General features: G+C 69.0%; 406 protein-coding genes, 7 tRNA genes, 4 pseudogenes and 1 riboswitch (1 of these 418 cut by a window edge). Of the genes and pseudogenes, 239 read left to right on the forward strand and 178 right to left on the reverse strand.

Annotation, left to right across the window (positions count from 1 at the left end):
- Nucleotides 1-13 precede the first annotated feature (13 nt).
- Nucleotides 14-1666, reverse strand: coding sequence for a phosphomethylpyrimidine synthase ThiC (thiC, locus tag IEY60_RS06705; protein ID WP_189025166.1), 1653 nt, complete (start codon nucleotides 1664-1666; stop codon nucleotides 14-16).
- A 196-nt stretch (nucleotides 1667-1862) separates the two neighbouring features.
- Nucleotides 1863-4127, reverse strand: a complete 2265-nt coding sequence (locus IEY60_RS06710) for an MMPL family transporter (RefSeq protein ID WP_189025168.1) — start codon at nucleotides 4125-4127, stop codon at nucleotides 1863-1865.
- Between the two features lie 83 nt (nucleotides 4128-4210).
- Between IEY60_RS06710 and IEY60_RS06715 the strand changes: the two genes are divergently transcribed.
- Entirely contained in the window at nucleotides 4211-4393 is a 183-nt protein-coding gene (locus IEY60_RS06715; protein ID WP_189025170.1) for a hypothetical protein, read from the forward strand.
- A gap of 145 nt (nucleotides 4394-4538) precedes the next feature.
- Here the strand turns inward: IEY60_RS06715 and fahA are convergent, their stop codons facing one another.
- The 5 genes from fahA to IEY60_RS06740 all read right to left on the reverse strand — a co-directional run bounded on the left by fahA (nucleotide 4539) and on the right by IEY60_RS06740 (nucleotide 9365).
- The gene (fahA, locus tag IEY60_RS06720; RefSeq protein WP_229739619.1) at nucleotides 4539-5726 is read right to left on the reverse strand and encodes a fumarylacetoacetase; all 1188 of its coding nucleotides are present in this window, start codon (nucleotides 5724-5726) and stop codon (nucleotides 4539-4541) included.
- Entirely contained in the window at nucleotides 5723-6925 is a 1203-nt protein-coding gene (locus tag IEY60_RS06725) for a homogentisate 1,2-dioxygenase (protein WP_189025172.1), read from the reverse strand. Before IEY60_RS06725 ends, fahA begins: the two co-directional genes overlap by 4 nt.
- A 66-nt stretch (nucleotides 6926-6991) precedes the next feature.
- Complete coding sequence (locus IEY60_RS06730; protein WP_189025174.1) at nucleotides 6992-7807, reverse strand: exodeoxyribonuclease III; 816 nt, start codon at nucleotides 7805-7807, stop codon at nucleotides 6992-6994.
- A gap of 15 nt (nucleotides 7808-7822) precedes the next feature.
- Complete coding sequence (locus IEY60_RS06735) at nucleotides 7823-8785, reverse strand: N-acetylglutamate synthase, CG3035 family (protein ID WP_189025176.1); 963 nt, start codon at nucleotides 8783-8785, stop codon at nucleotides 7823-7825.
- Nucleotides 8775-9365, reverse strand: a complete 591-nt coding sequence (locus IEY60_RS06740) for a peptide deformylase (protein ID WP_189025178.1) — start codon at nucleotides 9363-9365, stop codon at nucleotides 8775-8777. Before IEY60_RS06740 ends, IEY60_RS06735 begins: the two co-directional genes overlap by 11 nt.
- A gap of 180 nt (nucleotides 9366-9545) precedes the next feature.
- Between IEY60_RS06740 and napA the strand changes: the two genes are divergently transcribed.
- The 5 genes from napA (at nucleotide 9546) to IEY60_RS06765 (ending at nucleotide 13933) form a co-directional block, all read left to right on the forward strand.
- Complete coding sequence (gene napA / locus IEY60_RS06745; protein WP_189025180.1) at nucleotides 9546-9863, forward strand: nucleoid-associated protein NapA; 318 nt, start codon at nucleotides 9546-9548, stop codon at nucleotides 9861-9863.
- Nucleotides 9864-9978: 115 nt separating this feature from the next.
- Nucleotides 9979-10563, forward strand: coding sequence for a LytR C-terminal domain-containing protein (locus IEY60_RS06750; protein WP_229739620.1), 585 nt, complete (start codon nucleotides 9979-9981; stop codon nucleotides 10561-10563).
- A 118-nt stretch (nucleotides 10564-10681) separates the two neighbouring features.
- The gene (gene sodC, locus IEY60_RS06755) at nucleotides 10682-11383 is read left to right on the forward strand and encodes a superoxide dismutase[Cu-Zn] (RefSeq protein WP_189025182.1); all 702 of its coding nucleotides are present in this window, start codon (nucleotides 10682-10684) and stop codon (nucleotides 11381-11383) included.
- 10 nt (nucleotides 11384-11393) lie between these two features.
- Nucleotides 11394-12536, forward strand: coding sequence for a glutamate--cysteine ligase (locus tag IEY60_RS06760; protein WP_189025184.1), 1143 nt, complete (start codon nucleotides 11394-11396; stop codon nucleotides 12534-12536).
- A gap of 50 nt (nucleotides 12537-12586) precedes the next feature.
- Nucleotides 12587-13933, forward strand: coding sequence for a phosphatase PAP2 family protein (locus tag IEY60_RS06765; protein WP_189025186.1), 1347 nt, complete (start codon nucleotides 12587-12589; stop codon nucleotides 13931-13933).
- Here IEY60_RS06765 and mnhG read toward each other — a convergent pair.
- The 9 genes from mnhG to IEY60_RS06810 form a co-directional block, all read right to left on the reverse strand.
- Nucleotides 13930-14265 carry a monovalent cation/H(+) antiporter subunit G gene (mnhG, locus tag IEY60_RS06770; RefSeq protein WP_189025188.1) on the reverse strand — a complete coding sequence of 112 codons (336 nt, stop codon included), beginning with the start codon at nucleotides 14263-14265 and terminating at the stop codon, nucleotides 13930-13932. The two genes, IEY60_RS06765 and mnhG, sit on opposite strands and share 4 nt — an antisense overlap.
- Entirely contained in the window at nucleotides 14262-14522 is a 261-nt protein-coding gene (locus IEY60_RS06775; protein ID WP_189025197.1) for a monovalent cation/H+ antiporter complex subunit F, read from the reverse strand. The genes mnhG and IEY60_RS06775 overlap by 4 nt, the downstream gene beginning before the upstream one ends.
- Entirely contained in the window at nucleotides 14519-15076 is a 558-nt protein-coding gene (locus IEY60_RS06780) for a Na+/H+ antiporter subunit E (protein ID WP_189025200.1), read from the reverse strand. Before IEY60_RS06780 ends, IEY60_RS06775 begins: the two co-directional genes overlap by 4 nt.
- Entirely contained in the window at nucleotides 15073-16668 is a 1596-nt protein-coding gene (locus IEY60_RS06785; RefSeq protein ID WP_189025202.1) for a Na+/H+ antiporter subunit D, read from the reverse strand. Before IEY60_RS06785 ends, IEY60_RS06780 begins: the two co-directional genes overlap by 4 nt.
- The gene (locus IEY60_RS06790) at nucleotides 16665-17048 is read right to left on the reverse strand and encodes a Na(+)/H(+) antiporter subunit C (RefSeq protein ID WP_189025205.1); all 384 of its coding nucleotides are present in this window, start codon (nucleotides 17046-17048) and stop codon (nucleotides 16665-16667) included. Before IEY60_RS06790 ends, IEY60_RS06785 begins: the two co-directional genes overlap by 4 nt.
- Nucleotides 17049-17124: 76 nt before the next feature.
- Entirely contained in the window at nucleotides 17125-19911 is a 2787-nt protein-coding gene (locus IEY60_RS06795) for a Na+/H+ antiporter subunit A (protein ID WP_189025207.1), read from the reverse strand.
- Nucleotides 19912-20024: 113 nt separating this feature from the next.
- The gene (locus tag IEY60_RS06800) at nucleotides 20025-21302 is read right to left on the reverse strand and encodes a hypothetical protein (protein WP_189025209.1); all 1278 of its coding nucleotides are present in this window, start codon (nucleotides 21300-21302) and stop codon (nucleotides 20025-20027) included.
- Nucleotides 21303-21390: 88 nt separating this feature from the next.
- A complete protein-coding gene (locus IEY60_RS06805; RefSeq protein WP_189025210.1) occupies nucleotides 21391-22656 on the reverse strand; it encodes a hypothetical protein in 1266 nt (421 codons plus the stop codon).
- 65 nt (nucleotides 22657-22721) lie between these two features.
- Nucleotides 22722-24926 carry an AAA family ATPase gene (locus IEY60_RS06810; RefSeq protein WP_189025211.1) on the reverse strand — a complete coding sequence of 735 codons (2205 nt, stop codon included), beginning with the start codon at nucleotides 24924-24926 and terminating at the stop codon, nucleotides 22722-22724.
- Between the two features lie 173 nt (nucleotides 24927-25099).
- Between IEY60_RS06810 and IEY60_RS06815 the strand changes: the two genes are divergently transcribed.
- Entirely contained in the window at nucleotides 25100-25471 is a 372-nt protein-coding gene (locus IEY60_RS06815) for a hypothetical protein (protein ID WP_229739621.1), read from the forward strand.
- A gap of 71 nt (nucleotides 25472-25542) precedes the next feature.
- On the opposite strand, the gene IEY60_RS06820 is transcribed toward IEY60_RS06815, so the two are convergent.
- From IEY60_RS06820 to IEY60_RS06840, 5 genes are all read right to left on the reverse strand, one after another.
- On the reverse strand, nucleotides 25543-25896 hold the full coding sequence (locus IEY60_RS06820) for a UBP-type zinc finger domain-containing protein (RefSeq protein ID WP_189025212.1): 354 nt from the start codon (nucleotides 25894-25896) through the stop codon (nucleotides 25543-25545).
- Nucleotides 25896-27356 carry an ATP-binding protein gene (locus IEY60_RS06825; RefSeq protein WP_189025213.1) on the reverse strand — a complete coding sequence of 487 codons (1461 nt, stop codon included), beginning with the start codon at nucleotides 27354-27356 and terminating at the stop codon, nucleotides 25896-25898. Before IEY60_RS06825 ends, IEY60_RS06820 begins: the two co-directional genes overlap by 1 nt.
- A gap of 8 nt (nucleotides 27357-27364) precedes the next feature.
- Complete coding sequence (locus IEY60_RS06830; protein WP_189025214.1) at nucleotides 27365-29032, reverse strand: NAD(P)/FAD-dependent oxidoreductase; 1668 nt, start codon at nucleotides 29030-29032, stop codon at nucleotides 27365-27367.
- Nucleotides 29033-29070: 38 nt separating this feature from the next.
- On the reverse strand, nucleotides 29071-29250 hold the full coding sequence (locus IEY60_RS06835) for a hypothetical protein (RefSeq protein ID WP_189025216.1): 180 nt from the start codon (nucleotides 29248-29250) through the stop codon (nucleotides 29071-29073).
- A gap of 187 nt (nucleotides 29251-29437) precedes the next feature.
- Nucleotides 29438-30466: a beta-ketoacyl-ACP synthase III gene (locus IEY60_RS06840; RefSeq protein WP_189025218.1), complete on the reverse strand. Its 1029-nt coding sequence runs from the start codon at nucleotides 30464-30466 to the stop codon at nucleotides 29438-29440.
- A gap of 236 nt (nucleotides 30467-30702) precedes the next feature.
- Between IEY60_RS06840 and IEY60_RS06845 the strand changes: the two genes are divergently transcribed.
- From IEY60_RS06845 to IEY60_RS06855, 3 genes are all read left to right on the forward strand, one after another.
- Complete coding sequence (locus IEY60_RS06845; protein WP_189025220.1) at nucleotides 30703-30975, forward strand: GlsB/YeaQ/YmgE family stress response membrane protein; 273 nt, start codon at nucleotides 30703-30705, stop codon at nucleotides 30973-30975.
- Nucleotides 30976-31050: 75 nt separating this feature from the next.
- On the forward strand, nucleotides 31051-31764 hold the full coding sequence (locus tag IEY60_RS06850) for a phosphatidylserine decarboxylase (RefSeq protein WP_189025222.1): 714 nt from the start codon (nucleotides 31051-31053) through the stop codon (nucleotides 31762-31764).
- Nucleotides 31761-32630: a CDP-alcohol phosphatidyltransferase family protein gene (locus tag IEY60_RS06855; protein WP_189025224.1), complete on the forward strand. Its 870-nt coding sequence runs from the start codon at nucleotides 31761-31763 to the stop codon at nucleotides 32628-32630. Before IEY60_RS06850 ends, IEY60_RS06855 begins: the two co-directional genes overlap by 4 nt.
- 24 nt (nucleotides 32631-32654) lie before the next feature.
- On the opposite strand, the gene IEY60_RS06860 is transcribed toward IEY60_RS06855, so the two are convergent.
- On the reverse strand, nucleotides 32655-33899 hold the full coding sequence (locus tag IEY60_RS06860; protein ID WP_229739622.1) for a hypothetical protein: 1245 nt from the start codon (nucleotides 33897-33899) through the stop codon (nucleotides 32655-32657).
- Nucleotides 33900-33971: 72 nt separating this feature from the next.
- Between IEY60_RS06860 and IEY60_RS06865 the strand changes: the two genes are divergently transcribed.
- Nucleotides 33972-34703 (forward strand): Clp protease N-terminal domain-containing protein, encoded by a 732-nt coding sequence (locus IEY60_RS06865; protein ID WP_189025226.1) that lies wholly within the window; start codon nucleotides 33972-33974, stop codon nucleotides 34701-34703.
- Between the two features lie 243 nt (nucleotides 34704-34946).
- Nucleotides 34947-36572, forward strand: coding sequence for a chaperonin GroEL (groL, locus tag IEY60_RS06870; protein WP_189025228.1), 1626 nt, complete (start codon nucleotides 34947-34949; stop codon nucleotides 36570-36572).
- 121 nt (nucleotides 36573-36693) lie between these two features.
- On the opposite strand, the gene IEY60_RS06875 is transcribed toward groL, so the two are convergent.
- Nucleotides 36694-37446 carry a DUF6585 family protein gene (locus IEY60_RS06875; protein WP_268241458.1) on the reverse strand — a complete coding sequence of 251 codons (753 nt, stop codon included), beginning with the start codon at nucleotides 37444-37446 and terminating at the stop codon, nucleotides 36694-36696.
- A gap of 157 nt (nucleotides 37447-37603) precedes the next feature.
- Nucleotides 37604-38185, reverse strand: a complete 582-nt coding sequence (locus tag IEY60_RS06880) for a TetR/AcrR family transcriptional regulator (protein ID WP_229739624.1) — start codon at nucleotides 38183-38185, stop codon at nucleotides 37604-37606.
- Nucleotides 38186-38239: 54 nt separating this feature from the next.
- Between IEY60_RS06880 and IEY60_RS06885 the strand changes: the two genes are divergently transcribed.
- Genes IEY60_RS06885 through IEY60_RS06895 form a run of 3 tightly spaced genes read left to right on the forward strand, consistent with a single transcriptional unit; the run spans nucleotide 38240 to nucleotide 40091 of the window.
- Nucleotides 38240-38608, forward strand: a complete 369-nt coding sequence (locus tag IEY60_RS06885) for a DUF2867 domain-containing protein (RefSeq protein WP_189025234.1) — start codon at nucleotides 38240-38242, stop codon at nucleotides 38606-38608.
- Nucleotides 38598-39263, forward strand: a complete 666-nt coding sequence (locus IEY60_RS06890) for a molybdopterin-dependent oxidoreductase (protein ID WP_189025236.1) — start codon at nucleotides 38598-38600, stop codon at nucleotides 39261-39263. The genes IEY60_RS06885 and IEY60_RS06890 overlap by 11 nt, the downstream gene beginning before the upstream one ends.
- A 48-nt stretch (nucleotides 39264-39311) precedes the next feature.
- Nucleotides 39312-40091: an alpha/beta fold hydrolase gene (locus IEY60_RS06895; protein ID WP_189025238.1), complete on the forward strand. Its 780-nt coding sequence runs from the start codon at nucleotides 39312-39314 to the stop codon at nucleotides 40089-40091.
- 1 nt (nucleotide 40092) lies between these two features.
- Here the strand turns inward: IEY60_RS06895 and IEY60_RS06900 are convergent, their stop codons facing one another.
- Nucleotides 40093-41046, reverse strand: a complete 954-nt coding sequence (locus IEY60_RS06900) for an SMP-30/gluconolactonase/LRE family protein (protein WP_189025241.1) — start codon at nucleotides 41044-41046, stop codon at nucleotides 40093-40095.
- Between the two features lie 114 nt (nucleotides 41047-41160).
- Between IEY60_RS06900 and IEY60_RS06905 the strand changes: the two genes are divergently transcribed.
- Nucleotides 41161-41610, forward strand: coding sequence for a MarR family winged helix-turn-helix transcriptional regulator (locus tag IEY60_RS06905; protein ID WP_229739625.1), 450 nt, complete (start codon nucleotides 41161-41163; stop codon nucleotides 41608-41610).
- A gap of 60 nt (nucleotides 41611-41670) precedes the next feature.
- Here IEY60_RS06905 and IEY60_RS06910 read toward each other — a convergent pair whose 3' ends face one another.
- Nucleotides 41671-42126 carry an SRPBCC family protein gene (locus IEY60_RS06910; protein ID WP_189025243.1) on the reverse strand — a complete coding sequence of 152 codons (456 nt, stop codon included), beginning with the start codon at nucleotides 42124-42126 and terminating at the stop codon, nucleotides 41671-41673.
- A gap of 144 nt (nucleotides 42127-42270) precedes the next feature.
- Nucleotides 42271-42383, forward strand: a riboswitch (SAM riboswitch).
- On the opposite strand from IEY60_RS06910, the gene IEY60_RS06915 reads away from it, so the two are divergent.
- Together IEY60_RS06915 and IEY60_RS06920 are read left to right on the forward strand one after the other, a co-directional pair.
- Nucleotides 42378-43028 carry an AfsA-related hotdog domain-containing protein gene (locus IEY60_RS06915; RefSeq protein WP_189025245.1) on the forward strand — a complete coding sequence of 217 codons (651 nt, stop codon included), beginning with the start codon at nucleotides 42378-42380 and terminating at the stop codon, nucleotides 43026-43028. Its footprint overlaps the riboswitch before it by 6 nt.
- Nucleotides 43025-44245: an HAD family hydrolase gene (locus IEY60_RS06920; protein WP_189025247.1), complete on the forward strand. Its 1221-nt coding sequence runs from the start codon at nucleotides 43025-43027 to the stop codon at nucleotides 44243-44245. The genes IEY60_RS06915 and IEY60_RS06920 overlap by 4 nt, the downstream gene beginning before the upstream one ends.
- Nucleotides 44246-44257: 12 nt before the next feature.
- Here IEY60_RS06920 and IEY60_RS06925 read toward each other — a convergent pair whose 3' ends face one another.
- Nucleotides 44258-45160 carry an ADP-ribosylglycohydrolase family protein gene (locus IEY60_RS06925; protein WP_189025249.1) on the reverse strand — a complete coding sequence of 301 codons (903 nt, stop codon included), beginning with the start codon at nucleotides 45158-45160 and terminating at the stop codon, nucleotides 44258-44260.
- Nucleotides 45161-45231: 71 nt separating this feature from the next.
- Between IEY60_RS06925 and IEY60_RS06930 the strand changes: the two genes are divergently transcribed.
- The 3 genes from IEY60_RS06930 (at nucleotide 45232) to IEY60_RS06940 (ending at nucleotide 46811) form a co-directional block, all read left to right on the forward strand.
- Nucleotides 45232-46638 carry a hypothetical protein gene (locus IEY60_RS06930; RefSeq protein WP_189025251.1) on the forward strand — a complete coding sequence of 469 codons (1407 nt, stop codon included), beginning with the start codon at nucleotides 45232-45234 and terminating at the stop codon, nucleotides 46636-46638.
- Between the two features lie 17 nt (nucleotides 46639-46655).
- Nucleotides 46656-46727: transfer RNA gene (locus IEY60_RS06935), tRNA-Lys, on the forward strand.
- Nucleotides 46728-46737: 10 nt separating this feature from the next.
- Nucleotides 46738-46811 (forward strand) — tRNA-Gln (locus tag IEY60_RS06940).
- A 9-nt stretch (nucleotides 46812-46820) separates the two neighbouring features.
- On the opposite strand, the gene IEY60_RS06945 is transcribed toward IEY60_RS06940, so the two are convergent.
- Both IEY60_RS06945 and IEY60_RS06950 read right to left on the reverse strand, forming a co-directional pair.
- The gene (locus tag IEY60_RS06945; protein WP_189025253.1) at nucleotides 46821-47660 is read right to left on the reverse strand and encodes a DUF4265 domain-containing protein; all 840 of its coding nucleotides are present in this window, start codon (nucleotides 47658-47660) and stop codon (nucleotides 46821-46823) included.
- 279 nt (nucleotides 47661-47939) lie between these two features.
- The gene (locus IEY60_RS06950) at nucleotides 47940-48332 is read right to left on the reverse strand and encodes a hypothetical protein (protein WP_189025255.1); all 393 of its coding nucleotides are present in this window, start codon (nucleotides 48330-48332) and stop codon (nucleotides 47940-47942) included.
- Between the two features lie 43 nt (nucleotides 48333-48375).
- Here IEY60_RS06950 and IEY60_RS06955 point away from each other — a divergent pair, with 43 nt between their 5' ends.
- From IEY60_RS06955 to IEY60_RS06965, 3 genes are all read left to right on the forward strand, one after another.
- Complete coding sequence (locus IEY60_RS06955) at nucleotides 48376-48981, forward strand: alkylhydroperoxidase domain protein (RefSeq protein ID WP_189025257.1); 606 nt, start codon at nucleotides 48376-48378, stop codon at nucleotides 48979-48981.
- A gap of 333 nt (nucleotides 48982-49314) precedes the next feature.
- Nucleotides 49315-49947 carry a TetR/AcrR family transcriptional regulator gene (locus tag IEY60_RS06960; protein WP_229739626.1) on the forward strand — a complete coding sequence of 211 codons (633 nt, stop codon included), beginning with the start codon at nucleotides 49315-49317 and terminating at the stop codon, nucleotides 49945-49947.
- Nucleotides 49947-50816: an alpha/beta hydrolase family protein gene (locus tag IEY60_RS06965; RefSeq protein WP_189025260.1), complete on the forward strand. Its 870-nt coding sequence runs from the start codon at nucleotides 49947-49949 to the stop codon at nucleotides 50814-50816. The genes IEY60_RS06960 and IEY60_RS06965 overlap by 1 nt, the downstream gene beginning before the upstream one ends.
- Nucleotides 50817-50819: 3 nt before the next feature.
- On the opposite strand, the gene IEY60_RS06970 is transcribed toward IEY60_RS06965, so the two are convergent.
- Nucleotides 50820-52880 (reverse strand): prolyl oligopeptidase family serine peptidase, encoded by a 2061-nt coding sequence (locus IEY60_RS06970; RefSeq protein WP_189025262.1) that lies wholly within the window; start codon nucleotides 52878-52880, stop codon nucleotides 50820-50822.
- Nucleotides 52881-52919: 39 nt separating this feature from the next.
- A complete protein-coding gene (locus IEY60_RS06975; protein ID WP_189025264.1) occupies nucleotides 52920-53450 on the reverse strand; it encodes an AMIN-like domain-containing (lipo)protein in 531 nt (176 codons plus the stop codon).
- A gap of 133 nt (nucleotides 53451-53583) precedes the next feature.
- On the opposite strand from IEY60_RS06975, the gene IEY60_RS06980 reads away from it, so the two are divergent.
- The 4 genes from IEY60_RS06980 to IEY60_RS06995 all read left to right on the forward strand — a co-directional run bounded on the left by IEY60_RS06980 (nucleotide 53584) and on the right by IEY60_RS06995 (nucleotide 57755).
- The gene (locus tag IEY60_RS06980) at nucleotides 53584-54555 is read left to right on the forward strand and encodes a dipeptidase (protein ID WP_189025266.1); all 972 of its coding nucleotides are present in this window, start codon (nucleotides 53584-53586) and stop codon (nucleotides 54553-54555) included.
- A gap of 229 nt (nucleotides 54556-54784) precedes the next feature.
- Nucleotides 54785-56188 carry a dihydrolipoyl dehydrogenase gene (lpdA, locus tag IEY60_RS06985; RefSeq protein WP_189025268.1) on the forward strand — a complete coding sequence of 468 codons (1404 nt, stop codon included), beginning with the start codon at nucleotides 54785-54787 and terminating at the stop codon, nucleotides 56186-56188.
- Nucleotides 56189-56512: 324 nt separating this feature from the next.
- Entirely contained in the window at nucleotides 56513-56926 is a 414-nt protein-coding gene (locus tag IEY60_RS06990; RefSeq protein WP_229739627.1) for a L,D-transpeptidase, read from the forward strand.
- A gap of 157 nt (nucleotides 56927-57083) precedes the next feature.
- On the forward strand, nucleotides 57084-57755 hold the full coding sequence (locus IEY60_RS06995) for a polysaccharide deacetylase family protein (RefSeq protein ID WP_229739742.1): 672 nt from the start codon (nucleotides 57084-57086) through the stop codon (nucleotides 57753-57755).
- A gap of 78 nt (nucleotides 57756-57833) precedes the next feature.
- On the opposite strand, the gene IEY60_RS07000 is transcribed toward IEY60_RS06995, so the two are convergent.
- The gene (locus IEY60_RS07000) at nucleotides 57834-58241 is read right to left on the reverse strand and encodes a winged helix-turn-helix transcriptional regulator (protein WP_189025278.1); all 408 of its coding nucleotides are present in this window, start codon (nucleotides 58239-58241) and stop codon (nucleotides 57834-57836) included.
- 97 nt (nucleotides 58242-58338) lie between these two features.
- On the opposite strand from IEY60_RS07000, the gene IEY60_RS07005 reads away from it, so the two are divergent.
- Nucleotides 58339-59187 (forward strand): SDR family oxidoreductase, encoded by an 849-nt coding sequence (locus IEY60_RS07005; protein ID WP_189025281.1) that lies wholly within the window; start codon nucleotides 58339-58341, stop codon nucleotides 59185-59187.
- Nucleotides 59188-59231: 44 nt separating this feature from the next.
- The gene (locus IEY60_RS07010) at nucleotides 59232-59615 is read left to right on the forward strand and encodes a DoxX family protein (protein ID WP_189025283.1); all 384 of its coding nucleotides are present in this window, start codon (nucleotides 59232-59234) and stop codon (nucleotides 59613-59615) included.
- Here the strand turns inward: IEY60_RS07010 and IEY60_RS07015 are convergent, their stop codons facing one another.
- Both IEY60_RS07015 and IEY60_RS07020 read right to left on the reverse strand, forming a co-directional pair.
- Complete coding sequence (locus IEY60_RS07015) at nucleotides 59616-59993, reverse strand: VOC family protein (RefSeq protein ID WP_189025285.1); 378 nt, start codon at nucleotides 59991-59993, stop codon at nucleotides 59616-59618. It abuts the gene before it with no gap.
- A 93-nt stretch (nucleotides 59994-60086) separates the two neighbouring features.
- Nucleotides 60087-60632 carry a carboxymuconolactone decarboxylase family protein gene (locus IEY60_RS07020; protein WP_189025287.1) on the reverse strand — a complete coding sequence of 182 codons (546 nt, stop codon included), beginning with the start codon at nucleotides 60630-60632 and terminating at the stop codon, nucleotides 60087-60089.
- Nucleotides 60633-60832: 200 nt separating this feature from the next.
- Between IEY60_RS07020 and IEY60_RS07025 the strand changes: the two genes are divergently transcribed.
- A complete protein-coding gene (locus IEY60_RS07025) occupies nucleotides 60833-61723 on the forward strand; it encodes an NERD domain-containing protein (protein WP_189025289.1) in 891 nt (296 codons plus the stop codon).
- A 4-nt stretch (nucleotides 61724-61727) separates the two neighbouring features.
- Here the strand turns inward: IEY60_RS07025 and IEY60_RS07030 are convergent, their stop codons facing one another.
- From IEY60_RS07030 to urtA, 6 genes are all read right to left on the reverse strand, one after another.
- A complete protein-coding gene (locus tag IEY60_RS07030) occupies nucleotides 61728-62456 on the reverse strand; it encodes a GntR family transcriptional regulator (RefSeq protein WP_189025291.1) in 729 nt (242 codons plus the stop codon).
- A 14-nt stretch (nucleotides 62457-62470) separates the two neighbouring features.
- Complete coding sequence (urtE, locus tag IEY60_RS07035) at nucleotides 62471-63163, reverse strand: urea ABC transporter ATP-binding subunit UrtE (RefSeq protein WP_189025293.1); 693 nt, start codon at nucleotides 63161-63163, stop codon at nucleotides 62471-62473.
- Nucleotides 63156-63968 (reverse strand): urea ABC transporter ATP-binding protein UrtD, encoded by an 813-nt coding sequence (gene urtD, locus IEY60_RS07040; RefSeq protein ID WP_189025294.1) that lies wholly within the window; start codon nucleotides 63966-63968, stop codon nucleotides 63156-63158. Before urtD ends, urtE begins: the two co-directional genes overlap by 8 nt.
- Entirely contained in the window at nucleotides 63965-65098 is a 1134-nt protein-coding gene (urtC, locus tag IEY60_RS07045) for an urea ABC transporter permease subunit UrtC (protein WP_189025296.1), read from the reverse strand. The genes urtD and urtC overlap by 4 nt, the downstream gene beginning before the upstream one ends.
- Nucleotides 65095-65979 (reverse strand): urea ABC transporter permease subunit UrtB, encoded by an 885-nt coding sequence (gene urtB, locus IEY60_RS07050; protein ID WP_189025298.1) that lies wholly within the window; start codon nucleotides 65977-65979, stop codon nucleotides 65095-65097. The genes urtC and urtB overlap by 4 nt, the downstream gene beginning before the upstream one ends.
- 63 nt (nucleotides 65980-66042) lie before the next feature.
- Nucleotides 66043-67293 carry an urea ABC transporter substrate-binding protein gene (gene urtA / locus IEY60_RS07055; RefSeq protein WP_189025299.1) on the reverse strand — a complete coding sequence of 417 codons (1251 nt, stop codon included), beginning with the start codon at nucleotides 67291-67293 and terminating at the stop codon, nucleotides 66043-66045.
- Nucleotides 67294-67584: 291 nt separating this feature from the next.
- Between urtA and IEY60_RS07060 the strand changes: the two genes are divergently transcribed.
- Nucleotides 67585-69414, forward strand: a complete 1830-nt coding sequence (locus IEY60_RS07060; RefSeq protein ID WP_189025301.1) for an acyl-CoA dehydrogenase — start codon at nucleotides 67585-67587, stop codon at nucleotides 69412-69414.
- Between the two features lie 9 nt (nucleotides 69415-69423).
- Here the strand turns inward: IEY60_RS07060 and IEY60_RS07065 are convergent, their stop codons facing one another.
- A complete protein-coding gene (locus IEY60_RS07065) occupies nucleotides 69424-69795 on the reverse strand; it encodes a cupredoxin domain-containing protein (RefSeq protein ID WP_189025303.1) in 372 nt (123 codons plus the stop codon).
- 125 nt (nucleotides 69796-69920) lie between these two features.
- A complete protein-coding gene (gene ramB / locus IEY60_RS07070) occupies nucleotides 69921-71327 on the reverse strand; it encodes an acetate metabolism transcriptional regulator RamB (protein WP_189025313.1) in 1407 nt (468 codons plus the stop codon).
- 94 nt (nucleotides 71328-71421) lie between these two features.
- Here ramB and IEY60_RS07075 point away from each other — a divergent pair, with 94 nt between their 5' ends.
- The 5 genes from IEY60_RS07075 to IEY60_RS07095 all read left to right on the forward strand — a co-directional run bounded on the left by IEY60_RS07075 (nucleotide 71422) and on the right by IEY60_RS07095 (nucleotide 75583).
- Nucleotides 71422-72939 (forward strand): ATP-dependent DNA ligase, encoded by a 1518-nt coding sequence (locus IEY60_RS07075; protein WP_189025315.1) that lies wholly within the window; start codon nucleotides 71422-71424, stop codon nucleotides 72937-72939.
- A 64-nt stretch (nucleotides 72940-73003) separates the two neighbouring features.
- A complete protein-coding gene (locus IEY60_RS07080; protein ID WP_189025318.1) occupies nucleotides 73004-74179 on the forward strand; it encodes an inorganic phosphate transporter in 1176 nt (391 codons plus the stop codon).
- A 12-nt stretch (nucleotides 74180-74191) separates the two neighbouring features.
- Nucleotides 74192-74473, forward strand: a complete 282-nt coding sequence (locus IEY60_RS07085) for a hypothetical protein (RefSeq protein ID WP_189025320.1) — start codon at nucleotides 74192-74194, stop codon at nucleotides 74471-74473.
- Nucleotides 74474-74484: 11 nt separating this feature from the next.
- Nucleotides 74485-74826 carry a DUF3349 domain-containing protein gene (locus IEY60_RS07090; protein WP_229739628.1) on the forward strand — a complete coding sequence of 114 codons (342 nt, stop codon included), beginning with the start codon at nucleotides 74485-74487 and terminating at the stop codon, nucleotides 74824-74826.
- A gap of 157 nt (nucleotides 74827-74983) precedes the next feature.
- On the forward strand, nucleotides 74984-75583 hold the full coding sequence (locus tag IEY60_RS07095) for a TetR/AcrR family transcriptional regulator (protein WP_189025324.1): 600 nt from the start codon (nucleotides 74984-74986) through the stop codon (nucleotides 75581-75583).
- Between the two features lie 60 nt (nucleotides 75584-75643).
- On the opposite strand, the gene IEY60_RS07100 is transcribed toward IEY60_RS07095, so the two are convergent.
- On the reverse strand, nucleotides 75644-76663 hold the full coding sequence (locus IEY60_RS07100) for an alpha/beta hydrolase (RefSeq protein WP_189025326.1): 1020 nt from the start codon (nucleotides 76661-76663) through the stop codon (nucleotides 75644-75646).
- A 245-nt stretch (nucleotides 76664-76908) separates the two neighbouring features.
- Between IEY60_RS07100 and IEY60_RS07105 the strand changes: the two genes are divergently transcribed.
- The 4 genes from IEY60_RS07105 to IEY60_RS07120 all read left to right on the forward strand — a co-directional run bounded on the left by IEY60_RS07105 (nucleotide 76909) and on the right by IEY60_RS07120 (nucleotide 80394).
- A complete protein-coding gene (locus IEY60_RS07105; protein ID WP_229739629.1) occupies nucleotides 76909-77703 on the forward strand; it encodes an ABC transporter ATP-binding protein in 795 nt (264 codons plus the stop codon).
- On the forward strand, nucleotides 77700-78461 hold the full coding sequence (locus IEY60_RS07110) for an ABC transporter permease (RefSeq protein ID WP_189025331.1): 762 nt from the start codon (nucleotides 77700-77702) through the stop codon (nucleotides 78459-78461). Before IEY60_RS07105 ends, IEY60_RS07110 begins: the two co-directional genes overlap by 4 nt.
- Nucleotides 78458-79261, forward strand: a complete 804-nt coding sequence (locus tag IEY60_RS07115) for an ABC transporter permease (protein ID WP_189025333.1) — start codon at nucleotides 78458-78460, stop codon at nucleotides 79259-79261. The genes IEY60_RS07110 and IEY60_RS07115 overlap by 4 nt, the downstream gene beginning before the upstream one ends.
- Nucleotides 79262-79329: 68 nt before the next feature.
- Complete coding sequence (locus IEY60_RS07120; protein ID WP_189025335.1) at nucleotides 79330-80394, forward strand: ABC transporter substrate-binding protein; 1065 nt, start codon at nucleotides 79330-79332, stop codon at nucleotides 80392-80394.
- 3 nt (nucleotides 80395-80397) lie between these two features.
- Here IEY60_RS07120 and IEY60_RS07125 read toward each other — a convergent pair whose 3' ends face one another.
- Nucleotides 80398-81414: an XdhC family protein gene (locus IEY60_RS07125; RefSeq protein WP_189025337.1), complete on the reverse strand. Its 1017-nt coding sequence runs from the start codon at nucleotides 81412-81414 to the stop codon at nucleotides 80398-80400.
- 14 nt (nucleotides 81415-81428) lie between these two features.
- Nucleotides 81429-82025 carry a nucleotidyltransferase family protein gene (locus tag IEY60_RS07130; protein ID WP_189025339.1) on the reverse strand — a complete coding sequence of 199 codons (597 nt, stop codon included), beginning with the start codon at nucleotides 82023-82025 and terminating at the stop codon, nucleotides 81429-81431.
- A gap of 126 nt (nucleotides 82026-82151) precedes the next feature.
- On the opposite strand from IEY60_RS07130, the gene uraD reads away from it, so the two are divergent.
- From uraD to IEY60_RS07155, 5 genes are all read left to right on the forward strand, one after another.
- On the forward strand, nucleotides 82152-82646 hold the full coding sequence (uraD, locus tag IEY60_RS07135) for a 2-oxo-4-hydroxy-4-carboxy-5-ureidoimidazoline decarboxylase (protein WP_189025341.1): 495 nt from the start codon (nucleotides 82152-82154) through the stop codon (nucleotides 82644-82646).
- Nucleotides 82643-82960, forward strand: a complete 318-nt coding sequence (gene uraH, locus IEY60_RS07140) for a hydroxyisourate hydrolase (protein WP_189025351.1) — start codon at nucleotides 82643-82645, stop codon at nucleotides 82958-82960. Before uraD ends, uraH begins: the two co-directional genes overlap by 4 nt.
- Nucleotides 82961-82968: 8 nt before the next feature.
- Complete coding sequence (gene pucL / locus IEY60_RS07145; protein ID WP_189025353.1) at nucleotides 82969-83874, forward strand: factor-independent urate hydroxylase; 906 nt, start codon at nucleotides 82969-82971, stop codon at nucleotides 83872-83874.
- Entirely contained in the window at nucleotides 83862-85226 is a 1365-nt protein-coding gene (locus tag IEY60_RS07150; RefSeq protein ID WP_189025356.1) for an 8-oxoguanine deaminase, read from the forward strand. Before pucL ends, IEY60_RS07150 begins: the two co-directional genes overlap by 13 nt.
- A 187-nt stretch (nucleotides 85227-85413) precedes the next feature.
- Nucleotides 85414-86259, forward strand: a complete 846-nt coding sequence (locus IEY60_RS07155; protein ID WP_189025358.1) for an FAD binding domain-containing protein — start codon at nucleotides 85414-85416, stop codon at nucleotides 86257-86259.
- 2 nt (nucleotides 86260-86261) lie between these two features.
- Here IEY60_RS07155 and IEY60_RS07160 read toward each other — a convergent pair whose 3' ends face one another.
- Nucleotides 86262-86660 (reverse strand): winged helix-turn-helix transcriptional regulator, encoded by a 399-nt coding sequence (locus IEY60_RS07160; protein WP_189025360.1) that lies wholly within the window; start codon nucleotides 86658-86660, stop codon nucleotides 86262-86264.
- A 102-nt stretch (nucleotides 86661-86762) separates the two neighbouring features.
- Between IEY60_RS07160 and IEY60_RS07165 the strand changes: the two genes are divergently transcribed.
- From IEY60_RS07165 to IEY60_RS07200, 8 genes are all read left to right on the forward strand, one after another.
- Nucleotides 86763-87710, forward strand: a complete 948-nt coding sequence (locus IEY60_RS07165; protein WP_189025362.1) for an NADP-dependent oxidoreductase — start codon at nucleotides 86763-86765, stop codon at nucleotides 87708-87710.
- Nucleotides 87707-90724, forward strand: coding sequence for a molybdopterin-dependent oxidoreductase (locus tag IEY60_RS07170; protein ID WP_189025364.1), 3018 nt, complete (start codon nucleotides 87707-87709; stop codon nucleotides 90722-90724). Before IEY60_RS07165 ends, IEY60_RS07170 begins: the two co-directional genes overlap by 4 nt.
- A complete protein-coding gene (locus tag IEY60_RS07175; protein ID WP_189025366.1) occupies nucleotides 90721-91947 on the forward strand; it encodes a DUF6986 family protein in 1227 nt (408 codons plus the stop codon). Before IEY60_RS07170 ends, IEY60_RS07175 begins: the two co-directional genes overlap by 4 nt.
- A gap of 38 nt (nucleotides 91948-91985) precedes the next feature.
- Entirely contained in the window at nucleotides 91986-92963 is a 978-nt protein-coding gene (gene alc / locus IEY60_RS07180) for an allantoicase (protein ID WP_229739630.1), read from the forward strand.
- Nucleotides 92960-93865, forward strand: a complete 906-nt coding sequence (gene puuE / locus IEY60_RS07185; protein WP_189025368.1) for an allantoinase PuuE — start codon at nucleotides 92960-92962, stop codon at nucleotides 93863-93865. The genes alc and puuE overlap by 4 nt, the downstream gene beginning before the upstream one ends.
- 100 nt (nucleotides 93866-93965) lie before the next feature.
- Nucleotides 93966-94232, forward strand: a complete 267-nt coding sequence (locus tag IEY60_RS07190; RefSeq protein ID WP_189025370.1) for a type II toxin-antitoxin system Phd/YefM family antitoxin — start codon at nucleotides 93966-93968, stop codon at nucleotides 94230-94232.
- On the forward strand, nucleotides 94222-94677 hold the full coding sequence (locus IEY60_RS07195; RefSeq protein WP_189025372.1) for a type II toxin-antitoxin system VapC family toxin: 456 nt from the start codon (nucleotides 94222-94224) through the stop codon (nucleotides 94675-94677). Before IEY60_RS07190 ends, IEY60_RS07195 begins: the two co-directional genes overlap by 11 nt.
- Before the next feature lie 141 nt (nucleotides 94678-94818).
- Nucleotides 94819-95625, forward strand: a complete 807-nt coding sequence (locus IEY60_RS07200) for an MBL fold metallo-hydrolase (RefSeq protein WP_189025375.1) — start codon at nucleotides 94819-94821, stop codon at nucleotides 95623-95625.
- 60 nt (nucleotides 95626-95685) lie between these two features.
- Here IEY60_RS07200 and IEY60_RS07205 read toward each other — a convergent pair whose 3' ends face one another.
- Nucleotides 95686-96834, reverse strand: a complete 1149-nt coding sequence (locus IEY60_RS07205) for an alpha/beta hydrolase family protein (RefSeq protein WP_189025377.1) — start codon at nucleotides 96832-96834, stop codon at nucleotides 95686-95688.
- A 475-nt stretch (nucleotides 96835-97309) separates the two neighbouring features.
- On the opposite strand from IEY60_RS07205, the gene aceA reads away from it, so the two are divergent.
- From aceA to metE, 3 genes are all read left to right on the forward strand, one after another.
- The gene (gene aceA, locus IEY60_RS07210) at nucleotides 97310-98599 is read left to right on the forward strand and encodes an isocitrate lyase (RefSeq protein ID WP_189025379.1); all 1290 of its coding nucleotides are present in this window, start codon (nucleotides 97310-97312) and stop codon (nucleotides 98597-98599) included.
- Between the two features lie 181 nt (nucleotides 98600-98780).
- On the forward strand, nucleotides 98781-99653 hold the full coding sequence (locus IEY60_RS07215) for a 3-hydroxybutyryl-CoA dehydrogenase (protein ID WP_268241459.1): 873 nt from the start codon (nucleotides 98781-98783) through the stop codon (nucleotides 99651-99653).
- A 227-nt stretch (nucleotides 99654-99880) separates the two neighbouring features.
- Nucleotides 99881-102211 (forward strand): 5-methyltetrahydropteroyltriglutamate--homocysteine S-methyltransferase, encoded by a 2331-nt coding sequence (metE, locus tag IEY60_RS07220; RefSeq protein WP_189025383.1) that lies wholly within the window; start codon nucleotides 99881-99883, stop codon nucleotides 102209-102211.
- On the opposite strand, the gene IEY60_RS07225 is transcribed toward metE, so the two are convergent.
- On the reverse strand, nucleotides 102103-102579 hold the full coding sequence (locus IEY60_RS07225; RefSeq protein WP_189025385.1) for a hypothetical protein: 477 nt from the start codon (nucleotides 102577-102579) through the stop codon (nucleotides 102103-102105). The genes metE and IEY60_RS07225 overlap by 109 nt on opposite strands.
- A gap of 566 nt (nucleotides 102580-103145) precedes the next feature.
- Here IEY60_RS07225 and IEY60_RS07230 point away from each other — a divergent pair.
- Both IEY60_RS07230 and IEY60_RS07235 read left to right on the forward strand, forming a co-directional pair.
- Nucleotides 103146-103559: a VOC family protein gene (locus IEY60_RS07230; RefSeq protein ID WP_229739744.1), complete on the forward strand. Its 414-nt coding sequence runs from the start codon at nucleotides 103146-103148 to the stop codon at nucleotides 103557-103559.
- Nucleotides 103559-104134 (forward strand): TetR/AcrR family transcriptional regulator, encoded by a 576-nt coding sequence (locus IEY60_RS07235; RefSeq protein WP_189025387.1) that lies wholly within the window; start codon nucleotides 103559-103561, stop codon nucleotides 104132-104134. The genes IEY60_RS07230 and IEY60_RS07235 overlap by 1 nt, the downstream gene beginning before the upstream one ends.
- Here the strand turns inward: IEY60_RS07235 and IEY60_RS07240 are convergent.
- From IEY60_RS07240 to IEY60_RS07250, 3 genes are read right to left on the reverse strand one after another with little or no spacing between them, the layout of a single operon-like run.
- Nucleotides 104124-104855: a ZIP family metal transporter gene (locus IEY60_RS07240; RefSeq protein ID WP_189025398.1), complete on the reverse strand. Its 732-nt coding sequence runs from the start codon at nucleotides 104853-104855 to the stop codon at nucleotides 104124-104126. The genes IEY60_RS07235 and IEY60_RS07240 overlap by 11 nt on opposite strands.
- Before the next feature lie 8 nt (nucleotides 104856-104863).
- Nucleotides 104864-106039 (reverse strand): AI-2E family transporter, encoded by a 1176-nt coding sequence (locus IEY60_RS07245; RefSeq protein ID WP_189025400.1) that lies wholly within the window; start codon nucleotides 106037-106039, stop codon nucleotides 104864-104866.
- A gap of 49 nt (nucleotides 106040-106088) precedes the next feature.
- Nucleotides 106089-107141, reverse strand: coding sequence for an NAD(P)-dependent alcohol dehydrogenase (locus IEY60_RS07250; protein ID WP_189025403.1), 1053 nt, complete (start codon nucleotides 107139-107141; stop codon nucleotides 106089-106091).
- A 110-nt stretch (nucleotides 107142-107251) separates the two neighbouring features.
- On the opposite strand from IEY60_RS07250, the gene IEY60_RS07255 reads away from it, so the two are divergent.
- On the forward strand, nucleotides 107252-108343 hold the full coding sequence (locus tag IEY60_RS07255; protein WP_189025405.1) for a S1C family serine protease: 1092 nt from the start codon (nucleotides 107252-107254) through the stop codon (nucleotides 108341-108343).
- Here IEY60_RS07255 and IEY60_RS07260 read toward each other — a convergent pair whose 3' ends face one another.
- From IEY60_RS07260 to IEY60_RS07295, 8 genes are all read right to left on the reverse strand, one after another.
- Entirely contained in the window at nucleotides 108344-108907 is a 564-nt protein-coding gene (locus IEY60_RS07260) for a vitamin K epoxide reductase family protein (protein ID WP_373291701.1), read from the reverse strand.
- Nucleotides 108907-109659 carry a DsbA family protein gene (locus IEY60_RS07265; protein ID WP_189025409.1) on the reverse strand — a complete coding sequence of 251 codons (753 nt, stop codon included), beginning with the start codon at nucleotides 109657-109659 and terminating at the stop codon, nucleotides 108907-108909. The genes IEY60_RS07260 and IEY60_RS07265 overlap by 1 nt, the downstream gene beginning before the upstream one ends.
- 74 nt (nucleotides 109660-109733) lie before the next feature.
- Entirely contained in the window at nucleotides 109734-110579 is an 846-nt protein-coding gene (locus IEY60_RS07270; protein ID WP_189025412.1) for a polyphosphate kinase 2 family protein, read from the reverse strand.
- 15 nt (nucleotides 110580-110594) lie between these two features.
- Nucleotides 110595-112052, reverse strand: a complete 1458-nt coding sequence (locus IEY60_RS07275; RefSeq protein ID WP_189025414.1) for an alanine/glycine:cation symporter family protein — start codon at nucleotides 112050-112052, stop codon at nucleotides 110595-110597.
- Between the two features lie 112 nt (nucleotides 112053-112164).
- Nucleotides 112165-112797 carry a class I SAM-dependent methyltransferase gene (locus IEY60_RS07280; protein ID WP_189025416.1) on the reverse strand — a complete coding sequence of 211 codons (633 nt, stop codon included), beginning with the start codon at nucleotides 112795-112797 and terminating at the stop codon, nucleotides 112165-112167.
- Nucleotides 112794-114038 carry a saccharopine dehydrogenase family protein gene (locus IEY60_RS07285; RefSeq protein WP_189025418.1) on the reverse strand — a complete coding sequence of 415 codons (1245 nt, stop codon included), beginning with the start codon at nucleotides 114036-114038 and terminating at the stop codon, nucleotides 112794-112796. The genes IEY60_RS07280 and IEY60_RS07285 overlap by 4 nt, the downstream gene beginning before the upstream one ends.
- A gap of 10 nt (nucleotides 114039-114048) precedes the next feature.
- Entirely contained in the window at nucleotides 114049-115467 is a 1419-nt protein-coding gene (locus tag IEY60_RS07290) for an ABC1 kinase family protein (protein ID WP_189025420.1), read from the reverse strand.
- Between the two features lie 160 nt (nucleotides 115468-115627).
- Nucleotides 115628-116341 (reverse strand): TetR/AcrR family transcriptional regulator, encoded by a 714-nt coding sequence (locus IEY60_RS07295; RefSeq protein WP_189027340.1) that lies wholly within the window; start codon nucleotides 116339-116341, stop codon nucleotides 115628-115630.
- A 257-nt stretch (nucleotides 116342-116598) separates the two neighbouring features.
- Between IEY60_RS07295 and IEY60_RS07300 the strand changes: the two genes are divergently transcribed.
- The 7 genes from IEY60_RS07300 (at nucleotide 116599) to IEY60_RS07330 (ending at nucleotide 121831) form a co-directional block, all read left to right on the forward strand.
- The gene (locus tag IEY60_RS07300; protein WP_229739745.1) at nucleotides 116599-117852 is read left to right on the forward strand and encodes a DUF445 domain-containing protein; all 1254 of its coding nucleotides are present in this window, start codon (nucleotides 116599-116601) and stop codon (nucleotides 117850-117852) included.
- Between the two features lie 94 nt (nucleotides 117853-117946).
- Complete coding sequence (locus tag IEY60_RS07305) at nucleotides 117947-118393, forward strand: helix-turn-helix domain-containing protein (protein WP_189025424.1); 447 nt, start codon at nucleotides 117947-117949, stop codon at nucleotides 118391-118393.
- On the forward strand, nucleotides 118393-119037 hold the full coding sequence (locus tag IEY60_RS07310; RefSeq protein ID WP_308426085.1) for a heparin-binding hemagglutinin: 645 nt from the start codon (nucleotides 118393-118395) through the stop codon (nucleotides 119035-119037). The genes IEY60_RS07305 and IEY60_RS07310 overlap by 1 nt, the downstream gene beginning before the upstream one ends.
- Before the next feature lie 86 nt (nucleotides 119038-119123).
- Nucleotides 119124-119417, forward strand: coding sequence for a DUF2516 family protein (locus tag IEY60_RS07315; protein WP_373291702.1), 294 nt, complete (start codon nucleotides 119124-119126; stop codon nucleotides 119415-119417).
- Nucleotides 119418-119509: 92 nt separating this feature from the next.
- Nucleotides 119510-120562 (forward strand): alpha/beta fold hydrolase, encoded by a 1053-nt coding sequence (locus tag IEY60_RS07320; RefSeq protein WP_229739632.1) that lies wholly within the window; start codon nucleotides 119510-119512, stop codon nucleotides 120560-120562.
- Nucleotides 120563-120582: 20 nt separating this feature from the next.
- On the forward strand, nucleotides 120583-121473 hold the full coding sequence (purU, locus tag IEY60_RS07325) for a formyltetrahydrofolate deformylase (protein WP_189025428.1): 891 nt from the start codon (nucleotides 120583-120585) through the stop codon (nucleotides 121471-121473).
- A gap of 130 nt (nucleotides 121474-121603) precedes the next feature.
- On the forward strand, nucleotides 121604-121831 hold the full coding sequence (locus IEY60_RS07330; RefSeq protein ID WP_189025430.1) for a hypothetical protein: 228 nt from the start codon (nucleotides 121604-121606) through the stop codon (nucleotides 121829-121831).
- A gap of 169 nt (nucleotides 121832-122000) precedes the next feature.
- On the opposite strand, the gene IEY60_RS07335 is transcribed toward IEY60_RS07330, so the two are convergent.
- Nucleotides 122001-122528: a GNAT family N-acetyltransferase gene (locus IEY60_RS07335; RefSeq protein ID WP_189025432.1), complete on the reverse strand. Its 528-nt coding sequence runs from the start codon at nucleotides 122526-122528 to the stop codon at nucleotides 122001-122003.
- A gap of 122 nt (nucleotides 122529-122650) precedes the next feature.
- On the opposite strand from IEY60_RS07335, the gene deoC reads away from it, so the two are divergent.
- Nucleotides 122651-123322: a deoxyribose-phosphate aldolase gene (deoC, locus tag IEY60_RS07340; protein WP_229739633.1), complete on the forward strand. Its 672-nt coding sequence runs from the start codon at nucleotides 122651-122653 to the stop codon at nucleotides 123320-123322.
- A gap of 1 nt (nucleotide 123323) precedes the next feature.
- Here the strand turns inward: deoC and IEY60_RS07345 are convergent, their stop codons facing one another.
- Nucleotides 123324-124058 (reverse strand): LmeA family phospholipid-binding protein, encoded by a 735-nt coding sequence (locus tag IEY60_RS07345; protein WP_189025436.1) that lies wholly within the window; start codon nucleotides 124056-124058, stop codon nucleotides 123324-123326.
- Nucleotides 124059-124164: 106 nt separating this feature from the next.
- Here IEY60_RS07345 and IEY60_RS07350 point away from each other — a divergent pair, with 106 nt between their 5' ends.
- A complete protein-coding gene (locus tag IEY60_RS07350; RefSeq protein WP_189025438.1) occupies nucleotides 124165-124773 on the forward strand; it encodes a type IV toxin-antitoxin system AbiEi family antitoxin in 609 nt (202 codons plus the stop codon).
- Here the strand turns inward: IEY60_RS07350 and IEY60_RS07355 are convergent.
- The 3 genes from IEY60_RS07355 to IEY60_RS07365 are packed head-to-tail and all read right to left on the reverse strand — an operon-like array spanning nucleotide 124759 to nucleotide 126618.
- On the reverse strand, nucleotides 124759-125553 hold the full coding sequence (locus IEY60_RS07355; RefSeq protein WP_189027346.1) for a class I SAM-dependent methyltransferase: 795 nt from the start codon (nucleotides 125551-125553) through the stop codon (nucleotides 124759-124761). The two genes, IEY60_RS07350 and IEY60_RS07355, sit on opposite strands and share 15 nt — an antisense overlap.
- A gap of 2 nt (nucleotides 125554-125555) precedes the next feature.
- The gene (locus tag IEY60_RS07360) at nucleotides 125556-126080 is read right to left on the reverse strand and encodes a DUF2505 domain-containing protein (protein ID WP_189025440.1); all 525 of its coding nucleotides are present in this window, start codon (nucleotides 126078-126080) and stop codon (nucleotides 125556-125558) included.
- Between the two features lie 52 nt (nucleotides 126081-126132).
- On the reverse strand, nucleotides 126133-126618 hold the full coding sequence (locus IEY60_RS07365) for a DUF2505 domain-containing protein (protein WP_189025442.1): 486 nt from the start codon (nucleotides 126616-126618) through the stop codon (nucleotides 126133-126135).
- Between the two features lie 40 nt (nucleotides 126619-126658).
- On the opposite strand from IEY60_RS07365, the gene IEY60_RS07370 reads away from it, so the two are divergent.
- Together IEY60_RS07370 and IEY60_RS07375 are read left to right on the forward strand one after the other, a co-directional pair.
- A complete protein-coding gene (locus tag IEY60_RS07370; protein ID WP_189027348.1) occupies nucleotides 126659-127750 on the forward strand; it encodes a UDP-N-acetylmuramate dehydrogenase in 1092 nt (363 codons plus the stop codon).
- 127 nt (nucleotides 127751-127877) lie between these two features.
- A complete protein-coding gene (locus tag IEY60_RS07375) occupies nucleotides 127878-129080 on the forward strand; it encodes a L,D-transpeptidase (protein ID WP_189027350.1) in 1203 nt (400 codons plus the stop codon).
- Between the two features lie 65 nt (nucleotides 129081-129145).
- Here the strand turns inward: IEY60_RS07375 and IEY60_RS07380 are convergent, their stop codons facing one another.
- Together IEY60_RS07380 and IEY60_RS07385 are read right to left on the reverse strand one after the other, a co-directional pair.
- Complete coding sequence (locus IEY60_RS07380; protein WP_189025444.1) at nucleotides 129146-130504, reverse strand: MFS transporter; 1359 nt, start codon at nucleotides 130502-130504, stop codon at nucleotides 129146-129148.
- Nucleotides 130505-130583: 79 nt separating this feature from the next.
- Entirely contained in the window at nucleotides 130584-130784 is a 201-nt protein-coding gene (locus IEY60_RS07385; protein ID WP_189025446.1) for a hypothetical protein, read from the reverse strand.
- On the opposite strand from IEY60_RS07385, the gene IEY60_RS07390 reads away from it, so the two are divergent.
- Together IEY60_RS07390 and IEY60_RS07395 are read left to right on the forward strand one after the other, a co-directional pair.
- Nucleotides 130764-131366, forward strand: coding sequence for an NADPH-dependent FMN reductase (locus IEY60_RS07390; protein ID WP_189025448.1), 603 nt, complete (start codon nucleotides 130764-130766; stop codon nucleotides 131364-131366). The genes IEY60_RS07385 and IEY60_RS07390 overlap by 21 nt on opposite strands.
- 5 nt (nucleotides 131367-131371) lie before the next feature.
- A complete protein-coding gene (locus tag IEY60_RS07395; protein WP_229739634.1) occupies nucleotides 131372-132820 on the forward strand; it encodes a DHA2 family efflux MFS transporter permease subunit in 1449 nt (482 codons plus the stop codon).
- Nucleotides 132821-132826: 6 nt separating this feature from the next.
- On the opposite strand, the gene IEY60_RS07400 is transcribed toward IEY60_RS07395, so the two are convergent.
- From IEY60_RS07400 to IEY60_RS07410, 3 genes are all read right to left on the reverse strand, one after another.
- A complete protein-coding gene (locus IEY60_RS07400; protein ID WP_189025453.1) occupies nucleotides 132827-133009 on the reverse strand; it encodes a DUF1737 domain-containing protein in 183 nt (60 codons plus the stop codon).
- Between the two features lie 15 nt (nucleotides 133010-133024).
- Entirely contained in the window at nucleotides 133025-133483 is a 459-nt protein-coding gene (mscL, locus tag IEY60_RS07405) for a large conductance mechanosensitive channel protein MscL (protein ID WP_229739635.1), read from the reverse strand.
- A 198-nt stretch (nucleotides 133484-133681) separates the two neighbouring features.
- Nucleotides 133682-134416, reverse strand: a complete 735-nt coding sequence (locus tag IEY60_RS07410) for an SDR family NAD(P)-dependent oxidoreductase (protein WP_189025455.1) — start codon at nucleotides 134414-134416, stop codon at nucleotides 133682-133684.
- Between the two features lie 81 nt (nucleotides 134417-134497).
- Between IEY60_RS07410 and IEY60_RS07415 the strand changes: the two genes are divergently transcribed.
- The 6 genes from IEY60_RS07415 (at nucleotide 134498) to IEY60_RS07440 (ending at nucleotide 140612) form a co-directional block, all read left to right on the forward strand.
- Nucleotides 134498-135322: an alpha/beta fold hydrolase gene (locus IEY60_RS07415; protein ID WP_189025457.1), complete on the forward strand. Its 825-nt coding sequence runs from the start codon at nucleotides 134498-134500 to the stop codon at nucleotides 135320-135322.
- Between the two features lie 110 nt (nucleotides 135323-135432).
- Nucleotides 135433-136449, forward strand: a complete 1017-nt coding sequence (locus IEY60_RS07420; RefSeq protein WP_189025459.1) for an alpha/beta hydrolase — start codon at nucleotides 135433-135435, stop codon at nucleotides 136447-136449.
- Between the two features lie 447 nt (nucleotides 136450-136896).
- Nucleotides 136897-137883, forward strand: coding sequence for an alpha/beta hydrolase (locus IEY60_RS07425; protein ID WP_189025461.1), 987 nt, complete (start codon nucleotides 136897-136899; stop codon nucleotides 137881-137883).
- A 145-nt stretch (nucleotides 137884-138028) separates the two neighbouring features.
- The gene (gene mshA, locus IEY60_RS07430; protein WP_189027354.1) at nucleotides 138029-139387 is read left to right on the forward strand and encodes a D-inositol-3-phosphate glycosyltransferase; all 1359 of its coding nucleotides are present in this window, start codon (nucleotides 138029-138031) and stop codon (nucleotides 139385-139387) included.
- Nucleotides 139384-139878, forward strand: coding sequence for a type III secretion system chaperone family protein (locus IEY60_RS07435; protein WP_189025463.1), 495 nt, complete (start codon nucleotides 139384-139386; stop codon nucleotides 139876-139878). Before mshA ends, IEY60_RS07435 begins: the two co-directional genes overlap by 4 nt.
- 140 nt (nucleotides 139879-140018) lie before the next feature.
- The gene (locus IEY60_RS07440) at nucleotides 140019-140612 is read left to right on the forward strand and encodes an RDD family protein (RefSeq protein ID WP_189025465.1); all 594 of its coding nucleotides are present in this window, start codon (nucleotides 140019-140021) and stop codon (nucleotides 140610-140612) included.
- A 51-nt stretch (nucleotides 140613-140663) separates the two neighbouring features.
- Here IEY60_RS07440 and IEY60_RS07445 read toward each other — a convergent pair whose 3' ends face one another.
- A complete protein-coding gene (locus IEY60_RS07445) occupies nucleotides 140664-141839 on the reverse strand; it encodes a lipase family protein (RefSeq protein ID WP_229739636.1) in 1176 nt (391 codons plus the stop codon).
- 203 nt (nucleotides 141840-142042) lie between these two features.
- Between IEY60_RS07445 and IEY60_RS07450 the strand changes: the two genes are divergently transcribed.
- The 8 genes from IEY60_RS07450 (at nucleotide 142043) to IEY60_RS07485 (ending at nucleotide 147923) form a co-directional block, all read left to right on the forward strand.
- Nucleotides 142043-142954, forward strand: a complete 912-nt coding sequence (locus tag IEY60_RS07450; RefSeq protein ID WP_189025467.1) for an ROK family protein — start codon at nucleotides 142043-142045, stop codon at nucleotides 142952-142954.
- The gene (locus tag IEY60_RS07455) at nucleotides 142951-143688 is read left to right on the forward strand and encodes a phosphoglyceromutase (protein ID WP_189025469.1); all 738 of its coding nucleotides are present in this window, start codon (nucleotides 142951-142953) and stop codon (nucleotides 143686-143688) included. Before IEY60_RS07450 ends, IEY60_RS07455 begins: the two co-directional genes overlap by 4 nt.
- Nucleotides 143689-143829: 141 nt before the next feature.
- Nucleotides 143830-144177: a DoxX family protein gene (locus tag IEY60_RS07460; RefSeq protein ID WP_189025471.1), complete on the forward strand. Its 348-nt coding sequence runs from the start codon at nucleotides 143830-143832 to the stop codon at nucleotides 144175-144177.
- A 134-nt stretch (nucleotides 144178-144311) separates the two neighbouring features.
- Nucleotides 144312-144725 carry an Rpn family recombination-promoting nuclease/putative transposase gene (locus IEY60_RS07465; RefSeq protein ID WP_189025473.1) on the forward strand — a complete coding sequence of 138 codons (414 nt, stop codon included), beginning with the start codon at nucleotides 144312-144314 and terminating at the stop codon, nucleotides 144723-144725.
- A gap of 127 nt (nucleotides 144726-144852) precedes the next feature.
- Entirely contained in the window at nucleotides 144853-145215 is a 363-nt protein-coding gene (locus IEY60_RS07470) for a hypothetical protein (protein WP_189025475.1), read from the forward strand.
- A 1-nt stretch (nucleotide 145216) separates the two neighbouring features.
- Nucleotides 145217-145852, forward strand: coding sequence for a DUF3558 domain-containing protein (locus tag IEY60_RS07475; RefSeq protein WP_189025477.1), 636 nt, complete (start codon nucleotides 145217-145219; stop codon nucleotides 145850-145852).
- Nucleotides 145853-145854: 2 nt separating this feature from the next.
- On the forward strand, nucleotides 145855-147222 hold the full coding sequence (locus IEY60_RS07480) for a hypothetical protein (protein ID WP_189025479.1): 1368 nt from the start codon (nucleotides 145855-145857) through the stop codon (nucleotides 147220-147222).
- Complete coding sequence (locus IEY60_RS07485) at nucleotides 147219-147923, forward strand: ESX secretion-associated protein EspG (RefSeq protein WP_189025481.1); 705 nt, start codon at nucleotides 147219-147221, stop codon at nucleotides 147921-147923. The genes IEY60_RS07480 and IEY60_RS07485 overlap by 4 nt, the downstream gene beginning before the upstream one ends.
- 45 nt (nucleotides 147924-147968) lie before the next feature.
- Here IEY60_RS07485 and IEY60_RS07490 read toward each other — a convergent pair whose 3' ends face one another.
- A complete protein-coding gene (locus tag IEY60_RS07490) occupies nucleotides 147969-148727 on the reverse strand; it encodes an NADPH-dependent F420 reductase (RefSeq protein ID WP_189025483.1) in 759 nt (252 codons plus the stop codon).
- 229 nt (nucleotides 148728-148956) lie between these two features.
- On the opposite strand from IEY60_RS07490, the gene IEY60_RS07495 reads away from it, so the two are divergent.
- The 3 genes from IEY60_RS07495 to IEY60_RS07505 all read left to right on the forward strand — a co-directional run bounded on the left by IEY60_RS07495 (nucleotide 148957) and on the right by IEY60_RS07505 (nucleotide 151277).
- A complete protein-coding gene (locus tag IEY60_RS07495) occupies nucleotides 148957-149223 on the forward strand; it encodes a winged helix-turn-helix transcriptional regulator (protein ID WP_229739747.1) in 267 nt (88 codons plus the stop codon).
- Between the two features lie 129 nt (nucleotides 149224-149352).
- Nucleotides 149353-150591: a sensor histidine kinase gene (locus IEY60_RS07500; RefSeq protein ID WP_189025485.1), complete on the forward strand. Its 1239-nt coding sequence runs from the start codon at nucleotides 149353-149355 to the stop codon at nucleotides 150589-150591.
- A complete protein-coding gene (locus IEY60_RS07505) occupies nucleotides 150588-151277 on the forward strand; it encodes a response regulator (RefSeq protein WP_019049472.1) in 690 nt (229 codons plus the stop codon). The genes IEY60_RS07500 and IEY60_RS07505 overlap by 4 nt, the downstream gene beginning before the upstream one ends.
- 190 nt (nucleotides 151278-151467) lie before the next feature.
- Here the strand turns inward: IEY60_RS07505 and IEY60_RS07510 are convergent, their stop codons facing one another.
- Together IEY60_RS07510 and IEY60_RS07515 are read right to left on the reverse strand one after the other, a co-directional pair.
- The gene (locus tag IEY60_RS07510) at nucleotides 151468-151797 is read right to left on the reverse strand and encodes a hypothetical protein (RefSeq protein ID WP_189025487.1); all 330 of its coding nucleotides are present in this window, start codon (nucleotides 151795-151797) and stop codon (nucleotides 151468-151470) included.
- Between the two features lie 70 nt (nucleotides 151798-151867).
- A complete protein-coding gene (locus IEY60_RS07515; protein WP_189027358.1) occupies nucleotides 151868-152692 on the reverse strand; it encodes a DUF3109 family protein in 825 nt (274 codons plus the stop codon).
- Between the two features lie 119 nt (nucleotides 152693-152811).
- On the opposite strand from IEY60_RS07515, the gene IEY60_RS07520 reads away from it, so the two are divergent.
- The 9 genes and pseudogenes from IEY60_RS07520 to IEY60_RS07560 all read left to right on the forward strand — a co-directional run bounded on the left by IEY60_RS07520 (nucleotide 152812) and on the right by IEY60_RS07560 (nucleotide 161446).
- Nucleotides 152812-153795, forward strand: coding sequence for a Ppx/GppA family phosphatase (locus tag IEY60_RS07520; RefSeq protein WP_189025489.1), 984 nt, complete (start codon nucleotides 152812-152814; stop codon nucleotides 153793-153795).
- A 1622-nt stretch (nucleotides 153796-155417) separates the two neighbouring features.
- A pseudogene (locus IEY60_RS36675) lies at nucleotides 155418-155666 on the forward strand (Rv0497 family membrane protein); the annotation flags it as partial.
- Nucleotides 155667-155681: 15 nt separating this feature from the next.
- Entirely contained in the window at nucleotides 155682-156548 is an 867-nt protein-coding gene (locus IEY60_RS07530; protein WP_229739638.1) for a sugar phosphate isomerase/epimerase family protein, read from the forward strand.
- A gap of 85 nt (nucleotides 156549-156633) precedes the next feature.
- Entirely contained in the window at nucleotides 156634-157506 is an 873-nt protein-coding gene (locus tag IEY60_RS07535; protein ID WP_189025493.1) for a thioesterase family protein, read from the forward strand.
- A 148-nt stretch (nucleotides 157507-157654) separates the two neighbouring features.
- Complete coding sequence (proC, locus tag IEY60_RS07540; protein WP_189025495.1) at nucleotides 157655-158473, forward strand: pyrroline-5-carboxylate reductase; 819 nt, start codon at nucleotides 157655-157657, stop codon at nucleotides 158471-158473.
- Nucleotides 158474-158635: 162 nt separating this feature from the next.
- On the forward strand, nucleotides 158636-158905 hold the full coding sequence (locus IEY60_RS07545; RefSeq protein ID WP_229739639.1) for a helix-turn-helix domain-containing protein: 270 nt from the start codon (nucleotides 158636-158638) through the stop codon (nucleotides 158903-158905).
- A 187-nt stretch (nucleotides 158906-159092) separates the two neighbouring features.
- Nucleotides 159093-159194 (forward strand): 30S ribosomal protein bS22, encoded by a 102-nt coding sequence (locus IEY60_RS07550; RefSeq protein WP_003402602.1) that lies wholly within the window; start codon nucleotides 159093-159095, stop codon nucleotides 159192-159194.
- A 204-nt stretch (nucleotides 159195-159398) separates the two neighbouring features.
- The gene (locus IEY60_RS07555; protein ID WP_189025497.1) at nucleotides 159399-160433 is read left to right on the forward strand and encodes an NAD-dependent epimerase/dehydratase family protein; all 1035 of its coding nucleotides are present in this window, start codon (nucleotides 159399-159401) and stop codon (nucleotides 160431-160433) included.
- Nucleotides 160430-161446 carry a lysophospholipid acyltransferase family protein gene (locus tag IEY60_RS07560; protein WP_189025499.1) on the forward strand — a complete coding sequence of 339 codons (1017 nt, stop codon included), beginning with the start codon at nucleotides 160430-160432 and terminating at the stop codon, nucleotides 161444-161446. The genes IEY60_RS07555 and IEY60_RS07560 overlap by 4 nt, the downstream gene beginning before the upstream one ends.
- Before the next feature lie 130 nt (nucleotides 161447-161576).
- On the opposite strand, the gene IEY60_RS07565 is transcribed toward IEY60_RS07560, so the two are convergent.
- Entirely contained in the window at nucleotides 161577-162506 is a 930-nt protein-coding gene (locus tag IEY60_RS07565) for an HAD family hydrolase (protein ID WP_229739748.1), read from the reverse strand.
- A gap of 184 nt (nucleotides 162507-162690) precedes the next feature.
- On the opposite strand from IEY60_RS07565, the gene IEY60_RS07570 reads away from it, so the two are divergent.
- From IEY60_RS07570 to IEY60_RS07590, 5 genes are all read left to right on the forward strand, one after another.
- Nucleotides 162691-162972, forward strand: a complete 282-nt coding sequence (locus tag IEY60_RS07570) for a glutaredoxin family protein (protein ID WP_189025503.1) — start codon at nucleotides 162691-162693, stop codon at nucleotides 162970-162972.
- 205 nt (nucleotides 162973-163177) lie between these two features.
- A complete protein-coding gene (locus IEY60_RS07575) occupies nucleotides 163178-164047 on the forward strand; it encodes a redox-sensing transcriptional repressor Rex (protein ID WP_189025505.1) in 870 nt (289 codons plus the stop codon).
- Nucleotides 164044-165438, forward strand: a complete 1395-nt coding sequence (locus IEY60_RS07580) for a glutamyl-tRNA reductase (protein ID WP_189025507.1) — start codon at nucleotides 164044-164046, stop codon at nucleotides 165436-165438. The genes IEY60_RS07575 and IEY60_RS07580 overlap by 4 nt, the downstream gene beginning before the upstream one ends.
- Nucleotides 165435-166505, forward strand: coding sequence for a hydroxymethylbilane synthase (gene hemC / locus IEY60_RS07585; RefSeq protein WP_189025510.1), 1071 nt, complete (start codon nucleotides 165435-165437; stop codon nucleotides 166503-166505). Before IEY60_RS07580 ends, hemC begins: the two co-directional genes overlap by 4 nt.
- Entirely contained in the window at nucleotides 166502-168073 is a 1572-nt protein-coding gene (locus IEY60_RS07590) for a bifunctional uroporphyrinogen-III C-methyltransferase/uroporphyrinogen-III synthase (protein ID WP_189025512.1), read from the forward strand. The genes hemC and IEY60_RS07590 overlap by 4 nt, the downstream gene beginning before the upstream one ends.
- Nucleotides 168074-168129: 56 nt before the next feature.
- On the opposite strand, the gene IEY60_RS07595 is transcribed toward IEY60_RS07590, so the two are convergent.
- Nucleotides 168130-168414 carry a hypothetical protein gene (locus IEY60_RS07595; protein ID WP_189025514.1) on the reverse strand — a complete coding sequence of 95 codons (285 nt, stop codon included), beginning with the start codon at nucleotides 168412-168414 and terminating at the stop codon, nucleotides 168130-168132.
- Between the two features lie 223 nt (nucleotides 168415-168637).
- Between IEY60_RS07595 and IEY60_RS07600 the strand changes: the two genes are divergently transcribed.
- From IEY60_RS07600 to IEY60_RS07625, 6 genes are all read left to right on the forward strand, one after another.
- Nucleotides 168638-169816 carry a serine hydrolase domain-containing protein gene (locus IEY60_RS07600; RefSeq protein ID WP_189025516.1) on the forward strand — a complete coding sequence of 393 codons (1179 nt, stop codon included), beginning with the start codon at nucleotides 168638-168640 and terminating at the stop codon, nucleotides 169814-169816.
- A 42-nt stretch (nucleotides 169817-169858) separates the two neighbouring features.
- Nucleotides 169859-170836, forward strand: a complete 978-nt coding sequence (gene hemB / locus IEY60_RS07605; protein WP_189025518.1) for a porphobilinogen synthase — start codon at nucleotides 169859-169861, stop codon at nucleotides 170834-170836.
- Nucleotides 170833-171345 carry a hypothetical protein gene (locus IEY60_RS07610; protein WP_229739640.1) on the forward strand — a complete coding sequence of 171 codons (513 nt, stop codon included), beginning with the start codon at nucleotides 170833-170835 and terminating at the stop codon, nucleotides 171343-171345. The genes hemB and IEY60_RS07610 overlap by 4 nt, the downstream gene beginning before the upstream one ends.
- A 265-nt stretch (nucleotides 171346-171610) precedes the next feature.
- Nucleotides 171611-172051 carry a transport-regulating membrane protein Mce1N gene (gene mce1N / locus IEY60_RS07615; RefSeq protein ID WP_189025520.1) on the forward strand — a complete coding sequence of 147 codons (441 nt, stop codon included), beginning with the start codon at nucleotides 171611-171613 and terminating at the stop codon, nucleotides 172049-172051.
- Nucleotides 172048-172317, forward strand: a complete 270-nt coding sequence (locus IEY60_RS07620) for a hypothetical protein (RefSeq protein ID WP_189025522.1) — start codon at nucleotides 172048-172050, stop codon at nucleotides 172315-172317. Before mce1N ends, IEY60_RS07620 begins: the two co-directional genes overlap by 4 nt.
- An 83-nt stretch (nucleotides 172318-172400) precedes the next feature.
- A complete protein-coding gene (locus tag IEY60_RS07625; protein ID WP_189025524.1) occupies nucleotides 172401-172622 on the forward strand; it encodes a hypothetical protein in 222 nt (73 codons plus the stop codon).
- On the opposite strand, the gene IEY60_RS07630 is transcribed toward IEY60_RS07625, so the two are convergent.
- Nucleotides 172619-173002 (reverse strand): hypothetical protein, encoded by a 384-nt coding sequence (locus IEY60_RS07630; RefSeq protein WP_189025526.1) that lies wholly within the window; start codon nucleotides 173000-173002, stop codon nucleotides 172619-172621. The two genes, IEY60_RS07625 and IEY60_RS07630, sit on opposite strands and share 4 nt — an antisense overlap.
- A gap of 207 nt (nucleotides 173003-173209) precedes the next feature.
- Between IEY60_RS07630 and hemL the strand changes: the two genes are divergently transcribed.
- The 7 genes from hemL (at nucleotide 173210) to ccsB (ending at nucleotide 179554) form a co-directional block, all read left to right on the forward strand.
- Nucleotides 173210-174547 carry a glutamate-1-semialdehyde 2,1-aminomutase gene (hemL, locus tag IEY60_RS07635; RefSeq protein ID WP_189025528.1) on the forward strand — a complete coding sequence of 446 codons (1338 nt, stop codon included), beginning with the start codon at nucleotides 173210-173212 and terminating at the stop codon, nucleotides 174545-174547.
- Between the two features lie 116 nt (nucleotides 174548-174663).
- The gene (locus tag IEY60_RS07640; RefSeq protein WP_189027364.1) at nucleotides 174664-175281 is read left to right on the forward strand and encodes a histidine phosphatase family protein; all 618 of its coding nucleotides are present in this window, start codon (nucleotides 174664-174666) and stop codon (nucleotides 175279-175281) included.
- Nucleotides 175278-175919, forward strand: coding sequence for a TlpA disulfide reductase family protein (locus tag IEY60_RS07645; protein WP_189025530.1), 642 nt, complete (start codon nucleotides 175278-175280; stop codon nucleotides 175917-175919). The genes IEY60_RS07640 and IEY60_RS07645 overlap by 4 nt, the downstream gene beginning before the upstream one ends.
- Before the next feature lie 56 nt (nucleotides 175920-175975).
- Nucleotides 175976-176143, forward strand: a complete 168-nt coding sequence (locus IEY60_RS07650; protein ID WP_019049443.1) for a hypothetical protein — start codon at nucleotides 175976-175978, stop codon at nucleotides 176141-176143.
- Nucleotides 176143-176955 carry a cytochrome c biogenesis CcdA family protein gene (locus tag IEY60_RS07655; RefSeq protein ID WP_189025531.1) on the forward strand — a complete coding sequence of 271 codons (813 nt, stop codon included), beginning with the start codon at nucleotides 176143-176145 and terminating at the stop codon, nucleotides 176953-176955. Before IEY60_RS07650 ends, IEY60_RS07655 begins: the two co-directional genes overlap by 1 nt.
- On the forward strand, nucleotides 176955-178589 hold the full coding sequence (gene resB, locus IEY60_RS07660) for a cytochrome c biogenesis protein ResB (protein WP_189025533.1): 1635 nt from the start codon (nucleotides 176955-176957) through the stop codon (nucleotides 178587-178589). The genes IEY60_RS07655 and resB overlap by 1 nt, the downstream gene beginning before the upstream one ends.
- Nucleotides 178589-179554, forward strand: coding sequence for a c-type cytochrome biogenesis protein CcsB (ccsB, locus tag IEY60_RS07665; RefSeq protein WP_189025535.1), 966 nt, complete (start codon nucleotides 178589-178591; stop codon nucleotides 179552-179554). Before resB ends, ccsB begins: the two co-directional genes overlap by 1 nt.
- A 430-nt stretch (nucleotides 179555-179984) precedes the next feature.
- Here ccsB and IEY60_RS07670 read toward each other — a convergent pair whose 3' ends face one another.
- From IEY60_RS07670 to IEY60_RS07680, 3 genes are all read right to left on the reverse strand, one after another.
- Complete coding sequence (locus tag IEY60_RS07670; protein ID WP_229739641.1) at nucleotides 179985-180638, reverse strand: hypothetical protein; 654 nt, start codon at nucleotides 180636-180638, stop codon at nucleotides 179985-179987.
- Between the two features lie 72 nt (nucleotides 180639-180710).
- Complete coding sequence (locus IEY60_RS07675) at nucleotides 180711-180893, reverse strand: hypothetical protein (protein ID WP_189025537.1); 183 nt, start codon at nucleotides 180891-180893, stop codon at nucleotides 180711-180713.
- A gap of 116 nt (nucleotides 180894-181009) precedes the next feature.
- Nucleotides 181010-181219 carry a BldC family transcriptional regulator gene (locus IEY60_RS07680; RefSeq protein WP_019049435.1) on the reverse strand — a complete coding sequence of 70 codons (210 nt, stop codon included), beginning with the start codon at nucleotides 181217-181219 and terminating at the stop codon, nucleotides 181010-181012.
- A gap of 164 nt (nucleotides 181220-181383) precedes the next feature.
- On the opposite strand from IEY60_RS07680, the gene IEY60_RS07685 reads away from it, so the two are divergent.
- The 6 genes from IEY60_RS07685 to IEY60_RS07710 all read left to right on the forward strand — a co-directional run bounded on the left by IEY60_RS07685 (nucleotide 181384) and on the right by IEY60_RS07710 (nucleotide 184697).
- Nucleotides 181384-181710: a DUF4229 domain-containing protein gene (locus IEY60_RS07685; RefSeq protein WP_189025539.1), complete on the forward strand. Its 327-nt coding sequence runs from the start codon at nucleotides 181384-181386 to the stop codon at nucleotides 181708-181710.
- Complete coding sequence (gene cds1 / locus IEY60_RS07690; protein WP_189025541.1) at nucleotides 181707-182792, forward strand: L-cysteine desulfhydrase Cds1; 1086 nt, start codon at nucleotides 181707-181709, stop codon at nucleotides 182790-182792. The genes IEY60_RS07685 and cds1 overlap by 4 nt, the downstream gene beginning before the upstream one ends.
- Before the next feature lie 51 nt (nucleotides 182793-182843).
- Nucleotides 182844-183386, forward strand: a complete 543-nt coding sequence (locus tag IEY60_RS07695; protein WP_189025543.1) for a dihydrofolate reductase family protein — start codon at nucleotides 182844-182846, stop codon at nucleotides 183384-183386.
- A gap of 55 nt (nucleotides 183387-183441) precedes the next feature.
- On the forward strand, nucleotides 183442-183663 hold the full coding sequence (locus tag IEY60_RS07700) for a helix-turn-helix domain-containing protein (RefSeq protein WP_189025545.1): 222 nt from the start codon (nucleotides 183442-183444) through the stop codon (nucleotides 183661-183663).
- Nucleotides 183663-184238 (forward strand): Clp protease N-terminal domain-containing protein, encoded by a 576-nt coding sequence (locus tag IEY60_RS07705; RefSeq protein WP_189025547.1) that lies wholly within the window; start codon nucleotides 183663-183665, stop codon nucleotides 184236-184238. The genes IEY60_RS07700 and IEY60_RS07705 overlap by 1 nt, the downstream gene beginning before the upstream one ends.
- A 63-nt stretch (nucleotides 184239-184301) precedes the next feature.
- On the forward strand, nucleotides 184302-184697 hold the full coding sequence (locus IEY60_RS07710; protein WP_189025549.1) for a phage holin family protein: 396 nt from the start codon (nucleotides 184302-184304) through the stop codon (nucleotides 184695-184697).
- A 41-nt stretch (nucleotides 184698-184738) separates the two neighbouring features.
- On the opposite strand, the gene IEY60_RS07715 is transcribed toward IEY60_RS07710, so the two are convergent.
- The gene (locus tag IEY60_RS07715; RefSeq protein WP_189025551.1) at nucleotides 184739-185608 is read right to left on the reverse strand and encodes a 1,4-dihydroxy-2-naphthoate polyprenyltransferase; all 870 of its coding nucleotides are present in this window, start codon (nucleotides 185606-185608) and stop codon (nucleotides 184739-184741) included.
- Between the two features lie 80 nt (nucleotides 185609-185688).
- Nucleotides 185689-186147: an SRPBCC family protein gene (locus tag IEY60_RS07720; RefSeq protein WP_189025553.1), complete on the reverse strand. Its 459-nt coding sequence runs from the start codon at nucleotides 186145-186147 to the stop codon at nucleotides 185689-185691.
- A gap of 110 nt (nucleotides 186148-186257) precedes the next feature.
- On the opposite strand from IEY60_RS07720, the gene IEY60_RS36190 reads away from it, so the two are divergent.
- Nucleotides 186258-190055 (forward strand): AfsR/SARP family transcriptional regulator, encoded by a 3798-nt coding sequence (locus IEY60_RS36190; protein WP_189025555.1) that lies wholly within the window; start codon nucleotides 186258-186260, stop codon nucleotides 190053-190055.
- A 7-nt stretch (nucleotides 190056-190062) separates the two neighbouring features.
- On the opposite strand, the gene IEY60_RS07730 is transcribed toward IEY60_RS36190, so the two are convergent.
- The 5 genes from IEY60_RS07730 to IEY60_RS07750 all read right to left on the reverse strand — a co-directional run bounded on the left by IEY60_RS07730 (nucleotide 190063) and on the right by IEY60_RS07750 (nucleotide 194652).
- Nucleotides 190063-190887 carry an ABC transporter permease gene (locus IEY60_RS07730; RefSeq protein ID WP_189025557.1) on the reverse strand — a complete coding sequence of 275 codons (825 nt, stop codon included), beginning with the start codon at nucleotides 190885-190887 and terminating at the stop codon, nucleotides 190063-190065.
- A complete protein-coding gene (locus IEY60_RS07735) occupies nucleotides 190884-191870 on the reverse strand; it encodes an ATP-binding cassette domain-containing protein (protein WP_189025566.1) in 987 nt (328 codons plus the stop codon). The genes IEY60_RS07730 and IEY60_RS07735 overlap by 4 nt, the downstream gene beginning before the upstream one ends.
- A 66-nt stretch (nucleotides 191871-191936) precedes the next feature.
- The gene (gene menE / locus IEY60_RS07740) at nucleotides 191937-193070 is read right to left on the reverse strand and encodes an o-succinylbenzoate--CoA ligase (RefSeq protein ID WP_189027369.1); all 1134 of its coding nucleotides are present in this window, start codon (nucleotides 193068-193070) and stop codon (nucleotides 191937-191939) included.
- 279 nt (nucleotides 193071-193349) lie between these two features.
- The gene (locus IEY60_RS07745; protein WP_189025568.1) at nucleotides 193350-193742 is read right to left on the reverse strand and encodes a VOC family protein; all 393 of its coding nucleotides are present in this window, start codon (nucleotides 193740-193742) and stop codon (nucleotides 193350-193352) included.
- 16 nt (nucleotides 193743-193758) lie between these two features.
- Nucleotides 193759-194652 (reverse strand): 1,4-dihydroxy-2-naphthoyl-CoA synthase, encoded by an 894-nt coding sequence (locus IEY60_RS07750; protein WP_189025570.1) that lies wholly within the window; start codon nucleotides 194650-194652, stop codon nucleotides 193759-193761.
- A gap of 141 nt (nucleotides 194653-194793) precedes the next feature.
- On the opposite strand from IEY60_RS07750, the gene IEY60_RS07755 reads away from it, so the two are divergent.
- From IEY60_RS07755 to menD, 3 genes are all read left to right on the forward strand, one after another.
- Nucleotides 194794-195240, forward strand: a complete 447-nt coding sequence (locus IEY60_RS07755; protein ID WP_189025572.1) for a DUF6918 family protein — start codon at nucleotides 194794-194796, stop codon at nucleotides 195238-195240.
- 384 nt (nucleotides 195241-195624) lie between these two features.
- Entirely contained in the window at nucleotides 195625-195903 is a 279-nt protein-coding gene (locus IEY60_RS07760; RefSeq protein WP_189025574.1) for a hypothetical protein, read from the forward strand.
- A gap of 258 nt (nucleotides 195904-196161) precedes the next feature.
- Nucleotides 196162-197793 (forward strand): 2-succinyl-5-enolpyruvyl-6-hydroxy-3-cyclohexene-1-carboxylic-acid synthase, encoded by a 1632-nt coding sequence (menD, locus tag IEY60_RS07765; protein WP_189025576.1) that lies wholly within the window; start codon nucleotides 196162-196164, stop codon nucleotides 197791-197793.
- 4 nt (nucleotides 197794-197797) lie between these two features.
- Here menD and IEY60_RS07770 read toward each other — a convergent pair whose 3' ends face one another.
- Nucleotides 197798-198043, reverse strand: coding sequence for an Rv3202a family protein (locus IEY60_RS07770; protein WP_189025578.1), 246 nt, complete (start codon nucleotides 198041-198043; stop codon nucleotides 197798-197800).
- Nucleotides 198044-198201: 158 nt separating this feature from the next.
- Between IEY60_RS07770 and IEY60_RS07775 the strand changes: the two genes are divergently transcribed.
- Complete coding sequence (locus tag IEY60_RS07775) at nucleotides 198202-198801, forward strand: TIGR03086 family metal-binding protein (protein ID WP_189025580.1); 600 nt, start codon at nucleotides 198202-198204, stop codon at nucleotides 198799-198801.
- 120 nt (nucleotides 198802-198921) lie between these two features.
- Here IEY60_RS07775 and IEY60_RS07780 read toward each other — a convergent pair whose 3' ends face one another.
- Nucleotides 198922-199533, reverse strand: a complete 612-nt coding sequence (locus IEY60_RS07780; protein ID WP_189025582.1) for a TetR/AcrR family transcriptional regulator — start codon at nucleotides 199531-199533, stop codon at nucleotides 198922-198924.
- 82 nt (nucleotides 199534-199615) lie between these two features.
- Here IEY60_RS07780 and IEY60_RS07785 point away from each other — a divergent pair, with 82 nt between their 5' ends.
- The gene (locus IEY60_RS07785; RefSeq protein WP_189025584.1) at nucleotides 199616-200659 is read left to right on the forward strand and encodes an aldo/keto reductase; all 1044 of its coding nucleotides are present in this window, start codon (nucleotides 199616-199618) and stop codon (nucleotides 200657-200659) included.
- Nucleotide 200660: 1 nt separating this feature from the next.
- Here IEY60_RS07785 and IEY60_RS07790 read toward each other — a convergent pair whose 3' ends face one another.
- The 4 genes from IEY60_RS07790 to IEY60_RS07805 form a co-directional block, all read right to left on the reverse strand.
- Nucleotides 200661-204902: a bifunctional nitrate reductase/sulfite reductase flavoprotein subunit alpha gene (locus IEY60_RS07790; protein WP_189025586.1), complete on the reverse strand. Its 4242-nt coding sequence runs from the start codon at nucleotides 204900-204902 to the stop codon at nucleotides 200661-200663.
- A gap of 186 nt (nucleotides 204903-205088) precedes the next feature.
- Nucleotides 205089-205802, reverse strand: a complete 714-nt coding sequence (locus tag IEY60_RS07795) for a demethylmenaquinone methyltransferase (protein ID WP_189025588.1) — start codon at nucleotides 205800-205802, stop codon at nucleotides 205089-205091.
- Nucleotides 205803-205835: 33 nt separating this feature from the next.
- Nucleotides 205836-206978: a glycosyltransferase family 4 protein gene (locus tag IEY60_RS07800; RefSeq protein ID WP_229739642.1), complete on the reverse strand. Its 1143-nt coding sequence runs from the start codon at nucleotides 206976-206978 to the stop codon at nucleotides 205836-205838.
- Between the two features lie 72 nt (nucleotides 206979-207050).
- A complete protein-coding gene (locus tag IEY60_RS07805; RefSeq protein ID WP_189025590.1) occupies nucleotides 207051-207491 on the reverse strand; it encodes a DUF3592 domain-containing protein in 441 nt (146 codons plus the stop codon).
- Nucleotides 207492-207531: 40 nt separating this feature from the next.
- On the opposite strand from IEY60_RS07805, the gene IEY60_RS07810 reads away from it, so the two are divergent.
- Nucleotides 207532-208029 carry a DUF2505 domain-containing protein gene (locus IEY60_RS07810; RefSeq protein WP_189025592.1) on the forward strand — a complete coding sequence of 166 codons (498 nt, stop codon included), beginning with the start codon at nucleotides 207532-207534 and terminating at the stop codon, nucleotides 208027-208029.
- Nucleotides 208030-208079: 50 nt separating this feature from the next.
- Here the strand turns inward: IEY60_RS07810 and IEY60_RS07815 are convergent, their stop codons facing one another.
- Nucleotides 208080-209345 (reverse strand): geranylgeranyl reductase family protein, encoded by a 1266-nt coding sequence (locus IEY60_RS07815; protein WP_189025594.1) that lies wholly within the window; start codon nucleotides 209343-209345, stop codon nucleotides 208080-208082.
- A gap of 145 nt (nucleotides 209346-209490) precedes the next feature.
- Here IEY60_RS07815 and IEY60_RS07820 point away from each other — a divergent pair, with 145 nt between their 5' ends.
- Nucleotides 209491-210513: a polyprenyl synthetase family protein gene (locus IEY60_RS07820; RefSeq protein WP_308426086.1), complete on the forward strand. Its 1023-nt coding sequence runs from the start codon at nucleotides 209491-209493 to the stop codon at nucleotides 210511-210513.
- A gap of 37 nt (nucleotides 210514-210550) precedes the next feature.
- Nucleotides 210551-211414, forward strand: a complete 864-nt coding sequence (gene htpX, locus IEY60_RS07825) for a zinc metalloprotease HtpX (RefSeq protein WP_189025596.1) — start codon at nucleotides 210551-210553, stop codon at nucleotides 211412-211414.
- Nucleotides 211415-211529: 115 nt separating this feature from the next.
- Here the strand turns inward: htpX and IEY60_RS07830 are convergent, their stop codons facing one another.
- Complete coding sequence (locus IEY60_RS07830) at nucleotides 211530-212021, reverse strand: YajQ family cyclic di-GMP-binding protein (protein ID WP_189025598.1); 492 nt, start codon at nucleotides 212019-212021, stop codon at nucleotides 211530-211532.
- Nucleotides 212022-212198: 177 nt separating this feature from the next.
- Between IEY60_RS07830 and IEY60_RS07835 the strand changes: the two genes are divergently transcribed.
- The 10 genes from IEY60_RS07835 (at nucleotide 212199) to rplA (ending at nucleotide 217260) form a co-directional block, all read left to right on the forward strand.
- Nucleotides 212199-212281, forward strand: a tRNA-Tyr gene (locus IEY60_RS07835).
- Nucleotides 212282-212502: 221 nt separating this feature from the next.
- Nucleotides 212503-212575 (forward strand) — tRNA-Thr (locus IEY60_RS07840).
- 58 nt (nucleotides 212576-212633) lie between these two features.
- A tRNA-Met gene (locus IEY60_RS07845) sits at nucleotides 212634-212709 on the forward strand.
- Between the two features lie 36 nt (nucleotides 212710-212745).
- Nucleotides 212746-212916 carry a 50S ribosomal protein L33 gene (rpmG, locus tag IEY60_RS07850; RefSeq protein WP_019049401.1) on the forward strand — a complete coding sequence of 57 codons (171 nt, stop codon included), beginning with the start codon at nucleotides 212746-212748 and terminating at the stop codon, nucleotides 212914-212916.
- A 144-nt stretch (nucleotides 212917-213060) separates the two neighbouring features.
- Nucleotides 213061-214128 carry a fused (3R)-hydroxyacyl-ACP dehydratase subunits HadA/HadB gene (locus IEY60_RS07855; protein ID WP_308426099.1) on the forward strand — a complete coding sequence of 356 codons (1068 nt, stop codon included), beginning with the start codon at nucleotides 213061-213063 and terminating at the stop codon, nucleotides 214126-214128.
- A 199-nt stretch (nucleotides 214129-214327) separates the two neighbouring features.
- Nucleotides 214328-214400: transfer RNA gene (locus IEY60_RS07860), tRNA-Trp, on the forward strand.
- A gap of 31 nt (nucleotides 214401-214431) precedes the next feature.
- Nucleotides 214432-214809 carry a preprotein translocase subunit SecE gene (secE, locus tag IEY60_RS07865; RefSeq protein WP_189025600.1) on the forward strand — a complete coding sequence of 126 codons (378 nt, stop codon included), beginning with the start codon at nucleotides 214432-214434 and terminating at the stop codon, nucleotides 214807-214809.
- A 112-nt stretch (nucleotides 214810-214921) separates the two neighbouring features.
- Entirely contained in the window at nucleotides 214922-215716 is a 795-nt protein-coding gene (nusG, locus tag IEY60_RS07870; protein WP_189027378.1) for a transcription termination/antitermination protein NusG, read from the forward strand.
- Nucleotides 215717-215957: 241 nt separating this feature from the next.
- Nucleotides 215958-216392, forward strand: coding sequence for a 50S ribosomal protein L11 (gene rplK / locus IEY60_RS07875; protein WP_019049397.1), 435 nt, complete (start codon nucleotides 215958-215960; stop codon nucleotides 216390-216392).
- Nucleotides 216393-216546: 154 nt separating this feature from the next.
- Nucleotides 216547-217260 (forward strand): 50S ribosomal protein L1, encoded by a 714-nt coding sequence (gene rplA / locus IEY60_RS07880; RefSeq protein ID WP_067641870.1) that lies wholly within the window; start codon nucleotides 216547-216549, stop codon nucleotides 217258-217260.
- A 79-nt stretch (nucleotides 217261-217339) separates the two neighbouring features.
- On the opposite strand, the gene IEY60_RS07885 is transcribed toward rplA, so the two are convergent.
- Nucleotides 217340-218938 carry an MFS transporter gene (locus IEY60_RS07885; protein WP_189025602.1) on the reverse strand — a complete coding sequence of 533 codons (1599 nt, stop codon included), beginning with the start codon at nucleotides 218936-218938 and terminating at the stop codon, nucleotides 217340-217342.
- A gap of 403 nt (nucleotides 218939-219341) precedes the next feature.
- On the opposite strand from IEY60_RS07885, the gene rplJ reads away from it, so the two are divergent.
- The 5 genes from rplJ to IEY60_RS07910 all read left to right on the forward strand — a co-directional run bounded on the left by rplJ (nucleotide 219342) and on the right by IEY60_RS07910 (nucleotide 229748).
- Nucleotides 219342-219872 (forward strand): 50S ribosomal protein L10, encoded by a 531-nt coding sequence (rplJ, locus tag IEY60_RS07890; RefSeq protein ID WP_189025604.1) that lies wholly within the window; start codon nucleotides 219342-219344, stop codon nucleotides 219870-219872.
- Nucleotides 219873-219932: 60 nt separating this feature from the next.
- A complete protein-coding gene (gene rplL / locus IEY60_RS07895; protein ID WP_189025606.1) occupies nucleotides 219933-220319 on the forward strand; it encodes a 50S ribosomal protein L7/L12 in 387 nt (128 codons plus the stop codon).
- Between the two features lie 230 nt (nucleotides 220320-220549).
- Nucleotides 220550-221635, forward strand: coding sequence for an ABC transporter ATP-binding protein (locus IEY60_RS07900; RefSeq protein WP_308426087.1), 1086 nt, complete (start codon nucleotides 220550-220552; stop codon nucleotides 221633-221635).
- 555 nt (nucleotides 221636-222190) lie between these two features.
- On the forward strand, nucleotides 222191-225691 hold the full coding sequence (gene rpoB / locus IEY60_RS07905) for a DNA-directed RNA polymerase subunit beta (protein WP_189025608.1): 3501 nt from the start codon (nucleotides 222191-222193) through the stop codon (nucleotides 225689-225691).
- 103 nt (nucleotides 225692-225794) lie between these two features.
- Nucleotides 225795-229748, forward strand: a complete 3954-nt coding sequence (locus tag IEY60_RS07910; protein WP_189025610.1) for a DNA-directed RNA polymerase subunit beta' — start codon at nucleotides 225795-225797, stop codon at nucleotides 229746-229748.
- Nucleotides 229749-229803: 55 nt separating this feature from the next.
- On the opposite strand, the gene IEY60_RS07915 is transcribed toward IEY60_RS07910, so the two are convergent.
- The gene (locus IEY60_RS07915; protein ID WP_189025612.1) at nucleotides 229804-230589 is read right to left on the reverse strand and encodes a hypothetical protein; all 786 of its coding nucleotides are present in this window, start codon (nucleotides 230587-230589) and stop codon (nucleotides 229804-229806) included.
- Between the two features lie 333 nt (nucleotides 230590-230922).
- A complete protein-coding gene (locus tag IEY60_RS07920) occupies nucleotides 230923-231750 on the reverse strand; it encodes a formate/nitrite transporter family protein (protein WP_189025614.1) in 828 nt (275 codons plus the stop codon).
- A gap of 156 nt (nucleotides 231751-231906) precedes the next feature.
- On the opposite strand from IEY60_RS07920, the gene cynS reads away from it, so the two are divergent.
- Nucleotides 231907-232356, forward strand: coding sequence for a cyanase (gene cynS / locus IEY60_RS07925; protein ID WP_189025616.1), 450 nt, complete (start codon nucleotides 231907-231909; stop codon nucleotides 232354-232356).
- A gap of 1 nt (nucleotide 232357) precedes the next feature.
- Here cynS and IEY60_RS07930 read toward each other — a convergent pair whose 3' ends face one another.
- A complete protein-coding gene (locus IEY60_RS07930) occupies nucleotides 232358-233350 on the reverse strand; it encodes an EamA family transporter (RefSeq protein ID WP_189025618.1) in 993 nt (330 codons plus the stop codon).
- A 38-nt stretch (nucleotides 233351-233388) separates the two neighbouring features.
- Between IEY60_RS07930 and IEY60_RS07935 the strand changes: the two genes are divergently transcribed.
- Nucleotides 233389-233919, forward strand: coding sequence for a CGNR zinc finger domain-containing protein (locus IEY60_RS07935; protein WP_189025620.1), 531 nt, complete (start codon nucleotides 233389-233391; stop codon nucleotides 233917-233919).
- On the opposite strand, the gene IEY60_RS07940 is transcribed toward IEY60_RS07935, so the two are convergent.
- From IEY60_RS07940 to IEY60_RS35570, 3 genes and pseudogenes are all read right to left on the reverse strand, one after another.
- Nucleotides 233916-234602 (reverse strand): hypothetical protein, encoded by a 687-nt coding sequence (locus IEY60_RS07940; protein WP_189025622.1) that lies wholly within the window; start codon nucleotides 234600-234602, stop codon nucleotides 233916-233918. The two genes, IEY60_RS07935 and IEY60_RS07940, sit on opposite strands and share 4 nt — an antisense overlap.
- A gap of 59 nt (nucleotides 234603-234661) precedes the next feature.
- On the reverse strand, nucleotides 234662-235306 hold the full coding sequence (locus tag IEY60_RS07945) for a DUF8020 domain-containing protein (protein ID WP_189025624.1): 645 nt from the start codon (nucleotides 235304-235306) through the stop codon (nucleotides 234662-234664).
- A gap of 239 nt (nucleotides 235307-235545) precedes the next feature.
- Nucleotides 235546-235683, reverse strand: a pseudogene (locus IEY60_RS35570) (FAD-dependent monooxygenase); the annotation flags it as partial.
- An 84-nt stretch (nucleotides 235684-235767) separates the two neighbouring features.
- Here IEY60_RS35570 and IEY60_RS07955 point away from each other — a divergent pair.
- Entirely contained in the window at nucleotides 235768-236100 is a 333-nt protein-coding gene (locus IEY60_RS07955; protein WP_189025626.1) for an ArsR/SmtB family transcription factor, read from the forward strand.
- On the forward strand, nucleotides 236097-236576 hold the full coding sequence (locus IEY60_RS07960; RefSeq protein WP_189025628.1) for an SRPBCC family protein: 480 nt from the start codon (nucleotides 236097-236099) through the stop codon (nucleotides 236574-236576). Before IEY60_RS07955 ends, IEY60_RS07960 begins: the two co-directional genes overlap by 4 nt.
- A gap of 40 nt (nucleotides 236577-236616) precedes the next feature.
- Here IEY60_RS07960 and IEY60_RS07965 read toward each other — a convergent pair whose 3' ends face one another.
- The 6 genes and pseudogenes from IEY60_RS07965 to IEY60_RS07985 form a co-directional block, all read right to left on the reverse strand.
- Nucleotides 236617-237606, reverse strand: a complete 990-nt coding sequence (locus IEY60_RS07965) for a pirin family protein (protein ID WP_189025630.1) — start codon at nucleotides 237604-237606, stop codon at nucleotides 236617-236619.
- On the reverse strand, nucleotides 237603-237938 hold the full coding sequence (locus IEY60_RS35575; RefSeq protein ID WP_229739750.1) for a GNAT family N-acetyltransferase: 336 nt from the start codon (nucleotides 237936-237938) through the stop codon (nucleotides 237603-237605). The genes IEY60_RS07965 and IEY60_RS35575 overlap by 4 nt, the downstream gene beginning before the upstream one ends.
- 15 nt (nucleotides 237939-237953) lie before the next feature.
- Nucleotides 237954-238415, reverse strand: a pseudogene (locus IEY60_RS35580) (carboxymuconolactone decarboxylase family protein); the annotation flags it as partial.
- A gap of 55 nt (nucleotides 238416-238470) precedes the next feature.
- A complete protein-coding gene (locus IEY60_RS07975; RefSeq protein WP_189025634.1) occupies nucleotides 238471-239487 on the reverse strand; it encodes an aldo/keto reductase in 1017 nt (338 codons plus the stop codon).
- Entirely contained in the window at nucleotides 239484-239948 is a 465-nt protein-coding gene (locus IEY60_RS07980; RefSeq protein WP_189025636.1) for a MerR family transcriptional regulator, read from the reverse strand. Before IEY60_RS07980 ends, IEY60_RS07975 begins: the two co-directional genes overlap by 4 nt.
- A gap of 88 nt (nucleotides 239949-240036) precedes the next feature.
- A complete protein-coding gene (locus tag IEY60_RS07985; RefSeq protein WP_189025638.1) occupies nucleotides 240037-240405 on the reverse strand; it encodes a VOC family protein in 369 nt (122 codons plus the stop codon).
- A 48-nt stretch (nucleotides 240406-240453) separates the two neighbouring features.
- Between IEY60_RS07985 and IEY60_RS07990 the strand changes: the two genes are divergently transcribed.
- Complete coding sequence (locus IEY60_RS07990) at nucleotides 240454-240657, forward strand: hypothetical protein (RefSeq protein WP_189025640.1); 204 nt, start codon at nucleotides 240454-240456, stop codon at nucleotides 240655-240657.
- Between the two features lie 7 nt (nucleotides 240658-240664).
- Here the strand turns inward: IEY60_RS07990 and IEY60_RS07995 are convergent, their stop codons facing one another.
- Nucleotides 240665-241156, reverse strand: coding sequence for a SixA phosphatase family protein (locus IEY60_RS07995; RefSeq protein WP_189025642.1), 492 nt, complete (start codon nucleotides 241154-241156; stop codon nucleotides 240665-240667).
- 156 nt (nucleotides 241157-241312) lie between these two features.
- On the opposite strand from IEY60_RS07995, the gene IEY60_RS08000 reads away from it, so the two are divergent.
- Nucleotides 241313-242980 (forward strand): FAD-dependent oxidoreductase, encoded by a 1668-nt coding sequence (locus IEY60_RS08000; protein WP_189025644.1) that lies wholly within the window; start codon nucleotides 241313-241315, stop codon nucleotides 242978-242980.
- Nucleotides 242981-243011: 31 nt separating this feature from the next.
- Here the strand turns inward: IEY60_RS08000 and IEY60_RS08005 are convergent, their stop codons facing one another.
- Nucleotides 243012-243785 carry an acyl-[acyl-carrier-protein] thioesterase gene (locus IEY60_RS08005; protein ID WP_189025646.1) on the reverse strand — a complete coding sequence of 258 codons (774 nt, stop codon included), beginning with the start codon at nucleotides 243783-243785 and terminating at the stop codon, nucleotides 243012-243014.
- 189 nt (nucleotides 243786-243974) lie between these two features.
- On the opposite strand from IEY60_RS08005, the gene IEY60_RS08010 reads away from it, so the two are divergent.
- The 3 genes from IEY60_RS08010 to IEY60_RS08020 all read left to right on the forward strand — a co-directional run bounded on the left by IEY60_RS08010 (nucleotide 243975) and on the right by IEY60_RS08020 (nucleotide 247858).
- Entirely contained in the window at nucleotides 243975-245636 is a 1662-nt protein-coding gene (locus tag IEY60_RS08010; RefSeq protein ID WP_189025648.1) for a serine/threonine-protein kinase, read from the forward strand.
- 26 nt (nucleotides 245637-245662) lie between these two features.
- Nucleotides 245663-246637, forward strand: a complete 975-nt coding sequence (locus tag IEY60_RS08015) for an NADPH:quinone oxidoreductase family protein (protein ID WP_189025650.1) — start codon at nucleotides 245663-245665, stop codon at nucleotides 246635-246637.
- Nucleotides 246638-246745: 108 nt separating this feature from the next.
- Nucleotides 246746-247858: a winged helix DNA-binding domain-containing protein gene (locus IEY60_RS08020; RefSeq protein WP_189025652.1), complete on the forward strand. Its 1113-nt coding sequence runs from the start codon at nucleotides 246746-246748 to the stop codon at nucleotides 247856-247858.
- Nucleotides 247859-247983: 125 nt separating this feature from the next.
- Here the strand turns inward: IEY60_RS08020 and IEY60_RS08025 are convergent, their stop codons facing one another.
- Entirely contained in the window at nucleotides 247984-248499 is a 516-nt protein-coding gene (locus IEY60_RS08025; protein WP_189025654.1) for an Lrp/AsnC family transcriptional regulator, read from the reverse strand.
- A gap of 140 nt (nucleotides 248500-248639) precedes the next feature.
- Here IEY60_RS08025 and hppD point away from each other — a divergent pair, with 140 nt between their 5' ends.
- The 10 genes from hppD to IEY60_RS08075 all read left to right on the forward strand — a co-directional run bounded on the left by hppD (nucleotide 248640) and on the right by IEY60_RS08075 (nucleotide 257383).
- A complete protein-coding gene (gene hppD / locus IEY60_RS08030) occupies nucleotides 248640-249785 on the forward strand; it encodes a 4-hydroxyphenylpyruvate dioxygenase (RefSeq protein WP_189025657.1) in 1146 nt (381 codons plus the stop codon).
- Between the two features lie 31 nt (nucleotides 249786-249816).
- Complete coding sequence (locus IEY60_RS08035) at nucleotides 249817-250344, forward strand: DUF3558 domain-containing protein (protein WP_189025659.1); 528 nt, start codon at nucleotides 249817-249819, stop codon at nucleotides 250342-250344.
- Entirely contained in the window at nucleotides 250341-250895 is a 555-nt protein-coding gene (locus IEY60_RS08040; protein WP_189025661.1) for a DUF3558 domain-containing protein, read from the forward strand. Before IEY60_RS08035 ends, IEY60_RS08040 begins: the two co-directional genes overlap by 4 nt.
- A gap of 273 nt (nucleotides 250896-251168) precedes the next feature.
- Nucleotides 251169-251543 (forward strand): 30S ribosomal protein S12, encoded by a 375-nt coding sequence (gene rpsL / locus IEY60_RS08045; RefSeq protein ID WP_019049359.1) that lies wholly within the window; start codon nucleotides 251169-251171, stop codon nucleotides 251541-251543.
- Between the two features lies 1 nt (nucleotide 251544).
- Nucleotides 251545-252015: a 30S ribosomal protein S7 gene (gene rpsG, locus IEY60_RS08050; RefSeq protein ID WP_019049358.1), complete on the forward strand. Its 471-nt coding sequence runs from the start codon at nucleotides 251545-251547 to the stop codon at nucleotides 252013-252015.
- A 150-nt stretch (nucleotides 252016-252165) separates the two neighbouring features.
- Nucleotides 252166-254268 (forward strand): elongation factor G, encoded by a 2103-nt coding sequence (fusA, locus tag IEY60_RS08055; protein WP_189025663.1) that lies wholly within the window; start codon nucleotides 252166-252168, stop codon nucleotides 254266-254268.
- A 114-nt stretch (nucleotides 254269-254382) separates the two neighbouring features.
- The gene (tuf, locus tag IEY60_RS08060; RefSeq protein WP_189025665.1) at nucleotides 254383-255573 is read left to right on the forward strand and encodes an elongation factor Tu; all 1191 of its coding nucleotides are present in this window, start codon (nucleotides 254383-254385) and stop codon (nucleotides 255571-255573) included.
- A gap of 103 nt (nucleotides 255574-255676) precedes the next feature.
- Nucleotides 255677-256033 (forward strand): hypothetical protein, encoded by a 357-nt coding sequence (locus tag IEY60_RS08065; protein ID WP_189025668.1) that lies wholly within the window; start codon nucleotides 255677-255679, stop codon nucleotides 256031-256033.
- Nucleotides 256034-256087: 54 nt separating this feature from the next.
- Nucleotides 256088-256486 carry a hypothetical protein gene (locus IEY60_RS08070; protein ID WP_189025670.1) on the forward strand — a complete coding sequence of 133 codons (399 nt, stop codon included), beginning with the start codon at nucleotides 256088-256090 and terminating at the stop codon, nucleotides 256484-256486.
- A gap of 78 nt (nucleotides 256487-256564) precedes the next feature.
- Nucleotides 256565-257383 carry an alpha/beta fold hydrolase gene (locus IEY60_RS08075; protein WP_229739644.1) on the forward strand — a complete coding sequence of 273 codons (819 nt, stop codon included), beginning with the start codon at nucleotides 256565-256567 and terminating at the stop codon, nucleotides 257381-257383.
- On the opposite strand, the gene IEY60_RS08080 is transcribed toward IEY60_RS08075, so the two are convergent.
- A complete protein-coding gene (locus tag IEY60_RS08080; protein ID WP_189025678.1) occupies nucleotides 257384-257731 on the reverse strand; it encodes a nitroreductase/quinone reductase family protein in 348 nt (115 codons plus the stop codon).
- A gap of 104 nt (nucleotides 257732-257835) precedes the next feature.
- A complete protein-coding gene (locus IEY60_RS08085; protein ID WP_189025680.1) occupies nucleotides 257836-258264 on the reverse strand; it encodes a PPOX class F420-dependent oxidoreductase in 429 nt (142 codons plus the stop codon).
- 301 nt (nucleotides 258265-258565) lie between these two features.
- Here IEY60_RS08085 and fusA (IEY60_RS08090) point away from each other — a divergent pair, with 301 nt between their 5' ends.
- On the forward strand, nucleotides 258566-260647 hold the full coding sequence (gene fusA, locus IEY60_RS08090; protein WP_189025682.1) for an elongation factor G: 2082 nt from the start codon (nucleotides 258566-258568) through the stop codon (nucleotides 260645-260647).
- Here fusA (IEY60_RS08090) and IEY60_RS08095 read toward each other — a convergent pair.
- Entirely contained in the window at nucleotides 260634-261548 is a 915-nt protein-coding gene (locus tag IEY60_RS08095; protein WP_229739645.1) for a helix-turn-helix transcriptional regulator, read from the reverse strand. The two genes, fusA (IEY60_RS08090) and IEY60_RS08095, sit on opposite strands and share 14 nt — an antisense overlap.
- A 103-nt stretch (nucleotides 261549-261651) precedes the next feature.
- Here IEY60_RS08095 and IEY60_RS08100 point away from each other — a divergent pair, with 103 nt between their 5' ends.
- Nucleotides 261652-263193, forward strand: coding sequence for an MFS transporter (locus tag IEY60_RS08100; RefSeq protein ID WP_189025698.1), 1542 nt, complete (start codon nucleotides 261652-261654; stop codon nucleotides 263191-263193).
- On the opposite strand, the gene IEY60_RS08105 is transcribed toward IEY60_RS08100, so the two are convergent.
- The gene (locus IEY60_RS08105) at nucleotides 263101-263718 is read right to left on the reverse strand and encodes a TetR/AcrR family transcriptional regulator (protein ID WP_189025700.1); all 618 of its coding nucleotides are present in this window, start codon (nucleotides 263716-263718) and stop codon (nucleotides 263101-263103) included. The two genes, IEY60_RS08100 and IEY60_RS08105, sit on opposite strands and share 93 nt — an antisense overlap.
- The gene (locus tag IEY60_RS08110) at nucleotides 263718-264074 is read right to left on the reverse strand and encodes an SPW repeat domain-containing protein (RefSeq protein WP_189025702.1); all 357 of its coding nucleotides are present in this window, start codon (nucleotides 264072-264074) and stop codon (nucleotides 263718-263720) included. The genes IEY60_RS08105 and IEY60_RS08110 overlap by 1 nt, the downstream gene beginning before the upstream one ends.
- Before the next feature lie 250 nt (nucleotides 264075-264324).
- Here IEY60_RS08110 and IEY60_RS08115 point away from each other — a divergent pair, with 250 nt between their 5' ends.
- The 4 genes from IEY60_RS08115 to IEY60_RS08130 all read left to right on the forward strand — a co-directional run bounded on the left by IEY60_RS08115 (nucleotide 264325) and on the right by IEY60_RS08130 (nucleotide 267496).
- Nucleotides 264325-265524: an NAD(P)/FAD-dependent oxidoreductase gene (locus IEY60_RS08115; protein WP_189025704.1), complete on the forward strand. Its 1200-nt coding sequence runs from the start codon at nucleotides 264325-264327 to the stop codon at nucleotides 265522-265524.
- Nucleotides 265525-265575: 51 nt separating this feature from the next.
- On the forward strand, nucleotides 265576-265785 hold the full coding sequence (locus IEY60_RS08120) for a hypothetical protein (protein ID WP_189025706.1): 210 nt from the start codon (nucleotides 265576-265578) through the stop codon (nucleotides 265783-265785).
- A gap of 67 nt (nucleotides 265786-265852) precedes the next feature.
- The gene (locus tag IEY60_RS08125; protein ID WP_189025708.1) at nucleotides 265853-266617 is read left to right on the forward strand and encodes a glutamate racemase; all 765 of its coding nucleotides are present in this window, start codon (nucleotides 265853-265855) and stop codon (nucleotides 266615-266617) included.
- Nucleotides 266618-266755: 138 nt separating this feature from the next.
- A complete protein-coding gene (locus IEY60_RS08130; protein ID WP_189025710.1) occupies nucleotides 266756-267496 on the forward strand; it encodes a DNA alkylation repair protein in 741 nt (246 codons plus the stop codon).
- 7 nt (nucleotides 267497-267503) lie between these two features.
- Here IEY60_RS08130 and IEY60_RS08135 read toward each other — a convergent pair whose 3' ends face one another.
- Both IEY60_RS08135 and mftR2 read right to left on the reverse strand, forming a co-directional pair.
- Nucleotides 267504-268559, reverse strand: a complete 1056-nt coding sequence (locus tag IEY60_RS08135; protein ID WP_189025712.1) for a ferredoxin--NADP reductase — start codon at nucleotides 268557-268559, stop codon at nucleotides 267504-267506.
- A gap of 37 nt (nucleotides 268560-268596) precedes the next feature.
- The gene (gene mftR2, locus IEY60_RS08140; protein ID WP_189025714.1) at nucleotides 268597-269235 is read right to left on the reverse strand and encodes a mycofactocin system transcriptional regulator MftR2; all 639 of its coding nucleotides are present in this window, start codon (nucleotides 269233-269235) and stop codon (nucleotides 268597-268599) included.
- A 174-nt stretch (nucleotides 269236-269409) separates the two neighbouring features.
- On the opposite strand from mftR2, the gene mftA reads away from it, so the two are divergent.
- From mftA to IEY60_RS08180, 8 genes are all read left to right on the forward strand, one after another.
- The gene (gene mftA / locus IEY60_RS08145; protein ID WP_189025716.1) at nucleotides 269410-269514 is read left to right on the forward strand and encodes a mycofactocin precursor MftA; all 105 of its coding nucleotides are present in this window, start codon (nucleotides 269410-269412) and stop codon (nucleotides 269512-269514) included.
- A gap of 2 nt (nucleotides 269515-269516) precedes the next feature.
- Nucleotides 269517-271010, forward strand: coding sequence for a mycofactocin radical SAM maturase (gene mftC / locus IEY60_RS08150; protein WP_189027382.1), 1494 nt, complete (start codon nucleotides 269517-269519; stop codon nucleotides 271008-271010).
- Nucleotides 271011-271149: 139 nt separating this feature from the next.
- Nucleotides 271150-272547, forward strand: a complete 1398-nt coding sequence (gene mftF, locus IEY60_RS08155) for a mycofactocin biosynthesis glycosyltransferase MftF (RefSeq protein WP_189025718.1) — start codon at nucleotides 271150-271152, stop codon at nucleotides 272545-272547.
- Between the two features lie 10 nt (nucleotides 272548-272557).
- Entirely contained in the window at nucleotides 272558-274018 is a 1461-nt protein-coding gene (gene mftG, locus IEY60_RS08160; protein ID WP_189025720.1) for a mycofactocin dehydrogenase MftG, read from the forward strand.
- Nucleotides 274019-274123: 105 nt separating this feature from the next.
- Complete coding sequence (locus IEY60_RS08165) at nucleotides 274124-275500, forward strand: GAF domain-containing protein (RefSeq protein WP_189025723.1); 1377 nt, start codon at nucleotides 274124-274126, stop codon at nucleotides 275498-275500.
- Nucleotides 275501-275966: 466 nt separating this feature from the next.
- Nucleotides 275967-294200 carry a non-ribosomal peptide synthase/polyketide synthase gene (locus IEY60_RS08170; RefSeq protein ID WP_229739646.1) on the forward strand — a complete coding sequence of 6078 codons (18234 nt, stop codon included), beginning with the start codon at nucleotides 275967-275969 and terminating at the stop codon, nucleotides 294198-294200.
- On the forward strand, nucleotides 294200-297292 hold the full coding sequence (locus IEY60_RS08175; protein ID WP_189025725.1) for an AMP-binding protein: 3093 nt from the start codon (nucleotides 294200-294202) through the stop codon (nucleotides 297290-297292). The genes IEY60_RS08170 and IEY60_RS08175 overlap by 1 nt, the downstream gene beginning before the upstream one ends.
- On the forward strand, nucleotides 297292-297507 hold the full coding sequence (locus IEY60_RS08180; protein WP_308426088.1) for an MbtH family protein: 216 nt from the start codon (nucleotides 297292-297294) through the stop codon (nucleotides 297505-297507). The genes IEY60_RS08175 and IEY60_RS08180 overlap by 1 nt, the downstream gene beginning before the upstream one ends.
- Nucleotides 297508-297513: 6 nt before the next feature.
- Here the strand turns inward: IEY60_RS08180 and IEY60_RS08185 are convergent, their stop codons facing one another.
- The 8 genes from IEY60_RS08185 to IEY60_RS08220 form a co-directional block, all read right to left on the reverse strand.
- Entirely contained in the window at nucleotides 297514-298944 is a 1431-nt protein-coding gene (locus IEY60_RS08185) for a DUF1254 domain-containing protein (protein ID WP_189025727.1), read from the reverse strand.
- 85 nt (nucleotides 298945-299029) lie between these two features.
- A complete protein-coding gene (locus IEY60_RS08190; protein WP_189025729.1) occupies nucleotides 299030-300256 on the reverse strand; it encodes a TetR/AcrR family transcriptional regulator in 1227 nt (408 codons plus the stop codon).
- Nucleotides 300257-300268: 12 nt separating this feature from the next.
- A complete protein-coding gene (locus IEY60_RS08195; RefSeq protein WP_189025731.1) occupies nucleotides 300269-302212 on the reverse strand; it encodes an acetoacetate--CoA ligase in 1944 nt (647 codons plus the stop codon).
- 72 nt (nucleotides 302213-302284) lie between these two features.
- Nucleotides 302285-303115: an HpcH/HpaI aldolase/citrate lyase family protein gene (locus IEY60_RS08200; RefSeq protein WP_308426089.1), complete on the reverse strand. Its 831-nt coding sequence runs from the start codon at nucleotides 303113-303115 to the stop codon at nucleotides 302285-302287.
- Nucleotides 303116-303186: 71 nt separating this feature from the next.
- Complete coding sequence (locus IEY60_RS08205) at nucleotides 303187-303669, reverse strand: MaoC family dehydratase (RefSeq protein ID WP_189025735.1); 483 nt, start codon at nucleotides 303667-303669, stop codon at nucleotides 303187-303189.
- Nucleotides 303670-303740: 71 nt separating this feature from the next.
- Nucleotides 303741-304901 carry an acyl-CoA dehydrogenase family protein gene (locus IEY60_RS08210; RefSeq protein WP_189025738.1) on the reverse strand — a complete coding sequence of 387 codons (1161 nt, stop codon included), beginning with the start codon at nucleotides 304899-304901 and terminating at the stop codon, nucleotides 303741-303743.
- On the reverse strand, nucleotides 304898-306961 hold the full coding sequence (locus IEY60_RS08215; protein ID WP_189025740.1) for an acetyl/propionyl/methylcrotonyl-CoA carboxylase subunit alpha: 2064 nt from the start codon (nucleotides 306959-306961) through the stop codon (nucleotides 304898-304900). Before IEY60_RS08215 ends, IEY60_RS08210 begins: the two co-directional genes overlap by 4 nt.
- A gap of 5 nt (nucleotides 306962-306966) precedes the next feature.
- Nucleotides 306967-308574 (reverse strand): carboxyl transferase domain-containing protein, encoded by a 1608-nt coding sequence (locus IEY60_RS08220; RefSeq protein ID WP_189025742.1) that lies wholly within the window; start codon nucleotides 308572-308574, stop codon nucleotides 306967-306969.
- 137 nt (nucleotides 308575-308711) lie between these two features.
- Here IEY60_RS08220 and IEY60_RS08225 point away from each other — a divergent pair.
- A pseudogene (locus IEY60_RS08225) lies at nucleotides 308712-309260 on the forward strand (SACE_7040 family transcriptional regulator); the annotation flags it as partial.
- 130 nt (nucleotides 309261-309390) lie between these two features.
- On the opposite strand, the gene IEY60_RS08230 reads toward IEY60_RS08225, so the two are convergent.
- Genes IEY60_RS08230 through IEY60_RS08240 form a run of 3 tightly spaced genes read right to left on the reverse strand, consistent with a single transcriptional unit; the run spans nucleotide 309391 to nucleotide 311584 of the window.
- On the reverse strand, nucleotides 309391-309771 hold the full coding sequence (locus tag IEY60_RS08230; protein ID WP_189025745.1) for a hypothetical protein: 381 nt from the start codon (nucleotides 309769-309771) through the stop codon (nucleotides 309391-309393).
- A 38-nt stretch (nucleotides 309772-309809) separates the two neighbouring features.
- Entirely contained in the window at nucleotides 309810-310520 is a 711-nt protein-coding gene (locus IEY60_RS08235) for an ABC transporter ATP-binding protein (protein WP_189025747.1), read from the reverse strand.
- An 11-nt stretch (nucleotides 310521-310531) separates the two neighbouring features.
- On the reverse strand, nucleotides 310532-311584 hold the full coding sequence (locus IEY60_RS08240; RefSeq protein ID WP_189025750.1) for an ABC transporter permease: 1053 nt from the start codon (nucleotides 311582-311584) through the stop codon (nucleotides 310532-310534).
- A 129-nt stretch (nucleotides 311585-311713) separates the two neighbouring features.
- Here IEY60_RS08240 and IEY60_RS08245 point away from each other — a divergent pair, with 129 nt between their 5' ends.
- The 3 genes from IEY60_RS08245 to IEY60_RS08255 are packed head-to-tail and all read left to right on the forward strand — an operon-like array spanning nucleotide 311714 to nucleotide 313981.
- The gene (locus tag IEY60_RS08245; RefSeq protein WP_189025752.1) at nucleotides 311714-312898 is read left to right on the forward strand and encodes a sensor histidine kinase; all 1185 of its coding nucleotides are present in this window, start codon (nucleotides 311714-311716) and stop codon (nucleotides 312896-312898) included.
- On the forward strand, nucleotides 312895-313512 hold the full coding sequence (locus IEY60_RS08250; protein ID WP_189025754.1) for a LuxR C-terminal-related transcriptional regulator: 618 nt from the start codon (nucleotides 312895-312897) through the stop codon (nucleotides 313510-313512). Before IEY60_RS08245 ends, IEY60_RS08250 begins: the two co-directional genes overlap by 4 nt.
- Nucleotides 313513-313555: 43 nt before the next feature.
- Nucleotides 313556-313981, forward strand: a complete 426-nt coding sequence (locus IEY60_RS08255) for a PPOX class F420-dependent oxidoreductase (RefSeq protein ID WP_189025756.1) — start codon at nucleotides 313556-313558, stop codon at nucleotides 313979-313981.
- Here IEY60_RS08255 and IEY60_RS08260 read toward each other — a convergent pair.
- Entirely contained in the window at nucleotides 313953-314696 is a 744-nt protein-coding gene (locus IEY60_RS08260; protein ID WP_229739647.1) for a thioredoxin-like domain-containing protein, read from the reverse strand. The two genes, IEY60_RS08255 and IEY60_RS08260, sit on opposite strands and share 29 nt — an antisense overlap.
- A gap of 166 nt (nucleotides 314697-314862) precedes the next feature.
- On the opposite strand from IEY60_RS08260, the gene IEY60_RS36195 reads away from it, so the two are divergent.
- From IEY60_RS36195 to IEY60_RS08300, 8 genes are all read left to right on the forward strand, one after another.
- Nucleotides 314863-318330 (forward strand): Ig-like domain-containing protein, encoded by a 3468-nt coding sequence (locus IEY60_RS36195; protein ID WP_189025758.1) that lies wholly within the window; start codon nucleotides 314863-314865, stop codon nucleotides 318328-318330.
- Between the two features lie 61 nt (nucleotides 318331-318391).
- Nucleotides 318392-319141: a precorrin-4 C(11)-methyltransferase gene (gene cobM / locus IEY60_RS08270; RefSeq protein WP_189025761.1), complete on the forward strand. Its 750-nt coding sequence runs from the start codon at nucleotides 318392-318394 to the stop codon at nucleotides 319139-319141.
- Nucleotides 319142-319528: 387 nt separating this feature from the next.
- Nucleotides 319529-363361 (forward strand): non-ribosomal peptide synthase/polyketide synthase, encoded by a 43833-nt coding sequence (locus IEY60_RS08275; protein ID WP_189025763.1) that lies wholly within the window; start codon nucleotides 319529-319531, stop codon nucleotides 363359-363361.
- A 183-nt stretch (nucleotides 363362-363544) separates the two neighbouring features.
- A complete protein-coding gene (locus IEY60_RS08280; RefSeq protein WP_189025765.1) occupies nucleotides 363545-364354 on the forward strand; it encodes a hypothetical protein in 810 nt (269 codons plus the stop codon).
- A complete protein-coding gene (locus IEY60_RS08285) occupies nucleotides 364344-364655 on the forward strand; it encodes a type VII secretion target (protein WP_189025767.1) in 312 nt (103 codons plus the stop codon). Before IEY60_RS08280 ends, IEY60_RS08285 begins: the two co-directional genes overlap by 11 nt.
- 15 nt (nucleotides 364656-364670) lie before the next feature.
- Entirely contained in the window at nucleotides 364671-365450 is a 780-nt protein-coding gene (locus IEY60_RS08290) for a hypothetical protein (RefSeq protein WP_189025769.1), read from the forward strand.
- 107 nt (nucleotides 365451-365557) lie between these two features.
- Nucleotides 365558-365878 carry a hypothetical protein gene (locus tag IEY60_RS08295; RefSeq protein WP_189025771.1) on the forward strand — a complete coding sequence of 107 codons (321 nt, stop codon included), beginning with the start codon at nucleotides 365558-365560 and terminating at the stop codon, nucleotides 365876-365878.
- Nucleotides 365879-366017: 139 nt separating this feature from the next.
- On the forward strand, nucleotides 366018-367052 hold the full coding sequence (locus IEY60_RS08300) for an ATP-grasp domain-containing protein (RefSeq protein WP_229739648.1): 1035 nt from the start codon (nucleotides 366018-366020) through the stop codon (nucleotides 367050-367052).
- A 25-nt stretch (nucleotides 367053-367077) separates the two neighbouring features.
- Here the strand turns inward: IEY60_RS08300 and IEY60_RS08305 are convergent, their stop codons facing one another.
- Nucleotides 367078-367719: a TetR/AcrR family transcriptional regulator gene (locus IEY60_RS08305; RefSeq protein WP_189025773.1), complete on the reverse strand. Its 642-nt coding sequence runs from the start codon at nucleotides 367717-367719 to the stop codon at nucleotides 367078-367080.
- Nucleotides 367720-367811: 92 nt separating this feature from the next.
- Here IEY60_RS08305 and IEY60_RS08310 point away from each other — a divergent pair, with 92 nt between their 5' ends.
- The gene (locus IEY60_RS08310) at nucleotides 367812-368816 is read left to right on the forward strand and encodes an NAD(P)-dependent alcohol dehydrogenase (protein ID WP_229739649.1); all 1005 of its coding nucleotides are present in this window, start codon (nucleotides 367812-367814) and stop codon (nucleotides 368814-368816) included.
- 63 nt (nucleotides 368817-368879) lie between these two features.
- Here IEY60_RS08310 and IEY60_RS08315 read toward each other — a convergent pair whose 3' ends face one another.
- On the reverse strand, nucleotides 368880-370016 hold the full coding sequence (locus tag IEY60_RS08315; protein WP_189025775.1) for a GDSL-type esterase/lipase family protein: 1137 nt from the start codon (nucleotides 370014-370016) through the stop codon (nucleotides 368880-368882).
- A gap of 107 nt (nucleotides 370017-370123) precedes the next feature.
- Here IEY60_RS08315 and IEY60_RS08320 point away from each other — a divergent pair, with 107 nt between their 5' ends.
- Nucleotides 370124-370603 (forward strand): MarR family winged helix-turn-helix transcriptional regulator, encoded by a 480-nt coding sequence (locus tag IEY60_RS08320; protein ID WP_189025777.1) that lies wholly within the window; start codon nucleotides 370124-370126, stop codon nucleotides 370601-370603.
- Between the two features lie 2 nt (nucleotides 370604-370605).
- Here IEY60_RS08320 and IEY60_RS08325 read toward each other — a convergent pair whose 3' ends face one another.
- A complete protein-coding gene (locus IEY60_RS08325; RefSeq protein WP_189025779.1) occupies nucleotides 370606-371181 on the reverse strand; it encodes a CGNR zinc finger domain-containing protein in 576 nt (191 codons plus the stop codon).
- Nucleotides 371182-371211: 30 nt separating this feature from the next.
- On the opposite strand from IEY60_RS08325, the gene IEY60_RS08330 reads away from it, so the two are divergent.
- Nucleotides 371212-371613, forward strand: a complete 402-nt coding sequence (locus IEY60_RS08330) for a RidA family protein (RefSeq protein ID WP_189025781.1) — start codon at nucleotides 371212-371214, stop codon at nucleotides 371611-371613.
- Nucleotides 371614-371622: 9 nt separating this feature from the next.
- Here IEY60_RS08330 and IEY60_RS08335 read toward each other — a convergent pair whose 3' ends face one another.
- The 4 genes from IEY60_RS08335 to IEY60_RS08350 form a co-directional block, all read right to left on the reverse strand.
- Entirely contained in the window at nucleotides 371623-373731 is a 2109-nt protein-coding gene (locus tag IEY60_RS08335; RefSeq protein ID WP_268241460.1) for a 5-oxoprolinase/urea amidolyase family protein, read from the reverse strand.
- Complete coding sequence (locus IEY60_RS08340) at nucleotides 373728-374345, reverse strand: urea amidolyase associated protein UAAP2 (protein ID WP_189025783.1); 618 nt, start codon at nucleotides 374343-374345, stop codon at nucleotides 373728-373730. The genes IEY60_RS08335 and IEY60_RS08340 overlap by 4 nt, the downstream gene beginning before the upstream one ends.
- Nucleotides 374342-375094: a DUF1989 domain-containing protein gene (locus tag IEY60_RS08345; protein ID WP_189025785.1), complete on the reverse strand. Its 753-nt coding sequence runs from the start codon at nucleotides 375092-375094 to the stop codon at nucleotides 374342-374344. The genes IEY60_RS08340 and IEY60_RS08345 overlap by 4 nt, the downstream gene beginning before the upstream one ends.
- A 214-nt stretch (nucleotides 375095-375308) precedes the next feature.
- Nucleotides 375309-376844, reverse strand: a complete 1536-nt coding sequence (locus tag IEY60_RS08350; RefSeq protein ID WP_189025787.1) for an amino acid permease — start codon at nucleotides 376842-376844, stop codon at nucleotides 375309-375311.
- A gap of 217 nt (nucleotides 376845-377061) precedes the next feature.
- Between IEY60_RS08350 and IEY60_RS08355 the strand changes: the two genes are divergently transcribed.
- On the forward strand, nucleotides 377062-377730 hold the full coding sequence (locus tag IEY60_RS08355) for a TetR/AcrR family transcriptional regulator (RefSeq protein ID WP_189025789.1): 669 nt from the start codon (nucleotides 377062-377064) through the stop codon (nucleotides 377728-377730).
- 46 nt (nucleotides 377731-377776) lie between these two features.
- Here IEY60_RS08355 and IEY60_RS08360 read toward each other — a convergent pair whose 3' ends face one another.
- A complete protein-coding gene (locus IEY60_RS08360) occupies nucleotides 377777-378598 on the reverse strand; it encodes an alpha/beta fold hydrolase (RefSeq protein WP_189025791.1) in 822 nt (273 codons plus the stop codon).
- Nucleotides 378599-378719: 121 nt separating this feature from the next.
- Here IEY60_RS08360 and IEY60_RS08365 point away from each other — a divergent pair, with 121 nt between their 5' ends.
- Nucleotides 378720-379718 carry a GlxA family transcriptional regulator gene (locus IEY60_RS08365; protein ID WP_189025794.1) on the forward strand — a complete coding sequence of 333 codons (999 nt, stop codon included), beginning with the start codon at nucleotides 378720-378722 and terminating at the stop codon, nucleotides 379716-379718.
- Nucleotides 379719-379732: 14 nt separating this feature from the next.
- On the opposite strand, the gene IEY60_RS08370 is transcribed toward IEY60_RS08365, so the two are convergent.
- The 6 genes from IEY60_RS08370 to IEY60_RS08395 form a co-directional block, all read right to left on the reverse strand.
- Nucleotides 379733-380260, reverse strand: coding sequence for a hypothetical protein (locus tag IEY60_RS08370; protein ID WP_189025796.1), 528 nt, complete (start codon nucleotides 380258-380260; stop codon nucleotides 379733-379735).
- Between the two features lie 57 nt (nucleotides 380261-380317).
- Nucleotides 380318-381115, reverse strand: coding sequence for a family 1 encapsulin nanocompartment shell protein (locus IEY60_RS08375; protein ID WP_189025799.1), 798 nt, complete (start codon nucleotides 381113-381115; stop codon nucleotides 380318-380320).
- Nucleotides 381116-382168 (reverse strand): Dyp-type peroxidase, encoded by a 1053-nt coding sequence (locus IEY60_RS08380; RefSeq protein ID WP_189025801.1) that lies wholly within the window; start codon nucleotides 382166-382168, stop codon nucleotides 381116-381118.
- A gap of 85 nt (nucleotides 382169-382253) precedes the next feature.
- Nucleotides 382254-382580: a cupin domain-containing protein gene (locus IEY60_RS08385; protein WP_189025803.1), complete on the reverse strand. Its 327-nt coding sequence runs from the start codon at nucleotides 382578-382580 to the stop codon at nucleotides 382254-382256.
- A 101-nt stretch (nucleotides 382581-382681) separates the two neighbouring features.
- Complete coding sequence (locus IEY60_RS08390) at nucleotides 382682-383170, reverse strand: dihydrofolate reductase (protein WP_189025805.1); 489 nt, start codon at nucleotides 383168-383170, stop codon at nucleotides 382682-382684.
- Nucleotides 383167-383970, reverse strand: coding sequence for a thymidylate synthase (locus tag IEY60_RS08395; protein WP_189025807.1), 804 nt, complete (start codon nucleotides 383968-383970; stop codon nucleotides 383167-383169). The genes IEY60_RS08390 and IEY60_RS08395 overlap by 4 nt, the downstream gene beginning before the upstream one ends.
- A 45-nt stretch (nucleotides 383971-384015) precedes the next feature.
- Between IEY60_RS08395 and cobF the strand changes: the two genes are divergently transcribed.
- Both cobF and IEY60_RS08405 read left to right on the forward strand, forming a co-directional pair.
- The gene (cobF, locus tag IEY60_RS08400; RefSeq protein ID WP_189025809.1) at nucleotides 384016-384756 is read left to right on the forward strand and encodes a precorrin-6A synthase (deacetylating); all 741 of its coding nucleotides are present in this window, start codon (nucleotides 384016-384018) and stop codon (nucleotides 384754-384756) included.
- Nucleotides 384757-384795: 39 nt separating this feature from the next.
- Nucleotides 384796-385665: an Fpg/Nei family DNA glycosylase gene (locus IEY60_RS08405; protein ID WP_189025811.1), complete on the forward strand. Its 870-nt coding sequence runs from the start codon at nucleotides 384796-384798 to the stop codon at nucleotides 385663-385665.
- 1 nt (nucleotide 385666) lies between these two features.
- On the opposite strand, the gene IEY60_RS08410 is transcribed toward IEY60_RS08405, so the two are convergent.
- The 3 genes from IEY60_RS08410 to pdxR form a co-directional block, all read right to left on the reverse strand.
- Nucleotides 385667-387109 (reverse strand): dihydrolipoyl dehydrogenase family protein, encoded by a 1443-nt coding sequence (locus IEY60_RS08410; protein WP_189025813.1) that lies wholly within the window; start codon nucleotides 387107-387109, stop codon nucleotides 385667-385669.
- Nucleotides 387106-387351, reverse strand: a complete 246-nt coding sequence (locus tag IEY60_RS08415; RefSeq protein ID WP_189025815.1) for a DUF2630 family protein — start codon at nucleotides 387349-387351, stop codon at nucleotides 387106-387108. The genes IEY60_RS08410 and IEY60_RS08415 overlap by 4 nt, the downstream gene beginning before the upstream one ends.
- 67 nt (nucleotides 387352-387418) lie before the next feature.
- On the reverse strand, nucleotides 387419-388810 hold the full coding sequence (gene pdxR / locus IEY60_RS08420) for a MocR-like pyridoxine biosynthesis transcription factor PdxR (protein WP_189025817.1): 1392 nt from the start codon (nucleotides 388808-388810) through the stop codon (nucleotides 387419-387421).
- 79 nt (nucleotides 388811-388889) lie between these two features.
- On the opposite strand from pdxR, the gene IEY60_RS08425 reads away from it, so the two are divergent.
- Complete coding sequence (locus IEY60_RS08425; protein ID WP_189025819.1) at nucleotides 388890-389582, forward strand: pyridoxamine 5'-phosphate oxidase family protein; 693 nt, start codon at nucleotides 388890-388892, stop codon at nucleotides 389580-389582.
- Between the two features lie 8 nt (nucleotides 389583-389590).
- Here IEY60_RS08425 and IEY60_RS08430 read toward each other — a convergent pair whose 3' ends face one another.
- Both IEY60_RS08430 and IEY60_RS36365 read right to left on the reverse strand, forming a co-directional pair.
- Nucleotides 389591-390835 (reverse strand): bifunctional lysylphosphatidylglycerol flippase/synthetase MprF, encoded by a 1245-nt coding sequence (locus tag IEY60_RS08430; RefSeq protein WP_308426090.1) that lies wholly within the window; start codon nucleotides 390833-390835, stop codon nucleotides 389591-389593.
- A 24-nt stretch (nucleotides 390836-390859) separates the two neighbouring features.
- Nucleotides 390860-391444: a hypothetical protein gene (locus IEY60_RS36365; protein WP_308426091.1), complete on the reverse strand. Its 585-nt coding sequence runs from the start codon at nucleotides 391442-391444 to the stop codon at nucleotides 390860-390862.
- Nucleotides 391445-391644: 200 nt separating this feature from the next.
- Between IEY60_RS36365 and IEY60_RS08435 the strand changes: the two genes are divergently transcribed.
- Complete coding sequence (locus tag IEY60_RS08435) at nucleotides 391645-392943, forward strand: alpha/beta hydrolase (RefSeq protein ID WP_189025821.1); 1299 nt, start codon at nucleotides 391645-391647, stop codon at nucleotides 392941-392943.
- Here the strand turns inward: IEY60_RS08435 and IEY60_RS08440 are convergent.
- Entirely contained in the window at nucleotides 392901-393575 is a 675-nt protein-coding gene (locus tag IEY60_RS08440) for a DUF4386 family protein (RefSeq protein WP_189025823.1), read from the reverse strand. The two genes, IEY60_RS08435 and IEY60_RS08440, sit on opposite strands and share 43 nt — an antisense overlap.
- A 58-nt stretch (nucleotides 393576-393633) precedes the next feature.
- Between IEY60_RS08440 and IEY60_RS08445 the strand changes: the two genes are divergently transcribed.
- Entirely contained in the window at nucleotides 393634-394326 is a 693-nt protein-coding gene (locus IEY60_RS08445) for a TetR/AcrR family transcriptional regulator (protein ID WP_189025825.1), read from the forward strand.
- Between the two features lie 80 nt (nucleotides 394327-394406).
- Here the strand turns inward: IEY60_RS08445 and IEY60_RS08450 are convergent, their stop codons facing one another.
- Both IEY60_RS08450 and IEY60_RS08455 read right to left on the reverse strand, forming a co-directional pair.
- Complete coding sequence (locus IEY60_RS08450) at nucleotides 394407-395711, reverse strand: hypothetical protein (RefSeq protein ID WP_189025827.1); 1305 nt, start codon at nucleotides 395709-395711, stop codon at nucleotides 394407-394409.
- Nucleotides 395708-396475: a crotonase/enoyl-CoA hydratase family protein gene (locus IEY60_RS08455; RefSeq protein WP_189025829.1), complete on the reverse strand. Its 768-nt coding sequence runs from the start codon at nucleotides 396473-396475 to the stop codon at nucleotides 395708-395710. The genes IEY60_RS08450 and IEY60_RS08455 overlap by 4 nt, the downstream gene beginning before the upstream one ends.
- Nucleotides 396476-396538: 63 nt before the next feature.
- Between IEY60_RS08455 and IEY60_RS08460 the strand changes: the two genes are divergently transcribed.
- From IEY60_RS08460 to IEY60_RS08475, 4 genes are read left to right on the forward strand one after another with little or no spacing between them, the layout of a single operon-like run.
- A complete protein-coding gene (locus IEY60_RS08460) occupies nucleotides 396539-397144 on the forward strand; it encodes a TetR/AcrR family transcriptional regulator (protein WP_189025831.1) in 606 nt (201 codons plus the stop codon).
- Nucleotides 397145-397161: 17 nt separating this feature from the next.
- Nucleotides 397162-398790: an acyl-CoA dehydrogenase family protein gene (locus tag IEY60_RS08465; RefSeq protein WP_189025832.1), complete on the forward strand. Its 1629-nt coding sequence runs from the start codon at nucleotides 397162-397164 to the stop codon at nucleotides 398788-398790.
- A 56-nt stretch (nucleotides 398791-398846) separates the two neighbouring features.
- On the forward strand, nucleotides 398847-399515 hold the full coding sequence (locus IEY60_RS08470; RefSeq protein ID WP_189025834.1) for a nucleoside/nucleotide kinase family protein: 669 nt from the start codon (nucleotides 398847-398849) through the stop codon (nucleotides 399513-399515).
- Between the two features lie 50 nt (nucleotides 399516-399565).
- On the forward strand, nucleotides 399566-400141 hold the full coding sequence (locus IEY60_RS08475) for a potassium channel family protein (RefSeq protein ID WP_189025837.1): 576 nt from the start codon (nucleotides 399566-399568) through the stop codon (nucleotides 400139-400141).
- On the opposite strand, the gene pgi is transcribed toward IEY60_RS08475, so the two are convergent.
- The gene (gene pgi, locus IEY60_RS08480) at nucleotides 400110-401750 is read right to left on the reverse strand and encodes a glucose-6-phosphate isomerase (RefSeq protein WP_189025839.1); all 1641 of its coding nucleotides are present in this window, start codon (nucleotides 401748-401750) and stop codon (nucleotides 400110-400112) included. The two genes, IEY60_RS08475 and pgi, sit on opposite strands and share 32 nt — an antisense overlap.
- Nucleotides 401751-401832: 82 nt before the next feature.
- Between pgi and IEY60_RS08485 the strand changes: the two genes are divergently transcribed.
- On the forward strand, nucleotides 401833-403290 hold the full coding sequence (locus IEY60_RS08485; protein ID WP_189025841.1) for an NAD-dependent succinate-semialdehyde dehydrogenase: 1458 nt from the start codon (nucleotides 401833-401835) through the stop codon (nucleotides 403288-403290).
- Between the two features lie 90 nt (nucleotides 403291-403380).
- Here IEY60_RS08485 and IEY60_RS08490 read toward each other — a convergent pair whose 3' ends face one another.
- A complete protein-coding gene (locus IEY60_RS08490) occupies nucleotides 403381-403674 on the reverse strand; it encodes a chorismate mutase (protein ID WP_022566231.1) in 294 nt (97 codons plus the stop codon).
- A gap of 299 nt (nucleotides 403675-403973) precedes the next feature.
- On the opposite strand from IEY60_RS08490, the gene pcrA reads away from it, so the two are divergent.
- Nucleotides 403974-406559: a DNA helicase PcrA gene (gene pcrA, locus IEY60_RS08495; RefSeq protein ID WP_229739650.1), complete on the forward strand. Its 2586-nt coding sequence runs from the start codon at nucleotides 403974-403976 to the stop codon at nucleotides 406557-406559.
- Here the strand turns inward: pcrA and IEY60_RS08500 are convergent.
- Both IEY60_RS08500 and IEY60_RS08505 read right to left on the reverse strand, forming a co-directional pair.
- Complete coding sequence (locus tag IEY60_RS08500) at nucleotides 406556-407935, reverse strand: DUF1731 domain-containing protein (protein WP_189025843.1); 1380 nt, start codon at nucleotides 407933-407935, stop codon at nucleotides 406556-406558. The two genes, pcrA and IEY60_RS08500, sit on opposite strands and share 4 nt — an antisense overlap.
- Before the next feature lie 198 nt (nucleotides 407936-408133).
- Nucleotides 408134-409180 carry a M23 family metallopeptidase gene (locus IEY60_RS08505; RefSeq protein WP_189025845.1) on the reverse strand — a complete coding sequence of 349 codons (1047 nt, stop codon included), beginning with the start codon at nucleotides 409178-409180 and terminating at the stop codon, nucleotides 408134-408136.
- Nucleotides 409181-409700: 520 nt separating this feature from the next.
- Here IEY60_RS08505 and sucC point away from each other — a divergent pair.
- From sucC to purH, 6 genes are all read left to right on the forward strand, one after another.
- Nucleotides 409701-410867, forward strand: a complete 1167-nt coding sequence (gene sucC / locus IEY60_RS08510; protein WP_189025847.1) for an ADP-forming succinate--CoA ligase subunit beta — start codon at nucleotides 409701-409703, stop codon at nucleotides 410865-410867.
- An 11-nt stretch (nucleotides 410868-410878) separates the two neighbouring features.
- Nucleotides 410879-411796 (forward strand): succinate--CoA ligase subunit alpha, encoded by a 918-nt coding sequence (gene sucD, locus IEY60_RS08515; RefSeq protein WP_189025849.1) that lies wholly within the window; start codon nucleotides 410879-410881, stop codon nucleotides 411794-411796.
- Between the two features lie 272 nt (nucleotides 411797-412068).
- Nucleotides 412069-413109, forward strand: a complete 1041-nt coding sequence (locus tag IEY60_RS08520; protein WP_189025851.1) for a DUF5336 domain-containing protein — start codon at nucleotides 412069-412071, stop codon at nucleotides 413107-413109.
- 115 nt (nucleotides 413110-413224) lie between these two features.
- Nucleotides 413225-414742 carry a cell division protein PerM gene (locus IEY60_RS08525; RefSeq protein ID WP_189025853.1) on the forward strand — a complete coding sequence of 506 codons (1518 nt, stop codon included), beginning with the start codon at nucleotides 413225-413227 and terminating at the stop codon, nucleotides 414740-414742.
- A gap of 58 nt (nucleotides 414743-414800) precedes the next feature.
- Nucleotides 414801-415457: a phosphoribosylglycinamide formyltransferase gene (gene purN, locus IEY60_RS08530; protein WP_189027397.1), complete on the forward strand. Its 657-nt coding sequence runs from the start codon at nucleotides 414801-414803 to the stop codon at nucleotides 415455-415457.
- On the forward strand, nucleotides 415454-417019 hold the full coding sequence (gene purH, locus IEY60_RS08535; protein ID WP_189025855.1) for a bifunctional phosphoribosylaminoimidazolecarboxamide formyltransferase/IMP cyclohydrolase: 1566 nt from the start codon (nucleotides 415454-415456) through the stop codon (nucleotides 417017-417019). The genes purN and purH overlap by 4 nt, the downstream gene beginning before the upstream one ends.
- A gap of 57 nt (nucleotides 417020-417076) precedes the next feature.
- Here purH and IEY60_RS08540 read toward each other — a convergent pair whose 3' ends face one another.
- Nucleotides 417077-417520, reverse strand: coding sequence for a hypothetical protein (locus IEY60_RS08540; protein ID WP_189025857.1), 444 nt, complete (start codon nucleotides 417518-417520; stop codon nucleotides 417077-417079).
- A gap of 215 nt (nucleotides 417521-417735) precedes the next feature.
- On the opposite strand from IEY60_RS08540, the gene IEY60_RS08545 reads away from it, so the two are divergent.
- Complete coding sequence (locus tag IEY60_RS08545; RefSeq protein ID WP_229739651.1) at nucleotides 417736-418305, forward strand: LysM peptidoglycan-binding domain-containing protein; 570 nt, start codon at nucleotides 417736-417738, stop codon at nucleotides 418303-418305.
- Nucleotides 418306-418386: 81 nt separating this feature from the next.
- Here the strand turns inward: IEY60_RS08545 and rpsR are convergent, their stop codons facing one another.
- From rpsR to rpmB, 4 genes are read right to left on the reverse strand one after another with little or no spacing between them, the layout of a single operon-like run.
- Complete coding sequence (rpsR, locus tag IEY60_RS08550; protein WP_189025862.1) at nucleotides 418387-418644, reverse strand: 30S ribosomal protein S18; 258 nt, start codon at nucleotides 418642-418644, stop codon at nucleotides 418387-418389.
- Nucleotides 418645-418676: 32 nt separating this feature from the next.
- Nucleotides 418677-418982 (reverse strand): 30S ribosomal protein S14, encoded by a 306-nt coding sequence (rpsN, locus tag IEY60_RS08555; RefSeq protein WP_189025864.1) that lies wholly within the window; start codon nucleotides 418980-418982, stop codon nucleotides 418677-418679.
- A complete protein-coding gene (rpmG, locus tag IEY60_RS08560; protein WP_068914580.1) occupies nucleotides 418982-419152 on the reverse strand; it encodes a 50S ribosomal protein L33 in 171 nt (56 codons plus the stop codon). Before rpmG (IEY60_RS08560) ends, rpsN begins: the two co-directional genes overlap by 1 nt.
- A gap of 8 nt (nucleotides 419153-419160) precedes the next feature.
- Nucleotides 419161-419397, reverse strand: a complete 237-nt coding sequence (rpmB, locus tag IEY60_RS08565; protein WP_019049258.1) for a 50S ribosomal protein L28 — start codon at nucleotides 419395-419397, stop codon at nucleotides 419161-419163.
- A 103-nt stretch (nucleotides 419398-419500) separates the two neighbouring features.
- Here rpmB and mrf point away from each other — a divergent pair, with 103 nt between their 5' ends.
- From mrf to rpmF, 3 genes are read left to right on the forward strand one after another with little or no spacing between them, the layout of a single operon-like run.
- Nucleotides 419501-420805, forward strand: coding sequence for a ribosome hibernation factor-recruiting GTPase MRF (gene mrf, locus IEY60_RS08570; protein WP_189025866.1), 1305 nt, complete (start codon nucleotides 419501-419503; stop codon nucleotides 420803-420805).
- Complete coding sequence (locus tag IEY60_RS08575) at nucleotides 420802-421068, forward strand: type B 50S ribosomal protein L31 (RefSeq protein WP_189025868.1); 267 nt, start codon at nucleotides 420802-420804, stop codon at nucleotides 421066-421068. Before mrf ends, IEY60_RS08575 begins: the two co-directional genes overlap by 4 nt.
- A gap of 3 nt (nucleotides 421069-421071) precedes the next feature.
- Nucleotides 421072-421245: a 50S ribosomal protein L32 gene (rpmF, locus tag IEY60_RS08580; protein ID WP_189025870.1), complete on the forward strand. Its 174-nt coding sequence runs from the start codon at nucleotides 421072-421074 to the stop codon at nucleotides 421243-421245.
- 115 nt (nucleotides 421246-421360) lie between these two features.
- On the opposite strand, the gene IEY60_RS08585 is transcribed toward rpmF, so the two are convergent.
- The 6 genes from IEY60_RS08585 to IEY60_RS08610 form a co-directional block, all read right to left on the reverse strand.
- Nucleotides 421361-421585, reverse strand: a complete 225-nt coding sequence (locus IEY60_RS08585; protein WP_189025872.1) for a hypothetical protein — start codon at nucleotides 421583-421585, stop codon at nucleotides 421361-421363.
- Between the two features lie 501 nt (nucleotides 421586-422086).
- Complete coding sequence (locus tag IEY60_RS08590; protein ID WP_189025874.1) at nucleotides 422087-422872, reverse strand: MHYT domain-containing protein; 786 nt, start codon at nucleotides 422870-422872, stop codon at nucleotides 422087-422089.
- On the reverse strand, nucleotides 422865-423464 hold the full coding sequence (locus IEY60_RS08595) for a GTP-binding protein (RefSeq protein ID WP_189027398.1): 600 nt from the start codon (nucleotides 423462-423464) through the stop codon (nucleotides 422865-422867). Before IEY60_RS08595 ends, IEY60_RS08590 begins: the two co-directional genes overlap by 8 nt.
- Nucleotides 423465-423468: 4 nt before the next feature.
- Nucleotides 423469-423840: a DUF742 domain-containing protein gene (locus tag IEY60_RS08600; RefSeq protein ID WP_189025876.1), complete on the reverse strand. Its 372-nt coding sequence runs from the start codon at nucleotides 423838-423840 to the stop codon at nucleotides 423469-423471.
- Between the two features lie 6 nt (nucleotides 423841-423846).
- Complete coding sequence (locus IEY60_RS08605) at nucleotides 423847-424251, reverse strand: roadblock/LC7 domain-containing protein (RefSeq protein WP_056813970.1); 405 nt, start codon at nucleotides 424249-424251, stop codon at nucleotides 423847-423849.
- A complete protein-coding gene (locus IEY60_RS08610) occupies nucleotides 424248-427028 on the reverse strand; it encodes a sensor histidine kinase (protein ID WP_189025879.1) in 2781 nt (926 codons plus the stop codon). Before IEY60_RS08610 ends, IEY60_RS08605 begins: the two co-directional genes overlap by 4 nt.
- A gap of 302 nt (nucleotides 427029-427330) precedes the next feature.
- Between IEY60_RS08610 and IEY60_RS08615 the strand changes: the two genes are divergently transcribed.
- The 9 genes from IEY60_RS08615 (at nucleotide 427331) to IEY60_RS08655 (ending at nucleotide 435347) form a co-directional block, all read left to right on the forward strand.
- Nucleotides 427331-428017, forward strand: coding sequence for a response regulator transcription factor (locus IEY60_RS08615; RefSeq protein ID WP_189025881.1), 687 nt, complete (start codon nucleotides 427331-427333; stop codon nucleotides 428015-428017).
- A gap of 9 nt (nucleotides 428018-428026) precedes the next feature.
- The gene (locus IEY60_RS08620) at nucleotides 428027-429487 is read left to right on the forward strand and encodes a sensor histidine kinase (RefSeq protein ID WP_189025883.1); all 1461 of its coding nucleotides are present in this window, start codon (nucleotides 428027-428029) and stop codon (nucleotides 429485-429487) included.
- 96 nt (nucleotides 429488-429583) lie between these two features.
- Nucleotides 429584-430981 carry a S1C family serine protease gene (locus IEY60_RS08625; protein ID WP_229739652.1) on the forward strand — a complete coding sequence of 466 codons (1398 nt, stop codon included), beginning with the start codon at nucleotides 429584-429586 and terminating at the stop codon, nucleotides 430979-430981.
- Complete coding sequence (locus IEY60_RS08630) at nucleotides 430978-431523, forward strand: MogA/MoaB family molybdenum cofactor biosynthesis protein (protein WP_373291682.1); 546 nt, start codon at nucleotides 430978-430980, stop codon at nucleotides 431521-431523. Before IEY60_RS08625 ends, IEY60_RS08630 begins: the two co-directional genes overlap by 4 nt.
- Nucleotides 431524-431528: 5 nt before the next feature.
- Entirely contained in the window at nucleotides 431529-431720 is a 192-nt protein-coding gene (locus tag IEY60_RS08635) for a hypothetical protein (RefSeq protein WP_189025885.1), read from the forward strand.
- A gap of 522 nt (nucleotides 431721-432242) precedes the next feature.
- Nucleotides 432243-432923, forward strand: coding sequence for an MspA family porin (locus IEY60_RS08640; protein WP_189025887.1), 681 nt, complete (start codon nucleotides 432243-432245; stop codon nucleotides 432921-432923).
- 65 nt (nucleotides 432924-432988) lie between these two features.
- Nucleotides 432989-433648 (forward strand): MspA family porin, encoded by a 660-nt coding sequence (locus tag IEY60_RS08645; protein ID WP_189025889.1) that lies wholly within the window; start codon nucleotides 432989-432991, stop codon nucleotides 433646-433648.
- Between the two features lie 307 nt (nucleotides 433649-433955).
- Nucleotides 433956-434624 carry an MspA family porin gene (locus IEY60_RS08650; RefSeq protein ID WP_189025891.1) on the forward strand — a complete coding sequence of 223 codons (669 nt, stop codon included), beginning with the start codon at nucleotides 433956-433958 and terminating at the stop codon, nucleotides 434622-434624.
- 63 nt (nucleotides 434625-434687) lie between these two features.
- The gene (locus tag IEY60_RS08655; RefSeq protein ID WP_189025893.1) at nucleotides 434688-435347 is read left to right on the forward strand and encodes an MspA family porin; all 660 of its coding nucleotides are present in this window, start codon (nucleotides 434688-434690) and stop codon (nucleotides 435345-435347) included.
- Between the two features lie 78 nt (nucleotides 435348-435425).
- Here IEY60_RS08655 and mscL (IEY60_RS08660) read toward each other — a convergent pair whose 3' ends face one another.
- The 4 genes from mscL (IEY60_RS08660) to IEY60_RS08675 all read right to left on the reverse strand — a co-directional run bounded on the left by mscL (IEY60_RS08660) (nucleotide 435426) and on the right by IEY60_RS08675 (nucleotide 437739).
- Entirely contained in the window at nucleotides 435426-435869 is a 444-nt protein-coding gene (gene mscL, locus IEY60_RS08660; protein ID WP_189025895.1) for a large conductance mechanosensitive channel protein MscL, read from the reverse strand.
- Between the two features lie 155 nt (nucleotides 435870-436024).
- On the reverse strand, nucleotides 436025-436696 hold the full coding sequence (locus IEY60_RS08665) for an SAF domain-containing protein (RefSeq protein WP_189025897.1): 672 nt from the start codon (nucleotides 436694-436696) through the stop codon (nucleotides 436025-436027).
- Nucleotides 436697-436785: 89 nt separating this feature from the next.
- Nucleotides 436786-437070: an FmdB family zinc ribbon protein gene (locus tag IEY60_RS08670; protein WP_189025899.1), complete on the reverse strand. Its 285-nt coding sequence runs from the start codon at nucleotides 437068-437070 to the stop codon at nucleotides 436786-436788.
- Nucleotides 437071-437139: 69 nt separating this feature from the next.
- Complete coding sequence (locus tag IEY60_RS08675; RefSeq protein WP_189027401.1) at nucleotides 437140-437739, reverse strand: 5-formyltetrahydrofolate cyclo-ligase; 600 nt, start codon at nucleotides 437737-437739, stop codon at nucleotides 437140-437142.
- Nucleotides 437740-437826: 87 nt separating this feature from the next.
- On the opposite strand from IEY60_RS08675, the gene IEY60_RS08680 reads away from it, so the two are divergent.
- The 7 genes from IEY60_RS08680 to IEY60_RS08710 all read left to right on the forward strand — a co-directional run bounded on the left by IEY60_RS08680 (nucleotide 437827) and on the right by IEY60_RS08710 (nucleotide 445980).
- Entirely contained in the window at nucleotides 437827-438753 is a 927-nt protein-coding gene (locus IEY60_RS08680; RefSeq protein WP_189025901.1) for a UTP--glucose-1-phosphate uridylyltransferase, read from the forward strand.
- A 54-nt stretch (nucleotides 438754-438807) separates the two neighbouring features.
- Nucleotides 438808-440067 (forward strand): molybdotransferase-like divisome protein Glp, encoded by a 1260-nt coding sequence (gene glp, locus IEY60_RS08685; RefSeq protein ID WP_189025904.1) that lies wholly within the window; start codon nucleotides 438808-438810, stop codon nucleotides 440065-440067.
- Between the two features lie 12 nt (nucleotides 440068-440079).
- The gene (locus tag IEY60_RS08690; protein ID WP_189025906.1) at nucleotides 440080-440730 is read left to right on the forward strand and encodes a GNAT family N-acetyltransferase; all 651 of its coding nucleotides are present in this window, start codon (nucleotides 440080-440082) and stop codon (nucleotides 440728-440730) included.
- 136 nt (nucleotides 440731-440866) lie between these two features.
- Entirely contained in the window at nucleotides 440867-441916 is a 1050-nt protein-coding gene (sepX, locus tag IEY60_RS08695) for a divisome protein SepX/GlpR (RefSeq protein WP_189025908.1), read from the forward strand.
- Nucleotides 441917-442013: 97 nt separating this feature from the next.
- Nucleotides 442014-442086, forward strand: a tRNA-Ala gene (locus tag IEY60_RS08700).
- Between the two features lie 66 nt (nucleotides 442087-442152).
- The gene (locus tag IEY60_RS08705) at nucleotides 442153-444867 is read left to right on the forward strand and encodes an ATP-binding protein (protein WP_189025910.1); all 2715 of its coding nucleotides are present in this window, start codon (nucleotides 442153-442155) and stop codon (nucleotides 444865-444867) included.
- Between the two features lie 63 nt (nucleotides 444868-444930).
- Nucleotides 444931-445980: an alpha/beta fold hydrolase gene (locus tag IEY60_RS08710; protein WP_189025912.1), complete on the forward strand. Its 1050-nt coding sequence runs from the start codon at nucleotides 444931-444933 to the stop codon at nucleotides 445978-445980.
- Nucleotides 445981-446023: 43 nt separating this feature from the next.
- On the opposite strand, the gene IEY60_RS08715 is transcribed toward IEY60_RS08710, so the two are convergent.
- The 5 genes from IEY60_RS08715 to IEY60_RS08735 all read right to left on the reverse strand — a co-directional run bounded on the left by IEY60_RS08715 (nucleotide 446024) and on the right by IEY60_RS08735 (nucleotide 452077).
- Complete coding sequence (locus IEY60_RS08715; protein WP_373291683.1) at nucleotides 446024-447631, reverse strand: ABC-F family ATP-binding cassette domain-containing protein; 1608 nt, start codon at nucleotides 447629-447631, stop codon at nucleotides 446024-446026.
- Nucleotides 447632-447823: 192 nt separating this feature from the next.
- Nucleotides 447824-449266, reverse strand: a complete 1443-nt coding sequence (locus IEY60_RS08720; RefSeq protein WP_189025914.1) for an aldehyde dehydrogenase — start codon at nucleotides 449264-449266, stop codon at nucleotides 447824-447826.
- Entirely contained in the window at nucleotides 449263-450738 is a 1476-nt protein-coding gene (locus tag IEY60_RS08725) for a dihydrolipoyl dehydrogenase family protein (RefSeq protein ID WP_189025916.1), read from the reverse strand. The genes IEY60_RS08720 and IEY60_RS08725 overlap by 4 nt, the downstream gene beginning before the upstream one ends.
- 22 nt (nucleotides 450739-450760) lie before the next feature.
- Complete coding sequence (locus IEY60_RS08730) at nucleotides 450761-451207, reverse strand: VOC family protein (RefSeq protein ID WP_189025918.1); 447 nt, start codon at nucleotides 451205-451207, stop codon at nucleotides 450761-450763.
- A 33-nt stretch (nucleotides 451208-451240) separates the two neighbouring features.
- Nucleotides 451241-452077: an alpha/beta fold hydrolase gene (locus tag IEY60_RS08735; RefSeq protein WP_189025920.1), complete on the reverse strand. Its 837-nt coding sequence runs from the start codon at nucleotides 452075-452077 to the stop codon at nucleotides 451241-451243.
- 691 nt (nucleotides 452078-452768) lie between these two features.
- Here IEY60_RS08735 and IEY60_RS08740 point away from each other — a divergent pair.
- The 3 genes from IEY60_RS08740 (at nucleotide 452769) to IEY60_RS08750 (ending at nucleotide 455249) form a co-directional block, all read left to right on the forward strand.
- Nucleotides 452769-453713, forward strand: a complete 945-nt coding sequence (locus IEY60_RS08740; protein WP_189025922.1) for an alpha/beta fold hydrolase — start codon at nucleotides 452769-452771, stop codon at nucleotides 453711-453713.
- A gap of 133 nt (nucleotides 453714-453846) precedes the next feature.
- Nucleotides 453847-454419, forward strand: coding sequence for a DUF308 domain-containing protein (locus IEY60_RS08745; protein ID WP_189025924.1), 573 nt, complete (start codon nucleotides 453847-453849; stop codon nucleotides 454417-454419).
- A gap of 29 nt (nucleotides 454420-454448) precedes the next feature.
- Nucleotides 454449-455249: an SDR family NAD(P)-dependent oxidoreductase gene (locus tag IEY60_RS08750; RefSeq protein WP_189025926.1), complete on the forward strand. Its 801-nt coding sequence runs from the start codon at nucleotides 454449-454451 to the stop codon at nucleotides 455247-455249.
- Nucleotides 455250-455283: 34 nt separating this feature from the next.
- Here the strand turns inward: IEY60_RS08750 and IEY60_RS08755 are convergent, their stop codons facing one another.
- From IEY60_RS08755 to IEY60_RS08765, 3 genes are read right to left on the reverse strand one after another with little or no spacing between them, the layout of a single operon-like run.
- The gene (locus IEY60_RS08755; protein ID WP_189025928.1) at nucleotides 455284-456024 is read right to left on the reverse strand and encodes a MerR family transcriptional regulator; all 741 of its coding nucleotides are present in this window, start codon (nucleotides 456022-456024) and stop codon (nucleotides 455284-455286) included.
- A gap of 40 nt (nucleotides 456025-456064) precedes the next feature.
- A complete protein-coding gene (locus tag IEY60_RS08760) occupies nucleotides 456065-456967 on the reverse strand; it encodes an alpha/beta fold hydrolase (protein ID WP_189025930.1) in 903 nt (300 codons plus the stop codon).
- Nucleotides 456968-457021: 54 nt separating this feature from the next.
- Nucleotides 457022-457507, reverse strand: a complete 486-nt coding sequence (locus IEY60_RS08765; RefSeq protein WP_189025933.1) for a GtrA family protein — start codon at nucleotides 457505-457507, stop codon at nucleotides 457022-457024.
- A 142-nt stretch (nucleotides 457508-457649) separates the two neighbouring features.
- Here IEY60_RS08765 and IEY60_RS08770 point away from each other — a divergent pair, with 142 nt between their 5' ends.
- Nucleotides 457650-458594 carry an ATP-binding cassette domain-containing protein gene (locus IEY60_RS08770; protein ID WP_189025935.1) on the forward strand — a complete coding sequence of 315 codons (945 nt, stop codon included), beginning with the start codon at nucleotides 457650-457652 and terminating at the stop codon, nucleotides 458592-458594.
- Nucleotides 458591-458914 carry the 5' portion of an ABC transporter permease gene (locus tag IEY60_RS08775; protein ID WP_189025937.1) on the forward strand. Its footprint extends 444 nt past the window's final position, so 324 of the gene's 768 nt are visible here — the first part of the coding sequence; its start codon is at nucleotides 458591-458593; its stop codon lies off the right edge, out of view. The genes IEY60_RS08770 and IEY60_RS08775 overlap by 4 nt, the downstream gene beginning before the upstream one ends.

A 458914-nucleotide genomic window follows, 5' to 3' on the forward strand; every position in this document is an offset into this window, starting at 1 on the left:
CGGGCGCGGTCGGTCAGGAGACGACCGGCAGGTACACCTGGCTGCCGTGGTCGGCGAACTCGGCCGACTTCTCGGCCATGCCCGCCTCGATGGCGGCGACGTCGGTGAGGCCCTGCTTCTCGGCGTACTCGCGCACGTCGGCGGAGATGCGCATGGAGCAGAACTTCGGGCCGCACATGGAGCAGAAGTGCGCGGTCTTGGCGGGCTCGGCCGGCAGGGTCTCGTCGTGGTATTCGCGGGCGGTGTCCGGGTCGAGCGAGAGCGCGAACTGGTCGTGCCAGCGGAATTCGAAACGGGCCTTGGACAATTCGTTGTCGCGGTCCTGGGCGTGCGGGTGGCCCTTGGCGAGGTCGGCGGCGTGGGCGGCGATCTTGTAGGTGATCACGCCGACCTTGACGTCGTCGCGGTTGGGCAGGCCGAGGTGCTCCTTGGGGGTGACGTAGCAGAGCATCGCGGTACCGGCCTGGGCGATGATCGCGGCGCCGATGGCCGAGGTGATGTGGTCGTAGGCCGGCGCGATATCGGTGGCGAGCGGGCCGAGGGTGTAGAAGGGCGCCTCTTCGCAGAGCTCTTCTTCCAGCCGAACGTTCTCGACGATCTTGTGCATCGGCACGTGGCCGGGGCCCTCGATCATCACCTGCACGCCATAGGATTTCGCGATCTTGGTGAGCTCGCCGAGGGTGCGCAGTTCGGCGAACTGGGCCTCGTCGTTGGCGTCGGCGATCGAGCCGGGGCGCAGGCCGTCGCCGAGGGAGAAGGTGACGTCGTACTTGGCGAGGATCTCGCACAGTTCACGGAAGTGCGTGTACAGGAACGATTCCTGGTGGTGCGCCAAACACCATGCGGCCATGATGGATCCACCGCGCGAGACGATGCCGGTGACGCGCTTGGCGGTGAGCGGGATGTAGCGCAGCAGCACGCCCGCGTGCACGGTCATGTAGTCCACGCCCTGCTCGCACTGCTCGATCACGGTGTCGCGGTACATCTCCCAGGTGAGCTTGGTGGGATCACCGTTCACCTTCTCCAGCGCCTGGTAGATCGGCACCGTGCCGATCGGGACGGGGGAGTTGCGCAGGATCCACTCGCGGGTCTCGTGGATGTTCTTGCCGGTCGACAGGTCCATGATGGTGTCGGCGCCCCAGCGCGAGGCCCACACCATCTTCTCGACCTCTTCGGCGATCGACGACGACACCGCCGAGTTGCCGATATTGGCGTTGATCTTGACCAGGAACTTCTTGCCGATGATGGTCGGCTCCAGCTCCGGGTGCTTGTGGTTGGCCGGGATCACCGCGCGACCGGCGGCGACCTCGTCACGCACCAGCTCCGGCGAGACGCCCTCGCGGGCGGCGATGAAGCGCATCTCCGGGGTGATGATGCCCTGGCGCGCCCAGGCGAGCTGGGTGGGCGGGCCGTCGACGGTTGGCTTGTCCCACTCGTCGCGCAGCTTCGGCAGACCGGCCTCGAGGTCGATCACCGCGTTGTCGTCGGTGTACGGGCCGGAGGTGTCGAAGACGTCGAAATGGTCGCCGTTGGTGAGGTTGATCCGGCGCACCGGAATGCGCAGGCCGTCGACCTCTTTGTAGTGCTTGACGCTGCCCTGGATCGGCCCGGTGGTGACGGTGTCGACCGGAGCGGCGCTCCCGTTCGAAGGCGTGGCTGTGCCCATGCTGCTTCCTCCCTACGCCGGCATTACCCGGTCAGGTTCATACGGTCGACGGCCCTGAGCGCCCGATGCGAATGGGCTAGCCGTCCTCTCAGCCCGCTGGTGCGAGCCCCCGTTGGCGTGTGAAATTTTCGAGGCCGACGATACCTGCCGTGGTTCGCGACCCGCCCGGGAAGTCCGTCGACGGGCCGCGAACAGCTCAGACCGAGACCGGTGCGGGGACGGGCTGCTCGACCTTGCCGGTCTCCGGCTCGTCCGCCTCGTGCAGCCCGAACCTGTTGTGCAGCTTGACCAATGGCTTGGGCGACCACCAGTTCCAGGTGCCCATCATCCGCATCAGCGCGGGCGCGAGCAGCCCGCGGATGACGGTGGCGTCGCTGATCACGGCCAGCGCGCAGCCGAGGCCGAACAGCTTCATCATCGACACACCGGAGGTCGCCACGCCGAGGAACACGATGCTCATCAGCAGCGCGGCGGCGGTGAAGATGCGGCCGGTGCGGGCCACGCCCATGGCGACGGCCTCGGTATTGCCCTCGGTCGTCTTGGGTCCGGCCAGCCATTCCTCGCGGATCCGCGAGAGCAGGAACACCTCGTAGTCCATCGAGGCGCCGAAGGCCAGGCTGAACATCAGGATGGGCATGGCCAGGTTGAGCGTGCCGGTGGAGGTGAAACCGAGCAGCCCCGCCAGGTTCCCCTCCTGGAAGATCCACACCATCGCGCCGAACGTCGCCGCCAGCGACAGGATGTTGAGCGCCAGTGCCTTCACCGGCAGCACCACACTGCCGGTGAACAGGAACAGCAGCACCAGCGTGGTGAGCGCGATCAGCGCGCCCGCCAGCGGCAGCTTGCCGGTGATCGCGGAGACGGAGTCCTGGTTGAGCGCGGCCGGACCGGTGACCAGGGCATCGGACGGAGCCGGGACAGCGCGCACCGCGTCGAGCTGGGTGCGGCCCGCGTCGGCGTAGGGGTCGAGCGTGGTCGCGACCGACAGGTATGCGCCCGCCGCCGGGTCCGACATCTCCGGCACGCCCGCGGCCACCCGCAGCCCGTTGCGGTAGACGGCGGCGCTGCTCAGGACGGCAGGCACATCGGGCACCTTGGACAGCTCGCGGGCGTAGGCATCCAGGTCGGCGGGGGTACCGCGGAACTCGGGCAGCACGATCGTCGCGCTCGACGCCATGTCGGCGTCGAACTCGGTGCGCAGCACGTCACCGACCTCGCGACTGGCCACCCCGGTGGGCAGCGAGCGGTCGTCGGGGTAGCCGAACTGGACGCCGAGGAACGGCGAGCCGAGCAGCAGCAGGAACGCGGTGGTCGCCAGCGCGATCGGCAGCGGCCGTTTCATCACCGCGGTGACCAGGCGGTACCAGAACGTCTGTTGCGGCTGCTTCTCCGCGCGCGGCGCCAGCCGGAACAGCTTGCGCAGCGGAGCGCGCAGGTCGACCGCGTCGATCCGGTCGCCGACCAGGATGAGCAGCGCGGGCAGCACGATCACGGCCGCGGCGGTGGCGGCCGCGACAACCGCGATGCCCGCGTAGGCGAACGACTTGAAGAAGTACTGCGGGAACACCAGCAGCGCCGACAGCGACAGCGCAACGACCAGCGCCGAGTAGACCACCGTCCGCCCCGCGGTGCGGATCGACCGGATCACGGCGTCGGTGGGGGTGGCGCCCGCGGTCAGTTCCTCGCGGTAGCGGCTGACGATGAACAGGCTGTAGTCGATCGCCAGCGCGAGGCCGAGCGCGGTGGTCATGTTCAGCGCGAAGATCGACACATCGGTGACCGAGGTCAGCACCCGCAGGATGCCCAGCGCCGCCGCGATGGCGAACAGGCCGATCGCGATGGGCAGCGCGGCGGCGACGAGGCTGCCGAACACCAGCGCCAGCAGCAGGCCGGTCACCGGGATGGCGATGGCCTCGGCGATCACCAGATCCTTGCTGATCTGGGTGTTGATATCGGAGAACGAAGCGGCGAGACCGCCCGCCTCGATCGTCACCGGCCTGCCCGCGACCTGCACTTCCTCGCTGAGCTTGCTCGCGCGCAGCGGCAGCTCGGCGTCGTCGCCCTCGATGCTGGCCAGGATCAGCGCCCGCTTGCCGTCCTCGCTGCGCAGGGCCTGCTTCAGATCGGGGCGTGAGGTCCAGTACGACTGCACGCCGCTGACGATGTCGGGATCTTTGCGCAGCTGGGCGATCGCGGTCTCGGCGGCGGCGCGCGCCGCGGGCGAATCGGCGCCGTCCTCGGCGGTCACGAGCAGGACGTAGTTGGGCTCGGAGCCGGGGAAGTGCTCGCTCAGGTACTGGCTCGCCCGCACCGAATCGAGATCCTCGGTGACGAATCCCCCAGATTTCATGTGCGAGTGCACGGTGGCGCCGATCGCGCCACACAGGATCATCAGCAACAGGGCGACTGCGACCACCAGTCGTGGTCGGCCCACGGCGGCGCGGGCGATTCTCGTCAACATCGTCGGGGCTCTCTGTTCGGGAACGTCGAACGCCACCGTATCCCGCAACCAATTCCGCTAGATACCACCTCTAGGTGGAGGTTGTGGGGTACCCTCTCCGCCCCTGGGTGGATGCCGCGACCGATACCGCCGCCGGTTACGGCGTGGACGAACCGCTGAACAGGAGCGAGAAGAAGTTCTGGATCTGCTCCGAGGAACCAGGTGCGACGCAGGGCACGGGATATGGCCCGCACTCCGCTGCCGCCGGCGCGGCCAACGGCAGCTGAACGAGACCGATGAGGGCGAGACCTGCCACGGTGGCGATGGTGGATTTCATGGACGTACCTCCGGGATGCGATGTTCGGACGCGGTCACGGTATCGATTCCTGCGATGGCCGTGACAGACCCGAGTTCCGGGGTGGTGCGGTGGCATCAAGTGTTGCGGGCGGGCAGGATTCGTCCGCTGACCTGGCCGAGGCCGATGCGGCGGCCCGCCGTGCCGGGGGCGGTGGCGGTGATCGTCACCTCGTCGCCGTCGGCCAGGAAGGTACGGGATTCGCCGCGCACCGTGACGGGTCGCGTTCCGCCCCAGGACAGTTCGATGAACGAACCGCGCTGATCGGGTTCGGGACCGGAGATGGTGCCGGAGGCGTAGAGGTCGCCGGGGCGGAGGGCGGCGCCGTTGGCGGTGAGGTGGGCGAGCATCTGCGCGGGGGACCAGTACATGCGTGAATAGGGCGGGTGCGCAACGACTTCGCCGTTCCAGCTGACGGTCAGGTCGATGTCGAGGCCGTAGTCGTCGGTGCCGCGCAGGTAGGGGAGTGGTTCCGGCGACTGCGTCGGCAGGGGAATCCGGGCCTCGGCCAGCGCGGCGAGCGGGGTGATCCAGGCGGAGATCGAGGTGCTGAACGACTTGCCCAGGAACGGGCCGAGCGGCTGGTACTCCCATGCCTGGATGTCGCGGGCCGACCAGTCGTTGACCAGGGCGACGCCGAAGACATGCTCGGCGAACTCGTCGACACCCACCGGAACGCCGAGCGGCGATCCGGTGCCGACCACGAAACCCAGCTCGGCTTCGATATCGAGGCGCTGCGACGGACCGAATTCCGGTGCGCCGGAATCGGTGCGGCGCTGCCCCTGTGGGCGGATCACGGGCGTCTCCGACACGACGACCGTGCCCGCGCGGCCGTGATACCCCACCGGCAGATGCCGCCAATTCGGCAGCAGCGGTTCACTGTCCGGCCGGAACAGCCTGCCCAGGTTCGTGGCGTGGTCGATGCTGGCGTAGAAGTCGACGTAGTCGCCGATCCGTACCGGCAACGCCAGGTCCACCGCGTCGACGGGATGCAGCGCGTCGACCGGCAGTTCGGTCTCGGCGAGCTCGCGCAGGCGGTCGCGCACCGTGCGCCAGCGGGCGGGCCCGGCGGCGAGGAAGGCATTCAGATCCCGCCGGGCGAAGATCGGATCACCGAGCAGCACAACCAGATCCAGCACGGTGTTGCCGAGCCTGACCCCCACCCGGAACTCTCCCTCCGGCGGCGCGAAGACGCCGTAGGGCATGTTCTCCGGCCCGAACAGCGAGTCCGGGTGCACCTCGACGCGCAGCAGCCGGGCGCTCATCGCAGCCCCGGCCCTCGCCCGGACCAGGTCCAGGCATACGCGGGATCCTCGCAGGCCAGCGCGCCCTCCCCGAGTTGCAGCGGCCGGAACGTATCGACCATCACCGCCAGTTCGTCGAAGAACTCCGCGCCGATGCTGCGTTCGTAGGCGCCCGGTTGCGGGCCGTGCGCGTACCCGCCAGGATGCACCGACACCGAACCCTGGGTGATCCCGGAGCCCCTGCGCGCCTCGTAGTTTCCGCCGCAATAGAACATGATCTCGTCGGAATCCACATTGGAGTGGTAGTATGGCACGGGAATCGACAGCGGGTGGTAGTCCACCTTGCGCGGCACGAAATTGCAGACGACGAAGTTGCTGCCCTCGAACGCCTGATGCACCGGCGGCGGCTGATGCACCCGGCCGGTGATCGGTTCGAAGTCGGCGATATCGAAGGTGTACGGGTACAGGCAGCCGTCCCAGCCGACCACATCGAACGGGTGCGTGGCGTAGGTCATCCTGGTGCCGACCACTTCGGCGCCGGGCCGGTGCTTGACCAGCACCTCCACCTCGGCACCCTCGGCGAGCAGGAGTTCGGACGGGCCGTGCAGGTCCCGCTCGCAGTACGGCGAATTCTCCAGCAGCTGACCGAATTTCGAGAGATACCGCTTGGGTGGCGTGATGTGGCTCGACGCCTCGATCACATACGCGCGCAACGGTTCCTCGCCGGTGGGCAGCCAGCGATGCGTGGTCGCTCGCGGCATGATCAGCTGATCACCCTGGCGCACCGGCACCGCGCCGAACACGCTCTCCACCACGGCCGCACCGGATTCCACGTACACCAGCTCGTCGCCGATGGCATTGCGGTACAGCGGGGACGCGCCTTTGCCGACCACATAGGAGATCCGCACGTCGGCATTGCCCAGCAGCAACCTGCGGCCGGTGACCGGGTCGGTCTTGGCGGGTGTATCGCCGGGAAAGAGATCGGGAAGACGCAGGTGCCGATGGCGCAGTGGATGATTCGGCGTCAGCGTTTGATCGGGCAGCTCCCACACGCCCGCGTCGATGATCGCGGGCGGTAGACCACGGTGGTAGAGGAGCGAGGAGTCACCGGAGAACCCTTCCTCGCCCATCAGCTCCTCGTAATAGAGGTTGCCGCGCTCGTCCCGATGCTGCGTATGCCGCTTCGGTGGCACCGAACCGAGCTGCCGATAAAACGCCACAAGCACACCTCCCGCTACGTCGCAGGTCGGATGGTCCTGTCATCCACGGTACCGCTCGCGGCAGGCTCAGTCGGTGAACTCCGCGATGACCGGGGCGTGGTCGCTGGCGCCCTTGCCCTTGCGCTCGTCCCGGTCGACCGAGGCGTCCTTGACCGTGTCGGCGAGGGCGGGGGAGGCGAGGATGAAGTCGATGCGCATGCCCTCCTTGCGGGGGAAACGCAGCTGGGTGTAGTCCCAGTAGGTGTAGACGCCGGGTCCCGGCGCGAACGGGCGCAGCACATCGCGGAAGCCGGTGTCGAGCATGCTCTGGAACGCGGCGCGCTCGGGCCCCGAGGTGTGGGTCTTGCCCTCGAAGAACTCCGGCGACCACACGTCGTCGTCGGTCGGCGCGATATTCCAGTCGCCGACCAGGGCGATCTTCGCCGCCGGATCGTCGGCCAGCCAGCCGGTCGCCTGCTCACGCAGGGTCGACAGCCAGTTCAGCTTGTAGGCGTAATGCGGGTCGGCGAGGGCGCGGCCGTTGGGCACGTACAGGCTCCACACCCGCACTCCGCCGCAGGTCGCGCCGATCGCCCTGGCCTCGACCACCGGCGACTCGATCAGCGAGTCGCCCGCGTTCTTGTCGAAACCGGGCTGGTGCGGGAACGCGACCTCGACATCGGTGAGGCCGACCCGGGACACGATGGCCACACCGTTCCACTGGTTGAGCCCGACGTGGGCGACCTCGTAGCCGGCCGCGTCGAACTGCTCGTAGGGGAACTGGTCGTCGCGGCACTTGGTTTCCTGGATCGCCAGCACATCGATGTCGTTGCGGTCGAGGAAGGCGATCACCCGATCGACGCGGGAGCGGACCGAGTTGACGTTCCAGGTGGCGAGACGCACTGTCGCGTTCCTTTCCTACGTCGCGCTGGGCGGCGCGGCGTAGCGGTAGCTGTGGTGTTCGAGGAAGCCGAGCTCGCGGTAGAGCGCGAGTCCGGCGGCATTGCCTACTTCCACCTGCACGTAGGCGTGGGTGGCGCCGTGCTCGGCGCCCCAGCGGATCAGTTCGGCGCACAGCAGCGCGGCGAGTCCGTTGCGGCGGTGCGCGGTCGCGACGGCGACACAGGTCAGGCCGACCCAGCGCCTGCCGTCGGGTGCGGTGGTCACCGCGCCGCGGCCGATGGCCAGCGGCTCCGGCATGCCGAGCGAGGCGAAGCCGAGCGCGCCGTCCAGGACCGAGGTGAGCACGGTGCGGTCCGGTGCGCGCACGGTTGGATCGAGCGGTATCTCGCCGCGGTACCGGTGCACAGCCAGCCAGCCGTCGTCGGGTTCGGCGGCGATCCGCACCATCGACGGGCCTTGTGGCAGCACGAAATTCGCGATGTCGAGACCGAGGACGACGGTCTCGCTCCAGGTGTTCCAGCCCGGCGGGACCGGGGCGAGCCGATCGGGCAGCTGCAACAGCAGCGGCAGCCCGTTGGCGGTGTACCAGTCCGCTATCCGGTGCATGGTGTCGATCGACAACACCGCGGGCACGCCGGATTCACCCAGCGGCACAGCGGAATTCGCGCGCCCGGTGTAGCCGTTGCCCGCCCGCACGAGCCAGCCGTCGATCCACAGGTGACTGCTGCCCGGCCACGCCGCGGCCGCCGCGGTCTCCAGCGACCTGATCTCCTTGGTGCGAATCGGCCTCGGCCCCAGAGCTTTCAGCGCGACGACCCGATCGGCCGCGACCGAGACCAGCTCGCCCTCGGCGGTGCGCACCGACGGCGGACTCAGCGACACCAGTTCGCCGATCACATCGGTGAGCGGCTGTGGATAACCCTCCGGCAGCTGGTACCGCATCACCACGCGGCGGCCGAGGGGGATCTCAGTCGTCATGACCGAACGGATCGGGCACCGTGCCCGGGATCCAGCTCAGACCCGGTGTGCCCCAGCCGTTGCGCTTGATGGCCTTCTTCGCCGCGCGGGCATTGCGGCCGATCAGCACGTCGACGTAGAGGAATCCGTCGAGGTGGCCCACTTCGTGCTGGAGCATCCTGGCGAAGAAGCCGGTGCCCTCGATGTCGACGGGCTCGCCCTTCTCGTCGGTGCCGGTGACCCTGGCCCAGTCGGCGCGACCGGTGGGGAACTGCTCGCCCGGCACGGACAGGCAACCCTCTTCGTCGTCGTCGGGATCGGGCATGGTCTCCGGGATCGCGGAGGTCTCCAGCACCGGGTTGATCACCACGCCTTTGCGGCGGATCGGCTGGCCTGTCGCGTCGAAGTCGGGGCAGTCGTAGACGAACAGCCGCTTGCCGACGCCGACCTGGTTGGCCGCCAGGCCGACACCCTTGGATTCCTCCAGGGTGTCGTACATGTCCGCGATCAGGTCGGCCAGCTCGGCCGGCGTCTCCGTCACCGGTGCGGTGGGGTTGTGGAGGACGGGGTCACCGACGATCACGATCGGGAGAATTGCCATGGCCGCCATTATCGCGGTTCGCGCGCCTCGGCGAGCGGCGACCCCTGTGGCTTGCGCCACCCTACTGGCCTGTAGTCAACACGCCGGGACATCGCTCGGACGATCCGGCCGCTACATGGTTGAATGATCCGCGACGTGCAAGCGTCATTTTCATCTCGTGATACTCGGCGAGGGAGCAAGATGGACGGCGCAGCGGCTCGCAATATCGAGGCTCGTACGACGGAAGACGCGGCCATCGACGAAGGCAGTGGTCTGAGTCGCCGTGAGCTCGACATCCTCGATTTCGAACGCAAATGGTGGAAGTACGCGGGCGCCAAGGAAGACGCGATCCGCGAATTGTTCTCCATGTCGGCGACCAGGTACTACCAGGTCCTCAACGCGGTCGTCGACAAGGAAGAAGCGCTGGCGGCCGACCCGATGCTGGTCAAGCGCCTGCGCAGGCTGCGGGCGAGCAGGCAGAAAGCGCGTGCAGCGCGCCGACTCGGTTTCCAGGTCTGACTGTGTACACGGCGCCGCACACAGGCCCTGCGTGGTTACGCACGCTGCCGCCTCCGGGCCGTGAGTTCGCGTCGCGGACAGCCACACAGAGGTGGTTGCGACTAGGGTTGCGCGGGTGAGCAACCCTAATCCCACCCCCGGCGGCCCACCGCTGCGCGCGCTGGCGATGGTGTTGATCGCGCTGGCCATCGTCTTCGCCGGTCTGGGTGCGATGTCGTTGTCGAACTCCGGTGCCGACGCATCCGATTCGGGCGAGCAGACCGAGACGACGACCTCCAGCGTGGTCGCGCAGGCGCCCGCGACCACGGCCGCCGCGACGACCACCAGCGCGACCGCCGCCCCGACCACGACGACCGTCGCACCGACGACCACCACGGCGCCCACGACCACGGCACCCACCACGGCACCCGCCGCGCCCGCGGCCACCGTCGATCAGAGTGTGCCTGTGCGGGTGCTGAACAACAGCCTGGTCGCGGGCTTGGCCGCCCGCACCGCGAGCGAACTGACCTCGGCGGGCTGGAGCAATGTCAGCACCGGCAACTACAACGGCTCGAACCTGACCGCCACGACGGTGTTCTACGGCACCGGCGCGGGCGACAAGGCCGCGGCCACCCAGATCGCCGCGGAGATCGGCGGAACGGTCGTGCCGAAGTCCGGTGATACCTCGCCGGGCGTCGTGGTCGTGCTGACCGGCAGCTGAACGAGGCACGGCACGCGGTGCCAGGGGCTGTGCCTGCGCTGTGGCATCATCTTGAGCGGTACAGCCCTGTCCACCCAGCTTTACTCGTTAAACTCGGTACTCGTAAAGGAGTTCCCTGATGGCCACGTCGACAACTCGTCGCCCGTCCTGGCGCATTGTGACCCCGGTGCTGGCGGTTGCCGTGTTCGGTCTCGCTGCTTGCACCAACAGCCAGGAGTCGAGTGACGTCAAGGGAACCACGCCGCCGGTGTGGACCAGCTCGCCCGCGCCCGCGGGTACCGGCGATGCGCACGGCGGCGGCGGCCACGCCGCGCCGACCACCACCGACGGCCACGGCGGCGGCGAGCACGGCGCCCCGGCGGCGGCCGGTGGTCTGAAGACCGACCTCAAGAACAGCTCCGGCGCGAATGTCGGCACCGCGACCATCGTCGCCGAGGGCAGCCACCTGGTCGTCACCGTCGAGGCGCAGGGCCTGACCCCCGGCTTCCACGGCCTGCACTTCCACCAGAACGGCACCTGTGAGGGCGACTTCGCCTCCGCCGGCGGTCATCTGCAGGTCGGCGCGGCCAACGCGCACCCGGCCAGCGGCGATCTGACCTCGCTGCAGGTCAACGCCGACGGCACCGCGAAGCTGGTCACCCGGACCGACACGGTCACCCTGGACAACGTCAAGGGCAAGGCCCTGATCGTGCACTCCGGCGCCGACAACTTCGGCAACATCCCGCCCCGGTACTCCCGCGAGGGTGGCACCGGCCCCGACGAGACCACGCTGTCCACGGGTGACGCTGGAACCCGGGTCGCCTGCGGCGTGGTCGGTTAGCGAGACGCACATGGCCGGGGCAATCCAGTCGGTACCGTTCCCTGGTTCGCCCCGGCCGACCATCGGCATCGAGTGGGAGATCGCGCTTGTCGACAAGGTGACGCGTGATCTGTCGAACACCGCCTCCGCGGTGTTCGACGCCGTCGGCGATCTGCGTGCCTACGACGGGACGCCGCAGGTCACCAAGGAATTGCTGCGCAACACGGTCGAATTGGTGACCGGTGTGCACGACACGGTCGGCGGCGCGGTCGACGATCTGCGCGGCACCATGGACGCGGTGCGCCGCGCGGCCGATCCGCTCGGCGTCGACCTGTTCTGCGCCGGCACCCATCCGTTCGCGCAGTGGTCGGCCCAGCAGCTCACCCGCTCACCGCATTACGACGAGCTGATCGAGCGTACCCAGTGGTGGGGCCGCCAGATGCTGATCTGGGGCGTGCACGTGCACGTGGGAGTCTCGCACCGGGACAAGGTCTTTCCGATCCTGAACTCGCTGCTGCTGTCGTATCCGCATCTGCTCGCGCTCTCGGCGTCCTCACCGATGTGGTCCGGTGACGACACCGGTTACGCCAGCAATCGCGCGCTGATGTTCCAGCAGCTGCCGACCGCCGGTCTGCCGTTCCAGTTCGAGAACTGGCCGCAGTTCGAGGGTTTCGTGCACGACCAGCTCAAAACCGGTGTGTTCGAACAGCTCGGCGGCATGCACTGGGACATCCGGCCCGCGCCCAAGTGGGGCACGATCGAGATCCGGGTGTGCGACGGGCTGTCCAGCCGGGCGGAGCTGGCCTCGGTGGCCGCGCTGATCCACTGCCTGGTAGTCGATCTGGAGCGCAGGCTCGACGCGGGCGAGAACCTGCCGACGCTGCCGCCGTGGCATGTGCAGGAGAACAAGTGGCGGGCAGCGCGCTACGGGCTCGACGCCATCGTGATCGTCGACGACGCCAGTAATGAGCGTTTGGTCACAGACGATCTGATGGATCTGCTGAACAAACTGGAGCCGACCGCGAAGCGGCTCGGCTGCGCCGACGAATTGGCCGCCGTCGCCGACATTCCCCGCCACGGTGCCTCCTACCAGCGGCAACGTCGCGTCGCCGCGCAATCGCAGGGTGATCTTGTCGCGGTCGTCGATTCGCTGGTGCGCGAGCTGGATCAGTAGCGTTCAGCTACACAGCGGGGTGGTGTTAACCCGCCGTTTACGATGTCGGGATGCTTGTCGAACATCCGCGCGGCGCTGCGGGGGGTGCCGCTCTCCGGAACCGTCTCCGTGAGCCACGCACACTCGCCGTCGTCGGGGTGTCGTCGGTGCTGGCGCTGCTCGTCGGATTGCAGATCGCCGCGTTCGTCAACGGTTTCGACGGACCACTGGCGAGTCTGGCCCGTGACTACATCGGCACGCCGAAGTCGATGTCGGTGCCGTGGGCCGGGCTGGTGCTCGCACTGGTCGGGGTCAATGCGCGCAGGCGGGTCTTCGCGGTGTTCGCGGCGGTCGGGATCGACGCGGTGTGCGCCGCGCTGCGGCTGCTCGACGGCAAGCCGTTCACGGTCGGCAACGGCCCGACCATCGTCTTGACCGTGCTCGCGATCGTCGCGGCGGTGCGCTGGAGCGGTCGCGAACGTACGGACGCGGTGAAGGCGGCGGCGCTGGGTGCGCTGCTCGTGCTCGCCACGAAGGTCGGTGACGTGTGGCTGCACGTCACCTCGGCGGTGCGGCCCGCGGTGCTCGACGAATATCTGTTGCTCGCCGATCACGCGCTCGGTGACCCGTCGTGGGTCATGGGCCGGGTGCTGGATGTGCTCGGGCCCGAGGTGTACGCGGTGCTGCACTGGGTGTACATCGAGCTGCCGGTGGCGGCGATCGTGGTCGCGGTGTGGCAGTTGCGCAGGGTCGTCCCGACCGGGGAGTGGCCGTCGCACTACCTGGTTCGCACGTTCCTGGTGCTCGGGCTGGTCGGCCCGCTGTTCTATGTGCTGTTTCCCGTCGTGGGGCCGATGTTCGCGTTCGGCGCGGACGGGCACGGTTTCCAGGTGGGCAATTTCTGGCCGACGGCGTTGCCGCCGATCGACCGCAGTCCGGCGGCGCTGCCGTTCGACGCGTTCACGCCGCGCAACTGCATGCCGTCGATGCATACCGCGTGGGCGCTGTCGCTGTTCATCCACACCCGTCGTGATGTCGACGGGTCACGCGCGCCGGCCTGGCTGCGCTGGGGTGGCGCGTTCTGGCTGGCCGCGACCGTGGCCGCGACGCTCGGATTCGGTTACCACTACGGCGTCGACCTGGTGGCGGGCGCGGTGCTGTGCCTGACCGTCGAGTCGGCGCTGCGATCGCCCGAGCGCGGCTGGGGTGCGTTCCGGGTGCGGATGGTCGGCTTCGGTGCGGTCGTGTTCGCGGGGCTGCTGCTGGCCTACCGGTACCTGGCGGTGCCGATGGCCGAGTACCCGGTGCTCGCGGGCGCGATCGTCATCGGGCTGTTGGCCGCCGTGGCCGCCGCGTTCCATGCCACCTGGTTCGCCGCCGCGCCCCGGCCCGCGATGGTGCGGGTGGCCGCCGGTTAGTCGTCGGCGGCGTTGCCCAGTTCGTTGATCCGCAGCAGGCCGTCGCGGTGGCGCTGTTCGCGGTAGGCGGTGCGGCCGATGAGGTGGGCGATGACGGGTGCGGTGAGGATGGTGAACAGGCCGGTCAGCACCAGCATCCACACATTGACGTCGTTCCTGATGTCGATCCCGGTGCCGACGAGGACCAGGACCAAGCCGACCACCTGCGGCTTGGTCGCGGCGTGCATGCGGGTGAGGGTGTCGGGGAACCGCACGATGCCGATGGCCGCGGTGAACGCGAGCGCGCAGCCGGTCAGGATCAGCGCGGCCGAGACCCATTCCCATGCCGTCATCGGTCGTCCCTGACGCGGAAGCGCGACACCGCGGCCGAGCCGAGGAACCCGACCAGCGCCAGCGCGACGATCGCCGGGATCACCGTGGTGTCGTTGCTGTAGGCGGCCCAGACCGCGAGTCCGGCGGCGGCGATGGCCATCAGCGAGTCGATCCCGACGACCCGGTCGAGGGTGCTCGGACCCGCCAGCACGCGGTAGCTGGTGATCACCGCGGCCGCGGTGAGCAGGATGCCGGCGATGATGGCGACGACGGTCACGGGCGCTCCTCCGGATCGAGGCGCCTGCGTTCGCTCGGCCGTTCGAAGGCGTTGATCAGCAGATGCTCCAATCGCCGTGTGGTGCTGTAGAACTTCAGCACCGACTTCTCACTGCCCACGTCGAGCACGTGGACATAGACCACACAGCGCGCCCGGTCCACCTCGAGCACCATGGTGCCGGGGATCAGGTTGAGCAGGTCGGTCGCCATCACCAGGACCAGATCGGACTGGATGCCGAGGTGCACCCGTAGCACACCGGACACGGGTGGTCCGGCGGGCCGGATGGCGAACCAGGCCACCTGCAGACTCGATTCGAGCGCGTAATAGACACTCACCACGATCAGTTCGAGGAACGACAGCGGGTGGAATCGGCCGGTCACCGGCACCAGCGGCAGTGGCAGCGCGAAGACGACGATCAGCGCGACAACGAGACCGCCGATGAGATTGGCCGGGCTGAGGCCACCCCACAGCGCGACCCACACCGCGGTCAACCACGCCAGCACGCCGATCCGCAGCGCGTTGTCGCGGTTGGCCAGGAACCCGAGCGTGTTCATCGTGCCTCCGGCCCGAGCACCGAGTCGATGTAGACCGACGGGTCGTTCAAGTCGGCGGCCGCCCGTTCGGCGATGCCGAGGATCGGCCCGGCGAGCACGGTCAGCGCGAGTCCGGCGGCGACCAGGCCGGTGGTCGCGAGCACCATGAGCACCGGCATCCGGCCGGGATCGGTGCGGTCCTCGTAGTACACGTCGGTCGAATCCTCCACCAGGGTGGGTGGTTTCGCCGCGGTGAGATGACCCTCCGGCGCTTCCTCGCGCGGCCGCCAGAAGGCCTTGCTCCACACCCTGGCTACCGCGTACAACGTCAGCAGACTGGTGACGACCGAGCCCGCGACGAGCACCCAGGCCAGCACACTGCCGTCGGCGGCACCCGCCTCCAGCAGGGCGACCTTGCCGATGAACCCCGAGAACGGCGGAATACCACCGAGATTCAATGCGGGTACCAGGAACAGCACGGCCAGCAGCGGGCTCGCGGTGGCCAGCCCGCCGATCCGGCGCAGCGACACCGAGCCCGCCTGGCGTTCGATGAGGCCGACGGCGAGGAACAGCGCGGTCTGCACCAGGATGTGGTGGGCGACGTAGAAGACCGCGCCGGTCAGGCCCGCCGTGGTGGCCAGCCCGATACCGAAGACCATGTAGCCGATGTGGCTGACCAGGGTGAACGAGAGCAGTCGCCGGATGTCGGTCTGCGCGATCGCGCCGAGGATGCCGACCAGCATCGTCACCAGCCCGCAGACCAGCAGGATGTCGTCGAACGCGCCGTCGGGGAACCACAGGGTGTCGGTGCGGATGATCGCGTACACACCGACTTTGGTGAGCAGACCGGCGAAGACGGCGGTCACCGGCGCCGGGGCGGTGGGGTAGGAGTCGGGCAGCCAGCTCGACAGCGGGAACACCGCGGCCTTGATCCCGAACGCCACCAGCAGCACCGCGTAGCAGGCGGTCCGCACACCGCTCGGCGTCGCTTCCAGCCGCACGGCCAGTTGCGCGAGATTCAGTGTCCCGGTGGCGGCGTAGGTGATACCGATGCCGATCAGGAAGATCAGCGACGACACCATCGACACCATCACATAGGCGATGCCGGTGCGGATGCGTTCCTCGGTGGCGCCGACGGTGAGCAACACGAACGACGCCACGAGCAAGACCTCGAAGCCGACGAACAGGTTGAACAGGTCACCGGCCAGGAACGCCGTCGACACCCCCGCGGTCAGCACCAGATATGTGGGCCGGTAGATCGAGGTCGGCTGGTGTTCGTCGCCGTCGGAGATGTTCTGTCCCGCACCGTAGATCGACACCACCAGCAGCACGAACGCCGACACCAGCAGCATCGCCGCCGAGAGCCGGTCGACCACCAGGGTGATCCCGATCGGGGTCGGCCAGCCGCCCACCTGCACCGCGGTGGTGCCGTCGCGGTCGGCCAGATGCAGCAGCAGTGCGCTGACCACCAGCACGCACGACAGCGCGCTCAGCGAGATCATCGCCTGCAGCCGGGGGCGGCGACCGAACACCAGCGTCGCCGCGGCGCCGAGCAGCGGGATCAGCACAGGCAGTGCGGCGATGGCGGGCAGCAGCTCCGGGGACAGGGTCACTGTTCGGGATCCTCCTGCTCCCGCCGCGCGGCGATCTGGGCGTCCTCGGGGTCGTTGTGCACGTCCTCTGTGGTGGTCAGCATGTAGGAGCGGTAGGCCAGCGCGAGTACGAACGCGGCCAGCCCCATGGTGATCACGATCGCGGTGAGCACCATCGCCTGGGCCAGCGGGTCGGCCATGCCGTCGTGCGCGGTGTCGGCGCTGCCCAGGACCGGCGGTTTCCCGTCCGGGCCGCCCATGGTGAGGATCAGCAGGTTCACGGCGTTGCCGAGCAGGATCATGCCGAGCAGCATCTTCGAGACGATCCGCTCGAGCAGCAGGTAGACACCGCACGCGGTGAGCGCGCCGATGGTGATCAACAGAATCAAGTTGGCGCTCATGCCTCCACCTCGCAGGCGCTCGGCTCCGGCCTGACCGCCAAGGCGGCTGTGCTTATCCGCCGCTCGCTGCGCTCGCTCATACGAGTTCCTTGTCCAGGCGGGCGCCGAGGCTGCGCAGCACATCGAGTGCCAGCCCGACCACGACCAGGTAGACGCCGAGGTCGAAGAACAGCGCGGTGACCAGCTTGATGTGGCCGAGGACCGGCAGCGTCACCTCGACAATCGCCGAGGACAGCGGGGGCGCGCCGAGCAGCAGCGACGCGGTCGCGGTGCCCGCGGCCAGGGTGAGACCGGCGCCGAGAAGGTGCCCGGCGTCCACCGGCAGCGCCTCGCCGAGTTCGTACCGACCACCCGCCAGATAGCGCAGCGTCAGCGCGAGCCCGGCGATCAGTCCGCCCGCGAAGCCGCCGCCGGGAGCGTTGTGGCCGGAGAAGAAGAAGTACACCGACAGCACCATGATGGTGGGGAAGATCAGGCGGGTGGTGATCTGCAGGACCATCGAGCGTTCGCGCCGATCGACCAGCCGGGCCGCGGGCAGCCAGCTCACCGCGTCGGGGTCGTAGTGGGGTGAGTCGGCGGCGCGCGGCGCGCTGCCGAAGCGGCGGCTGCGGAACACCAGCGAGGCGACGCCGGTCGCGGCGACGACGAGCACCGAGATCTCGCCGAGGGTGTCCCAGGCGCGGATGTCGACCAGCAGCACATTGACCGCGTTCTTGCCGCCGCCGATCCGGTAGGCCGCGTCGGGAATGGCCTGCCAGATCGGTTCGCTGCGCCGGGCTGCGGTGGCGAAGGCAGCCAGCACCGCGACGGTGACACCGACGCCGATCGCCAGCAGCGCCCGCCTGACCTTGAACGCCGTGGCCTGGTCTTCGGCGATCTCGGCGGGGAACGCGCGCAGCACCAGCACGAAGATCACCAAAGTCAGTGTCTCGACGAGGAATTGGGTCAGAGCCAGATCGGGTGCGCCGTGCAGCGCGAAGATGACGCCGCAGCCGTAGCCGGTGACCCCGACGACGAGCACGCTGGCCAAGCGGTTGCGCAACACCGTCGCCGCCAGTGCCATCGAGATCATGATCCCCCCGATCGCCGCCTGCAACGGCGAATCCCACAGGCGCAGTTCGACTCCCGTGCGCGTGCCGAGGGCGAGCAGGATCGTCGGCAACACGATCAGGGTGCCGAGGATGGCGGCCTGGCTCGCCGGCAGCGAACCGGACTGCACAGTGCCGGTGATGCGCAGCGAGAGCCGGTCCATCGCGCGCAGGGCCGCGTCGTAGTTGCGATCGGCATTGCCCAGTCGCGGGTGCGCTGGTTCGCCGATCCGGCCGCGGATGAGGAACAGCGCGAGACCGGCCGCGACGATCAGCACCGTCAGCGCGAGCGGTCCGGTGAAGCCGTGCCACAGCGCGAGGTGGGTGTCCAGGACGCCGGGCAGTGACGTGGCGTAGGGACGCAGCCACCGGTCGACAGCGTGGGTGTCGAGACCGGCCGCGAGCCCGGCCACCGCGAGTACCGCGGGCGGCCCGAGCAGCAGCGGACCCGGCGCGTGCCAGGTCACCACGCGCTCGGGATTCGCGGTGACACCGAAAGCGCCCCACACGAATCGGATGCTGTAGGCCATCGTGAACGCCGACCCGACGGCAACACCCGCCAGCAAGGCCACCTTCGCCTGCGTACTCACCACCTCGGTCGACCACAGTGCGCTCAGTGCCGACTCCTTGCCGACGAACCCGAGCAACGGCGGCAGCCCCGCCATGCTGAACGCCGCGATCACCGCGACCGCGCACAGCCACGGCGCTCGCCTGCCGAGCCCGGACAACCGGCGCAGATCCCGCGTGCCCGCACCGTGGTCGATGATGCCGACCACCATGAACAGGCTCGCCTTGAACAGGGCGTGCGCCACCAGCAGCGTGATGGCGGCCAGCGCCGCGTCCGGCGTGCCGATCGCCATCATCGTGATCAGCAGACCCAGCTGGCTGACGGTGCCGAACGCCAGCACCAGCTTCAGATCGTGCACCTGGATCGCCCGCCAGCCCGCCAGCAACATCGTGGCGACACCGAGCGGCAGCAGCAGCACATGCCACGGTGTCGTCTGCGCGAACGCGGGCGCGAGCCGGGCCACCAGGTAGACGCCCGCCTTCACCATCGCGGCGGCATGGAGATAGGCGCTCACCGGGGTCGGCGCCGCCATCGCGCCGGGGAGCCAGAAGTGCAGCGGCACGATCGCCGATTTGCTGATCGCGCCGATCAACACGAGCACGATCCCCACCGAGACCGCGGTCCCGGCGGGCGGTGTGGTCGCGAGCAGATCGGAGAGCAGGAAGCTGCCGTAGCGCGTCCCGAGGATGACGATCCCCACCAGCATCGCCAGCCCGCCCGCACCGGTCACCAGCAGCGCCTGGATCGCCGCCCGCCGGCTGACCGCGCGTTCGGCGTAGTGCCCGACGAGCAGGAACGACAGCACCGTCGTGATTTCCCAGAACACGTAGAGCAGCAGCATGTTGTCGCTGGTGACCAGGCCGAACATGGCGCCGGCGAAACCCATGAGCTCAGCGGCGAATACGCCGAGCCTGGCCTCGTCGCGCTCGAAATAGCGGCCACAGTAGGCCAGGATCAGCGCGCCGATGCCGAGCACGAGCACACACATCACCGCGGCGAGCGAGTCGAAGCGCAGGTCGATGTCCATCGAGATCTGCGGCGCCCATTGCGTATGCGTGCGCACGGTCGTTCCCCAGTGCGCGATCACCCAGCCGAGGCTGCCGAGCGGGACCAGGGCCAGCGGGTAGAAAGCGTTGCGGCCCAGCACTCGTACGCACAGCGGTGCCACCAGGGCGGCCAGCGCGTGGACGAGCAGTACGGCGAGCAACTCTCCTCCGTCGGGTCGGTAGCGGTCGAGTAGCTCGCTCCGATCCTACGGGCGATGCCGGGATGTGCGCCGGTACCGCGGCTGTCGCGTCGGCCATGTCGCGGGGGGCTCGGCTATGACACGGTCGCGTTTTCCGATGCGGCGGGACGGATCCGGTACAGCAGGAGCAGGCCCGCCGCGGCGCCGACGATGATGGCGAGTGCGGCTCTGGCCGGCGTGCTCTCGTCGGCGACGGTCGTGCTGGTCGGCCATTGCCGATCCCCGGTGGGAATGGACCACAGGATCGAGGGCAGGTACAGCGCGCCGAGTCCGAGCACGGCGCTCGGCAGGTAGCTGACCCGGATCGAGCCGACCGCCAAGCCCGCGACGCAAGTCACCAGGATCGTCCCGGCAGTCCAGGTGTACGACCACGGGAAACGTTGTGCGACCGAGGCGAACACGCAGATCACGGCGGCGCCGAGCAGGACACCCCACGAAGTCCCCCAGCGCAGGCCCGCCAGGACGGCGGCCGCGCCGACAACAAGGACGAGCACGAGATGCCAGCCGAGACCGGAGGCGTCACCGAGCGAGTCGGCCGCCGCGGCCACGCTGACCGCGACCAGGACACCGGCGCCGTCGCGGCCGGGTAGCAGGGTGGCCGCGGCGAACGCGGCAACGACGGTGATCGCCACGGCGAGGGCGATCTGCCAGAAGTTCCCGCGACGACCGTCGAACTCGCGGCCGAGCCATTCGGTGGCGACCAGCAGCGACAGCGACACCACGGTCGCGGCCACGATCGGGCTGATCGGCAGATCGGCGGCAAGGCGCGGTACGGCGGGCAGCATGACGCCGTGCCGATGACGCAGGGTGTTCACCGCGAGCAGCACGACCGCGGCGACGATCAACCAGACAGGGGTGTGCGCCGACTTGTCCGCCGTCGCCGCGGAGTTCGAGGTGAACACGGCGACGACCTCGCCGTAGACGAACACCACCACCACGCCGAGCGCGAAACCGGTCGCCGGCCAGCGCATCCGCCACGCGCAGATGCCCAGCGCGCCGAACAGCACGCCGCCGCACAGCGAGTCGATGTAGTTCTGGGTGGTGAGCACGTCGGCCGAGACCATCGTCCGCCCGACGAAGTAGTTGACCGCCAGCGCCGCCGCCCCGGCCGTCGCGGTGAGCCAGATCAGGCCGGGCCGGTTGATCGGCCTGGCCAGCACGGCGACGACGACCGCCACGATGAGCCCGAGCGCGGCCGCGCGCGGGACGCTGTTGATCAGGCTGGTGACGTGATAGGGCGAATTGTCCTCGGCGCCCGCACCGAAGGTGAACGGCAGGAACAGCGACATTCCGGCCGCCGCGGACCCGGCGAAGGCCGTGACCGCGTCCAGACCATCCCCGATCTTGGGCACCGTTCGACGATACCGGCGCACACCCCGCTCACCTGGGATGTCGCGCTCAGCGAGCGGCGCGCGGCGAACCATGTCGCGCCGGGTACGGCTATGGCGTGACCGCAGGCGTTGGTTCGGCGGACCGGATCCGGTACAGCAGCAGCAGCGCGGCCGCGCCGCCGATCGTGATGGCCAGCGCGGCCCGGCCTGCGGTGGCTTCGGACACCGGCTCCGCGCCGGTCGGCCAATTCCGCAGACCGGTGGGAATCGACCACAGGATCGACGGAAGGTACACGGCGCCGAGTCCGAGCACGGCACTGGGCCCGTAGCTGACCCGGATCGAGCCGAACGCATACCCGGCGACCACGGCCAGCACCAGCGTGCCGACCATCCAGACGAACGTCCACGGCAGGCGTTCGGAGAACGTGACGAACACGCAGAGCGCGCCGGTGCCGCACAGGACGGCCAACGGCGAGGCCCAGCGCAGGCCGGCCAGGATGCCCGCGGCCGCCGCGCCGAGCACCAGCACGATCTTCCAGCCCAGGCTCGGGCCGTCGATGACCGAGTCGCCCGCGGCGGCCAGGCTGACGGCGACCAGGACAGCCGCCCCGTCGCGGCCGGGCAGCAGGGTGGCCGCGACGAACGCGGCGAAGACCGTGACCGCCACCGCGAGCGCTATGGGCCAGAAGCCTCGGTGTCCCCCGCTGAACTCACGCTGGAGCCATTCGGTGGCCAGTAACACCGACAGCGCGAGGATCGTCGCGGACACGATCGGGACCATCGGCAGATCGGCGGTGAGCTGCGGCACGGCGGGCGGCTTGATGGTGTGCCGGTGCCGGACGGAGTTCACGGCGAGCAGCACGACAGCGGCGATGATCAGCCCCGACGGGCTGTGCACGGCCCGGTCCGTCGTCGTCAACGTATTCTCGGTGACCAGCGCGATCACTTGGCCGTACACGAACACCGCCACCGAGCCGAGTGCGAAACCGGCTGCGGCCCACCGCATCTGCAGGGAACAGAGGCACAGGGCGCCGAAGATCACGCCGCCGAACAGCGCGTTCACATAGTTCTGAGTGGTGAGGACCTCGGCCGAGTCCATGGCGTGGCCGACAAAATAGTTGAGCCCCAGCGCCGCGGTGGCGCAGGCGGCGACGAGCCAGTCGAGTCCCGGCCGGATCAGCACGGCCACGACGACGGCGACGATCAGTCCCAGGGTCGTCGCGCGGGGAATGCTGTTTGCCCAGCTGGCCATCTGATAGGGGGTGTCGATCACCGAGCTGGAGCGGGAGGTGAACGGCACGAACAGTGCGATCCCCGCGATCGCGGCGCCTGCGAACGCCGAGACCGCATCCACACCATCCCCAAACGTGGGCACAGCTTGACGATACTCGCCGAAACGCCCTTCTAGCTGCGACGTCGTCGGTGACGCGGGGTGGTGGGTCAAGCCCTGCTCTCGGCGTACCGGCGCAGCGACTCGACCTGGTCCGCATCGAGCGACGGCCGGACGGTGCGGCGCGCGGTGGCCACGTCGTCCGCGGTGACGTCGGCGGCCGCCATATCGCGGCGCAGGGCCGACAGCGCGGCCTCACGCAGCAGGGCGGCGCAGTCGGCGGCCGAGTAGCCGTCGAGGTCGGCGGCCAGTGCGGCCAGGTCGACGTCAGCCGCCAGCGGCACCGAGCGGCCCGCGGTGCGCAGGATGTCGAGCCGGGCGGCGGCGTCCGGCGGCGGCACGAACACCAGCCGGTCCAGCCGACCGGGGCGCAGCAGCGCCGGGTCGATCAGCTCGGGCCGGTTCGTCGCGGCGACGACGACCACGTCGCGCAGCGGTTCGACGCCGTCGAGTTCGGTGAGCAGCGCGGCGACCACCCGGTCCGAGACACCGGAGTCGCTGCTCTGGCCGCGGCGCGCGGCGAGCGCGTCGACCTCGTCGAGGAAGATCAGCGACGGCGCGGAATCCCGTGCGCGCTGGAACAATTCGCGGACAGCGCGCTCGGAGGAACCGACCCACTTGTCCATCAGCTCCGCGCCCTTCACCACGTGCACACTCAGCTGACCGGTCCCCGCCAGCGCGCGCACCAGGAACGTCTTGCCGCAGCCGGGCGGGCCGTAGAGCAGCACGCCACGCGGTGGGTCGATGCCGAGCCGGGCGAACGAATCGGGGTGGCGCAGCGGCCACAGCACCGCCTCGGTGAGAGCCTGCTTGGTCTCCACCATATCGCCGACGTCGTCCAGGTTGAGCGAGCCGATCGCCAATTCCTCTGTCCCCGAACGCGACAGCGGCCGGATGACATCCAGCGCGCCGACCAGATCGTCCTGGGTGAGCTCCGGCTCGGTCTGATCGCGGCTGGCCCGGCCCGCCGCCCTGACCGCGGCTTCCCGGCACAGCGCCGCGAGGTCGGCGACCACGAAACCCGGTGTCCGCGAAGCGATCATGTCGTAGTCGAGGGTCCCGGCTGGCACCTTGCGCAACAGTTGCTCGAGCAGTGCGCGCCGGACCACCGCGGTCGGCAGCGGCAGTGCCAGTTCGCGATCACAGAGATCCGGCCCGCGCAGTCGCGAATCCACCTGTGCGGGATGGGCAGTCGTGGCCAGCAGGGCGACGCACGGCGAGCGCATCGCGGCCCGCAACTGGTCGAGGATGAGGGTGGCGACCGGTTCGGCGTCGACGGGCAGCAGCGCGTCGATATCGGTGACAAGCAGGATCCCGCCCCGCCCGGCGGCGACATCGCCAACGGCCTCGGCGACCTCGCGCAACCGGGTGCCGCTCTCCATCGCGCCGACACTGGGCCCGTCGAGTTCGACGAGGCGGCGCGGCGCGGCGACCGCCCTGGCCAGCGTCGCCTTGCCGACCCCGGCCGGACCGGTGACCAGCACGCCCAGATGAGCGGGTGCGCCGAGCGTCTTCAGCAGTTCGGGTTCGTCCAGCGCCAGGCTCAGCCACTCGGCGAGCTTGGCCGCCTGCCCCTGTACCCCCGCCAGATCCTCGACCTGGATCGGCGCGCTCCCCGAACTCACCGACACCAGAGCGGCCGGGATTCCGTTCTCGTCGGCGTCGGAGTCGCGCTCCATGGCGTGCATGATCGCGGCCGCGCCGCGACCCCAGCCGACGGCCGAATTGGGTTGCACACTCACCGGTCCCGGCATCGGCTCGATCGCGGTGACGGTGAGCAGTTCGGTGGTCCAGGCGATGCCGAACGCGCGTGAGAGCGCCTGCGTCGCCGCCGCCGAACTGATGTCGGGGCCGAGATCGCGCGGCAGCAGCGACACCGTGTCGCCGACCGTCACGACCTTGCCCAGCAGCGCCTGCCGCAAGGTGGCCGCCGGAATACTGGCCGTCGCGTGCGCCGATCCGCTCAGCGAGATCTGCCTGGCGCCGTAGACGGTGACCGGCGCGACGGTGACCGCCGCGTTCTCCCGCAGCCCCACATTCGACAGCGTCACGTCGTCGAGCAGCGCCACCCCCGGCGGGGTGCCCGCGGGCGCCTTCGCCACCACCGCCGCTGTCCGGCGTGCCCCGGTCAGCCCGATGCCGTCCCATTCGCGCAGGCCGAGCGCGGTGAGCGTCTCGGGATGCAGACGCACCACCCCGCGCCGGGCGTCGGCTGCCGAGGGGTTGAGCCGGGCGGTGAGCGATAGTTCAGCCACTGTCCCATTCTGCCGCGTCCCGGCGAATCCGCTCGGACGATCAGGGATCGTTAGGCAGACCCCAAGGTCGGGGGCCGAAAGTGGCTGACATGACGAACCACCGCAACCAGCCGGTACGCTGCACCGGACGCGCCGGAGGTGCCGGCGCAACGACCCACCGGGGAAAGCTGCAGATGAATCGAATCTCCCTCGTCGTCCTGGCTGCTGGGGCGCTGTGCCTGACGGTGGCCGGATGCGGTTCCGACGACGCCACCGACGCGAACGGCCTGCGCAAGGGCACGCCGACCGCCAGCGCGAGCGCCACCACCAAGCCCGCCGCGACGACGGCCGCGCCCGCCGCCGGCGCCGCCATCACCTGTGCGCAGTTCAACGAGCTCGACACCGACGGCGAGAAGCAGGCGATCGAGCAGATCCTGGCGGCCCATCCCGGCGGCCCCTTCGAGGGCAGCCCGAACGTGGCGCTCGGTACCGCGAAGCTGGTCTGCCTCGCACCGGGCAACGCCGACAAGACCGTCGCCGAGGCCGCCGGGATCAAGCCCAGCTAGCGCAGCGGGCGCAGCCCTCGCCAGACCTGCGCACCGCCGGAGCGAAGGCGGAGGTACGCCTTAAGCGCTGCTCAGTGGACCAGTGACTGCCAGTTCGCCGGCACTCGGTCGGCCGGTCCCGGCACGGACTGGTCGATCGGGTGACTGGTCGGCGCCGCGAGTTCGGGCCCGCCGCTGTACATCTCGCTGGTGTGGAAGTTGTAGAACCAGTCCTCGCCCGGCTCGTAGCTCTGCATGAACGGGTGCCCGGTCGAGGCGAAATGCTTCGACGCGTGCTGACTCGGCGAGCTGTCACAGCACCCGACGTGCCCGCATTCGGCGCAGCGCCGCAGATGCACCCACCAGCCGCCCGCGGCGTCGCACTCCGCGCAACCGGCCCCGCTGGGCGGCGCCGTCGGGTCGATTCCTTCGAACTCTTCAGACATCACTGATCTCCTGTGTTCGACGGTGTGCTGTCGTTGTCCGCCTGGGGGTCCAGCGGCAAGCGGACGATGAAACGGGTGTTGCCCGGTTCGGATTCGACCCGGATATCGCCATTGTGCTTGTTGACCACGATCCGGAACGAGATGTCGAGGCCGAGTCCGGTGCCGTCGCCGACCGGTTTGGTGGTGAAGAACGGCTCGAAGATCCGGCCCCTGACCTCGGGCGCGATGCCAGGTCCGGTATCACCGATCTCGACGGCGGCGCAGTCGTTCTCCTTGTAGGTGCGCACGGTCAGCGTGCCGGTGCCGCCCATCGCGTAGACCGCGTTGTCGATGAGGTTGGTCCACACCTGGTTGAGTTCGGCGGCGAAGCAGGGGATCGGCGGCAGCGCCCGGTCGTAGTCCTTGATCACCTGCACGCCGTCGCCGAGCTTGCGGTTGAGCATCACCAGCGTGGAGTCGAGCAGCTCGTGCAGGTCGACCACCTGGTAGGGCGCGCGGTCCATCTGCGAGTACTGCTTGGCGGCGCCGACCAGGGTGGAGATGCGGGCCGTCGAGTCGGCGACCTCGTTCATCAGCAGCTCGGTCTCGATGGTGTAGTTCAGCCAGCGGATCGCGCCCTCGAACACCTGCGTCTGGCAGGCCTCGAGCGTCGCGTGCACGCCTTCGAGCCAGTCGATGTCGAGACCGGCCTGCACGAAGGTCGGCGCGAGGTTCCAGCCGTCGGCGATGCCGTGCTCGTCGAACCAGTCGGCGAGCCCGTCCTCGCGGTCGGCCGCCTCCAGCGGGGACAGCTCGGGCGCCTTGGCGACCTGCTCGGCGGCCTGCTCCTGCAGTTCGACCAGCTTCACGAACGCTTCGGGCGTGAACTTGCCCTCGGCCATCATCTTGAGCTTGTGCCGCATGCCCGCGACGCGTTCACGCAGGCCCGCGGTGGCGCGGACGGCGGCGGCGGCCGGATTGTTGAGCTCGTGGGTCAGCCCGGCCGACAGCGAACCCAACGCCAGCAGCCGTTCCCGTTCCGCGATCCGCTGACCCGTCTTCTGCCCGCCGAAGAACGCGCCCTCGAGCAGGTGCACCGCCATCGGGAACCAGTCGGTGATCATGCGCGCGAAGTCGGCGGCCGCCAGCACCAGGAACCGGGACCGCCGCAGGACATACATCGAGCCCGCGTAGTCCTGGCTCACCTTGTCGCCGAGGTAGGCCGTCCACGCGCCCGCGTACACGCCGCGGTGGTCGGTGCGGTTGATCTCGATCTCGGTGCCGCCGGACAGCTTCGTCAGCCGCACCTCGCCGTCGATCAGCACGTAGAAGCAGGTGGCGGGCTCGCCCTCGCGATACACCGGGCCCGGGTCGATGTACTCGATCCGGCCCGCGTCGCACAGCTGCGCCAGCTGGTCGTCGTCGAGCTTCTCGAACAGGAACAGCGTGCGCAGTTCGTTCGGATCGCAGATCAGGGTCATTCCCGCTCCTACGCCAGGTACCTATGGACGAGCATGACGGCCATCGCGCCCTCGCCGACCGCGGAGGCCACCCGCTTGGCGGATTCGGCATGCACGTCACCGGCGACGAACACGCCGGGCACGCTGGTCTCGAGGTGGTGCGGCGGCCGTGGCAGCTCCCAGCCCGGCGGGCGGGCGCCGTCGATCATCAGGTCGGGACCGGCGAGCACATAGCCCGCCTCGTCCCTGGTGACGACGCCGTCGAGCCAGCCGGTCTGCGGCGCGGCGCCGATGAACAGGAACAACCGCTGCGCGTCGACCTTGTCCTCGGTGCCGGTCCGGTTGTCGCGCAGGATGATCCGCTCCAGGTGATCGTCACCGTCGACGCCGACCACCTCGGTCTCGGTGTGCACCACGATGTTCGGGATCTGCGCGATCTGCTGGATCAGATAGTGCGACATCGACTTCTCCAGCGCGTCGGCACGGACCACGATGTGCACGCGACGAGCGTTGCGGGACAGGAACACCGCCGCCTGCCCGGCAGAGTTGGCGCCGCCGACGATGTAGACGTCCTGCTCGGCGCAGTCGGCCGCCTCGGTCATCGCCGAGCCGTAATACACACCGCGTCCGGAGAATTCGTCGACACCCGGCGCCGGATGACGCCGGTAGTCGACGCCGGTGGCGATGAGCACCGTGTGCGCGCACAGCTTGCCGCCGTCGGCGAAACGCACCGTGCGCGCCGACCCGTTGACCTCGAGCCCGACGACATCGCGGGTGGTGATGATCTCCGCGCCGAACTTGGCCGCCTGCCTGCGCGCCCGGTCGGCCAGCTGCGCACCGGACAACCCGTCGGGAAAGCCCAGGTAGTTCTCGATCCGCGAACTCTGCCCGGCCTGCCCACCGGTGGCGGTGCGCTCCACCAGCACCGTGCGCAGACCCTCGGACGCGCCGTACACCGCGGCGCCGAGCCCGGCCGGTCCGCCGCCGACGACGATCAGATCGTAGAAGTCGCCGCTCGGTTCGACGGCGAGCCCGACGTTTTCGGCGAGCTCGCTGTCACTGGGCTGGATCAGGGCGGTGCCCGCGGCGGTGATCACCACCGGACAGGTCAGCGGATCGGCGCCCGCCGCCTCCAGCAGCCGGGCGCCCTCCGGCTCGTCCAGGGGGTACCAGCGGTACGGCAACTGATTGCGCGCCAAGAACTCTCGCACCTGCGACGACCGCGGCGACCAGCGATCGCCGACGACCTTCGTCTCGTGCACCGGTCGCTGTTCGGCACTGCGCCAGGCATCGAGCAGCCCGTCGAGGACCGGGTAGAGCTTCTCCTCCGGCGGGTCCCACGGCTTGAGCAGATAGTGGTCGAGATCGATGACATTGATCGCGTCGATCGCGGCATTGGTGTCGGCGTAGGCGGTCAGCAGGACCCGGCGGGCGTAGGGATGCAGGTCCATCGCCTGCTCCAGGAATTCGATGCCGTCCATGCCGGGCATCCGGTAGTCGGCGATCAGAACCGCGACCGGCTGGCCGCGCAGCTTCATCTCCCGCAGCGCCTCGAGCGCCTGCGGTCCCGATTCGGCCCGCAGAATCCGGTAGTCCGCGCCGTAGCGGCGGCGCAGATCGCGCACCACCGCCCGGGAGACACCGGGGTCGTCGTCAACGCTCAGAATGGCCGGTTTGGTTACCGCTGGAGTGCTCACCCGTAGAAGTATCCTCCTCGCCGGAGGGACGGCGGTGGTCAGAGCTGGTGGTGCAGCACCAGGTCGAGTTCGCTGGGGGTGAGCAGGCGTTCGAGGCGTTCGTCGCGTTTACGGCGGGTGAACGCGGCGCGCAGCGCGAAGCTGTCGTCCGGTTCGATGGTAGGCAGCAAGGGGACGTCGTTGATGTGCCTGCGTGGCAGGAATGAGCGCAGTTTCACGGCCGATCACCTCGGGGTTGACGACGGGAACGCTGGGCTGAGCATCGTCGGTCAGCAACGTCGGTAGCGAAGAGTTTGCCAGCCTGTCCGGGTTGGTGCAAGTGGGACAGGGTGGACACGGCGAGCCCGCCGCTCGATGGCCTGCTCGGGGCAGGCCACCGCAGCGGTGGGCTCGGTTGCTGGTCGGCTATTTCCAGGCAGGCAGGGTGACAACCTGTGCGGCGTAGGACAGTCCGGCGCCGAAGGCGATCAGCAGGGCCGTATCGCCCGGCTTCGACTCGCCCTTGCGTAGCAAGGCCTCCATGGCCAGCGGAATCGATGCTGCCGAGGTGTTGCCGGCTTCCTCGATGTCGTTGGCCAGTGCGCAGTCCTCGGGCAGTTTCAGCACCCTGGCCATGATCTCGATGATCCGGCCGTTGGCCTGGTGCGGGATCATCGCGTCCAGCTGGTCGGTGGTCAGGCCCGCACGGTCGATCGCGTCGCGGCAGACCTTCTCCAGCGAGTGCGCCGCCCAGCGGAACACCGCGGTGCCCTCCATCGCGAGGTAGGGGCGGACGGCGTCGGTGCCCTTCTCATCGATTTCGGCGAAGAACTCCATCCAGTCCTTGTTCTGGCGGATGGCGTGGTGCTGGGTGCCGTCCGAGCCCCACACGGTCGGGCCGATGCCCTGTTCCTCGGCCGGGCCGACGATGACAGCACCCGCGCCGTCGGCGAACAGGAACGCCGTCGCGCGGTCGGTGAAATCAACGGTGTTGGTGAGCTTCTCGACCCCGATCACCAGCACGTTCTTCGACGTGCCTGCGCGCACGAGATCCGAGGCCATCGCCAGCGCGTGACAGAACCCGGCGCAGCCCGCCGAGATGTCGAACGCGGCCGCGCCGGTCATGCCGAGATCGGTGGCGATCTGCGGCCCGATGGCGGGGGTGAGTAGTAGATGTGTCGAGGTTGCGACGATGACGCAGTCGACCTGGTCGGCGGCCACACCGGACGAAGCCAGCGCGCCTTGTGCGGCGGCGACACTCATGCTCTGGATGGTTTCGTCGGCGGAGGCGAAGCGCCTGGATTTGATTCCCGATCTGGTGCGGATCCACTCGTCACTCGAGTCGATCGGACCCGCGACCTCGTCGTTCGTGACCACCCGGGCGGGGCGATAGACGCCCAAACCGAGAATCGCGGTGTGCTCAGCTCCAGTCGTCTGGGCGATTCGAGCAGCCATTATGCGTCTCCTCTGTACCTGTCAACCTGCGGTTGCCCGCTGGGTGTACCCGAAGCATCGAAATCCGTCGCTCATCACCCATGACTCCCGCATGGACAACATGTGAACGTGCAGACATGAGGCGTCCTCATATTAACGGCATCGGTCCGCTAAGTCGTGTCATATGTCACAACTGTTACGGGGTACCTTGGAGACAAGGCGATTGCTCGCCGACCCATCGAGGGAACGAGGACACCATGCTTGGACTCGGGATAATCAGTTGGATCATCATCGGCGGCCTCGCCGGTTGGATTGCGAGCAAGTTCATGAAGACCGACGCGCAGCAGGGGATCCTGCTCAATATCGTCGTCGGAATCGTCGGTGGCCTGCTCGGCGGCTTCCTGCTCAGCCTCTTCGGCGTCGACGTCGAGGGCGCAGGCTGGATCTTCAGTTTCTTCACCTGTCTGGCGGGCGCCTGCATCCTGCTGTTCCTGGTGAAGCTGTTCACAGGACGTAAAGCGGCACACTGACCACGGGTGGAAGCGGTGGGGTTCCCGTAAGGTGTGAACGCTTGCGTTGTCGTCACATCATGAAAGAGGGAGCCCGTGGCACGCCGCCCCACCCCGCCCGGCACGCCCGACACCACCGCCGTCGGCCACATGGTCGACCTGGTGCGGGCCGCTGTACCTCCGCTGCACCCCGCCGGCCTGCCGTTTGTCGCGGTGCCGCTGGCGGTCGCGGTCGTCGGCGGCCGGAACAAATGGGTGCGCCGGGCTGGTCTGTCCGCCGCTGCCGCCTGTGCCGCCTTCTTCCGGCATCCGCACCGGGTGCCGCCGAACCGGCCCGGCATCGTCGTCGCGCCCGCCGACGGTGAGGTCGCCCTCGTCGATACCGCGGTGCCGCCCGCCGAGCTCGGACTCGGCGATCAGCCGCTGCCGCGCGTCAGCATCTTCCTGTCCGTGCTCGATGTGCACGTGCAGCGTGTTCCCGTGTCCGGGACCGTGCGCGAGGTGCTGCACCAGCCCGGCAAGTTCCTCTCGGCCGATCTGCCCGAGGCCAGCGACGCCAACGAGCGCAACAGCATGCTCATCGATACCGCCGACGGCAAGCAGGTCGTCGTCGTGCAGATCGCCGGTCTGCTGGCGCGCCGCATCGTCTGCGACGCGCGCGTCGGCGATGTGCTCACCATCGGCGACACCTACGGCCTGATCCGGTTCGGCTCCCGCGTCGACACCTATTTCCCGGTCGGCACCGAACTGCTGGTCGCGCCCGGCCAGCGCACGATCGGGGCCGAGACCGTCCTGGCTGTGCTGGGATGATCGAACAGGCCGCACGCCGTAAGCGCCCGCGCTCGGTGCGGTTGCTGCCCAGCGTCGTCACCATCCTCGCGCTGTGTGCGGGCCTGTCCGCGGTGAAATTCGGGCTCGACGGCGAGCTGGACGTGGCGCTGGCCATGGTCGGCGCCGCCGCCGTGCTCGACACCCTCGACGGCCGCCTGGCCAGGATGCTCGACGCCACGAGCAAGATGGGCGCCGAACTGGACTCGCTCTCGGACGCGATCTCCTTCGGCGTCGCCCCCGCGCTCGTTCTCTATGTCACCCTGCTCGACGGCTACAGCGCGGGCTGGATCGTGGCCCTGCTGTTCGCGGTGAGCCTGGTGCTGCGCCTGGCCCGGTTCAACACCCTGCTGGACGACGACTCCCGCCCGAACTGGGCGCGGGAGTACTTCGTCGGCGTGCCCGCGCCGGCTGGCGCGTTGATCGCGCTGGTCCCGATCGCGCTGAAGGTGCAGTTCGGCGACGGCTGGTGGGACGGTTTCGCCTTCGTCGCCGCCTGGACGATCTTCGCCGCGCTGCTGTGCGTGAGCACCATCCCGACCCTGGCGATGAAGTCGGTGTCGGTCGCTCCCCAGGCGGCCGCGGGCCTGCTGGTGCTGACGGCCCTGGCCGCCGCCCTGCTGGTGACCTACCCGATCGTCCTGCTGCTCATCCTGGTCGCCCTCTACCTGGCGCACATCCCGTTCGCCTGGCGCTCGGCGCGCTGGGTCGCGGCGCGCCCGGAGACCTGGCAGCACAAGCCGGCCGAGCGGCGGGCCCAGCGGCGGGCACAGAGCCGGATCCCGCAGATCCGCCGTCCGGCGATCCGCGGGTCGGCGCGGCTGCGGTTACGTCGTCCGCGCGACTGAGGCTTCCCCAGGGCAGCGGTCCGATCACGGCCGCTGCCTGGGGGCGTCGCCGCCCAGCGCCGCGACGAGTCTCCTTGTCCAGGGGGCAACGGCGATCAGAACGAGCACGATCAACCACGGCGCCCGCCACCACCAACGCAGGCCGACCTCGTCGACCGGCGGTTCCCCGGTCAGCAGCCGAGCCGTCGACGACCACACCACGAACGCGTCCCCGATCGGCACCAGCCCGAACGCATACCGCTTCGACCCGGGCAGACCGACCGGCAGCCCGAGCAGTTCGCCTTCGGCGCCGATCGCGGTGGCCAGCTCGCTGTCACCGTTCACCCGGGCGGCCCCCAGCCCGACCACGGTGGCGGACAAGCTGATTCCGGCGACAAGCGGCCCCGAATCCACATCACCGACGCCGTCGGCCCCCTTCGGGTATTCGCGCAAAGCGGGCCCGAAACCGCCCGGATAGGCCAGGTACTGCTCGCGATACAGGGCGTACTGACTGCGCGCGAAGGCTGGATCAATCTCCGGCAGGAACCGGTGGATCACCGACTGCGAGGTCGCCCGCGCACCATCGAGCTGGGACCCGTCCGGCGAAACCTCGTGCGGCATCAGCCCGGTCGCCGGATCCAGCCGACTCTGCACTGCCCCGAGCCATCGTGCCGTCACCGCACCGAACTTGTCGTCGAACAACTGGTCGTGCAATCGCAGCGAAGCCACGGCCACCGTGGAATCGACCGGCCACGCCTGTCCCCGATAGGCCTGCAAGAACGGCGTCTCCGAGGCGGCGAAAGCCTGTGCGATCTCCGCACTGTGCGCGGAAAAGCGCTCCACCTCAGCGGAATCAGACGCGTCGAGCGACAGAATCGCCCCACGCAACCAGTTGGTCCATCCTGCCCAGAACGCCCCATACGCGGGCTGCAACGTCGGGCTGAACACCGCCCGTCCCTCCGCGGACACCAATCGGTCCAGCGCCCAACGAGATTCGCGCAGCGCTTCGTCGTGAAGGCTGGGATCGGTGTGCGCCGCCTGCACCCACGAGATGCCGTAGAGCGCGTTCAGAAAGAAGTGCCCCTCCGGAAACTGCCCCTGCGCAGCGACATCCGCCCCATCGTCGAGCGCGTTCCGGACAAACGCCAGCTGCCGCTCGGTCGACTCGGGCTGGTCATCGATTCCCGGTTGCGGCCACAGGAACCGGCCCATGCCGACCACGCAGGCCACCGTCACGGCAATCCCCACAATGCGCAGGCCCCACCGGGCCGAGCGCTGAAGTCTCCCCATGCCGACACTCTGCCACCGATTGTTCGTCAACTAACGGTTGACGATCCCAAGACGTCAACCTAGAGTTGACGCATGAGCACTCCGAAAATCCGTCTCGACGACCTGATCGACGGAATCAAGAAGGCCCGCCCCGACAACGTCCTCGAACAGCTGACCGACGCCGTGGTCGTCGCCGACCACATGGGCGAGGTCGCCGATCACCTGATCGGCCACTTCGTCGACCAGGCCCGCCGCTCCGGCGCCTCCTGGACCGATATCGGCGCCAGCATCGGCGTCACCAAGCAGGCCGCGCAGAAGCGCTTCGTCCCCAAGCGGCCCGGCGACACCGCGGCCATGGACCCGCAGGCCGGTTTCGCCAAGTTCACCGAACGCGCCCGGCAGGTTGTCGTCGGCTCCCAGGAGGCCGCCCGCGAGGCGGGCAATGGTCAGATCGCGATCGGTCACCTGATCCTCGGCCTGATCCGCCAGTCCGAGGGCTTGGCCGCCAAGGAGATCGAGGCCCGTGGCGTCACCCTGGAGTCGGTCCAGCAGGCGGCCACCGCGTCGCTGCCGCCCGCGGGCGGGGAGATCCCCGCGCTCATCCCGTTCGACGGTGAGACGAAAAAGGTCCTCGAACTGACCTTTCGCGAGGCGCTGCGCCTCGGCCACAACTACATCGGCACCGAACACATCCTGCTGGCGTTGCTCGAGCAGGAGAACGGCACGGGCGTGCTCAGTGATCTCGGCCTGGACAAGGCTGTGGTAGAAGCCGAACTCGTCGAGCTGCTGAATCAGTTCCTGGCGGCGCCGCAGGACGAGTCCTGACCCGCGGGGCGCGCCCGGTGTACTCCTCCGCGCCGGGCGCGACCTTGCACTCTCATCACCCGAGTGCTAAAAATGGCTTGGCACTCGCGTCTGTTGAGTGCCAGGTCGGGACGGTGAGGCCGGGTTCCATCGACACCCTCGGTCGTCCGTCGCGGGCACCGCACCTGGCCAGCGTACTTTGGGGCGATCCAACCTGTGGTCGTCTCGTGTGTCAGCCATAGACATGTGGAGGATCTCAACGCAATGGCCAAGACAATTGCGTACGACGAAGAGGCCCGTCGCGGTCTCGAGCGGGGTCTGAACGCCCTCGCCGACGCTGTCAAGGTGACGCTGGGCCCGAAGGGTCGCAACGTCGTGCTCGAGAAGAAGTGGGGCGCCCCCACGATCACCAACGATGGTGTGTCCATCGCCAAGGAGATCGACCTCGAGGACCCGTACGAGAAGATCGGCGCCGAGCTGGTCAAGGAAGTCGCCAAGAAGACCGACGACGTCGCGGGCGACGGCACCACCACCGCTACCGTGCTCGCCCAGGCGCTCGTGCGTGAGGGTCTGCGCAACGTCGCGGCCGGCGCGAACCCGCTGGGCCTGAAGCGCGGCATCGAGAAGGCCGTCGAGGCCGTCACCGCCAGGCTGCTCGACACCGCCAAGGAGGTCGAGACCAAGGAGCAGATCGCTGCCACCGCCGGTATCTCGGCGGGCGACGCGTCCATCGGTGAGCTCATCGCCGAGGCCATGGACAAGGTCGGCAAGGAAGGCGTCATCACCGTCGAGGAGAGCAACACCTTCGGTCTCCAGCTGGAGCTCACCGAGGGCATGCGCTTCGACAAGGGCTACATCTCCGGTTACTTCGTGACCGACCCCGAGCGTCAGGAAGCGGTCCTCGAGGACCCGTACATCCTGCTGGTGTCGGCCAAGATCTCGACCGTCAAGGACCTGCTGCCGCTGCTGGAGAAGGTCATCCAGGCCGGCAAGCCGCTGCTGATCATCGCCGAGGACGTCGAGGGCGAGGCCCTGTCGACCCTGGTCGTGAACAAGATCCGTGGCACCTTCAAGTCCGTCGCCGTCAAGGCGCCCGGCTTCGGTGACCGCCGCAAGGCGCAGCTCGCCGACATCGCCATCCTGACCGGTGGCGAGGTCATCAGCGAAGAGGTCGGCCTCTCCCTGGAGACCGCCGGTCTGGAGCTGCTGGGCCAGGCCCGCAAGGTCGTCGTCACCAAGGACGAGACCACCATCGTCGAGGGCGCCGGCGACGCGGAGGCCATCAAGGGCCGCGTTGCGCAGATCCGCACCGAGATCGAGAACTCGGACTCGGACTACGACCGTGAGAAGCTGCAGGAGCGCCTGGCCAAGCTGGCCGGCGGTGTCGCGGTGATCAAGGCCGGTGCCGCCACCGAGGTCGAGCTCAAGGAGCGCAAGCACCGCATCGAAGATGCCGTGCGCAACGCCAAGGCTGCCGTCGAAGAGGGCATCGTCGCCGGTGGTGGCGTCGCCCTGCTGCAGGCCGCCCCCGCGCTGGACGGCTTCAGCGGCCTGTCGGCCGACGAGGCCACCGGTGTCAACATCGTGCGCGTCGCGCTGTCGGCCCCGCTGAAGCAGATCGCCTTCAACGCCGGCCTCGAGCCCGGCGTCGTCGCCGAGAAGGTCTCCAACCTCCCCGAGGGCGAAGGCCTGAACGCCGACTCCGGCGTCTACGAGAACCTGCTGGCCGCCGGCGTTGCCGACCCGGTCAAGGTCACCCGTTCGGCCCTGCAGAACGCGGCCTCCATCGCGGCCCTGTTCCTCACCACCGAGGCCGTCGTCGCCGACAAGCCGGAGAAGGCCGCCCCCGCGGGCGACCCCACCGGTGGCATGGGCGGCATGGACTTCTGATCCCCCCGGATCACTAGTTCCCGCAAGTCACGAAGGCCGGTCCACTCTCCGAGTGGACCGGCCTTCGGTCTGTCACAGGGGCAAGAAGGATTTCGCGTAACGCGGTGGCGCGGACGCTGTCTCACCCCACCGGGGTCAACCGCAGCCGCTCCGCGAGTTCGTTGAAGATGTAGAAGTTGGGGATGGCGCCTACCGGGGTGAGGGAGCGCCAGGTGCCGGTGAGTTTGATGCGGATGTGGCCGCTGCGGGCGTCGATGAGCTGGATGTTCTCCCAGGGGAAGGATTCGCCCTGGAAGTGGAGGGCGTCGAGGGAGAGGCCGACTTCGCCGAAAGTCACGGTGTCGCCGTTGTCGATGGCGGCGACGGCGGCGGGGAGTTGGGTTGCGGTGACGGCGGATTGGATGGCTCGGGCCCATTCGCGGGCGCGGGCGAAGCCTTCTTCGTCGATGGTGGCTTCGACGCTGCCTGGTCCGGTGAGCGCGAGATAGTAGGACACCGCGGTGGTGTCGTGGAAGGGGATCATCTGCTGGCGCACTTCGGTGCTGTCCCAGCGGAATCCGGCGACGCGCTGGCCGGAGCGGTAGACGGTGACGCCGTGGTCGAACAGGTCGATGCGGGCGGCGCGGTTCTGCCGGTTGAGGATTCCGCGACGGAAGGCCAGCAGGACCGGGAGCGCGGCGATCACGAGCAGCGCGACACCGCCCTGCCAGGCGCCGACGGCGGTGCAGATGACGCCGATGGTGGCGATGCTGCCCGCGACGATGCCGCAGCCGCGGACGAACGTGTCGTCGGCGGGGGTCGCGAGGTAGGTATCACGGTGCGCGCCGAGCTGCTGGTACTCCGCCATCAGGTGTATCAGCTGCGTCAACGGCACTCTATGCCGGACTTCGGCTACGTCCTCCGGCCTGTTCGGAGTGATCACTCGTCCCTCCATGAGGCGTTTTCATCCGCGGCGAAGCGTATTCGACGAGGCCGATTACCGCCACTGGTGGGCCGACAATGCGGTAAAGCCAGCTGGACATGCGACTGTTTCAACGCTGCGGATCGAGCAGCCGCGAGACCACCGCGTCCACCAGTTCGTCGGTGGCGGGCAAGGTCTGCGGCGCGATCCTGGCCAGCTGATTGAACCCGTGATAGATGCTGACGGCCACGCTCGCCCGGGTGTGGGCCTGCGGATCGGGCACCCCGAGCAGCCGCAATTGCGCGGCGACATAATCGATCCGGCGTTCGGCGACCCGCTTCATCGCGGCGGCGACGGCGGGCTGATCCACCGAGGCGAGCAGCGCGAGATCCTCCCTGCCCTGCGCGGCGTACTCGATGACGTGGGTGAACAGTTGCCGCAATCGCTCGGCGGGCCCTGGCAATTGGTCGAGCTCGTCGATGACGTCCTGCGTCCCGCGCTGCTCCCACCGCGCGAGCACAGCCTCGACCAGCGCGGCCCGATCCTTGAAATGCCAGTAGAAGCTGCCCTTGGTCGCCCCGAGCCGTTTCGCCAGCGGTTCGACCGCCACCGCGGCCAGCCCGCCTTCGCCCAGGGCGTCCAGCGCGGCCTGTGCCCAGTCGTCGGCGGTCAACCTGCGCCCGGCCGACTTCACGTTCTCCTCTTGCGGCATCCCCATACGCTACCGTATGGTCAAATCCATACGGGACAGTATGGAGGTTTGACCATGCCGATCGTTTCGGCCCCGCTCGCCACCGCGGCCATCGCCGATCCCGACTACGCCGACGCCTATTCCGTCGACGTGCCGCCCGGCGCCGGCACCGACCCCGCCGCCTGGACGCGGGCGATCTTCGGCGGCAACGCCTTTCCCGAGCAGGCGGTGTCCGACACCGAACATCTCACCGGTAGAGCCATGCCGATGCTCGACTTCGTCGCCTCGGTGCGCGTGGTCGACGGCCGGGCAACGCTGACAACGCTGGTGCGATACCGCAATCCGCTGGGGCGCCTGTATTTCACGTTCGTCCGTCCCGTCCATCGCCTGCTGGTGCCGCGAATGGTGGCCCGCGCGGGGCGGAGGATGCGCGATGCCGGGTGAACTGCCGCCGGGCCAGCGGCCCGCACCGCACGAACCGTTCGGCCTGCCTCAATTCGGCGGTGTCCGAGCACTTTCCGGACCGGGCCATCGAGTCTCGGTCGGCGGAACCGCACGCCACCCCGCCCAGTTCGGCATCGAGGAATTGCTCGGCGCCGGCGAGCGGCGCACCCAATCCAGCGACCTGCACTGCGTCACCACCTGGAGTGCCGTCGGATTGGAATGGGAGGGAGTGCGTTTCGCCGACGTGTACCGCTTGCTGGCCGAGCTGGTCGTCCCGCATCCCGGCGCCCGCTGGGTCCGGTTCACCGGCCTCGACGGCTACTCGTCGACCATGCTCCTCGACGACGCCCTCGCCGCCGATGTCCTGCTCGCGGACCGCCTCTCGGGCGCCGAACTCACCGACCGATTCGGCGCTCCGCTGCGGCTGGTCGCTCCGGCCCACTACGGGTACAAGAACGTGAAGCAGGTGTGCGCCATCGATTTCCTGCGGTCCTACGACCCGGGGCAGGCCAGGATCATTTCCCACCCGCGCGGTCGTGTCGACCTGGAGGAGCGGGGACGATTGCTGCCGGGATGGTTCTGGCGCAGGGTGTGGCCGGGTCAGGTCGAGCGCGTGCGCGCCCTGTTCCGTGCCGACCTGTCGGCACCGCGCTGACCAGGCGGGGTCACCCGGTCGTCGGCGCGTCCTCGATAGGCTGGACAGGTGCTGTTTCTGGACGAAGGCTCGCGCACCGGCCCGGTGATCGTGTTCGTGCACGGCATTCCCGGCTCGGTCGTCTGGTTCGCCGGGGTCGCCGAACGGCTGGCGGGCGACTACCGGGTGATCAGGGTGGATGTCCGCGATCTAGGCGCGGAATCCGGTGACTTCACGGCCGCGGCCCGCACCGCACCGATCCTCGCCCTGTTCGACGAGCTCGACCTGTCGCAGGTCACGGTGGTCGGGCATTCGTTCGGCGCCGAGATCGCCCTGGAACTGGCGGCGGTGTCGGCGCGGGTGGCCCGCGTGGTGGTGATCGGCCAGGCGCCGGACTACCACGCCGTCGGCATCCCGACTGTCGCCAAATGGGTGGTCCGCCCGTGGACAGTTCGGCTGGCGCAGCGCTGGGCACCCAGCCTGGTGATCCGCCTGGCCAACCGGACCGTGTTCGCGCCCCGCTTCCGCTACCAGTCCGCGCCCGGCCTGGCCGACGCGATGGTCCGCGACTTCCGCGCCGCCGTCCCCGCCGGTCTCGCCTACGCCGTCGGTGCACGGGCCGACGACTTCGCCGCACGCCCGCTCGACGAGCGGGTGGCCGCCCTCGACCTGCCGGTCCTGGCTGTGCACGGCAGGCATGACCACCTCTACGACAGCACGGCCACCCTGAACCGCTACGCCGCGGCGGGCGCGCGCACCCACCTCGTCGAACACGCGGGCCACTCGCCGCAGGTCGAGCAGCCCGACGAAGTCGTCGCCGTCCTCAGGGAATTCGTCGGCGAGGGCTGACTCAGAACCCGTCGACCGCCGACACCACGAACTGCCCCGGCGCACCCGCGTCACCCATCGGGCCGCCCTTGTCGAACTGTGACGACACGATCAGCGCCCGATCACCCGAGTGCACCATCGTCGTGGGGATATTCAGTGCGGGATCATGGAATTCGTCATCACGCGTCGCCGCGGCACCGCGGTCGGTGACGGTCCAGCGGCTGATGGTGTTCTCGGTGTTGTGGACCACCCACAGCGTGTTGTCGCGCAGTTCCATGCCGTCGCCGTGGCGCACATCGCCGCCGGTCAGCGCGACCTTGCGGATCGGTTCTGCGCCGGTCAGGTCGATCCGGTACAGCTCGCCCGCCGACATCGCGACGACGAGCAGATACGCGCCTGCCTGATCGGCGACGATGCCGTTCAGCTCGAAGGTCTTCGCGTCGCGTGGTCCGAGCACCGGCGCCAGGTCGTAGGCGACACCCAATTCCCCACGGCCCGTGGCCACTTGGTCCGGGGTGACCCGATAGACGACGTTGCGCACACTGTCGGTCAGATAGGCGCTCCCGTCGGCCCCGAAGTCGAGATCGTTGACGAAGCGCGGTGCGTCGCCCGGCACGTCGAAGCGGGCGAGCAGCGCGCGGGAACCGGTGTCGTACACCGCGACTCCCGCGCCCGAATCGATCACCCACAGCCTGCCGTCCCGGTCGACCCGCACGCCGTTGGTGGTCTTACGGCCGTCGGTGCCCGCGGGTAGGAATACCTCCGCGCGCTCGGCTCCGGCGGCCGCTCGGTAGACCGTGCCGTCGGCGAACGAACCGACATAGCTGTCACCGGAGCGGGCGTCCAACGCGATGCCCTCGGGATACACCGCAGTGCCGGGCAGCTCGTAGGCGGTGCTCAATGTCGGCGCGGCGTCGGTTCCGCACGCGGACAGACACGCGACGGCCAGGGCGATGGTTGCGCTGGTCCTGATCATGATGAAGCCTCTCAGTGATGTAATGCCAGACATCAAGTGATGGGCAGAAATGTAGATTAGAGCTCTAATGATCGTCAAGGGCATTACGTGATGACGGGCGGATACCATGCACGCATGACGTCCATGCCCGCCGCCGAGAGGCTCGGCACGTATATCAAGCGCGCCGAGCAGGCTCTGATCGCGGCGAAGACCGCCGCGCTGAAGCCGGCCGGGCTGACCGTCCCGCAGTACAGCGCCCTGCTGCACCTCGCGGAGAACCCCGGCATCTCCGCCGCGGCGCTGGCCCGGCTGGCGGGGGTGACGCCGCCGACCATGAACACCGTCCTGACCAACCTCCAGGACCGCGGCCTGGTCGAGCGCACGCCGCACGAGTGGCACAAGAACGTGCTGGAGACCAGGCTGACCGAGGCGGGTCGCGAGGTGACCGCCGCGGGTGACGTGCGCGCCGTCGCGGTGGAACGCGATCTCGCTGCCCGGTTCACCGCCGAGGAGCTGGCGACCGTGACGGCGCTGCTCACGCGGACCGCGGAGGCACTCGACGAGATCCGCGCCGAACTGCCCTGACGGTCCGGCAACGACGAGAGCCCGCCGGATCATCCGGCGGGCTCTCGGGGTTTGTGCGGGTCAGCGCTCTGCGGCGGCCTTGACCTTGCTGAGGGTTTCGTTCATGCCCGCGACCAGGTCGGCCTCGAACTTCTCCTCACCACCGAGCGCGACCTTGATGGTCCCGCGCAGCCAGGCGGGCACGCCCTTGACGGGGTCGACGGTGCGGGTCTCGACAACGCGGGTGCCGGTGGCGGTCGGCTCGAGCTCGTAGCGCCACACCGTGCGGTTCTCATTCATCCGGAACGCCAAGGACTTGTTGGGCTCGTAGCTCACGATGCGCGAGGTGGTCGGGTACACCTTCCAGCCGACCTTGTTCAGGTTGACGGTGTAGGCGCCGTCGCGGACCCCACCGACGGCGATCATCTTCAGCGTGGTCGGGCTGAGCTCGGGCATGCGGCGCAGGTCGGCCAGGATCGACCACACCTGCTCCGGCGCTGCGGCGATGTCGATGCTGGCTTCGAGATTGTTCGGCAACGGTGCCTCCGGGATGGGTGTGACGGACTGTCACGCACAGCATAGGCATCGCCGACCAGGGGTTCCTCCGCCCGTGGTCGGATTTTTCGCAGCGTGGTCGCAATGCTGTTCAAAAGGTTTGCGCCCGAATAATTGTCGTTCCACGGTCACGAGTTCCAGCTGCGAGCCCCGGCTTGCTGGGCGGCAACCCTCCATCGGCGGCGGGGATGTCTGTTGTCCGACTCGACTCCACCACCCGTGCCCCGGAAACGGTGGCGACCACCTTCGTCGTGGTCGCCGACCGGTTTCTCGGAATCTCCGCGGACGACCGGGTGCACACCGTGTCGGGACTTGTCGCCCTGTTGCGTAGCGGCCGTCTCGCCGATCGGGAGTTGACGGTGCACCTGGGGCAGGGCGTCACCCGGCACGATCTCGATTACCTCGAGCATGTCGGCCAGACCGCCGGGGCGAGGCTGCGGGTGGTCGGCGAGATCGCCGAACCGGCCCGCCGCCATCACGTACACAAGTACCAGCACTCCAATGTGCTGCTGGCCGGGCTGACCAGGGAAAACGAGAACGTCTTCCGCGCCGATCTGCGCCTCGACAGCGACAACGAACTGCTGCTCGACCATCAGACCGGCGAGCACGTGCAGGGCATCGTGGTGATCGAGGCGGTGCGCCAGCTGTTCCTGGCCGCGTTCGAACTCGAATACGGGGTGCGCAGGCCGCAGGAGCATTTCTACATCGTGTGGAACAACGTGGACCTGCGGTTCACCTCGTTCCTGTTCCCGCTGCCCGCGACCCTGCACGCCCGGCTGACACCGGTCTCGGTGGACGATCCCGGCAAGCTGCAGTTCGTCATCGAGACCGAGGTGCGCCAATTCGGCAAGGCCGTCACCGCGCACCTGGCGGAGTCGGCATGAGCGTGGCGTTCTTCGATGTCGACGAAACGTTGATCACCGTCAAGAGCATGTTCGCGTTCCTGCGGCACTGGCTCGCCGAGCGCGGTGACGACGGCGGCGAGTACGCGCGCATCACCGACGAGATCAAACAGCTGGCAGCAGCGGGTACTCCGCGCGAGGAGATCAACCGCCACTACTACCGGCTCTATCGCGGAGTCGAGTACGCCGCGCTCGAGGAATCGGGGAAGCGCTGGTTCGACGCCTTCGCCGCAGACGGCGCGCCCTTCTATCTCGACACTCTGGAAGCCCTGCGCGCACATCGTGATTCAGGTGTGCGCACGGTTCTGCTCTCCGGATCGTTCGCGCCGGCGATCGCCCCGGTGGCCGCCGCGGCGGCCGCACCTACTGGCTGCCGCGACTGCCGCCTGGCGCAAACTCCGCGACCGCGTCGGCGACGCGAACGGCATCGCACTCTCCGACGATCGAAAAGTGGTGTCCGCATGGTGAAACGGCTCTATGACCTGACCCCGACCACCCAGGGCCCGCTGTACCCACCCAGCGAAATCGTGGACGCCGACGGCAATTTCCTCGTCGTCGGTTTCCTCAACGAGGCGGAGCCCGACGGCACGGTGACGCGTCGATGGGGACGCGCCGTCGTCGCAGCCGACACCCCACTGTCCGCGCACAACTACCCGATGGTCTTCGCTCCCGACCAGCTCCCGAACGCCGGGGAGGTGGTGCGACGGAGCTACCCGTTCCACGAGGTACCCATCCCGGACCTGCGCCCCGAGGACGGCCGCAAACTCACCGAACCGGTCACCCTCGGCCGCTGGCTGGAAGCGCGCGGCACGGTAGAGGTCGCGATCGGCGACGACGAGCACCACGCCGAATTCCATTTCGAACTCAGCGGATTGATCCCCGACTCGCTCTACACGATCATGTCCCTACGTTCAGGCGACCTGAATCCCGCCGCGCCAACCCGCCCCGGTCCGCTCGGCGTTCCCAACGTCTTCATCACCGGCGCGGACGGCACCGCCACCTACCGGGCCACCCTCCCCAATCCCTTCCCCGACCCCGCCACCCCCGGCGCGAACCGCGTCATCAGCGTGATCGTCCTCTGGCAGAGCTATCAGCAGAACTACGGCGGCGCGATCGGCCACTTCGGCCTCGGCGGCGACATCCACGCTCAGCTCAAACTCCCTACCCCGACCTTCGAGGAGTTCCGCACCCGACCTTGACCGAAGGCGCCTTCACCCTTGCTCTGTCACCCAGGCCGGCAGCGCTTCCCGCGCTGCCAGCCACTCCTGCGGCACCCCGCCCGGCGTCCCGATCCCCGTGCGCGCGGCCACGATCCCGCCGACGATCGCCGCGGTGGTGTCCGCATCCCCACCGGCCTCGACACACGCGGTGATCGCGGCGGGATAGTCGTCGAGGAAACTCGCCGCCGCCCACAGCGTGAACGGCACTGTGTCCTGCGCGCTGACCTGCGCACCATTACCCAGTTGATAGGAGGCTTCGGCCACCGACCGACCGAGGAGCTTCCTGGCGCGCCGCACCCCGCTCGCCGTCCGCCCGTCGACCAGATACGGATCCACCGCGTCCAGCAGTTCCTCCGGCGCACAGCCCTTTCCGCGACTGACGGCCGCCCAGCTCGCCGCCACCGCGACGACCATCGCCCCCACGATCGCCTCCGGATGCCGATGCGTCACCTCGGCCGCCGACGCCGCCTCCGCCGCGGCCCGATCGAACTCCCCGGCGAAATACGCCCCGAGCGGCGCCACCCGCATCGCCGCACCGTTGCCCCACGAGCCACGCCCGTCGAACAGCGCCCCCGCCACCCCGGCCCAGGGTCGACCGCCCCGAATCTGGTGCAGTACAGCAACAGTGCCGCCGCTGTATCCCCGATACGGCTCGCACCGATCGGCGAAAGTCGCCGCCAGCGCATCGCGGTCGATCAGCCCGCGCTCACGCAACTCGGTGAATACCGAACACGCCATTTCTGTGTCATCGGTCCACTCCCATGGACCGGCGGGCGGCCGCCCGGCGAGAAGATCGGAAACCGATCGCCCAGGTACGAAGAACTGAGCCCCTAACGCATCACCTACCGACAGCCCATCCAGGCTGTCTCGAGCTCTATCGAAGTGGTCCATCATGTGCGGGCCATCCTGCCAACCAATAGTGGTCGGCGCAACCAGAACCAGCGCGGCGTTGCACGGAATTGGTGTTGCCGCGTGACGTGGGCTTTGTGATGATCACCCGCATGGTTATAGGGCGGGACAAGGCGTTGGTCGAGCTGCATCGGTCGCTGGGCGCGCGGTACCGGCCTGAGGTTGTGGCTCAGCTCGTCTGGCACTGCCTGAAGGGTGATCTGCGCAGGGCTGAGCGAAGCCTGCTGGCCGGAGTCGCGGAGGCGGCGGGGCGCTGGGACGGGTTGAGTTCCATGACCGAGGATTTCGCGCGGCCGGTCGGTGGCTCGCGCCAAGTCGCGGCCACCAGCCGGCTGTTCGACGTCACCGCGAAGGTCGATGCCGACGCCCCGTCCTCGCTCGTGGCGTTCGCCGAGTCGGTCGGCGCGGAGATCCGTTTCGACCCTGAGCACACGAACTTTCTCGCCGATCGGCTCAACCGGCAACAGCGCACGTCCGCGGGCATGGACATCTCGAAGCGCCAGTACAACCGCAGGTTCCGGGCATTGCGCCGGTTGACGGCCAAAGCGGAGAAGCTGGCGGGTGAGCTGAACAAGCGGCAGCTCACGGTCCAGGCACGCGCCGGTTTCGCCGCGGAACTCACCCTCGATCGCTTCCGGGCCGACCCGGACGCGGCATGTTTCGTGGCCTACTACACGGCCAAGCGCAAGCTTCGCCGCGAGTTCACCTTGTCCGGGCGCGACAATCCGTTCGACGAGATCGCCGAGCTGCTCTTCGCACGCTGCCGCGAGAATGGCGATACCGACTGGTGGATGATCGCCCAGGTCTACGCGACACCGGAGGTTCTCGACCGCCTCACCGACGAACAACGCGGCCTGCTCCTCGGCCGGTGGTTCGCCGTGCTGCGCGCGACAGCCGAGATGCTGGAAAAGGCATGGGAGTCCAGCGAATTCGATCGTGAGCGCATGGTCGTGCGCCAGGGCAACGACTCCTCGACCTGGAACCTGCTGTGCGGGGCGTACAACACGGCACGAGCGGCGTGGTTGTCCTGCCTGACGGCGAGCGGCGCGCGCGACCTGCTGGACACGGTCTGCCCCGGCAAGGCGATGATGCTGATCGCCGGTGACCTGGCGGCCTGGCACTCCGTGTCGGGCTCAGGCTTGCACCCGGATACCCGGGTCTGGGCGGCCCTGCCACTGCCGTGGGAAGTGCTCGCCGGGCGCGCGGACTGCACCGCGTCCGACGTGGCCGCGGCCTGCGAATCGGTCGGCGTCGACCCTGTCCGGGCCGGCTGGACCGCCCCGAAACCGCCGGGACAGGTCGGCACATTCCGCCCGACTCCCGAACTCGTGCACGGCGTCACGGTCGCAGACCCGGTGTGGGCCATGCTCCTTCGCAGTGCGGGCGCCTTCAGCGGCAAACCGATCAAGGCCGGCTACGTCGCCGAACTGTCGCCGCAATCCGGTGGACACCCGCCCTCGTGATGAGGCACGATCGCGGGGTTGTCGTAGCTCAGCGGTAGAGCGCCCGGCTCTTAACCGGGTGGACGCCGGTTCGAGCCCGGCCGACAGCACCGGCGGATGTCTCGTCGTAGCTCAGTGGAAGAGCGCCCGGCTCTGGCCCGGGTGGACGCCGGTTCGAGCCCGGCCGACCAGACATCCGCCGCTCACCGCGCCGGTCTGTCGGTCTCGGACTCGTCCGGGTAGGCGAAGTCTTCGATGGTCCAGGGATCGGCGGGTTGATTGCGCCAAGCCAGTTTGCCGGGTGGCATGGCTGCCAGTTCGGTGACGGCGGAGTCGGCATCCACTACGTGCTGGATGTGGACGAGAGTCGCGGTGTCCGGGTCGAGCGGGTCGTCGGAGCCGTCGCCGATGATCCAGTCGCCCTCGGGGTCGTGGACCACGACCAGCGCGGGGCGTTCGCCGGACGCGACGGTGTTGTAGACGCAGGCCGCGAGATCGTCGGGGAAGGCGAGACCGTACGACTCGGGCGGCGGGTCGCTGGGATTGCGATCGAGAAGCGCAGGGGTGGCGGTGCGCCACTGCTCGGTCACCGAACCGAGGTCGTAGAACCACAGCCCGTCGGCATGTCCTTGCGCGAGAGTGGCTTTGGTTTCCTCGATGTCGCCGCTCGCCGGGACGTTCAGCGCGACCAGGCCGGTGCGGCTGCCCTCACCGTCGACCCCGAGCGGTTCGAAGGCGTCGAGTACCGCCTGGCGAACTTCCGCACGCAGACATCCGTCGGCCGGGATGACCCGGATCGTGCAGTTCCCGGACGATTCGAGCACGCCGCCCGCCCATAGCGCGCCGTCGTCGTCGGCCTCGACCGCGAGGACATCGCCGCACGCGACATCGCGTGCATGAAAAGGGATGTTGTCCAGCCGAACCCGAGTCTCGTCGAGCCGCACCGCCCACATCCGCTCCGTCCCGAACGAATGCCACCCCGCCGGATCGTCCGGCAGCCGAAACACCACCCGGACATAGTCGACCCCGTCACCCACCGTCATACCGGAGAGCATGTCAGGGCGCGCCCCTAATTCTGGAACAGGTCGGCACGTAACGCGGCGTGCAGCGGACGTAGTGCCTCGACCGCGTGCCTGCCCCAATGCGTGATGAACGACAGCCGCCGTTCGACCAGTAGATGTCCGAGCGGCCGAGCACGGTGCCGAGCTGCTCGTAGCGCTGAAACCATCGGTCCCGGTCGACGAACTGCGGCACCGCGGTCGACGTCGCCTCCACCCGTGGCAGCCCGATCGTCGCGGGCGGGCGGCGGGCAGTCGCGGGGATCACGATCGCTGCACCCTCGTCGAGGCTAAAGCCAGTGCTGCTCCGCCGAATCCGAGCGCGGCGATGACTAGCGCCACGGCGGTGAATCCGTTCCCGGCGACCAGGTTGGCCAGTTGCGGGCCCGCGCTGGCGCCGAGGAACAGGGCGAACGTGTACAGCGCGGTGGCCGCGCCCCTGGCTTCGCCCGCCTGCGCGGCAATGGCTTGTACGGCGGCAGGCGCGAGCACCTGCGCGACCACACCAGCCCCGAGGAACGAGCTGGTCAGGCAGGTCAGGGCGAAGACGCGGCGGGCGGGAGCGATGCGCTCGGCGAGATAGGCGAAGGCGGCGGGGGCGAAGAAGGACGCGGTGAGTCCTTGCAGAATCCGGGCGGCGAGACCGGCCACGATCACGGGCCGACGCCCTGAAAGGCCTCGAACTGATCGGAGCGACACGATGACCGAGGTTCGGACCGTCGAGACAGCCCGTCGTCCAACGGGTTTCACTCAGGACCAGCTCGACTGGGTGCCCTGGGTCGAACCCATCGCGCTCGCCGACGCCGACGAACAGCAGCGCCCACTACTGGAAGGCCGACGTGGCGAGAGCCCGTACTTCCGCCTGCTGGCCCGGAACGCCGAGGTACTGGCCCATCGCAGTGCCAACGACAAGGACATCTTCTACAGCAGGGAAGGCCTGTCCCGGGCCGAACGGGAACTCGCCGCGACAGTTACTTCCCGGTACAACGGCTGCGAGTACTGCGCATCGGTACACTCTCGTTTCACATCTCAGTTGTCCAAGCGCGCAAGCGATGTGCAGCGGCTGCTGGACGACGGGGTGGCGGTACGGATCGACGAACGATGGGACGCGATCATCGATTTCACCGCCGCGCTGGCCGCTCGACCGCCACGGTCCGCGCACGCGGAACTGGCACGGCTGCACCTGCTGGGTTTCGATGACGCCGACATTCACGATCTGGTGCTGTCGACCGCCTCGTTCTCGTGGGCGAATCGGCTCATGTTGAGCCTTGGCGAGCCGGAAGTTCTTGGGGCTTGTGTTCGGTGACAAAAAAGTTCTAGAAAATTCCTCTAAAACACTCCCTGTTCAGATTTGGCTCGGTATCGTCCGAGACGGCAAATGGCCAGTGACAACGAAGTCACAAAGCATCAACTTGGAGTGACACATGCTTTACAACATCACCGATGACGGCTCTGACGGCAACATTCTGACCCTCCTGCTCGGCCTGCTCACCAGCTCGCTCAGCAGCGGTTCTGCGCAGGCCTCGGGCAACTGAGCGGACTGTAGCCAACTTTCGGCTAACGCGCGGTAAGCCGGAAGGGCGGCCGAAGGGCCCGATCCATGACGAGGGGATCGGGCCCTTCGGTATTGTCAGCGACAATGTCACAGGATGCGAATACGGGACGAATGTATGCCGGGCAACCCGTAGAGGACCGGCAACGCCAGCGGCGTGCGCGTTTTCTGGAGTCAGGCCTGACGGTCTTCGCGCGCGACGGGTACGCCAACAGTTCGGTCGGTGCCATCTGTAAGGACGCGGGGCTCTCGTCTCGTCAGTTCTACGAGGAGTTCACCGGCCGCGAGTCGCTGCTGTTGGAACTGTACGAGCAGATCGATCGGCAATCGCGCGAAGCGGTCGCCGTCGCTCTCGAAGCGAAGACCGACGCACCGGTGCTCGAGCAGATCGAGACCGCCGTTCGGGCCTATGTCGAGGCGATCGGCGCCGATCCCCGCAAGGCGCGGGTGGCGCTGGTCGAGGTGGTCGGCGCGGGCCCCAAGGTCGAGAAGTTCCGGCTGGAGCTGCGGCGGGTGTGGGGGTCGCTGCTGGCCAGTGCCGCCGAGGACGCCGCCATGCACGGCGAGATCCCGCCCGGCGACTACGAGTTGCGCGTGCTGGCGATCATCGGCGCGGTCAACTACGTCGTCGACGGCTGGAGCGGCTCGGACCCACGGCCGCCGCTGGACGACGTGATCCAGGTGCTGAGTCGGGTGATTCTCGGTGCGGTAGGGGCCTGATGCCCCGGGTCGAGGTCGTCCCGATCCAGGTTCCCGACGGAACCACATTGCCCGTGCGGCTCATTCCGGCGCGCGGCCCGCACCGGCATCCGGTCACGCCGGACGCGCCGCGGCCTGTGGTCGTCATCGTGCCCGGCCTCGCCGTGCCGGGAGAGTTCTACGAGTACTTCGGCGACCGCCTGGCCCAGCGCGGTTTCGACGTGGCCATCGGCGAGCTGCGCGGCAACGGCGACAGCACCCACCGGCCCGATGCCGACAGTGCCTACGGCTACCACGAATTGGCCTCGATCGACTTCCCGGCGATGCTGCAGGCGGTGCGCACCCGATTCCCCGACAGCACCCCGTACCTGCTCGGACACAGCATGGGCGGGCAGCTCTCGGTCATGTACGCGGCCAGGGCGCGTGGCCGGATCGCGGGGCTGATCCTCGTCGCCTCGGGCACACCGTATTTCCGCGGATATCGCGGCGTGCTCGGGCCCGGGATGCTGGTCGGCACGGCCGCGGTGGCGGTCGCGTCGAACCTGGCCGGGTTCTGGCCGGGCGACATGCTCGGCCGCCGCGCCTACGGCAGGCAATCCAAGGTGCTCATGTCGGATTGGGCGCGGCTGGCCCGCACGGGACGGTTCGTACCCGTCGGCGCCGACATCGACTACGAGGAACGGATCTCGCGGCTGAAGTTCCCCGTCCTGTCGATCACCATCGCCGGTGACGACCTGGCGCCGCAGACCTCCGCCGACCACCTGCTGGGCAAACTGCCCGCCGCGCAGGTCACCCGGTGGTTCCAGCCGGAGGCACTGGGGCACAACGGCTGGATCACCAATCCGGACTCCACGGTCGACGTCGTCGAGAAGTGGCTGCGCGACCGCTGAGGCCTACGCCGAGCGGCGGCCTTCCATCAGCATCTGCGTGAAGAACTCGTACACCAGCGCGGACAGGTAGGCCGACTGCTTGTTGTCGGCTGCGCCGCCGTGTCCGCCCTCGATGTTCTCGTAGTACCAGACGGTGCGGTCCTGGGATTCCAGCAGCGCCGCCATCTTTCGCGCGTGCCCGGGGTGCACGCGGTCGTCGCGGGTGGAGGTGGCGAGCAGGATCGGCGGGTACTGCTTGCCGGTGTCGGTGTTCTGATAGGGCGAGTACTCGCTGATGTAGGCCCACTCCTCCGGCTTGTCCGGGTCGCCGTACTCGGCCACCCAGGACGCGCCCGCCAGCAGCAGGTGATAGCGCCGCATGTCCAGCAGCGGCACCTGGCACACGATGGCGCCGAACAGTTCCGGGTAGCGGGTGAGCATGACGCCCATCAGCAGGCCGCCGTTGCTGCCGCCGATCGCGCCGAGCCGATCCGGGGTGGTGATGCCACGGGTCACCAGGTCGCGGGCGACCGCGGCGAAGTCCTCGAAGGCCCGATGCCGGTGCTCTTTCAGTGCCGCGGTGTGCCATTCGGGGCCGTACTCGCCGCCGCCGCGGATGTTGGCCATCACGTAGGTGCCGCCGCGTTCCAGCCAGGCCATGCCTGCCGAGCCGAGATACGCGGGCGTCCGGGAGACCTCGAAGCCGCCGTAGCCGTTCATGATGGTCGGGCTGGGCGTGCCGCGACGGTCACGGTGACGAATCACGAAGTAGGGCACGGCCGTTCCGTCGTCGGAGGTCGCGAAGAACTGCTCGGTCTCGATGCCGGTGGCGTCGAAATAGGCGGGCGCCTGCTTGAGCACGGTGGCCGACTCGCCGACGGCACTGCTGAGCAGCGTGGTCGGCGTGGTGAATCCGGTGGTGGTGAGCATGAATTCGTCGCCGCCGTCGAGCGGGTCGAGGTTGTTCACCGAGGTGCTGGACATGGCGGGTGAATCGGCGAGTTCGGCGCTGGTCCAGCCGTCGGGGCCGGGGGTGAGCACGCGCAGCCCGGTCTGCACATCGCGCAGGGTGGTGAGGATCAGGTGGTTCTCGGTCCAGCCCCATGCTTCCAGCGAGGTGTGCGGGTCGGGGGTGAACAACACCTCGAATTCGCGTGCACCGGCGAGGAAGTCGTTCAGGTCGGTGACCAGGAGGCTGCCGGGAAGGTAGGTGGTCTCGCCCGGGGTCCACGCGGTCTTCAGCCGCACCAGGAGCCAGTCGCGGTACCAGTCGACATCGGCGTCGGTCGGAGTTTCGATCAGGCGCCACGCGCCGTCGTCCAGCAGGGACACCTCGCTGTTGAAGAAGTCCGTCGACCGGTGCAGGTAGTGGCGCTCGTAGCCGGGATGGCGATCGTAGCCCGCGCCGATCGAGACATCGCCGGGCTTTCCCTCGTACACCGTTTCCGCGGCGGACAACTCGGTGCCGCGCCGCCAGCGCTTGGCGATGCGCGGGTATCCGGACTCGGTGAGCGAGCCGGGGCCGAAATCGGTTCCCACGTAGACGGTATCGGCGTCGATCCAGCCGATCCGGGACTTGGCCTCCGGCAGGTAGAACCCGCCGTCCTCCGGTGCGATGAATGTCCTTGTCGTCAGGTCGAATTCACGCTCGACGGTCGCATCGGCGCCACCTCGGGACAGGTGGATGATGGCGCGCTCCTGGCTGGGCCGCAGGACCGCCGCACCCGACCAGACCCAGTTCTCCCCGTCGGCCTCGGCGAGCGCGTCGACGTCGATCAGCACATCCCACTCAGGGTCGTCGGTGGCGTAGGACTCGAAGGTGGTCCGCCGCCACAGCCCGCGCTGGTGCTGGGCGTCGCGCCAGAAGTTGTAGAGCCACGGCCCGCGCCGGCCGGGGTAGGCGATCTTGGTGTCGTCGTCGAGCATGGCGAGCACGCGCCGCTCCAGCTCGGCGAACCGATCCGTCGCCGCGAACCGCTGCTGCACCACCTCGTTGCGGGCGCGCGCCCAGTCCAGCGCGGCCTCGTCGGTCACATCCTCGAGCCAGAGATAGGGATCCGTCACGTCCTGCTCAACGCCACTCATCCCCACATTGTTGCCGAGGGGTCCGCGGAGTGTGCGGGCTCACCAGTAGTGGGCGACGTCGATCACCACGCGGGCGGGGTTCTCGAGGGCGATGACCCGGAACGGGAGGCGGGCGCGGACGCCGAGGCCGAGGGTGGTCTGGCCCTCGAACGAACCGGCCCAGGACGCCTGGCGGAAGGCCTGGTAGCCGCGCACGTCGACGAGTTCCGCGCTGTTCGCGGGACGGTAGGTGCTGTTGCCCGCGGAGTCGTAGGCGGGGGCCTGCACCACCAGCTGGAGGAACGCTCCGCCGCGCAGGGGGACCGCCGCGCCGGAGCCGTCCATGGTGACGGTGTCGACGTAGCCGGCGCGGTAGCCGGTGGGCTGGCCGGACAGGTCGATCACGAGGCGGTCGAAGCACTCGTGGCGGCCCGACCTGACATCGGCGACGGTGGCCGTCGAATACTTCGGGCTCGACTTGTCGAGTGAGCCCCAGGTCAGTCCGCAGTAGGACGGGGTCGCCGCGGCCGGAATGGTCCATAGGGCTGCGCAGGACGCGAACGTGGCGAGGAATATGAGGAAGCGACGCATGTCGCACCGCCTTCGGGGCAGTGGGAGGAAGGTACTGATTAATCGGACGAATCAGACATCGCGTTAGCGTCGGTCCGGTTCCGGATGTGTTGCGAAACGTAGGATCGCAGGTCACGACTACCGGAGGTGAACTGTGCCGCCCTTCCTGTGGGAGCAGCATTGCTGTCTGCCGTTGCATCACACGGCCCGGATCGGCGAACTCGCCCGGTATCCGCTGGGGTCGTATCTGTCTGTCAACGTGGGCTATTCGGCGCAGACCACCGAGGATTCGCTGTCGCTGTTGCATCAGTTCCGGACCCAGGCGGCGGCCGATCCGCGTTTTCGGCTGGTGGCGGGCCTGGCCGACATCAGCGACGACGCGATCGCGCTCGCCTTCGACCTGGAGGACTCCGGCCCGCTCGGCGGCGACCTGGACAACGTCGAGATGTTCTACCGGCTCGGGGTGCGCTCGCTGCTGCCCACCTACAACCACGCCAACGCGGCGGGCTGCGGGTGTCTCGACACCGAGGACACCGGCCTCACCGGATACGGAAAAGACCTGGTGCGCAAGCTCAACGAGGTCGGCATGTTCGCCGACGGCTCGCACTGCTCGCGGCGCACCGGTCTCGACATCGCCACCCACACGGCCGTGCCGATGATCTACAGCCACTCCAATTTCGCCGCGCTGTGGGAACACCCGCGCAATATCACCGATGAGCAGGCCCGCGCGTGCGCCGGCACCGGTGGGGTCATCGGCATCAACGGGGTGGGAATCTTCCTGGGGCACAACGAGCCTGGTGCGCGGTCCGAACGGGTGGCGGCGATGGCCGACCAGATTCGCTACGGCGTCGACCTGCTCGGGATCGAGCACATCGGGGTCAGCTCGGACTATTCGTTCGACGGCCAGGAATTCAACGACGAGATCCGTGACAACCCCGGCGCGTTCTCGGAGTCCTACACCGCGTGGGGTCCGCTGCAATGGACGCCGCCCGAGGATCTGCTCGGCGAATCCGAGGTGCCCGGCCTGGAGGATCTCCTCGCGGACCGCGGGTTCAACGCTGCCGAACGTGCCGCCATCTTCGGCGGCAATTTCGCGCGCGTCGCAGGTCAGGTCTGGCGAGACTGACACCGGACGACCTACGCCCGCCGCCCTGGCGGACCGAACCATCAGTCGCATCAGCTGGGCGGAGACCGTGCCGTCGAGTCGGCTCCCCAGCCCCGCGGCTCCGACCATCACGACATTCTCCGGCGGGCCGCTCACCGGCCCGACACTACCGATCGGTCACATCGGTGGCACCTCACCTATGTGGGGGACGGGTGGGTGAACTCCCCGAAACAGAGTTAGGCTCGGGGTCGTGACTTCCCACTACGATGTCGTCGTTCTCGGCGCTGGTCCCGGCGGATACGTCGCCGCGATCCGTGCCGCTCAACTCGGCCTGCGAACAGCGATTGTCGAGCAGAAATACTGGGGTGGCGTGTGCCTGAACGTGGGCTGCATCCCGTCCAAGGCACTGCTGCGCAACGCCGAACTGGCCCATATCTTCCACAAGGAAGCCAAGACCTTCGGCATCTCCGGTGAGGTCAGCTTCGACTTCGGCGCCGCCTTCGACCGCAGCCGCAAGGTGGCGGACGGGCGCGTCAAGGGCGTGCACTTCCTGATGAAGAAGAACAAGATCGACGAGTTCGACGGCCTCGGCACCTTCACCGGCCCGAACTCGCTCGATGTCGCCCTCACCAAGGGCGGCTCCGAGTCGATCACGTTCGACAACGTCATCATCGCCACCGGCACCACCACCAAGCTGCTGCCGGGCACCCAGCTCTCGGCCAACGTGGTGACCTATGAGGAGCAGATCCTCACCCGCGACCTGCCCGGCTCGATCCTGATCGTCGGCGCGGGCGCGATCGGCATGGAGTTCGCCTACGTCCTCAAGAACTACGGCGTCGACGTGCGGATCGTGGAGTTCCTCGACCGCGCGCTGCCCAATGAGGACATCGACGTCTCCAAGGAGATCACCAAGCAGTACAAGAAGCTCGGCATCACCATCACCACCGGTGCCGCCGTGCAGGCGATCGACGACGACGGCTCCAAGGTCACCGTCCAGATCAAGGACAACAAGTCCGGCGCGGTCGAGACCGTCACCGTCGACAAGGTGCTGCAGGCCGTCGGCTTCGCGCCCCGCGTGGACGGCTACGGCCTGGAGACCACCGGTGTCGCGCTCACCGACCGTGGCGCCATCGCGATCGATGACAACATGCGCACCAACGTGCCGCACATCTACGCGGTCGGCGACGTCACCGCCAAGCTGCAGCTCGCGCACGTCGCCGAGGCGCAGGGTGTGGTCGCCGCCGAGACCATCGCTGGTGCCGAGACGCTGACCTTCGGCGACTACCGGATGATGCCGCGCGCCACCTTCTGCCAGCCGCAGGTCGCCAGCTTCGGTCTCACCGAACAGCAGGCCCGCGACGAGGGCTACGACGTGCAGGTCGCCACCTTCCCGTTCACCGCCAACGGCAAGGCGCACGGCCTGGCCGACCCGACCGGTTTCGTGAAGCTGATCGCCGACAAGACCCACGGCGAACTCCTCGGCGGCCATCTCATCGGCCCCGACGTCTCGGAGCTGCTGCCCGAGCTGACCCTGGCCCAGAAGTGGGACCTCACGGTCAACGAACTCGCGCGCAACGTGCACACCCACCCGACGCTCAGCGAAGCGCTGCAGGAAGCGATCCACGGCCTCGCCGGCCACATGATCAACTTCTGATCGGTCGAAGACATCGAGGGGCGGTCGCCGAGCGGCCGCCCCTCAGTCATGTCCGCGACACGAAATGCGTGTATTTCTTTTCGGCAAAAATTACGGGCGTTGATTTGGCGAATCGCTTTCTGTGCCCGATGATGCGAGAGCACCTCCAGGTAGTTCCAAGCTCGTGTTCGACATGTTTGTGTTCCATGAGATGGTCCCCTCGCCCGGCGGCTCGCGGGCGGCGGGCACGGTTGAGAGGCAGCGGATGTGAAGCGCATTCTCGGTTGGATAGCACGTTCTGCGGCGTTGGTGGCAGTGGCCGGATTGGGCAGCATGGCACCCGCGATGGCCGAACCCCTGTTCCCCGGTGGCCCCGACATTCCCGGTGTTCCGTCGATCATTCCGACCGCGTCGCCGTGCCCGGTGGTCGAGGCAAGGGCGTGCATGCGGCTGTCGACGAACGAGGCGTGGCTGGTCGACAACGGTCGCGTCATCTTCGGCCCGACACCGATTTCGCACGGCATGGCCGGTTACGAAACCCCGCCCGCGGTGACCAGGATTTCCTTCAAGCGGGAATTCCACTGGAGCACGATGCACAATGCGCCGATGCGCTGGGCCACCTTCTTCAACGGTGACATGGCATTCCATGTCGGCCCGGTCAATTCGAAGTCGCACGGTTGCGTGCGGATGACCGAAGACGGCGCTCACCGTTTCTTCGACTACCTGAACCCGGGCGACATCACCCAGGTGATCGTCTAACGCAAGTACATGGGTAACTCACCGGGTACGGGCTGACCCGACCCGGTGAACTACCTCCGCCCGCCAACGCCCACCGGCTCCGCGCCTTAGTCTGGCCTGAATACGCGGAGAGGCGGAACAGGCAGTGCGTAAGTGGTTGATTGGTGGGGCTGCGGGGATCGTGGTGGTTCTGGCGATTGTCGCCGGGCTGTATGTGCTGATGAATTCGCGGACCTATCAGCTGACGGGCACGCTGGTCGATCGGGTCGAGACCGACGAGAAGCTGGTCGCGCTGACCTTCGACGACGGGCCGACCGAACGCACGCCCGAGATCCTGCGCATGCTCGCCGACCTGCAGGTCCCCGCCACCTTCTACCTGGTCGGTGACGATCTGGCCGCCCACCCCGAATACGGTGCGGCGATCGCGGCGGCAGGCCACGAGATCGGCAACCACTCCTACTCCCACCGCCGGATGGTCCTGGTTTCCGGTGACACCGTGCGTGAGGAGATCGAACGCACCGACGCCGAGATCCGCCGCACCGGCTACCAGGGACCGATCACCTTCCGCCCGCCTTACGGCAAGAAACTCTGGTCACTCCCGAACTACCTCGCCGATCATGACCGCACCACGGTGACCTGGGACGTCGAACCGGACTCCGCGGGCGGTGCCACCCGCGAAGCCATCGTCGCCGACACCATGGCGCAGACCAGGCCCGGCTCGATCGTGCTGCTGCACGTCATGCACGGCAGCGAATCCGCCGCCGCGGTCCCCGAGATCGTCACCGGCCTGCGCGCGCAGGGCTACGAGTTCACCACCGTCTCCGACCTGGTGAAGCGAGAACATGGGTAACTCATCGGGCACGGGCTGACCCGACTCGGCGAGCAACCGCCGGCCGCCAACGCAAACTGTCCCGCACCTGAGCCTGCCCTAAGTACGCGGAGAGGCGGAACGGTGATAGTTCGCCTGGGCCTCGCGGACGGTGTCCATGTTGGTCTCCAGGATCACGATCAGTGACTCCAGCCGCTCGGCCACCTGCGCGCCGAGCTCGGTGAGCGTGTACTCGACCCGCGGCGGAATGGCTTCGAGCACCTCTCGATGGACCATGCCGTCGCGTTCGAGCGTCTGCAGGGTCTGCGACAGCATCCGTTCGCTCACGCCGTCGACCCGACGGCGCAGCGCGCTGAACCGGTACGGCCCCTCGCGTAGGGCCACCAGCGCCAGCACACCCCATCGGCTGGCGACATTCTGCAGTACCGGCCGCGACGTGCAGTTACGCGCGAAGACGTCGGCTTCCAGCGCCGGATCGTCCTCGGTCGACGTGGGCTGCTTGCTCATGGGCCGATCGTACCGCTCTTGACCAGATCGCTTGCGGAATGAATAGTGCTAACTAATAGTTAGTACATAAAAATCAGTGCGAACCCTGGAGGAAGACATGACCGTTGCGGTGACCGGAGCGAGTGGACAACTGGGCAGGCTCGTCGTCGAGGCCCTGCTGGCGGCGGGGGAGCGGCCGGTGGCGATCGTGCGCGATCCCGCCAAGGTGGCCGACCTCGCCGAACGCGGCGCGCAGGTACGCCAGGCCTCCTACGACGACCCGGCCGCCCTCGACGCCGCGCTCGCGGGTGTGGAGCGGGTGCTGCTGATCTCGGGCAACGAGTTCGGCGCCCGGGTCGCCCAGCACACCAACGTCATTCGGGCCGCCGAGCGCGCAGGCGTGCAGCTGCTCGCGTACACGAGCATCCCGGTCGCTTCGGACAACCGCATGATCCTCGCGCAGGAACATCGCGGCACCGAGGAGGTCCTCGCAACCGCGTCGGTGCCGACGGTCCTGCTGCGCAACAGCTGGTACTGGGAGAACTACGCCGCGGGCGCCGCGCACGCGGCGCGGACCGGCGTACTCGCGGGCGCCTCGGCGGACGGCAAGGTCTCCGGCGCCCCACGCGCCGACTACGCCGAGGCGGCAGCGGCCGTGCTCACCACCGACGGCCACGACGGCCGCGTCTACGAACTCGGCGGCGACGCCGCGCTGACCGGCGCTGACATCGCCGCCGTGATTACCGAGGTCACCGGCACCCCGGTCCGCTACGAGAACCTGGCCGAAGCCGACTACGCCGCGGTCCTCGGCCAGGCGGGCCTGCCCGAGCCGGTGGCGGCGGCACTGGCCGACGCGGACACCGGCGTCGCCGACGGCCTGCTCGAGGTCCGCACGGGTGATCTGGCCAAGCTCCTCGGCCGCCCGGTGACCCCGCCGGCCGAGGCGTTCCGGGCGATTCTGGGCTGAGCTCAGGGGTGGGCCGACGGGGAGCCGTGTGGCAGAGTTCGGGTGTGGCTACCGAAACTCCCCGTCGACGCACGCACTCCTATCTGAGCGGGCTGCTGTTCGTGGTGGGCGTCCTGCACTTCGTCGCGCCGAAGCTGTTCGACGGCATCGTGCCACCGAAGCTGCCCGGCAACCCGCGGACCTACACCTACGCGTCCGGGGCCGCCGAGCTCGGCGTGGCGACCGCGCTCGCGGTGCCGCGTACCCGCCGCGTCGGTGGCTGGCTGGCCGCGGCGCTGTTCGTCGGTGTCTTCCCCGCCAACATCCAGATGGCCGTCGACGTGGTCGGCAACCCGAAGGCCTCCGGCCTGTTCAAGGCCGGTGTGCTGGCGCGCCTGCCGCTCCAGATCCCGATGATCGTGGCCGCGCTGCGCGTCGCGCGCCGCTGATCACACCCACTGCACGAGCTGGATGACGATCCCGTTCGGGTCGGTCATCTGGAAGTAGCGCTCGCCCCACTCCTCGGTCTCGATGGGCGTCTCGATCGGGACGCCCTCGCCGCGCAGCCGTTCGTATTCGGTGTCGATGTCGTCGACGACGAACACCACGAGAGTGCCGTCGCCCGCGTTGCCCGCGATGCGCGCCGGCTTGAACGTGCTCAGCCCGGTCCGCAGGTAGATGACGTTCATGCCCGCGTCGGCGCGTTGCAGGGAGACGAACCCGTCGGTGGCCATCTGCTCGGTGAAACCGAGGTGGTCGATCAGGAACCGGGCCGATGCCTGCGGGTCGGCGACATTGAGCGAGATGGCTGAGCCGGTGATCTGCATGCGGTTCTCCTCGGTGCATTGAACTCCGTACTTTGTACGCCTTAACGATGGCGAGAACAGCCCGAGTTCCGCTCTATGACCTGGGTCACAGTCCTAGAAGGTATCGCGGTCGATCCGCAGCGTGGTGATGGTGGCGGCGAGGCCCTCGTACTGGTTGATCAGCAGCACGATCTCGATCAGCAGCCGTTCGTCGTAGTGCGCGGCGAGCTCCGCCCAGGCCGCGTCGTCCACATTCCGGGTGGTCACCAGCTGATCGGTGACGGTGAGCAGGGCGCGCCGGCGCGGTGTCCAGCCCTCGGCGTCGGGGCCGCTGCCGACCCGGTCGATCTCGACGGCGGTCAGGCCCGCTTTGCGGCCGAGGCGGCGATGGTGGTCGGTCTCGTAGGCGCACTCGCGTAGGTGCGCGACGCGCAGGATCACCAGCTCGGCCTCGGCGCGGGGCAGCCGTCCGCCCGGCATGAGCTTGCCGGAGAAATGCAGCCAGCCGCGGAACAATCCGCCGGTGCGCCCGAGTGTGCTGAAAAGATGCGCGTCGTCGGTGCCGGAGGCGCGGGAAAGCACTTGCCAGACAACCCAGTTGATCGGGCCGAGCTCGCCGAACCGTCCCGGCGAAACCCGAGGTCGGGGTGCTGCGTCCATCTGGTGTCCACCTGCCTTCTCGACGTCGCCCGGTCGAGTCGGAGCGTACTCGCCGGTATCGAATTTCGGTGCCGACTGCGCGAGAGTGCCGGTTTTCTTTGGTTTCCAGTGGTTTTCGCAACAGTTGCGCGTCATGATCGGTGGGTACCGCAGCGCGCAGCGGCGGTGTGAGGTCGCAGCACTGGTAGGGGAACATCGGAATGCTGGTTCGGATCAGGCCGGGTGCGGAGCTCACCGGTGCCGAGCGGGAGTTCGTCGAATGCCTGCGCGCCTACCCGAGCACGGGGCTCGCGCTGGTCGATTGCCAGGTGGGCGATCGCAGGCTGGGCGCGGTGATCGTGACGCCGCGGGGGATCACGGTCATCGAGGTGAAGGGGTTCCGGCGACGGCAGAGCGGGCTGCTCGCCGTCTCGGCGGGCAACTGGACGATCAGTGACAGTCCGTTAGATCTGGACACCGAGCAGTCGGCAGGCTTGACCGATCGGGTCGAGCACGGCGTGCACGCGGTGCGGGTCGCGCTGGAGCAGGCGTTGCAGGACAGCAGGCACGTGTCCGGCGCGGTGGTGATGGTGCCCTATCGGGGCGTGGTGGTGCGACCGGCGCGCACCGCGCTGCGGCCAGGGCTTGATGTGCTCGTCGCGAACACCGTCGATGCCCATGAGCTGCGGGTCTATCTGGAGGGCTTCTCCGCGGGACCCCGCGAATGGACCATCGACCGGGTCCTCGCCACGTGCACCGCGCTGGGCGTCGGCGACCTGACACCCTCGCGCGCCGCCCTCGACGCCGACGGTTTCGACGGCAACCGGCCGACGCAGAAGCCGATCCCGCCGCAGCCACGCAAATTCACCGAACCGATCCAGGCGCCGCCACCCGCGGACCCGAGCCGGCGGGGAAAGCTGGCGGGTCTGATCGTGTTCGCCGCCGCCCTGATCGGTGTGTTCGTCGTGTTCCTGGTGGTCGGGTCGGCCCTGCTGAACGACCCACCGAGCCCGCGGACGACCTCGGAGACCACACAGACCACGACCAGGGCGCCCAGCACGCCCGCCGGCAAGGGGCCGACGGTGTGCTGGCCTTTCCAGAGCGATTGCTGAGATCTCAATCCCGCACGGTGTGACCGAGTTTGGTGAACGCGATCGCCTGCTCGGCGCGTACCCGGACATGGGCGCGGGAGGAATCGATGTGGGTGGTGAGGGTGTGCAGGGCAAGCTCCTGCTCGCCAGCCAGCACCTGCTCGGCGATGGTGATGTGGTCGGCGGTCATCGTGGCGACTCGTTCGGCGTTGGGTACGTCCATGGTGCGGACCGGGCGCACCCGCATGTAGACCGCGGTGAGCGCGTCGGCGAGTGCCGAATTGCCTGCCGCCCGAAGCAGTTCGGTGTGGAATCGTTCGTCGGCGGCCACCAGCTCGGGCCCGGGTTCCGGTGGGGTGTCCCGGTATTCGAGCCAGCGATCGAGTTCGGCGCGGACGGCGGGTAGATCGTGCGCGGCGGGACTGTGCGGCTGGACCGAGTCGGCGGCGTCGATGCGTTGAAAACCCCGTGCTTCCAAAACGTTCCGTAGCTCGTAGAGCTCGTCCAGCTCCGCCAAGCGCAGGCGGTATGGGTAGAGCCCGTCGGTGTGTCGCTGCACCAGCCCGTCGGCCTGCAACCTGGCCAGCGCCTCGCGCACCGGTGTGCGCGAGACGCCGTACCGCTGGGCCAGCCGTTCGGCGCGGAGCCGTTCGGTGGGCTGGAGTGCCCCGGTCGCGAGGTCGTCGCGCAGCGACACATAGACGCGCTCGGCCAGCGGCACCCGGATACCCTCGCTTGAGCCCCTGCGTCCCATGGGTGGGCCTGCGTTCAGATCGCCATCGCCGCGCGGACCGCGGATTCCGCACCGGCCCCACCCTCGCCCGAGGAGCCGAGATGGCCCGAATGCAGCACGTAATAGTGCTGGGCGGCTTGCAGAGCGAAGCCGATGTGCTGTTCGACCAGCAACACGCTGAGCCCACCACGTTGGGTGAGATCGATGATGGTGCGCTCGATCTCGGCGACCACCGACGGCTGGATGCCCTCGGTCGGCTCGTCGAGGATCAGCAACTTGGGCTCGGTGATCAGGGCGCGCGCGATGGCCAGCTGCTGACGCTGACCGCCGGAGAGCAGACCGGCCTTGCGGGTCAGCAGCTCACGCAGCGCGGGGAAAAGCTCGAGCGATTCCTCGATCAGCGCCTTGCCGCGCTTGCGCCCGTCCGCGACGACCTGGAGGTTCTCGGCGGTGGTCAGCTGGGGAAAACTCTGCTGTCCCTGCGGCACGTAGGCGATGCCGCGCTTGACCCGTTGCGACGGGGAGAGCTTGGTGATCTTGTCGCCGTCGAAGGTGATCGTGCCGGACTTGGTCGGCAGCAGGCCGACGGCGGTGCGCAGCAGCGTCGTCTTGCCTGCGCCGTTGTGGCCCATGATGGCGACTACGCTGTCGTCGGGCACGGTCAGGCTGACGCCGTGGATCACCTCGGTGCGCCCGTAGCCCGAGTGGATGTCGTGTAGTTCAAGCATCGGCCGACTCCTTGTTCGTCGCGTCCTCGGCGAGTGCCGCGGTGCCGAGGTAGACCTCCTGCACCTTCGGATCGGCCTGCACCTCTTCGACGCTGCCCTCGCTGAGCACCTTGCCGCCCGCCAGGACGGTGACCGAGGTGGCGAAGGACCGCATGAAGTCCATGTCGTGCTCCACGACGACGACCACGCGGTCACCGCCGATGCGGCGCAACAGGTTGCCGGTCTCCTCGCGCTCCTCGGCGCTCATGCCCGCGACCGGCTCGTCGAGCAGCAGCACCGAGGCGTTCTGCACCAGCAGCATGCCGATCTCGAGCCACTGCTTCTGACCGTGCGCGAGCACACCCGCCGGCTTGTCCCGCAGGGCGGTGAGACCCGTTGTCTCCAAAGCCTCTTCGATGCTGGGCAGCACCGATTTGCGCGCGCGCAGCAGCGACAGTGGCGAACGACCCGCGCCCGCCGCGATGTCGAGGTTCTGCAACACGCTGAGCTGTTCGAACACGCTCGCCGTCTGGAAGGTGCGTCCGACGCCGAGGCGGGCGATCTGGTGCACCTTCTTGCCGAGCAGTTCGGTGCCCGACTTCTGCGCCGAGCCGGTGGCCGGGACCAGGCCGGTGATGGCGTCGATGAGGGTGGTCTTGCCCGCGCCGTTGGGGCCGATCAGGAACCGCAGGTCGCCCTGCAGCACCGTCAGGTCGACATCGGTGACGGCCTTGAAACCGTCGAAACTCACCGAGAGACCGCGGATTTCGAGGTAGTCGCTGTCCATGCCCGCGTTGCCGCCCGCTTTGGGCTCGTGTGTGGTCATCGCACTTGCACCTTCTCCTCGGTGACGACGGCGGCGGGTTCGGCGGGAACCGGGGCCGGCTCCGGTTTCCGGCTCTGCCACCAGCCCCTGAACAGCGGCCACAGCCCGGCCAGTCCGGCGGGGATGAACCCGACCACGACGATGAACAACACGCCCTGCAGGTAGGTCCAGCCCGACGGGAACGACTCCGACAGCGAGGTCTGCGCCCAGGCCACGCCGATCGCGCCGAGAACCGGACCGAGCAGCGTGGTGCGGCCACCGATCGCGACACCGATGAGGAACGCGATGGACGGGACGACACCGATGTCGGCGGGCGAGATGATGCCCACGATCGGGGTGAACAGCGCACCGGCGATGCCTGCCAGGAACGCAGCGACCACATAGGCGACGATCTTGATATTGGCCGGGTCGTAGCCGAGGAAGCGCACCCGCTCCTCGGCATCACGCACCGCGACAAGCAGTTCGCCGTAGCGGCTGCGGTTGAGCTGCCGGATCAGTGCGACGACCAGCAGCAAGGTGCCTGCGGCGATGAAGAACAGCATCTGCCGGTTGGCCGGGTCCGACAGTTTGAAGCCGAAGAAGGCGCGGAAATCCGACAGGCCGGTGAAGCCGCCGATGGCCTGCTGACCGGTGAGCAGGATCGCCAGCGCCGCGGCCAGCGCCTGGCTCAGGATGGCGAAGTAGGCGCCACGGACCCGGCGCTTGAACACGCCGTAGCCGAGCACGGCCGCCACCAGTGCGGGCAGCACCAGGATGGCGAGAATCGCGACCGGCGCGGCGGCGAACGGCTCCCAGAAGGCGGGCAGCTCGCTGATCCCGGAGATCTCCATGAACTCGGGCACGTCGTTGCCCAGGCGCGTGGCGTCGGCGAGCTGCATGTGCATCGCCATGATGTAGGCGCCGATGCCGAAGAACACGCCCTGGCCGAGGGTGAGCATTCCACCACGGCCCCAGGCCAATCCGATGCCCGCCGCCACGATGGCGAAGCAGAGGAACTTGGCGAGCAGGTTCAGGCGGAAGTCGCTGAGCACTGCGGGTGCCACCGCGAACAGCAGAATCGCGGCGACCGCGAAACCCGCCAGCGGGGTCAGCCGGGGATACGCGCGGAGGCGTTCGGTGAGTGCGGTCATGCCAGGCTCCTCGTCCGCACGGTGAACAGGCCCTGCGGACGGACCTGCAGGAAGATGACGATCAGCACGAACACGATCACCTTCGCGATGGACGCGGTGGTCGAGTATTCGATGAACGAGTTGAGCAGGCCGAGCGCGAACGCCGCGATCACCGTGCCCTTGATCTGGCCGAGGCCACCGATCACGACCACCAGGAACGCGTCGATCAGATAGCTCTGGCCGATGGTGGGACTCGTCGAACCGATCAGGGTCAGCGCCACACCGGCGACGCCGGCCAGGCCGGAGCCGATGAAGAACGTGCTGATATCGGTGAATCTGCTGGATATTCCACTGGTTTCGGCAAGCCCGCGGTTCTGCACGACGGCCCGGATTCGTCGACCCATCGGCGTGGCCTTGAGCACGGCGGCCAGCGCGGTCACCGCGACGATCGCCAGCACCAGGATGAAGATGCGGGTCTTGGGCACCACCGCACCTGCGATAGTGATTCCGCCGCTGAGCCATTCGGGTACGAGTACGTTCTTCGCGGGTGCGCCGAAGATGTCACGCGCGGCCTGCTGGAGTACGAGCCCGACACCGAAGGTGACCAGCAGTGTGTCCAGCGGACGGTCGTACATGTAGCGGATCAGGCCCATTTCCAGCGCGGCGCCGAGCAGGCCGCCGATCAGGAAGCCGAGCAGCAGCGACACGACCAGCGAGACGCCCGCCGACGAGAAGACCTGCTGCACAACGTAGGTGGTGTAGCAGCCGGCCATGATGAACTCGCCGTGCGCCATGTTGATGACGCCCATCTGACCGAAGGTCAGCGCCAGGCCGAGCGCGGCGAGCAGAAGAATGGATCCCAGGCTCAACCCCGTGAAGAGCTGGCCGATCAGCACGTCCATTGCAGTGGACTCCTTGGAATGGGGCGGTGTGGGACGCGGCGCGTCCCACACCGATCGGGCTGATTACTTGAGGCCCTTGGCCCAGTCGTAGGAGTTCAGGTACGGGTCAGGGGTGATCGCCTTGCCGGAATCCCACACCGTGTAGATCAGGCCGTCCGGGCGGATCTCGCCGATCCGGGCGGTCTTGGTGATGTGGTGGTTGGTGCCGTCGATGGTGACGGTGCCCTCGGGCGCCTCGAAGCTGACGCCGTCGGCCGCGGCCTGCACGTCGGCCACGGCGAACGACTTGGCCTTCTCGACGGTGTTCTTCCACAGGAAGACCGAGGCGTAGGCGGCTTCCATCGGATCCGAGGTGGGCTTGTCGGCGCCGAAGGCGGCCTTGTAGTCGGCGACGAACTTCTTGTTCACCGGGGAGTCGACGGTCTGGTAGTAGTTCCAGGCGGTCAGCTGGCCCGCGATGTTCTGCGCGCCGATACCGGCGACCTCTTCCTCGGCGATCGACACCGAAACCACCGGCATCTCAGCGGCTTTGAGGCCCGCGTTGGTGTACTCGCGGAAGAACGCGACATTGGAGTCGCCGTTGAGGGTGTTGAACACCGCGCCCGCCTTGGCGCTGCGGACCTTGTTGACGATGGTGGAGAAGTCGGTCGAGCCCAGCGGGGTGTAGTCCTCGCCCTTGATCTCGATGCCGTTGGCCGCGGCGTAGGCCTTGATCTCGCGGTTGGCGGTCTGCGGGAAGACGTAGTCCGAGCCGACCAGGTAGAGGGACTTGATGCCCTTCTGCTTCAGGTAGTCCAGCGCGGGGATGATCTGCTGGTTGGTGGTGGCGCCGGTGTAGAAGATGTTCTTGCTGTCTTCCAGGCCCTCGTACTGCACGGGGTAGTAGAGCAGCGAGTTCAGGCTCTCGAACTTGGGCTTCATGGCCTTGCGGCTCGACGAGGTCCAGCCACCGAACACCGCGGCGACACAGTCGGAGCTGATCAGCTTCTCCGCCTTCTCGGCGAAGGTCTTCGGGTCCGAGGCGCCGTCTTCGAGGACGATCTCGATCTTCTTGCCGAGCACGCCGCCCGCGGCGTTGATCTGGTCGATCGCCAGTTTGGTCGAATTGGCCACGGTGACTTCGGAAATGGCCATGGTGCCCGACAGCGAGTGCAGCGAACCGACCTTGATCGTGTCCTTGGTGGTGTCGACGCAGGACACGGCATTCGAGCCGGCGGACGCGTCGTCACGCGCACCGCAGCCGGTGAGCAACAGGCCGGCGACGGCCACCGCGGCGGGCACCGTGAGTGCCTTGACCAGACGGGAATCAGACATGGGCGGTTCTCCTCATCGACACCGCTGCCGCCCGGGTACTGGATGTACACCGGGTTGTATACAGCGGCTGTATTCGTGAGCGGAACGGTAGATGGAACATGTTGCACCGGAATATCTCTCGGTCACGTGTCCGTTTCGTCTGTTTCATCCGTGTGAACAATTGCTCAGGGCGGGTGTGTGCCTACGGTTGCGTAGGGACGCCGCGGTGCGGCACGCTTCGAATTCGTACGACGTCGAACAGCCGAATCGCACGGCGCTCGGGCCGTGTGTGGTCAGTCCAGGAGGCGACCGATGGGGCACTACAAGTCGAATGTGCGTGACATCGAGTTCAATCTCTTCGAGGTACTGAATCTCGACAAACTCCTCGACACCGGGGCCTACGGCGACCTTGACTCCGATACGGTGCGCCAGATCCTCGACGAGGTGAAACGCCTGGCCGAGGGCCCGATCGCGGCATCGTTCGCCGATGCCGACCGGCACCCGGTGGTCTATCACCCCGAGACCTTCGAGATCACGGTGCCCGAGTCGCTGCGCAAGACGGTCGACGCGGTGCACGAAGCGGGCTGGTACCGGCTCGGCATGCCGGAGGGCATGGACGGCACCCCCGCCCCGAACGTGCTGATGTGGGCCATCAACGAGCTCGTCATCTGTGCCAATCCCTCGGCCAGCTTCTTCAACATGGGTCCGCTGATGGGCTCGGTGCTCTACGGGATCGGCACCGAGCAGCAGAAACGCTGGGCGCGTGGCGGTTTCGAGCGCGGCTGGCAGGGGACCATGGTGCTCACCGAGCCCGATGCCGGGTCCGATGTGGGCGCGGGCCGCGCCAAGGCGGTGCCGCAGCCCGACGGGTCCTGGCACATCGAGGGGGTGAAGCGGTTCATCTCCGGTGGTGACGTGGGTGACGTGGCGGAGAATATGTTCCACCTCGTGCTCGCCCGGCCCGAAGGCGCCGGCCCCGGCACCAAGGGGCTGTCGCTGTTCTATGTGCCGAAGTTCCTCTTCGATCCCGAGACGCTGGAACTCGGCGAGCGCAACGGGGTGTACGTGACCGGCATCGAGCACAAGATGGGGATCAAGTCCTCGCCGACCTGCGAGCTCACCTTCGGCGGCACCTCGGTGCCCGCGAAGGGCTGGCTGGTCGGCGACGTGCACGACGGCATCGCGCAGATGTTCAAGGTGATCGAGAACGCGCGGATGACGGTCGGCGTGAAATCCTCCGGGACGTTGTCGACCGGCTACCTGAACGCGCTCGAGTACGCCAAGACCAGGGTGCAGGGCGCGGACCTGACGCAGATGTCGGACAAGGCCGCGCCGCGCGTGACCATCACCCATCACCCCGATGTGCGGCGGTCGCTGGCCATGCAGAAGGCGTACGCGGAGGGGTTACGCGCGGTATATATGTACACCGCCGCGCATCAGAACGAGGATGTGGCGCAACTGGTCTCGGGCGCCGATCCGGAGCTCGCGCATCGCGTCGACGATCTGCTGCTGCCGATCGTCAAGGGCGTCGGGTCCGAGCGGGCCTATCAGTTGCTGACCGAGTCGCTGCAAACTCTCGGCGGCTCCGGCTACCTGCAGGACTATCCGATCGAGCAGTACATCCGCGACGCCAAGATCGACTCCCTCTACGAGGGCACCACCGCCATCCAAGCCCAGGATTTCTTCTTCCGCAAGATCATTCGCGATCGCGGCACCGCGCTGGCCCACGTGAACGCCCAGATCACCGCCTACCTGGACAGCGACTCCGGCCGCTTCGGCGCCGAACGCGCCCTGCTGCGCACCGCCCAGGGCGACATCGCCGCCATGGGCGCCACCCTCACCGGCTACGCCATGGCGGGCCAGAGCGACCCCACCGAGCTCTACAAGGTAGGCCTCGGCTCGGTCCGCTTCCTGATGTCGGTCGGCGACCTGCTCATCGCCTGGCGCCTGCTCGTCCAAGCCGACATCGCCGCCGCCGCCCTCGCCGCCGACGCCACCCCCAAAGACCGCCCCTTCTACCAGGGCAAAATCGCCGCGGCCAGCTTCTTCGCCAAGAACGTCCTCCCCGAACTCACCGCTACCAAGAACATCCTCGCCACCATGGACAACGACATCATGGCCATCCCGGAGGAAGCCTTCTGAACGGCGCGGTCAGGCGACCGAGATGCTGGAGCGCATTCCGATCGAATGGTGCTTGCCGACGGAACACCAGAGTGCGTAGGTGCCCGCCTGCAGTGTGACCTTCAGTTCGGCGCTGGCGCCGCCCTCGAGCACCGGGGTGCGGGAATCGACGCCGGGCCCGGCGATGACCAGGTCGTGGCGGGTTCTGCCATCGTTCCGCACGTCGAGGGTGTAGGTACCCGCCCGGACATTGGGCCTGGACACGGTGATCGAGTACTCGGTCTCGATCACGGTGATCCGGTTCGATTCCAGTGCGTGCGCATCCACGCCGGACAGCGACACTGCCAGCGCGAAGGGGACGCCGACGGCGATTCGGGCTACTCGTCGCGATTGTTTCTGCATCGAACGCCTCCTGACTGTCGGCGTCGAGGGCCTGCCGGTCCGCGGTTTGTTCCTGCAATCGATCATTCCGCGTTTACGCGGCGCCCGGTAGCCCCCTGTCCGGTCGCTCGGTCCGGTAGCGCGGACTATTTGATCAGGTAGGGGGAGACCGAGCTGCGGTGTTCGCTGATGTCGAGGGCCTTGCCGAGGGGTGGGAAGGCTCGTTGGGGGCAGTTGGAGCGGACGCAGACCCGGCAGCCCGCGCCGATGGGGGTGGCGGTGGCTTCGCCCAGGTCGATGCCGTCGGCGTAGACGACGCGGCCCGCGTGGCGGAGTTCGCAGCCGAGGCCGATGGCGAAGGTTTTGCTTGGCTGGCCGTAGCGGGTGGCGCGGCGTTCGACCGTGCGGGCGACCCAGAGGTATTTGCGGCCGTCGGGCATCTGGGCGATCTGGGTCATGATCTTGCCGGGGTAGGCGAAGGTCTCGTAGACGTTCCACAGCGGGCAGGTGCCGCCGCTGGCGGAGAAGTGGAAACCGGTGGCGGACTGGCGTTTCGACATGTTGCCCGCGCGGTCGACGCGGACGAAGGAGAACGGGACGCCGCGCAGGCTCGGCCGCTGCAGGGTCGAAAGCCGGTGGCAGATGGTCTCGTAGCTCTGCGAGAAGAAGGCCGACAGGCGCTCGATGTCGTAGCGGAAGTCCTCGGCCACCTCGTGGAAGTGGTTGTAGGGCAACACGGTTGCGGCCGCGAAGTAGTTGGCCAGGCCGAGCATGGCCAGCTTGTGCGAGGCGTCGGAGGCGAAATTGCCCTCCTCGACCAGCTTGTCGAGCAGCGGTCCGCATTCGAGGTAGGCGAGCTCGGCGGCCAGCTTGAAGGTGCGCTGCCCGCCGGACAGGTGCGGGGAGATCTCGAGCTGCTTGGTCTCGGGGTCGTAGTGGTGCAGCACGCCCTCGCCGAGGTCGATCCGCTCGACGATCCGCACGCCGTGCGAGCGCAGCAGGCGGACGATCTCGGTGCTCACCTCCCCGCCGTGGAAGCGGATGCGCGCGGTGAGGTCCTCGGCCGCGGTGTCGAGTTCGTGGATGTAGTTCTGGCGCTGATAGAAGTAGTCGCGCACTTCCTCGTGCGGCTTGCTGATCGCGGCGCTGCCGGAACCGTCGGAGAAGCGGTCCTCGGTGGCGGCGGCCAGCTGGGCGCTGGTGTTGCGGTACCGGTTGTGCATGGCGACCAGGGCGCGCGCCATGCTCGGATGCGCCGAGACCATGTCGGCGATCTCCTGGGTGTCGGCCTCGATGCCGAGCTCGGCGTCCATCACGACTTCCTGGAGCTCGGCGATGAGCCGGGTGTCGTCGTGGGCGGAGAAGAAGGCGGGGTCGACGCCGAAGACCTCGTTGATCCGCTTGAGCACCGGCACCGTCAACGGGCGCACGTCGTGCTCGATCTGGTTGAGATAGCTGGCCGAGATCTCCAGCTTCTGGGCCAGTGAGACCTGGCTCAGTCCGCGCTCGGTGCGCAGCTGGCGCAGCCGCGCACCGACATAGGTCTTGGCCATATGTCCAGTTTATGGGGGGTTTTGCAGCCTTGCCAATGGATTCTTAACAGCGTGGGCTGAGCGATGTGTCACACCCGCGGGTTACGGTCGTCGGGTGCTGTTCAGCGATGTCGTCGCGGCCTCGGCGGCGGTGCGAGCGACCCGGTCGCGCAAGGCGAAGATCGCCGCGCTGGCCGAGCTCTTCGCTGCCGCGAGCCCGCAGGAAATCGGGACCGTGGTCGCCTGGCTGTCCGGTGAGCTGGTGCAGGGCCGGATCGGGGCGGGCTGGCGCACGGTGGCCGGATTGGACACTCCGCCCAGCGAGGCGGCGCACCTCACCGTCGGCGCGGTCGACGATGTCTTCTCGCAGCTGACCGGGCTCAGCGGCACCGGCTCCACGCTGCGCAGACGCGAATTGCTGACCTCCCTGTTCACGGCCGCGACAAAGGACGAACAGTCCTTCCTGATCCGGCTGCTCACCGGCGAACTCCGCCAGGGCGCGCTGACCGCGGTCGTCGTCGAAGCGCTGGCCGAGTCCACCGGCATCCCGGTCGAGGTGGTGCGGCGCGCGCACATGCTGTCCGGACAACTGCCCGCGACGGCCGCCGCCGCGGTCACCGGCGGCGAGGCGGCGCTGAGCGCGTTTCGGCTCGAAGTCGGCAGGCCGGTCGCGCCGATGCTCGCGTCGCCGGGCGGCTTGCTGGACGAGGCGCTGGCCGAACTCGGCCCGCAGGTGAGCGTCGAACACAAACTCGACGGCGCCCGCATCCAGGTGCACCGCAGCGGCGAGCAGGTGTGGGTGTTCACCAGGACCCTGCGCGATATCACCGCGGGCGTTCCCGAGCTGGTCGAGTTGGTCGCCGGACTGGACTGCACCAGCGTGGTGCTCGACGGGGAGACTCTGGCGCTCACCGATGCGGGCCGCCCGCGCCCGTTCCAGGAGACGATGAGCCGGTTCGCCACCGTCGGCGACACCAGGGAACTGCTGCTGCACCCCTACTTCTTCGACTGCCTGCACCTCGACGGCGTCGACCTGCTCGACGAGCCGCTGCGCGTGCGCCGCACCATGCTCGAGCGGGTGGCGGGCGGGCACAGCATCCCCGCGCTCGTCGCCCCCGATGCCGAGGCCGCCGCCGAGTACTACGACGACGCGCTGGCCGTCGGCAACGAGGGCGTGATGGTCAAGTCCCTCGACGCGCCGTACGCGGCGGGCAGACGCGGCAAGTCATGGCAGAAGATCAAACCGGCGCACACCCTCGACCTGCTGGTGATCGGCGCGGAATGGGGGTACGGCAGGCGCACCGGATTCCTGTCGAACCTGCACCTGGCCGCCCTCGACCCGGAGACCGGCGAGCCGGTGATGGTCGGCAAGACCTTCAAGGGCCTCACCGACGAGCTGCTGCGCTGGCAGACCGAACAGTTCCCGCGCTACCAGACGCACACCGACGGTCACGCGGTGTACCTTCGCCCCGAACTCGTCGTCGAGATCGCGCTCGACGGCGTCCAGACCAGCACCAGATACCCCGGCGGCGTCGCCCTGCGGTTCGCCAGAGTGCTGCGATACCGGCCGGACAAGGAGCCCGCGCAGGCCGACACGATCGACGCGGTCCGCGCACTGGGGGCAGCCGGCTGATCCGGCGAGGGATTTTCCCGCAACGGTTTGGCAATCCGATGCGGGCATACGACACACTGTTCGGGTGAGCGCCGAACTAATGATCCTGTTGATCGTCATCGCCACAGCTCTCGTATTCGACTTCACCAACGGATTCCACGACACGGCCAATGCCATGGCGACCTCGATCGCCACCGGTGCTTTGAAGCCGCGCGTGGCGGTTGCGCTCTCCGGCGTGCTGAATCTGATCGGCGCTTTTCTGTCGGTATCGGTGGCGGCGACTGTGGCCAAGGGCATCGTCCAATTGGACGAGGTGGGCGGACAAGACCTGCTGGTCATCGTGTTCGCCGGCCTGGTCGGCGGCATTCTGTGGAATCTGCTGACCTGGTTGCTCGGCTTGCCGTCGAGTTCCTCGCACGCCCTGTTCGGCGGGCTCATCGGCTCCACGATCGCCGCGCTCGGCTGGAGCGGCGTGATCTGGGTGTCGGGCTCCGAAGGCGTGCTGATCAAGATCGTGATCCCCGCGATTCTGGCCCCGGTGATCGCCGCGCTGGTCGCCGCCATCGCCACCTTCCTGGTGTACCGGATCACCCGCGGCGTCGACGAGGACAAGTCGAACGAGGGCTTCCGCTGGGGCCAGATCGGGTCGGCGTCGCTGGTCTCACTCGCCCACGGCACCAACGACGCGCAGAAGACGATGGGCATCATCTTCCTCGCGCTGGTCGCCTACGGCTCGCTCGACCAGGACGACCACATGCCGCTGTGGGTGATGTCGGCCTGTGCGGTCGCGATCGCCCTCGGCACCTACCTCGGCGGCTGGCGGATCATCCGGACACTGGGCAAGGGCCTGGTCGAGATCGAGTCGCCGCAGGGCCTCGCGGCGGAGTCCACCTCGGCGGCGATCATCCTCACCTCCGCGCACTTCGGCCTGCCGCTGTCGACCACCCAGACCGCGACCGGCGCGATCCTCGGCACCGGCATCGGCAAGGGCGCCGAGGTGCGCTGGCGGGTGATGGGCCGGATGGCCGTGGCCTGGCTGCTGACGCTGCCGATGGCGGGCATCGTCGGCGCGATCTGCTGGGCGATCGCGCACCTCATCGGTGGCCTGCCCGGTGTCCTCGTTGTGTTCGGGATCCTGATCTTCGGTGCGCTCGGCATCTATCTGCGGTCGCGGCGTGACCCGGTCGGCACCCACAATGTGAACGAGTGGCCCGACGGTGCGCCGCCGCAGTCGTCGATCGAACAGAACCACGCCGGGTAGAGGGGAGCGAACGTGCATACCGTGATCACGAATCTGAGTTCACTGTGGGAAGTGGTGCTGGCCGCGCTGGTCTTCGGCGCGGGCGTGCCCGCCGTGTTCGCCTTCGCGGTGCGCTGGTGGGCCAAGGCCGAGACGGTCGACGCGCAGGGCCGCGTGCACCGGAACTACCCGGCACTGGCAGGCGCGCTGATCTGCCTGGTCGTCATCGTCACCGTGGTGATCGCCGGGATCCTGTTCACCGCCAAGGCATTCATCGCCCACCAGTTCGGCATTCATCTGTTCGGTCAAGCATGAGCGAGGACTCGATGACAGATCCGACCCCCCACCCCGCCGTCCGGCCGAACCTGCTCTCGCGCGTCCTGGGCTGGCTGCGCGCCGGATATCCGCAGGGCATCCCGCAATCGGACTATGTCGCGTTGTTCGCGGTGCTGCACCGGCACCTCACCGACTACGAGGTGGTGGTGATCGGCGAGAAACTGGTCGAGGCCAATCCGAACCGGGAATCCATCAGTCAGGCCGAGATCGAAGCGGCCATCGCCGATTTCGCCAAACAGCAGCCCGATCCCGACGATGTCTCCCGGGTGGCCTCGCATCTGGCGGCCGGTGGCTGGCCGCTGGCCGAACCGCTCGACGACAGCGAGGCCTGACAATTCCGCTGCGCCAGTGGAATTCATGACACGGACAGTTTTCGATTCGCCCGGATGCCCGGCGGTTGCGCGCTAGCATTCACGGGTGGTTCGGCGTGTGAATGAAACCGATAGTGGTCGTAGTTACGGTGGATTGTCGCGTCAGCAGAGAGTAGCCATGCGACGCAACCGGTTGACCGACGCGGCGCTGGAACTATTCGGTACCCAGGGTTATTCGTCGACATCGATCGAGCGCTTGTGCGCGACGGCGAATGTGTCGACCCGCAGTTTCTACGAGGACATCGGCAGTCGCGAAGCGCTGCTGATCGCGCTGGTCGACCGGCTGAACACCGCCGCACTGCACCGCGTCGACGAGGCATTGGCACGGACAAGCGAGCAGCCGCTGGTGGTGCGCGTGGTGGAGAGTTTCCGTGCTTTTCTCGCGGTGACCTGCCGGGACCGGCGCGCCGCCCGGGTGTTCTATGTCGAGGTCGTCGGCGTGAGCCCGGCGGTGGAGGAATGGCGGCGCGCGCAACGGCGCTCGGTCTCCGGCCTGCTCACCAGAGAAGCCCAGCGCGCCGCCGCCCGCGGGGAAGCGGAATCGCGCAGCGTGCACCTGTTCACGCTCGCCCTGATCGGCGCGGTGAATTCCCTGGCCCAGGAGATGGTGCACGCGACCGTTCCCGGCGACGCGATTTCGGTCGACGAGATCTGCGACGAGATCGCCTATTTCATCCGGTCCGGGCTCTCGGTCCGGCCGTCGGCACTGCCGACCTGAGCAAACGCGAAACGGGAGGCATCCGGATCGGATGCCTCCCGTTTGCGGGTGTTCGCTGAATCAGATACCCATGCCCTGGGCGAGCAGCGGCCACGACTCGTGCAGCGCCTGCTCCCAGTACGGCCAGTAGTGGGTGCCCATCGGGGTGAACTGGTAGGTCGCCGGGATACCCAGCGAGTCCAGCTTGGCCTTCAGGTTCTGGCTGCAGGCGTTGGTCGCGGCTTCGATGCCGATACCGAGGCCGAGGTTGACCACGCCCATCGGGCCGGGCGAGCCGTTGAGGTAGTACGCGACGTCGGCGTTGGTCGGCATGCCGCTACCGCTGGAGATGTAGAGGTTGGTGCCGCGCAGCTTCTCCGCGTTGACGACCGGGTCGTTCTCGGTCCAGGCCGGGTCGTTGTCGGCGCCGTACATGTTCGCGGTCTTGCCGCCCGCCCAGGTCTCCACGGAGAACTTGACGGCCTGCTTGCCCATCGGGTCGGCGATCTGCGCGCAGCCGCTGTAGGCGGCGACGGACTTGAACAGCCCGGGCTTGGCCTCGGCCAGCTGCAGCACCGAGGTGCCGGAGGTGGACAGCCCGGCCAGCGCGTTGAGGCCGGTCGAGTTGAGGGTGGCGTCGAGCAGGGGCGGCAGCTCCTGGGTGAAGAAGGTGGTCCACTTGTTCAGACCCAGCCGCGGGTCTTCCTGCTTCCAGTCGGTGTAGTAGCTGCCACGGCCACCGATCGGCTGGATGACATTGACCTGCTTGTCGGCGAGGAAGTCGAGCGCGTTGGTCTGCGCGGCCCAGCTCGCGGAGCCCTCGCCGGCGTCGAGGCCGTTGAGCATGTAGAAGTTGGGCGCCGGCTTGGACTCGTCGACAGGCCGCTGCACGTCGATGGTGATGTCCTTCTTCATCGCCGCCGAGTACACCTTCAGATGCCAGGTACGCCCGTCCTTGACGACGGACGACACGGCAGAGGGCTTCTCGGGCTCGGCGGATGCGGCGCCGCCTGCGGCGATCACGGCCACCGACAAGGCGGCGGTCAGAGCCACGGCGGTGGTGCGCAGGGCGGCCACGTTACGTAGTGCAGAGAGCTTCATCGAACAGTCGGTTCCAGTCCACGGGCCCTGTCGGCCCCGTCATCGCAGTGTTTCCCCCGTCGGCCGAGCGGTATGCGCTCGACGGCCGTGGGGCTGTCAGATCCTCCGACACTCTATGTCCTCCGGCGGGACATATTCGTTACCGGTGCAGAATTGCCAGTGACCTCGAGCACGGTTAACGGTCGCGCAATACTGCCTGCGAATCGGAAATACCGCCGCAACCAGCCACTCTTATGGTGGCGATCATGGGTAAGGAAATCCCCGGCAGCGTTACAACCGGGATCGACATCACCGGGTTGAGCAAGACCTTCCGGGCAGGCCGCAATACCGTCGACGCGCTGGACTCGGTCGATCTGCACACCTCGGCCGGGGCATTCCTGTCCCTGCTCGGCCCGTCGGGGTGCGGCAAATCGACGGTGCTGCGGATTCTGGCGGGCCTGGACGCGCCGAGTGCGGGCTCCGCGCGGATCAACGGGCAGTCGCCGGAACAATTGCGCGGCGGTCATCAGCTCGGGATCGCCTTCCAGGATTCGGCGCTGCTGCCGTGGCGCAGCGTCGAGTCGAATATCCGGCTGCCGTTGCAGGTGGCCGGGCTGCCCGCTGAACCGGAGCGGATCGCCGAGCTGATCGCGCTGGTCGGTCTGGAGGGGTTCGAGAAGGCCAAACCGGCGCAGTTGTCCGGCGGTATGCGCCAACGGGTTTCGATCGCGCGGGCGCTGGTGGTGCAGCCGTCGGTGCTGTTGCTCGACGAGCCCTTCGGCGCGCTCGACGACATGACCAGGCAGCGGCTGAACCTGGAACTGCTGCGCATCTGGACCGAGAAACCCGCGACGACGCTGATGGTCACTCACGGCATCGGCGAGGCGGTGTTCCTTTCGGATGTGGTCGCAGTGATGAGCCCACGTCCGGGGCGGGTGCTCGAGGTGGTCGAGATCGATCTGCCCCGGCCGCGCACGCCCGAGATGATGCGGACCCCGGAATTCCACAAGCTCTGCGACTACCTGTCGGAGCTGCTGTTCGGGCGCGGCGGCGTGGCATGAGTGGCGCGCAGCGGGTCGCCGGTGCGCTCGGCGTCGCGGCGCTGATCGCGCTGTGGTGGATCCTGGCTGCGGCCGGGGTGGCCGGGGGCACGATTCCCACGCCGTGGCGGGTGCTGTCGACCATGTGGTCGGACGGCTGGGGGCTGTACGGCCCGAACTTCCAGGTGACCGCGGCAGGCGCGCTCCAGGGTTTTCTCTGGGGCAACGCGCTCGCGATCGGGATCGCGGCGCTGATCATGCTGATCCCGCGGATCGAGCCGCTGGCCACCCAGCTGGCCATCCTGAGCTACTGCACGCCGCTGGTGGCGCTCGGCCCGATCATCCTGGTGGTCTTCGGCGGCCGCACGCCGACGGTGTTCCTGGCCGCCATGTACTGCTTCTTCACCACCATGGTCGGCGCGGTCACCGGCTTGCGCTCGGCCGATCCGGCGAGCCTCGACCTGGTGCGCGCCTACGGTGGCGGACGCTGGCAGCAGTTGTACCGGGTGCAGGCGATCGCGGCGCTGCCGAATACGTTCGCCGCCTTGAAGATCGCCGCGCCGTCGGCGGTGCTCGGCGCGATCATCGGCGAGTATCTGGGCGGGGTCGACAGCGGGATCGGGGTCGCGCTGACGGCCGCGCAGACCGCCTACAACGTGCCGCGCACCTGGGGCATGGCGCTGGCCGCCGCCGCGCTGGCCGGGCTCGGCTATCTGGTGGTCGCGGTGGCCGCGCGACTGATCACGCCGTGGACGGCGACCGCGGAGGAGGGGCGATGACGACCACCGTGCTGCGCCGGATCGGCCGGTTCCTGTTGCCGCTGGCGACCTCGCTGATCCTGTTGCTGATCATCTGGTCGCTGTTCCTGCGGGCGTTCCCGCAGATCGGGCCGAGGGTCGGCAAGACGCCCTCGGACATCTGGCGCTACCTGGTGACCGCGCCGGGCGCCGGGACCGCCCGGCAGGCGATTCTCGACGACCTCACGATCACCCTGCGCGACGCCGCGATCGGCTTCACCGTCGGGATGCTCGGCGCGCTGGGGGTGGCCGCGCTGTTCGTGCTGTATTCGGCTGTGCAGCAGACGTTCATGCCCGTGGCGATGCTACTGCGATCGGTGCCGCTGGTGGCGTTGAGCCCGATCGTGGTGCTGGTCTTCGGTCGCGGCACGGCGGGGGTGGCGGTGCTGACGGCGATCGTGGTGTTCTTCCCGGCCCTGGTGATGATCATGACCGGTCTGCGCGAGGCGCCAAGGCAGGCCATGGAATTGGTGACGGCCTACGGTGGCTCGCGCTGGACCAGGCTGCGGATGGTCGCGGTCCCCGCCGCGCTGCCCTCGGTGTTCGCCGCGGCGCGCGTCTCGGTGCCCGGTGCGTTGATCGGCGCGCTGCTCGGTGAATGGCTCGGCAGCGGAACCGGTTTGGGCGCGAGTCTGGTGCGCGCCATTCCGATGTTCCAGTACAACCGGCTGTGGGCGTCGATCGTGGTGGTGACCGTGGTGTCGGTGCTGCTGTACGCGATCGTCGGAGTGATCGAGAATCTGGTGCTCGCGCGGTTCGGGCCGAGCGCGGGTAAGGCGTAGTCCGGGAGGGAATAGCGGCGGAACGCGGACGCAAAGAGAACGAAACGCACCGAAACTACATTCGGCGCATGAACAGTATCGACCGTCGTTCCTTTCTCCGCTATTCCGCGCTGACCGGCGCCGCGCTCGGTGGGGCAGGTCTGCTCGCCGCGTGCGGTGGCGGTTCGGGCAGTTCCCCGAACGGTTCGACCGACGACGGTTCGAAATACGGCAAGGTCGCGGTGCAGTTGTCGTGGCTGAAGAACATCGAATTCGCGGGTGAGTATTTCGCCGATTCGAAGGGATATTTCAAGGATGCGGGATTCGGCGCGGTAGACCTCATCGCGGGTGGCGCGGCGAGTACCTCGGTGGAGGCCGGGCTCGACACCGGCAAGGTGTGGATCGGCCTGTCCGCTCCGCAGACCACCGCGCCCGCGATCCTGGAGGGGCTACCCGCCAAGATCGTCGGCGCGACCTATCAGAAGAATCCGTTCGCGATCGTCAGCTCGGCAGGCAAGCCGATCAAATCCCCGGCTGATATGAAGGGCCGCAAGATCGGCGTGCAGGACACCAACCAGCTGATCTTCAGCGCGCTGCTGGCCGCGAACGGCATCGCGCCGGGCGAGGTGACGGTGGTGCCCGCCCAGTACGATCCGACGCCGCTGGCCAACGGCGAGGTCGACGGCTGGGTCAGCTATGTGACCAACGAGCCGATCACCCTGGCGGCCAAGGGCTTCGCGAACGAGAACTTCCTGTTCGCCGATTTCGGCTTGCCGCTGGTCGCGGAGACGCTGACGGTCACCCAGTCGACCATCGACAACGAGCGCGACAAACTCAAGGCGTTCCTGATCGCCGAGATCAAGGGCTGGCGCGATGCCGTCGCCGATCCGGCCGAGTCGGCCAGGCTCGCCGTCGAGGTCTACGGCAAGGACCAGAAGCTCGAGCTCGGTGAGCAGACCAAGGAGGCCATCGCGCAGAACGATCTGGTCGTGTCGGCCTCGACCAGGACCGACGGCCTGCTGTCGATGACCGACGCGCTGATCGAGCAGAACGTCGCCGCCTTGCGCACCGCGAAGATCGACATCAAGGCCGAGCAGCTGTTCGATCTGTCGGTCCTGCGCGAGGTGTACGCGGAGAACCCGGGCTTGAAGTAGGCCCTAGATCGCCAGGCCGACCGCCGCCGACCCGTAGTCGCGGCGGGCGGCGAGGCGCAGGCCTGCCCGCGAGGCGAGGAAGTCGGCGGTGACGAAGACGGCGGTCTCGGCGGGGGTGCGCGGGCCCGACTCGAGCCCGGCGGGCACGTGCAGGCGGGCCAGGGTCGGCTCGTCGAAGCCGCCCGCGCGCAGGTCGTCGAGGCGGCGGGCCTGGTCGGCGGGGGTGCCGAGGGCGGCCAGGTAGCCCAGTTCGGGCAGGCGAAGGGCGACGGTGAGCAGCGGGATCTCGAAGCGCGGCTCGTTGGCGAGCACGACAATGCCTGTGCTGCTGTCGATCTCGCCCGCGGCCGAGAGCGTGTTCAGGTAGCGGTGCGGCCAGTCCACGACGACCTCGGCGCCCGGGAACGAGGCCGGGTCGGCGAACTCGGGACGCGAATCGCAGATGCTGACCCGGTAGCCGATCATCCGCGCCTGGGCGGCCAGGGTGGCGGCATAGGCGTTGGCGCCGAAGATGATCAGGCGCGGCGGCGGGCAGTAGGACGCGACGAACAGGTCCGACTCGGGCAGGGCGACGAGCTCGGTGGCGTGCTTGCGATCGGTGACCAGGTGCTGGCCGATGACATCGGGGTCCTGATTCCACACCACGGTGAAGACGGTGACCCGGCGATGGGCCTGGATGTCGGCGGCAATGGCGGGGAATTCGGGAAAGTCGCGGCAGGAAAACGGCTCGACGAAGATGTCGACCAGCTGGCCGTCGTCGGAGACCGATTCCATTCCGGTGATCAAACTGTAGCGACGTAGTTGCCGCACCCCGGTCTGCGCGGCTTCCAGTGCCGCGGCGTAGACGGTCTCTTCCAACCGCCCGGACGCAATGGATCCGAAGACTCCGCCATTGGGTGTGACGAGCATTCCCGACCCGATCGGCAGCGCGGTGGTGCCGATGGTACGGACCACGGTGGCGAGGCCACCGGTGCGGCCCGAATGCCACACTCGCAGAAGGTCATCGACGATATCGCGCATATCTCAAACTCCGATCATCGTGCGTCGACTTCCGGGAAATCGCGATCGGCCCCTGTCGCCAAGTCGTCGCACGTGACGCACACCATATCCTGTCGACCGTACAAATAGGAACCTGCACCGGTATCGCCTGCGGACCCTGCCGAAATGGCGTCCCAGTGCTTGTTCTCGATCACAACGGGATGCCCCGGTGTGTCGGAGAACACACCACGGGCGAGTCCGCTCTCGCTCGCGCGGGCCGCGGCGAGCACCCGCGCGACGACATCGGGCCCGATATCGGGAATGTCGACGGGCAGGAACGCCACGTAGCGCGTGCCGGCGTCGGCGGCCGCGCGCAGGCCCGCACGGACCGTCGCGGAGAGCCCGACGGCCCAGTCGTCGACCCATCGCCACGCGGTGTCCGGCGGCAGTCCGAGTCCGGCCGGATCGGGTCCGGTGGCGCCGAGCAGAACGATCACCGGATCGCAGCCGCCGTCGCGCAGGGCGGTGACCGCCGAGCGCAGCCAGGCGCCGTTCTCGGCGAGTGCCTTGGGTTTGCCGTAGCGGGTGCCCGCGCCCGCCGCGAGGACGATGCCGGTGCACGCCGACGGCACAGGCGGGTCGATCTGGGGCATGGCGGTGAAATTAATAGGGCAATGTTGCCGGTCGATTACAGCAGGGGAGCACAAGGACGACGACACGCCGACGTGACCGAGTGCACAACGGTGGCGGCTGCCAGGGGATGGGGAGATGCTGGATCGATGACGAGCGAAGCGATCGGCCTCGCGGGATTCAACGCACTGCCCGCCCCGGCCGCCGAAGCGGCCTTGCTTTCCTGTTGCTCCGCGCCACGCTGGGCGCGGGCGGTCGCCGCCGCCCGTCCCTATGCCACCGCGGAGTCGCTGCTCGACGCCGCCGACGCCGCGCTGGCCGCGCTCGACGACGCCGAGATCGACGAGGCGCTGGCCGGTCACCCACGGATCGGTGAACGCCCGACCTCGGCGGCATCGGCCCGAGAACAGTCCGGGGTGTCCGGTGCCGAGGTCACCGCAGAGCTCATCGCGGGCAACCGCGCCTACGAGGCGAAGTTCGGCCATATCTACCTGGTCTGCGCGGCAGGGCGCAGCGGCGAGGAACTGCTCGCCGTCCTGCGGGCGCGGCTGGACAACGATCCGTCGACCGAAAGGCAGGTCATGCGCACCGAATTGGCGAAGATCAATCGTTTACGCCTCGCCCGAACGGTGGCGGACGCGTGACCGGCCTGAGCACGCACGTCCTCGATGCCGTGCGTGGGGTGCCGGCCGAAGGCGTCGCGGTCTGGCTGATGCGCGGCGACCAGCGCCTGACCGAGGCGCTGACCGATGCCGACGGCCGGGTGAAAGAACTTGCCGCCGGGCTGAATCCGGGGGACTACCGGTTGTTCTTCGACACCGGCAGCTATTTCGCGGCGCAGGGCACCGAGACCTTCTATCCGGAGGTCTGCGTCGCGTTCACGGTGGGTGAGCAGCCGCATCTGCATGTGCCGCTGCTGTTGTCGCCGTTCGCCTATTCCACCTACCGAGGAAGCTGAGCACGCAGATGGTGATGAGTGGTCCGATCGTGTTGACCGACAACCGTTATGGCAAGTCCGAGAACCGGGTCGTGCGGTTCTACAAGGAGAATGCGCGCCACGAGATCCGCGATGTGAATGTCTCGACCACCTTGCGCGGCGATTTCGCGGCGGCTTACATCGAGGGCGACCAGCGTCATGTCCTGCCCACCGATACCCAGAAACACACCGCCTTCGTGTACGCGAAGAAGCCGGGCCTGGACACCGTCGAGGACTATGCGATCGCGCTGGCGACGCATTTCGTCGACACCGTCGAGCCGGTATCGAGCGCGCGGATCGACGTGGATTCCTATGGATGGCAGCGGGTCTCGGTGGACGGTCGCGAGCACGACCACACCTGGGTGCGGCAGGGCCCCGAGGTGCGCACCGCCGCGGTGACCGTGGCGGGCAAGGGCGACGCGCGGCAGACGTGGGTGATCGGCGGGATCAAGGACCTGGTGCTGCTCAAGTCCACCGGCTCGGAGTTCGCCGACTTCCTCACCGACGAGTACACGACGCTGGCCCCCACCCACGATCGCGTGCTCGCCACCTCGCTGATCGTGCAGTGGCGCTTCGCCGAGATCGGCGGATTCGACTGGGACGAGGTGTACGACGGCATCAGGGCCACGCTGCTCGAGTTGTTCGCGACGACCTACTCCAAGGCATTGCAGCAGACGCTGTATGCGATGGGAAACGCTGTGCTGGAACGGTTCCCGGTACTCGCCGAGATCCGGCTGTCGGCGCCGAACAAGCACCACTTCGAGTACGACCTGGCGCAGTTCGGGATCGAGAACAAGGGGGAGGTGTGCTGGGCGGCGGATCGTCCGTACGGCTCGATCCACGCGACGTTGCAGCGCGCGGACGCTCCCGAAGCGGGGCTCGCATGGGTGCCGTGAACGATCTGGTGATCGACGGGTGCGCGGTGGTGACCGTCGACGCGGCGGGCACCGAATACCGCGACGGCTGGGTCACGGTGCGGGGCAACCGGATCGATGCTGTCGGTGCGGGTAAGCCGCCCGCGTTCGGACCCGAGGTGACGCGTATCGACGGCCGTGGGTGTGTGCTCACGCCAGGTCTGGTGAACACCCATCACCACCTGTACCAGTGGATCACCCGTGGCCTGGCCGCCGACAACACCCTGTTCGAGTGGTTGACCATGCTGTATCCGGTGTGGGCGCGCATCGACGAGAAGTCGGTGCGGGTGGCGGCGACCGGTGCGCTGGTCTCGCTGGCTCGCAGCGGCTGCACCACGTCGTCGGACCATCACTATGTCTTCCCGCGTGGTGGCGGGGACCTGCTCGCGGCCGAGATCGGTGCGGCGTCGGCGGTCGGGTTGCGGTTTCACCCGGCGCGGGGGTCGATGGATCTGGGAAGGGGCGAGGGCGGGCTACCGCCCGACGAGGTGGTCGAGTCGATCGACGACATTCTCGCCGCCAGTGCCGCGGCGATCGAGCAGTGGCACGACCCGTCGTTCGACGCGATGGTGCGGATCGCGCTCGCGCCGTGCTCGCCGTTCTCGGTGACCGGTGATCTCATGCGGGAGTCCGCGGCGCTGGCCAGGTCGGCGGGGGTGCGCCTGCATACCCATCTGGCCGAGACCGACGACGAGCTGGACTTCTGCCTGGAGAACTTCGGGTGCACGCCCGCGCAGTACATGGAACAGCTGGGCTGGCTGGGCTCCGACGTCTGGTTCGCCCACGCCGTGCACCTCGACGATCCGGCGATCGCCGCGATGGCGCGGACCGGGACCGGCGTGGCGCACTGTCCCACGTCCAACGGCAGGCTCGGGGCGGGGATCGCGCGGACCGCGGACCTGGTGGCGGCGGGGGTGCCGGTCGGCCTCGGGGTCGACGGCGCTGCCAGCAACGAGTCGAGCTCGATGATCGAGGAACCGCGCAATGCGCTGCTGTACGCGCGGGCTGTCGGCGGGCCGCGGGCGATGACCGTGCGGGCCGCGCTGGAACTGGCGACCATGGGCGGGGCGCGGGTGCTCGGGCGGGAGGCCGAGATCGGGTCGATCGAGCCGGGCAAGCTGGCCGATCTGGCGCTGTGGCGGCTGGACACGCCCGCGCACGCGGGCATCGAAGACCCGGTTGTCGCGCTGGTGCTCGGCTCGGCGCCGCCGCTGGCCGCGCTGATCGTCAACGGGCGCGAAGTCGTGCGTGACGGTGTTGTCACGACGGTGGACGAGGCCGCGGTCGGCGCCGATGTCGCCCAGGCGCAAGCCACGTTGCTCGCCGGTGCGTGAGGACGCCGCGCGGTGGTGCCGATGGGCGCCGCTGCCGGTGCCGGGGTTCTGAACTGCGGTTTCGATCTGGTCGGCGCACACTGGATGACGTACACCGGTTAACCGCCCCGCAATCCGGCGCGGGTGTCGCGCAACATCGCGGCAACTCCAGGCCCCTAGTGTGGCTGGTGAGGCAAGCGAGGTGAACGTGGATCTGGACACTGTTCGGGAGGTGGTTCTCGCCCGCGAACGCGCCGACCTGGCACAGGTCGGCCCGGGGAGCGCGGTCCTGGCGGGCGGCACCTTCCTGTTCTCCGAACCGCACGACCATCTCGACCGGCTCGTCGATATCACCACGCTCGGCTGGACACCCCTGGTGGAGCGCGGCGACGGCCTCGAGATCGCCGCGACCTGCACGCTCGCGGAACTGGCAGGCGCCGGGCCCGGCCGGGAACTCGGGTCGGCGGTGCTGCGACCGGAGTGGCCTGGCACCGCGCTGTTCGCGCAGGGCTGCCGGGCGCTGCTGGCCTCGCACAAGATCTGGCGCACGGCGACGGTCGGCGGGAACGTCTGCCTGTCGCTGCCCGCCGGGGCTGTTCTCGGTGCGCTGGTCGCGCTGGACGCCACGGTGGTCATCTGGCCGCGTGGTGGCGGTGAGCGCCGAATACTGTTGCGCGACTTCGTTACCGGGGCCGGTGAGAATGTCCTCGCCGCTGGTGCGGTGGTGCGGTCCTTCCTGGTGCCGACGTCGAGCCTGTTGGCGCGCACCAGTTTTCGCAAGATCGCGCTGGCTCCGCTCGGACGGTCCGGAGCGGTGGTGATGGGCAGGCGCACCGCCGACGACCGGTGCGCGATCACCGTGACCGCCGCGACGGTGCGACCCGTGGTCCTCGACTTCGACACCGTGCCAGGCGATGCCGACGTCGCCGCGGCGGTGGCCGAGATCGAGCCGGAGCTGTGGTTCGACGACCCGCACGGCGCGCCGGACTGGCGCGCGCACGTGACCGGGCTGCTGGCCACCGAAGTGGCCGCCGAGCTCAGGGAGGCGGCGTGAACTCAGGACTGCGCATCGTAGGCGGCGCGGGCGGTGAGCACCTGATCCATGTGCTGCTCGGCCCAGCTCTTGATGGTCCGCATGACCGGCAGCAGTTCCTCGCCGAGCGGGGTCAGGCGGTATTCGACCCGGACCGGTACCTCGGGCAGCACGGTGCGGGTGAGCAGGCCGTCGCGTTCGAGATTGCGCAGGGTTTGGGTGAGCATCTTCTGGCTCACGCCCGCCAGCCGCTGGTCGACCTCGCTATAGCGCAGCGGGCCGTCGGCGAGCGCGTTGATCGCCAGGCTCACCCACTTGTCGCCGATCCGGTCCAGCAGTTGCCGAGCCGGGCATTCCGCCACGTAGGCGTTGTAGGCCGCGCCCGCTTCGGCGCGGCGCTCGGCGGCGGTGCGTGTGCTCATCGCTCTCCCTCACGTGCGGTACGCACTTCATGGTGCGTACTTCCCGACAGAGAGTAGCTCTCCCTAGGTTTGTCAGTACCTACTGGAGAAAGAGAAATCATCATGCGCGCAGTGGTCGTCCACACTTTCGGCGGACCGGAAGCACTCGAACTCGTCGACGTCGCCGTGCCCGTCCCTGGGCCGGGTCAGGTCAGGATCCGGGTGTCGGCGGCGGCGGTGAATCCCGTCGACGCGGTGACCAGGGCGGGGGCGCTGGTGGAGGCGGGGTTGATGGCGCCACGCGCGGTGACCGGGATCGGCTGGGACGTCGCGGGAGAGATCGACGAGGTCGGCGCCGGGGTGGACGGATTCGCGGTGGGGCAGCAGGTGATCGGGTTGCGTGACCTGCTCGATCGGTCGCTGGGCAGCTATGCGGACTATCTGGTGCTCGACGCGTCGGCCGTGGCGCCCGCCCCCACCGGGGTCTCCGCGGTCGAGGCGGCAACCCTGCCGCTGAACGGGCTCACCGCTTTCCAGGCCCTCGACCTGCTCGAGCTCGCCGAGGGCGACACCCTGCTGGTGACCGGTGCGGCGGGTGCGGTCGGCGGGTTCGCGGTCGAGATCGCCGCGCGGTGGCGTGGGGTGCGGGTGGTCGCTCAGGTGGGTGAAGCCGATGCCGATGTCGTGCGTGCGCTGGGTGCCGAGTGGGTGGTGCCGCGTGATGTCCCCGACCTGGCCGAAGCTGTACGAGCGCTCGTGCCGGGCGGTGTCGATGCCGTGCTGGACACCGCAGGTCTGAGCGCCATGGCCCTGGCCACCGTGCGCAATCGCGGGTCGTTCGTCACCGTCGTCGGCGGCGCCGACCCGATCCCGTTGCGCGGCATCCGCGTTCACCACACCTGGATCAGTGCCGACGGCGCCGCCCTGGCCACCCTCGCCGCCTACGACCTCACCCTGCGCGTGGCCGGCACCCTGCCCCTCGAACAGGCCGCCCACGCCCACACCCGCCTCGCCGAAGGCGGCCTGCGCGGGCGGATCGTGCTGACCACGGCACCAGGAGGTGGTTCATGAGGCTGAACATCGACGGCCGCGCGGTCGAGGTGACCGCGCGCCCCGGCCAATGCCTGCGCACTCTGCTCCGTGAACAGGGCGAGCTCGCGGTCAAGAAGGGCTGTGACGCCGGAGACTGCGGGGCGTGCTCGGTCCTGCTCGACGGCGAACCGGTCCACTCCTGCCTGATTCCCGCCTACCGCGCCGAGGATCGCAGTGTGAGGACGGCCGCCGGACTGGGGGGCGATGACGGCCCGAATCCTGTGCAGCGCAGCTTCGTCGAGCATGCCGGGTTCCAATGTGGGTTCTGCACTGCGGGAATGGTCGTCACCGCGACCGGTCTGGCGGTCGGTCGGCCTGCCGATGGCGACTCGGCCGCCTCACCGGACTCGGCAGCCGCCGTCACCGATGCCGAGCGCGCCGAGTTGATGAAGGGAAACCTGTGCCGCTGTACGGGCTACCGCGCCATCGCCGACGCCTTGGAGGGGCGATCCACGGTCGGCGGTTCGCAAGCGCATTCTCCCGCAACGCCTTCGCGTCCTGACGCGCGAGCGTCGTCGACGTCGGCCGGTACCCCCGACGACGGCGAGGAGCTCGTCGCCGAGGGGCCTGCGGTCGGATCGTATGTGAAGGGCGCTCAGGAGGACTGGGGCGAGCGCACCACCGTGTCGGCTGGTGAAGGCCCGCCGGTCGGGGATTCGGCCGTGCGGGCTGTCGCGGCGCGGGTCGATGGGGCGATGCAGGGCAAGTACGGTGCGGGGCAGATCGGGGACAGGGTGGGGGCTCCGGCCGGGGCGCGGATTGTGCGCGGTGGGGAGGCGTTCACGTTCGACGTGGTGCCGGGGGCGGGGGAGCAGATGCCGCCGAGTGCGCCGTGGCATCTGGCTGTGCTCACCAGTCCGCATCCGCATGCGCGCATCATGTCTATCGATACCGCTGCGGCGCAGGCGGTTCCGGGGGTGCGGCTGGTGCTGACGCACACGGATGCGCCTGCGACGGCGTTCTCGACGGCGCGGCACGAGTTTCGGGAGGACGATCCGGACGACACGTTCGTGCTCGATCGGACGATGCGGTTCGCGGGGCAGCGGGTGGCCGCGGTGGTGGGGGAGACGCTGGATGCCGCGCGGGCCGGGGTGCGTGCGCTGCGGGTCGAATATGAGCTACTGCCTGCGGTTTTCGACCCGGAGATCGCCGTGGCCGACGATGCCCCGAAACTGCATGCCGACAAGCCGGAGTCGGCGCGCATCGCCGACAGCGGTCGCAATCTCGTGGCCGAGATCCACGGTGGGGTCGGTAATTTCGACGGAGGAATCGAGCAGGCGGCGAAAGTAGTTCGTGGTGTGTGGCATTCGCCGCGCGTGCAGCACGTGCATCTGGAAACCCACGGTGGCATCGGCTGGCTCGACGACGCGGGCAGGCTCGTCGTCCGGACGAGTTCGCAGGTGCCGTTCCTGGTGCGCGACGAACTGTGCCACGTGTTCGGGCTCGACCGGGACCGCGTGCGGGTGTTCACGGCCCGGGTCGGCGGCGGGTTCGGGGCGAAGCAGGAGATGCTGGTCGAGGACCTGATCGCGCTGGCGGTGCTGCGGACGGGGCATCCGGTGCAGTACGAGTTCACCCGCACCGACGAATTCACCTCGGCCCCCTGCCGTCACCCGATGCGGGTCGCGGTGACCGCGGCCGCCGACGCGGCGGGCACCCTGACCGCGCTCGCGGTCGACGTCCTCTCCGACGCAGGCGCCTACGGCAATCACAGCGCGGGCGTGCTGTTCCATTCCGTCGGCGAATCGGTGGCGGTGTACCGCTGCCCGAACAAACGGGTCGACGCACAAGCGGTGTACACCAACAACGTTCCGTCCGGCGCGTTCCGCGGCTACGGGCTGGGGCAGGTGATCTTCGCCGTCGAGTGCGCGATCGATGAGCTGGCCCGCGAACTCGGGATCGATCCGTTCGAATTCCGCCGCCGCAATGTGGTGGTCCCCGGTGACCGGTTCACCGGCGCCGAGGTCGACGAGGGCGACCTGACCTTCGGCAGCTATGGCCTCGACCAGTGCCTCGACACCGCCCAGCAGGCGCTGCGCCGCGGCAACGGCGTCACCGCGCCGGGCCCGGACTGGCTGGTCGGCGAGGGCATGGCCGTCGCGATGATCGCCACCGTGCCACCGCGCGGCCACCACGCCGACGCCACCGCGCGCCTGCTCGCCGACGGCTCCTACGAGATCGGTGTCGGCACCGCCGAATTCGGCAACGGCACCACCACCGTGCACGCCCAGCTCGCCGCGACCGCACTCGCCACCACCGCCGACTGCATCAGGATCCGCCAGTCCGACACCGACGTCGTCGGCCACGACACCGGCGCCTTCGGCTCCACCGGCACCATGGTCGCGGGCAAGGCCTCCTACGCGGCCGCGCTGGAACTGCACGCGATGCTGCTGGCCAGGGCCGCCAAGATCAGCGGGCACCCCGAACGGGACTGCCTGCTCGAAGCGGGCGGGGTGCGCTGTGGCGACGAGCTGCTCACCGCGACCCAGCTGCTCGCCGACGGTGACCTCCTCGCGCACGGCACTCACGCGGGGACGCCGCGCTCGGTGAGTTTCAATGTGCACGCCTTCCGGGTCGCGGTCCGGCCGGGCACCGGCGAGGTGCGGATTCTGCAATCGGTCCAGGTGGCGGACGCGGGCACGGTGCTCAACCCGGTGCAGCTGCGCGGTCAGGTGGAGGGCGGGGTCGCCCAGGCGCTGGGCACCGCGCTCTACGAGGACATGCGCACCGATCACGGTGTGGTGACCACCAGGACGCTGCGCCACTATCACATTCCGCAGTTCGCGGATCTGCCCCGCACAGAGGTCTATTTCGCCGAAACCAGTGACGAGCTGGGCCCGCTGGGTGCCAAATCGATGAGTGAGTCCCCCTACAACCCGGTGGCGCCCGCCCTGGCGAACGCGATCCGCGACGCCATCGGCGCCCGGCCGGACCGACTACCGATGACCGCCGACCGGGTGTGGCGGACCATCAACGAAGGAGCCGCCGGGTGAACTCCCATCTTCCCGAGCACATCCGCGCCCGCATCGAGGCGAGGCTCGACGCCGTCGACGCCGAGCTGCGGACGCGGTACCCGGGAGCGGGTGACCGGGTCCAGCCGGTGCACACCGCCTATGTGGGCGCCGACCGCGCCACCGCCGACACACCGGCCGAGTGGGGTGCCGCCGCGCTCGACCTGCTGCACCGGCACGCCGACTTCCTCGTCGGTCTCGACGTCACCAACGCACTGCCCGCCGTCCGGCGCAGACTTACCGAGCAGCCGGTGCAGGACCTGCGGATCGATTTCGAGGACGGCTACGGCTTCCGCGCCGACGACGAGGAGGACGCCGCCGCGACTGCCGCGGGCAAGACGCTGGCGAGCTGGGCCGGAAAGCCGGGCGCCCCGGAATCGTTCGGCATCCGCACCAAGGGTTTGGCCGCGAACGAGCGCAGACGCGCACTGCGCACTCTCGAACTCGTGCTCGACGGGGCTGGTGGGGTGCTCCCCGGCTTCGTCTTCACGGTGCCGAAAATCAGAGCGGCCGACCAGGTCTCGGCGATCGTCGACCTGTGCTCCGGCATCGAGCGTGGCAACGGTCTGCCCGATCGGACCCTGCGCTTCGAACTGCAGATCGAGAGCCCGCAGGCGATCATCGCCGCCGACGGGAGCGCGCCGATCGCCCGCATGATCGCACTCGCGGACGGTCGTTGCAGTGCACTGCATTTCGGCACCTACGACTACACCGCGGCCTGCGGCGTCGCCGCCACCGACCAGGCGCTCGACCATCCGGCGGCCGATTACGCCAAAGCCGTGATGCAGGCGGCGGCCGCGCAGACGGGGGTGTGGATCTGCGACGGCTCCACCCAGATCGTTCCCGACGACGATCCCGAAGGGGCGTTCCGCAATCACCATCGCCTGGTCGAGCGGGCGTTGCGCCGCGGCTACTACCAGGGCTGGGACATGCACCCCGGTCACCTCGTCACCCGCTGGCTGGCGACCTACGACTTCTTCCGCATTGCCACCGACGTCGCCGTCCCGCGCTTGCAGGCTTACCTGGATCGGCGCTCCGGTGGTGTGGTAGACGAACCGGCGACGGCGGAGGCGTTGTCGACGACGGTGCTGCGCGGGCTGCGCTGCGGCGCGATTGTCGAGGAGGAATTGCGCTCCCGTGCACCGGAACTCACTGTGCCGCTGCTCGAGGCATTGGCCGCGCGCCGCCCACCGCTGGATCGGTGATGACGCGTCGCACGGCACCGGACGAAACAGGAGGCATGGTGAGCGAACACCAGGGCAGCGAAGACTTCACGCTCCTACCCGATCTGGCGGTGCGCCCACTCGGCGGATCCGTGATCTGGGCGAACGACGAGTTCTTCGCGGAGAAGGAGAACCTGGTCAACCCGGGTCCGGCCGAATACCAGCCGTCGACGTTCGGGCACAAAGGCCAGGTCTACGACGGGTGGGAAACCCGCAGGCACCGTGGCACACCCGGTGACGACAGTGCGATCGTGCGGCTCGGTGTGCCCGGCGTGATCCGCGGCGTCGTGGTGGACACCGCCTGGTTCAAGGGCAACTATCCGCCGGAGGTGTCGCTGTCGGCGCTGGCGATCGACGGCTACCCGCCCGCCGACGAGATCGCGGCGCGGACCGACTGGGTGACCCTGCTCGACCGAGTGAAGGTGGGCGGCGACAGCCGAAACCCGTTCACCGTCGACAGCGGAAATCGCTGGACCCACGTGAAACTCACCATGCACCCCGACGGTGGTGTCGCCCGCCTGCGCGTGCACGGTGAAGGCAGGCCCGACCCGGCGCTGCTCGGTCTCGGACCGCTCGACCTGGCCGCGCTGGAGAACGGCGCGCTGGTACTCGACTGCTCGAACCGCTTCTACAGCTCGCCCAACCAGCTGCTCTATCCCGGCCTCGCCCGCGTCATGGGCGACGGCTGGGAGACCGCCCGCCGCCGCGACGACGGAAACGACTGGGTGCGGATCAAATTGGCGGGTCCCGGTGCGATCCGGCTCGCCGAGATCGACACCTCCTGCTTCCTCGGCAACAGCCCCGGCGCCGCCTCGCTCACCGGATTCACCACCGACGGAACCGAAGTCGAGTTGCTGCCCCGGACCGACCTGCTGCCCGACACCCGGCACCGGTTCGCCCTCACGCCGGCGGCCGCATCCGTCGAGGAGGTGCGGCTCGACATCTACCCCGACGGTGGGCTCGCCCGGCTCCGTCTGTACGGGGAGCTGGGCGGATGAGCGAGGTCCGCGACTTCGTCGGCTACGGGCCGAAACCGCCGGACCCGCTGTGGCCCGGCGGCGCGCGCATCGCCGTGCAGTTCGTGCTGAATTACGAAGAGGGCGGGGAGAACAACGTCCTCGACGGTTCGCCGCACTCGGAGACGTTCCTGTCCGAGATGACTCCGGCCGAGGCGTTCCCGAACCGGCACATGAGCATGGAATCGCTGTACGAATACGGATCAAGGGCCGGTCTGTGGCGGGTGCTGCGCGCGTTCGAGCGGCGGGATCTCCCGCTCACCATCTTCGCCGTGGCGCGGGCCATGCAGCGCAATCCCGAAGCGGTGGCGGCCTTTCGGGAACTCGGCCACGAGATCGCCTGCCACGGGTTGCGGTGGAAGTCGTATCAGCTCGTCGACCGCGAGACCGAACGCGCCGACATGGCCGAAGCGGTCCGCATCCTCACCGAGCTGACCGGCGCGCCCCCGCTGGGCTGGTACACCGGTCGCGACTCCCCGAATACCCGCGAGCTCGTGGTCGAGCACGGCGGTTTCGTCTACGACGCCGACTCCTACGCCGACGACCTCCCGTACTGGACCGAGGTCGACGGCCACGACCACCTGGTCGTCCCGTACACCCTCGACACCAACGACATGCGCTTCGCCTCCCCGGCGGGCTTCCCCAGCGGCGAACAGTTCTTCGCCCACCTGCGCGACGCCTTCGACGTGCTGTACCGCGAAGGCGCCGAAGGCAGTCCGAAGATGCTCTCGGTCGGCCTGCACTGCCGCCTCGCGGGCCGCCCGGCGCGCACCGCGGCGCTGGAACGCTTCCTCGATCATGTGCAGACGCATGACGGAGTGTGGATCGCCCGGCGGATCGACATCGCCGAGCACTGGCGCACAGTGCATCCACCGACGGCGTGAGCGGGAAGCGTCGATGCTGAGGAGCGGGCAGCCTCGTGCTGTTCGGGCAGGACTGTGGCACCTAGTGGCACTCAGTGCTATACGGGCCTACGCTGGGGTTATGCCACAGCCGGAGATCACCCAGCGCGATCTGCGCAATCGATCGAAAGAGATTATGGACGCCGTCGAGCACGGCCGATCCTTCACGGTCACGCGGGATGGTCATCGGATCGGTGAGCTCATCCCACTGCGGCGACGGAGGCGGTTCGTCACACGTGCGGACTTCGCCGCGATGTCGCGGAATGCGCCACTGGTCGATGCGGCGCAGTTCCGAGCCGATCTCGACGCCGTGGCCGACAGCGAGCTGAGCAGCCCGTATGACCGGTGAGATCCCCGAGGCCGGGTTGCTGGACACCAACATCCTGATCCTGCGCCGGAAGATCGACCCGGAGACGTTGCCGGTGGAGATGGCGATCAGCGCCATCACCTTGGCGGAATTGTCGGCTGGGCCGCATGCCGTCCGGAGTAATGCGGACCAGAGCGACTACGACGAACACGAGGAACGCGCCAGGCGCTTGGAGGTGCTGCAGCGCGCGGAAAGCCAATTCGACCCGATCCCGTTCGATGCGGAGGCGGCGCGAGCGTACGGTCGCATTTCGGCGGCAGTGCGCGCGATCGGCCGCACACCGCGTGCCCGCACCGCCGACCTGATGATCGCCGCGATCGCTGCGGCGGAGCAGTTGCCGCTCTTCACCACCAATCCGAAGGACTATGCCGGACTGGAGCGAATCATCGACGTGATAGCAGTCCCAGTCCCGGAGCATGCCGGATAGAGCTGCATGCAACCGTCGAGATCGCCATACCGACGACCGCGCGCCGCTGAGTCGGGTGCCATCTGGTAATCCGCCTGGTAGGAGGCGGAAATACCAGGTTTGTGGGATGCCGGGCACGCCGAGAAAGTCCTAGCGTCATGTATGCGAATCAATCGAATCGAGCGCGACATCACCGCTCTTGCCGACGAGCTGGAAGTTCCGGGTATCGGCCACCTGCCGGTGAACGCCTACGTTCTGCATGCGGCGGAGCCTGTCGTCGTCGATACCGGGCTCAGCCTGCCCGGTCGCGGATTCATCGAGGCGCTGGCCTCGGTGGTTGACCCCGCGGACGTGAAATGGATTTGGCTCACGCACCCCGATCGTGACCACACCGGATCGCTGTTCGACCTGCTCGATGCCGCGCCGAACGCGCGGCTGGTCACGACTTTCCTCGGTGTCGGCATCATGTCGTGCGCGCGCCCGGTCCCGCTGAACCGCGTATTCCTGCTGAACCCGGGGCAATCCCTCGACGTCGGCGATCGGCGTCTCATCGCGTTTCGCCCACCGCTGTTCGACAATCCGAGCACTGTCGGGTTCTACGACGAGAGCAGTAGCTCGTGCTTCTCCTCGGACTGTTTCGGCGCGCCGATGCCCAGCGCCGAACTCGCGACCGCCGACGACGTCGGCTACGCACCCAGCGCTGCGGTGCGCGCGGCGCAACACCTCTGGGCGGCGGTGGACAGCCCGTGGGTGCGCATCGTGGACGAGGACAAATTTCTCGCCACCGTCTCGGAATTGCGCGCGATGGACCCGCGGCGGATCCTCAGCACGCACCTCCCGCCCGCCGAGGGACGCACGCCGGAATATGTGGAGATGCTCTCCGCGGCGCCATCCACCGATCCGTTCGTCGGGCCTGACCAAGCCGCGCTCGAACAGATGTTGGCGAGCTTCGAGCCGCCGACGAGTTGAGCCCCGCGACGGCCCGGCGGGAATGGGATGCGCGGAACCCGGCACCGTTCGAGGGCGATGTCAGGCGAACAGCCCGCGGACGAAGGGGAGGGAGTCGGGGAGGGAGGCGTTGACGGTGGCGTCGTGGTCGGTGGGGTAGGTGCGGAGGGTGGCCGGTTGGCGGTTGGCTTCGAGGACGGCGGCGAAGCGGAGGGTTTCGGGGGTTACCACGTCGGTGTCGCGGAGGCCCTGGGCGAGGAGGAGGGGGCGGTCGTAGCCGGATTCGGGGAGGCCCATGTAGCGGGAGAGCAGGCCGTGGAGGTCGGGGATCGAGGACAGGGGGCGGGTGAACATGCTGCCGACGCTGGGTTCGGCGGCGGCGAGTTCGTCGCCGAGGGGGCCGATGCAGGCGGTTGCGGCGCGGTCGACCCAGGTGCGGCCCGAGTCGGTCAGCAGGCTTTCGATGTCGAGGTCGGGGAATGTGGTGCGCAGGCCGTTGAGGATGTAGAGCACGTAGGCCGACAGGTGGGAGCTCAGGGCGATCGGCGGCATGCCGGGGCCCAGTAGCTGGATGACGTCTTCGATGTAGGCGGGGACGCCCGTGCCGACGGCGCCGCGGTAGTCGAGGGTGGGGCCGCCGAATTCGGTGGCGTAGCGGGCGGTGAAGACCGCGGCGCCGCCGCCCTGGGACTGGCCGACCACGGCCCACTTGTTCGACAGGTCCGGGTACTGCGCGGTGGCCGCGTGGACGGCGTCGACGACGTTGTGCGCCTCGACGATGCCGTTCAGGTACGGGTGCTCGCCCGGGCCGCCGAGGCCCGCGTAATCGGCGGCAACGACCGCGTAGCCCTGGTCCAGCCAGGTGCCGAGGTAGGCCCAGTCGCGCTCGACCGCGGCGGGCCCGGCCACGCTGTACGCGCAGTCGTCACCGAGGCCGACCGTGCCGTGTGCCCACGCGATCACCGGCCAGCCGCCCTCGGGGGCCGTGCCCGAAGGGAAGTACACGGCGGCGCTGGTCGTGGTCGGCTGGTCGCCCGCGGTGGTCGACCGGTAGATCAGTCGCTCGGCGCGCGCCGAACCGGGCAGTGTCGCCGCGGCGGACAGCGCCTCGACGCCGACGACCGTGCCCGCCGCGCCGGGCCGCGCGCCCGCGGCCGCCGGAACCAGACTCACCGCGGCCGTCGCCGCGACCACTGCCAGCGACGTCGCCGCGATCTTGGAAATCCTCATGGGGTCACCTTGTCGTTTTCACGGACGAGTGTCCAGGACGGAATCCGAGGTGCCCGGCCAGTGACGACACGCACACCATTCCTGCCCGGCGTGGTGTGTGAAACAGGTCACAGGGTGGCAGGCTTGGGCGTGTCGGGTCGCACCCGGCGGGCAAGCGCTAACAGTACGGGCGTTATGCTAAAACTCCTGGTCAGCGCTACCCGTCGGTAGGCCCGGTGCTTGCAATCAACCCGCAAATTTCGCAAAGTTAGCAAACGCGGCGGCAAACCTAGCTGAGATTCACACAAGCAACAGGTAGACGGCTATTTCCTGGTGTGCCATCGTGTGGAAGTACACCCCTTGGGCCCTAGCTAGTCCTAGCAAGCCTGCAAATTGCTCCAGCAGTACGAACCGCGCAACCGAAAGCGTTCAGCCGCCGGTTGTTTCGCGATCGGACCGCAGGAGCACCGACCACACCGAGGAAGTGGAGTCAGAGATGTCGACTGTCGGCACCCCGAAGACCGCTGCGGAGATCCAGCAGGATTGGGACACCAACCCGCGCTGGAAGGGCATCACCCGCAACTACACCGCCGAGCAGGTCGTCGCCCTGCAGGGCAACGTTGTCGAGGAGCACACCCTCGCCCGCCGCGGTGCGGAGATCCTGTGGGACCTCGTGAACAACGAGGACTACATCAACTCCCTCGGCGCCCTCACCGGCAACCAGGCCGTGCAGCAGGTTCGCGCCGGCCTGAAGGCCATCTACCTGTCGGGCTGGCAGGTCGCCGGTGACGCGAACCTGTCCGGCCACACCTACCCCGACCAGTCGCTGTACCCGGCGAACTCGGTCCCGTCGGTGGTCCGTCGCATCAACAACGCGCTGCTGCGCGCCGACGAGATCTCCAAGGTCGAGGGTGACACCTCGGTCAAGAACTGGCTGGCCCCGATCGTGGCCGACGCCGAGGCCGGCTTCGGTGGCGCGCTGAACGCCTACGAGCTGCAGAAGGCGATGATCGCCGCTGGTGCCGCCGGTGTCCACTGGGAGGACCAGCTGGCTTCGGAGAAGAAGTGCGGCCACCTCGGTGGCAAGGTGCTGATCCCGACCCAGCAGCACATCCGCACCCTGACCTCCGCGCGCCTGGCTGCCGACGTCGCCGGCGTGCCGTCGGTGATCATCGCCCGCACCGATGCCGAGGCCGCCACCCTGCTCACCACCGACGTGGACGAGCGCGACCGTGAGTTCCTGGACGGCACCCGTACCGCCGAGGGCTTCTTCGGCGTGAAGAACGGCATCGAGCCCTGCATCGCGCGTGCCAAGGCCTACGCCCCGTACTCCGACCTCATCTGGATGGAGACCGGCGTGCCGGACCTCGAGGTCGCGCGCAAGTTCGCCGAGGCCGTCCGCAGCGAGTTCCCGGACCAGCTGCTGGCCTACAACTGCTCGCCTTCGTTCAACTGGAAGGCGCACCTGGACGACGCGACCATCGCGAAGTTCCAGCGTGAGCTCGGCGCGATGGGCTTCAAGTTCCAGTTCATCACCCTGGCCGGCTTCCACTCGCTCAACTACGGCATGTTCGACCTGGCGCACGGCTACGCTCGCGAGGGCATGACCGCGTTCGTCGACCTGCAGGAGCGCGAGTTCAAGGCTGCCGCCGAGCGTGGCTTCACCGCCATCAAGCACCAGCGTGAGGTCGGTGCCGGCTACTTCGACACCATCGCCACCACCGTCGACCCCAACACCTCGACCGCGGCCCTGAAGGGCTCGACCGAAGAGGGTCAGTTCCACTGATCCGCCTGGGGTTGCTCTGAGTAGCAACACCTTTCCTCTACTCCGGTAGGGGTGTACGGACGCTCCGCGTCCAGCACGCCCTCCCACGCCGAACAGCCCCGGCGTGGGAGGGCATCCCTATAGCTTGGTCGACATGACCACCCCAGCCACCCCACAGCCAGACACACAGCAGGAGCGGGACGTGAGCAGCAGCGAGAAGATTCAGCGCGTCGGGATTATCGGCGCGGGACAGATGGGCGCTGGCATCGCCGAAGTGTGCGCACGCGCGCACGTCGACGTCCTCGTCTACGAGACCAGTCGCGAACTCGCCGCCGCGGGCCGCGCTCGGATCCTGCGCTCGCTGGACCGTGGCGTGAGCAGCGGCAAGATCACCGAGCGCGAGCGGGAGCAGGCGGCCTGGCGGCTGCGCTTCACCTCCGATCTCGGCGACTTCGCCGACCGTCAGCTGGTCGTGGAAGCCGTTGTCGAGAACGAAGAGGTCAAGACGGCCATCTTCAGCGAGCTGGACAAGGTCGTCACCGACCCCGACGCCGTGCTCGCCTCCAACACCTCCTCCATCCCGATCATGAAGATCGCGGTCGCCACGGCGAACCCCGAGCGCGTTGTCGGTCTGCACTTCTTCAACCCGGTGCCGGTGCTGCCGCTGGTCGAGCTGGTCACCACGCTCAAGACCAGCGAGCCGGTCGCCAAGCGCGCCGAGCAGTTCGCCGCCGACATCCTGGGCAAGCAGGTCGTTCGCTCGGCCGACCGCTCCGGCTTCGTCGTCAACGCGCTGCTGGTGCCGTACCTGCTCTCGGCCATCCGGATGGTCGAGTCGGGCTTCGCCACCAAGGAAGACGTCGACAAGGCGATGGTGCTCGGCTGTGCCCACCCGATGGGCCCGCTGGCGCTGACCGACCTCGTCGGCCTCGACACCGTGAAGTCGATCGCGGACTCGATGTACGCCGAGTTCAAGGAGCCGCTGTACTCGGCTCCGCCGCTGCTGATGCGCATGGTCGAGGCGGGCCTGCTGGGTAAGAAGACCGGCGCCGGTTTCTACCAGTACGGCAAGTAGGGGTTTGCTCCCCGGAGGCCACCGTCATCACCGACTGAGCGATGACGGTGGCCTTCGGCCATTTCGGGGGTGTTTGCAGGGGGAACGGCGAAGGGTCGCGTTCGCGGCCTAAGCTGCTGTAGCCGGACGCGCTCGCGCGGCCCGGTGATATGTCGAGCGCAGCAATGCGCGGGAGCCGGCGTCGCCCGGGGAGTCCGCGCAGGTGATCGAAAGGGAGTATCCCGGTCATGGTCAACGTCACCGATGGATTCGGGTCGAGCGTTCTCGGATATCCGAGGATCGGTCCGCACCGCGAGCTCAAGCGTGCGCTCGAGTCGTATTGGCGCGGATCGCTGGAGCGCGATGAACTGCTCGCGGTAGGCCGCGACATCCAGGAGCGTCAGTTCAACGAGCTGGCCGCGACCGGACTCACGCAGGTGCCGGGAAACACCTTCTCCTTCTACGACCACATCCTCGACAACGCGCTGCTGTTCGGCGCGGTGCCGTCGCGCTTCGAGGAACACCAGGAGGGCATGCACCCCCTGGACTTCTACTTCCTGATGGCGCGCGGCAACCCGGACCTGCCGCCGCTCGAGCTGGTGCGCCTGTTCGGCTCCAACTACCACTACCGCCAGCCCGAACTCGGCGCCGACACCACGTTCTCGCTGCACCCCGAGGCCCTGCTCGACGAGTGGGACCGGGCGATCGAGCGCGGGATCGAATTGCGCCCGGTCGTGCTCGGCCCGGTGTCGCTGCTGCTGCTGTCGAAGGCGGGGCACGTGCCCGGCGAGGCCGAGTTCGACACGCTGAGCCTGCTCGACAAGCTGCTGCCGTTCTACGAGGAGCTGTTCGAGATCCTCGCCAAGCGCGGCTCGACCTGCGTGCAGCTCGACGAGCCCTGCTTCACCGGTGAGCGCTCGCCCGCCGAGCTGGCCGCGTTCGAGAAGACGTACCAGCGGCTGTCGAAGGCGCCGCTGCGTCCGCGCATCCTGGTCACCGGCCAGTACGGCGATTTCGGTGAGGCGCTGCGGATCCTGGCCGCGAGCAATGTCGAGGCGATCGGCCTCGACCTGGCCTCCTACCGGATGACGCCGGAGGAGCTGGCGGCGATCCCCGGGATCAAGCGCAAGCGGCTCTACGCCGGTGTCATCAGCGGCACCAACGTCTGGCGCGCCGACCGGTACGTCACCCTGAACTACCTGAACTCGCTCGCCGAGGTCTGCCCCGACCTGGTCGTGTCCACCGGCACCACGCTGCTGCACGTGCCCTACGACGTGCTCGCCGAGTACGACATCGACGGCAATGTCGCCGACCGGCTCGCCTTCGCCAAGCAGAAGGTGGGCGAGGTGGTCTCGCTGGCCAAGGCGCTCACCGAAGGCCCGTCGGACCACTGGCGCAAGCGGCCGACCGAGGTGCACTTCAAGCAGAAGCACGCGGTGCGCCAGCGGGTGTACGCGGTGACCCCGGACATGCGCGAGCGTGAACCGTATGTCGAGCGCCGTGCCGCCCAGCAGGAACGGCTGAACCTGCCGGTGGTGCCCGCGACGACGCTGGGTTCGTTCCCGCAGAGCGTGCGGCTGCGCCAGGCCCGCCATGAGGTGGCCCAGGGCAGGCTGTCCGAGCAGGACTACCGCAAGCAGGTCGAGGCGGAGATCGAGGCGACGATCCGGCTGCAGGAGGACATCGGTCTCGATGTCTTCGTGCACGGTGAGCACGAGCGCAACGACATGATCCAGTTCTTCGCCGAGCAGCTCGACGGTTTCGCCACCACCCGATTCGGCTGGGTGCAGGTCTACGGATCGCGGTGCGTGCGTCCGCCGATCATCTACGGCGACGTGTCGCGGCCCGCGCCGATGTCGGTCGACTGGACCACCTACGCGCAGTCGCTGACAGACAAGCCGGTCAAGGGCATGGTCACCGGACCGGTCACCATGCTGGCCCGCTCGTTCGTGCGCCAGGACCAGCCGCTCTACGAGACCGCCGATCAGGTGGCGCTGGCCATCCGCGACGAGGTGGTCGACCTGGAGAAGGCGGGCATCGCGATCATCCAGGTCGACGAGCCCGCCATCCGCGAGCTGCTGCCCGCGCGTCCGCTGGGTCGCGAGGAGTACCTGCGCTGGGCGGTGGGCGCGTTCAAGCTGGCCACCTCCGGCGTGCGGGCCGACACCCAGATCCACACGCACATCGGCTATTCCGGCCGCACCGAGGTGGTCGACGCGATCGAGCAGCTCGACGCCGATGTCACCGCGATCGTGGCCACCCGCTCGATCGAATGGGTGATGCAGGCCCTGACCGAGGACGTCGCCACCGGCCACGGCCTCAGCCACGGCGTCGGCCCCGGCGTGTACGAGAGCCGCTCGGCGCGGATTCCCGACATCGACGAGTTCGACGAACTACTCACCAAGGCCGCGGAAGCCGTGACGCCGCAGCGGCTCTGGGCCAATCCGGACGGTGGCCTCAAGACCCGTCACTACTGGCAGCTCGAGCCGTCACTGCGCAATATGGTCGCGGCCGCGCGCCGCGTGCGTCGCCGGACGCTGGCCGCCGAGGCCGAGGCAGCAGCCGCCGCGGCGGAGTAGATAGGCCGACCAACGGGGCGGGAAAGCAGCGCCTCGACGCCGGCGGTGAGGCCGGCGGCGGAGGGGGCGTGCATGGGATCGATCAGCCACTGCATCAGCAGGCCGCCGATCATCGTCTGGATGACGGCGCCGACAGTGCTGTCGTTGCCGAAGGCCTCCGACAGGCCGCGGCGGGCCAGCTCCTGGGCCGCGGCGAGTTCGGTGCGCAGTTCGGGGGAGTGCAGTGCCTGGTTCAGGCATTCGGCGTTCGCCTGCCAGAGCGCGGAATCGTCGCCGAACGACGTGATCAGGCGTTGCCAGAATTCCTCGAGGCGGGCGGTGGGGTCGGCCGGATCGTCGGCTGGCAGGGAATCGAGAATCTGCTCCACCGCCGCGGCGCTCGACTACGACCGTCTACGGCTCGCTGGACCTGGCGATCATGCGGCAGGTGCTCGGCGAACTCGCCGCCCATCCGCTGCTGCGCAGCCGGGTGGTGGACGGCTGCTTCGTCCGCGACGACCGGTTCCAGCCCCGGCTCGATATCGCCGAGGGCGATGAGGCCGAGTACCTGGCGCTGGTCAACGCGCCGCAGGACTGGCGTGACGGACTGTTCCGCGCGCTACTGCTGCGGTCGCGTCAGCAGCTGGTGCTGATCGTCCATCACGGGATCTCCGACGGCAGGTCGGGTTTCGCGCTGCTCGACCGCTTCTGTGCTGCCCCGAGCCCGGCGCACTGCCCCTATTCTGCGGTTACGCGGCCGACCTGCTGTCGGCCCCGCATGCCCCCGAAGCTCACCACCTTCACCCTCGGCGGCCGCGTCACCCTCCAGCTCGAGTACGACACCGCCCTCTACAGCCGCTCCCGCATGGACAAGTTCCGCCTCACCCTCACCGAACTGCTCGACACCCTCGACCAAATTTCATTACGGTACGTACTGTACTGTTATGGCATGGACATGACGACCTGGCCGGATTCCCTGCGCGTCGCACAGGTCCGGATCGCGCGCCCGACCGACCGGCTCGACGACGTCGTGCGCTTCTATGTCGACGGGCTCGGCCTGCGCGAGCTGTACCGCTTCGAGAATCACGCCGGATACGACGGGGTGATGCTCGGCTTGCCCGGCACCGACTACCACCTGGAATTCACCAGCCATGTCGACGGCAGTCCGGGTGCGGCGCCCAGCGCGGAGAACCTGCTGGTGCTGTATTTCGACGGCGAGGCGGCGATGTTCGACGTCGTGCAGCGGCTCGGTGAGTTCGGCGTCGAACCGGTGGCGGCGGAGAATCCGTACTGGGCGGCCAACGGCGGCATGGCCTTTCCCGATCCGGACGGCTGGATCGTCATGCTCGTGCCGCGGCCGGTGTTCTGATGCCGGGACGCGCCCGCGAGGACCGGATCGACGCCGCGGTGCTGGCCGCGACCAGGCAGGTGCTCAACGACAACGGCTACGCCAAACTGTCCATCGGCGAGGTGGCGACCAGGTCGGGTATTCACCGGCCCGCGATCTACCGGCGCTGGCCGTCCAAGCGGCACCTGGTCGTCGCGGTGGTCGCCGAGCTGCTGGGTGTGCGGCCGACACCCGACACCGGTGATCTGCGCGCGGATCTCACCGCGGCACTGCGCGACCTCGTTGCCGCGCTGTGCGACACCTCGCTGGATCGGGTGCTCCCCGCGCTGGTCGCCGACCTCGCCAATGACCCCGAGCTGCGCGCGCACTTCCTGGCGACGGTGTTCGAGCCGCGGCGAGAGACCACCGCGACGGCGTTGCGGGCGGCGATGACGCGCGGTGAGGCCGACCCCGGGATCGACCTCGACTTCGTGCTCGACACGGTGGCCGCGCCGATCTACTTCCGCGCGCTCTTCGGTCACCTGCCGCTGGACGATGCCCTGGTCGAGTCCTCGGTGGACGCGGTGATGCGGCTGGTGCGCCCGCTCAGTGGCTGAGGGCGGCGACGCCGAACATCGCGCCGACACCGGTGACCGTGCACAGGAGGGTGAGGCGGGAGGGGTGTTCGGCGTGGGCCTCGGGGAGGATGTCGGCGGTGGCCAGGTAGAGCAGGAAGCCGGCGAAGTAGCCGAGGTAGAGGCCGATCCACTGTTCGGGGACGTGGATGAGGGTGCCGAGGATCGCGCCGATGACGGGGGCGATGGCGTCCAGGCCGAGGAGCGTGAGGGCGCGTTTGCGGGCGTTGCCGTAGAGGGTGGGGATGGTGAAGGTGTTGAAGCCGTCGGCGAAGTCGTGGCAGATCACCGCGATCGCGACCGACAGGCCGACCGACGCGCCGGCCTGGTAGCCGAGGCCGATACCGAAACCGTCCAGGGTGCTGTGGAAGATGAGACCGGCCGCGGCGAGTAGCCCGACCGACTCGAATCCGTGGTGGTGGGCACCGAATTCGGACTCGTGGCCGGTGTGGATGGCGACGGCGCGTTCGATGATGTGGATGCTCAGGAACCCGATCACGGCGGCGATCAGCACCACCGGCACCCCGTACACCTCGCCGGTCGACTGCTCCAGCGCCTCGGGAATCAGATCGAAGGCGACCAGGCCGAGCATGACACCCGCGGCCAGGCCGAGCACCAGGTGCCTACGGTCGCCGATCCGCATGGCGACGAAGCCGCCGAACAGGGTCGACAGCATGGAGACGAGCGACAGCAGGATGGCCATCGCGCCGTCTACTCGCTCGACGATTCGGCGGGTGGCTGTTCCTTGCGCTTCTTCCCCGGCGGCGCCTCGGCCTCCTCGGTGACCTCGTAGCGCCGGACAAAGGCGCCGGCGAAGCCCTGCAGGGTGGCGGTGACCGGGATGGCCAGCAGCGCACCCGTCGGCCCGAGTAACGCCGCGCCCGCGATCACCGCGCCGAAGGCCACCGCCGGATGCATGTCCAGGGTGGTCGCGGTGATCCGCGGCTGCAGCACGTAGTTCTCGAACTGCTGGTAGGCGACGATGAACAGCAGGATCCACAACGCGCTGATCGGGTCGTGCACCAGCGCGATCAGCACCGGCAGCGCACCGGCCAGATAGGTGCCGACGGTGGGGATGAACTGCGAGACCACGCCCACCCACAGCGCCAGCGCGAACGCCGATGGCACGTCGAACAGCCGCAGCGCGACATAGTGGGCGAGCGCGGAGCACAACGCCAGCAGCGCGCGCGAATAGATGTAGCCGCCGGTCTTCTCGACCGCGATATCCCACGCCCGCAGCACGTGCTTCTGCTGTTTGGGCGGCAGCAGCGAGCACACCCAGGTGCGGAAGCGGGGTCCGTCGGCGGCGAAATAGAACGTGAACAGCAGCACGCCGAGCAGCTGGAATATCGCGCCGATCGCGACAGTGCCGATGCCCCAGACGTTTCCGGCCAGACCGACCAGATAGCCCTCGATCGTCGAGCTCCACTCCGAGGCGTATTTGGTGAGGTCGGCGCCGGAAAGGTCCTGGTCGAAGGTCGAATTGATCCAGTCGACCACGTCCTGGATGTAGTCCGGCGCGTTGTTCACCAGCATTGTCACCTGGTTGACCAGCAGCGCACCCAGCGTCCACACGAACGCGACGACCACCAGCAGCATCCCGCCGAACACCACCCCGGTGCCTGCCCCGCGCCGAACACCGCGCGCGGCAAGCCAGTTCACGGCGGGTTCGATCGCGAAGGCCAGGAACAGCGAGACCATCAGAATGGTCAGCAGGCCTTGCAGTTTGCCGAGCACCCAGAACGCCGCGATCAGGCCGGCGACGGCCAGGGTCGTGTAGAGCAGCGACCGCGGCAGCCAGCGCGGCGGGGTGCGCACCGACCAGCCGACCGGCAGTGTGTCCGCCGCGGCGGCGGGGCCAGGGGTCGGTTCGTCATCGGCAGCCACCCGGTCACGGTACCGAGGACGGCGGAGTTCGCGCGCGCTGGCGCGCGGCTCAGATCGTCGCGGTGTCGATGACGAAGCGGTACTGCACGTCGCTGGCCATGACCCGCTCGTAGGCGGAATCGATCTCGTCGGCCGAGATCAGCTCGATCTCCGCGCCGATGCCGTGCGCCGCGCAGAAGTTGAGCATCTCCTGGGTCTGCGCGACGCCGCCGATCATCGAACCGGCCAGCGAGCGGCGGAACGCGGCGAGGTTGCGGCCGGTGACGCTCATCGGCTGATCGGGCAGGCCGAGGATGACCAGGGTGCCGTCGAGGGCGAGCAGGCGCAGGTAGTTGTCGATCGGCAGGTTCGCGGAGACGGTGTTGATGATCAGGTCGAACGAGCCGCGCAGCTGCCGGAAGGTCTCCTTGTCGCTGGTGGCGTAGTAGTGGTCGGCGCCCATCCGCAGGCCGTCGTCGCGCTTGCGCAGCGACTGGCTGAGCACGGTCACCTCGGCGCCGAGGGCGGCCGCGATCTTCACCCCCACGTGCCCGAGCCCGCCCATGCCGATGATCGCGACCTTCTTGCCCGGCCCGGTGTTCCAGTGCCGCAGCGGCGAGTACAGGGTGATGCCCGCGCACAGCAGCGGCGCGGCGACATCGAGGCCGATGCCGTCGGGAATGGCGACGACGAAGCTCTCGGTCACCACGATCTGGGTGGCGTAACCGCCCATCGTGTAGCCACCCGGCTGCACGGTCTCGGGGACCGGGTTGTTGTAGGTCCAGGTGGCGCCCTTGGCGCAGTACTGCTCCTCGCCGGCCAGACACGGCACGCACTTGCCACAGGAGTTCACCAGGCAGCCGACGCCGACCCGATCGCCCACCTGGTACTTGCGCACCGCCGAGCCGGTGGCCGCGACGATGCCCGCGATCTCGTGACCGGGCACGCAGGGGTATTTGGTGCCGCCCCATTCGTCGCGGGCGGTGTGGATGTCGGAGTGGCAGATGCCCGCGTACTTGATATCGATCAGGACGTCGTCGGGGCCGAGTTCACGGCGCTCGATCGTGACCTTCTCGAAGGACCCGTCGGGGGCGGGGATGGCGTAGGCGGCTGCGGTGCTCATGGACTTATGCCTACCGTCGCATGCGGCGTTTGCCAACCGGCGCGTCCGGATCGATACCGGCCCGGCTCGGATCCGGGTCACAATGGAGTAGTCGGCTCGCGAGAGAGGACATGCGCGTGCACGCTCTTGGCCGGGTGTTTGCGACGCTGGTCGTCGCGCTGATCGGCGTGTGCGCGTTTCTCGGATATCGCGGTGAGCTGGCGTTTCCCTGGGATCCACCGGCGGGCGAGGTTGTCGCCGTCGCGGAGGAACCGCCGCCGATCCCGCTCGATCCGGTCCTGGTCGCCGCGCAGGTGGAGCCCGCGCTGGTCAATATCGCGGTGGATGCCACGCGGTTCGGGAGCAGCGCCGCCGGGTCGGGCATCGTGCTCACCGCGGACGGGCAGATCCTCACCAGCCATCACGTGATCAAAGGCGCCGACGAGCTGAAGGTCACCGATATCGGGAACGGGCTGGTCTACCCGGCCACGGTCCTCGGCTACGACTCGATCGCCGATATCGCGCTGCTGTCGCTGGCCGGGGCATCGGGGCTGCCGACGGCCCGGCTCGGTTCCTCCGCCGAGCTGCGGATTCGCCAGGACGTGCTCGCCATCGGTGACGCGGGCGGCGACGGCGGCGAAGCGACCGCGGTCGCCGGGCCGATCACCGACCTCGACGCGAGCATCGTCGCGATGAACTCCGCCGACCTGACCCGCAAGTCGTTGCGGGGCATGGTGCAGATCGCGGCGCCCGTCGTCGGCGGACAGTCCGGCGGCGCGCTGGCCGACAGCACCGGCGCCGTCGTCGGGGTGATCACGGCGGCCTCGGGAGAGCGGCCCGGCACCGAATACCAGCCGAGACAGGCCAACGGCTACGCGGTGCCGATCGATACCGCCATGCGGATCGTGGCGCAGATCCGGTCGGGGACGCCGACCGAGACCGTGCACATCGGGCCGACGGCCACGCTCGGGGTGCAGATCGTCGACGCGAATCCGTCCGGCGCCCAGGTGAACTGGGCCTTCTACGGGCAGCCCGCGCGGGCCGCCGGGATCACGACGGGTGATGTCATCACCGCCGTCGACGGGCTGCCGATCACCACTGCCCGCGCGCTGAGCGCCGCGGTCAATGTGCGCAAGCCCGCCGATCTGATCCGGCTCGACGTCACCGCGCCCGACGGCACGACCCGCACGGTCGAGGTGGTGCTGGCGAAGGGAACGCCCTAGCTAGACCAGGCTCAGCCAGTAGTCCTGGAACTTCAGGAAGACCAGCAGCAGCACCACCGCGTAGAACACCACGACCAGCGTCCACCGCCATTCGGCGAGGATCCCCATCGGACCGCGCGAGCCGCCCCAGGTCTCCTGCGTGGCCACCGCGAACAGCACCGGCACCGCGACCCACACCACCATGCAGTACGGGCACAACGCGTTGATCCGGTACAGGCTCTGGAAGATCAGCCAGCAGATCGCGGCGACACCGAGGACGGTGCCCAGCCACAGCCCGCCCCAGATCCAGCGCGGGAAGCCGACGCCGACCACCGAGAGCACGGCGAGGGTGACGACCACGGAGAACCCGACGATGCCGAACAGCGGGTTCGGGAAACCGAACACCGCCGCCTGATCGGTCTGCATGATCGACCCGCACGACAGCACCGAGTTGATGCTGCAGGAGGTGACGTAGTTCGGGTCGACGAACAGCTTGAACCGTTCGACGGTGAGCGTGAACGACGCCAGCCAGCCAGCCAGCCCGGCGATCAGCAGCAGCCACGCCGAGCGGGCGGGCGTGGTGATCACTTGGCCGCGTCAGCGATCACGGACGCCAGGCCGTTCTCGGTGAAGATCGCGTCGGACTGGTTCAGCTCACCGTTGATGAACACCGACGGGGTCGACTTCACGCCGCTGCTCAGCGTCTGCTGGGTGACCTGGGTGATGTAGTCGTTGTACGGCTTGTCGTCGATGCAGGTCGCCACGGCGGGATCGGTGTAGCCGACGTCGGTCGCGATCTGGATGAGCTGCTCGTTGCTCAGACCCGCGGTGCCCTCGGCGGGCTGCTTGGCGAACATGGTCTGCAGCCAGGTCTGGTACAGGCTCGGATCGGACTTGGCGACGCAGAACGACGCGTTGGCCGCGCGCGAGGAGTACTGGGTGGAGGACGCGCGGTCGAGGAAGGAGATGATCTGGTACTCGACGACCGCGGTGCCGTCTGCAGCGGCCTTGGCCAGCGCCTCCCCGTTGGCCGCCTCGAACTGCTGGCAGGCCGGGCACTGCAGGTCGGCGACGACGCGGACCTTCACCTTGGCGTCCGGGTTGCCGATGCGGACGGTGCCGGTCTCGGTGACCGAACCGCCGGTCGCGGGGAGCTGCGCCACGGAACTCGTCGTCCCTTCGGTGTCGGAGCGGTTCATGGCGATGCCGATGCCGATCGCCGCGATCAGTGCGACCAGGACGGCGGCGACACCGATCTGGATCGCCAGCTTGCGCCTCTTGTCGGCCGCCTCTGCCGCCGCCAGCGGATTCTGCTTGCCCGTGCTCACCGTCGTCACACGCCTTTCGTTGGTTGTCTCCCCACGAGGGACATCATTGCGGCCGAACCTGAGAGTTTGTTCAAAGATCGATGTCAGGACGCGTCGAGCCGGCGCAGCTGCTCTTCGACGTCGAAATCGGCGGGTGGCCAATCCAGCCCGAGCCCGGTCAGCGCGTCGATCAGCAGCTCGGTGACGGCCAGGCGCGCGTACCACTTGTGGTCGGCGGGCAGGATGTACCAGGGCGCGTAGTCGGTGTTGGTGCGTTCGAGAACAGCCTGGTAGGCCTTCTGATATTCGGGCCAGTAGCCGCGTTCGGTGATATCGCCGGGATGGAACTTCCAGTACTTGTCGGCACGCTCGAGGCGCTCGTGCAGCCTGCGCTTCTGCTCGTCGAGCGAGATGAACATGGCCACCTTCACGATCGTGGTGCCCGCGTCGGCGACCTCACGTTCGAAGGCGTTGATCTTGTCGTAGCGCTGCTCCCACTCCGCGCGCGGCACGAGTTCGTGCACCCTGGCCACCAGCACGTCCTCGTAGTGGGATCGATCGAAGACGCCGAGCTGGCCGGGCACCGGCAGCCGCTTGCGGATGCGCCACAGGAAGTCGTGCCGCTTCTCCTCCTCGGTCGGCACGCCGAAGGAGGTATGGTCGACGCCCTGTGGGTCGACCGAACCGATGACGTGGCGCACGATCCCGCCCTTGCCCGCGGTGTCCATGCCCTGCAACACCAGCAGCACGCTGCGCTTGTCGCCGGTGCGGCCGTTGGCGAACAGCCGCTCCTGCAGGTCCGACAGGACGACGCCGCGCTCGCTCAGCAGCGTCTGGCCCTGCTGCTTGTCCCCGGCGAAACCGGGTGTACTCGAGGTGTCGAGGTCGGCGATGCGCTGACTATCGGCGCGCAGCGCTGTCGTGACGGGTTGTGCCCAGTTCTTCGCCATTTCCCATGCCTACCACTAGTGCGCGCGATCGACCGGCAAGCTCGATGCAATCGTCTCCTGCCAGCACGCGACGCCCGCCGGGTCGGCGATCTCCGGGCGGTGCACGTACACCGGATCGACGCCCGCCGCGCGCTGGGCCCGGTAGTCGGCGAGCAGTCGGAACGCGACGACACCGAGCGGGATGATCGCGGCCAGGTTCACCAGCGCCATCACGCCCATGAACACATCGGCCAGGTTCCAGATCAGGCTCACCGAACCGAGCGCGCCACCGAAGACGGCCACCAGCACCAGCACCCGGAACGCGGTGAGCACCTGCGGGCGGTCGGTGATGAACTCGATATTGGCGCGGCCGTAGTAGAAGTTGCCGATCATCGAACTGAACGCCAGCAGGAACACGACCGCGGTGAGCATGTGGCCCGCCCAGGAGCCGAGGCTGTCCTGTAGCGCGCTCTGGGTGAGGTCGGCGGTGCGCCGCTCCGACAGGTCGGGATCGCTGGTCAGGATGATGAACGCGGTGATCGAGCAGATCAGCAGGGTGTCGAAGTAGACGCCGAGCGACTGCACGAGGCCCTGCTTCACCGGATGCGAGACATCGGCGGCGGCCGCGGCGTTCGGCGAGGAACCCAGGCCTGCCTCGTTGGAGAACATGCCGCGCCGGATGCCCTGCGCGATGGCCACACCGATCCCGCCGCCGACCACCTCGCGCAGTCCGAACGCGCCGCCGACGATATCGGCGACCACCCGCGGTAGATCGTCGATGTTGAGCGCGACCACCGCGATGCCGAGCAGCAGGTACACGAGCGCCATGATCGGCACGAGCACCTCGGTGATGTGGCTGATCCGGCGCACCCCACCGAAGATCACCACCCCGAGCAGCACGATCAGGCCGAGCCCGACGAGCGGGGCGAACCAGTCGCCGTCCAGGTCCGGCAGCGAGGCCCGCGTCGTCGCCACGATGGTGTTGGACTGCACGGCGTTGAACACGAAACCGAAGGTCACCGTGATGATCACCGCGAAGATCAGGCCCTGCCAGCGGCGGCGCAGCCCGTACTCCATGTAGTAGGCGGGGCCGCCGCGGAAGGTGCCCGGCTCGTGCTCGGGCCGCTTGTAGAGCTGGGCGAGCGTGGATTCGACGAAGGCCGACGCGGCGCCCAAGGTCGCCATCGCCCACATCCAGAACACCGCGCCCGGCCCGCCGACACTGATCGCGGTGGCGACGCCGGCGATATTGCCGGTGCCGACCCGCGCCGCCGCCGAGATGCTGAACGCGCCGAACGCCGAGACCGACTTCTTGCCGTCCTCGGCGGTCGTCCCCTTCTCGGTGACCGCGCGGAACATCTCCGGCAGCATCCGCAGCTGTACGACACCGCTGCGCACGGTGAAATACAGTCCGGCGACGATCACCAGCGGGATCAGCAGCCAATTCCAGAACACATCATTGATATCGACGACCACCGAGTTCAGCGTGTCCATGCGGCGAAGGCTACCGCCGAGCTACCGCACGACCGGTCAGGCTGTACTTGATGTCGCCTGCTCGGGGACGCTGCGTGGTGACGCTGCGCTACCGCCTCCGCGCCCTGACCGATCAGGCCGGGCGGGTGGCGTCGACGTACTGCATGAAACGGCGCACCCGCTGGTCGATTTCGATCAACCCCGCCTCGGCGAACAGCGTCGGGAAGGTGTCGCGGTCGAACAGCCGCAGCCCGCCCAGGCCGGCGGCCATGGTGCTGGCCCGGCCGAACAGGTTGTCCTCGCGGTAGCTGGTGGTGATCGCGATCCGCCCGCCCGGCGCGAGTACCCGGATCATCTCGCGGGTGGCCGCGATCGGATCGGGGATCAGGTACAGCGCGCCGAAACAGCAGACGGCGTCGAAAGTTCCGTCGGCGAAGGGCAGCGTGCGGGCGTCGCCGCGGACATAGCCGACCCGCGGGCCCGCGTTGTCGGCGGCGGCCCTGGCCAGCATCGGCTCGGAGTAGTCCAGGCCGGTGACGAAGCCGCCACCGGAGAGGAATTCGCTCAGGTACCTGGTGAAATTGCCGGGGCCGCAGGCGAGATCGAGTACCTTCTTGCTGCCGCTGAGCCGCAAGGTGTCGACCGCTTCGCGGCGGTCGCTGCCGGTGGTTCGGCCGCTGGCCAGATAGAACAGCGTCGGCCGCCACGCGTGCTCGTACACCGCGGCCAAGGCCGGCGCGTTCATGGTCTTGCGGGCTAGGTTCACTGCCGTGCGACCTCGATCGTCATGCCCGCCTCGCGCAGCCGGTCGGTGAGCGCTTCGCCCATGGCGGAAGCCGGGGTGAGAACGCCTGCGCGCGGCGGGAGTTCGTCGAAGGCCAGGCACAGGCCGCTCTGGCCGAGCAGCACGGCGGTGGCCTGGTAGCCGGGGTCGCCGGTGCCGGAGAAGGTGGCCTGGTACTTGGCGCCGGAGCTGGTGCGCGCGAAGGTCTTCATGGTGAACCAGCCACTGAGGCGGGCCTTTTCGCTGGGGCCGGTGCCCGGCTTGGGCAGGATCCGGTCGAGCAGCTTGCGGCCCAGCGAGACGCGCGAGAGCACGGCGCCCGAGGCCATTCCGGCCACGATGCCGCCCGCGATACCGGCGGCGACCAGCGGCGCGGCGGCCGAGTTGCCCGCGTTCATCACCTCGCGGTAGCGGAACTGTTTGCCGTAGGCCCAGCCGAGCAGGCCGTTGGTACGGCGAACGACCTTGGTGTTGTGCGAGGCCATGATGAAGGTGGTGACCCAGCCGTCCAGGCTCGGGTCGATGCTGTCGGCGCGGGCCAGCGCCTGATCGGACTGGCGGCCCACGTCGGGCTCCATCGTGCGGTCGGGGCTCAGCGAGTACGGGTGCGCCAGGATGCGGCCGCGCGCGGAGTCGGCGGCGATGTCTTCCATCATCGCGCGGCCGGAATCGATGGTGCCACCGCTCATTCCACCCTTGAGGTAGGCCACCAGGGTGGTGTCCTCGAGCTCGCCGGTGTTGTCGGCGACGGTGGCGCGGTAGAGCTCGTAGACGCTCAGGTCCGACGGAATCGAGTCGTAGCCACAGGAATTGACGATCTTCGCGCCGGAGTCGACCGCGATCTGCTCGAACTGCTCGATGGCGTCGTGGATGAACAGCGGCTCACCGGTGAGATCGGCGTAATGGGTGCCCGCGGCGGCGCACGCGCCGAGCAGCGGCATGCCGTAACGCAGGTACGGGCCGACCGTGGTGACCACGACCTTGGTCCGCTCGGCCATCGCGGCCAGCGACGCGGGGTCGGTCGAATCGGCCACCACCAGTTCCCACTTCGCGGCGGCGGGGCCGAGCTCGGCGCGCACGGCGGCCAGCTTGTCGGCCGACCGGCCCGCCAGGGCGATCTTGGCGCCCTCGGGCGCGGCCGTGAGCAGGTATTCGGCGGTGAGTTTGCCGACGAAACCTGTCGCGCCGAACAGGATCAGATCGAATTCACGGTGCTGCGGCATGACGAGCCTTTCATCGAGTGCCGGCCTTGCGGGCACGCGGCTTCTTCGCCGGTTTCGGCGGATGGGTGGTGAGCCACTCACGGTGGGCCAGACCGAGTTCGGTGACCGGCGACTCGTCGTAGAGCCATTCCCGGGCGATCAGATGCCAGTTGTTGGTGCTGTCGAGCTGGCCGAGCATACCGAAGGTGAGGAAGTCGGCGCGGCGGGAGAACAGGTGTTCCGGCGGTAGGTTCTGCTGCTTCATCCCGGTGAACTCGCTGGCCCGCGGGTCGACGGCCAGCAGGAACGCGCCGCTGGCCAGTTCGGGAGTGATGGTCAGTTCCTCGTCGACCAGGCACCACTCCGAGGCGGAGAGCACGTATTCGAGACACTCCTCGGCACCGATCTCCTCCGGCGAATCGATCACGCCGCGCTCGATCATCAACTGCCGCAGGTCTTCCGCGCGGTCCTCCGCGGCGGCGCGCAGACACAGGATCTCGAAGTGCACCAGCTTGGGGTCCATGCGGTTGAACAGACCGAAGTCGAGGAAGGCCACCCGGCCGTCGCGGGCCAGCAGCACATTGCCCGGATGCGGGTCGCCGCAGAACTCGTTGAAGGTGAACAGCGAGCCGACGTAGAAGCGGTAGATGATCTCGCCGACCCGGTCGCGCTGGGCGGCGGGCAGCTTGCGGATCTCGTCGAATCCGGTGCCCTCGACGAACTCGCTGACCAGGACCCGGGTGGTCGACAGCTCCCGCACCGCGGCGGGCACGACGATGAACGGGTGATCGCGGTAGAGGTTGGCGATCTCGGTCTGGGTCACGGCCTCGGCCACGTAATCCAGTTCGCTTTCCATGTTCAGCTTCAGCTCGTCGAGCACGGCCGGGGTGATCCACGGCATCGCCGAGGCCAGCACCCGGCGGAACATGGTGAGGTTCTTCAGGTCGGCGCGCACGGCGACGTCGACGCCGGGGTACTGGACCTTCACCGCGACGGCCCTGCCGTCGTGCAGCGTGGCCCGGTAGACCTGGCCGATCGAGGCGGCCGCGATCGGCTCGGGGTCGAATTCGGCGAACGCCTCGGCCAGCGGCCTGCCGAAATCCTCCTCGATCACCGCGCGCATGGCCTCGAAGGACACCGTCGGCGCGGCATTGCGCAGCACGGCCAGCCGCTGCTGGAACCGGTCGCGATGGTCTGGCGGCACCAGGTCCAGATCGAGCACCGACATCATCTGGCCCAGCTTCATCGCCACGCCCTTCATGGTGCCCAGCACCATGACTACCTGCTCGGTGGTGCGGATCATCGATTCCTCGGCCATCTTGGCGCGCACCGCCTCGGACCGTCCGCGCATGGAGAGCCTGGTCTTCTTCGAACGGATGACCGAGCTCGCCGCTACCGCCCCCAGTTTCGTCCCGCGGGCAAGCCGGGATGTCGGCACGTTCTTCGCCATCGAGGTACCTCCATTGGTGCCGACGCGCAGGGCGGCCGTAGACGCGTAGCGTCACACGACCGCCGGCGGTGACGCAAGCCACAGCGCCCCGCTCGGTTCAGCGTAACCAACCGCGCCGCGATGTCGAGCCCGGCTCCGGAGGTCCCGGGGAAACCCCCGGTCAGGAGGGCTGTACGGGGATCTCGGGCAGTTCGTGGGGCTGTGCGTTGAACAGCTCGGGCGAACCGCCCGCCCTGGCGACGCCCTCGATCGCCGACCACGCCATCATCGTCAGGTAGTCGATGACGTCCTGGCGCGGCATGGCCTTGTCGGTGGTCGTCCACCAGTGCGTGGCCAGCTGGATGCCGCCGACCAGCACGTACGACCACAGCATCGCGCCGTCGGTGCGCGCGCCCTTGCTTCCCGCCCGGTCGATCAGCACGGTCGTGACCACCTCGGCGAAGAGCCGTTCGAACTCGGCGAGCGAGGACTTGTCACCCGCGGAGTTGCTCATGATGAACCGGTAGACCTCGGGGTCGTCGTCGACGGTGCCGACGTACTCGGTCATCGCGGCGCGCACCAGCTGGTACTCGTCGGCGTCGAGATTGATCGCGCCGTACACGCGGGGCAGCAGCGTGGTCTCGATGAACCGCTGCATGGTGGCGTGCACCAGGTCGTTCTTGTCGGCGAAGTAGCGGTACAGCACGGTCTTGGACACGCCGATCTCGGTGGCGATCTCGTCCATGCCCGCCTGGCTGCCGCGCGCGCGGATGGCGTTGAGCGTGCCGTCGACCAGCTCTTCGCGCCGGTCGATCTTGTGCTGTCGCCACCGCCGTTTGCGGCCGTCGACAGGACCGCCGCCGCGGACGGTGGCGCGGCCGGTCTGCTCGCCGATCTCGACAAGGTCTTCGGTGGACAGAACAGCCCCCTTGTGGTCGATGTGGCGTGTCTCGTTCTACAGCTTAGGCGCGCTGGTGTGGGGTGGCGCTCGTTTGGTCGACGTTGCGGCATTTACCACACTGTGAAGCGGGCTGGCGGCGGCACTGTCGCGGCGCGCACAGCAGAATGGGGGCTATGGAGAAAGCTCCCGGCAATACGGCGGTACTCGCGCCGCGCACCGAACCCGCTGCGCAACCCGCGGGTTTCGCGGTCATGACCGACGAGGCTGGTAAACGACGTGACCTCTTCAAGATGAAAGCGCTGGCCACCGGATTCCTGCTGGTGGCCAGCGTGGTGTACCTGCTGTGCCGTTGGCTCGAATCGCGCGGTGGGGGCGGCGAGTGGGTCGGTTATGTGCGCGCCGCCTCCGAGGCGGGCATGGTCGGCGCGCTCGCCGACTGGTTCGCGGTCACCGCGCTGTTCAAGCATCCGCTCGGCCTGCCCATCCCGCACACCGCGATCATCCGCAAGAAGAAGGACCAGCTCGGCGAGAGCCTCGGCGCCTTCGTCGGCACGAACTTTCTCGCGCCCGACGTGGTGTCGGCGCGGCTGGACTCCGCGCAGATCTCGCTGCGGGTCGGCCGGTGGATGGCCGATCCCGGGCACGCGGCGCGCGTCGCGCAGGAGAGCTCGACGATCCTGACCGCGGTGGTCGGCGTGCTGCGCGACGAGGACGTCGAGCAGATCATCGACAACACCATCGTCAAGCGGATCGCCGAACCGCTGTGGGGTCCGCCGATCGGGCGGGTGCTCTCGGAATTGATCGCCGACAATCGGCAGCTGCCGCTGATCGATCTGCTCGCCGAACGCGCGCATCAATGGGCGCTCGGTTCGCAGGAGACGATTGATCGCATCGTCATGCGGGACGCGCCGCAATGGGCGCCGAAATTCGTCAACACGTTGCTTTCCGAGCGGATCTATCGGGAATTGGTCGAGTTCACCTGGAAGGTGCGCTCGAATCCCGACCACGAATTGCGTCAGGCCGCCGATCGTTTTCTGCAGGATTTCGCCGACGATCTGCAGCACGACGAGGCGATGATCGCCAAGGCCGAGAAGGTCAAGGCCGAGATCATGGGCCGCGAGCAGATCACCGGAATGGCCGAGGCGACGTGGCGCGCGGCCAAGCGGTTGATTCTCGAGTCGGCCGAGGACCCCGATTCCACCCTGCGCCGCAAGGTGGCCGAGAATGTGCAGCAGCTCGGTGAGCGCTTGCGCGACGACCCGGCCATGCGCGGCAAGGTGGACGGCTGGATCGACCGCGGCGCGCGCTATCTGGTCGGTAACTACTCGGCCGAGATCACTACCCTGGTAACCGACACCGTCGCCCGCTGGGATGCCGACGAGGCGAGCCGGAAGATCGAACTGCAGGTCGGCCGGGATCTGCAGTTCATCAGGATCAACGGCACGGTCGTCGGTTCGCTCGCCGGCCTGGCCATCTACACGATCTCGCAGCTGCTGTTCCACTAGGCCCGGCCGTTAGCCGAACCTGTGCTAACAGAAGTGCTTGCAATAGCTAGCACCCTCATTTAGTATTGACCGTACAACCGCCAGAAGGTGAGTGATGGCAGACCAGCCCGAGGGACGTGTAGCGCACGCGGCACAAGACATCGGAGGGTTCATCAGGTCCCAGCGCGAAGCTGCGCAGGTGTCCTTACGTCAACTCGCCGCTCTGGCGGGGGTGAGCAATCCGTACCTGAGCCAGATCGAACGCGGATTGCGTAACCCCTCCGCCGAAGTACTCGCGCAGATCGCCAAGGCACTGCGCGTTTCCTCGGAGGTGTTGTATGTGCGGGCCGGATATCTTGAACAGCGTCCGCACAGCCCGGTCCGGGACGCCCTGCTCGCCGACACTTCGGTGACCGAGCGGCAGAAACAGGTGTTGCTGGAAATCTATGAGTCGTTTCGCCGGGAAAACGGGGAAGAAGCCGGCTCAGGGGGGATCGAACGGGACAGCGACGTTTCGTTCACGACAATTGACACTCCGCCACGCCAGGAGAGCGAAGACTGATGACCGAAAAGACCGCTACCGTGACCAAGCCCCTGTTCGCCACCGTGGGCGCCGGTGACGCCATCTACACCGCCGTGAACGAGGTCGTCGCCGACGTCCGCGAGCGCGTCGTCGCCACCGATGCCAAGGCCCGCGTCGACGAGGCCCGTGAGCGCATCGCCAACGTCCCCGCCGACGTGCAGGCCCAGTTCGACACCCTGCGCGAGCGCATCGCCGGCCTGCCGTCGGAGCTGCCGGAGGACCTCGCCGAGCTGCGCGAGAAGTTCACCCCGGAGGAGCTGCGCAAGCTGGCCGAGCAGTACTACCGCCAGGCGCTCGACATCTACGCCGACCTCGCCGTCCGCGGTGAGGAGACCGTCGACCGGCTGCGCGCCAACCAGGCCGTCGACGAGCAGATCGGCCGCGTCGAGAACCTGTACAAGGATGCCTCCGCGCGTGCCGAGGACGCCCTCGCCAAGGTCACCGACCTGCTGGGTCGTGGCAAGGCCGAGGCCGAGAAGGTCGCCGACGAGGTTGTCGATGCCGAGGTCGTCGCCGTGAGCACCGAGCCCGCCCCGGCTCCGGCTGCCAAGGCGCCCGCCGCCAAGAAGGCTCCGGCCAAGAAGGCGCCCGCCAAGAAGGCCGCGCCGAAGAAGGCCGAGTAAGGCCGAGTAAGTAGGTCTACCGCCGACAGCGGCCCCGCGCATCCGATGATGCGCGGGGCCGCTGTTCGTATGATGGGGGTGTGAACCTGGTAACCGGTGTGACGTCGCTGATCCTGCTGGTCCTGTGGGTGGTGGCATTCGGCGCGACGGTCTTCGCGCTCATCCACGCCGTGCGCCAGCGCGCCGAGGCCTTCACGGCCGTCGACAAGATGACCAAGCCCATCTGGCTGGCGATCCTGGCCGGCGCGATGGTCTTCCTGCTGCTCGGCATCGCCGGCTTCGGCATGCTGACCTCGTTCATCGCCATCATCGCGACCGGTGTCTATCTCGCCGACGTGCGCCCGAAGATCGACGAGGTGCAGCGCGGGCCGCGCTGGTAACCGCCGCCGCGGCGAATTGAGGTCGCCGACCTCTCGCGGTTCAGTGGTACACGGTGTTACTGTATCTAGCAGTAACACAAAGGAGTGTGCCGATGCGTGCAAAGCTGCCGACGGCTCTGCTGAACCTGGTCAATTCCGCGTCCTTCGTGGTCAAGACCACCCTGGCGGCCCACCGGGCCGATCTCAGGACGCGGACCCACGGGCTCGCGGCCTTCGATCCGCCGACCGTTCCGCACGAGGTGATCCCGGTGGTCACCGCGGACGGCGCCCGGCTGCGGGTCCACGCCTACGGCCCGGTCGACGCGCCCGTCATCGTGTTCGCGCACGGCTGGACCTGTTCCATCGAATACTGGAACGCCCAGATCAACGCCTTCGCCGGCGAGTATCGCGTGATCGCCTACGACCAGCGCGGCCACGGCGAGTCGACCAACGGATACGCGCGTCCCAGCACCGACCTGCTCGCCGACGACCTGTGCGATGTGCTCGACGCGGCCCTGCTGCCCGGTCAGCGCGCGGTCCTGGTGGGCCACAGCATGGGCGGGATGACGCTCATCGCCTGGGCGGGCCGCTACCCTGAGCGGGTCGCCGAACAGGCCGAGGCCGTGGTGCTCACCAACACCGGCGCGCACTCGCTGGTCGAGGTCTCGACCATGGTTCCCGGCCTGAACAAGCCGCTGCGCCTGCTGCGCGGGCGGGCGATGCCGACCCCGGACTGGCTCGGCAAGCTCATCCTCGGCACGCCGGTGGTCTTCCCGCCGATCGCTCCCGTGCGCTGGATCTTCGCCCGCCAGGTGATGACGCTGGACACCACGCCGGAGAAGCTGAGCTACGCGCTGTCGGTGGTGCGCGGCTGTCCGATGATGACCCGCTCGCGCTACGGCCTGCTGCTGGCCGAGCTGCACCTGGGCGACGCGGCGAGCAACTTCTGCGTGCCGACCACCGTGCTGGCGGGTGACCGCGACGACATGACCCCGGTCGTGCACGCCGAGCGCCTCGCCGAGCTGCTGCGCAGGGCGGGCACCCTGGCGAAGTTCAAGGTCCAGCCGACCGGACATCTCGGCAATGTCGAGCGCTACGACCTGTTCAACGCCGAACTGCGCGAGGTGCTCGCCGCCGTCCATGAGCCTGTGCGCGCGCTGGCCTGAGCGCCTGCGAGGATGGGCGGATGAGTTCTGCCCCTGTGACCTCGGATGACCGCCGGTTCGTGCTGACCCTGGGCTGCCCGGACCGGCCGGGCATCATCGCCCGGATCTCCTCGTTCATCGCCGAATTCGGCGGCTCGATCGTGGAGGCCGGCTACCACTCCGACGGTGACATCGGCTGGTTCTTCACCCGGCAGGCGGTCAAGGCCTCGACGGTGCCGTTCGGCATCGACGAACTGCGCGCCCGCTTCGCCGAGGTCGCCGCCGAGTTCGGTCCCGAGACCGACTGGCAGCTGCACGACTCCGGTGCGCCGCGCCGGGCGGTGCTACTGGTCAGCAAGGACGGGCACTGCCTGCACGACCTGCTCGGCCGGGCGCAGGCCGGCGAGCTGCCCGCGACCATCGAGGCCGTCATCGGCAATCACCCCGACCTGGCCGGGATGACCGAGGCGCACGGCGTGAAGTTCCACCACGTGCCGTTCCCGAAGGACCCCGCCGAGCGCGGGCCCGCCTTTCAGCAGGTGCGCGACCTCGTCGACGCCCACGATCCGCACGCGGTGGTGCTGGCCCGCTTCATGCAGGTGCTGCCCGCCGAGCTGTGCGAGCACTGGGCGGGCCGGGCGATCAATATCCACCACAGCTTCCTGCCGTCGTTCGTCGGTGCGCGGCCGTATCACCAGGCCTATGACCGCGGGGTGAAGCTGATCGGCGCGACCTGCCACTACGTCACCGCAGAGCTGGACGCGGGACCGATCATCGAACAGGACGTCATCCGCGTCGACCACGCCGACGACGTCCGCGACATGGTGCGTCAGGGCCGCGACATCGAGCGGGTCGTGCTGGCGCGCGGGCTGCGCTGGCACCTGGAAGGCCGGGTGCTCGTGCACGGCCGACGCACAGTCGTCTTCGAGTAGGCGGACCCGGTTCCGTGCTGGCACGGATGTGGCGGACCTGTGAGCAGCCGCACACTGGGACCCGGTCGATCGCATTCGGTCGACGTGGGTACATCGGCACCGAACGCCGATCCAGTGAAAGGTGAAAGAAATGAACAAGTTTGCGATGCGCGCGGCGATCGCCGCGGCTGCGATCACGCCGATGGTCGCCTTCACGAGCGGGGTCGCGGGGGCAGAGGCTACGCTGAGCCCTGGCGTCGGCGTTACTGTCGCGTCAGCCAACGTCACGCCGGTGCACGCTTGCGGCCCCGGCCTGCTGAGTCTGGGCTGGGAGCTGTTCCACATGCACGTTCCCTTCCCCTTCTGCATCAAACTCTGATGCAACATCCTGTGGCCCGTCTCGATCCCCGCGGCCCCGGCCACGTCGTCGACGACACGGTGACCGTGACGGCGAGACGGGCTCAGGTTGAACGGTAGGCGTTCCGGGGGGTAGCGCCGACCGCGTCCAGGGCTGACGGAGGGTGATGCCTGCTGCGCCCTGGTCGCCCTCAGAGGTCGTAGAACGGGGCCGGGTAGCGGAATTCGCCGGTGACCGCCGGATCGTAGGCCGTCAGCGGCCGCACCTGGAAGTACTCGGCCCAGTCCGCCTGGTCCGGCACGACGCCGAGCCGGGCGCCGGGGACGAAGCCGAAGCGGCTGTAGTAGTCGGGGTTGCCGACCAGGCCGACGACCGACTCGTCCAGTGCGTCCGCCGCGCCGAGCGCCGCGTGCATCAGCGCCGAGCCGACGCCGGTCTTCTGATGATCGGGGTCGACCCCGAGCGGGCCGAGCGCCAGCACCGGGAACGGGCCGATGCCCGCCCTGGTGAGACAGATGTGCCCGACGACGGTGTCGTATTCGAGTGCGACCAGCGACAAGGTCGGCATCCACGACTCGTCGGTGCGCAGCGCGTCGACCAGCGCGACCTCGGGGGGTTCGGTGATCGCCGGGTCCTCGGCGTAGTGCGGGGCGAAGGCGGCTCGATGGATGGCGGCGATCGCCACGGCATCCGCAGGGGTCTCGCGACGGATCAGCACAATCGTCTCCGTGTCTGTGGCGGCTGGGTTAAGTCTCCCGGATATGGGTACGACCGCGCAACGCTGTTTCCCGGACTGCCTGTGCAAGGGCGGTGGACTGGTCGTATGTCATGCTTCCGAGCATGACCGTCTCGACGCCGCTGACCCGGGCCGACGTGGCCGCCATGATCGATCACACCCTGCTCGCCCCCGAAGCCACTCCCGCCGAGGTCGAGGCTCTGATCGCCGAGGCGCGCAAGCTCGGGGTGTACGCGATCTGCGTGTCGCCGTCGATGCTGCCGTTGCGGGCGCCGGGGCTGGTCGTCGCAACCGTGGCCGGATTCCCGTCCGGGAAGCATCACTCGCTGGTCAAGGGCGCCGAGGCGCGGCTGGCGGTGGACCAGGGCGCCGCCGAGATCGACATGGTGATCGACGTGGGCGCCGCGCTGGCCGGTGACTTCAACGCGGTGCTGTCCGACGTCATCACGGTGCGTGAGGCGACGACGGATCGCGGCGTCGTGCTCAAGGTGATCATCGAGTCGGCCGCGCTGACCGACGAGGCGATCGTCGGCGCGTGCCGAGCCGCCGAACAGGGCGGCGCCGACTTCGTGAAGACCTCCACCGGATTCCATCCGGCGGGCGGGGCGAGCGTGCACGCGGTGCGGCTGATGGCCGAGACCGTCGGCGGGCGACTCGGGGTCAAGGCCAGCGGCGGCATCCGCACCGCCGAGGACGCGGCGGCGATGATCGCGGCCGGTGCGACGCGGCTCGGGCTGTCGAAGTCGGCCGCCGTGCTGGCCGGGTTCGCCGAGTAGCTCAGCAGGCGAACTCGGCCTGCCGGTCGCTGGACACCGTCTCGAGCTGGGTCTTGCCGCCCGAAAGCTGAACGACCACACCGTCATCGGTGACCTTCACTTCCTGCGCGCGCAGACCGAGCGGGTAGCTCTGCAAGCTCTGGGTGAACACCTCGACGATGCCCTGCACCAGATCGGTGGGCAGGCCGAGGCCGAGCAGCTGCGCGGACTTCGTCTCCACCTCGACATTGCCGTTGCGCACCATCGGCTGCACCTCGAGCTGGGCCAGGCCGCCGAGCACGTCGAGGGTGAGCAGGCCGGTCTTCGACGAGGACTGCACCCCGCTGACCATGCCGCCCAGCGTCTGCGCGATCCCCTCGTTGTTCCAGGTCACCTCGGCCGACGAGCTGCCGATGGTGCCGCCGCCGCGGCCACGGTCGACCAGCTCGATGTCCTCGAACTCCGCGTGCACGACCATCCCGACCGCGGGACCGAACTTGTTGTCCTCGCTGTCGATGGTCACCGAGCCGACCTTGCCGTCGATGTAGGTGATCAGCATCGGCTTGGGGCCGAAGCTCACGTCGATGCTCGAGCCCATCTCCTGCTCGAACGAGCTGCTGATGCAGCGCGAGATCTGGTGGCGGGCATAGGCTTCGGTACTCACGATCGCCGCCACGAGTAGCACGGCGACCACGACCAAGGCGATCACCAGCGTGCGCCGACCGACCTTCGGGCGTTGGGGTGTCTGCGTGCTCATGGGATCGAATTCTTCCCGAACTTTCTGTGTCTGCTCTGAGGACGCAGTGAAAGCCTTCGTAGCAAAGTGTGAGCTGGCGCACTTTCGGCGGCGTAGCCTGAAACCCATGACTGGCGAGGGTGTGCGCCGGGTGCAGGGGACGGCGGACCATCGGTGGCGGGTGCTGCGGCGGCTCGCCGGCCGCCACGCGGGCTTCTTCACGACCCGGCAGGTGCTGCGGACCGGCTGTGAGCTGCAGGTCAGGGCCGCGCTCGGCGACGGAACGGTGACCAGGGCGGGGGTCGGGATGATGCGGCTGGCGCAGTGGCGGGCCGGTCCGCTCGACGAGTACGCGATGTGGGCGGCCTGGTTCGACGGGGCAGCGGCGGTGTCGTATCAGAGCGCGGCGGAGCTGCACGGGCTCGGCAGATTACAGCCGCGGTTCCTGCATCTGTCGGTGTCGGCGGGCAGGCCGCCGGTGACGCCGCGGCTGGTGCTGACCCGGCGCAAACTCGGCGGCCCCGATATCGAGTCGGCCGGGCCGTTCCTGGTGACCACGCCCGTGCGCACCGTGCTCGACCTGGCCGAGACCGAGATCTCGCAGTCGGCGCTGGACGAGGTGGTGGCCGACGCGGTCGCCATCCATCGCTGCGACACCGACGAGATCTCCTGGGGCGGACAGCAACTCGCGCCACGAGCGGCCGCGCGGGTACGCCGGGCGTTAACCGGCGTCTGACCAGCCGTTCGGCGCGACCGTCTGCCACGGCACCGACAGCACGCAGTCACGCATCCGGCGCCGATACGCGCGCACGGGAAAGCCTTCGGCGCGCAGCATTTCCGCCGCGCCACGCCACCGGATACGCGGACCGAACGGCGCCAGCGCCGCCGACCGGTCCCACGCGCGATCGGCCGCCGTCAGCAAGGCGTGCACGCGTTCGCCCGGAATGTTGCGGTGGATCAGCACTTTCGGCAGTCGCTCGGCGATATCGGACGGGCGCTCCACGGTGAACGGATCCCAGGCCAGGGTCAGCGAGAGCGGGCGGTGCCGGTCCAGCAGCACCCAGGCGCTGCGGCGGCCGAGCTCGTCGCAGGTGCCGTCGACCAGCAGACCGCCGGGCACGAGGTTCGACTGGATGCGGGCCCACGCGTCGGGTACGGCATCCTCTGGGTACTGGCGCAGCACGTTGAACGCGCGGACCAGCACCGGGTTCAGTCCGGCCAGTTCGAAACCGCCGCGGGCGAAGCGCACGCCGTCGCGGCCGTCGACGACCCGGGCCGGATCGATCTCGAGTCCGACCACCTGGAGGTCAGGGCGGACGGTGCGCAGGCGGGCGGCCAGCTCGAAGGTCGTCCACGGTGCGGCGCCGTAGCCGAGGTCGACCACCAGCGGAGCGGCGGCCGTGCGCAGGCGCGCGGTCACCAGGTCGTCGTGCACCAGCCAGCGGTCGCTGCGGCGCAGGCGGTTGACGCCGGTCGTGCCGCGGGTGATCGTGCCGACCGGTGCGAGTCCCTTGATCGTCAGACCGTCTTCTTCGCGTCTTCCCCGAGCCAACGCGAGGTCTCCTCCTGCTCGGCCCGGAACAGGTCGACCAGGTTCACCAGCATCAGCTGCTCCAGGCGCGGGCCGACCATCGGGATGAACACCTTGGCGGTGGGGGAGAAGCGCATGGTGGCGCCGGTCTCGGTGGGGAACAGCCGGATGGTGCCGTTGAGGCTGCCCGGTCCGGCCGGGATCGAGGCGGAGAAGGTGCCCTCGGTCTCGTCGTGGGCGAACGGGCTCCAGCTCTCCTTGCGGGTGATGACCATGTCCTTGCGCATCACCGTCTGGGCGATCTCGGGGAGCATCTCGCGCGGCAGCGTGTGGGCGAGCACCACATCGATGCCGGAGTCGCTCACCTCGTGGCTGATCACCTCGTTGTGCGGGGAGTACTTCCGCATCTCGGCGACGCGCGCTTCCCAGTAATTCCTGCTCTGCAGCGCCGCGTAGAGCTCTTCGGTGGTGTGCAGCGGGTAGCGGGCGGAGTAGTCAAGTCGACGTGCCATGAGCGGACACGTTACCGGGGCGCTCGAATCCGGCGCCCCGGACCTCTGCGCGTCAGTGGGTGGCGAGCCACTGTTCGGTGAAGGCGGCCTCGTTGTTGAGCAGCTCGAGCAGGTGCTCGGAGATCGCGGCCTCGATCTTGCCGCCGAACAGCGGGATCTTCACCTCGATGGTGCCGTCGACGGTGGCGGTCGAGCCGGTGCCGTCGGCGGTCAGGCTGATGGTGGCGTTCACCTTGGCTGGTGCGCCGTCGACGTAAGCCTCGACGGTGCCGGAGGTGCCGCTGTAGGTCTCGGTGCGGGGAATCGCCAGGTCACCGGGGCGGACCGCGGTGATGGCGGGCGGGAGCTGGTCGGCGGGGATGGACTGGACCAGCTGGGCCCTGACCGTGTTGCCGTCGCTGGCGAAGGAATCGAGCCGGGCGCCGGGGCCGCCGACCTCTTCGAGACGAGCCTTCCAATACTGCTCGTCGGAGAACGCCGCGCGCACGGCCTCGACCGAATAGGTGTAGCGAGCCGTGAACGCCAGAGGTGTAGCCATGCGCGACAGGCTACCGTTTGTAAACGTGCGAACAACACGGGTGGTGTCCTCCGATCAGGTGCGTGACCTTCTCGCCGACACGGGCGTGGTGGTGCGGGAATCGGTGCGTTTGTCCGAATTGACGACGCTGCGGGTCGGCGGGCCCGCGCTGGTCGCCGAATGCGGAAGCACCGAGGCGCTGATCGCGACGGTGCGGGCGCTGGACGCGGCGGAAATCAGGGTGCTGCTGCTCGCCGGTGGTTCGAACCTGCTCATCGATGACGCGGGCTTCGACGGTGTCGTGGTCAGGGTGGCGAACACCGGGGTGCGGATCGGCGCCGACAGCGTGGTCGCCGAGGCGGGCGCGAACTGGGACGAGGTGGTCGCGGCGACTGTCGCGGCCGGTCTGGGCGGGCTGGAGTGCCTGTCCGGGATTCCCGGCTCGGCCGGTGCGACGCCGGTGCAGAACGTCGGCGCGTACGGCGTCGAGGTCGCCACGCTGCTGCGCCGGGTGCAACTGCTCGACCGCGAGACCGGTGCGGTGCGCTGGGTCGAGCCCGCCGAGCTCGGCTTCGGGTACCGGACCAGCGTGCTCAAGCACAGTGATGCCGCGGTGGTGCTCGCGGTCGAGTTCGCGCTCGATCCGTCGGGCATGAGCGCGCCGCTGCGCTACGGCGAGCTGGCCAAGGCGCTCGGGGCGGGCGACGGGGAGACTCGCCCGGCCGAGCTCGTGCGCGCCGAGGTGCTGCGGCTGCGGGCGGGCAAGGGCATGGTCCTCGACCCGGCCGATCACGACACCTGGAGCGCGGGCTCGTTCTTCACCAACCCCGTCGTCGGCGCGGATCGGCTGCCGCAGGTGCTGGCGGCGATCACCGCGCACCTCGGCGACGTGCCGGTGCCGACCTACCCCGCGCCCGACGGCACGAAGCTCTCGGCGGGCTGGCTGATCGAGCGGGCCGGGTTCGCCAAGGGCTTCCCCGGTGAGCGGGCGGCGGCACGGTTGTCGACCAAGCACACGCTCGCGCTGACCAACCGCGGCGCCGCGAGCGCGGCCGACATCGTCGAGCTGGCCCGCACGGTGCGCGCGGGCGTCCAGGACCGGTTCGGGGTGACGCTGGAACCGGAGCCGGTGCCGGTCGGCCTCACCCTGTGAGCCGGGCAGGTCGATAGCTCGGCGTACATTCGATGCGGTGAGCAAACCTTCGGTAACCGCCTCGTTGCGTGCGCGCGGGACGGCAGTTCAGCGTGTAAGGGCCACCAAGGCCGCCGATGGCCGTGGCATGGGCGTTCGCCGTGGCCGGTCGCTGGTTGCGGTGATCTTGCTGGCGGTGCTCGTCGTGCTGACCGGATGCACGATCGACGGCCCCGGTGAGGACGCGGGGTCCGCGGGACCGGTCGCGCAGGTCGCCGTCACGCCGTCGGCCGGTGCGACCGACGTCGACCCCGTCGCGCCGGTATCGGTCACCGTCTCCGACGGCCGGATCGACCAGATCGCGCTCACCAATGCCAACGGCAAGCAGGTCGAGGGCAGACTCACCCCCGATCGCGCGACGTACCAGATCACCGAGCCGCTCGGCTACAACGCCACCTACACCTGGACCGGCACCGCGATCGGCACCGACAACAAGCCGGTCCCGATCGACGGCGCCTTCACCACCGTCAGCCCCACCTCGACGATCCCGGCCACGATCAATATCGGCGACGGCCAGGAAGTCGGCATCGCCGCCCCGATCATCCTGAAGTTCACCGGCCCGGTGACGAACAAGGCGGCCGTGGAGAAGGCACTCACCGTCACCACCGATCCGGGCACCGAGGGCTCCTGGGCCTGGCTGCCCGACGACGGCGGGTCCCGGGTGCACTGGCGGCCCAAGAACTACTGGACCCCCGGCACCACCGTGCACGTGGCGGCCAAGCTCTACGGCGTCGACTTCGGCGGCGGCGCGTACGGCGACGCCGACCTCACCTCCGATTTCACCATCGGCCGCAGCCAGATCGTGATCGCCGATGCCCCGAGCCATCGCATGCAGGTGGTCCGTGACGGCGTCACCGTCTTCGACTTCGCCGTCTCCTACGGCGAGGGCAACGAGCCACGCAATGTCACCCGCTCGGGCACCCACGTGGTCACCGAGAAGTACGAGGATTTCCTGATGTCGAATCCGCCGTACTACACCAATGTTCGCGAGCGCTGGGCCGTGCGCATCTCCAACAACGGCGAATTCATCCACGCCAACCCGGAATCCCTCTCGGCCCAGGGTTCTTCCAACGTCACCAACGGCTGCATCAACCTCTCACCCGCCGACGCCCAGGCCTACTTCCCGACCGCCCGCTACGGCGACCCGGTCGAGGTCACCGGCACCTCCATCGAGCTCTCCCAGGCCGACGGCGACATCTACGACTGGGCCATCGACTGGCCGACCTGGCAGTCCATGTCGGCGTTGTCGGGCGGTTCCGCGCCGGGTGGATCGGCGGCCGGTCCGCGCTAGTCCGGATGCCGACGCACCCCGCACGCTGAATGCGTGCGGGGTGCGCGTCTTCGCGGCGGTGCTCGTCAGACCAGGGCCGGGGTTCGGCTGGGCCAGCGAGGGTGGTTGCGGTCGATGACGTAGGAGTGGGTGTGCTGGAAGTGGCGGGGGCCGACCTGGATGGCGTCGACCAGAATCGCCGGGTCGACGGTGCCGATCTCGTGGATGTGGGTGATCTCGGCGGGATCCTTCCGCGGCCACAGCCGGACCGCCGCGATGACGCCGAGGGCGGCGATGACCGCGAGCGTCACCCAGGTGGTGGTGAATCCGGCCGTGGTGGCCAGCCAGCCGGTGATCGGGTAGGTGACCAGCCAGGCCAGGTGGGAGAGCGAGAACTGGGCGGCGAAGAGGGCGGGCCGGTCCTCCGGGCGGGCCGAGCGGCGTAGGACACGGCCGGTGGGGGTGAGGACGAGGCCGGTGCCGGCGCCGATGATCGCCCAGGTGGTGAGGGCGGCGGGCCAGCTCCAGGCGCCGGTGGTCGTGGTCGACAGGGTGATCGCGGCGGCCAGTCCGGTGACGAGGACGGCCGCGCCGGTGAGCATCACCGGACGTTCGCCACGCCGGTCCAGGATCTTGGGCAGGGTGAGGGCGACGAGCATCGTGCCGAGCCCGTTGGCCGCCAGCAGCATCGCGACGCCGGACTGGTTGCCGCCCAGCACGTCTCGCGCGTAGTTCACGGTGTTGACCATGACCACCGAGCCGGCGGCGGCGACCACCAGGTTCAGCCCGAGCAGTCCACGTAGTCGGGGGGTGGCCGCGAACAGCCGCAGACCCGCGGCGAGCCGTTCGCCGATCGCGCTGTCGCCGACCACCGCGTTCGGGATGCTCGCTGCCATGACCAGGGCGATCGAGATCACGAAGCCGATACCGGTGCCGACGAACAGCCAGTGGAAGCTGATCACGCTGAGTGCCAGCGCCGCCAGCATCGGGCTGAGCAGCGTCTCCATGGTCGCGGCCAGCTGCGCGGCCGACAGTGCCTTCGTGTAGTCGCGTTCGTCGGGCAGGATGTCCGGCAAAACGGCCTGGTAGGTGGGGGTATAGGCGGCCGAGGCGATCTGGAGCAGGGTGATCAGTACGTAGATCTGCCAGATCTGGTCGACGAACGGCAGGGCGAGCACGATCGCGCCGCGAATGCCGTTGAGCGCCATCAGGAATTGCCTGCGAGGGAGCAGGCCGGCGTACGCGCCCGCGATCGGCGCGACGGTGACGTAGGCGATCATCTTCAACGTCAGCGCGGTGCCGAGCACGATCGCCGCGTTCCCGCCCGCCAGCTCGTAGGCGAGCAGGCCGAGGGCGACGGTGGTGAGGCCGGTGCCGAACAGGGCGGCGATCTGCGCGGTGAACAGCAGGCGATAGTCCCGGTGGGCGAACAGTGAGGTGGTCATGGCGGTCGGCCCTCCTGGGTAATGCATGGTCTCTTATCTGCGTATAGATGCAACTATATACCCATGGGGGGTATTCCGGTCAAGGGGTGAATTGCTTGCGCTTGACCTGAAGAAAGGTTGAGGTAGCACCGTTGTGCGCAGCGGCGGCCGAGTGGCCGCCACCGAGCTGGAGGAACCTCATGAGCGAGCGCAGCGAGCGGTCGATCAACACAGCCGCCTCGGCGGTCATGCCGGAGCCGAGCGACAGCGAGGTGCAGGCATGAGCGCCACGGTTGAGCACGCCAGGACCGCGATACGCCCGCTGCGGATCGCCGTCGTCATCGGCAGCACCAGGGAGGGGCGCTTCGGCCCGACCGTCGCCGACTGGTTCGTCCGGCAGGCGCGGCTGCGCGACACCATGGACGTCGACGTCGTCGATGCGGGCCAGGTCGAACTGCCGCCGACCTTCGGCGCCGCCACCGAGCACCCGTCCGTGGCCGAGGCCACCGAGAAACTCTCCCGCGCGGACGCGTTCGTCGTGGTGACCCCGGAGTACAACCACAGCTACCCCGGCACGCTGAAGAACCTGATCGACACCCTCCACACCGAATGGCAGGCCAAACCGGTCGGCTTCGTCTCCTACGGCGGCATCTCCGGCGGCCTGCGCGCCGTGGAACATCTGCGTCCGGTGTTCGCCGAACTGCACGCGGTCACGGTGCGCGACTCGGTCGCCCTGCCCAATCCGTGGGGCCGGTTCGACAACACGGGCGACCTGATCGACGTGGCAGGCGCCGACACCGCCGCCGCGGTCCTGCTCGACCAGCTGACCTGGTGGGGCGAGGCCCTGCGCACCGCCCGCGCCGTCCGCCCGTACGGGAAGTGACGGCCGTGCTCACCACAACGACAGCCCCCGCCACCACCCGCAACCCCATGCGCATCGCGCTGGTGCTGGTGGTCGGCATGATCATGGCGACCCTCGATCAGACGATCGTGAACGTCGCCATCAACAAACTCTCCGCCGAGTTCGACGCGGGACTGAGCACGATCCAGTGGGTGGCCACCGGCTACTCGCTCGCCCTCGGCGCCGTGGTCCCGACCTCGGCCTGGCTGGTCGGCCGCTTCGGCGCCAAACGGCTGTATCTGACGGCGATCGCCGCCTTCGTCGTCGGCTCGGTCCTGGCGGGCCTGGCCTGGAACACCGAGTCGCTCATCGCCTTCCGGGTGGTGCAGGGCGCGAGCGGCGGTCTGCTGATGCCGGTCGCGATGACCATCCTGCTGCGCGCGGCGGGCCCGGAACGTCTGGGCCGGTTGATGAGCACCCTCGGCCTGGCGATCCTGGTCGGTCCGCTGCTGGGGCCGGTGATCGGCGGCTATCTCATCGACGAGGTGTCGTGGCGGTGGATGTTCTTCCTGAACCTGCCGCTGGGCGCGCTGGTCCTGGTGCTGGCCGCGCGGGTGGTCCCCGATGACGTGCCCGAGCCGCCGCGTCCGCTCGATGTCGTCGGCCTGCTGCTGATGTCGCCCGGTCTCGCGCTGGTGATCTACGGCGTGACCGCGGCGGGGGAGAGCGCCGGTTTCGCGACGCCGTCGGTACTGGTGCCGCTGCTGGCGGGCGCCGGGCTCATCGTCGCCTTCGTGCTGCGGTCGCTGAGCGTCCCGGTTCCGCTGCTGGATCTACGGGTGCTCGGCAACCGCACGACCGGTATCTCCGCCGCGTTGCTGGCGCTGTTCGCCAGCGGCTATTTCGGCTCGATGCTGTTGCTGCCGTTGTACTTCCAGGTGGTGCGCGGTGAATCAGCCCTGGTGGCAGGCGCTCTCGGCATTCCGTTCGCGCTGGCCTCGGGCGCGACCATGCAGGTGGCGGGCCGGTTGATCGACCGGATTCCGCCCGGCCGCTATCTACCGGTGTCGATCACGGTGGCGCTCACCGGTTTCGTGCTGTTCGTGCTCCAGCTCGACGCGGACGCGCCGTACTGGGCGCTGGGCGCGACCATGGTGCTGATGGGCGCGGGTGGCGGCGGCACCATGATGCCGGTGATCACCACCGCGACCAGGCCGCTGAGCCGGGAACAGCAGCCCGCCGGGTCGACGGTGCTGAACATGATCAGCACCACCGCGATGGCGATCGGCACCGCGGTGGCCTCGGTGACGCTGGGCGCACTGCTCCCGGTCACCGGCGGGCTCCAGGCCCTGCACGCCATGGACCCCGCGCAGCGCGCCGACCTGGCCCCGGCGCTGGCCGAGGCCTTCCAGCACACCTATCTGATCGCTCCGGTCATGATCGCCCTGGCGATGATCCCGGCGCTGCTGTTGCCTCGGCGGAACCGGGACGGGTGAGATCCGCTATCGGGTCGGCCAGACCAATGCCTGGGCGACGATGACGTTCTCGCCGTTGAATGTGACGGCAGGGCCCTCGTGCAGTTCGTAGCCGAGGGCGAGCGCCGCGCTCACTCGCCGGCAGAATGTCTCGTCGTCCGGGCCGGTCAACACGCGATAGATCGGCAGTCCGTCCGGTGGTGTGCTCATGCGGGCCAGTATCCGCTAGGCGGACTCGGTGGCGCGTTCCTTGCTCAGCTCTTCGGACTGCTCGGAGCTCAGCCCCTGCTGCTTGGCCAGCAGGTCGCGGATCTCGATGAGCAGCTCGGTCTCGGTGGGCTCGGCGGCCTTGGTGGTGCCGAACCTGTTCTTCAGCGAATTCATCGGCAGCATCAGCACGAAGTACAGGACAACGGCGACCATGAAGAAGTCGATGAACGCGGTGATGATCGGGCCGAGCGCGATGAAGGTCGCCGGCTTGTCGGCGATCAGCTGGACGCCAAGGCCCAGCTCGTTGGTCGAGCCGAACACCGCGAGCAGCGGGTTGACGAGGCCCTTGGTGAACGAGGTGACCACGGCGGTGAACGCGGTGCCCATGACCACCGCGACCGCGAGGTCGATGACGTTCCCGCGCATCAGGAAGTCTTTGAACCCGTCGAACACGGACTTGATACTGCTGCGCATCGGTGAAGTACTCCTCAGACTGGCTATCGGCAAACGTGGTGATGCTAGCGACCGTGCCGGCCGGTAGCGAATTCACAGCTACGCCACCGACCTGCTCGGCGCGACCACGCGCAGTATCGGGTCCGGGCCCGGCGGACGCCACTCGACAGCCGTCATCCCCGGATTAGGTTGCCCGGTCCGGGGATTGAACGTCGCAGGTCAGGAGCGTCGCGCGAAGCTGCCGGGCCCGGCCTGGTCACGGGGCTTGACGACGATCGTGTCGAGATTCACGTGCGGCGGCCTGCTGGCGACGAAGCCGACGATCTCGGCGATGTCCTGGGCATACAGCGGGTCGATGCCCTCGTAGACCTTGGCGGCGCGCTCGGCGTCACCGTCGAAGCGGACCAGCGAGAACTCCGTCTCCACCGCGCCCGGCGCGATCTCGGTCAGGCGGACCGGCTGACCCAGCAGCTCGTCGCGCAGGGTGCGGTGCAGCACGGCCTGGGCGTGCTTGGCGGAGGTGTAGCCCGAGCCGTTCGGGTAGGCGTGGAAGGCGGCGATCGAGGTGATGGTGACGATCAGGCCGTCGCCGGAGGCGATCAGCTTCGGCAGCAGCGCCTTGGTCAGGCGCAGCGTGCCCAGGACGTTGGTCTCCCACATCCAGCGCCAGTCGTCGAGGTCGGCCTCGGCGACCGAGGCCAGGCCCTTCGCGCCGCCCGCGTTGTTGACCAGCACGTCGACCCGGTCGATCGTCTCGGCGAACGCGCGCACCGACTCCTCGGAGGTGACGTCGAGTTCGACCGCGGTGCCGCCGATCTCCTCGGCCAGCCGCTGCACCCGGTCGAACCGCCGGGCGCCCACGTAGACGTGGTACCCCTGCTTCGCGAGTTCCCGGGCGGTGGCTTCGCCGATTCCCGAGCTGGCTCCGGTGACGACGGCGGTGCGAGTGCTCATGGACAGTGATCCTATTCGCCGCCGATTCGCTGTCGCCATGGCTCGGATCACCGTGATGTGGACCGGCGTTAGCCTGTCGGCATGGCTATTCGCGATGCTGTCAGTGCCGATGGAACCAGGATCGTCTACCGGGCGAGCGGCCCGGAGACCGGCAGGCCCCTGGTGCTGCTGCACGGCTGGGCGGGCAATCTGCGCTGCTGGGGCGCGGCGGCCGACGATCTGGCGCAACGGTATCGCGTCATCGCCGTCGACCTGCGCGGGCACGGTTACTCCGACGATCCGGGCGCGGGCTACGACGATCCGAAGGCGTGGGCGGGCGATGTGGCCGCCGTCCTCGCCGCCGAGGGCATCGACTCCGGCGCGGTCCTGCTCGGCTGGTCCTACGGCGGCATCGTCGCCACCGATTACCTGGCTACCGAAGGCTCCGCGGCCGTCGCCGGCGTGATCTATTGCGGCGCCACCGCCCACATCGGTCGCGGAGTGCCCGGCGCGGCGCCCGGCCCGGCGATGGAGAAGGCGATTCCCGGTGTCTTCGACGAGGCCGCCGGTCGCGCCGTCCGCGCGTTCGCCGTGTTCGGCAATGCCAATACCGGCCCCGGTGACGACAAGGGCCCCGACGCCCAGCGGCTCTTCGGCGGCAGCCTCGCCACCCCGCCCGCTGTTCGCAAGGCGCTGTTCTACCGCACCGTAGACAACACCGAAACCCTGCGCTCACTGGACATTCCGGTGCTGGTCCTGCACGGCACCGAGGATCCGGTGGTCCCCGTCGACAATGGCCGCTACATCGCCGACAACGCACCCGACGTGCGCGCTTCCTACTGGGAAGGTGCTCAGCATGGTCTGTTCATCGAAGACAGGGCCCGTTTCGTCGGCGAGGTCAGCGCCTTCATCGACGCCTTGGCCTGAGCCCGTCAACGCCTGTGAACATCCAATGTTTCAGAAGTGAGTCCGCCGGCTGATGACCCCGCCTACCCTCGATGCACGGCCCGAACACCGGCCGGGCATGGAGGTGACGCATGGGCGTCGTGGCGCGTTGTTGGCTTCTTCTGGCGGCGTGCCTCGTCGGTGCGCAGGCGGTGGCGGGCGCGGCGCCGCCCGATCCGCGGGTGACCGATGCCGCCCGGCTGGTCTCGGTGACGCCGGGGCAGGGCCGGGTCGTCGACCTGGTCGTGCATTCGGCGGCGATGGGCCGATCGGTGCACGTCGCGGTCCTGTCCGCGCCCGACCGCACGGCCGCCGCACCGGTGCTCTACCTGCTCAACGGAGTCGACGGCGGCAGCACGACCGGTGACTGGCGCGACGGCGGAAACTGGCTTACCCGCACCGACGCCGCGCAATTCTTCGCGGACAAGCAGGTCACCGTGGTGATGCCGATCGGCGGCGCGGGCAGCTATTACGCTGACTGGCGAGCCGACGACCCGGTCCTCGGCCGCCAGCGCTGGACGACCTTCCTCACCCGCGAACTACCCCGCCTGATCGACACCGAATTCCACGGCACCGGCGCCAATGCCGTCGCGGGCGTCTCCATGGCGGGCACCGCCGCGTTCCAGCTCGCGCTCGCCGCGCCCCAGCTCTATCGCGCCGTCGGCAGCTACAGCGGCTGCGTCTCGACCAGCGGTCCCCAGGGACATGCCATCGTCAACACCGTCGTCTCCGGCCAGAACGGCGACCCTGTGAACATGTGGGGACAACCCGGCGACCCGCTCTGGGCCGCCAACGACCCCTTCCTGCACGCCGATCGCCTCCGCGGCCTGGCCATCTACGCGGCGTCCGGCACCGGCTTGCCCGGCGGGCTGGACACCATCGACGGCCCCGGCATCGGCGGCGACACCGCGAAACTGCTCGACCAGCTCCTCGTCGGTGGCGCGCTCGACGTGGTCACCGGCCTGTGCACCAGGCAACTTGCCGTGCGCCTCGGCGAATTGGGCATCCCCGCCACCGTGGATCTGCGCCCCGACGGAACCCACTCCTGGGGCTACTGGAACGACGATCTGCACCGCTCCTGGCCGCTGTTCGCCGCGGCGTTGCGGTGAGCTGACAGCGGGGTCCTCTCCCGGACGCCGGGGTGTGACGGCGGCGACAACACGCGGCGACCGGTCGGATTAATTGTGATCTGTGCGCGTGGGCTCGAGCACTGTTGGATCGCATTTTCGGTGGACAATTTCAGGGTCGAATCGAGGGAATTCCGACCGTTTGGTGTTCGTCACGAGCATGCGGCGCCGGGTAATCCGAGGATAGCTGAGTCGGGCATTAGCGCAGGTAAAGCCCCCTTCCGCTGCCCCTTTGATCAGCTGATCCGCTCGTCGCGAACGCTGATGTGATAGGACTGTGATTGTGATCCAGACCTACGGAGTTTGTTCGCACAGGGCGGTGGAAAATCTTCTGGTAATCGTCACAATGTTTTCGCGAATCCGTGTGTAGCGTTCGAGAATGCCGTTTGATCGCGGGCAGGAAGGGTTCGGCGTCGAGATCGGAGTTCGATGATGTTTGGTCGGGCAGTGGGCGCTCGGATCGTTGTGGTTGTGCTCGCCGTGCTGGCGGGCCTTGGGATGGCATCGCCTGCGGTGGGGGCCGAGCAGGCGCGGATCGAGGATCAGCGGACGGAGCCGGATCACACGATCGATGTGGGGGTGTACTCGCCGTCGATGGACACCGTCACCCGGGTGCGTGTGCTGCGCGCCGCCGACCCGGACAAGCCGGCGCCGACGCTGTATCTGCTCAACGGAGTCGGCGGCGGCAGCGACGGCAACTGGCTCGATCGCACCGATGTTGTCGAGTTCTTCAAGGACAAGCAGGTCAATGTGGTGATCCCGTTCGGCGGGGCGGGCAGCTACTTCGCCGACTGGCGGGCCGACGATCCCGTGCTCGGCAAGCCGCGCTGGACCACCTTCCTCACCAAGGAACTGCCGCCGGTGATCGACGCCGCGTTCGGCGGCACCGGCGCCAACGCCATCGCGGGACTGTCGATGGCGGGGACCTCGGTGTTCCAGCTCGCGCTCGCCGCACCTGGGCTGTACCGGGCCATCGGGTCCTACAGCGGCTGCGTGCGCACCAGCGACGCCAGGGGACAGGCAATCGTGCGCACGGTGGTCGGCAGCAGACTCGGCAATGCCGCCAATATGTGGGGCCCGCCCACCGATCCCGAGTGGTCGGCCAACGACCCCTACCTGCACGCGGAAGCGTTGCGCGGCACCGACGTCTACATCTCCTCCGGCACCGGCATCCCGGGCCCGTACGACACCATCGCCACCCAGGGCGACCCGGTGCAGCTGACCTATCAGCTGCTCTTCGGCGCCACGCTGGAAGCCGTCACCAACCTGTGCACCCAGCAGCTGCGCGATCGGCTCCAGTCGCTCGGCATCCCCGCGACCGTGGATCTGCGGCCCAACGGCACCCACTCGTGGGGCTACTGGGAGCAGGACCTGCACAAGTCGTGGCCGGTCTTCGAGGCGGCGCTGGCTCGGTGAACGTGACGGCGAAAAACCGCTCGCGGCGGCGGCGCCGATCGGGCAATCTCGGTATCGACCACCGCGTGCACTCACTCCCGAATATCCTGTGACGACCGTCACCGATCCCGGTAGGGATGTCGGTGGCGGCGTCGCGGCGTGCACACTGGAGGGTGTGAGTCAGCGTCGTCCGGATCTCTTGCCCCACCGCATCGCGGTGCTGTCGGTGCATACGTCACCGCTGGCGCAGCCCGGAACCGGCGATGCGGGCGGCATGAACGTCTACGTGCTGCAGACCGCGCTCGAGCTCGCCAAACGTGGCACCGAGGTGGAGATCTTCACCAGGGCCACGTCGTCGGATCTGCCGCCGGTGGCCGAGGCGGGACCGGGTGTGCTGGTCCGCCACGTCGTCGCCGGACCGTTCGAGGGTCTGGACAAGAACGAGCTGCCTACCCAGCTGTGTCCCTTCACCGCCGAGGTGCTGCGCCAGGAGGCGCGTCACCTGCCCGGCCACTATGACCTCGTGCACTCGCACTACTGGCTCTCCGGCCAGGTCGGCTGGCTGGCCCGCGACCGCTGGCGGGTGCCGCTGGTGCACACCGCGCACACGCTGGCCGCGGTCAAGAACGCCGCGCTCGCCGAGGGCGACGCCCCCGAACCCGAGACCAGGGTGATCGGGGAGAAGCAGGTGATCGCCGAGGCCGACCGGCTCGTCGGCAACACCGGTGACGAAGCCCGTCAGCTCGTCGACCTGTACGGCGCCTCGGCCGACCGCATCGATGTGGTGCCGCCCGGCGCCGACCTGTCGCGCTACCGCCCCGGCGACAAGCTCGCGGCCCGCGCGGAACTCGGCCTGCGTCCCGACGAGCAGGTCGTCGCGTTCGTCGGCCGCATCCAGCCGCTCAAGGCCCCCGACGTGCTTGTCCGCGCCGCCGCGGATCTGATCCACCGCGATCCCCGCCGCAAGCTGCGGGTGCTGATCGTGGGCGGACCGTCCGGCAGCGGCCTGGCCAGGCCCGACGCGCTCATCGAGCTGGCCGCCGACCTCGGCATCACCGAGCAGGTCACTTTCCTGCCGCCGCAGCCCGCCGACCGGCTCGTGCAGGTGTATCGCGCGGCCGACGTCGTCGCCGTCCCGAGCTACAACGAATCCTTCGGGCTGGTCGCCATCGAGGCGCAGGCCAGTGGCACCCCGGTGCTCGCCGCCGACGTCGGCGGTCTCGGCACCGCCGTCCGGCACCGCGAATCCGGCCTGCTGGTGCCGGGGCACCGCACCTGCGACTGGGCCGACGCCCTCGCCGCCCTGCTCGACGACCCGGACCGGCTGGCGCGGATGAGCGCCACCGCCGTCGACCACGCGAGCCGGTTCTCCTGGGCGCACACCGCCGAGGGCCTGCTCGACAGTTACGCTGCCGCGATGGCCGGATTCCGCGCCGAACGCGGCCGGATCGCCCTGCACGCGGGCGAGACAAGCCAGGCCAGATCGCGGGCGCTGTGGCGGCGCCGGACGGGAGTACGCAGGTGAGCGCCGTATCGCAGGTGATCGACGAGACGCTGCGTGATCGCGAGATCGAATACACCCGCCACAGCGACGACACGTTCATCGTCGTCCTGCCCGGCGAACGCAAGCTCAAGACCACGGTGATGCTGACCGTCGGCAAGCACGGCGTGCGCATCGAATCGTTCGTCTGCCGCAAGCCCGACGAGAACTTCGAAGGCGTCTACAAGTACCTGCTGCGCCGCAACCGCCGCCTCTTCGGCGTGTCCTACACCCTCGACAACGTCGGCGACATCTACCTCGTCGGCCGCATGTCCGCCGAGTCGGTCACCCCCGACGAACTCGACCGCGTCTTCGGCCAGATCCTCGAAGCCGTCGACACCGACTTCAACATGCTGCTCGAACTCGGCTTCGCCGAATCCATTCGCAAGGAATGGAAATGGCGCGTAGCCCGCGGCGAATCCCTCAAGAACCTGCGCGCCTTCGAACACCTCATCGACGAGTCCGACCAGGTCTGAGCACCCCGGCGAGTCGCGTTCGCGATTGACGCCGAACTGATCCGCGACGTGATGTCCGGTTGCTAGCCTTGCGCCCTACCGCGCCGAAAGCGGCAGCGGCCGAACCCAATCGACGCCCGGTGGGCCGGTTATGAGGTGCGATGTCCTATCATGACGCTCCGTTCTTCCGCCGCCTGGCCGCCAGGCTGATCGATCTCGCGGTGTGCCTTGCTCTCACGTTCCTGATCGCGGTGCCGTTGAGCCTGCCGATGTATCTGGCGATCCTGGCCGTCGGTGAGGCGCACAAGAACTCGGTCTTGAGCGTCGGTGCGTGGCTGTGCTATTTCGCCGCCTACATCGGGCTGGAAGTCTTCCTGCTGATCCGTCGCGACGGACAGACGATCGGGAAAGGACTGCTCGGGCTCCGTGTGGTTCCGGCGAGCGCCTGGGCGCGCCCCCAGCTCGCGCTGCGTCAGGCCGCGGTGCGGATGCTGATCATCTTCCTGCCGTTCTTCCTGATGTCGGTCTCCGGCAGCAATCCGGAATCAGCTGCGCTGAACGTGCTGGCGCTGCTCGGATTCGGCACGTTCGTGGTGAGCTGTGTGCTCGCGATGATGACTGCGAACGGGCGCCGGGCCGTCCACGATCTGGTGACGGGGACGCGCGTGGTTCGGGCCGCGACGCGCAAGGTCGAGGTCAAGAAGGATCTGCTGATGGTGCTGCCCGGCCGTGTCGATCTGGCGAAGCGGTACTGAGATCTCGGGCGGACCGGTGCCGGGCGAGGAGTCGCCCAGCACCGGGTCACCTCAGCAGTTCGTCGGGACCGGTTCGTTGCGGAAGCGGGACTCGACGTAGTTCCAGGCATCGATGAAGCCGGCCGCGGCCGCCGTCATGTGCTCGGAGATCTCGATCGTGGCGAGCTGGATCGGCGCACCCTGGGAGCAGAAGTGGGCGACCGACTCGGCCACCGGCCCGTACGGGGTGAGGGTGTCGTACTTGCCCTGCCAGATGTAGGTGGGCGCGGTGGGCGCCCCCTTGAAGTGGACGAGGCTGTTCTCACGCAGGACGCCGCGGGCGACCTGGCTGGACATCAGGTCCTTGGAGGCGGCCATCTGCTCGGCGTTGCGGAAAATACCGTGGAACAGCAGGAAGCGGCGGCACGCGTCCTTGGTGAATTCGCGGAACCACAGGCCTTGCTCGTTGAGCGAATCCGAGACCGGCACCTGCTCCGGGTACTCGCGCTCGATACCCATGGCGGCCGCGAAAGCCAGGCCGAAGCCGGGGTGCGGCGCGAAACCGAGGGCGTCGGCCATCAATTCGAGGTCGGCGGGGATGCCACCGGCGACCACGGCGGCGAGCTTCAGCTCCGGCGCGTAGGTCGGCTGCAGCGCGCCGGCCCACGCGGTCGCCATGCCGCCACCGGAGTACCCGGCCAGGGCGACCGGCGAGGTGCCGAGGCCCAGCTCGGAAACTTTCTGGACGGCCCGCACGCTGTCCAGGGTGACCATGCCGCTCATCTTCGCCGCACCGTAGGCGACGGTCGGGCCGAGGTAGTCGGGTACCGAGACCGCCCAGCCGCGCCCGATCGGCAGCATCGCGCCGGGCGCGTCCTGGAGCTCACCGTTGAACAGCGACTTCGACGGGTTGCAGCGGGTGCCGATCGAGTTGATGAGCGCCTGGTAGGACACCAGTGGCGGGTTCTGCACGCCGATCGGCATGAGCACGGTGGTGACGCCCATGATCGCGTCGCCCGCGGAGTTGGTGGAGCGGAAGGCGACCTGCCAGCCCTCGGTACCGGGGTAGAGCATGGTGTCGATCCGGCGTGTACGCACGACATCGCCCGGCGCGAGCGCACCGATGTCACTCGGTGCCGTGAAGAACGGATCCGGATCCGGAGTCGGATACAACGGGTTCGCACCCGCCGGTGCGGCGAGAAAGCCCACACACAACAGGCTCAACACCAGTACAACGATTTTCGACACAGCTATCCTTCATCAGAGTAGTGCTGCCCAACTGACAAGACCCGACCCGCGTTGAAGTATCTAACGAATCGGGTCTCTATGTACCGACCAGTAGTCAAAGTGTCGCGTGCCACATGCTGTGATCTCTCACATCGACCGGCCGGGGAGTGCCTCGTCGTGCCGCGACGGCGATGTGGATACACACCAAGGTGGACAGGAGGGCGATGACGGCGCTGGCGCTGGACATCGGAGCGACGAAATTCGCTGCGGGACTGGTCGATCCGGACTACACGCTGCGCGGGGTGCGCCGGTCGGCTACCGACTCCGACGATCCGTGGGCGGTCTGCCGCGAACTCCTGCTCGCTGTGGCGGGCGACATACCGGTGACCGCGGTCGGCATCGGCTCGGCCGGCCCGGTCGACGTGCCCGCCGGGGTGACCAGGCCGCTGAACCTGCCGCGGTGGCGCGACGGCTTCGCGATCGTCGCCCACGTCCAGACACTGTTCCCCGGGGCCGCGGTGCGGTTCGCGATCGACGGCGCGTGCCTGGTGCTGGCCGAACATCGGGTCGGCGGGCTGCGCGGGGTGGACAACGGGCTGGCGCTGACGGTGTCGTCCGGGGTGGGCGGCGGGATCATCGCCGACGGGCGGGTGCTGACCGGGCGCACCGGCAATGGCGGGCACATCGGGCACATCGTGGTGCCGGGTGATGACACGCCGTGCAGTTGCGGGGGCTTCGGGTGTGTCGAGGCCGTCGCCGGGGGTATGTCGACGGTGCGCTGGGCGCGTGCGCAGGGCTGGACCGGTGACACCGGCGCCGAGCTCGCCGCGGCGGCGCACCAGGGCGACCCGGTGGCGACCGCCGCGATGGCGCGCGCGGGAACCGCGCTCGGACAGGCGATCTCCTCCGCGGCCGCCCTCCTCGATGTGGACCGGGTGGTGATCAGCGGCGGCTTCGCGCACTCGGGCGCACCGCTGTGGGAGCCGCTGCGGGCCGCCGTCGCCCGGCACGCGCGGCTGGAGTTCCTCGACGGGCTCACGGTGGAGCTGTCGGACTTGGCCGACGGCGCGACCCTCGTCGGAGCGGGGGTGCTCGCCGTGGAAGCGGACAGCGGGAATGCCAGAATGGCCCCATGACCTACACCCTCGTGCTGCTGCGCCACGGCGAGAGCGAATGGAATGCCCTCAACTTGTTCACCGGCTGGGTGGATGTGCACCTGACCGACAAGGGCATCGCCGAGGGCAAGCGGGCCGGCGAGCTGCTCGCCGAGCACGACGTTCTGCCCGACATCGTCTACACCTCGCTGCTGCGCCGCGCGATCAGCACAGCCAACAACGCGCTCGACGCCGCCGACCGGCACTGGATCCCGGTCATCCGCGACTGGCGCCTCAACGAGCGTCACTACGGTGACCTGCAGGGCAAGAACAAGGAGCAGGTCCGCGAGCAGTACGGCCAGGACCAGTTCATGCTGTGGCGGCGCAGCTACGACACCCCGCCGCCGCCGATCGCCGACGACAACGAGTACAGCCAGGAAGGCGACTCGCGCTACGCGGGCATCGAGGTCCCCAAGACCGAATGCCTCAAGGACGTCGTCGCCCGCATGATCCCGTACTGGGAGAACACCATCTCCCAGGAGCTGCGCACCGGCAAGACCGTCCTGGTCGCCGCCCACGGCAACTCCCTGCGCGCGCTGGTCAAGCACCTCGACAACATCTCCGACGAGGACATCTCCAGCCTCAACATCCCCACCGGCATCCCGCTGCGCTACGAACTCGACGAGAACCTGCGCCCGGTCAAGCCGGCCGAGTACCTGGACCCCGAGGCCGCCGCCGCAGGCGCGGCCGCTGTCGCCAGCCAGGGCGGCAAGTAGTACTACGCCGGAACCGGCCCCGCACCGTTCGCACGGTGCGGGGCCGTTCAGTTCCCACGGCCCGCGATGTCACACCCGGACAGGCTGTGTCGTCACCTCGGTAGACGTCGCGAGAAACGCGGCTGCCGAAGGAGGCACACCATGAACACCGCCTATGTCATCGTCACCATCGTCGCCGCCCTCTGGGTCGGCTTCTCGGCCTTCTCACTGCTGCGCCGCGCACCGTTCGTGGTGGACCCGCTGGTGGAATACGGTGTGCCGCATACCTGGTGGACACCGTTGGGCCTCGCCAAGGCCGCCGGCTCGATCGGCTTGATCGTCGGCCTGTGGATCCCCGCCATCGGCGTGGCCGCGGCCATCGGCCTGATCCTGTACTTCGCGGGTGCGGTGGTGACGGTGCTGCGGGCGCGCTCGTACAAGACGGTCGCGTTCCCGATCCTGTACCTGGCGCCGGTCGCCGTAGCACTCGGCCTCGGCATCGCCGCCTGATCAGACGCCTCGGCACACACCTGGCGATCCGCTGCCGGCGGGATCGCCAGGTTTCTGACCAGGCTGTATTCCATTGGGGTATGGATGATTTGGGCGATTCGCGTTCGGCTGGCACCCGGCGTAGGTTCGCGCGCATGGTCTCGCCGGCGTCGAATCCGCACGACGCCTACTTCCGATGCGTGATGGCCCGGCCCGCAGACGCCGCAAGCGAAATCCGCGCCGCGCTCCCCGCCACCATCACCGCCCGGCTCGACCTGACGACCCTGCGGCTGCAACCAGGCAGTTTCGTGTCCCGGGAGCTGCGCTCGCGCTACAGCGACCTGCTCTACAACGTGCAGTTCGACGGTCGCGACGCCTACGTGTACGTGTTGATCGAGCATCAGTCCGGCAACGAGGCGGATCCCAACGTCGACCTGCGGCCTGGACGAGTTCTTCGCCTGACTGTCGGCGGACCAGGGGCCTACCCGCTGACGTCCACCGCACCCCGAGTCGGTCCTCGGCACTCTCGCTGCTGCGCCGCGCGGCGTTCGTGGTGGAACCGCTCGTAAAATGCGGTGTGCCGCAGAGCGGGTGGACGCATCCGGCCAGGTCAGGAGGAGGATCTTCCGCCCCCATATCGGGTCGGTCGAGTCGGCGCTAGACTGCCTGCTGACGCTTCGATGGGGAGGGAGCTCAGTGGCTATCGGTGGGGATGCTGCGGCGCAGCTGTGGAGTGCGGCGTCGTCGGGGCAGTTGACGATGGAGCCGGATGCTGCTCGGGAAGTGGCTCAGGCATATCTGCGGTTCGCGGCGATGTGTGGCACGTGGTCTGACGACGCTGGGCGCCTGCAGGATATTCATGGGTTTGGGGCACTGGACTCTGCTCTGCAGCTGCAGCGAGGTTTCTCGGACAAAGCGGCAGCAGCGAGGCAAGTTCTCGAGCAGTTGGAGTCGGCAGCAAGGAAGATGGCAGATGGATACCTGCAGGCTGCGGGAATCCTTGCCGAGGCGGACCAGCTCAACGCAGCAGCATTGAGCGCGATTGCTGGGCAGGCATGACATGAAAGCCGTAACGATCACGTGCTGCGTCCTTGTCGCACTGGCTGCATCTGCATGCAGTCCGTCGACGGAATCCGACAACGCCGATCCCGCAGGCTCGGGGACGGCGGCTGGTTCGACCGCGACGCAAGCGGCTCGTCCGACGTTGACTGATCCGAAGCTCCAGCCGCCGTCGCAGGACAACAAGTACACGCAATCGACCGGGCGGCCGAAGGTGGTCTTCGACCCATGTACCTGGATCAGTGACGCTGACATCGAGTCCGTGGGTTTTCGCCCAGGGTCCCGGAAGCGTGGATCGGACCTTGTCGCCGAGTACACGTTCTTGACCTGTGACTTCCGCACACCGGACAGCGCAATGTCGCTCGGTCTGGACTCCGGAAACATCACATGGGAAGAGGACCTGCAAAAGAACGGGTATGTGTTGGAGCCGACGACAGTAAACGGTCGCCAAGCAGGACTGCTGCGGGGTGAGAAGGGCGACGAGTCATTGTGCAGGGTGCACCTGCGGACGAAAGTCGGAGTCGTCATTGTCCGGACCCACAGTCTCAGCCTTGGCCGGAGCCAGAATCTCGACCCCTGCGCCAACATCATGGAAATCGCCTCGGTAGTAGAGAAATCCATCGGTAAGGAGAACTGACCATGGCGGACGGGGGAGGAACGCAAGTACCGCTGACGGACATTCTTTCGACGACATTCGGACTACCGCCGCTCGAGCCGACGGCCAACGGGCGACAGCAGCAGACGGGGGCTGAGAAGCAGCAGGAGTCGCTCAGTCACGGGGGTACGGATCCGAAATACATCGCTGATTTCGAAGTCTTCGAAGGACTTTCGCACCAGGACATCTACAACGCGGTGCAGCAGATGCAGCCCGGGGTGATGCAGCAGTTCGGTGACAAGTGGGTCGCGATGTTCACGGAGCTCTCCGGTGCGGTGACCGGGCTGATGGTGCAGACGGCGCGGGCGACATCGAGTTTGCAGGGGGAGTTCGCGTCGGCGGGGGAAGCCGCCGGGCGACGGTTCGTCACCGAGGCGACGGATGTGTACACGGTGCTGTCCGCGGTCGGGCATCGGGTGAAGGCCGCGGCTTATGGTGCGGAGGCGGTGAAAGTGGCTGTGCCTGCGCCGGTCAACTCGTCCGAGGCGGTCGACGTCGGTACTTCGGTGCCGGCGACCCTGGCGGAACTGGCGGTTCCCGGCAATGCGGCAACTGTCGAGCGGGAGAAGGAAGACCGCCGTCTCCAGGCGATCGCGGCGATGAACCTGACCTACAAGCCGACCTATGGGCCCGCCGGTGAGAATGTGCCGACCTTCGTGGCGCCGACCCACCCGGGTACAGGCGGCGACATCGGCACGGGCACCGGCACTGGTGGCGGTGGATCGAACAACGGTGGCACCAACGGAGGTGGTAACGGAAACAATGCCGACGCAGGGACTTCCGGCGACCCCGGCACCACTACCGACGACACCGCGCAGCCGGAATCGACCGACGGCGACGACGACACGTCATCGGCGGGTACGGACACCGGGAACAGCAACGGCGACGACAACACCCAGGGACAGAACACCGCCGACCCCACGAGCACCAATCCCGCCGCGACGGCACCCGCCGCGGCCACGCCGGGCACCGGCACCAACCCGACCGGTGGATCGCCAGGGAGCGGATCGCCGGGTGGTGGGGCAGGCGCGGGCGGCGGTGGCACCCTCGGCCCCGGCGGTTCCGTCCCGGGGCGTTCGCCCGTCGGTGCCGGTCAAAACCTCGCCGCCGCCGGCCTTTCCGGCGCGGCGGGCGCGGCAGCTGCGCGTGGCATGGGCTCGCCGGGCATGATGGGCGCGCCGGGCGCGCGCGGCGGCAAAGGCGACGACGACGAACATCAGGCGCCCGACTACCTTCGCGGAGTTCAGTCCGAGCTGCTCGGACCGGAACAGCCAACGGTGCCCGGCGCCATCGGGTCCGACGCACCCGCGACCCGCCTCGCGGAGGACCAGGGCAGCGCGGGCGCATCGTGAGCTGGATCTTCACCGCCGACGAATTCGCCTACGTCTGGCAGGCGGAAACCGGTGACGACCGGTATCCCTTTCCGCTCACCGTGTATTCGGCCGCCGAAACCGAAGACCAATACTCGGCGCTGGCCCAGGCCGCGGCGCAGCGCTGGCCCACCGGCGCCGACCCGGACCTGACCGCGGTGTTGCGGCACGCGGCCAGGCCCGACACCGCGCTGGCGGTATTCGACGACGCCGGACCCCGGCTGCGCGCCTACGGGGCACGGTCCGGGGAGCGCGGTGTCGTGATCCGGCAGTACGACGACAACAGCGTCGAAGTGTTCTCCGGCAGTGCCGGGATGGTGGCCCGCGCCTTCGCCTCCTTCCTCGGCGAACTCCAGGCAGGGCAGGCGGGTCATCTCGTCGAGGACGTCGACCGGCTGGCCGCCCACTTCGAATCCTGGCAGCGCCCAGCCGATTCCGTCGCCGCCCGCATGCACCGTCTCACCGAGACCCGCCGCACCGCCTCCGGCCACATCGAAGCCAGAGTGGGTTTACATGCCGAACGAGCTACGCCCGCAAGGCATCTGACTTGGCTCGACGTGGCAGACGACGGCCGCTATCTCACCTACCGGCGATACCGGGATCTACACATCGAACCCGCTGGCAAGCAACGCCTGATCGACGCGATCGAAGCCATCGCGACGGCAGATGCGCACAGTGACTGAGGTATACCGACGCTGCCGGAGAGACAAATTGGCCACGTCGGCGCATCAGGCGTCGGCCACCGCGAACGCGGCTGAGAGTGGGGGCAGCATGGCGCGGGCGTCCGCGCCGCTGAACCAGAGGCCGACGGTGAAGACCGAGGTGGCTTCCAGATAGCGGGCCTGGTGCAGGCCGCCCGCTGGGAATGGTTGCAGTGCAAGATCTTCGGCGAGAGTGGCGACCGTCGCGATCGCGTCGGGGTTGTCGCCGCAGATCGGGACGGCCAGGCGTGCGCCGTCGAAGATCCGGTCGGTGCCTGCCCACACCTCGGCGGCGAGCAGGTTGAAGGCCTTGACCACGTGGGCTTTCGGTGCGCCTGCCGCGATCCGTTCGGCTACCGCGTCTTCGCTCAGGACGAAGGCGGTGACGCCCTCGGGCGCGGCGTCGTCGGGCAGGAAGGCGTTGGTGCAATCGATGACGACCTTCCCGGCCAGCGCGCTGCCGTGTTCGGCGAGCAATTCGGTAAGCGCGCTCACCGGCACGGCCATCAGCACGATGTCGGCGCCCGCGATCGCCGCACCGATACCCGCGGCGCGTACCGCGATCGGTGACGTCGGCTCGGATTCGGCAATGCCCGGCATCTCGGTGGTGTGCGTCCCCGTGCCGCGCCGAGGTGACGTATCGCCCAGCGTCGCAGTGATCCGGCCGGCGAGTTCGCGTGCGGACTCGGCCGAGCGGGCGCCGATGACCACCTCGTGACCGGCCGCGGCCCAGCCACCGCCCAGCGCAGCCGCCATCGCTCCCGCACCGATGATCCCAATTCGCATGACAACTCCTGTGTTCCGGTGATGTCGCGCCCAGCGGCGACGACCACACCGACGCTAGGAATCCCGATAGGCACCCGCGGGTGCCTATCGGCGGTGGCAGGCTGGTTTGCATGACCGCCGTACCGGCCGAACCGACGGAGTACCCGCCCTACGGGGACTACGAGGCCGACTGCCCAGCCAGGATGGGTGTCGATCTGTTCGGGAACTCCTGGCTGCCGTGATCGTGTACATGCTGCGGGATGGTCCGCTTCGTCACAGTGACCTGCGGACCGCCGTCGGCGGGATCAGTCAGAAGATGCTCACCCAGACGTTGCGGCGGATGGAGCAGATGACGCTCGTACGCAGGCAGCGCTACGCCGAAGCGCCGCCGCGCGTCGAATACGAACTCACCGAGGCGGGCCGCGATCTGCTCCAGCCGATTTATGCGCTCGGCACATGGGTCGAGCGGCACGGGGCCGCGGTGACGCTCGCGATGCACGGCGAACCGCCGGACTGACACGCCCGCCGACACTCCAGGTGCCCGCCGGGTGAACGGCACGAGAACGCCACGCCAAGGGCCTGTGACCTGCGCGAAACTTCGACGACCCGCCACCGATACGTCGGTCGGCACTCGTACGATCAAAGCGTGAGTGTTCCGCAGGCCGTGCTGTTGGCAGTCCTCGCGGCTGTCGTCGGGCTGGCAGTCGGGGGCCTGCTGATCCCGTATGTCAACGCCAGGCAGGCCGCCCGCACGCAGGAAGACACCGGGCTGACGATGTCGCAGGTGCTCGACCTGATCGTGCTCGCCTCCGAGAGCGGCATCGCCGTCGTCGACGAATACCGCGACGTCGTTCTGGTGAATCCGCGCGCCGAGGAACTCGGCCTGGTCCGCAACCGGCTGCTCGACGAACGCGCCTGGGCCGCGGTGGAGAAGGTGCTGGCCACCGGCGAGTCCGCCGAATACGACCTCACCGCCAAGAACCCGCTGCCCGGCCGCGGCCGGATCGCCGTGCGCGGCGTCGCCCGCAAGCTCTCGCGCGAGGAGACCAGCTTCGTCGTGCTCTTCGCCGACGACGACTCCGAGCAGGCGCGCATGGAGGCGACCAGGCGCGATTTCGTCGCCAACGTCAGCCACGAGCTCAAGACCCCCGTCGGCGCGATGAGCCTGCTGGCCGAGGCCATGCTGGAATCCGCCGACGATCCCGACGCGGTGCGTCACTTCGGTTCGCGCGTGCTGGCCGAATCGCGGCGCCTCGGCAAGATGGTGACCGAGCTGATCGCGCTCTCGCGCCTGCAGGGCGCCGAGAAGCTGCCCGATCTGGCCGTCGTCGACGTCGACACCGTCGTGCAGCAGGCCGTCGACCGGTCGCGCACCGCCGCCGAGGCCGCAGGCATCACCGTCAGCACCGACCGGCCGAGCGGGCTGGAAGTGCTCGGCGACGAGACCTTGCTGGTCACCGCGCTGTCGAACCTGGTCGAGAACGCCATCGCGTACTCGCCGCAGGGTTCGCACGTGTCGGTGAGCCGGTCGCTGCGCGGCGATCACGTCGCGATGGCCGTCACCGACCGCGGCATCGGCATCGCCAAGGAAGATCAGGAACGGGTGTTCGAGCGGTTCTTCCGCTCCGACAAAGCCCGCTCCCGGTCGACCGGCGGCACCGGGCTCGGTCTGGCCATCGTCAAGCACGTGGCGGCCAACCACAACGGTGAGATCACCCTGTGGAGCAAACTGGGCACAGGCTCGACGTTCACGCTGCGCATCCCCGCCCATCTGGAAGCCGATGGGGACGAGGACGCGGAGCAGACGCCGGAGCTCACCACGAGAGAAACCATCGTCCAGCGCACCCCTGCTGGACGAACGAACGGTGTGGAGGCACGCAGATGACGAGTGTGTTGATCGTCGAAGACGAGGAGTCGCTGGCCGATCCGCTGGCGTTCCTGCTGCGCAAGGAGGGCTTCGACGTCACCGTCGTCGGCGACGGTCCGTCCGCGCTGGCCGAATTCGATCGCTCCGGCGCCGACATCGTGTTGCTGGATCTGATGCTGCCCGGCATGAGCGGCACCGATGTCTGCAAGCAGCTGCGCACCCGCAGCGGTGTGCCGGTGATCATGGTGACCGCGCGCGACAGCGAGATCGACAAGGTCGTCGGCCTGGAACTGGGCGCCGACGACTACGTCACCAAGCCGTACTCGGCGCGCGAGCTGATCGCCCGCATCCGCGCGGTGCTACGCCGCGGCGCGGGCGACGAGCTGGACTCCGGCAGCGAGAACGGCGTGCTCGAGGCCGGTCCGGTGCGAATGGACGTGGACCGGCACACGGTGCACGTCAACGGCGGGCAGGTCACCCTGCCGCTCAAGGAGTTCGACCTGCTCGAGTACCTGCTGCGCAACTCCGGCCGGGTGCTCACCCGCGGCCAGCTGATCGACCGCGTCTGGGGCGCCGACTACGTCGGTGACACCAAGACCCTGGACGTGCACGTCAAGCGCCTGCGCTCCAAGATCGAGGCCGACCCGGCCAAGCCGGAGCACCTGGTCACCGTGCGCGGCCTGGGCTACAAATTAGAAGCCTGACAGCAACCCCACAACGAACAGAGTCCCGTCGGACCTCCGACGGGACTCGTTCGTTCAAGATGGGATGACTGATCCGGCGAGAACATCGGTAACTCACCGGGTACGGGCTAACCCGCTCGACCATCTGACCGCCGGCCGCGTACCCGGGTCTCCCCGCGCCTAGATCTGGCCAAGAGTCGCGGGGAGGCGGCTACAGCGCGCTCCAGGCGACGCCGATGGGGGTGTCGATCTTCTTGAGCGGGATCCAGCCGAAGGCGTCTTCCTGCATGCAGTCGTAAATCGGGACGTCGGCGGCGTTGCCGCGGCAGGCGATGGTGGTCGTGGTGCCCGTGGCGCTGATGATGATGAACTTGCCGTTCTTGGCGGCATCGAGCGCGGCCGGGTCGTTGTAGTTCACGAAGCTCGAGGTGAAGTCGGCGTACGCGGCCGGATCACCGTTCGGCTCGGCAGTGGCCAGGCCGGTCATGGAGAGGGTGGCGCCGATCACGAGGGTCGCCAGGGAAAGCGCTTTCTTCGACATGAACAGCGATCCAACCCGATCTTGATGACCTTCGCATGACCACGGGGTGAACCAGCAGGTTGCGAGGATTTCACGCCGACTGATCCGAAATGTGAGCTTCGGGGTGGATTCTCTCGGCCTCGACCGTCGCCGGGTGCACCGCGATCAGGCCCAATCCCTCCCGGCGGCGGCACAGCTTGGCGAGTTCCTCGTAGGCGGGCGCGCCGAGGAGTTCGCGCAGTTCCGGAGCGTAGGACTGCCACACCGGCTTGGCGCCGACATGCGCGTCGGGGGAGCCGGTGCAGTACCAATCCAGATCGAGGCCGCCGGGACCCCAGCCACGGCGGTCGTACTCGGTGACGACGGTGCGCAGGATCTGCTCGCCGTCGGGACGCTCCACCCAGTCCTGGGTGCGGCGAATCGGCAGCTGCCAGCAGACGTCCGGCTTCACCTCGAGCGGTTCGATCCCCTTGCGCACCGCCATGATGTGCAGCGCGCAGCCCGGGCCCGCGGCGAAACCGGGGCGGTTGAGGAAGATGCAGGCGCCGTCGAAGCGGCGGGTGCGCAGGGCGGGTTCGTCCTCGAGCTCGTCGAGTTCGAGGTAACCCTTCTTGACCACCTTGCCCTTCTCGGTGGCCTCGCCCATCAGCTGCCAGTCTTCGGGTGTGAGCATCTTCACAGCGCCCGCCAGGCGCTTGCGGTCGTCCTTGTCGGAGAGGAAAGCGCCGTGCGAGCAGCACCCGTCGTCGGGACGGTCGGCGATGATCCCCTGACAGGCCGGTGTGCCGAATACACACGACCAGCGCGACAGCAGCCAGGTCAGGTCGGCGACGATCTGGTGCTCGTCGTTTGCTGGGTCGGTGAACTCGATCCATTCACGCGGGAAGTCGAGCTCGACCTCGGGGCTCGGATCGATCTTTCGCCCAGGTCGGAGCCCGGTCTCCGCGGTGCCAGATGCGCCTTCGGTCACAACTTATGACGCTAACAGTTCAGTCGCCTGGCCTGTAGGACGGGATCACCAAGTACCGTATTCCTGTGCGGCTTGGTGTTCTCGATGTCGGAAGCAATACCGTTCACCTGCTCGTGGTGGACGCCCATCGTGGTGGTCACCCGATGCCGATGAGCTCGTCGAAGTCGGCGTTACGGCTGTCGGAGAACATGGATGCCGACGGGCGGATCACCGAGGCGGGTGAGGCGCGGCTGGTCGCGACCATCGCCGAATTCGCCGATCTGGCCCGCAGCTCCAAGTGCGTCGAGCTGATGCCGTTCGCGACCTCGGCGCTGCGTGAGGCGACCAATTCCGAGGAAGTACTGGGCCGGGTGCGCGCCCTGACCGGTGTCGATCTGGAGGTGCTCTCCGGCGACGAGGAGGCCAGGCTGACGTTCCTCGCGGTGCGCCGCTGGTTCGGCTGGAGCGCGGGCCGCATCATCAATCTCGACATCGGCGGCGGCTCGCTGGAGATGTCCAACGGCGGCGACGAGGAACCCGACGTCGCGCTGTCGCTGCAACTCGGCGCGGGCAGGCTCACCAGGGAGTGGCTGCGCGACGATCCACCGGGCAAGCGCAAGATCGCGGTCCTGCGCGACTGGCTCGACGCGGAACTGGTCGCGCCCAGCAAGACCCTCATCGAACCGGGCAAGCCGGACCTGGCCGTCGGCACCTCGAAGACGTTCCGCTCGCTGGCCAGGCTGACCGGTGCGGCACCCTCGGCCGCCGGTCCGCGGGTGCGCCGTACACTGACCAGCTCCGGTTTGCGCCAGCTGATCGCGTTCATCTCCCGGATGACCGCGGCCGACCGCGCCGAGCTGGAAGGTGTGAGTTCGGACCGGTCCCAGCAGTTGGTGGCCGGCGCACTGGTCGCGGAGGCGAGTATGCGGGCGTTGTCGCTCGACAGCATCGAGATCTGCCCATGGGCGCTGCGTGAAGGCCTGATCCTGCGCAAACTGGACACCGAGCCCAATGGTGGCCCGGTCATCCTGCCGCCGGCCGAACCGGTGGCGAGAGCGGAGTCGGCATGAGTGGTGAGGATTCGAAACAGCTATCCGTCGCCGAACTACTCGCGCGCAATGCCGCGCAGGGCGCCTCGCCGCCCTCGGGTGGCGGTGGTCGGCGCAGACGCAGCGGGCGCGGGCTCTCGGTCAACGATCTGACCGGTGAGAACGCGGCCGTCAAGCCGAACTCGCACGCCGCGCCGGCGCCCGAACCGGCCGCCCCGACCTACCAGCCCGCGCCGGAACCGGCGAGTTACCAACCACCCGCGAGCTATGAACCGCCCGCGAGTTATGAGCCCGCGCCGTATCCGCCGCCGGGCCCGGCCGAGCCGGCGTTCTCGCCGATGTCAGGGCCGATCACCCGCTTCGATCCCCATTCGGGGTTCTCCGCTCCCGACCCGAACGATCCGCTCGGCGTGGCGGGCCCGCGCCCGTCGTCCGATCCGTTCGGTCCGTTCCGGGCGGAGGCGCGCGACACCTCGACCCGCGAGACCCCGACCCGCGCCACCGGGCGTGGTCCCGGCAGGCTCGGCGCGCCAGGTTCGGCGCAGCCGGTCGATCCGGGCATCGCCGAGCTGTTCGGCTCCGGCGCGCTGCCCGCGGTGCCGGGAGCCGCTGGTGGCCGTCGTCGTAAGCCCGATCCGGAAGAGATTCCCGAGCCGCCGCAGGCGCCACCGGTCACCGGTGGTCGCGCCGCGCGCAGGCGGGCCGCCGAGGCCGCGGAGGAAGCCGCTGCGGCGCCCGTCGCGGAGCCGTCCGGTTACGCGCCTGCCGGCTACGAACCCTACGAGCCCCCGAGCGCCTTCAACGGCCGCCAGGACGCGCCCCCGTTCAACGGGTACCCGGGCGCCGACGCACCGGCCTTCGGCGGCTACCCCGACGCGGGACCCGCCTTCGGGCCACGTCCGGATTCGGTTCCCGGCTTCGGCGGGTTCGCCGATGTCGATGCGGCGCTCGGCCGTCGCCCGGACGACGCCACCAAGGCCTTCAACCCGGCAGACGCCCCGCAGGCGCGGGGGACAGGCTGGCCGCAGGCCCCTGAGGCCGATCAGCGGCCGTCGCTGGATCGCCGACGGTCCGCACCCGAGGCCGGGAAGAAGAGCGGACTGCCGTCGTGGTCGGCGCGCAGGCATCGTCCCGACGCGGAGTCCGCACCCGACAGTGGTGGTTTCGCCACGGCCGCGTGGTCGCCGGTCAGCCAGGAGCAGCCCTTGGTCGCCGGTCAGTCGGTGGCCGGTGACCTGCTGCGTCAGCGCGCCGACGACGCCGACGCGCGCACCGAGGTCTATCGCGTCGGCGGCGAGCAGCCGGGCGCCGACCCCGACACCGACGACTACGCCGAGTCCGACTACGTCGACCGCGATTACGCCGACAACGACTACTCCGACGCGGAGTACGACGACGGCGAGTACGACGACGAGGACGACTACGACGACTACGAGCCGGAGCCGAAGCCGACCAGGGCGAGCAGGCGGGCCGCGACCAAGGCCGCTGCGTCCAAGGTGGCGCGCCGGGCCAAGTCGCGGGCCGCGAGCCGGATGGCCGCGAGCCGGGTGGGTGCGAGCAGGGTGGCGGCGGGCCGGATGGCGGCGGGCCGGGCCGGTGCCCGCTCCGCGCGCAGCGCCACCGACGACGCCAACCGCCGTCAGTGGCTGATCCTCGCGGGGCAGAGCGTCGGCGCCGCGGTCGCGGGAATGTTGCTGTTCAAGGGTTTCGAGACGATGTGGGAGACGCTGCCGTGGGTGGCGCTCGCCCTCGCGATGGTCGTGATCCTCGGACTCGTCGCCCTGGTCCGGGTGCTGCGCCGCACCGACGACATCTTCAGCACTGTGATCGCCGTCGTCGTAGGCGTCTTCGTGACGCTGGGACCGCTAGCCTTTCTCCTCAGTACCAGCTGAAGCAGGGAGTGGGCTGTGGGGAACGCGCGGGCGGACATCGAAATCGGGTTGTCGACGGCGTCGGTATATCCGGAGAACACGCAGGCGGCGTTCCGCTACGCGGCCGAATTGGGTTACGACGGTGTGGAATTGATGGTGTGGGCCGAGCCGGCCAGCCAGGACATCGCGACCGTGCAGTCCTACGTCAAGCGCTACGGCGTTCCGGTGCTCGCCGTGCACGCGCCGTGTCTGCTGATCTCCCAACGGGTTTGGGGCGCCGACCCGGTGGCCAAGCTGGAACGCAGCGTGCGCACCGCGCAGGCGCTCGACGCCGACACCGTCGTGGTGCATCCGCCGTTCCGCTGGCAGCGCCGCTACGCCAAGGGCTTCGCCGACCAGGTCGGTGAGCTGGAGGCGAGCTATCCGGTGAAGGTCGCGGTCGAGAACATGTTCCCGATGCGGGCCGACACCCTGTTCCGCGAGGGCGCGGTGCGCAGGCTGGAACGCCGATCGGGGCCGGGCCGGGCGGTGAGCGCGTTCAGTCCGTCCTTCGATCCCACCGACATCGGTTTCGAGCACTACACCCTCGATCTGTCGCACACCGCGACCGCGGGCGCCGACGCGCTGGAACTGGCGCGGCGGATGGGAGAGGGCCTGGTGCACCTGCACCTGGCCGACGGTCGCGGCGCCGCCCACGACGAGCACCTGGTCCCCGGCGAGGGCACCCAGCCGTGCGCGCAGCTGTGCGAGTACCTGGTGCACACCGGCTTCACCGGGCACGCGGTGGCCGAGATCAACACCCAGACCGCGCGGACCACCGCCGAGCGCTCGGCGCTGCTCGGCCGCACCCTCGATTTCGCACGCAGGCACCTCACCGGCGCGACCCACGCCGACCGCACCTGACACATCACACCGCCGCACCATGGTGGTCGCAGCTACCTGCTTGTACGCTGTACGAATTGCCGTTGCACAGCGACCAGGAGTGACGATGACGCGAGAACTCGCGACCGACGCGCCGTTCGGTCAGGTGGTCGACCTGACCGAGCTCCCCACCACCGATGCCGACACCGGGCGCTACGTCGGCATCATCGCGCCCACCTGGACCATCGGTCCCAAGGTGCACGGCGGCACCATGGTCGCCGCCAGCGCCGCCGCGGCCACCCGCTGGCTCACCGAGGCCGACCCCGCGCTCGCGCAGATGGCGCCCATCGCGGCCAGCTCCGACTTCCTCGGTGCCCCCGAGCCCGGCGAGGTCGAGTACGCGGTCCACATCCGCAAGAAGGGCCGCCAGATCTGCCTCGCCGACGCGGAGCTGATCCAGGACGGGCGCACGCTGGTGCGCACCGCCTTCACCTTCGGCCACCTCGACGCCGAGGGCACCCGCTGGAGCGACACCGGCACCGACATGCCCGCCGAGCCGGACGCCGCCGCGCTCGAATACACCCCCGATTCGCCGATGGGCAAGATCGTGCACGTCGGCGAGGTGTCGCGGGTCTTCCTCGACGCGACCTGGGCCGATTTCGCCCGCGGCGAGACCGGCCCGCCCAGGGCGCGGCTGTGGATCCGCCCGCTCGACGGCGACGAGGCCGACCCGCGCGTGCGCGCCGCCTTCGCCATGATGGCCGCCGACATGAGCCCGCCGGTGCCGATCAACCTCGGCCACTTCGGCTGGTCGCCGACCGTGCAGATGACCACCTACCTGCGTCGCATCCCCGCCCCCGGCTGGCTGCGGGTCATCGCGACCGCCCGTGAGGTCGGTGAGCGCATGTTCGACGAGGACCAGCTGGTCATCGACTCCACCGGCGCCGTCGTCGCCCAGAGCCGCCAGCTGGCGTTGATACCTGCCCGCCACTCCGGGTAACGAGGCCATACCGGTAGGAGCCGCTCGGCAACGTACAGGTCCTGCGTCGGGATTTCGCTCGGTCGAGGTGGCTGGGGAGTTACCCATGTGCTCGCTTGATCAGTGGGCTGCGTTGGGCTGAGCGGGGATTCCCGCTTAGCCTTGACCCATGACGAGAATTGCGGTGGTCGGTGGCGGGCGGATCGGTGAGGCGCTGGTCGCCGGATTGCTGGAATCCGGCAAAGCGACCAAGGATCTGGTCGTCGTCGAGCCGGTCGCCGCGCGGGCGGCGCAGCTCGCCGAGCGGTTCAAGATCCGGCTGACCGGATCGGTCGCCGACGCGGTCGTCGGGGCCGACATCGTCGTCCTCGCGGTCAAGCCGGGCGATGTCGACTCGGTGCTCACCGACCTGTCCAAGGCCGACCTGGACACCGGCCGGGAGCAGGTACTGGTCTCGCTGGCCGCCGGCGTCACCACCGCGCGACTGGAGTCCAAGCTACCCGCGGGCTTCGCGGTGGTCCGGGTCATGCCGAACACGCCGATGCTGGTCGGGCAGGGCATGAGCGTGCTCGCCGCCGGCCGCTACACCGACGCCGAGCAGCTCGAGATCGTCGGCGAGATGCTCGAAGCCGTCGGTAAGGTGGTGACGGTGCCCGAAGCCCAGATGGACGCGGTCACCGCGGTGTCGGGTTCGGGACCGGCGTATTTCTTCCTCGTCGTCGAGGCGATGATCGATGCCGGCGTGAGCCTGGGGCTGACGCGCGATGTGGCCAGCCAGCTGGTCGTGCAGACCATGATCGGCTCGGCCGCGCTGCTGGACGAGACCGGGCAGAGTGCGGTCGATCTGCGGGCCGCGGTCACCTCGCCCGCCGGCACGACGGCGGCGGCGCTGCGGGTGCTCGAGCGCGGCGCGTTGCGCTCGGCGTTCACCGAGGCGCTGCACGCCTCCAAGCAACGCTCCGCGGAACAGGGCGCGTCGAGCGAATGACGATCGGGTACCCGGGATGAAAACCGATTTCTCACACCCGTCGCAGTAATCCCACTGGTCCCGCTAAGCTCGTAGAAGCACGTGCGTGTCTGTTCCGCCGGTGGGGAAGCCGGTGGCGCGGACGTGCCGGAGGTCAATGGTGCCATGATGTCTGCGAACAGAATGTCTGCAAGCAATTCACCGGCGTCGGGCGGTGGATCGGGTTCTTCCGGTCCGCGGGTCGGCTCCACGCAGGGACAACCGGTGATCGGCGGTGGCACGCAGTTTCTCACCGTCGCCGAAGTCGCCGATCTCATGCGGGTGTCGAAGATGACGGTGTATCGGCTCGTGCATTCGGGTGAACTGCCCGCGGTGCGGGTCGGCCGCTCGTTCCGCGTGCACGCGAAGGCGGTGCACGACTACCTGGAGACGTCGTACTTCGACGCGGGCTGAACCAGCCCGCCAGGTACAAGGGCGGTTTCGTCGCTGCTCGGGTGTCCCGGTAGCATGAACCCTCGGTTCGTGTCCGCCTGCCGGTGGCACCGCTTCGTGGTGTCCGGTGCGCCCCGGCGGCGCGGGCACCAGACGACGCACGCGACACCGCGTGTGTATGCCGAGTAGAGAAACGCGAGGAAACCCTATGGGTTCTGTGATCAAGAAGCGCCGCAAGCGTATGTCGAAGAAGAAGCACCGCAAGCTGCTTCGCCGCACGCGTGTTCAGCGGCGCAAACTCGGCAAGTAAGCCTGCGTGCCTACGCGAGCCCGTCACCTTCGGAGGTGACGGGCTTGTGTTTTCTTACAGCGTCATCGTTAAAAGCTTGTTGATCGTGTCGGTGGGTGGCGCGAATGCGGCTACTCTGGTACGCGGGAAAACATGAGAAGCAGGGGGCTTTGAGTGGGGCCAGGTCCGAGTTCTGATACACGGGAACGACACGTACCGAAGGTAGTGCTGGTGACCGGTGCCAGCCGCTTCTTCGGTAGCAACGTCGCGTCCCGGCTCGCCGCGGAACCGGGTGTCGAGCGGGTGATCGCCGTCGACACGATGACCCCCAGCCGGGAGCTCCGCCGTCGCATGGGCAGCGCCGAGTTCGTGCGCGCCGACATCAGGAACCCGCTGATCCGCAAGGTCGTCGAGGGCAACGACGTCGACACCGTCGTGCACGCGGCCGTGCTCACCCGTCCGCCCGCCGGTGGCGGTCGCGCGGTGATGAAGGATCTCAACGTCCTCGGCACGATGCAGTTGCTCGCTGTGTGTCAGAAGGCGCCGTCGGTGCGGCGCGTTGTCGTCCGGTCGTCCTCGGCGGTGTACGGCTGCAGCGCCAAGGACCCGGCGAAATTCACCGAGGAAATGGGCGCGCGTACCCCACCGGCCGGTTGGTTTGCGCGCGACATGATCGATATCGAAGCGCTGGTGCGCGGAATGGCTCGGCGCAGGCCGGATATTTCCGCATCAATTCTGCGTTTCGCGCCGATCGTGGGTCCCCGGCTGGCCGATCGCGGCGTGCAATATCTGCGTTCGCCGATCACGCCGACGGTGCTCGGTCGCGAAGCCAGGCTGCAATTGCTGCACGAGGAAGACGCTGTTGCCGTACTGGTGCACGCCGCCTTACGTGCACAGGGCGGTACTGTGAATATTGCGGGCGATGGGGCACTGGCCATGTCGCAGGCGATCCGCAGGGCAGGGCGCATAGTCGCGCCGGTGCCGTTCTTCGTTTTCCGCACGGTCGGGCGCACGCTGATGGGCCCGGTCATGCGGGGATTCAGCGGTGAACAACCCGACTACTTCTACTTCGGTTGCGGGCTCGACACGACCCGCATGCGGACCGAACTCGGTTTCACCCCCCGCTGGACCACGGTTCAGGCATTCGACGATTTCATCGCGGGCGCAGCGTTGCGGCCCGTCTTCGATCCGGCATGGATCGACGCCGCAGAAACCAAACTGCTCGGCCTCATCGGGGCCGGTTCGGGAGCGCATACATGAACGAGGGAGCGAAAGTCATTCGTCTCGACGTGAATGTCGAGGCCCGACAACGACCACCGGCGCGGCGTTGGCCCGACCAGCCGGTGCAGGCCACCCCGGTCACCTCACTGAGCGAACGCAGGCCCGGCATGCCGACCAGGCCGCCGAAGACCCTGTCCGAGATCGTCCGCGGTGCCGTCGGCGCGCAGATCGAGAACGCCGCGGAGTTCGCGCGGCGCAGGCTCACCGGCGACTATCAGGTCGACGAGTTCGGCTACGACGAGCACCTGCTCGAGTCGGTCATCCTGCCCGCCCTGCGGCCGCTGTCGGACTACTGGTTCCGGGTCGAGGTCGCGGGCATCGAGAACATTCCCGCCGCCGGTGGCGCGCTGATCGTCGCCAACCACGCGGGCACCGTGCCGCTCGACGGGTTGATGCTGCAGCTGGCCGTCCACGACAAGCATCCGAATCGGCGCGCGCTGCGGCTGCTGGCTGCCGATCTGATCTTCGAGCTGCCGATGCTCGGCGCGCTGGCCCGCAAGGCCGGGCACACGCTGGCCTGCCATCCTGATGCCGAGCGCCTGCTGCGCTCCGGCCAGATCGCCGGTGTGTTCCCCGAGGGCTTCAAGGGCGTCGGCAAGAACTACGCCGACCGCTACAAGCTGCAGCGCTTCGGCCGCGGCGGGTTCGTCTCGGCGGCCGTGCGCACCGGCGTGCCGATCATCCCGTGCTCGATCGTCGGCTCCGAGGAGATCTACCCGAAGCTGGCCGACATCAAGCCGCTGGCCCGCCTGCTCGGCCTGCCGTACTTCCCGGTGACCCCGCTGTTCCCGCACCTGGGCCCGCTGGGCGCGATCCCGCTGCCGTCGAAGTGGTACATCGAATTCGGCGAGCCGATCGCCACCTCGGCCTACGAGCCGGAAGAGGCCGACGACCCGATGACGATGTTCGAGGTCACCGACCAGGTCCGCGAGACGATCCAGCAGACCCTCTACAAGCTGCTCGCCAAGCGCCGCAACACCGTAATGGGGTAGGACGCGCCCGCTGATCACGCGAGAACATGGGTAACTCCCCGACCACCTCCAAGCCGCCGCCCTCATCACGCAAGACCGACGGCCAGCCGTCGAGCTCCCGGACGGCACGCAAAGTTCGCGGGGAGGCGGGCTAGCCCGCCCGCTTGCGGGTGATCGCCGCCGCGACGGCGCCGCCTGCCGCACCCAGTGCGAGCGCGGTGGGGACGCCGATCTTGGCGGCCTTGCGGCCGGTGCGGAAGTCGCGGATCTCCCAGCCGCGGTTCTTGGCGACCTCGCGCAGATCCGAGTCGGGGTTGATCGCGACCGCGGTGCCGACCAGCGACAACATGGGCACGTCGTTGTGGCTGTCGGAGTAGGCCGTGCAGCGCTTGAGGTTGAGGCCCTCGCGGATGGCCAGGGTGCGCACCGCGTGCGCCTTGCCGAGGCCGTGCAGGATGTCACCGACCAGCCGGCCGGTGAACTTGCCGTCGACGCTCTCGGCGACCGTGCCGAGGGCGCCGGTCAGGCCCAGCCGCTTGGCGATGACGTTGGCCAGTTCCACCGGCGTCGCGGTCACCAGCCAGACCTGCTGGCCGGCGTCGAGGTGCATCTGGGCGAGCGCGCGGGTGCCGGGCCAGATCTTGTCGGCGATGATCTCGTCGTAGATCTCCTCGCCGAGCGCGGCGAGTTCGGCGGTCGAGCGGCCCGCGATGAAGCTGAGCGCCTTCTCCCGGCCCGAGGCCATGTCGGAGGAGTTCTCCTTGCCGGTGACCCGGAACTTCACCTGCTTCCAGGCGACGTCGACCAGGTCGGAGGTCTTGAAGTACTTGCGCGCGGCCAGCCCGCGGGCGAAGTGCACGATCGAGGCGCCCTGCACCAGGGTGTTGTCGACGTCGAAGAACGCCGCCGCCGTCAGATCGCGCGGTACCTCGGGGCCCGTGTCGTCGCCCTGTTCGGCGAGTTCGGCATCGTGCAGGGTGAGCGCGGCGTCGGCGCTGGCCTCACCGGCCAGGTTGGCGCGCAGCTCCTCCTCGCTCGGCCCGAACGGGCTGCGTGGCAGCCGTGCGAACTGTTCCTGCAGTTCCTGGCCGAGGCGGCTTGGCTGCCACCGCGCAGGGAACTCCCCGAATCGCCCTGCGACGAATCCGGCCCTAGCCACCTTCGAACGTTCCGGCACCAGTACCCTCCGCTAGTCGCGCGAACCATGTCCACAGTAACCGGATTCACCGACAACCCGCGGCGGGCTCGGGGATTAAATAGAGCTCATGACTAATCCCACACCCACCGTGACCCTGTTGACGCGCGCCGGTTGCGGCCTGTGCAGCATCGCACTGGCGCAATTGGAGGCGATCTGTGGTGATTTCGGTCTCCCGGTGCACACCGTAGACGTCGACGAAGCCGCGGTCAGCGACCCCGGACTGCGTGCCGAATACGGCGATCGGCTGCCCGTGGTCCTGTTGGACGGCCGTGAACACAGCTATTTCGACGTCGACGAGCCACGTTTGCGGGCCGACTTGAACCGTTTCGCTGGTCGCGGCGGAAAATGAGGCCAATTTCACCGACTTTGTGAACGCCTGCACAAGCGGTTACGGTGGTGGCACGCAATCCGCACCGCCGCCCCCAGCAGCGGCGGTGGCCGGGTTTGTACCGCCCCCCATGGCACCGGTCGCTCTCACGCGACGTAGCGACCCACACCGGTGAACGAACAGAGGAACCGGACCGCGATCAGGCCCGGAACGAGGAGCCGACGACGTGACAGAGCAGCATGAGACGCCAGGTGGCGTCTCCGGCAAGGCTCTTCAGAGGGATATCCCCCAGGCCACGGTGACTCGTCTTGCTACTTATCTCCGGGTTCTCGCCGGCTTGGCCGACGAGGGTGTAGCCATCGTATCGAGTGAGGAACTTGCTGTCGCGGCGGGTGTCAATTCGGCCAAGCTGCGCAAGGATCTTTCCTTCCTCGGACCCAACGGCGTGCGGGGTGTCGGCTATGACGTAGCCAAGTTGCGCACCAGGATCGAAGATGTGCTCGGTCTGTCGCAGGGACATCGGGTGGTGCTGATCGGTGCGGGCAATCTGGGCCGCGCCCTGGTCGGCTACGGCGGTTTCGGGGTACGCGGCTTCACCGTGGTCGGGATCTTCGACAACGACCCCGCGGTGATCGGCCAGGCGTACGCCGGTCTCGTCGTGCGCGATGTCGAGCAGCTCACCGAGCAGATTCCGGCGCTCGCGCCGACCATCGCGGTACTCGCCGTGCCGGACGAGGCCGCCCAGGACGTGTGCGACCGGCTCGTCGCCGCCGGGCTCCCGTCGATCTTGAGCTTTGCCCCGTGTGCCCTGCGCGCGCCCGCCCATGTGGAGGTTCGCCGCGTCGACCTGGCGATGGAGTTGCAGATGCTCTCCTTCGACGCCGCCCGCAACGACGCGCCCGCCCTGCCCGAGGTGGCGCAGGCCGGGTCCGGCCGGATCGCGCGCCGGGTGCCGACGCAGAACCATCCCGCCCTCACGCACCCCGCGCCGGTCGAACCGGCGCGCGGCAGGCCGCAGCGACGCACCGCGCCGCACTCGGCCACCCCGCATTCGGCAACGGAGCCAAGCACCAAGGGATCGGTGATCACGCCATGAGCATCCTGCTCGTCGGAATTTCTCATCGGAGTGCGCCGGTCTCGGTGCTCGAGAAGGTCGCCATCAGTGAGGCCGACCGCCCGAAGCTGATCGACCGGCTGCTCGAGTCGAGCCATGTGTCCGAGGCGATGATCGTCTCCACCTGCAACCGCGTCGAGGTCTACGCCGTGGTCGACGCCTTCCACGGCGGGCTCGGCGAGGTCAGCGAACTGCTCACCAAGCATTCCGGCCTGCCGCTGGGCGATCTGACCAGGCACGCCTACGTGCGCTACAGCGAGGCCGCGGCCGAGCACCTGTTCGCGGTCGCCAGCGGCCTGGACTCGATGGTCGTCGGCGAGCAGCAGGTGCTCAGCCAGATCCGCAGCGCCTACGCCAGCGCCGACGGGCAGCAGGCGGTCGGGCGCACCCTGCACGAGCTGGCCCAGCACGGACTGCGGGTCGGCAAGCGGGTGCATTCGGAGACCGGGATCGACCGGGCAGGCGCCTCGGTCGTGTCGGTGGCGCTGGACCGGGCGCGCGGCGTCGTCGGCGATCTGGCCGGCCGCACCGCGGTGGTGCTCGGCGCCGGTGCGATGGGCGGGCTGGCCGTGGCGCATCTGTCGCGGGCCGGGATCGGCCGGATCATCGTCGTGAACCGCACGCTCGATCGCGCGCAGCGCCTGGCCGAGACCGGTCGCAGTATGCACGGCGTCGACGCCGAGGCCGTCGAGATGTCGTCTCTCACCGAGGCGATGGCAGCCGCGGACGTCGTCATCACCTGTACCGGCGCGGTCGGTGCGGTCGTGACACTGGCCGACACCCACCGCGCGCTCGCGGGCCGGGCCCGCACCGACGCCGCCGAACGTCCGCTGGTCTTCTGCGACCTCGGCCTGCCCCGCGATGTGGAGCATGCCGTGGCGGGTCTGCCCGGCGTCGCCGTCATCGACATCGAATCGCTGCAGCGCGATCCGGCCGCGGGCGCCGCGGCCGACGACACCGCGGCCGCGCGTCAGATCGTCGCCGACGAACTCGCGAAATATCTTGCCGGGCAACGCATGGCGGAGGTCACCCCGACGGTGGCCGCACTGCGTCAGCGCGCCGCCGAAGTGGTGGAAGCCGAACTGCTCCGCCTGGATTCGCGGCTACCCGACTTGGCCGATCCGGCTCGCGACGAGGTGGCGCGCACCGTGCGCCGCGTCGTCGACAAGCTGCTGCACGCGCCGACGGTGCGCGTCAAGCAGCTGGCATCGACGCCGGGTGGCGACAGCTACGCCGAGGCGTTGCGTGAGCTGTTCGAACTGAAACCCGGTGCGGTGCAAGCGGTTGCCGCTCCCATGGAGGTCGCTGCGGGCGAGTCCGCGCTGGCCGACGACTTCACCGCAGGACACCTCGGCGATGGGCAGGACTCATGATCACGACAGTGCAGGAAGAGGACACCGTGACCGCAGGCAGCAGCAGTGCGCCGTGGCGGATCGGCACGCGCGGCAGCCTGCTCGCGCTGACACAGGCGGGCACCATCCGTGATGCGCTGATCGCGGCGGGTCAGCCCGCCGAACTGGTCGTGATCAAGACGCCCGGTGATCTGTCGTCGGATCCGGTCCAGAAGATCGGCGTCGGCGTGTTCACCTCGGCGCTGCGCGACGAGCTCGCCGCGGGCAGCATCGACATCGCGGTGCACTCCTACAAGGATCTCCCCACCGCGCAGGACCCGCGCTTCACCATCGCCGCCATCCCGCCCCGCGAGGACCCGCGCGACGCGCTGGTCGCCCGCGACGGACTGGTCCTCGGTGAACTGCCCGCCGGCGCCAAGGTCGGCACGTCGGCGCCGCGGCGCGCCGCCCAGCTGCGCGCTCTTGGCCTCGGCCTCGACATCGTCCCGCTGCGCGGCAACATCGACTCCCGGTTGCGCAAGGTCAGCGAGGGCGAACTCGACGCGATCGTCATCGCCCGCGCCGGTCTGTCCAGAATCGGGCGGACCGACGCGATCACCGAATCGCTCGAGCCGGTGCAGATGCTGCCCGCCCCCTCGCAGGGCGCCCTCGCGGTGGAATGCCGCAGCGACGACCCGCAGCTGATCGAGATCCTCGCCGGCCTGGACGACGCGCCGACCAGGGCCGCTGTGCTGGCCGAGCGTGCGCTGCTCGGTGAGCTCGAGGCGGGCTGCACCGCGCCGATCGGGGCCATCGCCGAGGTCGTCGAGTCGATCGACGAGGACGGCCGCATCTTCGAGGAGCTGTCGCTGCGGGCCTGTGCCGCCGCGATCGACGGCTCCGACGTCCTGCGCGCCTCGATCGTCGGCGCGCCGCGCGACGCCGAGGAGCTCGGTCGCGCACTCGCGCGCGATCTGCTGGATCTGGGCGCTCGCGCATTGCTGAGCGTCGCGGACGAGCCGGAACCGGAGGTCGGTTCCCCCACACAGGCGGTGAACACCCCCGCCCCAGACTTCACCAATTCCAGCCCGATGGAGAACAACCGATGAGCAGCCGAGGCACCAAGAAGCAACCAGGGCGGATCCTTTTCGTCGGATCCGGCCCCGGCGACCCGGCCCTGCTGACCGTGCGCGCCCGTGAGGTGCTCGAGCGGGCGACGCTGGCGTTCACCGACCCCGATGTCGACAAGGGCGTGCTCGCGCTGATCGGCATCGCCGTCGAGGCGGGCGAGGACGGCGTGCGTCCGGTCGACGTGCGTCCGGCGCTCGGCGAGCCCGCCGAGGTGGCCAAGACGCTGATCGCCGAGGCCCGCGGTGGTCACGATGTGGTGCGCGTCGTCGCCGGTGATCCGTTGACCACCGATTCGGTGATCAACGAGGTCAACGCCGTCACCCGCTCGCACATGGTGTTCGAGGTGCTGCCCGGCCTGCCGAACGGCTCCGCGGTGCCCAGCTACGCGGGTATCGCCCTCGGTTCCGGGCACACCGAGGCGGACGTGCGCGGCGAGGTCGACTGGGCGGCGCTGGCCGCGGCCCCCGGACCGCTGGTGCTGAGCGCCACCTCCGGGCACCTGGCCGAGACCGCGAGCGCGCTGGTCGAACACGGCCTGGCTCCGCAGACTCCGGTCGCGGTGACCGTGCGTGGCACCACTCGCCAGCAGCGCACCATCGAGGCGACGCTGGCCACCCTGAACAACGCCGCCTCCGAGCTGGTCGGCCCGCTGGTCGTCACGGTCGGCAAGGAGGTGGACAAGCGCTCGAAGATGTCGTGGTGGGAGTCGCGTGCCCTCTACGGCTGGACCGTGCTTGTACCGCGTACCAAGGACCAGGCCGGCGAGATGAGCGAGCGGCTGGTGACCCACGGCGCCATCCCGATGGAGGTGCCGACCATCGCGGTCGAGCCGCCGCGCAGCCCCGCGCAGATGGAGCGCGCGGTGAAGGGCCTGGTCGACGGCCGCTACCAGTGGGTGGTGTTCACCTCCACCAACGCGGTGCGCGCGGTGTGGGAGAAGTTCGCCGAGTTCGGTCTGGACGCGCGGGCGTTCTCCGGTGTGAAGATCGCCTGTGTCGGCGAGGCCACCGCCGAGAAGGTGCGCTCCTTCGGCATCAACCCCGAGCTGGTGCCCAGCGGCGAACAGTCCTCCGAGGGCCTGCTCGCCGACTTCCCGCCCTACGACGACGTGTTCGACCCGGTCAACCGGGTGCTGCTGCCGCGCGCCGACATCGCCACCGAGACCCTCGCCGAGGGCCTGCGTGAGCGCGGCTGGGAGATCGACGACGTCACCGCCTACCGCACCGTGCGTGCCTCGCCGCCGCCGGCGGAGACCCGCGAGATGATCAAGACCGGCGGTTTCGACGCGGTCCTGTTCACCTCGTCCTCCACGGTCCGCAACCTGGTCGGTATCGCGGGCAAGCCGCACGCGCGCACCATCGTCGCCTGCATCGGCCCGAAGACGGCCGAGACCGCGATCGAGTTCGGTCTGCGAGTCGACGTGCAGCCCGAGACCGCGCAGGTGGGTCCGCTGGTGGAGGCGCTGGCCGAGCACGCGTCGCGCCTGCGCGCCGAGGGCCTGCTGCCACCGCCGCGGAAGAAGAGCCGCCGCAGCAGCAGCCGCTAGTCTGCCGAGACCGCCCGAAGGCCCGCCCACTGTGGCGGGCCTTCGGCGTATCAGCGTCATCGGCTGTAGCGCAGCAGCGTGCGCACCAGCCGGCAGGTGGCATCCGACGGCGGGCGTAGTTCGATCTGGTCGGCGGTACGCCGGATCGTCTCGTTGGTGGCCTGATTCGGCAGGTACACACCGGAATCCAGGAGCGCGATCGTCAACCGCATGGCCTTGAGCCTGCGGTTGTGCGCCACGTACCAGCGACGCGGCCTGCCCGCGGGCAGGCGCTTCTTCTCCAGCGGCACATACGGTGCGGTGATGAACGTGGACTTCGGTGCTGCGGCAATGGCGTTCATGGCGTCCTCCCGTCGCGAATGGGTCCCGCCCCCGATCGTCGGGAACCCTCGAACACGCTTTCGATTGTAGCGAGGGGGTCCGACAACTTTCGTCGATCTCGCGCGGAAGCCATTGAGCTCCAGTGGGATTCGATGTTATCCACAGGTTCACCGCGGCTCGTCGCCGGGCAGCTGTCGGACCGCTGTGGTCTAGTGGGCCACAGATGTCACGGGAGGAGACACGATGACGGTGGACGAGATCGGCAAGCGTCTCGAAGCCCATGTCCAGGCCGATGAACTGCTCGGCCTGGCCTGGCTCGTAGCGACCGGCGACCAGGTATCGACGGGCACGGCAGGTCATCTCGACTCCTCGCGCGCCGTGCCCGTGCGCGCCGACACCGTCTTCCGCATCTCCTCGATGACCAAACCGGTCACCGCGGTCGCGGCCTCGATCCTGATCGACGAGGGCGTGCTCGACCCGGCCGAGCCGGTCGATCGCCTGCTGCCCGAACTCGCCGACCGCCGCGTGCTGGCGCACCCGGCCGCCGAGATCACCGACACCGTCGCGGCCCGGCGGCCGATCACCGTCGACGACCTGCTCACCTTCCGGCTCGGCTGGGGCATGGACTTCGCCGACTTCTCGCCCAAGCCGCTCGACGCGGCCTGGAGCGAGCTCGGCCTGGGCTGGGGTCCGCCGACGCCCGCGGAGATGCCGAACCCCGACACCTGGCTCGCACGGCTCGGCACGCTGCCGCTGCAGTACCAGCCGGGGGAGCGCTGGCTCTATCACGTCGGTGCGCCGATCCTCGGCTTCCTGGTCGCCAGGGCCGCGGGCAAGCCGCTCTCGGAGTTCCTGGCCGAGCGCGTCTTCGGCCCACTCGGCATGGTCGACACCGGCTTCTCCGTCCCGGCGGGCAAACTCGACCGCTTCGGGCCGCACTACGCCGACCGGGACGGCGCCCGCATCGTCTTCGACCCGGCCGACGGACAGTGGAGTACTCCGCCCGCGTTCGAGGGCGGCGGCGACGGACTCGTCTCCACCCTCGCCGACTATCACCGGTTCGCCCGGATGTTGCGCGACGGCGGCGAACACGACGGCATCCGGATCCTGTCCGGCGAGGCTGTGGCAGCGATGACGCGCAACCACCTCACCGCCGAACAGCTCGCCCGCGGCGGCCCGAACCCGGACGGCAGCGCGGGCTGGGGCTACGGGGTCGGTGTCCAGCTCAGCGACCTGGCGGACGGTCCGCGCGCCGGCTCGTACGGTTGGTCCGGCGGCCTCGGCTCCACCTGGTCCAACGACGGTGCGGTGACCGGCATCCTGCTCACCAACCAGACGTGGAGCTCGGCCGGTCCGCTCCCGGTGTTTGCCACGTTCGAGTCGATCTTGGGCGAGGTGGCCCGCGCGGGCGAGGCTGCGTAGGCGCCGACGCGAGGCCGCGCGCGCAGGCGTATTCTGCGGTCTATGACCGCTTTCGACCGCCCGCGGCGGTTGCGCAGGACTCCCGCTTTGCGTCGGCTCGTCGCCGAAACCACGCTGGAGCCGCGTCAGCTGGTGCTGCCGATGTTCGTCGCCGACGGGCTCGACGAACCGCGCGAGATCAGCTCGATGCCCGGCGTGTACCAGCACTCGCTCGACTCGCTGCGCAAGGCGTCCGTCGAAGCGGTGACCGCCGGTGTCGGCGGCCTGATGCTGTTCGGTGTGCCCCGGCCCGAGGACAAGGACGCCACCGGCAGCCAGGCCAGCGACCCCAACGGCATCCTCAACCGCGGCCTGCGCGCGCTGTCCGAGGAGGTCGGCGACTCGACCGTCGTCATGGCCGACACCTGCCTGGACGAGTTCACCGATCACGGCCACTGCGGTGTCATCGGCACCGACGGCGCGGTCGACAACGACGCCACCCTGCACCGCTACGTGGAGATGGCGCTGGCCCAGGCCGAGGCTGGCGCCGATCTGCTCGGCACCAGCGGCATGATGGACGGCCAGGTCGGCGCGATCCGGCGCGGGCTGGACGCGGTCGGGCGCACCGACACCGCCATCCTGGCCTACGCGGCCAAGTACGCCTCCGCCTTCTACGGTCCGTTCCGCGAGGCCGTCGGCTCGTCGCTGGAAGGCGATCGCCGCACCTACCAGCAGGACCCGGCCAACCGCCGCGAATCGCTGCGCGAACTCGATCTCGACCTCGCCGAGGGCGCCGACATCGTGATGGTGAAGCCGGCGATGTCCTACCTCGACATTCTGCGCGACGTCGCCGACCGCTCGACGGTGCCGGTGGCCGCGTACCAGATATCCGGCGAATACGCGATGATCACCGCCGCCGCCGAGCGCGGCTGGATCGATCGCAGGGCCGCGATCCTGGAGTCGCTGATCGGCATCCGGCGGGCGGGCGCGGACATCGTGCTCACCTACTGGGCGACCGAGGCTGCACACTGGCTGTCGTGATCGTTCCACCGCACAAACCCGAAATCCGCCCGATGCCCGAAGACGTCGGCACCGCACGTCAGCTGTGGTGGGCCGTGTCCGGGCTCGGTGTCGTGTACACCGGCGCCGGGATCGCCACCATGACCGGGCAGCGCGACGAGCTGAGCAAGCAGTTCCTCGACGAGATGCACAAGTCGGACCCGAACTTCCCGGCCTCGACCGTCGACGTGATGGTGCTGGCCGCGTTCGTGCTGACCGCGATCGTCGGACTCGTGCTGGCCGGGGTCACGGTGCTGATCGCCCAGCAGCTCGCCCGCGGCAAGTCGTGGGCGCGCACGGTGCTCACGGTCGTCGCGGTCTGGCTCGGCCTCGGCGCGGTCGCCACGATGTTCGCCTTCACCGGCGACACCTCGGTAGCCACGATGATCGCCGGTGGCACCGCGATCGTGCAGGGCGTCCTCGCGGTCGGCGCCGCGTATCTGAGTTACCGGCCGGACTCCACCAAGTACTTCCAGCTGAACCGTCGGTGAACACGAAGTAGACCCCCGCCGACCCGGGGCGCCGACTCGCCGCAGTGTATGGTGAGCATGGTCACAGTGATTTGGGGTACTCCCTGTGACATAGCCGGTAGGGAACCGGCGGAGCGGAGGCAATGATGCGCGTGGTGATCGAGCAGCCACACAGCCTGCGGCGCGATCTGTTGGTCATCGGATTGATGGTTCTGCTCGCGGTCGTCACCATCGCTCTCATCCTGTTGCCGAGCCTGGTCAGCTGATCCTTCGTCGCAGTACCCCCATGGTGTTGTTCTCCGAGCCCGGCGCGCGATGGCGCGCGGTCGCCTACGGTCCGCTGCTCTGCGCTGTCATCCTGCTCGTGGAGTGGCTCACGGGCAGCACCCTGCACTGGTTCGCCCTGGGTTTCTGCGCCGTCGCCATCGGCGGTTTCACCGTCGTGCAGGTGATGGCGGGACGCACCCATGGCCGGGTCGAGCTGACCGACTCCACGCTGCATCAGGGCGTCGAATCGCTGTCGCTGGACGACGTCGCGGCCGTGCTCCCCGTCGAGGACGACGATGCCGCGCAGGGCAGCCCGCTCGGCGCGCTCAGCGGCGTCCCGCGCCGTCGCCGCGGCATCGGATTACGCCTGGTCGACGGCCGGATCGTGCAGGCGTGGGCGATCGACCACACCGGCCTGCGCACCGCATTGAGCTCTGCCCTGGCAGGATCGCAAGGATGAGACGCTGGATCGCCGCCGCGCTGTTCGAGCTCGGCCTGGCCGTGCTCTGCCTGGCCGGCGCGGCGTACAGCTGGAGCCATGCCCGGCGCACGACCGAATACGTCACCGCCGACGATCATCCCGCGTTCGAGGCCGTCCGCTACGTGCCACCGCTGCTGATCCTGGCCACCGGGCTGGTGATCCTGGCCGGTGTCCTCGTCATCGATGCCGTCGCCAGGATCGTGACCGGATATGTAGCGCCGCGCGTTACCGAAACGATGCACTGAGCGAGGCCGAATTTCGATGTGCGCGTTGGGGTTCGGCGCGGATCTCGATGCTCGCGCAGCGGGCAGTGCACGGAGGAACACCGATGACCAAGCTCACCGCAGGATTCTGTACCGCGGCCGCGGCCGTGGCGGCGATCGCCCTGGCGGCGGCACCCGCCCAGGCCGCCGGCCTGCCCCTGACCCCCATGGTTGCCGAGCCGGCCGCCGGTGGCTTCGCCCCGGAGACCGGCTCGAGCGGTATCTACAACGGCATCATGTGCCAGCTGCACACGATCTCGGCCGAGGTTCCCTGCATGTACACCTAATTCCAGTGCTGGTAGACGTCGACGACGCGGCCGCCGCGGGTCCCCGGCGCGTTCAGGTACACGGTGACGGTGCCGTCGGGATGGCTCGCCGCCTCCGTCACCACCTGACGCAGGGTGGCGCGGATGCCGCCGTCGGCGTCGCGGTGCAGATTCGTGTCGCCGTGCAGGCCCGCGCCGATCCGGTTGGCCGGCACGAGCATCGCGATCAGCGCCGGAATCGGACCGGCGCCGAGGGCGACGGTCTCGGAGTGGCTGAGGTGGGCGCCGATCCGATCCGGCTGGGCCTGCGGCGCGAAGGCGGTGGCCGAGCCCGCGCCGAAGACCACGGCGGCCGCGACGAACCCGGTCCCGAGGGCAGTGCTGGTGACGCCGAAACGCATGAAATACCCTTCCGCTATGAGCTGAGTTCCCACCGCTCAGTGCCTGAGCAGCCCGCAGCGTAGCCGCAGGCCAACGTGCCTAGATCGAAATCATCGGCGCCAGGGGGGCGGCGTGTCGGGCGTGTCGTCGGTGGGTCGCTGCGGTCTGGGTCACTGTGCTCCACCCTGTCGTCCGGCGCGCCGAGGCGAGCTGAGAGACTGGAATCCGTGAGTTCTTCTCCGCACGCGACCAGGTCATCGGTGCCGGTTTCCGCCCAGCTCTTCGAGCGGGCTGCTTCGGTGATCCCGGGTGGTGTCAATTCCCCGGTCCGTGCGTTCAATTCGGTCGGCGGAACGCCGCGGTTCATCGCCTCGGCCAACGGCTGCACCCTGATCGATGCCGACGGCAATTCCTACGTCGATCTGGTCTGTTCGTGGGGCCCGATGATCCTCGGCCACGCGCACCCCGCGGTCGTCGAAGCGGTGCAGCGGGCCGCGACGGGCGGACTGTCGTTCGGCGCGCCGACCGAGGCCGAGATCGAACTGGCCGAGGCGATCGCCGCGCGGGTCGAACCGGTCGACCGCGTGCGCCTGGTCAACTCCGGCACCGAGGCCACGATGAGCGCCGTGCGGCTGGCCCGCGGCTTCACCGGCCGGACCAAGATCATCAAGTTCTCCGGCTGCTACCACGGCCACGTCGACGCGCTGCTGGCCGACGCGGGCTCCGGCGTCGCGACGCTGGGCCTGCCCACCTCGCCCGGTGTCACCGGCGCGCAGGCCGCCGACACCATCGTGCTGCCCTACAACGACCTCGCCGCCGTCGCCGCCGCGTTCGAGGCCAACCCCGGCCAGATCGCGTGCGTCATCACCGAGGCCGCCGCGGGCAACATGGGCGCGGTCGCGCCGCTGCCCGGTTTCAACGAGGGCCTGCGCAGGCTCGCCCACGACAACGGCGCGCTGCTGATCATGGACGAAGTGATGACCGGTTTCCGGGTCAGCGCGTCGGGTTGGTACGGGCGCGAGGGCGTCGCCGGTGACCTCTACACCTTCGGCAAGGTGATGAGCGGTGGCCTGCCCGCCGCCGCGTTCGGCGGTCGCGCCGACATCATGAACAACCTCGCCCCGCTGGGCCCGGTCTATCAGGCGGGCACCCTCTCCGGTAACCCCGTCGCCGTCGCGGCGGGCCTGGCTACGCTGCGCGCTGCCGACGCGGAGGTGTACGTGGCGCTGGACCGCAACGCCGATCGGCTCGGCTCGCTGTTCGCGAAAGCCCTGACAGAGGCCGGTGTCGAGCATCAGGTCCAGTTCGCAGGCAATATGGTGAGCGTGTTCTTCGCCGACCGCCCGGTGACCGACTATGCCGCCGCCAAGGCGAGCCAGACCTGGCGTTACCCAGCCTTCTTCCATGCCCTGCTCGACGCGGGCGTGTACGCGCCGCCGAGCGCGTTCGAGGCCTGGTTCGTCTCCGCGGCGCTCGACGAGGACGCGTTCGACCGTATCGCCGCCGCTCTGCCCGCCGCCGCCCTCGCGGCCGCGGCCGCAACCCCCGAAGGATCCCCAGCGTGAGCTCCGACCAGCCCGACGCAGAATTCACCACCCCGGTCGACGGTGACGAGGCGCCGCATCCCGCGCCCGCCGCCGCGCCGCCCGGCCTCGACGACGACCCGTCGACCGTCGAAACCATCGTGCATGTGCTCCGCCACGGCGAGGTGCACAACCCGAACGGCATCCTCTACGGCCGCCTGCCCGGTTTCAGCCTCTCGGTGGCGGGCCGCTCGCAGGCCGCCGCGGTTGCCCGCTCGCTGGCCGACCACGACATCTCCCTGGTGATCGCCTCCCCGCTGCAGCGCGCCCAGGAAACCGCGGCCCCGATCGCCGCCGCCCACGACGTCATCGTGCGCACCGACGAGAACCTGATCGAAGCGGGCAACACCTTCGAGGGCCTGCGCGTGTCCGTCGGCGACGGCGCGCTGCGCAAGCCGCGGCACTGGTGGAAGCTGCGCGACCCGTTCACCCCGTCGTGGGGCGAGCCGTACCTGCAGATCGCGCATCGCATGCTGGCCGCGGTCAACAAGGCCCGTGTCGAGGGCGCCGGTCACGAGGTGGTGCTGGTCTCGCATCAGCTGCCCGTGTGGACGCTGCGCCGGTTCCTGCAGGGCCAGCGGCTCTGGCACGACCCGCGCAACCGCCAGTGCTCGCTCGCCTCGCTGACCTCGCTGGTCTACCACGGCGATACCCTGGTCGACATCGTGTACTCCGAACCAGCGGGCGCCTCCGACCCTTCGGTTCACGGCGCATGACACGCTCCACCACGTCGGTCTCCGTCCGCAGCCATCCGCTGCGGGCGGTCACTGCCGTCCTGTCCGCGTTGCTGGTGATCGTCGCGGCCGCGGGCTGTTCGACAGGTACCGATGCGGTGGCCACCGGTGGTGGCACCTTCGAATTCGTCTCGCCCGGTGGTAAAACCGATATCTATTACGATCCGCCCGCCTCGCGCGGCACGATCGGCAAGCTCTCGGGGCCCGATCTGATGAACGAGGGAAAGACCGTTTCGGTCGAGGATTTCCCGAACCAGATCGTGGTCGTCAATCTGTGGGGACAGTGGTGTGGCCCGTGCCGCGCCGAGTCGCCCGCACTCGAAAAGGTCTACGCGGCGACCAAAGACAAGGGCGTCGCGTTCCTGGGAATCAACGTCCGCGACCACCAGCGCGACAAAGCCCAGGACTTCGTAGTGGACAACAAGATCGAATACCCGTCCATCTACGACCCGTCGATGCGAACCTTGCTCGCCCTCGGCGGAAACTTTCCCACCAGTGTCATTCCGACCACGTTGATCCTGGATCGTCAGCACCGGGTCGCCGCGGTCTTCCTTCGCTCGCTATTGGCAGAAGATCTGCAGCCCGTGGTCGAGCGCATCGCCGCCGAGGAGAAGCAGTGAGCCGTCGTCGTCCCGGAAATCTGACCGCGTGTCGCCCCCGCCAGGGTGCCCGCCGCATGGGAGCGGGGTGGACCGTCGACGATCGCTGGGCGGGCATCGCGACCGTCCCGCGCAGCGTGGCCGGTGCGGGCCTGTTCGATTTCGGTCCGGCCGAGCCGGCCGAGACCGAGCGCACCCTGTCGTTGCCCCGCGACGAGCAGCGTGACGAGGACAGCACCGAGTGATGGTGCTCGCCGCAGTCGGGGATTCCTTCCAGCAGACGGCGGCATCGGGTCCGTTGCTGTTGGCGCTGGGTGCCTGTCTGCTCGCGGGCCTGGTGTCGTTCGCTTCACCGTGTGTCGTGCCGTTGGTGCCGGGGTACCTGTCGTATCTGGCCGGGCTGGTCGGCGCCGAGGCGCCACCGGCCACGGCCGCGCAGGCCGGTGTCCTGACCGCGCAGCGCCGCAGCGCGAAGATGCGCGTCGCCGGTGCCGCCGGACTGTTCGTCGCCGGGTTCACGGTGGTGTTCGTGTTGGCCACGGCCACCGTGTTCGGCGTGATCCAGACCCTCAACGTCAATCGGGAGCTGCTGCAGCGCATCGGCGGTGTGGTGACGATCCTGATGGGTCTGGTGTTCATCGGCCTGGTGCCCGCGCTGCAGCGGGACACCAGGATGGAGCCGCGCAGGTTCACCAGCATCGTCGGCGCGCCCCTGCTGGGCGGGGTGTTCGCGCTGGGCTGGACGCCGTGTCTGGGCCCGACGCTGTCGGGCGTGATGGCGGTGTCCGCGGGCACCGAGGGTACGACCGCGGCGCGCGGTGTCGTACTGATCGTGGCGTACTGTCTCGGGCTCGGGCTGCCGTTCGTCGTGCTGGCGTTCGGCTCGGCCGGTGCGTTGCGCGGGGTCGGCTGGCTGCGGCGCAATTCGCGCACCATTCAGGTAATCGGGGGTGTTCTGCTCGTCGCCGTCGGCGTCGCGCTGGTCACGGGGGCATGGGATCAGTTCGTCGGCTGGGTGCGTGACGGGTTCGTCTCCGAGGTGACTCTCCCGATCTGATGACTGACACACTGACTACTCCGATCACCCCCACCCCGCCCGTCCGGCAGTCCCTGCCCGGCCGTGCCTGGGCCCTGGTCCGCAATACCTGGCGCGGCCTCACCAGCATGCGCACCGCCCTGGTGCTGCTGTTCCTGCTGGCGCTGGCGGCCATCCCGGGCGCCCTGCTGCCGCAGCGCAGCCTGAACGCGCAGAAGGTCGACCAGTACATCGCCGACCGCCCGACTCTCGGCCCGTGGATGGACCGGTTCGAGCTGTTCGACGTGTTCGGCAGCTTCTGGTTCACCGCCATCTACGTGCTGCTGTTCATCTCGCTGGTCGGCTGCATCCTGCCGCGCTGCTGGGACCACTACAAGGCGCTGCGCACCCCGCCGGTCGCCGCGCCGCGCAATCTCGGCAGGCTGCCGCACCACTTCAGCGAGACCGTCGATCGCGACGCCGAGGAAGTCGTCGAGCAAGCGCGCGGGCAGCTGCGCGGCTGGCGCGTCGAGGTGCGGCCGGGCAAGCGCGACGGCGAGGTGACGCTGTCCGCGGAGAAGGGCTACCTGCGCGAGTTCGGCAACCTGGTGTTCCACCTGTCGCTGGTGGGACTGCTGGTCGCGATCGCGCTGGGCAAGCTGTTCGGCTACGAGGGCAATGTCATCGTGATCGCCAACAACGGCCCCGGCTTCTGCACCACCTCGCCCGCGGTGTTCGACTCCTTCCGCGCGGGCAACACCAACGACGGCACCGGCATGACGCCGCTGTGCATCAAGGTGAAGGACTTCAAGGCCGACTACCTGCCCACCGGCCAGGCCGAGATGTTCCGCTCGAACGTCGAGTACCAGGCGGGTCAGGACCTGAGCACCGACACCTGGCGCAGCACCGAGCTGCGGGTGAACCATCCGCTGCGCGTCGCCGGTGACCGCGTCTACCTGCAGGGCCACGGGTTCGCGCCGACGTTCACCGTCACCTTCCCGAACGGGCAGACCCGCACCGAGACGATCCAGTGGCGGCCCGACGACGCCCAGACGTTCCTGTCCAGCGGTGTGCTGCGGATCGACCCGCCCGGCGGCATGTACGCCACCGACGAGGAGCGGCGCCAGAACCAGATCGCCATCGAGGGCCTGTTCGCGCCGACGGCGATGTTCCACGGCAGCCTGCTCACCTCGTCGTTCCCGACGATGGACGATCCGGCCGTTGCGGTCGACATCTATCGCGGCAACACCGGCCTCGACACCGGCCGCTCGCAGTCGCTGTTCTCGCTGGATCCGGAGATGATCAAGCAGGGCCGGCTCACCAAGGAAGCGCGGGTCAACCTGCGTCCGGGCGAGTCGACCACGCTGCCCAGCGGCGCGAAGGTCACCTTCGACGGCGCGCAGGAGTTCGTGAACCTGCAGGTCTCGCATGACCCGGCCCAGCAGTGGGTGCTGGTGAGCGCGCTGACGATGATGGCCGGACTGCTGGTGTCGCTGCTGGTGAAACGCCGCCGGATCTGGATCCGGTCGTACCCCGCCGAGGCCGCGGCAGGTACCGTGGATCAACGACGGACCGTAGTAGAGATGGGCGGTCTGGCCAGAAGCGATCAGGCGGGCTGGGGCGGCGAATTCGACCGGCTGCGCGCGCGGGTACTGGACGCGGAAACGGAGAACTGATGCCGATCGACGAAACGCTGTCGCGCTACAGCGACTTCGCCTTCATGTCGGCCATGGCGGTCTATGCCCTGGCGACGGTGCTGCTGCTAGTGCAGTACGCCTCGGCGCGGGCCAAGCAGGTCGCCGCGCGCGAACTGGTCACCGCGGGCGCGCCCGCCGACCCGTCGCTGCCCGGCCGCATCGAGACGCCGGTTGCGAAGCCGACCGCCGAACGTCTCGGCAACATGGCGTTCGCGGTACTGCTGGTCGGCGCCGTGCTGCACGTCGGCTCGATCGTGCTGCGCGGGTTCGCCACCCACCGTTTCCCGCTGGGCAACATGTACGAGTTCACGACGATGGCCACCGCGGCCGCCGTGGTGATCGGCCTGTACTTCCTGCGCGATCAGCGCTACCGGTCCATGTGGGTGTTCCTGCTGGTCCCGGTGCTGATCCTGATGTTCCTGGCGGGCACGGTCCTCTACGCCGACGCCGCGCCCGTCGTCCCCGCGCTGCGCTCGTTCTGGCTGCCCATCCACGTCACCATCGTCAGCATCGGCAGCGGCGTCTTCCTGGTCTCGGGCGTGGCCAGCCTGCTGTACCTGTACCGCATGCGCCAGCCCGCGGGCGAAGAGTCGAACAACATCCTCGGCACCATCGCCCGCCGCCTCCCCGACGCCCGCACCCTCGACCAGCTCGCCTACAAAACCACCATCATCGGCTTCCCCCTCTTCGGCGCAGGCGTCATCCTCGGCGCCATCTGGGCCGAAGCCGCCTGGGGCCGCTTCTGGGGCTGGGACCCCAAGGAAACCTGCTCCTTCATCGCCTGGGTCCTCTACGCGGCGTATTTGCACGCCCGAGCCACCTCGGGTTGGCGCGACACCAAGGCCGCCTGGATCAACATCGCCGGCTTCGTAGCCATGCTCTTCAACCTCTTCATCATCAACATGGTGATCAGCGGTCTGCACAGCTACGCCGGTCTGAACTGACTTTCCGTACGCAGAGTTTCACGGCACCCCGCGGCAGCTGATGGGAGAATCCCCGGGTGCCAACACTGTGGGGGACGGCCGTTCGGTGGGTCGATGACGACGACACCATCGGCGGAGCATCGAAGTCCAGTTCACCGATGCGGAAGGTGCCGTGCATTCCGTGATCGACAAACTGCCGATCTTCTTCGCATCGGTTGACGACTACCCGACCCCGTCCTCGCCCTACCCGATCCCGTGTCCCCTCGATGTAGTCATCAGCGAGCACCTCGAAGGCAGCCGCACCGCAGTAGATCTCCGATGGGCGGAGTCGACCACCGATCAGATCCGTTTCGTCGTCCGTACGGCCGAGATCGAGACTGGATCGGTCGCTGAGCGGGAACGACAAAGCCCGGCGCTCGGGGAGCGTCCGGGCCTTCGTCGGTGATCGGGATCAGCAGTAGTAGCAGATCTTGTTGGCCGGGAGTTCGACGTGGCAGTTGAGGCAGACGGGCTTGCGGACCGGTTCCGGCTTCGGGACGGTGACGCTGCGCGTCGAGGCTGCGGTGCGCTTGGGCTTGGTTGCGGCTTCGGCTGCTTCGGCGGTGGCGAGGTCCTGGGAGGTCTGCTGGCGCAGGGCCGCGACCTTGGGGGGAAGGGTGGGGAGGCCGCCGTCGGCGGGGAGGTCGGTGGCGTAGTGCTGGTAGCACTGCCAGCGGGCGGCGGCGGCGTGCATTTCCAGGTCGTCGGGGATGGGCAGGCCCGCGAGTTCGAGGATGTAGCGGTAGCCGGTGCCCACCGTCTGGTTCTTGCGCACGCACAGCGCGCTCAGCGGCGGCTCGTTGTTCTTGTGACAGTGCTCGGCGACCTTGTCCAGTACGACCGGCAGCCAGTGCTGCCACTTCACCTGTGTGCGGATCCCGGATTCCTCCTGGACCAGCTCGGCCAACTCGGTGTTGACGATGAAGTTGTTGAACCTGGTCGCGGTGTCGGCGAGCACCTCGTGCGCCGCGCGGGTCCACGCCGACCTGGCCTCGGTGAACGTCACGGCGCTGCCGTCGGCCGCGCGCCAAGTGGTCGGAATGGAACTCTGCTGCACATCGATCACCGGAATACGTTATCTACCCGGGTCTTTCGCGGTGCAATCGGGGGTATGTGGGTAAGCTCACGCGCGCGAGCGCTACGGCTCGGACGGGCCGGAGTCGTCGCGGTGCTGCTTGCCGAGGCGCCAGAGGAATTCCGGATCGTCGTCGGGGCCGAGGATCGGTCTGCGCGGAGATGGGCCGGGCTTCTGTGGTCCGAACGCCTTCCAGCACAACACCGCGACGGCCGCGATTGCGATGAGGGCCAACAGGTACGTCACGTCGCTCACCTCCTGCTATCGAGGGTAGCCGTGTACGCGCCGTGTGCACATCCGCAACGGAAGGGAAATTTCCGGCAAACGCGAGCCCGCCAGAGGACTCGCGTCGGCCGGTCGGGTCAGCGGGGTGCTGCCTCGGTGGTGAGCGATTTGAGCAACTGCAGAACCTCGGACTCGCGGAATCGGCGATGTCCGCCCGGCGTGCGCAGCGAACCGAGCCTGCCCGCATGAGCCCACCGGGTGACGGTCTTGGGGTCTACGTGGAACATTGCGGCCACTTGGCCTGGTGTCAGCAGAGTGTCCTGGCCGCCGACGGTGATCGCAGTCATAGCTAACCTCTCCGTTCTCGACAGTTCCCTCATCAGATGGCGCCATCGTCGCACTGCGACCCCCACGTAGTCGAACCACCTACTTTTGGTAAAGGGGAAGTAATAGACAAAAGCCGCGAACGGGGCCGCATCGGCCCAGGCCGCGGCGGGGTTAGGCTGTTGTCGTGAGTGAAGCAACTGGTCAGCAAGGCTCTGGCGCGGGAAAGCGGCTGGTCCGCAATCTAGCCCTCTACACGCTGGCCCGCCTCGGGCTCGTCGTGGTGATCGCCGCGGTGATCGTCGGCGTCGCCAAGCTCATCGGCGTCGAGGTGCCGATCATCGTCGCGGCGCTGTTCGCGCTGATCGTCGCGATGCCGCTGTCGCTGACTCTGTTCAAGAAGCTGCGCACGAAGGTCAACGAGGACATCGCCATCGTCGACGCGCGCCGCCGCCAGGACAAGGCGCAGCTGCGGGCCCGGTTGCGGGGTGACGACGACGGGTCGGCTGCGTGAAATACCTCGACCGCAGCGCCCCGCGTGACTGGGTCGACAATGCCGTCCGACTGATCGACGCCGACTCCCAGCGTTCCGCCGACACCCACCTGCTGCGGTATCCGCTGCCCGCCGACTGGCCGGTGCAGCTCTACCTCAAGGACGAGTCCACCCACATCACCGGCAGCCTCAAGCATCGGCTGGCACGGTCGCTGTTCCTGTACGCGATCTGCAACGGCTGGGTCACCGAGGGCACGACGGTGGTCGAGGCGTCGTCGGGATCGACGGCGGTGAGCGAGGCCTATTTCGCGAAGCTGCTCGGCCTGGATTTCGTCGCGGTGATGCCGGCTGGCACCTCGCCGCAGAAGGTCGCGCTGATCGAAGCACAGGGCGGCCGTTGCCATTTCGTCGAGCGCGCCCCGGAGATGTACACCGAGGCCAAGCGCCTCGCCGCCGAGACCGGCGGGCATTTCATGGACCAGTTCACCCATGCCGAGCGCGCCACCGACTGGCGCGGCAACAACAACATCGCCGAATCCATCTTCGAGCAGCTGACGCTGGAGGCCCACCCGGTGCCGGAGTGGATCGTGGTCGGCGCGGGTACCGGGGGCACCAGCGCCACGATCGGCCGCTACATCCGCTACCGCAGGCACTCGACGCGCCTGGCCGTCGTCGACCCTGAGCACTCGGCGTTCTTCGGCGGTTACGAGACCGGTGACGCGGGCTACGAGACCGGAATGCCGTCGCGGATCGAGGGAATCGGCCGTCCGCGGGTCGAGCCGTCCTTCGTCGGGCAGGTGGTCGACCGGATGATCATGGTGCCGGACGCGGCCTCGGTCGCCACCGCGCGTCACGCCAGCACCGTGCTCGGCCGTCGCGTCGGCGGCTCGACCGGCACCAACCTGTGGGGCGCTTTCCATCTGGTGTCCGAAATGCTGGGCCAGGGTCGCAGCGGCAGCGTCGTCACCCTGCTGTGCGACGGCGGCGACCGGTACGCGGGCACCTATTTCGACGATGCCTGGGTCGAGGGCCAGAGTCTCGACCTCATCGGCCCGACCGCCGTCCTCACCGAGTTCGCCGCGACGGGTCGCTGGCACGGTTGACCAGTGAAACCTGACCGAGGATGTCAGGTTTCACTGTCAGGATCGGTGTCCATGACGACCCGCTATTACACCGCTACCAGCCTCGACGGCTACATCGCCGACCCCGACAATTCGCTGGACTGGCTGATGGCCGTCGCCGATGCCGACACCGCTACAGGCGATGTCGGCGAATTCCTGCGCGGCATCGGCGCTCTGTGTCTGGGGTCGACGACCTACGAGTGGATGGCGAACAACAATCCACCCGAGACCTGGCACGACAACTACGGTGACCTTCCGACCTGGGTCTTCACCCACCGGGAGCTGCCCGTGCTGCCCGGCGCGAATGTGCGCTTCGTCGCGGGCGAGGTGAGGCCCGTGCACGAGCAGATGACCGCCGCGGCAGCAGGCCGCGGCATCTGGATCATCGGCGGCGGCGACCTCGCCGGACAGTTCGCCGACGCCGGTCTGCTCGACGAGGTGATCGTCGGCATCGCGCCGGTGACGCTCGGTGGCGGCGCGCCCCTGCTGCCGCGGCGGATCCTGTCCGATCGGCTGCGGCTGGTCGATGTCGAACGTCTGGGCCAGTTCGCCAAACTCGTCTACCGATTGGGCTGAGCCGCGTCGTCAATTTTTGTTGACAACCCACGATTCGTCAATCAAAATTGACGCCATGACCGATGCAACAACGCTCGCCTCGGCGGCGGGTAATCCCGATCCGGCGGTCGGACTGCGCGCGGTGCTCGCCCTGCGCAGGCTGGCCGACCGGCTCGAATCCATCCAGGTGGCCAATGCCAGGGCCAACGGCTGGTCGTGGCAGGCGATTGCCGAAGCGCTCGAGGTGAGCAAGCAAGCGGTGCATCAGAAGCACAATCGGAAGGGCGGAACCCGCTGATGTTCGAGAAATTCACGCGACAGGCCAGGGTGGCGGTGGTCAGCGCCCAGGACGACGCCAAGGAGCTGGGCGCCAAGCAGATCGGGCCGGAGCACGTGCTGCTCGGCGTGGTGTCCAACGCCGAACCCGGCTTGCGGACGGTGCTCGACGCGCGCGGCGTCACCGCCGACGGTGTGCGCACCGCCCTCGCCGAACGCGCGAGCGTGACGCCGCTGGGCGCCGACGACGCCGAGGCTCTGCGTTCGATCGGCATCGACCTGGACGCGGTGCAGGCCAGCATCGCCGAGAACTTCGGCCCTGACGCCTGGGGCCGGGCCGAACCGGAGGCCAAGCGCGGTGTGTTCGGCCGGCTGCTCGGCTCGGGGCACATCCCGTTCACCGGCACGGCCAAGAAGACGCTCGAACTCGCCCTGCGCGAGGCGATCCATCGCAAGGAGCGCGAGATCTCCACGGCCTACCTGCTGCTGGGGATCCTGCGTGCCGCCGACCCCGCCACCACGGACCTGCTCGGCGGCCGCGACGGAGTCTCCGCACTGCGCACCGACATCTACGGGATGCTCGACCAAGCAGCGTGAATTCCGTGTCGGGTGTGTGTCAGTCCCGCCGCATTGTCCGTTTTCGGGCCTAGCATTGCGTGTATGCAGCTAGCAATACGGTTGGTCATCAACGCCATTGCCATTTGGGCGGCGGCCGCGTGGATCGACAAAATCGATATCTACGTGCCGCCAGAGTGGTCGTCCGAGTGGGGGAACTGGGGCAAGGCCCTGGTCCTGCTCATCGTCGCCCTCGTGTTCACGGGCGTCAACGCCGTGATCAAGCCGATCGTGAAACTTCTGTCGCTGCCGTTCGTGATCCTCACGCTCGGTCTGTTCCTGTTGCTGGTGAACGCGGCGATGCTGTGGCTCACCGCCAAGATCACCGAGATCACCGACTACGGCCTGCGCGTCGACGGCTTCTGGGCCGCCCTGTGGGGTGGTGTGATCATCACGCTGGTCAACTGGGTGCTCGGCATCCTGGTGCCCGACGGCGACTAGCAGGCGGCTGCTTCGGGCTCCGCTGAATTGCCGGACGGCGACTAAGCGAGCCCGACGGCCAGCGCGCTCAGCGCCGACCAGGCCAGCAGCGCCAGCCCGGAATCACGCAGGGCGGGAATCAGTTCCAGCCCGCCCTTGCCCGTGCGCACGGGGGTGTTGGCCCGGATCGCCAGCGGCAACGCCAGCAGTCCGGCCAGCGCCAACGGCGTGCGGGCGATCAGCGCGAGGCTGATCACGAACGGCGCCGCGAGCAGCACAAGATGCAGGGTGCGGGTGCGTGCGTCGCCGAGTTTCACCGCGAGGGTGACCTTCCCGGCTTCGGTGTCGGTGGGGATGTCACGCAGGTTGTTGGCCACCAGCACCGCGCTGGAGAACGCGCCGACCCCGATCGCCAGCAGCAGCCCGACCCAGTCGACCCGCAGTGCCTGCACGTACTGGGTGCCGAGCACCGCGACCAGACCGAAGAACACGAACACCGCGATCTCACCGAAACCGCTGTAGCCGTAGGGCTTGCTGCCGCCGGTATAGAACCAGGCGCCCGCCAGGCACAGCGCGCCGATGAGCACCAGCCACCACGCCGTCGTCACGGCCAGCACTAGCCCGGCGACCGCGCCGATCGCCAGGCTCAGCACGGCGGCATTGCGGACGGCCGTGGGGGAGGCCAGCTTCGAGCCGACCAGCCGCAGCGGGCCGACCCGCACGTCGTCGGTGCCGCGGATGCCGTCGGAGTAGTCGTTGGCGTAGTTCACCCCGACGATCAGTGCCAGCGAAACCAGCAGCGCCAGTATCGCTTTCCACCAGACGGCCCCGCCGATCGATGCGGCGGCACCGGTACCCGCGAGTACCGGCGCGATCGCGTTGGGCAGCGTCCGCGGCCGGGCGCCCTCGATCCATTCCGCTGCTGTAGCCATGGGTCGAAGCCTAGTGGGGCACCGGCGCGCAGCGCACGGCCGGAGCGAATGCGGAGGTACGCCTGGCCTCGGCGGCTGTACTAGGCGGATTCGGCGATCGTCTTGAGGCGGGCCAGGCCCTTGTCGAAGTCCTTGCCGATCAGGTTGTCGATCGGGAACACCTTGCCGAGCACGCCCATCAGGCCCGAATGCGTTCCGGTCATCTTCCAGGTCACCTCGGTGCCGCCCGTGGTGGGGGTGAGGCCGAAGGTGACGAAGTTGGTGGCCTTGAACGGCTTCTCGAAGGCCAGCTCGATGCCGATCTCGCGCTCGGCGTCGGCCTTGATCTCCATCGCGCCCGCACCGGCCTTGCGGTTGCCGCGCCAGGTGTAGCGTGCGCCGACGCCGGATTCGGGCCCGGTGTAGGTGCGTGCGAGCTGCGGATCGGCATCCTCCCACGGCGACCACAGTCGCCACTGGCGGAAGTTGTCGATGAAGCCGTGGATGCGTGCGGGTTCGGCGGCAATGGTTGTGCGCCTGGTCACCTCGAAGTCGCCCATGCGCGTCAGCCTAAGCCGACGTACCGACAATTTCGCGGCGTGCGCCCGTGGTGTCGCGCCCCGCGGGAAACGGGAGCTCGTCGCCGTGCTCGCCTACGATGACTTCCGGCATGTCTGCACAGCATCTCGGCCCCGACGGGCCGCCTCCCACCGTCGCGGTGGCCGCCTCCCACCTGGTCGTGGGGGTGCTCGGCGTGATCGCGATCCGGCGTGACGGCGCCCTGGTCGCGCTTCCCGGCGCACGGGCCAGACTGCTGCTCGCCGCCCTCGCCGTGCGACCGGGCCGGGCCCGCAGCGCACAGTCGCTCGTCGACGAGGTCTGGGGTGATCAACCGCCCCGCGCTCCGATGAACGCCCTGCACACGCAGGTCTCCCGGCTGCGCGCCCTGCTGCCCGACGGTGCGCTGGAAATCGGCCCCGCCGGCTATCGGCTGACCCTGGCCGCCGGCAGTGTCGACCTGACCGCTGCCACCGCCCTGGCCCGCCGCGCCGAGGACCTCCTCACGACCGGGGAAACCACAGCGAGCCTCGCCGCAATCGCCACCGCCCGCGCGCTGTGGCGCGGCGAGTCAGGCGCCGACCTCCCCGATTCCGGCCCCGCCGAGGACCTGCGCGCCGCCGCCGACCAGCTACGCCGCGACCTGGACCGCACCGAACTCGCCGCCCACACCAGCCGAGGCGATCTGGCCGCAGCTGTTCCGCTGGCCCGTGCCGACGCAGCGGCCCATCCCCTGGACGAGCCCGCCCACACGACCCTCATCCGGCTGCTCGCTGCCGACGGCCGCACCAGCGACGCACTCGAGACCTTCGCCACCTACCGGCTGCGCCTGATCGAAGAACTGGGCGCCGACCCGGGCCCGACCTTGCTCGCCCTCAACACCGCCGTACTCCGGGGCGACCCGATCGAGCTCCCGGGCGCCCGGCCTTCCCCACATCGTTCGGTCGATTCGCGGTCCTCCGCAGGCCGTTCGGGCCAGGTGGGCACCTCCGCGGATCGTTCGGGCGAGTCGTGGGCGTCCGCAGATCGTTCCGTCGAGTCGAGGCCCTCCGCACACCATCCGGCCGATGGCCATCCCTCCACACCCGGCGTCGCGGATTCATCGACCGCCGATCGGGGTGTTCGCGGTGGCAACGGTCAGCAGTTGGAAGCTGCTGACGGTGTAGCTGCGCCTGAATCCACCTCGCGTCCTACCGCGGTCGGTGGCGGGATCGCGGAGCCCGCACGAGGACCACGGGCGAGTATCGCGGGCGGATCCGATAATCCGGCGCCGGAGGGCTGGCCGGATGTCGCGTCCGACGGCTGGCATACATCACCCGACCGGCCATCCGCAGCATCGGACAGACAGCAGCGCAGCCACCCGCTCACCGCTATAGGCCTCCGCGCCGCGCCCAACGAGTTGCTCGGCCGGGCCGCCGATCTCGACGCGATCGCCGAGCTGGTGCACCGTTCGCGGGTGACCACCGTGCTGGGCCCCGGTGGCACCGGCAAGACACGCGTCGCCAATGCGGTCGGCGCGCGGCTGGTTCGGTCGCTGCCGGTCGTCCTGGTCGAATTGGCATCCGTGCAGCCAGAATCGGCGGGCTCGGACACCGCGACCGACATCGAGGTCGCGATCGCGCATGTGCTGGGACTGGGCGAGGTGGTGCGTGAACCGAATGGCCTCTGGCCGGGCAGGCGATTCGATGCGGGCAGGCTGTTGCGCGAGGCACTCGCGGCCCGGCCCACCCTGTTGATACTGGACAACTGCGAGCACGTGATCGATGCGGCGGCCGAGCTCGTCGCCGATCTGGTCGGCGCCTGCGCACAGCTGACGGTGCTCACCACCAGCCGGTCACCGCTGGCGATCACCGCCGAGTCGGTCTATCCGCTGGCACCGTTGGCGATCGACGCGGCGGGTTCGCCCGCGACGGAGCTGTTCTCGGCCCGCGCCCGCGCGGTGCGCCCCGATGTGCGGCTCGACCCCGACACCGTGGCGCGGCTGTGCCGGACGCTGGACGGCCTGCCGCTGGCGATCGAGCTGGCCGCGGCACGGGTCCGCACGATGAGCGTAGCCGAGATCGAGACCAAGCTCGAGCATCGTTTCGCGTTGCTGCGCAGCGGTGATCGGGCCGCCCCGCACCGGCACCGCACGCTGCATGCGGTGATCGCGTGGAGCTGGAATCTGCTCGATCCCGATCAACAGGTGGTCCTGCGCAGGTTGAGTCGGTTCCCTGCCGGGTTCACCCTGTCCGCGGCGGAGGTCGTCGCGGCGGGAGCAGACGTAGTCGACGCGGCCGCGGCCGTCGACGGCCTCGTCGGACAGTCGTTGCTCACGGTGCTCGACGACCCCGACGGCGCAGGCATCCGCTATCGCATGCTCGAGACGGTCCGCGAGTTCGGCGCCGAACAGCTGGCCGCCGTCGACGCCGTAACCGACGGCGCCGAAACGGCGCTGGTCGACGACCGGATGGCCTGCTGGGCGCGGAAATTCGCGATCGGCGCCGCCCGGGACTATCGCGAGGGCGACCAGGTCGCGGTGGTGATCGCCCTGACCGCCGAGCTGGACAACCTGGTCGCCGTGCTGCGCGCGGCCACCGATCGCGCCGACGCGCCCACCGCGTATTCGGTGTTCCCGGTGGTCGCGGTGCTGTGGGTGATGCGCGGTTCGCATCTGGAATTCACCGGGTGGGCACTGCGGCTGGTGGCCGTCCCGCCGCCTGCGCCGTCGTCGGGTGACGCCGCCGACCTACAGATGATCGCGCACCTGCTGACCTGTCTGCACATGCTGTTCCTCAACGGCGCCGAGACCCGTCCGGTGGCTACGGTCCGGTTGCGGGCGCGGCGGCTGAGCGCGCACCCCGATCTCGATCCGGGTCTGCGTCTGCTCGGCCGGTTGATCACCGTGCGGCCCAACGGCTTCCGATTGGGCAGGCTGTTCGCCGAAGGCGCGCGCTCACCCGATCCGCATGTGCGGATCGCGGCCTGGTCGGCGCGCGCCAGCTTCTGGGAGAATGCGGGCAATGTGGCGGGCTCGGCAAGCGACGCGCTGCACGCACTGGCAGATCTGAAATCGGCGGATGTGTGGGGCACGGCCATGGTGTGCCAGCATCTCGCCCAGCTGCGCGGTCAGTCCGCCCGCTACGGCGAGGCGGTGGGTTACTACCAGCGGGCGCTGGAGCTGATGGGCCGCTTGAGGGTCCACGAAGAGATCATAGAGAGCCGCTGCTTCCTGGCTTCGGCGCTGATCGGCAGCGGCAGGCGGGAGCAGGCTCGCGCGGAACTCGACTTCGCACTGCGCCAAGATGATTCCGGGGTCAAGCTGGTCGACGACCCCGCGATCCGCCGCAACCACCGGCTCTCGGCCGCCGCCATGGCGGTCGCCGAACTCGAACTCGCCGACGGCGACATCGACGCAGGCTTACAGCACTACCGCCGGGCCCTGGCCCTGCTCGGCTGGCCGGCATTCGAGCTCACTCCCGGTCCAGGCGCGCTGATGACCTCGGCGGCCACGGTCAGCGCGCACGTGCTGCACGGCCGAGCCGACGCGGTCACCGATCTGGTGACCCAGATCATCGTGACCACCGAGGAGCGGCTGTCGCTGTACTTCGACCTGCCGCAGATCGGTGCGGTGGCGTGCGCGCTCGGGTCCTATCTGCTGGCCACCGGAACCGCCAGGAACGAGGGCCTCGAACTGCTCACCCTGGCACGGGCTTCGGTGGCCAGGCAGGACGGACCATCGATGGAACTGGCCCGTCATCTCGCGCTGCACCGGGGAACGGTGGGCGATGAGGTGATGGACCTGGCTGTGCGGCGGGCGGCGGGCGTGCGCCGGATGGCCGCGGCCACCCGGATCATCGAGCTGATCTCCGGCCTGCGCCGCGACGACAACGGCACCCGACCCCTGACGGATCGGATGCCGTTGCGGTAGCACGGGTTCAGGCCCGGCGCATATAGGCCCGCACGGTGAGCGGTGCGAAGACCGCGATCACCATGAGCGAGCCGACCAGCGACCACACGAGGTCACTGCTGTAGACGTTGGCGTTCATCAGGTCTCGGCAGGTGTTGACCATGTAGTACACCGGATTGGCGTGGTTGATCGCCTGCATCCAGCCCGGCATGGTGCTCACCGGGGCGAACGCGCCGGACATGAACGTCAGCGGGAACATCACCATCATCGAGATGCCCTGCACCGACGCGGCGCTCTTACCGGTGACACCGACCAAGGCCCACACCCAGCTGATGGCGAACGAGCAGACCACGACCACCAGGCAGGCTACGGCCACACCGGCGAAGCCGCCGCCGGGCCGGTAGCCCAGGCACAAGCCGACGATGATCGTCAGCGTGGAGGCGATGCCGTAGCGGACCATGTCGGCCAGCAGCGCACCGGCCAGGGCCGAAACCCGGGCGATGGGCAGGGATTTGAAGCGGTCGAACACGCCCTTGTCCATGTCCTCGCGCAGCTGGGTGCCGGTGACCACCGAGGTGAGCACGACGGTCTGCACGAGGATGCCGGGGATGAGCACGGGCAGGTAGCTGTCGACGCTGCCCGAGATCGCGCCGCCGAAGATGTAGGTGAACAGCGCGGTGAACAGGATCGGCTGCACCGTCACGTCGAAGAGCTGCTCGGGATTGTGCTTGATCTTGAGCAGGCCGCGGTAGGCCATGGTGAACGAGGTGGAGATCGTCTCGCGCAGCCCCACCCGATCGCTGACCTGGGCGATATCGGCGATGGGCGCGGGAGCGGTGAGGACAGCGGTCATGCCGCGCTCCGTTCGGTGTCGTCGGATTCGTCGGCCGGATGGCCGGTGATGGTGAGGAAGACCTCGTCGAGGGTCGGCTTGGAGACGGTGATCTCCTCGACGCCGATCTCCCAGTCGCGCAGGCGGATCAGCAGGTCGGCGGTGAGGTTCGGCTCGGGCAGCGGCGCGGTGAGCCTGCCCGCCTCCGGGCTGATCTGGGCGGCGACGCCGAGGAAGTCGCCGACGATGCGGCGGGCCTCGTCGAGCTGCTCGCGGTCGAGCAGCGTCAGGTGCACCGAGGAGCCGCCGATGGAGGCCTTGAGCTCGTCGGCGGTGCCGTCGGCGATCACCCGGCCGTGGTCGATCACGGCGATCCGGTCGGCCAGCTGATCGGCCTCGTCGAGGTACTGGGTGGTGAGCAGCACGGTCGCGCCCTCGGTGACCAGCCTGCGGATGGTGTCCCACATCTGGGCGCGGGTGCGCGGATCGAGGCCGGTGGTCGGTTCGTCGAGGAATAGCAGCGGCGGGGTGGAGATGAGGCTGGCCGCGAGGTCGAGGCGCCTGCGCATGCCGCCGGAGAAGTTCTCGAGCGGCTTGTTCGCCGCCTCGGTCAGGTCGAACTCGTCGAGCAGCTCGACGGCGCGACGACGGGCGTCGGGCCTGCTCAGGCCGAGCAGACGGGCGAAGATGATCAGGTTCTCGGTGGCGGAGAGCTCCTCGTCGACCGAGGCGTACTGGCCGGTGACGCCGATCAACGAGCGCACCGCAGTGGGCCGCTCGACGACGTCGTGGTCGAAGATCCGCGCACTACCGCCGTCGGGACGCAGCAGGGTCGCCAGCATCTTGATGGTCGTCGTCTTGCCGGCGCCGTTCGGTCCGAGCACCCCGTAGACCGAGCCGCGCGGCACCGCCAGGCTCACCCCGTCCACGGCGCGCTGCTTGCCGAACACCTTGACCAGACCGTCCGCCTCGACGGCGAGCGCTGAAGTGGGTGTGTAAGTCATGGGACCTACGGTGCCCGGCCCGCCTTGCACGGCCCTTGCGTCGCGATGGCGTGAGCCACGCAAGCGTCAGTGGGTGGTGTTGGCCAGCAGGTGTTCGCGCAGGGCGGCGCGGTCGGGCTTGCCCGGTCCACGCAGCGGGATCTCGGTCAGCACGGCCAGCTCACGCGGGGCCGCGATCGAATCGAGCTCGGCGACGACGTGGGCGCGGATCTCGTCCAGCGTCGGCGCGGCACCGGGCGCGGGCACGATCGCGACCGCGACCCGCTGACCCAGCCGCTCGTCGGGCAGGCCGAGCACGATGCACTCCCTGATCCCGGGGTGATTGGCCAGCACGGCCTCCACCACCTGCGGAATCACCAGCAGCCCGCCGGTCATGATCGCCTCGTCGAGGCGGCCGGTGATCGAGAGCACGCCGTCCTCGTAGGTGCCCGCGTCCTCGGTGCGGAACCAGCCGGGTTCGGCGAAGGCCGGGTGGTCGGGCAGGTTGCGGTAGCCGCGGGCGATCATCGCGCCGCCGAGCAGCACGCGTCCGTCCTCGATGCGCACCTCGGTGCCGTCGAGCGGCACGCCCTCGTAGACGCACCCGCCGCAGGTCTCGCTCATCCCGTAGGTCCGGACGACGGTGATGCCCGCGTCGAGCGCACGTTCGTAGACGGGCAACGGCGTCGCCGCCCCGCCGACCAGCACGCCGTCCAGCTCGGCCAGCGCCTTGGCCGCCACCGGCGAATCCAGCGACTTGATCAGCTGCGTCGGCACCAGCGCGGTGTAGCGGCGCGGCCCGCGCATCGCGGCGACGGCACCGGCCAGCGCCTCGGGCAGGAACCCGCCCGACACGTCGAGCACGGTCGGCTCGGTGCCGGCCAGGATGCTGCGCAGCAGTACCTGGATGCCCGCGATGTGGTGGGTCGGCAGCGCCAGCAGCCAGCTGCCGGGCCCGCCGAGCCGGTCGTGGGTGGCATTGCCGCTCGCCCGCAGGGCCTCTGCGCCCAGCAGCGCGCCCTTGGGGATGCCGGTGGTGCCGGAGGTGGTCACCACCAGGGCGACATCGTCGTCGATCGGATCGCCCGGCTTCAGCGCGTCGGAGAGCCTGCGCGCCTCGCGGCGATCGGTGGTCGGAATCGGCAGCCAGGCCGGGCCGTTGCCGTCGAGCGCCTGACGCAGATGGGGAAGCACTTCGCCGACACCGGAACCGGTCGGCATCTGCAGCGTCCGCAGGGTTCTGCTCACGCCACCACCTCCCGAAACAGCTTGTTGCGCTCCCTCACGGCTTCGATCGTGTCATGCGACCGACAAGACCCGGCCAACGGGTCGGTTTGCCGGAAAACGGTTCGCCAAAAGGCAGGCATAGCGACTGCGATTCAGTAGATGGACGACAACTCGCACTGCGGTCCGGACGGCGGCGGTCGGGCGCTTGCTCGCAGCTATCGTGCGCGGCCGGACCCGGATCGGCAACTCGGGTCCGCCGCGACAACAACTCGTTCATTCCGCCGACCAGCGCGGATCCCGCCGGATCGGATGTTCGGCAGGAACCTGTACCAGGACGATCGCCACACCGTCCGGGTCGCGCACCCACATCTCCCACAGGCCCCATGATTCGAGCACCGGCGCGCGCTCGATCGCAATTCCCTTCAGCGCCAACTCCGCCGCCGCGTCGGCCACATCGCGGACCTGCAGCCAGATCGCGCCGTCGAAGCGGCCCGGCTCCCCGCTGCCGCCGTGCCCGGCGACCTCGAGCAGCCCCTGCCCGGCGTAGAACACCGTGCCGCCCGGATACTCCCGCGCGATAGCCAGCCCGAGGCCGTCCCGGTAGAACGCCAGCGTGGTGGCATAGTCGCTGGGCCGCACGATGATCCGGCTGTTGAGAATTTCCATGGACCTGCCCGTCTACTCAGAAGTACCAGGGGTAGGGCGCCCAGTCGGGCTTGCGCTTCTCCAGGAACGCGTCGCGGCCCTCGACCGCTTCGTCGGTCATGTACGCCATCCTGGTCGCCTCGCCCGCGAAGAGCTGCTGGCCGACCAGGCCGTCGTCGAGCAGGTTGAACGCATACTTCAGCATCCGTTGGGCCTGCGGCGATTTGCCGTTGATGTCGGCGGTCCACTCCAGCGCGACGTTCTCCAGCTCGTCGTGGTCGACGACCTTGTTCACCGCGCCCATCTGGTGCATCTCCTCGGCCGTGTACGGCCTGCCCAGGAAGAAGATCTCGCGGGCGAACTTCTGCCCGACCATCTTCGCCAGATACGCGCTGCCGTAACCACCGTCGAACGAGCCGACATCGGCGTCGGTCTGCTTGAACCGCGCGTGCTCGCGCGAGGCCAGCGTCAGATCGCACACGACGTGCAGGCTGTGCCCGCCGCCCGCGGCCCAGCCGTTGACCAGCGCGATGACGACCTTGGGCATGAAGCGGATCAGCCGCTGTACTTCGAGGATGTGCAGCCTGCCCGCGCGCGCGGTGTCGACGGTGTCGGCGGTCTCGCCGTCGGCGTACTGGTAGCCGTTGCGGCCGCGAATGCGCTGGTCACCGCCGGAGCAGAACGCCCAGCCGCCGTCCTTCGGACTCGGCCCGTTGCCGGTGAGCAGCACCGCGCCGACATCCGATGACATCCGCGCGTGATCGAGCGCGCGGTAGAGCTCGTCGACGGTGTGCGGGCGGAACGCGTTGCGGACCTCGGGCCGGTCGAACGCCACCCGCACCGTGCCCTGCTCGATATGTCGGTGGTAGGTGATGTCGGTCAGGTCCTCGAACCCGGGGACGGGCCGCCACAGCTTCGGATCGAAAGTCACGACCCTGATTATTGCCCTACCGTCCGGCGGGCCGGTACGAGGTCGTAACACCGCAGCTCGAGCGGTCGCCGCGTGTTTCGCCGACCCGATGCGTATAGTTGCGGCTGCTCGTTCAACGAACCGATCCGGAGGAACCTGAAAGTGGTTGCAGCGCTGTCTGAATCCCTGCTCGACGACACCAAGCGTTCGGCTTTCCTTGCCGACGCCGTCGAGGTTCTCGACGCCGAGGTCTCGGACAAAGGTGGTGCGTCCGGCCTGGCGGTGAAGGGTGGCTACGCGGCGGTCAAGAAGATCAGCCCGACCATCGTTCCCGACGCGCTGGCGTCGCTGGCGCCGAAGCTGCTCGATCAGCTCCAGCCGTACTGGGCCGAATTCACCGCCTCGGGTGCCGGCACCTTCGCCGACCTGCTGACCGCGAAGTCCGACGAGGTCGCCGAGTCGCTGCTGGCCGTGACCGACGCCCGCGCCGAGTCGTCGAGCCGTCCCGCCCTGCAGAAGGTGTACTCCTCGATGCGTGGTTCGGCCAAGAAGCACGTCGTCGAGGCCCTGCCGCGCGTGGGCGACCTGGTGCAGAAGCACGCGGGCTGAGTCCCATGGTGGGGTAGCCCCCGCAAGTATCGTCGGCGAGAGGCCGGTGCGGTTCGTTCGAACCGCACCGGCCTTTTGCGTGCCGGAGTGACCACACTCACGTCACGGGCTGCCGCGCGGGCGCGGCCACGCAGATTCCCGGTCGCGGGTAAATTCCGCGCTGCGAGGTGTGAGCCATCGCACCCCATACGTGAACGGCAGGGAAAGTGCGGGTTGCCGTCAATTCCTCGCCGGAAGCGAACGCAGCGAACGATTGGCTATCGCCGCACCGGATCGATTACCTTGCCAATCGAGCGGATTTCGGAAAGAGATATTCCCGAAATAGTCCTTCCGCTCGGTACGGACGTTAAAGACTGCATTGCGCAGGTCGAAAGGAAGTCGATCATGATCTCTCGCAAGACTCTCGCCGCCGCCGGTGTCACCGCTGCCGCCGCTGTCATGTTCTTCGGCCCGGCCGTCGCCAGCGCCGACACGGGTTCGGCCACCGGTTCTGCCGAGCTCGCCGAGCTGTCCACCGGCTCGGCCGGCGTGCTCAGCGGTTCGGCCGCCGGCTCCAGCGTGCTCGAGTCGGGCAGCGGCGCGATCGACAGCGGCACCTCCGCGATCGTCAACATCATCGAGGCGATCACCGGTATCCAGGAACTCACCGCGCCTGCCGCGTGACCTGATCGAGCACACCGACCTGCTCCTTCGAGATGGTCTCGAGATCTGGCGACGGGCCCGAAACCCGTCGCCAGATTTCTTTTCGTTTGTATTCCTTTTGCACTCTTGTGAATACCGGGAATTGTTGATCTAGCTATCGGGTAGAACCCGCCTGTGACGGCTCCGGCGGCGTCGACGACAGCGCGCAACTCGGCGCGGTGACGCAGACAACGCGGGCCGGGGGCAGACGGGTGTGCCCCCGTCTGACACTCTGGGATTGTGAATCCGTCAACTGCGCAGGCACGAGTGGTCGTCGACGAGCTCGTGCGCGGCGGCGTCCGCGAGGTGGTGCTGTGCCCCGGATCGCGTAATGCCCCACTGGCCTTCGCGCTGCAGGCGGCGGACGCGGCGGGGCAGCTACGGCTGCACATGCGCATCGACGAGCGCACCGCGGGCTTCCTCGCGGTCGGGCTCGCGGTGTCGTCCGGGCGCCCTGTCCCGGTCGTGATGACCTCGGGCACCGCCGTGGCCAACCTCGGGCCCGCGGTGCTGGAAGCCAACTACGCGCGGGTGCCGTTGATCGTCGTCAGCGCGAACCGGCCCTACGAGATGCTCGGCACCGGCGCCAATCAGACGGTCGAGCAGCTCGGGCTGTTCGGCAGCCAGGTCCGCGCCACCATCAGCCTCGGGCTCGCCGAAGCCGAGGCGGGCGAGTCGGCGTATCCACGCCAGAACAGCGTGTGGCGCTCCTCGGTGTGCCGGGTGCTCGCCGCGGCGCGCGGAACCCGTTCCGGCAACGCCGGTCCGGTGCAGTTCGACATCCCGCTACGCGAGCCGCTGGTTCCCGAGCTGTCCGACGATCCGCTGCCCGCGGGCCGCGACGACGAACGGCCGTGGACCTCAACCCAGTACGCCACCCTCGACGTGCCGCTCGACATCGACCTCACGCCCGATACCGTGGTTATCTCCGGGCACGGCGCGCGGTTGCTGCCCGAACTCGCCGAGCTGCCGACGGTGGCCGAGCCGACGGCGCCGATGCACGGTCCCGCCCTGCATCCGCTCGCACTGTCGCTGCTCAAGCCGACGCAGGCGATCATCACCGGCCGCCCGACCCTGCACCGTCAGGTCTCGAAGGTGCTCGCCGATCCGAATGTCATCGTCTTCGCGCTGACCACCGGCCCGCGCTGGCCCGATGTCTCCGGCAATGTCGTCGGCACCGGCACCCGCGCGGTGACCACCGGCGCCCCGCGCCCGGAGTGGCTGGCCCGCTGTACCGAGCTGAACCGGCAGGCGCAGTCGGTGGTGCGGGACGAACTGTCGGCGCACCCGAAGGCGACCGGCCTGCATGTGGCCGCCGTCGTCATGGACGCGCTGCGCGAGGGCGATCAGCTGCTGCTCGGCGCCTCGAACCCGGTCCGCGACGCGGCGCTGGTCTCGCATCCGCGGCCCGGCGTGCGGGTGCTGTCCAACCGCGGTGTCGCCGGGATCGACGGCACCGTCTCCGGCGCGGTCGGCGCCGCGCTGGCCCACCCCGGCCGCACCGTCGCCCTGATGGGCGACCTGACCTTCCTGCACGACGCGTCGGGCCTGCTGATCGGGCGCGGGGAACCGCGCCCGGACAACCTCACGATCGTCGTCGCCAACGACGACGGCGGCGGTATCTTCGAACTGCTCGAACAGGGCGACCCGCAGTACGCCGGCGTCTTCGAGCGGGTCTTCGGCACACCGCACGGCATGGATCTGGCCGCGCTGTGCGCCGCCTACCGGATCCCGCACCGCCAGGTCGACCCCGACGAGCTGGCTGTCGAGCTGGTCGGCGACGCGCACGGACTGCGCGTGCTCGAGGTCGCGACCGAGCGCTCCAGCCTGCGCGAACTGCACGCGACCGTCCGGGCGAAGATCGCGGGCTGAGCGCCTACTGCTCCTCGTCCTCGACGAACTCGTCGTCGAACGGGACGGGGATGGTCTGCTCGATCACGTCGGCGGGGTTCGCGGTGAAGGCATCGCGGTCGACATTGGCCGCCATCTGATCGGAGTAGTCGGCGGCATCGGAGAAGGCGGGGTCGTCGGGGTCGTCGGCGGTGAAGGCCGTCTGTTCCTGTTCGATCCGATCGGCCTCGGGGACCTCGTCCAGCGGTCGGGCGGCTTCGTAGTCGATCATCGGTGCTCCTCGGTCGTCGCCTCGCACGTATGTCGCTGATCGTTGCGTCATCCAGCGTGCGCCGATTCGGCCCGCTCGGCAACCCGCGCGCCGATGAGATCACAGCGCTCGGTCCGTCTGTATCGGTATAGGCAGTCCGTCCTCGCCCAGGAGCGCACATGGAACCGCAGTTCGACTTCGCCCCCGCCGCCCACACGCTCGCCACCGTCGTCGCCGGAATCGCCGACGATCAGCTCGCCGCGCCGACGCCGTGCGTGGACACCGCCGTGGGGACGCTGCTCTCGCACGTCGTCGGGCTGACCGAGGCGTTTCGGCAGGCCGCGACCAAGGAGTCCGACGGCCGGTCCGCGCCGCCCAGCCTCGACGACCCGCTGCCCGCCGACTGGCGCACCCTGATCCCCGCGCGGCTCGACGCGCTGACCGCCGCCTGGCGGGTGCCCGAGGCCTGGGACGGTGACGCCGAGGCCGGTGGCGTCGTGCTGCCCGCCGCGGTCATGGCGATGGTTGCTCTCGACGAGGTCACCATCCACGCCTGGGATCTGGCGGTCGCCACCGGGCAGTCCGTGACGATCGATCCGGGCTATCTGCCGATCCTGCACGAATTCCTGCGCGACACCGACCCGTCCGGCACGCCCGGTCTGTTCGGCCCGGTGGTCGCCGTTCCCGACGACGCGCCCGCCTTCGAGCGCGTGCTGGGCCTCACCGGTCGCGACCCCGGCTGGCGGCCGACTGTGAACGCAGCGGACCGCCGGGTTTGACACGGCCGCAACCCGTTAGCCGTTCGACCTGGGGCATGGGCGGCAGGGGCTTCCTGACCGCGGCCGAATTCACCGGGCCCGCACCGCATCCGGTGGGCGAATTCGTCTCGAAGTAGGCGCTCAGCGGACGAAGGTGCCGCCGATCGCGGCGAGGGTGGCTGCCCTGGCCGACTGGTCGGCGGCGGCTTCGTCGATGGGGTCGCCGCTGGCGAGCAGCCGGTAGTACAGCGGGGCGGAGACCGCGGACAGGACCGCTCGCGCGTCGGTGCCCGGCGGCGCTTCGCCGCGCGCGACAGCGGCATCGACGCAGGGCGCCCACTCGGTGAGCCGGGTGTCGTAGAAGGTGTGCAGCGCCGCGGCGGTGACCTCGTCGCAGGTGGCCGCGGCGATGACGGCACGGAACAGATTGCCCTGCCGTTGGTCGGCGAGGGTCTTGGCCACCAGCCGGGCATTGGCCGTGAGGTCGTCGAGCAGGGTGCCGGTTTCGGTGCGCGGCAGCGACTGCTCGGCCATGTCGACGAGCAGGTCGGCGACCAGCCCCGCCGGGGTGCGCCAGCGGCGATAGACCGTGGTCTTGCCGACCCCGGCCGTCGCGGCGACCTCGGCCAGATCGAGGTGGGCGAAGCCGCGGTCAGCGAGCAGATCACCGGCGACCTGCAGGACGGACTCACGGACCCGGGCAGTGCGCCCACCTGGGCGAACAGACCCCGGCCAGGCGACATCGTGATTCATAACGGAACTCCTGTTTCATTTAGTGCGGATCGGGTGTACTGTCCGAAGTGTTAACGGAACTATAGACCCTTTAGGAGTTCTCATGGAGTACCGGCGGCTCGGCGCATCGGGTCTGCTCGTTCCCGCGCTCGGTTTCGGCGCGGGCACCTTCGGCGGACGTGGCGCCCTGTTCAGTGCCTGGGGCGATACCGATGCGGCGCAGGCCAGGCGCCTGGTCGACATCAGCCTGGAGGCCGGTGTCACCCTGTTCGACACGGCCGACGTCTATTCCGACGGCGCCTCGGAGGAGGTGCTCGGCGCGGCGATCAAGGGCAGACGCGAGCAGGTGCTGTTGTCGACCAAATCCGCCCTGCCGACAGGCCCTGGCCCGCACGAGGCCGGTGCAAGCCGGGCCAGGCTGATCCGAGCGGTCGACGCCTCCCTGCGTCGCCTCGGCACCGACTACCTCGACCTGTTCCAGCTACACGCCTTCGACGCGGGCACCCCGCTGGCGGAAACCCTCACGGCCCTGGACGATCTCGTCCGCGCGGGCAAGATCCGCTACCTCGGCGTCTCCAACTTCGCCGGCTGGGAACTGATGAAGGCGCTGGCCACCGCGGAGGAACTCGGCCTGGAAAAGCCTGTCGCGCACCAGGTCTACTACTCGCTCGTCGGCCGCGACTACGAATGGGAACTGATGCCGCTCGGCGCGGATCAGGGTGTCGGCGCGGTCGTCTGGAGCCCGCTGGGCTGGGGCAGGCTCACCGGCAAAGTTCGTCGCGGCCAGCCGATTCCGGCGGGCAGCAGGCTGCACGAGACCGCGCAGGCAGGCCCGCCCGTCGACGACGAACACCTCTACGACATCGTCGACGTCCTCGATCGCATCGCCGCCGACACCGGCCGCAGCGTCCCGCAGATCGCTCTCAACTGGCTGCTCACCCGGCCGACCGTCGCCACCGTCCTGATCGGCGCCCGCAACGAGGAACAGCTGCGCCAGAACCTGGGCGCCGTCGGCTGGCAGCTCGATCCGGAACACGTGGCCGCCCTCGACGCGGCGAGCGCGACCACACCCCCGTACCCGTACTACCCGTACCACCGGCTGCCGGACTTCACCCGGCTGAACCCGCCTGCCGTGCGGGCGGCGTGAGTCAGTACACGTCGCGCACGTAGCGCTTTTCGGCGACGAGCTGTTTCTTGAACGCCAGGGCGCCTGCTTCGTCCAGCTTGCCGTGGATCTGGGCGATGCGCAGCAGGGTGTCGTCGACGTCCTTGGCCATGCGGGCCGCGTCGCCGCAGACGTAGAAGTGGCCGCCGTCGCGCAGCCACGACCACAGCTCGGCGCCGTGCTCGATCATCCGGTGCTGCACGTAGATCCGCTCGCGCTGGTCGCGGGAGAAGGCCAGGTCGAGGCGGGTGAGGAAGCCGGAGCGGAACATGTCCTCGAGTTCGGAGCGGTAGTAGAAGTTCTGGGCGGCGTGCTGGTCGCCGAAGAACAGCCAGTTGCGTCCGGTCGCGCCGATGGCCCGGCGCTCGTGCAGGAAACCACGGAAAGGAGCGATACCGGTGCCCGGACCCACCATGATCATCGGGGCGTTCGGGTCCAGGGGCGGGCGGAAATGTGGTGCCCGCTGCAGGAAGATCGGGACCTCGGCGCCGGCCCGGTCGGCGAGGAAGGTCGAGCACACGCCGCCGCGCCGGGCGGAATCGCCCACGGGATCGCCGTAGCGGACGACACCCACGGTCAGCTGCACTTCGTCGGGGGTGGTCAGCGGGCTCGACGAGATCGAATACTGGCGTGGTTGCAGCTTTTTCAGGGCGCCGAGCCAGTCGACCAGGTCGGTGCGGACCGGGAAGTCACGCAGCACGTCGACGGCCTGGCGGTCCCACAGGTAGTTGGCGAGCTCGTTGCGGTTGTCGCGGCGCAGCAGCTTGGCCAGCTGCGGATGCGGGTTGCGTTCGGCGATGAAGCCGAGCAGATCCTGGCTCACCTTGGTGATGTCGTAGTGCGTGCGCAGTGCCTCGGTGAGGGTGAGCTCGCGGTCGTCCAGCTCGATCACCCGGCGTCCGTCCAGGCCGGTGGCGGCGAGCCATTCCTCGATCAGCTCGGTGCCGTTGGCGGGCAGCACACCCAGCGAATCGCCGACCTCGTAGCTGGCATCCAGGTCGTGCAGGTCGAAACCGAAGCGGCGCACCTCTTTCGACGAGCCGGGAGCGCTGAGGATTTCATTGCGCATCAGGGTCGCGCGGACCGGCGACTGACGGGTGAAAGGCGCCGGGGCGGCGCGCTGGACGCGGCTCGGCGCGGCGGTGAGCGGACGGTCGAGCACGATCGCTCCACCGCGACCCGAGGGCATGGCCAGCGAGGGGCCGGAACTCTGGTGCGGCGCAATACCGTTCGGAATCGGGGGCGCGCCACCTCCCGTCGAGTCCGACGGTCCGGCATCGTCCGCGGTCGAGCCGCCGAGTGCGGCGAGGACGTCGTCGAGCCACTGCTCGGCGGCGTCGGCGAAGTCGGGTTCGCTGTCGACTCGCGGCACCAGCGGCTTGGCGCCACGCTCGGCGAAGAGGCGGTCGAGTTTGCGGCCGTGCCCGCAGAAGTCGTCGTAGGAGGAGTCGCCGAGGGCGAAGACCGCGTAGCGGACGCCGTTGAGGCGCACGATGCTGTCTTCGAGCCTGGTCCAGAAGTCGGCGCCGTTGTCGGGCGGGCCGCCGTCGCCGAAGGTGCTGGTGACGATGAGGATGTCGCCGGTGAGCGCCGACAGCTCACAGGAGTCCATGTCGAGCAGCGACGGCAGGAAGCCTGCCGCGGACAGCCGTGCGGCGACGGTGGCCGCGAGTTCCTCGGCATTGCCGGTCTGGGAGGCCCACAGCACCGTCACCGGGGCGGCGGCCGGGGCATCGGCGCCTGCGATCTCGGTCGCGGCGCCGGCGGTGCGCGAGTACATGCCGGCCAGCAGCCCGTCGACCCACAGCCGTGACTGCGCCGACAGCGGCGCGCTCGCGGGCAGCACCGGCTGCCCGGTCACCGGCAGCGATTGCAGTGCGGCGAGATAGCCGCCGAGGTAGATGCGCTCGGTCTCGCTGAGTGTCGGCGAGGCGCCCGCGTCGAGGCCCAGAATCCCGGCCAGGGGGTGGGTGGCGGGTTGCGCCGGCTGCTGGACCGGTTGCGCCGGTGCCTGCTCGGGTGCGGCGGCGGGGCCGACCCGGCGCAGTGCCACCGCGCACGCCTTGAACTCGGGCTGCAGCGAGGCGGGATCCACCGCGTCGTTGGTGACCGCGTTGATCGTCAGGTATTCGCCCTGTTCGTCGTTCCAGTGGAAAGGAGCAAAGCAATCACCGGGTCGCACGCGATCGCTGATCTGCACCGGCAGCACGGCACGGCCACGGCGCGAGGCGATTTCGAGCTGGTCGCCGGGCTTCAGGTCGAGGCGCCGCGCGTCCTCGGGGTGCACCTCGACGAACGGCGCGCCGTTGAGCTTGGTCAGCTTGGCGACCTTGCCGGTCTTGGTCATCGTGTGCCACTGATGCTGCAGGCGGCCGGTGTTGAGCAGGAACGGGTAGTCGTCGTCGGGCAGTTCGGCGGCGGGCAGGTGCGGGCGGGCGAAGAACACCGCGCGCCTGCTCGGGGTGGCGAACGCGAGGCGCGGGGTGGTGCCGTCGGCCTCGACGTGCAGCGGCTGATGGGTGCCGTCGTTGACGTAGCGGATCGGGTTGCGCGGGGAGTCGCTGTCGCGGCACGGCCACTGCATCGGGCCCTCGCGCAGCCGCTCGTAGCTCATGCCGCTCAGGTCGTAGCCGGTCGCCGGGTTGGTGAACTGCTGCAGTTCGGCGAACACCTCGGCGCTCGAGGCGAAGTCGAAACCAGGGAAGCCCATGGCCGTGGCGACCTGCGCGATCAGCAACCAGTCCGGCCGCGCGTCGCCGATCGGATCGACCGACTGCTGCAGCAGGGTGACAGTGCGCTCCGAATTCACCATCACCGCATCGGCTTCGGCCCACAGCGTGGCGGGCAGCAGCAGATCGGCGTAGGCATTGGTGGCGGTCTCGGTGTAGGCGTCCTGCACCACGACCAGCTCGGCCGCCTCCAGCCCGGCGATCACCGTCTTGCGATTGGCCACGGTGGCAACGGGATTGGTGCAGATGATCCAGGCGGCCTTGATCTCGCCGTCGGCGAGGCCGCGGAACATGTCGATGGTGCCGGGGCCTGCCTCGGTCCGCAGGGTGCCCGCGGGCAGGTCCCACGCGCTTTCGACGAAGGTCCGGTCGGCGGGGGAGAGGAGGCTGCGCTGGCCGGGCAGGCCGGGTCCCATGTAGCCCATCTCGCGGCCGCCCATGGCGTTGGGCTGGCCGGTCAGCGAGAACGGGCCGCTGCCGGGGCGGCAGATCGCGCCGGTCGCCAGGTGCAGGTTCACCAGGGCGTTGGTGTTCCAGGTGCCGTGGGTGGACTGGTTGAGTCCCATCGTCCACAGCGACATCCACTCGCCCGCCTCGGCGATCATCATCGCCGCGGTGCGGATGTCGGCCTCGGCAAGGCCGGTGATTTCGGCGACCCTGGCAGGCGGGTAGTCGGCGAGGAACTCGGGCATCGCCTCCCAGCCCTCGGTGTGCTCGGCGATGAAGGCGGTGTCGATCGCGCCGTCGGCGACAAGCAGGTGCAGCAGGCCGTTGAGCAGCGCGAGGTCGGTGCCGGGCGCGATCTGCAGGAACAGGTCGGCGCGGGCCGCGGTCTCGGTGCGGCGCGGGTCGACGACGATCAGCTTGGCGCCCGCCTTGAGCCGGTCGGCCATCCGCAGGTAGAGGATCGGGTGGCAGTCGGCCATGTTCGCGCCGGAGACGAAGAACAGGTCGGCGTGCTCGAAGTCGTCGTAGGAGCCGGGCGGGCCGTCGGCGCCGAGCGACTGTTTGTAGCCGGTGCCCGCGCTGGCCATGCACAGCCGCGAATTGGCTTCGATGTGCTTGGTCCGCAGGTAGCCCTTGGCCAGCTTGGTCGCCAGGTACTGAGCTTCGAGCGACATCTGCCCGGAGACGTAGAGGGCGATCGCGTCGGGTCCGTGCTCGTCGAGTATCGCTCGCAGCCGGGTGGCGGTCTCGTGGACGGCCTCGTCGACCGGCAGCGGGACGGGGACCTGACCGCGCTCGGGGCGGTGGTAGGCGGACTCCATCCGGCCGGGGGCCGCCATCATCTCGGCGTGCGTGGCGCCCTTGGTGCACAGCCTGCCCGCGTTCGCCGGATGCAGCTTGTCGCCGCTGACCTTCGCGATCAACCGCGCGCCCGACTGATCAGTCTTGGTCTGGACGCTGATGCCGCAGCCGACGCCGCAGTACGAGCACTGTGTACGCACAGCGCCCGTCTCGCGGATGTCAGCTTCCCCTGTCATGGCTTCGATCATCCGCACCTGTCGTTGCGCTCGATTTACCGAACGTTATGTCCAGGTGACAATCGACCTCACATGTCAAAATTTTCACTGTGAGGTCGAGCCCGGAATATCGGCCCTGATCAGGGTATGTTCCGACAGGGGAGCGCCCGCCGCGCGCTGTCCCGGAGTGACCGGATTCACCCCGGGATCGAGGGGGTTTCAGCCCAGTTTGTAGCCGCGATGCAGCGCCACCACACCACCGGTGAGGTCACGCCACTGCACCGAGTCCCAGCCCGCGTCCGCGATGCGCCGGGCGAGCCTGCGCTGATTCGGCCACGCGCGGATCGACTCGGCGAGGTAGACGTAGGCGTCGGGGTTGGAGCTGACCGCCCGCGCCACCCGCGGCAGCGCCTTCATCAGGTACTCCATGTAGACGGTGCGGAACGGCCCGAACACCGGGGTGGAGAACTCGCAGACCACCACGCGCCCGCCCGGCTTGGTCACCCGCAGCATCTCGCGCAGCGCCAGATCGATGTCGGCGACATTGCGCAGGCCGAAGGAGATGGTCACCGCGTCGAAGGAATTGTCGGCGAACGGCAGGGCCATCGCATCGCCTGCCACCATCGGCACCTGCCGGAACCGGCCGGCGGCGAGCATTCCCTGGGAGAAGTCGGTGGCCACGCACCAGGCGCCCGACTTGCCGAGCTCCACGGTCGAGACCCCGGTGCCCGCCGCCAGGTCGAGCACCCGCTCACCCGGTCGCAGCCCGAGCGCGCGCCGCGTCGCCCACCGCCAGTACCGATCCTGGCCACCGGAGATGACCGTGTTGGTGAGGTCGTAGCGCTTCGCCACACCGTCGAACATCGACGCGACCTCGTGGGGTTGCTTGTCCAGCGAAGCCCGAATCGGTTCCCGCTGCTCTGTTGTCGCCACGAATCGAGCTTATCCGTCTCCGGCCGCGGCCCTCTATGCCGAGCGCGGCAATCGGTCGCGCGTGCCGGTGACGTCGGCGTAGTGCGTCATCAGCTCGGTGCAGATGGCAGGCCAGGTGCGGTGCAGCACCGACTTGCGGGCCGCCGTCGCGAACCGGGCGCGCTGGCTCGGATCGCGCAGGGCCGACACCGCGCTCGGCAGCAGTTCGGCGAACCGGTCGACCGGCAGCAGATAGCCGTTGCGGCAGTGCGCGATCAGATCGCGCGGTCCGCCCGCGTCGGGACCGATCACCGGCACACCGGAGGACAGCGCCTCCTGCACACCCTGGCAGAACGTCTCGTGCTCGCCCGGGTGCACCATCACGTCCAGGCTCGCGTAGTGCGTGGCCAGCTCGCTGCCGCCGAGTTCACCGGTGAACACCGCGTCGGGCATCAGCCGGCCCAGCCGTGCCCGCTCCGGCCCGTCGCCCACCACGACCAGCTGGATCGAAGGATCACCGGCCAGCGCGGCGAGTCGTTCGACGTGCTTCTCCGGCGCGAGTCTGCCGACGAAACCGACGACGAGCCGGTCCTGCGAGCCCAGCCAGCTCGCCCGCAGTTCGGCGCTGCGCGCGGCCGGATTGAACCGGTCGATGTCGACGCCGCGGCCCCAGCGGTGCACCCGGGGAATGCCGTGGTCGGCCAGGTCCTGCGCGGCCGCCGAGGACGGCGCCAGCGTGCGCGTCGCGCCTTCGTGGATCCGGCGCGTCCACGCCCAGGCCGCCCGCGCGGCCAGCCCGAGGCCGTAGCTCTTGGCGAAGCCGGCCACATCGGTCTGATACACCGCGATCGAGGGCAGATCGAGCCGGGTCGCGGCCGCCAGCCCACCGGCGCCGAGCAGGAACGGCGAGGCCAGATGCACCACGTCCGGATCGAAGGCGGCGATCGCGGCGGTGATCCCCGGCTGCGGCAGGCCGACCGGCAGCGAACTGACCTTCGGCACCATCATCGCGGGCACCCGGTGCACCGGGAAACGGCCGTGGAAACGGGGGGCGGGCGGCACGCCGCGCAGAGTGTCGGGCGCCACGATCATCGCGTCGTGCCCGTGCTGGTCCAGGTGGTCCAACACCCGCAACACGGAGTTGACGACGCCGTTCATGTTCGGCAGGAAAGACTCCGAGACGATGGCTACGCGCACCCTCTCAGGGTGACCGCCACACCGCGCGGCACACCCACACCGACGTGAAGCCGGGACGAACAGCAGGAGAAGTTACGCCTCGCGCTGCTTGCGCCGCACCAGCCACAGCGCGGGCAACGCCAGCGCCCAGACCACCACGATCACCGACGCCGCCGGGATGATCGCCACCCGCGCATCGCGCCCGGCGACCCGGACCAGGTCGGGGTCGCGCGTGCTGTACTCCACGTTGATCCGCTGACCGGCGGTCAGATTCGTCGGATACAGGATGCCGACCTTCGGATTGTGGGTCACGCTGTCGGGCGTCACGTACATCACCGCCGAACGCAACCGGCCCGCCGAGAGCACCTCGCCCGCGGTGACGCCACGATGATTCTCGATCTCGTAATCGTTGCGCCAGGCGGCGAGAACCAGCAGCACCATCAGCACGCTGATCACCGTCGCGGCACCGAGCACCCCGGTTCTCACCCGTCGCAGGCGCTTGGTCCGCCTCTCCGACTGGCTGGTTTCCGACACGCCGCCACCCTAGCTGTCTCCTGCGCTAGCGTGTGCGCCCATGTCCCGAAAATTCAGCTTCACCGTGCCCTACACCGTCCCGGTCGAAGAGCTTCACCGGGCACTCGTCGACGATGCGGTCTGGCAGGAGCGCTTCGCCGCCGCCGACACCGCGACCGTCGAACTGTCCCATCCCGACGGGCCTGGTTCGATTCGCCTGCACATGACGGAAACCCCCGGTCGGGACAAGGTCCCCGGCCTGGTGCGCAAGGTCCTCAAGAGCGATCTCGTGCTCTCGCGCACCGACAACTGGCAGCCGCTGCGAGGTGAGGTCGCCAAGGGCGACTTCACCGGCCGCACCGGCGGCATCACCACCGAGATGTCGGGCACCTACGAACTGCGCCCCACCGCCGAGGGCAGCGAGATCGAAGTGGTCGGCACGGTCACCGTCAAGGTGCCGCTGGTCGGCGGCGCCATCGAGCCGCTCGCCGAGCAACTGCACCAGCGCGTCCTCAACAGCGAACGCAAGTTCCTCGAGGGCTGGTTCGCCAAGAACTGACACCCGCGACGGTGCCGTCGAACCGGCGGCACCGCGCCTGACGGGGGAGCTCAGCTGAAAGGTGGCAGGTCGTCGGCTCGCAGCGAGGCACGTCCCGCTGCTCGCCAGGCGCGGGCGGTGATGTCGAGGTCCTCGTCGGTCACCAGATTGCCCATCACCCGAACGGCCGTGCGCTGCAGGTACTTCGAGCGCATCACCGGCGGCCCGCCGAGCGGGACCATCTTCGGGTGGGTGGCCAGGCCCGCGAGCCTGCGCGCCACCGAGAACGTGCGGCCGTACCGGTCACGCAGCAGCTGCGGCCAGACCCGGCTCAGATCGGGCTCGTCCAGCAGCCCGGCGAGCATGTGCCCGCCTTCCAGGCCGTAGTCGATGCCCTCACCGTTGAGCGGGTTCACACAGCCCGCCGCGTCGCCGACGAGGACCCAGTTCGGCCCGGCCACTCCCGACACCGCGCCACCCATCGGCAGCAGTGCCGACGCGACGGCACGCAGCTCGCCCTCGAGCTGCCATTCCTCGCGGCGCAGCCGGGTGTAGTGCTCGATCAGCGGCTTGAGCGCGATGTGCGACGGCCGCTGTTCGGTCGCCAGCGAACCGACGCCGATGTTCACCTCGCCGTTGCCGAGCGGGAAGATCCAGCCGTAGCCGGGCACCAGCTCGTCGGCGGCGTTGCGCAGTTCCAGGTGCGAGGAGATCCACTGGTCGTCGCTGCGTCCCGACTTGATGTACGCGCGCGCCGCGGTCCCGTAGGCGAAGCGCCGATGCCAGGTGCGGCCCAACTGTTTTCCGATGGGGGAGCGCACGCCGTCGGCCACGACGAGCACCCGGCAGCGCACCGAGTGGGTGGCATCGCCGACGCGCACCGTCACGCCGGTGACCCGCTCGCCTTCGCGCAGCACCTCGGTGACCTTCGCGCCGTCGAGCATCCTGGCACCGGACTTGATCGCGGTCTCGCGCAGCTTGTCGTCGAGTTCGGTTCGGGGAACAGCGCTTCCGTACGTCGGGAACGACCCGCCCGGCCACGGCAGCAACGCCTCCCGGCCGAAACCGGCCATCCGCAGGCCGTGGTTCACCGTGTGCGCGCGCAGCCACTCGCCGAGGCCGAGGTGCTCGAGCTCGGCGGTCGCGCGCGGCGTCAGCCCGTCGCCACAGGTCTTGTCCCGCGGGAACACAGCGGAATCGAGCAGCAGCACATCGCGTCCGGCGCGCGCCGCCCAGGCAGCCGACGCCGAACCGGCGGGCCCGGCACCGACGACCAGCACCTCGACGGCGGCAGGCAGGACAGCGCGGTCGGCGGGGGTGAGATCCGGTGAACCCATGGCTCAATACTGGCACCTCGGGGCGCTGTGCGAGAGTGTCGGGTACACCGGGAATAGTCACTGTGTGACGGTGTTCATCGGCGTGGGCGCCGGAACACGCTAGGTTGCTACCCGTCGGGGTCGGACGCATCGCTGGGAGAAGATAATGAGCACATCGGCTGTGAGCGACGAGAGCACCGTGGTTGCCGGGGTAGATCTCGTCGATCCCGAACTCGCCGCCACCGTGCGCGACGGCCTGGCCGCGGTCGAGAAACTGCTCGTCGACGAACTCTCCGACGGCGAGGAATTCCTCCAGGAAGCCGCACTGCACCTGGCCCGCGCCGGCGGCAAGCGGTTCCGTCCGCTGTTCACCGTGCTGACCGGTCAGCTCGGCCCCAATCCCACCGACCCGGCGCTGGTCACCGCTGGCACCGTCGTGGAGCTGGTGCACCTGGCCACGCTGTACCACGACGACGTGATGGACGAGGCCACGCAGCGCCGTGGCGCGGTCAGCGTCAACGCGCGCTGGGGCAACAACATCGCGATCCTGGCGGGTGACTACCTGTTCGCGCACGCCTCCCGGCTCACCTCGACGCTCGGTCCCGACGCGGTCCGCATCATCGCCGAGACCTTCGCCGAACTGGTCACCGGCCAGATGCGGGAAACCATGGGCGCCAAGCAGTCCCAGGATCCGGTCGAGCACTACCTGCGCGTGGTCTGGGAGAAGACCGGTTCGCTCATCGCCGCCGCAGGCCGTTTCGGCGGCACCTTCTCCGGCGCCGGCCCCGAGCACGTCGAGCGGCTGGCCCGCCTCGGTGACGCCGTCGGCACCGCCTTCCAGATCTCCGACGACATCATCGACATCTCGTCCTCGGCCGAACAGTCCGGCAAGACCCCCGGCACCGACCTGCGCGAGGGCGTGCACACCCTGCCCGTCCTCTACGCCCTGCGCGAGTCCGGCGCCGACGGCGACCGCCTGCGCACCCTGCTGGCGCACCCCCTGGAAACCGACGCCGAGGTCGACGAGGCACTCGAGCTGCTGCGCCGCTCGCCCGGCATGGCCCTGGCCAAGGAGAAGCTCGGGGAGTACGCCGACCTCGCCGACGCCGAACTGGCCGCGCTCCCCGCGGGCCCGGCCAACGAGGCGCTGAGCCGGCTGGTCTGCTACACCATCGAACGCGTCGGCTGACCAGGAACTATCCCGGAGTCACGCACGTTTTTCGATCATGCCCAATGGGATCAAGACTTTCGGATTGATGGTCGGGCTGTCGGCGTTGATCGTCGCCATCGGGGCGATGTTCCGCAGCCCGACGATCCTGATCATCTCGATCGTGCTGGCCGTCGGCATGAACGCCTACGCGTACTTCAACAGCGACAAACTGGCGCTGAAGGCGATGCACGCGCAACCGGTCAGCGAACTGGAAGCGCCGGTCATGTACCGGATCGTGCGCGAGCTCGCGACCATGGCCCGTCAGCCGATGCCGCGGCTCTACATCAGCCCCACCAACGCGCCCAACGCGTTCGCGACCGGCCGCAATCCCCGGCACGCGGCGGTGTGCTGCACCAGCGGCATCCTGCAGCTGCTCGACGAGCGGGAGTTACGCGCGGTTCTCGGGCACGAGCTGTCGCACGTCTACAACCGCGACATCCTGATCTCGTCGGTGGCGGGCGCGATGGCCTCGATCATCACCGGACTGGCGAACATGGCCTTCTTCGCCAGCTCGTTCGGCAGCAGGGACGGTCAGGGCCCGAACGTCATCGCGGTGCTGCTCGTCTCGCTGCTCGGCCCGATCGCCGCGGGCCTGATCAAGATGGCGGTATCGCGATCGCGCGAATTCCAGGCCGACCAGTCCGGCGCCGAGCTCACCGGTGACCCGCTGGCCCTGGCCTCGGCCCTGCGCAAGATCGAACGCGGCGTCCAGGTGGCCCCGCTGCCGCCCGATCCCAAGCTCACCAGCGAATCGCACCTGATGATCGCCAACCCGTTCCGTGCGGGCGACCGCATCGCCCGCTGGTACAGCACGCATCCGCCGATGGAAGAGCGCATCAAGCGGCTCGAGGAGATGGCAGGCGGAGACCACCGCTTCTGACGTCACCACCACGTTTTCGGCCGCCTCGCCGCCGAGTAGCGAGACGGAACGCCGAAGGCGCGGTATCGCAGCTCGGCGGCGAGGTCACGAGGCCGAAAACCCGCGGCGCCAGCCGCTAGCGATAGTTGACGAATTGCAGGGCGATGCCGAAATCCTCGCCCTTGAGCAGGGAGATCACGGCCTGCAGGTCGTCGCGCTTCTTGCTGCTGACCCGCAGCTCCTCGCCCTGGATCTGCGCCTTCACGCCCTTGGGGCCCTCGTCGCGGATCTTCTTGGAGATCTTCTTCGCCTTCTCGGTATCGATGCCCTGCACCAGCGTGCCGGTGATCTTGAACACCTTGCCCGAGGCCTGCGGCTCGCCCGCGTCGAACGCCTTGAGCGAGATGTCACGGCGGATCAGCTTCTCCTTGAACACGTCGAGCGCGGCCTTGACCCGCTCCTCGGCGTTCGCGGTCAGCACGATGGCTTCCTCGCCCGACCACGCGATCGACGCGTCGGTGCCCTTGAAGTCGTAGCGGGAGTTCAGCTCCTTCTCCGCCTGGTGCAGCGCGTTGTCGACCTCCTGGCGATCGACCTTGCTCACCACGTCGAATGACGAATCGGCCACACTGCGCTCCTGTCCCTCACGGTCTGACAATGGGTGCGCCGACAGGTGTGCCGGCCACCGAGACAGTTGTACCCGCATGCCTGGTCCGACCGTGCTCGCAGGGTCGTTGTGCAGGCGGTTTGCATTGGGGGTGTGGGTTCGTTGTAAGCTGCTCAGCGCACCGGAAACGGCGCATAAGGCAGATTGCCCGAGCGGCCAATGGGAGCAGACTGTAAATCTGTCGGTGAAAGCCTACGTAGGTTCGAATCCTACATCTGCCACATCGAACCCCGTCGATCATCAGATCGGCGGGGTTCTTTGGTTTGTAGAGAACGGCTCGATCTGCCGGGACCGGCGATCCTACGGGTGCATGCGGGCAAAAACCGTGCCTCACCTGCCGATTTGGTGCTCTCGGGTGGTAGTGTGTAATCTCGTTCAGGACGCCGGAGCACGGGGTCGCGCTGATCGGCCCGCCGATACAGACTCTGTGCCACGTAGTCATGCCCCCTTAGCTCAGTCGGCAGAGCGTTTCCATGGTAAGGAAAAGGTCAACGGTTCGATTCCGTTAGGGGGCTCGCCGGATTGCCGGTGGTGACCGACTTTCCCGCCGGCCCACCGTAACAGGTCCGCCGTGGCGGTGTAGCTCAGTCGGTAGAGCAAACGACTCATAATCGTTGTGTCGCCGGTTCAAGTCCGGCCATCGCTACCAATAACGACTCAGCCCAGACCGGAAAGAAGGCATATCGTGGCCGCGAAGTCCACCGATGTCCGGCCAAAGATCACCTTGGCCTGCGAAGAGTGCAAGCACCGCAACTACATCACCAAGAAGAACCGGCGCAACGACCCGGACCGCCTCGAGCTGAAGAAGTTCTGCCCGAACTGCGGAACCCACCGGGCGCACCGCGAGTCGCGCTGATTCACCAGAACATTTGCCGAAGGCCGGACGAAAGTCCGGCCTTTGTGCGTTTCCGGGGGCAATACAGTACCCCGCGGGGGCGATGTTTACACCCCCGGACGGCTTGTGAGCGGTCTCCGTGTGAGTAAGGTCCACGTGGTGACACTGAACACCGGAACTGACGAAGCGGTCACCGCCGCAGCCGCCGAACCGTTCGATCCCGCCGCACACGCGGCGGCGATGGTCGGCCACCACTACCGTGTCGACGACTTCTACGAGGTCGGCCGCGAGAAGGTGCGCGAATACGCCCGTGCCGTGCAGGACTACCACCCGGTGCACTGGGAGGAAGACATCGCGCGCGAGTACGGCCACCAGGGCCTGCTCGCCCCGCTCACCTTCATCTCGCTGGTCGGCATCCTCGCTCAGCGCAAGCTGTTCGAGCGGATCGTCACCGGCTACGACCTGAGTCAGATCATGCAGACCGACCAGATCCTGGAGTTCCACCGCCCGATCCGGGTGGGCGACCAGCTGACCTGTGATGTGTACCTGCATTCCTTCCGGCAGGCCTTCGGCGGCGACATCATCGTCACCAAGAACATCGTCACCGCCCAGGACGACGAGCTGGTGCTCACCACCTACACCACGCTGGTCGGCCGCAGCGGCGCCGACATCGATCCGGCGATGTCGGACGCGGTCCGCAACATCCTCATGCACGGCCTCGAAGAGCCCGACCATCACGCGCCGGCCGAGCTCCCCGCCGAGATCTCCCCCGATCCGGTCACCAGGCAGCCGGAGCCGTCCGTCCCCACGCACGCCCTGTCCTTCGACAGTGTGGCCGCGGGCGATGAACTGCCGCCGCGCACCGTCCGGCTCACCCGTGGCGATCTGGTGAACTACGCGGGCGTGTCCGGTGACGCCAACCCGATCCACTGGAGCGACGAGATCGTGAAGATGGTCGGGCTGGACGACGTGGTCGCACACGGCATGCTCACGATGGGCCTCGGCGGTGGTTTCATCACCTCGTGGCTCGGTGATCCCGGCGCGGTGAAGGAGTACAACGTCCGGTTCACCAGCCCGGTCTACGTCGGCGCCGAGTCCCCGGCCGAGGTCGAGTACACCGGTAAGGTGAAGTCGGTCGATCCCGAGACCAGGACCGCGGTCCTCGCCATCACGGCGAAGTCGGCGGGCAAGAAGATCTTCGGGCGGGCCACGGCAACCGTTCAGCTGTCCTGACCTGGTCGGCTGTACCGGATTGGCGAATACCGCACGCGGTAACGTACACTCGGGACTCTGGGGTCACCGGCTGCTGCGCGCTGATCTTCCCGGGGACTAGATCCCCCACGGAAGCGGCGCGCATGTTGTGTGGCACCAGAGCTCGATAATCGAATATCGACTGTGGTTGGACAACTACAGCTCAGGCTGGTCCAACCGAAGGGGCGTAGCTCAATTGGCAGAGCAGCGGTCTCCAAAACCGCAGGTTGCAGGTTCAAGTCCTGTCGCCCCTGCCCTGAATGCCAGCGACGAGGAAGGATCGACGTGAGCGACGAGCGGGATACTCGCGCCGAAGACGGCGACGACACCGCCGCTGCCACTCGGCCGAGCGGCAAGCGGACAGCTCGCCGTGCGCGCACGTCGGATGCTCCGGCGGACACCGGTTCGGTGGCCACGCTGGACCGGCCCTCCTTGCGCAAGGCAGACAAGACTGCCGGGAAGGCCAAATCGGGCAACCCGTTCAAGCGGCTGCTCAAGTTCCTGCGAGAGGTTATCGCGGAACTGCGCAAGGTGATCTGGCCCAACCGGAAGCAGATGGTCACCTATACGGCCGTCGTTCTGGTGTTCGTGGTCTTCATGGTCGCGTTCATCGCCGGGATCGACGTGGCGTTCGTCAAGGGTGTCGACTGGCTGTTCGGCTGATCGCCGACACCCACGCCGGTAGCCGATCGCGGGCCGGAACGGCGGAGTGTGCCTCCGCGCACCCGACCCGGCCCAGAGGATGTACGTGACGACACAGGAAGCGAGTGCCGAAGTGAGCACCCCGGAGAACGAAACAAACGCCGAGTTCCCGGTTGACGACACCGTCGTGGCGGAGAGCGCCACCGACGAGGTCGAGGCCACCACCGAGCTCGCTGACGCCGATGCGGCCGACGAGGCCGTCGCCACCGAGGAAGACCCCGAAGCCGACCCCGTCGAGTCGATGAAGGCCAAGCTGCGCCGCGTCCCCGGCGACTGGTACGTCGTGCACTCCTACGCCGGCTACGAGAACAAGGTCAAGACCAACCTCGAGACCCGCGTGCAGAACCTCGGCCTCGAGGACTACATCTTCCAGGTCGAGGTGCCGACCGAAGAGGTCACCGAGATCAAGAACGGGCAGAAGAAGAACGTCAACCGCAAGGTGCTGCCCGGTTACATCCTGGTCCGGATGGAACTGAACAACGAGTCGTGGGGCGCGGTCCGCAACACCCCCGGCGTCACCGGTTTCGTCGGCATGACCGGCGGTGGCCCCGGCGCCAAGCCGACCCCGCTGACCATCAACGAGGTCGTGAAGTTCCTGGTCCCGGCCGGTGCGCAGGCCCAGAAGAAGGCGGCCGCCGCCGCTGCCGCGTCTGGTTCGGACGCCGGTGCCGCTGCCGCGGGCAAGCCGGTCATCGAGGTCGACTTCGAGGTCGGCGAGTCGGTCACCGTCATGGACGGCCCGTTCGCGACGCTGCCCGCCAGCATCAGCGAAGTCAACGCCGAGCAGCAGAAGCTCAAGGTGCTCGTCTCGATCTTCGGTCGCGAGACCCCGGTCGAGCTGAACTTCACCCAGGTCTCCAAGATCTGAATTCTCTCCGCTCTCGCTCGACGGCACCGCTCACCGGCGGTGCCGTTCGGCGTTTGCGCTGGTCACCACCCGATTGCTGGGTCGCGGGTTGAGTCAAGTAGAGTGTGATGGTTCGTGCTCTGACTTCCCGTAGTACTTTTCGGGCCCGGTCGTGCGCGGATGCCGGGCTTGGACCCGGCGTGGGAGCGATCCCGCAACAGGCTTACGGCAACCGTAAGGAACCGAAACCCAAGGAAGAAAGATGCCCCCCAAGAAGAAGAAGCTCGCCGGGATCATCAAGCTGCAGATCCAGGCCGGCGCCGCGAACCCGGCTCCTCCGGTCGGCCCCGCGCTCGGTCAGCACGGCGTCAACATCATGGAGTTCTGCAAGGCGTACAACGCCGCGACCGAGTCGCAGCGTGGCAACGTCATCCCGGTCGAGATCTCGGTGTACGAGGACCGGACGTTCGACTTCAAGCTGAAGACCCCGCCCGCCGCGCGTCTGCTGCTCAAGGCCGCCGGTGTGCAGAAGGGCTCGGCCGAGCCGCACAAGACCAAGGTCGCCAAGGTCACCATGGACCAGGTCCGGGAGATCGCCAAGACCAAGGCCGAGGATCTCAACGCCACCGATCTCGATCAGGCCGCGAAGATCATCGCCGGTACCGCCCGCTCGATGGGTATCACCGTCGAAGGCTGAGCGTCAGCGCCGGAGGCGGCAGCGCAGCGTGACCACGCAGGCGCAGCGAAGCCTTCGAACGTGCACTGAGGCTGAGCGAATCCTCGCTCTATGTGGGAGGGCCGGCCAGGCCCGGGACACCACATCTGAACTCGAACATTAAGGACAGAGAAACATGGCAAAGCGAAGCAAGGCGTATCTCGCCGCTGCTGAGAAGGTCGATCGCGACAAGCTGTACTCCCCGCTGGCCGCTGCGCGCCTGGCGAAGGAGACCGCGACCACCAAGACCGACGCGACCGTCGAGGTCGCCGTCCGTCTCGGCGTGGATCCCCGTAAGGCCGACCAGATGGTCCGCGGCACCGTCAACCTGCCGCACGGCACCGGTAAGACCGCCCGCGTCATCGTGTTCGCCGCCGGCGAGAAGGCCGCCGAGGCCGAGGCCGCCGGTGCCGACGCCGTTGGCGCCGAGGACCTGATCGAGCGGATCCAGGGCGGCTGGCTGGACTTCGACGCCGCGATCGCCACCCCGGACCAGATGGCCAAGGTCGGCCGCATCGCGCGTGTCCTCGGCCCGCGTGGTCTGATGCCGAACCCGAAGACGGGCACCGTCACCAACGATGTGACCAAGGCCGTCAACGACATCAAGGGCGGCAAGATCAACTTCCGCGTCGACAAGCAGGCCAACCTGCACTTCGTCATCGGCAAGGCCTCGTTCGACGACGCCAAGCTGGTGGAGAACTACGGCGCCGCGCTGGACGAGATCCTGCGTGTGAAGCCGTCGACCGCCAAGGGTCGCTATGTCAAGAAGATCACGGTTTCGACCAACACCGGACCGGGCATCCCGGTGGACCCGAACCGCACCCGCAACCTCCTCGACGAGGATGCGTGAGCTTCCACTGACAGGTAGCTCCTGATCGACCGCGAGGGTGGGAACGCACTGCGTTCCCACCCTCGCTGGTTTTCCGGGGTCAGTCCTTCTTGCGCCAGCCGAGCAGCACCGATTCGCCGTCCTGCGGCTTCCACGGCAGGAAGATCGCGACGATCACCGCGCAGACCCCGACCGCGCCCGCCGCCACCAGGGACGCGGTGTGCGCACCCTGGAGGGTCGCCGTCTTCATGGCGACGATGAGGTTCTCGCGCTGGGACTCCAGGAACGGGGTCAGCTCGCGTTTGCGCAGCTCCAGCACGCTGAGCGGACTGGCCTTGACCAGGCTCTTCTCGTTGGCGTTCATGATGCCGAGCGGGATGGCGTCGACCCGGGCGCCGATTCGGCTGGTGTAGTACGAGGCGACGATCGAGCCGAGCACCGCGACGCCGAGGGTGCCGCCGATTTCGCGGGTGGTGTCGTTGACGGCCGAGCCCGCGCCCGCCTCGTCGAGGGGGAGTGCGGACATGATCGACTCGGTCGCCGGTCCCTGCACGATGCCGAGGCCCAGCGCCATCGACACCATCGAGGGCAGCACCCCGATCACATAGCTGCTGTCCACCGTGACCTGGCCGCCCAGGTACAGGCCCACCCCGGTGAGCAACAGCCCGATCACCAGCACCGCGGTGGTGCCGACCCGTTGCGCGAGCAGCGTCGCGACCGGAGCGCCGATGGCCACCGAGAACGCGAACGGCAAAGACGCGATGCCGAATTCGAGCGGGGTGTATTCACGCACGCCCTGGAAATACTGCGTGATCAGAAAGAGGAACCCGAACATCGAGAAGTAGCCGACGGCAATTGCCAAGGCGGGCAACGAGAATCGCCGATTCCGGAACAGTCGCATATCGAGAATCGGTGCGGCCGTGCGTAATTCCCACGTGACGAAAGCGGCGAGCAGCACGACGCCGAGTGCCGCCGTGCACAGTGTGGTGAGCGAGAGCCAGCCGTTGTGCGGCGCTTCGATAATCGCCCACACCACCAGCGTGATGCCCGCGATCGACAGAGCGATGCCGGGGAGATCCAGCTTGCCGACCTGGTCGGCGCGCGATTCCGGCACCCAGATCAGCGTCGCGATCAGCGCGGCCAGCGCCACCGGCACATTGATCCAGAACACCGAATGCCAGCTGAAATGTTCGAGCAGCCAGCCGCCCGAGATCGGGCCGATGGCGATGGCGAAGCCTGCCATCGCGGTCCAGGCGGCGATGGCGAGTGCGCGTTCGCGCTTGTCGGTGAAGATGTTGATGATCAGGGCCAGGGTGGCGGGGAAGACCGCGGCGGCGAAGACGCCCATCGCCGCGCGGGCCGCGATGACCTGCGTCATCGATTCGGCGAGCGCACCGCCGACCGACATCACCGCGATGCCGATCAGGCCGACGATCATGATCCGCCTGCGACCGTAGCGGTCACCGAGATTGCCCGCGGCGAGCAGCAATCCGGCGAAGGTCAGGGTGTAGGCGTCGACGACCCACTGCAAGCCGGAGACTCCGGTCTGCAGCTGGACGCCGATGGACGGGAGGGCGACGTTGACGATGGTGTTGTCGAGGACGACCAGCAGTTCGGCCAGACAGATCACGGCGAGTGCGAGGAATCGCTGTGAACGTCGGTCCAGCAGCGGTGGTGGAGCGACTATGGAGGTTGCCATAGTTGAGGAGTGAACCAGGTTACTGTCACCTTGCGTAACACTTTCTTGGTGCGATTGCTACCACATTGCAGGAGCGAAAGTGAGCTACGCCACAAGAGATTTGGCCGAATCGGGCGGGCGCTGGACCCGTTTTGGCAGATGGGGGCAGGTACCGCTACAGTGGACTCCGGTCATCGACATGTTCGATGGCTACCCATTCGTTCTACCGAAGACCGTTGGTCGTCGATGCCGCTTGCGTGGTGTCGATCGAAGGTCCGGCGACATTGCCGGCGGCCCACGCAGGGAGAGCTGAGGCCGATCTTTCGCGCCCCGGTACGCCTTGCGTCCGGGGCGTTAGTTTTGTCGCCGGCCCCTGAATTCGGTAGTGCGCGTTCACGAACCGACATCAGAGAGGAGGCGAAGTATGGCGAAGCCTGAAAAGGTCACCGCTGTCGCGGAGATCGCGGAGCAGTTCAAGAACTCCACGGCCACTGTTGTCACGGAATACCGTGGTCTTTCGGTCGGCAAGCTCACCGAGCTGCGTCGTGCGCTCGGCGCCGAGGCCACGTACTCCGTCGCCAAGAACACCCTGGTCAAGCTCGCGGCCGCGGAAGCGGGCGTCGAGGGCCTGGACGACTTGTTCGTCGGACCGACCGCCATCACCTTCATCCAGGGTGAGCCGGTCAACGCCGCGAAGGCGCTCAAGACCTTCGCCAAGGACAACAAGGCGCTCGTCATCAAGGGCGGCTACATGGACGGCGCTGCGCTGTCCGTGTCCGAGGTCGAGAAGATCGCCGACCTGGAGACCCGCGAGGTCCTGCTGGCCAAGCTGGCCGGTGCGATGAAGGGCAACATGTCCAAGGCTGCCGGGCTGTTCTCGGCTCCCGCAGGTCAGGTGGCCCGTCTGGCCGCCGCGCTGCAGGAGAAGAAGCAGGCCGAAGGCGCTGCCGAGTAATACCCCCGCACGGGTATTACGCCCGCGCGCACAAGACATTCACTACCGAAAGGAACAATCATGGCCAAGCTGTCCACCGAAGAGCTGCTCGAGGTTTTCTCGGAGATGACCCTGCTGGAGCTGTCGGGCTTCGTGAAGGCGTTCGAGGAGAAGTTCGAGGTCACCGCTGCTGCCCCCGTCGCCGTTGCCGCCGCGGGTGCCGCCCCGGCCGCCGCTGACGCCGCCGAGGAGCAGGACGAGTTCGACGTCATCCTCGAGGGTGCGGGCGACAAGAAGATCCAGGTCATCAAGGTGGTCCGTGAGATCGTCTCCGGCCTGGGCCTGAAGGAAGCCAAGGACCTGGTCGAGGGTGCCCCGAAGCCGATCCTGGAGAAGGTCGCCAAGGAGGCCGCCGAGGCCGCCAAGGCGAAGCTGGAAGAGGCCGGCGCCAAGGTGTCCGTCAAGTAATTCGGCGCTTCGCGTTCGCGAACGGGCGGTCCTTTCGGGGGCCGCCCGTTTGTTATTTGTCCGGACATGCGATGGTGATACGCGCTGTATCAACCGGGTGGGTTACTCTTCAGTCATATGAGGGTGTGCCCTGTCTCACTGATGGGATACAGTGACCGGACCCACAGTGTCGTGACGCACCGCCGTGATGTGAGCGCGCGGTCAGCGGGGTGGGCTGCTCGCAGGCAACAATGGAGGTAGGCGTGGGCGTCGAGGTCAGGACCGAGGGTGTTACCAAATCCTTCGGGTCGCAGCGAATTTGGCAGGACGTGTCGATCACGCTCCCTTCGGGTGAGGTGAGCGCCCTGCTCGGCCCTTCGGGTACGGGTAAGTCGGTGTTCCTGAAATCGCTCATCGGTCTCTTGCGGCCGGAGCGCGGCTCCATCTTCATCGATGGCACCGATATCACCACCTGCTCCAACAAGGAGCTCTACGAGATCCGCAAACTGTTCGGCGTCCTTTTCCAGGACGGCGCGCTGTTCGGCTCGATGAACCTGTTCGACAACATCGCTTTCCCGCTTCGTGAGCACACGAAGAAGTCGGAAACCGAGATCAAGCGCATCGTCATGGAGAAGCTCGAGCTGACCGGTCTGCTCGGCGCCGAGAACAAGCTCCCCGGCGAGATCTCCGGCGGTATGCGCAAGCGTGCAGGCCTGGCCCGCGCGCTGGTCCTCGACCCGCAGATCATCCTGGTCGACGAGCCCGACTCCGGTCTGGACCCCGTGCGTACCTCGTACCTGGCGCAGTTGCTGCTCAACATCAACGCCCAGATCGACGCGACGATCCTCATCGTGACGCACAACATCAACCTGGCCCGTACCGTGCCGGACAACATCGGCATGCTCTTCCGCCGCCAGCTGGTCATGTTCGGCCCCCGCGAGGTGCTGCTGACCAGCGAGGAGCCGGTCGTCAAGCAGTTCCTCAACGGCCGCATGATCGGCCCGATCGGTATGTCGGAGGAGAAGGACGAGGCGCAGATGGCGCGCGAGCAGGCGCTCGTCGACGCCGGTCACCACCACGGTGGCGCCGAGGAGATCGAGGGCATCATCCCGCAGATGAAGGCCGAGCCGGGCATGCCCGCTCGCCAGGCCGTCTTCCGCCGCCAGGCGCGGGTACGTGAGATCATGCACACCCTGCCGCACGCGGCCCAGGTGGCGATCCGCGAGTCGCTCGACGAGTCCGCCGACGACACCCAGGTGATGGCCGCCTACGGCAGCGAGCACCCCACCGCCCAGTTCGACACCAAGACGATTCAGCACGGCCAGATCAACGGCTGAGCGTCTTTTTCTCCCACTACGAGCCCCGGCCACTCGGTCGGGGCTCGCCGTGTGTTCAGGGGCGGTGGCGGCTCGACTCGATCGGAAAAACGGGCGCTGAGCGGCGGTTACGCGAGTTGGCGCACACGGCGTGTCGCGAGTAAAATAGCCGCGGTTCCGGACGGGGATGCGCAGCGCGCCAGTCGATCTCACTTCTCGGACAGACCGCGCCGCGCCACTTGACGAGGCGGGCGCGAACCGTCACCCTATTCACAGCAGCGCCAGCTGTTACAGGGGCTTCAGCGCCCAGAACACCCGACGCGGCCAGTGTCACGGGAGTTCGGCGCGTTTGCCGTGTGAGCGGTCGCACGGATGGTACGTTGACACCCCCGTGTATGTGGGTGTAAGTTTGGACGTTGCGCTGGCTGCCTCCTGTCCACACCTTGATTCGCACTCGTAAGTTCCACCTTCCGGTGTTACTTCCGCTGCTGCCTGTTCGGGTTTCGTTCGGGTTGTAACCAGCGGAATTCGTAGCAGACAAGCGACGGTCGCGGACCACCACGCGACGCGCGTGAGGTGCTGGAAGGACGCATCTTGGCAGTCTCCACCCAGACCAAGGCTGGAATCCCCGGAGCCCCGTTGAGGGTTTCGTTCGCGAAGATCCGTGAGCCCTTGGAGGTGCCCGGACTTCTCGACCTACAAACGGACTCGTTCGCCTGGTTGGTCGGTACCCCCGACTGGCGTGAGAAGGCGGCCGCACGCGGCGACGTCGGTCTCGCAGGCGGCTTGGAGGAGGTGCTCGAGGAGCTCTCGCCGATCGAGGACTTCTCCGGTTCGATGTCCCTGTCGTTCTCCGATCCGCGCTTCGAAGAGGTCAAGGCCTCTATCGATGAGTGCAAAGAGAAGGACATGACCTACGCGGCGCCGTTGTTCGTCACCGCGGAGTTCATCAACAACAACACCGGCGAGATCAAGAGCCAGACGGTCTTCATGGGCGATTTCCCCATGATGACCGACAAGGGCACCTTCATCATCAACGGCACCGAGCGCGTCGTCGTCTCGCAGCTGGTCCGCTCCCCGGGCGTCTACTTCGATCACAGCATCGACAAGGGCACCGAGAAGGACCTGCACAGCGTGCGCGTCATCCCGTCGCGCGGCGCGTGGCTGGAGTTCGACGTCGACAAGCGCGACACCGTCGGTGTCCGCATCGACCGCAAGCGCCGTCAGCCGGTCACCGTGCTGCTCAAGGCGCTGGGCTGGACCACCGAGGAGATCGTCGAGCGTTTCGGCTTCTCAGAGATCATGATGTCCACCCTGGAGAAGGACAGCACGCCCGGCCAGGACGAGGCGCTGCTCGACATCTACCGCAAGCTGCGTCCGGGCGAGCCGCCGACCAAGGAGTCCGCGCAGACCCTGCTGGAGAACCTGTTCTTCAAGGAGAAGCGCTACGACCTGGCGCGCGTCGGTCGCTACAAGATCAACAAGAAGCTCGGCATCCACGTGCACGAGCCGGTGACCTCCTCGGTGCTGACCAAGGAAGACATCGTCACCACCATCGAGTACCTGGTGCGTCTGCACGCCGGTGACCGCTCGATGACCGCCCCCGGTGGCGAAGAGGTCCCCGTCGAGATCGACGACATCGACCACTTCGGCAACCGTCGTCTGCGCACCGTCGGCGAGCTGATCCAGAACCAGATCCGGGTCGGCCTGTCCCGCATGGAGCGCGTGGTCCGCGAGCGGATGACGACTCAGGACGTCGAGGCGATCACGCCGCAGACCCTGATCAACATCCGTCCCGTCGTGGCCGCGATCAAGGAGTTCTTCGGAACCTCCCAGCTGTCGCAGTTCATGGACCAGAACAACCCGCTGTCGGGTCTGACCCACAAGCGCCGCCTGTCGGCGCTTGGCCCCGGTGGTCTGTCCCGTGAGCGCGCCGGCCTGGAAGTCCGTGACGTCCACCCGTCGCACTACGGCCGCATGTGCCCGATCGAGACCCCGGAAGGCCCGAACATCGGCCTGATCGGTTCGCTGTCGGTGTACGCGCGGGTCAACCCGTTCGGCTTCATCGAGACCCCGTACCGCCGGGTCATCGACGGCAAGGTGACCGACGAGGTCAAGTACCTGACCGCCGACGAGGAAGACCGCTACGTTCGCGCGCAGGCCAACTCCCCGGTCGACGCCGAGGGCCGCTTCCTCGAGGAGAAGGTCCTCGTCCGCCGTGCGGGCGAAGAGGTCGAGTTCGTGACGCCGGCTCAGGTCGACTACATGGACATCTCGCCGCGCCAGATGGTGTCGGTCGCGACGGCCATGATCCCGTTCCTCGAGCACGACGACGCCAACCGTGCCCTCATGGGCGCGAACATGCAGCGTCAGGCCGTGCCGCTGATCCGTTCCGAGTCCCCGATCGTGGGCACCGGCATGGAGCTGCGCGCCGCGGTCGACGCCGGCGATGTCGTGGTGAACGAGAAGCCGGGTGTGGTCGAGGAGGTCTCGGCCGATTACGTCACCGTGATGGCCGACGACGGCAGCCGCAAGTCCTACCGGATGCGCAAGTTCAACCGCTCGAACCAGGGCACCTGCTCCAACCAGCGTCCGATCGTGGACGAGGGTCAGCGGGTGGAGAAGGGCCAGGTTCTGGCCGACGGCCCCTGCACCGAGAACGGTGAGATGGCGCTGGGCAAGAACCTGCTCGTCGCGGTCATGCCGTGGGAAGGCCACAACTACGAGGACGCGATCATCCTGTCGCAGCGCCTCGTGGAAGAGGACGTTCTCACCTCGATCCACATCGAAGAGCACGAGATCGACGCCCGCGACACCAAGCTGGGCGCCGAGGAGATCACCCGGGACATCCCGAACGTCTCCGACGAGGTGCTGGCCGACCTGGACGAGCGCGGCATCATCCGCATCGGTGCCGAGGTCCGCGACGGCGACATCCTGGTCGGCAAGGTCACCCCGAAGGGCGAGACCGAGCTGACCCCCGAGGAGCGCCTGCTCCGCGCGATCTTCGGTGAGAAGGCGCGCGAGGTGCGCGACACCTCGCTGAAGGTGCCCCACGGTGAGTCCGGCAAGGTCATCGGCATCCGCGTGTTCTCGCGCGAGGACGACGACGATCTGCCTCCGGGTGTCAACGAGCTGGTCCGCGTCTACGTGGCCCAGAAGCGCAAGATCCAGGACGGCGACAAGCTCGCGGGCCGCCACGGCAACAAGGGCGTCATCGGCAAGATCCTCCCCGTGGAGGACATGCCGTTCATGCCCGACGGCACCCCGATCGACATCATCCTGAACACCCACGGTGTTCCGCGTCGTATGAACATCGGCCAGATCCTCGAGACCCACCTGGGCTGGATCGGCAAGGCGGGCTGGAATGTCGACGTGGCCACCGACGGCACCCGTCCCGACTGGGCGGCCTCGCTGCCCGAGGAGATGCTGGGTGCCCCGGCCGACTCGAACATCGCGACCCCGGTGTTCGACGGCGCCAAGGATGACGAGCTGACCGGTCTGCTCGGCTCGACCCTGCCGAACCGTGACGGTGAGCGCATGGTCGACGAGAACGGCAAGGCGACCCTGTTCGACGGCCGCTCCGGCGAGCCGTTCCCGTACCCGGTCGCGGTCGGTTACATGTACATCCTGAAGCTGCACCACCTGGTCGACGACAAGATCCACGCCCGTTCGACCGGTCCGTACTCGATGATCACGCAGCAGCCGCTGGGTGGTAAGGCGCAGTTCGGTGGTCAGCGTTTCGGTGAGATGGAGTGCTGGGCCATGCAGGCCTACGGTGCGGCGTACACGCTGCAGGAGCTCCTGACCATCAAGTCCGACGACGTGGTGGGCCGTGTGAAGGTCTACGAGGCGATCGTCAAGGGCGAGAACATTCCGGAGCCGGGCATTCCGGAGTCGTTCAAGGTGCTCCTCAAGGAACTCCAGTCGCTGTGCCTCAACGTGGAAGTGCTGTCCTCGGACGGCGCCGCGATCGAGATGCGCGACGGCGACGACGAGGATCTGGAGCGCGCCGCGGCGAACCTGGGCATCAACCTGTCCAGGAACGAAGCGGCCACCGTCGACGATTTGGCGAACTAGGTGGTGACGCGGGTGGCTGTTTCGGCAGCCGCCCGCGGACCCGCGATCGATAACTAGTGAACTTTTTGCTCGAATTCGACCCGAACAGGGGAAAGGAAGTTACGTGCTAGACGTCAACTTCTTCGATGAACTCCGGATCGGCCTGGCCACCGCTGAAGACATCCGCCAGTGGAGCTATGGCGAGGTCAAGAAGCCGGAGACCATCAACTACCGCACGCTCAAGCCGGAGAAGGACGGGCTCTTCTGCGAGAAGATCTTCGGCCCCACCCGGGACTGGGAGTGCTACTGCGGCAAGTACAAGCGCGTCCGCTTCAAGGGCATCATCTGTGAGCGCTGTGGCGTCGAGGTGACTCGCGCCAAGGTGCGTCGTGAGCGGATGGGCCACATCGAGCTGGCCGCACCGGTCACTCACATCTGGTACTTCAAGGGTGTTCCGTCGCGCCTGGGCTACCTGCTGGATCTGGCGCCGAAGGATCTCGAGAAGATCATCTACTTCGCCGCCTACGTCATCGTCGGTGTCGACGAGGAGCTGCGCCACAACGAGCTCAGCACCCTCGAGGCCGAGATGGAGGTCGAGAAGAAGGCCGTCGCCGATCAGCGCGACGCCGATCTCGAGGCCCGCGCGCAGAAGCTCGAGGCCGACCTGGCCGAGCTGGAAGCCGAGGGCGCCAAGTCCGACGTGCGTCGCAAGGTCAAGGACGGCGGCGAGCGCGAAATGCGTCAGCTGCGCGACCGCGCCCAGCGTGAGCTGGACCGCCTCGACGAGATCTGGACGACCTTCACCAAGCTGTCGGTCAAGCAGCTCATCGTCGACGAGGTGCTCTACCGCGAGCTCGTCGACCGCTACGGCGAGTACTTCACCGGCGCCATGGGTGCGGAGTCCATCCAGAAGCTGATGGAGAACTTCGACATCGACGCCGAGGCCGAGAACCTGCGCGAGACCATTCGCTCGGGCAAGGGCCAGAAGAAGCTGCGCGCGCTCAAGCGGCTCAAGGTCGTCGCGGCCTTCCAGGCCAACGGCAACTCGCCCATGGGCATGGTGCTCGACGCCGTTCCGGTGATCCCGCCGGAGCTGCGCCCGATGGTTCAGCTCGACGGTGGCCGTTTCGCCACCTCCGACCTGAACGACCTGTACCGCCGCGTGATCAACCGCAACAACCGCCTCAAGCGACTGATCGATCTGGGTGCGCCCGAGATCATCGTCAACAACGAGAAGCGGATGCTGCAGGAGTCGGTCGACGCGCTGTTCGACAACGGCCGTCGTGGCCGTCCGGTCACCGGACCGGGTAACCGCCCGCTGAAGTCGCTGAGCGATCTGCTCAAGGGCAAGCAGGGTCGTTTCCGTCAGAACCTGCTCGGCAAGCGTGTCGACTACTCGGGCCGTTCGGTCATCGTCGTCGGCCCGCAGCTCAAGCTGCACCAGTGCGGTCTGCCGAAGCTGATGGCGCTCGAGCTGTTCAAGCCGTTCGTCATGAAGCGTCTGGTCGATCTCAACCACGCGCAGAACATCAAGTCCGCCAAGCGGATGGTCGAGCGTCAGCGTCCCCAGGTGTGGGATGTCCTCGAAGAGGTCATCGCCGAGCACCCGGTGCTGCTGAACCGCGCGCCCACCCTGCACCGCCTGGGTATCCAGGCCTTCGAGCCCCAGCTGGTCGAAGGCAAGGCCATCCAGCTGCACCCGCTCGTCTGTGAGGCGTTCAACGCCGACTTCGACGGTGACCAGATGGCCGTGCACCTGCCGCTGTCGGCGGAGGCGCAGGCCGAGGCGCGCATCCTGATGCTGTCGTCGAACAACATCCTGTCCCCGGCGTCGGGTCGCCCGCTGGCGATGCCGCGTCTGGACATGGTGACCGGCCTGTTCTACCTGACTCGTCTCGACGAGAAGGGCGTCGGCACCTACCGGGCCGGCGGCAAGGACGAGCCGGAGTACGGCGTGTACTCCTCGCCGGCCGAGGCCCAGATGGCCGTCGACCGCGGTGAGCTCACCGTGCGTTCGATGATCAAGGTGCGGCTGACCGAGCAGCGCCCGCCGCGCGAGATCGAGGCGGAGCTCTTCCCGGAGGGCTGGCACCGCGGTGACGCGTGGCTGGCCGAGACCACCCTCGGTCGCGTGCTGTTCAACGATCTGCTCCCGGCGGACTACGCGTTCATCAACGAGCCGATGCCGAAGAAGCGGCAGGCCACGATCATCAACGATCTGGCCGAGCGCTACCCGATGATCGTCGTCGCGCAGACCGTCGACAAGCTCAAGGACGCCGGCTTCTACTGGGCCACGCGTTCGGGTGTCACCGTCTCCATGTCGGACGTGCTCGTTCCGCCGGAGAAGGCCGACATCATGGAGCGGTACGAGGCCATGGCGGATCAGATCGAGAAGAAGTACCAGCGTGGTGCGCTCGATCACCAGGAGCGCAACAACGCCCTGGTCAAGATCTGGCAGGAAGCGACCGAAGAGGTCGGTACGGCGCTGCGTTCGCACTACCCGGCCGACAACCCGATCATCACGATCGTCGACTCGGGTGCGACCGGTAACTTCACCCAGACTCGTACCCTCGCCGGTATGAAGGGTCTGGTGACGAACCCCAAGGGTGAGTTCATCCCGCGCCCGATCAAGTCCTCCTTCCGTGAGGGCCTGACCGTGCTCGAGTACTTCATCAACACCCACGGTGCTCGTAAGGGTCTGGCCGACACCGCGCTGCGTACCGCCGACTCGGGTTACCTGACCCGTCGTCTGGTGGACGTCTCGCAGGACGTCATCGTGCGCGAGCACGACTGTGGCACCGAGCGCGGCATTGTCGTGCCGATCGCGGAGAAGCAGGCCGACGGCTCGCTCATCCGGGACGCACACGTCGAAACCTCGACCTACGCTCGCACCCTGGCGACCGACGCGGTCGACGCGAACGGCAACGTCGTCGTGGCCAAGGGCGCCGATCTCGGCGACCCGGCCCTGGAGGCGCTGCTCGAGGCCGGTATCACCGAGGTGAAGGTCCGCTCCGTGCTGACCTGCACCACCGGCACCGGCGTCTGCGCCACCTGCTACGGCCGTTCGATGGCCACCGGCAAGCTGGTCGACATCGGCGAGGCCGTCGGCATCGTCGCCGCCCAGTCCATCGGTGAGCCGGGTACCCAGCTGACCATGCGTACCTTCCACCAGGGTGGTGTCGCGGGTGACGACATCACCGGTGGTCTGCCGCGTGTCCAGGAGCTCTTCGAGGCCCGTGTCCCCAAGGGCAAGGCGCCGATCGCGGAGGTCTCGGGCCGGGTGCGCCTCGAGGACGACGACCGCTTCTACAAGATCACGATCATCCCTGATGACGGGTCGGACGAAGTCGTCTACGACAAGCTCTCGAAGCGTCAGCGTCTGCGTGTGTTCAAGCACGACGACGGCACCGAGCGCCTGCTGGCCGACGGTGACCACGTGGAGGTGGGTCAGCAGCTGCTCGAGGGCGCTGCCGATCCGCACGAGGTGCTGCGCGTGATGGGTCCCCGTCAGGTGCAGGTCCACCTGGTCCACGAGGTCCAGGAGGTCTACCGCTCGCAGGGTGTGTCGATCCACGACAAGCACATCGAGGTCATCGTGCGCCAGATGCTGCGTCGCGTGACGATCATCGATTCGGGTGCGACCGAGTTCCTGCCCGGTTCGCTCACCGAGCGTGCCGAGTTCGAGAACTCGAACCGTCGCGTGGTGGCCGAGGGTGGCGAGCCCGCCTCCGGCCGTCCGGTGCTGATGGGTATCACCAAGGCGTCGCTGGCCACCGATTCGTGGCTGTCGGCGGCCTCCTTCCAGGAGACCACCCGAGTGCTGACGGACGCGGCCATCAACTGCCGCTCCGACAAGCTGATCGGCCTGAAGGAGAACGTGATCATCGGTAAGCTCATCCCGGCCGGTACCGGTATCAACCGCTACCGCAACATCCAGGTGCAGCCGACCGAAGAAGCCCGCGCCGCCGCGTACGCGGTGCCGTCCTACGACGACACCTACTACTCGCCGGACAGCTTCGGCGCCTCCACCGGCGCCGCAGTGCCGCTGGACGACTACGGCTTCAGCGACTACCGCTAAGCAGTAACCCGAACGCCCCGCTCCTTACTGGAGCGGGGCGTTCGTCGTATCTGGGTCAGCGGACTCGCGGGCAGGCTTTGCCCGCGATGTGACAGCGTTCCTCGAAGCCGTGGGGTAGCCACGAGCCGCTGATCAGTTGCGGGTGATGGGGGAATCTCGCTTGGCTGGCGACAAGGAACGCCGGTGCCGCCCACGGTGTCGCCAATTCGAGGTAATGCGATGTGGCCGCCTCGGTGAATCGGATTCGCAGCCGGTCGGGTTGGGTCAACTCGATGTGCTCCAACGCCGTGAGCGGGATCGGGGATGAGCGATATTGGTTGGTGAGGTGAATTCGACGATTCGTGACGGTGATGCGGCCGCTCGGCTCCGGTATCCAGCGTGGCTGCATCGCCTGACTGCGGGCCGCGGCCGCCGCGGCGTTCGCCACGCGTGCGGCCTCGGCCGCCGCCCGAACCATCTGAACCGCCATTTGCTCGCTTCGTTGTCGGGCGTTGAAGGCCGCGGCATTGGCGGCCGTGCGTGCCCGCTGAATGTCGCGGCGCGAGCTGCCGCGCGGCGGTACGAAGACCGGGGTGGTCGGTGTGACAGCGGCGATCACCGGTGGGGCGATCGGCGGTGGCGGTGGCGGTGGCAGCTCAGGGCTGCGAAACGCCGCCCACACGCCCGAGCCTTCACCGAAGCAGGTCTCCTGGTCGTCCATCAGGATCGACGTCGGATACGGCTCGAGCGCCGCGATGCCGCCCGCCCGCAGCCGCGACAACATCTCGCAGGCGTAGACCAGGTGGTCGTCGACCCAATTCCAGCCGACCTGCGCGGCCAGCGCCCGTTCGACGTCTGCCATCGGATCGTGCACTGTCACCACCAGGGTCGTTGCCGCATCGGGTCATCCAGAATAGCGGCCTCGTCCGCTTGTTAGAACCGCTTGACGAGGTCATTCCGCCGAGCCGGGTAGCGATTGCAGCATCCAGCCGAGGACGTTGTGCACGGCGATGCCGCCGGTGCCCTAGTCGGCTTGCGCGTTCGTAGCGGCGGTCGCGTGGTGGTGCGGAGGGCGCAGCAGCCCGCAGGCTGGATCAGGCGAGCAAGGTTCCGGATGCAACCGGTGGCCTTCTCATTTCACCTCACGCCAATTACGTGCGCCAGTCATCGAGCATGAACCGAGCTGAGGCATCGGTTAGTCGGTGGTGGATTCGGCGGGTTGGCGGGAGGGGGCGGTGCGGGCGTGGGTGGCGTAGAGGGTTAGGCCTACGAAGGTGAGGCCGCCTACGAGGTTGCCTACCACGGTGGGGATTTCGTTCCAGATGAGGTAGTCGGTGAGGGAGAAGTCGCCGCCGAGGAGGAGGCCGGAGGGGAACAGGAACATGTTGACGATGGAGTGTTCGAAGCCCATGTAGAAGAAGAGCATGATGGGCATCCACATGGCGATCACCTTGCCGGAGACCGAGGTGGACATCATGGCGGCGACCACGCCGGTGGAGACCATCCAGTTGCACAGGACGGCGCGGATGAAGAGGGTGAGCATGCCCGCGGCGCCGTATTCGGCGTAGCCGAGGGTGCGGGACTCGCCGATCTCGCCGAGTTTCTGGCCGACGGCGCTCGGGTCCACGGAGAAGCCCATGGTCAGGATGATCGCCATCATCACGGCGACGGTGAACGCGCCGGCGAAGTTGCCGACGAAGACCAGGCTCCAGTTGCGCAGCATCGAGCGCACGGTGACGCCGCGGCGTTTGTCGAGCAGGGCCAGCGGCACCAGCGTGAAAACGCCGGTGAGCAGGTCGAATCCGAGCAGGTACAGCATGCAGAAGCCAACCGGGAAGAGCACGGCGCCCAGCAGCGGCTGGCCGGTGTTGACGGTGATGGTGACCGCGAACGCCGCCGCGAGAGCGAGGATCGCGCCCGCCATATAGGCGCGGATCACGGTGTCCCGGGTGGACATGAATGCCTTGGCTTCGCCCGCGTCGATCATCTTCTCGACGAAGTCCGCTGGTTTGAGATACGACATGCGACCCCTTCGTAGTGATTCCAGCACAGTAGTTTTCGCCGTCGAGGTTGCCTCGCGATCACCGGAAGTTGCCTCCGGGTAAATAGTGGTATTCCACTATGGCGGGCTCGGGCGGGCGGATGGCAGGCTGGCGAGGTCCCCGACCGAGGAGCCCGTATGCAACCGATCATGAGCAAGTCCGCCGCCGCCGATCTCGTCGTCGCCGCCCGCATCCGCAAAGGCCTGACCTGGGCCGCCATCGCGGAATCGCTGGGTGCGCCGCTGGTCTGGACGACGGCGGCCCTGCTCGGTCAGCACCCGATGAGCGAGGAGCAGGCGGCCGCTGTCTGCGCGCTCCTCGACCTCGACGAGACCGTCGCCGAGAGCCTGCGCCTGCAGCCCTCGCGCGGCGCCGACCCGGCGCAACTGGCCGATCCCACCATCTATCGCCTCGTCGAGGCGGTCTCGGTCTACGGCCCGGCGCTCAAGGCGTTGATCCATGAGGAATTCGGCGACGGCATCATGAGCGCCATCAACTTCAACATCGACATCGCCCGCCGCCCGCATCCCGACGGCGACCGCGTCGTGATCACCCTCGACGGCAAGTTCCTCGACTACCGCTGGTAGGTCAGGCCTCGGGCCGGGCCGGGACCTCGGCGACGGCCCGCGCCTCGGGATCGCCGACCGGTAGCGGTTCGGGCTCCCCGAGGCGGACGATGATCACACCGAGGAGAATCAGTGCCCCGCCGAGCAATTGGATCGGCCGGGGCGCCTCGCCGAGCAGCGCCCAGGCGAACAGCAGCGCGGCCAGCACCTCGGTGAGTGCGACGAACGAGGCCAGTCGGGAACCAAGGCGGCGGGTGGCGGCGATGCCGGTGACGTAGGCGATCGCGGCGGTGACGATGCCGATCAACAGGATCGGGACCCACCATGGGGTGCTGAAGTCGTCGAACACGACCGTCGCGGTGGTGGCGTGCAGTGGCACGATGCCGACCACTCCGGCCAGTATCAGCGTGACCCCGCCGATCAGCAGACCGCCCGCGGCGAGGACCGTGCCGGGCAGCTCGCCACCCTGGGCGGAGAGCACGAAATACGCCGCGGCGCCGATCATCGCGGCCAGCGCCCAGGTGATGCCGATCGGATCGGTCGACACCCCGGCGAGAATGTCGAGCACGAGCAGCAGTCCGGTGATGCCGAGTGCGGCGCCGGCGAGGGTGGCCGCGCCGGGCTGCTGGCGGTGCCGCGCCCACATCCAGCCGACGACGGCGATCGGCGCCGTGTACTCGATCAGCAGCGCGGCGCCGACCTCCATGTGCGCGACGGCGTTGAAATAGGCCAGCTGGGTGCCCGCGACGGCGAGCAGTCCGTACAGCACGATCAGGGTCGCGTTGGCGCGCACCAGGTTCCAGTTGCCGCGTATCTGGGGGAGGGCGACGGGGAGCAGGACGACTCCGGCGAGCAGAACGCGCGCGGCGACCACGGCGGCCGCGCTCCAGCCCGCGTTCATCAGGCCGCGCGCGAGTGGACCGGACAGGCCGAACGAGGTGGCGGAGGCCAGCGCGAAGAGCAGGCCGGTGCGGATCCGGCTGCTCGCCAGTCCGTCATGAGTCAAAGTCGCCATGACTAATGACGGTAAGGAGGCTGCGGTAATATGTCAACGTGGTTTTCGCTCATGACACCGAGGCGGCGCTGCTGGCGGCGGTCGAACTGGTCAACTCCGCCGAAGACCCCGACACGCTGACCGAGACCGCCCAGCTCGACGAGTTCTTCGACCGGCACGTCTACACCGGCGTGCATACCGGCGACGCCGCGGAACTGACCGCCGTGCGGGCCTTACGCGCCCCGCTGCGCCGCATGCTGATGAGCGACCGCGACACCGCGGTCACCCTGGTGAACGAGACCCTCGCCGAGCACCGCGCTGTTCCGCAGCTGGTCCGGCACGGCGACGTCGACTACCACGTGCACGCCGTCCCGCCCGAGGCCCCGCTACCGGTCCGCATCGCCGTCGAGACAGCGATGGCGATGATCGACCTGATCCGCGCCGACGACCTGAGCCGCCTGTCGATCTGCGCCGACGACACCTGCGAAGGTCTGGTTCTCGACCTGTCGCGCAACCGTTCCCGCCGCTACTGCAGCACCGCCTGCGGCAACCGCAATGCCGTCGCGGCCTACCGGGCGCGGCAACGCTAGAGCCCGCGCACCTTCGGGCACTTCTTGCCCGCCAGATGACACTTGTCCTCGAAACCGGCGGGCAGCCACGTCCCGGTCCGCAGCAGCGGATGATGCGGAAAGTGCTGCAGTGCCGCGGTGACGAAGATCAGCGGCGCCCACGCACTGCGGATCTGCAGTTGCTGCATGGTGCCGTTGTGGTCCGGGAACCGGCAGCCGACCAGGTCGGGCGCGGTGAGGTCGACGCTCTCCAGCGCCGACCAGTACAGCGAGAACGACCGCTCCGGATTCGCCAGGTGAATCCGCCGATTCGAGATCATCGCCGACCCCGGCCGTTCGGCGATCCATCGCGGTTGCGCCGCCGCCTCGGCCCGCGACCGCCTGGTCTCGTTGCGCACCCCATTGCCCAGGTGCGCGACAGCGCCGAGCGGCGTCTGCCCGTCGGCGCGCACCCGGCCCCGCGTCCATCGACCGTCCCCGACGCCACGCCAGGTGAACCACTGGACCCCGCCGTCGGCCAGACAGGTCTCGCCGGGCTCCAGCCGGACCCGCGTCGCGGTGGACGGGATCTGTGCGACCCGCCCGCTCGCGATCAGCTCGGCCACCCCGCACGTGTACAGCAGGTAGTCGTCGAACCACGTCCATCCGGCCTGCTCGGCCAGGGCCCGGTCGATCTCGGCCAGCGGGTCGAACACGTCTCTCACCACCCACTCACAACATGCGGAGTCTCCTCCTGACCACGGTAGCTGGTGCCGGTCGATGCTCAGGGCGCCCCGGTGACGTAGGCGAGCGCGGTATCGATCGCAGGCTGCCCGCCTGCCATCGCGTACCCGGCCATCGCGCCGATCGCGGCGCCCGCCACGGTCGCGACCGGGACGGTGATGAAGTCGAGGACGAACAGCCCGAGCGGGAAGCCGAGAACGAAGCCGATGGCCGCCCCGATCGCCGCGCCCTGGATGATCTGCGGCTGCAGACGCTGCGTCTCGGCGTAGAACTGCTCCTGGGCGCTGATCTCGCGCACCGGCGCATCGGCCTCGCCGACCGGGGTGAGGGTGAGACGCGTGCCCGACTCGTCGATCGCGGGGGTGAGCGGCACGGAGTGCTCACCGAGGCGCACGACCATCGGCAGCGCGGCGATCACCGCGCCGGAGGCGTCGGTGACCGTGACGACCTTGGCGTCGTGCACGAGCTGGAACTGTCCCGCGTCGAGCGTCGTCACCGCGGCACGCCGATCCTCGGACACGCCGACCTGGTAGTTCACGCCCCGGTCGACACTGCGCAGCGAGGGCAGCGCCTCGGAGCCGGCCTGGGCGACCACCGGAGCGGGCTCGGCGGCACCGATCCCCGTGGCCGACAAGGTGACCCCCACCGCCAGCAAAGCCGCGCCAACCACAGTGCCGAACTTCATCCCGCAAGCCTCCTGCTGCTTCACCCGAACCGGATACGCCCGGTCATCGCGGCAAACCTAACCGCTGGAGGAGTTTTCGGGAAGCTGTCGCGAGGCCGCTCGGCGCCGGCGTAACGACGATCACAGGGCGCGGTCGACCTTCCGGTCCGAGCGCCGAGGCGGCGGTGCGCGGTCAGTGGGTCGGGGAAGGCCGGTCTGCCCCGACCGGTGCGCGGCGTGTGAAATCCGGTGCCGTCGAGCAGAGGCCGGGCCAGAACGCGCGCGGCCGCGACGGCATCCTGCACGGCGAGATCGACGCCGACGCCGCCGACCGGCGACATCGTGTGCGCGGCATCGCCGATGCACGGCAGGCCGGGCACGTACCAGCGCTCGAGTAGTGAATCCCGGAGGGCATCCGGGGTTTTCGGAAATCTCCGGCGCGCCCTTGACGCCCACCGCCGACGCGCGCAATACTGAACTAGATGGTTCAGTATGACTTCCTGGATGCCTCGTTCGGGGCGCTCGCGGACCCCACCCGGCGGGGGATACTCGAGCACCTCGGTCGTGGGCCCGCGAGTATCAGCGAGTTGGCCGAGCGGTTCGAGATGACCCTGACCGGCATCAAGAAGCACATCGGGTTGCTCGAGGACGCGGGCATGGTGGTCACCGAGAAGCGTGGGCGGGTCCGGTACTGCCGGATCGGCGAGCACGTCTTCGATCGGGAGGTGGCCTGGATGCAGGGCTATCGGCAGATGCTCGAAGCCCGGATGGACCGTCTCGGTGAATTCCTGCAACGATCGGAGACAGAGCAATGAGCACAACCACCAACGACGCGGTCATCACCTCGACCTCGGACCGCGAAGTCCACATCGAACGCGATTTCGACGCACCGCTGGACCGGGTGTGGAACGCCTACAGCCGGATCGAGCAGCTCTCGCGCTGGTGGGGCCGCGGCCACGTGGTCGACGTCGAGCGCTGGGAATTCCGCAAGGGCGGGCACTGGCGCTTCGTCGAGCACGAAGGCGACGAGTCCTACGGTTTCGAGGGCCGCTTCCGGGAGATCACCCCGAAGGAGAAGATCGTGCAGTCCTTCGAATGGGACGGCATGCCCGCGCACATCTCGATCGACTCGACGACCTTCGTCGACCTCGGCAACGGCCGCACCCGTGTGGTCACCGACAGCATCTTCCACACCGCCGAGGAATGCGCGGGCATGCTCGCCTCCGGTATGGAAGGCGGCCTCAACGACAGCTACCGCGCCCTCGACGCATTGCTCGCCGAAGGCCGCTGAGTACCGATCGATCCGGCGCCGCGGGGAAGGCGGTGCCGGATCAGCGGTGGGTGCAGCCGGTGGCTCGCTTGCGTGGCTTCAGCCGCAGCGGTGGCAGCGGCGGCGCGGGAATCCGCTCGGCGGGCCCGTGCCCGAGGATCTCGCCGAAACGGCTGGTGTCGTGGGCTTCCCAGGCCTCGCGGGCCGCGACGATCTCGTCGTGGCTGCGGCCGACGAAGTTCCACCACATCACCAGTTCCTCGGCGAACGGCTCGCCGCCGATCAGCGCGAAGTGCGCACCGGCGGTGGCCGAGAGCCGAAGTTCGGCGCGATCGGTGCCCAGGTACAGCAGCGGGCCAGGGGTGAGTTCGGTGCCGTCGACCTCGACGCTGCCCTCGATCACCAGCACCGCGTGCTCGAAGGCGCGTTCCAGCGGCAGCCGCACCTCGGCACCGGGATCGAGCACGATGTCGGCCCCCACGATCGGGGTGTAGGCCTTCGCCGGTGAGGTGACCCCGCCCAGCGAGCCGATCAGGACGGTGGCGCGCAGCCCAGGCTCCTCGTACACGGGCAGCTCGCGATGCTGCTCGAAATGCGGTTCGACGCCGGTCGCGGTGCCGGGCAGGGCGATCCACAGCTGCAGGCCGTTGCCCGCGTGCGCGCCGGGAACGCCGAACTCCGAATGCGCGATGCCGCGGCCGGAGGTCATCAGGTTCAGCTGACCCGGTTCGATCTCGACATCGGAGCCCACCGAATCGCGATGCCGGATCCGGCCGTCGAACGGCCAGGTCACCGTCTGCAAGCCGATGTGCGGGTGGGGCAGGATGTCGGGGGAGGCCCCGGTCTGCCGGACGGTCGGCGAGCCGAACCGGTCGAGAAAGCACCACGCGCCGACGGTCGGCAGATCACGTTGCGGCAGTGTGCGTTCCACGTACACGCCGCGGACGCCGCCGAGCGGTACCTCCCTGGCGGGGTACAGCTCGGCGATCGGTCCCGGACTCGGCGACGGCTCACACAGCGCCTCGGCGGGATCGGCCTCCAGGTCGCTCACTTCGCGATGCCCTTGCCCACCACGTGCGCGTCGTACTCGGGGTGCTTGTCCAGCCAGCCGCGGATGAACGGGCAGTGCGCGGTGATGGTGCGCCCGCGCGCGATGACGTCCTCGATGGCGTGCCGGGCGAGCACGCTGCCGAGGCCCTTGCCCGCGAAAGCGCCGTCGATCTCGGTATGGACGAAATCGGTGTCGTTGTCGCGCTCGACGTACTCGGCGAAGCCGGCCAGTTCGCCGTCGTAGAACACGTCGTAGCGGTTCTTGTCCGCGTTGCGCGCGACCCGGGGCTGCGGCTCGGTCGAGGCGGGCTGGGCGGGGGTGGTCTCGGACATCTTCTTGCGCTCCTTCCGCACCGGAACAGGGTGCGCGCTCAGGATCGATACGCGATTGAACGCACCGATCGCGACGGCGATCCAGACGATCACCGAGATCTGTTCATCGGACCAATGCTCGCGCGCGATCTCGTATTCCCGATCGGTGCGCTCCTCGTCGGGCAGGGTGGTGACCGCCTCGGCCAGCCCGAGCGCGGCCCGGTCGGCCGCGGAATAGGTGCCGCCGCGCCGCCACGCGGGCAGCACCGCGATCTCCTGCGCGGACAACCCGGCGCCGAGGCCCGCGTGTTCGTGGACGTCGAGGCAGTACGGGCAGCCGTTGATCTGGGAGACCCGCAGATTGATCAACTCGATCAGCCTGCGTTCGATGCCCGCGGCCGCGGCGGCGGCGCGGACCTCGGCGGCGGTCGCGCTGAGCGCTTTGAAGATCGCCGGGTGCTGCTTGTCGATCCACACGCGTTGGGGGACTTCGGTCACCCTCGCGATGCTAGTCCCGCGCGCCGCGGCCCCGAGGACCGCGGCGCGCCGACGGCTACTCCCGGCCCGCTGAGGTGAAGGACATGTCGGCATACCGGTTGCCCGCCACCTGACCGGCGATCGGCTCGAGCGTCGCGAGTTCCTCGGCGGTGAGCTGGACCGTGGCCGCCGCGACGTTCTCGGCCAGCCTGCCGCGCTTGCGGGTGCCGGGGATCGGCACCACCGGCAGACCGTGCACCTCGGCGCGGGCGTGCACCCACGCCAGCGCGGCCTGGGCCTGGGTGATGCCATGGGCCGCGGCGATCGCGGCCAGCGGGGCGAGCAGGTCGGCGTTGTGCTCGGCGTTGTCGCCGGTGAAACGGGGCTGGAACTGGCGGAAATCCTTGTCGCTCAGGTCCTTCGCGGTGCGGAACGCGCCGGTGAGGAAGCCGCGGCCCAGTGGCGAGTACGGCACGAAGGCCACGCCGAGCTCGGCGGCGGCGGGTACGGCTGTGCGCTCCACATCGCGGGAGAACAGCGACCACTCCGACTGCAACGCCGCGATCGGGTGCACCGCGTGCGCGGCGCGCAGTTCGTCACCGGTCACCTCGGACAGGCCGAGCGCGCGCACCTTGCCCGCCGCGACGAGTTCGGCCAGCGTGCCCACGGTGTCCTCGATCGGCACGGCTGGGTCGCGCCGGTGCATGTAGTACAGGTCGATGGTGTCGATGCCCAGCCTGCGCAGGCTGGCATCGACGGACGCGCGGATGTAGCCGGGGGAGTTGTCGAAGCCGCGGAAGGTCGGGTTGTCGGCCTTGCGGACGATGCCGAACTTGGTGGCGATCACCAGGTTCTCGCGATTGGCCCGGACGAAGTCGGCGAGGAATTCCTCGTTGTGGCCCGAGCCGTAGACGTCGGCGGTGTCGAACAAGGTGACGCCGAGTTCGAGCGCGTGGTCGAGGGTGGCCCGCGATTCGGTCAGGTCGCTGTCGCCGTAGAACTCGCTGATGCCCATGCAGCCGAGGCCCTGCACGCCGACCACGGGGCCGTCGGTGCCGAGGGTGACGGTGGGCAGTGTCGCGGTGGTGCTCATGTATCGGTTCCTTCACTCGTGTACGCGGTGAGCGTGGCCGGCCCGCCGACCTCGGATCGGCCTTCGTAGATGGCGATCTTGTAGTCGAGGACGGCCACGGTCTGCTGTAGTTCCGCGATCTTGTCGAGCACGTCGGACCTGGTCTGCCGGAACATCGCGAGCCGTTCGGGGTAGGTCTGCTCGCCTGCCCGCACCAGTTCCGCGTAGCGGATCATGTCGGCGACCGGCATGCCGGTCAGCCGCAACCGGCCGATCAGCGTCAGCCACTCCAAGTCGCGATCGCTGAAGCGGCGGTTGCCGGTGTGGTCGCGGCCGATGTAGCCCATCAGCCCGATCCGCTCGTACCAGCGCAGGGTGTCGCGACTGAGACCCGATCGCCCGGCGGCCTCGCCGATCGAGTATTTCGGGCGCTCCCGATCGTCGTCCCCGCTGTTGCTGCGCAGGGCCGCGTCCTTGTCCATCGTGCTCGTCCCTTCCCGTGGAACCCCACCGACGCTATCCACCTGGAGTGCACTCCAAGCAAGACTTATTCTCACGGGCCGAGCGAACTCAGTTGTACTTCGGCAGCTCCTGGACGGCCCACCGGTTGCCGTCGGGGTCGGCGAAGAAGGTGAACAGTCCCCAGCCCAGGTCCTGCACCGGGCTGGCCTCGACACCCGCGGCGACGAGCTGGTCGTAGGCCTGCTGCGCGCTGGGCACGACCATCTGCATGCCTTCGACGCTGCCGGGGGCGGCGCTGGTCAAGCCGCGGCCGATGCAGATCGAGCAGCCGGAACCGGGCGGGGTGAGCTGGACGAAGCGGATGTCCGGGCTCGGCGTGTGGTCGTGATCGGCGTTGAAGCCGATACTGGTGTAGAAGTCCTTGGCCCGATCGACATCGGTGACCGGGATGGCAACGAGTTCGATTTTCCAATCCATGCGGTTCAGCATGGCACCGAAGACCGACAGAAACGTAGTGTGGATCACATGGCTGGTAAGGACATCGACCGGATCAGGGCCCGCTCGGCCTGGGAGACGGTCAAAGAGAGCCCCGTGATCACCGCGATCGCGGTGGCCCCGGTGGTGTTGGTACTCGGCGTGGTGTGGGCGCTGACGAACGGCTTCGTCGCGCTGGTACTGCTCGCGCTCCTGGGGGTCGGCATTGTCGTCGGCGGCAAGCTACTCAAGTAGCCCGCACTCAGCGTGGGACGTGGAAATACGTGAGTTCGCCCGACCCCGGGTCCAGCTGTGCCCACGGGCGGTCGAATGCGAGGACGGCCAGCGCCGAGGTCGGGAACTTGCGGCTGAGCTCGGTCGCCTGATCGGACTCGCGGTTGGCCGCCAGTTCCCAAGCGGTCCACGGGATTCCGGGCACGTGCCCGACGACGAGCAGGGTCTCGATCGCGTCGTCGGTGAGCTGGATCAGCTCGATCAGGGTGTGCGGGCTGGCCTCGTAGATGTCGTCGGTGTACTCCACCGGCGCGGCGATGCCGGTGGCCGCGAGGGTCTGCCTGGTACGCGTCGCGGTCGAGCAGCGGACCGCATCGATGGGCGGCTGGGTGGCGCGCAGCCACTCGCCCGCCAGCGCCGCTTCCCGTTGTCCGCGCGGGGCAAGCGGGCGGGCGTGATCGCCCACGCCCTCGGGGTAGGCCGATTTTCCGTGCCGCATCAGGATGAGGGTCGCCGCCATGGAACCACCGTAATCCCGACCGCGGGTGAGGTCGCGGTCACACTCGAGGCACACTGAAAGCTACGTCACCGTAGACGTGTTCGTGGCACACCCGCCGCGGGCCCGTCGCGGACGGCGTCTCGAGCCACCGACCACATATTTCGAGGATCTGCACCTATGGCCTACGTCATCACGCAGCGTTGTTGCAACGACGCCAGCTGCGTTACCGAGTGCCCGGTCGACTGCATTCGCCCGACTCCGGATCAGCCGGAGTTCGCCACGGCGGAAATGCTGTACATCGACCCCGACACCTGCATCGACTGCGGCGCCTGTGTCGACGCGTGCCCGGTGGACGCCATCTTCTCCGAGGACGATCTGCTCGCCTCGCTGGCCAGGTATCGCGAGATCAACGCCGCCTACTTCCAGCGTCACCCGCTGGAGTCGAACTTCGATCCGCTGGCGACGCCGACGCGTCCGCCCAAGGAGCTGGGGACCCTGCGCGTCGCGATCGTCGGCGCGGGCCCGGCGGCCTGTTACGCCGCCGACGAACTGCTGCGGCGCAGCGACGTGGAGGTCGAGATGTTCGACCGCCTGCCGACCCCGTGGGGCCTGGTGCGCGCCGGCGTCGCGCCCGACCACGCGGGTACCAAGGGCGTGGCGAACATGTTCGAATCGGCCTTCCGCCGCGACACGCTGCAGTACTACCTCAACGTCGAGGTGGGTGAGCACATCGATCACCAGGAGCTGCTCGACCACCACCACGCGGTGATCTACGCCGTCGGCGCGTCCAGCGATCGCAAGCTCGGCGTGCCCGGCGAGGACCTGCCCGGCAGCCACTCGGCCACCGAGTTCGTCGCCTGGTACAACGGCCACCCCGACTTCGCCGACCGCGAGTTCGACCTGTCCGGCGAGCGTGCGGTGATCGTCGGCAACGGCAACGTCGCTCTCGATGTCGCCCGCGTGCTCACCGTCGACCCGGACGAGCTCGCCAAGACCGACATCGCCGACCACGCGCTGGACGCGTTGCGCCGCAGCAATATCCGCGAGGTGGTGATCCTCGGCAGGCGCGGCCCGCTGCAGGCGGCCTACAGCACGCCGGAGTTCCTGGCGCTGGCGCACCTCAAGGGCGTCGACGTCGTGGTCGACCCGGCCGACCTGGAGCTGGACCCGCACAGCCGCGCCCTCCTCGACGACCCGAACATCGAGCCGTCGCTGCGACTGAAGTACCAGCTCGCCGAGGAGTACTCGACCGTGCAGCACGACCCGTCGCACAAGCGGATCGCCTTCCGCTACCTGGCGACCCCGACCGCGGTGCACGGCGACGACCAGGTCACCTCGATCGAATTCGCGCACAACGAATTGACCGAGGAGAACGGGCAATTGGTGGCCACCGCCACCGACCACACCGAGTCGCTCGGCACCGGGCTGGTGCTGCGCTCGATCGGTTACCGCGGTGTGCCCGTCGCGGGCCTGCCGTTCGACGAGCGGCGCGGCATCGTGCCCAGCGAGCACGGCCGGGTCATCGACGCGACCGAGCCGGTGCCTGGCGTGTACGTGTCCGGCTGGATCAAGCGCGGGCCGCGCGGCGTGATCGGGTCCAACCGGGTCGACGCCGAGGAGACCGTGGAGGCCGTGATCGCGGACTTCATCGCGGGCAAGCTCACCGCGCCGACCGGTGACAGGGCCGCGCTGCAGGCGCTGCTCGCCGAGCGGCAGCCGGAGCTGGTCGACCGCAAGGGCTGGAAGACCATCGACCAGGCCGAGAAGTCCGCGGGCAAGGCGGCGGGCAGGCCGCGCGTCAAGTTCACCACCCGCGCCGACCTGCTCAAGGCCGCGAAGGGCTAGCCGACGGCCCCGGTCCGGGAACGGGCCGGGGCTATTCCGGCAGCGGCATGATCCGCACGACGGTCGTGGTCGTGCCGCCGACAACGAACCACAGCCGCAGCACCTGCTGACCGGTCCGGTCGCCCGGTTCGTACCGGCCGCGCACGGTGATGTGCTCGCGGGCCAGCACCGGCGCCACGTACTCGATCACCGCGCGATGCGGTCCGGCGACCAGCTTCGGGTAGTCGACCAGGAACTGCTCGACGGCCTGCCAGTAGCAGGTGTGGTTGACGTGGTTGTACTGGTCGATATCGGTCGCGCGCACCGGGAAGGGCAGATCGGTGTCGGACTCGCGTGGCGCCGGATCGGTGAGGTAGGGCCGCCAGCGCAGCCGGTGCTCGTCGGTGGATCGGGCCAGGTAGGCAAGGCCGTCGTCGCTGATCCGGGCGGGCAGGTTGCTCGATTCGCTGAGATTGATCCAGAAGCCCTCGGTCTCGATCAGGCCGCCGCCGTCGCTGGTGATCCTCGTGCGCATGTTCGTCCAGCGGGTCGACATGCTCGAGCACCAGCGGGTCAGGTGCACCTGGTCGGGCCAGGTGACCGGCCGGATGACGTCGATGACGGTGCGGCGCACGATCCAGGTGGGGTCGGTGCGATGCAATGCCGTCTGCTGGAGTTCGTCCCAGGAGATGTCTTGCAGATACCGCGCCACCGCGTCGAGGCGCAGCCGCTGATAGGGATCCACGTCGCCAGCCCGGACGGGCCACGCCGCGGCGAAACCCATGCCCTCCTGGGGAAGCGGGGCCAGTGGCTGATCGAGTGACACGTGTGCTCCTTGCACGGCGCACCGAGGCGTGCCGCGACTTCTTGCGTAGTTCTGCACACGACTTTACGGGTCGCAGATCACACACTCACGCGGAGCCGGGACTATCGGTACCAGGTGGGGGTCACAGCGCGGGCGCCGACCCCATTGTCGTACATGACAGGAGCAACCCGCGCCCGGTAGCCTGCTGGAATGGCCGGCGGGGCAATGGCGGGCTCGAGGTTCGGGCGCTATGAAATGCGCAGGCTCCTCGGAGTCGGCGGTATGGGGGAGGTCTACGAGGCCTACGACACCTCCAAGAATCGCACTGTCGCCGTCAAGGTGCTCAACCGCGAATTGGCCAGGGATCCCGTCTACGTGCAGCGCTTCCGGCGGGAATCGCATGCGATGGCGAGTGTGCAGGAACCGCACGTCATCCCGGTGCACGACTGGGGCGAGGTCGACGGGGTCCTCTACATCGACATGCGCCTGGTCAAGGGCAGCGATCTCAAGGACCGCCTGCAGCAGCACGGCAGGCTGACGCCGGGTGAGGCGGTGCAGGTCGTCGAGCAGATCGCCGCCGCGCTCGACGCCGCGCACGAGATCGGCCTCGTCCACCGCGACGTGAAGCCGGCCAACATCCTGCTCACCAGCAACATGTTCGCCTACCTGGTGGATTTCGGTATCGCGCACGCCGACTCCGACCCGCAGCTCACCAGCACCGGCAGCGCCGTCGGCTCGATGGCGTACATGGCGCCGGAGCGGTTCGAGGACCAGCCGATGACCGCAGCGGTGGACACCTACGCCCTCACCTGCGTGCTCTACGAAAGCCTGGTCGGCCGGGTTCCGTACCCGGTCAACAGCCTCGCGGGCGCGATCGGCTCGCATCAGATGGCACCGCCGCCCCGGCCGAGCGCCGTCGATCCCGGACTGGCCTTCTTCGACGCCGTGATCGATCGCGGCATGGCCAAGCGGCCGCAGCAGCGCTACGCCACCCCCGGCGACCTGGCCCGCGCCGCCCGCGCGGCTCTCGTGCAGGCCGAGCGATCGGCGCCGAGCACGGCGCCCGGACCGCAGGTGGCGGCGGCGACCGTGGTTCCCGCGCCGCGGTCGTGGGACACCGGTGAGCCGCCCCCGCCCACGGTGTCGGGGCCGCAGGTGGTGGTCACGCCTGCCGCCGCTGGGCAGCAGCAGTGGACGCCGCCGCCGGGCTACCGGACGGCGGGCCCGCAGCCCACCCGCGTCGGTGGCAACACCCACCCCTCCGCGCCGCTACCGCTGCCACCGCAACGCAATTCGTCGACGCCGATCCTGGCCGGTGCGCTGGGCGCGCTGATCGTGGTCGCCGCGGTCGGCGTCGCCGTGTGGGTGATGCTGAGCGTCGGCGACGACAAGAAGAAGACCGTGGCCGATCCGCCGAACACGACCACCGGCGCCGTCGTTCCGCCGCCGCCGCAGATCGAGACGGTCAGTCAGACCGTGCCGACCACCCGGGTCGCCACCTCACCGCCCTCGCCGACCAGGACGACCGTGCCGCCGCTGCAGTCCAGCGTCTCCGGCGCCGACGGCCAGGGATTCCTCGACGGCAACCCGCGCTGCAACGACAACGACGCCGCGATGACCATCGCCCGCACCACCGGCTCGCGCGTGATCATCTGCCACACCGGCGACAACCGCTACTACTACAAGGGCGCACGGGCCAGCGACGGTCTCGGCCTCGAACTCGACGACCCGGTGCCCACCGGCGGCGGCGGTTTCACCGCGACCAACCCGACCGACGGCACGCAATATCAGCTCTCTCCCGCAGGTCTGACGATCACCAAGGGCGGGTCGGTGCTGGCGAGCGAGCAGGTCACGGAATTCGCCCATCGCTGACCGGTTCGCCGGGATATTGTTCGATCATGCGCGCAGCCCAGGTCGGCAAGTTGGACGGTCCGTCGGCGATCGAGATCGTCGACCTGCCCGAGCCGGTGGCCTATCCCGGCGGGGTACTGATCGACGTGCACGCGGCGGGCATCGCCTTCCCCGATGTGCTGATGACGCGCGGGCTCTACCAGATGAAGCCGGGCCTGCCGTTCGTCGTCGGCGGCGAGGTGGCCGGTGTCGTGCGCGAGGCGCCGGAGGGTTCGTCGCTGCGCCCGGGCGACCGCGTCGCCGCGCTGACCATGCTCGGCAACGGTGTCGCCGAGGTGGCCGTCTCGCCCGAGCACGCCGTGTTCAAGCTGCCCGACAACGTCTCGCTCGAAGCGGGCGCCGGCATCCTGTTCAACGACCTCACCGTCCACTTCTGCCTGACCAAGCGCGGCCGGATCACCGAAGGTGAGACCGTGCTGGTGCACGGCGCCGCGGGCGGCATCGGCACCTCCACCCTGCGGATGGCAAGGGCGCTCGGCGCCGGCCGGGTGATCGCGGTGGTCAGCACCGAGGCGAAGGCCCAGGTGGCCAAGGCCAACGGCGCGACCGATGTGGTGCTGACCGAAGGCTGGCTCGCCGCGGTGAAGGAGCTCACCGACGGTCGTGGCGTCGACATCGTGCTCGACCCGGTGGGTGGCGACCGCTTCACCGACAGCATCCGCTGCCTGGCCGGTGGCGGCAGGCTGCTGGTCGTCGGTTTCACCGCGGGCGAGATCCCGACCGTGAAGGTGAACCGCCTGCTGCTCAAGAACGTCGAGGTCGTCGGCGCGGCCTGGGGCGAATGGGTGATGAGCCACCCCACCTACCTCGCCGAACAGTGGGCCGAGGTCGAACCGCTGCTCGCCTCCGGCGCCATCCCCGCACCGGATCCGGTCCTGTACCCCCTGGACAAGACCGCCGAAGCCGTTGCGGCGCTGGATAACCGGACCGCCACCGGCAAGGTGGTCGTGCAGCTGCGCTGATGGTCGCGACGCTGCGCTGAGCGGCGAGTGGCCGCGCCGCATGCTCCCACGCGTGTCGTAGTCGGCCGGTATCGTCCAGCTCGTCACCGGGGGAGTGGGAGGACTCGCATGCAGCTGTCGAATCGGGTGCTGAACCGGACGCTGCTCGCGCGGCAGCACCTGCTCGAGCGGTCGACGCTGACGACCCCGCAGATGTGCGACCACCTCGTCGGCCTCCAAGCCCAGGACGTCCCACCGCCGTTCGTCGGATTGTGGAGCCGGATCGCCGACTTCGATCCGGCGACGGTGTCCACGGGCCTGGACGACCGCTCGCTGGTGCGAATCACCTTGATGCGCGGCACCATTCACCTGGTCACCCCGCCCGACGCGCTGCGCATCGCCCCGCACATCCAGCCGGAGCTGGAGAAGACGCCGTTCCGCCAGGGTTTCAACTACGGGGCGATGGTCGGTCTCGATCCTGACGAGGTGCGCGCGCACGGCGATGCGGCGCTCGGAGACGAGCCGATGGCCGCCGCCGCACTACGCGCCGAAGCAGCCAGGATCTATCCCGACCGCGATGCGGGCGCGGTCCTGCAGACCTGGCTGTATCAGCTCCCCGTCCTGCAGACGCCCCCGCGCGGCCGTTGGCGCGACAACAGCCGACCGGTCTGGTCGCGCGTGCAGCCTTGGCTCGGTGCTCCACTCGACCCGGATTACCCGGTGGCGGAACTGATCCTGCGCTATCTGCGCGCGTTCGGCCCCGCGAGCACGATGGACATGCAGGCCTGGTCGCGCCTGCCCGCGATGAAACAGGCCGTCGCCGACCTGGGCGACCGGGTCCGCACCTACACCGACGAGCGCGGCCGGACCCTCTACGACGCCGCCGACCTCGACCTCGCCGACCCCGATCTGCCCGCCCCGGTCCGCCTGCTCGGCTGGTACGACAACGCGCTGCTGTCCCACCAGGACCGCACCCGCATCCTCGGCGACGGCTCCGCGCCCCCGCCGCGCGCCTTCGCTGCCGCGGTCTCGCCGGTGCTCATCGACGGCTTCCTGGCCGGCGTGTACAAGATCTTCGTCAAGTCCGGCACCGCCCGGCTCCGCATCAGCCCGCTGCGCACGTGGACGAAACCCGAAGTCGCACAGGTCGAATCGGAAGCAGCGGCGCTGCTCGCCTTCCTCGAACCGGAATCCGCGCCCGCCGTGGAGGTCCTGGCACCCGGGGCGGACGTCCGGCCGTGACACGGCCTCGCCCTGCGCGAACACGCCGCATCGGCGAAGCGCTCGGATCCGGGCAGCCCGAGTCGGCGCGCGCCGCGAAGCGCAGGTGCACGGTCCGCTGACCAGCCTTGGCAGGCAGCGACCGTTCAGCGCGGCTCGCGGTAGGCGGGCGCCTTCGCGGTGCCCGCGGGGGTGAGGGTGCGCAGCAGCGGCATGGTGCGCCGCGCGATCACCGTCGACAGCACGATCACGCTGTGGGAGCGCACCACCGAACTGGTCCGGTCGATGCTGAGCAGCACCGACTGCAGCCCGGCGTGCGAGTCGGCGCCGATCCGGCACAGCACGTCGCCGGAGCCGGTTGTCGCATAGGCCTCGAGCACGCCGGGGATGGCTTCGAGTTCGGCGCTCACGGTGTCCAGCGCGCCCTGCGCGATCTCCAGCGTCACGAAGGCCTGCACGTCGAATCCGGCGGCGGTCACGTCGATCTGCGGATCGTAGGACGCGATCACCCCCGACTCCTCCATCCGGTTGATCCTGGCCTGCACTGTCGCCCGCGCGACCTTCGTTCGCCGCGACAACTCGAGGATCCCGGCCTTCTGGAACTGGTGCATCGCGGTGAGGATCGCGAGATCGAGTTCGTCCAGTTTCGCCGGCGTACGCATCGCAAGGCCTCCGTGTCTGCGCGGTGAGGTGCTATTCAAATTGTCCACCATCTGGCCGCGAACGGTAGCTTCTTGTGTCAGCCTGTTCAGACTCCGATGGAGAAGTTGCCCAGCTCACCCGGAACGGGATTTCCTAGGTCATGACCATTGAGCAGCAGCTCGTCGGGCTGATCGAGCACGACGACAGCGTCGATCCGTTTCCGGTGATCGGGTGGGACGCGCTGGTGTGGGTCGTCGGCAACGCGACCCAGAGCGCGCACTTCCTGCAGTCGGCGTTCGGGATGCGGCTGGAGGCGTACTCCGGTCCCGAGACCGGCATTCGCGACCACAAGTCGTTCGTGCTGCGCAGCGGGGCAGCGCGGTTCGTGGTCCAGGGCGCGGTCGATCCGGACAGTCCACTGGTCGCCCATCACGACCGGCACGGCGACGGCATCGTCGACATCGCGCTCGAGGTGCCCGATGTCGACCGCTGCATCGCGTGGGCGCGCGACCACGGCGCGCGGATCCTGGTCGAACCCCACGACGAGAGCGACGAATTCGGCACCGTCCGCTCCGCGGCGCTGGCCACCTACGGCGATACCAGGCACACGCTGGTCGACCGGTCCGGGTACTACGGGCCGTATATGCCGGGCTATGTGGCGCGCACGTCCACCCATCAGCGCCGCACCGCCCGGCTCTTCCAGGCGATCGACCACGTGGTCGGCAATGTCGAGCTCGGCATGATGGACCGCTGGGTCGACTTCTACCGCAACGTCATGGGATTCACGAACATGGCCGAGTTCGTCGGCGACGACATCGCCACCGAGTACTCCGCGCTGATGAGCAAGGTCGTCGCCAACGGCAACCACCGGGTCAAGTTCCCGCTCAACGAACCGGCGGTGGGCCGCAAGCGTTCTCAGATCGACGAGTACCTCGAGTTCTATCGTGGCCCCGGCGTCCAGCACATCGCCCTGGCCACCGGCGACATCCTCGCCACGGTCGACGCCTTGCGCGCCGAAGGCGTCGAATTCCTGCAAACTCCCGACACCTATTACGAGGACCCCGAACTACGAGCCCGGATCGGCCGCGTGCGAGTCCCGGTGGGGGAGTTGCAGCGCCGCGGCATCCTGGTCGACCGCGACGAGGACGGCTACCTCCTCCAGATCTTCACCCGTCCCCTCGCCGACCGCCCGACCGTCTTCTTCGAACTCATCGAGCGACACGGCTCACTCGGCTTCGGAAAAGGCAACTTCAAGGCCCTCTTCCAGGCCATCGAACGCGAGCAGGAGGCTCGCGGCAACCTGTGAGCCCGGCGGCGCAGCCACTAGAGTTCATGGCATGCGGATCCCCTCGGCGATCATCACCGGCATGGCCCTGGTCGTCATGCTGACGTCGTGCGGATCGGGGGGCGACTCCGATACGCCGACCGGCCCGAATCGACCACCACCGAAGGTCGCCTCGCTGGGACCTTTCGTCGGTGAATGCGGACACGTCACCGACGACGAAGTGCGCAATCTGGCGGGCCTCGGCCAGATCTCGCGCGTGTACAAGAACGCGACCGGATGCAACTGGCAGGCCGCCGGCCTGAGTTCGCCGAGTGTCACCTTCGCCTCGTACCGGGGCAGCCCGATCGATCGCGAGAAGGCATGGGTGTCCAACGTCGGCCGCAATCCGCAGACCATCGATGTGGGCGGGCGCCCTGGCTTCCAGGCGCTCGACCCCGAAGGCACCGTCTGCGATCTCGCGGTCCAGCTCGACGACGACTTCTTCGAATGGTCCATGTCCACCGGCCTGTTCGCGACCGGCGGCAACCCGTGCGACCGGACCAGGAAACTGGCCGAGCTGACTGTGGGACGGCTCGAATGAGTGCGCGCCGGGTCGCGGTGGCCGCGACGGCCGCGCTGCTGCTCACCGCCGGGCTGGCCGGCTGCGCCGAGAAGGTCGAGGGCAACGCGCAGCCGCTGGGCGGCGGTGGCGGTGGTGAGGCGATCAACACCGACTTCGACAAACTGCTGCGTGAGTGCGACGTGGTGGCCAGCGACAAGATCGGCGAGATCGTCGGCAACGCCACCTACGTGCAGGACTCGTTCTCCGGCGCCGTCTGCATGTGGGAGATCGAGGACGCCCCCGGCGGCGGGGCCATGGCCACCCTGAACTGGTACGAGATGGGTACGCTGAACAACGAGAAAGCCACCAACGACAAGTTGGGCTACCTCACCGGCGACATCACCGTGCAGGGCCGCAGGGCGCTGCAGGTGCGCAGGCCGGGCGACAACGACTCCTGTGGAGTCACCGCACCGGCCGCCGACGTCGGGGTCGTCGGCTGGTGGATCAACTACAAGCCGGGTTCGTCCCATCCGGATCCGTGCGCCGCCGCCCAGAAATTGGTGGAGCTGACCTTGGATCTGGCCCGGTAGAAGCCTTGACGGTCCACCCCGCTTTGACCCGGATTCGGGCACGCGGGTATCGTGGATCCCTGTGCCCGGATTGCTACGGGCAAGTTCGTGCGTGAACGTAGGCCAGCGAGAGCGGCCGGAACGTTCCAGCGTGCCCAGAAAAAGGGCCCTGAACTGCGCGCGACACGCCCGACCGCGGGTAAACGGAAACACGGTCGGACGTGCGAGTGAAAGCTCGATGAACTGAAGACATGTGTTCCGACAGCCGCAATTACCAATAAGGAAAGCCGGTCTATGCCAACCATCAACCAGCTGGTCCGCAAGGGTCGCCGCGACAAGGTCTCCAAGACCAAGACTGCGGCCCTGAAGGGGAGCCCGCAGCGTCGTGGCGTGTGCACTCGCGTGTACACCACCACCCCCAAGAAGCCGAACTCCGCGCTCCGTAAGGTCGCGCGTGTTCGCCTGACCAGCGCAGTCGAGGTCACGGCGTACATCCCCGGCGAGGGCCACAACCTGCAGGAGCACTCGATGGTGCTCGTCCGTGGCGGTCGTGTGAAGGACCTCCCCGGTGTCCGCTACAAGATCATCCGTGGCTCGCTGGACACCCAGGGTGTGAAGAACCGCAAGCAGGCCCGCAGCCGCTACGGCGCCAAGAAGGAGAAGAGCTGATATGCCACGCAAGGGCCCCGCACCCAAGCGTCCGCTGATCAACGACCCGGTCTACGGGTCGCCGCTGGTCACTCAGCTGGTCAACAAGATCCTGCTGGACGGTAAGAAGTCCACCGCCGAGCGCATCGTCTACGGTGCTCTCGAGCAGGCGCGTGAGAAGACCGGCACCGACCCGGTCGTCACCCTCAAGCGTGCGCTGGACAACGTCAAGCCCGCCCTCGAGGTGAAGCCCCGCCGCGTCGGTGGTGCCACCTACCAGGTGCCGGTCGAGGTCCGTCCGGGCCGCGCCAACACGCTGGCCCTGCGCTGGCTGGTCAGCTACTCCCGCGCCCGTCGCGAGAAGACCATGGTCGAGCGTCTCGCCAACGAGCTCCTCGACGCCAGCAACGGCCTCGGCGCTTCGGTGAAGCGTCGCGAGGACACCCACAAGATGGCCGAGTCGAACCGGGCCTTCGCGCACTACCGCTGGTGATTGCCGCCCGGCCCGTCGCTAGTGTCGGCGCCGGAAGGCTTTCAGTCGGGACGCGGCACTTCGGTGCCGCCCCCGGCGTTGACATTGTGACGACCCGAACCAGGGTCGTTCCCGAGAATCCCAACTAGCTAACGAGCGGGGAAGATTTCCGTGGCACAGGACGTGCTCACCGACCTGAACAAGGTCCGCAACATCGGCATCATGGCCCACATCGATGCGGGCAAGACCACCACTACCGAACGCATCCTCTTCTACACCGGTATCACGTACAAGATCGGTGAGGTCCACGACGGCGCTGCCACGATGGACTGGATGGAGCAGGAGCAGGAGCGTGGTATCACCATCACCTCCGCCGCTACCACCTGCTTCTGGAAAGACAACCAGATCAACATCATCGACACCCCCGGGCACGTCGACTTCACCGTCGAGGTGGAGCGTTCGCTGCGCGTGCTCGATGGCGCGGTCGCGGTGTTCGACGGCAAAGAGGGTGTCGAGCCGCAGTCCGAGCAGGTGTGGCGTCAGGCCGACAAGTACGACGTGCCGCGTATCTGCTTCGTGAACAAGATGGACAAGCTCGGCGCCGACTTCTACTTCACGGTGCAGACCATCAAGGACCGTCTCGGTGCCAAGCCGCTGGTCATCCAGCTGCCGATCGGCGCTGAGAACGACTTCGAGGGCATCGTCGACCTGGTCGAGAACAACGCCAAGGTCTGGAAGGGCGAGACCAAGCTCGGCGAAGAGTACGAGGTCGTCGAGATCCCGGCCGATCTCAAGGAGAAGGCCGAGCAGTACCGTCAGGAGCTGCTCGAGACCGTCGCCGAGTCCGACGAGGCGCTGCTCGAGAAGTTCTTCGGCGGCGAGGAGCTCTCGGTCGAGGAGATCAAGGGCGCCATCCGCAAGATGACGGTCAACTCCGAGTTGTACCCGGTGCTGTGTGGCTCCGCGTTCAAGAACAAGGGCGTGCAGCCCATGCTCGACGCGGTCATCGACTACCTGCCGTCCCCGCTGGATGTCGAGGCCACCACCGGCCACATCCCGGGCAAGGAAGACGAGCTGGTCACCCGCAAGCCGAACGTCGACGAGCCGTTCGCGGCCCTGGCGTTCAAGATCGCGGTGCACCCGTTCTTCGGTGAGCTCACCTACGTCCGCGTGTACTCGGGCAAGGTCGACTCCGGCTCGCAGGTCGTCAACTCGACCAAGGGCAAGAAGGAGCGTCTGGGCAAGCTGTTCCAGATGCACTCCAACAAGGAGAACCCGGTCACCACCGCCTCGGCCGGCCACATCTACGCCGTGATCGGTCTGAAGGACACCACCACCGGTGACACCCTCTCGGACCCGCAGAACCAGGTCGTCCTCGAGTCGATGACGTTCCCGGACCCGGTCATCGAGGTCTCGATCGAGCCCAAGACCAAGTCCGACCAGGAGAAGCTCGGCACCGCGATCCAGAAGCTGGCGCGCGAAGATCCGACGTTCTCGGTCAAGCTGGACGCCGAGACCGGCCAGACCGTCATCGGCGGCATGGGCGAGCTCCACCTCGACATCCTCGTCGACCGCATGAAGCGCGAGTTCAAGGTCGAGGCGAACGTCGGTAAGCCGCAGGTGGCCTACCGCGAGACGATCACCAAGGCCGTCGAGAAGCTCGAGTTCACGCACAAGAAGCAGACGGGTGGCTCCGGCCAGTTCGCGAAGGTCATCATCGCGGTCGAGCCCTTCGTCGGCGAAGACGGTGCGCACTACGAGTTCGAGAACAAGGTCTCCGGCGGTCGCGTGCCCCGTGAGTACATCCCGTCGGTCGACGCGGGTGCCCAGGACGCCATGCAGTACGGCGTGCTCGCCGGCTACCCGCTGGTGAACCTGAAGGTCACCCTGCTCGACGGCGCGTACCACGACGTCGACTCGTCGGAAATGGCGTTCAAGATCGCGGGCTCGCAGGCCCTCAAGGAAGCGGCCCGCAAGGCCGGTCCGGTGATCCTCGAGCCGCTCATGGCGGTCGAGGTCATCACGCCCGAGGATTACATGGGCGACGTGATCGGCGACCTCAACTCCCGCCGTGGCCAGATTCAGGCCATGGAGGAACGCAGTGGTGCCCGTGTCGTCAAGGCGCTGGTTCCGCTCTCGGAGATGTTCGGCTACATCGGTGACCTGCGGTCGAAGACCCAGGGTCGCGCGAACTACTCCATGGTGTTCGCCCAGTACGCGGAGGTTCCGGCCAACGTGTCCAAGGAGATCATCGCCAAGGCGACCGGCGAGTAATTCGCTTGCCGGGGCCAAGTACGCTTGGCCCCGGCAACCGGGCGTCAGCACGACCCCCCTTAATAACCGCACTGCTGCAAAAAAGCACGCACTAACTAGTCCAGGAGGACCACAGTGGCGAAGGCGAAGTTCGAGCGGACGAAGCCCCACGTCAACATCGGCACCATCGGTCACGTCGACCATGGCAAGACCACGCTGACGGCTGCTATCACCAAGGTGCTGGCCGACAAGTACCCGGATCTGAACGAGAGCTTCGCTTTCGACCAGATCGACAAGGCGCCGGAGGAGAAGGCTCGTGGTATCACGATCAACATCTCCCACGTCGAGTACCAGACCGAGAAGCGCCACTACGCGCACGTCGACGCCCCCGGTCACGCCGACTACATCAAGAACATGATCACCGGTGCCGCCCAGATGGACGGCGCGATCCTGGTCGTGGCCGCCACCGACGGCCCGATGCCGCAGACCCGTGAGCACGTGCTGCTCGCCCGTCAGGTCGGCGTGCCCTACATCCTGGTCGCGCTGAACAAGTCGGACATGGTCGACGACGAGGAAATCCTCGAGCTCGTCGAGATGGAGGTCCGCGAGCTGCTGGCTTCGCAGGAGTTCGACGAGGATGCCCCCGTCGTGCGCGTCTCCGGCCTGAAGGCCCTCGAGGGCGACGAGAAGTGGGCCGAGTCGGTCCTCGAGCTCATGGCTGCCGTCGACGAGTCGATCCCGGACCCGGTCCGTGAGACCGAGCTCCCGTTCCTGATGCCGGTCGAGGACGTCTTCACGATCACCGGTCGTGGCACCGTCGTCACCGGTCGTGTCGAGCGCGGCATCATCAACGTGAACGAGGAAGTCGAGATCGTCGGCATCCGCGAGAAGAGCACCAAGACCACCGTCACCGGTATCGAGATGTTCCGCAAGCTGCTCGACCAGGGCCAGGCCGGCGACAACGTCGGTCTGCTGGTTCGCGGCATCAAGCGCGAAGATGTCGAGCGTGGCCAGGTTGTCGTGAAGCCGGGCACCACCACTCCCCACACGGAGTTCGAGGGCCAGGCGTACATCCTGTCGAAGGACGAGGGCGGCCGCCACACCCCGTTCTTCAACAACTACCGTCCGCAGTTCTACTTCCGTACGACTGACGTGACGGGCGTTGTGACCCTCCCCGAGGGCACCGAGATGGTCATGCCCGGTGACAACACCGAGATGTCCGTCAAGCTGATCCAGCCGGTCGCCATGGACGAGGGCCTGCGTTTCGCGATCCGTGAGGGTGGCCGCACCGTCGGCGCCGGTCGCGTCACGAAGATCAACAAGTGAGTCTGTAGACTTACTGAACACCTGAACGGCGTCGCTCCCCGGAGCGGCGCCGTTCGGCGTTTCCGGTTCATTCTCCAGACCGGTCGTCGGTTGAGGGGGAGTCGTGGCTCGGGTACATCCGAACAGGGTCGTCGAAGATGAAGCGCTGAATCGCGTAGACGATTGCGCTGCAGGGATCCCGATCGGGAACATCTTTGTCTCCGCTGATTCGGTTCTCGATGAACTCACTGTGGTCGCGGTTGTCGAGGCACTGCGGAAGTCGATTGCCGAGCGAAGCCACCTCCGCAACGCGCTGACCGCTTTAGCCGGCGTTCAGTTCGATACAACCGACTATCTGGCGTATTTCATGAACGAATACGGCGAGCAGATCGTATTTCGCCAGGGTCTCGGTGACCCGCTGCTTCCTTGCTACACAGTGACTTCGACTGGGAACCAATCGTATTCGACCCCGAAGTGGTGACGGGGGCACAACGGGCGGCGCGGATGGGTGTCCGGACAGTGAGCGATTCGGTGCATGTTCCTGGCGCCGGACGAGGTGGTGCAGTTGAGTGACGATTCGAGCTTGTCGGTGCCCGGCTCCGCGAGTGACTTGTTTCGCTTGTCGACGCCCGCCTCGGACAGTGGCCCGTTTCGAATGCCGATCGAGGATGTTGTCACCATCAACCGTCGCGTGTTCATCATCGGTCGAGTCGAACAGGGGGCTGTTCATGGTGGTGACGTCATCGAGATATCGGGAGACGGCCAGTCGATCACTGCGCGGGTAGTACGGGTGGAGTTCCTGTGTTGGCGCGGAGATGGTGAACCTAGCGCGTCGGCAGGTGACAACGTGGGACTTCGGGTTGCACGGGTCCGCCCGGAGCAGATACGCGTCGGGTGGATCGCGAATGCTCAGTCGGCGGTTCAGCTTCCATGACCTCCGAGGTCATCGCGGTTTGTCGGTGGGGCTCGGTAGCTTTGGGGCGGTACCGCACTCGAATGGATCGGAGACGTCGTGGGTAGAGCTGCGCTCGAACAGGAGTTGGACGTCACGGAGGGGACGCTCGAACACGGCATGCCGTATCTGGCGTTCGGTTCGGGGCGTCCGTTGGTGTTCTTGCGGTGGTTCACGCCCGATCATGCCAATCCGCGTGGGTGGATGCGGGGCTCGGAGATCAAGACGATGGCGCCGCTGGCCAGGCATTTCCGGGTGTACGCGGTGAATCGCGCGCCGGGGATGGCCACCGGGACGACGATGGCCGATATCGCGCGCGAGCATGCGGAGGCGTTGCGGGCCGAGTTCGGTGAGCCGGTCGACGTGCTGGGAATCTCGTCCGGCGGGTCGCTGGCGTTGCAGCTGGCCGCGGATCATCCGGCGGTGGTGCGCAGGCTGGTGGTCGCGTCGTCGGGGTATCGGCTCGAGGATGCCGCACGGGAGTCGCAGATGAAGTACGCGACGGCCGCGGCCGCGGGGAAGCGGGCATTGCAGCACCTGGTGACCCAGGGGATCGAGTCACCGGTCAAGGCGAAGCTGGTCGGTGCCGTCGGGTGGCTCGCCGATCCGCTGGTGCGGCCGAAGAATCCGGCCGACACCCTCGCGTTCGTGCGCGCCGAGGACGCCTTCGACCTGGACGGCAGGCTCGCCGATATCACGGCCCCGACCCTGGTGGTCGGCGGTGATCGCGACGAGTTCTACTCCGTCGACACCTTCCGCCACACCGCCGACGGCATCCCCGGCGCTCGCCTCGTGATCTATCCCGACACCACGCACCTCGGCGCCATCAAGCACCAGCGTTTCGCGCCCGACGTCACCGCGTTCCTGGAGGGGGCCTGATCAGGCAGGCCGGACGCGAACGGTGACGCGACCACGGTCGTCGCGATGGCTCACCGCGTGGCCCGGCCGGTCCACCCCACCGATACGAAGGGTGACCGGCCCGCCTTCGCCGAGGAAGTTGCGCCACCACTTCTTCTTGTCCGGCATGGCCACCCCGATGACGTACTCGTCACCGGAACGGCGATAGTTGACCGGCGTGCTGAAGGCGCGTCCCGAGCGGCGGCCGACATAGCTGACCTGAGCGAAAGCCCCACCGAGGAGCTTCCCGACGACCGGCGCCTCGGTCAACGCGACCACTCCGGCGTTGAAGCCGTGCAGTCCCCGACGCAACAACGATTCCTGACTCAACGGCCTCTCCTACCTGGAGGTGAAGAACGAGTACGTGCGGCCACGGTACCGAGGGTTCTTGACGAATCTCTGAGAGTCCTTGGCGCCGGGGCGATTACACGCGGTCAGCGGATCTTGGCGCCGTAGACGTGTTCGACGGACAACGCCATCAGCACCCGTCGGTCCGAAACCATGACCTCCCGGTACTCGTTCCAATCAGGGTGCTCACCCGCAGCGGCACGGTAGTAGGCGACCAGCGCCTCCACCTCGGAACCGTTCGGGTCTGTACCGGGACCGGTGAGGGTGGCGCTGCCTTCGGCCGTGGCCCAGGACCAGCCGTCGGGCGCGGTCACCTCGAAGGCGGCCCGCGGATCCCGGCGAAGATTGACCGTCTTGGCCCGGCCTTCGGTCATCGAGACATAGATGATCCCGGCGTCACGGTGGTAGTACGGGGTGACGGGGGACAGCTGCGGACGTCCATCCGCTTTGATCGTGGCCAGGACGCCGAGTTTGGCCGTCGCGAGTAGTTCTTGCGGGTCGAACTCTGCTGTCATCGGTGGGTTTCCTCTGGGTGTGGGCGGGCCCTCGTTGTGACGAACCGTGGTCGCGCCGCATTTATGCCCGGGTCGAACCACCGGAAAACGCCCAGCGGAAAACCCGTCGACAGCCGGGCAACCGACCGCGTAGAACTGGTCCCATGGTTACGGCACGTCCGCATTCGCGGCACTAGTTCACATCGGGTCTTCGGGCGCCGGTGTGGCGCCGCGTGATCCGACGCCCGTGCCGTCCGGTGGAACGCACAACTGGCGAGCGTCGACTTTTCGACCGAACTTGTCGACCCACTGGGGGATTCCCATGACCAGACCACGCGCCGACCTCGCCCGCATGCGCAATATCGGCATCGCCGCCCACATCGACGCGGGCAAGACCACCACCACCGAGCGGGTGCTGTTCTACACCGGCGTCACCCGCACCCTCGGCGAGGTCCACGACGGGACCGCCGCCATGGACCGGATGATCCAGGAGCGCGAGCACGGCATCACCATCGCCGCCGCGGCCACCACCTGCTGGTGGAACGAGCACGAGATCACCATCCTCGACACCCCGGGCCACGTCGACTTCACCGTCGAGGTGGAGCGATCGCTGCGCGTGCTCGACGGTGCGGTCGCCGTGTTCGATGCCAAGGAGGGCGTCGAGCCGCAGTCGGAGCAGGTGTGGCGCCAAGCCGACAGGTACGGCGTGCCACGGATCTGCTTCGTCAACAAGATGGACAAGCTCGGTGCGGATTTCGCCTTCACCGTGCGGACCATCGCGGAGCGACTCGGCGTGCGGCCGTTGGTGATTCAGCTGCCGATCGGCGCGGAGGGCGAGTTCGAGGGCATCGTCGACCTGGTCGAGATGACGGCGAAGGTGTGGCGTGGTGACACCGACCGCGGTGCGCGTTTCGAGGTCGTCGAGATCCCGGACGACCTGCGCGTCAAGGCCGAACAGCACCGCGAGGCGCTGGTGGCCGCGGTCGCCGAGGCCGACGAGGCGGTGCTGGAGCGCTACCTCGCCGGTGCGGCGATCCCGGTCGCCGAGCTCAAGGCCGCCATCCGCACGATGACGGTCGACGCGCGCGCCTACCCCGTCCTGTGCGGTTCGGCGCTGGCCAACATCGGCGTGCAACCGCTGCTGGACGCCGTCGTCGACTACCTGCCGTCGCCGCTGGATGTCGTTGCGGTGCACGGTTTCTCACCGGAGGGCGAGAACATCGAGCGCGCACCCGATATCGCCGAGCCGTTCGCGGCCCTGGCGTTCAAGGTCGCGCTGCACCCGTTCTTCGGCAAGCTCGTGTACCTGCGGGTCTACTCGGGCCGCATCGAACCCGGTGTGGCCGTACTGAATTCGACGAACGGACGAAAGGAGCGCCTCGGCAAGCTGTTCCAGATGCATTCGAGCACCGAGATCGCCGTCGATCGGGTGCAGGCCGGTCAGATCTGTGCGGTGGTCGGTCTGAAGGAGACGGGCACCGGCGACACCCTGTGCGATCGGAACGCCCCGATCGTGCTGGAGTCGATGACCTTCCCCGACCCCGTGCTGGCGGTCTCGATCGAACCGCGGACCCGCGCGGATCAGGACAAGCTCGGCGTCGCCCTGGCTCGTCTGGCCGAGGAGGATCCGACGTTCACCGTGTCCGTCGACACCGAGACCGGCCAGACGGTCGTCGGCGGCATGGGCGAACTGCATCTGGAGATCCTGGTCGACCGGATGAAGCGGGAGTTCCGGGTCGAGGCCGAGATCGGCGCACCGCGGGTGGCCTATCGCGAGACCGTCACCGCCGCAGTGGATCTGCTCGAGTACACCCATCGCAAGCAGGTGGGTGGACGCGGCCAGTTCGCCAAGGTGGTGATCGCGCTGGAGCCGCACGTGGCCGCCGACGGCGCGGTCTACGAATTCGAGAGCCGGGTCGCGGGCGGGCGCGTACCGCGGGAGTACATCCCCGCGGTCGACGCGGGCGCGCAGGACGCGCTGCGCGTCGGCGCGCTGGCCGGCTTCCCCCTGGTGAACGTGAAGGTGACGCTGCTCGACGGCGCCGCCCACGTGCAGGATTCGTCGGACCTGGCATTCCGGCTGGCAGGCGCGGCAGCGGTGCGAACCGCCGTCGCGAAGGCGAAGCCGGTGCTCCTCGAACCGGTGATGGCCGTCGAGGTCGTCACCCCCGAGGAGTATGTCGGCGAGGTGATCGGTGACCTGAACGCCCGCCGCGGCCGCGTCACCGACCTCACCCAGCGAGGCGGCGCCCACGTCGTGCGCGCTCTGACCCCGCTCCAGGAGATGTTCGGCTACATCGGGGACCTTCGCTCGAAGACCCGGGGCCGGGCGACCTACGCCATGGTGTTCGACTCCTACGCCCCGGTCCCACCGGGCGTCGCGGAGTCGATCATCGCCGGCTGACCGGGCCCGGTGGCGTCGTATCCCGTGGAGACGACGCCACCGGGTCACTCGCACGCTCTGCCGTCGCACGGCCGAGCAGCCGCAGCGCGTCGGCCGCGCCCGCGTCGCGCGGGGTGTAGACCTCGAGCCGATGGTCGGGGCTGTCCGGCTGCAGCCACACCTGGTAGTCGACGTCGACGGTTCCGACGGTGGGGTGATGCAGGTGCATGGCGCCGACCGTGCAGTCGGCGACTTCGCCCTCGGCCCACAGTGCGGCGAATTCGGCACTGCGCATGGACAGTTCGCCGATCAGTTCGGCCAGGTGACCGTCGGTGGGGTAGCGGCCCGCGGTGAGGCGCAGGTAGGCGACATGTATCCGCGCCAGCTCGGACCAATTGCGGTGCAGGTCCCTGGTGAGCGGGTCCAGGAAGAACATGCGCGGGATCGACGGACGCAGCTCGGGTTCGGTGGGGGCGGCGAAGACCAGATGCTCGGCGAACAGGGCGTGCCCGGTGCGGTTCCAGGCAAGCACGTCACCGCGGCGGCCGAGGACGACGGCGGGCATGGTGTCGCCGAGCGCGTCGAGCAGCGCGAGGACCCGGGGATGCGCGCGTTCGGGCTCGGCACGGGTCAGGCGCGGCGCCGCGGGCAGCCCGGCCAGGTTGTGCAGGTGTGCGGTCTCGGCGGCATCGAGCCGCAGCACCCGCGCGATGGCCTCGATGACCTGCGCGGATGCCGTACCCGCCTGATCCTGTTCTAGGCGCGTGTAATACCCCGCGCTGACCCCGGCCAGCTGCGCGAGCTCCTCACGGCGCAGCCCGGACACCCGGCGGGTGGCGCCGTAGGTGCGCAGCCCGATGCGCTCGGGCGTGATCCGGTCGCGGCGGGTCTTGAGGAATGCGCCGAGGCTTTCCAGTTCCATGCCTTCCGATCGTAGGCACGGCGGCCGACCCGCGGGTATCCCTGCGAGGTGTACCCATCACCGGGTCTGGTTGGCGGTGGCGGGCTGCCGCAGATTCGGGGACATGACTCGACTCGACACACCCCCTTCGGCGCTGCGGGCCTGGCTGGGTCTGCTGGTGATTCTCGGCCCCGTCCTGCTGGTCGCCATGGACGGCTCGGTGCTGTTCCTCGCCATGCCTGCGATCATCGACGCGCTCACCCCGACCGCGGACCAATCCCTGTGGATCCTGGACAGTTACGGTTTCGCGGTCGGCTCGCTGCTGATCGCGTTCGGCAGCATCGGCGACCGGTACGGCAGGCTCCGGCTGCTGATGATCGGCGCCGCGGTGTTCGGACTCGCCTCGGCGGCAGCGGCTTTCGCGCCCAGCGCCGAGATCCTGATCGGCCTGCGGGTGCTGATGGGCGTGGCGGGAGCGACGCTGCTGCCGTCGGCGCTGGCGATCCTGAGCATCCTGTTCGCCGACCCGCGCACGCGCGCACAGGCGATCGGGATCTTCGCCGCCACCTTCGCCGCGGGCTTCGCGGTGGGTCCGATCGTGGCGGGGCAGCTGCTCACCAGGTTCTGGTGGGGATCGGTGCTGTTGATCAACCTGCCTGTGCTGCTGGTGTTCCTGGTGTTCGCGCCGGTGCTGCTGCGTGAGGTGCGCGAGACCAGCGTCGGCCGGGTCGATGTGGCGAGTGTGCTCGCCTCGGCCGCCGGACTGCTGCTCACCATGTACGCGGTCAAGCACGCGGCGGCGGACGGTCTGTCCGCGTCCGGGTCGGTCGCCGGGCTCGCCGGCCTCGCGTTGCTGAGCTGGTTCGTGCGCAGGCAGTTCCGGATCGCGCACCCGCTCATCGACTTCGGACTGTTCCGCAGTCCGGTGTTCACGATCGCGATCGTCACCGGATTCCTGCCGCTGGCCGCGTGGTCGGCGACCGCCTATCTCGCGAGCACCTATCTGCAATCCGTGCTCGGCCTGACGGTCGCCCACGCGGCCTTGCTCGCGGTCCCGGGTGCCGTCGTGCTCACCGTGGCCGCGGTTGGCACGCCCGCGGTCGTCGCCCGGATCGGGCAGTCGGCGGCGCTGATCGGCGCGCACTTCGCCATCGCCGCCGGACTGTTCCTGTTGCTGTTCGCCGGTGATACGGGCGGCGCGGGCTGGTACATCGCCTCGACCGCCGTCGCGGGCATCGGCTACGGCATCTCGTTCAGCGTGGTCGCCGATATCGCCGTCGCCGCGGTCCCGCCCGAACGGGCCGGTTCGGCCGCCGCGCTCGCCGAGACCGGCAACGAACTCGGCAACGCCGTCGGGATCGCGGTCTTCGGCTCGCTGGCCGCGCTGCTGTTCCGGCTGCACGGCCCCGAGCTGGCGCCGACCCTCGGCGAGACCCTGCACCTGCCCGCTCTCGCGCCGGTCGTGCTGGCGGACGCGCGCGCCGCGTTCGTGGATGGACTGCATGTCGTCGCCGTGACCGCGGGGCTGCTACACGCCGTGCTCGGCCTGCTTGCCGTGCGCGTGCTGCGCCGGTCAGCCGAGGTGGGTCATGCCCGCGGCGACCACCTGGGCGACCGAGAGCAGGTCGTCGGTGGTGGGGACCGGGATGTCGTCGAGCGCGTGTAGGCGGTCGGTGCCCGCGATGGCGAACATGGCCGAGACCCAGGCGGCGGCGCAAGCGCGCAGGGTGCTGGGACGGATGGGGGTGGGGACGCTTTCCTGGAGGACGCGGGCGGTGACGTCGAGGAGCTGGTCGCGGAGCTGGCGCAGGCGGCGGCGGACGTCGGGGTGGGTGTCGGCCTCGCGCCACATGATGACGCGCAGGACCGAGGAATGGTGGTCGCGCAGGTTGATGGCGGTGTCGAGGTTGATCAGGCTGGTGGCCGGGTCACCGGGGGCGACGACGGCGTTCACGTCGTCGATCGGGTGTTCCGGGACGCGCTCGCGCATGAGCGCGGACAGGATCGCGTTCTTGGTGGGGAAATAGTAGAAGACCAGACCCTTGGGCACGCCGGCGGCCGCGGCCAGGGCCGCGGTCGGGGTGGCGTCGAAACCTTGTGCGGCGAACAGGCTTTCGGCGGCATCCAGAATGAGTTGCCGGGCGTCGCCATCGCGTTTCGCGTTGCGGCGCCCGACATGTCGGCCCGGCATCAATGATGCGGAGCCATATTGTGCAAGCGGGCATTCATCGCGGGCAGCGCGGCGACCGCCACCACCACCGTCACTACTCCGACCACCCATGCGGTCATGGATGCGCCGCGGAAGGCGGTGAAGTCCATCGCCCACGGCGAGATGAACAGCAGGACGCCGAACAGGCCCATGGCGTAGTCGGCGGCGGCCATCTCAGCCCTGACCATCTGGATCAGCCCGGTCGCCGCGATGAGCACGCCGAGCACGATCAACGTCCAGCGGGCGTTGTCGTTGGTGCTGACCCACAGGGGCGACAGCGCGGTGAATGCGCCGAGCACGACGGCGAGAAAATCCTGTGCACGGCTGTCGGTGAACATAGGGGAAAGCCTCCTCGATGAGACGGAAATACCTCTGACCTCGGTCTACTCCTGATTGACCGCCCGGTCTATACCGGAACCGGCACGGTTGTGTTGCGACGTGGGTGTCACCGGTGACCGGGCGCACTGGTACAAACATCTGGGGGCCGTAGTGGCCCGCGACACAAGGACATGGCATGAGCGGTCAGCGCCCGGCGGCGGTGGCTCGCGCGAGCACGGAGAGCGCCGCACATGCCGAGAGGACACAGGTATGAGTGCGCCCATCGTGATCGTCGGAGCGGGTCTGGCAGGCCTGCGCACCGCGGAGGAACTGCGGCGGGCCGGATACGAGGGTGGGGTGGTCCTGCTCGGCGACGAGTCGCGCCCGCCCTACGATCGTCCGCCGCTGTCCAAGCAGTTCGTCCGCGGCGAGACCGACGACACCACGCTGCGCCCGCCGGAGTTCTTCGCGGAGAAGTACATCGAGCTGCGCCTTGGCACCGCGGTCACCGGGGTCGACACCGCCGCGCGCACCGTCACCCTCGCCGACGGCACCAGCATCGACTACGGCCAGCTGATCATCGCGACCGGCCTGCGCCCGCGCAGGCTGCCCGGTCTGTCCGAGGTGGCGGGTGTGCACGTGCTGCGCGCCCACGAGGACGCGCAGACCCTGCGCGCGGAACTGGACAGGGCGAACCGGGCGCTGATCATCGGCGCCGGTTTCATCGGCTGTGAACTGGCGGCCAGTTTCCGCGCTGCCGGAGTCGAGGTGAGTCTCGTCGAGCCGCAGCCGACCCCGCTCGCCTCGGTGCTCGGCGAGCAGATCGGCGGCCTGGTGGCCCGCATGCATCGCGAGGAGGGCGTCGACCTGCGCTGCGGCGTCGGCGTCGACACGCTGCGCGCCGACGATTCCGGCCGGGTGCGTGGCGCGATGCTCACCGACGGCACCGAGATCGACGCCGACCTGGTCGTGATCGGTGTCGGCTCGGTCCCGGTCACCGACTGGCTGGCCGATTCCGGCATCGAACTCGCCGACAAGTCCGCCGGGGGCGGTGTGCTCGCAGACGAGGTCGGCCGCACCTCCGCCGACGGTGTGTGGGCGGTCGGCGATGTCGCCGCCTGGCAGCACGACACCGGCGTCCGCAAGCGCGTCGAGCACTGGACCAGCGCCGGTGAGCAGGCGAAACTCCTGGTCACCGCGCTCCTCGGCGGCGCGGCCCCGACCGCGGCCAGGGTGCCGTATTTCTGGAGCGACCAGTACGACGTCAAGATCCAGGCCCTCGGCACCCCGTCGCCCAGCGACGACGTCACCGTGGTCACCGACGACGGCCGCAAATTCCTCGCCTACTACTCCCGCGACGGCATCCTCACCGCCGTCCTCGGTGCCGGCCTGACCGGCCAGGTGATGAAGCTGCGCGCCAAACTGGCAACCGAGACCCCGGTGGCCGACCTCCTCGCCGCGGCGGGCTGACCCGGGGCGACGGCTCTGTCCGTCGCCGCGGAACTGGATTACTGTGGCGGCGTGGGGTTTACCGATTACGCGCCCGGTGATGTCGTCCAGTTCCCGGCGGGGCCGTTCGTCGGTATCTGTGGCGTCGTCCGCGAGGTCGACGTCCGGCGCGCGACGCTGCGGCTGGAGTTCGCCGAAGGGGTCGCCCACCGTGAAGGCGGTGTCCTGCGCGAGCGGCGGCACAACCTGACCGTCGGGTTCGACGAGATCGAATTGGTCTAGCCGCGCCGAATCGGCGGGCGCACGGTCGCGACAGGCCGATGTGGGTGCCTGTAATACGGTGGACCCCGTGATCGTCGCGCTTATCGATTCCGGCCTAGGCCTGCTGCCGACGGCTGCGTGGTTGCGCAAGTTGCGTCCCGACGTGGATCTGCTGCTCCTGCTCGACCCCGAGGGCGCACCGTGGGGGCCCAAACCGGAGGACTGGGTGGTCGAGCGGGTGCTCGGCGCGGCGCGGCAGGCGCTCGAACTGGGCGCCGAAGTGATCGTGCTGCCGTGCAATACCGCGAGCGTGACGGCGCTGGATCATGTGCGGGCCGCGGTGGGGGAATCGGTGCCGGTGATCGGGACTGTGCCCGCGATCAAGCCAGCGGCGGCGCAGTGCCGGTCGGTGGCCGTGTGGGCGACCGCGGCGACCACCGCCAGCCGCTACCAGGCCGACCTGATCGCCCGTTTCGCCGGTGACGCCAAGGTCGTCGGCGTGGCCTGCCACGGCCTGGCCGACGCGATCGACCGCGGCGACCTGCCCGCCATCCGCGACTCCATCGCCGACGCCGCCGCGCGCACCCCGGCCGACGTCGAGGGCGTTGTCCTCGGCTGCACGCACTATCCGCTGGTCATCGACGCCATCGTCGCCGCGCTGCCCGACGGTGTGCGCCTGTTCGACAGCGCCCAGGCCGTCGCCGCGCAGACCATTCGCAAGATGGACGAGCTCGGCCGCCCGACGACGGGCAACGGCACCGTCACGGTCCGCAAGAGCGGACTTCCCGGTGAATTGCCCGCCAGCGCGGCGACCTTCGAATCCGGTCGACTCCTCGGCGCCACCGAGCTCTGACCGCACCGCTCCGCGCCACCCGCCGGCATACGGCGACTGCCGCCGCATGGCCGTGTCGGTGCCCTGGCTACCTGCCACGGATTGTCGGTGCACCGGTGTTGAATACGGGTGGCTGTCCGTCGATCGGAGGTGTGCGTGGTGTCCGAGGCTCCAACTGCCGACCAGGTGCGGTCCGCACTGGCCGAACTGGCGAATCCGGCTGACGCGCAACACCTACAGCGCTTCTTCAAGACCGGCCCCGGCGAATACGGCGAGGGTGACGTCTTCCTCGGCGTCCGCGTCCCCGCCACCAGAAAGGTCGCGAAACAGTTCGCCACCCTGCCGTTGAAGCAGATCGGCGAGCTGCTCGACAGCCCGGCCCACGAGGAGCGCCTGGCCGCCCTGCTCATCCTGAACGCCCGCTTTGCCGCCGCCTCGAAACCGCGCACCCGCGACGACGCCGCCCGCGCGGAGATGGTCGAGTTCTACCTCGACGCCGTGCGCCGGGGCCGGGTGAACAACTGGGATCTGGTCGACGCCTCCGCCGAGCACATCATCGGCCCCTGGCTGCTCGACCAGGACCGCGCCTTGCTGTTCCAGCTGGCACAGCAGGATTCGCTGTGGGAGCGGCGGGTGGCGCTGCTGTCGACCTTCGCTTTCATCAAGGCCGGCGACGCGAGCACGACGCTGGAACTGGCCGCGAAGCTGCTCGACGACCGCCGCGACCTCATCCAGAAGGCGCTGGGCTGGATGCTGCGCGAGGTCGGCAAACGTGCCGACCCCGCGGTGCTCACCGGCTTCCTCGACGTCTACGCGCCGAGCATGGGCCGCACCGCGTTGAGCTACGCCGCAGAGCACCTGTCACCGGAGCTGCGGGCGGTGTACCGCGCGATGCGGTGAACCCGGCTCAGAACTGGATCTTCAGGTGGTCGGTGACCGGTCGCGCCTGGCAGCCCAGGATGTAGCCGTTCTCGATGTCCTCGGGGTCGAGGATCTCGGCGTTGCCCATCTCCACCTTGCCCTCGAGCACGGTGCAGGCGCAGGACCCGCACTCGCCCTCTTGGCAGGAGTAGGGCACGTCCAGGCCCTTGTCGAGCATGATGTCGACCAGGGTCCGCTTACGCGGCCACGACAGCTCGTGCACCTGCCCGTCGAGCTCCACCTCGACCGTCGCGGCGTCGGCGGCCTCTTCGTCGCTGACCTCGACGGGGGCGTGGTCGGCGAACGGGTCACCGGCCAGGGAGTTGAACACCTCGGCGTGGGTGCGGGCGCGCGGCACCTCCAGGGTGGCCAGCGCGTCGTGCACCAGGTCCATGAACGGCTTCGGCCCGCACATGAACGCCTCGTAGGCGGTGTAGGGCGCGACCAGCGTCGAGAGCATGTCGGCGGTCGGCAGCCCGAGCAGCGGTTCGAGCCAGTGGATGACGGTGAGCCGCTGCGGGTGCTTGCCCACGAGCTCGCGCAGCTCGTCGGCGAAGATCACCGAGTTCGCGTCGCGGTTGGCGTAGACCAGCACGACCTTGCCGGTGCCCTGCGACAGCGCCGACTTCAGGATCGACATCACCGGGGTGATGCCGCTGCCCGCGCCGAACAGCAGCAGGTTCTCGTCGAGGTTCTTGGGCGTGAAGACGCCCGACGGTGGCAGCACCTCGAGCTGGTCGCCCGCGGAGATGTTGTCGCACAGCCAGTTCGAGCCGTAGCCGCCCTCGGTGCGCTTGACCGTCACCTTGGGCAGATCGTCGGTGAACGGCGAGCTGGCCAGCGAGTAGCAGCGCGCGACCGAGCCGGTCTGGTCACTGGGGATGCGCAGGGTCAGGAACTGGCCCGGCGAGTAGGTCATGCGTTCGCGGAGGTCGGCGGGCACCTCGAAGACCACGGAGTTGGTGTCGGCCGTTTCGGCGATCACCGCGGCCACCCGCAGCACCACCGAGCGCGAACCGTGCGGAACCTCGACTGTGGTCATGTCGTCCTCTCGAACAAAACTAGAACGTGTTTCAGTTTCATGCTAGGTCGGGACGCGCCTGCAGGGCAAGCTGTGCCTCGAGACCGGCGACCAGCACCTCCATCCCGAAGTCGTAGGAGTACTTGCCGCGCAGGTCCGCCATGTACTTCGTGGCCCGTGCCACCGCCTCGGGCAGCAGCACGTCCGCGGGGGCGGAGCGGTCACGCGGATTCACCCGGCTGCGGCCGAACAGGTAGGTGTGGATGGTCGCATAGGCGGCCAGCACGTTGCGGTCGCTGAAGCCCGCGTCGAACAGGATCTCCATCACCGCGTCGATCAGGTCGAGCTGCTTGCCGAGCATCTGCTCGAGCAGGATGTCGCCCAGGCCGGGATGCCTGCGCAGTTTATCGTCTATCTGATCGATCAGATCGCGCAGGCGCTCCTGCCACGGGCCCGACTCGCGCGAGGGTTTACGTACCCCGAGCAGCGCGGCGCTGGCCACCAGGTCGAGCAGTTCCCGTTTGTCGGCGACGTAGTAATACGGCGCCATCGGCGAGACGCCGAGCTCGCGGGAGAGTCTGCGCATCGACAGCTTCTCCACGCCGTCCTCGCGCACGACTCGTAGCGCGGCCTCGACGATCTCGGTCTCCGAGAGTGTGGAATGCGCGCCGCTTCCTGCCCCTCCGTGGTTACGCAAGCTTCCGCCTCACCTCTACTGCCACCGGGCGTTCGGCCCGTTCCCGTCCTGCTCCCGGAAGTCTAGAGGGGCGCCCCAGAGCGCTCGCGGCCATCGAGATTTTCGAATTCCGCCCCTTTATGGCAGTGACTGACGTTAAAGTCGGCGGTGACCGGCAACACAATGGAGGTAGTCATGCCCGAGAACGCAACGCGTGCGACCGTCGAATCCGACGAAGACCTGGTCACCGAGACGCTGATCGAAGAGGTCAGCATCGACGGCATGTGCGGCGTGTACTGACCATGGAGGCAGGCGTGCTCGATCTCGATACCCGCTGGGCGCTGCATCCGCGCGTCTCGCTGCGACCGGAATCCTTCGGTGCGCTGCTGTACCACTTCGGCACTCGCAAGCTCTCGTTCCTGAAGAGCCGCGACCTCGTCGACGTGGTGCAGTCGCTGCCCGCCCATGCCTCGGTGCGGGACGCGCTGCGGGCCAAGGGCGTCGGCGCGTCCGACGTGCACATCAAGGCGCTCGCGCAACTGGCCGACACCGACATGATCGTGCCCGCACCGGGCCCGGTCACCCCGGTGACGCCGGTGAGCATGCCTGCCTCCACGGACACCACCCAGGGCGGCAGGCTGATCGACCGCTTCGAATCGGGTCTGGCCGCACCGATCTGCCTGACCTGGGAACTCACCTACGCGTGCAACCTGTCGTGCGTGCACTGCCTGTCCTCGTCGGGGCGTCGTGACCCGAACGAGTTGACGACCGAGCAGTGCAAGGCGCTGATCGACGAGTTCGAGCGCATGCAGATCTTCTACGTCAACATCGGTGGCGGCGAGCCGACGGTGCGCCCGGACTTCTGGGAACTGGTCGACTACGCCACCGCCCACCACGTGGGGGTCAAGTTCTCCACCAACGGCGTTCGCATCAACGAGGAGGTCGCCGCCCGGCTGGCCGCCAGTGACTACGTCGACGTGCAGATCTCCCTCGACGGCGCCGACGCCGCGGTCAACGACGCCGTGCGTGGCCCCGGCTCCTACGACACCGCGATCCGCGCCCTGGAGAACCTGCACAACGCGGGCTTCAAGGACGCCAAGCTCTCGGTCGTGGCCACCCGCCACAACATCGCCCAGCTCGACGAATTCAAGGCCATCGCCGACCGTTACGGCGCGACCCTGCGCCTGACCCGGCTGCGCCCGTCGGGCCGCGGCGCCGACGTCTGGGACGAACTGCACCCGCTGCCCGAGCAGCAGCGCGAGCTCTACGACTGGCTGGTCGCCAACGGCGAGGGCGTGCTCACCGGCGACTCGTTCTTCCACCTGTCCGCCTTCGGTTCCGCGCTGCCGGGCCTGAACATGTGCGGCGCGGGCCGGGTGGTGTGCCTGGTCGATCCGGTGGGCGACGTCTACGCCTGCCCCTTCGCCATCCACGACCGGTTCAAGGCCGGAAACATCGTCGCCGACGGCGGTTTCGACGCGGTGTGGACCACCTCGGAGCTGTTCGCCGAACTGCGCGAGCCGGTCGACGGTGGCGCCTGCACCAAGTGCTCGCACTACGACGCGTGCCGCGGCGGCTGCATGGCGGCGAAGTTCTTCACCGGCCTGCCCGCCAACGGCCCCGACCCGGAATGCGTTCAGGGCTATGGCGAAGCGGCGCTGTCGATGCCTGGACGCACGATTCCCAGACCCGCGGTCGACCATTCGCGCCCGGTTCGTACCCGAGGCCGGGTGTCGCTGCCGTTGACCGTGAAGCGTGCTCCTGCCAAGGCGTGCAACGAGAGTCCACTCGGATAGGTAGGCCAGTTGCCGGAAGTGCGCTGCCGATCTTGTTGACGCGTCCGGTTACCGGTCACGGCGGCATTTCTGGCGGACTTTCCTCCTTTTTTGTGGGGTGATGATGTCTGCGAGCTCGAGTGCGCATAGCATGCGAGGAATGCGCCATGATCGTCTGCCCGACGGCTTCGGGGTACGGATCGATCCACGGGTACGCGCATTTTCCGGGGGTCGGATCCTGATCGGTGGATCGCCCGCGCGGATGCTGCGCCTGGCCCCGGAGGCCGCCGAGCTGATCGGCGACGGGTACCTGGAGGTGACCGATACCAAGTCCGCGATCGTCGCCCGCCGGCTGCTCGATTCCGGTGTGGCGAACCCGCGGCCGCGGCTGCTGCCCTCGCTCGACGACGTCACCGTCGTCATCCCGCTCTACAACAACGCCGACGGCCTGCTGCGGCTGCTGGCCACGCTGCGGGGGCACAACGTCATCGTCGTCGACGACGGCTCCGACGAACCGGTGCGCATCCCGCCGCGTCAGGGCCGCGGTCAGGTGACGGTGCTGCGCCACGAGACCCCGCTGGGTCCGGCGGCCGCGCGCAATGCCGGATTACGGGCGGCGACAACGGGCTTCGTCGCGTTCCTCGACTCCGACGTCGTACCACGCAGCGGCTGGCTGGAAGTGATGCTCGGGCACTTCAGCGACCCGCAGGTCGCGCTGGTCGCGCCGCGCATCGTCGCACTGGACAAGGAGTCCAACGCACTGGCGCGCTACGAGCACACCCGGTCCTCGCTCGACCTGGGCAGGCGCGAGTCCGCTGTGCACGCGCGCGGAGTCGTGTCCTATGTGCCGAGCGCGGCGCTGCTCGCCCGGCGCGCGGCGCTGCTCGGCGAGGGCGGTTTCGACGAGTCGATGCAGGTGGCCGAGGACGTCGACCTGTGCTGGCGGCTGGAGCGGGCGGGCTGGCGGCTGCGCTACGAGCCGGCCGCGCACGTCGCCCACGATCATCGGGTGGCCTTCCGCGCCTGGTTCGGCCGAAAGCTTTTCTACGGCACCGGCGCCGCACCGCTGGGCAAACGGCACGCGGGGATGGTCTCGCCGCTGTCGGTGCCGACCTGGACCGTGCTCGCGAGCATTCTGTTCGCGACGCTGTCCAAGTGGGGCCTGCTCGGCGGGCTGGTCACGCTGGCCACCGCGCTGGTGCGGATGCGGCGGGTGTTCACCGAACTGGACAACCCGACCCGCATCGCGGCGGTGTATCTGGCGCGCGGCTATTTCGCCGGAATGTGGCGGCTGGCTTCGGCGATGTGCCGCGACTACTGGCCGGTGACGCTGGTCGCGGTGCTCGCCTCGCGGCGGATCCGCAAGATCGCGATCACCATGGCGCTGGCCGACGGGCTGGCCGACTGGTTCACCCATCGCGATTCCGGTGGGCTCGACCCGGTGCGCTATGTCGCTTACAAGCGTCTCGACGACGTCGCCTACGGCAGTGGCCTGTGGCTCGGCGTCATCAGGGCGCGCAGCTTCGAGGCGCTCAAGCCGAGCGTGCCGCCGCGCTGAGTTTCGCTGCGTGACCAGCACTCTCGTCGTCGGGGCCGGGTCGGCCGGGTGCGTGCTCGCGGCCCGGCTCAGCGCCGACCCGGCGCACACGGTCCGGGTGCTGGAAGCGGGACCGGTCTGGGCGTCGGCTGTCGAGATGCCTGCCCACCTGCTCGATCCGGGGCATCTTCCGGTCGGCCCGGATTCCGGTGTGGTGTGGCGGTACCCGGGAAATATCGTGCGGGGCAAGCTGATCGGCGGGTCGGGCGCGATCAACGGCAGCTACTTCGTCCGCCCGACCGCCGCCGACTTCGCGGCGTGGAGCGCGGCGGCCGACAGCGCACGCTGGTCGTTCGACGCGGTGCTGCCGCTGCTCGCCGAGCTGGAATCCGATCGGGATTTCGGTTCCGCGCCCGGACACGGCGCACGCGGCCCGATCCCGGTCCAGCGCACCGCCGATCCCGCTCCGGTCAGCAGGGAGTTCGCCGACCGCTGCGCGGCACTGGGCTTCGCCGAAATCGCCGATCTCAACGCCGTCCCCGCGAGTTCGACCGCCGGCGGGGACCCTGGCCGGCCGCCGGATACGGGCGCGGGCAGGCCGGCATCGCTTGGTGCCGACGGTTTCGGGCGAGTACCGCTGGCGGTGGCGGGTGGCCGCCGCGCCGGACCCGCGCTCACCCATCTCTATTCCGCGCTCACCCGGCCCAACCTGGATGTCACCGGCGGGACAACGGTGACCCGGCTGCTGCTGCGCGGCTCGCGAGTCATCGGTGCGGAGTGGGCGCGTGGGCGCGAGCGCGGAACGACCTTCGCCGATCGGGTGATCGTCTGCGCGGGCGCCATCGAGTCGGCGGCGCTGCTGATCCGCTCCGGGATCGGCCCCGAGTCGCAGCTGCGCTCGCTCGGTATTCCGGTCGTGCTGCCCGCGCCGGTCGGCGCCTGGTGCACCGATCATCCGGAGATCGGCATCGAGTACCGGGGACCGGTGCCGGAGTCGACGACGGTCGCCCTCGAATACGTCCTGGAGCTCGACGATCTCGAGCTGCGCCCGTATACCCCTATGTTCACGCCGGGCCTGCGCAGGCTCGGGGTCGCGCTGATGTCGCCGGAGGCGACCGGCGAACTGACGCTCGGCTCGGCAGACCCGGCTGTCCCGGCCCGTATCGACCAGGGCTATCTGCGCAGCGCCCGCGATCGCGACCGGCTGCGCGCCGGGATCGACGTCGCGGCACAGGTGCTCGGCCTGCCACTCGGCACCGTCGACGACACCTGGCTACGCACGTATCTGGGGACGTCCCAGCATCTTTCGGGTACCTGCCGGATGGGTCCCGTCGGTGACCCGCGCGCCGTCGTCGACGAGTGCGGCCGGGTACACGGCATCGAGGGCCTCACGGTCGCCGATCTGTCCGTCGTACCGGTGCCACTGCACCGTGGTCCGCAGGCCGCGGTAGTGCTGCTTGCGGCACTGATAGCCGATCTCTATGCGGTGTGACGAAGTGACATTTGCTACCACAATGTGACCTGCGGGACAAACCCACACTTCTGGCGAAGCGGCTGATAACTGACCGGTACAGTTTGTAGCGGGAAAGAAAGGCAAATGGTCAGCAATCTCGCAGGTGGGCGGCCCCCACGGCAGGCGGCGGAGTCGGGCGCACAGCTCGGAGCTCTGGAAGCCTATGCCGCACAGGCCCATGGTTTTCTCAGTGCCGGTGGTGAACAGCTGACCCAGCTGGCCGGCCTGCTGCGTCCGCTCGTACTCGAATCCTGGCTACGCAGTGTGCGTGGCGGAATCGATCCGACGGACGTTCTCGACGGACGCGGTCTTCGCGGTGCCGATCTGGTGCGTTACCGGGATGCTCATCCCATCGCCGCACTGATGCCACTGATCGACAAACTGCTGGTCCAGGACGCGGCGCGCGCCGGACTGATCGTGACGGTCGCCGACCAGTTCGGCCGGGTGCTGTCGGTACACGGCCATCCCGAGCAGGTCGCCGCCGCCGCCGAGATCGGCGTGCGCGAGGGCGACGATCTCAGCGAACGCCGGATCGGCACGAACGCGGTCGGTCTCGTCGTCCGCACCGGCCGGGCGACCTGGATCCACGGACCCGAACATTTCCTCCATCGCATGCACCAGATCACCGGCGCGGCGGCGCCGGTGCACGAGCCGGACGGCCGGTTGATCGGCGTGCTGATGATTGCCGGCGGGATGCGGGTGGCCAAGCCCGAGATCCTCGCTCTGGTGAAAGCGGCGGCCACGGCGGCCGAGATGGATCTCGTTCTCCGGGCGATGCGCGCGGGCCGCGGCGGGGCGGCCGCGGAGCCGCAACGCACCGGCGACGCGGGCGCCGACGCGGGACCGGCCCGGCTCGGGCTCGATGTGCTCGGCCTCGGTCAGCCACAGCTGAGCGTGGCGGGGGAGCGGGTGCCGCTCTCGCAACGCCATGCCGAGATCCTGCTCCTGCTGACCGAGCATCCCGAAGGACTGGGCGCCGATCATCTGGCGCTGCTGCTCGACGACACCGATCTGGACAACGGCACGATCCGCGCGGCGATGTCGCGCTTGCGGTCGGTGGTCGGCGCGACGGTCGTCGGATCGCGTCCATACCGTCTCCGGGTGCATGTCGCAACCGATGTGGAGGCGCTGCGGGCCGCACTCGACTCCGGTGATATCGAATCCGCATTGCGCTTGTACGCCGGTCCGGTGCTCCCGCGATCCTCTGCTCCCGGCATTTGTGACATCCGGGACGAGCTTCGCGTGCGGCTGCGCACCGCGGTGCTCGCTTCGGCCGATCCCGGCGTGCTGCGCCGGTGGACAGCGGGTCCGGAAGGCCGTGACGACGCCGCCGCATGGGCCGCGTACCGGGCCACCGTCGACCGCGATTCGCCACTGTATGCGCAGATCGAAGCCAAGATCCGGGTGCTCGACCGGCGCCTCGGGGCCGATGCAACGCAGATGCAACGTTTCGGCTCATAGTCTCCGGTTCTGAAAGTGTGGCAGCTCACACATCTGGCGAAGATGTGGTGTGGCACACACTGATGCCCAGGTCGTGGGCCACCCTCCGAACCGACTGGACGCTTGTTCGGTTTTTTTATCGGAAAAAGTTCCTTTTTATTAACTGACCGCCTAGTGTCTGCAATGCATGGACAGGCAGCCATGTGATGTAAGTGACAACGCCGGGGCGCGAGGTTCGAGCCGCGGCCGCGATGTTGGAGGAACGATCAACAGCTAGGCACCCGTGACAGACACGAACCGTCTGTCACGCCGACGGCCGACCGGTCGTCGATCTCGTCCACATGATCTGTCGGGGATCCTGCGCGAGTGCGGCGTCACGCCCACTGCGCTCTTGCCGAAATTCTCGGTCTCACGGAGTACTGCGGTGTCTTCGTGCTGCCCGAAAAGCGTTCGGTCTGCTGTTTTTTCGCGATTCGAGGAGGCTCTGGTGCACGGTACGGAGTTGGGTGGGTTCAGCGCGCGACCACAGGAAGCGGAGGCCGCGTCGGCGCCGTTCCCGCTGACCCCCGCCCAGCTGGGTGTCTGGTACGCACAACTGCTCGACCCCGATGTCCCGATCACCATCGCCCAGTACGTCGACATCACCGGCGAGCTGGATGCCGCTGTGCTGCAACAGGTCACGGCCGAGGCAGCGCACGCATACGGCTCCCCGCTGGTGCGCATCGGCGAATCCGACGGCGTCCCGTATCAGGTCGTCGACCACACCATCCCGGTCGAGACCGAGCTGCCGCTGATCGATCTGCGCCACCACGACGACCCGGTCGCCGCCGCGCACGAGTGGATGCGCGCGGAATTCGGCGCCCCGATCGACCTGCTCACCGACCGGCTGGTGGCGGGTGCGGTGCTGCGCGTCGGCGAGGCGCGCTGGTTCTGGTACCTGCGCGGACACCACATCGTGCTCGACGGCTACGGCGCCTTCACCAATTCCCAGCGCATCGCCGAGCTCTACACCGCACGGATGCTCGGCACCCAGGCGCGCGAGGTCGTGCCGGGTGACCTGGCCGAACTCGTCGAGGGCGAACAGCGCTACCGCGAGAGCACCCGGTTCGCCGGCGACCGCGAGCACTGGGCGCAGCGCATCGCGGGCCTGGACAGCCCGACCGGGCTCGACACCCGCACCGCTCCGCGCGCCGCGATCAACCTGGTGACCGGCGGCCGCCTGTCGGAGAAGCTGGTCGATCGGCTGGAAACCATTGCCGCCACCGATGATTCGACGATCTCGGCGGTGCTGCTCGCCGCCTTCGCCGCCTACCTCGGCCGGCTCACCGACCGCCCGGACGCGGTGCTGAGCCTGCCCGTCACCGCCCGCACCACCGCGGTGATGCGCCGCTCGGCGGGCATGCTGTCCAATATCGTGCCGCTGCGCCTGCCCACCGGCGCCGCGGGTTCCACCACCACGTGGGGTGAGCTGCTGCGCGCCGCGCGGGTGGAGGTGGCCGGTGCGCTGCGGCATCAGCGCTACCGCGCCGAGGACATCCGCCGTGACGCCGAGGACGACGGCCGCCCCGCCCGGCGTGCGCTGTTCGGCCCGCTCGCCAATTTCATGCTCTTCCGCAGCGACCTCACCCTGGGCACCACCACCGGCCGCTACCGGGTGCTGTCCACCGGCCCGATCGAGGACCTGAGCCTCAATGTCTACTACGGTGACCGCGATCGCGTGCATGTCGACTTCGAGGCCAACCCCAACCTCTACGACGCCGACACCCTGGCCCGCCACCACAGCCGGTTCCTCGGTTTCCTCGACCGCCTCTCGGCCGCCGACCTGGAGACCTCGATCGCCGCCGTCGAAGTGGCGACCGAGCTGGAGCTGGAGGTCAGCACCAAGATCTGGAACGCGACCACCTTCGACGTCGAGGCCGCGCTGGCCGAGCGCTGCGTGGCCGCGGCGACGCTGCCCGCGCTGTTCGAGGCCCAGGTCGCCCGTACGCCCGACGCCGTCGCGGTGCGGATGGCGGGCGACGACGACGCGACGATGACCTACCGCGAGCTGGCGCAGCGGGTCAACCGGCTGGCCCGGCGGTTGCGCGCCGACGGCATCGGCCCGGAATCACTGGTGGCGCTGAGCATTCGGCGTTCGCCCGATCTGGTCGTCGCGATGTACGCGGTGCTCGCCGCGGGCGCGGCCTACGTGCCGATCGACCCGGATCATCCGGCCGAGCGCATCGCGCACATCCTCGGCACCGCCGCACCGGCCGCCGTCCTGACCACCACCCGTGACGGTGCGCCCGGCGCCGACGCGCTGCCCGTGCTCGCCGTGGACGCCCTCGATCTCACCGGCTACGCCGACACCCCGTTGACCGACGCCGAGCGCACCGCCCCGCTGCGTCCCGGTCATCCCGCGTACGTCATCTTCACCTCCGGCTCCACCGGCCTGCCCAAGGGTGTCGCGGTCGAGCACGCCGCGATCGTCAACCGGCTGGTGTGGATGCAGCACACCTACCGGCTGCACGGCATCGACGTGGTGTTGCAGAAGACCCCGATGACGTTCGACGTCTCGGTGTGGGAGTTCTTCTGGCCCTTGCAGATCGGTGCGACGCTGCTGCTCGCCGAGCCGGACGGGCACCGCGATCCGGGATACCTGCGCCGGGTTGTCGCCGAACACGGCGTCACGGTCGCACATTTCGTACCATCGATGCTGGAAGCCTTTCTCGCCCAGCAGGAGATCGCCGAGCGCACGTCGCTGCGACTGGTCTTCGCCTCCGGCGAGGCACTGCCCGCTGCACTGGCGCAGCGGCTGCGGCTGCTCACCGGAGCGCGGCTGCACAATCTCTACGGGCCGACCGAGGCCGCTGTCGATGTCACCTTCCACGAGGTGAACGACGCCGACCGGGTCACGGTGCCGATCGGCGCGCCGGTGTTCAACACCCGGCTCCATGTTCTCGACTCGCGGCTGCGGCCGGTACCGGTCGGGGCTCCGGGTGAGCTGTATCTGTCGGGGGTACAGCTCGCCCGGGGTTATGTCGGACGTCCCGAGCTCACCTCGGGCCGCTTCGTCGCCGACCTGACCGCGCCGGGTGCGCGCATGTACCGCACCGGTGACCTGGTGCGCTGGACGACCAACGGTGAACTGGAATACCTGGGCCGCACCGATTTCCAGGTGAAGCTGCGCGGTCTGCGGATCGAGCTCGGCGAGATCGAGGCCGTGCTGGAAGCCGTCGAGGGCGCGGTGCGCGCGGTCGTCGTCGTCCGCAGCGATGCCGGTGTCGGTGAACAGCTCGTCGCCTATGTCGTGGAGGCCGAGCCGGGCACGGTCGCGGTAGAGCAGCTGCGGGAGGCGGCGCTGCGCGCGCTGCCCGGGTACATGGTGCCCGCCGCGTTCGTGCTGCTCGACACCCTGCCGGTGAACGCCTCCGGCAAATTGGATCGCAAGGCGCTGCCGGCGCCCGCCCGCACTGTTGTCGCTTACGCCGAGCCGGTCGGCCCGGTCGAGCAGACGGTGTCCAGGGTGTTCGGCGAAGTCCTCGGGCTCGACCGGATCGGCCGCGACGACGACTTCTTCGCTCTCGGCGGCAACAGCCTGGTCGCGACCCAGGTGGCGGCCCGGCTCGGCGCCGACCTCGGCTGCAGGCTCGGGGTGCGCGATCTGTTCGGCGCGACCACCCCCGCCCGGCTGGCCGCCGCGATCGCCGAGCGCACCGATGCCGGGATCTCGGCCCAGCTGCCGGTGCTCGCGGCGCGTCCGCGTCCGGAGCTGATCCCGCTCTCGCCCGCGCAGCAGCGGATCTGGTTCCTCAATCGGTTCGATCCGACGGCGCCCGGCTACAACATGCCGTTCGTGGTCCGGCTGCGCGGCACCGCGAATCTGTCCGCGCTCGTCGACGCCCTGACCGCCGTCGTCGAACGGCACGAGGCGCTGCGCACCGTGTTCCCCGCGGTGGACGCGCCCGGTGGCGAGGTGGCCGAGCAGGTCGTGTGCGACGCCGGGATCGTGCGGATCGGGGAGCCGACCACGGTCACCGCGGCCGACCTGGACGCCGAGCTCGCCCGATTCGCTTGCGCCGGTTTCGATCTCGAACGCGAGGCGCCGTTCCGCGCGCACCTCTTCGTCGTCGCGGAGGAACCGTACGAGTGCGCGCTGGCGGTCGTCCTGCATCACATCGCGGCCGACGGTGTTTCGCTGCAGGTGCTGGTCCGCGATGTGCTCACCGCCTATCAGGCCGCTACCGCGGGCATCGAGCCCGGCTGGGCGCCGTTGAGCGTGCAGTACGCCGACTACGCGCTGTGGCAGCGGGAACTGCTCGGCGCGGAAGCCGATCCGCAGTCACTGGCCTCGCGCGAAATCGCCTTCTGGGAACGGACTCTGGCGGGTCTGCCCGACCAGCTGGAACTCCCGTTCGCGCGGCCGCGTCCGGTCGAGTCGAGCATGCGCGGCGCCCGGACCGGCTTCACCATCGGCGCCGGCCTGCACCGGCAGCTGGCCGGGCTGGCCAACCAGGCGGGCGCGTCGCTGTTCATGGTGCTGCACACGGCGCTGGCGGTGCTGCTGGCCCGGCTCGGCGGCACCACCGACATCGCGATCGGCACCGGCGTCGCCGGCCGCGGCGACCGGGCCATCGACGATCTGATCGGCATGTTCGTCAACACCCTCGTGCTGCGCACCGAGGTCGACCCGGCCGCGAGCTTCACCGCGGCACTGGAACACACCCGCGAGACCGACCTGGCCGCCTTCGCGCACGCCACCGTCCCGTTCGACCGGCTGGTCGACGTGGTGAACCCGGCCCGTTCGCAGTCTCGGCACCCGCTGTTCCAGGTGGCGCTGAACTTCCAGGCTGTACTCGACACCAGCTTCGAACTCGGCGGCACCCCGGTGTCGGTGCACGAGATCGAACTCGACATCACCAAGTTCGACCTGCAGATCACCCTCGCCGAAAGACACGGCGCCGCGGGCGAACCCGCGGGCATCGAGGCGGTCACCCTCTACGCCACCGACCTGTTCGACGAGGCCGAGATCGTCGACCTCGGTGCGCGTTTCGTGCGTCTGCTCACCGCGGCCGTCGCCGGGCCCGAGACGCCGGTCGGCGATCTGCCGCTGCTGTCGGCGACCGAACAGGCCCGTCTCACCGGTATGCGCGGCGCACCCGTCACCGCCACCGGTCTGCTCCCCGACCTCCTCGCCGCCGCCGTCGCTGCCGACCAGGATCGGATCGCGGTCACCGATGGCGACCGCGGCCTCACCTACCGGGAGCTCGACCGGGCTTCCTCGCGGCTGGCGCGGGTGCTCATCGACGGCGGCGTCGGCCCCGATGACATTGTCGCGGTGGGTATTCCGCGCTCGATCGAGTCTGTGCTGGCTGTCTGGGCGATCGCCAAAGCCGGTGCTGCCTGGCTGCCGGTCGACCCGAGCTACCCGCTCGATCGGATCACCCATATGGTGACCGATTCCGGTGCGCGAGTGGGTCTTACGGTGTCGGACGCCCAGGCCGCGCTGCCCGGCCCGACCGACTGGCTGGTGCTCGACGAACTGAAGCTGATGGCCGACTGCGCCGCCCGCTCCAGCGATCCGGTCACCGACGCCGACCGGGTGCGCCCGCTGCGCGCCCAGCACCTGGCCTATGTCATCTACACCTCCGGTTCCACCGGCCTGCCCAAGGGCGTGCTGGTGACCCAGGCCGGTATCGCCGGGTTCGCCGCCGAGGAGACCGACCGCATGTTCGGCACCCCCGACGCGCGGGTGCTGCAAGTCGGCTCGCCCTCGTTCGACATCTCCGTGATGGAGCTGCTGCTCGCGGTGAACTCCGCCGCCACCCTGGTGATCGCGCCGATGGGCCGCCACGTGGGCGCCGACCTGGCGCAGCTGCTGGCCGAGGAGCGGGTCACCCACGCCCTGATGACCCCGTCGGGCCTGGCGGTGCTCGATCCCGCACAGCTCGACGACCTGCGCATGGTGATGGTCGGCGGCGAGGCCTGCCCGCCCGACCTGGTCGCCCGCTGGACCGAGGGCGCCGTGCCCCGCGCGTTCGTCAACGCCTACGGCCCGTCCGAGACGACGGTCGCCACCAATATCAGCGCCCCGCTGTCCGCGCACGCGCCACTGACCCTCGGCACCCCACTGCGCGGCATCGCCCAGTGGGTCCTCGACGACCGGTTGCAGCCCGTCCCCGCCGGCGTGCCAGGCGAGCTGTACGTCGCAGGCGCCCAGGTTGCCCGCGGCTACCGCGGCCGCGCCGCCCTCACCGCAGGCCGCTTCGTCGCCTGCCCGTGGGAGCCGGGCGCACGCATGTATCGCACCGGCGACCTGGTCCGCTGGACCGCGGAAGGCACCCTCGAATACCTGGGCCGCAACGACGACCAGGTGAAGCTCCGCGGCTTCCGCATCGAACTGGGCGAGATCGAGTCCGCCCTGCTCGCCCAGCCGTCGGTGCGTCAGGCTGTTGTCCTCGTGCGCGCCGACGCGCACCGCGGTGACCAGCTGGTCGCGTACTTGGTGCCGGCCAACGCCGACTCCGCCGTACAGCGCGGCGTCGCTGAAGTGCGAGAAGCCGTCGGGTTCACCGGAATCGACGTCGATCAGAACGCTGTTGTGTCGCGCGAGGTTGTGCCGCCGATCGAGGTCGATGTCGCGGCGATCGAGGCGGTCCTGCGTGGCTCGCTCGCCGCGCACATGGTCCCTTCCGCGTTCGTCGTGGTCGACGCGCTGCCGCTCACCCCGAATGGCAAGCTCGACCGCCGTGCGCTGCCGGAGCCGGTGTTCGCCGCTCGTGCGTTCCGGGCGCCCGCCGCGGGTGCCGAGACCGTGGTGGCGCGGGTGTTCGGCGAGGTGCTCGGGGTCGAGCGGGTCGGCGCCGACGACGATTTCTTCGCGCTCGGCGGCAACTCGCTGGTCGCCACCCAGGTGGTCGCGCGCCTCGGGGCCGCGCTCGGTGTGACGGTGTCGCTGAAGGTGCTGTTCGAGGCGTCGACGGTCACCGCACTCGCGGCCCGCCTCGGCACGGGCGAGACGGCTGAGATCCGTGTGCCGCTGGTGGCGGGGGAACGGCCGCAACGGATTCCGCTGTCCTACGCGCAGCAGCGCATGTGGTTCCTCAACCAGTTCGACGCGGATTCGGTGGCCGACAATATCGCCGCCGCCATCCGGCTGACCGGCACGCTCGACCACGCCGCCATGACCGCCGCGGTCGCCGCGGTGTTCGCCCGCCACGAGGCGCTGCGCACCCGCTACCCGTCCGTCGACGGCATCCCCTTCCAGCAGGTGCTCGCCGCCGAGCAGCTGACGATCACGCTCGAGCCCGAAGCCGTCGCCCCGGCCACGCTCGGTGACCGGATCCGCGCCGTCGCCGCGGTGCCCTTCGCGGTCGACCAGGAACCGCCGGTGCGCCTGCATCTGCTGCGCACCGCGCCCGACGAGCACGTCCTGGTCCTGGTGCTGCACCACATCGCCGCCGACGGCTGGTCGGTCGCCCCGCTCACCCGTGACGTGATGGTGGCCTACGCCGCCCACCTCGCGGGCACCGCACCGCGATGGACCCCGCTGCCGGTGCAGTACGCCGACTTCGCCCTGTGGCAGCGCGCCGCGCTCGGCGCCGAGGACGACCCCGATTCGCCGATGGCGCGCCAGATCGGTTTCTGGACAACCGAACTCGCTGATCTGCCCGATCTGCTCGCCCTGCCCGCCGATCGTCCGCGCCCCGCGGTCGCCTCGGGCCGCGGCGCTCGCCACACCTTCGCCGTGCCCGCCGCGATCACCGATCGGCTGCGCGCGCTCGCCGCCGACACCCAGGCGTCGCTGTTCATGGTGCTGCACGCCGCTTTCGCCGCCACCCTGGCGAAACTGTCCGGACAGCAGGACATTTCGATCGGCACCCCCGTGGCGGGCCGCGGCGACCAGGCACTCGACGAGCTCGTCGGCATGTTCGTCAACACCCTCGTACTGCGCACCCAGGTCCGGCCCGCCGCCACTTTCGCCGAACTCGTCGGCACCGTCCGCGACGGCGACCTGCGCGCCCTGGCCAACACCGACGTCACCTTCGACCGGCTGGTCGAAGCGCTCAACCCCGAGCGTTCCACCGCCAGGCACCCGCTGTTCCAGGTGATGCTCGACTTCCAGAACAACACCCGGACCGAACTCGAACTGGCAGGCCTCACCGCCTCGGAAATCGAGATCGACACCTACACAGCCAAATTCGACCTGCAGCTGACCCTGCGCGAGACCGCCGACGGCCTGCTCGCCCGCTTCGAGTACGCCACCGACCTGTTCGACGCGCAGACCATCACAGATTTCGGTACCCGCCTGCTGCGGGTGCTGGATACGGTGACCGCCGATCCCAGCGTCGTGATCGGCGACATCGACCTCCTCGGGGCCGCCGAACGCACCCGCATCCTCGACACCTGGAACGCCACCGAATACCCGGTCGACGAGTCCATGACGCTGGTCTCGCTGTTCGCGGCCCAGGCGGCGCGGACCCCGGGCGCGATCGCGCTGACCTGCGAAGACGAATCGCTGGCCCACCCGTCGCCCGACCACCACCCCTCATCGAGTCACGCTGTGACGCTCACCTATTCCGATTTCGCCGAGCGGGTCAACCGGCTCGCGCGCCTGCTGATCTCGATCGGGGTCCGGCCGGACCGCACCGTGGCCATCGGCATGCACCGCTCGACCGACCTGGTCGTCGCCATCTACGCGGTGCTCGCCGCGGGCGGGGCCTACGTCCCGCTGGACCCGGAGCACCCGGCCGAACGCCTCGCCGACGTCATCGACGCGGCGGACCCGGTCTGCGTGCTCACTCGCTCGGTCGACGAACTCGACCTTTCCGCAACGACTTCGGTGCCGGTGCTCGAGTTCGAGCAGCTCGACACCGCCGACTATCCGGCCGAGCCGATCACCGATGCCGACCGCCTCACCACCCTCACCCCGGCCAATGCCGCCTACCTGATCTTCACGTCCGGCTCGACCGGCAAGCCCAAGGGCGTCGTCGTCTCGCACGCCGCGATCGTCAACCGCCTGGTGTGGATGCAGGACGCCTACCGCCTCACCGCCGCCGACACCGTGCTGCAGAAGACCCCGGCGACCTTCGACGTCTCGGTATGGGAGTTCTTCTGGCCCTTGCAGATCGGCGCTCAGTTGGTGCTGGCCCGGCCCGGCGGGCATCGTGACCCGGCCTATCTGGCCGGCTTGATCGACCGCAGGTCCGTCACCGTCGCCCACTTCGTGCCGTCGATGCTGTCGGTGTTCGTGGCCGCACTCGAGGCGGCGAGCACCGGGAGCGGCGCCGTCGCAGGCGCAGCTTCGTCGAGTGGTCCCGCTGCGGACATGCCGGACATGGTGGCCGGACGATGCGCTTCGCTGCGCACGGTGTTCGCCTCCGGCGAGGCGCTGCCGCCCGCGCCCGCCCAGCTGCTGCGCCGGCTGACCGGCACGGCTGTGCACAACCTGTACGGCCCCACCGAGGCCGCGGTCGACGTCACCTTCCACGAGGTCGTCGACACTGATGTCGTCACCGTGCCGATCGGTGAGCCCGTCCACAACACCCGCGTCTACGTGCTCGACGAGCGGTTGCGGCCGGTCCCGGTTGGCGTCCCCGGTGAGCTCTACCTCGCCGGCGCCCAGCTCGCCCGCGGCTACGCGGGTCGCGCGGATCTGACCGCCGACCGCTTCGTCGCCGACCCGTTCGCGGTGGTTGGTGCGGCGACTCCCGAGAGCCCCGCAGGCTCACGCGCCACCGACTCGTCCCCGACGGCCGGTATGGGCTCGCGCATGTACCGCACCGGTGACCTGGTCGCCTGGACCGCAGACGGCGAGCTGGAGTACTTGGGCCGCACCGACTTCCAGGTGAAGCTGCGCGGTCTGCGGATCGAGCTCGGTGAGATCGAGGCCGCGCTGGCCGCTCTGGACGAGGTCGCGCAGGCAGCGGTCGTCGTCCGCGACGAGCTGCTCGTGGCCTATCTGGTCGCGGCGACGGACATCGACACCGAGGCGGTGAAGGCAGCTCTCACCCGCACGCTGCCCGCCTACATGGTCCCCGCGGCGTTCGTCGAACTCGACGCGTTCCCGTTCAATGCCTCCGGCAAGCTCGACCGCAAGGCACTGCCCGACCCGGTCTTCGAGGCCGCCGTATTCCGCGCCCCGGTCACCGAGGTGGAGCGGATCGTGGCGACCACCTTCGCCACCGTGCTCGGTTTCCCCGCCGACCGGGAAGTCGGCCTCGACGACGACTTCTTCGCCCTCGGCGGCAACTCGCTCAACGCCACCCAGGTCGCGGCCCGCCTCGGCGGCGCCCTCGACACCCAGGTGCCCGTTCGACTGCTGTTCGACGCCCCGACCGTGGCAGCCCTGGCCGAACGGTCCGTCGCGCTGCGCGGCACCGGCCGTCGCCTGCCGCTCACCACTCGCGAACGCCCGCAACGGATTCCGCTGTCCGCTGCGCAGCGCCGGATGTGGTTCCTCAACCGCTACCTCGCCGATGCCGACGGCCCCGGCGACGCCGTCGACAACATCCCGGTGGCGCTGCGCCTGGCCGGTGACCTCGACATCCCCGCCCTCGAAGCGGCCCTCGCCGATGTGGTCGACCGCCACGAAACCCTGCGCACCAGCTACCCCGACGGTCCGGAAGGCGCCGAGCAGCTGATCGCCGACACCGCACGCCTCGTGCTGCGGCCGGAGCCGATCACCGAAGCCGACCTGCCCGAGCGCCTGTTGTCCTGCGCCGCGGTCCGATTCGATCTCACCACCGAGATTCCGGTGCGCGCCGCGTTGTTCGCCGTGGCCGACGAGCACGTCCTCGTGCTGGTGGTCCATCACATCGCCGCCGACGGCTTCTCCCTCGGCCCACTGGCCGCCGACCTGATGACCGCCTACGCGGCCCGCCGCGACGGCACCGCCCCCGCATGGTCCCCGCTGCCGATCCAGTACGCCGACTACGCGCTCTGGCAGGACGAGAACCTCGGCGAGGCAACCGATCCCACCTCCCTCGCCCACACTCAGCTGGCGTTCTGGCGGCGCGGCCTGGCCGGTCTGCCGGAGCAGCTCGAGCTGCCGACCGACCGTCCTCGCCCCGCCGAGTCCAGCTTCCGTGGCGGCGTGCACCGGTTCCAGATCGACTCCGACCTGCACAGCGAACTGCGTGAACTGGCCCGCAAGCACGAGGCCACGCTGTTCAGCACTGTGCACGCGGCGCTGGCGGTGCTGCTGGCCCGGCTCTCCGGCGGCAGCGACATCGCCATCGGCACCCCCGTCGCCGGCCGCGGCGAGGCCGCGCTCGACGGGCTGATCGGCATGTTCGTCAACACCCTCGTGCTGCGCAGCCAGATCGACCCGCGCGCCGAATTCGAGACCACCCTCGACGCCGTGCGTGCCGGTGACCTCGACGCCCTTTCCCACGCCGACATCCCGTTCGAGCAGATCGTCGACGCGGTGGACCCGGCCCGGTCCCGCAACCGCCATCCGCTGTTCCAGGTGGCGCTGGTCCTGCAGAACTTCACCGTGCCCGCACTCGAGGCGGCCGGGCTGAGGGTCGCGCCAGTCGACTTCGACGTCCCGGTCGCCAAGTTCGACCTGCAGTTCACCGTCCGCGAATCCGACGACGTCGACGGCCGCGCCGACGGCATGGCCATCGAAATCGCCTATGCCACCGACCTGTTCGACGCGGGCAGTGTCGCCGTGCTGGCCCGCCGGTTCACCCAGGTGCTGGCCGCCGTCGTCGCCGACCCGACCGTCGTGGTCGGTGACATCCAGCTGCTCAGCGCCGAGGAACAGCAGCGCACCCTGCACGACTGGGCCACCACCGGCAGCTCGGTGGCCTCGGACACCGAGACCATGCTGGACCGGTTCGCCCAGGTCGCCGCGGCGAACCCGCATGCCGTCGCGGTCAAGGCTGGTCGCAACGCCCTCACCTACGGTGAGCTCGACGCGTGGTCGAACCGTCTGGCCCGGCGTCTCGTCGGCGCCGGTGTCGGCCCGGAAGCACTGGTGGCCGTCGCTCTTCCGCGTTCGGTGGAACTGGCCGTCGCACTGCTGGCTGTACTCAAGGCGGGCGGCGGCTACCTGCCGATCGACCCGAACTACCCGGCCGACCGCATCGAGTACGTCCTCGACGACGCCCGTCCGCTGTGCGCGATCGCCGGCGCCGACACCGGGCTCGCCCGCGACTGGTTCGGCGGCCCGGTGCTCGACCCCGCCGCCGACACCCTGAGCGGCCACTCGGTCGCACCGCTGACCGCCGCGGACCGCCGCGCGCCGCTGACCTCGGCGAACACCGCCTACGTCATCTACACCTCCGGCTCCACCGGCCGCCCCAAGGGCGTGGTGATCCCGCACTCGAACGTGCTCGCCCTGCTGGACAACAGTGCCCGCCACTTCGGCTTCGGCCCGTCGGACGTGTGGACGATGTTCCACTCCTACGCCTTCGACTTCTCGGTGTGGGAACTGTGGGGCGCGCTGCTGACCGGCGGCTCGGTGGTCCTGGTCGACTACTTCACCTCGCGCTCGCCCGAGCAGTTCCGTGAGCTGCTGCTCGCCGAGCGGGTGACCGTGCTCAACCAGACCCCGTCGGCGTTCTACCAGCTCATCGCCGCCGATCTCGCCGCGGAGCCCGCTCAGTACGCGCTGCGCACGGTGATCTTCGGTGGGGAGGCGCTGGAACCGCAGCGGCTGTCGGGCTGGTTCGCCCGCTACCCGCACTCGCCCCGCCTGGTGAACATGTACGGCATCACCGAGACCACGGTGCACGCCTCCTACCGGGAGATCACGCCGGACACCGGATCGGCCAGCGTGATCGGCAGTGCGCTCGCGGGACTGACCGTGCGCGTGCTGGATTCGCGTCTGCGCCCGGTCCCCGTCGGTGTGCCCGGCGAAATCTATGTCTCCGGAGTGCAATTGGCGCGCGGCTACCTCGCTCGTCCCGCGCTGACCGCGAGCCGGTTCGTCGCCGACGCGTACGGCGCGCCGGGCAGCCTGGCCTACCGCTCGGGCGACCTGGCCCGCTGGACAGCCTTCGGCGATCTCGAGTACCTGGGCCGCGCCGACCAGCAGGTCAACCTGCGTGGTTTCCGCGTCGAGCTCGGCGAGATCGAAGCCGCGCTGCTGCACAGCTCGGTGGCTCCGCGCGAGGTCGCGGTGCTGGTGCGCACCGACCTGGTCGACGAGCCCCGGATCGTGGCCTACCTGGTCGCCGGCCCGGACACCGGGCGCATCGACGCCGCCGCCCTCCGCCAGGAACTGGCCCGCACGCTGCCCGAGCACATGCTCCCGGCCGCCGTCGTGCCCGTCGAGCGCATCCCGTTGACCGTCAACGGAAAGCTGGACCGGGCCGCACTGCCCGCACCGGTCTTCGAGACCACCGTCTACCGCAAGCCGGCCACGGTGACCGAGGAGATCATCGCCGCGGTCTACGCCGAGGTGCTCGGCCGCACCGCCGCCGACGATCAGCCGATCGGCGCCGACGACGATTTCTTCGCCCTCGGCGGCAGCTCGCTGCTCGCCGCCAAGGCGGTCGCCCGGATCGGTGCGGCGCTGGACCGGCGCATCGGCGTGCGGACCCTGTTCGAGACACCGCGCGTCGGCGAGCTGGCCGCCGCCGTGGACACGCAGGCGAAGGTCGACCGGCCCGCCCTTGTCGGCCGGGCCCGCCCCGAGCAGCTGCCGCTCTCGCCCGCGCAGCAGCGGATGTGGTTCCTGAACCGCTTCGACCGCGCCTCGGTGGCCTACAACATCCCGTTCGCCTTGCGCCTGTCCGGTGATCTCGATATCGCCGCGCTGCAAGCCGCGGTCGCCGATCTGGTCGCCCGCCACGAATCGCTGCGCACCGTGTACCCGGAGTTCGACGGCGCACCCGTGCAGTCGATCATGTCTGCTGCCCAAGCGGTTCCGTCGCTCGAGCCGATCGCTGTCACCGAGGCCGAGCTGCCCGGCGCCATCCGCGATCTGGCCACGACTACCTTCGACGTCACCGCCGAGATCCCGGTCCGGCTGCGCCTGTTCCAGGTGAGGGCTGTATCCGGTGGTGATGCGTTCGAGGGTCCTGCGGGGTCACGCACCGCAGGCGGAATCGTCGCGGGCGAGTTCGTGCTCGCCGCCGTCCTGCACCACATCGCCGCCGACGGCTCCTCCATTGCCCCGTTCGTCGCCGACCTGATGCGCGCCTACACCGCGCGTCTCGCCGACACCGCCCCCTGCTGGTCGCCGCCCGCGGTGCAGTTCGCCGATTACGCGCTGTGGCAGCGCGAGCTGCTCGGTGACGAAGCGGACCCGGAATCCGTTGCCGCCCAGCAGGTCGGCTACTGGCAGACCCAGCTTGCCGGCTTGCCCGATCAGCTGACCCTGCCGACCGACCGGCCTCGCCCGGCCCGGCAGAGCCTGCGCGGCGACAAGGTGAGCTTCACCGTCGACGCCGATCTGCACGCCGCGCTCGTCGCTCTCGGCCGTAGCTCGGGTGCCACCCTGTTCATGGTGGTGCACGCGGCCTTCGCCGCCCTGCTGGCCCGCCTCTCGGGTACCGCCGACATCGCCGTCGGCACCCCGAACGCGGGCCGCGGCGAAGCCGAGCTCGACGAGGTCATCGGCATGTTCGTCAACACCCTGGTGCTGCGCACCCAGGTCGCGGCCGACGCGCCTTTCACCGATCTGCTCGGCGCCGCCCGCACCGCCGACATCGCCGCGTTCTCGCACGCCGACGTGCCGTTCGAGCGTCTGGTCGAGGTCCTCAACCCGGCTCGCTCGACCGCCCGGCACCCGCTGTTCCAGGTCGGCTACTCGTTCCAGAACCACGAGCGCGGTCAGCTCGAGCTGCCGGGATTGACCGTCTCCGACATCGAATTCGATTCCGGCGTCGCCCAATTCGACCTGCACCTGTTCGCCCTGGATCACTACACCGCCGACGGTGCCCCCGCCGGTATCGAGATGGCGCTGGGCTACGCGACCGACCTGTTCGACGCGGGTACCGCCGAACGGTTCGCCGAGCAGCTGCGAAGGGTGCTCGAATCCGTCACCGCCGCACCGGAAACCGTCGTCGGCGATCTCGATCTGCTCGGCGCCGACCGCACCCTGGTGCTCGACACCTGGAACGCCACCGCGCACCCGGTCGAACGCACCACCCTGGCTGACCTCGGCGCCCGCCAGGCCGCCGCCACCCCGGCCGCGCTCGCCCTGGTGGACGGCGAGACCGGCGAATCGCTCGACTACGCCGCGTTCGACGCCCGCGTCAACCGGATCGCCCGGCTGCTGATCGCCGAACGCGTCGGCCCGGAACGCACCGTCGTCCTGGCCATGCGGCGCGGTCTCGACCTCGTGATCGCCATGCACGCGGTCGTGCGGGCGGGCGGCGCGTACGTGCCGATCGACCCCGATCACCCGGTCGACCGCATCGCCTACATCGTGTCGACCGCAGCCCCGCTGTGCGTCCTCACCACCGCAGCCGACGGCCTGCCGCTCGCCGTCGATGTGCCGGTGTTCGAACTGGATCACCGGGCGCTGGAAGGACTCTCGGACCACCCGGTCTCCGATGCCGAACGCATCGCACCGCTGCGCCCCGAGCACCCCGCCTACGTGATCTTCACCTCCGGCTCGACCGGCCTGCCCAAGGGCGTCACCGTGCCGCACGCCGCGATCGTCAACCAGCTGGCCTGGCTGCACGACCGCTTCACCATGACCGGCACCGACCGGGTCCTCCTGAAGACCCCCGCCACCTTCGACCTGTCGGTATGGGAGTTCTGGTCGCCCCTGACCTCCGGCGGCGCGCTGATCGTCACCCGCCCCGGCGACGAACGCGACCCGGATCGCCTGCGCACCACGATGACCCGCCACGGCGTCACAGTCCTGCACGCGGTCCCATCGCTGGTCGGCATGCTGCTGGCCACCGAAGCCGGACTGCCGGAGTCCCTACGCGCCGTCCTCGCCATCGGCGAAGCGCTCCCTGCCACCACGGCCGCCCAGTTCCGCGCCACCGGCACCGCAGCCCGCCTCCACAACCTGTACGGGCCGACCGAGGCGGCAGTGTCCATCACCGAATACGAAGTGGCACAGGACGCCACGCACGTGGTTCCGATCGGCACCCCGGCCTGGAACAGCGCCCTCTACGTCCTCGACGCCCGCCTTCGCCCGGTACCCATCGGGGTCGCAGGCGAGCTGTACCTGGCCGGCGACCAACTGGCACGCGGTTACCACGGCCGCCAGGCCCTCACCGCCGACCGCTTCGTCGCCAACCCGTTCGGAGTCCCTGCGCGCGGCGTCGAATCGGCGGCCGCCCTCGGCTCGCCCACGTCGGTGACTACTTCCACGGCGGCTGGAATCGGCAGCCACCACGGTTCCCGGATGTACCGCACCGGCGACATCGTCCGCCGGCGTGCTGACGGCACCCTCGAATACCTCGAGCGCGCCGACTTCCAGGTGAAGATCGGTGGGTTCCGCATAGAACTCGGCGAGGTCGAGACGGCGTTGCTGCGGTGCGCGGGAGTGCGTGCCGCGGTCGCGATCGCCAAGACCGACGAGCGGGCCGGTTCGCGCCTGATCGCCTACGCCGCTGTCACCGATCTGACCGCCGGCGACGAGCCGGCGATCGCGGCCCGGCTACGGGGCGAACTCGCCGCCGAGCTGCCCGCGTACATGGTGCCCGCGGCACTGGTCGTGCTCGACGCGCTGCCACTCAATGCCAATGGCAAGGTCGACCGGGCCCGGCTACCCGAGCCCGAGTTTGCCGAGGCGGCTTACCGCGCACCGGTCACCGCGACCGAACAGCTGGTCGCGCAGACCTTCGCCGAGGTGATCGGCTGCGCGAGCGCAGGCCTCGACGACGACTTCTTCGCCCTCGGCGGCAACTCGCTGATGGCGACCCGCCTCGCGGCGCGGCTCGGCGCAGCGCTGGGCGCGCAGGTACCGGTGGCCGCGGTGTTCGATGCCCCGACCGTGGCCGCGCTGGCCGAACGGCTCGGCGGCATCGACCGCTCGATCGCCCGTCCGCCGCTGACCCGGCGCACCGGTGACGGCCCGGCGATGCTCTCGCCCGCGCAGCAGCGCATGTGGGTGCTGCACCAGCTCTCGCCCCAGTCGGCGGCCTATCACATCCCGGCCGCCATCCGGCTCACCGGCGACCTCGACCTGCCCGCCCTGCAATCGGCGGTCGGCGACCTGCTGGCGCGTCACGACACCCTGCGCACCCGCTACCCCGATACCGCAGCGGGTCCGGTCCAGCAGGTCATGCCGGCCTGGTCCGCCGCGGTCGAGCTGACCCCGATCCCGGTCGCGCCCGCGGACGTCGAGGCCAGGATCGCCGCCCTGGTCGCGCAGCCGTTCGACATCACTGCCGCACCGCCGGTCCGGGTGGCGCTCTACGGTCTCGGCACAGCGTCCGACAGTGGCGCCACTCCCGAAGGCTCTCCGTCGTCACGTCCCGCTTCCGAGCCCACCGGTCGTGGCGGTGACTACGTCCTCGTCGTCGTGGTGCACCACATCAGCGCCGACGGCTACTCCATCGCGCCCCTCACCCGGGACCTGGTGCGCGCCTACGTCGATCGCACCGAAGGCCGCGAACCCGGCTGGGCGCCACTGGAAATCCAGTACAGCGACTTCAGCGCCTGGCAGCACGAGCTGCTCGGCACCGACAGCGACCCGGACAGCGTGCTCACCCAGCAGCTGACCTACTGGACCCGCGAACTGACCGGTGCGCCCGAACTGCTCGCCCTGCCCACCGACCGCCCCCGCGCCACCCGGCGCGAGATGCGCGGTGCGGCCGAGCAGTTCGAGGTCGACGCCGAGCTCACCCGCCGGCTCGACGAGGTGGCACGCGCCAACGGAACCACCCTGTTCACGCTGGTACACAGCGCCTTGGCGGTGCTGCTGGCCAAGCAGTCCGGCAGTGCCGACATCACTATCGGCGCACCGGTGGCAGGCCGCGGTGCCCGCGAACTCGACGACCTGGTCGGCATGTTCGTCAACACCGTCGTCCTGCGCACCGAAGTGGATTCGCGGGCGCCGTTCACCGACTTGCTCGCCCAGGCCAGGCGGCGTGACCTCGCCGCCATCGCGCACGCCGACGTCCCGTTCGAGCAGGTCGTCGACGCCATGGGCCGGACCCGCTCCGGTGCGTACACCCCGCTGTTCCAGGTGATGCTCACCTTCCAGAACATGCCGCCGGGCGGCATCGAGCTACCCGGGCTGCACGTGCAGACCCTGGACCCCGGACTCGGCGAAGCCAAGTTCGACCTGCACCTGACCGCCCTGCAGCGCTACGACGACGACGGCGCACTCGACGGGCTCGACATGCACTTCGGGTACGCCACAGATCTTTTCGACGCATCCACCATCCGGGTACTGGCCGAGCGGTTCCGCAAGGTCCTCGCGGCCGTCGCGGCCGACCCGAGCGTGGTGGTGCGGGCGATCGACGTGCGCACCGACGCGGAGCAGACACCGCGTCCGCGCACCTACACCATTGCCGATCTGCCGGGCCTCGTCGGCTCGGCGGCCCGGCTCGCGCCGGCGACCGTGGCATTCGCCCACGGCGAGCACGCCATCTCGTTCGCAGCGCTCGACGCCAAACTCACCGCGGTGAGCAAGGCGATGGGCGCCGCGATGAAACCCGAAGCGCTGGTGAACGTCGCGCTGGCCGGGCTGGTGCCCGGCGTGCTCGCCGCACTCGGCGCGTCCGGACTCACCACCACTTTGCAAACACTGGTGACCGATGCCGCCGCGGTGATCGCCGGGTCGGGGTCGGCTGACGACACGGAAGGACAACTCTGATGTCGCACACGGATTCGGTCACGGCCGCTGTCTCGATCGACGCGTTGCTGCGTGACCCCGAGGACGAGCGCAGGCGTGACCCGGCGACGTTGCTCGCCGCTTTCACCACCCAGCTCCGCCACGACCCCGACGCTGTCGCGGTGCGTGCGGGCAAGACCGAGCTCAGTTACGGGGAGCTCGGCGAACGGGTCGACGCGCTGGCGGCCTGCCTGGCCGCACGTGGCGTCGGACCGGAAACCACCGTCGCGGTGTCGCTGCCGCGCTCGGTCGAGCTGGTTGTCGCCGTGCACGCGGTGATCGCCGCTGGCGGCGCGTTCGTCCTGCTCGACCCCGACGCCCCCGCCGACGTGCGGCAGCGCACGGTGTCGCTGGCCGCGCCCGTGCTGATGATCACCGAGCCGGGCGCACCCCATCCCAACGGTGTCCCGGCCCTGGCGATCGACACCGAACCCGTCGGTGACATCGCGGCCGACGAGCTACCGGGGCCGGGCGCCGACAATCCCGCCTACCTCGTAGTCGACGTGGCGGCCGCGAGCGCTGTCGTCGTCGGACACCGCGCCGCACAAGCCAATTCGGTGTGGCGCCAGCGGCTCTGCGGTGTCGGTTCCGGTGACGCCGTGCTCTGGCACGCGCCGCTGACCGGTCAGGCGACGGTGGGGGAGATGCTGCTCGCCCTGCAGACCGGAGCCACCCTCGTTCTCCCGACGAGCGACTCCCTGGCCCGCACGATCTCCGAGACCGGTATCACCGCGGCCTGTTTCGATCCCGATCAGCTCGCCGCGCTCGCCGCGCTGCCCGATGCCGAGGAGCGTCTCGATTCCCTGCGCATCGTGCTCAGCTGCGGCGCACCGCTGCCCGCCAAGACCGCCGCCGCCCTGCGCGCCGTGAGCGGCGCGACCCTGTGGCACGTCTACGGCAGGCCCGAGACCGCGGGGGAGGTCGTGGCCCACGAGGTCACCGGCGCCGACCTCGAGGTGGTGCCGCTCGGCTCGGCCGCCGACGACGTCGAACTGCTGATCCTCGACGAGCACCTGTGCCCGGTCCCCGACGGTGAAGTCGGCGAACTCTATGTCTCCGGTGTGCAATTGGCGCGCGGCTACCTCGGCAGGCAGGCCACCGCGGCGACCTTCCTTGCCAACCCGATCGGCCCGGTCGACGACCGGATGTTCGCCACCGGCGACCTCGTGCGCCGCAGGCCGCCGGGCGACGGCTGGACCGCGGAACTCGAGTTCGTCGGCCGCGTCGACGATCGCGACCAGCTCGGGTCCGAGGCGCCGCGCCTGGGCGGACTCCCTGGCGAGCTGCTGCTCGACGAGTTCGAAGCGCAGGCCGCCGCGACCCCTTTCGACCCGGCGGTCGTGTACGCCCCGAGCACGGGTGACCCGGCCTCGATCATCACCTACGGCGACCTGGACCGGCGCACCAACCAGCTGGCCCGGCATCTGACCGCGCTCGGCATCGGCCCGGAATCCGCTGTGCTCGTGGATGTTCCGCGCTCGGTGGAGCTGATCGTCGCGATGTACGCCGTCCTCAAAGCGGGCGGAGCCGTTGTCCCCGTCGACACCGCGACTGCCGTCTTACCGCCGGTCGCGAACCCCGCGCTCGTGCTGACCGTGCGCGACCGCGATCACGTGGCGCTGTACGACATTCCGGCCGTCGTCATGGACGGAGTGCCGCTCGCCGACTACTCCGACGAACCGATCACCCGCGCCGAACGCCGCGCGCCCGTACTGCCGGAGCATCCCGCGTTCGTCCTGTATCCGCACGGCGCGACCCAGGGCATCACGATCAGCCACATCGCCGCGGTGCACCGGCTGACCGGCGTCCAGGGCCGCCACGCCTTCACCAACCGTGACGTCTACCTGCACCAGGCGTCCATCGGCGAGGTCACCGAATGGCACGGCTATGTGCTGCCGTTGCGGGTCGGCGCGACCGTCGTCCTCACCGAACCACCCGATCCGGTGCGGTTAGCAGGCCTGGTCGCCGACTACGGCGTGACCACGGCCGACTTCACCCCGCAGCGGCTGGCCGCCTTCACCGAGCACGTCCACCGGGCGGGCCTGCGCGCAGAGATCGCCTCGTTGCGCAGCGTCGTCGTCCTCGGCGCGCCGCTCACCGCGGCCGAGGTCCGTGCCTTCGGCGCGGTGACGGGCGCCCGGCTGCACCACGACTACGGCCGGGCCGAGGCCACTGTCACCCTCACCTATCCGCCCGCACCGCGCACCGACACCCCCGAGCCGCCCGCCGTGCGGGTGCGCGAATGGAACCGCCGCGTCTACGTGCTCGACCCGCGCCTGCGGCCGACCAGTCCCGGTGTCGCGGGCGAGCTGTACCTGTCCGGCGCGCAACTGGCCCGCGGATATCGCGACGACCCGGTGGCGACCGCCGATCGTTTCGTGTCCAACCCGTTCGGGATCCCCGGCGAGCGCATGTTCCGCACCGGCGAGCTGGCTCGCTGGGAAATCGACGGCACCACAGCGGCATTGGTTCGCCTCGGTACCGCCGACGTGCCGAAAACCGGCGCACTGGAATCGACCCTGGGGCGGGGCGCGAGCATGCGGGCCAGGATCGGCGCCGGGATCGGCGGGCGGATCGCCGAATTGTCCCGCAGGCATGCGGTCCCGCCGTTCGCGGTGGTGCGCGCGGCGATGACGGTCATGCTCGCCTGGCAGGCGGGCACCGCGATCGCGGGCGCCACCACCCTCGCCGAAATCCTGTGCTCCGAACCAGATCCCATGGTCGCCTCGGCCACCGCCGCCACCAGTGAGTCGTGCGCGGTCACCGGCCCGCTGGGCGAGGTGACACTGAGCTACCTCGACACCGGCGCGTTCGACATCCCGGGTCTCGAACTCACCGCCATGCGCTTCGACGGCTCGACCGTGGCCGACGGCGTGCACTTCATCGTCTCCGCCAACGCCGACCCCGACGGCAACCTCGGCCTCGAAATCGAATACAGCACCGACCGTTTCGACGACCGCACCGCCGCGGCCCTGCTGCGCCGCTTCTCCCGCACCCTCGGCCTGCTCACCGCCGACCCCGACGCCCCGAGCGACTCCTTGGACCTCACCACCCCCGCCGAAAGGAATATCTGATGAGCAACCCCTTCGACGACGAGAACGCCCAGTTCTACGTCCTGGTCAATGCCGAAGGCGAACATTCCCTCTGGCCCACCTTCGCCGCCGTCCCCGGCGGCTGGACCGTAGCCTTCGGCGCCGCCACCCGCACCTCCTGCCTCCAGTACGTCGAAGCCCACTGGCTCGACATGCGCCCCAACTCCCTCATCGCCGCCATGGCCAACGAAGGCTGATTCTCTTCAGCCCGCGCGGGTCAGCGGCGGTGGCTGCCAGGTGCCGTCGATGGCTGCTTCCTTCGGGGCGTAGAGGCGCAGGGTGAGGGAGAAGTCGCCGGTGGGCGGGATGGGAAGCCAGTTTCCGGTGGGGACGCGGGGCCGTGGGTCTTCGTATTGGACGGCGATGTCGATCGAGCCGTCGGGTGCGGCGACGGGCGGTGGGGCATGGCCGACGGAGTAGATCGCGTCCGGGTTGAGGACCAGGAAGCCCTGCGGGTCGTAGGCGGTGAGGGAGGCGAAGGCCGATACCGGCGGCCATTGGTCGCGGGCGAAGCGGAGGCGATAGCGCAGAGGGCGGCCCTGCTCGTCGGTGGCGGGCGCGGACCAGAGCGTCGCGTAGAGGACGTCGCGGGTCGGGGCAAGGCCGGGGGAACGCAGTGCGGCGGCCGCGCGGCGCAGATAGTCGGTGCCGAAGGCTCCAGAGTGGATCGGGATTTCCCAGCCGTTGGCGTGCCGGGCGGTCGGGTCGCGCCAGTCGGCGATCCGGCGGTGTGCCTGGCGCACGGCCTCGTCGAGCACCTCGGTGGGCTGCCCGTCGACGGTGCCACCCGGCCGCACCCCGATCGCGGCGAGCTCCCGCATCAGTGCGGCGTCGGCGGGTACGGGTGGTGTGGTCATCATGAGCCGGCACAGGCGATCGAGGTACGTTCGGCCGTCCAGCGCCGCGATCCGCTTCACCGGCGGTTCCGGACCACGGTCGATCGGGTGGACGCGGCTCACGGTGCGGTCGAACTCGCCGCGTTGCCAGGCACTCAACGGGATCAGCTTGATCTGCTGCTGGATTCCGTTCACCCGGGGCGCGTCCTCCGGCCCGTTGATCTGGATGCGGCCGACGATCGTCGACGTCGCCGCGGGCATGTCCAATCGGGTGGTGCGCGGGGGCACCGTTCCAGACCACTCCGGTCCGGTGATGACATAGGTGTAGGGCGGCCCTTCGCCGTCGGCGGAGGTACGTGGATCCTTGCTGGACAGATCGTGCACAGTGTTGCCCCACCCGTCGAGCACCTGAAACAGCCAGTACCGGTCGGGTTCCATCCCCGGTATCTGCAGCACCAGCGGCTCGTCGCCGAGGTTGAGCCAGGCCTGCGAATAGACCATGTCGCGGCTGAGCCGGGCGACGCCGCGATCGAGCGGATCGGACAGCCCGCTGTGATCGATGGTGTTCGTCGGCCCGCTCGCCGCCCGGATCATGTCCAGCATGATCATCGGATAGCCGAAGACGTAGGCGTCGATGGCGAGCGCGAGCACATCCGGTGGCCCGGTGGTCCGCCTCGGCCCCCGGTCCGGCTCGTCACCGCCGCAACCGGGTAGCGCCGCGGCCACCACGCCCGCCACGCCGAGCCCGAGCAGCCCACGCCTGCTCAGCCCACCGTCTTCACCCGCGAGACCATCCATCCACTCTCCGTTCGAGGGCACCGACGGCCACCGTAAACCGCCCCCACCCCACCCCACCTCACACGCAGCGGGTGAATTACGCAGGTCAGCCGAGTAGGACTCGGCGCATGAGGTAGGCGACTCTGGCGCGGCAGGCGATGGGGTTGCCCGCGAAGGCCTGGCCCAGGTCGATGACCATGGCGAAGGCCGCGTGGACCAGGAAGCGGGACTCGGCGGCGGAGAGCTCGGGGCGTTCCTCGCGGACCAGGCGGGCCCATTCCTGGACGCTCAGGCGCTGGATATTGCGCAGGACCGCGCGTTCCTCGGCGGGGACGTGCCCGAATTCGGCGTAGTAGACGACGGCGAGTGCGCGTTCGTCGAAGGTGTCGGTGACGAACTGGCCGATCAGGACATCGAGGGCCGCGCCGCTGTCGGGGGTGCCTGCGACGGCGGGGCCGATCGCGCCGGAGACGCGGTCCGCCGCGCGGCGGAAGGCGGCGGCGAGGATGTCGCTCTTGCCGCGGTAGAAACGGTAGACCGCCGAGGCGGCCGACAGCCCGGCGGCCGAGGCGATGTCCTCGACGCTGACGTTCGGGTAGCCGCGTTCGTGGAACAGCTCGACCGCTTTGCGTAGCAGCAGTTCGTGTTTGAACGAGTCCGGAATCTCGACCTGGGTCGGCAGCTCCGAAATGGTTGCCGCGGGCGGCAATCCGCTCTCGGCCAGCGCGAGACAGGCCTCGCCGAGCAGCCGGTTCAGGGTGCGGGCGGGCAGGGCGGCGTGATGGTCGGCGATGCTGGTGATGACGCCGAACATCGCGGTGGACAGCATCCGCAGATCCGGTGCGGTCAGCTCGGGGCGCAGCGCGGCCAGCTGCTCGTCGAGCGCGACCTGCACGCAGGTGCGCTGCTCGTCGAGCACCAGCCGGTCGGCAGGCTCGAGGTAGCGCCCTTCCCAGCGCACCAGCGTGACCGTCGCCCGGTTCTCCACCGTCGCGCCGATGAGCCCGGTCAGCATGTGCCGCAACCGTTCCGCCGCGGTCGGTGTCGCGTCAACGGATGCGTCGATCGAGGCGGTGAAGGCCCGCCCGACCCGCAGCAGCTCCTCCCGGAACAACGCGTACTTGCTCGGATAGTGCCGGTACAGCGCGGCCGAGCTGATGCCCAACCCGGCCGCGATGTCCTCCATACTCACCCCGTGGTATCCGGCCGCGCCGAATGCCATCGCCGAGCTGGCCGCGATTTGCGCACGCCGATTCTTCGGCCGCCGCCGCACACCATCCTTCGCCCCGCCGACTACCGATCCACGTGCTCCACGAGACTCGCCGACATTCATGCCCAGAGTGTATTAGGGCTTGTGGGGCGGGGTGATACGGGCATACCAGTCGAGCAGGGACGGGTCGTCGACGGCGCTGCGTTCGACCACGCGGTCGGGGTCCGCGCCCTGGAAGAGCTTCTTGATCGGGACTTCCAGTTTCTTGCCGGTTCTGGTGTGGGGGATGCCGGGGGCCTCGCGGATCTCGTCGGGGACGTGGCGGGGGGAGACCTCGGTCCGGATCGCGGTGGCGAGGCGGGTTTTCAGGTCGTCGCTGAGTTCGGCGCCGGGGGCGAGGACGACGAACAGGGGCATCCAGTAGCCGCCGTCGGGTTGTTCGGCGCCGATCACCAACGCCTCGGCGATTTCCGGGAACTGTTCGACGACCTGGTAGATGTCGGCGCTGCCCATGCGGATGCCGTGCCGGTTGAGGGTGGAATCGGAGCGGCCGTGCACCACGACGCTGCCGCGCTCGGTCAGGGTGATCCAGTCGCCGTGCCGCCACACGCCGGGGTAGGTGTCGAAATAGGCGTCGTGGTAGCGCTTTCCGTCCTCGTCGCGCCAGAAGCTGACCGGCATCGACGGCATCGGCTCGGTCACCACCAGCTCGCCGACCTCGCCGCGCACCGGTTTACCCTGCTCGTCGAAGGCGTCGAGGGCGACACCGAGGTACGGCGCCGACAGCTCACCGGGCCAGACCGGCACGGTGGGCGCGGCGCCGATGAACGCCGATACCACGTCGGTGCCGCCGCTGATCGAGTTCACCTGCACGTGCTCGCCCGCGTTCTCGTCGAGCCACAGCGCACTCGACACCGGCAGCGCCGAACCGGTGATGCCGACGGTCCGCAGGGCCGACAGATCATGATCGGCGCGCGGCACGGAGCCCGCCTTGATGCAGCCGAGGACATAGCCGGGGCTGGTACCGAGGACGGTGGCGCGCACCTGAGCGGCCAGGCGCCACAGCGCATCCGGCGCGCCGGCGGCCGGGCTGCCGTCGTAGGTGACGATGGTCGCGCCCGCCAGCAGCCCGGCCACCTGGAAGTTCCACATCATCCAGCTGGGGCTGGTGTACCAGAAGAAAGTGTCGTCGGGCCCGATATCAGATTGCAGCGCAACGGCTTTCAGATGTTCGAGCAGCACACCACCGTGTCCGTGCACGATGCCCTTGGGCAGGCCGGTGGTGCCGGAGGAGAACACGATCCACAGCGGATGATCGAAATCGACAGCGGTGGTGTCGATGACGCCGAGACCGACCTCGGCGACGGCCTCGGACCATGCCATGCTGTCCGGAACGTCGAGGCCGAGCTGGGACACCGCGACGGTGGCGCGCAAGCTGGGCAGACCGTCCTGCAGCGCGGCGATGTCGGCGCGCTTGTCGTGCTGCTTACCGCCGAACCGGTAGCCGTCGGCGGTCACCAGCACCGTCGGCTCGAGCTGGCCGAGCCGGTCCAGTGCCGCCTTGGCCGAGTAGTCCTGCCCGCACGCGCTCCACACCGCGCCGATGCTCGCGGTGGCGAGGAAGGCGACGATGGCCTCCGGGATATTCGGCAGGTAGCCGATCACCCGGTCGCCCGCTTCGACGCCCTGCTCACGCAGCGTGCGCGCGAAAACGGTGACCTGCTCGATCAATTCGGACCAGGCGATCTCCTGCGGCTCGGCGTCCTCGTGCAGCGCGATGATCGCGGGGCGGCCGAACTGGGCCATCCGGATGATCTGGTCGACATAGTTCAGCCGGGTGCCGGGGAACCACTGCGCGCCGGGCATCTCCCGCGAGCCGAGCACCTCGCCGGCGGTCTCACCGAGTTCGAAATAGTCCCACAGCGCCTGCCAGAACCCGGCGATGTCGTCGACCGACCACTGCCACAGTGCCTGGTAGTCGGGGTACGTCCGGCCGGTTCTGGCGCTGACGAAGGCGGCGAAGTCGGTGATCCGTGCCGACGCGATGTCCTGGGCGTTCGGCTCCCATTGCGGTTGCACCGGATGTCCTCCTCTGGATTGCACGTGAACCGGGGTCTCCGGCGAATGGTTACCCGGCGCGCCGGGATGTACTCAGCGGGCCCGCCGGACGATCTGCTCGGCGTGCCGCAGAACCGGTGCGTCGACCATGCGGCCCTCGAAGGCGAAGACCCCACGATGATGGGGCACCTCGGCGAGAACCCTTCGTGCCCAATCGATCTCCTCCGGATCGGGCGCGAATCCCTCGCGGATCACCGCCACCTGACTCGGATGAATGGCCACTTTGGCATCGAAGCCGACGGCCACCGCGTCGAGCGTCTCCACCGCCAGCCCTTCCAGATCCTTGATGTTCAGGAACACCGAATCCAGCGCGAACCGGCCGAAGGCCTTGGCCGCCACCAGACTCGCCGAACGCACGTGCCGGGCGACATCGCGATAGCTGCCGTCGGCGTGCCTGCTGGAATTGCCGCCGAGACCGGCGACGAGATCCTCGGCGCCCCACATGACCCCGATCGCGTTCTCGGCCGCGACCGACTCGGCAACCCGCACCGCGCCCAGCGGCGACTCGACCAGCACGATCACCTCGTACTCTGCCAGGCTGCGAACCTGCTCGGCCGATTCGCATTTGGGCAGCATGACGCGCCGGTAGGCGGTCTGGGCGAGGGCGTTCAGGTCGGCGGCGTACTCGTCGGTGTCGGCCGCGTTGACGCGAATCACGGTGTGCTGCGGGTCGAGCGGGGTCTCGATCAGGGCCTTCCTGGCCGCGGCCTTGTCACCCGTCGCGACGCCGTCCTCGAGGTCGAGGATCACCACGTCAGCCGCGGCGGCGGCCTTGGCGAAGCGCTCGGGCCGGTCGGCCGGGCAGAACAACCAGGCCGGTCCGCTCGGCTCCCAGGCGCTCACGTTGTCTCCCGTCATCGTCATACTGTGTCCTTTCGGCGGGCCGGGGCGCCCGGGGATGGTGCGGCACGGCAGTTCCTCCGGGCGTCGCCCGCTCACTCCGCGGGCGCCTTCCTGACCAGTGTCTGCCGGACCGCCTTCGCCACGATCACCCCGTCCTGGTTGCGCGCGGTGTGGGTGAGGCTGACGATGCCCTCACCCGGGCGGCTCTTCGATTCCCGCTTGTCGGTGACGAGCGTCTCGGCGTACATCGTGTCGCCGTGGAACAGCGGCGCGGGCAGCGCCATCTCGGAGAACCCGAGGTTGGCCACCAGCGTGCCCTGGGTGAGCTGGGCAACCGACAGGCCGACCAGCGTGGACAGCGTGAACATCGAGTTCACCAGCCGCTGGTTGAACGGCGGCTGCGCGTCGGCGAAGGCCGCGTCCAGGTGCAGCGCCTGGGTGTTCATGGTCAGCGTCGTGAACAGGACGTTGTCGGCCTCGGTGATGGTGCGACCCGGCCGGTGCTCGTAGATCGTCCCGATCTCGAACTCCTCGAACCACAACCCCCGCTGAACGACGCGCCGGGCCGTGCTCATCGGCGCCTGCTCTCGAGGCCCTCCGTGGTTACGCTCCGCTGCCGCCTCCGGGCCGCCGTGATCAGGCGCGCTCACAGACCCAGCTCCCGTGCGATCAGCATCAGCTGCACCTCCGTCGTGCCCTCACCGATTTCCAGGATCTTGCTGTCACGGTAGTGCCTGGACACGGGGTATTCGTTCATGAATCCGTTGCCGCCGAAGATCTGCGTGGCGTCGCGCGCGTTGTCCATCGCGGCCTCGCTGGCGACCATCTTGGCGATCGAGGCGGCCTTCTTGAACGGCTTGCCCGCCAGCATCAGCGCGGCCGCGTCGTAGTAGGCGGTGCGCGCGACGTGGGCCCGCGCCTCCATCCTGGCGATCTTGAACGCGATGGCCTGATTGCGGCCGATGGCCTGCCCGAACGCCTGGCGCTCGCCCGCGTAGCGCACGCTCTCGTCGACGCAGCCCTGGGCGGCGCCCACCGCGAGCGCGGCGATGGCGATGCGGCCCTCGTCGAGGATGCGCAGGAAGTTGGCGTAGCCGCGGCCGCGCTCGCCGAGCAGGTTCTCCTTCGGCACCCGCACATCGGTGAAGCTCAGCGGATGGGTGTCCGAGGCGTTCCAGCCGACCTTGTTGTAGGCCGGTTCGGCGACGAAACCGGGGGTAGTGGTCGGCACCAGGATGGTGGAGATCTCCTTCTTGCCGCCGGTCTGCCCGGTGACCGCGGTGACCGTGACCAGCCGGGTGATGTCGGTGCCGGAGTTGGTGATGAACTGCTTGGCGCCGTTGATCACCCAGCTCTCGCCGTCCTCGACCGCGGTGGTGCGGGTGCCGCCCGCGTCGCTGCCAGCGTCGGGTTCGGTGAGGCCGAACCCGGCCAGTGCCCGGCCGCTGGTGAGCTGGGGCAGCCACTCGGTCTTCTGTTTGTCGTTGCCGAAGCGGTAGATCGGCATCGCGCCGAGCGAGACGCCGGCCTCGAGGGTGATGGCCACGCTCTGGTCGACCTTGCCGAGTTCCTCGAGCGCCAGGCACAGGGCGAAGTAGTCGCCGCCCATGCCGCCGAACTCCTCGGGGAACGGCAGGCCGAACAGACCCATATCGGCCATACCGGCGACCACTTCGTACGGGAAGCTGTGCTCGGCATCGTGTTTCGCCGAGACCGGTGCGACGACCTGCTGGGCGAAGTCGCGCACGGTGAGGGCGAGCTGGCGGTATTCGTCCGGCAGCGATCCGGTGGACAGGTAGTCGGTCATGCGGGGATTCCTTCCGCGGCAGCGGTTTCGGTGGGATGGGCGATGACGCGGACCAGCACCTGGTCCAGCTTCACCTGGGCGCCCGGCTGTGCCAGGAGTTCGACGGTGCCCGCGACGGGCGCGGTGAGCGCGTGCTCCATCTTCATGGCCTCGATGACGATCACCGGGTCGCCGACCTCGACGGTCGCGCCGTCGGCGACCGGTGCGGCGATCACCGAACCCGGCATGGGACTGCGGATTTCGGCGTCACCGACGTGCGCCGCGTCGCCGCGCACGCTCGCCTCGGCGACCTCGCGCAGCACGGCGACACCGCCGTCGCCGCTCACCCACAGCTGACCGTCGGCCTCGGCGACGCGATGCACGCGCCGGAGCCCGCCGATGGTGAGGGTGAGGCGGCCGTCGCGCAGCGCGGCCGCGAGTGCGCGGGTGTCGGACTCGTCGGTGTGCGCACCGGGCCGCGCGGTGTCATCGGTTTCCAGCCGGACGGTCGCGGATTCCGGTGTGCCCGTGATGAAGACGTGGCGGATCTGATCGCCGCCCGCGAGCCGGATCGCGGTCGGCGCCGGTGTGCCGAGCCGCCAGCCCGACGGCACCGACCACGGATCACCGCCCGCGCTCGGCCACCGGCGCAGCCAGTGATACGCCGCGGCGGCGATGAATTCGTCGTCGGTGACGGCGGCGGGCCGGAAGTCGGCCACCCGGCGGTCCAGCAGCGCGGTGTCGAGGCGGCCTGCCTGCACGTCGTCGTCGGCGAGCAGGAAGCGCAGGAACTCGATATTGCTCGTGACGCCGAGCAGCACGGTCTGCTCGAGCGCGCGGTCCAGTGCGGCGAGCGCGTCGGCGCGCGTGGTGCCGCGGGCGATCACCTTCGACAGCATCGGGTCATAGTCGCTGCCGACCACCGTCCCCTCGGACAGGCCCGAATCCACCCGCACGCCAGGGCCGTTCGGCTCGGCGAGGGCGAGCACGGTGCCACCGGTGGGCAGGAAGCCGCGACCCGGGTCCTCGGCGTAGACGCGTGCTTCGATCGCGTGCCCGACCAGGTGGATCTCGTCCTGGGTCCGCGCCAGTTTCTGACCGGCGGCCACGCGCACCTGGCATTCCACCAGGTCGACACCGGTGACCATCTCGGTCACCGGATGCTCCACCTGGAGCCGGGTGTTCATCTCCATGAAGAAGAACTCGTCGGGCCGGTCGGCGGAGACGATGAACTCCACGGTGCCCGCGCCGACATAGTCGACGCTGCGCGCGGTATTGCAGGCCGCGGTGCCGATGCGGGCCCTGGTCGCGGCGTCGAGCAGCGGCGAGGGCGCTTCCTCGATCACCTTCTGATGCCTGCGCTGCAAGCTGCATTCGCGTTCGCCCAGGTGCACGACATTGCCGAACTTGTCGGCCAGGACCTGTACCTCGATGTGGCGGGGCCGGGTGACGAACCGCTCCAGGAACAGGGTGTCGTCACCGAAGGACGCGCCCGCCTCCCGTCGCGCGCTGACCAGTGCGGCGGGCAGGTCCTCGGCCCGGTCGACCCGGCGCATGCCCTTGCCGCCGCCACCGGCCGACGGCTTCACCAGCACCGGATAGCCGACTTCGGCCGCGGCGGTGATCAATTGCTCGTCGGTGAGGCCGGGTTCGGCGATGCCGGGAACGACCGGAACACCGAACGCGGTGACGGTCTTCTTGGCGGTGATCTTGTCGCCCATCACCTCGATCGCCTTGGCCGGCGGCCCGAGGAAGACGATGTCGGCGTCGGCCAGCGCGGCCGCGAACGCCGAATTCTCCGACAGGAAGCCATAACCGGGGTGCACGGCCTGGGCACCGGAGCGCAGGGCGGCGTCGACGACCTTCTCGATCGACAGGTAGCTCTCGCGAGCGGGCGCGGGCCCGAGGCGGACCGCCACATCGGCCTCGCGCACATGGCGAGCGTCGGCGTCGGCGTCGCTGTACACCGCGACCGAGCGAATGCCCATGGCGCGCAAGGTCTTGATGACGCGCACCGCGATCTCGCCACGGTTGGCGACCAGGACGGTGTCGAATTCGACGGGGTGGGATTTGTTCAGCATGTCTCTCACATCCGGAAGACGCCGTAGGAAACGGGCTCGAGCGGCGCTTGCGCGCACACCGAGAGGGCAAGTCCGAGCGCGGTTCTGGTGTCGGTGGGTGCGATGACGCCGTCGTCCCAGATCCGCGCGGTCGCGTAGTAGGGGTTGCCCTGGGTCTCGTACTGCTCGCGGATCGGCGCCTTGAAGGCCTCCTGATCCTCCTCCGACCACGGCTTGCCCGCGCTGTCGAGCTGGTCGCCGCGCACGGTCGACAGCACCGAGGCGGCCTGCTCGCCACCCATGACCGAGATGCGCGCGTTCGGCCACATCCACAGGAAGCGCGGCGAATACGCGCGCCCGCACATGGAGTAGTTGCCCGCGCCGTAGGAGCCGCCGATCACCACGGTCAGCTTCGGCACCCGCGCGCAGGCCACCGCGGTGACCATCTTCGCGCCGTGCTTGGCGATGCCGCCGGCCTCGTAGTCGCGCCCGACCATGAAGCCGGTGATGTTCTGCAGGAACAGCAGCGGGATCTTGCGCTTGTCGCACAGTTCGATGAAATGCGCGCCCTTCATGGCGGATTCGGCGAACAGCACGCCGTTGTTGGCGACGATGCCGACCGGGTGACCATGGATGCGGGCGAACCCGGTGACCAGGGTCTTGCCGTATTCGGCCTTGAATTCGTGGAATCCGGCCTCGCCGTCGACGATCCGGTCGATCACCTCGCGCACGTCGTACGGCGTGCGCGGGTCGACCGGGACCACGTCGTAGAGCTCGTCCTCGGGCTTGGCGGGCGGGGTGCTCGGCAGCACCTCCCACGGCGCCTCGGGGCGCGGGCCGAGGGTGGCGACGATATCGCGGACGATGCGCAGCGCGTCGCGGTCGTCCTCGGCGAGGTGGTCGGTGACGCCGGAGGTGCGCGAGTGCAGCAGGCCGCCGCCGAGTTCCTCGGCCGTGACGACCTCGCCGGTCGCGGCCTTCACCAGCGGCGGGCCGCCCAGGAAGATGGTGCCCTGATCGCGCACGATGACGGCCTCGTCGGCCATCGCGGGCACGTAGGCGCCACCGGCGGTGCACGAACCCATCACCGCCGCGATCTGGGCGATGCCCTTGGCGCTCATGTTCGCCTGGTTGTAGAAGATGCGGCCGAAGTGCTCGCGGTCGGGGAACACCTCGTCCTGGTGCGGCAGGAACGCGCCGCCGGAGTCCACCAGATACACGCACGGCAGGTTGTTCTGCGCGGCCACCTCCTGCGCGCGCAGGTGCTTCTTCACCGAGATCGGGTAGTACGTGCCGCCCTTGACCGTCGCGTCGTTGGCCAGAACCAGGCACTCGCGGCCCGCGATGCGGCCGATGCCTGCGATCACGCCCGCGCCGGGGCACTCGTCGCCGTACATGCCGTTGCCGGCCAGCGGGGACAGCTCGAGGAACGGGCTGCCGGGGTCGAGCAGCTGGTCGACCCGCTCCCGGGGAAGCAGCTTGCCCCTGGCCGTGTGCCGCTCGCGCGACTTCTGCGGGCCGCCGAGCGCTGTCTTGGCCAGCCGCTGCCGCAGCTCGTCGACCAGCGCGTTGTGCGCGGCCCGGTTGCTCGTCGCGGCTGCGGTGCCGTTGTCGAGGTCGTGCGTAACGGTCATCACGCCATCCTGCCATCCGGTTAATCGCCAATAACTGAAATTCAGGTTAATCTTGACTAACCAAGTTGTCCAGACCCGGTGGAAGGGAGTCGAGGTTGGCCACGCTCGAGCCCGCCCCGGTGACCCGGCGCGAATTGATGAAAGCCCAGCGTCGGGAGCAGTTGCTCGACGCGGGCGCCCGGCTGATCGCCGATCGCGGATTCTTCGGCGTCCGCCTCGACGACCTCGGCGCGGCGGTCGGCATCAGCGGTCCGGCCGTCTACCGGCACTTCGCGAACAAGGAGGCGCTGCTGGTCGAGCTCCTGGTCGGCGTCAGTGAGCGATTGCTCGCGGGCGGGCGCGCGGTCGTGGCCGCGGCGTCATCCCCGGCCGAGGCGCTGGAAGGCCTTGTCGATTTCCACCTCGACTTCGCCTTCGACGACCCCGAGCTCATCCGCATCCAGGACCGCGATCTCGACAATGTCCCCGCCGCCGACCGCCGCACCCTGCGCCGGACCCAGCGCCAGTACGTCGAGGTGTGGGTGCAGGTTCTGCGTGAGGTGCACCCCGGCCTCGCCGAGGAAACCGCCCGCGTCCAGGCACACGCCGCCTTCGGCCTGATCAACTCCACCCCGCACAGCGCCACCCCGGCCATCGCGACGAGGGCCCGTCCGGTGCTGCGGCAGATGGCGCTCGCGGCATTGTCGGAGTCGCCCCAGGCGGTGTCGCGGATTCAGCCTGCCCGCAAGCGCAAACAGCCGGTGCCGGAACCGGCTGGTGGCAACGGGACCGTCACCGACCTGGCCGACGATCAGCGCCGTTGACCGGATCCGGCTCTCAGTTCAGTTGACTCACAAGCCAGCTGGGGCCGACGGTCTCGGCGCCGAGCGCCTGGACGCGGGAACGGAGTTCGCGGTCCGCGGTGACGACGGTGATATGGCCGGTCGCCTCGGACACCACGTCGAGGATCTTGTCGTCGCCTGAGCGTTCGGCCAGGACGATCGTCATTCGTGACGCTGTGGGTTCGTCCGCGGCGGCTTTGGCCGCGCCCTCCAGGACGACGGCCACGTCGGTCGATTCCGGCAGCCGGGTGGTCAGCTCGGCGATCTCCGACAGCAGACGCCGGGCGGCGCCCGCCCGGTCCCGCCACCAGCCGTCGGCCCGGGAACCGACGACATTGGCCGCGTCGACCACGATCAGCTGTCTCGGATCGCTCATCGGTCCAGTCTGCCCTGGCCTGCTGGTGGACGCGCCGGTCAGGCGTGGGCAGGCACGTCGAGGGTGGTCAGCAGGCCGTCGGTCATCCGGTAGACCGCGTCCATGCGGTGCAGGTGGGTGGGATCGTGGGTGACCAGGATCGTCGCGGCCCTGTGTTCGCGGGCGATGGCGGTGATCAGGTCGAGGACGGCCGCGCCGCGTTCGGAGTCCAGCGCGCTGGTCGGCTCGTCGACGACGAGCAGAGCCGGGTCGTTCATCAGCGCGCGGGCGATATTGACGCGCTGGCGCTGTCCGCCGGAGAGCTGGGCCGGGCGCTTGCCCGCGTGTTCGGACAGGCCGACAGCGTCGAGCAGTTCCTTGGCGCGGGATCTGGTTTCGCTGCGTCCAGCCCGTGGCTTACCGCCGAGATGGGCGGTGACCTCCAGTTGTTCGAGTGCCGTCAGCGCCGGAATGAGGTTCGGCTGCTGGAAGACGATGCCCATCGCGGTGCGGCGGACCGCGGACGCGGCGCGCCTGCTCAGCGTCGCGAGATCGGTGCTGCCCGCGTCGGTGTCGAGGACGACGGCGCCCGAGTCCGGCCGGATCAGCGTCGCCGCCACGGCGAGCAGACTCGACTTGCCCGACCCGGACGGGCCGGTGACCGCGGCGATCGTGCCGCCGGGAACGCGCAGGGACACCCGGTCGAGGGCGGTGAGCCTGCCCGCGCCGTCGGGGTAGGTGAGGGTGACATCGGTGAGGGTCAGTGCCATGGGGGAGTCCTTCAGCGGGTCGCGCCGAGCGCGGTCAGCGGATCGGTGGTGAACAGGAAGCGCAGGGCGACCGCGGCGCCGGCGAGGCCGAGCACGATCAAGGCCAGCGCGGGCACCAGGGTGGTCGACAGCGAGAGCACGAACGGCATGGCGTCGCCGAGGAACAGCGAGGCCACCGCAGTGATGCCGAGACCGATCGTGACGCCGGTGACCAGCACGATCGCCGCCTGCGCCAGCGCGTCGAGGGCCAGCGAACCGGTGGTCGCGCCGAGTGCCTTCAAGGTGGCGATATCGGGCTGGCGCTGCACGGTCCACACCGTGAAGAAGGCGCCGATGACCAGCGCGGAGATCGCGAAGAGCAAGACGGTCATCAGGGTGAGCGAGCTGTTCTCGGCCTGGTAGGAGCCGATCGCCGCAACGGCGTCCCGCGCGGGCACCGTGCGTGTTCCGGCTTCGGCGTCGAAGTCGTCGCGCGGTGCGTTGCCGGTCACCGCGAGCACGGTCGCCGCGCCCGAGCGTGGGCTCGCGGCCTGCCAATCCCGCATGCTGGTCCAGATGACCGGGGTGTGGCTGTACCACTCGTCGCCCGCGACGTCGGCCACGGTGAACTCGTGGCCCGCGAGCACTATGGTGTCGCCGGTCTTCGCGGCGAGCTCCCTGGCCGCGGCCGAGCTCAGCACAACTGCTCCCGGAGCGGTAGCAGGGTGATTGCCGAACGCCGACGGGTCACCGCCGAACAACGCTACTTGTTCCGGGCTGGCGCCCGCATGCTCGGCGCGGGCGCGGGAGATGCCGATCGGGGTGGCGGTGATCCCACCGGCCGACTGCCACTGCGCCACCTGCTGCTCGGTGAGCACCGACGAGTCGAAGGACGGATCAGCGCCCGTCTCGGCGAAAACCACATGGTCGGCGCGAATGCCCTGGACCGCCGAGACGTTCTGATGCGCCAGCCCGGCGGTGAGGCCGCTGAGGAAACTGACCAGCACCGCCACCAGCAAGACGACGGTGGTGATGAGCAGGAAGCGGCCGCGGGCGGCGCGCAGATCTCGGAGTGCGACGAACATGCCTCCACTCTCGCCGCGCTCAGCCGCCGCGCCATCGCACCGGCGCACGAAACGCCTTCCTTCCAAGGTCTGCCCGCGTTTACACCTTTCGATGGATGCCGGGCCGGTTGCCGCACATAAGCTGGTCGGGTGCACTCGTCCCCGCTGACCCCGGTGGTCACCACGCTGCGGCTCGGCCTGCATGTGCTGGTGACGGTGCTGGCCGTGGTGGTCGCGGTGCGGGCGCTGTTGCCCGGCGGCGGTGGGCACGGTACGTGGGTGATCGTCCTGACGGTGGTGTGGCTGGTCGTCTACTTCGCGGGCACCGAGCTGCCGCGGCGATCTGGGGATCGGATTGCCTCGGGCGCTCCGGCATCGGTGTGGCTGGCCACGCTCACCGTGCTGTGGCTGGCGTTGCTCGGGCTCACTCCGGACGCGGTATATCTCGCCTTCGGGTTGTTCTTCGTCTACCTGCATCTGCTGCCGCGACCGTGGAATCTGGTCGCGGTGGTGCTGGCCACGGCCGTCGGGGTCGTCGGATTCGCGGCGCACCGTGGCTGGTCGGTGGCGGCGGTGGTCGGGCCGGTGCTCGGCGCACTGGTCGCCATCGGCATCGGGCTCGGCTACCAGGCGCTGTACCGCGAAGCGGTGGAACGGGAGCGACTGATCCACGAACTGCTCGACACCAGAGCGGTTCTCGCCGAACAGGAGCGCACAGCGGGTAAGCTCGCCGAACGCGAGCGACTGGCCAAGGAGATCCACGACACCGTCGCCCAGGGGCTGAGCAGTATCCAGCTCCTGCTGCACGCCGCCGAACAGGCGGCACCGGATCATCCAGCGCTGGATCGCATTCGGCTCGCCCGCGAGACCGCCGCCGAGGATCTGGCCGAAACCCGCCGGCTCATCGACGAATTGTCGCCTGCCGCGCTGGACGGGCAGTCCCTGGCCGAAGCGCTGGAACGGATCTGTGAGCGCGCGCAATCGCCGTCGCTGTCGGCCCAGCTGCTGGTCGAAGGAGATCCGGAGCGGTTGCCGATGCCGGTGGAGGCGGCGCTGGTGCGGATCGCGCAGAGCGCGGTCGCCAATGTCGTCCAGCACGCCCAGGCCGCGCGGATGCGGGTCACCCTCACCTACGACGACACCGACGTGCACCTCGACATCGTCGACGACGGCATCGGCATCGCGCCGGACATCCTGCGCGGGCCGCGATCCGGTGCGTTCGGCCTGGCCGCCATGCGCAGTCGCGTCGAACAGCAGGGTGGTGCGATGACGATCGAATCCGAACCCGGCCACACCGCCGTCACCGTCTCCTTCCCGCTGGGAGCGGTCTCGTGATCCGGCTGCTGCTCGCCGACGATCACGCCATCGTGCGGGCCGGTCTGCGTGCCCTGCTGGAGGCGGCCGACGACATCACCGTCGTCGGCGATGTCGCCGATGCCGATGCGGCCGTTGCCTTCTGCGCCGCCGACCCCGTCGACCTGGTGCTGATGGACCTGCGCTTCGGCGACGGCCGCTCCGGCGCCTCCGCCACCGCCGGCCTGCGCGCCCTGCCCGCTCCGCCCAACGTCCTGGTGGTCACCAACTACGACACCGACGCCGACATCCTCGGCGCGATCGAAGCGGGCGCCGTCGGCTACCTCCTCAAGGACACCCCGCCCACCGAACTCCTCGCCGCCGTCCGCGCCGCCGCCGCGGGGGAGAGCGTCCTCTCACCGACCGTGGCCTCCCGCCTGATGACCCGGGTCCGCCGCGCCGACACCACCCTCAGCCCCCGCGAGGTCGAGGTACTGCGCCTGGTCGCCGCGGGCCTGTCGAACCGCGAGATCGCCAAGCAACTGTTCCTCAGCGAGACGACCGTGAAGTCCCACCTGGTCCACATCTACGCCAAACTCGGCGTGAAATCCCGAACCTCGGCGGTCGCGACCGCGCGCGAGCAAGGCGCGATCTGAGTCGTGACGCCTGATCGGGCGGTGGCCCGCCTACGCTGAACCCATGGCCTCACTCGCTGATCCCCAGGTGCGCGAATTCCTCTCCCACGGAACACGAACGGGCAAGGTGGCGTTCACCGGTGCCGACGGACGTCCGCTGGTCACGCCGGTCTGGTTCATCGTCGAAGGGGATGAGCTGGTCTTCAATACCGGAAAGAACACCGCCAAGGGGCGGGCGTTCGCGCGGGATCCCCGGGTTGCCCTGTGTGTCGATCTCGAGGAGCCGCCGTACGCGCTGGTGGAGGTGCAGGGGACGGTGACGTTGTCCGAGGATCTCGACGAGCTTGTCCGGACCGCGACCGAGATCGCCGCACGCTATATGGGGCAGGACAAGGCCGCGGAGTTCGGCAAGCGCAACGGTGTGGCGGGTGAGCTTGTCGTGCGGGTTCGGCCGACCAAGGTCATCGCCCACTTCCAGGTGACGGCGTAGGCAGGTCGGGGGTCGCCGCGCCGTCGCTGTTCGGGTCCACGGCGCCGGGGCCGGGGGCGGTGGGGTCGAACGGCGGTGGGTTGGTGCGGTCGAACAGGGGTGACGAGCAGGTCGCCCCGGGTTCCGGTGTGGTGTAGGGGTTTTCGCGCAGGGCGACGATGAACTGGTCGATCCGCGGGTCGTCGGCGCTGTCGAGTTTCAGTTGGTGGCCCCACGATTGCAGGGAGATCGGGTCGTCCATGCCGGGAATCGGCGACATCACGGTGTACGGCCTGTCCTGGACGCGCGCGGCGAGCGCGGTGCGGTCCTCGACGTTCACCTTGTCCGGGTTGTAGGCGATCCACACGGCGCCGTGTTCCAGGGAGTGCACCATGTTCTCGGTGCGGACGCCCTTGTCGTACACGACGCCGTCGCAGGCCGCCCACCTGCTGTCGTGTGGTCCGCCCAGCGGCGGGATCGCGGGGTAGGCGACCCGCTGGGTGCTGGTCACGTGCAGGCCGGGCGGGAACTCGGTGATCACGATGCCGGGGATCTCGCGGGCCGGATCCTGGTTGTCCGCGGTCGGCACGAAGGAGTCCATCGAGGCGGTGGCGGTGCCGTCGATCTTGTCGTCCGTCGTGCAGCCTGCGGCGAAGAGCGCAGCGGTGGCAACCGCGAAACCCGCTGCGGCGGTGCGTGTGCGCCGCGCACTGCTCGTCGTGTTCGAATCCCGCACCGCGTCCCCTGTCGTCGAGCCGGCATACGCCGACGGATCCGAACATACTTGCCTGCCGCTCGCGCCACCGTTCTCGGATGCGCGTCGCTGCTGAGTTGAGGCCTCAACCACCGCTACCGTTTCGTCAAGTTTCGTAGGCAACGACGCTGGCGAACGGAGCTCTGGCATGGCCGGACGAACTGCGATGCGCGCGTTGGTCGCCGCGTCCCTCGGTGTGGTGCTCGTCCTCGGCACCGCGACCCTGGCGCAGTCGCAGCCGCCGGGCCCGCCCGCCGAGCGCGCGTCCGAGCATTTCGACGACCCGGAGTCGGGCCTGTCGATCGACGTGTTCTATTGCAGCTCGCAGACCCAGACCTACAAGGTGCCCGCCGGGACGACGAGCCTCTATATCGAGGCGGTCGGCGGTCAGGGGCAGACGCCGAATCCGAACTTCACCGGGATCGGTGGGCTCGGCGGTCAGGTCAGTGGGGGATTGCGGGTCACGCCCGAACAGGAGTTCCAGGTCCAGGTCGGTTGCGCGGGCGGGGAAAACGGCGGGTTCTCGCCGTACGCGTCCGGCGGCCCGAGGGGCGAAGCCGTCGACCAGGTGACGAATTTCGGCACGGTCTATTCGAGCGGCTGGGACGGCGGTGGTGGGGGTGGCGCCTCTGCCGTGCTCGGCGCCGACAACGCGCCGGTCCTGGTCGCCGGTGGCGGCGGCGGGGCGGGCGGCAATGCGCCCGACTGCTATTCGGTATCGCCTGTACAGGATTCGACCTTCTTCTACTGTGGCGGCGGCTCGCGGCGTGACGGCGGCGACGGTGGTGACGGCAGCGCGGCGGTCGGCTGGCAGGAAGGCCCGCCGTGGACCGGCGGTGCGGGCGAGAACAATCCGGCGGGCACCACGCCGAGCGGCCTCACCTGTGGTGGGCCACGCACGGGCGGCGCCGGCCACACGTTCGACAAGACCGGCGGCGGCGGTGGTGGCGGTGGCGGTGGCGGTGGGTATCAGGGCGGCAACGGTCAGGGCGGCGGCTGTGGTGGCGCGGCGGCGCCGGAGACGCCGATCTCGCACGGCCCGCACGCTTCGCCCGGTGCGGGTGGCGCCGGCGGCGGTGGCGGGACTTCGTATGCGTCGCCGCAACTTTCGAAGGCGAGCGTGACCACCGCGTCCGTCTCGGGCGACGGCTACGTCCTGTTCCTCACCTCGGCCGACGGGGTCAGGACGACGACCTTCGGCGTGCACGGCGATTCCGCGCAGTACTACTGCGTCGGCGACGGCGTCGACGAGATCTTCGCCGATGTGCTCGGCGCGGCGGGCGCGGGCGGCGGCCACGACTTCGGCGATGTCGGCACCGGTGGTGCGGGCAGCGGCGTGCAGGCTGTCATCGCCGTGCAGGAACGCAAGCAGTTGAAGATCGAGGTCGGTCACTACGGCGGACCGGGCGGCGGCTGGGGTTACGGCAAGGGCGGTTCCCGCGGCACCGCCGACTCCAGCGCGTCCTACAGCGGCGCGGGCGGCGGTGGCGCGTCGGCCGTGAGCCAGAACGACGCCGAGTGCGGGACCCGGCCGTCCCGCGACAGCGAACCGATCGTCGTCGCGGGCGGTGGTGGCGGTGGCGGCGGCAACGGTTTCAGCGCCGACGGCGGCGACGGCGGCAGCGGTGGTCCGCAACCGGGTGACGGCACCAGCGGCGGGTTCGGTGGTGGCTTCGGCGGCGAGGGCGGCAGCGAGCGCGGCGTGAACGGCGGCCACGCGACCGGCAGCACCACCGGTGGCGGTGGCGGTGGCGGCGGTGGTGGCAGCCACGGCGGCGGCAAGGGCCACGGCGCGCCGGACGGTAACGACGGTGGTGGCGGCGGTGGCGGCGGCGGCCAGTCGATGGTCAGGCCTGCCGCGAATCAGCGGCCGCACTTCTACAACGGCCCCGACGGCAGCTACGGCAATCGCGACCGGCTCAACGACGGCAAGGTGCAGCTGATCGTGCCGATTCCGTCGAAACGCAGCCGGGTGGAACTGATCTCGGGCAACAGTCAGAGCGCGTACTCGGGGCAGCCGTTCGCGCAGCCGCTGCGGGTGCGGTTCGTCGACGCGATCCACGGCCCGCAGGCGGGGAAGTCGATCACCTTCTCGATGCCCGCCGGGCAGCCGCCCGCCGCGGTGTTCGCCAACGGCGCCGACACCATCCAGGTGACCGCCGACGCCGACGGCTTCGCCCAGGCTGACCTGTCAGCCCTGCCCGCGGTGCGGCAGGGCGCGCTCCCCGGCGGATTCCTGGTGCACGCCGCGGCCACGGACGACCCGGCTCATCTGATCGGCGGCGCGGTGTTCCGGCTGCACGACGACCAGGTGCCGACCGAGATCGAGGTGACCACGAGCGCGCCCGGTCAGATCTCGCAGGTCGGTCAGCCGGTCAGCTTCAGCGCGAAGGTCAGCCAGAAGCCGGGTACGACACCGGCCTTCGGTACACCGGCCGGGCACGTGCGGTTCGAGATCGACGGTGTCGCGACGCCGGGGCCGATCGAGCTGGTCGACGGAGTGGCGACGCTGCCCGCGATCAGCGGGTTGCAGCCCGGCACCCACCATGTGCTCGCGACCTACCTGGCCGACGATCCGACCAGGGTGTTCGCACCGGTCTTCGGCAGTGTCGGCCTGCTGGTGCAGGCGGTGAAGGTGCCCACCGAGGTCCATCTGACGGTGCCGCCGCCCCCGGTGCTGGCAGGCGCGGTCGTCGGCGCCACCGTCACCGTGCCCACCCCGAAGCCGGACGCTCCGAAACCCACCGGCGCGATCCAGTTCTCGCAGAACGGTTCCCCGCTCGGCGCTCCGGTGCCGATCGCCGCGGACGGCACGGCGAGTTCGCCGCCGCTGCGAGCCGGTTCGGGAACGGTCCAGGCGCACTACCTCGGTGACGAGGTCTACGCGCAGTCGCAAGGCCGGGTCGACCTCACCGTCTACACCGCCACCTCGACGACAACGGTGACCGCCAACCACAATCCGGTCACCTACTTCGAACAGCTCGACCTCACCGCGACCCTCGCCCGAGATCCGGCGGGCCAGATCGACTCCGGCACCGTCCAGTTCTCCGCCGACGGAAGACCTCTCGGCGCAGCGGTTCCCGTCGACAACGGCACGGCGATCGCCCGCGATGTCGACATCGCCCACCTCGGCTTCGGCACGCATCTGGTCACCGCCGACTACTCCGGCGACGCGGCGACGGGTGTCGCGCCGAGCCGCGGCACGATGACGTTGTGGGTGCTGAAGGTCGGCCAGTCACCCGGTGACCACCCCGGCGATATCGACGTCCACCTCGATCTGCCGCGCACGGCCGACCCCGGTGAACAGGTGACGGCGACGATCACTGTCACCAATGTCGGCGGACGGCAAGCCACCGCTGTCGAGGCCAGGTTGTCGACCCAGGGCTGGGACCGGCTGGTCGATCCCGGTGGCGGCGAGGTGCGGCCGACCCTCGTGCGGTTCCTGCTGCCCACGCTCGAGGCGGGCGAGACCAGGACCTTCACGGTCGTCCTGGAAGCGCCACGGCGGCTGGCGTTGATCACCTCGTTCCTGCACGCGTCGAGCACGAGCACCGACCTGAACCCGCTGAACAACCTGCACCTCGCGTCGACCTTCGTCCGGGCGAGCTGGAGCTGAGCCGCCGCGCACCGTCGATGCGGCCGGAATCCGGGCACGGGCGGGGATCTACGCTGCTGGCATGACGGTGCATTTCATCGGGGCGGGCCCCGGCGCAGCCGACCTGCTCACGGTGCGCGCGGTGAACCTGCTGCGCGAGAGCCCGGTCTGCCTCTACGCGGGCACCTACCTCGATCCCGAGGTCCTCGCCCACTGCGCGCCGGACACCGAACTGATCGACACCCAGCGCCTCGACCTGGACCAGATCACCGACCACCTGGTCCGCGCCCACCAGGCAGGCCATGACGTGGCCCGCCTGTGCTCGGGCGACCCATCCCTCTATTCGGCCCTCACCGAACAGACCCGCCGCCTGGACGCGCACGGCGTCCCCTGGGACATCACCCCCGGCGTCCCCGCCTACGCGGCAGCGGCCGCCGCCCTCGGCACCGAACTGACCGTCCCCGAGGTCGTCCAGTCGGTCGTCCTCACCCGCGCCCAGGCCCGCTCCACCGCGATGCCCGCGGGCGAGGCACTCGCCAACTTCGCCGCCACCGGCGCCACCCTCGCCCTGCACCTCGCGATCACCCGCATCCGGGTCATCGCCGAGGAACTCGCCGACGAGTACGGCGCCGACTGCCCGGTCGCCGTCGTCTACCGCGCCAGCCAGCCCGAACAACTGATCCTGCGCGGCACCCTCGCCGACATCGCCGACCAGGTCGAAGCCGCCGGCCTCCGCCAAGCCGCCGTCATCCTGGTCGGCCGCGCCATGACCCCGTCGATCGACTGCGCCCAGTCCCACCTCTACGACCCGGCCAGGGTCAGAGGCCTGTGATCCACGCCTCACTCGCTGCGGCGCCGGGGCGCTCCCGTGACGATGTGAGCGCACAGACAAGCGTCAGCTAACGGGCCGCTGACGGTCTACCTGGGCCGATGTCGCGTCGCTATGGAGGTGGTTGGTTGCCGGGCGAGCGCACCGGTAGATTGGTGCGATGGTTTGCGAAGAGCACACCGGCGCTGCCGGGTCCTCGATCATGAGCATGGTCTCGGCCATGTAACAAGATCGGACGGGCCGACAGATAGTGCCAATGGACATTTTTTGCCTGATTGATTTCGAGAATTGAACCCGAGACGCAGGCGCCACGCTAGTTCTGGCTGAGGCGCCTGCGTTCCGGTGTCGTCGGGGAGCGCCTACCCAGGTGTTCCGGAAACGAGGTTTGGGTTGGACCGGCTGGATTTCGGCGGAAACGGCGAAACTGGTGACGGACGTGGAGACTCTGCGGAGTACTTCCCGCTCTCGCCCGCACAGCTGGGTATCTGGTACGCGCAGCACGTCGACCCGCTGGTGCCGATCAACATCGCCCAGTTCGTCGACCTGCGTGGACACCTCGACGTGGCCACCCTCGAGCGCGTCAGCTCCGAGGCCGCCGCGGAGCAGCAGTCGGGCTTCCTGCGCATCGTCGAGATCGACGGCGAACCGATGCAGACCGTCGACCTCACCCAGGACGACACGCTGATCTATGTCGACCTGCGCGGCGAGTCCGACCCCGAGGCCGCCGCCGCGGAGTGGATGCGCGGCGAGTACAGCCGCCCGCTCGACATCGTCAAGGACCGCCTGGTCCAGGCCGCCGCGCTGCAGCTAGAGGACGAGCGCTGGTACTGGTACGCCCGCGTCCACCACATCGTGCTCGACGGTTTCGGCGCCAACAACTTCGTCACCCGCACGGCACAGCTCTACACCGCGGCCGTCACCGGCGCCGAGGCACCGGCCAACAAGGCCACCGACCTGCGCACGCTCTACGAGTCGGAGATCGCCTACCGCGACAGCACCCGCTTCGAATCCGACAAGGCGCACTGGGCCCAGCGCGTGGCCGGACTGGAAGAGGGCAGCAGCCTCACCGGCCGCTCTGCGCCGCCGTCGCCGGTCAACGATGTCACCAGCGCGGCGCTGAGCCCGGCGCAGGACACCCTGCTCAGCGAGGCCATCACCCGCCACGACACCACCTCGGCCCCGCTGCTGATCGCCGGTTTCGCGGCGTATCTGGCGCAGATCACCGGCACCGAGGACGTCATCCTCAGCCTGCCCGTGACCGGCCGCACCACCGCCGTGATGCGCCGCTCCGGCGGTGTGACCTCCAACATCGTTCCGCTGCGCCTGCGCGTCGGCCACGACACCACCGTCGCCGACCTGCTGCGCTCGGTCACCACCGAGGTCTCCGGCGCCCTGCGCCACCAGCGCTACCGCCACGAGGACATCCGTCGTGACTCGGCGGGCGACGGCATGGTCGCCACGGAGTTCTTCGGCCCGTGGGTCAACATCATGCTGTTCGACAACGAGCTGCGCTTCGGTGACATGGACGGCACGCTCAACGTGCTCTCCACCGGTTCCATCGAGGACCTCGGCGTCAACTTCTATCAGTCGCACGGCGGCACCCGCTCGCACATCGACTTCGAGACCAACCCGAACCTGTACTCGGCGGCCGACGCGGCCACCCACCACAGCCGGTTCCTCGAGTTCTTCGACCGCTTCCTGGCCGCCGACGCCGCGGCCACGGTGTGGAGCCTGCCGGTCACCGGCGCCGCCGAGCTGGAGCGCTCGCTGACCGAGTGGAACGACTCGGCGCACGAGGTCCCCGCGACCACGCTGCCCGCGCTGCTCGACGCGCAGATCCCGCTGACCCCGGACAACATCGCCCTCGACTTCGAGGGCCAGACCCTCACCTACGCCGAGTTCGGCGCCCGGGTCAACCGGCTGGCCCGCTTCCTGATCGCCGACGGCGTCGGCCCGGAGTCGCTGGTGGCGCTGGGCATGCGCCGCTCGCTGGACCTGGTCGTCGGCATGCACGCCGTGCTGCGGGCCGGTGGCGCGTACGTGCCGATCGACCCGGATCACCCGGCCGACCGCACCGCCTACATCCTCGAGTCCGCGGCACCGGTCTGCGTGCTGACCACCACCGGCGACGACCTGGACCTACCGAGCACGGTGGCCAGGGTGGAGATCGACACCCTCGACACCACCGCGTTCGCAGACACCCCCCTCACCGACGCCGAGCGCCTGGCGCCGCTGCGCCCGGACAACACCGCCTACGTCATCTACACCTCGGGTTCGACCGGCCGCCCCAAGGGCGTCGCGGTCACCCACCACGCGATCGTCAACCAAGAGCTGTGGATGCTCGACGAGTACCGGTTGACCGCCGACGACGTCTACCTGCAGAAGACCGCCACCACCTTCGACGTGTCGCTGTGGGGTTACTTCCTGCCGCTGATGGTCGGCGCCAAGCTGGTCATCGCCTCGCCGGACGGCCATCGCGACCCGCTGTATGTCGCGGACATGATCGAACGGCACGGCGTCACCGTGACGGACTTCGTGCCGTCGATGCTCACCGTCTTCGTCTCGCACGCCACCCAGGCCCAATGCGCCACGCTGCGTGCGGTTTTCGTCATCGGTGAGGCGCTGCCGCCGGAGACCGCCGCTGGTCTGCGTGCGATCTCCACCGCGGGCCTGCACAACCTGTACGGCCCGACCGAGGCCGCGGTCTCGGTCACCTACTGGGAGGCCACCGAGGCCGACACCGTCACGGTGCCGATCGGTATCCCCGAGTGGAATGTCGAAGTCTACGTACTGGATTCGCGCCTGCGCCCGGCCGCGATCGGCGCGCCGGGTGAGCTGTACCTGGCGGGCCGTCAGCTGGCGCGCTGCTACCGCGGCCGCCCCGACCTGACCTCGGACCGCTTCGTCGCCAACCCCGTCGGCGCCCCCGGCGAGCGTATGTACCGCACCGGTGACCTGGTGCGCTGGAACGCCGACGGCGTGCTGGAGTACATCGGCCGCACCGACTTCCAGGTGAAGTTCCGTGGTCAGCGCATCGAGCTCGGCGAGATCGAGACCGACCTGCTCGCGCACCCGACCGTCAGCCAGGCCGCGGTGCTGGTGGTCGACACCGCGACCGGCCAGCAGCTGGTGGCCTACATCGTGCCCGCGCCCGGCCAGTCCGCCGATCCGGCGACGCTGACCCGTTTCGTGTCCGAGAAGCTGCCCACCTACATGGTGCCCGCGTCGATCATGGTGCTCGACGCGTTCCCGCTCAACACCTCGGGCAAGCTGGACCGCAGGGCCCTGCCCGAGCCCGTGTTCAGCGCTGCCGCGGGCGATTTCCGCGCACCGCGCACCCCGGCCGAGCAGATCGTGGCGGGCATCTTCGCCGACGTGCTCAGCCAGGAGCGGGTCGGCGCCGACGACAACTTCTTCGAACTCGGCGGCAACTCGCTGGTCGCCACCCAGGTCGTCGCCCGGATCGGTGCCGCGTTCGGCATCCAGCTCGGCGTGCGCGCGCTGTTCGAGACCCCGACCGTGGCAGGCCTGGCCGCGCGCGCCGAATCCGCAACGCCCGCAGATGTTGCAGCCACGAGGCCGCCGCTGATCGCTCAGCAGCATCCGGATCAGGTGCCGCTGTCGCTGGCTCAGCAGCGGATGTGGTTCATCAACCAGTTCGACCCCGCCGCGCCGACCTACAACCTGCCGTTCGTGGTGCGGATGAAGGGCCGCGTCGATGTCGACGCGTTGATCGCGGCGCTCGACGACGTTGTCGTGCGCCAGGAATCGCTGCGCACGATCTTCCCCGACGCCGACGGCGGCTTCCAGCAGGTGCTCGGCCCCGACGAGTTCGACCTGGGCATCACGGTGACCCCGATCGACCAGTCGCTGCTGCACGACGAGCTGATCAACTTCGCCTCCACCGGTTTCGACGTCACCCTGGAACTGCCGATCCGCGTGCGGATCTATCAGGTGACCGGCGGAACGACCAACGGCACACCGGAATTCGCGGTCGCCTTCGTCGTCCACCACATCGCGGCCGACGGTTTCTCCTTCGGTCCGCTGGCCCGCGACGTCGCCACCGCCTACCTGTCCCGCGCGGCGGGCGAGGCCCCCGGCTGGGCGCCGCTGCCGGTGCAGTACCGCGACTACACCCTGTGGCAGCGCGAACTGCTCGGCGCCGAGAGCGATCCGGCGTCGATGGCCGCGCGCCAGCTCGACTACTGGCAGCGGGCGCTGGACGGCCTGCCCGATCAGCTCGACCTGCCCAGCGACCGCCCGCGTCCGCAGCAGCAGAGCTTCCGTGGCGCGCGCGTCGGCTTCGACATCGACGCCGAGACCCACGAGCAGCTGTCCGCACTGGCCCGCGCCAACGGCGTCACCCTGTTCATGGTCGTGCACGCCTCGCTGGCCGTGCTGCTGGCACGGCTGTCGGGCACCACCGACATCGCGGTCGGCACCCCCATCGCGGGCCGTGGCGAGCAGGCGCTCGACGACCTGATCGGCATGTTCGTCAACACCTTGGTGTTGCGTTCCGACGTCGACCCGACCCAGCCGTTCAGCGAATTCCTCGCGCGCACCCGCGAGACCGACCTGAGCGCGTTCGCCAATGCCGACGTGCCGTTCGAGCGGCTCGTCGACGTGCTCAACCCGTCGCGTTCGCAGGCCCGCCACCCGCTGTTCCAGGTGGTGCTCTCGTTCCAGGAGATGTCGCACGGCACCCTGGAACTGCCCGGCCTGTCGGTCGATGCCGACGAGGTCGAGGTCGACATGGCCAAGTTCGACCTGCAGTGGACCCTCACCGAGGAGCACACCGGTTCGGGCTCGCTGTCGGGCATGACCGGCGTGCTCACCTACGCCGTCGACCTGTTCGACCGCTCCACCGTCGAGGAACTGCTGCTGCGCTGGCGGCGCGTGCTCGACGCGATCCTGGCCGACCCGGCCGTCACCGTCGGCGCCATCGACGTGCTCGACGACGCCGAGCGCACCGACCTGGTCACCCGCTACGGCGCGCCGGCCGCGGTCGCGCGCACGCTGCCGCAGCTGATGGCGCAGGCCGCCCGCGACACCGAGGCGACCGCGGTCGTGTTCGAGGGGACAGCTGTGTCCTACGGCGAGCTCGATCGCCGCTCGAACCAGGTGGCGCGCTTGCTGATTCAGCAGGGTCTCGGCGCCGAGGACTTCGTGGCCGTCGCCGTGCCGCGTTCGCTGGAATCGGTGCTGGCGGTGTGGTCGGTCGCCAAGACCGGCGCCGCGTTCGTGCCCGTCGACCCCAACTACCCGGCCGACCGCATCGCGCACATGATCACCGATGCCGGTGTGTCCGTCGGCATCACGGTCACCTCCGAGGCCGGTGAGCTGCCGGAGTCGGTGCGCTGGATCGAGATCGACGAGATCGATCTCGACGAGTTCTCCGACGCGCCGCTGGCCCCGCGCGAACTGGTCCGCCCGACCGATCCCGCGCAGCCCGCGTACCTGATCTACACCTCCGGTTCCACCGGTGTGCCCAAGGGCGTCGTGGTCACCCATGCCAGCGTCGCCAACTTCTGCGCCGAGCAGATCGACCTGTACTCGCTCGACTCCGACACCCGCGCACTGCATTTCGCCTCGCCCTCGTTCGACGCGTCGGTGCTGGAACTGCTGCTCGCGCTGGGTTGTGGCGGCACGCTCGTCGTCGTCCCGCCGGGCGTCTACGGCGGTGAGGAACTGCGCGACATCCTCATCACCGAGGAAGTCACCCACGCGTTCGTCACCCCGGCCGCGCTGGCTACCTTCGACGCGCGCGGCCTCGATCACCTGCGGGTGCTCGCGGCCGGTGGCGAGGCGGTCCCGCCGGAGCTGGTCACCAAGTGGGCGGTCCGCCTGCCCGACGGCTCGCGCCGCATGCTGGGCAATGTCTACGGCCCCACCGAGACCACCATCGCCTCCAACCTCTCCGAGGGTCTGATCCCGGGGGAGCGGGTCGTCATCGGTGGCCCGATCCGCGGTGTCCACACGCTGATCCTCGACGACCGTCTGCGCCCCGTGCCGGTGGGCGTGGCCGGTGAGCTCTACATCGGCGGCGTCGGCATGGCGCGTGGCTACCACGCGCGCGCCGCGCTGACTTCGGATCGCTTCGTCGCCAACCCGTACGCGCCCGGCCAGCGGATGTACCGCACCGGTGACGTGGTGCGCTGGACCGCCGACCGCAATGTCGAGTACGTCGGCCGCTCCGACTTCCAGGTGAAGGTCCGCGGTTTCCGTATCGAACTGGGCGAGATCGACTCCGCGCTCGCCTCGCACGAGACCGTCGACTTCGCGGTCAGCATCGGTCACAAGAACAAGGGCGGCAGCACCTCGCTGGTGTCCTACGTGGTCGCGGTGCCGGGCCGTTCGATCGATATCCCCGAACTGACCGACCATGTGGCGCAGCGTCTTCCGGCGTACATGGTGCCGTCGTCGATCATGGTGCTCGCCGCCGTCCCGCTGACGGTGAACGGCAAGCTCGATCGCCGCGCGCTGCCCGCGCCGGTGTTCGAGGTGCGCGAGTTCCGCGCCCCGACCACCCCGATCGAGCAGATCGTCGCGCAGGTCTTCGCCGACGTGCTCGAGCTCTCGCGCGTCGGTGTCGAGGACGACTTCTTCGAGCTGGGCGGCAACTCGCTGATCGCCACCCAGGTCGCCTCCCGCATCGGCATCGCCCTGGACACCCGTGTCCCGGTGCGCATGCTGTTCGAGGCGCCCACCGTCGCGGCGCTGGCCGCGCGGGTGGAGTCCCAGGCCGGTGACGGCGCGCGCAAGGCGCTGGTCGCCCGCGAGCGGCCCGACCTGGTGCCGCTGTCGCTGGCCCAGCAGCGCATGTGGTTCCTGAACCGCTTCGACACCGCCTCGGCGGTCAACAACATCCCGGTCGCGATCCGGCTGTCCGGTGACCTCGATGTGGCCGCGCTGCAGGTCGCCGTCATCGACGTGATCGACCGGCACGAGTCGCTGCGCACGGTGTTCCCCGAGTCGGGCAACGGCCCGGTGCAGGTGGTGCTCGACGCCGCGCAGATCGTCCCTGACCTGACCCCCTACCGGGTCACCGAGGACAACCTCATCGACCACCTGATCGACCTGGCGTCGATGGCCTTCGACGTGACCAGCGAAGTGCCGCTGCACGCACGGCTTTTCGAGATCAGCGAGACCGAGTACGTGCTCGGCATGGTGGTGCACCACATCTCCGCCGACGGCTGGTCGATGGCGCCGCTGTCGCGCGATGTCATCGTCGCCTACGCCGCGCGCACCTCGTGGGAGGCGCCGACCTGGGCCGAATTGCCGGTCCAATACGCCGATTACGCGCTGTGGCAGCGCGAGGTCCTCGGTTCCGAGGACGACCCGCAGTCGCTGATCTCCTCCGAGATCGACTACTGGACCCGCGAACTCGCCGATCTGCCCGACGAGCTGGTGCTCCCGGCCGATCACCCGCGCCCGCCGGTCGCCACCTACCGCGGTGGCACCTACAGCTTCGTCATCTCCGGCGACACCCAGCGCGCCCTGGTCGAACTGGGCCGCCGCTACAACGCCTCGCTGTTCATGGTCATGCACAGCGCGCTGGCCGTGCTGCTGGCCCGCGCCAGCGGCACCAGCGACATCGCCATCGGCACGCCGGTGGCGGGCCGTGGTGACCAGGCCCTCGACGACCTGGTCGGCATGTTCGTCAACACCCTGGTGCTGCGCTCGCAGGTCGACGGCGCGACCCCGTTCGCCGCCCTGCTCGACCAGGCCCGCGAGACCGACCTGCAGGCGTTCGCGCACGCCGACGTGCCGTTCGAGCGGCTCGTCGAGGTGCTCAACCCGCCGCGCTCGCAGGCGCGTCACCCGCTGTTCCAGGTGATGCTGTCGTTCCAGAACAACAAGCAGGCCTCGCTGCAGCTGCCCGGCCTGTCGGTCAGCGGCATCGACTACGACTCCCAGCTGGCCAAGTTCGACCTGCAGCTGACGCTGACCGAGGTCCAGGACACCGACGGCGAAGCCGGCGGCATGGCGGCCGAATTCTCCTACGCGCTCGACCTTTTCGAGGAGTCGACGGTCGCCGCGTTCGCGCGCAGGCTCGACAACATCTTCGCCGCCATCGTCGCCGACCCCGAGGTGTCCGTCGGCGACATCGATCTGCTGGCTCCCGAGGAGCACGCGCAGGTCCTCGTCGACTGGAACGACACCGCGCGCGAGGTGCCCGCGGGCACCCTGGTCTCGCTGTTCGACGCGCAGGTCGAGCGGACTCCCGACGCGGTCGCGCTCGTCTACGAGAACGAGTCGCTGTCCTACCGCGAGCTGCAGGAGCGGGCCAACCGCATCGCCCGCAGCCTGATCGCCTCCGGCGTCGGCCCCGGCGACCATGTGGCACTGGCGATCCGGCGCTCCACCGAGCTCGTCGTCGCCATGTACGCGGTGCTGCAGACCGGTGCGGCCTACGTGCCGCTCGACCCGGACCAGCCCGCCGACCGCATCGGCCACATCATCGAGACCGCGCAGCCGCGCCTGGTGCTCACCAGCCGCCGCGACGCGTTCGAGGCCGAGGGCGTCACCGTGCTCGCGGTCGAGAACATCGAGCTGCCCGCCGATTTCAGCGCAGCGCCGATCACCGATGCCGAGCGCACCCGCCCGCTGCGGGCGTCCAACACGGCCTACGTGATCTTCACGTCGGGTTCGACCGGTCGCCCCAAGGGCGTCGCGGTCGACCATGCCGCGATCGTCAACCGACTGCTGTGGATGCAGCACGAGTACCCGATCGACGCCGCCGACGCGGTGCTGCAGAAGACGCCGGCCACCTTCGACGTGTCGGTGTGGGAGTTCTTCTGGCCCTTGCAGACCGGCGCGCGCCTGGTCGTCGCCAAGCCCGACGGCCACCGCGACCCGGTGTACCTGGCCCAGATCATCGCCGAACGCGACATCACGACAGCGCATTTCGTGCCGTCGATGCTGTCGGTGTTCGTGTCCACCCTCGGCAGCAACGGCAACGGCGACGCGGTCCGGCTGCGTCAGGTGTTCGCCTCCGGTGAGGCGCTGCCCGCGCCCACCGCGCAGCGCCTGCGCGAGCTCACCGGCGCCCGCCTGCACAACCTGTACGGGCCCACCGAGGCCGCGGTCGACGTCACCTATCACGAGGTCGTCGACACCGACGTGGAGTCGGTGCCGATCGGCCATCCGGTGTGGAACACCAAGGTGTTCGTGCTGGATTCGCGTCTGCATCCGGTGGCCGCCGGTGTCGCGGGTGAGCTGTATCTGGCGGGCGATCAGCTCGCCGTCGGCTACCTCAACCGCGCCGATCTCACCGCCGACCGTTTCGTCGCCAACCCGTACGGCGCGGCCGGTTCGCGCATGTACCGCACCGGTGACCTCGTCACCTGGACCCGTGACGGCGAACTGAACTACCTGGGTCGCACCGACTTCCAGGTGAAGCTGCGCGGTCTGCGCATCGAGCTCGGCGAGATCGAGGCCACCCTGCTGGCCCAGCCGGGCGTCGCGCAGTCGGTCGTCGTCGTGCGCGCCGACGCGCACGCCGGTGACCAGCTCGTCGGTTACGTGGTGCCCGAAGCGGATTCGAGCATCGATGTCGCCGCGGTGAAGGCGGGGATCACCGCCGAGCTGCCCGCCTACATGGTGCCCGCGGCGCTGGTCGTGCTCGACGAGTTCCCGCTCAACGCCTCCGGCAAGCTCGACCGCAAGGCGCTGCCCGCGCCGGTGTTCGAGGCCAAGATGTTCCGCGCGCCCTCGACCCCGATCGAGGAGATCGTGGCCGAGATCTTCGCCGACCTGCTCGGCGCCGAGCGCGTCGGCGTGGACGACGACTTCTTCGCCCTCGGCGGCAACTCCCTGGTCGCCACCCAGGTCGCGGCCCGGCTGAGCAAGGCCCTCGACGCCGAGGTCGGCGTGCGCACCCTGTTCGAAGCGCCCACCGTCGGGGCGCTCGCGGCCCGCGTGGAATCGCACGCGGGCACCGGTGTGCGCGCCGAGCTCACCGCGCGGCAGCGCCCCGAGCACCCGCCGCTGTCGCTCGCCCAGCAGCGCATGTGGTTCCTCAACCGCTTCGATCTCGGCGACACCGGCGACACCGGTACCTACAACATCCCGGTCGCCGTCCGCCTGCAAGGCCTGCTCGATCTGCCCGCGCTGCGCGGCGCGGTCGCCGACGTGATCGCGCGGCACGAGTCGCTGCGCACCGTCTACCCGTCCTACGACGGCACCGCCTTCCAGAAGGTCCTCGCAGCCGCCGTTTCCATCCCCGAGCTGGAAATCGTCGAGGCCGACGAGACCGACATGGCGACCTCGCTCTACGAGTTCGCCCGCCGCGGTTTCGACGTCACCGCGCACGCCCCGGTCCGCCTGCGCGTCTACGAGCTCGGTGAGCGCGAGCACGTGCTGGTGATGGTGGTCCACCACATCGCCGCCGACGGTTTCTCGCTGCGCCCGCTGGTGCGCGACCTGATGACCGCCTACGTCGCCCGCACCGCCAACGCCGAACCCGGCTGGCCGCCGCTGCAGGTCCAGTACGTCGACTACGCGCTGTGGCAGCGCGAAACCCTCGGCGAGGAGACCGACCCCACCTCGCTGATCTCCGAGCAGCTCGACTACTGGCGCGGCGCGCTCGCCGACCTGCCCGACGAACTGCGCCTCGGCCACAAGTCGCGGCCGGCGCAGGCCACCTACCAGGCGGGCACCCACCGCTTCGAGGTGCCGGGCGAGCTGGTCGACGCGCTGAACCGGGTCGCCCACGAGCACGGCACCACCCTGTTCATGGTGGTGCACAGCGCCTTCGCCGCGCTGCTGTCGCGCCTGTCCGGCACCGAGGACATCGCCGTCGGCATCCCCGTCGCCGGTCGTGGCGAGCAGGCGCTCGACGACCTGGTCGGCATGTTCGTCAACACCCTGGTGCTGCGCGCCAGGGTCGACCCCGCGGTCTCCTTCACCGACCTGCTCGGTCAGGTCCGCGAGAACGACCTGGCCGCCTTCGCCCACGCCGACGTGCCGTTCGAACGCCTCGTCGAGGTGCTCAACCCGGCCCGCTCGCAGGCCAGGCACCCGCTGTTCCAGGTGATGCTCTCATTCCAGAACCTGGGCCGCACCACCCTGGAACTGCCCGGCCTCACCGTCTCCGAGCTGGGCATCGACCAGCACGTGGCCAAGTTCGATCTGCAGCTGGCGCTCAGCGAGGTGCCCGCCGACGACGACAGCCACATGGAGGCCGAACTCGTCTACGCCACCGACCTTTTCGACGCCGGCTTCGCCGCCACCTTCGGCGCGCGCCTGCTGCGCGTGCTCACCGGCATCGTGGCCGACCCGTCGGTCGCCGTCGGTGATATCGAGCTGCTCGACGCCGCCGAACGCACCCTGGTGCTGGACCGGTGGAACGACACCGAATTCGCCGTCGACGCCGCGCTGAGCACCCCCAGCGACGACGACCCGGCCACCCTCAACGCCCTGTTCGAGGCGCAGGTCGCGCGCACGCCCGACGCGACCGCGCTCACGTTCGAGGGGACGAGTCTGTCCTACGCCGAGTTCGCGGTGCGGGTGCGTCAGCTGGCGCGCTGGCTCAAGGACGCCGGTGTCGGCCCGGAATCGTATGTGGCCCTCGGCATGCGGCGCTCGATCGACCTGCTGGTCGGCATGTACGCCGTGTCCGCCGCCGGTGGCGCGTACGTGCCGCTCGACCCCGATCACCCGGCCGAGCGCATCGAGCACATCCTCGACACCGCCCAGCCGGTGTGCGTGCTGACCTCCGGCGAGAGCCTGCCCGGCGTGGCCGGTCGCGAGGTGCGCATCGATCAGCTCGACCTGTCCGGCCAGTCGGCCGAGCCGGTCACCGATGCCGACCGGCATCGCCCGCTGCGTTCGGACAACACCGCCTATGTCATCTTCACCTCCGGTTCAACCGGTCGGCCGAAGGGCGTCGCGGTCAGCCATGCCGCGATCGTCAACCGCCTGGTGTGGATGCACGCCGCCTACGGCCTGGCCGCCGACGACGTGGTGCTGCAGAAGACGCCCGCCACCTTCGACGTGTCGGTGTGGGAGTTCTTCTGGCCGCTGCAGGTCGGCGCGCGCCTGGTGGTCGCCAAGCCGGACGGCCATCGCGACCCGGCCTACCTGGCCCGCCTGATCGCGGCCGAGCAGGTCACCACGGTGCACTTCGTGCCGTCGATGATGGCTGTGTTCGTCACCGAACCCCTTGCCGCCGACTGTGTCTCGCTGCGCAATGTGTTCGCCTCCGGTGAGGCGCTGCCGTCGCCGACCGCGCAGCGCCTGCGCGAGCTGACCGGCGCCGCGCTGCACAACCTGTACGGCCCCACCGAGGCCGCGGTCGACGTGACCTATCACGAGGTCACCGACGCCGACACCGACACCGTGCCGATCGGCGCGCCGGTGTTCAACACCCGTCTGTACGTGCTGGATTCGCGGCTGCGGCCCGTTCCGGTGGGTGTCGCGGGTGAGCTCTATCTCGCGGGCGTGCAGCTCGCGCACGGCTATGTGGGTCGCCCCGACCTCACCATGGACCGCTTCGTCGCCGACCCGTTCGCCCCCGGCGAGCGCATGTACCGCACCGGTGACCTCGTCACCTGGACCGCGGACGGCGAGCTGGAGTACCTGGGCCGCACCGACTTCCAGGTGAAGCTGCGTGGTCTGCGCATCGAGCTGGGCGAGATCGAGTCGGCGCTCACCGCGCTGCCGCAGATCGCGCAGTCGGTGGTCGTGGTCCGTGCCGACGAGCGCACCGGTGACCAGCTGGTCGCCTATGTCATCCCGCAGCAGGGCATGACCGTCGACACCGACGCGGTCAAGGACGCCCTCGGCGCCGAACTGCCCGTCTACATGGTGCCCGCCGCGTATGTGGTGCTGAACGCCTTCCCGCTCAACGCTTCCGGCAAGCTCGACCGTAAGGCGCTGCCCGCGCCCGTGTTCGCCGCGCGCACCTTCCAGGCGCCGGTCACCCCGGTGCAGCAGATCGTCGCCGCCACCTTCGCCGAGGTGCTCGGCGCCGGTCAGGTCGGCCTCGACGACGACTTCTTCGAACTCGGCGGCAACTCGCTGGTGGCCACCAGGGTCGCGGCGCGTCTGTCCGAGGCGCTCGACACCCAGGTGCCGCTGCGCGCGCTGTTCGAGGCATCGACGGTGGCCGCGCTGGCGGCCCGGGTCGAGACCGCCACCGGTCGCGGCGGGCGTATCCCGCTGGTGCCGCAGCCGCGCCCGGAACTGGTGCCGCTGTCGCAGGCTCAGCAGCGGATGTGGTTCCTCAACCGCTTCGACAACCGCACCGCCGTCAACAACATCCCGGTGGCGATCCGCCTCACCGGTGACCTCGATGTCGCCGCGCTGGAAGCGGCCATCGCCGATGTGACCGCGCGGCACGAGTCGCTGCGCACCTTCTACCCCGAGGTCGAGGGCGCCGGCTACCAGCAGGTCCTGCCCGCCGACGAGGTCCGCTTCGCGCTGCCGGCCCAGCCGGTCACCGCCAACGAGGTCGTCGCCCGCGTGGTCGAGCTCGCGAGCGTGCACTTCGACGTCACCCGCGAGGTGCCGTTCCGCGCCGGCCTGCTGCGCGTCGACGAGCGCAACCACGTCGCCGTGCTGGTCATGCACCACATCAGCGGTGACGGTTTCTCGCTGCGTCCGCTGCTGCGCGACGTCGTCGTGGCCTACACCGAGCGTGTCCGCGGCGAGGTCCCCGCGTGGGCCCCGCTCGAGGTGCAGTACGCCGACTACACGCTGTGGCAGCGTGAGGTCCTCGGCGAGGAGTCCGATCCGGAGTCGGTCGCCGCGAGCCAGATCGCCTACTGGACCGAGCAGCTGCGCGATCTGCCCGACCAGATCGAGCTGCCCGCCGACCGCCCGCGCCCCGAGATCGCCACCAATGCCGGTGACCTGTACCGCTTCTCGGTAGATGCCCACCTGCACCGCGCGCTGACCGACATCGCCCGCGCCCACGGCGTCACCCTGTTCATGGTGATGCACGCGGCGCTGGCCACCTGGGCCGCGCGCCTGTCCAACAGCACCGATATCGCGATCGGCACCCCGATCGCGGGCCGCGGCGAGCGCACCCTCGACGACCTCGTCGGCATGTTCGTCAACACCCTGGTGCTGCGCAGCGAGGTCGACCTCGGCGGCAGCTTCGGCGACCTGCTCGACCAGGTCCGCAAGGTCGACCTGTCGGCCTTCGCCAATGCCGACGTGCCGTTCGAGCGCCTCGTCGACGTGCTCAGCCCCACCCGCTCGCAGGCCCACCACCCGCTGTTCCAGGTGGCGCTGACCTTCGAGGCGGCCACCGCCGCCGACACCGGCACCGTCGCCCTGCCCGGCCTCGACCTCAATGTCGTCGACTTCGACCCGGGCACAGCGAAATTCGACGTGCAGCTGACCGTGGGCGAAGCCGCCGACGGCTCGCTGTCCATGTCGTGGAACTACGCCACCGATCTGTTCGACCCCGAGACCGTCGCCGCCTTCGGCGACCGCCTGATCCGCATCCTGCGCAGCGTCGCCGAGAACCCGGACGTGATCGTCGGCGACATCGACCTGCTCGGCGAGGCCGAACAGCGCGACGTCGCGCAGCGCTGGGTGTCCTCCGGCGCCGACGCCATCGCCCTGCCGGTCATCCACGACGCCAGCACCCCGGCCGGTCACCGCCGTGGCCTGTTCGGCAACAAGCACACGACGCTGGTCGACCTGTTCGACGCGGCCGCCGCGGCCTACCCGGACCGCATCGCCGCCAAGTTCGGCGTCGAATCGCTGACCTACGCCGAACTCGACCGGCGCGCGAATGTACTGGCGCGCAGGCTGATCGCCGACGGCGCGGGCCCGGAGTCGCTGGTCGCGGTGATCCTGCCGCGCTCGCTCGACCTGGTCGTCGCGCTGCTCGCCGTCGTCAAGACCGGCGCCGGTTACGTGCCGGTCGACCCGACCTACCCGGCCGAGCGCATCGCCTACGTGCTCGAGGATTCCCGCCCCACCAGCGTCGTCCTCGATTCCACCGTCCAGGTGACGGTGCCCGCGGAGCTGCCCTCGGTCGTGCTCGACGGCTTCGCCGTGGAGACCGGCAATGTCGAGGACGCCGACGACCTGCCGATCACCGACGCCGACCGGCTGGCCCCGCTCTCGCCGGACAATGTCGCCTACGTCATCTACACCTCCGGTTCGACCGGCCGCCCCAAGGGCGTCGCCGTCGCGCATCGGAACGTGGTGCGCCTGTTCGCCAACACCGACCGTGACTTCGGCTTCGGCCCGCGCGACGTGTGGACGCTGTTCCACTCCTACGCCTTCGACTTCTCAGTGTGGGAGCTGTGGGGTCCGCTGCTGTTCGGCGGCTCGCTGATCGTCGTCGACTACTACACCTCGCGCTCGCCCGAGCAGTTCCTGGAACTGCTGCGCGTCGAGCAGGTGACGGTGCTCAACCAGACGCCGTCGGCGTTCTACCAGCTCGCCGAGGCCGACCGGATCGCCGGACCCGGCCTGGACCCGCTGGCCCTGCGCTACGTCGTCTTCGGTGGCGAGGCGCTGGAACTGCGCCGCCTCTCGGATTGGGTTGCCCGCCACGGCGACAGCTCGCCGACGCTGGTCAACATGTACGGCATCACCGAGACCACGGTGCACGTATCGTTCCGCGCGCTCGACGCGAAAACCATTGCCGCCGCGGCCGGTTCGGTCGTCGGCCGGGCCATCGCGGGCCTCGGCGTGTACGTGCTCGACAACCGGCTGCGCCCGGTGCCGGTCGGTGTCGCGGGTGAGATGTATGTCGCGGGACCGCAGTTGGCGCGTGGCTACCTCGGCCGCCCCGACCTGACCGCGACCCGCTTCGTCGCCAACCCCCTGGCAGGCCCGAACCAGGCCGGTTCGCGCCTGTACCGCTCCGGTGACCTCGCGCGCTGGAACCGCTTCGGCGAACTCGAATACCTCGGCCGCGCCGACGACCAGGTGAAGGTCCGCGGCTTCCGCATCGAACTCGGTGAGATCGAAGCCGCCGTGCTGGCCCAGCCGGGCATCGCCCAGGCCGCGGTCATCGTCCGCGAGGACCAGCCGGGTGACCAGCGCATCGTCGCCTACGTGGTCGCCGACGGCGACGCCCAGCCCGACCTCGACGTCGTGCGCAGCGGCGCCGCCGAACAGCTGCCCGCCTACATGGTTCCGGCGGCCCTGGTCCGCCTGGAATGGATCCCGCTGACCGTCAACGGCAAGCTGGACCGTCGCGCGCTGCCCGCTCCGGCGGTGCAGGCGCGGGCCTTCCGTGCCCCGGTCACCCCGGTGCAGGAGACCGTCGCCGCGGTCTTCGCCGACGTCCTCGGCCTGGACCGGGTCGGTGTCGACGACGACTTCTTCGACCTCGGCGGTAACTCGCTCATCGCCACCCGCGTGGTCGCCCGCATCGGCGCCGCGCTCGGCGCCACCGTGCCGGTGCGCGCGCTGTTCGAAGCCTCCACCGTGGAAGCCCTTGCGGCCAGGGTGGAATCGCACACCGGCGGCACCGCCCGCGCGGCGCTGGTCGCTCGCGAGCGCACCGAGGGTGAACTGGTGCCGCTGTCGTTCGCGCAGCAGCGCATGTGGTTCCTCAACAAGTACGACACCACCTCGGCCGCCTACAACCTGCCCGTCGCGATCCGCCTGACCGGCGCGCTCGACACCGAGGCGCTGTCGCTGGCACTGGCCGACCTGGTGCGCAGGCACGAGTCGCTGCGCACCCGCTACCCCGAGCACGGCGGCACCCCGGTGCAGCAGATCGTTGCGGCGGAACGCATCTCGCTGGATCTGCGCCCGGTCACGGTCGCGCAGGATCAGCTGTTCGGCACCGTCACCGAGTTCGTGTCCACCGGTTTCGATGTGGCCGAACAGGTTCCGCTGCGCGCCCGCCTGTTCAAGGTGACCGACACCGAGCATGTGCTGGTCGTGGTCGTGCACCACATCGCCGCCGACGGTTTCTCCATCGCGCCGCTGACCCGGGACGTGATGCTGGCCTACACCGCCCGCGCCCAGGGCACCGCGCCCGGCTGGGCGCCGCTGCCGGTGCAGTACGCCGACTTCGCGATCTGGCAGCGCGCCGTGCTCGGCACCGAGGACGACGCCGACTCGCTGATGTCGCGCCAGGTCGGGTACTGGCAGCGCCAGCTCGCCGGCATCCCCGACGAGCTGACCCTGCCGTTCGACCGGGCCCGCCCGGCCATCGCCTCGCATCGCGGCGCCACCGTGCACCGCGAGCTCGCGCCGGAGCTCATCGCCAAGCTCGACGAGGTGGCGCGTCGTCAAGGCGCCTCGCTGTTCATGGTCATGCACACCGCGCTCGCGGTGCTGCTCTCGCGCCTGTCCGGCTCCGACGACATCGCCATCGGCACGCCCATCGCGGGCCGTGGCGAGCAGGCCCTCGACGACCTGGTCGGCATGTTCGTCAACACCCTGGTGCTGCGCACCGGCGTGCGCCCGGCCGAGTCCTTCACCGACCTGCTCGAGCAGTCCCGCAAGGCCGACCTCGACGCCTACGGCAATGCCGACGTGCCGTTCGAGCGCCTGGTGGAACTGCTGGCGCCGGAGCGTTCGCAGTCGCGCAACCCGCTGTTCCAGGTGATGCTGGCCTTCCAGAACCTCGACCGCACCACCCTGGAACTGCCCGGCCTCGCCGTCTCGGCGCTCGATCTCGACGAGAGCGTCGCCCGCTTCGACCTGCAGTTCACCCTCTCCGAGCTCGGTGAGCCCGGCAGCGGCGGCATGGCGCTGGCATTGAACTACGCCACCGAACTGTTCGACGAAGCCACCGTCGAGACCATCGCGACCCGCTGGGAGCGCGTCCTCGAAGCCGTCGCCGCCGATGCCGCGGTGACCGTCGGCGCGATCGACGTCCTCGACGCCGCCGAGCGGACCGACCTGGTGTTCCGCGTCGGCGAGCCGCCGGTGCCCGCCCGCACCCTGCGCAGCCTGCTTGCCGAGGCCGTCGCGCAGAACCCGACCGGCGATGCCGTCGTGTTCCAGGGGACAGCTCTGTCCTACGCCGAACTCGACGAACGCTCGAACCGCTTGGCGCGCTTGCTGATCGCCGAGGGCATCGGCGCCGAAGACCTCGTCGCCGTCGGCGTCCCGCGTTCGGCCGACTCGGTCTTCGCCGCCTGGGCCGTCGCCAAGACCGGCGCCGCGTTCGTGCCGGTCGACCCGACCTACCCGGCCGACCGCATCGCGCACATGGTCACCGACTCCGGTTCACCGCTGGGCCTCACCGTCGCCTCCGTGCGCGAGGGCCTGCCGGATACCGCGTCTCGGCCGGTGGGCCCGGAGGCGGTAGCGGAGCGTGACCACGCAGGGCCTTCGGCCGAGACGCAGTCCGGCGCAGTGCGCTGGCTGGTGCTCGAAGAGCTGGATCTGGACGCCTTCGACGGCGGCCCGATCGCGGATTCGGAACTGGTCCGCGCGACCACGCCCGAACAGCCCGCCTACGTCATCTACACCTCCGGCTCGACCGGCGTCCCCAAGGGCGTCGTCGTCACCCACGCGGGTCTGGCGAACTTCGGCGAGGAGCAGGCCAAGCGCTACGCCCTCGACTCCGATACCCGCGCACTGCATTTCGCCTCGCCCTCGTTCGACGCCTCGATCCTGGAACTGCTGCTGGCGCTGGCCCGCGGCGGCGCGCTGGTCGTCGTCCCGCCGGGCGTCTACGGCGGTGACGAACTGTCCGAGCTGATCCGCGCCGAGCGGGTCACCCACGCCTTCATCACCCCCGCCGCGCTGGCCACCTTCGATCCGAGCGGCCTGGACTCGCTGCGGGTGCTGGTCGCCGGTGGTGAAGCGGTGCCCGCCGACCTGGTGAGCAAGTGGGCTGTTCCGTTGGCGGACGGCACTACTCGTGCCTTCCACAACGGCTACGGCCCCACCGAGACCACGATCATGACCAACATCAGCGCCGCGCTGACGCCGGGCGAGCTGGTCACCATCGGTGGCCCGACGCGCGGCATGCGCTCGCTGATCCTGGACGCCCAGCTCCAGCCCGTTCCGGTGGGTGTCGCGGGTGAGCTGTATCTGTCGGGCATCCAGCTGGCGCGCGGCTACCACGCCCGCGCCGGGCTGACCGCCGACCGGTTCGTCGCCGATCCGTTCGTGCCGGGGGAGCGGATGTACCGCACCGGTGACGTCGTGCGCTGGACCGCCGACGGCACCGTCGAATACGTCGGCCGCTCCGACTTCCAGGTCAAGATCCGCGGTTTCCGTATCGAACTGGGCGAGATCGACTCGGCCCTGGCCTCGCACGAGACCGTCGACTTCGCGACCACCGTCGGCCACAAGAGCACCGCGGGCGCGGTCTCGCTCGTCGCGTATGTGGTTGCCGCGCCCGGTCATTCGATCGACGTCGCGGCGCTGACCGCGCACGTCGAGGATCGCCTGCCCGCCTACATGGTGCCCTCGTCGATCATGGTGATCGACCACGTGCCGCTGACCCCGGTCGGCAAGCTCGACCGCAAGGCGCTGCCGGAGCCGGTGTTCGCCACCGAGGTCACCTTCCGCGCCGCGCGCACCTCGATCGAGCAGACCATCGCCGAGGTCTTCGCCGAGGTGCTCGGTGTCGAGCGCGTCGGTGTCGACGACTCGTTCTTCGCCCTGGGCGGCGACTCGATCGTCTCCATCCAGCTCGTCTCCCGGGCCAAGGCCCGCGGCGTGCTGTTCACCCCGCGCCACGTCTTCGAACAGCGCACCGTCGCCGGTCTGGCCTCGGTGGCCGAAACCGCCGATGTGGCGGCGGCTTCCGCGGTCACCCTGGCCGAGCTGCCCGGTGGCGGCGTCGGCGAGCTGCCGCTGACCCCGGTGGTGCGGTTCATGGCCGAGCGGCCCGGTTCGTTCGACCGGTTCAACCAGACCATGGCCCTGGAACTGCCGGTCGGCATCGACCGCGCCGGCATCGCCGCCACCGTCGGCGCGGTCATCGACCGCCACGACATGCTGCGCTCGCGCCTGCACCAGGTCGACGGGCGCTGGGTCGTCGACACCGCACCGGCCGGTGCCGTCGACGTCGACGCGCTGATCGATCACAGCACCTTCCCGGCCGATGCCACCGACGACCAGCTCGTCGAGATCGCCTCCGCCGCACTGGACGCCAGCCTCGACCGGCTGAATCCGGCCGCCGGTGTCGTCGTCCGCTTCGTGTGGCTGGAGCCCGCCACCGCGGCCGCCCCGGCCATCTCGTTGCCCGGCGCGGCCCCGACGACCGCTACCGACGGCGTTGCCGCTGCCGCGGGTACCCGGTCCACCGCGCGGGCAGGCCGCCTGATCGTCGTCGCCCACCACCTCGTGGTCGACGGCGTGTCCTGGCGAATCCTGGTGCCCGACTTCGTCGCTGCCTGGGGCCAGCTGTCCGCCGGCCAGCAGCCGGAACTGGTCGCCCCGGCCACCTCCATGCGGGCCTGGGCGCACGCGCTCGCCGACGAGGCGCGCACCCCCGAGCGCACCGCCGAACTCGACTTCTGGCGCGAGGTCGTCGCCACCCCGGATCCGCTGCTCACCGAGCGGCCGATGGACCCGGCGGTCGACGTCTCCGGCGTCATCGAGAAGCTGCCGGTCGAAGTGTCCGCCGAGGTCACCAAGGCCCTGCTGACCACCGTGCCCGCCCTGTTCCACGGTGGCGTCAACGACGGTCTGCTCACCGCGCTGGCCCTGGCCGCCGCCAAGTGGCGCAGCACCCGCGTCACCGCGGCCAAGGCAGCGGGCAACGGCGCGACGCACGACGAGGACGCGCTACTCGTGCGCCTCGAGGGCCACGGCCGCGAGGAAGAGGTCGCGCCCGGCGCCGACCTGTCGCGCACCGTCGGCTGGTTCACCGCGATCTTCCCGGTCCGTCTCGACCTGGCAGGCATCGACATCGATGCCGCGCTCGCCGGTGGTCCCGCGCTGGGCCAGGCGGTCAAGGCCGTCAAGGAGCAGCTGCTGTCCGTGCCCGACAAGGGCATCGGCTATGGCCTGCTGCGGTACATGAACGCCGACACCGCGGCGGAACTGCCCGCCCAGCTGCCCGGCCAGATCAGCTTCAACTACCTGGGCCGCGTCGCCGACAGCGACGTGCCCGACGCGCTGCGCGGCTTCGGCTGGATCCCCGCACCCGAGCTGGCCGCCCTCGGCGGCGCCTACGACGCCGACATGCCCGCGATGGCGCCGCTGGACGTCAACGCGATCGTCGTCGGCGACAAGCTCAGCGCCAATATCGGCTACCCGAGCACCCTGCTCGGCGCCGCCGAGGTGCGCGAGTTCGCCGACCTGTGGATTACCGCGCTGGAAGCCGTTGCCCGGCACGCCAACTCGGCCGACGCTGGCGGCCACACGCCGTCCGACTTCGCGCTCGTGCGCTCCACCCAGCGCGACATCGACGTCTGGGAGAAGCGCTACCCCGAGCTGACCCAGGTGTGGCCGCTGGCCGCGCTGCAGGCCGGTCTGTTCTTCCACGCGCGCCTGGCCGCCAGCTCGGTCGACGTCTACACCGCGCAGGCGGTCCTGACGCTGACCGGTCGCGTCGACGCCACCCGTCTGCGCGCCGCCGCCCAGGCCCTGCTCGACCGGCACGAGACCCTGCGCACCGCGTTCGTCACCGACCACGACGGCAATGCCGTGCAGATCGTCCTCGAACACGCGAAGGTGGCCTGGACCGAACACGATCGCACCGAAACGGGCGAGTTCGCCGACCTCGTCGAGGCCGACCGCAATGCCCGCTTCGACCTCGCCGCACCGCCGCTGATCCGGTTCACCCTGATCCGCATCGCCGAGAACGAGTGGCGCTTCGCGGTGTCCAACCACCACATCCTGCTCGACGGCTGGTCGACACCGCTGGTCATGCGCGACCTGCTCGCGCTCTACGCCCTGCACGGCGACACGAGCGCGCTGCCCGCCGTCCGCTCCTACCGGCACTTCCTGGAATGGGTTGCCCAGCAGGACCACTCGGTGTCGGTCGCGGCTTGGTCCGACGCGCTGCGCGGCGTCACCGAGCCGACCCTGCTGGCACGCCCCGACGCCAGCCGCGAGATCGCGGCCCTGTCGGAGGAGCACCTGTTCGACCTGGACGAGCCGACCACCGCCCGCCTGGTCGCGCTGGCCGCCGATCTCGGCGTCACCCCGAACACCGTGCTGCAGGTCGCCTGGTCGATCGTGCTCGGCCGGATGACCGGCCGCGACGATGTGCTGTTCGGCACCACCGTCTCGGGCCGTCCCGCGCAGCTGTCCGGTGTGGAATCCATGGTCGGCCTGTTCATCAACACCGTCCCGGTGCGCGTGCGCTTCGACGCCGCCGAATCGGTGCGCGAGGTGCTGACCCGCACCCAGGGCGAGCAGGCCGACCTGCTCGACCACCACTACATCGGCCTGGCCGACATCCAGTCGGCGGCCGGTATCGGTGGCCTGTTCGACTCGCTGGTGGTCTTCGAGTCCTACCCGGTCGACGCCGAGGGCATCAAGGCCCAGGCCGCCGACATCGACGGCATGGCCGTCACGGGTCTGGACGCCGCCGACGCCACGCACTACCCGCTGTCGCTGATCGCCCAGCTCGACACCCAGCTGCGCATCCGCGCCGGCTACCTGAGCGACCTGTTCGACGCCGCCACCGTGCACCGCATCGCCGAGCGCCTGATCCGGGTGCTCACCGCGATCACCACCGAACCCGGTGTGGCCGTTGGCGATATCGAACTGCTCGACGCCGCCGAACGCGAGCTGGTCGTGCGCGACTGGAACGCCACCGCGCACGAGGTGGACCAGCAGGCCACCCTCGTCTCGATGTTCGAGGCGCAGCTGGCGCGCACCCCGCAGGCCACCGCCCTCAGCTTCGAAGGCGAGAACCTGTCCTACGCCGAGTTCGCCCAGCGGGTCTACCGCCTGGCGCGCTGGCTGATCGATCGCGGTGTCGGCCCGGAAACCTATGTGGCCCTCGGCATGCGCCGCTCGATCGACCTGGTGGTCGGCATGTACGCGGTGAGCGTGGCCGGTGGCGCGTATGTGCCGCTGGATCCCGATCACCCGGCCGAGCGCACGGAATACATTCTGGCGACGGCGGATCCGGTGTGTGTGCTCACCTCGGGCACCGACCTGGAGATCGACACCGCGCAGGTCCGCATCGACCTGCTCGACCTGGTGGGCTACGCCGACACCCGCATCACCGATGCCGAGCGCACCGCGCCGCTGCGTCCGTCGAACACCGCGTACGTGATCTTCACGTCCGGTTCGACCGGTCGTCCGAAGGGTGTGGCGGTCAGCCACGGTGCGATCGTCAACCGTCTGGTGTGGATGCAGGCCGCCTACGGCCTCACCGCAGACGATGTGGTGTTGCAGAAGACCCCCGCCACGTTCGACGTGTCGGTGTGGGAGTTCTTCTGGCCCTTGCAGATCGGCGCACGTCTGGTCGTCGCCAAGCCCGACGGTCACCGCGATCCGGCGTACCTGGCCGAGATCATCCGCGTCGAAGGAGTGACCGTCACCCACTTCGTGCCGTCGATGCTCGCGGTCTTCGTCGCCGACGCCGCGGCCGCACGCTGTGAGTCGCTGCGGATGGTGTTCGCCTCCGGTGAGGCGCTGCCGCCCAAGCCCGCGCATCGTCTGCGCGAGCTGACCGGTGCCGCGCTGCACAACCTGTACGGCCCGACCGAGGCCGCGGTCGACGTCACCTTCCACGAGGTCGTCGACACCGATGTGGACACCGTCCCGATCGGCGCCCCGGTGTTCAACACCGAGGTCTACGTGCTGGATGCGCGCCTGCGCCCGGTCCCGGTCGGTGTCGCGGGTGAGCTGTACCTGGCGGGCACCCAGCTGGCGCGCGGCTATGTCGCCCGTCCGGACCTGACCGCCGACCGCTTCGTCGCGAACCCGTTCGCTGTATCGGATGGCGGGGCAGCCGAGGGCGCTGCGTGGTCACGCTCCGCTACCGCCTCCGCGCCCGCCGGCAGCCCCGCGGGCGGCGGCGCCCGCATGTACCGCACCGGCGACCTCGTCGCCTGGACCGAGCACGGCGAGCTGGAATACCTGGGCCGCACCGACTTCCAGGTGAAGCTGCGCGGTCTGCGCATCGAGCTGGGCGAGATCGAGTCGGCGCTGACCGGGCTCGACGAGGTAGCCCAGTCGGTGGTGGTTGTCCGCGGCGACCAGCACACCGGCGACCAGCTGGTGGCCTACGTCATCGCCGCGCCGGGTCGCACCGTCGACATCGAGGACGCACGCGAGGAACTGGGCAACAACCTGCCCGCCTACATGGTGCCCGCGGTCATCATCGTCCTCGACGAGTTCCCGCTCAACGCCTCCGGCAAGCTCGACCGCAAGGCGCTGCCCGCGCCGGTGTTCGAGGCCGCGGTTTTCCGTGCCCCGACCACCCCGGTCGAGGAGATCGTCGCCGCCACCTTCGCCGACGTGCTCGGCCTGGAGCGGGTCGGCCTCGACGACGACTTCTTCGCTCTCGGCGGCAACTCGCTGACCGCGACCCAGGTCGCCGCCCGCCTGTCGGCCTCGCTCGAGACCGATATCGGCGTGCGCGAACTGTTCGAGGCCTCCACCGTCGCCGGACTGGCCGCGCGTGCCGAGACGCACTCCGGCACGGACCGCCGCGCCGCGCTGGTCCCGCAGCATCGCCCCGAGCGGGTGCCGCTGTCGCTGGCCCAGCAGCGCATGTGGTTCCTCAACCGCTTCGACCCCGAGTCCGCGGTCGACAACATCCCGGCCGCCGTGCGGCTGTCGGGCCTGCTCGACCGGCAGGCGCTGCAGGTGGCCGTGGCCGACGTGCTCGCCCGCCACGAGTCGCTGCGCACCTACTACCCGGAGGTCGCCGGCGCGGCCCACCAGGTGATCGTGCCGACCGGCAAGGTCATCCCCGACCTCGCGCCGATCGAGACCACGGGTGCCGAGCTGCCGCAGCGCCTCTCGGAGCTGGTACGCACCGCGTTCGATGTCACCGCCGAGGTGCCGTTCCGCGCCGCCCTGTTCGAGATCAGCCCGACCGAACACGTGCTCGCCCTTGTCGTGCACCACATCTCGGCCGACGGCTTCTCCATGGGCCCGCTGACCCGCGACGTGATGACCGCCTACAGCGCCCGCGTGGAAGGCGCCGAACCGGCCTGGCGCCCGCTCGAGGTCCAGTACGCCGACTTCGCCCTGTGGCAGCGCGCCGTGCTCGGCGACGAGGACGACGCCAAGTCCGTGATCTCGCAACAGATCTCGTTCTGGGGACAGCAGCTGCGCGGCCTGCCCGAGCAGCTCGACCTGCCCGCCGACCGGCCGCGCCCCGCGGTCGCCAGCGGACGCGGCGCCACCCACACCTTCGAGATCGACGCCGAAACCCATGCGGCGCTGGCGGATCTGGCCCGCGGCCGCGGCGCGACGCTGTTCATGGTCGCCCACGCGGCGCTGGCGCTGCTGCTCTCGCGCCTGTCCGGCGAGAACGACATCGCCATCGGCACCCCGATCGCGGGCCGCGGCGAGCGTGCCCTCGACGACCTGATCGGCATGTTCGTCAACACCCTGGTGCTGCGCACCGAGGTCGACGGCGATGCGAGCTTCACCGACCTGCTCGGCGAGGTCCGCGCGGCCGATATCGCCGCCTTCGGCCACGCCGACCTGCCGTTCGAGCGCCTGGTCGAGATCATCAACCCGGCCCGCTCGCAGGCTCGGCACCCGCTGTTCCAGGTCATGCTGGCCTTCCAGAACACCGGCCAGACCAGCCTGGAACTGCCCGGCCTCACGGTCAGCGGCGTCGAGCTGCCGATCGACGTGGCCAAGTTCGACCTGAACGTGGTGCTCACCGAGAAGCCCGCGGAGTCTCCGTCGGGCATCGTCGCCGAGCTGATCTACGCCACCGACCTGTTCGACGCGGCCACCATGGACCGCTTCGGCACCCGCTTCGCGCGCCTGCTCGCCGCGATCGCGGCCACGCCGGAACGGGCCGTCGGCGATCTCGAACTGCTCGACACCACCGAGAACGCGCTGGCCGTGTTCGGCTGGAACGACACCGAGCACGCACTCCCGGACGCGGGCACCCTGGTCGACGAGTTCAACCGGCAGGCCGCGGCCACCCCGGACGCGGTCGCGATCGTCGACCCGGCCACCGGCGCGACCCTGACCTACGCCGAATTCGCTTCGCGCGTGCACCGTTTGGCGCATCGCCTGATCGAGGCGGGCGTGGGCCCGGAGACCCTGGTCGCGCTCGGCCTGCGTCGCAGCATCGACCTGGTCGTCGCCGCCTACGCGGTGCAGGAAGCGGGCGGCGGCTACGTGCCGCTCGACCTCGACCAGCCCGCCGACCGCATCGCCTACGTGCTCGACACCGCCGCCCCGGTGGTCGTCCTCACCACGGGCCGCGAGGCTTTCGACGCGGGCGAGCTGCCGACGCTGGCCATCGACACCCTCGAGGTGGCGGCCTACCCCGACGCGCCGGTCACCGACGCCGAGCGGATCGCGCCGCTGCGCCCGCAGCACCCGGCCTACGTCATCTTCACCTCGGGTTCGACCGGCCGCCCCAAGGGCGTCGCCGTGCCGCACGCCGCCGTCGTCAACCAGATCCGCTGGATCACCGGCGAATACGGCATCGGCGCCGACGATGTGGTGCTGTTCAAGACCCCGGCCACCTTCGACGTGTCGGTCTGGGAGCTGTTCGGCCCGCTGAGCACCGGCGGCCGGATCGTCGTGGCGAGCCCCGACGGCCACCGCGACCCGCAGTACCTCGCCGATGTCATTGCGGCGCAGCGCGTCACGATGACCTCGTTTGTGCCGTCGATGCTGACTGTTTTCGCAGGCAGCATCGATGCGGCCGCCGTCTTGGGCGGAGCTCTGTCCTCGCTGCGTGCCCTGCTGATCGCCGGTGAGGCCTTCACCGGGGACGCGGTGGTGGCGCTGCGCAAGGTGAGCGACGCGGCCCTGTTCAACCTGTACGGCCCGACCGAGTTCACCGTCCACGCGACGCACGGCCCAGTCGCCGACCAGGTCGACGGCGCTGTTCCGATCGGCGCGCCGGTCTGGAACTCGCAGGCCTACGTGCTGGACTCGCGTCTGCACCCGGTCGCCGCCGGTGTCGCCGGTGAGCTGTACCTGGCCGGTGCGCAGCTGGCGCGCGGCTACTTCGGCCGCGCGGATCTCACCGCCGACCGCTTCGTCGCCGACCCGTTCGGCGAGGACGGCGCCCGCATGTACCGCACCGGTGACCTCGTACGCCGCGACGAGAACGGTGTCATCACCTACCTCGGCCGCACCGACTTCCAGGTCAAGCTGCGCGGTCTGCGCATCGAGCTCGGCGAGATCGAGGCGGCGCTCACCGCGCACGAGACCGTCTCGCAGGCCGTCGTGGTCGTGCGTTCGGATGCCCGCACCGGCGACCAGCTCGTCGGCTACGTCGTGCCTTCCGCGGGCGCGACCGCCGAGATCGACGCGCTGCGTACGCATCTGACTGCCCAGCTGCCGTCCTACATGGTTCCGGCCGCGTTCGTCGTGCTCGACGCGATGCCGCTGAGCGCCAACGGCAAGCTGGATCGCCGCGCCCTGCCCGATCCGGTGTTCGAGGCCCGCGAGTTCCGCGCGCCGAGCACGCCGATCGAGGAGATCGTCGCCGCCACCTTCGCCGAGGTGCTCGGCCTGTCCGGTGACCGCGCCGTCGGCCTGGACGACGACTTCTTCGACCTGGGCGGCAACTCGCTGATCGCCACCCAGGTGGTCGCCCGCCTCGGCGCCGCCCTGGACACCCGCGTCCCCGTGCGCGTGCTGTTCGAGGCGCCCTCGGTCGCCGCGCTGGCGGCCAAGGTGGAATCGCATGCGGGCAGCGGCAGCCGCCGCGAGCTCGTCGCCGGAGCGCGCCCGGAGCAGATCCCGCTCTCGCTGGCCCAGCAGCGCATGTGGTTCCTCAACCGCTTCGACAGCGCGACCGGGGTCAACAACATCCCGCTCGCCGTCCGCCTGAGCGGCGACCTCGACATCGACGCCCTGCGCCAGGCCGTCGCCGACGTGGTCGACCGGCACGAGGTGCTGCGCACCGTCTACCCCGAGACCGCCGAGGGCCAGGGCGTGCAGGTCGTGCTGCCCGCGGGCCAGGTGCCGATCTCGCTCACCCCGATCACGGTCGCCGAGGACGAGATCCGCGATCGGATCAGCGAGCTCGTGCTCGCCGGGTTCGACGTGACCGCCGAGGTCCCGGTGCGCGCCGCGCTGCTGCGCGTCGCCGGCTCCATGGACGGCTCGCACCCCGACACCCACGTGCTCGTCTTCGTCGTGCACCACATCTCCGGTGACGGCTGGTCGGTGCGCCCGCTGGCCCGCGACGTGATGATCGCCTACGCCGCGCGCTCGCGCGGTGAGGCGCCGGGCTGGGCGCCGCTGCCGGTGCAGTACGCCGATTTCGCGCTGTGGCAGCGCGAGACCCTCGGCGCCGAGGACGACGCGTCGTCGATGATCGCCCAGCAGGTCGCCTACTGGTCCCAGCACCTGGCGGGCCTGCCCGATCAGCTCGACCTGCCCGCCGACCGGCCGCGTCCCGCCGTGGCCTCCAACCGCGGTGGCGTGCACGAGTTCTCGATCGATCCGGCACTCGCGGCGAGCCTGAACGCGCTGGCCCGCGAACACGGCGCCAGCCTCTTCATGGTCGTGCACGCCGCCTTCGCGGCGCTGCTGGCCCGGCTGTCCGGCAACGACGACATCGCCATCGGCACCGCCGTCGCGGGCCGTGGTGAAGCGGTCCTCGACGACGCGATCGGCATGTTCGTCAACACGCTGGTGCTGCGCAGCGCCGTCGATCCGGCCGAGACGTTCACCGAGCTGCTCGCGCAGACCAGGGAAAGCGACCTGGCCGCCTTCGGCCACGCCGACCTGCCGTTCGAGCGGCTCGTGGAGATCCTCAACCCGGCTCGTTCGCAGGCACGTCACCCGCTGTTCCAGGTGATGCTGTCGTTCCAGAACACCGGCGAGGCCTCCTTCGAACTGCCCGGCCTCGAGGTCGCGGGCGTGCCGCTGGACGTGGTCACCGCCAAGTTCGATCTGCACCTGAACCTGGCCGACCGGCACCGCGCCGACGGTTCCGCCGACGGCATGACCGCCGAATTCGCCTACGCCACCGACATGTTCGACGCCGACACCATCGCCGGCCTCGCGCAGCGCCTGGTGCGGATGCTCACCGCCGTGGTCGCCGCGCCGGATCGGGCGATCGGCGAGGTCGAGCTGCTGGCCCCGGCCGAATACCGCCAGGTCGTCACCGACTGGAACGCCACCGCGCACCCGGTCGACGAGGCGGCGACGCTGGTGTCGATGTTCGAGGCACAGGCCGCGACCAGCCCGAACGCGACCGCCCTCACTTTCGAGGGGACGAGTCTGTCCTACGGCGGGTTCGCCGCGCGGGTGAACCGCCTGGCTCGCCGCCTCATCGCCCAGGGCGTGGGCCCGGACACCATGGTCGCGCTCGGCATGCGCCGCTCGCTGGACCTGGTGATCGGCATGTACGCGGTGAGCGTGGCCGGCGGCGCGTATGTGCCGCTGGACCCCGACCACCCGGCCGAGCGCACTCACTACGTGCTCGAGACCGCCGCGCCGGTCTGCGTATTGACCACCGCGCGTGACGAATTCGACGCAGGCTCGACCACCGCGCTGAACATCGAGAGCCTGGATCTGTCGGGCTACTCCGCCGCGCCGGTCACCGATGCCGAGCGGATCGCGCGGCTGCGTCCGTCGAACACCGCGTACGTGATCTTCACGTCCGGTTCGACCGGTCGTCCGAAGGGTGTGGCGGTCAGCCACGGTGCGATCGTCAATCGTCTGGTGTGGATGCAGGCCGCCTACGGCCTCACCGCAGACGATGTGGTGTTGCAGAAGACCCCCGCCACGTTCGACGTGTCGGTGTGGGAGTTCTTCTGGCCCTTGCAGATCGGCGCACGTCTGGTCGTCGCGAAGCCCGACGGTCACCGCGATCCGGCCTACCTGGCCGAGGTCATCGCCACCGAGGGCGTCACCACCGCGCACTTCGTGCCGTCGATGATGTCGGTGTTCGTGGCCGAGCTGGCCGAGTCCGCCGCCGTCGCCCTGGCCGACGGCAGGCAGACCAGCAGCAGCCTGCGCCTGGTCTTCGCCTCCGGCGAGGCGCTGCCCGCGCCGACCGCTCAGCGTCTGCGCGCGCTCACCGGCGCGGCCCTGCACAACCTGTACGGCCCCACCGAGGCCGCGGTCGACGTCACCTTCCACGAGGTCACCGACGCCGACACCACCTCGGTGCCGATCGGCGCCCCGGTCTTCAACACCCAGGTGTACGTGCTGGATTCGCGCCTGCACCCGGTGCCCGTCGGCGTGCCCGGCGAGCTGTACCTGGCCGGTGTCCAGCTGGCGCGCGGCTATGTCGCGCGGCCGGACCTGACCGCCGACCGCTTCGTCGCCGACCCGTTCGGCGAGGACGGCGCCCGCATGTACCGCACCGGTGACCTCGTCACCTGGACAGCCGACGGTGAGCTGGAGTACCTGGGCCGCACCGACTTCCAGGTGAAGCTGCGCGGTCTGCGCATCGAGCTCGGCGAGATCGAGTCCGCGCTCACCGCGCTGCCGTCGATCGCCCAGTCGGTCGTGGTCGTGCGCTCCGACGAGCGCCTCGGCGACCAGCTGGTCGGCTACCTGATCCCGGCCGCGGGCGCGAGCATCGACCTCGATGCCGTGCGCGCCGAACTCGGCGGCGCGCTGCCGACGTACATGGTGCCCACCGCGTTCGTGATCCTGGATGCCTTCCCGCTCAACGCTTCCGGCAAGCTCGACCGCAAGGCGCTGCCCGCGCCGGTGTTCGAGGCCAAGGTGTTCCGCGCGCCGGCGACCCCGATCGAGGAGATCGTGGCAGGCACCTTCGGTGACGTGCTCGGGGTGGCCCGGGTCGGCGCCGACGACGACTTCTTCGAACTCGGCGGCAACTCGCTGCTGGCCACCCAGGTCACCGCCCGCATCGGCGCCGCCCTGGACACCCAGCTCTCGGTGCGCGACCTGTTCGAGGCGTCCACCGTGTCCGCGCTCGCCGCCCGCGCCGAGCACAACGCCGGTTCCGGCCGGACCCGCCCGCGCCTGACGGCGGGGGAGCGGCCCGCGATCATCCCGCTCTCGCCCGCCCAGCAGCGCTACTGGTTCCTCAACCAGTTCGACACCTCCACCTCCGCGGTGGACAACATCCCGCTGGCCGTTCGCCTCACCGGCGAGCTCGACGTGCCCGCGCTCGAGCAGGCCATCGGTGACGTGTTCGCCCGGCACGAGATGCTGCGCACCACCTACCCGCGCTCGGCCGACGGCCCGCACCAGGTGATCCTGCCGATCTCGCAGAGCCGCGCCGTCGTGCACCACATCGAGGTCGACGAGGCCGATCTGCTCGGCACCGTCATCGAATTCGCCATGACCACCTTCGACGTCACCGAAGAGGTGCCGCTCAAGGTCGCCCTGTTCAAGCTGAACGACACCGACCACGTGCTCGCGTTCACCGTGCACCACGTCTCCGCCGACGGTTCGTCGATGGGCCCGCTGGCCCGCGACATCATGGCCGCCTACGTCGCCCGCGTGCAGGGTGAGGCCCCGCAGTGGGCGCCGCTGCCGGTGCAGTACGCCGACTACGCGCTGTGGCAGCGCGAGGTCCTCGGCGACGAGACCGACCCGGAATCGCTGGCCGCCAAGCAGGTCGCGTACTGGAGCAAGGCCCTGGCGGGCCTGCCCGATCAGCTGGAACTGCCCGCCGACCGGCCGCGCCCGCCCGCGCAGTCGTTCCAGGGCAAGGCGATCCGCTTCGAGATCGACCCGGCGCGTCACGCCGCCCTGCACGAGCTGGCACGGGCGAACAACGCCTCGCTGTTCATGGTCGTGCACGCCGCCCTCGCGGTGCTGCTCGCGCGCCTGTCCGGCACCGACGACATCGCGGTCGGCACCCCCATCGCGGGCCGTGGTGAGCGCGAACTCGACGACCTGATCGGCATGTTCGTCAACACCCTGGTGTTCCGCACCGCCATCGACCCGGCGGCCTCGTTCGCCGAACTGCTGGCCGACGTGCGCGAACGAGACCTGGAAGCCTTCGCCAACGCCGACGTGCCGTTCGAGCGCCTGGTCGAGGTGCTCAACCCGGTGCGCTCCACCGCGCGCAACCCGCTGTTCCAGGTGGGCCTGTCGTTCCAGAACCTGGCCGACACCACCTTCGAACTGCCCGGCCTGACCGTCAGCGCCGTGGACTACGACTCGCAGCTGGCCAAGACCGACCTGCATGTCACCCTCTACGACCGCTACACCGACGACGGCGCACCGGCCCAGCTGGTCACCGAATTCGGTTACGCCATCGACCTGTTCGACGAGGCGACGGTCCAGAGCTTCGCCGACCGCTTCCTGCTGGTGCTCGACGCGGTCGCCGCCGACGCGACCGTCCCGGTGGGCGATATCGACCTGCTCACCACGCCGGAGTCCGAGCAGATCGTCACCGCGTGGAACGACACCGCGCACGCGATCGACACCGACGCCACCCTGGTGTCGCTGCTCGACGCCACCGTGGCGGCGACCCCCGAGGCCGTGGCGCTGGTCGTCGACGAGGCGGATGGTCGCCGTGAGCTGACCTACGCCGAGCTCGATGCCGAGGTGAACCGTCTCGCGCGGCACCTGATCTCGCTGGGTATCGGCACCGAGGACCGGGTGGCCCTGGCCATCCGCCGTTCCGCGGAACTGATCATCGCGATGTACGCGGTGGCCCGCACCGGCGCCGCCTACGTGCCGATCGACCCCGATCAGCCCGCCGAGCGCACCGACTACATCCTGGAGACGGCCGCGCCCGCGGTCGTGCTGACCACGGCGAACGCCGAATTCAGCACGGCGGCGGCGGAAGTGGTCGTCCTCGACGAGCTCGACCTGAGCGGTGTCAGCGCTGCCGCGATCACCGAGCGTCGTGGTGACCTGGTGCCCGCGAACACCGCGTACGTGATCTTCACGTCCGGCTCCACCGGCAAGCCCAAGGGTGTCGCGGTCTCGCACGGCGCGATCGTCAACCAGTTGCTGTGGGAGACGGCCGAATTCGGCATCGGTGCCGACGACGCGGTGCTGCTCAAGACCGCGGCGACCTTCGACCTCTCGGTCTGGGAGTTCTGGACCGCCGCCGTCGCCGGTGGCCGCCTCGTGGTCGCCACCGCCGACGGCCACCGCGACCCGGCCTACCTGAACGACCTGATGCGGGCCACCGGTGTCACCACGCTGCACGCGGTGCCGTCGATGCTCGACGCGCTGCTCACCGAGTCGGGTGCCGCGCTGCCGCGCACGCTGCGCCGGGTGCTGGCCATCGGTGAGGCGCTGCCCGCGTCCACCGCGCAGCGCTTCCGCAGCGCCAACGCCGCGGAACTGTTCAACCTGTACGGCCCGACCGAGGCCGCGGTCTCGATCACCAGCCACGCGGTGACCGATGCCGATCAGGTGTCGGTGTCGATCGGTGCGCCGGAGTGGAACAGCCGTGTCTACGTGCTGGATTCGCGTCTGCGCCCGGTGCCGGTCGGTGTCTCCGGTGAGCTCTACCTGGCCGGCGCCCAGCTGGCCCGCGGCTACTACGGCCGCGCGGATCTCACCGCCGACCGCTTCGTCGCCGACCCGTTCTCCGAACTCGGCGAGCGCATGTACCGCACCGGTGACCTGGTGGCCTGGAACGCCGACGGCGAACTGGACTACCGCGGCCGCACCGACTTCCAGGTGAAGATCCGCGGCTTCCGCATCGAGCTCGGCGAGATCGAGGCCGCCCTGCTGCGGCAGGCGGATATCACCTCCGCCGCGGTGCTCGCCCACACCGACCCCGTCGTCGGCGACCGCCTGGTGGCCTACGTGGTGGCCGGTGCCGAGGTCGACAAGCTGGCTCTGCGCTCCGCCCTGGCCGCCGAGCTGCCGTCCTACATGGTCCCGACCGTGTTCCTGCAGCTCGATGCCCTGCCGCTCAATGCCAACGGCAAGCTGGACCGCAAGGCCCTGCCGGAGCCCGAGGTCGAGAAGGCCGTGTTCCGCGCGCCGGTCAGCCCGAGCGAGCAGCTCGTGGCCGCCACCTTCGCCGAGGTCCTTCGTCTCGGCGCCGACAAGCGCTTCGGCCTCGACGACGACTTCTTCGCCTGGGGCGGTAACTCGCTGCTGGCTACGCAGGTCGCCGCTCGCCTCGGCGAGGCGCTGAACACCCGCATCCCGGTGCGCCTGCTGTTCGAGGCGTCCACGGTCGCCGCGCTGGCGCACCGCATCGAGCAGCACGCCGAGACCGGTGATCGCAAGGCGCTCACCGCCGGTCCGCGTCCGGAGCGCATCCCGCTCTCGCTCGCGCAGCAGCGCATGTGGTTCCTCAACCGCTTCGACACCCAGTCGGCGGCCTACAACGTGCCCGTCGCGGTCCGCCTCACCGGCGACCTCGATGTGGCCGCGCTGCGCGCCGCGATCACCGACCTGGTGTCGCGCCACGAGATCCTGCGCACGGTGTACCCGCAGACCGAAGCCGGTGCGGCACAGGTGATCCTGTCGCCCGCGCAGGCCGCGCCGGAACTGCTGGAACGCATCGTCGCCGCCGACGAGGTGGAATCGGCTGTCGCGGAACTGATGTCGACCATCTTCGACGTCACCGTCGAGGTGCCGCTCAAGGTGGCCCTGTTCCGGGTCGAGAACACCGACGAGTTCGTGCTCGCCATGGTCGTGCACCACATCTCCGGTGACGGCTCCTCGGTCGCCCCGCTGACCCGCGACCTGATGACCGCCTACGCGGCCCGCTCCACCGGTCAGGAGCCCGGCTGGGCGCCGCTGGCCGTGCAGTACGCGGACTACAGCATCTGGCAGCGCGAACTGCTCGGCAGCGAGGACGATCCGGACTCGATGGCAGCCAAGCAGGTCGCGCACTGGAAGCAGGCCCTGGCGGACCTGCCCGATCAGCTCGACCTGCCCGCCGACCGCCCGCGCCCCGCGGTGCAGACCTTCGCGGGCAGCAAGGTCGACGTACAGATCGACGCCGACACCCACCGCGCGCTGGTCGAGCTGGCCCGCGCCGAGGGCGCGACGCTGTTCATGGTCGTGCACACCGCCCTCGCGGTGCTGCTTGCCCGCCTGTCCGGCACCGACGACATCGCCATCGGCACCCCGATGGCCGGTCGTGGCGAGGCCGCCCTCGACGACATGGTCGGCATGTTCGTCAACACCCTGGTGTTCCGCACCAAGGTCGACGGCGGCGAGGCGTTCACCGAGCTGCTGGCCCGGCAGCGCGAGGACGACATCGCGGCGTTCGCCAATGCCGATGTGCCGTTCGAGCGCCTTGTCGAGGTCCTCAACCCGGTCCGCTCCACCGCGCGGCACCCGCTGTTCCAGGTCGGTCTGTCGTTCCAGAACCTCAGCCGCGCCACCCTGGAACTGCCGGGCCTGACGGTGTCCGGTCTCGACATCGACTCCCAGCTGTCGCAGTTCGACCTGCACCTGATCGCCACCGACCGCTACGGCGATGTCGGTGAGCCCGAAGGCATTTCGGGCATCTTCACCTACGCGACCGACCTGTTCGACCACGCCACGGTCGAGGGCTTCGTCGAGCGTTTCGTCCGTCTGCTCGGCGCGATCGTCGCCACCCCGCGCACCGCGGTCGGCGACATCGAGCTGCTCGCACCGGCCGAACGGGCCCAGATCCTGGACGCCCGCAACGCGACCGCCTACCGGGTCGACACCGAGGCCACCCTGGTCTCGCTGCTCGACGCGACGGTGGCCGCCGATCCGAAGTCGACAGCCCTGGTCACCGACGACGGCGCCCAGCTGACCTACGCCGAACTCGACGCGAAGGTGAACCGCCTCGCGCGGCACCTGATCTCGCTCGGCGTCGGCCCGGAGGCCCGCGTCGCGCTGGCGCTGCGTCGCTCGGTGGACTTGATCGTCGCGATGTACGCGGTGGCCAAGTCCGGTGGCGCGTACGTGCCGGTCGACCCCGATCAGGCGGCCGAGCGCACGAACTACATCCTCGAGACGGCGGCACCGGTCTGTGTGCTGACCAACGCCGAGGCCGAGTTCGACACCGATGTCGCGCCGCTGGTGCGCGTCGACGAGCTCGAGCTCGACGAGGTCGGTGCCGCACCGATTTCCGATGCGGAGCGCACCGCGCCGCTGCGTCCGGAGAACACCGCGTACGTGATCTTCACGTCCGGTTCGACCGGCCGCCCGAAGGGTGTCGCGGTGCCGCACGGCGCCATCGCCAACCAGCTCCAGTGGAAGCTGATCGAGTTCGGCATGGACGCCGCCGACGCGGTGCTGCTCAAGACCGCCGCGACCTTCGACCTCTCGGTCTGGGAGTTCTGGTCGGCCGCCGTCTGCGGTGGTCGCCTGGTCATCGCCTCGGCCGAGGGTCATCGCGATCCGGCGTACCTGAACGAGCTGATGTCGCGCGAGTGGGTCACCACCCTGCACGTGGTGCCGTCCATGCTCGACGCGCTGCTGGCCTCGGGCATGCCCGATTCGCTGTGGCGAGTGCTGGCGATCGGTGAGGCGCTGCCGGGTTCGCTCGCGCAGCGGTTCCGCACCGCGTTCCCACGCACCGAGCTGTTCAACCTGTACGGCCCCACCGAGGCCGCGGTCTCGATCACCTCGCATCGGGTGAACGCCGCCGACCAGGGTTCGGTCTCCATCGGTGGGCCCGAGTGGAACAGCCAGGTGTACGTCCTCGACGCGCGACTGCGCCCGGTGCCGGACGGCGTCGCGGGCGAGCTGTACCTCGCGGGCGCGCAGCTGGCCCGCGGCTACTTCGGTCGCGCCGACCTGACCGCGGACCGTTTCGTGGCCAACCCGTTCACCCCCGGTACCCGCATGTACCGCACCGGTGACCTGGTGGCCTGGCACAACGGCGAGCTGGACTACCGTGGCCGCACCGACTTCCAGGTGAAGATCCGCGGCTTCCGTATCGAGCTCGGCGAGATCGAGGCCGCGCTGCTGGCGCTGCCCGAGATCGCGCAGGCCGCCGTCATCGCCAAGTCCGACCCGCGCACCGGCGATCGCCTCGTCGCGTACCTGGTCGGTACGGATATCGATGTGGCGCAGGTGAAGTCGACGCTGGCCGCCGGGCTGCCGTCGTACATGGTGCCCGCCGCGTTCGTGGTGATGGACGCGCTGCCGCTGAACGTCAACGGCAAGCTCGACCGCAAGGCGCTGCCGGAGCCGGAGTTCGAGGCCCAGGCCTTCCGCGCGCCGTCCACCCCGATCGAGGAGATCGTGGCGGGCGTGTTCGCGGACGTGCTCGGCGCCGAGCGCGTCGGCGCCGACGACGACTTCTTCGCCCTCGGCGGCAACTCGCTGCTGGCTACCCAGGTCGCGGCCCGCCTCGGCGCCGCCCTGGACAGCCGGGTGCCCGTGCGCCTGCTGTTCGAGGCGTCGACCGTCGCCGGTCTGGCGGTGAAGGTCGAGCAGGGTGCCGGCGCCGGTGGGCGTCGCGCGCTGGTCGCCGGACCGCGCCCGGAGCAGGTGCCGCTGTCGCTCGCGCAGCAGCGCATGTGGTTCCTGAACCAGTTCGACACCAGCTCCGCGGTCAACAACATCCCGGTCGCCGTCCGCCTGACGGGCGCGCTGGATGTCGGGGCGCTGCAGCTCGCGGTCGCCGATGTGCTGGCCAGGCACGAGACCCTGCGCACGGTGTACCCGTCGACCGACGGCACCCCGCACCAGGTGATCCTGCCGGTCGAGGGCAATGTCCCGGATCTGACGCCGGAAACCGTTGCGCCCGACCAGGTCCGCGACAAGATCGCCGCGCTGATCTCCGCCGGCTTCGACGTGCTCGACGAAGTTCCGTTGCGCGCCAAGCTTCTTCGCGTGGCGGACGACGAGTTCATCCTCGTCTTCGTCGCCCACCACATCAGTGCCGACGGCTGGTCCATGGGCCCGCTGACCCGCGACGTGATGGTGGCCTACGCCGCCCGAGCCGCCGGGGAACGCCCGGGCTGGGCGCCGATGCCGGTGCAGTACGCCGACTTCAGCGTCTGGCAGCGCGACGTCCTCGGCTCCGAAGCCGACGACGCCAGCCTGATCTCCCAGCAGGCCGACTACTGGAAGCGCGCGCTCGCCGGCGTCCCCGACGAGCTGAACCTGCCGCTGGACCGGCCGCGTCCGAGCACGCAGTCCTTCGCCGGTGGCCGGGTGCTGTTCCCGATCGACACCGAGATCCACGCCGGACTCTCGGCCATCGCCCGCGAACAGAACGCGACGCTGTTCATGGTTGTGCACACTGCGCTCGCGGTGTTCCTGGCGCGCATGTCGGGCACCGAGGACATCGTCATCGGCACCCCGATCGCCGGCCGTGGCGAGGCCGAACTCGACGACGTCATCGGCATGTTCGTCAACACCCTGGCCCTGCGCACGCAGGTGGGTGGCCAGCTCAGCTTCGCCGAGCTGCTGACCCAGGCCAAGGAAGCCGACCTGGCCGCCTTCGCGCACGCCGACATCCCGTTCGAGCGCCTGGTGGAACTGCTCAACCCCGAGCGCTCCACCGCGCGGCATCCGCTGTTCCAGGTGGCGCTGTCGTTCGAGAACCTGCCCGACGCCAGCTTCGAGCTGCCGGGCCTGTCGGTCTCGGCGGTCGACTTCGACGTCGACACCGCCAAGTTCGACCTGCTGCTCACCGTGCGTGAGGCGGCGGCCGGCGACGAGGCCGGCGCCTATGCCGAGTTCTCCTACGCCAGTGACCTGTTCGACCAGTCGACGGTCGAGAAGTTCGCGCAGCGCTTCCAGCGTCTGCTCGCCGAGGTCGTCACCGACACCACCACCCCGGTCGGCGATCTCGAACTCCTCGACGGTACCGAGCGCACCGAACTGCTCACCCGCACCGGCGGTCCCGCCGCGTCGACGAGCACACTGCCCGAGCTGCTGGCCCAGGCCGTCGCGGCCAACCCGGCCGGTCAGGCGATCGTCGCGCCCGGCGAGTCGGCCTCCTCGCTGACCTACGCCGAGCTCGACGCGGCCTCCTCGCGTCTGGCACGGGTGCTGATCGAGCGTGGTGCGGCACCGGAGACGGTCGTCGCCATCGCCATGCAGCGTTCGCTCGACACCACCCTCGCCATCTGGGCTGTCATCAAGTCGGGTGCGGCGTTCCTGCCGGTCGACCCGAAGTACCCGGCCGAGCGCATCGCGCACATGATGTCGGACTCCGGTGCGGCACTGGGTATTACGGTGTCCGCCGAGGTCGAGCACCTGCCCGCGCCCGCACTGGGTGACTGGCTGGTTCTCGACGACGCGGCGCTGCGGACCGAGATCGCCGAACAGCCGGACGCGCCGATCACCGACGCGGACCGTCATGGCGCCGTCCGGTCCGGCAACACGGCCTACATGATCTACACCTCGGGTTCGACGGGCCTGCCCAAGGGCGTCGTCGTCACCCACACCGGTGTGGCCAACTTCGCCGCCGCCCAGGTCGCGCAGTTCGGTCTCGACAACAACGCCCGCACCCTGGCGTTCGCCTCACCGTCGTTCGACGCGTCGATCCTCGAGTTCCTCCTCGCGGTCGGCTCGGCGGGCACACTGGTCATCACCCCGGTCGGCGTGGTCGGCGGCGAGGAACTGGCCGAGATCATCGTGGGTCAGCAGCTGACCCACGTGTTCCTCACTCCGCTGGTCGCGGCGTCGATGGAACCCGCGGCGCTGGCCGAGGTGGAAGCGCTGATCGTCGGTGGCGACAAGGCCCCGGTCGACCTGGTCGCGAACTGGCACAGCGCGGGCACCGACTCGGCGCGCCACCGGTTCTACAACGCCTACGGCCCGACCGAGGCGACCATCGCGACCAACCTGTCCGATCCGCTGCTGCCCGGCGACACCATGAACATCGGTGGCCCCATCGCCGGCGCCACCGTGTACGTGCTCGACAACCGCCTGCGCCCGGTCCCCGAGGGCGTGGCCGGTGAGCTGTACCTGGGCGGCGTCCCGCTGGCCCGCGGCTACCACGCGCGCCACGGCCTCACCGCCGAGCGCTTCGTGGCCAGCCCGTACGCCGAGGGCGAGCGCCTGTACCGCACCGGTGACGTCGTCGCCTGGCGCACCGTCAACGGCAAGTCCGTCGTGGAATACGTGGGCCGCAACGACTTCCAGGTGAAGATCCGCGGTTTCCGCATCGAACTGGGCGAGATCGACGCGGTCCTCACCGCGCACGACGACGTCGAGTTCGCCGCCACCATCGGCCGCAAGACCGACGCGGGCGCCACCATCCTGGTGTCCTACGTGCGAGGCAACGTGGACCCGGCCGCCCTGGTCGAGTACGCGACGCAGCACCTGCCCGCGCACATGGTGCCCGCCGCCGTCATGGTGCTCGACGAGATCCCGCTGACCCCCGCGGGCAAGCTGGACCGTCGCGCCCTGCCCGAGCCGGTCCTCGCTCCGCGCGAGTTCCGCACGCCCACCAGCGAAGTCGAGGCGATCATCGCCACCGTCTTCGCCGAGGTGCTCGGTGTCGACGCCGTCGGCCTGGACGATTCGTTCTTCGCCCTCGGCGGTGACTCGATCCTGTCCATCCAGCTCGTCTCGCGGGCCAAGGACCGCGGCGTGCTGTTCAAGCCGCGCGACGTGTTCGAGAAGCGCAGTGTGGCGGGCCTGGCCGAGATCGCCGTGCTCGCGGGCGATTCCGAGCAGATCGTGCTGGAGGAACTGCCCGGCGGCGGTGTCGGCGACATCCCGATGCTGCCGATCATGCGCCAGATCCTGAGCAGCGGCTCCACCTACGACCGGTTCTCCCAGTCGATGGTGCTGCGCCTGCCGGAGAACATCACCGACGAGGTCCTGCACGCCACCATCGGCGCGGTCTTCGACCACCACGATGTGCTCCGTTCGCGGGTCGCTCGTATCGCGGAGCGACCGGCGGGCCTGGAGGCGGTAGCGGAGCGTCACCACGCAGGGCCCTCGGGAGCGGAGCAGTCGGACACTGCTGGTGAGTGGGTCTTCGAGGCGCTGGCGCCGGGCGAGGTAGACGTGGCCGCGCTGGTGCGTCGCGTCGAGGTGCCGGGCGAGATCGGTGACGAGCAGCTGTCCAAGCTGGCCAGCATCGAATACGACGAGGCCATGGGCCGACTCGATCCGGCGAACGCCGCCATGGTGCAGTTCGTCTGGTTCGCCTTCGGCGAGAACGCCGACGGCGCGCGCCGTCGCGACGCGCTGCTCATCGTCGGCCACCACTTCGTGATCGACGGTGTCTCCTGGCGCATCCTGATCCCGGACCTCGGCATGGCCTGGGGCCAGATCGCCGCCGGTCAGCCGGTCGCGCTGCCCGCCAACGGCACCTCGATGCGGCGCTGGGCGCACAGCCTGGTCGAGCAGTCGGCCGATCGTCGCGCGGAACTGCCGTTCTGGCGCGAGGTCTCGGCGACCGCCGATCCGCAGCTGGGCGCGCGGGCGTTCGACCCGAAGGTCGACACCTTCGCGACCGTCGACCGGGTGCAGGTCACCCTCTCGCCGGAGGTCACGGACGCGGTGCTCACCGCCATCCCGGGCCTGTACCACGGCGGGGTCAACGACGGTCTGCTCACCGCACTCGCGCTGGCCGTATCGCGGTGGCGCGGTGACGAATCCGGTACCGCGGCGCTGATCAAGCTGGAGGGCCACGGCCGCCAGGAAGAGATCGTCGCCGGTGCCGACCTGTCGCGCACCGTCGGCTGGTTCACCACCGCCTTCCCGGTCCGGCTCGACCTGGCAGGCGCCGATCTCGACGACGCCTTCGCGGGCGGCGCCGTGCTCGGTGACGTGATCAAGTCGGTCAAGGAGCAGATGCTGGGCGTGCCCGACAAGGGCATCGGCTACGGCATGCTCAAGTACCTGACCGCCGAGGGTGCCGATCTGCCGTCCGTCGGCCAGATCAGCTTCAACTACCTCGGTCGCGCGACGGCGGGCGAGATTCCCGCCGAACTCGCCGAACTCGGCTGGGTGCCGGTGGCCGATCTGGGCCAGCTCGACGCCGAGATGGACCTGGACATGCCGGCCAACGCGACGCTGGACATCAACGCCATCGTCAACGACGGCGACGAGGGCCCGCAGCTGGGCGCGAACATCGCGTTCCCGACCGGGCTGCTCACCGCCGACCAGGCCAAGGAGTTCGCCGACCTGTTCGTGGCCGCGCTGACCGCGCTGGCCACCCACGCGCAGCGCGCCGACGCGGGCGGTTTCACCCCGTCCGACATGCCCCTGGTGCGCGTCGATCAGTCCGATATCGAGCTGTGGGAAGGCAACTACCCGGCACTGTCGGAGATCTGGCCGCTCTCGCCGCTGCAGGCCGGCCTGATGTTCCACGCCATGCTCAGCTCGGCCACCGTCGACGTGTACACCGTGCAGGCCGTGCTCGACCTGACCGGCACGCTCGACACCGAGCGGCTGCGGCGCGCGGCCCAGGCGGTGCTCGACCGGTACCCGAACCTGCGCACCGCGTTCGTCACCGACTCGGCCGGTCAGCCGGTGCAGGTCGTGATGTCGGAGCTCGAGGTCCCGTGGCGCGAGGTCGACCTGACCGACCTGCCCGAGGACGAGCGCCTGCCGCGCATGCAGCAGCTGCTGGTCGCCGATCGCGCCAACCAGTTCGACATGGCCACGGCCCCGCTGATCCGCTTCGGTCTCTACAAGACCGGCGAGGGGCAGTCGCACCTGGCGATCACGGTGCACCACATCCTGATCGACGGCTGGTCCATGCCGCTGCTCATGCGCGACCTGCTTGTCCTCTACGCGGTGCACGGTGACCTCACCGCGCTGCCGCGCGTGGCCTCCTACCGCAACTTCCTGTCCTTCCTGTCGGGCTGGGATCGCGAAGTGTCGCTGCAGGTCTGGGCCGAGGCGCTGAACGGGGTCGAAGGCCCCACCCAGCTGGCGCCCGCGCCGCGCACCGAGGAGCGCTACGAGCTCGGCAAGGTCATCGTCGAGATCGACAACGACCGCACCAGGGCGCTCGGCAAGTTCGCGGGCGAACTCGGTGTCACCGTGAACACGCTGCTCCAGACCGCGTGGGGCATCGTCGTCGGCCGCCTGACCGGCCGCGACGACGTGGTGTTCGGCGCGACCGTGTCCGGCCGCCCGGCCGAACTGCCCGGCGTCGAGTCGATGGTCGGCCTGTTCATCAACACCCTGCCGGTGCGGATCCAGATCGATGACCGGATCAGCGCGGAGGAGCTGACCAAGCGGGTGCAGGCCGAGCAGGCCGACCTGCTCAGCCATCACTTCGTCGGCCTGTCCGACATCCAGCGGGTGGCCGGGGCCGGTGCGCAGTTCGACACCCTGCTGGTGTTCGAGTCCTACCCGATGGACAAGGACGCTGTCACCGCGGCGAGCTCGATCGACGGCATGCAGGTCACCGGTGTCGGCCTCGACGACGCCACCCACTACCCGCTCACGCTGGTGGTGATGGCCGAGTCGACCATCGAGATCACCCTGCGCTACCTGCGCAGCACCTACACCGAGGACGAGGTCCGCACCTTGTCCGCGCGTCTGCTGCGGGTGCTCGACGAGCTGCTCGACAACCCGACCGGCCTGGTCGGCGACATCGACATCCTCGACGCGGGCGAACGCGCCCAGCTGCTCGCCGAATCCGGTGTGACCGCGGCCGTTTCGGCGCCGGTCGCCACGGCGGGCGTCGGCGCGCAGACGGTGGCCAAGGTGCTCGCCGAGGTCGTCGAAGCCGACCCGCAGGCTCCCGCCCTGCTCCGAGGCGACAGCGAAATCGCCTACAGCGCACTGGATCGCAAGTCCTCGCAGCTGGCCCGGGTGCTCATCGCGCGCGGTGCGGGCCCCGGCGATATCGTCGCGATCTCGCTGCCGCGCAGCGTGGATTCGGTCCTCGCTGCCTGGGCCATCCAGAAGGCGGGCGCCGCGGTCCTGTTCGCCGGCGAGCTGTCCGGCGTCGAGATCGCCGCGACCGGTGCGTCCTACGGCATCAGCGACGCTCCCGTCGCCGGCGTCGCGGGCGACTGGCTGATCCTGCCCGACGTGGAAGCCGAGATCGCCGCCGCCGCGGCGCATCCCGTCTCCTACGCCGACCGGGTCCGCCCGCTGTCCGAAGACCACCCCGCCTTCGTGACGGCCGCGGCGGAGGCGAACTCGACGCTCACCCAGAGCGCCGCGCTCGCCCTCGCCAAGACCCTGCGCGACACCCACGGCATCGACTACGAATGCACCACCTTCACCACCCACGCCTCCGGCCCGGCCGCCATCCAGGAATTCCTGGTCTCGGCCACCGCGGGCGCCCTGTCGGTCCTCCCCGACGGCCCGGTCGAAGACGACCTGTCCGACGGCGAGGTCACCCACTGGTTCGTCGCCCCCGGCGACCCGACCGATGCGGCAGACGGTGAAGTCACGGTGATCGTCGCCGAATAGGCAGGAGCGCCGAGCGCCGCGGAGATCACCTCCGCGGCGCTCGGCGCACCCATCGGTACCGGCCTCGACAGTGCCGCCCGAGATCCGAGGGAACCAACCACGCTCCCGCCGCGTCCAAGTAGGTATGCACCACAACCACCCGCTTCGTCCGGGGAGCTCCGGATACCGACCCGAGGTCCTGTGATGGCCGGGGGATACTTCAATCACTACGACGATCCGGAAGAGTTCTGGGACGAGGAACCTCTTGTCCGGAAGTCGGCGCCGCCGTGGGAAGCCTCACCCGCTCCCGCTCCGCCGTCGGGTTTCGCCCAGCCCGACCCCGCCGCGCCACGTGCTGTGAATCCCTTCGACATCGACGAGCTCATGCAAGAGTTCGCGAAGTTCCATGGGTACACCCAGGCGATCTCCGGCTTGATGCAGGAGGTGATGTCCGCCGGGCCGGATCGAGCTACGGCCCGCGACAGCACAGGAGTCGTCGAAGTCGGTATCAGCAGGGCCGGCGAGCTGATCGAGATAGCGGTATCGGACGACTGGCGCCGGGTGCTCGATCGGAGCACGCTCGGGCAGGCCGTGACCGACGCGGTAAGGAACGCCGAGCGGAAGATTCTCGAATCGACGAGTATCGCCGCGGTCGACAACGGCACGATCGATCGGCTCGAGGCGCTGAGCATGGACGACGTCGTGCCGACGAAGTTCACCGCGCCCGAACCTACTTCGGCTCCGATCGGCGACTCGGGCCTGCTGCTGGAGCATGCGCTGCAGATTCTGTCCGGCAGTCCTCGGGCCGCGGAGGTCGACACCTTCGTCGGTGAGGTCGGCACGGAGTCGGAGATCTCCGTATCGACCACGCTGGGCCGAAATGGCATCGCCGAGTGCGTCGTTCGTATTCCCTGGGGGATGGACGTCGGGGGCGGCTCGATCTCCTGGGCGGTCAAGGAATCCTACGATCAGGCATACCGTCGTCGACTCGAAGGGGCCGGCCATGGGCGCTGATCCGGAAAAGCTCGCGGTCGCTACGGGGTCGTTGCGGAACGACGCGACCGTGTGGGACGGCAAATCCACCACCATGTCGGAGATTCAGGCGAAGATTCAGACCCTGACCTTCACTCACATCGAAGCGGGATTGTTCTTCACGATCACGAGTGCGAACGACAAGCTCGTGACAGACCTGACCGGCCGATCTGGTGAGGCAGCACAGCGCTTCACCGAGGTGGCCAACGTACTGCGTGTCTGTGCGGATACCTATGAGGCCGAAGACAACGCGGGCAAGCACAACCTCGATAGCATCTGGTAGACCAGGAAGCTGATCATGACTTTTGATATCTCCCAATACAATTCCGTGCTCGACGGCCTGGACAAGTTCTTCGACAAGGTCGACAGCGCGATCACCACGGATGTCCCGAACGCGCAGTCCGATGCTCTCGATCTCCCGTATGTGCGGTTGCTGCCGTCGCTGCAGAAAGTCATCAATGCCTGCGCGGACAAGATCATCGAGATCTGCAATTGGATCTGGACAAAGATCAAAGAGATATACACCGGAATACGTGCGCCATACGAGATGTATCTCCGCAGCAAGGACTGGGCCGACATCCGCGACGATGCGAACGGCGTCAAGCAGGGCATCGACCCCAACAATGTAGAAGCTCTTCGGTATTGGGAGGGCACGGCGCGCCTCGCGTACATGCAGACGTGCACCAGTCAGAGCGCGGCCGCGGGAACGTTCTCCGACATCGCTGAGAAGGCCCGGAGCGCGATGATGGATGCCGCGGTGGGCGGTCTCGCCTTCTACGTCGGGATCCTGGTTATCTGCGCCGAGTTCTTGCTCGGTCTCGCCAGGGCGATCGGCGAGCTGCTCTCCGGCGTCGGAGCGCCCATCAGCATCGTCGACATCGCCGCCACCTCCGGTATCTCCACCGCTGCCATCTGGGCGGCGCTCGCCGCGCTCTCGACGTTCCTCGGCGCGCAGGCGAAGGCCTTCGGGGACCTGGATCGGTCCTTCCCCGAAGGGAAGTGGCCGGATTCGCAGTCCGCGAGTTTCGGTGACGCGTCGGTCGTAGGAGACAACGAATCCAACTGGAAGATCGCGTGAGCATGTCTCCGGAACGAGTGCGGGATGTCGCTCGCTGGGAACAGCGGGTCCGCTTGTTCGGGCTCGCTGTGCTGGCGGTGCCGCCCACACTGATCGGGTGTGGACTGATGTTCACCTTTGTCGGCGAGTGGGCGGGGGTCGGTCCGGTTCAGCGCGTTGTCATCGGCTGCGCGTTGCTGATGCAGGTGCCTGCGATCGGGGTCAGTTGGCGGGTGCCACCGACCGGACGGCGCCTGATCGTAGTGCGCAGCGCATTCTTCGCTACCTACGCGGCGGTGGCGGCAGCGGCGGCTCTCCTGGCCCGCGAGGAGGACTGGGAGATCTTGGCCATCCCGGTCTTCCTGATGCTGATCTTCTCCTTGCACGCCCTGTACGAACGCTGCGTCCGCCGCTTCGAGAGGTTCGGCGGGGCGGAAGCCGGGGCGTGACGTGCGGTCTTGCGTTCCGAAATGTGCGGAACGCAAAACCGGGATAAGGTCCGGTTCCCTACAGGAAAACAGGAAGGGAGCGGTCGACATAACGCTTCGGATTTGGCTGAGTAGTGCAGGTGCGGCGACCGTTCAGGTCATGCGGTTGCTGCGGGAGAACCCGGACGGCGTGGACGTCACCATCTACGCCAGCAACGTGGACCCGGGTGCGGCCGCTCTCTCGGTGTGCGATGTATCGGCGATCGAACCTCGGTACGTCGACAACGAGGAGTACGCGCAGTTCGCGCTCGACTTCTGTCGGACGCACCGCATCGATGTCCTCATTCCGCCTCGGCGCCTCGACGCGCTCGCCGGCCGGGTCGCGGACTTCGCCGCGGTCGGCACCAGTCTCATGTGTTCGCCGTTGTCCGCCGTGCGGGCGCTGACCAGCAAAGTCCGCACCTACGAGATCGCCGGTGCGGCGGGCATTCCCGTGCCACCGTGGCGGGAGGCGAGCGACGCCGACGAGTTCTACGCCGCCGTCGACGAATTGTCGCGAGACGGCGAGACGTTGTGCATCAAACCGAGTGGCGAGTACTCGGCGTTCGGCTTCCGCATCCTCGACGACCGCCCGCTGACCCTGGCGAGCCTGCGGGTCGCTCCCCGGCCGGTGGCCTCGGTCGAGGCGGTAGCGGGGGCCTTGCGGCGGGCGGCCGAGGAGGGGGAGTTCGTACCCCCACTGCTCGTCATGCCGTTTCTCGAAGGTCCGGAGATCAGCATCGACTGCCTGTCGGCACCGGGAGGTGAACTGCTGGTGGGTATTCCGCGCGCCAAACAGGGCCGCTTCCGCACACTGCTGGACGACCCCGCGGTCGTCGATATCGCCCGACAGCTGGTCCGGCACTTCGAACTGGCCTACCTGACCAATGTGCAACTGCGTTATCGCGGTGGACAACCGGTGCTGCTCGAGGTCAACCCACGCCCGTCGGCGGGCCTGTTCCACACCGCCTTCGCCGACGTGAATCTGCCCTGGGCCGCGGTCCGCCTACTGCTGGAACGGGATTCGGGGCTGCGGCGTCCGCCACGCCTCGGCGCCTGCCTCGCCGTGACGGAAGCGGTCATGGAGGTCACCCCCCATCGCGGCGATCAGGCTCCCGATTGGGTACGCCGGAGCGCGGACCTGGTACCGGGCTGATCGAGTTGCCCGGCCGCAGGCTCGCCTAGCTGGGCTGGAGTAGGTGGTTCAGGCCGTCGAGGAGTAGGTCGAGGCCGAAGGCGAAATCCGCTAGTCCGGAGTGGGTTCCGTCGATGACCAGGGTGGCGAGGGCGTGCATGTGGGGGTGCGTTTCCGGCGGGATCAGGTGGAGGAATTGCGTTGCCGCCGAGCGGTATTCGTTGGGGTCGAGGGGGAAGTTGATCGCTTGCAGGGTGAAGCCGTAGATGTGGCTGTCGAGGGCGTTCCAGGCTCGGTCGGCTTGTTCGTAGGTGAAGCCCGCGGTGATCAGGCAGGCGAGGGTGGCGTCGATGTAGCGGAGCATGGCGGGGCCGACGTTGACGCGCGAGCCGAGCAGGCCGGTGGCCCAGCGGTGGCGGAGCAGGACCTCGTGGGCCGAGGTGGCGCGGCGGCGTAGCTCGGCCCGCCAGTCGCCGTCCGCTCGGGGGACGTAGATCTCGGCGACGACCAGGTCGATGATGCCGTCGAGGAGGTCGTCCTTGTTGGCGACATGGTTGTACAGCGACATCGCCTCCACGCCGACCGCCTTGGCGAGCTTGCGCATCGATAGCGCGTCCAGGCCCTCCTGATCGGCGAGGTCGATCGCCGTGCGCAGGACTCGTTCCCTGGTCAGCGGGGTGCGTGGCATGCGGCTCCTGACTGATTCCTTGACCTACTTACGGCGTAAGTGTACCGTCTGTCGCAACATACTTACGCTGTAAGTGCGAGATGAGGAACGTCATGACCGATGTGGATACGGCTTCGATGACCGCGTGGGTAGCTCCTCGGTACGGCGGGGGTGAGGTGTTGCGCGCCGAGATCGTGCCGCGGCCGGTGCCGGGGGAGCGGGATGTGGTGGTCCGGGTGCACGCGGCATCGCTGTGCAGCGGAGATCTGCACCTGCTCAACGGGACGCCGTATCTGCTGCGGCTCGGGTTCGGGTTGCGCAGGCCCAAGCGGCGGACGATCGGGCAGAATCTCGCGGGTGAGGTCGTGTCCGTCGGCGGACTCGTCACCGAATTCCAGATCGGTGACCGCGTATTCGGCGAGGTGCCCGGTGGTGCGTTCGCCGAATACGTGCGCGCCGATGCCGGTTCGTTCGCCACCGTTCCCGCCGCGCTCGGGATGGAAGAGGCTGCCGCCATACCGGATTCGGGGATGACCGCCTTGCAGGGACTGCGCGATATCGGCAAGGTCGGGCCGGGACAGCGGGTGCTGATCAACGGTGCGTCCGGTGGAGTCGGCAGCTTCGCGGTGCAGATCGCGAAGGCGCTCGGCGCGCACGTGACCGCGGTGTGCAGCACCCGCCATCTCGAGATGGTGCGACGCATCGGCGCGGATGTCGTCGTCGACTACACCGTCGACGATTTCACCCGGACAGACGTCCCGTACGACGCGATCTTCGACCTGGCGGGCAACCGTACGCTGCGCGAATACCGCCGAGTGCTCACTCCGGATGGTGTCTACATCTCCTCCGCCGCCGCACCGGGCGACAACTGGCTCGGCCCGATCCGCTGGCTGAGTTCGGTCGTCCTGGCCGACCTGTTCACCCGTCAGACCCTGAAACCGCTGCTGATGCGCCCCGCCGCCGCCGACCTGGACTACCTGGCGGCCTTGGCGATCGACGGTTCCCTCCAGCCGGTGATCGAACGCCGAATTCCGATGGCGGAAACGCCCTCCGCCATTGCCGCCTTCGCTGAAGGCCACGCCTCGGGTAAAACCGTGCTCATCGCAGTGGACAGCTGATCGCCAGGCGCTGGTAGCGGCATCGCGCGAGAGGCGATCGCCACCAGCGCCTGGTGATCTCGATCAGCGGAACAAGGCGGCGAGGTCGACCGTGCTCGCCATCGCCGCGGCGCCGGCGTCGTTGAGGTGCATGCCGTCGCCGCTGTCGAACTCGGGGCGGATGTAGTCCGGCCGCGCCGGGTCGGCGACCGCGCGATCGACATCGAAGACGGAGTCGAACACATCGGTGCCGCGCAGCCATTCGTTGACCGCGCGCCGCGTCGGCTGGGTTTCGGCGAGTGGCATCCCGGGGTAGATGCAGCCCGCGTAGGGGCCGATGGTGGCGGCGTGGATGCGCAGCCCGGCCGCGTGGGCGCGGGTGGCGAGATCGGTGAAGCCTGCGATCAGTTCGTCGGCGGTGGCCGATGGCTGACCGCCCATGGCGCCGAGGATGAGGTCGTTGATGCCGAAGTTCACCAGGATGTCGGTGACGCCGGGAACCGCCAGCGCCTCGGAATCGAAACGGCTGCGGCCGGATTCGCCGATCTCGCCCGCCGTGAGACGGTTTCCGGAGATACCGTTGTTGACCACCCAGCCGTGGGTGAGCCGGGCGTTGATGACGTCGACCGAGCGACGGTTGGCGCTCAGGGTGGTGCCGAAGCCCTCGAACCACGAGTCGCCGATCGCCACGGCGATCCGGGTGTCGGCGGGGGCGAGTACGTCGACGCCGGTGAGGAAGAAGCGGAACGGAAGCTCGTCGGCATCCGGTAGTTCCACGTCGGAGGTGTGGTCGCCGGAAACGACGTAGGCGATCTCGGCGGGCTGCTGCGAGAACGTCGCCAGACCGGTGGACTCGGGCAGGTACAGGCTGAGCAGGAGATCTTCGCCTGCGGCGACGGGCAATTCGATCGGGTCGCTCACCAGGTCGGCGCCGGGTGCGATGGTGACGGTGTCGGCGCCGCCGAAGCGGAGCTGCCGATCGGTGTCGGCGGTGATCGCCGAGCCGGACTTGCGCGTGGCGATGCGGGCGGCGCCGATCGTCAAGGGGGTGCGGCCGTAGCGGTTGGTCAGCCGCACGCGCACCGCGTCGCCACCGCCTGCCATCCGCACCACGTGGCGCACGGTCTCGTTGTCGAACGCGCGGGATTCGTTGAGCTTGATCTGCTCGTACGGGCTGATGACACCGGATCGGAAGCCGGCGACCCACGTGTTGTGCTGCATGATCTCTCCAGTAGTTGCTGTGAGGAATATTGCGTACGCATAGTCCTACTCCGGGATATTCCTCGTGTCAACTATCCGCAGGGCAAGTATCGGCTAGGGTGGAGGTCATGTCCGTGAATGCGATGTTCGACGACCCCCGGCTGACCATCTCCGGCCTGCTCTTCGAGTCGTCCAGTGGCCTGGTCGCCAGGCTCGAGCCGACGTGGAAGGCACACGGCATGTCCGGGCTCGATCTCAATGCCCTGATGCGGCTGAGTCGTTCGCCGGATCAGCGCCTGCGCATGTCGGATCTGGCCGCGCAGACCGCGCTGTCCACCAGTGGGGTCACCAGGCTGGTCGATCGCCTGGCCGCGGCGGGTCTGGTCGAGCGCAAGCTGGATCCCGGCGATCGGCGCAGCGCCTATGCCGCGCTGACCGACGCCGGTGTCCGCCGCCTCGAAGAGGTGCTGCCCGACTACCTGGCGGCGCTGGAGCGATGGCTCACCGGCCTCCTGACCCCCGACCAGCTGGAGGGCCTGGTCGTGGGCCTGCGCGTCATCCGGGACGCGACGAACCCGGCGGCTACCGTCATCGCCGACCAGGGCTGACGCTATTCGCCGGAGTCGTGGGTCCCGCGGTACTTGCGGACCTTGGTGAGATTGCCGCAGCGGTCCATCGAGCACCAGCGGCGGCGGCCGGGGCGGGACGCGTCGACGAAGAGCAGGCCGCAGTTGTCGGACGCGCAGACGCGGATGCGGGTGGCCAGCGGGCCGGAGAACAGGTCGATGGCATCGCGGGCCAGGGTCGAGAGGGCGGCGCGGGCGGCCGGATCCGGGTAGCTGCGGGTGCCGTCGGGATGCAGGCGGGGGGTCAGGGGTGGCTCGGTCGCGGCGGCGTTGATCGTGTCGATGTCATGGGGGTCCACGGGGATTCCGGCCGGGGTGCCGAAAGCGGCGCGGGAGAGCGCCGCGCGCAGGGCGCGGAAGGCGGTGAGGTCGGCGTCCTCGGCGGTGATGCCGGGGATCTCGAGGATGACGCTCAGCCAGTGGCTCAGGTCCTCGGCGGTGTGCACGATCTCCCACACCGCGAGCTCGCCCTCGCCGCCGGTGTGCACCAGGTCGAGGGAGATGCGGCCGGTCTGGAACCGCCGCCGGACCGCCGGCGGCAGAGATTTTCGCCCTTGCATGACACCAGTTTAACTGGTTACCGTTGGTGCATGGCAATCGCGACGTACATCAATCCCGAATCTCTGCACAGCAACCCGGCCTTCTCCCAGGTGGTTCGGGTTCCGGCCGGCGCCGACCTGGTCTACATCGGCGGTCAGAACGGTGTCGACGCCACCGGCCGCGTCGTCGGCCCTGACCTCGCCTCTCAGGTGAAACAGACCCTCGACAACCTGCGTGCCTGCCTCGCCGCCGCGGGCGCCGAACCCGGCGACGTGGTGAAGTGGAACCTGCTCATCAAGGAGGGCGAAAGCCTGCAGGAGGGCTTCGCGGCCTTCGGCGCGGCCTGGGGCCACCTGCTCAACCCGCCCGCGATCACCTTCGCCTTCGTCTCCGGTCTCGCCGTCGATGGCGCGCTCATCGAGATCGAGGCGGTGGCCGTTGTCGCGCCATGACGTGGTGGATCAGTCCGCGAGTTCCCCTGCGGTGCGCCAGGATTGGCGCTCGGCGGCGAACGCCTCGGCCTGGACGGCACGGAAGTCCGCGATGGCAGGGGCATTGTCGGCGAGGAATCGGCGATAGTCGGCGAGCCGGAATTCGCCGTCCTCGACGGTGACATCCACCTTGCCCGCGGCGAAATCGGCGCGGAGGTCGAGCAGCTCGCCCGCTTCGACCGGGTGCCAGCGGATGCGGTCGAAATAGCGCAGGAGCCACGGGGTTTCCGCGTCGGTGGCGAAACGGTCGACGCCAGGCCCCGCGGCGCCGCTCGGCCTGGCGCGGTGATTCCACACCTGGGTGGTGCGGCCGACGAACTGGTAGCCGCCGGGGCCTTCCATGCCGTAGATGCAGAGGTAGGCGCCGCCGATGCCGACGGCGTTCTCGGGAGTCCAGGTGCGGGCGGGGTTGTATTTGGTGGTGACCAGGCGGTGGCGCGGATCGGTGGGGGTGGCGACCGGGGCGCCGAGGTAGACGTCACCGAGGCCGAGGACCAGGTATTCGGCGTCGAAGACGGTGCGGTAGACGTCCTCGACCGAGGCCAGGCCGTTCATGCGCCGGATGAACTCGATATTCCACGGGCACCAAGGGGCGTCGGCGCGGACGCCGTGCATGTAGCGGGTGATCGCCTCGCGGGTGGACGGGTCGTCCCAGGAGAGCGGCAGGTGGACGGTGCGGCTCGGGACGACGAGCTGATCCGAATTCGGCAGTTGCGCTTCGGCTTCGGCGAGCAGGTCGAGGAGCTGGTCGATCGGGAGGACGGCGGGGTCGACGCGGATCTGCAGGGAGCGGATGCCCGGCGTGAGCTCGACGACTCCGCGCGGACCGGCTTCGATCAGATGCTGGTGCAGGGCGTGGACCCGGGCGCGAAGACCGAGATCCAATGTGAGCGTGCCGTATTCGACGAGGACGCCGTCGTCGCCCTGTCTGCGGTAGGTCACGCCGGTCTCGTCGTCGACCGCGGTGCGGCGCAGGATGCCGTCGTCACCGTCGCGCCCGGCCGAGAGGACGGTGCCGAACGAGGCGCGGCGGTGTGCGCCGAGTTCGTGTGCGGGAGCGGCATGGTCGGCGCGAATGGGAACGAAGCGGACCTTGTCGCCCGGTGTGAGCTGGCCGAGTTTCCAGCGGTCGGCCGCGACGACCGTCACCGGGCAGACGAAACCGCCCAGGCTCGGGCCGTCGGGGCCGAGCAGAATCGGGGTGTCGCCGGTGAAGTCGAGCGCGCCGATCGAATAGGCGTTGTCGTGGATGTTCGACGGGTGCAGGCCCGCCTCGCCGCCGTCGGTGCGCGCCCACTCCGGCTTCGGGCCGATCAGTCGGACGCCGGTGCGGTCGGAATTGAAGTGCACCTCGTAGTCGGTGCCGAGGATGGTGTCGAAGTCGGTGCGGGTGAAGAACTCCGGCGCGCCGTGCGGGCCCTCGGTGACGGCGAGTTCCCAGCGGTGGCCGAAGGCGGGGATGTCGGCCATCGGGACGGCGGGGGCGCGACGACGCGCTGGTTCGCCGAGTGTCAGCGACTCGTCGGCGCGCAATGCCGCGCCGGTGCCACCGCCGAACTTGCCCAAGGTGAATGTCGCTGCGCTGCCGAGGAATTGTTCGACGTCGATGCCGCCCGAGACGAGGATGTAGGTGCGCATGCCGGGTCCGCGGATGGCGCCGATATCGAGGACACCACCGGCCGGGACCTCGATCGTGCGCCACTGCTCGACCGGATGACCGTCGACGCGTACGTCAGCGACCGCGCCGGTGACACACACCCATGTCGTCTCGCTGAAGCGCAGCGCGGGTCCGCCGAGCGTGCATTCGAGTCCCGCGGCACCCTCCGGGTTGCCGAGCACCCGATTGCCGAGCCGGAACGACAGGTCGTCCATCGGGCCGGACGGGGGAACACCGATGTGCCAGTAGCCGATTCGCCCCGGCCAGTCCTGCACGGTGGTCTGCATCCCCGGGCGCAGGACATCGATGCGCCGCGCGAGCGTGGGTACCGGGGCGCCGGAGCTCACGGCTACGGCCGCCGCTTGCTGGGTGGCAGGTGTTTCGGCGATGAACACGTCGACCCGGGTGTCGGTGAGGCTCATCGGGTCACCACCATGCGGACAGGCGTCGGATCGAAACCGTTGCAGGGGTTGTTGATCTGCGGGCAGTTGGAGACCAGCACCAGAGTGTCGATCTCGGCCCGCAACGTGACCTTCTTGCCCGGCGCCGACAGCCCGTCGACGATGCCGAGCGTGCCGTCGGCCTCGACCGGCACATTCATGAACCAGTTGATGTTGGACACCAGATCCCGCTTGCCCAAACCCCATTCGAGGGCGGCGGTCAGGAAGTTCTCCACACAGGCGTGCTGGTGACGGGTGTGGTGGCCATAGCGCAGGGTGTTGGACTCCTGGGAGCAGGCGCCCGCGATGGTGTCGTGGTTGCCGACCTCGTCGGCGACGACCGTCATCAGCGGGGTGCCGCGTTCGGTGCGCAGGACGCTGCCGGTGGTGAGGAAGATGTTGCGCTGGGCGGCGATGGTGGCCTGGGCGCTGTAGCGGTCGGTGCGGTCCGCGGCGGAGTAGAGCAGGCAGTCGACGGCTTGGTTGCCGTGCAGGTCGATGATCTCGAGCTGATCGCCCGCGCGCACGATCGCCGACCACGGCGCCTCGGCGGGGACGGTCTCGTCGAGGACGACGGTGCGGGTGGTGGTTGTCATGCCAGAACCTCCGTGTTCTGCGCGGCCGCCCAGGCGGCTTCGGTGTTGTCCACGGCCCGCCGGTATTCGGGGTCGTCGTTGGGTGTGGCGTCGAGGTCCGCCGGCGAGGACCAGGCGAGGACGTCGAGGTCACCGGTCGGGCGGTCGTCGAGGGGGTGGGCAGCGTTGGCGACCAGGAGGGTCACCGGCAGATGGATGATCAGGTCGACGGTGGCGCCCGCGGGGCCGTTGCCGGTCGGCTCGATCGCACCGTCCGCGGCGACCCGCGCACCGCGGAACAGCGCGATCGACGGGCCGATGTCACGCGGCTCGAGCCCCTGCTTGGCCCCGGCCAGGTGCAGCTGGTGGCGGCCCTCGGCAGTGGGCCCGCACAGGGTGTCGTGGTGCCCGGCGGAGTCGGCGACCACGGTGGCCAGGACCCGGCCCTGATCGGACAGCAGCGGATGCCCCGCGCTCAGGTAGGCCTGCCACGGCACCTTCACCGTGTCCGCGACATTCAACCGCTCCCAGGGTGATTCGGCGCGCAGCAGGAACAAGTGCGCACAGGTGGTGCCGGTCGGGTCGGCGAACCGGACCCGAGTCCCACGGCCGAGCATGATATTCGCGTAGCTACCCGACGGAATTCGCTGTGCGACGACAACTGCCGCAGGATCGACGCCGACCGGTGTCTCCGGGCGGACCAAGGTGGCTGCCGCAGCCTGGGCTCGTGCATGGGCACGGGCGCCGTCGGTGGAATGGGTACTCGTCATCGTCATCTCCTGTGTTCTTGGAGCGCTGGCGCGCTCGAGTCGCGGCCCCTTGTGTCCCGCCGGTCAGGCACCGTTGCTTGCTCCTTCGTCGCCTGCGCAACGGCGCCTGACCGGCGGGACGGCCGCGACGGCCGCTTCGCGGCCTGCCCCTCCTCGAGGTCGGGGCGTGCCGGTTGAGCGGGCGGTTAGGGGCCGATTGCGGGTGCCGGATGAATCAGGCTGTGGCGGGTGCTGTTTCGGCCGCAGGGAGCGCGTCCTTGGTGGCCACCACGAAGCGGTAGACGATCGCGCCGGCCGTGAGGATGACGGCCACCGACAGCGGGCCTGCCCACAGCTGCCACCAGCTACCGCCCGCGGGCGTGTACACCTCGGGCCGCGGCCAGGCCAGGTTGATCACCATCGCGAGACCCCAGACCACCGCGAGCGCGTTGATCGGAATGCCCCAGCGGCCCAGGCTGAACAGCGTCGGGTCGTCCAGCGCGGGCATGCCCTTGATCCTGCGCACGAGCAGCGGCACGGTGACCAGCAGGTACGCCAGGTACAGGCTGACGATGCAGACGCTGGCCAGGGTCGCGAAGATCGCCGGGTTGCCCAGGTTGAGCACCAGCAGGCCGATGCCGAGCGCACCGATCACCACGGCGGGCCACACCGGCGTGCCGAAGCGCGGGTGCACGGTCGCGAGCGCCTTGGCGAACGGCAGCTTGCCGTCACGCGCCATCGAGAACAGCAGGCGCGAGCCCGCGGTCTGGATCGCCAGTGTGCACACGATCACCGCTACCGCGACGCAGCCCAGCAGAACCGATCCGGCGGGGCTGTTCAGCTTCGACATGATGACGTAAGCCAGTCCGCCGGAAGCCAATTCGCCGTCGGACAGGCTCGGTGCCGCCATCAGCGCGCCGAGCAGCATGAGCCCGCCGCCGAGCGCCGAGACCGACAGCGCGAGCAGGATGGTGCGCGGCGCGACCCGGCGCGGATTCTTGGTCTCCTCGGACAGCTCACCGGCGGAATCGAAGCCGACCATCACGTACGCGGCCATCAGGCCGGAGACCAGGAACGCCGCCCAGTACGGGCCGGGCGCGGCCTGGTCGGTCTGCAGGACCACACCGGGACCGCGCTCGGCGCTGGTGAAGAACAGCGCGATGATCGCCAGCACGCCGACGATCTCGATGGTGACGCCGATCGAGTTGATCCGGGCCATCAGGTCGATGCCGATGACATTGATCGTGGTGGTCACCACCAGCAGCACGCTGCCGAGCAGCACCGCGTTCATGGCGCCGTCGCGCGAGGTGAGTGCGGTGTCGGTGCCGATGATCTGGAAGCCGCTCCAGATCGTCGGCAGCACGACCTGCAGGGCGATGGCGGCCGCGGCGGCCGTGACGACCTGCGCGATCACCATCATCCAGCCGGCGAACCAGCCGATCAGCCCGCCCGCAAGGCGGCGCGACCACTGATAGATGCAACCCGAGATCGGATACCGGGCCGCCAGCTCGGCGAAATTCAGCGCCACCAGGAACTGGCCGGCGAAGACCAGCGGCCAGGTCCAGAAGAACGCGGCGCCGCCGAACGAATAGCCGAAGCCGAAGAACTGGAAGATCGTGGTGAGGATGGAGACGAACGAGAAGCCTGCCGCGAACGACGCGTAGCGTCCCAGCTTGCGATGCAGGACCGGCTGATAACCGAACGCCGCCAGGTCGGCACTGTCGCGGCCGGTGTCGAGCGGTTCGGCGGGGGAATCGAGAGTCGTGGCCATGTCGGTGTCCTTCGGCGGTGCGGCCAAATATCTATCAGTCGATAGTTTTGCGCTCGCGATCGCTCGAACGGTGTCCGGCGTGTATCAGGTGTGGGACCCGCGGTAACTTCTGCGTTGCCCAAGTTTCTGTCAAGTGACAGAAATTCGACCGCGCGGCATCTTCGCTGGTGAGCTGCCCGCTTCGGGCCAGGTCGGGGCCCGATGACAGAATCGGGACGTGGCAAACCTCGGTCCCGGGCGTCCCCGGCTGGAACAGCGGCGCAGGCAGGGAACCACGCCGCGCGCGGAGATCCTCGACGCCGCGGCGGAGCTGTTCACCACCAAGGGCTATGCCAACACCTCCACCCGGGCGGTGGCCGACGCGGTCGGCATCAGGCAGGCCTCGCTGTATCACCACTTCGGGGCCAAGGACGACATCCTCGACGCGCTGCTGGCCGAAACAGTCGCGGGCCCGGTCGAATTGGCGCAGCGGATGATCGGCGAGCCGGAGGCCGCCGCGACGAAGCTCTACGCGCTCGCCCTGTTCGACGTGCGCCAGTTGCGCAGCGCGCGCTGGAATCTCGGCGCGCTGTATCTGCTGCCCGAACTGCGCACCGAACGGTTCGCCGCGTTCCGGCGCCGCCGGGACGAGCTGCGCGGGCACTACGAACGGCTCACCGCCGAATCCTGCTCTGCCGCAGGGCAGTCCGATGAGGTGCGCATTCTGCCGTTCCGGCTGGTCGAGACGGTGATCGCGATCCGGTCCGACGAGGGGACCGCGGCCGCCGAGACCGAGCGTGTCATCCCGGACGCGATCATGCGGATAGTCGGGCACCGTGGCGAGGTCGGCGCGGCCGCCGACGCCCTCCTCGCGCGACTCGGCGAGATCGACATCGATCCCGCCTGAGCGGTACCGGCGCGGTGCCGGTGCGTGGCACCGCGCCGAGGAGTCCTCAGCTCTTGATGAACGCCAGGATGTCCTGGATGAGCTCCTGCTGGTAGGCACCGAAGATGCCGTGCGGAGCGCCGGGGTACACCTTGAGCGTCCCGTTCTTCACCAGCTCGATCGACTTCAGCGCCGCATCCGCGATCGGCACGATCTGGTCGTCGTCACCATGCGCGATGAAGATCGGCACCTCGAGCGCCTTGAGGTCCTCGGTGAAATCGGTCGCCGAGAACGCGGCGACGCACTCGTAGGCGGCCTGGATACCCGCGAGCATGCCCTGGCGCCAGAAATCGTCCTGCGCGCCCTTCGAGACGGCGACGCCCTCGCGGTTGAAGCCGAAGAACGAGGGGGCGAGTTCCTGGTAGAAGTTCGAGCGGTCGGCGAGCACACCGGCGCGGATGCCGTCGAACACCTCGATCGGCAGGCCCTCGGGGTTGGTTTCGGTCGCGAGCATGATCGGCGGCACCGCGCCGATGGTGACGACCTTGGCGACTCGATCCCGGCCGTGCTGCGCCGCGTAGCGCACGACCTCGCCACCGCCGGTCGAGTGCCCGACCACGATGACATCGCGCAGGTCCAGCGATTCGACGAGCTCGGCGAGGTCACGCGCGTAGGTGTCCATGTCGTTGCCCTGCCACGGCTGCGACGAGCGGCCGTGACCGCGGCGGTCGTGCGCGATGACGCGGTAGCCGGCGTCGGCGAAGGTCTTGCGCTCCAGCGCCCACGCATCGGAACTGAGCGGCCAGCCGTGGCTGAAGACGACAGGTCGGCCGGTGCCCCAGTCGGAGAAGTAGATCTCGGCGCCGTCGGAGGTGGTGAAGTAGGGCATTGCGCTCCTGTCGGAGATGCGGATGGATAGGTTGCCCATCGTTGTCGACAAGCGCGTCGGCTGTCGCCTACCGGAACGGCCGCGGATCCCGCCATTTCGGACAAGCACTAGATTGATCGGCATGTCCTCACCCCCGGATCGCGTCCGGCACACCGCATCTAGTGGGACACGGCGTATCGGGTTTCTCCTGTTCGACGGGGTCAAAGCGCTCGATTACATCGGTCCCGCAGAGGTTTTCATCGAGGCGAATCAGTTCGCCGATGCCTACGAGGTCTTGCTGTTCTCACCCACCGGCGCGCCGGTGCACAGCTCGGTCGGCCAGGGGGTTGCTGTGACGGCCGCGGCGGCCGATGCGCCAGCGCTGGACACGCTCGTCGTACCGGGGAGTGAGGTCCGGCCCGACGACTTCGTCCGACCCGATCTCGTCGAGGCCACGCGCACCCTCGCCGCGCGCAGCCGTCGGGTCGTCTCGATCTGCAGCGGCGCCTTCGTGCTCGCCGAACTGGGGATGCTGGACGGGCGCAGCGCGACCACGCACTGGAAGTTCGCCGCCGAACTCGCGCGCCGGTACCCGCGCGTCGACGTGCAGGCGGATCGAATCTTCGTGCAAGAGGCCGACATCGCGACCTCGGCCGGTGTCGCCGCAGGCATCGACCTCGCGCTCGCGCTGGTGGCGGAGGATCTCGGCAGTTCGATCGCGCGTCAGGTCGCGCAGGGGCTGCTGGTCTATCTGCAGCGTTCCGGTGGGCAGACCCAGTTCTCGACGCCGTTGCGCGCGGCCGCGTCGCCGCCGGGACCGGTGCGCGCGGTGACCGATCTCATCGCGCGGGATCCGGCGAAGCGGCACAGCGTGCAGGAACTCGCGCGGCACGTCAACGTGAGTCCGCGCCATCTCACCCGGCTCTTCACCGAGGAGGTCGGGCTCAGCCCGGCCGAGTACGCGGCGAGCGTACGGTTCGATCTCGCCCGCGCCCGGCTGGAGGCGGGCAGCTCGGTGAGCCGGGCCGCCGCCGACGCGGGGTTCGCCAGCGCCGAGGCGTTGCGGCGGGCCTTCCTCGCACGGCTCGGCGTGTCGCCCTCGGACTACCGGCGGAGATTCAAGTCGGGGGCGACCGCCTAGCTCGGAGGACGCCGTCAGCGCGAGGTCGGCGGGGCGATCTGCCAGTGCTGGTTCAGCGCGCCCGCGATCTCGGGGAGCACGGTGATCGGAATCCGCTTGGCGCGCAACATCTCCCGGATCTCGGTCACCTGTTCGCGTTTGCGCATGTCGTAGGCGCCTGCGACCGGGCCGACCACCGGCGGGATGGACAGAAGGACCAGTTCGTCGGTGGTCTCGCCGGTCAGGTCGAGGGCCAGCGCCCAGCGGGACCGCTCGTCGAGGGTGAAGCGGCCACCGACGACGCGGTCCCACGGCACCGTCGCCGAGCGGAACGGGGTCCTGGCGTAGATCGCGTGCTCGGTGAGCTCGACGACATCACGCACGAACAGCGCGACGCCCGCCGCGATCCCGGCGATCGCGCCGACGAGGATCCCGGTGACGACCCGGTTCACCCCGAACATCGCCAGGAACATCCCGACGACGCCCGTGGTGGCCAGCAGCCCGATCAGGCAATAGAACAGGCTCCGACCAGCGGGCACGACACCGGCACGCACGACCGCCATGCGAACCTCCCTCTCCACGACTCGCGGCCCACCCTAGCGGTGGTCACCGCGCCGCGATCACGAGCCGAGCGAAACCGCCGCTTCGGAGGTCTCCACGAGGAAGGTGAAGGACTCCTGGAAGTACAGCTGCACGGTCTCGGCGTCGTGGCTGAGGTAGCCGATCGACAGATCCTGACCGAGGGCCAGCTCGAAGTCGCCGCCGCGGGTGGTGAGCGCGAAACCACCGCTGATCGCGGGCGCCCAGATGATCTCCCCGTCGATCAGCCGCTCGATGTGGGTGCGGATCGGGTGACCGTGATCGGAGGTCTCGCTGACCTGCGTGTACAGCTCGGCGCTGAGCACCACCGAGTACGGGCCCTGCACACCGGCCAGGCGCAGCCCGGTGAGCGCGTGCGAGATCGCGTCGGGAATGTCGACGACATTGCCCGGCAGCTCGACCGGTTCGTTGGACGCGGCGGCGCGGATGCCGGTGATGCCCGCGGCGGCGTAGCTCTCGAAGATCGCGCGATCCTCGGCGAAGGCGATCTTCTGGGCCGCGGCCTTGAGGTTGTCCAAGTCGGCGTCGCCGGCGCCGCGCTCGACGTCGTCGAGTTCCTGGCGGGACAGGGTGAACGGCACGCGGAGTTCGATCAGCGGCTGCACCACCCGCTGATGCGCCAGCACGCCGTCGTCAGGGGAGGAGATCTTGGTCAGCCTGCCGCGGTTGAGCGCCGAGTAGGCGAACCCGTGCGGGCCGGACACGTCGACGACCCGGCGACCCGCGATATTGCGCTTGAACGTGCGGGTGGCCTCTTCTTCGATCTGTGCCCAGGCCTCGCTGCTGATCGGCGCGAGTTCGCGATGCAGGTTGTTCATTCAGATACTCCTTTTCATCGAGCCGATGGCGAGCGAGCCGTCGGAGTCGGCTGCTGCGGCGTTCGCCTGTTCCACCGGGGCGAATTCGGGCAGGGAATCGGACTCGTCTTCGGTGGCGACGGATTCGGGTGCGTCGGGCAGGTCGTCGAGGAAATCGACGGTGGGGGTGAAGAACAGGGTGCCGGTGACCGCGAAGGAGAAGTCGAGGATGCGGTCGTAGGCGGCCTCGTCGGTGCCGAGGAACATCCGTTCGAGCATGCGCTCGGTGACGCTCGGGGTCGCGGCGTAGGCGATGTAGTACGTGCCGAACTCGCCGGTGCCGATGGTGCCGAACGGCATATTGGCGCGCATGATCTGGCGCTCGGTGCCGTCGGGGTCGACCAGGGTGTTGACCGCCACGTGCGAGTCGGCCGGTTTCACGTCGTCGGGCAGTTCGTAGTCGGCGAGCTTGGTTCGCCCGATCACCCGCTCCTGCTCCTCGATCGACAGCGCGTTCCACTGGTCGAGCGGGTGGGTGTACTTCTGCACGATCACGTAGCTGCCGCCGGTGAATTCGGGGTCCTCGTCGCCGATCAGCGCCGCCGACGCCGCGGCCTTGCCCTCGGGGTTCTCGGTGCCGTCGACGAATCCGAGCAGGTCGCGCTGTTCGAAGTAGCGGAAGCCGACGGTCTCGTCGACGATCGTCGCCGCGCCACGCAGCCGCTCGCCGATCACCATGGCCAGCTCGAAGCACGGGCCCTGGGTCTCGCCCCTGATGTGGAAGAGCAGGTCGCCAGGGGTGGCCGGCGCACTGTGGATCGGGCCGTTGTAGCCGGGAAACTCGTGCAGCTCAGCGGGTTTCGGGCCGACGAAGAGCCGGTCCCAGGCGGACGAGCCGATCGAGGTGACACAGGAGAGTCCGTCGCCGGGAACCCGGAAGCTGACCGAACGCCGTAATCCGGTGATGTCGGACAGCAGGTCGCGAACCGCCGACTCGCCGCCTTCATCGATGGTGGCGACGAGGAAAATCGCGGCAGGCGTGAGTGGATCGAGGATCGGCTGTGGCTCACCCATGGCGTCCACAGTACGGCTCCGGGCCGACAGGTTCGATCGGTGCCCTGGTGTGTCAGCGCATTCCGGGCGACCGGCGCCCGGTGACCTACTTCGCGACGGTCAGCAGAAAGGCCACGTTATCGATGGCTTTGACGCTGTGCCGGGCGCGCGGGACCACGATCAGATCACCGGCCGAGCCTTTCCATTCGTCGGTGCCCGCGATCAGGATCAGCGTGCCGGTGAGGACCTGGATCGTGGCATCGCCCGCGTTGTCGTGCTCGGCCAGGCTCTGGCCCTCGGCCAGGGCGACGACGGTCTGGCGCAACACATGAGTGTGGCCGCCGATGACGGTCTGCGAACTCCGGCCGCTCGTCGAGGTGGCCGCCAGCTTCAGCTGTTGACGGGCCACCGCGGTCAGCGATTTCTTGTCCATGACATCGCGCCTTTCGCAGGCTCTCGCGGGCTGGTATCCAGGAGTATGCCCGAGACCGTGCCCGCGGTCGGGCGTTTCGGGCGACCGTTAGCCAAGCGTTGTCAGTGCCGGGTGTAGTGGCGAATCCGGTACCGGAGACCGGTTTTCGACTCCTGCCACGGGGTTTCGGGCGCGTGCCACTCGGGTCCGATGGCCGGGGCGAAGGCATCACCCTCGACGGTCGTGTCGACCTCGGTGACCAGCAGCGATGTGGCCAGCGGGAGCGCGGCGCGATAGATCTCGCCGCCACCTGCCACCCACACGTCGACATCGCCCGCGATCGCCAGCGCGTCGGGCAGTGAGCCCGCGCGTTCGGCGCCCTCGGCTGCCCAATCGGTCTGGCGGGTGACCACGATGTTGCGGCGCCCGGCCAGCGGACGGAACGCGGCGGGCAGCGAATCCCAGGTGCGCCTGCCCATGATCACCGGGTGCCCCATGGTGGTGTCCCGGAAATTGGCCATGTCCTCGGGCAGGCGCCACGGGATGGTGTTGTCGACGCCGATGACGCCGTCGGCGGTCTGCGCCCAGATCAGGTTGATACCGCGACTCACACCGCCACCGGCGCCTTGATGGCCGGGTGGTGCTGGTAGCCGGTGAGCTCGACGTCGTCGTAGGTGTAGTCGAACAGGCTCGGCGCCGCGCGCAGGTGCATGGTCGGGAACGGGTACGGCTCCCGGGAGAGCTGTTCGCGCACCTGCGCGACGTGGTTGTCGTAGATGTGCACGTCGCCGCCGGTCCAGATGAACTCGCCGGGTTCCAGCTCGGTCTGCTGGGCCATCATCAGGGTGAGCAGGGCGTAGCTGGCGATATTGAACGGCACGCCGAGGAACAGGTCGGCGCTGCGCTGATACAGCTGGCACGACAGCTTGCCGTCGGCGACGTAGAACTGGAAGAAGGCGTGGCACGGCGCCAGCGCCATCTTGTCCAGGTCGGCCACGTTCCAGGCCGAGACGATCATCCGGCGCGAATCCGGATCGGTGCGCAGGGTGTGCAGGACCTGGGCGATCTGGTCGATGTGGGTGCCGTCGGGGGTCGGCCACGAACGCCACTGCACGCCGTAGACCGGGCCGAGCTCGCCCTTGGCGTCGGCCCATTCGTCCCAGATGGTGACGCCGTGTTCGCGCAGCCAGGACACATTGGAATCGCCGCGCAGGAACCACAGCAGTTCGTAGACGATCGACTTGAGGTGGACCCGCTTGGTGGTGATCAGCGGGAAGCTCTCGGCCAGGTCGTAGCGCAGCTGATGACCGAAGATGCTGCGGGTTCCGGTGCCGGTGCGATCGGCTTTGGGCGTGCCGTGCTCCAGCACGTGCCGGAGCAGGTCCTCGTACTGTGTGTCAGGGGTGGCCACGCCTGGCGATTCTACGGTGCACGACACCTGGCAAGCTCTCCGCGTATGCGCAAGCTCTACGTGATCGGCATCGGTGCCGGAGACCCCGACCAGGTGACGATGCAGGCAGTCAAGGCCATGCGACACGCCGACGCCTTCTTCGTCATCGGCAAGGGCGCCGAGAAGCAGGAACTGGTCGACGTGCGCACCGCGATCCTGGCCGCGCACGTCGACGGACCGCACCGGATCATCGAGATCACCGACCCGCCGCGCGACCGCACCCCCGACGACTACGCCGGCGTCGTCCAGGACTGGCACGAACGCCGCGCCGAGCTGCTCGAGGCCGCGTTCGACCAGGTGGACGGGGTCGGCGCGATCCTGGTGTGGGGCGATCCCGCGCTCTACGACAGCACTCTGCGGATGGTCGAGCACGTGCTGGCCCGCGGCCGCACCGCGTTCGACTACGAGGTGATCCCCGGTGTCACCAGCGTCGCCGCGCTGGCCGCCCGGCATCGCATGGTGCTGCACCGGATCGGTGAGCCCGTCCACGTCACCACCGGCCGCCGGTTGCGCGAGGAAGGTCTCGGGGCGGGCTCGACGGTGGTGATGCTCGACGGCGACTGCTCGTTCACCGAGATCCCCGGCGACGACGTGCACATCTGGTGGGGCGCCTACCTGGGCATGCCCGACGAGACCCTGATCGAGGGCCCGCTGCGCGAGGTGGAACAGCGGATCGTGACCCGCCGCGCGGAACTGCGCGCCGCCAAGGGCTGGATCATGGACGTCTATCTCCTGCGGGGGCGCTGACGCCCGCGAACACGCGGCGCCGGCCGCTAAAATGGCACAGTGCCCGAGCTACCCGAGGTAGAGGCGCTGGCGCAGTTCCTGCGGGATCATGCGGTCGGCGCGGTGGTGGGGCGTGTCGACGTGGCCGCGTTGAGCGCGGTGAAGACGTTCGACCCGCCGGTCACGGCGCTGTCCGGGCGCGATGTCACCGGGGCGGGGCGGTGGGGGAAGTTCCTCGGGATGGATTGCGGCGGGCTGTGGATGATCACGCACCTGTCGCGCGGCGGCTGGCTGCGGTGGGTGGACGAGCCGAATCCGTTGCCGCCCAAGCCGGGCGGTAAGTCGCCGCTGGCCTTGCGGGTGCATTTCTTCACGCCGGAGGGCGCGACGCCCTCGATCGATCTGACCGAGGCGGGGACGAAGAAGCGGCTTGCGGTCTATGTCGTCGACGATCCGAAGGCCGTGCCCGGTATCGCGCGGCTCGGGCCGGACGCGCTGGCGGTGACCGAGGACGAGTTCGCCGCGCTGCTGAAGGGCACGTCGCAGCGGATCAAGACGGCGCTGGTGGATCAGACGCTGCTCGCCGGTATCGGCAACGCCTACTCCGACGAGATCCTGCACACCGCCAAGATCTCGCCGTTCGCCAATACGAAAACACTTTCGGCGGACACGGTTTCGCAGTTGTACACCGCCATGCGCGAGGTGCTGCTCGATGCCGTCGACCGGTCGGTCGGGCAGGACGCGGCCCGGCTCAAGGGCGAGAAGCGTTCGGGCATGCGGGTCCACGCGCGGACCGGACAGCCGTGCCCGGTCTGTGGTGACACCGTGCGCGAGGTGTCCTACGCGGAGCGGTCCTTCCAGTACTGCGCCACCTGCCAGACCGGCGGCAAGGTGCTCGCCGACCGGCGGATGTCGCGTCTGCTCAAGTAGCTCACCGCTTTTCGCGCCACGCTTCCAGCAGGCGCAGCCAGAACTCGCTGACCGCGGGGAATGCGGGTACCGCATGCCACAGCGTCTCCAGCGGAACCCGGCCGACCACCGCGATGGTCGCCGCGTGCAGCTGTTCGCCCATGTCCGGGCCGACGAAGGTCGCGCCGAGCAACCGGTCGTCGGCGATGTCGACGACGAGTTTCGCGCGGCCCCGGAAGTCGTCGCGGGACAGGGCAGAGCCCGCCACGGCGATGTCCATCTCGACGGTGTCGACGGCGTGGCCCGCGGCGCGCGCCTCCTTTTCGGTGAGGCCGACGGAGGCCAGTTCCGGTGCGGTGTAGACGACCTGCGGTATCTGCTGACGGTCGGCGCTCGCGGTGTAGCGCGGGCTGTCGAGGGGCTTGCCCTCGGCGCGGGCGGCGATCACGTCACCGCAGACCCTGGCCTGGTATTTGCCCATATGGGTCAGTGCCGCGCGGTGATTCACGTCGCCGACGGCATAGAGCCAGTCGCCGGGCACACCTCGGACGGTCAGCTGGTCGTCGACCTCGACATAGCCCGGGGGCAGGCCGACCGTGTCCAGGCCGAGCGCCTCGGTGGCAGGGGTGCGGCCGGTAGCGACGATCAGTTCGTCGACTTCGATTTCCCCGTCGTCGAGGACGAGGGTGACCGGGCCGCCGTGGATGCGGCCGATGCCGGTGTCCTCGGGGTCGCGCCGGGAGACGAGGTGCGGTTCGGTGTGCAGCCGGACCGTGACGGCGCCGGTATCGCGCAGACCCCGCAACACCAGTTCGGCGGCGAAGGCCTCGGCGCGGGGGAGCAGGCGGTCGCCGCGGACCAGCATGGTCACCTCTTCGGCGCCGAGTTCGGCCAGCCAGGTGGCGGCCTCGCAGGCGACCACACCGCCGCCGATGATCGCGACCCGGCGGGGGACAACGGTCAGGTTGGTGGCGTCGCGGGAGATCCACGGCAGTGCCTCGCGGACGCCGGGTATGCCGGGTATCGCGGCGGTGGTGCCGCTGGCCAGCACGACCGCGTGCCGGGCACGCAGGAGCTGGACGCCGTCGTCGGTCCCGACTTCGACGAGCCGTTCGCCGACGAGCCTGCCGGCACCGCGGACCGGGTCGATGCGGGCGGATTTCGCCCAGTCGACCTGGGAGGTGTCGTCGTGGTGGTGCACGAAACTGTCGCGGCGCGCGAGTACATCGCCGACCTGCGGACCGCTCGCGGTCAGGCCGGGCATCGCTTGGCCGAGACCGAGGACGCTGCCGGTACGCAGCAGCGCCTTGCTGGGGATACACGCCCAGTAGCTGCATTCGCCGCCGAACAGTTCCCGTTCGACGAGCGCGGCCGTGCGATCGCTGCCCGCGATGGCGTAGGCGGCGGCGTTCTCACCCGCCGGGCCCGCGCCGAGGACGATGACGTCGTATTCGGCGTCGGTCACTGCAGATAGCCCTCGACCTCGCGCGGGGAACGCAGCGCGGTGTCGTCGGGTGACTCGGCGGAGCCGGAGCGGGCGCGGCGCTGCCGCAACAGATCCCAGGCCTGGTCGAGCATCACTTCCAGCTGGGCCAGCTGCTGGCGTTCGGCGACGGGATCGATCTTGCCCGCGGTGGCCTTGGCTCGCAGGGCGTGCTCGTCGTCGACCAGCTGTTTGATACGCGCCAGGATGTCCTGATCGTTCATGTGCTCACCACTTCGATGGTCGGAGGGGTAGTGCCTGAACCGCGACCCGCGCGGGTCTCGGTCCATGCTACGACCGTGCCGGTGGATCAGGCTGTGCGGCGGCGAGGCAGTCGGCGGCGATCGGCACGGCTTCGGCCAGCTCGGCGGCGCCCAGGGCCGTGTAGCCGATCGCCACCCCGAACCGGTGTTCTTCGGCCAGATGGTGGCGGGCCAGGCCGTCCAGCAGCACACCGCGGGCGCGGGCCGCGTCGACGGCGTGCCGTTCGGCAGCGGCATCGGGAAGCTCGACGACCACGTGCGAGCCCGCGTCGTCACCGACGACCGGGAGCCCGCGACAGGCGAGAGCGTCGACGACGAGAGCGCGGCGCGGCGGCACGACCCGGCGCAGGCGGCGCAGGTGCCTGGCCAGATCGCCGTGCCGCGCGAACTCGCTGAGAACTCGTTGGCCTGCCGGGCTCGGGGCGGTGCCGGTGTGGGTGCGGTGAGCCAGTACCGCGTCGGCGATGTCGGGGCGGGCGACCAGCCAGCCGACGCCGAGGGTGGTGGCGATGATCTTGCTGGTCGTGCCGAGGTGCACAACGACATCGGGCGCCATCGAAGCCAGCAGCGGCAGTGGCGCCGAGTCGTAACGCAATTCGCCGTCGTAGTCGTCCTCGATGACGAAGATGCCTTTTGCCCTGGCGAATTCGATCAGCTCGACCCGGCGGGCCGCGGGCATTCTGGCGCCGAGCGGAAACTGGTGTGCCGGTGTGCAATACACCGCGCGCACGCCCGCCGGAATCAGGTCGACGCGCAATCCGTCGCCGTCGACGGGGACCGGCAGTACACGCACACCTGCCGCTCGGAACGCGCCGACGGCCCGCAGATACCCGGGGTCCTCGATCGCGACGGTGTCGCCGGGGCGCAGCAGTGCCGAGGCGAGCTCGCCGACCGCGGAGCTGGTGCCCGCCGTCGCCAGCACCACCGAGGCGGCGCCCGCGGCAAGCCCGCGATGCCGCAGCAGGTGCTCGGCGACGGCCGCCCGGAAATCCGGCTCGCCCGCCCGGTCCTTGCGGGTATCGGCGGGGTGGTCGCCCGCCGCCCGCCAGGCGCGTCGCCAGGCGGCCGGGTCGACGGCGTCGGCACACGGCGCGCCGGGGCGGAGATCGAGCAGACCGGCGTCGGGGTCGGCGTAGATGCCCGCGGCGGTGCTGGGTGGCGCGGCGGCGGGGGCCGTGCTCAGGTAGGTGCCGGAGCCGCGCCGCCCGGTGAGCCAGCCCTCGGCGTGCAGTTGGTCGTAGGCGGTCGACACCACCGCCCGGCTCACCTCGCGCCGCTGCGCCAGCGCGCGCGAGGACGGCAGCCGGTCACTGACGCGCAGCACTCCGCCGGTCGCGGCGGCCCGCAGGGCATCGGCTACCTGCACCGACAGCGGTTCGGCCGCGGTTCGGTCGAGCGGAATCGGAAGGTCGTCGAGCATCGCCCACCTCGAATTGGCCTGTTGATCTTCTGCTGAATTGGACCTACTCATGGTCCATTTCTTCGGCGAAGCTCATCTTATGACCACGCACGACGCCAGCAGGACCCCCTTGTCGCCGACCCCGCGCACCACACTGACCCGCTCCAAGGAACGCGGCAGGACCGACCGGGCCGAGCTCGACGCGGTGCTCGACGCGGGCCTGGTCTGCCACCTCGGCGTCCTGCTCGGCGGATCGCCTGTCGTGCTGCCGACCGTCTACGGCCGTGCGGGCGACACGCTGTATCTGCACGGTTCCACCGGCGCGGGCAATATGCGCGCCGCGATCGGCACCGACATCTCCGTCGCGGTGACGCATGTCGACGGGCTGGTGTACGCGCGCTCGGCCATGCACTTCTCGATGAACTTCCGGTCCGCGGTGATCCGGGGCCGGGCGAAACTGGTCACCGACGAGGCCGAACGCGACAACGCCCTGCGGGTGATCGTGGAGCACGCGGCACCGGGGTCCTGGGATCGGGTGCGCCCGCCCAGCCGCAAGGAGATGGCGGCCACGATGGTGCTCGCGCTCGATCTCACCGAGGCTTCGGTCAAGGTGCGTGCCGGGGGGCCGAAGGACGATGCCGACGACATCGCGACCGGCGGTGTGTGGGCGGGTGTGCTGCCGCTGCACCAGGTCTGGGGCGAGCCGATCACCTCGGCCGATCTGGAGCCCGGCGTCGATGTGCCCGCCGATGTCACGGCGCGGGTCACGCCGAGTCCGGTGACCGTCGGCTGAGCGAGCCGTCAGTGGGTCGACGCGCTCAGCGCCATCAGGTCCTTGGCCGAGGCCTCCGGCAGATACGCCTTGGTCAGCGCGATCCCGATCCGCGGCAGATCCGCCTCGTCGCGGTAGCACAGGAACACCGGTTCGTGGCGGGGCGGGAGCTTCGCCTTGAACGCGTGCAGCGACCGGAAACCGTAGTACGGCTCCATGGCGGCGCCGAGCCCTTCGAGCAGTCGATCGATCGGCTCGGTGCCGTCGGCGCCCGCGCTGCGGGCCAGCGGGGCGCCGGAGAGCGAAACAATCTCGGCGCCTTCCTCTTTGAACGTCTGGCAGACGGAGGCGATCAAAAATTTCACCACCGGGCGGAAGCCGTCGGGACGCCTGCGCATCACGTCGAGGGTCCAACCGCGGATCTCGCCGCCGGGCGCGTATACCGGCAGCCACGAGGTGACGCCGTGCACGCTGCCGCCCGCATCGATCGCCAGCCCGACGCGCACGGCGGGATCGAGGGCATCCTCGACGCCGCCGAGCGCGAATCCCATTTCGGGCAGGCCCTTTTCGCCGACCCACTCCTCGGAGATGGCGCGCACCTGCGCCAGCACCGCGAACGGCTCCTCGGCGAGGTGGACCATTCTGAACTCGATGCCCTCCTTGCTCGCCTTGTTGATCGCGGACCGGATGTCCTGCCACGCCTTGCCTTTGAACTCGAGCTGTGCCAGATCGACGATGGTGTCCTCGGCGATCTGCACACTGCGCCAGCCGAGTTCGCCCGCCTGGTCGGCCACCGTCGCGGTGGTGGAGAACAGGCACGGCACCAGGCCGTCGGACTCGCATCGATCGGTGAGCAGTGCACGCACCGCGGTGCCGGGGTCGGCGCCCGACAGCGCGCCGTCGGTGATCTTGCGCCGGGCGGGCACCCGGAACGCGCCCCGGCCGCCGTAGAGCAGCGCCACCTCGCCCGCCCACAGCAGGGCGGTGCCGACGGTCACCGCGCCGGTGGTCTCGTAGTCGACACCGATGGCCACTCCCAGCGTGATCAGGGTGAGCACCACGTGCAGCGTGCCGTAGGCGACGGCCACCCACCACGCCCAGCGCCGTCCTTTGCGCAGCTGATCTGCGATCGCCGCGATCACCGCGACGGTGAGGATCGTGCTCCCCAGTGAGCCGCGGTCGTTCCCGGTCGGTCCGAGCAGGCTGTCGGCGGGGAAGAAATACACCAGCACCGAGACCGCGGCGATCAGCAGCAGCCCGATCGACCCGAGCATCCGCACCTCGCGTCGGGTGCGCGGTCAGAACCCGTGCTCGGTGCGGCTGAACAGCTTCTCGCCAAGGGGAAACCACGCCGCGAGCGCGAACACGTGCATGAGATCGGCGAAAGTCGATTCGAACAGGAACGTGATCGACACGTGCGCCACCAGCACCACGCGCACCCGCAGCCGCCACGGTGACCGCAGCGTAGCCGAGACCGCGGCGAGTGCCGCGATCGCCGCGGTGGTGAACCTGACGTCGCGGACCTCGGTGAGCCGATCGGCCCAGCCGAGGTGGGTTGGCGCGAGCAAGCCGACCGTCACCGAGGCGCCGAGGACGCCGATCAGGTGGCCGCTCACACACACCAGCGCGGCGCGCGCGGAGCCCAGCCGCCACTCGGTCCAGCCGACGGCGGGCGCGAAAAAGATTGCCATCATCACGTATTGGACGGGGGTCAGGCCGAAGAACCAGCCCGACGGCGGAGTCCACCACCTGCCTTCGGTGAGTGCGAGCCAGCCGTAGGCGATGTCGGGGAACCAGGACCCGGCGTCGAGCCTGCGCCAGAGGCCGCCGGTCGCGATGCCGAGGATGGCGACCAGGGCGAGGAAGGCGATCGTGAACGGCACCCGGCGGAGCACGGTGCCCGCTACGGCGAGCGCGCCCGGTTCGGTGGCAGCTGCGTTGTCGTTCGTCGATCCACCTTTGCTCCGAGTGCGGCATCCGGGCGCGGTGAAGATCTCTGTGTACCGTATGTCATCGTGGCCGCTTGTGGCCCCCGGCTCGGGCGTTGACGTGCATCTATGGACATGAATCTATGGAGGTCGCGATGACGAGGGTTAGCGAATTGTCGTTGCTCACCGGGTGGCTCCCGGTGGTGCTTCCGTTGCTCGGCGTGCTGGGTTGGGTGTGGTTGCTGTTCCCCCGTGCGCAACGCTATCGAAAGGCGGCGATGCCGGTCGCACTGCTGGCCGCCGCCGTCCTGACCGTCGCGCTGTACCTGTTCGTGGAAGAGATATGGCAGCTGTACCCCGACCCGATCGGGTTGTCGGTGTACATGCTGATCGCGATCGGCGTGGCCGCGGTCCTGCTGATCGTCCCGCGGATCCTGGTGCGCCGGACGGTGTGGACCGGGGTGGTGACGGCGCTCGCGGCCGTCGCGGTGCTGGTGGCGGTCGGCACCGGGATCAATCTGAGGTACCCGTCCTATCCGACGGTGGGCGCCGCGCTCGGGATCGACCACGTCAAGCGGCTCCACGCCGATCAGCTGCCCCTGCGCGAGCAGGTGATCAGCGGGCGGCCGCTGGAATCGGTGTGGTCGGCACCCAGCGGACTGCCCAAGGGCGGCGAGGTGATGACCGCGGCCGTGCCGCCGACCGCCTCCGGTATCGCTGCCCGTGAGGCCCAGATCTACCTTCCCCCTGCCTATTTCGCTGATCCGCGGCCGTTGCTGCCGGTCTTGGTGTTGCTCGCGGGCGAACCGGGGACACCGCAGGACTGGTTCGCCGACGGCAGGCTGACCGAGACGCTGGATGAATTCGCCCGTGCGCACCGCGGTCTCGCGCCCGTCGTCGTGGTCGCCGACGGCACCGGCGGTCAGCCGGCGAACCCGCTGTGCCTGGATTCGCGGCTGGGCGACGTCGCCACCTACCTGGCCGTCGACGTGCCCGCCTGGACGAGGGCGAACCTGCAGATCGACCCCGATCCGCGGGCCTGGGCGGTGGGTGGGCTGTCCTACGGTGGCACCTGCGCACTGCAACTGGCGACCAACTATCCGCAGGTGTATCCCACCTTCCTCGACATGTCGGGCCCGGACGAGCCGACCCTCGGCGACCGGCAGCGCACGGTCGATGCCGCCTTCGGTGGCGACACCGCCGCCCCGCCGTCGGCCAACCCGCTCGATCTGCCGCTCGGCCAGACCCACCAGGATTCCGCGGGCGCGTTCGTGGTCGGGGCCGACGACGAGCAGTACCGGCCGCAGGTCGAGCGGATGTTCCACGCGGCCAAGGCCGCCGGCATGGATGTCCGGCTGCAGATCGTGCCCGGTGGACACGACTTCGCGGTGTGGTCCATCGGGCTCCGTGTTCAACTTCCCTGGCTGGCGACACGACTCGGCATCGCGCCGTGACGGACGAGCAGCGCGGCGAAAGCGAGTAGCCACGCGCTCCACAGGAGGTAGCCCAGGAAGTTGGTGAGCCCGGCGGGCTCGACACCCAGCGGAACCAGGACGCCGGTGGCGATGGCGGCGGCGCTGACGTAGCCGAGGAGGGCGAACCAGCGCGGGGTGCGCAGGGCGGTGACGACCAGCACGGTCCACAGTGCGGTGAGGGTGTAGCCGGCGGTCTCGCCGAGCAGGGCGCCCAGGACGGTGTTGACGGTCTCGAAGGTGTGGATCGCGGGGGAGTCGGGGCCTTCGGTGGCGACGCGGTCGGCCAGGCCGGGGACCAGGACGGGCCAGCGCAGCAGGCCGATCGTCTGCACGATCGCGGCGGCGACGCCTGCCCGCACCGCCCATGGCATAGGGGCGAGCCTGCCGACGAGGACGGCCAGGGGCGCGAAAGCGCAGGCAGCGGCGGCGAGCAGGGCGAAGAGCAGGACGACGGTGGTCTGCTCGGCGCGGAATTTCGCCAGCGCTTCGGCGGCGGGCAGTTGCAGGACGCCGGGGTAGTCGAACGACACACCCAGGCCGGTAAAGGCGAGGTTCATCAGGATCGGGGCGGAGATCAGCAGCGTGATGGTGGGCCATGGCTTGGTGAGCATGAGAGATCCGTTCTGGCTGTACGGGGTACAGGTAGCTGTACGGGGTACAGTCCATCGCATGCCGGACGGGAAGTCAACAGGTCAGCGGGGTGCGCCACGCCCGACGCGGCGGTCGTTCACCGAGGAGCAGGTCGTCGACACCGCGCTCGATCTGCTCGACGACGGCGGGCCGAACGCCCTGTCGATCCGGGCCGTAGCCGCGCGGCTCGGGGTCAACCCGAACGCGGTGTACACCTATGTCGCCAGCCGCGCGGACCTGGAGGGCGCGGTGATCGAGCGGGTGCTCGCCGCGGTGCCGCTGGGGCCGCTGTCCGATCCCGGGGTCGAGTGGACCGCCGCGGTCATCCAGTTCGCCCTCGGCCTGCGCGATCAGCTGCTCGCGCATCCCGCGGTCGCGACGCTGATGATGTCGGGTCCGATGAACGGACCGGCCGCGCGCGATGTCGGCGAGGCGATGTTCGGCTGTCTGGCGCGCGGCGGTCTGCCCGCGCAGACGCGGGCGCACGGGGTGTACGCGGTGATCGTGCAGGTCCTCGGCGCGGTCGCCCTCGAGGTGGCCGAAACCGACGGAAAGCCGCCGCTGCCACCGGAATCCGAGCGCATCGCCCAGCGGCGGGCAGCCTTGGACGATGTCGACGCGACGCGTTGGCCGCGCACCGCGGCACACCTGGACGAGATCGCTGCCTGGAACTCGGTTGATCAGTTCGTATGGGGCTTGCGGGTATTGCTCACCGGGATGACGGCGGCTTGATCACGGGCGCGGACTCGGTGGGTTCGTCGCGAGTGGTCCGCTGATCAGCGAGGTCATCAAGCGCGGCACTGGCGGTGTGATCACCAGGGTGCAGCGCGGAGCCCGGCGGCGGCACAGGCGCGATCGGTTGCGGCGTCGAGTGTTTCGCGGTCGCCGGACAGGCTGACCAGGGCCAGTGTGTAGGTGTCGGCGAGCCGGGAAAGGTAGCCGGAGAGCTGGGTGCGGGGAAAATCGGTGAGGCCGGGGTGGATCGCGCGGGCCGCTACCCGGTCGCAGCGGTGTGTGCCGACGGTGCGCAGGGACTCCGGGAGCGTTCCGATGTTGGAGCACAGGATGTCTCGTTCACCCGCGCCCTTGCTCAGGGCATAGGCCCAGCGGTCGGGGAGTACCTGGAGGATCTCCTCGGGCAGGCCGGCGGGGCTCGACATCCGGCGTAGGTAGGCGGCGCGGGCCTTGTCGCGGATGGTCGCGGGGGTGTCGGAGCGGTCCATCGCGATCTCGGTCATGGCGAGATCGTTGTCGACGCGCGGTTCGTCGCGGGTGTCGACGGGCAGGCTCGCGGCGATCTCCGGGCGCTGGAAACCGTTCTCCCACAGGATGTTCGCGACCAGGTGAATGAACAGGCTGTTCGGGGTTCCGCCGGATGCGGCGGCTGTGGTGTCCCACTCTGCGGCGTCGAAGGTCAGCAGGGTGCTGTGGACTGCACGGTCACGCGACGGGCTGGGAGTGCCGGTGGCTGGTGGCCGGGGAACTCCCCGCCGCAGGGCGCGTGCGGTGCCGCCGATGATGGTGGACCACTGGGTGCGGGCATCAGCCCAGTCCGAAGCCGGTGCACCACAGCTGTTTACCGGACTATCGGTGTCCATGGCCGCCTGCCTCGGTGTGATCAGCCTGGAGGTCGAGCCAGCGGTGGGGGCGCTGTGCGGATCGTCAGCGCTGCTCGCGAGTTCATCGAGGGCTGCGGCGACGGCGTGGATGAGGCCGCGGGCGTCGGCGAGGGCGTGCGAACAGGTCAGGGCGACAACGGTTCCGCCGTCTTCCAGTGGTGCGGAGGACAGGCGCCAGCCGGGGCCGAACTCGGGGTCGAGGTCGGTGCCGAGGGTGTCGGCCCAGGGCAGGATCGCGGCCTCGGGGAGCGGGGAGCCGACGTGGTCGAGAGGGTGGGCCTGGATGTTCGGCCGCCAGGCGCGGCGCGCTCCGGGGACCCGGGCGCGAACCACCCGGCGGCCGAGGGCGCCGGTGCGCAGGCGGTCGTGAATCGCCTGCAGCAGAACGAGTTCCATCGCGTCATCGGTGCGCCACAGCCCTTGGAGGGCGATGGGTGTGCCCATCCCGCGATGGGTGCGCAGGAAGATCTCGTCGACGACGGTGAGCCGGTTCGTCACCGATGTTCGGCGCTCCCATGCCTGCCCGCGCCCGCGGCGAAGCGGGCGGCGCCGTCGAGTGCGCCGTCGGTGAGGGCTTTCAGGCCGTGCTGGAACTCGATCCGCATCGCCTCGTCCTCGGGGTGGCCGTGCTGGTCGTAGAGCGCGGCGCGGTCGGAGCGCAGGCAGGTCTGGGGGAGGACGGCCAGTTGCGCGGCCAGTTCCTCGGCGACCCGGCGGGCGTCGCCGGGCTGCACGACGCGGGTGACCAGGCCCATCTGCAGCGCTTCGGGCGCGCTCACGGCTCGCCCGGTGAGGATCATGTCCAAGGCCCTGCCCTCGCCGACGATGCGCGGCAGGCGCACCGTGCCGCCGTCGATGAGCGGCACGCCCCAGCGGCGGCAGAAGACGCCGAAGATGGCGTCCTGCTCGGCGATGCGCAGATCGCACCACAGCGCCAATTCGAGTCCGCCGGCCACGGCGTAGCCGGAGACCGCGGCGATCACCGGCTTGGACAGGCGCAGGCGGGTCGGGCCCATCGGGCCGTCGCCGTCCTCGGTGGCCTGATTGCTGTTCTCGGTGCCCAGCGATTTGAGGTCGGCCCCGGCGCAGAAGGTGCCGTGTTCGCCCCACAGCACCGCCACCGCGGCGTTCGGGTCGGCGTCGAACGCGCGGAAGGCGTCGGCCAGGGCTCGGGCGGTCGGGCCGTCCACTGCGTTGCGGGCTTCGGGCCGGTCCAGGATCACCGTGGTGACCGGGCCCGCGTGTTCGACGCGTACAGACATCTTTCGACCATACGGCCAGATGCCCCTTGTGTGAAGGGGTGAATCGGTGGTTCACTTCTTCGTATGGTGTATCGCAGAACCCCGGCCGTGCAGGCCCGGCTCGACGCACAGCGGGCGCTGATCGTGCAGGGCTCGACCAGGGTGCTCTCGCGCGACGGGTTCGCCGGACTGTCGATGGCCGCGGTCGCCGCGGAGGCGGGCATCGCCACCGGCACCGTGTACAAGCAGTTCGAGAACAAGGCCGAGCTCGTCGCCGCGGTGTTCGAGACCGTGGTCGCCCGCGAGGTCGACGCGGTGCGCTCCGCCGTGGCCGAGGGCGATGTCCTGCAGCGGGTCAGCGCGGCGGTGGAGACCTTCGCCGGGCGCGCGCTCAAGAACCCCAAACTCGCTTACGTCCTGCTGGCCGAGCCGGTCGACGCGGCCGTCGACGCGCAGCGGCTGGAGTTCCGGCGTGCCTTCGCCGCGTCGTTCGAGTCCGCGATCGCGCACGGTATCGCCGAGGGCCGCCTGCCCGCGCAGGACCCGTCCGTCAGCGCCGCCGCGCTCGTCGGCGCGATCGGTGAGGTGCTGGTCGGTCCGCTGGCCGCGGCGCCGCACGCCGAGACCGTCATCCCCGAATTGGTTGCTTTCGCCGTGCGCGCCCTCGGTGCGCGTCCGGACACGTTGTAGTCGAAGGAGTTCCGGCCATGCCGACCCACGAAGTGTTCAACCAGGTACCCCCGCTCGTCCCCTTCGATGCCGCGCGCAACCCCGCGCTGATCGAAGGTCTGCACCGTGAAGGCGCGGGCTGGGCCGAGGCCGAGGTGCGTGAACTCGGCAGGCTCGCAGGCGATGTCGCCGCGCAGGACTGGGGCAGGCTCGCCAACGAGTACCCGCCGGTGCTGCACACCCACGACCGCTGGGGCCATCGCGTCGACGAGGTGGAATTCCACCCGCACTGGCACGACCTGATGAATGTCGCTGTCTCCCATGGCCTGCACGGTTCGCCCTGGCTCGACGAGCGCCCTGGCGCGCACACCGCCCGCGCCGCCAAGTTCTACACCTGGGGCATCGCCGACGCCGGGCACATGTGCCCGATCTCGATGACCTACGCGGTGGTCCCCGCGCTGCGCCACAACCCGGAGCTCGCCGCGAAGTACGAGCCGTTACTCGGTTCGCGCACCTACGATTTCGGCCTCCGCGAGCCGTCGACCAAGGCCGGGCTCATCGCGGGCATGTCGATGACCGAGAAGCAGGGCGGCTCGGACGTGCGGGCCAACACCACCACCGCCGCGCCGCAGCCGGACGGTTCGTACCGGATCGTCGGGCACAAGTGGTTCACCTCGGCGCCCATGTCGGACATGTTCCTGACCCTGGCCCAGGCGCCGGGCGGGCTGTCGTGTTTCCTGCTGCCGCGCGTGCTGCCCGACGGCACCCGCAACCCGATCCGCATCCAGCGGCTCAAGGACAAGCTCGGCAACAAGTCCAACGCGTCCTCCGAGATCGAGTACGAGAACGCCACCGGCTGGCTCGTCGGCGCCGAGGGCGCGGGCGTGAAGACGATCATCGAGATGGTCAACATGACCCGCCTCGACTGTGTGATCGGCTCGGCCACCGGCATGCGGCTCGGCGCGGTCACCGCGGTGCACCATGCCAGGCACCGGGAAGCTTTCGGCGCCAAGCTGATCGATCAACCCGCCATGCGCAATGTGCTGGCCGACCTGGTCATCGAATCCGATGCCGCCACGACGGTGATGATGCGCCTGGCCGGTGCCACCGACCGCGCAGGCACCGATCCGGCCGAGGCGGCGCTGCGCCGGATCGCGCTGGCCATCACCAAGTACTGGGTGTGCAAGCGCGCGCCCGCGCACGCGGCCGAGGCGCTGGAATGCCTGGGCGGCAACGGTTATGCCGAGGAATCGGGGATGCCGCGGCTGTACCGGGAGGCGCCGCTGATGTCGATCTGGGAGGGCTCGGGCAATGTCGCCGCACTGGACGCGTTGCGCGCCATTGGCCGTCAGCCCGAGACCGTCGAGGCGTACTTCGCCGAGGTCGGCCTCGCCCGCGGCGCCGACCCGCGCCTGGACGACGCGATCGACCGGGTCGGCAAGGAGCTCAGCGACCTGTCCGATATCGAGTACCGGGCCCGCCGGGTCGTGGAACTGATGGCGCTGGTCCTGCAGGGCGCGCAGCTGGTGCGCCACGGTCATCCGGCCGTCGCCGACGCCTTCTGCGCGACCCGCCTCGGCGACGACTGGGGCATCGCCTTCGGCACCCTGCCCGTCGGGGTCGACACCGGCGCCATCATCGAGCGAGCCTTCGTCGACGTGCAGTGATCCGGGCGCATCGGCTGAAACGGCACGCAGGCCAGGTGATCTCGTAGGGTGAGGCGGTGAGCTGGCCGAGCGGAGTGCTGTCGGTGACCGACCTCGCCCTGCGGGTGCCGCGCTCGCCCGGGCGGCGGTGCCTGCTCGGTATCGCGGGACCACCGGGCGCGGGCAAATCGACACTGGCCGAGCGGCTCAGCGCCGAGCTCACCCGCTCCGGCCTGCGCGCTGTCGTCGCGCCGATGGACGGATATCACCTGCGTAACGAGGTCCTGCGGGCTCGTGGCGCGCTGGCCCGCAAGGGCGAGCCCGACACCTTCGACGCCGCGGGGTTCGTCACCGATCTGCGGGCGTTGCGGGAGACGCCGATCGGTGAGCCGGTGCCGTGGCCGCTGTTCGACCGTGCCATCGACGAGCCGACCGAGGGCGGTGTCGTCGTGCGTGACAAGGACATCGTCGTGGTGGAGGGCAACTACCTGCTGCTCACCGATGCCGAGGCACCCGGCTGGGCGGAGGTCGGCGAGCTGCTCGACGCCTGCTGGTACCTCGACGCGCCGCGCGCGGTCCTCACGGAGCGATTGCTGCACCGGCACACCGCCGGCGGGCGATCGGCGGCCGAAGCGACAGTGAAGGTCACCGACAGCGATCTGCGCAACGCCGATCTCGTCGCCGCGAGCAGGCATCGGGCCGATCAGGTGCTGACGGCGGTGGACGCGGGGTACCGGATCGGCTGAGCACGGCGCGCGTACCGCGGAAATCGGCGGTATCGGGCAATCATGGAGCGATGACGCGAGATCGGCGAGTGCCAGGACATGCGTTGCGCAATGGCGGCGCGGTACTGTGTGCGCTGCTCCTCTACTACAGCGCGCCGTTGAACGGGGTGTTCGAGCTCGACGACTGGCCGGGCCACGTGTTGGGGGTCGTCGGTTTCGTCGCGGGCGTGGCCGGACTGATCTGGCTGGTCTGGCGGCGGATCGAGCACTACCTGAACGCGCCACCGTCGGCGGGCGGCCGCGTCGACGGGGTGCTGCTCCTGCTCTGCATCGTCTGCGTGGTCTTCTCGCTGTTCTACTACCGGCTGCAGCAACAGCAACCGGACCAGTTCGCCGGCTTGGTGACCCGCACCGACGCGCTGTACTACACGATGTCCACTCTCGGCACCATCGGCTACGGCGACGTTCACGCCGTCGGTCAGGTGGCCCGGATCGCGACGATGGTGCAGATCGCGTTCGACCTGGTGGTGATCGGCACCCTGGCGACCATCGTGACCAGCAGCGTCACCCGCAGGCTCGCCGCCATCCACCCGGAACCGCCGGCGGCGGGCGAGGTCAGCGGCGGTGCGCCCGATACCACTCGATGAGCTCGTCGGTCGACGAATCCCCTTGCGTCACCGGCTGCTCCGGCTCGCTGAGCAGCGGCATCAGCGCCAGCGCCTGCTGCTTGCCCAGCTCGACGCCCCACTGGTCGAAGCTGTCGATGCCCCAGACGACGCCCTCTACGAACACCTGGTGCTCGTAGAGCGCGATCAGCTGACCCACCGTCGACGGGGTGAGTTCCGGCGCCAGGATGGTGGTGCTCGGCCGGTTGCCCGGCATCACCTTGTGCGGAACCAGCTTCGGGTCCGTTCCCTCGGCGGCGATCTCCTCGGCGGTCTTGCCGAACGCCAGCACCTTGCTCTGCGCGAACAGGTTGCTCATCAGGATGTCGTGCATGCTGCCGGTGCCGTCGCGGGTCGGCAGGTCGTCGGTCGAACGGGCGAAGCCGAGGAAATCGGCGGGGATCAGCCGGGTGCCCTGGTGCAGCAGCTGGTAGAAGGCGTGCTGGCCGTTGGTGCCCGGCTCGCCCCAGAAGATCTCGCCGGTCGAGGTCGTCACCGGGGTGCCGTCGGCGCGCACCGACTTGCCGTTGGACTCCATCGTCAGCTGCTGGAGGTAGGCGGGGAAGCGGGCCAGATCGTTCGAATAGGGCAGGACCGCACGCGATTCCGCGCCGAAGAAGTTCGTGTACCAGACGCCGAGCATGGCCAGCAGAACCGGGCCGTTCCGCTCCAGCGGCGCTGTCGCGAAATGCTTGTCCACGGCGTGCATTCCGCTGAGGAACTCGGCGAACTGCTCCTTGCCGATGGTCACCATCACCGAGAGGCCGATCGCGGAGTCCACCGAGTAGCGCCCGCCGACCCAATCCCAGAAGCCGAACATGTGCGCGGGGTCGATGCCGAAGGCGGCCACCCGTTCCGCGTTCGTCGACACCGCGACGAAGTGCTTGGCGACCGCGTCCTCACCGAGCGCGCCGACCAGCCAGCGGCGCGCGGCGGTCGCGTTGGTCAGGGTCTCCAGGGTGGAGAAGGTCTTCGAGGCGACGATGAACAGCGTGGTCGCCGGGTCGAGGCCGGCCAGTGTGGCGACCAGATCGCACGGGTCGACATTCGAGACGAACCTGGCTTCGATCCCGGGGTCGGTGTAGTGGCGCAACGCGCGATACACCATGTCGGGTCCCAGATCCGAGCCGCCGATGCCGATATTGACCACTGTCGTGATGCGCTCACCGGTCGCGCCCCGCCAGGCTCCCGAACGCACCGAATCGGCGAATTCGCCCATCCGGCGCAGCACGTCGTGCACCTCGGCGTCGGTGTCGGTGCCGTCGATACAGAGCTGATCTCCGACCGGCAGGCGCAGGGCGATATGGCCGACCGCGCGGTCCTCGGAGGTGTTGATGTGGGCGCCGGAGTACATCGCGTCGCGGCGCTCCGGCACGCCGGCGGTACGCGCGAGATCGACCAGCAGATCCAGGGTTTCGCGGGTCACGCGATGCTTGCTGTAGTCGATGTGCAGGTCTGCCACCCGCAGGGTCAGGTCACGGCCGCGCGCCGGGTCGTCGGCGAACAACTTCCGTAGGTGCAGGGGTGCGACACTGCGGTGATTGTCCGACAGTGCCTGCCAGGCCGCCGACGCGGTGATGTCGCTGCTCACGACAGCCGACATTACAGCGTTCGATTACTACCGGCCGGTCGGATCGGTGCCATCGACACGCCCCGCGGCCTACGCTGACGACATGGTCTCCGAACGTGACGTTCTCGAATTCGTACCGAAGGGTTTGTGGATCGGCTCCGGGCCGGTCGAGGCGACGGGCGGTGGCACCTTCGCGGTCCGCAATCCGGCCGACGACTCGGTGCTCGCGCAGGTCGCCGATGCCACCCCGGCCGACGCGATGCGCGCCCTCGACGCGGCCGTCGCGGCGAGCGAGGCGTGGGCGGCGACCCCGCCCCGCGAGCGGGGCGAGATCCTGCGCGCGGTGTTCGAACAGCTGACCGCGCGGGCCGAGGAGTTCGCGTTGCTCATGACGCTCGAGATGGGCAAGGCCCTGACCGAGAGCCGCAACGAGGTCCGCTACGGCGCCGAGTTCTTCCGCTGGTTCAGTGAGGAGGCGGTGCGGGTGCACGGTCGCTACCTGCACGCGCCCTCCGGCACCGGCCGGATCATGGTGGCAAAGCAACCGGTCGGTCCGTGCTTGGCGATCACGCCGTGGAACTTCCCGCTCGCCATGGGTACCCGCAAGATCGGGCCCGCCCTGGCGGCCGGCTGCACGATGATCGTGAAGCCCGCATCGGCGACCCCGCTGACCATGCTGGCGCTGGCCAGACTGTGTAGCGAGGCCGGTCTGCCCGACGGGGTGCTGTCGGTGGTCACGACGTCGCATTCCGGTGCCGTCACCGGCCCGCTGATCGACGATCCGCGGCTGCGCAAGCTCACCTTCACCGGCTCGACCGAGGTCGGCAAGAAGCTCGTCGGAGCCGCGGCGAATCGCCTGCTGCGCACCTCCATGGAACTCGGCGGCAACGCGCCCTTCGTCGTGTTCGACGACGCCGATATCGACAGCGCGGTCGCCGGTGCGATGCAGGCGAAACTGCGCAACGGCGGCGAGGCGTGCACGGCGGCCAACCGCTTCCATGTCCAGCGCGGAGTGGTCGAGGAGTTCACGCGGAAGCTGGTCGCCGCGATGACCGAGACCGTGGTGATGGGACCGGGTACCGATCCGGCCAGCACCCTCGGTCCGCTGGTGAGCGAGGACCAGCGCGAGATCGTCGGCGAGCTGGTCGACGATGCCGTCTCGAAGGGTGCGCAGCTGCTGCTCGGCGGCAAGGCGCCCGGCGGTCCGGGGTGGTTCTACCCGGCCACCGTCCTCGGTGATGTCCCGTCGACGGCCCGCATCCTGCGCGAGGAGGTGTTCGGTCCGGTCGCCCCGGTTGTCGCGTTCGACACCGAGGAGGAGGGCATCGCCGCCGCCAACGACACCGAGTACGGACTGGTCAGCTACGTCTACACCCGCGATCTGGACCGGGCGCTGCGCGTGTCCGAGACGCTGGAGTCGGGCATGGTCGGCGTCAACCGCGGCGTCATCTCCGACCCGGCGGCCCCGTTCGGCGGCGTCAAGGAATCGGGCTTCGGGCGCGAGGGCGGCACCGAGGGCATCGAGGAATACCTGAACACCAAGTACATCGCCCTGACCTGAGACACGAAACCGCCCCGGGGATGGTGTTGCACCCGGGGCGGCTTTGTGGAAGCGGCGAACTGGTTGCGCGCCGCGTGGTTTGTGGGGGGCCTAGCGTCCGAGGCGACCTCGGCCGAGGCGGAGCAGAAGCATGGCGAGGGTGTGCCCTTCCTGGCCGAGCTCACTGAATCGCTCGAGCACCTTCATCTCGCGGCTGTGGACCAGGCGCGGACCGCCGGAGGCCATCCGGGTACGGCCGATGATCCGGGAGATCTCGCTACGACGCTTGATCGCGGCGAGGATCGTGGCGTCGAGCTGGTCGATCTCGAGGCGGAGCTTCTCGATCTCCGCTTCGGATTGCGGCAGAGCCGAATCGGACCCAGTGGTCGTAGCAGGGGTGCTCATCATTCATCTCCTCGTGTCAGAACTGGGATCGGTCCGGCCGGACGGCCTGTTACCCGATCTGTTCCTTCACCCTGAAACTTTCCCGATGGGCGGTACGAAATCCCCCCGGGAGTGCGCAAAGAGCAGCGCTCACCGTCACGATATCGGATCGAGTGCCGATCCGGGCATGCGGAGAAGCACTGACCATGAGCCCCAGTGTGCCACGGGCCCCTAGCTATGCAAAACAGTTGTGTTTGTGAATGACCTGAGAAGCCGGCAGTTCGCCGCCTGTCGGTGGCCGCCGGTAGCGTGGACAGACGATGGATATCACGGTCGCTCCCCACGCCTCAGCCGCCGATCCCAGCGAACCAGCTTCCGCCCCCGCGGAGCTATCGCGCCGGGGCGGTGGTGGGTCCGGCGCGTCCGGCGGCGGGCTGGCCGAAGCGGCGGCCAGGCACAGCGCCGAGCAGGAGCAGCGCCGCAAGGAGCGCGAACACAAGCGTGCCGAGGAGACCGAGCGCCTGCTCGACGGACTCAATCCACAGCAGCGTGCCGCCGTCGTGCACGCGGGGTCACCGCTGTTGATCGTCGCGGGCGCGGGCTCGGGCAAGACGGCGGTGCTCACCCGCCGCATCGCCTATCTGCTCGCCGCGCGTGGCGTGCACACCGGGCAGATCCTGGCCATCACCTTCACCAACAAGGCCGCCGCCGAGATGCGCGAGCGGGTGGCCGGGCTGGTCGGCCCGCGGGCGGCCAGCATGTGGGTCTCGACGTTCCATTCCAGCTGTGTGCGCATCCTGCGGATGCAGGCCGCGCTGCTGCCCGGCCTGAATTCCAATTTCTCCATCTACGACGCCGACGACTCGCGCCGCCTGCTCACCATGATCAGCCGCGATTTCGACATCGATACCAAAAAGTATTCGGCGCGTTTGCTGTCGACCGCTATTTCCAATCTGAAGAACGAACTGATCGGGCCAGAGCAGGCCGCCGCCGACGCCGAGGCCGACGAGACCGAGCTGCCCGCGCTGGTCGCCAGGGTCTACGCCGAGTACCAGAAGCGGCTGCGGGCGGCCAATGCCATGGACTTCGACGACCTGATCGGCGAGACGGTCGCGCTGCTGCAGAACCACCCGCAGGTGGCCGAGTACTACCGGCGCCGGTTCCGGCACGTCCTCGTCGACGAGTACCAGGACACCAACCACGCCCAGTACGTGTTGGTGCGCGAGCTCGTCGGCCACCACAGCGCCGAGGCGGGCGAGGAAGCGGGCGTCGAGCCGAGCGAACTGTGCGTGGTCGGCGACGCCGACCAGTCGATCTACGCGTTCCGTGGCGCGACGATCCGCAATATCGAGGAATTCGAACGCGACTTCCCTGACGCGGAAACGATTCTGCTGGAACAGAACTACCGCTCCACCCAGCACATTCTCTCCGCCGCCAACGCGGTGATCTCGCGCAACGAGGGCAGGCGCGAGAAGAAGCTGTGGACCGATTCCGGCGAGGGTGAATTGATCACCGGTTACGTCGCCGACAACGAGCACGACGAGGCCGCCTTCGTCGCCAAGGAGATCGACAAACTGGTCGACGCGGGCGATGCCAACTACGGCGATGTCGCGGTGTTCTATCGCACCAACAACAATTCGCGTGCGCTGGAAGAGATTTTCATCCGGATGGGTCTGCCGTACAAGGTGGTCGGCGGCGTCCGGTTCTATGAGCGCAAAGAAGTCCGCGATGTGGTGGCCTATCTGCGGGTCCTGGAGAATCCCGACGACGCGGTGAGTCTGCGCCGCATTCTCAACACCCCCCGCCGCGGTATCGGTGATCGCGCGGAGGCGTGCGTCGCTGTACATGCCGAACAGCGCGATATCGGCTTCGCCGCCGCGCTGCGCGATGCCGCCGACGGCAAGGTCGCGCTGCTGAACACCAGGGCGCAGCGGGCCATCGCCGGTTTCCTCGACCTGCTCGACGAGATCCGCGCGGCAGGCAAGCGTGTCGACAGCGAGTACCCCGATGTCGGCAATGTCGTCGACGCGGTGCTCGACCGCACCGGGTACCGGGCCGAGCTGGAAGCCTCCGACGATCCGCAGGACGGCGCGCGGCTGGACAACCTCAACGAACTGGTCAGCGTGGCACGCGAATTCAGTTCCGAGGCGTTCAACAATGCCGAGGCTGCCCGCGAGGAGGGGCTGCTGCCGGAGGCGGGCGACGGTGAACCCGAACCCGGCTCGCTGGCGGCGTTCCTCGAGCGGGTGTCGCTGGTGGCCGACACCGACCAGATCCCGGACGAGGGGTCGGGTGTGGTCACCATGATGACGCTGCACACGGCGAAGGGCCTGGAGTTTCCGGTGGTCTTCGTGACCGGCTGGGAGGACGGGCAGTTCCCGCACATGCGCGCGCTGGGCGATCCGACCGAACTGGCCGAGGAGCGCAGGCTCGCCTACGTCGGTATCACCCGCGCGCGCCAGCGGCTCTACCTCTCGCGGGCCGTGGTGCGGTCGGGCTGGGGTCAGCCGGTGTCGAACCCGGAATCACGGTTCCTGCAGGAGATTCCGCAGCATCTGCTGGATTGGCGTCGGCTGGAGCCGGTGGTGTCGCCGGTGCAGCGTGGGCGCAGGCGTGAGGACAGCGGGTTCGATCGTGACTGGACCCGAGGCGACGGCTGGGATCAGCGTCCCGGTGTGCGCGGCGGGACCGGGCAGCGCAGGCCCGCGCCGGGTGGCGCGGTCAAGCGGAACAACACCGATCTGGTTCTCGCCGTGGGTGATCGGGTCAGCGACGACAAGTACGGCCTCGGCCGGGTAGTCGCCGCCGACGGTGTCGGCCCGCTGGCGACCGTCACCATCGACTTCGGCACCGCGGGCAAGATCCGGCTGATTCCCCAGTTCAGCCGGACCATCGTCAAGCTCTAGTGCGGCAGTAGGTCGTTCAGCGCCCCGTCCAAGGTGGGGTAGCGGAAGGTGAAGCCTGCCTTGTGCAGGACTTCGGAGGTGGCGTGGCGGCCGGTGAGGCCGAGGGCGGGGTCGGTGCGGAGGGCGACCGCGCCGACCTTCAGCACTGCCGTGGGCGTCGGGGGTGCCGGTGGGCGGTGCAGAAGGCGGCGCAGGGTGGCCATGAGTTCGGTGTTGCGGACCGGGAATTCGGTGGCGGCGACGAGGATGCCGTCGGGGAGGGTCAGGTCAGGGTCGAGGCCGAGGGTGGTTCGGACGATCGCCAGCCAGTCCTCGATGTGGATCCAGCTGAACCACTGGTCGCCGGGGCCGACGCGGCCGCCGAGACCGGCCTTGGTGAGTTGGGCCAGGCGTTTGAGCGCGGGGGCGTCGGGGTCGAGGACGATCGAGGTGCGCAGGATCGTCCAGTGGTCGGCGCGGGCCGGGTCGAAGGCTTCTTCCCACGGCTGGGCGACGCCGGTCATCTGGGGGAGGCCGACGGGCAGGGGAGTTGTTTCGGTGCAGCGGGTTTCGCCCGCGTCCGACCAGATCGCGGTGGTGCTGGCCTGCACCCAGTAGTCGACCGGGGTGTCGCGCAGCCCGGCCGCGGCGACGAGGGCGCTGGTGGAATCGACGCGGCTGCTGCGCAGTTCGGCGATGTTGCGTTCGGTCGGTCTGCAGTCGACCAGTTTTCCGGCCAGATTGATCACCGCGAGCTTGCCGGGTTCCCGCAGTTCGGCGGCCCAGGCACCGACCGACCGGCCGTCCCATTCGGTCTGCCGGAACGGCAGCGCGGGGTTGCGGCGGCGGGTGAGCAACGTGACGCGCTGTCCCCGGCAGGTCAGGTCGGCGGCGATCTGGGTGCCCAGCGCGCCGGTGCCGCCGGCGATGACCACGGTGAGCGCGTCCTCGGCGGGGACGAGCCCCGCCAGTCGCGCCAGCCGCGAAAAGTTCACGCGCGCATCGGTTTCGATGAAGGGGCGAACCACCGCGCGAGCCGCCGCGGCGGACGGTCCGGCGAACCGCAGTTCCTGGCTGATCTCGGTGCCACCGTCACGCGGTGTCAGCCGCCAGGTGAGGTGCATGGTGCCCGCCGGTTCGGGCTGCTCGATACTCAGCTCTTGATTCGGCACCACCGTGGTGACAGTGAACGGCTCGCCGAACCGCCCATGGATCCGCGCCGAGAACTTACCGTTGGGCAGGTAATTACCGGTGGCGCCAACGGCAACCGGCCCGTGCATCCGCACCGACCGCACACCGGGATTCCACTCGGGCCACTGCTCGAGATCCCCCAGGACGCTCCACACCAATTCCGGTGCGAGCGCGATGAACTGCGTGTACTTCGTCGTACCACCCATACCGAAACGCTAGCCCGCAACCGCCAACACCGAAACGTGCTAGTGCTCACGCACCAACTGATCAACGCAAGAACATGGGTAACTCACCAACAACAGCAAACCCACGCATCACCACACCGCCAGCCGCCAACGCAGCCCGACCAACACCTGAGTCTGGCCAAAATACGCGGAGAGGCGGGGGGAGAGGCGGGCGAGCACCTAGTCGCGTTGGGAGCCTAGGCTGATGCCTCGGGTGGCTAGCCACGGGACCGGGTCGATCTTGTCGGTGCCGTTGAGCCACACCTCGAAGTGGCAGTGCGGACCCGTGGAGAAGCCGCGGTTGCCCATGGTGGCGATCTGATCGCCCGCCATGACCCGCTCGCCCTGCGAGACGGTCGCGGTGTCGATGTGGCCGTAGATGGTGACCGTGCCGTCGTCGTGCAGGACACGCACCCACATGCCGAAGCCCGATGCCGGGCCCGCCTCGATGACGGTGCCGTCGGCGACCGAGTAGATCGGGGTGCCGATCGGGCCCGCGACGTCGATGCCGAGGTGCTGCACACCCCAGCGGGCGCCGAAACCGGAGGTGTAGTTGCCGGAGGTGAACTTGGCGAACAGCGGCCGCAGCTTGGCGGATTCCTGCGCGGCCAGGTCTTCGGCGAACTTCTGGCCCTTGGCCAGGATGTCGTCGAAATGGCTCCTGTCGGCGACGGTGCTGGCGTCGAGCACCTGCGGTGCGGCGCCGGTGCCTTCGTCGGCGAGGTCGGCCGTGCTCATCGACTGAGCGGCGATCTCGTGGATCTGGCCCGCTGCCTCGTAATCCACGCCGTGGGCGGGCTGACCGGGGTCGGCCATCGCGGCCTGACCCGCGGCGACGACCGCGCCGGCGGCGACGGCGATGACCGCGGCGCGGCCCTTCAGCGCGGCGGGCGGTGCCGGCACGCGGTGCGCGCCACCACGGCGCTCGACGCGACGCGGTTCGGGCTCGGCGTGCGTTTCTTCGGTGGGGGTGGGCTCCCAGGTGTTGTCGTAGGCGCCGGTGTCATAGGACTCGTCGGCGGTCCACTCGTCCTCGGCCGGCGTCCACGCGGCATTGCCGGACCAGCTGTTCTGGTCGTGCCAGGCGTCCTGCTGCGGCCACGCGGTCTCGGGCTGCGCGGCCGGGGCGCGGCGGGCCTGCGGGTGCGAGGTGTATTCGTCGGCATACCGGTAACGGTGTCCGGAGTTGGTGCGATCTTCGACTGTGAAGGTGGAGCGGTGGTTCATCGGCCGTGCCGAATCGCCGACGGCTGTTCCAAGCGAGTGCTGACGTGCCTCAAGCTTGTCGTCCTCCTCAGTCCTGACTTGCCAGTCGTGACCTGGTTGTCGTGACCTGGTTGTGACTTCGACCGCATTGACGGTAACGAAGCGATTGCAGAGTGGCAAGCGCTGCTCGAAAACCTACACGCGTGTGTGAGATTCGTCACCGTAACGCGAGGGAATTTCTCACCGTTTTCGGGTCTCCCGGGTGAGGTATGTCGACGACATAACGTAGTAGATCGTGGGGCGCCGCGGCTTTAGGTGTTCCGACCTGCCACGGTGTCGGAAAAAGCCGAAAAACTACTCGCCAGTAGCCTTGGCCAGCGGTTTTTCCGGCCTCCCGTAACACGTCGTGACCTGCGCCACTTAGGATGAATGTGGCCGATTGGCCCTCCATGTGACTGGTTAGAGTCCGACCCGACCCGCTACCGACGTCGGGCCGCCAACAAAGACGTTGTCATAGCAACGCAGACGAGACGGTGAGTACATGGATCTCTTCGAATATCAGGCGAAGGAGCTCTTCGTTAAGCACGGAGTGCCTTCGTCCGAGGGTCGTGTTTGCGACACGGCCGAAGAAGCTCGCGCGATTGCCGAGGAAATCGGCAAGCCGGTGATGGTCAAGGCGCAGGTCAAGGTGGGCGGCCGCGGTAAGGCGGGTGGCGTCAAGTACGCCGCCACCCCGGAGGACGCGTTCACGCACGCGCAGAACATCCTCGGCCTGGACATCAAGGGCCACATCGTCAAGAAGCTCCTTGTCGCCGAGGCCAAGGACATCGCGGAGGAGTACTACATCTCCTTCCTGCTCGACCGCTCGAACCGCACCTACCTGGCCATGTGTTCGGTCGAGGGCGGCATGGAGATCGAAGAGGTCGCGGAGAAGACTCCCGAGCGCCTCGCCAAGGTCCCCGTCGACGCCGTCAAGGGTGTCGACCTGGCCTTCGCCCGCTCGATCGCCGAGCAGGGCCACCTGCCCGCCGACGTGCTCGACGCCGCGGCCGTGACCATCCAGAAGCTGTGGGAGGTCTTCGTCAAGGAAGACACCACCCTGGTCGAGGTCAACCCGCTGGTGCGCACTCCGCAGGACGAGATCCTCGCCCTCGACGGCAAGGTCACCCTGGACGAGAACGCCGAGTACCGCCAGCCCGGCCACCTCGAGTTCGCCGACGTCGACGCGACCGATCCGCTCGAGCTCAAGGCCAAGGAGAACGACCTCAACTACGTCAAGCTCGACGGTGAGGTCGGCATCATCGGCAACGGCGCCGGCCTGGTCATGTCGACCCTGGACGTCGTCGCGTACGCCGGTGAGAACCACGGCGGCGTGAAGCCGGCCAACTTCCTCGACATCGGCGGTGGCGCCTCGGCTTCCGTGATGGCCGCGGGTCTGGACGTCATCCTGGGCGACTCGCAGGTCAAGAGCGTTTTCGTCAACGTGTTCGGTGGCATCACCGCGTGCGACGCGGTCGCCAACGGCATCGTGAAGGCGCTGGAGATCCTCGGTGACGCGGCCACCAAGCCGCTGGTCGTCCGTCTCGACGGCAACAACGTCGACGAGGGCCGCAAGATCCTCGCCGAGGCCAACCACCCGCTGGTGACGCTGGCCCAGACCATGGACGAAGGCGCCGACAAGGCTGCCGAACTGGCCGCAGCCAAGTAAGGAACACAAACATGTCCATCTTCCTGAACAAGGACAACAAGGTCATCGTCCAGGGCATCACCGGCGGCGAGGGCACCAAGCACACCGCGCTGATGCTGAAGGCGGGCACCAACGTCGTCGGCGGCGTGAACGCGCGCAAGGCCGGCACCACCGTGACCCACACCGACGCCGCGGGCAACACCGTCGAGCTGCCGGTGTTCGGCTCCGTCGCCGAGGCGATGGAGAAGACCGGCGCCGACACCTCGATCGCGTTCGTGCCGCCCGCCTTCTCCAAGGACGCCATCGTCGAGGCCATCGACGCGGAGATCCCGCTGCTCGTGGTCATCACCGAGGGCATCCCGGTGCAGGACTCCGCCTACGCGTGGGCCTACAACGTCGAAAAGGGCGAGAAGACCCGCATCATCGGCCCGAACTGCCCCGGCATCATCACCCCCGGCGAGGCGCTGGTCGGCATCACCCCGAACAACATCACCGGCAAGGGCCCGATCGGCCTGGTCTCGAAGTCGGGCACCCTGACCTACCAGATGATGTACGAGCTGCGCGATTTCGGTTTCTCGACCGCGATCGGCATCGGCGGCGACCCGGTCATCGGCACCACCCACATCGACGCCATCGAGGCGTTCGAGAAGGACCCCGAGACCAAGATCATCGTCATGATCGGCGAGATCGGTGGCGACGCCGAAGAGCGTGCCGCGGCCTACATCAAGGCCAACGTGACCAAGCCGGTCGTCGGCTACGTCGCGGGCTTCACCGCGCCCGAGGGCAAGACCATGGGCCACGCGGGCGCCATCGTCTCCTCCGGCGGCGGTACCGCGCAGGCCAAGCAGGAAGCGCTCGAGGCCGCGGGCGTGAAGGTCGGCAAGACGCCGTCCGCGACCGCCGCCCTGGCGCGCGAGATCCTGGAGAAGGCGTCCATCGCTTCCGCCTGATCCGGTCAGGGCCCGTAGGCGGTAGCTTGCGTAACCACGAAGGGCCCAGAGGATCAGGCCAGTCGGACACCGCCTGATCTATCGCACACCTATGAAGGCCGCCTCCAGGTTTGACGGAGGCGGCCTTCGTCGATTCTGCACAGGGCGTGGTTATCCACAGCCCGATCGGTAGGTGGTGACCGGGGACGTGGCGTGCAGTAGCGTCAAGTACTGGATCAGCACCAGTCAGTTCGACGCGACCGATGCGCACGACTCGACAAGGAGACGACGACATGTCATACCCGACCGGGGGCTCCGGGTACAACGCACCCGCGACACCCGCCGCGCCCAGCCAGGGCCCGAGCACCGGAGCCGCCGCGGCTGCACCATCGACCGCGGCCGATGCCGGTGCCAAAGGGCTGCCGTTCATTCTGACCGCGGCGACCGCCGGACTCGGCGTGCTGACCTTCCTGCTCGGCTTCCTGCCGTTCGTCGGCGCCAAGCCGGTGACGCTCGGCGGCACCACGGTGACCAGCGACGAGACCGACAGCTTCTTCGCGTACTTCGGTGGTTCGGCCTCGCTCACCATCGTCCTGGTGGCCGGCCTGCTCGCCGCAGTCTCGTTGCTGCCCAAGCAGAATCTGCTCGGCGCCGCCGCGGCGACCGCGGTGGCCGGGCTCTTCGGCGTGCTCGCGCTGACGTTCTCGGTGCCCGAGGGCGCCGAGCTCGAATTCGGCGCCTTCATCGTGATCGTGTTCGCGCTGCTGACCGCCGCCGCCGCGATCGTCGGCCTGCTGTTCGGGCTGGGCATCATCAAGGCGCCCGCGCCCAAGCCCGCGCAGCCACAGCAGCAGCCGGGTCAGTACGGCCAGTACGGCCAGCAGGGTTACGGGCAGCAGGGCTACGGCCAGACCGGGTACGGCCAGGGCCAGACCGGCGGTCAGTACCCCACCCAGCAGCCGTCGCCGTACGGCCAGCAGAGCCAGCCGTCGGTGCCGCAGCCGTCCTACGGTCAGCCGGGCCAGCAGCCGCCGCCTGCCTACGGTCAGCCGCAGCAGTCGCCGTACGGCCAGCAGTACGGTGCGCCGCAGCAGCCCTCGCCCTACGGTGCCGCGCCGCAGGCGCAGCCGCGTCCGGACGAGAGCGCGACCCAGAACTTCGGCGGGCAGCAGGGCCAGCCATTCGGCGGGCCGACCTACGGTGGCGCGCAGGGCGGTTCGCCCGCACAGCCGCAGCAGGGCGCCGGTCAGGGTCAGCCGTTCGGTGGTGAGCAGACCGCCGATCCGGCGGCCGACGCGACCACCGCGTTCCGCCCGAACGACGACAACAAGTAGGAAACCGACGGCCATCGCGTGTGGCACAGGTTCGATCGCGAGCCCACAGGTGTGCCTGTGGGCTCGCGGCGCGCCTGACCCGCGCCCGCCGGGGAAGCTGCCACGCTGAATTGTCATGAGCTCCCGTAACGCCCTCGTGCGCCGGACCTCCAGGTCACGCGGCACCGGGGAGGCCACCGCACCGCCGTCCGGGCACGGTCACGAACCGCCCTGGTGGTCGCTGTCGCCCGAGCGGGCGCGAACCCTGCTGCTGGTCGCGGCCAGGCCGACGATCTGCGCGCTGGCGGCGACGATCCTGCTCGTCCTCGTGGTCATGCTGACCACCGGCACCGACCTGACCAGCGCGCCCGGCGCGGTCGCCGCGACCTGGCTTGCCGCCCATCAGATTCCGCTCACCGTCGGCCGGACCACGCTCGGCCTGCTGCCGCTGGTACCGACCGCGATTCTGGTCTTGGTCGCGGCCCGCGAATGCGCGCGGGCGGTGCCCAACCGGCCGACCCCGGTCGAGCTGGGCTGGCTCACCGGCGCGGTACTGGCCGGTCCGCTGCTCATGACCGCCGTCTGCCTGGCCGTCACCGGTGACGCCGCCGGCGTCACCCCGCTCGAACCGCCGGGCCCGGTCACCGCGTTCGGCTGGGTGATCGTGCTGTATCTCGGTGCGGCGGCAGGCGGAATCGCGAGCAGGGCCTGGTCTTCGCTGTGCGCGCTCGTCCCGGTCGAGATCCCCGAATGGGCCGTGCTCGGTGCCCGCGCCGCCCGCCGGACCGTCTTGCGGATGCTCTGCTGTGCCGCGCTGGCCACGGCCGTGTCGTTCTTCACGCACCTCTCGCGCCTCGACGGCGCCTACCACCAGGCCCACAACTTCACCGACGTCCTCGGCATGACGTTGCTGTCGCTGCTCTACCTGCCCAATGTGGTGATCGCCGCGGCGGGTCTGCTCACCGGCGCCGCCGTGCAGCTCGGCGCGGGCTCGGTCGGCCTGTTCGGAGTCACCGCGGGCCAGGTGCCCGGCGTGCCCGCGCTGATCCCCTTGCCGGAGGGACCGCCCGCGGCCTGGTGGCCGGTGCTGCTGCTGGTGCCGATCGCGGTGGGCGTGCTCGGTGGCATCGAGCTCGGCCGCGTCGGCGACGACCGGCCGGGCGCACCGTGGGCGACGCTCACCTCCGCCGCGCTGTCCACGCTGACGTTCCTGGCCCTGGCGATCCTCGGCGGCGGACAACTCGGCGCCGTCGGCTGGGTCGGAGTCGACCTGCTGATGCTGGTCGTGTTGATGGTCACCTGGTTCGGTTTCGGCGGCTTCGTCGGCATGGTCTTCGCCCGCCGCTTCCTCGCCCCCACCGCACCGGTCGAGGACTACGACGACCACATCGACGACTACGACGATTACGACGACGAGGACGACTACTACTACGACGACGACGACGAGGACGAGGACGAGGACGAGGACGAAAACGACGACTACGACGACGATCCCGCGGTCGAGCTCGACGCCGAACTGGTCACCGACATCGACGACGACGTCGAGGTGAGCATCGCCGCCCCCGGTTCCGCGGTGCCGCCCGCCGACGACATCGTCGACGCCGAGGTGGTCGAGCCGGACCTGCCGGAAGGTGACAAGACCACCGGTCGTTAAGCTCGACCCGGCGGTATCGCCGATCGCCGCCACCCGACCCACACGCAGGAGTAGAGCGCTGACGTCCTCGTTTGCCCAGTGGAAGCCCGCAGGGACACCGGCCACCGTCGTCGTCCTCGCCTCGGGCACCGGCTCGCTGCTCAACGCGCTGCTGGCCGCCGCCCGCGAGCCCGGCTACCCCGCCAAGATCGTCGCGGTCGGCGTCGACCGGGTGTGCCAAGCCACCGAGTACGCCGAATCCGCTGGTATCGAGCACTTCCGCGTCGCGGTGAAAGACTTCGCCGACCGCTCGGCATGGGACCTCGCGCTGACCGAGGCCGTCGACGCCTTCCAGCCCGATCTGGTCGTCTCCGCGGGCTTCATGAAGATCGTCGGCCCCGCGTTCCTGGAGCGTTTCGGCGGCCGGTTCATCAACACCCACCCCGCGCTGCTGCCGTCGTTCCCCGGCGCGCACGGGGTGCGTGACGCGCTCGCCTACGGCGCCAAGGTCACCGGCTGCACGGTGCACCTGGTCGACGGCGGGGTCGACACCGGCCCGATCCTCGCGCAGGAGGCGGTCGACGTGCTGCCCGGCGACGACGAGGCCGCCCTGCACGAGCGCATCAAGGTTGTCGAGCGACGGTTGCTGGCTGAGGTCATCGCCGCTGTCGCGACGCGAGGCATTGTCTCCGACGGACGAAAGGCAGAAATTCCAGATGAGCGAGCACGCCGGTGAGTGAACGTAAGGCGATCCGCAGGGCGCTGGTGAGCGTCTACGACAAGACCGGGCTCGTCGAGCTGGCCACCGGACTGCACGCCGCGGGCGTGGAGCTGGTGTCGACCGGTTCGACCGCGGGCAAGATCGCCGAGGCGGGCATTCCGGTCACCAAGGTCGAGGACCTGACCGGTTTCCCGGAGACCCTCGACGGTCGCGTCAAGACGCTGCACCCCCGCGTGCACGCGGGCATCCTGGCCGACACCCGGCGCGCCGAGCACGTCGATCAGCTCGTGGAGCTCGGTGTCGAGGCGTTTCAGCTGGTCGTGGTGAACCTGTACCCGTTCACCCAGACCGTGGCCAGCGGCGCGAGCATCGACGAGTGCGTCGAGCAGATCGACATCGGCGGTCCGTCGATGGTGCGTGCCGCCGCCAAGAACCACCCGTCGGTCGGTGTGGTCGTCGATGTCACCGACTACGACGACGTGCTCGCCGCGGTGAAGTCCGGCGGGTTCACCCTCGCCGAGCGGACCGCGCTGGCCGCCAAGGCCTTCCAGCACACCGCGAGCTACGACGTGGCCGTCGCGAGCTGGATGGGCTCGGTCGCCGTGCCCGCCGTGCAGCCCGAGACCGAGCAGTTCCCCGGCTGGGTCGCCGGTTCGTGGGAGCGGTCCGCGGTGCTGCGCTACGGCGAGAACCCGCACCAGGCCGCCGCGCTGTACACCAGCAACGACGGCACCGTCGGCATCGCGCAGGCCGAGCAGTTGCACGGCAAGGAGATGTCGTACAACAACTACACCGACGGTGACGCCGCCTGGCGCGCCGCCTACGACTTCGACGAGCCCGCCGTCGCGGTGATCAAGCACGCCAACCCGTGCGGCATCGCCGTCGGCGCCGACATCGCCGAGGCGCACCGCAAGGCCCACGCCACCGACCCGGTCAGCGCCTACGGCGGCGTGATCGCGGCCAACCGCGAGGTCAGCGTCGAGATGGCCGAGCAGGTCGCCGAGATCTTCACCGAGGTGATCGTGGCCCCCGGCTACGCCCCCGGCGCGGTGGATGTGTTGCAGCGCAAGAAGAACGTGCGCGTGCTGGTCGCCGAGCCGCCGCGGCGCAAGGGCGTGGAGCTGCGCCCGATCAGCGGCGGTGCGCTGCTGCAGGACCGTGACATCCTCGACGCCGCGGGCGACGACCCGGCCAACTGGACCCTCGCCGCGGGTGATCCGGCCGACGCCACCACCCTGGCCGACCTCGAATTCGCTTGGCGCGCTTGCCGTGCCGTGAAGTCGAACGCGATCCTGCTGGCCGACGACGGCGCCGCCGTCGGTGTCGGCATGGGTCAGGTCAACCGCGTCGACTCCTGCAAGCTCGCCGTCGAGCGCGCGGGGGAGCGGGCCAAGGGCTCCGTCGCCGCCTCCGACGCGTTCTTCCCGTTCTCCGACGGTCCGCAGATCCTGGTGGCCGCGGGCGTGCGCGCGATCGTCCACCCGGGTGGCTCGATCCGCGACAAGGACACCGTCGAGCTGTGCCGCGAAGCCGGGGTCACCCTGTACCTGACCGGAGCGCGCCACTTCGCGCACTGAGTCACGTCGAACCCGAACGGGTGCCGCGCCGAATCCTCGGTGCGGCACCCGTTTTCGTTATCCCACGTCGACGACCTGTCGGTTCCCCAGTGGCGATGTCAGGGTGATCTCCATGGTGCCGAAGACGGCGTTCATGGTGCACATCTTGCCGACGGCGTCGGCGCGAGTGCCTGAGCGCAGGGCGACCGAGACGGCGGTGTCGGACTCGGTGACGGTGGCGTCGACGCCGAAACACTCCGGGTTACCGGTCTGGAAGTTGACGCCGATCATGTTGTCGCCCAGGCGAGTCCAGGACGTGAAGGTCAGCGGATGGGGGTCGACGATGGTGGGATCGGGCGTGAAGCGGTGGCCGAGGCTCGCGTTGCCGTCCTCCGGGCGCGCGCTAGCAGTGGTCGTATTCGATTGGGGCGCAGCGTCATCGGAGCTCGAGCAGGCCGTGAGTGGGCTGAGCAGCGCGGCCATGGCGGCCGCGGCGGCGGTGAAACGCGACGTCGTTCGCATGTCGCGAGCCTAGTCGGCGCGGCGCACGCGCACGTGCGGGCGCGTGCGGCATTCTAAACGCGACAGTCCTCACAGTGAACTTTCCGCGAACCCTGCGCGTAACTCACCCATTTCGGCTCGGCGGGGACTACATTCGCTTGCGATGCGCCGCCGTGGCATACGGCGAGCATCGTTGAAGTTGGATGCTCTGCAACTGGATCTTCGAAAGGACGAACGTGGGCGACACGCTGCGCGTAGGCGAAGAACTGGGACTGGGACAGTCCCTGACCGGCGGTGCGTACACCCTGGCTCTGCAGCCAGATGGCAACCTTGTGGTGACCGAGCCCGACGGCAACGTCGTGTGGGCCGCCCAGACTCATGGCCAGGACGTGCAGCGCGCGGCCCTGCAGGAGGACGGCAACTTCGTCCTCTACAAGGGTGACGGCTCGGCCGCCTGGTCGACCGAGACCAACGGCAAGAACGTCGAGAAGCTGGTCATCCAGCCCGACCGCAACGTCGTGCTCTACGGCACCGACGGTTCGGTCGCGTGGGCAACGGCCACCAACACCGACAACCCGCTGCCCGCTCCGGCTCCCGAGCCGGAGCCGGTCGCCGCCGCCCCGATCGCCGAAGAGGTCCCGCCGCCGCCGGCCGCGCAGACCTACACGGTCGAGCCGGGCGACACCCTGTGGGCCATCTCCGAGCGCTTCTACGGCGACGGCAACCGCTACCACGAGATCGCCTCGGCCAGCGGCATCGACAACCCGGATCTGATCAACGCGGGCCAGGTTCTCACCATCCCGTGATGACGTAAGTCGCAGCGTTCATCGCCTGCACAACGAAAGTGGCCCCGAGGCAACAGCTTCGGGGCCACTTTCGCGTGACGGCTACTTGGTGGTGGTGAAGGGCAGCAGCGCCATTTCGCGCGCGTTCTTCACCGCGACGGCGACCTGACGCTGCTGCTGCGGGGTCAGACCGGTGACGCGACGGCTGCGGATCTTGCCGCGGTCGGAGATAAAGGTGCGCAGCAGGTTGACGTCTTTGTAGTCGACGACTTCGATGCCCGCGGCGATCAGCGGGTTCTTCTTCGGCTTACGGCCCTGCTCGGCGCGTGCCTTCTTGGACGGTGCTCGCTTCACTGCCATGCGATGTTCCTTCTCACGAGATCAGTGGGTGTCTACCAGCTCGATTTGTGGACCCCAGGGAGCTCGCCCCGGTGGGCCATCTCGCGCACACGAACACGGGAGAGGCCGAACTTCCGGAGATGGCCGCGTGGCCGGCCATCGGCTGCATCCCGATTGCGCAATCGTACCGGACTGGCATCGCGGGGCTGGTTGCGCAGTTCGGCTTGCGCGGCGGCGCGCTCGGCGTCACCGGTGCCAGGCTTGCGGATGAGCTCCTTGAGCTCGGCGCGCCGGGCCGCGTAGCGCTCGACGATCGCGCGGCGCTGTTCGTTGCGGGCGATCTTGGACTTCTTCGCCATCAGCGCTCCTCGCGGAAGTCGACGTGCTTGCGCACGACGGGGTCGTATTTGCGGAGAACCAGCCGGTCGGGGTCGTTGCGGCGGTTCTTGCGGGTGACGTAGGTGAAGCCGGTCCCCGCGGTGGACTTGAGTTTGACGATCGGCCGGATATCGGTCGATTTCGAGGCCATGGATGCTCCTAGATCTTGTCGCCACGGGCGCGGATACGGGCCACCACGGCCTCGATCCCGTCCCGGTCGATGGTCTTGATGCCCTTGGCGGAGACCGTCAGCGTGATGCGGCGGCCCTCGCTGGGCAGGTAGTAGGTCTTGCGCTGGATGTTGGGGTTCCAGCGCCGGTTGGTGCGCCGGTGCGAGTGTGAGACGGCTTTTCCGAAGCCGGGCTTGCGACCGGTGACCTGGCAGTGGGCCGACATGCGACCTCCCTCCATGGGTATGACAACCATTTTCGACAACAGGTATTCCGCACTGTACCGTTGCGGTAAAGTAAATGAAAATCGTTATCGAAAGGGGATCCGGGTGCTGGACCAGTCCGACCGGAGAACGCCCGTCGTGCTGCTCGCCGGCTTCTCCGGACCTGCCATGACCGGCGTCGAGCGCATCGCGGCGACACTGAGCGAGGACGCGGGCACCGTCGTGGTGCACCACGACCTCGCCGAACTGCGCGAAGGCGTCGTCCGCCGCACGGTGCGCACCGCGGGCACCGTCACGACCACCGTGCTCGAGCTCGCGCACGGCTGTGTGTCGTGCACGCTGCGGGCCGACCTGCTGCCGATGCTGTGCACGCTCGCCGCCCGCGAGCATGTGCGCCGCATCGTGCTCGCGCTCGACCCGGCCATCGAGGCCGAGGCGCTGTGCCACGCGATCGACGCGGTCGAGGTGACCGGGGTGGCCGACCGGGTCGACGGGCCTGCGGGCCGGAATGTGCGGATCGAGGCCACGCTGACCTGCCTGGACGGGCAGCAGTGGCTCGCCGACGCCACGGGCGACGAGGCGCTGGCCGACCGCGGGCTCGCCGCGGCCGACGACGAGCGGACCGTTGCCCAGGTGGCCGTCGGTCAGGTCGACTTCGCCGACGCGCTCGTGGTGCTGACCACCGGTGTCGACGCGCTCGACCGCGAGCGGCTGCACGCTGTGCTGACCAGGATGGCGCCCGCGGCGCCGGTGGCCTGGCTCGACGAACTCCCCGCCTTCGACGCCGTCGAGGTCGGCGCCCTGCTGACCAGGATTCCCGCCGACGGGCGTCGCGGCCGCATCTTCGACGCCCACGCGCCGCTGCTGCGCGGCCAGCCGCCGCTGACCACCGACTGCGGCGTCTCGCTCATCGAGTTCGCCGCGCGCAGGCCGTTCCATCCGGCTCGGCTGCACGAGGCGCTCGACGTGCTGTTCGACGGCGTGGTCACCGCGCGGGGCCGGATCTGGCTGGCCACCCAGCCGGATCAGGTGGTCTGGCTGGAGTCGGCGGGCGGTGGGCTGCGGGTCGGGGGTGCCGGTCGCTGGCTGGCGGCGATGAGTGCCGAGGAGCAGGCGGCCGCCGATCCGGACCGCAGGGCGATGGCCGCGCTGCGCTGGGACGAGCGCTTCGGTGACCGCGATGTGTCGCTGGTGATCCTGGCGCACGACGCCGACCCCGCCGAGATCCGCCATGCCCTGCACTGGGCGCTGGTGGAGGACGACGAGCTGCTGCTGGTCGACCGGGCGCCGGAGCGAGTCGCGTTGTGGGAGGACCCCTTCGGCGACTGGCACGAAGACCCCTGCGCCGATTCCGCCGAGGCGTCGGCCGCGGCGAGCGAGCGCATCAACCCGAGAGGAGAAACAGCATGAAAGCGGGCATCCACCCCGACTACCACCCCGTGGTGTTCGAGGATTCGAGCACGGGCAAGCGGTTCCTGACCCGGTCGACCTCGACCAGCGACCGCAGTGTCGAATGGACCGACGGCAAGACCTATCCGCTGCTGATGGTCGACGTCACCTCGGATTCGCATCCGTTCTGGACCGGCACCCATCGCAACCTCGACACCCAGGGCCGGGTGGAGAAGTTCGAGCGCAAATACGGGAAGCGCTCGCGCGCGGGCAAGGAGGGCTGACCAGTGGCTGTGCCGAAGCGCAGGATGTCGCGGTCCAACACCCGCAGCAGGCGTTCGCAGTGGAAGGCCGCTGTTCCACAGCTGGTCCCGGTCACCGTGGGCGGCGTCGAGTACCAGGTGCCGCGTCGTATTGTGGGAGCCGTGCGGAGAGGTTTGATCGATCCCTCGCGGATCTGAGTCCGCCGCACATCGGAGTTCGAGAGCTGGTTCGGAGGGGACAACCCGGATCGGGGATCGGGCAACGACAACGGCCTGCCGGTTTCCCCGGCAGGCCGTTGTGTTTTTCGCGGGTTCAGCCTTCGCGCTCGGCCAGCTCCACCAGGGCCGCGGCCAGCTGGAAGAACTTGTTGCTACCCAGGTCGGCGATGGACTTGATCTTCAGCGCGTCGAGCAGCTGCTTGTCGTGCGCCTCGGTGAGGCCGGCCAGGGCCGACGGCGGCGCGGCGAGGATTTCCTTCAGCGTCTTGTTCTCGAAATCCTTGTCGAGAACTTTGTCGAGCACCACGTTGACGGCCATGCGAACTCCTTCGAACGAACCTCGGATGTGCTGGGCGAGACGAATGCGCCCTAGCCGACGATAACCCGCTGGCGGGCGGTGTGGGGGTCGAACGCGCCGTCAGCGGCCTGTTCTTCGCCCCCTGCTGTCCAGGGGTCTTACTGGGCAGCGGTCATGCCTGCTCAGGGGCTCATGGAAGGGGCTACGGCAATCGCCCGGTTAACGGTGTGGCACAAGCCACTTGGCGCGGATGCGCCCGGAGGCTTGCTGGCCGATTGCCGGAACGGGCATTACCAACTTTTGGTTTGTTTTGTGGCACAAGAAAATTCCTGGACGACTGATGCGGAGTCCTTGGCGGGTATGTACTCTCGTGCGGGAGGGCGGGTTCTCCGGTGACGGAGAACCCGCTCATCGCCACTTCAGGGGTGGTTTTCGGGGCCGATCCGCCTCGGTTGCCCGCATCCGGCGAACGGGGCGATCGCCCACAATAATTCAGACAAACCGGGCGTTAGCTGGTTGCGGTCACCGCGTACCGACCGGCTGCCGCTGCGGCTCGGGAGCCCGCACCGCGTCGCGCCGATCGGGCGCCACCAGCACCGCGGTGATCGGCACCGTCAAACCCAGCGCGCCGATCACGAACATCGGGTACACCAGATCGAACAGCTGCAGGCCGGTGGGCGTCCGGCTGCCCGGATCGAGCGTGAACTCGAGCGAGGCGACCGCCGTGTAGTACACCGCCGCGACCCCGAGTGCGAACAGCAGGGACGCCACGACCCGCAATGCCACGATGCGGACCACCTGGGAGGCCCACAGCGTGGCCGTGCACAGCGCCATCGACAGCAGCACGGCGATCCCGATGAGGCCGAGCGACTCTTCGACCTGGCCCTGCACTTCGAGGGCGTCCAAGGTCAGATAGGTCGACAGACCGACGCTCAGTCCCGTCGTCAGCCCGCCGACGATCAGCCGGGGCAGCTGCGGAGTCCGCCCGCCGATCAGCAACCCGGCCAGCACGCCGACGACCGCGATGGCCAGCGACGCCGCGCCGAGCGCGACGTTGTACCGCATGATGCTGTCCTCGACCCGGATGCCGAGCAGCGCCACCGAATTCGCCAGCCACAGCCCGACCCCGCCGAGCGAGACCGCCGCCATCGTCAGCCAGACGAGCCGGAACCGCGCCGAGTACTTCGCATGCCGCACACAGGCGAACGCCACCAGCGCGCCGAGCGCCGACATGTCCAGCGCGAGCCAGGCGATGCCCGTGCCACGCCCGAACGTTTCGGCCCCCGTCGCGGCGAGCAGGTCAACCACGCCGGCCGGCCCCCTCGAACTGCTGCGGCTCCAGCTGGGCGATGGCGTATTCGGTTACCGCCGCCAGCGCCTGCCGCACCTCGACGGCATTGCGCGCGTCGATGTCGACGATCGGGATGCCCTCGCGCACCGAGAGCGCCTCGCGCAGTTCGGCGATCGGGAAGCGCGGGGCGTTCGGGAAGCGGTTGACCGCGATCAGGAACGGCAGGCCGCGCGCTTCGAAGAAGTCGACCGCGGCGAAACTGTCTTCCAGCCTGCGGGTATCGATCAGCACCACGGCGCCGATGGCGCCGCGGATGAGGTCGTCCCACATGAACCAGAACCGCTTCTGGCCCGGGGTGCCGAACAGGTACAGCACCAGGTTGCCCGGCAGCACGATGCGGCCGAAGTCCATGGCGACGGTGGTGGTCTCCTTCTCCGGCGTCTCGGCGAGATCGTCGATCCCGTCGGAGAAGTGGGTCACCATCGCTTCGGTGCGCAGCGGAACGATCTCCGACACCGCACCGACGAATGTTGTCTTGCCTGCGCCGAATCCACCGGCCACGACGATCTTGGTCGACGCGACCCGCTGATCGGGGTTCGGGGGGCGCATGCCCTCAGAGGCCACGGAGTCCACGCAAAGTCCTCTCCATCAGTGATCGGCGTTCGTCGTAGCTCGCCTGCTCGGTCAGCGTCGAATGCACTCGAAGAATCCCGCCGACAACGAGATCGCCGATCATCACCCGGACCATACCCAGTGGGCGGCCAAGGTATGCAGCTATTTCTGCGACGGACAGTCTATGTGTGCCGAGACGCACTATTTCGGTGCGCAAATCCCCTGCGGGCCATTCCAGGTGCGCGGTATAGGAGACCGTTTCCACGACTGCCTCGAGTGGCAGCGAGATCGCGGGCTCGGTGCGGCCGGAGGTCAGGGCGTAGGGCCTGACCCGGGTCGTCGGCCGGTTTTCTGATCCGTACGGGCTCGACATCTCACCTCAGCCGGCGGAGCGGGCGGTGGCGGTGACCGCCGAGCCCACTCGGTCGACGAGCAACGCCATCTCGTAGCCGATACGGCCGATGTCGTGGCTCTTGTTGGCCAGAACCGCCAGGTGCGAGCCGTTTCCGACACTCATCACCAGCAGGTACCCGCGCTGCATCTCCACGATCGACTGCATCACCTTGCCGCCGTCGAACAGGTGCGCCGCACCCATCGACAGGCTCGCCAGGCCTGCGGTCACCGCGGCCAGCTGCTCGGCCCGGTCCGCGGGCAGGTGCGGACTGGTCGCCTGCAGCAGACCGTCGGCCGAGACCAGCACCGCGTGCGAGACGCCGGGCACGTCGCGGGTGAAGCGGGCGACCAACCAGTTCAGATTCTCGTCCGTGGGATGCGCGTTGCTCATTCGAGGCCTCCGTCGTTGTACTGGATCTCGGCACGGCCACTGCGAACGCCGCTGAGATGTCTGGTCAAGTTGTTGCGGATCTCCTCGGGATCGCGGGCGCCTGCCTCCTCGGCGGGAGTGAGTCCGCCGGGGACAAGCTGGGCGCCCGGTTTACGGATCGGCAGCCCGCCGACGGTGCGTGAGGAAGTCGGCGGATTACCCGCGCTGGCCGCTGCCGACCAGCCCGCGTCGCCGGGGGAACTCCATGATGCGCCGTTGCCGCCGGATTCGGCAGTGGCGGAAGCGGGTTCGACGAGCCATTCCGAGACCATCCGCTGGTAGATGGGGGTCGGCGCCTCGCCGGGCACCGGTGCCAGCCGGGTGGACGACGTCGGCATCGGGTCGGCATCGGCGACCGGCTCCGGTGCGGGTGCGGGTGCGGGCTCGGGTAAACGCGGCGTCTGCCTGGCCGCGGCGAGCTCGCTCAGCGCCGAGGAGGGAACGCGTTGCGGCAGACCGAGGGATCTGTTCGCCGTGCCGTTCGAGTCGGCGGTCGGCGTGACCGGCAGATCGTCGGTGTCGTGCTCGTGCTCGGCCCACAACCCGGTCGGTTCCGCGGGTTCGGTCGACGCGGCGGGCACCGGCTCGGCCGCGGGCGGGTTCGCCGGACGACGTTGCGGCAGACCGGCACTGGTCAGCGGCGCCATGGACGGTTCGGGCCGGTCGGCGTCGAGGCCCGGCGCGACCGGTCCCGTCGGCACCAGTGGGTTCGGGCCGGTCGGCAGCGGGATGCCGATCGGGCCGGTGCCGACCGGCGGCATGATCGGGTTCGGGCCGGTGATGTCGGCCGGGGTCAGCGCGTGCGGGCCGATGGCCGAGGACGCCAGCGCGTGCGAGCCGGTCGACACGATCGGGTTGGGGCCGGTCGCCGGGCCCGACGACGCGGGCGGCGGGGAGACCAGCGCGCTGGGCAGATGCACGCTCGCGGTGATGCCCGGCTGCGGCGCCTGGGTGGCTGTGCGGCGCAGGCTGACGGTGATGGTGTGCCGCTTGGCGAGCCTGCCGACCACGAAAAGACCCATCCGGCGGGCGGTCTCGATGGTGACCTCACCACCGGAGGCGAGCCGGTCGTTGGTCGTCTGCAGGTCCTCGGCCGACATGCCGAGACCGCGGTCGGTGATCTCGATCAGGTAGCCGCCGTCGACCGCGCGCCCGACGATGACCGCCACCGAGGTGCTCGGCGGCGAGTAGCGCAGCGCGTTGTCGATCAGCTCGGCGAGCAGATGCTCGATGTCGACCGCGGATTCACCGGCGACGACGCCGTCGGGCACATTGCCGATCTCGACCCGCTGGTAGTCCTCCACCTGGGAGACCGCGCTCCAGAGCATGTCCGACAGCGGCACCGGCGGCAGATGACCGCGGCGCAGCGCGGTGCCCGCGAGCACGAGCAGGTTGTCGCCGTTGCGGCGCATGCGGGTGGCGAGGTGGTCGAGGCGGAACAGCGTCTGCAGGCGCGACGGGTTGTCCTCGTCGTGCTCGAGTTCCTCGATGAGCGCGAGCTGCTGCTCGACCAGCGACTGACTGCGCCGCGACAGCGTCTCGAACATGTTGCCGATCTGCAGGCGCAGGCGGGCCTGGTCGGCGGCCAGATTCAGCGCCTGCTCGTGGATCTCGTCGACGGCGCGGGCGAGCTGGCCGACCTCGTCGGTGGAATGCACCCCCACCGGGGCGATCTCGGGCGTCGCGCCGCCGCTACGGACCACGGCCAGCTCGTCGGGCAGCTTCACGTGCGCGACCTCGAGCGCGTCGCGGCGCAGCCTGCGCACCGGGACGACCAGCGTGCGGGCGACCGCCAGCGCCAGCGCCAGGCCCGCCAGCAGCATGCCGAGCACCAGGGTGGTCTCGCGCAGCGCCGCGGTCTGGGCGTTCGCGGTGTTGGTGTCGAGCGTGCGGTCGATGTTGTCGAGCAGGGTGGCGATGCTCGACGCGTAGGTGTCGGCGCTGACCTGCAGGGTGTTGAGCACCGCGGCGTTGGTGGTCGGATCGCCGTTGTTCTGGCTGAACACGCTGATCCTGGTCTGCACCGCGTCGAGCAGCGCGCCCATGCTGCCCGCGTTCTCCGGCATGATCATGCCGTAGGTCTTGATCATGGTGGACTCGGAGCCGAGCTCGACGAGCATCTTGGCCCGCGCGCTCTGGCTGCGGCCCGCGTCGGGGGAGACGACCAGCGTGCGCTCGCGGGTGAGCACCCTCCTGGCCTGGTGCAGCGCGGTGACCTGGAGGAAGTAGCGCTGGACGACGAAGTCCTCGACCTGCGGGGTCTTGGCGAGCGCGTTGCCGATCCGTTCCCCGATCTCGTCGGTCTGCTCGCCGACCATCGCCGGGGAGCCGCCGCGCACGGTGTTGCGCAGGGTGGAGCCGGTGGCGGTGGCCGCGGTGAGTTCGGCCGCGACGGCGGGGTCGATCCTGGCCGAGCGCAGTGCGTTCTGGACCTCGGCGAGCGCCTGGTCGTAGGTGGTCAGCGCGGCGTCGGTCTGCGGGTCGGCGATCGCACCCCAGTTGGCGGTGGCCGCGATCGCGAGTTGTTCGGTCGCGGTGGCGAATTTGACGACGGGACGGATGACGGTGGCTTGCTCGGTGGCCGCGCCGAGCTGCGTCATCGTTTGCAGCTCGTTGTTGATCCGCAGCACGGCGAACGTGGTCGCCAGCATCACCGGCAGCACCAGCACCACACCGACCTTGCGCGTTACCGACCAGTTCGACAGGCTGAATTGCCAGGAGCGCGATGCAGGTTCCATCCGCGTGCGTTGCCTCTGCTTCCACGTGTGACCCCGGCCCGCGCGGGGAGGTCGCGGAGTGATGCGAGCGCAGAACCAACTGGAGGTCTTCTTTTATCGCAGGAAAGATACCGTGCCGGGTGGTCAACGGCAATCCGGGCCACTCGGTCTGTAATTCGCCGAATATGCGCTGACACAAAGACGATTCACGCGGATTTGTCAAGGGCGACAGGCCGCCGCGCCCCACTGCTTCGGGCCGTCCTCGGCCACGCCGGGCGCGACCCTCTCAGTGCGTTCTCAGTCGATCACGGCAAACTGAGCACATGCGCATTCTGGTAGTCGACGACGATCGCGCCGTGCGGGAATCTCTGCGCCGGTCGCTGAGCTTCAACGGCTACACCGTCGACCTCGCGGTCGACGGCATGGACGCATTGGAGAAAGTCACCGCGGCCAGGCCCGATGCCCTGGTTCTCGATGTGATGATGCCCAGACTGGACGGTCTGGAAGTGTGCCGCAGGCTGCGCAGCACCGGCGACGATCTGCCGATTCTCGTTTTGACCGCGCGCGATTCGGTCTCCGAACGCGTCGCGGGCCTCGATGCGGGCGCCGACGATTATTTGCCGAAGCCTTTCGCGTTGGAGGAATTGCTGGCGCGTTTACGCGCGTTGCTGCGTCGCCGGGCGCCCGACCCGGGCGAAGCATCGGAAGCGATGGTGTTCGCTGACTTGTCGCTGGATCCGGTGACACGTGAGGTCTCGCGCGGCGAACGCGCCATCAGCCTCACCAGAACCGAGTTCTCGTTGCTCGAGATGTTGATGGCCAATCCACGCCGCGTGCTCACCCGCGGGCGCATCCTCGAAGAGGTCTGGGGCTACGACTTTCCCACCTCGGGAAATGCGCTGGAGGTCTACATCGGCTATTTGCGGCGCAAGACCGAGGCCGACGGCGAGGAACGGCTGATCCACACCGTGCGCGGCGTCGGCTACGTGCTGCGCGAGACTCCTCCCTAGGCGGCGGGCATGGCACACAAGGAACCCGTGGTCGCGGTCTTACGGCGGCCGCCCGACGGCGGCGAGATGCGGCCGCCGATGCCGCTGACCCGCTCGGTGTCGCTGCGCTGGCGGGTGACGCTGCTGGCGGCGTCGGTGGTGCTCATCGCCGTCGCGGTCACCTCGATCGCGGCCTACGCGATGGTGGCGCGGGCGCTCTACGCCGACGTCGACGCCCAGCTCGAGGCGCGCGCGGCGACGATGATCAACAACAACTTCGAAACGCTCGGTTTCCAGACGATCGTGCTGGCCGGGCTGTTTTCCAACGATGTCGGCGTGGCGCTGATCTACGCCGACCACAAGCCGTACATGCCGCCGCAGCAGACGATTCCGCCGGTGGGCGCCCAGGAACTCGCCGTCGCCGACGGCAAGTACAGTTCCTCGCTGCGCACCGTCGGCGACCAGCGGGTCCTCGCGGCGCGCACGCACAGCGGCGCGACGCTGATCATCTCCCAGAAGCTCTACCGCACCAGGGAGGTGCTCGACCGGCTGGCGTGGCTGCTGTTCGTCGTCGGCGCCTGCGGCGTCGTGCTCGCCGCTGCGGCCGGCACCGCGGTGGGCCGCACCGGCCTGCGCCCGATCGCCCGGCTGACCGCGGCCACCGAGCGCGTCGCCCGCACCGACGACCTGACCCCGATCCCGGTCACCGGCGACGACGAACTGGCCAGGCTCACCGACAGTTTCAACACGATGCTGCGGGCGCTGGCCGAATCGCGCGATCGCCAGCGCAGGCTCGTCGCCGACGCGGGCCACGAACTGCGCACCCCGCTGACCTCGCTGCGCACCAACATGGAACTGCTCATCGCCTCCGGTAGGCCGGGCGCGCCCCAGCTGCCCGACGAGGACATGGCCGAGCTGCGCGCCGATGTGGTCGCCCAGATCGAGGAGCTGTCGACGCTGGTCGGCGACCTGGTCGACCTGGCCCGCGAGGACGCGCCCGAAACCGTCTACGAGCGGGTCGATCTCGGCGAGGTCGCCGAGCGGGCGCTGGAGCGGGCCCGCCGCAGGCGCACCGGCATCACCTTCACCGCCGAGCTGCGTCCCTGGTTCGTCTACGGCCACGAGGCCGGGCTGGAACGCGCGGTGCTCAACGTGCTCGACAACGCGGCGAAATGGAGTCCCGGCGACGCCGAGGTGCGCATCACCATGCGCCCGGCCGGGCCCGGCCTGCTCGAACTGGCGGTGGCCGATGCCGGTCCCGGTATTCCGGCGGGGGAGCGCGAGCTGGTCTTCGAGCGCTTCTACCGCACGACCGCCTCGCGCTCGATGCCCGGCTCGGGGCTGGGGCTGGCGATCGTCAAGCAGGTGGTCACCAAGCACGGTGGCACGATCGCGGTCGACACCTCCGACCGCGGCGGCACCCTGGTCCGGATCGTGTTGCCCGGTGAGGCACCGGTGGTTCCGGACGATTCCGAGGCCGGACCGGTGTGATCGGCCGCGGAGTCTCGGCGAACTGACGGGGCGATCTCAGCCGCCTCTCAGTAGCCGTCACGAAGCTGGTCAGCAAGCGTGAGGAGACAAGACACCATGACCGACGATCCCCAGCACCGACCTGCTGACCGGCCCGCCGATCCCGGATCCGGCAGCGCGGACCATCCCGCCGAGGCCCAGCAGCACGGCAGGCAAGCCCCGTACGCCGGCCAGGCGCAGCCGCAGAACCCGGCACAGCCGTTCGGCTCGGCACAGCAGTACGGCGCGCCGGAGTCGCACGGCACCGCTCCGCTGCCTGGCGTGTCGGTATACGGCGCGCCGCACGGTAGCCAGCCGCCTTTCGGGGCACAGCCCGGGCCGTTCGCCGCGGCGCCCGCACAGGCGCCGCAGCGTAGGCCGCTGCGGCTCGGCCTGGTCGCCGGTGCGACCGCGCTGGCCCTGGTCAGCGGTGGCGTCGGCGGTGTGGTCGGCGTGCTGGCCACCGGCTCGGACTCCGCGACGGTGACCAATGCGCTCGATGTCCCCAAGCCCGCGGTCAACAACGCCGTCAACGCGCCGGCGGGCTCGACGCAGGCGGTTGCTCAGCGGGTGCTGCCCAGTGTCGTGATGATCAAGGTGGCCGGTACGCGCGCCTCCGGCGAGGGCTCGGGGGTCGTGTTGTCTTCCGACGGGCTGATCCTCACCAACAATCACGTCGCCGCGGGCGCCGGCGCCTCGGCGAAGATGGAGGTGGTGTTCAGCGACGGCAGCACCGCCCCGGCCACCATGATCGGCGCCGATCCGGTCTCGGATCTGGCCGTCATCAAGGCCTCCGGCAAGAGCGGGCTCACGCCGATCGAACTCGGCACCTCCGACGGTCTCGCGGTGGGTCAGCCGGTGATCGCGATCGGCTCGCCGCTCGGCCTGGCCGGCACCGTCACCACCGGCATCGTGTCCGCGCTCAATCGCCCGGTCTCCACCAGCGGCGAGGGCACGCCCAGCCAGGTCAACCCGGTGATCGACGCGATCCAGACCGACGCGGCGATCAACCCGGGCAACTCCGGCGGTGCCCTGGTCGACGCCCAGGGCAAGCTGATCGGCATCAACACCGCCATCGCCAGCCTCGGTGGCGAAGCGGCGGGTGCGCAGAGCGGGTCGATCGGCCTCGGCTTCGCGATCCCGGTGGATCAGGCCCGCCGGGTCGCCGACGAACTGATCAAGACCGGGCACGCCACCTACGCCCAGATCGGGATCAAGCTGCGGCCGCTGGACACCGCGGCCCGGGTTCTCGAGGTCACCCCGGACGGCCCCGCCGCCAAGGCCGGCATCCCGGCGGGCGCGATCGTCACCCGGCTCGACGACCGGCCGATCGATTCCGGCGACGCGCTGATCGCGGCGGTCCGTTCGCATCAGCCGGGCGACAAGGTGAAGCTCACCTATACCGACGAGCAGGGCGGCAACGCCAAGACCGTCGAGGTCACGCTCACCGCCGCCGCGGCGGAGGGCGGCCGATGATGCGTTCGAGCGCGGCACTGTCGTGTGTAGGCGCTACGGTGATGAGCATGGACATCGATGCTCCCGTGGCAGGGCGTGCACTGGTTGTTGTCGTCGACGATCGGACGGCACATGGCGGCGTGGATTCGCTCGGCCCGCTCGTCACCGAACTGCTCAGCGAAGCGGGCTTCCTCGTCGACGCCTCGGTGACGGTGCAGGCCGAGGAGGTCGAGATTCGCAACGCGCTCAACACCGCGGTCATCGGCGGCGTCGACCTGGTGATCTCGGTCGGCGGCACGGGGATGTCGCCGCGCGATGTCACCCCCGAGGCGACCGCGCAGGTGCTCGACCGCGAACTGCCCGGCATCACCGAGGCGCTGCGCGCGTCCGGCCGGGTGGCCGGCTCGCTGGACGCGGGGCTCTCGCGCGGCGTCGCGGGCATCTCCGGCAGCACCCTCGTGGTGAACCTGCCGGGTAGCCGCGCGGCGATCCGCGACGGCATGGCGACCCTCGGCCCGCTCGCGAGCCGGGCGATCGGCGAGCTCTCCGGATTGGACGAGTGAGGGCAGTGACTTCGCAGGACAGCACGTCGCCGCGCGATCCGGAGGCGGCCAGGCGCAAGGCCGCCGAGGCCGCGCGGCTGGCGCGGATATTCGGCGACGTGCTGCCTGAAACCACCGGCGACGAGCGCGGCGACGGCGGCGGGCGCTCTGATAACGACGAATGGTTACGTTCGCAGGTACCGCCGCATCACGGGTGACCGTACCGTTATCTACGTAGCTGCTACGTAATAAACCCTCACCGAAATGCGGTTTTCGGTGTGATTGCGAACAGGCGACAATTCCTCAGGACCACGCGAAAGCGTGGTCCTTTGTCGTATAAGTGTTCGAAACCGGTGAGTAGCCGACCTGCGGTCCACCCCCGTTGACACGGCGGATCTCGGATGCATTGATGCACGTCAAAGCATGTGGCGATGTGCGCACGTGTGTGGGGGGTCACAATGAAATTTACGAACTCTTTCGTTGCCGGAACGACGGCGCAGCGTTTAATGTTCGCCATCGAGCCATCAACTATTGGCCCCCGCAGTACCCCACTTCTATGCGTTGAACCACCCGGTGGAGCCCTGGCTCGGGTTCGCCACACCGGCCCCGGCCGTATCGTCGAAATAACAGTTGGTTACGTAACGGCAACAAAGGGGCGACACACTGAGCTGGGCCTGTGAGGTCCACCCGTTCGGTCTCGAAAGTCGAGGCCGGCTGCTAGACACCTGATGAGGGGAAGTATGAGCGAGAACCGCACCACCGGTGTGCGCCGCGGAGCCCGTGCCGCGGGCGTCGGCGCTGCCGCGGCCGCCGTGGCCTTCGGCCTGCTGTCGACCGGTGCCGCCAATGCCGACACCTTCGTGCCGTTGCCGGACGGCCAGAAGGTCAGCCCTGCCGGCGTGACCATCACCCGTACGGGTGAGCACGCCCTGATCTCGCCGTCGCTGGCCGCCAACGGCGCGGGCCGCGTCGTCTGGGTCTCGGGCTCCGCGATCGCCGAGGTCGCCGACACCCCCGAGGGCGAGGTCGGCCCCTGGAACGGCCCGACCGGCCGTCCCGGCTCCAACAACTCCTCCACCCACGGCACCTCCCAGCTGAACACCGGCTACATCGTCGGTTGCCAGGTGAGCATCGCCGACGACGCGATCGGCGCCGGTGTGTCCGGTGGCGTGAGCACCGGCGGCGTGAGCGCCGGCGGTTCGATCGGTGTCAACCTGGGCCCGGGCGAGGTCAAGTTCGTCCAGATCAGCTCGAAGGACATCCAGAAGGCCGGCACCTACGCGATCGATTACCAGGACGCCGAGATCGAGATCCAGGGCTGCGCCGGTTACGCGCAGGCCCGGGCGTACACCGTGGTCGAGATCATCGGCGACCACTACTCGAAGACCACCCTCTACGGCATGCCGTTCAGCATCGGCTGACGTCTTTCGAACTGTACGAATCTTCTTCTCGCTGCGGCGAACTCAATCCTCGAGGGATGAATCCAATGATCAACCGTAAGTTCATGGCGCGGATGGCGGGCGTCAGCGCTGCGGCCACCGTGGCCGTCGGCCTGTTCTCCACGGGCGCGGCCAACGCCGACACCTTCGTTCCGCTGCCGGGCGGACACATCACCAAGACCCTGTCCGACGGCACCGTCGTCGAGATCAGCCTGGTGGGCGAGTCGGCCAACATCAACCCGTCGCTGGGCTCCACCCCGGTCCACCGCAACGCGTGGGTCTCGGGTAGCGCGCAGGTCACCGTCTCCGACGGCGGCAGCGGCAAGATCTTCCCCGGCTACACCGTCGGTTGCCAGGTGAACATCGCCGGCGGCGGTGTCTCCGGCGAGGGCACGGTCGAAAGCGACTGGGAGGGCAACGCTTCCGGTGGCGTCGGCACCGGCGGCGAGCTCTCGCTCGGCCCCGGCCAGGCGAAGTCGTTCTACGTTCTCGACATCGAGAAGGCCGACGACTTCGGCAGCGAGTCGCACGGCAAGTCGAACAAGTTCAAGAACGGCAGCGGCTCGGTGACCTGGTCGGACACGACCATCGGCCTGACCGGCTGCGCCGGCTACGCGCAGGCTCGTGCCTTCGTGAGCGTCGAGGTCGAGACCGACAACGTCATCAGCTGGGTGACCCTGTGGGGTCAGCCGTTCAGCCTGGGCTGATCTGTTCGATACCCGAACACACACGGGCCGGTCGCTTCCGCGACCGGCCCGTGTCGTTGTGCCCGCACCGAATTCGCGCTGGACTTTGCCGGGCCGCCTCATTATGTTTATGGCGAATTGACTGTCCGACAGTCAGTGTCGCCACGAGTTTCGTGATTTTCAGCTTCTCGATTCACCTCCCGGCTGGGCGTTACCCGCCCTGTTGCCAGCGGTGCGGTCCGCGGACCCGCCTGGGCTGGGTCCGGGCGCAGCACAGATATCGACCTCGACGGTCGAGGTCGATTTTGCGTACACCTCGAGGGGAAGTATGAGCGAGAACCGCACCAACCGTGTGCGTCGCGGCGCTTTCGGCGCCGGCGCCGCAGTGGCCGTGACGATCGGCCTCCTGTCGGCCGGTGCTGCCAACGCGGACACCTTCGTACCGTTGCCGGACGGTGAGAAGCTCGGCCCCGGCGTCACTCTCTCCCGGACCGGTGAGCATGCCGTCATCTCCCCGTCGCTGGCCGCCAACGGTGCGGGCCGCGTCGTCTGGGTCTCCGGCAACGCCAGGGCCGATGTGCAGGTCACACCGGAGGGCGAGATCGGGCCGTACAACGGGCCAACCAACCGCCCCGGCTCCAACAATTCCTCGACACACGGTGCCTCGCAGCTGAATACGGGGTACATCGTCGGTTGCCAGGTGAGCATCGGTGACGAGGCGATCCGCGCCGGTCTGCAGGGCGCCATCTCGACGGACGGACCGGGTGTGTTCGGGTCGTTCGGACTCGACCTCGGCCCCGGTGAGGTGGCGTTCGTCCAGATCGACGCCAAGGACATCCTGAAGCCGGGCGTCTACTCGGTGGAGTACCAGGACGCCGAGATCCAGATCCAGGGCTGCGCCGGCTACGCCCAGGCGCGCTCGTACTCGGTGGTCGAGATCGTCGGCGACCACTACTCCAAGACCACCCTGTACGGACAGCCGTTCAGCATCGGCTGATCGCGCGGCCGAACCGAAACTCTCGCTAGTTCACACGAATTCACCCTCGAGGGGTCAACTGTGATGATCAACCGTAAGAGCATGGCGCGCGCGGCCGGTTCCGTCGCCGCGGCGACCATGGCAGTGGGTCTGCTGTCCACCGGCGCGGCCGATGCCGACACCTTCGTTCCGCTGCCGGGTGGTGAAATCACCAAGGTGCTGTCCGACGGCACCGTGGTCAACATCAAGATGGTCGGCGAGTCGGCCACTATCAATCCGTCGATGGGATCGACGCCGGCACACCGCAATGCGTGGGTGTCCGGTAGCGCGCAGGTGTCGGTGTCCGGTGACGGCGGCGGCAAGATCTTCCCCGGCTACACCGTGGGTTGCCAGGTCAATATCGCGGGCGGCGGGGCGAGGGCCGAGGGCGAAGCGGCGACCGGCTGGGAAGGCGAGGCGGAGGCCGCCGGGGCAGCGGGCGGCGAACTCACCCTCGGCCCCGGCCAGGCGCGATCCTTTTACGTCCTCGACCTGGAAATGCCCGACGACTACGGCAACGAATCACACAAGACCCGCAACGCCTTCCAGGGCGGCAGCGGCTCGGTCACCTGGGCCGACGAGACCATCGGCCTGTCCGGCTGTGGCGGCTACGCGCAGGCGCGTTCGTTCGTGAGCGTCGAGGTGGAGACCGACAATGTGATCAGCTGGGTCACCCTGTGGGGCCAGCCGTTCAGCCTCGGCTGAGGCACTGAAACAGACTCCAGCCCAACGAGATCGGGGCGAGTCCTCCGGGACCTGCCCCGATCTCGCTGCGTACGGGGCTCAGTGCTTGTGCTCGCCGTCGCTTGCGGCCGGTTCCGTGAGCATGCCGTGCTTGCCGTTCGACGTGGTGCCCTGCTGAGCCAGCAGATCCCGGATCTCGATGAGCACCTCGCTGTCGGAGAGCTTCTCGTCCTCCTTGGAGAACCGCTTCTTCGCCATGGTCGCGGGCAGGACGAGGACGAAATAGAGAATCACGGCGATCATCAGGAAGTTGATGAACGCGGTGATGATCGGCCCGATCTCGATGAAGGTGGCCGGTTTGCCGGCGACGAGCTGGACGCCGAGCCCCATCTCGTTGGATCCGCCGAAGACCGCGAGCAGCGGGTTGACGATCCCGCTGGTGAACGCGGTGACGATGGCGACGAACGCGGTACCCATGACGACGGCGACCGCCAGGTCGATCACATTGCCGCGGAGCAGGAAGTCCTTGAAGCCTTTGAGCATGCCGATATCTCCTTCGTTTCGGAGCCGGCCGGAGGCACTGTGCTCCTTGATCGAATGATGTGAACGGTCGTGCTGTTTGTGTGATGCTAACCAGAGCTCTGGCAATTATCTCGCGAACTGTGCCGGGGGCGCAGTGGCGGTCCGGGCCAGGAGTGTCAATGGAAGACGACGGTGAGCGCGGTGCGCAGCGAGGCGCCGGCCACCGCGGTGGCGTATTCGGCGCCCAGCGCGACCAGGACCACGCGTTCCGCACCCGAGCGTCGCTCGCCCGTCGCGGTGACGAGCACGACGGCGGCATCGGTGGCCAGGGTGCGGGCGGGTTTCGTCGCACCAGGGCCGCCCGCGTCCTCGACGCCGACGACGTCCACCCGATCGCCCGCGCGCAACACATCGGCGACCGCGGAATCGGCTAGCCGGATGGGCACGATCCGTGCGTCGGTGCTGCCCGCCGCGGCGGCGGCCAGGCGCGGGCCGACCACGCGCAGATCGGTGAAGGTCTCCCCGGCGCGCATGGCGCCGGTGAGCGTCGCACCGAGCAGGGGAGCGGTCTCGGTGGCGGAACCCGAAGGCAGCGAACGGGATTCGTGATGATCGACGCGCAGATCGTCGGCGGTGAGCAGCCTGCCCGGTGCCAGATCGCGGGCGGCGACCACGACGGCGCGGCGGGAATCACCGGGATCGCCGCGGACGAACATCGCCAGCGCGAGCAGGGCCAGCACCGCTGCGGCGATGCGGCGCGCGAGCAGGGCATCGGCCCACGCGGGGCGATTACCGAGGGCGAAACGCCAGGAACTGCCACGTCCCAGATCGGCAAGACTGCGAGTCATGCTCCGAGCCTAGGAGCGTGGCAGTGGGGAACAGCCCCCGAAAGTCCAGGTTGTGGACAACTACGGGGCTGTGGATAACTCCGGAAGGATCAGCTGGCGGCGGCGGGCGCCGAGCTCGTGCTCGCCGCGGGAGTGCTGGTGCCGCTGCCGTTGGAATCCGAGGACGTCTTGGCGGGCTCGCTCGCGGTGGACGCGCCACCACGGCTGTCGGTGCGGTAGAAACCGCTGCCCTTGAACACGATGCCGACCGAGTTGAACAGCTTCCGCAGCTTCCCCGTGCACTGCGGGCATTCCGTCAGTGTGTCGTCGGAGAAGGACTGAACGATGTCGAAGCGGTTGTCACACTCGGTGCACGCGTATGAATAAGTTGGCACAGGATCCTCCGCAAGTCTCGTCGATCTAGCACTCTACCGCCGACACTGCCAACGTCGCGAATCGCCGTTTCATTCCGGCGAAACGGGCAGCTCATGGCCCAGTTCACGCAGTCCGCCACCGGGCGTCACCGCCCAGCCCATCCGCCGGTCGTGTGGTTCTTCCGGCAGCCGGTCGACGAGTTCATTATCCCGCACGACGGCGATGAGCCTGGTGCCGTCTCCGACGGCGCCCAGTGTCCGGTCGTAGTAGCCCGCACCGCGCCCGAGGCGCACCCCGCGCAGATCCACCGCGAGCGCGGGAACAAGGACCGTCGTCGCGGTGGCGACGGTGTCCGGCGGCAGGGTCGCTGTCGTCGGTTCGAGCAGCCCGAAGCGGGCCTTGCGCAGGGAATCGGGGCCCTCGTAGCGCGCCCAGCTCAGCGGTCCCGGCTCCCCGGTCACCGGCAGCAACACCGTGGCGTTGCGCACACACAGCGCGTCGAGCATGCGCAGATCGCCGGGTTCGCCGCGGATCGGGACATAGGCGCAGACGACATCGTCGGCCCCGGCCAGCGGCTCGATCGCCGTCGCCAGCTCGGCCGCTTCGCGTGCGTGCTCCGCTGCCCCGACCAGGGCGCGCTCGGCCAGGATATGGCTGCGCCAGGCATATTTGGTGCGCTCACCGGGCATCTCCACAGCGACCACCCTAAGCTCTTGCCGACGCCGGATCGTCGCGACGGGCGATCGGACGGCACGCTGAATGGATAGGGTATGCGCATGACAGACAAGACTTCCGGTTTCCGCACTGCGGTGGTACCCGCGGCCGGACTCGGGACGCGGTTTCTGCCTGCCACCAAGACGGTGCCCAAGGAATTGCTGCCGGTGGTCGACACCCCCGGCATCGAGCTGGTCGCCGCCGAGGCCGCCGATTCCGGCGCGGATCGGCTGGTCATCGTCACCTCGCCGGGCAAGGACGGCGTGGTCGCCCACTTCGTCGAGGACCTGGTGCTGGAGAGCACCCTGGCCGAGCGCGGCAAGTTCGCGCTGCTGGAGAAGGTACGCAAGGCCCCCGGCCTGCTCGATGTGACCTCGGTCGTCCAGGAGGAGCCGCTCGGCCTCGGGCACGCGGTCGCCCAGGCCGAATCGGTGCTCGACGACGACGAGGACGCCATCGCGGTGCTGCTGCCCGACGATCTGGTCCTGCCGTGCGGGGTCCTGGAGACGATGAGCCGGGTGCGCCGGGAGCGCGGTGGCTCGGTGCTGTGTGCCATCGACGTGCCGAAGTCGCAGGTCAGCGCCTATGGCGTGTTCGACGTGGAGGACCTGACCGAGGGCGCCGAGGCCGACGTGCTGCGGGTCAAGGGCATGGTCGAGAAGCCGGACCTGGCCGACGCGCCGTCGACCCTGGCGGCCGCGGGCCGCTACCTGCTCGACCGCGTGATCTTCGACGCACTGCGCCGGATCGAGCCGGGCGCGGGCGGGGAACTGCAGATCACCGATGCCATCGCCCTGCTGATCGCGGAGGGACACCCGGTCCATGTGGTCGTCCACCGTGGGTCGCGCCACGATTTGGGTAACCCGGGCGGCTATCTTCGAGCTGCCGTCGATTTCGCCCTCGAGCGGGAGGAATATGGTCCGCAACTGCGCGAGTGGCTGAAGTTCCGGCTGAGCCCGGAGTGGGACCCCCAGTCTCCGAACGCGTAAGCGCGGCAAGCGGTAGTACACAGGCAGGCAGTCGCCGATAGACACAGGAGCTCGATGCGCTCGGTTGAGGATCAGCTGATCAAGGTCACCGCGGCCGCGGTCGCACCCAGGCCGGTCCGGGTGGCGATATCCGAGGCCCAGGGTTTGCTGTGCGCGGAAGACGTCGTCACCGAACGTCCGCTGCCCGGCTTCGATCAGGCCGCCATCGACGGTTACGCGGTGCGCAGCGTCGACGTGACCGCCGCGGGCACCGATGTGCGCGACGAGGAGGGCGAGCTGATCGACCTCACCCTGCCGGTGGTCGGTGAGGTGGTGGCCGGTTCGCGTCAGCCGATCCGGTTGCAGCCGCGCCAGACCGTGCGGGTCGACACCGGCGCTCCGCTGCCGACGCTCGCCGACGCGGTGCTGCCGCTGGAATTCACCGACGGTGGCCGCGCCAGGATCAAGGTTTTCGAGCCGGTCCGCTCGGGCGACTACGTCCGCCGGATCGGTGACGACGTGCAGCCCGGTGACGTGGCGGTCCGCGCGGGCACCATCATCGGCGCGGCCCAGGTGGGCCTGCTCGCCGCGGTCGGCCAGGACAAGGTGCTGGTGCACCCGCGTCCCCGGCTGTCGGTTATTTCCATCGGTGGCGAACTGATCGATATCGATCGCACGCCCGGCCCCGGCCAGGTCTACGACGTGAACTCCTACGCGCTGGCCGCGGCCGCGCGCGACGCGGGCGCCGATGTGAACCGGGTCGGCATCGTCAGCGCCGATCCGCGCAGGCTGCGCGATGTGGTCGAGGGGCAGTTGGTGCGCTCGGAGGTCGTCGTGATCGCCGGTGCGGTCGGCGGCTGGGCCTCGGAGCAGGTGCGCGAGGCGTTGGACGGGCTCGGTGAGCTCGAGGTGGACCGGGTGGCCATGCATCCGGGTTCGGTGCAGGGTTTCGGCAGGCTCGGCCGCGACGAGGTGCCGACGTTCCTGCTGCCGTCGAATCCGGTGAGCGCGCTGGTGGTCTTCGAGGTGATGGTGCGTCCGCTGATCCGGATCGCGCTGGGCCGCAGGCAGCCGATGCGCCGAATCGTCAACGCCCGCACCATCACTCCGGTCTCCTCGATGCCGGGCCGCAAGGGCTACCTGCGCGCGCAGCTGCTGCGTGACGAGGCCACCGGCGACTACCTGGTGCAGCCACTCGGCAACGGCAACGGCGGGTCCTCGCACCTTTTGGCGACGCTGGCCGAGGCGAACAGCCTGATCGTCGTCGAACCCGACGACACCGATTTCCGGACCGGTGACGAGGTCCGGGTCGCGTTCCTGGCGCAGCGCGGCTGAAACGTGGAGTCGATGAACGTATTCCGGGCAGGCCAGCATCCCGGATGGCCCGCGCGGCTCGGTCCGGTGACCGTGGCGGCCGGTCAGGTGACCCTGCGGCCGGTGCGTTTTCGCGACGCCGCCGCGTGGAGCCGCATCCGGCTGCGTGACCGCGACCATCTGGAGCGCTGGGAGCCGACCGGGCGCGGTAGCTGGGAGGCGCGCAATCACGCGTCGAACTGGCCGTCGCTGTGGACGAGCCTGAAGGCCGAAGCGCGGCGGGGCGCGATGATCCCGCTGGTGATCGAGGTCGACGGGCAGTTCAGCGGGCAGCTGACCATCGGCAACATCGTGCGCGGTGCGCTGCGCTCGGCCTGGATCGGCTACTGGGTGGCCAAGGACCTCGGCGGTCAGGGTGTGGCGACGGCCGCGCTGGCGCTGGGGCTGGATCACTGCTTCGGGCCGGTCGGCCTGCACCGCGTCGAGGCGACGGTCCGGCCGGAGAACCTGGCCAGCCAGGCGGTCCTGCGCAACGTCGGCTTCCGTGAGGAGGGCCTGCTGCGCCGCTACCTCGATGTGGACGGCGAATGGCGCGATCACCTGCTGGTGGGCTTGACGGTCGAAGAAGTCATGAGCACCGTGGTGGACCGCCTGGTCAGGGAGGGTCGAGCGGCGCTGCCGTGAAATTTCTGTTACTCATGTGGCAGGTGTGCACGGCGCGCCTGCCCCGCGGGCAGGCGCGCCCGAATTAACCTACGGACGTCGGTAGTGCGTCCACAGATGGACAAAACGCAGGCGGAGACGGGAGGTGATGACCGCGATGCCGAATTCGATCCTGTGGATCGGACTTGTCGTGCTCTGGGTCTTCGTCCTGTTTCCGATCCTGGCGGACCGGCATCCCCGGATCCGCCGCACCACCGATGCCGCACTCGCCACGCGCGTGCTGCACCGTGGCGGGGCCGAACGACGGATCCGCATCGGGGCGGCAGGCGGTCACGAGAGTGACCCCGACTACCGGCCCCGTGTGCTGAGCAAGCGCCCCCACCGTACTGATTCGGAGGATCGGATGACGACATCGGCCGACGAGCCCGTCACCGAAGCTGACGACGAGAAGCTCACCCCCGCACCGGAACTCGAGGCCGCGGCCGAGACCGAGGTCGACCTCGGCGATGACGCGGCGGGCGATGAGCCCGAAGAGCGCGCCGAGACAGCCGATTCCGCGGATGCCGAACTCGATGACCCCGCGGCGGAGCCGGACCCGGACACCACCGAAGGCGACGACGAGGCCGACCCGCCGGTCGCCGCGCGCATCCCGCCCGCGCCGCCCGCCCGCCTCGAAGACGTCACCGAAGACGTCACCGAGGATGCCGACGACTTCGACGAGGACTTCGTGCCGAGCAGGCGCGGCCGCGGCGGCTACGACCCCGAGGCCGACGCCATCGCCCGCGCCGCCCGCTACAGCTTCCGGCAGCGCGCCGTCCTCGGTCTCATCATCGCCACCATCCTGTTCGCCGCGTTCGGCCTGCTGCTGAACTCGATGTTCTGGTGGGCGTGCGGCCTGTCCACGGCCGTGTTGGTCGGCTACCTGGCCTACCTGCGCAAGCAGGTCCACGTGGAGGAGGAGATCCGCCGCAGGCGCGCGGCCCGCCTCACCCGTGGCAAGCGCCGCGAGGCCACCGCCACCCCAGAGGCCGCCACGACCCGGCGCACCATGGACCGCGACACCGCCCGCGCCCTGCGCCGCCGCTCCACCCTGCTCGACACCGACGACGAGGACCCGATGTTCGAGCACCTGGAAACCTTCGATCCGGCCACCGCGCGCGCCCTACGCACCCGGGTCGAAGACCTCGGCCGCGCAGTCGGCGAGTAACTGGTCGAACCACGCATAACAGCAGGTCAGAGTACCGATTCGGTATCCGGGCGCAACGCCTGATACAGTGTCACAGCGCGGTTCGCCAGAGCCGCACGGGGCTATAGCGCAGTTGGTAGCGCGTCTCGTTCGCATCGAGAAGGTCAGGGGTTCGATTCCCCTTAGCTCCACTCCCCAGAAATCCCCAGGTCAGCAACCTGGGGATTTTTGCATTAGCCGGGAGGAGTGCACCGCACATGCCGACGGTCGGAAGAGTTGCCGAGCTGAAAGAACTGGCCGCGCTCGTGGACGGACCCGATGACCGCAGCGGCATCCTGATCGACGGGGAACCCGGAATCGGAAAGTCCTCGCTGGTCGACGAGACGGTGGCCATGGCGGCCGCGGCGGGGTTGCGGGTGCTGCGGACCACGGGCGCGGAAGCCGAACACGGCCTCGCCTATGCGGGGCTGCATCGGCTGTTGTACCCGCTGCGGCACGCGTTCGATGCGCTCCCCGCGCGCCAGTTCGATGCGCTGACGACCGCTTTGGGCATCTCGGACGTCGCGAGCGAGCCGAGCCCGCACCTGGTGGGGCTCGCCGCCCTGACGCTGCTGGCGGATGTGGCGGCCGAAAGGCCGCTGTTGGTCGTCGCCGAGGACGTGCACTGGCTCGATCCCGCCAGCGCCGAGGTCCTCGCCTTCGTCGCGCGCCGCATCTACTCCGAACCTGTCGCGCTGCTCGCGACCGTGCGCGACGGCACGAGCTCACCACTGCGTGAGGCCGAACTGGCCGCGATGCGGCTCGGGCCGCTGACCGATGACGACGCGAACGCGCTGCTCGACAGCACCGCACCGGACCTGCCCGCCCAGCTTCGCCGCCGGGTGCTGGCCGAGGCGCACGGAAACCCGCTCGCGTTGACCGAACTGCCGACGGCCGCGGCGGATCTCGCCGAATCCACCCAGATCATCCCGTTGACAGAACGACTGGAGCGGGCGTTCTCGGCGCGCGGCGCGAAGCTGCCGGAGCGCACCCGGTCGGTCTTGCTGGTCGCGGCGCTCGACGATGGCAATGCCGTCACCGAAACCCTCGCTGCCGCGGGGATTCTCCTGGGAACCGAGGTGGAGGCCGATATTCTCGCCCCTGCGGTGGCGGCCCGGTTGATCGATATCCGTTCCGGCACAGTGATGTTCCGTCATCCACTCGTCCGCTCGGCCCTCGTGGCGGCGGCGACTGCCGAACAACGCCGCCGGGCGCATCTGGCGATCGCCGACCTGCTCGCGGAATCCCCGGATCGGCAGGTGTGGCATCGGGCGGCGGGCACGGCCGGAGCCGACGAGGAAGTCGCCGCGGCACTCGAGGACGCCGCCGAACGATCCCGGCACCACGGCGGGGCGATCGCGGCGCTGGAACGGGCCGCGTCGCTCAGCGCCACGCCCGGCCGACGCGCGGATCGTCTGCTGCGCGCGGCGGAGCTGGCCATCGACGCCGGTCGTCGCGAGACGACCGAACGACTGGTCGACGCCGCGCGTACGCTTCCCCTCACGGCCGGGCAGGAGGCCACCGCGAACTGGCTGGCCAGCGGGTTCGACGACGGAATGCGCGAAAGCCCTGCGCGCATCGGTGAGCTCGCCGTCCTCGCTGCCTCGGTGGCCGCGAACGGGTTTCCGGATGCCGCGCTGCGGATCCTGTGGGGAGCTGCCGCGCGGTGCTTCTGGTCCGAACCCGGACCCGATACCCGGCGCGCGGTGCTCACGGTCGCCGATACCTTCGGCATCCCCGACGGCGATCCGCGCAAGCTCGCGATCGACTCGATCGTGGCCCCGTTCGAACGCGGCGAACAGGTACTCGGCCACCTGCGGGCGCTGGCCGCGACCACCGGACGCGAGACCGAGGTCGATCACTTTCTCAGCAGCGCGGCCTACCAGGTCGGTGCTTTCGATCTCGCCGCGCATTTCGCCGGCGCGGCCGCGCCCGGATTCCGTGCCGCCGGGCAGCTGGGGTTGTTGACCAGGGCACTCGCGATCCAGGCTTGGAGTCTGGCCCGGGTCGGTGACCTCGCCGCCGCCGCGCCGATCGCGGCCGAGGCCGCGGCTTTCGCGCTGGAGACCGGGCAGCCGTTCATGCACGCGTCAGCCATCGGCGTGCAGGCCGAAATCGCCGCGCTGCGAGGGGACTACACGCAGGCCGCAGCGCTCGTGGCGGACACCGAACGGATCGGACTTGCCGCCGCCGTGCGGCCCGTGCTGGCCACCGTGCAGCTCACCCGAGGACTCATCGCGCTCGGTGAGGGCCGCTTCGATGACGCCTTCACCGATCTGGTCCGTATCCACGATCCGCGCGACCCGGCGCATTCACCGGCGCTGGCCGCGTATTTCCTCACCGAACTCGCCGAGGCCGCCGTCCGCGCCGGGCATACCGACGCCATGACCGAACTGCTACGCGGGCTGGAACCCGCGGCGGCAGCCACCTCCTCGCCCGCATTGCACATCGGAATGCGCTACGCCCGAGCGGTTCTCGCCGGTGACAACGCCGCAGAGCTGTTCGCCACGGCGCTGGCGGCGGATCTCACCGGCTGGCCCGCCGAACGCGGCCGCTTGCATCTCGCGTACGGCGAGTGGCTGCGGCGACAGCGTCGGGTCGTGGAATCGCGCACCCATCTGCGCACGGCGCGCGAGGTTTTCGATGCCCTCGGCTTCACCGCGTGGAGCGAACGGGCTCGCCTGGAACTGCGCAGCGCCGGCGAGTCGAGCCCGAATCGCGACCCGGATGCCAGGGAACGGCTCACCCCGCACGAGCTGAGCATCGCGCAACTGGCGGCACAGGGGCTGACCAATCGGGAGATCGGGCAGCGGCTCTACCTGTCGCACCGGACCGTCAGCACACACCTGCACCGGATCTTCCCGAAGCTCGGAATCAGCGCACGTGGGGACCTCGCGGCGCTGCTGCCCGCCCTGGACGAAACGGCCGGTTGAGCGACACCGATTACGTCATCCGACGCTCGCGGCGGGGTCGGTGCGCTGCCTAGCGTCGATGACATGGACATCAATCGACGACGGCTTTTCGGTGGAGCGCTCGCGGCGGGCGCCGCCGGCCTGGCCGCGACTTCCCTCGGCGCCTGCGCCACCGACGCCGCCACGGCGCCCGCGGGCGCCACACCCGGCGCGGCCCTGCGAGCGGGATCGGGGGCCAACACGAGCCTTGGCCCCATCAAGAAGATCGAGGCAGGCGTCCTCGAGGTCGCCTACGCCGAGTTCGGGCCGGTCACCGGACAGCCCGTGATTCTGCTGCACGGCTGGCCCTACGACGCCTACAGCTTCGCCGATGTCGGCCCGCTGCTTGCCGAGGCCGGATACCGGGTGCTCGTCCCGTTCCTGCGTGGCTACGGCGAGACCGCCTTCCTGTCCGCGCAGACCGTCCGCAACGGGCAGCAATCGGCCATCGCGCGCGACATCATCGACTTCATGGACGCCCTGCGCATCGACAAGGCCGTCCTCGGCGGATTCGATTGGGGCGCGCGCACGGTCGACATCGTCGCCGCGCTGTGGCCACAACGCGTCAAGGCGATGGTCGCGGTGAGCGGATACCTCATCACCCGGCTGGCCGCACAGCAGCAGCCGTTGCCGCCCGAAGCCGAACTCGAGTGGTGGTATCAGTACTACTTCGCCACCGAACGCGGACGCCTCGGATACACCCGTAATCGCCACGATTTCAACAAGCTCATCTGGCGGCGTGCCTCCCCGGCCTGGGATTTCGACGAAGCCACCTACCGCCGCAGCGCCACCGCCTTCGACAATCCCGATCACGTCGACATCGTCATCTCCAACTACCGGTGGCGGCTGAGCCTGGCGCCCGGCGAACCGCAATACGACGCCTACGAACAGCAACTCGCCGCAGGCCCCGCCATCTCCGTGCCCGCCATCACCATCAGCAGCGATTTCGACGGCGCGGCCAAAGACGGCAGGGGATACCGCGACAAGTTCACCGGCAAATACGAGCATCGCGTCTTCGACGGCATCGGGCACAACGTCCCGCAGGAAGCGCCGAAGCCGTTCGCGCAGGCGATCATCGACGCCGACCGGCTGTGAATATCCGGCTCCGGGCGCTCGGCGTGCCCGGAGCCGGACGTGGTCACAGGCCGGCGCGCGCCTCGATGCGGCCGCCCGGCTCGAGCTCGACGACAGTGTCGATGCCGATTCTGCGCAGGAACGGGTAGTCGTGGCTGACCACCAGGATCGAGCCGCGATAGTCGGCCAGCGCTTCGACCAGTTGCTCGACACTGGAGATATCGAGGTTGTTGGTCGGCTCGTCCAGAATCAGCAGCTGGGCGGGCGGGTCGGCGAACAACAAGCGCGCCAGCGAGACCCGAAAGCGTTCACCGCCGGACAGCGTCGACACGGGCCGTTGCACGCTGCTGCCGCGCAACAGCAGACGGGCCAGCTGGTTGCGGATGGTGGCCGGTGCGGTGGTGGTGGCCACGGCCCCGACATTGTCGAGCGCGCTGGCTCGCTCGTCCAGGTTGTCCAGACGTTGCGGCAGATACCCCACCCGGTCGGTGAGCAGCCTGCCTCGCTCCGGGTCGCGACCCGCGAGCAGGTTTTCGATCAGTGTCGTCTTGCCCGCGCCGTTGGGGCCGATCAGGGCGACGCGTTCCGGGCCCTGGATGACGACGCGCCGGTCACCGTCGCGCAGTTCCGCGATGCGCCGGCTGCGCGGCACATCGGGATCGGGCAGTTCGAGATGGATGTGCTCGTCGCGGCGGACCCGCGACGACGCGGAATCCAGGACATCTTGGGCCGCACGGACTTTCGCATCCAGCGTGCTGCGCATGCCCCCGGCCGAGCTTTGCGCCCTACTGGCCCTGTTGCCCGCGAGAATCCGCGGAATTCCCCCGTCCCGCTGTGTCGCCCTGGCGGTGCGCTCGCGTCTGGCGAGCTTGGTCTCGGCCTCGATCCGCTGCCGCTTCTCGACCTTCAACGCCTGTTCGGCGGTTCGAGCCGCCTGCGCGGCCGCCGCTTGCTCCTGGTCGACGTACTGCTGCCAGGCGCTGTAGGGCCCGCCGAACACCTCCAGCGTCGCGGCCCGCAGTTCCGCGGTGGCGTCCATCCGCTCGAGCAGTTCGAGATCATGACTGACCACGATGAGCGTGCCCGGCCACGAATCCACGAATTCGGCCAACTTGGCACGGGTTTCGCGGTCGAGGTTGTTGGTCGGCTCGTCGAGCAGGGTGATCGGCGTGCGCTGGATCCGCAGCCCGGTGATCGCGACGAGCACCGCTTCACCACCGGAGATCTCGTCGACCCGGCGGTCCAGATCGGTGGCGCTGAAACCGATGTCGTGGAGCGCTTCGTCGGCGCGGGATTCGATGTCCCAGTCGTCGCCGATCGTCTCGAAGTGTTCGTCGCCGGTCCGGCCGGATTCGATCGCCCGCAGGGCCGCGAGCTTGCCGGCGATACCGAGCAATTGCGCGACGGTGGCATCGCGACCGAGGGTGAGCGTCTGCGGGAGGTAGCCCACCGGGCCGGTGGTTTCGATGCGCCCGGACGTCGGCGTCAGAATCCCCGCGATCAGCCGCAACAGCGTCGATTTCCCGGCGCCGTTGCGGCCGACCAAACCGGTGCGCCCGGTGTTCAATGTTGCGTTGAGCCCGGACAGCGCGACAGTGCCGTCGGGCCATTCGAAGGACAGATTCCGCAGCGTGATGGCAGCGGACATGGATGTGGACATGGATGTGGACATGGGTCGTCGACTCTTTCCTGCTCGTGAACGAGCGGCCGCAAGTTCGCGCCGTGGTCGAACCATCGGCGCGTGATTCGGAACTGTGCGGAGCCAGGCGAAGGCGAGAATGTGTGATCGGAAGCGCCGCCTTCGACTGGGCGGCTAGATTCTGTCGACTTCCTCGATGAGCACGTGGCCACCCTAGCAGCGGTCTCAGACGGTGATGGTCTGGTATTCGGTGTACTGGCCGAGGCCGACGGCGCCGTATTCGCGGCCGATTCCGCTGGCCTTGAAACCTCCGAAGGGACCGTCGAATCCGACCGGCGCACCGTTGACGGTGACCGTGCCTGCCCGGATTCGGCGGGCCACGGCAACCGCCGCCGCCTCGTCCGCCGACCACACGCCACCGGAGAGGCCGTAGTCGGAATCGTTGGCGATGCGGATCGCGTCATCGATGTCGTCGTAGGCCATGACGACCAGGACGGGGCCGAAGATCTCCTCCCGTGCGATGCGCATGGCAGGGGTCACGTCGGCGAAAACCGTCGGTGTGACATAGAAACCGTCCCGCAGCCCGGGTGGCAGCTGCGGGCCACCACAGACCAGGCGCGCGCCTTCACCGATGCCGGCCTCGATGTAGTCGCGGACCCGCTGCTGCTGATCGCCGCGGACCATCGGCCCGATGAAGGTTTCCGGGTCGCGTGGGTCACCGACCGGCAAGGACTCGACCAGCGCGCTCAGCGCCGCGACCACCTCCCCGTAGCGGGAGCTCGGGGCGAGGATCCGGGTGTGGGCGATGCAGGACTCGCCGTTGTTCAGCAGCGCAGCGAACTTCAGGCCCTGCATCACCACGGTCAGATCGGCGTCGGGCAGGATCACCGCCGCCGATTTGCCGCCCAGTTCCAGACTGACCCGTTTGAGCTGGGAGCCGGCGATGGACGCGATCCGGCGGCCGGCGCCGGTCGAGCCGGTGAACGCGATCTTGTCCACCAGCGGATGGGAGATCAGGTACTCGCTCGTATCCCGTTCGGCGGGCAGCACACTGAGCACGCCGTCCGGCAGCCCGATGCGATCCATCAGCTCGGCCAGCAGCCCCATGCTCAGCGAGTTCTCCGGAGATACCTTCAGCACCACGCAGTTTCCGGTGAGCAAGGCGGGCAGCAGCTTCGATGTCGCGGCGGAGAAGGGCGAGTTCCACGGGATCACCGCGGCCACCACGCCGACCGGTTCGCGCCGTACCACGCTGCGCACGCGCGCATCCGGGTCCGACGGAGTGAGCGTGCGCTCCCAGTCGAAATCCTCGGCGGCCGCGAAGTAGGCGTTCGCCTGCCGGGTCAGACCGGCCTGGCCTGCCTGGGTGAACCAGGTGGCCGAACCGTTTTCGGCGGTGATGAGCGCGGCGATCCGGTCGGCCTGTTCCTCGCGCAGCCGGTTGAACCGTCGAAACATCGCGATTCGCGCGGCGGCCGGGGTGTCGCGCCACTCGCGGCTGTCGAACGCCGCCTGCGCCGCCGCCACCGCGCGGTCGATATCGGCGGGCTGGGCCTGCGCGGCTGCGCCGAGGAGCGATCGGTCGTGCGGGGACAGGATCTCCAGGAGCGCCGGTTCGCTGGGTTCGGTCCACGATCCGCCGATGTAGAGCTGCTCGTAGGTGATCATCCGGCTTCCCCCGGTGCGGCCGAGTTCTGTTGGTCGCGATAGGTTTCCAGCAACCGCAGCCAGACCTCGCTGATGGTGGGGAACGCGGGCACCGCATGCCAGAGCCGGTCGATCGGAACCTCGCCGGTGATGGCGATGGTGGCCGAATGCAACAGTTCGGCGACGCCAGCTCCGGCGAAGGTGGCGCCGACGATCACCCCGCGCTGCGGGTCGATCAGCACCCTGGCCCGTCCTCGATAACCGGGATCGTGCTGGATCGCGCCCGCGACCCGGCCGATGTCGTAGTCGACCACATCTACCACTCGCCCGGTGCGGGCGGCGTCCTCGGTGGTGAGTCCGACCGCCGCGATCTCCGGGTCGGTGAACACCACCTGCGGCACCGCTTCCAGGTCGGCGGTTCCGGCATGCGGGCCCCACTTGCCGGTGTCCAACGTCGCGCCCCGCGCTCGGGTAGCGATGACCGCCCCGGCGATGCGGGCCTGATATTTGCCCTGATGGGTGAGCAGCGCACGGTGATTGACGTCGCCGACCGCGTACAGCCACGCGCCGTCGACCGCGGTCACGGTGAAGGTGTCGTCGGTGTCCAGCCACCGACCGGGCGTCAGGCCGACGGTCTCGATGCCGAGGTCCGCGGTGCGTGGTGCGCGTCCGGTCGCGAGCAGGAGCTCGTCGGCGACCAGCCGGGTGCCGTCGGCGAGGGTGAGGTGGACGCCGTCGTCGGGGCCGCCCGCTCGTTCCGCCGCGGTGATGGTGGTACCGAACCGCAGTTCCACACCGGCCTCCCGGAGCCGCTCGGCGACCAGGTCCGCGGCGAATGCCTCGACCCGGCCGAGCAGCCGCGATTCGCGAGCGATGAGGGTGACCCGCGCACCGAGTGCCTGCCAGGCGGTGGCCATTTCGACGGCGACCACCCCGGCGCCGAGAATCGCGAGCCGACGGGGAACGTCCCCGGCAGCGGTGGCTTCGCGGCTTGTCCACGGTCGCACCGTATCCAAGCCCGGTAGTGGCGGCAGTGCCGCCGACGTGCCGGTGCACACCGCCACCGCGTGCCGTGCGGCGAGCCGCACGGCGCCGCCCTCGGGCGTATGAACTGTCACCTGCCGCGGTCCCGCGAGGCGGCCGTGGCCGCGAATGAGGTCGACCTGCGCGGAGTCGAGCCAGTCGACCTGGTCCCGGTCGTTCCAGTCGGCCACCATGCGGTCACGGTGTTTCAGTACCGCGGGCACGTCCAGACGGCCGGTCACCGCGCTGCCGACGCCGGGGAAGCGGGCGGCCTCGCGATAGAGCAGAGCTGGACGCAGCAGGGCCTTGCTGGGTTCGCAAGCCCAGTAGGAGCATTCGCCGCCGACCAGTTCGGATTCGACGATCACGGTACTCAGCCCGGCGGCGCTTGTCCGGTCGGCGACATTCTCGCCGACCGGCCCGGCACCGATGACCACGACATCGTAGGTACGAGTTTCCTTCTCGGACATGGGTTCGCCTTCGATGGTCGGATCAGCGGCCGGGGGCACGCTGGGTGACTTCCTGCAGGAACCAGCCGTTGCCGTCGGGATCGGTGAACGCGGCGAACGAACCGTAGGAGCGGCGCTGCGGATCCGCCCCGGGGACACGGCTTTCGGTTCCGGGGTGATGGAACACGCCGGTGGCGTCGCGGAACGGCCCCTCGACCTCGACCCCGCGCTCGGTCAGCTCCGCGACGGTCTGCTCGATATCGGTGACGATCAGGTGCAGGCCCTGCACGGATCCGGGCGCGGCCGCGCTGACACCGGTGCCGATGATGATCGAGCATTCCGAACCGGGCGGGGTGAGCTGCACGACGCGGTAGCCGTCGTCCACCGCGAAGTCGGCGTCGAGACGGAATCCGAGCCGATCGGTATAGAAGTCCTTCGCGCGGTCGACGTCGGCGACGGGCAGCACGATGACTTCAAGCTTCAAATCCATGATGTGTTCTCCTCGAGTACTTTTCGTGATTGGTCAGGGGGTGACACCCTGGGCGGCCTGCTCGATCACGTCGGCGACCACGTCGGGGTGCGAGACGGCGACCGAGTGCGAGGCTTCGACCTCGGTGACCCGGGAATGTGCCCGCTCGGCCATGAACCGCTGCGCCGCGAGGGGGATATTGAGGTCCTGGGTGGTGATCACGTCCCAGCTGGGCTTGTCGGTCCAGGCGGCGACGGTGGCCTTCTCCTCGAGCGCGGTCTGATCGATCGGACGCTGGGCGGCCGCGGCCAGGGTCGCGCGGTCCGCGGCGACGTCGGCGGCGAACTGGTCGCGGAACTTGCTCTGCTGGATGTACAGATCGGTGCCGGTGCTGCCGTCCGGGCGGGTGAAGGCGACCGGGTCGAGCGTGCCGGGCAGCGTGGACCCGGGGAACTTGGCGGTCAGCTCGAGCGCGGTTTCACCCGGTGCGGGCAGGAATGCCGCCACATAGACCAGCGCCTTCACCTGATCGTTGCCCGCCGCGGCGGCGCTGATGACCGATCCACCGTAGGAGTGCCCGACCAGGACGACCGGGCCGTCGATATGGCTGATCAACCCACGCACCGAGGCGGCGTCAGCGGCCGGTCCACGCAGCGGATTGGCCGCCGCGACAACGGGATACCGGTTCTCGATGAGCCTGTCGATGACGTCGTTCCAGCTCGATCCGTCCGCGAACGCGCCGTGGACCAGCACGATGGTCGGCTTCGGCGCGTCCAGGGTGGGGCCGGCATGGGTGGTGGTGCTCGCGGTACAGGCGACGGCGAGGCTGCCCGCGGCCACTACGGCCGTGATCGCCGCGACCGCTCGGCTGGAGCGTCGGATGTCGACCATGTCATGGTCCTTTCGGGAACGGTGAAGCAGTGCGGATTCCACAATGGGTCACGCGGCCCCGACGCCACATCTGTCACCTGACGCCGACCATGACGTAGTCACCATCGTCAGACCGGCGGAGTCCGGCGCGAAGCCCAGGTGCAGGCCGGCCGGCGCGCACCCACCGCGGGAGCGTCCCCGATCGGCTGGGACGGGCTGGAATACGTCAGTCCCAGCGTCATCCGACAGATTCGGGGCGAGGTCCCGGACAGCGATTGTTTTCTCATGGCTACTGTCCGTTTTCACCTGATGTCCACCCTGTCGCCCGCCGAGGTCGTGCACGTGCTCACCGATTTCGGGCCCACCCGTCCCGAGGCATGGCCGACGATCGATGCCGAGCACTTCGTCGTCCACGAGCGCGGCGAGACCTGGGCCGAGGTCACCGAAGGCACCGCTGCGGCGTGGGAGCGCGCCCGCTACGAGTGGGACCCGGCGGGCGACACCGTCACCATCACCACGCTGGACTCCAAACTCTTCGGTGCCGGCGGCGGCTGGGTCTTCCGCGCCACGCCCACCCAGGCGGGCTCCCGCGTCGATATCGAACTGACCAGGACCCGCGGGCGTTCAAGGGCAAGGTCCTGGCGGCGCTGCTGCCCCTGGTCGGGCCGTCCTCGCTGCGCAAGTCCTTCGCCGCGCCGCTGCGGGCCGCGTGATGTCGCTCCCGCCGCAGACCTCCGGCGCGCTCGCGCCGGGTACGCACGTCGTCGACTCCGACGGTGTCCGCCAGCGGTACCACGTGTACGGCAGCGGCCCGGTCTGCCTCGCTCATCCGGGCGGACCCGGCATCCACTGGGAGTACCTGCGCATGCCCGAGTTGGAACAACACCTGACCATGGTCTACGTCGAGGCCATCGGCACCGGCGGATCCGGCCGTCTGCCGACACATCCGCACGGCTACACCCGGGAGCGCTACAGCATCGCGCTGCAACGGATCATCGAACACCTCGAGGTGCCGACGGTGTATCTGCTCGGTCACTCGCACGGCGCGTTCGTCGCCGCCTACCACGCGATCCACCGTCCGGCCTGCCTCGCGGGCGTCATCCTCTACGAGGGTTCACCGGTGACCGGACCCGAGCACGGCGCGGAGGCTGCCCGGCGGCTCCGGGAATTCGCCGCTGCCCACGCTGATCGCCCCGAATTGGCCGAGGTGCTCGCGGCTTTCGGTGCGATGCAGGCCATTTCGAACGATGTGCAGACCCTGGCTGTCGCCCGCGGCATCTTGCCCGCCTACCTCGCCGACTACTGGGGTGACGAACGGCGCTGGGCTCCGGTGCGCGATGCGCTGCGCGCCGGCTACATCTCGGGACTGGACGCGATCGGATCTCCCGATCTCGTCGACGACCGCGCCGACCTGCCTGCGCTGACCGTCCCGGCGCTGGTCGTCGTCGGTCGCTTCGATGTCATCTGCGGACCGCGCTGGGGGCAGGAGCTGCACGAGCTCATCCCCGATTCGCGACTGCTGATCCTGGAGCACAGCGGCCACCTGGGGCATCTGGAGGAACCAGGGCGTTTCGCCGCCGCGGTCCGCGACTTCGCCTGCTCACCACAATCCCTGTCGTCACCGTGTGGCGGCAGCCGAGAAGGGCTCGTGCCATGAATCCGAGAAATCCCGAACGCCCTGCTGTCGCAGAGCTTTTCGTCTGTGGACCGATCGCGATGCTGATCTGGTCGGAGACCGCCGTGTTGCACGGTCGCGGACCGTCGGCACCGGAGTTCGTAGGACGTAGGTCATGAACAGCACTGTGACACCTACTGTTTCGGCATCCGAGCGTTCGTCGCTGATCCGACTGTCGCTGGGCCGCGGTGTCCTGGCGATCGCCTGGGCTCTCGCCTTCGCGGCAGCGCACGACCCGCTGGATGCCGTCGCGGTCATCCTGCTGGTCGGCTACCCGCTGATCGATGCCGTGTCGTCGCTGATCGACTTTCGCGCGGTGCCCGACGGCCCCGAGCGCCGGGTGACCGCGGTCAACGGCGCACTGAGCGCGGTCACCGCTGTCGCCCTCGGTATCGCCGGGACGACCGGCAGTGCGGCCGCGGTACTGGGCGTATTCGGTATCTGGGCGGTGCTGTCTGGCGCGGCCCAGCTGGCTGTCGGGCTGCGCAGGCGTGGCCCGGTGCTGGGCAAGCAGTGGCCGACGCTGATCTCCGGCGGACTGTCCTTCCTGGTCGGCGCGACCTATGTCGCCAAGGCCGCGGGCGAGTCGCCGTCCCTGGATGTCTTGTCCATCTACGCCACCGGTGGCGGTGTCTTCTTCCTCGCGCAGGCCGCGCTGCTGGTGTGGAAGGCCCGATCACTCCCATGACCACATTCGACAACCAGAAGGAGGACCCCATGTCAGCACGACTGCAGGGCAGGAAAGCTCTGATCACCGGCTCCACCAGCAATATCGGCCGCGCGACCGCGCTGGCCTTCGCCGCCGAAGGCGCGCACGTCATCGTCTCCGGGCGTGACCGAACCCGCGGCGAGGCCGTCGTCGCCCACATCCGCCGGGCAGGCGGGCAGGCCGACTTCCTCCGAGCCGACCTCGACGGCAGCCTCGCCGCCAGCCACGCCCTTGCCGCGGCGGCGATCGAACAACTGGGCGGACACATCGACATCCTGGTCAACAATGCCGGCATCTTTCCGCCGGGGACGACCCTGACCACCGACGAGCAGGCCTTCGACCGTGTCTACGCCGTCAACGTCAAAGCCGCCTTCTTTCTCACCCAGGCCATCGTTCCCGCGATGATCAGCCGCGGTAGCGGTGTGGTCGTCAATCTCGGATCATGGGTCGCGCGGCTGAGCCTGCCCGTCGGCGCCCTGTACGCCTCGACCAAAGGCGCGATGGAAACCCTCACCCGCGCTTGGTCAGCCGAGTTCGGGAGCCAAGGCGTCCGGGTCAACGCCATCGCACCGGGGGTCATTCTGGCTTCCGACGAGGACAGCGACACCGATCCTCCGGTCGGGCTGCTGATGCACGGCACCCCGGCCGGGCGAACCGGCCACCCCGATGCCGTCGCCGCCGCGGCGGTATTCCTCGCCTCCGATGACGCTGCCTTCGTCCACGGCACCGTCGTCGACGTCGACGGCGGCCGCACCGGCGTCGCGGTCGTCGCCGATGCGGGCGCCTTTCAAGCTGCCCGAACGGCCTGACGATCGAGCAGGTTTCCGAAGCTGTCGTCCGGGCCTAATCCGGGTTCGGGCACCGGGTTCGGCGTTGTTCGGCGCGGTGGGTGAGGGCGTCGACGATGCGTTGCCAGGACGGAGACGACTCGGAGATGCGCGAGGAGATCAGCTTGCGGGTCGTCTGTCCGCCGGTGTCTTGTGCGTGGGCGATTTCCCAGGCGTCCAGGTCGTCGATGAGCTGGTCGAGGCGGGGATCGTGGGGGTCCCAGTCGGCGGAGCGGTCGACGGCGAGGTAGAGGCGGGTGGTCTCCGGGTCGTCGAACTCGGCGTTCTTCTCCCGGATGCGGTGGGGGACGGCGTCCGGGTCCAGGGCTTGCAGGAGGATCCAGGAGTCGCGTTCGAGGAGTACCCGTTGTTCGCCGATTCCGAGGGCGCGCATGCGGTTCAGGATGGCGACGACCTCGGGTGGGAGGACGAGGCGTTCGCCGCTGTCCAATTCGGCGATCCGGCTGCGGTATTCGGTGAGCTGGTCGATCTTGCGCTGGAGGTCGGCGTCGATGTCGGTGATGGCCGCGGCGAATTCGGGGGGTTGGGCGTGGAGGAGTGCGTCGATTCGGGACAGGGGGACACCGGCGTCGGCGAGGGTTCTGATGCGGATGAGATCCACTGCTGCCTGGGCGGTGTAGCGGCGGTAGCCGGAGGCGTCGCGGTCGGGCTCGGGGAGCAGGCCGACATGGTGGTAGTGGCGGACGGTGCGCACGGTCACGCCCGCGGTGGCCGCGAGCTGGCCGATCGTGAGCACCGTCCTCCTCGGGTCTACGCCGAACATGATCGGGTCGAGTCTAGGTGCGCGCGACTCGGCCGACGACATCGCGAATGGCTTGCACCACGGCGTCGGGACGGTCGAAGCAGAGCCGGTGGTGCACGGTGTCGGCGAGGATTCGGTGGTCCCCGTACGAGAGGCCGCGCACCAAGGCCGCGTCCATTCGCCGTCGGCCGTCGTGCATCCGGCGCAGCGTCTCCGCCGGCTGGGTGGGGTCGGGGCCCAGCGCGCTGAGCGCGACCACGGGGACATCAGGAAGGCCAGGCCCGGCGTGGAGTTCGGCGGCCAGTGCGGTCAGGTTGCTGCGCTCGGCGATGCCGACGCGGGTCCATTCGGCGCTCTCCTTGGCTTCGACCAGCGATCGCCGGATGTGCTCCGGGTAGGCAGCGAGCAACTCGGTGCGCATCTGACGCATGGCCGGGCGCAGTTGTTCGAGCTGCTCGGGATCGGTGCCCATCCGCTCCGCCTCGGCCAGCCGCATCGCGGACGGCATGAACTCGTCCCAGTCGCGGTGCAGGCCGTCGATCCAGACCAGTCCGGCCACATCCCGCGGGTACAGCTGCGCGAACCGGTGCGCGTAGAAACCGCCGAGCGAATGGGGCGCGAGCACGTAGGGGCCGGGAATACGCTGGGCGCGCAGGAGCTCGCGCAGTTCGGTGGCGACCGCGGCGGCGGTGCGCGGCAACGGGAGGGCGTCGCTGTAGCCGGTGCCACCACGGTCGTACACCACGGCGGTGGTGAACTGCGAAACCTGTTGCTGGACACCGAAGTAGTCCAGGCCGACCGCGCCGGCGCCCGGCAGGAACACGACGGCGGGTCCGCCGCTGCCCGACCGGTGCACGAAGACGCGGTGGCCGTCGACTTCCTGGAACCCGCCGACCGGCGGCGTGAACCGAGTCGGGGGAGTGCTGTTGTTCGTCATGGGACCAGCCTCCAACCCTGACGCACGGTCAAGGTCAAACCCGGGCCTGGCGGGTCAGAACACCAGGTAGCGCAGGGCGAGGAAGCGCAGGCCACCGCACCCGGCCATGACGGTGAGCATGGCGCAGGCCTGAGTGAACTCGCCTAGGCCGGGGACGAAGGCGTCGAGTCCGGCCAGGGTGCCGGTGCTGATCAGCAGCCCGGCCAGGGCGAGTCCGCTGCCCTGGCACTGCGCCGCGAACCAGCCCACCTGATCCGCCGCCCGGAAAGTGAGACGGCGGTGCAGTTCGTTCGCGATCAGGGTGCTCACCATCGAGCCCGCGATATTGGCGGCCAGCGGTCCCAGGTCGGTGCAGGCCGGAAACAGCAGCACGTAGGCGATATTGCTGACGCCGCCGACCAGGGCGAAGCGCAGCAGCTGGGCGAAGCCGTGCTCGCCGAGCAGGAACTGACGGACTCGGGTGCGCAGGCCGGACCAGTCCGCGCGCGGCGCCGGGGCGAAGACGGAACCGAAGGCGGGGGCGGGGGCGATGCTGGTCATACCGAGAACCGTGGCCGAGCCCGCTGACGCCGACCTGACGTCTGGCTGACAAACGCCTGGCACGACGCGGCGGCGACGGTGTCAGCGGACGTGTCAGGGCGGTGTCAGCCCGGTATCAGCCGAGCCGGTGACTGTAGTTCCCATGAACAGCACAGCGATTGCGGCCTCCGGGCTGCGAAAGGCCTACGGGGACAAAACGATCCTCGACGGCATCGACATCACCGTCGGCACCGGCACGATCTTCTCGCTGCTCGGGCCGAACGGGGCGGGCAAGACGACCACCGTGAACGTCCTGACCACCTTGCTGAAGGCCGACGGCGGCACCGCCCGCGTAGCGGGCCACGACCTGGTGACCGAAACCGAAGCAGTCCGCAAAGCCATCGGCGTCACCGGCCAGTTCGCCGCGGTCGACGATCTGCTGACCGGCGAGGAGAACCTGAAGCTGATGGCGGATCTGCACCGTCTGCGTGGCAAGGCGGGCAAGCGGGTGGTCACCGAACTGCTGGAACGATTCGACCTGGTGGAGTCGGCGCGCAAGCCGGCGGCGTCCTACTCCGGCGGCATGCGCCGGAAACTGGATCTGGCCATGACCCTGGTCACCAAGCCGGAGATCGTCTTCCTGGACGAGCCGACCACCGGACTGGATCCGCGCAGCAGGCGCACCATGTGGGAGATCGTGCGGGAGCTGACCGCCGACGGCGTGACGATCTTCCTCACCACCCAGTACCTCGAGGAAGCCGATCAGCTGGCCGACCGGATCGCGGTCCTCGACCAGGGCCGCATCGTCGCCGAAGGCACCGCCGACGAGCTCAAGCGCCGCGTGCCCGGCAGCCACGTCCAGCTGCGGTTCACCGACGCCACGGAACTGGCGGCGGCGGCGCGGATCCTGCCCGGCGCCACCCCGGACGACGAGACGCTGGCCCTGCGCGTTCCCGGCGACGGCAGCTCGAAATCCCTGCGGGCCCTGCTGGATCGGCTCGCCGCCCACTCACTGGAGGCCGACCAGGTCTCCATCCACACCCCTGACCTCGACGACGTCTTTCTTGCCCTGACCGGGCACGCCACCACGGAGGCCGAACCACGATGAGCACTCTTTCCGTCACCGATTCCCTGTTCGACGCATCGGTCATGTTGCGCCGCAACTTCACCCACATCACCCGTTCTCCGGTCACGATCTTCAACGCGGCGCTGATGCCCGTGGTGATGATGCTGATCTTCGTCTACGTCTTCGGCGACGCGTTCGACGTCGGCGAGAACTACATCGACTACGCGGTACCCGGCATGCTCATGCTGGCCATCAGTTACGGCCTGTCCGGCACCGCGGTCTCGGTGAGCTCCGACATGACCACCGGTGTCATCAACCGGTTCAAGGTCATGGACGTCTCCCGCGGCGCCGTGCTCACCGGC

Source organism: Nocardia rhizosphaerihabitans, assembly GCF_014646295.1.
In the GTDB taxonomy this organism is placed as follows: Bacteria; Actinomycetota; Actinomycetes; order Mycobacteriales; family Mycobacteriaceae; genus Nocardia; species Nocardia rhizosphaerihabitans.

What these genes read in the sequence shown, in the direction of transcription:
- thiC (WP_189025166.1), bottom strand. Translation starts at nt 1,666, where the DNA reads ATGGGCACAGCCACGCCTTCGAACGGGAGCGCCGCTCCGGTCGACACC.
- IEY60_RS06710 (WP_189025168.1), bottom strand. Translation starts at nt 4,127, where the DNA reads ATGTTGACGAGAATCGCCCGCGCCGCCGTGGGCCGACCACGACTGGTG.
- fahA (WP_229739619.1), bottom strand. Translation starts at nt 5,726, where the DNA reads ATGAGCGCCCGGCTGCTGCGCGTCGAGGTGCACCCGGACTCGCTGTTC.
- IEY60_RS06735 (WP_189025176.1), bottom strand. Translation starts at nt 8,785, where the DNA reads ATGACGACTGAGATCCCCCTCGGCCGCCGCGTGGTGATGCGGTACCAG.
- IEY60_RS06740 (WP_189025178.1), bottom strand. Translation starts at nt 9,365, where the DNA reads ATGGCAATTCTCCCGATCGTGATCGTCGGTGACCCCGTCCTCCACAAC.
- napA (WP_189025180.1), top strand. Translation starts at nt 9,546, where the DNA reads ATGGACGGCGCAGCGGCTCGCAATATCGAGGCTCGTACGACGGAAGAC.
- sodC (WP_189025182.1), top strand. Translation starts at nt 10,682, where the DNA reads ATGGCCACGTCGACAACTCGTCGCCCGTCCTGGCGCATTGTGACCCCG.
- IEY60_RS06760 (WP_189025184.1), top strand. Translation starts at nt 11,394, where the DNA reads ATGGCCGGGGCAATCCAGTCGGTACCGTTCCCTGGTTCGCCCCGGCCG.
- IEY60_RS06765 (WP_189025186.1), top strand. Translation starts at nt 12,587, where the DNA reads ATGCTTGTCGAACATCCGCGCGGCGCTGCGGGGGGTGCCGCTCTCCGG.
- mnhG (WP_189025188.1), bottom strand. Translation starts at nt 14,265, where the DNA reads ATGACGGCATGGGAATGGGTCTCGGCCGCGCTGATCCTGACCGGCTGC.
- IEY60_RS06780 (WP_189025200.1), bottom strand. Translation starts at nt 15,076, where the DNA reads ATGAACACGCTCGGGTTCCTGGCCAACCGCGACAACGCGCTGCGGATC.
- IEY60_RS06790 (WP_189025205.1), bottom strand. Translation starts at nt 17,048, where the DNA reads ATGAGCGCCAACTTGATTCTGTTGATCACCATCGGCGCGCTCACCGCG.
- IEY60_RS06815 (WP_229739621.1), top strand. Translation starts at nt 25,100, where the DNA reads ATGAATCGAATCTCCCTCGTCGTCCTGGCTGCTGGGGCGCTGTGCCTG.
- IEY60_RS06820 (WP_189025212.1), bottom strand. Translation starts at nt 25,896, where the DNA reads ATGTCTGAAGAGTTCGAAGGAATCGACCCGACGGCGCCGCCCAGCGGG.
- IEY60_RS06825 (WP_189025213.1), bottom strand. Translation starts at nt 27,356, where the DNA reads ATGACCCTGATCTGCGATCCGAACGAACTGCGCACGCTGTTCCTGTTC.
- IEY60_RS06840 (WP_189025218.1), bottom strand. Translation starts at nt 30,466, where the DNA reads ATGGCTGCTCGAATCGCCCAGACGACTGGAGCTGAGCACACCGCGATT.
- IEY60_RS06845 (WP_189025220.1), top strand. Translation starts at nt 30,703, where the DNA reads ATGCTTGGACTCGGGATAATCAGTTGGATCATCATCGGCGGCCTCGCC.
- IEY60_RS06855 (WP_189025224.1), top strand. Translation starts at nt 31,761, where the DNA reads ATGATCGAACAGGCCGCACGCCGTAAGCGCCCGCGCTCGGTGCGGTTG.
- IEY60_RS06860 (WP_229739622.1), bottom strand. Translation starts at nt 33,899, where the DNA reads ATGGGGAGACTTCAGCGCTCGGCCCGGTGGGGCCTGCGCATTGTGGGG.
- IEY60_RS06865 (WP_189025226.1), top strand. Translation starts at nt 33,972, where the DNA reads ATGAGCACTCCGAAAATCCGTCTCGACGACCTGATCGACGGAATCAAG.
- groL (WP_189025228.1), top strand. Translation starts at nt 34,947, where the DNA reads ATGGCCAAGACAATTGCGTACGACGAAGAGGCCCGTCGCGGTCTCGAG.
- IEY60_RS06880 (WP_229739624.1), bottom strand. Translation starts at nt 38,185, where the DNA reads ATGCCGCAAGAGGAGAACGTGAAGTCGGCCGGGCGCAGGTTGACCGCC.
- IEY60_RS06885 (WP_189025234.1), top strand. Translation starts at nt 38,240, where the DNA reads ATGCCGATCGTTTCGGCCCCGCTCGCCACCGCGGCCATCGCCGATCCC.
- IEY60_RS06890 (WP_189025236.1), top strand. Translation starts at nt 38,598, where the DNA reads ATGCCGGGTGAACTGCCGCCGGGCCAGCGGCCCGCACCGCACGAACCG.
- IEY60_RS06900 (WP_189025241.1), bottom strand. Translation starts at nt 41,046, where the DNA reads ATGATCAGGACCAGCGCAACCATCGCCCTGGCCGTCGCGTGTCTGTCC.
- IEY60_RS06905 (WP_229739625.1), top strand. Translation starts at nt 41,161, where the DNA reads ATGACGTCCATGCCCGCCGCCGAGAGGCTCGGCACGTATATCAAGCGC.
- IEY60_RS06920 (WP_189025247.1), top strand. Translation starts at nt 43,025, where the DNA reads ATGAGCGTGGCGTTCTTCGATGTCGACGAAACGTTGATCACCGTCAAG.
- IEY60_RS06925 (WP_189025249.1), bottom strand. Translation starts at nt 45,160, where the DNA reads ATGATGGACCACTTCGATAGAGCTCGAGACAGCCTGGATGGGCTGTCG.
- IEY60_RS06945 (WP_189025253.1), bottom strand. Translation starts at nt 47,660, where the DNA reads ATGACGGTGGGTGACGGGGTCGACTATGTCCGGGTGGTGTTTCGGCTG.
- IEY60_RS06955 (WP_189025257.1), top strand. Translation starts at nt 48,376, where the DNA reads ATGACCGAGGTTCGGACCGTCGAGACAGCCCGTCGTCCAACGGGTTTC.
- IEY60_RS06960 (WP_229739626.1), top strand. Translation starts at nt 49,315, where the DNA reads ATGTCACAGGATGCGAATACGGGACGAATGTATGCCGGGCAACCCGTA.
- IEY60_RS06965 (WP_189025260.1), top strand. Translation starts at nt 49,947, where the DNA reads ATGCCCCGGGTCGAGGTCGTCCCGATCCAGGTTCCCGACGGAACCACA.
- IEY60_RS06970 (WP_189025262.1), bottom strand. Translation starts at nt 52,880, where the DNA reads ATGAGTGGCGTTGAGCAGGACGTGACGGATCCCTATCTCTGGCTCGAG.
- IEY60_RS06975 (WP_189025264.1), bottom strand. Translation starts at nt 53,450, where the DNA reads ATGCGTCGCTTCCTCATATTCCTCGCCACGTTCGCGTCCTGCGCAGCC.
- IEY60_RS06990 (WP_229739627.1), top strand. Translation starts at nt 56,513, where the DNA reads ATGGCCGAACCCCTGTTCCCCGGTGGCCCCGACATTCCCGGTGTTCCG.
- IEY60_RS07000 (WP_189025278.1), bottom strand. Translation starts at nt 58,241, where the DNA reads ATGAGCAAGCAGCCCACGTCGACCGAGGACGATCCGGCGCTGGAAGCC.
- IEY60_RS07005 (WP_189025281.1), top strand. Translation starts at nt 58,339, where the DNA reads ATGACCGTTGCGGTGACCGGAGCGAGTGGACAACTGGGCAGGCTCGTC.
- IEY60_RS07015 (WP_189025285.1), bottom strand. Translation starts at nt 59,993, where the DNA reads ATGCAGATCACCGGCTCAGCCATCTCGCTCAATGTCGCCGACCCGCAG.
- IEY60_RS07020 (WP_189025287.1), bottom strand. Translation starts at nt 60,632, where the DNA reads ATGGACGCAGCACCCCGACCTCGGGTTTCGCCGGGACGGTTCGGCGAG.
- IEY60_RS07025 (WP_189025289.1), top strand. Translation starts at nt 60,833, where the DNA reads ATGCTGGTTCGGATCAGGCCGGGTGCGGAGCTCACCGGTGCCGAGCGG.
- IEY60_RS07030 (WP_189025291.1), bottom strand. Translation starts at nt 62,456, where the DNA reads ATGGGACGCAGGGGCTCAAGCGAGGGTATCCGGGTGCCGCTGGCCGAG.
- urtE (WP_189025293.1), bottom strand. Translation starts at nt 63,163, where the DNA reads ATGCTTGAACTACACGACATCCACTCGGGCTACGGGCGCACCGAGGTG.
- urtD (WP_189025294.1), bottom strand. Translation starts at nt 63,968, where the DNA reads ATGACCACACACGAGCCCAAAGCGGGCGGCAACGCGGGCATGGACAGC.
- urtC (WP_189025296.1), bottom strand. Translation starts at nt 65,098, where the DNA reads ATGACCGCACTCACCGAACGCCTCCGCGCGTATCCCCGGCTGACCCCG.
- urtB (WP_189025298.1), bottom strand. Translation starts at nt 65,979, where the DNA reads ATGGACGTGCTGATCGGCCAGCTCTTCACGGGGTTGAGCCTGGGATCC.
- urtA (WP_189025299.1), bottom strand. Translation starts at nt 67,293, where the DNA reads ATGTCTGATTCCCGTCTGGTCAAGGCACTCACGGTGCCCGCCGCGGTG.
- IEY60_RS07060 (WP_189025301.1), top strand. Translation starts at nt 67,585, where the DNA reads ATGGGGCACTACAAGTCGAATGTGCGTGACATCGAGTTCAATCTCTTC.
- IEY60_RS07065 (WP_189025303.1), bottom strand. Translation starts at nt 69,795, where the DNA reads ATGCAGAAACAATCGCGACGAGTAGCCCGAATCGCCGTCGGCGTCCCC.
- ramB (WP_189025313.1), bottom strand. Translation starts at nt 71,327, where the DNA reads ATGGCCAAGACCTATGTCGGTGCGCGGCTGCGCCAGCTGCGCACCGAG.
- IEY60_RS07090 (WP_229739628.1), top strand. Translation starts at nt 74,485, where the DNA reads ATGACAGATCCGACCCCCCACCCCGCCGTCCGGCCGAACCTGCTCTCG.
- IEY60_RS07095 (WP_189025324.1), top strand. Translation starts at nt 74,984, where the DNA reads ATGCGACGCAACCGGTTGACCGACGCGGCGCTGGAACTATTCGGTACC.
- IEY60_RS07100 (WP_189025326.1), bottom strand. Translation starts at nt 76,663, where the DNA reads ATGAAGCTCTCTGCACTACGTAACGTGGCCGCCCTGCGCACCACCGCC.
- IEY60_RS07105 (WP_229739629.1), top strand. Translation starts at nt 76,909, where the DNA reads ATGGGTAAGGAAATCCCCGGCAGCGTTACAACCGGGATCGACATCACC.
- IEY60_RS07110 (WP_189025331.1), top strand. Translation starts at nt 77,700, where the DNA reads ATGAGTGGCGCGCAGCGGGTCGCCGGTGCGCTCGGCGTCGCGGCGCTG.
- IEY60_RS07115 (WP_189025333.1), top strand. Translation starts at nt 78,458, where the DNA reads ATGACGACCACCGTGCTGCGCCGGATCGGCCGGTTCCTGTTGCCGCTG.
- IEY60_RS07120 (WP_189025335.1), top strand. Translation starts at nt 79,330, where the DNA reads ATGAACAGTATCGACCGTCGTTCCTTTCTCCGCTATTCCGCGCTGACC.
- IEY60_RS07125 (WP_189025337.1), bottom strand. Translation starts at nt 81,414, where the DNA reads ATGCGCGATATCGTCGATGACCTTCTGCGAGTGTGGCATTCGGGCCGC.
- IEY60_RS07130 (WP_189025339.1), bottom strand. Translation starts at nt 82,025, where the DNA reads ATGCCCCAGATCGACCCGCCTGTGCCGTCGGCGTGCACCGGCATCGTC.
- uraD (WP_189025341.1), top strand. Translation starts at nt 82,152, where the DNA reads ATGACGAGCGAAGCGATCGGCCTCGCGGGATTCAACGCACTGCCCGCC.
- pucL (WP_189025353.1), top strand. Translation starts at nt 82,969, where the DNA reads ATGGTGATGAGTGGTCCGATCGTGTTGACCGACAACCGTTATGGCAAG.
- IEY60_RS07150 (WP_189025356.1), top strand. Translation starts at nt 83,862, where the DNA reads ATGGGTGCCGTGAACGATCTGGTGATCGACGGGTGCGCGGTGGTGACC.
- IEY60_RS07160 (WP_189025360.1), bottom strand. Translation starts at nt 86,660, where the DNA reads ATGAGCACACGCACCGCCGCCGAGCGCCGCGCCGAAGCGGGCGCGGCC.
- IEY60_RS07165 (WP_189025362.1), top strand. Translation starts at nt 86,763, where the DNA reads ATGCGCGCAGTGGTCGTCCACACTTTCGGCGGACCGGAAGCACTCGAA.
- IEY60_RS07170 (WP_189025364.1), top strand. Translation starts at nt 87,707, where the DNA reads ATGAGGCTGAACATCGACGGCCGCGCGGTCGAGGTGACCGCGCGCCCC.
- puuE (WP_189025368.1), top strand. Translation starts at nt 92,960, where the DNA reads ATGAGCGAGGTCCGCGACTTCGTCGGCTACGGGCCGAAACCGCCGGAC.
- IEY60_RS07190 (WP_189025370.1), top strand. Translation starts at nt 93,966, where the DNA reads ATGCCACAGCCGGAGATCACCCAGCGCGATCTGCGCAATCGATCGAAA.
- IEY60_RS07195 (WP_189025372.1), top strand. Translation starts at nt 94,222, where the DNA reads ATGACCGGTGAGATCCCCGAGGCCGGGTTGCTGGACACCAACATCCTG.
- IEY60_RS07200 (WP_189025375.1), top strand. Translation starts at nt 94,819, where the DNA reads ATGCGAATCAATCGAATCGAGCGCGACATCACCGCTCTTGCCGACGAG.
- IEY60_RS07205 (WP_189025377.1), bottom strand. Translation starts at nt 96,834, where the DNA reads ATGAGGATTTCCAAGATCGCGGCGACGTCGCTGGCAGTGGTCGCGGCG.
- aceA (WP_189025379.1), top strand. Translation starts at nt 97,310, where the DNA reads ATGTCGACTGTCGGCACCCCGAAGACCGCTGCGGAGATCCAGCAGGAT.
- metE (WP_189025383.1), top strand. Translation starts at nt 99,881, where the DNA reads ATGGTCAACGTCACCGATGGATTCGGGTCGAGCGTTCTCGGATATCCG.
- IEY60_RS07230 (WP_229739744.1), top strand. Translation starts at nt 103,146, where the DNA reads ATGACGACCTGGCCGGATTCCCTGCGCGTCGCACAGGTCCGGATCGCG.
- IEY60_RS07235 (WP_189025387.1), top strand. Translation starts at nt 103,559, where the DNA reads ATGCCGGGACGCGCCCGCGAGGACCGGATCGACGCCGCGGTGCTGGCC.
- IEY60_RS07240 (WP_189025398.1), bottom strand. Translation starts at nt 104,855, where the DNA reads ATGGCCATCCTGCTGTCGCTCGTCTCCATGCTGTCGACCCTGTTCGGC.
- IEY60_RS07250 (WP_189025403.1), bottom strand. Translation starts at nt 107,141, where the DNA reads ATGAGCACCGCAGCCGCCTACGCCATCCCCGCCCCCGACGGGTCCTTC.
- IEY60_RS07255 (WP_189025405.1), top strand. Translation starts at nt 107,252, where the DNA reads ATGCGCGTGCACGCTCTTGGCCGGGTGTTTGCGACGCTGGTCGTCGCG.
- IEY60_RS07270 (WP_189025412.1), bottom strand. Translation starts at nt 110,579, where the DNA reads ATGGCGAAGAACTGGGCACAACCCGTCACGACAGCGCTGCGCGCCGAT.
- IEY60_RS07275 (WP_189025414.1), bottom strand. Translation starts at nt 112,052, where the DNA reads ATGGACACGCTGAACTCGGTGGTCGTCGATATCAATGATGTGTTCTGG.
- IEY60_RS07285 (WP_189025418.1), bottom strand. Translation starts at nt 114,038, where the DNA reads ATGCCGCAGCACCGTGAATTCGATCTGATCCTGTTCGGCGCGACAGGT.
- IEY60_RS07290 (WP_189025420.1), bottom strand. Translation starts at nt 115,467, where the DNA reads ATGGCGAAGAACGTGCCGACATCCCGGCTTGCCCGCGGGACGAAACTG.
- IEY60_RS07300 (WP_229739745.1), top strand. Translation starts at nt 116,599, where the DNA reads ATGACCGACGAGGCTGGTAAACGACGTGACCTCTTCAAGATGAAAGCG.
- IEY60_RS07305 (WP_189025424.1), top strand. Translation starts at nt 117,947, where the DNA reads ATGGCAGACCAGCCCGAGGGACGTGTAGCGCACGCGGCACAAGACATC.
- IEY60_RS07310 (WP_308426085.1), top strand. Translation starts at nt 118,393, where the DNA reads ATGACCGAAAAGACCGCTACCGTGACCAAGCCCCTGTTCGCCACCGTG.
- IEY60_RS07320 (WP_229739632.1), top strand. Translation starts at nt 119,510, where the DNA reads ATGCGTGCAAAGCTGCCGACGGCTCTGCTGAACCTGGTCAATTCCGCG.
- purU (WP_189025428.1), top strand. Translation starts at nt 120,583, where the DNA reads ATGAGTTCTGCCCCTGTGACCTCGGATGACCGCCGGTTCGTGCTGACC.
- IEY60_RS07330 (WP_189025430.1), top strand. Translation starts at nt 121,604, where the DNA reads ATGAACAAGTTTGCGATGCGCGCGGCGATCGCCGCGGCTGCGATCACG.
- deoC (WP_229739633.1), top strand. Translation starts at nt 122,651, where the DNA reads ATGACCGTCTCGACGCCGCTGACCCGGGCCGACGTGGCCGCCATGATC.
- IEY60_RS07345 (WP_189025436.1), bottom strand. Translation starts at nt 124,058, where the DNA reads ATGAGCACGCAGACACCCCAACGCCCGAAGGTCGGTCGGCGCACGCTG.
- IEY60_RS07350 (WP_189025438.1), top strand. Translation starts at nt 124,165, where the DNA reads ATGACTGGCGAGGGTGTGCGCCGGGTGCAGGGGACGGCGGACCATCGG.
- IEY60_RS07360 (WP_189025440.1), bottom strand. Translation starts at nt 126,080, where the DNA reads ATGGCACGTCGACTTGACTACTCCGCCCGCTACCCGCTGCACACCACC.
- IEY60_RS07365 (WP_189025442.1), bottom strand. Translation starts at nt 126,618, where the DNA reads ATGGCTACACCTCTGGCGTTCACGGCTCGCTACACCTATTCGGTCGAG.
- IEY60_RS07375 (WP_189027350.1), top strand. Translation starts at nt 127,878, where the DNA reads ATGGGCGTTCGCCGTGGCCGGTCGCTGGTTGCGGTGATCTTGCTGGCG.
- IEY60_RS07380 (WP_189025444.1), bottom strand. Translation starts at nt 130,504, where the DNA reads ATGACCACCTCACTGTTCGCCCACCGGGACTATCGCCTGCTGTTCACC.
- IEY60_RS07390 (WP_189025448.1), top strand. Translation starts at nt 130,764, where the DNA reads ATGAGCGCCACGGTTGAGCACGCCAGGACCGCGATACGCCCGCTGCGG.
- IEY60_RS07400 (WP_189025453.1), bottom strand. Translation starts at nt 133,009, where the DNA reads ATGAGCACACCACCGGACGGACTGCCGATCTATCGCGTGTTGACCGGC.
- mscL (WP_229739635.1), bottom strand. Translation starts at nt 133,483, where the DNA reads ATGCGCAGCAGTATCAAGTCCGTGTTCGACGGGTTCAAAGACTTCCTG.
- IEY60_RS07410 (WP_189025455.1), bottom strand. Translation starts at nt 134,416, where the DNA reads ATGAGCACTCGCACCGCCGTCGTCACCGGAGCCAGCTCGGGAATCGGC.
- IEY60_RS07415 (WP_189025457.1), top strand. Translation starts at nt 134,498, where the DNA reads ATGGCTATTCGCGATGCTGTCAGTGCCGATGGAACCAGGATCGTCTAC.
- IEY60_RS07420 (WP_189025459.1), top strand. Translation starts at nt 135,433, where the DNA reads ATGGGCGTCGTGGCGCGTTGTTGGCTTCTTCTGGCGGCGTGCCTCGTC.
- IEY60_RS07425 (WP_189025461.1), top strand. Translation starts at nt 136,897, where the DNA reads ATGATGTTTGGTCGGGCAGTGGGCGCTCGGATCGTTGTGGTTGTGCTC.
- IEY60_RS07440 (WP_189025465.1), top strand. Translation starts at nt 140,019, where the DNA reads ATGTCCTATCATGACGCTCCGTTCTTCCGCCGCCTGGCCGCCAGGCTG.
- IEY60_RS07450 (WP_189025467.1), top strand. Translation starts at nt 142,043, where the DNA reads ATGACGGCGCTGGCGCTGGACATCGGAGCGACGAAATTCGCTGCGGGA.
- IEY60_RS07455 (WP_189025469.1), top strand. Translation starts at nt 142,951, where the DNA reads ATGACCTACACCCTCGTGCTGCTGCGCCACGGCGAGAGCGAATGGAAT.
- IEY60_RS07460 (WP_189025471.1), top strand. Translation starts at nt 143,830, where the DNA reads ATGAACACCGCCTATGTCATCGTCACCATCGTCGCCGCCCTCTGGGTC.
- IEY60_RS07465 (WP_189025473.1), top strand. Translation starts at nt 144,312, where the DNA reads ATGGTCTCGCCGGCGTCGAATCCGCACGACGCCTACTTCCGATGCGTG.
- IEY60_RS07475 (WP_189025477.1), top strand. Translation starts at nt 145,217, where the DNA reads ATGAAAGCCGTAACGATCACGTGCTGCGTCCTTGTCGCACTGGCTGCA.
- IEY60_RS07480 (WP_189025479.1), top strand. Translation starts at nt 145,855, where the DNA reads ATGGCGGACGGGGGAGGAACGCAAGTACCGCTGACGGACATTCTTTCG.
- IEY60_RS07490 (WP_189025483.1), bottom strand. Translation starts at nt 148,727, where the DNA reads ATGCGAATTGGGATCATCGGTGCGGGAGCGATGGCGGCTGCGCTGGGC.
- IEY60_RS07495 (WP_229739747.1), top strand. Translation starts at nt 148,957, where the DNA reads ATGCTGCGGGATGGTCCGCTTCGTCACAGTGACCTGCGGACCGCCGTC.
- IEY60_RS07505 (WP_019049472.1), top strand. Translation starts at nt 150,588, where the DNA reads ATGACGAGTGTGTTGATCGTCGAAGACGAGGAGTCGCTGGCCGATCCG.
- IEY60_RS07510 (WP_189025487.1), bottom strand. Translation starts at nt 151,797, where the DNA reads ATGTCGAAGAAAGCGCTTTCCCTGGCGACCCTCGTGATCGGCGCCACC.
- IEY60_RS07535 (WP_189025493.1), top strand. Translation starts at nt 156,634, where the DNA reads ATGACGCGAGAACTCGCGACCGACGCGCCGTTCGGTCAGGTGGTCGAC.
- proC (WP_189025495.1), top strand. Translation starts at nt 157,655, where the DNA reads ATGACGAGAATTGCGGTGGTCGGTGGCGGGCGGATCGGTGAGGCGCTG.
- IEY60_RS07545 (WP_229739639.1), top strand. Translation starts at nt 158,636, where the DNA reads ATGTCTGCAAGCAATTCACCGGCGTCGGGCGGTGGATCGGGTTCTTCC.
- IEY60_RS07550 (WP_003402602.1), top strand. Translation starts at nt 159,093, where the DNA reads ATGGGTTCTGTGATCAAGAAGCGCCGCAAGCGTATGTCGAAGAAGAAG.
- IEY60_RS07560 (WP_189025499.1), top strand. Translation starts at nt 160,430, where the DNA reads ATGAACGAGGGAGCGAAAGTCATTCGTCTCGACGTGAATGTCGAGGCC.
- IEY60_RS07570 (WP_189025503.1), top strand. Translation starts at nt 162,691, where the DNA reads ATGACTAATCCCACACCCACCGTGACCCTGTTGACGCGCGCCGGTTGC.
- IEY60_RS07580 (WP_189025507.1), top strand. Translation starts at nt 164,044, where the DNA reads ATGAGCATCCTGCTCGTCGGAATTTCTCATCGGAGTGCGCCGGTCTCG.
- hemC (WP_189025510.1), top strand. Translation starts at nt 165,435, where the DNA reads ATGATCACGACAGTGCAGGAAGAGGACACCGTGACCGCAGGCAGCAGC.
- IEY60_RS07590 (WP_189025512.1), top strand. Translation starts at nt 166,502, where the DNA reads ATGAGCAGCCGAGGCACCAAGAAGCAACCAGGGCGGATCCTTTTCGTC.
- IEY60_RS07595 (WP_189025514.1), bottom strand. Translation starts at nt 168,414, where the DNA reads ATGAACGCCATTGCCGCAGCACCGAAGTCCACGTTCATCACCGCACCG.
- IEY60_RS07600 (WP_189025516.1), top strand. Translation starts at nt 168,638, where the DNA reads ATGACGGTGGACGAGATCGGCAAGCGTCTCGAAGCCCATGTCCAGGCC.
- hemB (WP_189025518.1), top strand. Translation starts at nt 169,859, where the DNA reads ATGACCGCTTTCGACCGCCCGCGGCGGTTGCGCAGGACTCCCGCTTTG.
- mce1N (WP_189025520.1), top strand. Translation starts at nt 171,611, where the DNA reads ATGGTGTTGTTCTCCGAGCCCGGCGCGCGATGGCGCGCGGTCGCCTAC.
- IEY60_RS07620 (WP_189025522.1), top strand. Translation starts at nt 172,048, where the DNA reads ATGAGACGCTGGATCGCCGCCGCGCTGTTCGAGCTCGGCCTGGCCGTG.
- IEY60_RS07625 (WP_189025524.1), top strand. Translation starts at nt 172,401, where the DNA reads ATGACCAAGCTCACCGCAGGATTCTGTACCGCGGCCGCGGCCGTGGCG.
- IEY60_RS07630 (WP_189025526.1), bottom strand. Translation starts at nt 173,002, where the DNA reads ATGCGTTTCGGCGTCACCAGCACTGCCCTCGGGACCGGGTTCGTCGCG.
- IEY60_RS07645 (WP_189025530.1), top strand. Translation starts at nt 175,278, where the DNA reads ATGACACGCTCCACCACGTCGGTCTCCGTCCGCAGCCATCCGCTGCGG.
- IEY60_RS07650 (WP_019049443.1), top strand. Translation starts at nt 175,976, where the DNA reads ATGGGAGCGGGGTGGACCGTCGACGATCGCTGGGCGGGCATCGCGACC.
- IEY60_RS07655 (WP_189025531.1), top strand. Translation starts at nt 176,143, where the DNA reads ATGGTGCTCGCCGCAGTCGGGGATTCCTTCCAGCAGACGGCGGCATCG.
- resB (WP_189025533.1), top strand. Translation starts at nt 176,955, where the DNA reads ATGACTGACACACTGACTACTCCGATCACCCCCACCCCGCCCGTCCGG.
- ccsB (WP_189025535.1), top strand. Translation starts at nt 178,589, where the DNA reads ATGCCGATCGACGAAACGCTGTCGCGCTACAGCGACTTCGCCTTCATG.
- IEY60_RS07680 (WP_019049435.1), bottom strand. Translation starts at nt 181,219, where the DNA reads ATGACTGCGATCACCGTCGGCGGCCAGGACACTCTGCTGACACCAGGC.
- IEY60_RS07695 (WP_189025543.1), top strand. Translation starts at nt 182,844, where the DNA reads ATGACGACCCGCTATTACACCGCTACCAGCCTCGACGGCTACATCGCC.
- IEY60_RS07700 (WP_189025545.1), top strand. Translation starts at nt 183,442, where the DNA reads ATGACCGATGCAACAACGCTCGCCTCGGCGGCGGGTAATCCCGATCCG.
- IEY60_RS07705 (WP_189025547.1), top strand. Translation starts at nt 183,663, where the DNA reads ATGTTCGAGAAATTCACGCGACAGGCCAGGGTGGCGGTGGTCAGCGCC.
- IEY60_RS07710 (WP_189025549.1), top strand. Translation starts at nt 184,302, where the DNA reads ATGCAGCTAGCAATACGGTTGGTCATCAACGCCATTGCCATTTGGGCG.
- IEY60_RS07715 (WP_189025551.1), bottom strand. Translation starts at nt 185,608, where the DNA reads ATGGCTACAGCAGCGGAATGGATCGAGGGCGCCCGGCCGCGGACGCTG.
- IEY60_RS07720 (WP_189025553.1), bottom strand. Translation starts at nt 186,147, where the DNA reads ATGGGCGACTTCGAGGTGACCAGGCGCACAACCATTGCCGCCGAACCC.
- IEY60_RS36190 (WP_189025555.1), top strand. Translation starts at nt 186,258, where the DNA reads ATGTCTGCACAGCATCTCGGCCCCGACGGGCCGCCTCCCACCGTCGCG.
- IEY60_RS07730 (WP_189025557.1), bottom strand. Translation starts at nt 190,887, where the DNA reads ATGACCGCTGTCCTCACCGCTCCCGCGCCCATCGCCGATATCGCCCAG.
- IEY60_RS07735 (WP_189025566.1), bottom strand. Translation starts at nt 191,870, where the DNA reads ATGACTTACACACCCACTTCAGCGCTCGCCGTCGAGGCGGACGGTCTG.
- menE (WP_189027369.1), bottom strand. Translation starts at nt 193,070, where the DNA reads ATGCCGACCGGTTCCGGTGTCGGCGAAGTGCTTCCCCATCTGCGTCAG.
- IEY60_RS07745 (WP_189025568.1), bottom strand. Translation starts at nt 193,742, where the DNA reads ATGGAAATTCTCAACAGCCGGATCATCGTGCGGCCCAGCGACTATGCC.
- IEY60_RS07760 (WP_189025574.1), top strand. Translation starts at nt 195,625, where the DNA reads ATGATCTCTCGCAAGACTCTCGCCGCCGCCGGTGTCACCGCTGCCGCC.
- IEY60_RS07770 (WP_189025578.1), bottom strand. Translation starts at nt 198,043, where the DNA reads ATGATCGACTACGAAGCCGCCCGACCGCTGGACGAGGTCCCCGAGGCC.
- IEY60_RS07775 (WP_189025580.1), top strand. Translation starts at nt 198,202, where the DNA reads ATGGAACCGCAGTTCGACTTCGCCCCCGCCGCCCACACGCTCGCCACC.
- IEY60_RS07780 (WP_189025582.1), bottom strand. Translation starts at nt 199,533, where the DNA reads ATGAATCACGATGTCGCCTGGCCGGGGTCTGTTCGCCCAGGTGGGCGC.
- IEY60_RS07785 (WP_189025584.1), top strand. Translation starts at nt 199,616, where the DNA reads ATGGAGTACCGGCGGCTCGGCGCATCGGGTCTGCTCGTTCCCGCGCTC.
- IEY60_RS07790 (WP_189025586.1), bottom strand. Translation starts at nt 204,902, where the DNA reads ATGATCGAAGCCATGACAGGGGAAGCTGACATCCGCGAGACGGGCGCT.
- IEY60_RS07810 (WP_189025592.1), top strand. Translation starts at nt 207,532, where the DNA reads ATGTCCCGAAAATTCAGCTTCACCGTGCCCTACACCGTCCCGGTCGAA.
- IEY60_RS07815 (WP_189025594.1), bottom strand. Translation starts at nt 209,345, where the DNA reads ATGGGTTCACCGGATCTCACCCCCGCCGACCGCGCTGTCCTGCCTGCC.
- IEY60_RS07820 (WP_308426086.1), top strand. Translation starts at nt 209,491, where the DNA reads ATGAGCACATCGGCTGTGAGCGACGAGAGCACCGTGGTTGCCGGGGTA.
- htpX (WP_189025596.1), top strand. Translation starts at nt 210,551, where the DNA reads ATGCCCAATGGGATCAAGACTTTCGGATTGATGGTCGGGCTGTCGGCG.
- rplK (WP_019049397.1), top strand. Translation starts at nt 215,958, where the DNA reads ATGCCCCCCAAGAAGAAGAAGCTCGCCGGGATCATCAAGCTGCAGATC.
- rplA (WP_067641870.1), top strand. Translation starts at nt 216,547, where the DNA reads ATGGCAAAGCGAAGCAAGGCGTATCTCGCCGCTGCTGAGAAGGTCGAT.
- IEY60_RS07885 (WP_189025602.1), bottom strand. Translation starts at nt 218,938, where the DNA reads ATGGCAACCTCCATAGTCGCTCCACCACCGCTGCTGGACCGACGTTCA.
- rplJ (WP_189025604.1), top strand. Translation starts at nt 219,342, where the DNA reads ATGGCGAAGCCTGAAAAGGTCACCGCTGTCGCGGAGATCGCGGAGCAG.
- rplL (WP_189025606.1), top strand. Translation starts at nt 219,933, where the DNA reads ATGGCCAAGCTGTCCACCGAAGAGCTGCTCGAGGTTTTCTCGGAGATG.
- IEY60_RS07900 (WP_308426087.1), top strand. Translation starts at nt 220,550, where the DNA reads ATGGAGGTAGGCGTGGGCGTCGAGGTCAGGACCGAGGGTGTTACCAAA.
- IEY60_RS07915 (WP_189025612.1), bottom strand. Translation starts at nt 230,589, where the DNA reads ATGGCAGACGTCGAACGGGCGCTGGCCGCGCAGGTCGGCTGGAATTGG.
- IEY60_RS07920 (WP_189025614.1), bottom strand. Translation starts at nt 231,750, where the DNA reads ATGTCGTATCTCAAACCAGCGGACTTCGTCGAGAAGATGATCGACGCG.
- cynS (WP_189025616.1), top strand. Translation starts at nt 231,907, where the DNA reads ATGCAACCGATCATGAGCAAGTCCGCCGCCGCCGATCTCGTCGTCGCC.
- IEY60_RS07930 (WP_189025618.1), bottom strand. Translation starts at nt 233,350, where the DNA reads ATGGCGACTTTGACTCATGACGGACTGGCGAGCAGCCGGATCCGCACC.
- IEY60_RS07945 (WP_189025624.1), bottom strand. Translation starts at nt 235,306, where the DNA reads ATGAAGTTCGGCACTGTGGTTGGCGCGGCTTTGCTGGCGGTGGGGGTC.
- IEY60_RS07955 (WP_189025626.1), top strand. Translation starts at nt 235,768, where the DNA reads ATGGTTCAGTATGACTTCCTGGATGCCTCGTTCGGGGCGCTCGCGGAC.
- IEY60_RS07960 (WP_189025628.1), top strand. Translation starts at nt 236,097, where the DNA reads ATGAGCACAACCACCAACGACGCGGTCATCACCTCGACCTCGGACCGC.
- IEY60_RS35575 (WP_229739750.1), bottom strand. Translation starts at nt 237,938, where the DNA reads ATGTCCGAGACCACCCCCGCCCAGCCCGCCTCGACCGAGCCGCAGCCC.
- IEY60_RS07975 (WP_189025634.1), bottom strand. Translation starts at nt 239,487, where the DNA reads ATGAGCACCACCGCGACACTGCCCACCGTCACCCTCGGCACCGACGGC.
- IEY60_RS07980 (WP_189025636.1), bottom strand. Translation starts at nt 239,948, where the DNA reads ATGGACAAGGACGCGGCCCTGCGCAGCAACAGCGGGGACGACGATCGG.
- IEY60_RS07985 (WP_189025638.1), bottom strand. Translation starts at nt 240,405, where the DNA reads ATGGATTGGAAAATCGAACTCGTTGCCATCCCGGTCACCGATGTCGAT.
- IEY60_RS07990 (WP_189025640.1), top strand. Translation starts at nt 240,454, where the DNA reads ATGGCTGGTAAGGACATCGACCGGATCAGGGCCCGCTCGGCCTGGGAG.
- IEY60_RS07995 (WP_189025642.1), bottom strand. Translation starts at nt 241,156, where the DNA reads ATGGCGGCGACCCTCATCCTGATGCGGCACGGAAAATCGGCCTACCCC.
- IEY60_RS08000 (WP_189025644.1), top strand. Translation starts at nt 241,313, where the DNA reads ATGGCCTACGTCATCACGCAGCGTTGTTGCAACGACGCCAGCTGCGTT.
- IEY60_RS08010 (WP_189025648.1), top strand. Translation starts at nt 243,975, where the DNA reads ATGGCCGGCGGGGCAATGGCGGGCTCGAGGTTCGGGCGCTATGAAATG.
- IEY60_RS08015 (WP_189025650.1), top strand. Translation starts at nt 245,663, where the DNA reads ATGCGCGCAGCCCAGGTCGGCAAGTTGGACGGTCCGTCGGCGATCGAG.
- IEY60_RS08020 (WP_189025652.1), top strand. Translation starts at nt 246,746, where the DNA reads ATGCAGCTGTCGAATCGGGTGCTGAACCGGACGCTGCTCGCGCGGCAG.
- IEY60_RS08025 (WP_189025654.1), bottom strand. Translation starts at nt 248,499, where the DNA reads ATGCGTACGCCGGCGAAACTGGACGAACTCGATCTCGCGATCCTCACC.
- hppD (WP_189025657.1), top strand. Translation starts at nt 248,640, where the DNA reads ATGACCATTGAGCAGCAGCTCGTCGGGCTGATCGAGCACGACGACAGC.
- IEY60_RS08035 (WP_189025659.1), top strand. Translation starts at nt 249,817, where the DNA reads ATGCGGATCCCCTCGGCGATCATCACCGGCATGGCCCTGGTCGTCATG.
- IEY60_RS08040 (WP_189025661.1), top strand. Translation starts at nt 250,341, where the DNA reads ATGAGTGCGCGCCGGGTCGCGGTGGCCGCGACGGCCGCGCTGCTGCTC.
- rpsL (WP_019049359.1), top strand. Translation starts at nt 251,169, where the DNA reads ATGCCAACCATCAACCAGCTGGTCCGCAAGGGTCGCCGCGACAAGGTC.
- rpsG (WP_019049358.1), top strand. Translation starts at nt 251,545, where the DNA reads ATGCCACGCAAGGGCCCCGCACCCAAGCGTCCGCTGATCAACGACCCG.
- IEY60_RS08070 (WP_189025670.1), top strand. Translation starts at nt 256,088, where the DNA reads ATGTTCCTGGCGCCGGACGAGGTGGTGCAGTTGAGTGACGATTCGAGC.
- IEY60_RS08085 (WP_189025680.1), bottom strand. Translation starts at nt 258,264, where the DNA reads ATGACAGCAGAGTTCGACCCGCAAGAACTACTCGCGACGGCCAAACTC.
- fusA (WP_189025682.1), top strand. Translation starts at nt 258,566, where the DNA reads ATGACCAGACCACGCGCCGACCTCGCCCGCATGCGCAATATCGGCATC.
- IEY60_RS08095 (WP_229739645.1), bottom strand. Translation starts at nt 261,548, where the DNA reads ATGGAACTGGAAAGCCTCGGCGCATTCCTCAAGACCCGCCGCGACCGG.
- IEY60_RS08100 (WP_189025698.1), top strand. Translation starts at nt 261,652, where the DNA reads ATGACTCGACTCGACACACCCCCTTCGGCGCTGCGGGCCTGGCTGGGT.
- IEY60_RS08105 (WP_189025700.1), bottom strand. Translation starts at nt 263,718, where the DNA reads ATGCCGGGCCGACATGTCGGGCGCCGCAACGCGAAACGCGATGGCGAC.
- IEY60_RS08110 (WP_189025702.1), bottom strand. Translation starts at nt 264,074, where the DNA reads ATGTTCACCGACAGCCGTGCACAGGATTTTCTCGCCGTCGTGCTCGGC.
- IEY60_RS08115 (WP_189025704.1), top strand. Translation starts at nt 264,325, where the DNA reads ATGAGTGCGCCCATCGTGATCGTCGGAGCGGGTCTGGCAGGCCTGCGC.
- IEY60_RS08135 (WP_189025712.1), bottom strand. Translation starts at nt 268,559, where the DNA reads ATGACCACAGTCGAGGTTCCGCACGGTTCGCGCTCGGTGGTGCTGCGG.
- mftA (WP_189025716.1), top strand. Translation starts at nt 269,410, where the DNA reads ATGCCCGAGAACGCAACGCGTGCGACCGTCGAATCCGACGAAGACCTG.
- mftC (WP_189027382.1), top strand. Translation starts at nt 269,517, where the DNA reads ATGGAGGCAGGCGTGCTCGATCTCGATACCCGCTGGGCGCTGCATCCG.
- mftF (WP_189025718.1), top strand. Translation starts at nt 271,150, where the DNA reads ATGCGCCATGATCGTCTGCCCGACGGCTTCGGGGTACGGATCGATCCA.
- IEY60_RS08165 (WP_189025723.1), top strand. Translation starts at nt 274,124, where the DNA reads ATGGTCAGCAATCTCGCAGGTGGGCGGCCCCCACGGCAGGCGGCGGAG.
- IEY60_RS08175 (WP_189025725.1), top strand. Translation starts at nt 294,200, where the DNA reads ATGTCGCACACGGATTCGGTCACGGCCGCTGTCTCGATCGACGCGTTG.
- IEY60_RS08180 (WP_308426088.1), top strand. Translation starts at nt 297,292, where the DNA reads ATGAGCAACCCCTTCGACGACGAGAACGCCCAGTTCTACGTCCTGGTC.
- IEY60_RS08185 (WP_189025727.1), bottom strand. Translation starts at nt 298,944, where the DNA reads ATGGATGGTCTCGCGGGTGAAGACGGTGGGCTGAGCAGGCGTGGGCTG.
- IEY60_RS08190 (WP_189025729.1), bottom strand. Translation starts at nt 300,256, where the DNA reads ATGAATGTCGGCGAGTCTCGTGGAGCACGTGGATCGGTAGTCGGCGGG.
- IEY60_RS08200 (WP_308426089.1), bottom strand. Translation starts at nt 303,115, where the DNA reads ATGACGATGACGGGAGACAACGTGAGCGCCTGGGAGCCGAGCGGACCG.
- IEY60_RS08205 (WP_189025735.1), bottom strand. Translation starts at nt 303,669, where the DNA reads ATGAGCACGGCCCGGCGCGTCGTTCAGCGGGGGTTGTGGTTCGAGGAG.
- IEY60_RS08210 (WP_189025738.1), bottom strand. Translation starts at nt 304,901, where the DNA reads ATGACCGACTACCTGTCCACCGGATCGCTGCCGGACGAATACCGCCAG.
- IEY60_RS08215 (WP_189025740.1), bottom strand. Translation starts at nt 306,961, where the DNA reads ATGCTGAACAAATCCCACCCCGTCGAATTCGACACCGTCCTGGTCGCC.
- IEY60_RS08220 (WP_189025742.1), bottom strand. Translation starts at nt 308,574, where the DNA reads ATGACCGTTACGCACGACCTCGACAACGGCACCGCAGCCGCGACGAGC.
- IEY60_RS08230 (WP_189025745.1), bottom strand. Translation starts at nt 309,771, where the DNA reads ATGAGCGATCCGAGACAGCTGATCGTGGTCGACGCGGCCAATGTCGTC.
- IEY60_RS08235 (WP_189025747.1), bottom strand. Translation starts at nt 310,520, where the DNA reads ATGGCACTGACCCTCACCGATGTCACCCTCACCTACCCCGACGGCGCG.
- IEY60_RS08240 (WP_189025750.1), bottom strand. Translation starts at nt 311,584, where the DNA reads ATGTTCGTCGCACTCCGAGATCTGCGCGCCGCCCGCGGCCGCTTCCTG.
- IEY60_RS08255 (WP_189025756.1), top strand. Translation starts at nt 313,556, where the DNA reads ATGGCCTCACTCGCTGATCCCCAGGTGCGCGAATTCCTCTCCCACGGA.
- IEY60_RS36195 (WP_189025758.1), top strand. Translation starts at nt 314,863, where the DNA reads ATGGCCGGACGAACTGCGATGCGCGCGTTGGTCGCCGCGTCCCTCGGT.
- cobM (WP_189025761.1), top strand. Translation starts at nt 318,392, where the DNA reads ATGACGGTGCATTTCATCGGGGCGGGCCCCGGCGCAGCCGACCTGCTC.
- IEY60_RS08280 (WP_189025765.1), top strand. Translation starts at nt 363,545, where the DNA reads ATGGCCGGGGGATACTTCAATCACTACGACGATCCGGAAGAGTTCTGG.
- IEY60_RS08285 (WP_189025767.1), top strand. Translation starts at nt 364,344, where the DNA reads ATGGGCGCTGATCCGGAAAAGCTCGCGGTCGCTACGGGGTCGTTGCGG.
- IEY60_RS08290 (WP_189025769.1), top strand. Translation starts at nt 364,671, where the DNA reads ATGACTTTTGATATCTCCCAATACAATTCCGTGCTCGACGGCCTGGAC.
- IEY60_RS08295 (WP_189025771.1), top strand. Translation starts at nt 365,558, where the DNA reads ATGTTCACCTTTGTCGGCGAGTGGGCGGGGGTCGGTCCGGTTCAGCGC.
- IEY60_RS08300 (WP_229739648.1), top strand. Translation starts at nt 366,018, where the DNA reads ATGCGGTTGCTGCGGGAGAACCCGGACGGCGTGGACGTCACCATCTAC.
- IEY60_RS08305 (WP_189025773.1), bottom strand. Translation starts at nt 367,719, where the DNA reads ATGCCACGCACCCCGCTGACCAGGGAACGAGTCCTGCGCACGGCGATC.
- IEY60_RS08310 (WP_229739649.1), top strand. Translation starts at nt 367,812, where the DNA reads ATGACCGATGTGGATACGGCTTCGATGACCGCGTGGGTAGCTCCTCGG.
- IEY60_RS08315 (WP_189025775.1), bottom strand. Translation starts at nt 370,016, where the DNA reads ATGCAGCACAACACGTGGGTCGCCGGCTTCCGATCCGGTGTCATCAGC.
- IEY60_RS08320 (WP_189025777.1), top strand. Translation starts at nt 370,124, where the DNA reads ATGTCCGTGAATGCGATGTTCGACGACCCCCGGCTGACCATCTCCGGC.
- IEY60_RS08325 (WP_189025779.1), bottom strand. Translation starts at nt 371,181, where the DNA reads ATGCAAGGGCGAAAATCTCTGCCGCCGGCGGTCCGGCGGCGGTTCCAG.
- IEY60_RS08330 (WP_189025781.1), top strand. Translation starts at nt 371,212, where the DNA reads ATGGCAATCGCGACGTACATCAATCCCGAATCTCTGCACAGCAACCCG.
- IEY60_RS08335 (WP_268241460.1), bottom strand. Translation starts at nt 373,731, where the DNA reads ATGAGCCTCACCGACACCCGGGTCGACGTGTTCATCGCCGAAACACCT.
- IEY60_RS08340 (WP_189025783.1), bottom strand. Translation starts at nt 374,345, where the DNA reads ATGACAACCACCACCCGCACCGTCGTCCTCGACGAGACCGTCCCCGCC.
- IEY60_RS08345 (WP_189025785.1), bottom strand. Translation starts at nt 375,094, where the DNA reads ATGACGAGTACCCATTCCACCGACGGCGCCCGTGCCCATGCACGAGCC.
- IEY60_RS08350 (WP_189025787.1), bottom strand. Translation starts at nt 376,844, where the DNA reads ATGGCCACGACTCTCGATTCCCCCGCCGAACCGCTCGACACCGGCCGC.
- IEY60_RS08360 (WP_189025791.1), bottom strand. Translation starts at nt 378,598, where the DNA reads ATGCCCTACTTCACCACCTCCGACGGCGCCGAGATCTACTTCTCCGAC.
- IEY60_RS08365 (WP_189025794.1), top strand. Translation starts at nt 378,720, where the DNA reads ATGTCCTCACCCCCGGATCGCGTCCGGCACACCGCATCTAGTGGGACA.
- IEY60_RS08370 (WP_189025796.1), bottom strand. Translation starts at nt 380,260, where the DNA reads ATGGCGGTCGTGCGTGCCGGTGTCGTGCCCGCTGGTCGGAGCCTGTTC.
- IEY60_RS08375 (WP_189025799.1), bottom strand. Translation starts at nt 381,115, where the DNA reads ATGAACAACCTGCATCGCGAACTCGCGCCGATCAGCAGCGAGGCCTGG.
- IEY60_RS08380 (WP_189025801.1), bottom strand. Translation starts at nt 382,168, where the DNA reads ATGGGTGAGCCACAGCCGATCCTCGATCCACTCACGCCTGCCGCGATT.
- IEY60_RS08385 (WP_189025803.1), bottom strand. Translation starts at nt 382,580, where the DNA reads ATGGACAAGAAATCGCTGACCGCGGTGGCCCGTCAACAGCTGAAGCTG.
- cobF (WP_189025809.1), top strand. Translation starts at nt 384,016, where the DNA reads ATGCGCAAGCTCTACGTGATCGGCATCGGTGCCGGAGACCCCGACCAG.
- IEY60_RS08415 (WP_189025815.1), bottom strand. Translation starts at nt 387,351, where the DNA reads ATGAACGATCAGGACATCCTGGCGCGTATCAAACAGCTGGTCGACGAC.
- pdxR (WP_189025817.1), bottom strand. Translation starts at nt 388,810, where the DNA reads ATGCTCGACGACCTTCCGATTCCGCTCGACCGAACCGCGGCCGAACCG.
- IEY60_RS08425 (WP_189025819.1), top strand. Translation starts at nt 388,890, where the DNA reads ATGACCACGCACGACGCCAGCAGGACCCCCTTGTCGCCGACCCCGCGC.
- IEY60_RS08430 (WP_308426090.1), bottom strand. Translation starts at nt 390,835, where the DNA reads ATGCTCGGGTCGATCGGGCTGCTGCTGATCGCCGCGGTCTCGGTGCTG.
- IEY60_RS08435 (WP_189025821.1), top strand. Translation starts at nt 391,645, where the DNA reads ATGACGAGGGTTAGCGAATTGTCGTTGCTCACCGGGTGGCTCCCGGTG.
- IEY60_RS08440 (WP_189025823.1), bottom strand. Translation starts at nt 393,575, where the DNA reads ATGCTCACCAAGCCATGGCCCACCATCACGCTGCTGATCTCCGCCCCG.
- IEY60_RS08445 (WP_189025825.1), top strand. Translation starts at nt 393,634, where the DNA reads ATGCCGGACGGGAAGTCAACAGGTCAGCGGGGTGCGCCACGCCCGACG.
- IEY60_RS08455 (WP_189025829.1), bottom strand. Translation starts at nt 396,475, where the DNA reads ATGTCTGTACGCGTCGAACACGCGGGCCCGGTCACCACGGTGATCCTG.
- IEY60_RS08460 (WP_189025831.1), top strand. Translation starts at nt 396,539, where the DNA reads ATGGTGTATCGCAGAACCCCGGCCGTGCAGGCCCGGCTCGACGCACAG.
- IEY60_RS08465 (WP_189025832.1), top strand. Translation starts at nt 397,162, where the DNA reads ATGCCGACCCACGAAGTGTTCAACCAGGTACCCCCGCTCGTCCCCTTC.
- IEY60_RS08475 (WP_189025837.1), top strand. Translation starts at nt 399,566, where the DNA reads ATGACGCGAGATCGGCGAGTGCCAGGACATGCGTTGCGCAATGGCGGC.
- IEY60_RS08485 (WP_189025841.1), top strand. Translation starts at nt 401,833, where the DNA reads ATGGTCTCCGAACGTGACGTTCTCGAATTCGTACCGAAGGGTTTGTGG.
- IEY60_RS08490 (WP_022566231.1), bottom strand. Translation starts at nt 403,674, where the DNA reads ATGAGCACCCCTGCTACGACCACTGGGTCCGATTCGGCTCTGCCGCAA.
- pcrA (WP_229739650.1), top strand. Translation starts at nt 403,974, where the DNA reads ATGGATATCACGGTCGCTCCCCACGCCTCAGCCGCCGATCCCAGCGAA.
- IEY60_RS08500 (WP_189025843.1), bottom strand. Translation starts at nt 407,935, where the DNA reads ATGGGTGGTACGACGAAGTACACGCAGTTCATCGCGCTCGCACCGGAA.
- IEY60_RS08505 (WP_189025845.1), bottom strand. Translation starts at nt 409,180, where the DNA reads ATGAACCACCGCTCCACCTTCACAGTCGAAGATCGCACCAACTCCGGA.
- sucC (WP_189025847.1), top strand. Translation starts at nt 409,701, where the DNA reads ATGGATCTCTTCGAATATCAGGCGAAGGAGCTCTTCGTTAAGCACGGA.
- sucD (WP_189025849.1), top strand. Translation starts at nt 410,879, where the DNA reads ATGTCCATCTTCCTGAACAAGGACAACAAGGTCATCGTCCAGGGCATC.
- IEY60_RS08520 (WP_189025851.1), top strand. Translation starts at nt 412,069, where the DNA reads ATGTCATACCCGACCGGGGGCTCCGGGTACAACGCACCCGCGACACCC.
- IEY60_RS08525 (WP_189025853.1), top strand. Translation starts at nt 413,225, where the DNA reads ATGAGCTCCCGTAACGCCCTCGTGCGCCGGACCTCCAGGTCACGCGGC.
- IEY60_RS08540 (WP_189025857.1), bottom strand. Translation starts at nt 417,520, where the DNA reads ATGCGAACGACGTCGCGTTTCACCGCCGCCGCGGCCGCCATGGCCGCG.
- rpsR (WP_189025862.1), bottom strand. Translation starts at nt 418,644, where the DNA reads ATGGCAGTGAAGCGAGCACCGTCCAAGAAGGCACGCGCCGAGCAGGGC.
- rpsN (WP_189025864.1), bottom strand. Translation starts at nt 418,982, where the DNA reads ATGGCGAAGAAGTCCAAGATCGCCCGCAACGAACAGCGCCGCGCGATC.
- rpmG (WP_068914580.1), bottom strand. Translation starts at nt 419,152, where the DNA reads ATGGCCTCGAAATCGACCGATATCCGGCCGATCGTCAAACTCAAGTCC.
- rpmB (WP_019049258.1), bottom strand. Translation starts at nt 419,397, where the DNA reads ATGTCGGCCCACTGCCAGGTCACCGGTCGCAAGCCCGGCTTCGGAAAA.
- IEY60_RS08575 (WP_189025868.1), top strand. Translation starts at nt 420,802, where the DNA reads ATGAAAGCGGGCATCCACCCCGACTACCACCCCGTGGTGTTCGAGGAT.
- IEY60_RS08585 (WP_189025872.1), bottom strand. Translation starts at nt 421,585, where the DNA reads ATGGCCGTCAACGTGGTGCTCGACAAAGTTCTCGACAAGGATTTCGAG.
- IEY60_RS08595 (WP_189027398.1), bottom strand. Translation starts at nt 423,464, where the DNA reads ATGCGCCCCCCGAACCCCGATCAGCGGGTCGCGTCGACCAAGATCGTC.
- IEY60_RS08600 (WP_189025876.1), bottom strand. Translation starts at nt 423,840, where the DNA reads ATGTCGAGCCCGTACGGATCAGAAAACCGGCCGACGACCCGGGTCAGG.
- IEY60_RS08605 (WP_056813970.1), bottom strand. Translation starts at nt 424,251, where the DNA reads ATGAGCAACGCGCATCCCACGGACGAGAATCTGAACTGGTTGGTCGCC.
- IEY60_RS08610 (WP_189025879.1), bottom strand. Translation starts at nt 427,028, where the DNA reads ATGGAACCTGCATCGCGCTCCTGGCAATTCAGCCTGTCGAACTGGTCG.
- IEY60_RS08615 (WP_189025881.1), top strand. Translation starts at nt 427,331, where the DNA reads ATGCGCATTCTGGTAGTCGACGACGATCGCGCCGTGCGGGAATCTCTG.
- IEY60_RS08620 (WP_189025883.1), top strand. Translation starts at nt 428,027, where the DNA reads ATGGCACACAAGGAACCCGTGGTCGCGGTCTTACGGCGGCCGCCCGAC.
- IEY60_RS08625 (WP_229739652.1), top strand. Translation starts at nt 429,584, where the DNA reads ATGACCGACGATCCCCAGCACCGACCTGCTGACCGGCCCGCCGATCCC.
- IEY60_RS08630 (WP_373291682.1), top strand. Translation starts at nt 430,978, where the DNA reads ATGATGCGTTCGAGCGCGGCACTGTCGTGTGTAGGCGCTACGGTGATG.
- IEY60_RS08640 (WP_189025887.1), top strand. Translation starts at nt 432,243, where the DNA reads ATGAGCGAGAACCGCACCACCGGTGTGCGCCGCGGAGCCCGTGCCGCG.
- IEY60_RS08645 (WP_189025889.1), top strand. Translation starts at nt 432,989, where the DNA reads ATGATCAACCGTAAGTTCATGGCGCGGATGGCGGGCGTCAGCGCTGCG.
- IEY60_RS08650 (WP_189025891.1), top strand. Translation starts at nt 433,956, where the DNA reads ATGAGCGAGAACCGCACCAACCGTGTGCGTCGCGGCGCTTTCGGCGCC.
- IEY60_RS08655 (WP_189025893.1), top strand. Translation starts at nt 434,688, where the DNA reads ATGATCAACCGTAAGAGCATGGCGCGCGCGGCCGGTTCCGTCGCCGCG.
- mscL (WP_189025895.1), bottom strand. Translation starts at nt 435,869, where the DNA reads ATGCTCAAAGGCTTCAAGGACTTCCTGCTCCGCGGCAATGTGATCGAC.
- IEY60_RS08665 (WP_189025897.1), bottom strand. Translation starts at nt 436,696, where the DNA reads ATGACTCGCAGTCTTGCCGATCTGGGACGTGGCAGTTCCTGGCGTTTC.
- IEY60_RS08675 (WP_189027401.1), bottom strand. Translation starts at nt 437,739, where the DNA reads ATGCCCGGTGAGCGCACCAAATATGCCTGGCGCAGCCATATCCTGGCC.
- IEY60_RS08680 (WP_189025901.1), top strand. Translation starts at nt 437,827, where the DNA reads ATGACAGACAAGACTTCCGGTTTCCGCACTGCGGTGGTACCCGCGGCC.
- glp (WP_189025904.1), top strand. Translation starts at nt 438,808, where the DNA reads ATGCGCTCGGTTGAGGATCAGCTGATCAAGGTCACCGCGGCCGCGGTC.
- IEY60_RS08690 (WP_189025906.1), top strand. Translation starts at nt 440,080, where the DNA reads ATGAACGTATTCCGGGCAGGCCAGCATCCCGGATGGCCCGCGCGGCTC.
- sepX (WP_189025908.1), top strand. Translation starts at nt 440,867, where the DNA reads ATGCCGAATTCGATCCTGTGGATCGGACTTGTCGTGCTCTGGGTCTTC.
- IEY60_RS08705 (WP_189025910.1), top strand. Translation starts at nt 442,153, where the DNA reads ATGCCGACGGTCGGAAGAGTTGCCGAGCTGAAAGAACTGGCCGCGCTC.
- IEY60_RS08710 (WP_189025912.1), top strand. Translation starts at nt 444,931, where the DNA reads ATGGACATCAATCGACGACGGCTTTTCGGTGGAGCGCTCGCGGCGGGC.
- IEY60_RS08715 (WP_373291683.1), bottom strand. Translation starts at nt 447,631, where the DNA reads ATGTCCACATCCATGTCCACATCCATGTCCGCTGCCATCACGCTGCGG.
- IEY60_RS08720 (WP_189025914.1), bottom strand. Translation starts at nt 449,266, where the DNA reads ATGATCACCTACGAGCAGCTCTACATCGGCGGATCGTGGACCGAACCC.
- IEY60_RS08725 (WP_189025916.1), bottom strand. Translation starts at nt 450,738, where the DNA reads ATGTCCGAGAAGGAAACTCGTACCTACGATGTCGTGGTCATCGGTGCC.
- IEY60_RS08730 (WP_189025918.1), bottom strand. Translation starts at nt 451,207, where the DNA reads ATGGATTTGAAGCTTGAAGTCATCGTGCTGCCCGTCGCCGACGTCGAC.
- IEY60_RS08735 (WP_189025920.1), bottom strand. Translation starts at nt 452,077, where the DNA reads ATGGTCGACATCCGACGCTCCAGCCGAGCGGTCGCGGCGATCACGGCC.
- IEY60_RS08740 (WP_189025922.1), top strand. Translation starts at nt 452,769, where the DNA reads ATGTCGCTCCCGCCGCAGACCTCCGGCGCGCTCGCGCCGGGTACGCAC.
- IEY60_RS08745 (WP_189025924.1), top strand. Translation starts at nt 453,847, where the DNA reads ATGAACAGCACTGTGACACCTACTGTTTCGGCATCCGAGCGTTCGTCG.
- IEY60_RS08750 (WP_189025926.1), top strand. Translation starts at nt 454,449, where the DNA reads ATGTCAGCACGACTGCAGGGCAGGAAAGCTCTGATCACCGGCTCCACC.
- IEY60_RS08760 (WP_189025930.1), bottom strand. Translation starts at nt 456,967, where the DNA reads ATGACGAACAACAGCACTCCCCCGACTCGGTTCACGCCGCCGGTCGGC.
- IEY60_RS08765 (WP_189025933.1), bottom strand. Translation starts at nt 457,507, where the DNA reads ATGACCAGCATCGCCCCCGCCCCCGCCTTCGGTTCCGTCTTCGCCCCG.
- IEY60_RS08770 (WP_189025935.1), top strand. Translation starts at nt 457,650, where the DNA reads ATGAACAGCACAGCGATTGCGGCCTCCGGGCTGCGAAAGGCCTACGGG.